Annotated in this window: 423 protein-coding genes, 5 tRNA genes and 20 pseudogenes (2 of these 448 only partly in view); 182 read left to right on the forward strand and 266 right to left on the reverse strand. The window is 70.6% G+C overall.

Annotated elements, in window-relative coordinates:
- On the reverse strand, positions 1-106 hold the 5' end (the start) of the coding sequence (locus OG272_RS14475; RefSeq protein ID WP_327729929.1) for a helix-turn-helix transcriptional regulator. The gene continues 1,157 nt to the left of window position 1, outside the view; only the first 106 of its 1,263 coding nucleotides appear in the window; the start codon lies at positions 104-106; its stop codon lies off the left edge, out of view.
- A 221-nt stretch (positions 107-327) separates the two neighbouring features.
- Between OG272_RS14475 and OG272_RS14480 the strand changes: the two genes are divergently transcribed.
- The 3 genes from OG272_RS14480 to OG272_RS14490 all read left to right on the forward strand — a co-directional run bounded on the left by OG272_RS14480 (position 328) and on the right by OG272_RS14490 (position 5,129).
- Complete coding sequence (locus tag OG272_RS14480) at positions 328-687, forward strand: ATP-binding protein (protein ID WP_405893544.1); 360 nt, start codon at positions 328-330, stop codon at positions 685-687.
- 641 nt (positions 688-1,328) lie between these two features.
- Entirely contained in the window at positions 1,329-3,881 is a 2,553-nt protein-coding gene (locus OG272_RS14485) for a M14 family zinc carboxypeptidase (protein ID WP_327729927.1), read from the forward strand.
- Positions 3,882-3,926: 45 nt separating this feature from the next.
- A complete protein-coding gene (locus OG272_RS14490) occupies positions 3,927-5,129 on the forward strand; it encodes a serine hydrolase domain-containing protein (protein WP_405893545.1) in 1,203 nt (400 codons plus the stop codon).
- 110 nt (positions 5,130-5,239) lie between these two features.
- Here OG272_RS14490 and OG272_RS14495 read toward each other — a convergent pair whose 3' ends face one another.
- Positions 5,240-6,262 carry an NADP-dependent oxidoreductase gene (locus OG272_RS14495; protein ID WP_405893546.1) on the reverse strand — a complete coding sequence of 341 codons (1,023 nt, stop codon included), beginning with the start codon at positions 6,260-6,262 and terminating at the stop codon, positions 5,240-5,242.
- A gap of 125 nt (positions 6,263-6,387) precedes the next feature.
- Between OG272_RS14495 and OG272_RS14500 the strand changes: the two genes are divergently transcribed.
- From OG272_RS14500 to OG272_RS14520, 5 genes are all read left to right on the forward strand, one after another.
- On the forward strand, positions 6,388-6,825 hold the full coding sequence (locus OG272_RS14500) for a MarR family transcriptional regulator (protein ID WP_326583098.1): 438 nt from the start codon (positions 6,388-6,390) through the stop codon (positions 6,823-6,825).
- A 147-nt stretch (positions 6,826-6,972) separates the two neighbouring features.
- Positions 6,973-7,377, forward strand: a complete 405-nt coding sequence (locus OG272_RS14505; RefSeq protein WP_326583097.1) for a DUF6153 family protein — start codon at positions 6,973-6,975, stop codon at positions 7,375-7,377.
- A gap of 92 nt (positions 7,378-7,469) precedes the next feature.
- A complete protein-coding gene (locus OG272_RS14510) occupies positions 7,470-8,117 on the forward strand; it encodes a DUF305 domain-containing protein (RefSeq protein ID WP_405893548.1) in 648 nt (215 codons plus the stop codon).
- A gap of 98 nt (positions 8,118-8,215) precedes the next feature.
- Positions 8,216-8,677: a GNAT family N-acetyltransferase gene (locus OG272_RS14515; RefSeq protein ID WP_326583095.1), complete on the forward strand. Its 462-nt coding sequence runs from the start codon at positions 8,216-8,218 to the stop codon at positions 8,675-8,677.
- A 61-nt stretch (positions 8,678-8,738) separates the two neighbouring features.
- On the forward strand, positions 8,739-9,611 hold the full coding sequence (locus tag OG272_RS14520; RefSeq protein ID WP_326583094.1) for an alpha/beta hydrolase: 873 nt from the start codon (positions 8,739-8,741) through the stop codon (positions 9,609-9,611).
- Between the two features lie 55 nt (positions 9,612-9,666).
- On the opposite strand, the gene yjfF is transcribed toward OG272_RS14520, so the two are convergent.
- From yjfF to OG272_RS14550, 6 genes are all read right to left on the reverse strand, one after another.
- Positions 9,667-10,707 carry a galactofuranose ABC transporter, permease protein YjfF gene (yjfF, locus tag OG272_RS14525; protein WP_327729922.1) on the reverse strand — a complete coding sequence of 347 codons (1,041 nt, stop codon included), beginning with the start codon at positions 10,705-10,707 and terminating at the stop codon, positions 9,667-9,669.
- Entirely contained in the window at positions 10,707-11,843 is a 1,137-nt protein-coding gene (locus OG272_RS14530; protein WP_326583092.1) for an ABC transporter permease, read from the reverse strand. Before OG272_RS14530 ends, yjfF begins: the two co-directional genes overlap by 1 nt.
- Positions 11,840-13,372 (reverse strand): sugar ABC transporter ATP-binding protein, encoded by a 1,533-nt coding sequence (locus OG272_RS14535; RefSeq protein ID WP_328222935.1) that lies wholly within the window; start codon positions 13,370-13,372, stop codon positions 11,840-11,842. The genes OG272_RS14530 and OG272_RS14535 overlap by 4 nt, the downstream gene beginning before the upstream one ends.
- A 247-nt stretch (positions 13,373-13,619) precedes the next feature.
- Positions 13,620-14,627, reverse strand: coding sequence for an ABC transporter substrate-binding protein (locus OG272_RS14540; RefSeq protein ID WP_326583090.1), 1,008 nt, complete (start codon positions 14,625-14,627; stop codon positions 13,620-13,622).
- A gap of 143 nt (positions 14,628-14,770) precedes the next feature.
- Positions 14,771-15,805 carry a LacI family DNA-binding transcriptional regulator gene (locus tag OG272_RS14545; protein WP_326583089.1) on the reverse strand — a complete coding sequence of 345 codons (1,035 nt, stop codon included), beginning with the start codon at positions 15,803-15,805 and terminating at the stop codon, positions 14,771-14,773.
- A gap of 407 nt (positions 15,806-16,212) precedes the next feature.
- Positions 16,213-16,821: a hypothetical protein gene (locus OG272_RS14550; RefSeq protein WP_328222936.1), complete on the reverse strand. Its 609-nt coding sequence runs from the start codon at positions 16,819-16,821 to the stop codon at positions 16,213-16,215.
- Positions 16,822-17,212: 391 nt separating this feature from the next.
- Here OG272_RS14550 and OG272_RS14555 point away from each other — a divergent pair, with 391 nt between their 5' ends.
- The 11 genes from OG272_RS14555 to OG272_RS14605 all read left to right on the forward strand — a co-directional run bounded on the left by OG272_RS14555 (position 17,213) and on the right by OG272_RS14605 (position 30,948).
- Positions 17,213-18,370, forward strand: coding sequence for a mandelate racemase/muconate lactonizing enzyme family protein (locus OG272_RS14555; protein ID WP_326583087.1), 1,158 nt, complete (start codon positions 17,213-17,215; stop codon positions 18,368-18,370).
- On the forward strand, positions 18,367-19,389 hold the full coding sequence (locus OG272_RS14560) for an alcohol dehydrogenase catalytic domain-containing protein (protein ID WP_327729918.1): 1,023 nt from the start codon (positions 18,367-18,369) through the stop codon (positions 19,387-19,389). The genes OG272_RS14555 and OG272_RS14560 overlap by 4 nt, the downstream gene beginning before the upstream one ends.
- Positions 19,390-19,512: 123 nt before the next feature.
- Positions 19,513-20,481 carry a hypothetical protein gene (locus OG272_RS14565; protein ID WP_327729917.1) on the forward strand — a complete coding sequence of 323 codons (969 nt, stop codon included), beginning with the start codon at positions 19,513-19,515 and terminating at the stop codon, positions 20,479-20,481.
- A 127-nt stretch (positions 20,482-20,608) separates the two neighbouring features.
- Positions 20,609-21,721, forward strand: coding sequence for a multiple monosaccharide ABC transporter substrate-binding protein (chvE, locus tag OG272_RS14570; RefSeq protein WP_405893554.1), 1,113 nt, complete (start codon positions 20,609-20,611; stop codon positions 21,719-21,721).
- 32 nt (positions 21,722-21,753) lie between these two features.
- Complete coding sequence (gene mmsA, locus OG272_RS14575; protein ID WP_326583083.1) at positions 21,754-23,304, forward strand: multiple monosaccharide ABC transporter ATP-binding protein; 1,551 nt, start codon at positions 21,754-21,756, stop codon at positions 23,302-23,304.
- Complete coding sequence (gene mmsB / locus OG272_RS14580; protein WP_326583082.1) at positions 23,301-24,545, forward strand: multiple monosaccharide ABC transporter permease; 1,245 nt, start codon at positions 23,301-23,303, stop codon at positions 24,543-24,545. Before mmsA ends, mmsB begins: the two co-directional genes overlap by 4 nt.
- Before the next feature lie 23 nt (positions 24,546-24,568).
- Complete coding sequence (locus OG272_RS14585) at positions 24,569-25,660, forward strand: aldose epimerase family protein (RefSeq protein WP_327729916.1); 1,092 nt, start codon at positions 24,569-24,571, stop codon at positions 25,658-25,660.
- 176 nt (positions 25,661-25,836) lie between these two features.
- Positions 25,837-27,486 carry a histidinol-phosphate transaminase gene (locus OG272_RS14590; RefSeq protein WP_326583080.1) on the forward strand — a complete coding sequence of 550 codons (1,650 nt, stop codon included), beginning with the start codon at positions 25,837-25,839 and terminating at the stop codon, positions 27,484-27,486.
- A 506-nt stretch (positions 27,487-27,992) separates the two neighbouring features.
- Positions 27,993-29,228, forward strand: a complete 1,236-nt coding sequence (locus OG272_RS14595; RefSeq protein ID WP_328508203.1) for an extracellular solute-binding protein — start codon at positions 27,993-27,995, stop codon at positions 29,226-29,228.
- A gap of 131 nt (positions 29,229-29,359) precedes the next feature.
- Complete coding sequence (locus OG272_RS14600; protein ID WP_405893558.1) at positions 29,360-30,172, forward strand: intradiol ring-cleavage dioxygenase; 813 nt, start codon at positions 29,360-29,362, stop codon at positions 30,170-30,172.
- 311 nt (positions 30,173-30,483) lie between these two features.
- Entirely contained in the window at positions 30,484-30,948 is a 465-nt protein-coding gene (locus OG272_RS14605; RefSeq protein ID WP_327729915.1) for an ATP-binding protein, read from the forward strand.
- Positions 30,949-31,019: 71 nt separating this feature from the next.
- On the opposite strand, the gene OG272_RS14610 is transcribed toward OG272_RS14605, so the two are convergent.
- The 7 genes from OG272_RS14610 to OG272_RS14640 form a co-directional block, all read right to left on the reverse strand.
- Complete coding sequence (locus OG272_RS14610) at positions 31,020-31,748, reverse strand: alpha/beta fold hydrolase (protein ID WP_326583077.1); 729 nt, start codon at positions 31,746-31,748, stop codon at positions 31,020-31,022.
- Between the two features lie 63 nt (positions 31,749-31,811).
- Positions 31,812-32,507, reverse strand: coding sequence for a maleylpyruvate isomerase family mycothiol-dependent enzyme (locus OG272_RS14615; protein ID WP_326583076.1), 696 nt, complete (start codon positions 32,505-32,507; stop codon positions 31,812-31,814).
- A complete protein-coding gene (locus OG272_RS14620) occupies positions 32,504-33,337 on the reverse strand; it encodes a fumarylacetoacetate hydrolase family protein (protein WP_405893561.1) in 834 nt (277 codons plus the stop codon). Before OG272_RS14620 ends, OG272_RS14615 begins: the two co-directional genes overlap by 4 nt.
- Positions 33,334-34,437 (reverse strand): cupin domain-containing protein, encoded by a 1,104-nt coding sequence (locus tag OG272_RS14625; RefSeq protein ID WP_328222938.1) that lies wholly within the window; start codon positions 34,435-34,437, stop codon positions 33,334-33,336. The genes OG272_RS14620 and OG272_RS14625 overlap by 4 nt, the downstream gene beginning before the upstream one ends.
- On the reverse strand, positions 34,427-36,100 hold the full coding sequence (locus tag OG272_RS14630) for a (2,3-dihydroxybenzoyl)adenylate synthase (RefSeq protein ID WP_405893563.1): 1,674 nt from the start codon (positions 36,098-36,100) through the stop codon (positions 34,427-34,429). Before OG272_RS14630 ends, OG272_RS14625 begins: the two co-directional genes overlap by 11 nt.
- An 11-nt stretch (positions 36,101-36,111) precedes the next feature.
- The gene (locus OG272_RS14635) at positions 36,112-38,154 is read right to left on the reverse strand and encodes an acetate--CoA ligase family protein (RefSeq protein ID WP_326583072.1); all 2,043 of its coding nucleotides are present in this window, start codon (positions 38,152-38,154) and stop codon (positions 36,112-36,114) included.
- A complete protein-coding gene (locus OG272_RS14640; protein ID WP_405893566.1) occupies positions 38,151-39,668 on the reverse strand; it encodes an FAD-dependent monooxygenase in 1,518 nt (505 codons plus the stop codon). Before OG272_RS14640 ends, OG272_RS14635 begins: the two co-directional genes overlap by 4 nt.
- Positions 39,669-39,851: 183 nt before the next feature.
- Between OG272_RS14640 and OG272_RS14645 the strand changes: the two genes are divergently transcribed.
- Positions 39,852-40,661 carry a PaaX family transcriptional regulator C-terminal domain-containing protein gene (locus OG272_RS14645; RefSeq protein WP_327729910.1) on the forward strand — a complete coding sequence of 270 codons (810 nt, stop codon included), beginning with the start codon at positions 39,852-39,854 and terminating at the stop codon, positions 40,659-40,661.
- 31 nt (positions 40,662-40,692) lie between these two features.
- On the opposite strand, the gene OG272_RS14650 is transcribed toward OG272_RS14645, so the two are convergent.
- Positions 40,693-41,475 (reverse strand): IclR family transcriptional regulator, encoded by a 783-nt coding sequence (locus OG272_RS14650; protein ID WP_326583069.1) that lies wholly within the window; start codon positions 41,473-41,475, stop codon positions 40,693-40,695.
- A 328-nt stretch (positions 41,476-41,803) separates the two neighbouring features.
- On the opposite strand from OG272_RS14650, the gene OG272_RS14655 reads away from it, so the two are divergent.
- From OG272_RS14655 to OG272_RS14675, 5 genes are read left to right on the forward strand one after another with little or no spacing between them, the layout of a single operon-like run.
- Complete coding sequence (locus OG272_RS14655; RefSeq protein ID WP_405893568.1) at positions 41,804-42,790, forward strand: amidohydrolase family protein; 987 nt, start codon at positions 41,804-41,806, stop codon at positions 42,788-42,790.
- The gene (locus OG272_RS14660; protein ID WP_327729908.1) at positions 42,783-44,372 is read left to right on the forward strand and encodes a bifunctional 3-(3-hydroxy-phenyl)propionate/3-hydroxycinnamic acid hydroxylase; all 1,590 of its coding nucleotides are present in this window, start codon (positions 42,783-42,785) and stop codon (positions 44,370-44,372) included. Before OG272_RS14655 ends, OG272_RS14660 begins: the two co-directional genes overlap by 8 nt.
- Positions 44,369-45,661 carry an MFS transporter gene (locus OG272_RS14665; protein ID WP_327729907.1) on the forward strand — a complete coding sequence of 431 codons (1,293 nt, stop codon included), beginning with the start codon at positions 44,369-44,371 and terminating at the stop codon, positions 45,659-45,661. The genes OG272_RS14660 and OG272_RS14665 overlap by 4 nt, the downstream gene beginning before the upstream one ends.
- Positions 45,658-46,770, forward strand: coding sequence for a maleylacetate reductase (locus OG272_RS14670; protein ID WP_405893570.1), 1,113 nt, complete (start codon positions 45,658-45,660; stop codon positions 46,768-46,770). Before OG272_RS14665 ends, OG272_RS14670 begins: the two co-directional genes overlap by 4 nt.
- Positions 46,770-47,630 carry a dioxygenase gene (locus tag OG272_RS14675; RefSeq protein ID WP_326583064.1) on the forward strand — a complete coding sequence of 287 codons (861 nt, stop codon included), beginning with the start codon at positions 46,770-46,772 and terminating at the stop codon, positions 47,628-47,630. Before OG272_RS14670 ends, OG272_RS14675 begins: the two co-directional genes overlap by 1 nt.
- A 439-nt stretch (positions 47,631-48,069) precedes the next feature.
- Here OG272_RS14675 and OG272_RS14680 read toward each other — a convergent pair whose 3' ends face one another.
- A complete protein-coding gene (locus tag OG272_RS14680; protein ID WP_327729905.1) occupies positions 48,070-48,522 on the reverse strand; it encodes a DUF5707 domain-containing protein in 453 nt (150 codons plus the stop codon).
- A 313-nt stretch (positions 48,523-48,835) separates the two neighbouring features.
- Here OG272_RS14680 and OG272_RS14685 point away from each other — a divergent pair, with 313 nt between their 5' ends.
- From OG272_RS14685 to OG272_RS14700, 4 genes and pseudogenes are all read left to right on the forward strand, one after another.
- Positions 48,836-51,232 (forward strand): histidine kinase, encoded by a 2,397-nt coding sequence (locus OG272_RS14685; protein WP_405893573.1) that lies wholly within the window; start codon positions 48,836-48,838, stop codon positions 51,230-51,232.
- The gene (locus OG272_RS14690; protein ID WP_319690030.1) at positions 51,229-51,909 is read left to right on the forward strand and encodes a response regulator transcription factor; all 681 of its coding nucleotides are present in this window, start codon (positions 51,229-51,231) and stop codon (positions 51,907-51,909) included. Before OG272_RS14685 ends, OG272_RS14690 begins: the two co-directional genes overlap by 4 nt.
- Positions 51,910-51,980: 71 nt before the next feature.
- Positions 51,981-52,319, forward strand: coding sequence for an SCO4225 family membrane protein (locus OG272_RS14695; protein WP_405893575.1), 339 nt, complete (start codon positions 51,981-51,983; stop codon positions 52,317-52,319).
- A gap of 39 nt (positions 52,320-52,358) precedes the next feature.
- Positions 52,359-52,547 (forward strand): annotated as a pseudogene (locus tag OG272_RS14700) (site-specific integrase); the annotation flags it as partial.
- Positions 52,548-52,625: 78 nt separating this feature from the next.
- Here OG272_RS14700 and OG272_RS14705 read toward each other — a convergent pair.
- Positions 52,626-52,991, reverse strand: coding sequence for a hypothetical protein (locus OG272_RS14705; protein WP_327729902.1), 366 nt, complete (start codon positions 52,989-52,991; stop codon positions 52,626-52,628).
- A 210-nt stretch (positions 52,992-53,201) separates the two neighbouring features.
- On the opposite strand from OG272_RS14705, the gene OG272_RS14710 reads away from it, so the two are divergent.
- Both OG272_RS14710 and OG272_RS14715 read left to right on the forward strand, forming a co-directional pair.
- Positions 53,202-53,804 carry a hypothetical protein gene (locus tag OG272_RS14710; protein ID WP_327729901.1) on the forward strand — a complete coding sequence of 201 codons (603 nt, stop codon included), beginning with the start codon at positions 53,202-53,204 and terminating at the stop codon, positions 53,802-53,804.
- A 181-nt stretch (positions 53,805-53,985) separates the two neighbouring features.
- Positions 53,986-54,861, forward strand: a complete 876-nt coding sequence (locus OG272_RS14715; RefSeq protein WP_326583057.1) for a nuclease — start codon at positions 53,986-53,988, stop codon at positions 54,859-54,861.
- A gap of 841 nt (positions 54,862-55,702) precedes the next feature.
- Here OG272_RS14715 and OG272_RS14720 read toward each other — a convergent pair.
- Positions 55,703-57,820, reverse strand: coding sequence for a tetratricopeptide repeat protein (locus OG272_RS14720; RefSeq protein WP_405893577.1), 2,118 nt, complete (start codon positions 57,818-57,820; stop codon positions 55,703-55,705).
- A gap of 529 nt (positions 57,821-58,349) precedes the next feature.
- Here OG272_RS14720 and OG272_RS14725 point away from each other — a divergent pair.
- Positions 58,350-58,541, forward strand: a complete 192-nt coding sequence (locus OG272_RS14725; protein WP_327729899.1) for a hypothetical protein — start codon at positions 58,350-58,352, stop codon at positions 58,539-58,541.
- 222 nt (positions 58,542-58,763) lie between these two features.
- Here OG272_RS14725 and OG272_RS14730 read toward each other — a convergent pair whose 3' ends face one another.
- From OG272_RS14730 to OG272_RS14740, 3 genes are all read right to left on the reverse strand, one after another.
- Positions 58,764-59,672 carry a sulfite exporter TauE/SafE family protein gene (locus OG272_RS14730; protein WP_326583054.1) on the reverse strand — a complete coding sequence of 303 codons (909 nt, stop codon included), beginning with the start codon at positions 59,670-59,672 and terminating at the stop codon, positions 58,764-58,766.
- A gap of 167 nt (positions 59,673-59,839) precedes the next feature.
- Positions 59,840-60,298 carry an Rrf2 family transcriptional regulator gene (locus OG272_RS14735; protein WP_326583053.1) on the reverse strand — a complete coding sequence of 153 codons (459 nt, stop codon included), beginning with the start codon at positions 60,296-60,298 and terminating at the stop codon, positions 59,840-59,842.
- A 160-nt stretch (positions 60,299-60,458) separates the two neighbouring features.
- On the reverse strand, positions 60,459-61,973 hold the full coding sequence (locus OG272_RS14740; RefSeq protein ID WP_405893578.1) for an alpha-N-arabinofuranosidase: 1,515 nt from the start codon (positions 61,971-61,973) through the stop codon (positions 60,459-60,461).
- A 262-nt stretch (positions 61,974-62,235) separates the two neighbouring features.
- Between OG272_RS14740 and OG272_RS14745 the strand changes: the two genes are divergently transcribed.
- Genes OG272_RS14745 through OG272_RS14760 form a run of 4 tightly spaced genes read left to right on the forward strand, consistent with a single transcriptional unit; the run spans position 62,236 to position 66,446 of the window.
- A complete protein-coding gene (locus OG272_RS14745; protein WP_326583051.1) occupies positions 62,236-62,853 on the forward strand; it encodes a transcriptional regulator in 618 nt (205 codons plus the stop codon).
- Positions 62,850-63,650, forward strand: coding sequence for a toxin-antitoxin system, toxin component (locus OG272_RS14750; protein WP_405893580.1), 801 nt, complete (start codon positions 62,850-62,852; stop codon positions 63,648-63,650). Before OG272_RS14745 ends, OG272_RS14750 begins: the two co-directional genes overlap by 4 nt.
- Complete coding sequence (locus tag OG272_RS14755; protein ID WP_328222948.1) at positions 63,647-64,996, forward strand: MAB_1171c family putative transporter; 1,350 nt, start codon at positions 63,647-63,649, stop codon at positions 64,994-64,996. The genes OG272_RS14750 and OG272_RS14755 overlap by 4 nt, the downstream gene beginning before the upstream one ends.
- Positions 64,989-66,446 carry an FAD-dependent monooxygenase gene (locus tag OG272_RS14760; protein ID WP_327729896.1) on the forward strand — a complete coding sequence of 486 codons (1,458 nt, stop codon included), beginning with the start codon at positions 64,989-64,991 and terminating at the stop codon, positions 66,444-66,446. The genes OG272_RS14755 and OG272_RS14760 overlap by 8 nt, the downstream gene beginning before the upstream one ends.
- 383 nt (positions 66,447-66,829) lie before the next feature.
- Here the strand turns inward: OG272_RS14760 and OG272_RS14765 are convergent, their stop codons facing one another.
- Complete coding sequence (locus OG272_RS14765; RefSeq protein ID WP_405893583.1) at positions 66,830-67,696, reverse strand: SMP-30/gluconolactonase/LRE family protein; 867 nt, start codon at positions 67,694-67,696, stop codon at positions 66,830-66,832.
- A complete protein-coding gene (locus tag OG272_RS14770) occupies positions 67,693-68,466 on the reverse strand; it encodes an IclR family transcriptional regulator (protein WP_326583046.1) in 774 nt (257 codons plus the stop codon). The genes OG272_RS14765 and OG272_RS14770 overlap by 4 nt, the downstream gene beginning before the upstream one ends.
- Positions 68,467-68,644: 178 nt before the next feature.
- Here OG272_RS14770 and OG272_RS14775 point away from each other — a divergent pair, with 178 nt between their 5' ends.
- Positions 68,645-69,304, forward strand: coding sequence for a hypothetical protein (locus OG272_RS14775; RefSeq protein WP_405893584.1), 660 nt, complete (start codon positions 68,645-68,647; stop codon positions 69,302-69,304).
- A 57-nt stretch (positions 69,305-69,361) separates the two neighbouring features.
- On the opposite strand, the gene OG272_RS14780 is transcribed toward OG272_RS14775, so the two are convergent.
- Both OG272_RS14780 and OG272_RS14785 read right to left on the reverse strand, forming a co-directional pair.
- Positions 69,362-70,603 (reverse strand): helix-turn-helix domain-containing protein, encoded by a 1,242-nt coding sequence (locus tag OG272_RS14780; protein ID WP_405893585.1) that lies wholly within the window; start codon positions 70,601-70,603, stop codon positions 69,362-69,364.
- 3 nt (positions 70,604-70,606) lie between these two features.
- Positions 70,607-70,759 carry a hypothetical protein gene (locus tag OG272_RS14785; RefSeq protein WP_326583043.1) on the reverse strand — a complete coding sequence of 51 codons (153 nt, stop codon included), beginning with the start codon at positions 70,757-70,759 and terminating at the stop codon, positions 70,607-70,609.
- A 372-nt stretch (positions 70,760-71,131) separates the two neighbouring features.
- On the opposite strand from OG272_RS14785, the gene OG272_RS14790 reads away from it, so the two are divergent.
- The 12 genes from OG272_RS14790 (at position 71,132) to OG272_RS14845 (ending at position 85,272) form a co-directional block, all read left to right on the forward strand.
- On the forward strand, positions 71,132-72,109 hold the full coding sequence (locus OG272_RS14790) for a DUF3068 domain-containing protein (RefSeq protein WP_326583042.1): 978 nt from the start codon (positions 71,132-71,134) through the stop codon (positions 72,107-72,109).
- Positions 72,110-72,369: 260 nt separating this feature from the next.
- Positions 72,370-73,521, forward strand: a complete 1,152-nt coding sequence (locus tag OG272_RS14795; RefSeq protein ID WP_326583041.1) for a glycosyltransferase family 4 protein — start codon at positions 72,370-72,372, stop codon at positions 73,519-73,521.
- Positions 73,522-73,643: 122 nt separating this feature from the next.
- The gene (locus tag OG272_RS14800; RefSeq protein ID WP_327729893.1) at positions 73,644-74,372 is read left to right on the forward strand and encodes a class I SAM-dependent methyltransferase; all 729 of its coding nucleotides are present in this window, start codon (positions 73,644-73,646) and stop codon (positions 74,370-74,372) included.
- The gene (locus OG272_RS14805; protein WP_405893588.1) at positions 74,369-78,835 is read left to right on the forward strand and encodes an alpha-(1->3)-arabinofuranosyltransferase family protein; all 4,467 of its coding nucleotides are present in this window, start codon (positions 74,369-74,371) and stop codon (positions 78,833-78,835) included. The genes OG272_RS14800 and OG272_RS14805 overlap by 4 nt, the downstream gene beginning before the upstream one ends.
- A complete protein-coding gene (locus tag OG272_RS14810) occupies positions 78,832-80,289 on the forward strand; it encodes a condensation protein (RefSeq protein WP_405893589.1) in 1,458 nt (485 codons plus the stop codon). Before OG272_RS14805 ends, OG272_RS14810 begins: the two co-directional genes overlap by 4 nt.
- Positions 80,289-81,059 (forward strand): class I SAM-dependent methyltransferase, encoded by a 771-nt coding sequence (locus tag OG272_RS14815; RefSeq protein WP_328222954.1) that lies wholly within the window; start codon positions 80,289-80,291, stop codon positions 81,057-81,059. The genes OG272_RS14810 and OG272_RS14815 overlap by 1 nt, the downstream gene beginning before the upstream one ends.
- A 15-nt stretch (positions 81,060-81,074) precedes the next feature.
- A complete protein-coding gene (locus tag OG272_RS14820) occupies positions 81,075-81,992 on the forward strand; it encodes a hypothetical protein (protein WP_326585845.1) in 918 nt (305 codons plus the stop codon).
- Positions 81,989-82,255 carry a Trm112 family protein gene (locus OG272_RS14825; protein WP_405893591.1) on the forward strand — a complete coding sequence of 89 codons (267 nt, stop codon included), beginning with the start codon at positions 81,989-81,991 and terminating at the stop codon, positions 82,253-82,255. The genes OG272_RS14820 and OG272_RS14825 overlap by 4 nt, the downstream gene beginning before the upstream one ends.
- Positions 82,252-83,091, forward strand: coding sequence for an FkbM family methyltransferase (locus OG272_RS14830; protein WP_327729888.1), 840 nt, complete (start codon positions 82,252-82,254; stop codon positions 83,089-83,091). Before OG272_RS14825 ends, OG272_RS14830 begins: the two co-directional genes overlap by 4 nt.
- Positions 83,051-83,659 (forward strand): hypothetical protein, encoded by a 609-nt coding sequence (locus OG272_RS14835; RefSeq protein WP_405893592.1) that lies wholly within the window; start codon positions 83,051-83,053, stop codon positions 83,657-83,659. The genes OG272_RS14830 and OG272_RS14835 overlap by 41 nt, the downstream gene beginning before the upstream one ends.
- Before the next feature lie 183 nt (positions 83,660-83,842).
- On the forward strand, positions 83,843-84,757 hold the full coding sequence (locus OG272_RS14840; RefSeq protein WP_327729887.1) for an MEDS domain-containing protein: 915 nt from the start codon (positions 83,843-83,845) through the stop codon (positions 84,755-84,757).
- Positions 84,754-85,272: an ATP-binding protein gene (locus OG272_RS14845; RefSeq protein WP_405893594.1), complete on the forward strand. Its 519-nt coding sequence runs from the start codon at positions 84,754-84,756 to the stop codon at positions 85,270-85,272. The genes OG272_RS14840 and OG272_RS14845 overlap by 4 nt, the downstream gene beginning before the upstream one ends.
- Here the strand turns inward: OG272_RS14845 and OG272_RS14850 are convergent.
- The 3 genes from OG272_RS14850 to OG272_RS14860 all read right to left on the reverse strand — a co-directional run bounded on the left by OG272_RS14850 (position 85,233) and on the right by OG272_RS14860 (position 89,691).
- Positions 85,233-87,725 (reverse strand): LuxR C-terminal-related transcriptional regulator, encoded by a 2,493-nt coding sequence (locus OG272_RS14850; RefSeq protein WP_405893595.1) that lies wholly within the window; start codon positions 87,723-87,725, stop codon positions 85,233-85,235. The two genes, OG272_RS14845 and OG272_RS14850, sit on opposite strands and share 40 nt — an antisense overlap.
- A gap of 118 nt (positions 87,726-87,843) precedes the next feature.
- Positions 87,844-88,731 (reverse strand): hypothetical protein, encoded by an 888-nt coding sequence (locus OG272_RS14855; protein ID WP_328222960.1) that lies wholly within the window; start codon positions 88,729-88,731, stop codon positions 87,844-87,846.
- 123 nt (positions 88,732-88,854) lie between these two features.
- Entirely contained in the window at positions 88,855-89,691 is an 837-nt protein-coding gene (locus OG272_RS14860; protein ID WP_328508202.1) for a DUF3152 domain-containing protein, read from the reverse strand.
- 375 nt (positions 89,692-90,066) lie between these two features.
- On the opposite strand from OG272_RS14860, the gene OG272_RS14865 reads away from it, so the two are divergent.
- Positions 90,067-91,146: a MerR family transcriptional regulator gene (locus OG272_RS14865; protein ID WP_405893596.1), complete on the forward strand. Its 1,080-nt coding sequence runs from the start codon at positions 90,067-90,069 to the stop codon at positions 91,144-91,146.
- Positions 91,147-91,252: 106 nt separating this feature from the next.
- Here OG272_RS14865 and OG272_RS14870 read toward each other — a convergent pair whose 3' ends face one another.
- Together OG272_RS14870 and OG272_RS14875 are read right to left on the reverse strand one after the other, a co-directional pair.
- The gene (locus tag OG272_RS14870) at positions 91,253-91,426 is read right to left on the reverse strand and encodes a hypothetical protein (RefSeq protein ID WP_405893598.1); all 174 of its coding nucleotides are present in this window, start codon (positions 91,424-91,426) and stop codon (positions 91,253-91,255) included.
- Between the two features lie 55 nt (positions 91,427-91,481).
- Positions 91,482-92,732, reverse strand: a complete 1,251-nt coding sequence (locus OG272_RS14875; RefSeq protein WP_405893600.1) for an RNA-guided endonuclease InsQ/TnpB family protein — start codon at positions 92,730-92,732, stop codon at positions 91,482-91,484.
- Between the two features lie 230 nt (positions 92,733-92,962).
- Here OG272_RS14875 and OG272_RS14880 point away from each other — a divergent pair, with 230 nt between their 5' ends.
- From OG272_RS14880 to OG272_RS14895, 4 genes are all read left to right on the forward strand, one after another.
- On the forward strand, positions 92,963-94,426 hold the full coding sequence (locus tag OG272_RS14880; protein ID WP_328507291.1) for an acyl-CoA synthetase: 1,464 nt from the start codon (positions 92,963-92,965) through the stop codon (positions 94,424-94,426).
- On the forward strand, positions 94,419-96,236 hold the full coding sequence (locus OG272_RS14885; protein ID WP_405893601.1) for a carboxyl transferase domain-containing protein: 1,818 nt from the start codon (positions 94,419-94,421) through the stop codon (positions 96,234-96,236). Before OG272_RS14880 ends, OG272_RS14885 begins: the two co-directional genes overlap by 8 nt.
- Positions 96,237-96,464: 228 nt before the next feature.
- Positions 96,465-97,547 (forward strand): rod shape-determining protein, encoded by a 1,083-nt coding sequence (locus OG272_RS14890; protein ID WP_326585842.1) that lies wholly within the window; start codon positions 96,465-96,467, stop codon positions 97,545-97,547.
- A gap of 564 nt (positions 97,548-98,111) precedes the next feature.
- Entirely contained in the window at positions 98,112-98,603 is a 492-nt protein-coding gene (locus OG272_RS14895; protein WP_326583026.1) for a hypothetical protein, read from the forward strand.
- Between the two features lie 69 nt (positions 98,604-98,672).
- Here OG272_RS14895 and OG272_RS14900 read toward each other — a convergent pair whose 3' ends face one another.
- Positions 98,673-99,584 carry a DUF4231 domain-containing protein gene (locus OG272_RS14900; protein ID WP_405893603.1) on the reverse strand — a complete coding sequence of 304 codons (912 nt, stop codon included), beginning with the start codon at positions 99,582-99,584 and terminating at the stop codon, positions 98,673-98,675.
- Positions 99,585-99,880: 296 nt separating this feature from the next.
- Here OG272_RS14900 and OG272_RS14905 point away from each other — a divergent pair, with 296 nt between their 5' ends.
- The 5 genes from OG272_RS14905 to fxsT all read left to right on the forward strand — a co-directional run bounded on the left by OG272_RS14905 (position 99,881) and on the right by fxsT (position 108,479).
- Positions 99,881-100,063 carry a hypothetical protein gene (locus OG272_RS14905; RefSeq protein ID WP_326583024.1) on the forward strand — a complete coding sequence of 61 codons (183 nt, stop codon included), beginning with the start codon at positions 99,881-99,883 and terminating at the stop codon, positions 100,061-100,063.
- A 96-nt stretch (positions 100,064-100,159) separates the two neighbouring features.
- Positions 100,160-102,316 carry a radical SAM/SPASM protein FxsBH, inactivated beta-hydroxylase extension form gene (fxsBH, locus tag OG272_RS14910; RefSeq protein WP_405893604.1) on the forward strand — a complete coding sequence of 719 codons (2,157 nt, stop codon included), beginning with the start codon at positions 100,160-100,162 and terminating at the stop codon, positions 102,314-102,316.
- A complete protein-coding gene (locus OG272_RS14915) occupies positions 102,309-103,100 on the forward strand; it encodes an AAC(3) family N-acetyltransferase (RefSeq protein WP_328222968.1) in 792 nt (263 codons plus the stop codon). The genes fxsBH and OG272_RS14915 overlap by 8 nt, the downstream gene beginning before the upstream one ends.
- A gap of 100 nt (positions 103,101-103,200) precedes the next feature.
- On the forward strand, positions 103,201-104,538 hold the full coding sequence (locus tag OG272_RS14920) for a TIR-like protein FxsC (RefSeq protein ID WP_326583021.1): 1,338 nt from the start codon (positions 103,201-103,203) through the stop codon (positions 104,536-104,538).
- A complete protein-coding gene (gene fxsT, locus OG272_RS14925; protein WP_405893605.1) occupies positions 104,535-108,479 on the forward strand; it encodes an FxSxx-COOH system tetratricopeptide repeat protein in 3,945 nt (1,314 codons plus the stop codon). The genes OG272_RS14920 and fxsT overlap by 4 nt, the downstream gene beginning before the upstream one ends.
- Before the next feature lie 83 nt (positions 108,480-108,562).
- Here the strand turns inward: fxsT and OG272_RS14930 are convergent, their stop codons facing one another.
- Positions 108,563-109,474 carry an alpha/beta fold hydrolase gene (locus OG272_RS14930; protein ID WP_326583019.1) on the reverse strand — a complete coding sequence of 304 codons (912 nt, stop codon included), beginning with the start codon at positions 109,472-109,474 and terminating at the stop codon, positions 108,563-108,565.
- Between the two features lie 333 nt (positions 109,475-109,807).
- Here OG272_RS14930 and kstD point away from each other — a divergent pair, with 333 nt between their 5' ends.
- A complete protein-coding gene (gene kstD / locus OG272_RS14935) occupies positions 109,808-111,607 on the forward strand; it encodes a 3-oxosteroid 1-dehydrogenase (protein WP_327729875.1) in 1,800 nt (599 codons plus the stop codon).
- Positions 111,608-111,619: 12 nt separating this feature from the next.
- Here the strand turns inward: kstD and OG272_RS14940 are convergent, their stop codons facing one another.
- Together OG272_RS14940 and OG272_RS14945 are read right to left on the reverse strand one after the other, a co-directional pair.
- On the reverse strand, positions 111,620-112,072 hold the full coding sequence (locus OG272_RS14940) for a GNAT family N-acetyltransferase (protein ID WP_328222971.1): 453 nt from the start codon (positions 112,070-112,072) through the stop codon (positions 111,620-111,622).
- Between the two features lie 43 nt (positions 112,073-112,115).
- On the reverse strand, positions 112,116-112,808 hold the full coding sequence (locus tag OG272_RS14945; protein ID WP_328222972.1) for a cyclase family protein: 693 nt from the start codon (positions 112,806-112,808) through the stop codon (positions 112,116-112,118).
- Between the two features lie 70 nt (positions 112,809-112,878).
- On the opposite strand from OG272_RS14945, the gene OG272_RS14950 reads away from it, so the two are divergent.
- The 5 genes and pseudogenes from OG272_RS14950 to OG272_RS14970 all read left to right on the forward strand — a co-directional run bounded on the left by OG272_RS14950 (position 112,879) and on the right by OG272_RS14970 (position 115,363).
- A complete protein-coding gene (locus OG272_RS14950; protein ID WP_326583015.1) occupies positions 112,879-113,802 on the forward strand; it encodes a LysR family transcriptional regulator in 924 nt (307 codons plus the stop codon).
- A gap of 36 nt (positions 113,803-113,838) precedes the next feature.
- A complete protein-coding gene (locus OG272_RS14955) occupies positions 113,839-114,159 on the forward strand; it encodes a matrixin family metalloprotease (RefSeq protein WP_328222973.1) in 321 nt (106 codons plus the stop codon).
- A 16-nt stretch (positions 114,160-114,175) separates the two neighbouring features.
- Positions 114,176-114,604 (forward strand): DUF6281 family protein, encoded by a 429-nt coding sequence (locus tag OG272_RS14960; RefSeq protein WP_328222975.1) that lies wholly within the window; start codon positions 114,176-114,178, stop codon positions 114,602-114,604.
- A gap of 55 nt (positions 114,605-114,659) precedes the next feature.
- A pseudogene (locus tag OG272_RS14965) lies at positions 114,660-115,163 on the forward strand (DUF5753 domain-containing protein); the annotation flags it as partial.
- Entirely contained in the window at positions 115,160-115,363 is a 204-nt protein-coding gene (locus tag OG272_RS14970) for a DUF397 domain-containing protein (protein ID WP_326583012.1), read from the forward strand. The pseudogene OG272_RS14965 and the gene OG272_RS14970, both read left to right, overlap by 4 nt.
- A 58-nt stretch (positions 115,364-115,421) precedes the next feature.
- On the opposite strand, the pseudogene OG272_RS14975 reads toward OG272_RS14970, so the two are convergent.
- Both OG272_RS14975 and OG272_RS14980 read right to left on the reverse strand, forming a co-directional pair.
- Positions 115,422-115,681, reverse strand: a pseudogene (locus OG272_RS14975) (FAD-dependent monooxygenase); the annotation flags it as partial.
- A gap of 109 nt (positions 115,682-115,790) precedes the next feature.
- Positions 115,791-117,416, reverse strand: coding sequence for an MFS transporter (locus OG272_RS14980; RefSeq protein ID WP_327729869.1), 1,626 nt, complete (start codon positions 117,414-117,416; stop codon positions 115,791-115,793).
- Between the two features lie 136 nt (positions 117,417-117,552).
- On the opposite strand from OG272_RS14980, the gene OG272_RS14985 reads away from it, so the two are divergent.
- A complete protein-coding gene (locus OG272_RS14985; protein ID WP_327729868.1) occupies positions 117,553-118,203 on the forward strand; it encodes a TetR/AcrR family transcriptional regulator in 651 nt (216 codons plus the stop codon).
- 218 nt (positions 118,204-118,421) lie between these two features.
- Here the strand turns inward: OG272_RS14985 and OG272_RS14990 are convergent, their stop codons facing one another.
- Positions 118,422-119,312, reverse strand: coding sequence for a LysR family transcriptional regulator (locus OG272_RS14990; RefSeq protein ID WP_326583009.1), 891 nt, complete (start codon positions 119,310-119,312; stop codon positions 118,422-118,424).
- Positions 119,313-119,461: 149 nt separating this feature from the next.
- On the opposite strand from OG272_RS14990, the gene OG272_RS14995 reads away from it, so the two are divergent.
- The 4 genes from OG272_RS14995 to OG272_RS15010 all read left to right on the forward strand — a co-directional run bounded on the left by OG272_RS14995 (position 119,462) and on the right by OG272_RS15010 (position 122,896).
- On the forward strand, positions 119,462-119,908 hold the full coding sequence (locus OG272_RS14995) for a nuclear transport factor 2 family protein (RefSeq protein ID WP_326583008.1): 447 nt from the start codon (positions 119,462-119,464) through the stop codon (positions 119,906-119,908).
- A gap of 135 nt (positions 119,909-120,043) precedes the next feature.
- Positions 120,044-121,240: an NAD(P)/FAD-dependent oxidoreductase gene (locus OG272_RS15000; protein ID WP_405893611.1), complete on the forward strand. Its 1,197-nt coding sequence runs from the start codon at positions 120,044-120,046 to the stop codon at positions 121,238-121,240.
- Between the two features lie 157 nt (positions 121,241-121,397).
- On the forward strand, positions 121,398-122,231 hold the full coding sequence (locus OG272_RS15005; protein ID WP_405893613.1) for an NAD(P)H-binding protein: 834 nt from the start codon (positions 121,398-121,400) through the stop codon (positions 122,229-122,231).
- On the forward strand, positions 122,228-122,896 hold the full coding sequence (locus OG272_RS15010; protein WP_327729865.1) for an NAD(P)H-binding protein: 669 nt from the start codon (positions 122,228-122,230) through the stop codon (positions 122,894-122,896). Before OG272_RS15005 ends, OG272_RS15010 begins: the two co-directional genes overlap by 4 nt.
- A gap of 433 nt (positions 122,897-123,329) precedes the next feature.
- Here the strand turns inward: OG272_RS15010 and OG272_RS15015 are convergent, their stop codons facing one another.
- Both OG272_RS15015 and OG272_RS15020 read right to left on the reverse strand, forming a co-directional pair.
- A complete protein-coding gene (locus OG272_RS15015) occupies positions 123,330-123,977 on the reverse strand; it encodes a TetR/AcrR family transcriptional regulator (protein WP_326583004.1) in 648 nt (215 codons plus the stop codon).
- 269 nt (positions 123,978-124,246) lie between these two features.
- The gene (locus OG272_RS15020) at positions 124,247-125,014 is read right to left on the reverse strand and encodes an SDR family oxidoreductase (RefSeq protein WP_327729864.1); all 768 of its coding nucleotides are present in this window, start codon (positions 125,012-125,014) and stop codon (positions 124,247-124,249) included.
- Between the two features lie 119 nt (positions 125,015-125,133).
- Here OG272_RS15020 and OG272_RS15025 point away from each other — a divergent pair, with 119 nt between their 5' ends.
- Together OG272_RS15025 and OG272_RS15030 are read left to right on the forward strand one after the other, a co-directional pair.
- The gene (locus tag OG272_RS15025) at positions 125,134-125,826 is read left to right on the forward strand and encodes a TetR/AcrR family transcriptional regulator C-terminal domain-containing protein (RefSeq protein ID WP_328222983.1); all 693 of its coding nucleotides are present in this window, start codon (positions 125,134-125,136) and stop codon (positions 125,824-125,826) included.
- A 218-nt stretch (positions 125,827-126,044) separates the two neighbouring features.
- Positions 126,045-127,106, forward strand: coding sequence for a LacI family DNA-binding transcriptional regulator (locus OG272_RS15030; RefSeq protein ID WP_326583002.1), 1,062 nt, complete (start codon positions 126,045-126,047; stop codon positions 127,104-127,106).
- Positions 127,107-127,193: 87 nt separating this feature from the next.
- Here the strand turns inward: OG272_RS15030 and OG272_RS15035 are convergent, their stop codons facing one another.
- Together OG272_RS15035 and OG272_RS15040 are read right to left on the reverse strand one after the other, a co-directional pair.
- On the reverse strand, positions 127,194-128,678 hold the full coding sequence (locus OG272_RS15035) for a ricin-type beta-trefoil lectin domain protein (RefSeq protein ID WP_405893616.1): 1,485 nt from the start codon (positions 128,676-128,678) through the stop codon (positions 127,194-127,196).
- Positions 128,679-129,173: 495 nt separating this feature from the next.
- Positions 129,174-129,338, reverse strand: a complete 165-nt coding sequence (locus OG272_RS15040) for a hypothetical protein (protein WP_327732398.1) — start codon at positions 129,336-129,338, stop codon at positions 129,174-129,176.
- Here OG272_RS15040 and OG272_RS15045 point away from each other — a divergent pair.
- Positions 129,307-129,540 (forward strand): annotated as a pseudogene (locus OG272_RS15045) (transposase); the annotation flags it as partial. The gene OG272_RS15040 and the pseudogene OG272_RS15045 sit on opposite strands and share 32 nt — an antisense overlap.
- On the opposite strand, the gene OG272_RS15050 reads toward OG272_RS15045, so the two are convergent.
- The 16 genes and pseudogenes from OG272_RS15050 to OG272_RS15125 form a co-directional block, all read right to left on the reverse strand.
- Positions 129,537-129,881 (reverse strand): DUF2750 domain-containing protein, encoded by a 345-nt coding sequence (locus OG272_RS15050; protein ID WP_327729861.1) that lies wholly within the window; start codon positions 129,879-129,881, stop codon positions 129,537-129,539. The pseudogene OG272_RS15045 and the gene OG272_RS15050 sit on opposite strands and share 4 nt — an antisense overlap.
- A gap of 45 nt (positions 129,882-129,926) precedes the next feature.
- A pseudogene (locus OG272_RS15055) lies at positions 129,927-130,406 on the reverse strand (zinc-binding dehydrogenase); the annotation flags it as partial.
- Positions 130,407-130,588: 182 nt separating this feature from the next.
- A complete protein-coding gene (locus OG272_RS15060; protein ID WP_327729860.1) occupies positions 130,589-130,759 on the reverse strand; it encodes a hypothetical protein in 171 nt (56 codons plus the stop codon).
- A 31-nt stretch (positions 130,760-130,790) separates the two neighbouring features.
- Positions 130,791-131,603 (reverse strand): hypothetical protein, encoded by an 813-nt coding sequence (locus tag OG272_RS15065; protein WP_327729859.1) that lies wholly within the window; start codon positions 131,601-131,603, stop codon positions 130,791-130,793.
- A 50-nt stretch (positions 131,604-131,653) separates the two neighbouring features.
- Entirely contained in the window at positions 131,654-132,301 is a 648-nt protein-coding gene (locus OG272_RS15070; protein WP_405893618.1) for a hypothetical protein, read from the reverse strand.
- Entirely contained in the window at positions 132,274-133,563 is a 1,290-nt protein-coding gene (locus tag OG272_RS15075) for an MlaD family protein (protein WP_327729858.1), read from the reverse strand. The genes OG272_RS15070 and OG272_RS15075 overlap by 28 nt, the downstream gene beginning before the upstream one ends.
- Positions 133,560-134,822, reverse strand: coding sequence for an MCE family protein (locus OG272_RS15080; RefSeq protein WP_327729857.1), 1,263 nt, complete (start codon positions 134,820-134,822; stop codon positions 133,560-133,562). Before OG272_RS15080 ends, OG272_RS15075 begins: the two co-directional genes overlap by 4 nt.
- Positions 134,823-134,902: 80 nt before the next feature.
- Entirely contained in the window at positions 134,903-136,036 is a 1,134-nt protein-coding gene (locus OG272_RS15085) for an MCE family protein (protein ID WP_405893619.1), read from the reverse strand.
- Positions 136,033-137,013 carry an MCE family protein gene (locus tag OG272_RS15090; protein WP_405896023.1) on the reverse strand — a complete coding sequence of 327 codons (981 nt, stop codon included), beginning with the start codon at positions 137,011-137,013 and terminating at the stop codon, positions 136,033-136,035. Before OG272_RS15090 ends, OG272_RS15085 begins: the two co-directional genes overlap by 4 nt.
- A gap of 263 nt (positions 137,014-137,276) precedes the next feature.
- A complete protein-coding gene (locus OG272_RS15095) occupies positions 137,277-138,314 on the reverse strand; it encodes an MCE family protein (protein ID WP_405893621.1) in 1,038 nt (345 codons plus the stop codon).
- Entirely contained in the window at positions 138,311-139,558 is a 1,248-nt protein-coding gene (locus OG272_RS15100; RefSeq protein ID WP_326582992.1) for an MCE family protein, read from the reverse strand. Before OG272_RS15100 ends, OG272_RS15095 begins: the two co-directional genes overlap by 4 nt.
- 5 nt (positions 139,559-139,563) lie before the next feature.
- A complete protein-coding gene (locus tag OG272_RS15105; protein ID WP_326582991.1) occupies positions 139,564-140,388 on the reverse strand; it encodes an ABC transporter permease in 825 nt (274 codons plus the stop codon).
- A gap of 11 nt (positions 140,389-140,399) precedes the next feature.
- A complete protein-coding gene (locus tag OG272_RS15110) occupies positions 140,400-141,170 on the reverse strand; it encodes an ABC transporter permease (protein WP_009313612.1) in 771 nt (256 codons plus the stop codon).
- A complete protein-coding gene (locus tag OG272_RS15115) occupies positions 141,167-142,111 on the reverse strand; it encodes an ABC transporter ATP-binding protein (protein ID WP_326582990.1) in 945 nt (314 codons plus the stop codon). The genes OG272_RS15110 and OG272_RS15115 overlap by 4 nt, the downstream gene beginning before the upstream one ends.
- A 179-nt stretch (positions 142,112-142,290) precedes the next feature.
- Positions 142,291-143,397: an RNA polymerase sigma factor gene (locus OG272_RS15120; RefSeq protein WP_405893622.1), complete on the reverse strand. Its 1,107-nt coding sequence runs from the start codon at positions 143,395-143,397 to the stop codon at positions 142,291-142,293.
- Between the two features lie 152 nt (positions 143,398-143,549).
- A complete protein-coding gene (locus tag OG272_RS15125) occupies positions 143,550-144,599 on the reverse strand; it encodes a lytic transglycosylase domain-containing protein (protein ID WP_327750251.1) in 1,050 nt (349 codons plus the stop codon).
- 564 nt (positions 144,600-145,163) lie between these two features.
- Between OG272_RS15125 and OG272_RS15130 the strand changes: the two genes are divergently transcribed.
- From OG272_RS15130 to OG272_RS15190, 13 genes and pseudogenes are all read left to right on the forward strand, one after another.
- Entirely contained in the window at positions 145,164-146,069 is a 906-nt protein-coding gene (locus OG272_RS15130) for an NADP-dependent oxidoreductase (protein WP_405893624.1), read from the forward strand.
- A gap of 77 nt (positions 146,070-146,146) precedes the next feature.
- Positions 146,147-147,208, forward strand: coding sequence for an alkene reductase (locus OG272_RS15135; protein ID WP_327729849.1), 1,062 nt, complete (start codon positions 146,147-146,149; stop codon positions 147,206-147,208).
- 8 nt (positions 147,209-147,216) lie between these two features.
- Complete coding sequence (locus OG272_RS15140; RefSeq protein WP_328222989.1) at positions 147,217-147,696, forward strand: MarR family winged helix-turn-helix transcriptional regulator; 480 nt, start codon at positions 147,217-147,219, stop codon at positions 147,694-147,696.
- A gap of 530 nt (positions 147,697-148,226) precedes the next feature.
- The gene (locus OG272_RS15145) at positions 148,227-149,135 is read left to right on the forward strand and encodes an SDR family oxidoreductase (protein ID WP_328222990.1); all 909 of its coding nucleotides are present in this window, start codon (positions 148,227-148,229) and stop codon (positions 149,133-149,135) included.
- Positions 149,136-149,306: 171 nt separating this feature from the next.
- A pseudogene (locus OG272_RS15150) lies at positions 149,307-149,785 on the forward strand (transposase family protein); the annotation flags it as partial.
- A gap of 160 nt (positions 149,786-149,945) precedes the next feature.
- A complete protein-coding gene (locus OG272_RS15155) occupies positions 149,946-150,704 on the forward strand; it encodes a phosphotransferase (protein WP_328224680.1) in 759 nt (252 codons plus the stop codon).
- A 67-nt stretch (positions 150,705-150,771) separates the two neighbouring features.
- Positions 150,772-150,931, forward strand: a pseudogene (locus OG272_RS15160) (IS5/IS1182 family transposase); the annotation flags it as partial.
- Between the two features lie 12 nt (positions 150,932-150,943).
- Entirely contained in the window at positions 150,944-152,038 is a 1,095-nt protein-coding gene (locus OG272_RS15165) for a hypothetical protein (protein WP_405896024.1), read from the forward strand.
- A 154-nt stretch (positions 152,039-152,192) separates the two neighbouring features.
- Complete coding sequence (locus tag OG272_RS15170) at positions 152,193-152,651, forward strand: hypothetical protein (protein ID WP_307164635.1); 459 nt, start codon at positions 152,193-152,195, stop codon at positions 152,649-152,651.
- 116 nt (positions 152,652-152,767) lie between these two features.
- Positions 152,768-153,088 (forward strand): hypothetical protein, encoded by a 321-nt coding sequence (locus tag OG272_RS15175; RefSeq protein WP_327729846.1) that lies wholly within the window; start codon positions 152,768-152,770, stop codon positions 153,086-153,088.
- 36 nt (positions 153,089-153,124) lie between these two features.
- Positions 153,125-155,827 carry an ATP-binding protein gene (locus OG272_RS15180; protein WP_405893626.1) on the forward strand — a complete coding sequence of 901 codons (2,703 nt, stop codon included), beginning with the start codon at positions 153,125-153,127 and terminating at the stop codon, positions 155,825-155,827.
- A complete protein-coding gene (locus OG272_RS15185; protein ID WP_326582982.1) occupies positions 155,824-156,426 on the forward strand; it encodes an RNase A-like domain-containing protein in 603 nt (200 codons plus the stop codon). The genes OG272_RS15180 and OG272_RS15185 overlap by 4 nt, the downstream gene beginning before the upstream one ends.
- Positions 156,423-157,064, forward strand: a complete 642-nt coding sequence (locus OG272_RS15190) for a hypothetical protein (RefSeq protein WP_326582981.1) — start codon at positions 156,423-156,425, stop codon at positions 157,062-157,064. Before OG272_RS15185 ends, OG272_RS15190 begins: the two co-directional genes overlap by 4 nt.
- A gap of 4 nt (positions 157,065-157,068) precedes the next feature.
- Here the strand turns inward: OG272_RS15190 and OG272_RS15195 are convergent.
- From OG272_RS15195 to OG272_RS15205, 3 genes and pseudogenes are all read right to left on the reverse strand, one after another.
- Positions 157,069-157,581 (reverse strand): annotated as a pseudogene (locus tag OG272_RS15195) (heparan-alpha-glucosaminide N-acetyltransferase domain-containing protein); the annotation flags it as partial.
- Between the two features lie 12 nt (positions 157,582-157,593).
- Positions 157,594-159,726, reverse strand: coding sequence for a zinc ribbon domain-containing protein (locus OG272_RS15200; protein ID WP_405893629.1), 2,133 nt, complete (start codon positions 159,724-159,726; stop codon positions 157,594-157,596).
- On the reverse strand, positions 159,719-160,444 hold the full coding sequence (locus tag OG272_RS15205; RefSeq protein ID WP_405893631.1) for an IS607 family transposase: 726 nt from the start codon (positions 160,442-160,444) through the stop codon (positions 159,719-159,721). The genes OG272_RS15200 and OG272_RS15205 overlap by 8 nt, the downstream gene beginning before the upstream one ends.
- Before the next feature lie 380 nt (positions 160,445-160,824).
- Here OG272_RS15205 and OG272_RS15210 point away from each other — a divergent pair, with 380 nt between their 5' ends.
- On the forward strand, positions 160,825-161,484 hold the full coding sequence (locus OG272_RS15210) for a response regulator transcription factor (protein WP_327732263.1): 660 nt from the start codon (positions 160,825-160,827) through the stop codon (positions 161,482-161,484).
- Positions 161,481-162,380, forward strand: a pseudogene (locus tag OG272_RS15215) (sensor histidine kinase); the annotation flags it as partial. The gene OG272_RS15210 and the pseudogene OG272_RS15215, both read left to right, overlap by 4 nt.
- Positions 162,381-162,418: 38 nt before the next feature.
- On the opposite strand, the gene OG272_RS15220 reads toward OG272_RS15215, so the two are convergent.
- Complete coding sequence (locus OG272_RS15220; RefSeq protein ID WP_327729841.1) at positions 162,419-163,291, reverse strand: helix-turn-helix transcriptional regulator; 873 nt, start codon at positions 163,289-163,291, stop codon at positions 162,419-162,421.
- 294 nt (positions 163,292-163,585) lie between these two features.
- On the opposite strand from OG272_RS15220, the gene OG272_RS15225 reads away from it, so the two are divergent.
- From OG272_RS15225 to OG272_RS15235, 3 genes are all read left to right on the forward strand, one after another.
- Positions 163,586-164,464, forward strand: a complete 879-nt coding sequence (locus OG272_RS15225) for a helix-turn-helix transcriptional regulator (RefSeq protein ID WP_327729840.1) — start codon at positions 163,586-163,588, stop codon at positions 164,462-164,464.
- 439 nt (positions 164,465-164,903) lie between these two features.
- Positions 164,904-165,743 (forward strand): SDR family NAD(P)-dependent oxidoreductase, encoded by an 840-nt coding sequence (locus tag OG272_RS15230; RefSeq protein ID WP_326582976.1) that lies wholly within the window; start codon positions 164,904-164,906, stop codon positions 165,741-165,743.
- A gap of 93 nt (positions 165,744-165,836) precedes the next feature.
- Positions 165,837-165,971: a hypothetical protein gene (locus OG272_RS15235; RefSeq protein ID WP_327729839.1), complete on the forward strand. Its 135-nt coding sequence runs from the start codon at positions 165,837-165,839 to the stop codon at positions 165,969-165,971.
- 563 nt (positions 165,972-166,534) lie between these two features.
- Here the strand turns inward: OG272_RS15235 and OG272_RS15240 are convergent.
- The 3 genes and pseudogenes from OG272_RS15240 to OG272_RS15250 form a co-directional block, all read right to left on the reverse strand.
- A pseudogene (locus OG272_RS15240) lies at positions 166,535-166,756 on the reverse strand (carboxymuconolactone decarboxylase family protein); the annotation flags it as partial.
- Positions 166,757-167,067: 311 nt separating this feature from the next.
- Positions 167,068-168,459, reverse strand: a complete 1,392-nt coding sequence (locus tag OG272_RS15245; RefSeq protein WP_327729838.1) for an amidohydrolase family protein — start codon at positions 168,457-168,459, stop codon at positions 167,068-167,070.
- A 234-nt stretch (positions 168,460-168,693) separates the two neighbouring features.
- Positions 168,694-169,449: an Atu4866 domain-containing protein gene (locus OG272_RS15250; RefSeq protein WP_326582975.1), complete on the reverse strand. Its 756-nt coding sequence runs from the start codon at positions 169,447-169,449 to the stop codon at positions 168,694-168,696.
- A gap of 349 nt (positions 169,450-169,798) precedes the next feature.
- On the opposite strand from OG272_RS15250, the pseudogene OG272_RS15255 reads away from it, so the two are divergent.
- Positions 169,799-170,077: pseudogene (locus OG272_RS15255) on the forward strand (Atu4866 domain-containing protein).
- A gap of 702 nt (positions 170,078-170,779) precedes the next feature.
- On the opposite strand, the gene OG272_RS15260 reads toward OG272_RS15255, so the two are convergent.
- From OG272_RS15260 to OG272_RS15270, 3 genes are all read right to left on the reverse strand, one after another.
- Entirely contained in the window at positions 170,780-171,118 is a 339-nt protein-coding gene (locus tag OG272_RS15260) for a helix-turn-helix domain-containing protein (RefSeq protein ID WP_328976279.1), read from the reverse strand.
- A complete protein-coding gene (locus OG272_RS15265; protein ID WP_405893633.1) occupies positions 171,115-171,438 on the reverse strand; it encodes a type II toxin-antitoxin system RelE/ParE family toxin in 324 nt (107 codons plus the stop codon). The genes OG272_RS15260 and OG272_RS15265 overlap by 4 nt, the downstream gene beginning before the upstream one ends.
- 114 nt (positions 171,439-171,552) lie before the next feature.
- On the reverse strand, positions 171,553-172,146 hold the full coding sequence (locus tag OG272_RS15270; RefSeq protein WP_326668688.1) for a TetR/AcrR family transcriptional regulator: 594 nt from the start codon (positions 172,144-172,146) through the stop codon (positions 171,553-171,555).
- Between the two features lie 128 nt (positions 172,147-172,274).
- On the opposite strand from OG272_RS15270, the gene OG272_RS15275 reads away from it, so the two are divergent.
- From OG272_RS15275 to OG272_RS15305, 7 genes and pseudogenes are all read left to right on the forward strand, one after another.
- The gene (locus OG272_RS15275; protein WP_327729835.1) at positions 172,275-173,039 is read left to right on the forward strand and encodes a 3-oxoacyl-ACP reductase family protein; all 765 of its coding nucleotides are present in this window, start codon (positions 172,275-172,277) and stop codon (positions 173,037-173,039) included.
- A 99-nt stretch (positions 173,040-173,138) separates the two neighbouring features.
- Positions 173,139-174,089 carry an alpha/beta hydrolase gene (locus OG272_RS15280; RefSeq protein WP_327314876.1) on the forward strand — a complete coding sequence of 317 codons (951 nt, stop codon included), beginning with the start codon at positions 173,139-173,141 and terminating at the stop codon, positions 174,087-174,089.
- A 44-nt stretch (positions 174,090-174,133) separates the two neighbouring features.
- Positions 174,134-174,553 (forward strand): ester cyclase, encoded by a 420-nt coding sequence (locus OG272_RS15285; protein ID WP_405893634.1) that lies wholly within the window; start codon positions 174,134-174,136, stop codon positions 174,551-174,553.
- A gap of 28 nt (positions 174,554-174,581) precedes the next feature.
- A pseudogene (locus OG272_RS15290) lies at positions 174,582-175,516 on the forward strand (hypothetical protein).
- 235 nt (positions 175,517-175,751) lie between these two features.
- Positions 175,752-176,132, forward strand: coding sequence for a hypothetical protein (locus OG272_RS15295; protein ID WP_405893636.1), 381 nt, complete (start codon positions 175,752-175,754; stop codon positions 176,130-176,132).
- Positions 176,129-176,344 carry a type II toxin-antitoxin system VapB family antitoxin gene (locus OG272_RS15300; RefSeq protein ID WP_020115394.1) on the forward strand — a complete coding sequence of 72 codons (216 nt, stop codon included), beginning with the start codon at positions 176,129-176,131 and terminating at the stop codon, positions 176,342-176,344. Before OG272_RS15295 ends, OG272_RS15300 begins: the two co-directional genes overlap by 4 nt.
- Entirely contained in the window at positions 176,341-176,754 is a 414-nt protein-coding gene (locus OG272_RS15305; RefSeq protein ID WP_327729832.1) for a PIN domain nuclease, read from the forward strand. Before OG272_RS15300 ends, OG272_RS15305 begins: the two co-directional genes overlap by 4 nt.
- Positions 176,755-177,411: 657 nt before the next feature.
- Here the strand turns inward: OG272_RS15305 and OG272_RS15310 are convergent.
- Positions 177,412-179,577: a PQQ-binding-like beta-propeller repeat protein gene (locus OG272_RS15310; protein WP_405893638.1), complete on the reverse strand. Its 2,166-nt coding sequence runs from the start codon at positions 179,575-179,577 to the stop codon at positions 177,412-177,414.
- A 447-nt stretch (positions 179,578-180,024) separates the two neighbouring features.
- Here OG272_RS15310 and OG272_RS15315 point away from each other — a divergent pair, with 447 nt between their 5' ends.
- Positions 180,025-180,327 carry a hypothetical protein gene (locus tag OG272_RS15315; protein WP_327729830.1) on the forward strand — a complete coding sequence of 101 codons (303 nt, stop codon included), beginning with the start codon at positions 180,025-180,027 and terminating at the stop codon, positions 180,325-180,327.
- Here OG272_RS15315 and OG272_RS15320 read toward each other — a convergent pair.
- The 7 genes from OG272_RS15320 to OG272_RS15350 all read right to left on the reverse strand — a co-directional run bounded on the left by OG272_RS15320 (position 180,278) and on the right by OG272_RS15350 (position 190,887).
- On the reverse strand, positions 180,278-183,004 hold the full coding sequence (locus OG272_RS15320) for a tetratricopeptide repeat protein (RefSeq protein WP_327729829.1): 2,727 nt from the start codon (positions 183,002-183,004) through the stop codon (positions 180,278-180,280). The genes OG272_RS15315 and OG272_RS15320 overlap by 50 nt on opposite strands.
- Before the next feature lie 384 nt (positions 183,005-183,388).
- The gene (locus OG272_RS15325) at positions 183,389-184,351 is read right to left on the reverse strand and encodes a hypothetical protein (RefSeq protein ID WP_327729828.1); all 963 of its coding nucleotides are present in this window, start codon (positions 184,349-184,351) and stop codon (positions 183,389-183,391) included.
- Positions 184,352-184,432: 81 nt separating this feature from the next.
- Complete coding sequence (locus tag OG272_RS15330; protein WP_327729827.1) at positions 184,433-185,884, reverse strand: amino acid permease; 1,452 nt, start codon at positions 185,882-185,884, stop codon at positions 184,433-184,435.
- A 286-nt stretch (positions 185,885-186,170) separates the two neighbouring features.
- A complete protein-coding gene (locus OG272_RS15335; protein WP_327729826.1) occupies positions 186,171-186,926 on the reverse strand; it encodes an ABC transporter ATP-binding protein in 756 nt (251 codons plus the stop codon).
- Position 186,927: 1 nt separating this feature from the next.
- Positions 186,928-188,760 (reverse strand): branched-chain amino acid ABC transporter ATP-binding protein/permease, encoded by a 1,833-nt coding sequence (locus OG272_RS15340; protein WP_327729825.1) that lies wholly within the window; start codon positions 188,758-188,760, stop codon positions 186,928-186,930.
- A gap of 5 nt (positions 188,761-188,765) precedes the next feature.
- On the reverse strand, positions 188,766-189,677 hold the full coding sequence (locus OG272_RS15345; RefSeq protein ID WP_327729824.1) for a branched-chain amino acid ABC transporter permease: 912 nt from the start codon (positions 189,675-189,677) through the stop codon (positions 188,766-188,768).
- Positions 189,678-189,699: 22 nt separating this feature from the next.
- Positions 189,700-190,887 (reverse strand): branched-chain amino acid ABC transporter substrate-binding protein, encoded by a 1,188-nt coding sequence (locus OG272_RS15350; protein WP_328222999.1) that lies wholly within the window; start codon positions 190,885-190,887, stop codon positions 189,700-189,702.
- Positions 190,888-191,763: 876 nt separating this feature from the next.
- Between OG272_RS15350 and gabT the strand changes: the two genes are divergently transcribed.
- The 5 genes from gabT to OG272_RS15375 all read left to right on the forward strand — a co-directional run bounded on the left by gabT (position 191,764) and on the right by OG272_RS15375 (position 197,541).
- Entirely contained in the window at positions 191,764-193,095 is a 1,332-nt protein-coding gene (gene gabT / locus OG272_RS15355) for a 4-aminobutyrate--2-oxoglutarate transaminase (RefSeq protein WP_327729822.1), read from the forward strand.
- Positions 193,096-193,705: 610 nt separating this feature from the next.
- On the forward strand, positions 193,706-194,257 hold the full coding sequence (locus tag OG272_RS15360; RefSeq protein ID WP_327729821.1) for a cupin domain-containing protein: 552 nt from the start codon (positions 193,706-193,708) through the stop codon (positions 194,255-194,257).
- Positions 194,258-194,282: 25 nt separating this feature from the next.
- Positions 194,283-194,570 carry a hypothetical protein gene (locus OG272_RS15365; protein WP_328223000.1) on the forward strand — a complete coding sequence of 96 codons (288 nt, stop codon included), beginning with the start codon at positions 194,283-194,285 and terminating at the stop codon, positions 194,568-194,570.
- Positions 194,571-195,259: 689 nt separating this feature from the next.
- Positions 195,260-195,994: an FCD domain-containing protein gene (locus OG272_RS15370; RefSeq protein WP_327729820.1), complete on the forward strand. Its 735-nt coding sequence runs from the start codon at positions 195,260-195,262 to the stop codon at positions 195,992-195,994.
- Positions 195,995-196,071: 77 nt separating this feature from the next.
- Positions 196,072-197,541, forward strand: coding sequence for an APC family permease (locus tag OG272_RS15375; protein WP_327729819.1), 1,470 nt, complete (start codon positions 196,072-196,074; stop codon positions 197,539-197,541).
- Between the two features lie 202 nt (positions 197,542-197,743).
- On the opposite strand, the gene OG272_RS15380 is transcribed toward OG272_RS15375, so the two are convergent.
- The 5 genes from OG272_RS15380 to OG272_RS15400 form a co-directional block, all read right to left on the reverse strand.
- Complete coding sequence (locus OG272_RS15380; RefSeq protein ID WP_327729818.1) at positions 197,744-198,151, reverse strand: PIN domain nuclease; 408 nt, start codon at positions 198,149-198,151, stop codon at positions 197,744-197,746.
- Positions 198,148-198,381 (reverse strand): type II toxin-antitoxin system VapB family antitoxin, encoded by a 234-nt coding sequence (locus OG272_RS15385; RefSeq protein ID WP_327729817.1) that lies wholly within the window; start codon positions 198,379-198,381, stop codon positions 198,148-198,150. Before OG272_RS15385 ends, OG272_RS15380 begins: the two co-directional genes overlap by 4 nt.
- Positions 198,382-199,409: 1,028 nt before the next feature.
- Positions 199,410-199,991: a hypothetical protein gene (locus tag OG272_RS15390; protein WP_327729816.1), complete on the reverse strand. Its 582-nt coding sequence runs from the start codon at positions 199,989-199,991 to the stop codon at positions 199,410-199,412.
- A 59-nt stretch (positions 199,992-200,050) separates the two neighbouring features.
- Positions 200,051-200,629: a hypothetical protein gene (locus OG272_RS15395; protein ID WP_327729815.1), complete on the reverse strand. Its 579-nt coding sequence runs from the start codon at positions 200,627-200,629 to the stop codon at positions 200,051-200,053.
- A gap of 209 nt (positions 200,630-200,838) precedes the next feature.
- Positions 200,839-201,273, reverse strand: a complete 435-nt coding sequence (locus tag OG272_RS15400) for a hypothetical protein (RefSeq protein ID WP_327729814.1) — start codon at positions 201,271-201,273, stop codon at positions 200,839-200,841.
- Positions 201,274-202,087: 814 nt separating this feature from the next.
- On the opposite strand from OG272_RS15400, the gene OG272_RS15405 reads away from it, so the two are divergent.
- Complete coding sequence (locus tag OG272_RS15405; protein WP_327729813.1) at positions 202,088-202,783, forward strand: tectonin domain-containing protein; 696 nt, start codon at positions 202,088-202,090, stop codon at positions 202,781-202,783.
- A gap of 266 nt (positions 202,784-203,049) precedes the next feature.
- Here OG272_RS15405 and OG272_RS15410 read toward each other — a convergent pair whose 3' ends face one another.
- From OG272_RS15410 to OG272_RS15420, 3 genes are all read right to left on the reverse strand, one after another.
- The gene (locus OG272_RS15410; RefSeq protein ID WP_328223001.1) at positions 203,050-204,402 is read right to left on the reverse strand and encodes a hypothetical protein; all 1,353 of its coding nucleotides are present in this window, start codon (positions 204,400-204,402) and stop codon (positions 203,050-203,052) included.
- A gap of 130 nt (positions 204,403-204,532) precedes the next feature.
- A complete protein-coding gene (locus OG272_RS15415; RefSeq protein ID WP_327729811.1) occupies positions 204,533-205,780 on the reverse strand; it encodes a HAMP domain-containing sensor histidine kinase in 1,248 nt (415 codons plus the stop codon).
- A complete protein-coding gene (locus OG272_RS15420) occupies positions 205,770-206,447 on the reverse strand; it encodes a response regulator transcription factor (protein ID WP_327729810.1) in 678 nt (225 codons plus the stop codon). The genes OG272_RS15415 and OG272_RS15420 overlap by 11 nt, the downstream gene beginning before the upstream one ends.
- A 54-nt stretch (positions 206,448-206,501) precedes the next feature.
- On the opposite strand from OG272_RS15420, the pseudogene OG272_RS15425 reads away from it, so the two are divergent.
- A pseudogene (locus tag OG272_RS15425) lies at positions 206,502-206,783 on the forward strand (transposase); the annotation flags it as partial.
- 747 nt (positions 206,784-207,530) lie between these two features.
- Here the strand turns inward: OG272_RS15425 and OG272_RS15430 are convergent.
- The 3 genes from OG272_RS15430 to OG272_RS15440 all read right to left on the reverse strand — a co-directional run bounded on the left by OG272_RS15430 (position 207,531) and on the right by OG272_RS15440 (position 212,340).
- Complete coding sequence (locus OG272_RS15430; RefSeq protein WP_405893641.1) at positions 207,531-209,066, reverse strand: DUF1254 domain-containing protein; 1,536 nt, start codon at positions 209,064-209,066, stop codon at positions 207,531-207,533.
- A 230-nt stretch (positions 209,067-209,296) separates the two neighbouring features.
- Entirely contained in the window at positions 209,297-210,952 is a 1,656-nt protein-coding gene (locus tag OG272_RS15435) for a SulP family inorganic anion transporter (RefSeq protein WP_405893642.1), read from the reverse strand.
- A gap of 29 nt (positions 210,953-210,981) precedes the next feature.
- Positions 210,982-212,340, reverse strand: a complete 1,359-nt coding sequence (locus OG272_RS15440; RefSeq protein WP_328223004.1) for a DUF1254 domain-containing protein — start codon at positions 212,338-212,340, stop codon at positions 210,982-210,984.
- Between the two features lie 704 nt (positions 212,341-213,044).
- Between OG272_RS15440 and OG272_RS15445 the strand changes: the two genes are divergently transcribed.
- Positions 213,045-214,577, forward strand: coding sequence for an MFS transporter (locus tag OG272_RS15445; protein ID WP_328223005.1), 1,533 nt, complete (start codon positions 213,045-213,047; stop codon positions 214,575-214,577).
- A 791-nt stretch (positions 214,578-215,368) separates the two neighbouring features.
- Positions 215,369-215,800 (forward strand): ester cyclase, encoded by a 432-nt coding sequence (locus OG272_RS15450; protein ID WP_405893643.1) that lies wholly within the window; start codon positions 215,369-215,371, stop codon positions 215,798-215,800.
- Positions 215,801-216,976: 1,176 nt separating this feature from the next.
- On the opposite strand, the gene OG272_RS15455 is transcribed toward OG272_RS15450, so the two are convergent.
- Positions 216,977-217,043: transfer RNA gene (locus tag OG272_RS15455), tRNA-Ile, on the reverse strand.
- A 204-nt stretch (positions 217,044-217,247) separates the two neighbouring features.
- Positions 217,248-218,894 (reverse strand): tyrosine recombinase XerC, encoded by a 1,647-nt coding sequence (gene xerC / locus OG272_RS15460; RefSeq protein WP_405893645.1) that lies wholly within the window; start codon positions 218,892-218,894, stop codon positions 217,248-217,250.
- A gap of 153 nt (positions 218,895-219,047) precedes the next feature.
- Here xerC and OG272_RS15465 point away from each other — a divergent pair, with 153 nt between their 5' ends.
- Positions 219,048-219,299, forward strand: a complete 252-nt coding sequence (locus tag OG272_RS15465) for a DNA-binding protein (RefSeq protein WP_405893647.1) — start codon at positions 219,048-219,050, stop codon at positions 219,297-219,299.
- 104 nt (positions 219,300-219,403) lie between these two features.
- On the opposite strand, the gene OG272_RS15470 is transcribed toward OG272_RS15465, so the two are convergent.
- From OG272_RS15470 to OG272_RS15495, 6 genes are all read right to left on the reverse strand, one after another.
- Positions 219,404-220,201 carry an aminoglycoside phosphotransferase gene (locus tag OG272_RS15470; protein WP_405896025.1) on the reverse strand — a complete coding sequence of 266 codons (798 nt, stop codon included), beginning with the start codon at positions 220,199-220,201 and terminating at the stop codon, positions 219,404-219,406.
- Between the two features lie 91 nt (positions 220,202-220,292).
- On the reverse strand, positions 220,293-220,502 hold the full coding sequence (locus OG272_RS15475; protein ID WP_405893649.1) for a hypothetical protein: 210 nt from the start codon (positions 220,500-220,502) through the stop codon (positions 220,293-220,295).
- A 2-nt stretch (positions 220,503-220,504) separates the two neighbouring features.
- Positions 220,505-221,614, reverse strand: a complete 1,110-nt coding sequence (locus tag OG272_RS15480) for a radical SAM protein (RefSeq protein WP_405893651.1) — start codon at positions 221,612-221,614, stop codon at positions 220,505-220,507.
- A complete protein-coding gene (locus tag OG272_RS15485; RefSeq protein WP_405893652.1) occupies positions 221,602-221,847 on the reverse strand; it encodes a hypothetical protein in 246 nt (81 codons plus the stop codon). The genes OG272_RS15480 and OG272_RS15485 overlap by 13 nt, the downstream gene beginning before the upstream one ends.
- Before the next feature lie 15 nt (positions 221,848-221,862).
- Positions 221,863-222,549, reverse strand: coding sequence for a hypothetical protein (locus tag OG272_RS15490; protein WP_405893654.1), 687 nt, complete (start codon positions 222,547-222,549; stop codon positions 221,863-221,865).
- A gap of 78 nt (positions 222,550-222,627) precedes the next feature.
- Positions 222,628-223,227 (reverse strand): hypothetical protein, encoded by a 600-nt coding sequence (locus OG272_RS15495; protein WP_405893655.1) that lies wholly within the window; start codon positions 223,225-223,227, stop codon positions 222,628-222,630.
- 300 nt (positions 223,228-223,527) lie between these two features.
- On the opposite strand from OG272_RS15495, the gene OG272_RS15500 reads away from it, so the two are divergent.
- From OG272_RS15500 to OG272_RS15520, 5 genes are all read left to right on the forward strand, one after another.
- Positions 223,528-224,823 (forward strand): XRE family transcriptional regulator, encoded by a 1,296-nt coding sequence (locus OG272_RS15500; RefSeq protein ID WP_405893657.1) that lies wholly within the window; start codon positions 223,528-223,530, stop codon positions 224,821-224,823.
- A complete protein-coding gene (locus OG272_RS15505) occupies positions 224,808-225,347 on the forward strand; it encodes a GNAT family N-acetyltransferase (protein ID WP_405893659.1) in 540 nt (179 codons plus the stop codon). Before OG272_RS15500 ends, OG272_RS15505 begins: the two co-directional genes overlap by 16 nt.
- 132 nt (positions 225,348-225,479) lie before the next feature.
- Complete coding sequence (locus OG272_RS15510; protein ID WP_405893661.1) at positions 225,480-225,947, forward strand: gamma-glutamylcyclotransferase family protein; 468 nt, start codon at positions 225,480-225,482, stop codon at positions 225,945-225,947.
- 603 nt (positions 225,948-226,550) lie between these two features.
- Positions 226,551-227,456, forward strand: a complete 906-nt coding sequence (locus OG272_RS15515; RefSeq protein ID WP_405893662.1) for a hypothetical protein — start codon at positions 226,551-226,553, stop codon at positions 227,454-227,456.
- 530 nt (positions 227,457-227,986) lie between these two features.
- Positions 227,987-228,160 carry a hypothetical protein gene (locus OG272_RS15520; protein ID WP_405893663.1) on the forward strand — a complete coding sequence of 58 codons (174 nt, stop codon included), beginning with the start codon at positions 227,987-227,989 and terminating at the stop codon, positions 228,158-228,160.
- A 79-nt stretch (positions 228,161-228,239) separates the two neighbouring features.
- On the opposite strand, the gene OG272_RS15525 is transcribed toward OG272_RS15520, so the two are convergent.
- The 39 genes from OG272_RS15525 to OG272_RS15715 all read right to left on the reverse strand — a co-directional run bounded on the left by OG272_RS15525 (position 228,240) and on the right by OG272_RS15715 (position 264,503).
- A complete protein-coding gene (locus tag OG272_RS15525; RefSeq protein WP_405893664.1) occupies positions 228,240-228,665 on the reverse strand; it encodes a hypothetical protein in 426 nt (141 codons plus the stop codon).
- Between the two features lie 70 nt (positions 228,666-228,735).
- Positions 228,736-229,116: a hypothetical protein gene (locus tag OG272_RS15530; RefSeq protein ID WP_405893665.1), complete on the reverse strand. Its 381-nt coding sequence runs from the start codon at positions 229,114-229,116 to the stop codon at positions 228,736-228,738.
- On the reverse strand, positions 229,113-229,340 hold the full coding sequence (locus tag OG272_RS15535; RefSeq protein ID WP_327346012.1) for a hypothetical protein: 228 nt from the start codon (positions 229,338-229,340) through the stop codon (positions 229,113-229,115). The genes OG272_RS15530 and OG272_RS15535 overlap by 4 nt, the downstream gene beginning before the upstream one ends.
- A 12-nt stretch (positions 229,341-229,352) precedes the next feature.
- Complete coding sequence (locus OG272_RS15540; RefSeq protein ID WP_405893668.1) at positions 229,353-230,165, reverse strand: peptidoglycan-binding protein; 813 nt, start codon at positions 230,163-230,165, stop codon at positions 229,353-229,355.
- Between the two features lie 82 nt (positions 230,166-230,247).
- Complete coding sequence (locus OG272_RS15545; RefSeq protein ID WP_405893670.1) at positions 230,248-230,781, reverse strand: hypothetical protein; 534 nt, start codon at positions 230,779-230,781, stop codon at positions 230,248-230,250.
- An 80-nt stretch (positions 230,782-230,861) separates the two neighbouring features.
- The gene (locus OG272_RS15550; protein ID WP_405893671.1) at positions 230,862-231,191 is read right to left on the reverse strand and encodes a hypothetical protein; all 330 of its coding nucleotides are present in this window, start codon (positions 231,189-231,191) and stop codon (positions 230,862-230,864) included.
- A gap of 8 nt (positions 231,192-231,199) precedes the next feature.
- Positions 231,200-232,006 carry a hypothetical protein gene (locus OG272_RS15555; protein WP_405893673.1) on the reverse strand — a complete coding sequence of 269 codons (807 nt, stop codon included), beginning with the start codon at positions 232,004-232,006 and terminating at the stop codon, positions 231,200-231,202.
- Positions 232,007-232,126: 120 nt separating this feature from the next.
- Positions 232,127-232,846 carry a hypothetical protein gene (locus tag OG272_RS15560; protein WP_405893674.1) on the reverse strand — a complete coding sequence of 240 codons (720 nt, stop codon included), beginning with the start codon at positions 232,844-232,846 and terminating at the stop codon, positions 232,127-232,129.
- 73 nt (positions 232,847-232,919) lie between these two features.
- The gene (locus tag OG272_RS15565; RefSeq protein WP_405893676.1) at positions 232,920-233,375 is read right to left on the reverse strand and encodes a hypothetical protein; all 456 of its coding nucleotides are present in this window, start codon (positions 233,373-233,375) and stop codon (positions 232,920-232,922) included.
- The gene (locus OG272_RS15570; protein WP_405893677.1) at positions 233,375-234,415 is read right to left on the reverse strand and encodes a hypothetical protein; all 1,041 of its coding nucleotides are present in this window, start codon (positions 234,413-234,415) and stop codon (positions 233,375-233,377) included. The genes OG272_RS15565 and OG272_RS15570 overlap by 1 nt, the downstream gene beginning before the upstream one ends.
- Before the next feature lies 1 nt (position 234,416).
- Positions 234,417-235,733, reverse strand: a complete 1,317-nt coding sequence (locus OG272_RS15575) for a hypothetical protein (RefSeq protein ID WP_405893679.1) — start codon at positions 235,731-235,733, stop codon at positions 234,417-234,419.
- A complete protein-coding gene (locus OG272_RS15580; RefSeq protein WP_405893680.1) occupies positions 235,733-238,984 on the reverse strand; it encodes a hypothetical protein in 3,252 nt (1,083 codons plus the stop codon). Before OG272_RS15580 ends, OG272_RS15575 begins: the two co-directional genes overlap by 1 nt.
- A gap of 87 nt (positions 238,985-239,071) precedes the next feature.
- Complete coding sequence (locus OG272_RS15585) at positions 239,072-239,287, reverse strand: hypothetical protein (RefSeq protein ID WP_405893681.1); 216 nt, start codon at positions 239,285-239,287, stop codon at positions 239,072-239,074.
- A 5-nt stretch (positions 239,288-239,292) separates the two neighbouring features.
- Complete coding sequence (locus tag OG272_RS15590) at positions 239,293-239,835, reverse strand: hypothetical protein (RefSeq protein ID WP_405893682.1); 543 nt, start codon at positions 239,833-239,835, stop codon at positions 239,293-239,295.
- Between the two features lie 665 nt (positions 239,836-240,500).
- Entirely contained in the window at positions 240,501-240,905 is a 405-nt protein-coding gene (locus OG272_RS15595) for a hypothetical protein (protein ID WP_405893683.1), read from the reverse strand.
- Positions 240,906-240,996: 91 nt separating this feature from the next.
- A complete protein-coding gene (locus OG272_RS15600; protein ID WP_405893685.1) occupies positions 240,997-241,374 on the reverse strand; it encodes a hypothetical protein in 378 nt (125 codons plus the stop codon).
- Entirely contained in the window at positions 241,371-241,964 is a 594-nt protein-coding gene (locus tag OG272_RS15605; protein WP_405893687.1) for a hypothetical protein, read from the reverse strand. Before OG272_RS15605 ends, OG272_RS15600 begins: the two co-directional genes overlap by 4 nt.
- Complete coding sequence (locus OG272_RS15610) at positions 241,955-242,755, reverse strand: hypothetical protein (protein ID WP_405893688.1); 801 nt, start codon at positions 242,753-242,755, stop codon at positions 241,955-241,957. The genes OG272_RS15605 and OG272_RS15610 overlap by 10 nt, the downstream gene beginning before the upstream one ends.
- Positions 242,755-243,468 carry a hypothetical protein gene (locus tag OG272_RS15615; protein ID WP_405893689.1) on the reverse strand — a complete coding sequence of 238 codons (714 nt, stop codon included), beginning with the start codon at positions 243,466-243,468 and terminating at the stop codon, positions 242,755-242,757. The genes OG272_RS15610 and OG272_RS15615 overlap by 1 nt, the downstream gene beginning before the upstream one ends.
- 9 nt (positions 243,469-243,477) lie before the next feature.
- Entirely contained in the window at positions 243,478-244,059 is a 582-nt protein-coding gene (locus tag OG272_RS15620; RefSeq protein WP_405893691.1) for a hypothetical protein, read from the reverse strand.
- Between the two features lie 200 nt (positions 244,060-244,259).
- Positions 244,260-244,565 (reverse strand): hypothetical protein, encoded by a 306-nt coding sequence (locus OG272_RS15625; RefSeq protein WP_405893693.1) that lies wholly within the window; start codon positions 244,563-244,565, stop codon positions 244,260-244,262.
- The gene (locus OG272_RS15630; RefSeq protein WP_405893694.1) at positions 244,562-246,607 is read right to left on the reverse strand and encodes a glycosyltransferase family 4 protein; all 2,046 of its coding nucleotides are present in this window, start codon (positions 246,605-246,607) and stop codon (positions 244,562-244,564) included. The genes OG272_RS15625 and OG272_RS15630 overlap by 4 nt, the downstream gene beginning before the upstream one ends.
- A 71-nt stretch (positions 246,608-246,678) precedes the next feature.
- Positions 246,679-246,975: a hypothetical protein gene (locus tag OG272_RS15635; protein ID WP_405893696.1), complete on the reverse strand. Its 297-nt coding sequence runs from the start codon at positions 246,973-246,975 to the stop codon at positions 246,679-246,681.
- 12 nt (positions 246,976-246,987) lie between these two features.
- A complete protein-coding gene (locus OG272_RS15640) occupies positions 246,988-247,689 on the reverse strand; it encodes a hypothetical protein (protein WP_405893698.1) in 702 nt (233 codons plus the stop codon).
- 50 nt (positions 247,690-247,739) lie between these two features.
- Positions 247,740-248,660: a hypothetical protein gene (locus OG272_RS15645; RefSeq protein WP_405893700.1), complete on the reverse strand. Its 921-nt coding sequence runs from the start codon at positions 248,658-248,660 to the stop codon at positions 247,740-247,742.
- Positions 248,661-248,744: 84 nt separating this feature from the next.
- Complete coding sequence (locus OG272_RS15650; protein ID WP_405893702.1) at positions 248,745-249,194, reverse strand: hypothetical protein; 450 nt, start codon at positions 249,192-249,194, stop codon at positions 248,745-248,747.
- Positions 249,195-249,280: 86 nt separating this feature from the next.
- Positions 249,281-249,931, reverse strand: a complete 651-nt coding sequence (locus tag OG272_RS15655; protein WP_405893703.1) for a hypothetical protein — start codon at positions 249,929-249,931, stop codon at positions 249,281-249,283.
- 42 nt (positions 249,932-249,973) lie between these two features.
- A complete protein-coding gene (locus tag OG272_RS15660) occupies positions 249,974-250,444 on the reverse strand; it encodes a hypothetical protein (protein ID WP_405893704.1) in 471 nt (156 codons plus the stop codon).
- A 20-nt stretch (positions 250,445-250,464) separates the two neighbouring features.
- Positions 250,465-251,016, reverse strand: coding sequence for a hypothetical protein (locus OG272_RS15665; RefSeq protein WP_405893705.1), 552 nt, complete (start codon positions 251,014-251,016; stop codon positions 250,465-250,467).
- Positions 251,013-254,657 (reverse strand): hypothetical protein, encoded by a 3,645-nt coding sequence (locus OG272_RS15670; RefSeq protein WP_405893706.1) that lies wholly within the window; start codon positions 254,655-254,657, stop codon positions 251,013-251,015. Before OG272_RS15670 ends, OG272_RS15665 begins: the two co-directional genes overlap by 4 nt.
- Before the next feature lie 3 nt (positions 254,658-254,660).
- Positions 254,661-255,209, reverse strand: coding sequence for a hypothetical protein (locus OG272_RS15675; RefSeq protein WP_405893707.1), 549 nt, complete (start codon positions 255,207-255,209; stop codon positions 254,661-254,663).
- Positions 255,210-255,217: 8 nt separating this feature from the next.
- On the reverse strand, positions 255,218-256,057 hold the full coding sequence (locus tag OG272_RS15680) for a cupin (protein WP_405893708.1): 840 nt from the start codon (positions 256,055-256,057) through the stop codon (positions 255,218-255,220).
- A gap of 77 nt (positions 256,058-256,134) precedes the next feature.
- Complete coding sequence (locus tag OG272_RS15685) at positions 256,135-257,778, reverse strand: major capsid protein (protein WP_405893709.1); 1,644 nt, start codon at positions 257,776-257,778, stop codon at positions 256,135-256,137.
- Between the two features lie 98 nt (positions 257,779-257,876).
- Positions 257,877-258,359 (reverse strand): helix-turn-helix domain-containing protein, encoded by a 483-nt coding sequence (locus tag OG272_RS15690; protein ID WP_405893711.1) that lies wholly within the window; start codon positions 258,357-258,359, stop codon positions 257,877-257,879.
- Positions 258,360-258,619: 260 nt separating this feature from the next.
- The gene (locus tag OG272_RS15695; RefSeq protein WP_405893713.1) at positions 258,620-258,820 is read right to left on the reverse strand and encodes a hypothetical protein; all 201 of its coding nucleotides are present in this window, start codon (positions 258,818-258,820) and stop codon (positions 258,620-258,622) included.
- A complete protein-coding gene (locus OG272_RS15700) occupies positions 258,820-262,242 on the reverse strand; it encodes a phage minor head protein (RefSeq protein ID WP_405893715.1) in 3,423 nt (1,140 codons plus the stop codon). The genes OG272_RS15695 and OG272_RS15700 overlap by 1 nt, the downstream gene beginning before the upstream one ends.
- A complete protein-coding gene (locus OG272_RS15705; protein WP_405893717.1) occupies positions 262,235-262,429 on the reverse strand; it encodes a hypothetical protein in 195 nt (64 codons plus the stop codon). The genes OG272_RS15700 and OG272_RS15705 overlap by 8 nt, the downstream gene beginning before the upstream one ends.
- Positions 262,426-264,165, reverse strand: coding sequence for a hypothetical protein (locus OG272_RS15710; RefSeq protein ID WP_405893718.1), 1,740 nt, complete (start codon positions 264,163-264,165; stop codon positions 262,426-262,428). The genes OG272_RS15705 and OG272_RS15710 overlap by 4 nt, the downstream gene beginning before the upstream one ends.
- A complete protein-coding gene (locus OG272_RS15715; protein ID WP_405893720.1) occupies positions 264,162-264,503 on the reverse strand; it encodes a DUF1360 domain-containing protein in 342 nt (113 codons plus the stop codon). Before OG272_RS15715 ends, OG272_RS15710 begins: the two co-directional genes overlap by 4 nt.
- Positions 264,504-264,805: 302 nt before the next feature.
- Here OG272_RS15715 and OG272_RS15720 point away from each other — a divergent pair, with 302 nt between their 5' ends.
- The 6 genes from OG272_RS15720 to OG272_RS15745 all read left to right on the forward strand — a co-directional run bounded on the left by OG272_RS15720 (position 264,806) and on the right by OG272_RS15745 (position 274,051).
- The gene (locus OG272_RS15720) at positions 264,806-266,203 is read left to right on the forward strand and encodes a PIN domain-containing protein (protein WP_405893721.1); all 1,398 of its coding nucleotides are present in this window, start codon (positions 264,806-264,808) and stop codon (positions 266,201-266,203) included.
- Positions 266,204-266,714: 511 nt separating this feature from the next.
- Positions 266,715-267,167: a hypothetical protein gene (locus OG272_RS15725; protein ID WP_405893723.1), complete on the forward strand. Its 453-nt coding sequence runs from the start codon at positions 266,715-266,717 to the stop codon at positions 267,165-267,167.
- 398 nt (positions 267,168-267,565) lie between these two features.
- Entirely contained in the window at positions 267,566-269,512 is a 1,947-nt protein-coding gene (locus OG272_RS15730; RefSeq protein WP_405893725.1) for an N-6 DNA methylase, read from the forward strand.
- Entirely contained in the window at positions 269,509-270,726 is a 1,218-nt protein-coding gene (locus OG272_RS15735; RefSeq protein WP_405893726.1) for a restriction endonuclease subunit S, read from the forward strand. Before OG272_RS15730 ends, OG272_RS15735 begins: the two co-directional genes overlap by 4 nt.
- Positions 270,723-273,836 (forward strand): type I restriction endonuclease subunit R, encoded by a 3,114-nt coding sequence (locus OG272_RS15740; protein WP_405893728.1) that lies wholly within the window; start codon positions 270,723-270,725, stop codon positions 273,834-273,836. Before OG272_RS15735 ends, OG272_RS15740 begins: the two co-directional genes overlap by 4 nt.
- Before the next feature lie 5 nt (positions 273,837-273,841).
- Positions 273,842-274,051 (forward strand): helix-turn-helix transcriptional regulator, encoded by a 210-nt coding sequence (locus tag OG272_RS15745; protein ID WP_405893729.1) that lies wholly within the window; start codon positions 273,842-273,844, stop codon positions 274,049-274,051.
- A 221-nt stretch (positions 274,052-274,272) separates the two neighbouring features.
- On the opposite strand, the pseudogene OG272_RS15750 reads toward OG272_RS15745, so the two are convergent.
- The 4 genes and pseudogenes from OG272_RS15750 to OG272_RS15765 form a co-directional block, all read right to left on the reverse strand.
- Positions 274,273-274,488: pseudogene (locus tag OG272_RS15750) on the reverse strand (GNAT family N-acetyltransferase); the annotation flags it as partial.
- Positions 274,489-274,828: 340 nt separating this feature from the next.
- Complete coding sequence (locus tag OG272_RS15755; RefSeq protein WP_405893730.1) at positions 274,829-275,602, reverse strand: hypothetical protein; 774 nt, start codon at positions 275,600-275,602, stop codon at positions 274,829-274,831.
- Entirely contained in the window at positions 275,602-279,492 is a 3,891-nt protein-coding gene (locus OG272_RS15760) for a hypothetical protein (RefSeq protein ID WP_405893731.1), read from the reverse strand. Before OG272_RS15760 ends, OG272_RS15755 begins: the two co-directional genes overlap by 1 nt.
- 225 nt (positions 279,493-279,717) lie before the next feature.
- Positions 279,718-279,900 (reverse strand): hypothetical protein, encoded by a 183-nt coding sequence (locus tag OG272_RS15765; RefSeq protein WP_405893732.1) that lies wholly within the window; start codon positions 279,898-279,900, stop codon positions 279,718-279,720.
- 459 nt (positions 279,901-280,359) lie between these two features.
- Here OG272_RS15765 and OG272_RS15770 point away from each other — a divergent pair, with 459 nt between their 5' ends.
- The 4 genes and pseudogenes from OG272_RS15770 to OG272_RS15785 form a co-directional block, all read left to right on the forward strand.
- Positions 280,360-280,872, forward strand: a complete 513-nt coding sequence (locus OG272_RS15770) for an NUDIX domain-containing protein (protein WP_405896026.1) — start codon at positions 280,360-280,362, stop codon at positions 280,870-280,872.
- Positions 280,873-281,643: 771 nt separating this feature from the next.
- Positions 281,644-285,261 carry a hypothetical protein gene (locus OG272_RS15775; protein WP_405893733.1) on the forward strand — a complete coding sequence of 1,206 codons (3,618 nt, stop codon included), beginning with the start codon at positions 281,644-281,646 and terminating at the stop codon, positions 285,259-285,261.
- A gap of 52 nt (positions 285,262-285,313) precedes the next feature.
- The gene (locus tag OG272_RS15780; protein ID WP_405896146.1) at positions 285,314-285,604 is read left to right on the forward strand and encodes a hypothetical protein; all 291 of its coding nucleotides are present in this window, start codon (positions 285,314-285,316) and stop codon (positions 285,602-285,604) included.
- Positions 285,605-285,642: 38 nt separating this feature from the next.
- A pseudogene (locus OG272_RS15785) lies at positions 285,643-285,812 on the forward strand (IS256 family transposase); the annotation flags it as partial.
- A gap of 632 nt (positions 285,813-286,444) precedes the next feature.
- Here OG272_RS15785 and OG272_RS15790 read toward each other — a convergent pair.
- The 40 genes from OG272_RS15790 to OG272_RS15985 form a co-directional block, all read right to left on the reverse strand.
- Entirely contained in the window at positions 286,445-286,663 is a 219-nt protein-coding gene (locus OG272_RS15790; RefSeq protein WP_405893734.1) for a hypothetical protein, read from the reverse strand.
- A gap of 68 nt (positions 286,664-286,731) precedes the next feature.
- On the reverse strand, positions 286,732-287,472 hold the full coding sequence (locus tag OG272_RS15795) for an HNH endonuclease family protein (RefSeq protein ID WP_405893735.1): 741 nt from the start codon (positions 287,470-287,472) through the stop codon (positions 286,732-286,734).
- A gap of 352 nt (positions 287,473-287,824) precedes the next feature.
- Positions 287,825-288,253, reverse strand: coding sequence for a hypothetical protein (locus tag OG272_RS15800; protein WP_405893736.1), 429 nt, complete (start codon positions 288,251-288,253; stop codon positions 287,825-287,827).
- A gap of 72 nt (positions 288,254-288,325) precedes the next feature.
- On the reverse strand, positions 288,326-288,898 hold the full coding sequence (locus tag OG272_RS15805; RefSeq protein ID WP_405893737.1) for a peptidase inhibitor family I36 protein: 573 nt from the start codon (positions 288,896-288,898) through the stop codon (positions 288,326-288,328).
- Positions 288,899-289,793: 895 nt separating this feature from the next.
- Positions 289,794-291,383 carry a hypothetical protein gene (locus OG272_RS15810; RefSeq protein WP_405893738.1) on the reverse strand — a complete coding sequence of 530 codons (1,590 nt, stop codon included), beginning with the start codon at positions 291,381-291,383 and terminating at the stop codon, positions 289,794-289,796.
- Positions 291,380-292,060, reverse strand: coding sequence for a hypothetical protein (locus OG272_RS15815; RefSeq protein ID WP_405893739.1), 681 nt, complete (start codon positions 292,058-292,060; stop codon positions 291,380-291,382). The genes OG272_RS15810 and OG272_RS15815 overlap by 4 nt, the downstream gene beginning before the upstream one ends.
- Before the next feature lie 77 nt (positions 292,061-292,137).
- Positions 292,138-293,010: a ParB N-terminal domain-containing protein gene (locus tag OG272_RS15820; protein WP_405893741.1), complete on the reverse strand. Its 873-nt coding sequence runs from the start codon at positions 293,008-293,010 to the stop codon at positions 292,138-292,140.
- Complete coding sequence (locus OG272_RS15825) at positions 292,977-294,431, reverse strand: hypothetical protein (protein WP_405893742.1); 1,455 nt, start codon at positions 294,429-294,431, stop codon at positions 292,977-292,979. Before OG272_RS15825 ends, OG272_RS15820 begins: the two co-directional genes overlap by 34 nt.
- Positions 294,432-294,563: 132 nt before the next feature.
- Positions 294,564-294,640, reverse strand: a tRNA-Arg gene (locus tag OG272_RS15830).
- 82 nt (positions 294,641-294,722) lie between these two features.
- On the reverse strand, positions 294,723-295,241 hold the full coding sequence (locus OG272_RS15835; RefSeq protein WP_405893743.1) for a hypothetical protein: 519 nt from the start codon (positions 295,239-295,241) through the stop codon (positions 294,723-294,725).
- A gap of 127 nt (positions 295,242-295,368) precedes the next feature.
- Positions 295,369-296,625 (reverse strand): ParB/RepB/Spo0J family partition protein, encoded by a 1,257-nt coding sequence (locus OG272_RS15840; RefSeq protein WP_405893744.1) that lies wholly within the window; start codon positions 296,623-296,625, stop codon positions 295,369-295,371.
- Between the two features lie 125 nt (positions 296,626-296,750).
- Positions 296,751-296,975 (reverse strand): hypothetical protein, encoded by a 225-nt coding sequence (locus OG272_RS15845; RefSeq protein ID WP_405893745.1) that lies wholly within the window; start codon positions 296,973-296,975, stop codon positions 296,751-296,753.
- A 51-nt stretch (positions 296,976-297,026) separates the two neighbouring features.
- Positions 297,027-297,341 carry a hypothetical protein gene (locus OG272_RS15850; RefSeq protein WP_405893746.1) on the reverse strand — a complete coding sequence of 105 codons (315 nt, stop codon included), beginning with the start codon at positions 297,339-297,341 and terminating at the stop codon, positions 297,027-297,029.
- A 111-nt stretch (positions 297,342-297,452) separates the two neighbouring features.
- Complete coding sequence (locus OG272_RS15855; protein WP_405893747.1) at positions 297,453-297,803, reverse strand: hypothetical protein; 351 nt, start codon at positions 297,801-297,803, stop codon at positions 297,453-297,455.
- A 97-nt stretch (positions 297,804-297,900) separates the two neighbouring features.
- Positions 297,901-298,629, reverse strand: coding sequence for a hypothetical protein (locus OG272_RS15860; RefSeq protein WP_405893748.1), 729 nt, complete (start codon positions 298,627-298,629; stop codon positions 297,901-297,903).
- Positions 298,630-298,711: 82 nt separating this feature from the next.
- Positions 298,712-299,329 (reverse strand): hypothetical protein, encoded by a 618-nt coding sequence (locus OG272_RS15865; RefSeq protein WP_405893749.1) that lies wholly within the window; start codon positions 299,327-299,329, stop codon positions 298,712-298,714.
- An 83-nt stretch (positions 299,330-299,412) separates the two neighbouring features.
- Positions 299,413-300,159, reverse strand: coding sequence for a magnesium chelatase domain-containing protein (locus tag OG272_RS15870; RefSeq protein ID WP_405893750.1), 747 nt, complete (start codon positions 300,157-300,159; stop codon positions 299,413-299,415).
- Positions 300,160-300,293: 134 nt separating this feature from the next.
- Positions 300,294-300,494, reverse strand: coding sequence for a hypothetical protein (locus tag OG272_RS15875; RefSeq protein ID WP_405893751.1), 201 nt, complete (start codon positions 300,492-300,494; stop codon positions 300,294-300,296).
- 112 nt (positions 300,495-300,606) lie between these two features.
- Positions 300,607-302,295: a DNA cytosine methyltransferase gene (locus tag OG272_RS15880; RefSeq protein ID WP_405893752.1), complete on the reverse strand. Its 1,689-nt coding sequence runs from the start codon at positions 302,293-302,295 to the stop codon at positions 300,607-300,609.
- Between the two features lie 115 nt (positions 302,296-302,410).
- Positions 302,411-302,878, reverse strand: a complete 468-nt coding sequence (locus OG272_RS15885; protein WP_405893753.1) for a hypothetical protein — start codon at positions 302,876-302,878, stop codon at positions 302,411-302,413.
- 42 nt (positions 302,879-302,920) lie between these two features.
- Positions 302,921-304,180 carry a hypothetical protein gene (locus OG272_RS15890; RefSeq protein ID WP_405893754.1) on the reverse strand — a complete coding sequence of 420 codons (1,260 nt, stop codon included), beginning with the start codon at positions 304,178-304,180 and terminating at the stop codon, positions 302,921-302,923.
- 70 nt (positions 304,181-304,250) lie between these two features.
- Positions 304,251-304,547 carry a hypothetical protein gene (locus OG272_RS15895; protein ID WP_405893755.1) on the reverse strand — a complete coding sequence of 99 codons (297 nt, stop codon included), beginning with the start codon at positions 304,545-304,547 and terminating at the stop codon, positions 304,251-304,253.
- Between the two features lie 114 nt (positions 304,548-304,661).
- Complete coding sequence (locus OG272_RS15900) at positions 304,662-305,516, reverse strand: class I SAM-dependent methyltransferase (RefSeq protein ID WP_405893757.1); 855 nt, start codon at positions 305,514-305,516, stop codon at positions 304,662-304,664.
- A gap of 53 nt (positions 305,517-305,569) precedes the next feature.
- A complete protein-coding gene (locus OG272_RS15905; protein ID WP_405893759.1) occupies positions 305,570-306,418 on the reverse strand; it encodes a hypothetical protein in 849 nt (282 codons plus the stop codon).
- A gap of 67 nt (positions 306,419-306,485) precedes the next feature.
- On the reverse strand, positions 306,486-307,343 hold the full coding sequence (locus OG272_RS15910) for a ParB/RepB/Spo0J family partition protein (protein ID WP_405893761.1): 858 nt from the start codon (positions 307,341-307,343) through the stop codon (positions 306,486-306,488).
- Between the two features lie 71 nt (positions 307,344-307,414).
- Positions 307,415-307,828 carry a hypothetical protein gene (locus OG272_RS15915; protein ID WP_405893763.1) on the reverse strand — a complete coding sequence of 138 codons (414 nt, stop codon included), beginning with the start codon at positions 307,826-307,828 and terminating at the stop codon, positions 307,415-307,417.
- A gap of 115 nt (positions 307,829-307,943) precedes the next feature.
- On the reverse strand, positions 307,944-308,969 hold the full coding sequence (locus tag OG272_RS15920; RefSeq protein ID WP_405893765.1) for a DUF3560 domain-containing protein: 1,026 nt from the start codon (positions 308,967-308,969) through the stop codon (positions 307,944-307,946).
- A 43-nt stretch (positions 308,970-309,012) separates the two neighbouring features.
- Positions 309,013-309,495: a hypothetical protein gene (locus tag OG272_RS15925; protein ID WP_405893767.1), complete on the reverse strand. Its 483-nt coding sequence runs from the start codon at positions 309,493-309,495 to the stop codon at positions 309,013-309,015.
- A 67-nt stretch (positions 309,496-309,562) separates the two neighbouring features.
- Positions 309,563-309,922: a hypothetical protein gene (locus OG272_RS15930; protein ID WP_405893768.1), complete on the reverse strand. Its 360-nt coding sequence runs from the start codon at positions 309,920-309,922 to the stop codon at positions 309,563-309,565.
- A gap of 116 nt (positions 309,923-310,038) precedes the next feature.
- Entirely contained in the window at positions 310,039-312,813 is a 2,775-nt protein-coding gene (locus OG272_RS15935; protein WP_405893770.1) for a DUF3560 domain-containing protein, read from the reverse strand.
- Positions 312,814-312,873: 60 nt separating this feature from the next.
- Complete coding sequence (locus tag OG272_RS15940) at positions 312,874-313,131, reverse strand: hypothetical protein (protein WP_405893771.1); 258 nt, start codon at positions 313,129-313,131, stop codon at positions 312,874-312,876.
- 112 nt (positions 313,132-313,243) lie between these two features.
- Positions 313,244-313,756 (reverse strand): hypothetical protein, encoded by a 513-nt coding sequence (locus OG272_RS15945; RefSeq protein ID WP_405893772.1) that lies wholly within the window; start codon positions 313,754-313,756, stop codon positions 313,244-313,246.
- 53 nt (positions 313,757-313,809) lie between these two features.
- The gene (locus OG272_RS15950) at positions 313,810-314,445 is read right to left on the reverse strand and encodes a hypothetical protein (RefSeq protein WP_405893773.1); all 636 of its coding nucleotides are present in this window, start codon (positions 314,443-314,445) and stop codon (positions 313,810-313,812) included.
- Between the two features lie 344 nt (positions 314,446-314,789).
- Positions 314,790-315,419, reverse strand: a complete 630-nt coding sequence (locus OG272_RS15955) for a hypothetical protein (RefSeq protein ID WP_405893774.1) — start codon at positions 315,417-315,419, stop codon at positions 314,790-314,792.
- Positions 315,420-315,535: 116 nt separating this feature from the next.
- A complete protein-coding gene (locus OG272_RS15960) occupies positions 315,536-315,796 on the reverse strand; it encodes a hypothetical protein (protein ID WP_405893775.1) in 261 nt (86 codons plus the stop codon).
- A 31-nt stretch (positions 315,797-315,827) separates the two neighbouring features.
- Positions 315,828-316,751: a hypothetical protein gene (locus OG272_RS15965; RefSeq protein ID WP_405893776.1), complete on the reverse strand. Its 924-nt coding sequence runs from the start codon at positions 316,749-316,751 to the stop codon at positions 315,828-315,830.
- Between the two features lie 35 nt (positions 316,752-316,786).
- Positions 316,787-317,275 carry a hypothetical protein gene (locus OG272_RS15970; protein WP_405893777.1) on the reverse strand — a complete coding sequence of 163 codons (489 nt, stop codon included), beginning with the start codon at positions 317,273-317,275 and terminating at the stop codon, positions 316,787-316,789.
- A 129-nt stretch (positions 317,276-317,404) separates the two neighbouring features.
- Positions 317,405-317,758, reverse strand: a complete 354-nt coding sequence (locus tag OG272_RS15975) for an SWIM zinc finger family protein (RefSeq protein ID WP_405893778.1) — start codon at positions 317,756-317,758, stop codon at positions 317,405-317,407.
- Between the two features lie 133 nt (positions 317,759-317,891).
- A complete protein-coding gene (locus OG272_RS15980; RefSeq protein ID WP_405893779.1) occupies positions 317,892-318,392 on the reverse strand; it encodes a hypothetical protein in 501 nt (166 codons plus the stop codon).
- 168 nt (positions 318,393-318,560) lie between these two features.
- Positions 318,561-318,782, reverse strand: a complete 222-nt coding sequence (locus tag OG272_RS15985; protein WP_405893781.1) for a hypothetical protein — start codon at positions 318,780-318,782, stop codon at positions 318,561-318,563.
- Positions 318,783-318,949: 167 nt separating this feature from the next.
- Here OG272_RS15985 and OG272_RS15990 point away from each other — a divergent pair, with 167 nt between their 5' ends.
- Entirely contained in the window at positions 318,950-319,561 is a 612-nt protein-coding gene (locus tag OG272_RS15990) for a hypothetical protein (RefSeq protein WP_405893783.1), read from the forward strand.
- 81 nt (positions 319,562-319,642) lie between these two features.
- Here OG272_RS15990 and OG272_RS15995 read toward each other — a convergent pair whose 3' ends face one another.
- The 8 genes from OG272_RS15995 to OG272_RS16030 form a co-directional block, all read right to left on the reverse strand.
- Positions 319,643-319,918 carry a hypothetical protein gene (locus tag OG272_RS15995; RefSeq protein WP_405893784.1) on the reverse strand — a complete coding sequence of 92 codons (276 nt, stop codon included), beginning with the start codon at positions 319,916-319,918 and terminating at the stop codon, positions 319,643-319,645.
- A gap of 83 nt (positions 319,919-320,001) precedes the next feature.
- Complete coding sequence (locus OG272_RS16000) at positions 320,002-321,252, reverse strand: hypothetical protein (RefSeq protein WP_405893785.1); 1,251 nt, start codon at positions 321,250-321,252, stop codon at positions 320,002-320,004.
- Entirely contained in the window at positions 321,249-321,662 is a 414-nt protein-coding gene (locus OG272_RS16005; RefSeq protein ID WP_405893786.1) for a hypothetical protein, read from the reverse strand. The genes OG272_RS16000 and OG272_RS16005 overlap by 4 nt, the downstream gene beginning before the upstream one ends.
- Before the next feature lie 21 nt (positions 321,663-321,683).
- On the reverse strand, positions 321,684-322,571 hold the full coding sequence (locus OG272_RS16010) for a hypothetical protein (protein ID WP_405893787.1): 888 nt from the start codon (positions 322,569-322,571) through the stop codon (positions 321,684-321,686).
- Positions 322,568-323,866, reverse strand: coding sequence for a hypothetical protein (locus OG272_RS16015; RefSeq protein ID WP_405893788.1), 1,299 nt, complete (start codon positions 323,864-323,866; stop codon positions 322,568-322,570). The genes OG272_RS16010 and OG272_RS16015 overlap by 4 nt, the downstream gene beginning before the upstream one ends.
- A 147-nt stretch (positions 323,867-324,013) precedes the next feature.
- Positions 324,014-324,190 carry a hypothetical protein gene (locus OG272_RS16020; protein ID WP_405893789.1) on the reverse strand — a complete coding sequence of 59 codons (177 nt, stop codon included), beginning with the start codon at positions 324,188-324,190 and terminating at the stop codon, positions 324,014-324,016.
- Positions 324,187-324,354 carry a hypothetical protein gene (locus OG272_RS16025; protein ID WP_405893790.1) on the reverse strand — a complete coding sequence of 56 codons (168 nt, stop codon included), beginning with the start codon at positions 324,352-324,354 and terminating at the stop codon, positions 324,187-324,189. The genes OG272_RS16020 and OG272_RS16025 overlap by 4 nt, the downstream gene beginning before the upstream one ends.
- On the reverse strand, positions 324,351-324,548 hold the full coding sequence (locus OG272_RS16030; RefSeq protein ID WP_405893791.1) for a hypothetical protein: 198 nt from the start codon (positions 324,546-324,548) through the stop codon (positions 324,351-324,353). The genes OG272_RS16025 and OG272_RS16030 overlap by 4 nt, the downstream gene beginning before the upstream one ends.
- Positions 324,549-324,735: 187 nt before the next feature.
- Here OG272_RS16030 and OG272_RS16035 point away from each other — a divergent pair, with 187 nt between their 5' ends.
- The 3 genes from OG272_RS16035 to OG272_RS16045 all read left to right on the forward strand — a co-directional run bounded on the left by OG272_RS16035 (position 324,736) and on the right by OG272_RS16045 (position 326,418).
- On the forward strand, positions 324,736-325,023 hold the full coding sequence (locus OG272_RS16035; RefSeq protein WP_405893792.1) for a hypothetical protein: 288 nt from the start codon (positions 324,736-324,738) through the stop codon (positions 325,021-325,023).
- A 326-nt stretch (positions 325,024-325,349) separates the two neighbouring features.
- Positions 325,350-325,811: a peptidoglycan-binding protein gene (locus tag OG272_RS16040; RefSeq protein WP_405893793.1), complete on the forward strand. Its 462-nt coding sequence runs from the start codon at positions 325,350-325,352 to the stop codon at positions 325,809-325,811.
- A 253-nt stretch (positions 325,812-326,064) separates the two neighbouring features.
- Positions 326,065-326,418: a DUF6233 domain-containing protein gene (locus tag OG272_RS16045; protein ID WP_405893795.1), complete on the forward strand. Its 354-nt coding sequence runs from the start codon at positions 326,065-326,067 to the stop codon at positions 326,416-326,418.
- A gap of 48 nt (positions 326,419-326,466) precedes the next feature.
- Here the strand turns inward: OG272_RS16045 and OG272_RS16050 are convergent, their stop codons facing one another.
- Entirely contained in the window at positions 326,467-326,643 is a 177-nt protein-coding gene (locus tag OG272_RS16050) for a hypothetical protein (protein WP_405893796.1), read from the reverse strand.
- A gap of 122 nt (positions 326,644-326,765) precedes the next feature.
- On the opposite strand from OG272_RS16050, the gene OG272_RS16055 reads away from it, so the two are divergent.
- Positions 326,766-326,978: a hypothetical protein gene (locus OG272_RS16055; RefSeq protein ID WP_405893798.1), complete on the forward strand. Its 213-nt coding sequence runs from the start codon at positions 326,766-326,768 to the stop codon at positions 326,976-326,978.
- A gap of 48 nt (positions 326,979-327,026) precedes the next feature.
- Here OG272_RS16055 and OG272_RS16060 read toward each other — a convergent pair whose 3' ends face one another.
- The 12 genes from OG272_RS16060 to OG272_RS16115 form a co-directional block, all read right to left on the reverse strand.
- On the reverse strand, positions 327,027-327,767 hold the full coding sequence (locus OG272_RS16060) for a hypothetical protein (protein ID WP_405893799.1): 741 nt from the start codon (positions 327,765-327,767) through the stop codon (positions 327,027-327,029).
- Positions 327,764-327,997: a hypothetical protein gene (locus tag OG272_RS16065; protein WP_405893800.1), complete on the reverse strand. Its 234-nt coding sequence runs from the start codon at positions 327,995-327,997 to the stop codon at positions 327,764-327,766. Before OG272_RS16065 ends, OG272_RS16060 begins: the two co-directional genes overlap by 4 nt.
- A 2-nt stretch (positions 327,998-327,999) precedes the next feature.
- Entirely contained in the window at positions 328,000-328,215 is a 216-nt protein-coding gene (locus OG272_RS16070) for a hypothetical protein (RefSeq protein WP_405893802.1), read from the reverse strand.
- Positions 328,216-328,266: 51 nt separating this feature from the next.
- Positions 328,267-328,467: a hypothetical protein gene (locus tag OG272_RS16075; RefSeq protein ID WP_405893804.1), complete on the reverse strand. Its 201-nt coding sequence runs from the start codon at positions 328,465-328,467 to the stop codon at positions 328,267-328,269.
- Complete coding sequence (locus OG272_RS16080) at positions 328,467-328,967, reverse strand: hypothetical protein (RefSeq protein ID WP_405893805.1); 501 nt, start codon at positions 328,965-328,967, stop codon at positions 328,467-328,469. Before OG272_RS16080 ends, OG272_RS16075 begins: the two co-directional genes overlap by 1 nt.
- Positions 328,967-329,293 (reverse strand): hypothetical protein, encoded by a 327-nt coding sequence (locus OG272_RS16085; protein ID WP_405893807.1) that lies wholly within the window; start codon positions 329,291-329,293, stop codon positions 328,967-328,969. Before OG272_RS16085 ends, OG272_RS16080 begins: the two co-directional genes overlap by 1 nt.
- Entirely contained in the window at positions 329,290-329,541 is a 252-nt protein-coding gene (locus tag OG272_RS16090; RefSeq protein ID WP_405893809.1) for a hypothetical protein, read from the reverse strand. Before OG272_RS16090 ends, OG272_RS16085 begins: the two co-directional genes overlap by 4 nt.
- Positions 329,538-329,756, reverse strand: coding sequence for a hypothetical protein (locus tag OG272_RS16095; RefSeq protein ID WP_405893811.1), 219 nt, complete (start codon positions 329,754-329,756; stop codon positions 329,538-329,540). The genes OG272_RS16090 and OG272_RS16095 overlap by 4 nt, the downstream gene beginning before the upstream one ends.
- Positions 329,757-329,949: 193 nt before the next feature.
- Positions 329,950-330,624, reverse strand: coding sequence for a hypothetical protein (locus OG272_RS16100; RefSeq protein ID WP_405893813.1), 675 nt, complete (start codon positions 330,622-330,624; stop codon positions 329,950-329,952).
- A 54-nt stretch (positions 330,625-330,678) separates the two neighbouring features.
- Entirely contained in the window at positions 330,679-331,353 is a 675-nt protein-coding gene (locus tag OG272_RS16105; RefSeq protein ID WP_405893815.1) for a hypothetical protein, read from the reverse strand.
- A gap of 97 nt (positions 331,354-331,450) precedes the next feature.
- Positions 331,451-332,500 (reverse strand): hypothetical protein, encoded by a 1,050-nt coding sequence (locus OG272_RS16110; protein WP_405893816.1) that lies wholly within the window; start codon positions 332,498-332,500, stop codon positions 331,451-331,453.
- A gap of 41 nt (positions 332,501-332,541) precedes the next feature.
- Positions 332,542-333,048 (reverse strand): GIY-YIG nuclease family protein, encoded by a 507-nt coding sequence (locus OG272_RS16115; RefSeq protein ID WP_405893818.1) that lies wholly within the window; start codon positions 333,046-333,048, stop codon positions 332,542-332,544.
- 109 nt (positions 333,049-333,157) lie between these two features.
- Here OG272_RS16115 and OG272_RS16120 point away from each other — a divergent pair, with 109 nt between their 5' ends.
- On the forward strand, positions 333,158-333,367 hold the full coding sequence (locus OG272_RS16120; protein WP_405893820.1) for a hypothetical protein: 210 nt from the start codon (positions 333,158-333,160) through the stop codon (positions 333,365-333,367).
- 8 nt (positions 333,368-333,375) lie between these two features.
- Here the strand turns inward: OG272_RS16120 and OG272_RS16125 are convergent, their stop codons facing one another.
- The 17 genes from OG272_RS16125 to OG272_RS16205 form a co-directional block, all read right to left on the reverse strand.
- A complete protein-coding gene (locus OG272_RS16125; RefSeq protein ID WP_405893822.1) occupies positions 333,376-333,600 on the reverse strand; it encodes a hypothetical protein in 225 nt (74 codons plus the stop codon).
- Entirely contained in the window at positions 333,597-333,950 is a 354-nt protein-coding gene (locus tag OG272_RS16130; RefSeq protein WP_405893824.1) for a helix-turn-helix domain-containing protein, read from the reverse strand. Before OG272_RS16130 ends, OG272_RS16125 begins: the two co-directional genes overlap by 4 nt.
- Positions 333,951-334,014: 64 nt before the next feature.
- Positions 334,015-334,164 carry a hypothetical protein gene (locus OG272_RS16135; RefSeq protein ID WP_405893825.1) on the reverse strand — a complete coding sequence of 50 codons (150 nt, stop codon included), beginning with the start codon at positions 334,162-334,164 and terminating at the stop codon, positions 334,015-334,017.
- Positions 334,161-334,379, reverse strand: a complete 219-nt coding sequence (locus OG272_RS16140; RefSeq protein ID WP_405893826.1) for a helix-turn-helix domain-containing protein — start codon at positions 334,377-334,379, stop codon at positions 334,161-334,163. The genes OG272_RS16135 and OG272_RS16140 overlap by 4 nt, the downstream gene beginning before the upstream one ends.
- Positions 334,376-334,621, reverse strand: coding sequence for a hypothetical protein (locus OG272_RS16145; RefSeq protein ID WP_405893828.1), 246 nt, complete (start codon positions 334,619-334,621; stop codon positions 334,376-334,378). Before OG272_RS16145 ends, OG272_RS16140 begins: the two co-directional genes overlap by 4 nt.
- Positions 334,581-334,940, reverse strand: a complete 360-nt coding sequence (locus OG272_RS16150; RefSeq protein ID WP_405893829.1) for a WhiB family transcriptional regulator — start codon at positions 334,938-334,940, stop codon at positions 334,581-334,583. Before OG272_RS16150 ends, OG272_RS16145 begins: the two co-directional genes overlap by 41 nt.
- Entirely contained in the window at positions 334,940-335,371 is a 432-nt protein-coding gene (locus tag OG272_RS16155; protein WP_405893830.1) for a hypothetical protein, read from the reverse strand. The genes OG272_RS16150 and OG272_RS16155 overlap by 1 nt, the downstream gene beginning before the upstream one ends.
- On the reverse strand, positions 335,371-335,583 hold the full coding sequence (locus OG272_RS16160; RefSeq protein ID WP_405893831.1) for a hypothetical protein: 213 nt from the start codon (positions 335,581-335,583) through the stop codon (positions 335,371-335,373). The genes OG272_RS16155 and OG272_RS16160 overlap by 1 nt, the downstream gene beginning before the upstream one ends.
- Complete coding sequence (locus OG272_RS16165) at positions 335,580-336,029, reverse strand: hypothetical protein (protein ID WP_405893833.1); 450 nt, start codon at positions 336,027-336,029, stop codon at positions 335,580-335,582. The genes OG272_RS16160 and OG272_RS16165 overlap by 4 nt, the downstream gene beginning before the upstream one ends.
- A complete protein-coding gene (locus OG272_RS16170) occupies positions 336,026-336,589 on the reverse strand; it encodes a RusA family crossover junction endodeoxyribonuclease (protein WP_405893834.1) in 564 nt (187 codons plus the stop codon). The genes OG272_RS16165 and OG272_RS16170 overlap by 4 nt, the downstream gene beginning before the upstream one ends.
- Positions 336,586-337,101, reverse strand: coding sequence for a hypothetical protein (locus OG272_RS16175; RefSeq protein ID WP_405893836.1), 516 nt, complete (start codon positions 337,099-337,101; stop codon positions 336,586-336,588). The genes OG272_RS16170 and OG272_RS16175 overlap by 4 nt, the downstream gene beginning before the upstream one ends.
- Complete coding sequence (locus tag OG272_RS16180) at positions 337,094-337,792, reverse strand: hypothetical protein (protein WP_405893838.1); 699 nt, start codon at positions 337,790-337,792, stop codon at positions 337,094-337,096. Before OG272_RS16180 ends, OG272_RS16175 begins: the two co-directional genes overlap by 8 nt.
- A 62-nt stretch (positions 337,793-337,854) precedes the next feature.
- A complete protein-coding gene (locus tag OG272_RS16185) occupies positions 337,855-338,586 on the reverse strand; it encodes an exonuclease domain-containing protein (protein ID WP_405893839.1) in 732 nt (243 codons plus the stop codon).
- Entirely contained in the window at positions 338,580-338,960 is a 381-nt protein-coding gene (locus OG272_RS16190) for a hypothetical protein (protein ID WP_405893841.1), read from the reverse strand. Before OG272_RS16190 ends, OG272_RS16185 begins: the two co-directional genes overlap by 7 nt.
- 239 nt (positions 338,961-339,199) lie before the next feature.
- Positions 339,200-340,189 carry a recombinase RecT gene (locus OG272_RS16195; protein WP_405893843.1) on the reverse strand — a complete coding sequence of 330 codons (990 nt, stop codon included), beginning with the start codon at positions 340,187-340,189 and terminating at the stop codon, positions 339,200-339,202.
- The gene (locus tag OG272_RS16200; RefSeq protein ID WP_405893845.1) at positions 340,186-341,466 is read right to left on the reverse strand and encodes a YqaJ viral recombinase family protein; all 1,281 of its coding nucleotides are present in this window, start codon (positions 341,464-341,466) and stop codon (positions 340,186-340,188) included. Before OG272_RS16200 ends, OG272_RS16195 begins: the two co-directional genes overlap by 4 nt.
- 100 nt (positions 341,467-341,566) lie before the next feature.
- Complete coding sequence (locus tag OG272_RS16205) at positions 341,567-341,860, reverse strand: multiprotein-bridging factor 1 family protein (protein ID WP_405893847.1); 294 nt, start codon at positions 341,858-341,860, stop codon at positions 341,567-341,569.
- 147 nt (positions 341,861-342,007) lie between these two features.
- Between OG272_RS16205 and OG272_RS16210 the strand changes: the two genes are divergently transcribed.
- Both OG272_RS16210 and OG272_RS16215 read left to right on the forward strand, forming a co-directional pair.
- Entirely contained in the window at positions 342,008-342,469 is a 462-nt protein-coding gene (locus OG272_RS16210; RefSeq protein ID WP_405893848.1) for a helix-turn-helix domain-containing protein, read from the forward strand.
- 104 nt (positions 342,470-342,573) lie between these two features.
- Positions 342,574-343,431, forward strand: coding sequence for a hypothetical protein (locus tag OG272_RS16215; protein WP_405893849.1), 858 nt, complete (start codon positions 342,574-342,576; stop codon positions 343,429-343,431).
- 279 nt (positions 343,432-343,710) lie between these two features.
- Here the strand turns inward: OG272_RS16215 and OG272_RS16220 are convergent.
- The 3 genes from OG272_RS16220 to OG272_RS16230 all read right to left on the reverse strand — a co-directional run bounded on the left by OG272_RS16220 (position 343,711) and on the right by OG272_RS16230 (position 344,115).
- Positions 343,711-343,787 (reverse strand) — tRNA-Ile (locus OG272_RS16220).
- A gap of 176 nt (positions 343,788-343,963) precedes the next feature.
- Positions 343,964-344,036, reverse strand: a tRNA-Asn gene (locus tag OG272_RS16225).
- Between the two features lie 6 nt (positions 344,037-344,042).
- Positions 344,043-344,115 (reverse strand) — tRNA-Asn (locus tag OG272_RS16230).
- A gap of 175 nt (positions 344,116-344,290) precedes the next feature.
- On the opposite strand from OG272_RS16230, the gene OG272_RS16235 reads away from it, so the two are divergent.
- From OG272_RS16235 to OG272_RS16250, 4 genes are all read left to right on the forward strand, one after another.
- Positions 344,291-344,596 (forward strand): YtxH domain-containing protein, encoded by a 306-nt coding sequence (locus OG272_RS16235; RefSeq protein ID WP_326582959.1) that lies wholly within the window; start codon positions 344,291-344,293, stop codon positions 344,594-344,596.
- 69 nt (positions 344,597-344,665) lie between these two features.
- The gene (locus OG272_RS16240) at positions 344,666-346,120 is read left to right on the forward strand and encodes an FGGY family carbohydrate kinase (protein WP_327729809.1); all 1,455 of its coding nucleotides are present in this window, start codon (positions 344,666-344,668) and stop codon (positions 346,118-346,120) included.
- A 216-nt stretch (positions 346,121-346,336) separates the two neighbouring features.
- Positions 346,337-348,070, forward strand: coding sequence for an ABC transporter ATP-binding protein (locus OG272_RS16245; protein ID WP_405893852.1), 1,734 nt, complete (start codon positions 346,337-346,339; stop codon positions 348,068-348,070).
- Positions 348,070-350,004: an ABC transporter ATP-binding protein gene (locus OG272_RS16250; protein WP_327729807.1), complete on the forward strand. Its 1,935-nt coding sequence runs from the start codon at positions 348,070-348,072 to the stop codon at positions 350,002-350,004. Before OG272_RS16245 ends, OG272_RS16250 begins: the two co-directional genes overlap by 1 nt.
- Before the next feature lie 215 nt (positions 350,005-350,219).
- Here OG272_RS16250 and OG272_RS16255 read toward each other — a convergent pair whose 3' ends face one another.
- From OG272_RS16255 to OG272_RS16275, 5 genes are all read right to left on the reverse strand, one after another.
- Complete coding sequence (locus OG272_RS16255) at positions 350,220-351,542, reverse strand: RNA polymerase sigma factor (protein ID WP_327729806.1); 1,323 nt, start codon at positions 351,540-351,542, stop codon at positions 350,220-350,222.
- 214 nt (positions 351,543-351,756) lie between these two features.
- Positions 351,757-353,658, reverse strand: coding sequence for a DNA primase (dnaG, locus tag OG272_RS16260; RefSeq protein WP_327729805.1), 1,902 nt, complete (start codon positions 353,656-353,658; stop codon positions 351,757-351,759).
- Between the two features lie 113 nt (positions 353,659-353,771).
- Positions 353,772-355,037 carry an FAD-dependent oxidoreductase gene (locus OG272_RS16265; protein WP_326582953.1) on the reverse strand — a complete coding sequence of 422 codons (1,266 nt, stop codon included), beginning with the start codon at positions 355,035-355,037 and terminating at the stop codon, positions 353,772-353,774.
- Positions 355,038-355,141: 104 nt separating this feature from the next.
- On the reverse strand, positions 355,142-356,431 hold the full coding sequence (locus tag OG272_RS16270) for a deoxyguanosinetriphosphate triphosphohydrolase (protein ID WP_326582952.1): 1,290 nt from the start codon (positions 356,429-356,431) through the stop codon (positions 355,142-355,144).
- A gap of 230 nt (positions 356,432-356,661) precedes the next feature.
- Positions 356,662-357,525 (reverse strand): sirohydrochlorin chelatase, encoded by an 864-nt coding sequence (locus OG272_RS16275; protein WP_327729804.1) that lies wholly within the window; start codon positions 357,523-357,525, stop codon positions 356,662-356,664.
- Positions 357,526-357,754: 229 nt separating this feature from the next.
- On the opposite strand from OG272_RS16275, the gene OG272_RS16280 reads away from it, so the two are divergent.
- The 3 genes from OG272_RS16280 (at position 357,755) to OG272_RS16290 (ending at position 363,615) form a co-directional block, all read left to right on the forward strand.
- Positions 357,755-358,468: a vancomycin high temperature exclusion protein gene (locus tag OG272_RS16280; protein ID WP_405893855.1), complete on the forward strand. Its 714-nt coding sequence runs from the start codon at positions 357,755-357,757 to the stop codon at positions 358,466-358,468.
- 280 nt (positions 358,469-358,748) lie between these two features.
- Positions 358,749-360,944 carry a molybdopterin oxidoreductase family protein gene (locus OG272_RS16285; protein WP_328223009.1) on the forward strand — a complete coding sequence of 732 codons (2,196 nt, stop codon included), beginning with the start codon at positions 358,749-358,751 and terminating at the stop codon, positions 360,942-360,944.
- Between the two features lie 334 nt (positions 360,945-361,278).
- Positions 361,279-363,615 carry a glycoside hydrolase family 36 protein gene (locus OG272_RS16290; protein ID WP_405893858.1) on the forward strand — a complete coding sequence of 779 codons (2,337 nt, stop codon included), beginning with the start codon at positions 361,279-361,281 and terminating at the stop codon, positions 363,613-363,615.
- Positions 363,616-363,665: 50 nt separating this feature from the next.
- On the opposite strand, the gene OG272_RS16295 is transcribed toward OG272_RS16290, so the two are convergent.
- Positions 363,666-364,082 (reverse strand): gamma-glutamylcyclotransferase family protein, encoded by a 417-nt coding sequence (locus OG272_RS16295; RefSeq protein WP_326582948.1) that lies wholly within the window; start codon positions 364,080-364,082, stop codon positions 363,666-363,668.
- 184 nt (positions 364,083-364,266) lie between these two features.
- Between OG272_RS16295 and OG272_RS16300 the strand changes: the two genes are divergently transcribed.
- Together OG272_RS16300 and OG272_RS16305 are read left to right on the forward strand one after the other, a co-directional pair.
- Entirely contained in the window at positions 364,267-365,913 is a 1,647-nt protein-coding gene (locus OG272_RS16300) for a M4 family metallopeptidase (protein ID WP_326582947.1), read from the forward strand.
- Positions 365,914-366,017: 104 nt separating this feature from the next.
- Positions 366,018-366,920: an aminoglycoside phosphotransferase family protein gene (locus tag OG272_RS16305; RefSeq protein ID WP_328223011.1), complete on the forward strand. Its 903-nt coding sequence runs from the start codon at positions 366,018-366,020 to the stop codon at positions 366,918-366,920.
- Here OG272_RS16305 and OG272_RS16310 read toward each other — a convergent pair.
- Genes OG272_RS16310 through OG272_RS16325 form a run of 4 tightly spaced genes read right to left on the reverse strand, consistent with a single transcriptional unit; the run spans position 366,845 to position 370,030 of the window.
- Positions 366,845-367,459 carry a hypothetical protein gene (locus OG272_RS16310; protein WP_328223012.1) on the reverse strand — a complete coding sequence of 205 codons (615 nt, stop codon included), beginning with the start codon at positions 367,457-367,459 and terminating at the stop codon, positions 366,845-366,847. The two genes, OG272_RS16305 and OG272_RS16310, sit on opposite strands and share 76 nt — an antisense overlap.
- A 17-nt stretch (positions 367,460-367,476) precedes the next feature.
- Positions 367,477-368,304: a TIGR03943 family putative permease subunit gene (locus OG272_RS16315; RefSeq protein ID WP_328223013.1), complete on the reverse strand. Its 828-nt coding sequence runs from the start codon at positions 368,302-368,304 to the stop codon at positions 367,477-367,479.
- Complete coding sequence (locus tag OG272_RS16320) at positions 368,301-369,566, reverse strand: permease (protein WP_405893860.1); 1,266 nt, start codon at positions 369,564-369,566, stop codon at positions 368,301-368,303. Before OG272_RS16320 ends, OG272_RS16315 begins: the two co-directional genes overlap by 4 nt.
- A 23-nt stretch (positions 369,567-369,589) precedes the next feature.
- Complete coding sequence (locus OG272_RS16325; RefSeq protein ID WP_405893862.1) at positions 369,590-370,030, reverse strand: SsgA family sporulation/cell division regulator; 441 nt, start codon at positions 370,028-370,030, stop codon at positions 369,590-369,592.
- Between the two features lie 365 nt (positions 370,031-370,395).
- Between OG272_RS16325 and OG272_RS16330 the strand changes: the two genes are divergently transcribed.
- From OG272_RS16330 to nirD, 6 genes are all read left to right on the forward strand, one after another.
- Complete coding sequence (locus OG272_RS16330) at positions 370,396-372,171, forward strand: sigma-70 family RNA polymerase sigma factor (protein ID WP_328223016.1); 1,776 nt, start codon at positions 370,396-370,398, stop codon at positions 372,169-372,171.
- A gap of 592 nt (positions 372,172-372,763) precedes the next feature.
- Entirely contained in the window at positions 372,764-373,294 is a 531-nt protein-coding gene (locus tag OG272_RS16335; protein ID WP_328223017.1) for a hypothetical protein, read from the forward strand.
- Between the two features lie 199 nt (positions 373,295-373,493).
- Positions 373,494-374,189: a class F sortase gene (locus OG272_RS16340; protein ID WP_328224682.1), complete on the forward strand. Its 696-nt coding sequence runs from the start codon at positions 373,494-373,496 to the stop codon at positions 374,187-374,189.
- 432 nt (positions 374,190-374,621) lie between these two features.
- Positions 374,622-375,839 (forward strand): FAD-dependent oxidoreductase, encoded by a 1,218-nt coding sequence (locus OG272_RS16345; protein WP_326582939.1) that lies wholly within the window; start codon positions 374,622-374,624, stop codon positions 375,837-375,839.
- Positions 375,840-378,443, forward strand: a complete 2,604-nt coding sequence (gene nirB / locus OG272_RS16350; protein WP_326582938.1) for a nitrite reductase large subunit NirB — start codon at positions 375,840-375,842, stop codon at positions 378,441-378,443.
- On the forward strand, positions 378,440-378,790 hold the full coding sequence (nirD, locus tag OG272_RS16355; RefSeq protein WP_326582937.1) for a nitrite reductase small subunit NirD: 351 nt from the start codon (positions 378,440-378,442) through the stop codon (positions 378,788-378,790). The genes nirB and nirD overlap by 4 nt, the downstream gene beginning before the upstream one ends.
- A gap of 157 nt (positions 378,791-378,947) precedes the next feature.
- Here the strand turns inward: nirD and OG272_RS16360 are convergent, their stop codons facing one another.
- The 3 genes from OG272_RS16360 to OG272_RS16370 all read right to left on the reverse strand — a co-directional run bounded on the left by OG272_RS16360 (position 378,948) and on the right by OG272_RS16370 (position 382,960).
- Positions 378,948-379,880 (reverse strand): oxidoreductase, encoded by a 933-nt coding sequence (locus OG272_RS16360; protein ID WP_327729793.1) that lies wholly within the window; start codon positions 379,878-379,880, stop codon positions 378,948-378,950.
- A gap of 309 nt (positions 379,881-380,189) precedes the next feature.
- Positions 380,190-382,298: a SulP family inorganic anion transporter gene (locus OG272_RS16365; protein WP_405893865.1), complete on the reverse strand. Its 2,109-nt coding sequence runs from the start codon at positions 382,296-382,298 to the stop codon at positions 380,190-380,192.
- Entirely contained in the window at positions 382,295-382,960 is a 666-nt protein-coding gene (locus tag OG272_RS16370; RefSeq protein WP_326582934.1) for a carbonic anhydrase, read from the reverse strand. Before OG272_RS16370 ends, OG272_RS16365 begins: the two co-directional genes overlap by 4 nt.
- A 273-nt stretch (positions 382,961-383,233) precedes the next feature.
- Here OG272_RS16370 and OG272_RS16375 point away from each other — a divergent pair.
- From OG272_RS16375 to OG272_RS16400, 6 genes and pseudogenes are all read left to right on the forward strand, one after another.
- Positions 383,234-383,506 (forward strand): annotated as a pseudogene (locus OG272_RS16375) (response regulator); the annotation flags it as partial.
- Positions 383,507-384,697: 1,191 nt separating this feature from the next.
- Positions 384,698-384,994: pseudogene (locus tag OG272_RS16380) on the forward strand (winged helix-turn-helix domain-containing protein); the annotation flags it as partial.
- A 140-nt stretch (positions 384,995-385,134) separates the two neighbouring features.
- Positions 385,135-386,781: a HAMP domain-containing sensor histidine kinase gene (locus OG272_RS16385; RefSeq protein ID WP_327729791.1), complete on the forward strand. Its 1,647-nt coding sequence runs from the start codon at positions 385,135-385,137 to the stop codon at positions 386,779-386,781.
- A 411-nt stretch (positions 386,782-387,192) separates the two neighbouring features.
- Positions 387,193-388,350 (forward strand): alkaline phosphatase PhoX, encoded by a 1,158-nt coding sequence (locus OG272_RS16390; protein ID WP_328223020.1) that lies wholly within the window; start codon positions 387,193-387,195, stop codon positions 388,348-388,350.
- Positions 388,351-388,571: 221 nt separating this feature from the next.
- A complete protein-coding gene (locus OG272_RS16395; protein WP_405893867.1) occupies positions 388,572-389,930 on the forward strand; it encodes a glycosyltransferase in 1,359 nt (452 codons plus the stop codon).
- Positions 389,931-390,075: 145 nt separating this feature from the next.
- Positions 390,076-391,605: a condensation domain-containing protein gene (locus tag OG272_RS16400; RefSeq protein ID WP_405893868.1), complete on the forward strand. Its 1,530-nt coding sequence runs from the start codon at positions 390,076-390,078 to the stop codon at positions 391,603-391,605.
- An 88-nt stretch (positions 391,606-391,693) separates the two neighbouring features.
- Here OG272_RS16400 and OG272_RS16405 read toward each other — a convergent pair whose 3' ends face one another.
- The 6 genes from OG272_RS16405 to OG272_RS16430 form a co-directional block, all read right to left on the reverse strand.
- Positions 391,694-392,047, reverse strand: a complete 354-nt coding sequence (locus OG272_RS16405) for a hypothetical protein (RefSeq protein WP_405893869.1) — start codon at positions 392,045-392,047, stop codon at positions 391,694-391,696.
- Positions 392,048-392,215: 168 nt separating this feature from the next.
- Complete coding sequence (locus OG272_RS16410) at positions 392,216-394,516, reverse strand: FtsX-like permease family protein (RefSeq protein ID WP_405893870.1); 2,301 nt, start codon at positions 394,514-394,516, stop codon at positions 392,216-392,218.
- Complete coding sequence (locus OG272_RS16415) at positions 394,513-395,199, reverse strand: ABC transporter ATP-binding protein (protein ID WP_405896027.1); 687 nt, start codon at positions 395,197-395,199, stop codon at positions 394,513-394,515. Before OG272_RS16415 ends, OG272_RS16410 begins: the two co-directional genes overlap by 4 nt.
- 64 nt (positions 395,200-395,263) lie before the next feature.
- Positions 395,264-395,683 (reverse strand): hypothetical protein, encoded by a 420-nt coding sequence (locus OG272_RS16420; protein WP_405893872.1) that lies wholly within the window; start codon positions 395,681-395,683, stop codon positions 395,264-395,266.
- A gap of 291 nt (positions 395,684-395,974) precedes the next feature.
- Positions 395,975-398,722, reverse strand: coding sequence for a pyruvate, phosphate dikinase (ppdK, locus tag OG272_RS16425; RefSeq protein WP_405893874.1), 2,748 nt, complete (start codon positions 398,720-398,722; stop codon positions 395,975-395,977).
- A gap of 406 nt (positions 398,723-399,128) precedes the next feature.
- Positions 399,129-400,328 (reverse strand): ROK family protein, encoded by a 1,200-nt coding sequence (locus OG272_RS16430; protein ID WP_326582926.1) that lies wholly within the window; start codon positions 400,326-400,328, stop codon positions 399,129-399,131.
- Between the two features lie 186 nt (positions 400,329-400,514).
- Between OG272_RS16430 and OG272_RS16435 the strand changes: the two genes are divergently transcribed.
- Both OG272_RS16435 and OG272_RS16440 read left to right on the forward strand, forming a co-directional pair.
- Positions 400,515-402,263, forward strand: coding sequence for an MGH1-like glycoside hydrolase domain-containing protein (locus OG272_RS16435; RefSeq protein WP_405893876.1), 1,749 nt, complete (start codon positions 400,515-400,517; stop codon positions 402,261-402,263).
- The gene (locus OG272_RS16440) at positions 402,260-404,200 is read left to right on the forward strand and encodes a glycogen debranching N-terminal domain-containing protein (RefSeq protein WP_326582924.1); all 1,941 of its coding nucleotides are present in this window, start codon (positions 402,260-402,262) and stop codon (positions 404,198-404,200) included. The genes OG272_RS16435 and OG272_RS16440 overlap by 4 nt, the downstream gene beginning before the upstream one ends.
- Before the next feature lie 121 nt (positions 404,201-404,321).
- Here the strand turns inward: OG272_RS16440 and OG272_RS16445 are convergent, their stop codons facing one another.
- Both OG272_RS16445 and dusB read right to left on the reverse strand, forming a co-directional pair.
- Complete coding sequence (locus OG272_RS16445; protein WP_328223024.1) at positions 404,322-405,506, reverse strand: polysaccharide pyruvyl transferase family protein; 1,185 nt, start codon at positions 405,504-405,506, stop codon at positions 404,322-404,324.
- A gap of 116 nt (positions 405,507-405,622) precedes the next feature.
- A complete protein-coding gene (dusB, locus tag OG272_RS16450) occupies positions 405,623-406,789 on the reverse strand; it encodes a tRNA dihydrouridine synthase DusB (RefSeq protein ID WP_327729782.1) in 1,167 nt (388 codons plus the stop codon).
- An 81-nt stretch (positions 406,790-406,870) separates the two neighbouring features.
- Here dusB and OG272_RS16455 point away from each other — a divergent pair, with 81 nt between their 5' ends.
- Positions 406,871-408,316 (forward strand): MFS transporter, encoded by a 1,446-nt coding sequence (locus OG272_RS16455; protein WP_405893879.1) that lies wholly within the window; start codon positions 406,871-406,873, stop codon positions 408,314-408,316.
- 43 nt (positions 408,317-408,359) lie between these two features.
- Here the strand turns inward: OG272_RS16455 and OG272_RS16460 are convergent, their stop codons facing one another.
- Positions 408,360-409,301 carry a helix-turn-helix domain-containing protein gene (locus tag OG272_RS16460; protein ID WP_327729780.1) on the reverse strand — a complete coding sequence of 314 codons (942 nt, stop codon included), beginning with the start codon at positions 409,299-409,301 and terminating at the stop codon, positions 408,360-408,362.
- Between the two features lie 101 nt (positions 409,302-409,402).
- On the opposite strand from OG272_RS16460, the gene OG272_RS16465 reads away from it, so the two are divergent.
- Together OG272_RS16465 and OG272_RS16470 are read left to right on the forward strand one after the other, a co-directional pair.
- The gene (locus OG272_RS16465; RefSeq protein WP_328507246.1) at positions 409,403-410,851 is read left to right on the forward strand and encodes an MFS transporter; all 1,449 of its coding nucleotides are present in this window, start codon (positions 409,403-409,405) and stop codon (positions 410,849-410,851) included.
- 112 nt (positions 410,852-410,963) lie between these two features.
- Positions 410,964-411,170, forward strand: a complete 207-nt coding sequence (locus OG272_RS16470) for a hypothetical protein (RefSeq protein WP_326582918.1) — start codon at positions 410,964-410,966, stop codon at positions 411,168-411,170.
- A gap of 173 nt (positions 411,171-411,343) precedes the next feature.
- On the opposite strand, the gene OG272_RS16475 is transcribed toward OG272_RS16470, so the two are convergent.
- Positions 411,344-411,748, reverse strand: a complete 405-nt coding sequence (locus OG272_RS16475) for an SRPBCC domain-containing protein (protein WP_326582917.1) — start codon at positions 411,746-411,748, stop codon at positions 411,344-411,346.
- 24 nt (positions 411,749-411,772) lie between these two features.
- Complete coding sequence (locus OG272_RS16480) at positions 411,773-412,399, reverse strand: ABATE domain-containing protein (protein WP_326582916.1); 627 nt, start codon at positions 412,397-412,399, stop codon at positions 411,773-411,775.
- 65 nt (positions 412,400-412,464) lie between these two features.
- On the opposite strand from OG272_RS16480, the gene OG272_RS16485 reads away from it, so the two are divergent.
- On the forward strand, positions 412,465-412,923 hold the full coding sequence (locus OG272_RS16485; protein ID WP_327729778.1) for a VOC family protein: 459 nt from the start codon (positions 412,465-412,467) through the stop codon (positions 412,921-412,923).
- A gap of 60 nt (positions 412,924-412,983) precedes the next feature.
- On the forward strand, positions 412,984-413,430 hold the full coding sequence (locus tag OG272_RS16490; RefSeq protein ID WP_326582914.1) for an SUKH-3 domain-containing protein: 447 nt from the start codon (positions 412,984-412,986) through the stop codon (positions 413,428-413,430).
- 212 nt (positions 413,431-413,642) lie between these two features.
- On the opposite strand, the gene OG272_RS16495 is transcribed toward OG272_RS16490, so the two are convergent.
- From OG272_RS16495 to OG272_RS16505, 3 genes are all read right to left on the reverse strand, one after another.
- A complete protein-coding gene (locus OG272_RS16495) occupies positions 413,643-414,230 on the reverse strand; it encodes a TetR family transcriptional regulator (protein WP_326582913.1) in 588 nt (195 codons plus the stop codon).
- A gap of 26 nt (positions 414,231-414,256) precedes the next feature.
- The gene (locus tag OG272_RS16500) at positions 414,257-415,285 is read right to left on the reverse strand and encodes an aldo/keto reductase (protein ID WP_327729777.1); all 1,029 of its coding nucleotides are present in this window, start codon (positions 415,283-415,285) and stop codon (positions 414,257-414,259) included.
- A gap of 188 nt (positions 415,286-415,473) precedes the next feature.
- Positions 415,474-416,424: a DUF4394 domain-containing protein gene (locus OG272_RS16505; protein WP_327729776.1), complete on the reverse strand. Its 951-nt coding sequence runs from the start codon at positions 416,422-416,424 to the stop codon at positions 415,474-415,476.
- 201 nt (positions 416,425-416,625) lie between these two features.
- Between OG272_RS16505 and OG272_RS16510 the strand changes: the two genes are divergently transcribed.
- Positions 416,626-417,741: an endonuclease/exonuclease/phosphatase family protein gene (locus tag OG272_RS16510; RefSeq protein WP_327729775.1), complete on the forward strand. Its 1,116-nt coding sequence runs from the start codon at positions 416,626-416,628 to the stop codon at positions 417,739-417,741.
- Positions 417,742-417,867: 126 nt separating this feature from the next.
- Here OG272_RS16510 and OG272_RS16515 read toward each other — a convergent pair whose 3' ends face one another.
- Positions 417,868-419,250 carry a glycine--tRNA ligase gene (locus tag OG272_RS16515; RefSeq protein ID WP_327729774.1) on the reverse strand — a complete coding sequence of 461 codons (1,383 nt, stop codon included), beginning with the start codon at positions 419,248-419,250 and terminating at the stop codon, positions 417,868-417,870.
- 205 nt (positions 419,251-419,455) lie between these two features.
- Here OG272_RS16515 and OG272_RS16520 point away from each other — a divergent pair, with 205 nt between their 5' ends.
- The 4 genes from OG272_RS16520 (at position 419,456) to OG272_RS16535 (ending at position 422,652) form a co-directional block, all read left to right on the forward strand.
- Positions 419,456-420,418 carry a metal ABC transporter substrate-binding protein gene (locus OG272_RS16520; RefSeq protein WP_327729773.1) on the forward strand — a complete coding sequence of 321 codons (963 nt, stop codon included), beginning with the start codon at positions 419,456-419,458 and terminating at the stop codon, positions 420,416-420,418.
- A gap of 19 nt (positions 420,419-420,437) precedes the next feature.
- Positions 420,438-421,205 (forward strand): metal ABC transporter ATP-binding protein, encoded by a 768-nt coding sequence (locus OG272_RS16525; protein WP_327729772.1) that lies wholly within the window; start codon positions 420,438-420,440, stop codon positions 421,203-421,205.
- Positions 421,206-421,218: 13 nt separating this feature from the next.
- A complete protein-coding gene (locus OG272_RS16530) occupies positions 421,219-422,163 on the forward strand; it encodes a metal ABC transporter permease (RefSeq protein ID WP_326582901.1) in 945 nt (314 codons plus the stop codon).
- 72 nt (positions 422,164-422,235) lie between these two features.
- Positions 422,236-422,652, forward strand: coding sequence for a transcriptional repressor (locus tag OG272_RS16535; protein ID WP_326582900.1), 417 nt, complete (start codon positions 422,236-422,238; stop codon positions 422,650-422,652).
- 70 nt (positions 422,653-422,722) lie between these two features.
- Here OG272_RS16535 and OG272_RS16540 read toward each other — a convergent pair whose 3' ends face one another.
- Genes OG272_RS16540 through OG272_RS16560 form a run of 5 tightly spaced genes read right to left on the reverse strand, consistent with a single transcriptional unit; the run spans position 422,723 to position 425,250 of the window.
- Complete coding sequence (locus OG272_RS16540; RefSeq protein WP_326582899.1) at positions 422,723-423,247, reverse strand: YcxB family protein; 525 nt, start codon at positions 423,245-423,247, stop codon at positions 422,723-422,725.
- Between the two features lie 3 nt (positions 423,248-423,250).
- Entirely contained in the window at positions 423,251-424,087 is an 837-nt protein-coding gene (locus tag OG272_RS16545) for an isoprenyl transferase (RefSeq protein ID WP_326582898.1), read from the reverse strand.
- A 25-nt stretch (positions 424,088-424,112) separates the two neighbouring features.
- Entirely contained in the window at positions 424,113-424,862 is a 750-nt protein-coding gene (gene recO, locus OG272_RS16550) for a DNA repair protein RecO (RefSeq protein ID WP_326582897.1), read from the reverse strand.
- Positions 424,859-424,990, reverse strand: a complete 132-nt coding sequence (locus tag OG272_RS16555) for a hypothetical protein (RefSeq protein WP_327732396.1) — start codon at positions 424,988-424,990, stop codon at positions 424,859-424,861. Before OG272_RS16555 ends, recO begins: the two co-directional genes overlap by 4 nt.
- A 29-nt stretch (positions 424,991-425,019) precedes the next feature.
- Complete coding sequence (locus OG272_RS16560) at positions 425,020-425,250, reverse strand: hypothetical protein (RefSeq protein WP_326582896.1); 231 nt, start codon at positions 425,248-425,250, stop codon at positions 425,020-425,022.
- A 611-nt stretch (positions 425,251-425,861) separates the two neighbouring features.
- Here OG272_RS16560 and OG272_RS16565 point away from each other — a divergent pair.
- Positions 425,862-428,981, forward strand: a complete 3,120-nt coding sequence (locus OG272_RS16565; protein ID WP_328223028.1) for a BTAD domain-containing putative transcriptional regulator — start codon at positions 425,862-425,864, stop codon at positions 428,979-428,981.
- A gap of 413 nt (positions 428,982-429,394) precedes the next feature.
- A complete protein-coding gene (locus OG272_RS16570; RefSeq protein WP_327729770.1) occupies positions 429,395-430,051 on the forward strand; it encodes a M15 family metallopeptidase in 657 nt (218 codons plus the stop codon).
- A 182-nt stretch (positions 430,052-430,233) separates the two neighbouring features.
- On the opposite strand, the gene OG272_RS16575 is transcribed toward OG272_RS16570, so the two are convergent.
- From OG272_RS16575 to OG272_RS16585, 3 genes are all read right to left on the reverse strand, one after another.
- The gene (locus OG272_RS16575; RefSeq protein WP_326582893.1) at positions 430,234-431,106 is read right to left on the reverse strand and encodes a hypothetical protein; all 873 of its coding nucleotides are present in this window, start codon (positions 431,104-431,106) and stop codon (positions 430,234-430,236) included.
- Positions 431,107-431,285: 179 nt separating this feature from the next.
- Positions 431,286-431,726 (reverse strand): protein phosphatase, encoded by a 441-nt coding sequence (locus OG272_RS16580; protein WP_327729769.1) that lies wholly within the window; start codon positions 431,724-431,726, stop codon positions 431,286-431,288.
- 3 nt (positions 431,727-431,729) lie between these two features.
- On the reverse strand, positions 431,730-432,470 hold the full coding sequence (locus OG272_RS16585; protein ID WP_326585832.1) for a FadR/GntR family transcriptional regulator: 741 nt from the start codon (positions 432,468-432,470) through the stop codon (positions 431,730-431,732).
- A 278-nt stretch (positions 432,471-432,748) separates the two neighbouring features.
- Between OG272_RS16585 and OG272_RS16590 the strand changes: the two genes are divergently transcribed.
- The 6 genes from OG272_RS16590 (at position 432,749) to OG272_RS16615 (ending at position 440,482) form a co-directional block, all read left to right on the forward strand.
- The gene (locus OG272_RS16590) at positions 432,749-434,377 is read left to right on the forward strand and encodes an ABC transporter substrate-binding protein (RefSeq protein ID WP_327729768.1); all 1,629 of its coding nucleotides are present in this window, start codon (positions 432,749-432,751) and stop codon (positions 434,375-434,377) included.
- A 1-nt stretch (position 434,378) separates the two neighbouring features.
- Complete coding sequence (locus OG272_RS16595) at positions 434,379-435,338, forward strand: ABC transporter permease (RefSeq protein WP_328223030.1); 960 nt, start codon at positions 434,379-434,381, stop codon at positions 435,336-435,338.
- 87 nt (positions 435,339-435,425) lie between these two features.
- A complete protein-coding gene (locus OG272_RS16600) occupies positions 435,426-437,465 on the forward strand; it encodes a dipeptide/oligopeptide/nickel ABC transporter permease/ATP-binding protein (protein ID WP_327729766.1) in 2,040 nt (679 codons plus the stop codon).
- Complete coding sequence (locus tag OG272_RS16605; RefSeq protein ID WP_327729765.1) at positions 437,462-438,499, forward strand: ABC transporter ATP-binding protein; 1,038 nt, start codon at positions 437,462-437,464, stop codon at positions 438,497-438,499. Before OG272_RS16600 ends, OG272_RS16605 begins: the two co-directional genes overlap by 4 nt.
- A 16-nt stretch (positions 438,500-438,515) precedes the next feature.
- A complete protein-coding gene (locus OG272_RS16610) occupies positions 438,516-439,451 on the forward strand; it encodes a dihydrodipicolinate synthase family protein (protein ID WP_328223033.1) in 936 nt (311 codons plus the stop codon).
- Between the two features lie 131 nt (positions 439,452-439,582).
- The gene (locus OG272_RS16615; protein ID WP_405893889.1) at positions 439,583-440,482 is read left to right on the forward strand and encodes an alpha/beta fold hydrolase; all 900 of its coding nucleotides are present in this window, start codon (positions 439,583-439,585) and stop codon (positions 440,480-440,482) included.
- A gap of 270 nt (positions 440,483-440,752) precedes the next feature.
- Here the strand turns inward: OG272_RS16615 and OG272_RS16620 are convergent.
- From OG272_RS16620 to leuA, 5 genes and pseudogenes are all read right to left on the reverse strand, one after another.
- Positions 440,753-440,836: pseudogene (locus tag OG272_RS16620) on the reverse strand (DNA-binding response regulator); the annotation flags it as partial.
- Positions 440,837-440,843: 7 nt separating this feature from the next.
- Positions 440,844-441,032 (reverse strand): annotated as a pseudogene (locus OG272_RS16625) (MMPL family transporter); the annotation flags it as partial.
- Positions 441,033-441,072: 40 nt separating this feature from the next.
- The gene (locus tag OG272_RS16630) at positions 441,073-442,446 is read right to left on the reverse strand and encodes a cytochrome P450 (RefSeq protein WP_405893891.1); all 1,374 of its coding nucleotides are present in this window, start codon (positions 442,444-442,446) and stop codon (positions 441,073-441,075) included.
- Positions 442,447-442,613: 167 nt separating this feature from the next.
- Positions 442,614-443,324: a TerB family tellurite resistance protein gene (locus tag OG272_RS16635; protein WP_327732259.1), complete on the reverse strand. Its 711-nt coding sequence runs from the start codon at positions 443,322-443,324 to the stop codon at positions 442,614-442,616.
- A 239-nt stretch (positions 443,325-443,563) separates the two neighbouring features.
- The gene (gene leuA / locus OG272_RS16640; protein ID WP_326582883.1) at positions 443,564-445,285 is read right to left on the reverse strand and encodes a 2-isopropylmalate synthase; all 1,722 of its coding nucleotides are present in this window, start codon (positions 445,283-445,285) and stop codon (positions 443,564-443,566) included.
- 407 nt (positions 445,286-445,692) lie between these two features.
- Between leuA and OG272_RS16645 the strand changes: the two genes are divergently transcribed.
- The 5 genes from OG272_RS16645 (at position 445,693) to OG272_RS16665 (ending at position 451,896) form a co-directional block, all read left to right on the forward strand.
- Positions 445,693-446,763, forward strand: a complete 1,071-nt coding sequence (locus OG272_RS16645; protein WP_326582882.1) for a M4 family metallopeptidase — start codon at positions 445,693-445,695, stop codon at positions 446,761-446,763.
- Between the two features lie 20 nt (positions 446,764-446,783).
- Positions 446,784-447,050, forward strand: coding sequence for a protealysin inhibitor emfourin (locus OG272_RS16650; protein WP_326582881.1), 267 nt, complete (start codon positions 446,784-446,786; stop codon positions 447,048-447,050).
- A gap of 88 nt (positions 447,051-447,138) precedes the next feature.
- Positions 447,139-448,473 carry a GH1 family beta-glucosidase gene (locus OG272_RS16655; protein ID WP_327729760.1) on the forward strand — a complete coding sequence of 445 codons (1,335 nt, stop codon included), beginning with the start codon at positions 447,139-447,141 and terminating at the stop codon, positions 448,471-448,473.
- 55 nt (positions 448,474-448,528) lie between these two features.
- Positions 448,529-449,761, forward strand: a complete 1,233-nt coding sequence (locus tag OG272_RS16660; protein WP_328223035.1) for an MFS transporter — start codon at positions 448,529-448,531, stop codon at positions 449,759-449,761.
- Between the two features lie 194 nt (positions 449,762-449,955).
- The gene (locus OG272_RS16665; protein ID WP_328223036.1) at positions 449,956-451,896 is read left to right on the forward strand and encodes a protein-arginine deiminase domain-containing protein; all 1,941 of its coding nucleotides are present in this window, start codon (positions 449,956-449,958) and stop codon (positions 451,894-451,896) included.
- 79 nt (positions 451,897-451,975) lie between these two features.
- Here OG272_RS16665 and OG272_RS16670 read toward each other — a convergent pair whose 3' ends face one another.
- Both OG272_RS16670 and era read right to left on the reverse strand, forming a co-directional pair.
- Positions 451,976-452,695 (reverse strand): VOC family protein, encoded by a 720-nt coding sequence (locus OG272_RS16670; RefSeq protein WP_327729757.1) that lies wholly within the window; start codon positions 452,693-452,695, stop codon positions 451,976-451,978.
- A gap of 76 nt (positions 452,696-452,771) precedes the next feature.
- Positions 452,772-453,734, reverse strand: coding sequence for a GTPase Era (gene era, locus OG272_RS16675; RefSeq protein WP_326582876.1), 963 nt, complete (start codon positions 453,732-453,734; stop codon positions 452,772-452,774).
- A gap of 52 nt (positions 453,735-453,786) precedes the next feature.
- Here era and OG272_RS16680 point away from each other — a divergent pair.
- Together OG272_RS16680 and OG272_RS16685 are read left to right on the forward strand one after the other, a co-directional pair.
- A pseudogene (locus OG272_RS16680) lies at positions 453,787-454,356 on the forward strand (ammonium transporter); the annotation flags it as partial.
- On the forward strand, positions 454,353-454,691 hold the full coding sequence (locus OG272_RS16685; protein WP_327729756.1) for a P-II family nitrogen regulator: 339 nt from the start codon (positions 454,353-454,355) through the stop codon (positions 454,689-454,691). The pseudogene OG272_RS16680 and the gene OG272_RS16685, both read left to right, overlap by 4 nt.
- 82 nt (positions 454,692-454,773) lie before the next feature.
- On the opposite strand, the gene OG272_RS16690 is transcribed toward OG272_RS16685, so the two are convergent.
- A complete protein-coding gene (locus OG272_RS16690; protein ID WP_326582873.1) occupies positions 454,774-455,250 on the reverse strand; it encodes a hypothetical protein in 477 nt (158 codons plus the stop codon).
- 426 nt (positions 455,251-455,676) lie between these two features.
- Between OG272_RS16690 and OG272_RS16695 the strand changes: the two genes are divergently transcribed.
- A complete protein-coding gene (locus OG272_RS16695) occupies positions 455,677-457,233 on the forward strand; it encodes an oxidoreductase (protein ID WP_327729755.1) in 1,557 nt (518 codons plus the stop codon).
- A 12-nt stretch (positions 457,234-457,245) separates the two neighbouring features.
- Here OG272_RS16695 and OG272_RS16700 read toward each other — a convergent pair whose 3' ends face one another.
- The 3 genes in view from OG272_RS16700 to OG272_RS16710 are tightly spaced (at most 49 nt apart) and all read right to left on the reverse strand, a layout consistent with a single transcriptional unit that may run on beyond the window.
- On the reverse strand, positions 457,246-457,599 hold the full coding sequence (locus OG272_RS16700; RefSeq protein ID WP_326582871.1) for a cytidine deaminase: 354 nt from the start codon (positions 457,597-457,599) through the stop codon (positions 457,246-457,248).
- Positions 457,600-457,648: 49 nt separating this feature from the next.
- Entirely contained in the window at positions 457,649-458,008 is a 360-nt protein-coding gene (locus OG272_RS16705) for an MmcQ/YjbR family DNA-binding protein (RefSeq protein ID WP_405893897.1), read from the reverse strand.
- A protein-coding gene (locus tag OG272_RS16710) for a hemolysin family protein (protein WP_405893899.1) crosses the window boundary here: on the reverse strand, positions 458,005-458,333 show its end. Its footprint extends 979 nt past the window's final position; the window shows 329 of its 1,308 coding nt (coding positions 980-1,308); its start codon lies off the right edge, out of view; the stop codon is at positions 458,005-458,007. Before OG272_RS16710 ends, OG272_RS16705 begins: the two co-directional genes overlap by 4 nt.

Here is a 458,333-nt window from a genome sequence, read left to right on the forward strand (position 1 = left end):
CCTCGTGCCCGGCGCAGATCAGCCGGGTGTTCACCGCTTCGGCCAACTCCACCTGGGTCAAGCCGCGCTCCTGCATCGCGCTGCTGAGGCTCTCGTTCCCCTCCACGTATCAACCGTAGATTGATCCCTCGTCAGTGAGGGTCTTGGCCCGGAAATTTCCGGTCGGACCGGTTACACACCAGGCCGATTTTTCCTGCCACGCGGGGGCCGGGGACCGTTCACTCAGGTAAGGCCACTCACCCCCGCACCCCTCCTGAGGTCCTGATGACTGTGACCGCAACGCCACGCCCCACAGGGCACCCCGGATATTCGCAGACGTTCGATCGCGTGCCGGAGAGTGCGGGTGCGGCGCGGAAACTGGTCCGCACGGCACTCGCGGCCTGGCACCAGGATCACCTGATCGATGACGCCCTGAACGTCATCACGGAGCTGGTCTCCAACGCCGTCGACCACGGCCGTCTCCCCTCGATCCGGATCCTCGTCACGCGCCCCTCCGACGGCTGGATCCGGCTCGGAGTCGTCGACCGTTCCCGCGTCATGCCGGAGCTGCGGACCGACTCCGACGGGGACCAGATCCGGGGCCGTGGCCTCCTCCTGGTCGACACCCTCTCGGACCGCTGGGGCACGGACCTCCGCCGCTGGGGCAAGACCGTCTGGGCCGAGCTGAAGACCGAGGTCGAGCAGTGAAGGACGGCAAGGCGTGGGTGGGCGACGAGGTCCACGACGAGGACGCGGGCCGGACGGGGATGCTCACGGACGTCTCCGGCGGCATCTACTTCGTGCGGCCTCTCACGGGCGGCGGTGCTGATTGGACGGCTCTTCGCGCACGGGGGTCAGTTCCCCTTCGTCAACTACTTCCCTTACTGGCTCCGGGCGGCCCGAAAACCCTCATGTAAGTGTGGTGCCCGAGGACAACCCGTCCGAGGGCAACCCGCCCGAGCACAACCGGACCAGGGACAGCCCCGCCCAGCGGCAGGCCCCCCGAAGTGGGAACTCGCCTTCACCGGCTCGGCGATGGCCGCCGAAGCCGCCGCCACCGCCGGTACGACCGTGTCGAGGACCGGGGCCAGGCCGGCGCCGAGGGCGCCGAGGGCAGTGCGATCGGGGACAGGGGCCCTGGGCCCTCCTCGCCTCGCCTCGTACCGGACCGGTACCGGTACCGGCCTCAGCATGCCGCCCCCGGCACCCCGCCACGTTCCGTGGGACGCGTCCGTGGCAGCAGTGCCCTCTTGTTGCCCAGGAGTCGAACAGGTAGACCACCTGTGGTTGACCGCCCGCGGTTGACACCCGCACCGGCACGTCCGAGGAACCCCACTCCAGGAGGTAGCGTGCGTCCGCCGAGACCCGGCCCGAGATCCACACTGTTCAGCGTCGCCGCCGTCACCGTCACCGCAGGGTCGCTCCTGATCGCCCCGCACCCCGCGGGCGCCGCCGACCCGAAGCCGCCGGTCCGGGAGGGCTCGGCCCTCCCCCGGGGCGCCGCCCAGGCCCCCGCGAGCGCGGCCCAGCGGGCCCTCACCGCACCGGTCGCCGACCTCGCCGACACGGCGGGTTCCGGGCGCGGTTATCCCCGCGAGCAGGTCCTCTCCCCCGACCCGGAGAACCCCGCCGACAAGTCCATCAAGCTCGGCCTCACCCCGTACCACGCCATCGCCCCGAAGCTGAACGCCCTCCAGAGGCTCGGCGACCGGGTGAGCGTGGAGGTCGCCGGGCGGTCGGCCGGCGGTCACCGGCTCTACCTCGTCACCGTGACCGCCCCGGAGACCGCACGCCAGGCCCGCGACCAGGCCCGTATGCGTGAACTCATCGAGGAATCACCGCAGTCGGCGGCCAAGGACCCGGCCGTCAAGAAGTCGTACAAAACGCCTGTCTTCTTCAACAACAACATCCACGGCAACGAGTGGGAGGGCACGGACGCGTCCCTGAAGCTCATCGAGCGGCTGGCGACGGCGAGCGACGGCAGGACCAGGGACCTCCTCGCCCACTCCCGGCTGTACTTCAACATCACCGCCAACCCGGACGGCCGGATCGCGGGCACCCGTACGAACGCGGGCGGCTTCGACATGAACCGGGACTTCGTCACCGCCTCGCAGCCCGAGGTGCGGGCGATACGACAGATCGAGATCGACAAGCAGCCGGCCGTCATGCTCGACCTGCACGGGTACGTCAACGGCACCCTCATCGAGCCGACCACTCCCCCGCACGGCGAGAACTACGAGTACGACCTCTTCCTCAAGAACACCTACGCCAACGCCCTCGGCATGGAGTCCGCCGTCAACGGCCTCGGCTACACACCCGAGAAGGACGGTGTCGACCCGGCCCAGATCCCGTTCCGCGACGCGGAGGAGGGCTGGGACGACTGGCCGCCGGTCTTCACCCCGCAGTACGCGGCCTTCCACGGCACGGTCGCCGCGCACACGGTGGAGATCCCGCTCCAGGTGAACAACGCGGCGTACGAGTCGCTGCCCGTCGACGAACTCCGCCGCCGGTCCGCCGTCAACGTGGACGTGGCGGGCGCGGCCCTGCGCGCGACCCTCGACTTCGTACGGGAGCACCGGACCTCCCTCATCGCCGACCAGATCGAGGTCTTCCGACGCGGCGCCACGGGCGCGGCCCAGGTCCCGGTCTCCGAGGAGACCGTCCCCGGGGTGCCCGGCATCGGTCCCGAGGACGTCTACACGACCGTGTTCCCGCGCGCCTACGTCATCCCGGCGGGCGGCGCCCAACGGTCCGCCACGGCCGCCGCGCGGCTCGTCGACCATCTGCTCGCCAACGACGTGCGCGTGACCCGCGCGACCCGCTCCTTCCGGCTCGGCGGGCGGTCGTACGCGAAGGGCTCGTACGTCGTCGACATGCGCCAGCCGAAGCGTGGACTGGCCAACGTGCTGCTCGCCGACGGGCGGGACATCAGCGACAAGGTCTCGGTGATGTACGACATCTCCGGCTGGAGCCTGGGGCGGTTGTGGGGCGCCACCGTGGAGGAGGCGAGGAGCGGGCGTCCGGCTTCCGTCCCCGCCCGCCCGGTGACCGCCGCCGGCCGCGTCGGGTACGTGGCCCCGCGCGGCGACCTGCGCCTCCGTCTCGACTCCCCGCAGGAGATCGCCGCCCTCAACTCCCTTCTCAGGGACGGAGTTTCGGTACGGCAGGCGGCCGACGGCAGTGTGCTCGTGCCGTCGTCGGCACGACGGAAGGCCGAGGCGCTCGCCCGGTCGTACGACGTGGTCTTCGACGCGACCAGGAGCGTCGGCGGGACGCCCCTCCACCGGGTGCGGGTCGCCGCCGCCGTCACGGCGGGTGAGCTGTTCGCGCTGCGCGAGATGAACTTCGACGTGGTGCCGGTGTCGACGGCGGTCCTCAACGCGGGCTTCGACTGGTCGGGGGCCGATGTGCTGTTCGTGTCGTCCGGGCTGTCGTACGGCGGTCTGAACACGTCCGCCCGTACGGCCCTCACCGGGTTCCTCTCCGGCCACGGTCTGGTCGGCCGGGGTGCGGCCGGCGCGGCGATCGCCTCGGCCACCGGGCAGCTGAAGGCGACGGCGGTGCAGGGCAACGGGGACGCCAACGGCGTGGTCCGCGTGGTGAATTCGGGCGGTGCGGTGACCGGCGGCGCGCCGGATCACAGCTTCGTCTACGCGCCCGTGTGGTTCACCGATCTCGGCGGCGACGTCACCGTCGAGCAGTCGTACGGCACCGGGAACCCGCTGGTCTCCGGGCACTGGCGACCGCTGGACGACGGCACCGGCGGCCCGGCAGCGGCGGCGGGCCAACCCTCCGTGGTCAGCGGTCCGAACGCGGTCCTCTTCGGCACGGAGCCCCTCTTCCGCGACCATCCGAAGGGGGAATTCCCGCAGGTGGGACGGGCGTTGCTGAGGGTGTCCTGACCCACCCGACCACCGAACACGGTCGATCGTCCAGACGGGAGTGCGATGACGCAGCAGACAGGGGAGGCCGCCGTCCACGGCACGGTCGCCGACGGCTTCGAGGCGGTGCGCGAGGAGTTCGCCGTGTTCGTGGCCGGTGAACGGGCGGACTACGAGGGGCAGTTGACCGCGTATGTGCACGGGCGGCGGGTGGTGGATCTGTGGGCGGTGCCGGCGGCGCGGACGCGGCCGGTGACGGCCACGGAGCCGAGGCCTGACGGGGACTCGCTGCACGGCGTGTTCTCCTCCACCAAGGGCGCCGCCCATCTCGTCGTCGCACTGCTCGTCCAGGACGGTGTCCTGGAGCTCGACCGTGAAGTGGCCCATTACTGGCCGGAGTTCGCGGCCGAGGGCAAGGGCGCGCTGACCCTGCGGGAGCTGCTCGCGCACCGGGCGGGGCTCGTCGGCACCGACGCCGGGTTCACGCTGGAGGAGCTGGCGGACGACCGCGTCATCGCCGAACGTCTCGCCGTCCAGCGGCCGTTCTGGCGTCCGGGCGCCGCCTTCGGCTACCACGCACTCGTCATCGGCGCGCTCACCGGAGAGGTCGTACGGCGGGTGACGGGCCGCACGCTCCAGGAGGTGTACGAGGAGCGGGTGCGCGCCCCGTACGGGCTCGACTTCTTCCTGGGGCTGCCGGCCGAGCTGGAGCCCCGCTTCCGGACCGTGCTGCCGATGACGCCCACGCCCGCGCAGCAGGCCGAGCTGGACGCCGTACCGCACGGCCCGCACACGCTGGCGTCGATCGCGTTCAACAACCAGGTGGCGGAGCCGGGCGAGCTGACGGACTTCCCCAACGCGCGCATCGTGCGCGCGAGCGGGCAGTCGTCGGCGGGCGGTGTCGCCTCGGCGCGCGGGCTCGCCGGAATGTACGCGGCGGCCATCAGCACGGTGGACGGCCGGCCGCCGCTGCTGAAGCCCGACACCATCGGCGAGATCGGCCAGATCCACTCCCTCGGCCACGATCTCGTGGCCCGCGCCCCCAGGGCGTTCGGCCTCGGCTTCCAGGCGACCGCCGAGAACCTGTACCCCTTCCTCGGCGCCGGCACCTTCGGCCACAGCGGCGCCGGCGGCTCCCAGGCCTTCGCCGACCCCCGCAGCGGCCTCGCCTACGGCTACACCCGCCGCCGCATGGCCTTCCCGGGCGGGGCGGCACCGGAGAACACCGGATTCGTCCAGGCCGTGCACACGGCGGCCCTGGCCGTCTGAGCGCCGCACACCTGCTCCCGTACACATGACGGAGTCCGCACCCCACGTCCAGGGGTGCGGACTCCGTCGTCTGCAACGAACGTACGCGGGTGTTCGTCACGGGGAGGGGGTCAGAGCTTGACGATCATCTTGCCGGTGTTGTCGCCGCGCAGGACGCCGAGGAAGGCCTCCAGGTTGTTCTCGATGCCCTCGACGACGGTCTCGCGGTACTTGAGGGCGCCCGAGGCGACCCAGGGGCCGACCTCCTGGACGAACTGGGGCTGGAAGTCGTAGTGGTCGCCGACGAGGACGCCCTCGACGCGGAGGCGGTTCTGCAGGATCTTGACCATGTTGCGCGGGCCCGGGGTCGGCTCGGTCGAGTTGTACTGGGAGATCATTCCGCAGATCACGGCCCGGCCGCGCAGGTTGAGCGCGCCGATCGCGGCCTCCAGGTGCTCGCCGCCGACGTTGTCGAAGTAGACGTCGATGCCGTCGGGGGCGGCGGCCTTGAGCTGCTCCCAGACGGGGCCGTTCTTGTAGTTGAAGGCGGCGTCGAAGCCGTACTCCTCGACGAGGAGCTTGACCTTGTCGTCGGAGCCGGCGGAGCCGATGACCCGGGAGGCACCCTTGAGCTTGGCGATCTGGCCGACCTGGCTGCCGACGGCACCGGCGGCGCCGGAGACGAAGACCGCGTCGCCCTCCTTGAAGGCGCCGACCCGCAGCAGGCCCGCGTAGGCCGTCAGACCCGTCATGCCGAGGACACCGAGGTAGGTGGAGAGCGGCGCGGCGTCCGGGTCGACCTTCACGGCCTGCTTGGCGTCGATCGTGGCGTACTCGCGCCAGCCGCCGAAGTGCAGCACGTGGTCGCCGACGGCGATGCCCTCGGCCGCCGAGGCGACGACCTCGCCCACGGCACCGCCCTGCATGACCTTGCCCAGCTCGAACGGGGCGACGTACGACTTCGCGTCGCTCATGCGGCCACGCATGTACGGGTCCACGGAGAGGTACGTGTTCCGTACGAGGACCTCACCCGCGCCGGGCTGCCGGATCTCCGCCTCGACCAGGGCGAAGTCCTCGTCCTTGGGCCAGCCCACGGGGCGGCTCAGCAGGTGCCATTCGCGGCTGGTGGCGGGGAGGGCGGGGGTGTCGGACATGGGGGTGGGCCTTCCTGCGGGTGCGTGGCGCATGCGGTGGGCATACCGTGCGGTTACTTCATTACCTGAAACAACCATGCGCTTGAATATTTCATGTTGTCAAGTAAAGAGGTAGCCTCGAACCCATGCCCACGCAGAAGACGACCCCCCGCATCGACCCGCTGACCATGGAGGTCGTCCAACTCATCGGCACGGTGGTGGCCCGCTACCACGAGGAGTACGAGGAAGCCGCCGCCGAGCACACGCTCACCGGCGCCCAGGCCCGCCTCCTGGGCCTCCTTTCCCTGGAACCGCTCCCCATGCGCCGCCTCGCCCAGAAACTCCGCTGCGAGCCGTCGAACGTGACGGGGATCGTGGACCGGCTGGAGGCACGGGGACTGGTCGAGCGCCTCCCCGACCCGAAGGACCGCCGCGTGAAGCTGGCGGCGGCCACGGCGGAGGGGCGCCGGGTGGCCGGCAGCCTGCGGGATTCCCTGGACTTCGCCCGGGAGCCGCTGGCGGCGCTGAGCACGGGTGAGCGGGAGTCGTTGCGGGATCTGCTGCGACGGATGCTGGAGGCGTAAGGCGGCTGCCCGGGCCTCGGGGTGGCCGTCGGTGCGGCCCTGGTGTGGGGCGAGGTGGCGTCCGGGCGGCGGCGGGATGCGGCGGGAACGCGGCGCCAACTCGACCTGTCGGCAGAGGAGTCGGGCGGGGCCCGTAGCATGAGGGCCATGACAGCCCGCGCACAGCGACACAGCGCGCCACCGCCCCTGGGGCGGTGGCGGGCGTTGCTCGTGCTCGGGCTGCTGGCCGGGCTGTTCGGGATGCACGCACTGGCTCCCGGCGGTGTCCACCACGAACACGCCGAGCCGCGGCACGGAATGGCGGCCGCGGTCGCGGTGGCGGTCGACGCCCACGACGGCTGCCCGGGCGGCTGCGGCACGGACCACGCCCAGCACGCCGATCCGACCTGCGCGTCGGGCGCGGTGAGCGGCGGGCCGACACTGCCCGGACTCGTGCCCGACCCGGTGCCCGCACCCGTATCCGCCGACGACGTGTGCGCGTACGTGCTCTCACCTCCGGACGGCGCACGCGCACCCCCGTCCCTGGCGGAACTCCAACTCCTGCGGATCTAGACACCGCCCCGCGCCGTGTCACCGGCTCGGCGACACGGCGCGCGTCGGCACGTCCGGATTCCGAATCCCTTTCGCACAGCAGGAGTTGCAGCATGCGCACCACCCGTACCCGTCCCCGTACCCGCACTCTGGCCCGCCGCGTCGCCGTGGTGGCCGCGTCGGCCACCGCCGCTCTCGTCCTCGCCGCCTGCGGAGGTGACGGCGGAGACAGCCACACCGCAGGCGGCCACGGCTCCGCTTCCTCGTCGCCCACGTCGGCCGGCGCGCACAACGCCCAGGACGTGTCCTTCGCGCAGGGCATGATCCCGCACCACCGGCAGGCCCTGGAGATGGCCGGGCTGGCCGCAGACCAGGCGTCCTCCGCCGAGGTCAAGGACCTCGCCGCACGCGTGGAGAAGGCACAGGACCCGGAGATCGAGACCATGACCGGCTGGCTGAAGGCCTGGGGCGAGGACGTGCCGAGCGGGACCGAGATGCCGGGCATGGATCACTCGGGCGGGGCCGGGATGCCCGGCATGATGGGCGGTAAGGACATGGCCGAGCTGGAGAAGGCGTCCGGCACCGCCTTCGACACCCTCTTCCTGACCATGATGGTCGAACACCACGAGGGCGCCGTGGAGATGGCCACGGCCGAGAAGAAGAAGGGTGCGTACGGGCCCGCCACGGCCATGGCCGACGACATCGTCACCGCGCAGACCGCCGAGATCGCCGAGATGAAGAAGCTCCTCGGCACAAGCTGACGGCACCCCGGTGGGGAGGGGCCCGATGACCCCAGGCCCCTCCCCCACCACCCTCGAACACGGGGTGCGGCCCGACCCGACCGGCTACCGTGTAATGCATGCCTACCCTGAATGACCCTTACGAGCTGAGCGTGGGCGTGCCCTCCGTCGAGGTCTTCCGCCGTCTGCGCACCGACGCCGGTCTGTCGGACAAGGATCCCGAAGCGGTCGCGCTCGCCCTGCCCCACACCTGGCACGGGGTGATACTGCGGCACGCGGGGCAGCCCGTCGGCATGGGGCGCGTCATCGGTGACGGCGGTACCGCGTTCCAGATCGTCGACATCTGCGTCCACCCCGCACACCAGGGCCGCGGCCTCGGCAGGCGCATCATGGCCGCGCTCACCGGGGAACTGGAGCGCCGGGCGCCCGCCACCGCCTACGTCTCCCTGATCGCGGACGGCCCCGCCCGCTTCCTCTACGAGAAGTTCGGCTTCGCCGACACCGCCGCGCACGGCTCGATCGGCATGTACCGCGTGATGGACGGGGGTTCCGGGCCCGGCGGGACACGGGCGGAGCCATAGGAGGGCGGGGCGGGGCGAATTGCGGTTGCCCTGCGGCGAGGGGGCTGTGAGGGTCGGCCGTATGGCCACCTTCCGCGCACCCGACCGCACTTCGCTCGCCTACCGCACGGCCGGCGACGGTCCGCCGCTCGTCTGCCTCCCCGGCGGGCCCATGCGCGCGTCCGCCTACCTCGGTGACCTCGGCGGGCTGGCCGCGCACCGGCGGCTGGTGATGCTGGATCTCCGGGGCACCGGGGAGTCGGCGGTCCCCGAGGACACCACCTCCTACCGCTGCGACCGGCTCGTCGGCGATGTGGAGGCGCTGCGCGAGCATCTCGGGGTGGAGCGCGTCGATCTGCTCGCGCACTGTGCCGGGGCGAACCTCGCGGCGGCATATGTACGGGCGTATCCCGAGCGGGTCGGGCGGCTCGCTCTCATCACGCCCAGTCCCCTGGGTGTGGGGATCGCGGTCGGCGGCGAGGACCGGCTCGCGGTCGCCCGGCTCCGCGAGGGTGAGCCGTGGTTCGGGGAGGCGTTCGCGGCGTTGGAGGAGGTCGTGGCGGGGCGGGGAGCGCAGCGGCACTGGGCGGCCGTCGCGCCGTTCCTGCACGGGCGCCTGGACGAGGCCGCCCGGGCCCTCGACGCCGCCGACGCCGAGCAGCGCAATCCCGAGGCCGCGCGCGTCTTCGGGAGTGAGGGGGCCTTCGACCCGGAGGGGACGCGGGCCGCGTACCGGCGGTTCGGGGCGCCGGTGCTCGTGCTCGCCGGGGAGGTCGATCTCAACTCGCCGCCCGGTGCGATGGGCGAGTACGCCGCGCTGTTCCCCGGGGGCGCCGAGTTCGTCGTACAGCCGGGAGCCGGGCATCATCCGTGGCTGGACGACGGCGATCGGTTCGTGGAGACCGTCGCGAAGTTCCTGGACCGGGAGAACCGGGCACCGGACCGGGAGAACTGAGCGAGGGGACGCTCACCCCGCAAGGGCGAGCGTCCCCTCCCGACCCGGGTCGCGCTCAGGTCTGTTTGCGTGCCGTCATCGCCCGCTGGATGAGGATGAACGCGCACAGCAGCACGCCTGTGGCGATCTTCGTCCACCAGGAGCTGAGGGTGCCCTCGAACTGGATGATGCTCTTGATGAGGCCCAGGACGAGGACACCGAACAGGGTGCCGAGGACGTAGCCGGAGCCGCCCGTGAGCAGCGTGCCGCCGATGACCACGGCGGCGATCGCGTCGAGTTCCATGCCGGTGGCGTGCAGGGGGTCACCGGACTGGATGTAGAGGGTGAAGAGCAGACCCGCCAGGGCCGAGCAGAAGCCGGACACCGTGTAGACGGCGATCTTGGTGCCGCCCTGCGGGAGGCCCATCAGCATCGCCGACTGCTCGTTGCCGCCGATGGCGTACACGCGGCGGCCGAAGCGGGTGTAGTGCAGGACGTAGAAGGCCACGGCCAGGACCACCAGGGCGACGATCGCGCCGATGGACAGGAAGCCGATCCCCAGCTGGGCCTGTGTCTGGGCCAAGCTGCTCACCGTCTCGTCGCCGATGGCGATGGACTCCTTGCTGATGACCAGGCACAGGCCCCGGAAGAGGAAGAGCCCGGCCAGGGTCACGATGAAGGGCTGGATCTCGAAGTTCTGGATCACATAGCCCATCAGGAAGCCGCCGAAGGCGCCCACGGCCAGGGCCATGGGGATCACCAGCAGGATCGGCAGGCCCTGGCGCTCCACCATCCAGGCCGTGAACATCGTCGTGAAGCCGATCACCGAGCCGACCGAGAGGTCGATGCCGCCGGAGAGGATCACGAAGGTCGCGCCCACGGCGGCCACCAGCAGATAGCCGTTGTCGATGAAGAGGTTGAGGAAGACCTGCGGCTCGTTGAAACCGTAGTTCTGGTAGCGGCCCAGGCCCGCGATGTACATCGCGAGGAAGAGCGCGGCGGTCACCAGGACGGGCAGCCGCCGGTCGGCGAGGAGCGCCGAGACCTTGGACGTGGTCGTGGACGTCGGTGCCGTACGGCTGTCCTGGGACGGCGGGGTCTTGGTGGTCGCGGTCATCACGACACCTCCATCTTCGGGGCCGCCTCGGCGGGCGTCGTGACGGTCTTCGCCGGGGCCGCGGGCGACGTACCGCCGCCGGTCGCGCCGGGCTTGGAACCGAACCGGGCGCCGAAGACCTTCGCGCGGAACTTCGGGGACTGGAGCAGGCAGACGACGATCACGACGGCCGCCTTGAAGACCAGGTTGGTCTGGGTGGGCACGCCGATCGTGTAGATCGTCGTCGTGAGGGTCTGGATGACCAGGGCACCGATCACCGTGCCGCCGATGGAGAACCGGCCGCCCAGCAGCGAGGTGCCGCCGATCACCACGGCGAGGATCGCGTCGAGTTCGATCCACAGGCCGGCGTTGTTGCCGTCGGCGGCCGAGGTGTTGGAGCTGATCATCAGGCCCGCGATGCCCGCGCACAGGGCGCAGAAGACGTAGACCATGATCTTGATACGGCGGGAGCGGATGCCGACCAGGCGGCTGGCCTCGGCGTTGCCGCCGACCGACTCGACGAGGAGGCCGAGGGCCGTCCTGCGGGTCAGCAGGACGGTGACCGCCACGACCACGGCCACCACGAAGATGGAGAACGGCAGCGTCAGCCAGTAGCCGCCGCCGATCAGCTTGTACGGCTCGCTGTTGATCGTGATGATCTGGCCGTCGGTGATCAGCTGGGCCACGCCTCGGCCCGCGACCATGATGATGAGGGTCGCGATGATGGGCTGGATGCCCATCCTGGCCACCAGGAAGCCGTTCCACAGACCGCAGACCACCGCCGCCACCAGGCCGATGCCCATGGCCAGGAACACCCCGGCCAGCGCGCTCTGGTCCGCCTGGTCGCTGATGTACGAGCAGGTCAGGGCGCCGGTGATGGCGACGACCGCGCCGACGGAGAGGTCGATGCCGCCGGTGGCGATGACCAGGGTCATGCCGACCGCCACCAGGATCAGGGGCGAACCGAAGAGCACGATCGAGACGAGGCTGCCGTAGAGGTGGCCGTCCGTCATCCTGATCGAGAAGAAGTCGGGGGTGAAGGGGACGTTGACGAGCAGCAGGGCTACCAGGACCGCGACGGGCCAGAACAGGTGGTGGTGCGTCAGCGCTCGCCAGCGGGACGTCGTGGCTGTCGTGGCCGCGGATGGGGTGGTCACTGGTGTTCTCCGCTCGCGATGGTCTCCAGGATCTTGCTGGTGGTGATCTCCGGCCCGTTGGTGAGCGTCGCCACCAGCTTGCGGTCGCGCAGCACGCCGATGGTGTGGCTGAGGCGGAGGACCTCCTCCAGCTCGGCCGCGATGTAGAGCACGGCCATGCCGTCCTCGGAGAGGGACACCACGAGCTTCTGGATCTCGGCCTTGGCGCCGACGTCGATGCCCCGGGTGGGCTCGTCGAGGATCAGCAGCTTCGGCTGGGTGATCAGCCAGCGGGCGAGCAGCACCTTCTGCTGGTTGCCGCCGCTGAGCTGGCCGACGCGGGCCTCGGGGTTGGCGGGCCGGATGTCGAGGGCCTTGATGTACTTGGCGACCAGTTCGTCGCGCTGGGCGGCCGGGATGGGCCGGGTCCAGCCGCGGGCCGCCTGGAGGGCCAGGATGATGTTCTCCCGGACCGTCAGATCGGGGACCAGGCCCTCGGCCTTGCGGTTCTCCGAGCAGAACGCGACCCCGGCGCCGATGGCGTCGTTCGGGGCGTTCATCGGGACCTGCTTGCCGCCCACGGTGACCTTGCCGCTGTCGGGCTGGTCGGCGCCGAAGAGCAGCCGGGCGAGTTCGGTGCGGCCCGAACCGAGCAGGCCGGCGAGGCCCACGACCTCGCCCTTCTTGATGTCCAGGTCGAAGGGGGCGATGCCGCCCGTGCGGCCGAGGCCGTCCGCGTGCAGCAGGGTCTCGCCGACGTCGGCGTGCAGCTGGTGCTCGTGGAGCTCCTCCAGCTGGTCCAGGTCCTTGCCGATCATCAGCTGGATCAGGCCGACCTGGTCGAGTTCGCTGACCATGTGCTCGCCGACGAGGGTGCCGTTGCGCAGGACGGTCATGCGGTCGCAGATCTCGTAGATCTGGTCGAGGAAGTGCGAGACGAAGAGGATCGCGACCCCCTCGTCCTTCAACCGCCGCATCAGCCGGAAGAGTTCGAGGACCTCGTCGCGGTCGAGGCTGGACGTCGGCTCGTCGAGGACGAGCACCTTGGTGCCGGCTCCGACCCCGTCGCCGGTGCCCACCGACCGTACGATCGCGACCAGTTGCTGCACGGCCAGCGGGTACGAGGACAGCGGTGCCGTCACGTCGATGTCGAGGCCGAGCCGGTCGACCAGCTCGGCGGCCTCCTTGCGCAGCCGCTTCCACTGGATGCGGCCGAAGCGGGTGGGTTCACGGCCGATGAAGATGTTCTCCGCCACCGACAGGTTGGGGCAGAGGTTGACCTCCTGGTAGACCGTGTTGACCCCGGCCTGCTGCGCCTGCAGCGGGCTGGCGAACCGCACGGGCTCTCCGTCGAGGGTGATCGTGCCGCCGTCCAGGGAGTAGACCCCGGTCAGCACCTTGATCAGGGTGGACTTGCCGGCGCCGTTCTCGCCCATCAGAGCGTGTATCTCGCCGGGGAAGAGCCGGAAGTCGACGCCCGACAGAGCCCGTACCCCCGGGAATTCTTTGACTATGCCCGTCATCTCCAGGACGGGCCGCGGCTCTGCCATAAGTCTCCTAGCGAGGGACCACCGGCTGTGTCCGGTGGGGGAATTCACTTGCCTGGGCTGTGTTACGTGCGTTCCGCCCCGAAAGGGGTCGGTTCGGGCTGGACCGCGACCTTCGGGTTGGAAGCCCCCACATGGGGCGGAGTCACGGCAGCGCTCCTCATGCGATCGAATCGCTGCAGACCCACAGGGGCCCGGCCGACCGAGGTCTCGGTCGGCCGGAGGCTCCCTGACCGGTGGGTGCGGTGGGTCAGTACTTGCGGGTGGGGAGGGCGTCCTTGGCCTGGTCCTGCATGAAGTCGCTCTCCTTGGTCTTGATCCAGCGATCGACCGTCTCGCCGTCCTTGACCTTCTGCACGACCTCCATCAGCTGGGGGCCGAGCAGCGGGTTGCACTCGACGATGGCGTTGATCTTGCCCTCGGACATCGCGATGAAGCCGTCCTTCACGCCGTCGACCGTGACGATCAGGATGTCCTTGCCGGGCTTCTTGCCGGCCGCCTCGATGGCCTGGATGGCACCGATGCCCATGTCGTCGTTGTGCGCGAACAGCACGTCGATGTCCGGGTTGGACTGCAGGAAGGCCGCCATGACCTGCTTGCCGCCGGCGCGGGTGAACTCACCGGTCTGGCTGACGACGATCTCCCAGTCGTCCTTGTGCTCGGCGTCCATGACCTCCTTGAAGCCCTTGGCGCGCTCGATCGCGGGGGCGGCACCGGTGGTGCCCTCCAGCTGGGCGATCTTCACCTTGCCCTTGTGGCCGGCCTTCTCCAGGACCTTCTCCAGGATCTTGGCGGCGCGGCGGCCCTCGTCCGTGAAGTCGGAGCCGACCAGGGTGACGAACAGGGACTCGTCGGAGGTCTCGACGGAGCGGTCGGTCAGGACGACCGGGATCTTCTTGGCCTTGGCCTCCTTCAGCACCGCGTCCCAGCCGGTGACGACCACCGGCGAGAAGGCGATGACGTCCACGCCCTGGGTGATGTAGTTGCGGATCGCGGAGATCTGGTTCTCCTGCTTCTGCTGGGCGTCGGAGAACTTGAGCTCGTAGCCCGCCTCCTTGGCCGCCGACTTCACCGAGTCGGTGTTGGCGCTGCGCCAGCCGCTCTCGGAGCCGACCTGGGAGAAGCCGAGGGTGATCTTCTTGCTGCCGCCGGAGCCGGAGGTACCGGTGGAGCTGTCGTCCTCCTTGGCGCAGGCCGTCAGACCGGCCGCGGCCGCCACGCCGACCGCCGTGGTGAGGAAGTTCCGTCTGCTGAGCATGTTCTTCTCCTTTGAAGAGCCGGTCCGAGGACGGACCGTTGGTACTCGTGGTGGACCGGCCGCACTGCGTCCAACCTGTCGATCATTGTTCGAAATGTCGGCCACACTGATGGATGGAAAGCGTTGGGTCGTTCGGTGCCGCGTCAGCCCGGTGGAGGCAGGTACGGGAAGGTGCTGGCGCGGACGACGAGTTGGGGTTCGATGGCGATCCGGGACAGCCCGGCAGGGGTCCGGCCCTCGATCAGGTCGAGCAGCAGGGCGATGCTCCGCTGGCCCACCGTGGAGAAGTCCTGCCGGACGGTGGTGAGAGGAGGCGCGAAGAACTCCGACTCCGGGATGTCGTCGAAGCCGACCACCGCGACGTCCTGGGGCGTGCGTACGCCCGCCTCCCGCAGCGCGCGCAACACCCCCAGCGCCATCTGGTCGTTGGCGACGAAGACGGCGGTGAGGCCCCGGCCCACCCAGCCGGCCAGTTCCTGGCCGGCCCGGTAGCCCGACAGCGGGCTCCAGTCCCCGTGCAGCGGCTGCGGCGGCTCGACGCCCGCCTCCTCGAGGGTGGCCCGCCAGCCGACGGTCCGGTCCGCCGCCTCCTGCCAGTCCTCGGGGCCGGCGAGGTGCCAGACCTTGCGGTGCCCCGCGGCGAGCAGATGACCGGTGGCCAGCCGCGCGCCCAGTTCCTGGTCCACGTTGACGCTGGGGATCTCCGAACCGGAGCCGGTACCCACGGCCACCACCGGGAAGGGGTGCCGGAGTTCGGCGAGGGCCGCGACCGCCGATCGCTGCGGGGCGAGGGCGATCACCCCCTCCACACCGCCGTCACTGAGGCGGTCGACGGCCTCGGAGAGCGTCTCCACGGTCAGTTCGCGCAGACTGACCGTCGAGACGAGGTACCCCTCGGCCCGTGCCGCCTCCTCCAGCGCGAACAGCGTGCTGGCCGGCCCGTAGAGCGTGGTGTTGGAGGCGACCACGCCCAGCGTCTGGGTGCGCCGGGTCACCAGGGCCCGTGCGGAGGAGTTGCGACGGTAGCCCATCTCCTCGATCGCGCGCTGCACCCGGGCCCTGGTCTCGACCCGCACGTTGGGGTGATCCCCCAGGACGCGGGAGACGGTCTGGTGGGAGACGCCGGCCTGGCGTGCCACGTCGGCCATGGTGGGCGGCCGGAGCTGCGAGTGGGGCACGGCCGCACCTCCTCGGTGGTCGACGGTGGACAGGTTCTGTGCTGCGGGTAAGTCCTGTGGTGGCGATGGTTCCCGTGCCGTGGACGGGCCCTGGACGGCGGGCGGATGGTTCCGCGCCGTCGGCTTCACGCCGGGATTCCGGAAAGCCCCAGGTCGGCCGCTGGTAAGGCGAGTTGGGGCGCTGCTTGCACGACGCTCGTACCTCCTCGGATGCCCTGCGGCGTCGACTGGTGAATGCGGAGGTCATTGTGAGCGCTAACAATTCATGGCGGTCAAGAGGGCTGCGTCAGGGAAGGCGTCACGGTTGAATAACGCGACCGTCGGCGCGACCCGGGGACGGTGGGCCCGGACACGGCGGAGCCCCCGGCCGGGGACCCCGGTCCGGGGGCTTTGACCTGCGGTTCTCGCTACGAGCACCACCACAGGAACTGCTTGCACGTCGCCGAGGGACTGGGCTCCGGAGTGGGATCGTCCTCGGTCGGTTCGGTGGTCGGGGGGTCGGTGTCCTCGGGGTCGGAGGTCGGGTCCTGCGCCGAAGGGGCCGGGCTCGCTGTCACGTTGGAGGCCGAGCGGTCCACGGGCTTGTCGTCGTCCTCGGTGCCCTTGTCGGCCTCGGACTTCTCGGACTCCGAGGCCGACGGGGACGCCGACTTGTCCGGGTTCTTCCCGTCCCGCTCGGCGTCGGCGGAGTCGTCCGAGCGCTCGCCGGCACCCTCGGCGTCGTCCGCCGAAGCCGTGGGGGACGCGTCGGAGGAATCGTCCACGGACGCCGTGCGCGGCTCCGACGGCGGTGCCTCCATGCCGAGTTCGGCGAGGCTCAGCCCGCCCGCGGCGAGCAGCAGACCGGCTCCGATCATCAGCAATCGCCGGCGGCGGCGACGGTGCGCCGCGGCCTTGCGGTCGCGCCGGCCGGCCCGCGCACCACGGCCGCGGCTCTGTGACCGGGACCGGGACCGGGCGCGGCGGGGGCCGCTCTCGGGGGTGTCGTCCTCGTACGCGTCGTCGCGTTCGTCCACGACCGTGTCGTCCGGGGCGGCCGACGCGTCCGGGTGGGTCCGGCAGTCTTCGGCCGACGCGCCGCACCCCGAGCAGGAGAGGGCGCCATTGAGGTGCCGTTGGCACGGGTGGCAGTAATCCATGACGCCGGAAGATTATGTTCCGTAGCGGTGACGTTCCCGGGTGGGCCCGTGAAAGTTGTGTAGGAACCTCATGGACCGGTACACCGGGCGGGGACGGTCCGGATCATTTGCCCGCCATCCCGGCCATCGGCCGCCATCGGCCGCCATCGACACGAAACAGTTGTGTGTTCGACCCATTGACACTCCGACCGAGTCGTCCTTACTGTCGCGACCAGCATTTCGAACGAGCGACGAAATTTCGAACAGACCACAGAGGACAGGGAGTACCGTGCGCATCACGGGAATCAGCACGCACGTGGTCGGGACGCCGTGGCGAAACCTGACCTACGTCCTGGTGCACACCGACGAGGGACTCACCGGCGTCGGCGAGACCCGCATGCTGGGCCACACCGACGCGCTGCTCGGCTATCTGCACGAGGCACAGACCAATCACATTCTCGGCTCCGACCCGTTCGCTGTCGAGGATCTGGTCAAGCGGATGAAGTACGGCGACTACGGGCGCGCCGGCGAGATCGTGATGTCCGGCATCGCCGTCATCGAGATGGCCTGCTGGGACATCAAGGGCAAGGCCCTCGGCGTGCCGGTCTGGCAGCTGCTCGGCGGCAAGGTCACCGACAAGGTCAAGGCGTACGCCAACGGCTGGTACACCACCGAGCGCACCCCCGAGGCGTACCACAAGGCGGCGCAGGGGGTCATGGAGCGCGGGTACAAGGCGCTCAAGATCGACCCCTTCGGGACCGGCCACTTCGAGCTGGACCACGAGCAGAGCATGTACGCGGTCTCCCTGATCGAGGCCGTGCGCGACGCCATCGGGCCGGACTCCGAGCTGATGCTGGAGATGCACGGCCGGTTCTCGCCCTCGACCGCCGTCCGTCTCGCCAAGGACCTGGCGCCCTTCAAGCCCGCGTGGCTGGAGGAGCCGTGCCCGCCGGAGAACCTGAAGGCGCTGGAGAAGGTCGCCGCCAAGGTGGACATCCCGGTCGCCACGGGTGAGCGGATCCACGACCGGATCGAGTTCCGGGAGCTGTTCGAGAGCCAGGCCGTGGACATCATCCAGCCCGACGTCGGCCACATCGGCGGCATCTGGGAGACCCGCAAGCTGGCCGCGACCGCCGAGACCCACTACACGCTGGTCGCGCCGCACAACGTGGGCGGGCCGGTCCTGACCGCGGCCTCCCTGCAGGTCGGCTTCACCTCCCCGAACTTCAAGATCCTGGAGCACTTCAACGACTTCGCGGACGCGGAGATCAAGAAGGTCGTCTCGGGGGCCCCGGAGGTCGTGGACGGCTACTTCCACCTCTCCGACAAGCCCGGCCTCGGTGTCGAGCTGGACGTGGACGCGGCGGCGGAGTTCCCGCAGCAGCAGGCCCGCTTCGACCTGTGGGCCGAGGGCTGGGAGCAGCGCAAGCCCAAGGGCAGCCAGTGACGGCCAGCCCCGACGCGGCCACCGCCGTCGTCATCGAGGCGCCGGGCGAGCACCGGCTCGTCCCGCACGAGCCCCGGCAGCCGGAGGCCGGCGAGGCCCTGGTCCGGGTGCACGCCTCGGGGATCTGCGGCAGCGACCGCGAGGTCTTCCAGGGCAACCGGCCGGAGGGGTACGTCCGTTACCCCCTCACACCGGGCCACGAGTGGTCCGGGACGGTGACGGCGGTGGGGGACGGGGTTCCTTCAAGCCTTGTAGGCCGCAAGGTCGTCGGCGAGGGCTTCCGGAACTGCCAGGTGTGCGACCGCTGCCACGCGGGCGAGACCACGCTGTGCTCCGCGGGGTACGAGGAGACCGGGTTCACCCAGCCCGGCGCGATGGCCACCACCCTCACCCTGCCCGCCCGTCTGCTGCACGTTCTGCCGGACGACGCGGATCTGACGGCGGCGGCGCTGCTGGAGCCGGCCGCGTGCATCGCGGCCGCCGCGCTCAAGGCGAACGCCGTCCCGGGCGAGCGGGTCGCCGTGGTGGGCACGGGGACGCTCGGCATGTTCGCCGTTCAGTTCCTGAAGGCGGGCTCGCCCGCCGAGCTGCTCGTCGTGGGCACCCGCTCGGACCGGGCGGAGCTGTCGAAGCGGTTCGGTGCCACGGACTTCCGGACCAAGGACCAGGAGCTGCCGGGCGACTTCGACGTCGTCATCGAGACCGCCGGGTCCGCGGACGCGGCGCGCACGGCCGCCGCCCTGCTGCGGCGCGGCGGGCGGCTGGTCCTGACGGGCATCCCGGCGCCGGGCGCGGACGGGCTCGACCCGACGGATCTCGTCGTACGGCAGCTGGAGGTGCACACCGTGTTCGGCGCGGCGCCGGACGCGTGGGCGCACACGGTGCGGGTCTTCGGAGCCGGGCTGCTGGACCCGCTGCCGCTCGTCACGCACGAGCTGCCGCTGGAGGAGTTTCCGCAGGCCATCGAGCTGGTGGGGTCAGGCGACCCGACGGTCGGAAAAGTCCTGCTGCGGCCATGACACACCCCTGAGCCGTACGCCGGTACGGGGTACCTGACGACTTCGTACCGGCGTACACCCAAGATCCTGTTGCACCCAGAGCCGCGAACCTCGTCCGAAATATCGAATGTGAAGGACCAGACAGTGACCGACACCACCGCTCCGGCCCCGCGCCGCCCCGGCGAGCAGGCGCTCACCGCGCTCGGCCTGGGCGCGCCCGCCCTCGACCCTTCCGACGCCTCCCCGCACTCCTTCCCCGGCGGCGGCAGCTGGCGCACCGAGGTGCCCTCCGTGGAGGGGCCCGAGGCGCTCGGCGTGGTCCTCAAGGAGGCCTCGCGGCTCGATGTGCCGATCCACCGGATCAGCCAGGGCAGTGGCGTGTGGATGCTCAGCGACGCCGAGATCACCGAGATGGTGGAGGCGACGGCCGAGCGCGACATCGAGCTCTGCCTGTTCACCGGCCCGCGCGGCACCTGGGACATCGGCGCCTCCGTCCGTACCGACTCCAAGGGCGCCGGCCTGCGGGCCCGCGGCCACGACGCGGTCGCCGGATGTGTCGAGGACGCCGTGCGCGCGACCGAGCTGGGTGTGAAGTGCCTGCTCGTCGCCGACGAGGGTGTGCTGTGGACGCTGCACCGGGCGCGGGTGGAGGGGATCATCCCGGCCGACACGACCTTCAAGGTGTCGGCGCTGATCGGGCCGGTCAACCCCACCGCGTACGCCGTGTACGAGAACCTCGGCGGCGACTCGATCAACGTGCCGAGCGACCTGACGCTCGACCACCTCACGGAGATCCGGCGGGTGTCCGCCGCCCCCATGGACATGTACATCGAGGCCCCCGACGACCTCGGCGGCTATGTGCGGATGTACGAGGTCGCCGAGCTGATCCGGCGTGGCGCGCCGATCTACCTGAAGTTCGGCCTGTCGAAGGCCCCCGGGATCTACCCCTACGGGCACCACATGCGGGACCTCACCCTGTCCACGGCCAAGGAACGCGTACGGCGCGGCCGGCTGGCCCTGGACCTCCTCGCGCGCCATGGAGCGGACGGCGACATGGCGCCGCTCGGCTCGCGGCTGCCGGGAGAACTGCGTCGATTCGGTACCCCTGCATAACGTTCCGGAAACCCCCTCTTCACAGAACCCGACGCAGTCGCACAGACTCCGACACAACTCTTCGCCCGACCGGGTCCCCGCCTGAGACCGACCGGGTCCCTGCCACAAGACATCAAGGAAGATGATCATGCGTACTCGCCGTGCCGCCCTCGCCTCCATAGCCACCGCCGCCTCCCTGGCCCTGACCCTCTCGGCCTGCGGTCAGAGCTCCGAGGGCGGCAGTGAGGAGAAGTCCTCGGGCGACACCAAGGGCGCCACCATCGGCATCGCGATGCCGACCAAGTCCTCCGAGCGCTGGATCTCCGACGGCAACAACGTCGTCAAGGACCTGGAGGCCAAGGGCTACAAGACCCAGCTCGTCTACGGCGAGGACAAGCCCGAGCAGCAGGTCTCGCAGATCGAGAACCTCATCGCCCAGGGCGTCAAGGCCCTGATCGTCGCCGCGATCGACAACAAGTCGCTCGACAACGTGCTGCAGCAGGCCAAGGACGCGAACATCCCGGTCATCTCCTACGACCGCCTGATCCTCAACAGCCCGAACGTCGACTACTACGCCTCCTTCGACAACAGCAAGGTCGGCGAGCTGCAGGCCAACTACATCGTCGAGAAGCTGGGCCTGACGGCGGGCAAGAAGGGCCCCTTCAACATCGAGCTGTTCGCCGGCTCCAACGACGACAACAACACCAAGTACTTCTTCAACGGCGCGATGAGCGTGCTCCAGCCGTACATCGACAAGAAGCAGCTCGTCGTCCAGTCCGGCCAGACCAAGATCACGCAGGTCACCACCCTGCGCTGGGACGGCGCCACCGCCCAGCGCCGCATGGACGACATCCTCACCAAGTCGTACAAGAGCGAGAAGGTCGACGCGGTCCTCTCCCCCTACGACGGCATCTCCATCGGCATCCTGTCGGCGCTGAAGTCGGACAGCTACGGCTCCAAGAGCAAGCCGCTGCCGGTCCTCACCGGCCAGGACGCCGAGCTGGCCTCGGTGAAGTCGATCATCGCGGGCGAGCAGACGCAGACGGTCTACAAGGACCTGCGTGAGCTGGCCAAGGTCGCCTCGAACATGGTCGACGCGGTCCTGAACGACAAGAAGGTCGAGACGAACGACACGAAGACCTACGACAACGGGTCCAAGGTCGTCCCGGCGTACCTCCTGGAGCCGGTGAGCGTCGACAAGACCAACTACTCGGAGATCCTGGTCGACGGCGGTTACTACACGGCGGACCAGCTCAAGTAAGCGTCGGATCTCAAGGATTGGAAGGCAAGACCATGGCGGGACCCGTCCTGGAAATGCGCTCGATCGTCAAGACCTTTCCCGGTGTGAAAGCGCTGTCGGACGTCACCCTGACCGTCCGCCAGGGCGAGGTCCATGCCATCTGCGGTGAGAACGGCGCCGGCAAGTCCACCTTGATGAAGGTGCTCTCCGGCGTCCATCCGCACGGCACCTACGAGGGCGACATCCTCTTCGAAGGTGAGCTCTGCTCCTTCAAGGACATACGGGCCAGCGAGCACCACGGCATCGTGATCATCCACCAGGAGCTGGCGCTGGTGCCGTACCTCTCCCTCGCGGAGAACATCTTCCTCGGCAACGAGCACGCCACCCGTGGGCTGATCAACTGGAACGAGACCCTGCGGCACGCCTCCGAGCTGCTGCGCCGGGTCGGTCTGAGCGATCACCCCGAGACCCGCGTCGCCGACATCGGCGTGGGCAAGCAGCAGCTCGTGGAGATCGCGAAGGCGCTGTCGAAGAAGGTGAAGCTGCTCATCCTGGATGAGCCGACCGCGGCCCTGAACGACGAGGACAGCGACAAACTCCTCGATCTCATCCTGGAGTTGAAGAAGCAGGGCATCACCTCGATCATCATCTCCCACAAGCTCAACGAGATCCGCAAGGTCGCGGACTCGGTGACGATCATCCGCGACGGGAAGTCCATCGAGACGCTCGACGTGAAGTCGGCGGAGACGACCGAGGACCGCATCATCTCCGGCATGGTCGGCCGCGACCTCGACCACCGCTTCCCCGAGCGCACCCCGCACGAGGCGGAGGTCGGTGTGCCCCCCGCCCTGGAGATCCGCAACTGGACCGTGCACCACCCGATCGACCAGCAGCGCAAGGTCGTCGACAACGTGTCGATCAACGTGCGGCGCGGGGAGATCGTCGGCATCGCGGGCCTGATGGGCGCCGGCCGCACCGAACTCGCGATGAGCGTCTTCGGGCGGTCGTACGGCCGGTACGCGGAGGGCACGGTCCTCAAGGACGGCACCGAGATCCGTACGAAGAGCGTCCCTGAGGCGGTCAAGCACGGGATCGCGTACGTCACCGAGGACCGCAAGCACTACGGCCTCAACCTCATCGACACGATCAACCGGAACATCTCGCTGAGCGCCCTGCAGAAGGTCTCCAAGCGCGGTGTGGTCGACGAGCACGCGGAGCGCCAGGTGGCCGAGCGCTACCGCAAGTCCATGAACATCAAGGCGCCGACCGTCTTCGAGCCGGTGGGCAAGCTGTCCGGCGGCAACCAGCAGAAGGTCGTCCTCAGCAAGTGGATCTTCGCGGGTCCCGATGTGCTGATCCTGGACGAGCCGACCCGCGGTATCGACGTCGGCGCCAAGTACGAGATCTACACGGTCATCGACAAGCTGGCCGCAGAGGGCAAGGCGGTCGTCTTCATCTCCTCCGAGCTGCCGGAACTGCTCGGGATGTGCGACCGCATCTACACGATGGCCGCAGGACGGCTGACAGGCGAGTTCCCGCGTGCCGAGGCCACGCAGGAGTCGCTGATGCGTCAGATGACGAAGGACAAAGAGGTAACCCGATGAGCACGGATGTGACCGCCAAGAGCCCGGCCCCCGCGCCGCCCGGCAAGAGCGGGAGCGCGGCGGGCGGAGGTCTCCTCCAACTGTTGCTGGACGGCATGCGCCGCAACATGCGGCAGTACGGCATGCTGATCGCGCTCGGCCTGATCGTGGCGTTCTTCGCCGTGTTGACCGACGGCGACCTGCTGCTGCCGCGCAACATCTCCAACCTGGTGCTGCAGAACAGCTACATCCTGATCCTCGCGATCGGCATGATGCTGGTCATCATCGCCGGCCACATCGATCTCTCGGTCGGCTCACTGACCGCGTTCGTCGGCGCCTTCGCGGCCGTACTGACCGTGCAGCACGACATCTCCTGGCCCGTCGCCGTGGTCCTCTGCCTGATGGTGGGCGCCCTGGCCGGCGCGATCCAGGGCTACTTCATCGCGTATCTCGGGATACCGTCGTTCATCGTCACCCTCTCCGGAATGCTGACCTTCCGCGGTGTCACGGAGATCCTGCTGCAGGGCCAGACCCTCGGCCCCTTCCCGACGGGCCTGCAGAAGATCGGCAACGGCTTCCTGCCGGAGACCGGGCCGGAGACGAACTACCACAACCTCACCCTGCTCCTCGGCCTCGTCCTGATCACCTTCGTGGTGCTCCAGGAGGTTCGGGACCGCAGGCGTCAGCGGGAGTTCTCGCTCGACGTGGCACCGATGAACATCTTCCTGCTCAAGCTCGTCGCCATCGTCTCCGCGCTGCTCGTCGTCACCATGCTGCTCGCCAGCTACAAGGGCGCGCCGATCATCCTGATCATCCTCGGTCTGCTGGTGGTCGGTTACGGCTACGTCATGCGCAACACGGTCTTCGGCCGCCACATCTACGCGATCGGCGGCAACCTCCCGGCGGCGAAGCTGTCCGGCGTCAAGGACAAGAAGGTCACCTTCTACGTCTTCCTGAACATGGGCGCCCTCGCGGCCCTGGCGGGTCTGGCGATCGCCGCCCGGCTCAACGCGGCCGGCCCGAAGGCGGGTCTCAACTACGAACTGGAGGCCATCGCCTCGGCGTTCATCGGCGGCGCGTCCATGAGCGGCGGTGTCGGCACCGTCCTCGGCGCGATCATCGGCGGTGTCGTCCTCGGTGTCCTCAACAATGGCATGAACCTCCTCAACGTCGGCTCCGACTGGCAGCAGGTCATCAAGGGCCTGGCCCTGCTGGCGGCCGTCGGGTTCGACGTGTGGAACAAGCGCAAGTCCGGTTCCTGATGCACCGGGAAGGGCCCCGCCGGATGGCGGGGCCCTTCCCCTTTTTGTGGGAGAAAGGCGGGACGTCACCCGTGAAGGAGCTCTTCGGCAAGCTCGCCGACGGCACCGAGATCCACCGCTGGTCGCTGGAGAACGGCGGCACCCGTCTGAAGGTCCTGTCGTACGGCGGGATCGTGCAGTCCCTCGAGACCCCGGACCGGGACGGCCGGTACGCCAACGTCTCCCTGGGCTTCGACACCGTCGAGGACTACGTCACCGGGTCCCCCTACTTCGGCGCGCTGATCGGCCGGTACGGCAACCGCATCGGGGCGGGCCGCTTCACCCTGGACGGCGAGACGTACGAACTCTCCGTCAACGACGGCGCGAACAGCCTGCACGGCGGGGCGGACGGCTTCGACAGGGCCGTGTGGGACGTCGAGCCGTTCACGGACGGCCCGGACGTGGGCCTGTACCTGAGCCGCACCAGCGCCGACGGCGAGATGGGCTACCCCGGCACACTCGCCGTGAAGGTCGCCTACACCCTCACCGAGCGGGGCGAGTGGCGGATCGACTACGAGGCGACCACCGACAGGGCGACCGTCGTCAACCTCACCAACCACGTCTACTGGAACCTCGCGGGCGAGGGCGGCGGCTCGGTCCACGAGCACCGGCTGACCCTCGCCGCCTCCCGGTTCACCCCCGTCGACGCGGGCCTGATCCCCACCGGTGAGCCGGCCGAGGTCGCGGGCACGCCCTTCGACTTCCGCCGGGCCAAGGCGATCGGCGCGGACATCCGCGAGAACGATCAACAGCTGCTGTACGCCAAGGGGTTCGACCACAACTGGGTGCTGGACAAGGGCGGTACGACGGAGCCCGAGTGGGCCGCCACGCTCACCGACCCGTCGTCCGGCCGCACGCTGAGGATCTCGACGACCGAGCCGGGGCTGCAGTTCTACTCCGGGAACTTCCTCGACGGCACGCTCGTGGGGTCCTCCGGGAAGATCTACCGGCAGGGGGACGCGCTGTGCCTGGAGACCCAGCACTTCCCGGACTCGCCGAACCAGCCGACGTACCCGTCGACGGTGCTGCGACCTGGCGAGACGTACCGCTCGGCGACGGTCCACGCGTTCGAGTGACGCTGGAGTGACATCGAGTCTTCACAGCTCACTCACAATTTCCCACCAAATACTCAGTGGTTGAACAGCGCCATCCCAGCCTCCGTATGTAAGGGCGGCCCGTGCTCCCCCGCACGGGCCGCCCTTAGTCGTCGGGCCCGGCCGTCCCCAGCGGGCCCGCCCCCTACGGAGGTTCCATGGCCGACAACGTGACCTCGTTGTTCCGCAGCACTGCGGCGCACAGCCCCTCGATGGCGGCGCTGACACGTGAGGGCGGCGAGGGTGCGGGTCCGGTGGACTTCTGTATCCCGTGCAACCCCTACTTCCCCACCCCCGCCATGTTCGACGACATGGCGGCCAGGCTGCGCGACATCATCACGTACTACCCGAGCGGCGCCGACACCATCACCGCGGAGCTGTGCAACCTGCTCCAACTGCCGCCGCAGTGCGTGGCGATGGGCAACGGCTCGACCGAACTCATCACCTGGCTCGACCACTTGATGGTCCGTGAGTCCCTCGCCGTGCCCGTCCCCACCTTCGGCCGCTGGACCGACCAGCCGATGGAGACCGGCAAGCGGGTCGACATGTACCCGCTCCAGGAGTCCAGCGGCTTCGCCCTGGACCTCGCGCAGTACGCCGAGTTCATCCGCGCCCGCGGCACCCGGGTCGCCGTCATCTGCAACCCGAACAACCCCGACGGCGGCTTCATCCACCGGCACGCGCTGGTGCAGTTCATGGACGCGATGGCCGACCTGGACCTGATCGTCATCGACGAGTCGTTCCTGGAGTTCGCCGACGCCGAGTCCGAGCCGAGCACGGTCCAGGACGCGGTGATGCGGCCCAACGTGGTCGTACTGCGCAGCCTCGGCAAGAACTTCGGCCTGCACGGCATCCGCTTCGGCTACCTGGTCGCCAACCCGGCGCTCGCGGGCAAGGTCCGCTCGATGCTGCCGAAGTGGAACCTCAACTCCTTCGCCGAGCACGTGGTCTTCATGCTGAAGAACCACGGCGCCGAGTACATGGAGAGCCTGCACCAGGTCCGCCGCGACCGGCTCGACATGGCCCGGCAGCTCTCCGCCCTCCCCGGGCTGACGGTCTACCCGTCGCAGGGGAACTTCCTCTTCGTGCGTCTGCCCGTGGGCGCCGAGGGCACCGTGGTCCGCGACCGGCTCCTCACCGAGCACCGGATCCTGGTCCGCGAGTGCGGCAACAAGGTCGGCTCGTCCAGTCGCTTCCTGCGACTCGTGGTCCGGCCCCAGGTCGACGTGCGTCGCCTGGTGTCAGGCCTGGAGTCGGTTCTCTACGGGTCCAGGAGGGGAGCCGCCGTACCCGAGCTGAGCACCGGGACCAGCTACAGCTCGGGTACGGCGGCCGTGGACCGGCTGATGAGCGAGACCAACGGCACCGGGATGCACAACCTCGCCGCGCAGGCCATGAGCATGCCGGCCCCGGCGCCCGCCTCCTCCATGCAGTTCGCGTCCCCCGCGCCGGCCCCCGTGCCCGCCGCCGCGTCCATGCAGTTCGCGCCCCCGGCCCCGGCGCCCGTGCCCGCCGCCGCGTCCATGCAGTTCGCGTCTCCGGCACCCGCTCCGGCCCCGATGCCGATGCCGGTCCCCGCACCGGCTCCGATGCCCGCCGCGCCGGCCCCCGCCATGCCGGCCCCCGGCCTCCAGCCCGTCGCCCAGACCGGCATGCCCGGTCTCGCGGCCGCCGCCCAGGGCCGTCGCACCATGGGCGCGGCCCAGGGCCTGACCGCCGCCCAGGTACGCGGCCGCACCCAGCCGGAGCCGCTGGAGGAGCCGCAGGGGTGGCCCGCGGCGGGGGCGGTGTACAACCAGGTGGGCTGAGCCCGGCCCCACCCCTGACCGACCGCATGAGGCGACGCCCCCAACAGGCCCCGCGAGGGCCGCTGTCGGGGGCGTCGCGCTACTCCCGCCTTGCCGCCGTACAGGGCGTCGTGGGCGGCCCGGCCGTGCGCGGCGGCCACGCGACGCCACGCGGCGGCGTGAACGACAGGGGCGCCGATTCCGTACTCCCTGTCGCCGGTGGGGCGTCTCGGGTCACTCCCGTCACCCCGTCGGAACCAAAACGCAACGCCCACGGCCCCGTACGCACCGGTGTGCGCCATACGATCAAGCCCATCGCATACCTGTGCGAGCGAGGCCCGTGCCCAGTACGGCGCTCCTCACGTACGCCGTACCGCCGTACCGCTGAGCTGCCGTACTGCCGCACGCATGCGTCTCAGGTTCGACTGGAAGCCGGAAGTGGGTGGACCGTGCGTCACAAGCCCCGGACGAGTCACAAGGTCCGGACGAGCGGCAAGGCCCGGACGAGCCGCAAGGCCCGGACGATCGTGGCGGCCACGGCCGCGCTGGGCCTCGCGGCCGGGCTGTCCGGCTGCGGCGGAGGCACGGACGCGGAGTCGGGAGGGGTCTCCCTGACGGTCGTCGCGACCAACTACGGCGACAGTGTCCACAAGAACTCCGAGGGCTACTGGGACCGGGTCACCCTGGCGTTCGGCGCCGAGCACCCGGGCATCGACGTGGACGTCGAGGTCTACGACCCGGACGAGGTCGACGAGAAGGTCGCCGAACTGGTCGAGCGGGGCGAGGCACCCGACATCGTCCAGACGGACAGCTACTCCGAGTACGCCGCGCAGGACCTCCTCTACAGCGCGGACGAAGTGCTGTCGGTCCCGGTCCAGGCCTCGTTCGTCCAGAGTCTCGCGAACGCCGGGGAGATGGACCGGGCGCAGTACGGCCTGCCGTTCACCGCGAGCACGCGGCTGCTCTACTACAACAAGGACCTGTTCGAGCGGGCCGGCCTGGAGCCGCCGAAGACCTGGGACGAACTCCTCGCCGACGCACGGGCGTTGAAGGCGCAGGGGGTGAAGTACCCGATCGCCGTGCCGCTCGGCCCGGAGGAGGCGGAGGCCGAGACGCTGATGTGGCTGCTGGCCGGCGACGGCGGCTACACCGACTCCACGAACAGATACGACATGGCCTCCCCCGCCAACGTGGCGACGCTGACCTGGCTGAAGGAGAAGCTGATCGGCGAGGGTCTCACCGGCCCGGTCGCACCCGGCGAGCTGAACCGGAGCGAAGCCGTCGACGCCTTCCTCACCGGTGACGCGGCCATGGTCAACGGCCCGCTGTCGCTGATCCGCCAGATCGAGGACTCCTCCGACTCCGTGCCCTACGGCACCGTGCCGCTGCCGAGCCGCGACGGCAAGGAGACACCTACGATGGGCACCGCGGACTGGGTCGTCGCCTTCAGGAACGACGAACACCGCACCGCCATCGGCCAGTTCCTCGACTTCCTCTACGCCGACAAGTACGTGACCGAGCAGGCCGCCCAGTACGAACTGCTCCCCGTCACCACGTCCGCCGCCGACGCGATGCGCGCCGACAAGGGCCACCGGTCCCTGTGGAAGGGCCTCGACACCCTCCAGAACCTCCGCCTGTACCCCGTCGCCGAGACCAACTGGTCCGAGGTGGCCGCCGCGATCCGCAAGCGGATCGGGAAGGCGGTGACTCCGGAGGGGAACCCGCAGGAGGTACTGGAGTCGATCGCGCGGGAGGCGAAATAGCCCCCAAGGGCGTCGCCGACCAGGTAATTCAACATTCCATCAACTCACCTGTCTCACAAGAGACTTGACGGTTGTTCACTTTGCCTAACTGACAGCTGACCGATAGTTTCCGTTTCTAGGGTGCCGTGTTCATGACAGACACTTCAGTGCCCTCAGAGGCAACAAAGGCAACCGCGGCGACAGAGGCGACTTCGATCGGGCGCCGCACCGTACTGATCGCCACCGGCGCCACGGCCGCCACCCTGGCCGTGGGCGCCGCCGCCACGTCTGAAGCCCCCACAGCCGCAACGGCCGACACGGGGAACACCGCTCCCGTGGCCGCCGCGGCCGTCTGCACCCTCACGAAGGAGATGACCGAAGGCCCCTACTACCTCGACGGACAACTCGTCCGCGCCGACATCCGCGAGGACAAGACCGGCTTCCCGCTCCAGCTCACCCTCACCGTCGTCGACGACGACACCTGCGTCCCGATCAGCAACGCCCTGGTCGAGATCTGGCACTGCGACGCGCTCGGCGAGTACTCCGGCTTCGTCGGCAACAACGGTCACGACGAGCCCGACAACGGCACGTTCCTGCGCGGCGCCGTACTGTCGAACTCCAGCGGCGTCGCGAAGATCACGACGGTCTACCCCGGCTGGTACCGGGGCCGGTGCATCCACATCCACCTCAAGGTGCACACGGACGTCACGCTCACCTCCGACGGCTCGTTCACGGGCGGCCAGGAACTCCACACCGGCCAGCTCTTCTTCGCCGAGACCATCACCACGCGCGTCGCGGCCCTCTCCCCGTACTCCGCCAACACGGTCCCCCGCACCACCCTCGCCCAGGACTCCATCTACGACGAGGGAGGCGCCGCCTCCGGCCTCCTCACCCTGACGGCGCTCGGCAGCTCGCCGTCGGCCGGGTACGCGGGGTCGCTGACGGTGGGGGTGGAGTCGAGCTGACGTAGTCGCCCCCGGGACACCGGCTCCCTCCCGGACCGTGCGGGAGGGGGTCGGTGCCGTGGTGCGCGGAAGGCGGCGAGCCTCTCCTCGTCCCACCGATCGGTGGACGCAAACCGATCAGCCGATGTCGGGCGAAAGCAATCGCGATCCGATCGAATTCATACGGTTCCGACCAGGCACGATGTCCTCTCGATCTCCTGGGTACTCATCCGGCGAGCACGGCTAGCGTGGGCAGGGTGCGGCAGTTCACCTTTGACGCCCAGCGCCCCGTGCCCGTATCCATCGACACCCATCGAGAGGAGGCGGCCGTGATGACGGGCGGGGAAACGGACGGCGGAGCCGGAACGATCGGCGGCGCGGGCGGCGAGGAACCCGGCCCCGCCCCCGAAACCCTCCTGCTGAAACGCCACTTCACGGGGGAGAACCTCCCTCAGGTACGCGCCCAGGTGGAGGACACGGCCGCAGCTGCGGGCCTCGGCGGGGTACGTCTCGGCGAGTTCACCCTCGCGGTCAGCGAGATCGCCGCCAACGCCGTCGAACACGCCGGCGGCCAAGGCCGCCTCGAACTCCGCCGCCTCCCCCACGAACTGGAGTGCCGCATCACCGACAACGGCCCCGGCTTCACCCCCACCATCCCCGAACTCCTCCCCGGCCTCACCGACAGCTGCCCCGGCCGCGGCCTCTGGCTCGCCCACCTGGTCACGGATCGCCTGACGGTCACGACGGACCTGACGGGGACGGGGGCCGAGGTGACGCTGGCTGTGTGGCTGGGGTGACCTGCGGGAGCCGCCCACTTGCGTTGAGCCATGCGGCCTTGTCGCGCTCGTCAGGCTCTGGGCTTCCACCGTTATGCCGCGCAGGCACGGACGAACGCGTCGGCCAGTTCTGCGGGGCGGGTGAAGAGGGCCTCGTGGCTGCCGGGGGTCTCGATCATCAGCGGGTTCTTCAGGCGCTGGGGGAAGCGCTCGGCCCAGTGCCACTCGCCGGGGAGGGAGAGGTCCTCCTCGGACAGGACGTACGCGGTCGGGATGTCCAGCGCGTAGAACGCGCTCGTGTCCGGCTTCTCCGTGAAAGTACCGAGCGGCTGTGGCACGAGAAGGGAGTGGACGATCCGCTGTGTCTCGTCGTCGGCGTCCTGCATGAACGCCTGCTGGAACACCTCGAACGGGAAGGTGACCGCGTTGTTGCCGGAAGCGGCCGCCACCGCGCGGAACATCTCGCCGTAGTGCGGCGGGCACGCGTCGATCAGCGACTCGCCGTCGTTCGGCACGAACGCGCTCCAGAAGACCAGCCGACGCAGCCGGGAGGCCAGCCGGGGCGCCGCGCCCACCAGCACGTAGCCGCCCCAGCTGTGACCGACCAGCGTGATGTCCGTCAGGCCGGCGCGTTCGACGTACTCCACGAGGCTGTTCACACAGTCGGTCAGGGTCACGTCGCGCGGGTCGTCGCCCTCGCCCAGTCCGGCCAGCGTGGGGGTGTGCACCTCGTGCCCGGCGGCACGCAGCTCGTTCGCGACGGGGCGCCAGGCCCATCCTCCGTGGCAGGCACCCGTCACCAGGACGAAGGTCTCGCTCATGCCGATCTCCTTTGATCGTTGACAATCACTGACAATCACTGAAAATCCCTGACCATCACTCGGTCACAGCCAGCGCGGGAGCTTCGGCAGCTCGCCGCGCAGTTCTTCGGTGCCGCCCCGGCCGGTGAGCCAGGCGGCGAGGGCGTGCGGCGGCCCGGTGACCGTGGGGCCGCTCGGGGAGGGCGTACCGAGTACGACGGTGCCGTGGCCGTCCGCCGTCAGCCCGGCCCCGCTCTCCGGCCCGACGCGGGCCGACATCCATCCGGCGACGTCCCGTACGAGGGCCCAGGCGAGGTCCGGCGGCAGCACGTCCATACCGACGCCCACCCGCAGGTCGACCAGGTGGATCCACACCTCGCGGGCCCGTAGCCACGGCACTTCGGACGCCGGGATCTCACGGCCCTGGGCGCTGGTGACCGTGGCCGACCAGGCGTCGTCCGTCAGCGCCTCGGCCGCCGCGGCGAACCGGGCGGCGGATTCCCGTACGTCCGCCCGCTGTTCGGCGAGCGGGCGTCCGGCGCCCGCGTCGATGTCCGTCGCGCGCTGGTCCGGTGAGGTGTACATCGGGGTCGGGGTGCCCGTCCGGGCCCAGGTCAGCAGGTTGACCAGGGCGTCGGCGTTGCGGGCGAGGTGGGTGAGGAGGTGGCCGCGGGTCCAGCCGGGCAGGGCGGACGGTTCGGTCACCGCGTCGGCGGGCAGCGCGTCGACGGCTTCCTGCAGTCGGCGCTGCCCGTCCGCGACCCAGTCCAGGACCTTCACTGCTTGTCCTCGACGATGGTGTTGACGCACTCCCCGACGCCCTCGATGACCGTCCGTACGACCTGCCCCGGCTTCAGGAACACCTTCGGGTCACGGGCCGCGCCGACCCCGCCCGGCGTACCGGTGAGAACGAGGTCTCCCGGCTCCAGCGTCGTGAACGTGCTGAGGTACGCGGCGATGTCCGCCGGGGTGAAGAGCAGGTCGGACGTACGCGAGCGCTGCATGACCTCGCCGTCCACGTCGAGGCGGATCTCCAGGTCGGCCGCGTCGTCGATCTCGTCGCCGGTCACCAGCCAGGGACCGGCCGGGGTGCTGGCCTCCCACGCCTTGCCCTGCAGCCACTGCGGGGTACGCCACTGCCAGTCCCGCATGGAGATGTCGTTGACGACGGTGTAGCCGGCGATCGCGGCCGCCGCCTCCTCCTTGCCGGCCCGGCGGCGCAGCCGGGAGCCGATGACGAAGCCGAGTTCGGCCTCCCAGTCCAGCTCTTCCGTCTCGCCGGGGTGGACGATGTCGTCGCGGGCCCCGAGCAGGACGTTGGCGAACTTGCCGAAGAGGGCGGGGTGCGACGGCATCTCGCGGCCCATCTCCGCGATGTGGGTGCGGTAGTTGTGACCCACGCAGAAGATCTTGGACGGGGTGGTGACGACCGGGGCGAGGTCGAGGGCGGCCACCTCGTGCGCCGGGCCGTCGGCGGCGGCAGCGGCCGTACGCCAGTCGGGGCGGCGCAGCAGGGCGGCGACGTCGGGGGCTCCGGTCTCCACGGCCCGGGCGCCGTCGAGACGGACGGCCGCCGTGCCGGCGGCGGTGCGGATGGTGGCGAGCTTCATGCGGACGTGCTCCCGGTCGTTTCGGTGCGGGCGAGGTTCAGCGCCTCGTAGAGGGGCGCGTCGTTGAAGGTGAACAGGTCGAGCCGCGTGTGCGCGGCGATGGTCAGGGCGCACCAGGAGGGGACGGCGATCAGGTCGCCCTCACTCACCTCGGTCACCCGGTCGTCGAGGGTGACGGTGCCGCTGCCGCGGAACACCTGCCAGACCGACGAGCCCACCGTGCGGCGGGTGGCGGTGACCGTGCGCGGGCGCAGGCGATGCATCTCCGTGCGCAGGCTGGCCAGGGCGTCGCGGCCGGTGGCGGGGTTGGTGAAGCGGATGCCGGCGTGACCGGGCTCGATGACGCCCGGGTGTCCTTCGTCCGCCAGCTCCAGCTGGGCGCTGAGGGCGTCGTCGGTGTCGGCCCAGCGGTAGGCCATCAGAGGTGAGTCGGGGCTGTCCGGCGCACCGATCGGGCGCAGGCCCGGGTGGCCCCACAGGCGTTCGTTGCGTGACCGGGTCGGGGTCGAGCGGTCCGACACGCCGTCCTCGCCGAACTCGAAGAACCCGGCGTCCAGGCGGTGCACGAGCGGGATGTCGAGGCCGTCCAGCCAGACCATCGGCGCGTCGCCGACGTGGTGGTGGCCGTGCCAGTGCATCGAGGGGGTGAGGAGCAGGTCGCCGGGGCGCATCTCGACGGCGTCGCCGTTGACGACCGTCCACACGCCCTCGCCCTCCAGGATGAACCGGAAGGCGCCCTGCGAGTGCCGGTGCGCGGGGGCGACCTCGCGCGGGCCGAGGTACTGAACCGCCGCCCACAGGTTGGGAGTCGCGTACGGCCGTCCGGGCAGGCCGGGGTTGGCGAGGGCGATGGCGCGGCGCTCACCGCCGCGTCCGACCGGCACCAGGTCTCCGGAGCGGCGGGCGAGCGGCAGCAGGGTGTCCCACTGCCAGACGTGCGGGACGGCTTCGGGCTGCGGGGTCATCGGCATGAGGTTGCCGATCTCGGTCCACAGCGGGATGAGTCCGGCCTCCGCGAAACCGTCGTACAGCTTGCGGAGTTCGGGGTCCGTCTCCTCCGGGGCTATGACGGGCGCCCTGCCGTCGGTGTCAGTGGTCATCGGGGGTTCCTTCGGCGTCGAGCCGGCGCGTGATGTCGGCGCGCAGCGCTTTCTTGTCGATCTTTCCGACCTTGGTGGCGGCGAGTTCGGGGACCGCCACCAGCCGGTCCGGGAACTTGAAGCGGGCGATGCCCGCGCCCTCCATGACGTGGTGGATGTCGTCGAGGGTCACCGTGTGGCCCGGTTCGGGTACGACGTAGAGGCAGACGCGCTCGCCGAGCCGGTCGTCGGGCATCGCCACGGCGGCGGCGCGGGCGACGCCGGGTGCCTGGTAGGCGAAGTTCTCGATCTCCTCCGCGGAGATGTTCTCCCCGCCCCGGATGATCATGTCCTTGTCGCGGCCCTCGACGACGAGGTTGCCGTCGGGCAGCAGTCGCACGATGTCGCCGGTGCGGTACCAGCCGTCCTCGGTGAAGCCGCGGGCGTTCTGCTCCTCGGCGCGGTAGTAGCCGCGCGGGGTGTACGGGCCGCGGGTGAGCAGCACGCCAGGGGCCCCGTCGGGGACCGGGTCGCCCACTTCGTCGACGACGAGGAGCTCGTCGTCCTCGCACATGGGGCGCCCCTGTGTCGTACAGATGACGTCTTCCGGGTCGTCCGGGCGCGTGTAGTTGAGCAGACCCTCGGCCATGCCGAACACCTGCTGGAGCGTGCAGCCGAGTTCGGGGCGCACCCGGCGGGCGACATGGTCGGCGAGCCGGGAGCCGCCGACCTGGAGGAGACGCAGCGAGCCCAGGTCGGTTCCGGGGTGTTCGCGGTGGTGGTCGAGCCAGCGCTGGGCGATGGCCGGGACCAGGGCCGAAGCGGTGACGCTCTCCCGCTCGATCAGCGGGAACGCCTTCTCCGGGTTGGGGGAACCGAGCACCACCCGGCCGCCGTTCAGCAGGACGCCCAGCAGGCCCGGGCAGGCGAGCGGGAAGTTGTGACCGAGGGGCAGCGCGGCGAAGTAGACCGTGTCAGCGCCGAATTCACAGACCTCGGCGCTGCGGCGGGCGTTGTAGACGTAGTCGTCGTGCGTGCGGGCGATGAGCTTGGGCAGCCCGGTGGTGCCGCCGGAGAGCAGGAACACGGCGATCGAGCGGCTGTCCGGCCGGTACGCGTCCACGGCTGCCCGGTCCTCAGGGGTGCCGGGCGCGGCGCACAACTCCCGCAGGTCCACGGCGTCGTCGCCGATCTTGTCGCCGAGTACGAGGACGTGCTGAAGGGTGGGAGAGGCGTCGGCGACCTCGAAGGCCATCGCCTGGTGGTCGTGGTCCTTGAGGAGGTCCGGCACCGCGATGGCCACGGCCTCGCTGTGCTCGACCAGGTGGCCGATCTCGTGTCTGCGGTGCCCGGGCAGCGCCATCACCGGGATGACGCCGAGGCGCAGACAGGCGTAGGTCAGGATCACGAACTCGGCGGTGTTGGGGAGTTGCACCACGAGCCGGTCGTCCGGGCGGAGCCCGAGCGCGGCCAGGCGCAGGGCCACGGCGTCCGCCCGCTCGGCGAAGTGACGGTACGTCAGCCTTCGGCCACCATCGACGAGCGCGACCGCGTCGGGGGTGGCGTCGGCGGCGGCGTGGAGCCGGTCGCCGAGGGCGTGACCTTCCCAGTACCCCTTCGCGGTGTAGCGCTCGGCGTATTCCGCGGGCCAGGGGACAGCACCGTTGCTGCTCGGCCTTGGCATGATCGTTCTCCTCAGGTGCGGTCGGCCGTGTGCACGATCACGGCGTCCAGGGCGATCAGCCCGTCGGCGGTGAGCCGCAGGGGGTTGATCTCGATCTCGGCGGTGTCCGGACTCGCGGCCAGGGCGGCGGCGAGCGCCGACACGACCCGCCCGAACTCGGCCCGGTCGAGCACCGGCCCGCCGCGCCAGCCGTCGAGCAGGGCGCGCGCGGCCAGGTCGTCGGGCATCCGGGCGGCCTCGGCCGCGGAGAGCGGGGCGAGCCGGATCGCGACGTCGGCGAGGGCCTCGGCGGCCGTGCCGCCCAGCCCGGCGAGGACGACCGGCCCGAACACGGGGTCCCGTCGTACGCCGAGCACGAGGTCGACGCCGGCCGGGGCCATCGCCTCGACCAGGTAGCGGTGGTCGGGGCCGATGGCGTCCACGGCCGCGTCGAGTTCGTCGGGGGTGCGGACGCCCAGGTGGACTCCGCCGGTCTCCGTCTTGTGGAGGATCGCGGCGTCGAGCACCTTGACCGCGACGGACCCGCCCAGCAGGCGCAGGGCGTCGTGGGCGTCGGCGCGGGTGTCGCAGGCGACGCGGTCGGGGGTGCGGATCCCGAGGGCGGCGAGGAACGTCTTGGCGGCGTCCTCGTCCAGCGGACCGGACGGCACGGCTGCGGTCGTCTCCCGCACGGGCGCGTCGGCGGGCACGGCCCGCTGCCGGGCATGCGTCACCAGTGCCCGTACGGCGTTGGCGGCCGACGCCGGTCCGGTCAGCGCCGGAATTCCCGCCTTGTGCAGCCTCGCCCGCTGCTCGGCGACGTCCTCGGGCAGGCCGCCGACGACGACCACGGCCGGGGACCGGGCGCCGAGGCCGGCGTCCTGCGCGGCCGAGGCGAGGTCGACGCTGTCGGGCTCGGTCAGGGCGTAGACGGCGAGCAGGTCCACCGCCGGATCGGCGGCCGTGGCGTCGAGGACCCGGGCGAAGGTCTCGGCGGGCCGGCCGGTGTCGACCGGGTTGCGCTGGTAGGTGAGCGGGGGCAGCAGCCCGGAGAGGGTCTGCTGTGTGTCGTCCGCCAGCTCCGGCATCCGGATGCCGTCGACGCCCGCCCGGTCCGCGAGCAGCAGTCCCGGTCCGGCCTGGGCGGTCACGATGGCGAGCCCCGGATCATCTAGCGGACGCACCTGGACGCGGGACAGCGCGGTGAGCGCGTCCACCATCTCGCGTTCGTCATCGACGACCACCGCCCCGGCCTGCCGCAGCGCGGCGCGTGTCGTGCGCCAGGAGGTGGCGAGCGCGCCGGTGTGCGACCGGGCGAAGTCACCGACGTCGCTGCGGCCGACGACCAGTGCCACGACCGGCTTGACGGCAGCGGCCCGGCGTACGGCCTCGACCAGCCGTGGCCCGTCCGGAACCGTCTCCAGGTGCAGGGCGACGGCTGTCGTACGGTCGTCCCCCGCGAGGTGGGCCAGGACGTCCGGGGCGGTGACGTCGAGGCCCGCCCCGATGCCGACGCCGAGGCTGATGCCGTTCCCGGCGGCGACCAGGTCGAAGGAGAGCGCGTGGTTGACGCCGCCGCTGGCCGCGACGACCGCGATGTCCCCGGCCGGGATCTGCCCGGCCGCGGGCACGAAGCTGGCCGTCAGGCCCAGGTGAGGGGCGAAGAAGCCGGAGGTGTTGGGGCCGAGCAGGCGGATCCCCGTCTCCTGGGCGATACGCCGCAGTGCCTGCGCGTACTGCTCGCCCTCCGGGCCCGCCTCGCCGAAACCGCCCGCGCAGACCAGCGCCGCACGGCAGCCCGCGGCTGCCGCCTCGGCCAGTGCCTGGGCGCAGCCGGCCGCGGGTACGCAGAGCACGGCCAGGTCCAGTCGTCCGCGGGTGTGCGTGACGGCTTCGGCGACCGAGGCGTACACGCCCTCGTCGGGTTCCGGACGGCGCGCGTTGACCAGGGCGCGGGCGCCGGGGAAGGTCGCCAGCGAGCGGGCCATGGCGGCGCCCAGCTTGCCGCTCTGCCGTGACGCGCCGATCACGACCACGCCCTCGGGCGCGAACATCGGCGTCAGGTCGGTGCTCATGCCTGCTCCCCCGCCACCAGGTCGGCGCGCCCGGACAGCAGCAGCGTCTCGGCGCGGTCGTCGTCCATCGCGTCCTCCACGATCAGTGCGGGCACGCCGTGCACGAGGCGGGCCTGTTCGGCGAGCAGTGACCGGGTGAACGGGTTTCCGCCCTGTACGGCGACCAGGTCCGGGGGCGTGTCACCACCGAGGGCGTCGGCCAACTCTTCGTAGATCTCCGGCAGTTGGTCCTCCCCCTCCGGTGCGGTGAGCCACAGGCACCCTTGGGTGCGCAGCGCCGCGAGCTCCTCGGAGGTCAGGCGCCGTCCGCCGAACTCCCGGAAGGGAGTGGCCAAGGGGTCGAGCCCGTCGTGCGCGGCCCGCCAGTCCCGTACGACCTGCTCGACGAACTCCGGGTCGCGGCGGGCGATCCGTTCCTTGCCGATGCTGCGGGAGATGAAGTGGAAGGCGAACCGCGTCGGTTCGAACGCGTCGTGGTAGCGCCCGAAGTGCTCCCACCACGACAGGCTCGGCCGGGCGGCGCCCTGGATCTTCGCCACCGCGGGCTGCCGCGCCGCCTCGTACGCCTCCAGGGCGCTCGCGAGGTCGTCGCGGTGGGCGAGGAGGCTGTCGGCGAGGGAGACGGCGTCCTCCATGGCCATCTTGGTGCCGGAGCCGACGGAGAAGTGCGCGGTGTGCGCGGCGTCGCCGAGCAGGACGACGTTGCCGCTGTGCCAGCGCCGGGTGCGCCGGGTGCGGAAGTTGCCCCAGCGGGAGTTGTTGACCAGCAGTTCGTGCCCGTCGATCTGCTCGGCGAAGAGCTTCTCCAGGTAGTGCTTGGTCTTCTCGTCGCTCGGGCCGGGCGGTTGCGCGGTGTCGAACTCGTCGAGCCCCGCCCGCCGCCAGGACTCCTCGTCGGTCTCGACGATGAAGGTGCTGACGCTGTCGCTGATCGGGTAACCGTGCACGGCGAAGGTGCCGTGCGGGCCGTGCTCGTGCACGAAGGTCAGGCCGTCGAAGAGGTAGTCCGTGCCGAACCAGATGAACTTGGCGGTGGCGACCTCCACCTCCGGCACGAGCACGTCGGCGAACCGGTCACGGAGCCGGGAGTTCGCGCCGTCGGCGGCCACGATCAGGTCGTAGTCGGCCAGTCGCGCGGGGTCCGCGGGAACCTCGTGGCTGAACCGGAGCTCGACGCCGACCTCCTCGGCCCGCCGGTGCAGCAGCTCCAGCAGGGCCTTGCGGGTGATGGCCGCCATGCCGTTGCCGCCGCACCGGATCCGCTGCCCCTTCAGCCGCACCTCGATGTCGTCCCAGTGCCGGCCGTGTTCCGCGAGCGCGGTGCGCAGCACGGGATCCGCCGCGTGGATGGCGGCCAGCGTGGCGTCCGAGAACACCACGCCGAAGCCGAAGGTGTCCTCCGGGCGGTTCCGCTCGAAGACCGTCACCTCGACCGACGGATCGGCCTGCTTGATGAGCGCCGCGAAGAACAGCCCACCGGGGCCTCCTCCCACACAAGCGATCCGAGTAACCATGGCTCCTGCCTCCACGTCGAGTACAGGCCCAGACTCAGGCCCGAACCCGTCCTGTGTCAACAGATCCACGGACGTCAATAATTTGTCGCACATCTGCGAGGCGGTTTCCCCCGTGAAAACAGGGGTTCCATCGGCTTCATCGCTCATCATCACGACGGCCGTCCGTGTGACATAGTCGGTTCCGTGAAGCCTCGATCGATCGTCTTCGACCTGTTCGGCGACTACGTCCGCTACCGCGGCGGCGCCGCCCGGCTGCGCACCCTCAGCACGCTGATGGGCTCCTTCGGCGTCGGCGAGAGCACCGTACGAGTGGTCCTCGCGCGCCTGCGCAAGGAGGGCTGGTTCGACGTCCGGCGCGAGGGCCGGGAGACCCTCTACGCGCTCAACAAGCGCAGCCTCCAGCTCCTCGACGAAGGCCGCTCACGCATCTTCGACCGGGCACCGTCCGACTGGGACCGCCACTGGTACATGGTCATCTACTCGGTCCCCGAGAGCGAGCGCGGCGTACGGGACCGCATCCGCAAGGAGCTGGCCTGGCTGGGCTTCGGCCCGCTGGCCCCGTCCACCTACGTCTCCCCCCACGACCGGCTCCAGCAGGTCCGGGAGAAGTTCGCGGACGAGCCGGCCATCCGCCTGGACACCCTGCGCTGCCAGTCCGGCGGACTGCCCGTCGACCGCGAGATGGCGGCGCGCGGCTGGGACCTCGCGGCCCTCAACGAGGACTACCGGGAGCTGCTGCGCACCTACCGCGGCCGTATGCCGTCGTACCGGTCCGGACACCTCGGTCCCGAGGAGGCGCTGGTCGAGCGCATGCGGCTGACCTACGACTACCGCAAGTTCCCCTTCCGCGATCCGGACCTGCCGACCGAGCTCCTGCCCGCGGGCTGGGTGGGCCACGAGGCGCACGAGATGTTCCTGGAGGCCCACGAGATCCTCGGCCCGTCGGCCGAGTCGCACTACGACGAGGTGACCGGCCGGCGCCCCGTCGAATAGGGCAGCCCCGTCGAGTAGGGCATGACGCGCCCTACGACAGGTACCCCAGCTCGTGCGACGCCGCGGCCACGGCGTCGTGCAGCTCGCGGGTCACCTCGGCGAGGTGGTCCGGGGTGCCGAGGCTCTCGGGCAGGACGACGGAGACGGCGAGCGGCAGCGGGTCGTTCGCCGCGAAGACGGGCGCGGCGACCGAGATGATGCCCGGGATCACACCGCTGTGCGTCACGACGTGCCCCTCTTCGCGGACCTGTGCGCGGGTGGCCGCGAGGCGCTCGCTCGTCCACTCCGCCTCCTTGCCGCGGAGTTCTCCGCCCAGCACCTCGTCGGTGAGGCTCTCGGGCAGGTGGGCCAGGAAGACCTGGCCCACGGACGACGTGAGCAGGGGAAGAGTGGCGCCGACGCGCACCGTCAGGGGCAGCGGGCGCGTTCCGTACGCCCAGCTCACCACGATCGGGCCGCGGTCCCCCCACACGGCGAGGTTCACGGAGTGGCCCGTGCGGTCGCGCAGCCGCATCGCGTGGCCGCCCGCCACCGCCACCTCGTTGGTGCGACGCAGCGACTCGGCGCCCATGCGGCGCATCGCGGCACCGAAGTCATAGAGACCCGAAGCGGGATCCTGCGAGGTCAGCCCTATGCGGCCGAGGCTGACGAGGTAGCGGTGCACCTTGCTGGGCTGCATGCCGCTCGCCTGCGCGATCGCCGACAGACTCAGCGCTCCGCCGCCGTTCTCCAGCGCCAGCAGGACCCGCATCGCCATCTCGACGGACTGGATGCCCTGCCGCTCCCCGTTCTCCCTGGGGTCGGTCTCGGTCACGACGCAGCTCTCTTCCCGCAGGTGAATGACGGTGCTCAGCCTATCGACGCGACGAGCGCCGACCTCCGCACACGAACAGATCTTACATTCACTATTGCGGAACGCATTACGTTCTGGTGAACTGCGGGAGCGGTGGCACTCATCTCCCCGACTGCCCCCGTCACATCGGCGGCCCGTTTCGCAGCCGCCCGGAGCCGCTCACCCTTCGGCGCACACACCCGCGCACCTCTCTCCCTCCGGCCACTCACACCGAGCCGGGCATCGCCGCACCCCCGCATGCGGGACATCGACTGCAAAAGCGCACGAACCCCCCGAGGAGAACTCCGCAATGAAGCTGATCGGCCTCGAAGAGCACTTCGTGACCCCGGACCTGGTGGGCCACGGCGCGTCGACCGCGTCCATCGCCCAGCCCGCCGCCTGGGCCGAAGCCTCCCGCCGCCTCCTCGACCTCACCGAGGAACGCCTCGACTCCATGGACGCGGCCGGCCTGGACATGCAGGTCCTGTCGCTCAACTCCCCCGGCCTCCAGGCGGAGAAGGACCCGGCCGCCGCCGTACGCCAGGCGACCACGGTCAACGACTTCCTCACCGGCGTCATCGCCGAGCACCCCGACCGTTTCTCCGGCTTCGCCGCGCTGCCGCTGCAGGACCCCGGGGCCGCGGCCGACGAGCTGGAGCGCGCGGTCACGCAGCTCGGCCTGCGCGGCGCCCTCGTCAACGCGCACACCCACGGCAGGTACCTGGACGACCCCGCCCTGCGCGTCGTCTGGGAGCGCGCCGAACACCTCGACGTACCGCTCTACCTGCACCCGGCCAACGGCGTCGACACCGCGCACGTGCTGTCCGGGCACCCCGAACTCGTCGGACCGATGTGGAGCTGGGGCGTCGACACCGCCACCCACGCCCTGCGCCTGATCTTCGGCGGCGTCTTCGACGACTTCCCGGGCGCCAAGCTGCTCCTCGGCCACATGGGAGAGGGGCTGCCGTACGTGATGTGGCGCATGGACTCCCGCTGGGAGTTCCACGCGCACCACGGCATCGAGCTCAAGCGGGGCCGTCCTTCGGAGTACATCCGGCACAACCTCTACCTCACGACCAGCGGCGTCTGCTCCCCCGCCCCGCTGCTCACCGCCCTGCTGTCGATGGGCGCCGACCACATCCTGTTCGGCACCGACTACCCCTTCGAGGACATCGGGACGGCCACGACGTTCCTGCGGGACGCCCCGATCAGCGACGCCGACCGGCTCAAGATCGGCCACCAGAACGCCGAGAAGCTGCTCGGCCTCGCCACCACACCCGCGTTCGCGGGTGTCTGAGCGGAAGGGCACGCACGTGTACGACGTCGCCGTCATCGGGTACGGGCCCGTGGGCATGGTCACCGCGGCGCTGCTCGGGCAGGCGGGCCACGACGTGGTCGTCCTGGAGCGCTACCCGACCCTCTACAACCTTCCGCGCGCCGCCATCTTCGACGACGAGACGATGCGGACCTTCGACCGCCTCGGTATCTCCGGCGATCTGCTGCCCACGCTGCACGTCCAACGGAACTACGAGTGGCGCAACGGCGCCGGCGAGCTGCTCATCGAGCACGACTTCGCCGCCGTCGGGAGCCAGGGCTGGGCGGAGTGGTACATGATGTACCAGCCCTACCTCGAGGACGCCCTGGACGGCCTGGTCCGCGGCCTCGGGAACGTCGAGATCCGGATGGACTCCCCGGTCACCGGCCTGCGGAGCAGGCGGCACGGCGTGGGCGTCCAGGGCGTGGACATCCAGGTCGCGGGAAGCGACACGGCGGTCTCGGCCCGGTACGTCGTGGCCTGCGACGGCGGCAACAGCTTCACCCGCGGATGGCTCGGCGTCGAGCAGGAGGACTACGGGTTCTCCGAGCCGTGGATGGTCTGCGACTTCCGTCTGACCGGTCCCTCGGACATTCCCAAGGCCCGTCAGGTGTGCGACCCGAAGCAGCCGATATCGATCATCTCGCTGGGCCCCCGGCACCACCGGTTCAGCTTCATGCTCGACTCGACGGACTCCTTCCCCGTCGAGCGGGAGCCCGACCGGGTGTGGGCCCGGGTCGCCGACTACGTCGACCGCTCGCGGGCCGACCTCGTCCGCGTCGCCACGTACACCTTCCGCTCGCTCGTCGCGGAGCGCTGGCGCGACGGCCGGATCCTGCTCGCCGGGGACGCGGCCCACCAGATGCCGCCCTTCCTCGGGCAGGGCATGTGCTCGGGCATCCGCGACGCCCAGAACCTCGCCTTCAAGCTCGACGCCGTACTGCGGGGCGCCGACGACGCGCTCCTCGACACGTACCAGAGCGAACGCGAGCCGCATGTGCGGGCCATCATCGCCCAGGGCATCGAGCTCGGCCGCGTCCAGACCATGCGCGACCCGGTGGCCGCCGCCGAACGCGACGCCCGCCTGATCGCCCAGCGCGAGGCCGACGGGCGCCCGGAGAAGATGCGCTTCCCCGGCCTCGGCCCAGGACTGCGCGACGCGTCCCCGCAGGCGGGGCACCTGATGCCGCACGGCCGGGTGGAATCGCACGGCACCGAGGGACTCTTCGACGAGGTCCTCGGCCGCGGCTTCGTCCTCCTCGTCGACGGCCGCGAGGGCGCCTCGCCCGACGCCTCGGCCATCGAGCCGGCCGCCGGGCTCGGCGTGGCCGTCCACCACCTCACCGACCGCCGCCTCACCACCGAGGGGATCACCGATGTCGGCGGCGTCTACGGACGCTGGTTCGACGAGACCGGCTCCGCCGCCGTTCTGTGGCGGCCCGACTTCTACATCCTCGGCACCGTGGACTCGCTGTCCGACGTCCCGGCGCTCCTGAACACACTTGCCACGGCAGTCCAGCCCGTACAGGCTCCTGCCATCGTCGGAGAAGGGATCCGGCCATGACCGCACCGTCCGTCATACGCCCCACCGTCCGCAGAGTGCCCGCGACCACGTTCATGCTGGTAGCGGCCTGGGTCGTCGCGTCACTGGAGGGTTACGACCTCGCCGTGTACGGCGTCACCGTGCCCGCGATCCTGGGCGACCCCTCGCTCGGCATCGACAAGGCCGAGGCCGGCACCATCGGCTCGCTCGTCGGCATCGGGATGCTGATCGGCGCGGCCCTCGCCGGGGCCCTCGTCCACCGCACCGGCCCGCGCCGGCTCCTGCTCGTCGGCACCACCGTCTTCTCGCTCGGCATGGCGGTCTGCACGTTCGCCGCCGGCGTCCCGTCCTTCGGGGCCGGGCGCCTGGTCGTCGGCCTCGGCCTCGGCGTCGTCCTGCCGACGATCAACGCATACGTCGCCGACCTCAGCGAACCGGGCCGCCGCAGCCGCAACGTCACCCTGATCATGAGTGGCTACGCGTTCGGCGCCCTGCTCTCCCCGCTGCTCGGCACCGCCCTGCTGCCCGACGTCTCGTACCGCTGGCTGTACGTGATCGGCGTGATCCCGGTGTTCCTGGCCATACCGCTGGTGCTCCGGCTCCCGGAGAGCCCGTTCCACCTCAGCCGTACGGGCCGGACGGCCGAGGCGAGGGTGGTGGAGGAGCGGCTCGGTCTCGCCCCGTCGGACGCCTCCCCGACGGCGGACCCCGGTCGCTGGCTCGGTATCGGCTCGCTGCTGACGGGCGGACTCGCGCTCTCGACCGTGCTGTTCTGGGCGATGTCCTTCTGCGGACTGCTTCTGGTCTTCGGCATCAGCACCTGGCTGCCCAGCATCATGCAGGCCGCGGGCTTCTCCCTCGGCTCGGCGCTGCTGCAGACGGCCGCCATGTGGCTGGGCGTCGGTGTCGGGGCCGTCGTCGGCGGCCGGGTCGCGGACGCGCTGGGCGCCAAGCGTGTGGTGGTCGTCGCGTTCCTGGTCGGCACGCTGAGCCTGGTCGCGATGAGCACCCGCCCGCCGACGCCGGTCATGTTCGTGCTCATGTTCATCAGCGGGTTCGGGTTCATCGGCTCGCAGATCCTCGGCAACGCGTTCATCGTGACGCGCTACCCGGACGCCCTGCGCGGCAACGGCCTCGCCTGGGCCCTGTCGATCGGCCGCTTCGGCGCGATCGCCGGCCCGACCCTGGGCGCGTTCGTCCTCAGCTCGGGCGCCGACGTCGAGTGGGCCTTCTACGCCTTCGCCGTACCGGCACTGATCGGGGCGTTCGCGGCGGGCGCGGTACCCCGGGTGCGAGCGGTCACGGCATGACGCGAGTCGCCTACGAGTCCTGGGGCCAGCGGGTCGTCTTCGGCTCGGGCACCGTACGGGAGGACGTGGCGGCCGAGGTCGCGGGACTCGGCGCGAGCCGGGTCCTGGTGATCGCGGCCGAGGGGGAACGCGCCCTGGCCGAGGACATCTGCAAGGACGTTCCCGTCGTGGCGACGTTCGGCGCCGTCAGACCGCACGTGCCGGCCGAGGTGGCGGGGGCCGTGCGGGCGGCAGCCCGTGAACACGCGGCCGACCTGCTGCTGAGCGTCGGCGGCGGCTCCACGACGGGCACCGCCAAGGCAGCCGCGCTCACCACCGGCCTGCCGATCCTCGCCGTCCCCACGACCTACGCCGGTTCCGAGGCAACCCCCGTCTGGGGCCTCACCGAGGACGGCCACAAGCGCACCGGCGTCGACCCGAAGGTGCTCCCCCGGATCGTCGTCTACGACGCGACGCTCATGCTGTCGCTGCCGACCCGCCTGTCAGTGACGTCGGGGCTCAACGCGCTCGCCCACTGCGTCGACGCGTGGTGGGCCCCCCGGCACAACCCGATCAGCTCCGCCCTGGCCGTCGAGGGCGTCCGCTCGCTGGCGTCCGCGCTGCCGCGCATCGTCGCCGACGGCCAGGACGTCGCGGCCCGCCGGGAGATCCTCTTCGGCACCTACCTCGGGGCGGTCGCCTTCGCGGGGGCCGGCTCCGGACTGCACCACAAGGTGTGCCACGTCCTCGGCGGCGCGTACGACCTCGACCACGCCGCCCTGCACTCGGTGGTCCTGCCGCACGTGGTCGGCCTCAACCTGGCCGCGGCACCCGAGGCGGCGCGGCACCTGGGAACGGCGCTCGACTCCCCCGCGGATCCCTTCGGCGCGCTGCTCGCTCTCTGCACGAGCCTCGAACCCCCCTGTTCGCTGGGCGAGTTGGGACTGCCCGAGGAGGAACTCGACCGGGCCTGCGACCTGGTCATGGCACAGGTACCGGACACCAACCCGCGGCGCGTGACCCGCGACGAGATGCGCGAGCTGCTGGCGCGCGCGTGCCGCGGGGACACCCCGGTGACGGTCCCGGCGAGGGTCCCTCTCACCGCCCTGCACACGGAAGAGCGACCCTGATGACCGAGACGACTGAACGGGAACTGACCGACAAGGTCGTCGCGAGCTTCGGCACCGCGAAGGACGAACGGTTCCGCGAGGTCATGCAGGCCCTCGTACGGCACGCCCACGCGTTCGTGCGCGAGACGCGGCTCACCGACGACGAATGGACCGCCGCGATCGAGTTCCTCACCGCGGCCGGTCACATCACGACCGACACCCGCCAGGAGTTCGTCCTCCTCTCGGACGTCCTCGGCATCTCCATGCTCACCGTCGCGGTGAACGAACCAGGCCTCGACGAGTCGACGGAGTCCACGGTCCTCGGCCCGTTCTTCGTCCAGGACTCGCCCGGGATCGAGCTCGGCGGGGACATCGCGGGCGGCGCGACCGGTGAGCCCACGTGGGTCGAGGGCCGGGTCACGGACACCGACGGCAACCCCGTCCCCGGCGCCCGCGTCGAGGTGTGGGAGGCCGACGACGACGGCATGTACGACGTCCAGTACGACGACGCGATCCTCGCGGGGCGCGCGCACCTGTTCACCGACGCCGAGGGCCGCTACCGGTTCTGGGGGCTCACCCCCACGCCGTACCCGATCCCGGACGACGGTCCCGTCGGCCGGCTCCTCGACCACGCCGGCCGCTCACCGATGCGCGCACCGCATCTGCACTTCATGGTGACGGCACCCGGCTTCCGGCGTCTCATCACGCACATCTTCGTGGCGGACGACCCCTGCCTGGACGCCGACTCCGTCTTCGGCGTGAAGGAGTCACTCATCCGTCCCTTCGACCGTCACGAGGCCGGTACACCGACGCCGGACAGCCGGGAGCCGGCGGGCCCGTGGACCTCGACGACCTTCGACATCGTCCTCAGGAAGGAGTGAAAGGAATGAAAGGAGTGAGCGGACAGGTGCGTTCGGGTACTTCGGGAGCGGGATCGTGCCCGCTGGGTCAGGTCCAGTCGAGGATCCGCCGCACTACGCCCGTGACTGCCCGTCTGGTCCACCCGAACAGCCCTGCCGCCACGGTCACATCGGCCCCCGCCACGGCCACGTCCGCCCGGGCCGACCCGGCGCGGCACCCGGGACAGGAACGGGGCCAACGGCGCTTTCGCACGCCGCACTTCTTGCATCTCGCCATGCCCGGACTCTCCTCGAAATTCGCTGTCTGATCAACCGTCAGCCAGGTGACTCGCGCGGGTGACCTGTGGCCATCGGTCCGGCCTCAGGATCGGCCTACAAGCAGGATCGGTCTGCCGGAAGCCGCGCTTCCGGCAGACCGCCCCACTGAACGACGGGGCGGCGCGCGCTTTCGACCGGCGTGTCAGCGTGTGAGGTCGAACGTGGCGGCGCGGGGCACGAACGTCGTGCCCCCGTCCTTGGCCGTCGCCAGTACCGAGACGTACCAGGTGCCCTTGGCCAGGTCGGCCGCCTCCTGCTTCGTGACCTTCAGCGTGTAGGTGCAGCGGGCGCTCTCGTCCGAGGTGCTCCGGCACTTGGCGCTCTCATCCGCCGAGCGAAGCTCCGCCGCGGTCGGGTCGAGCTTCGAACTCGCGGGCCAGGCAAGGACCTTGAGGCTCCGGATGCCCGAGTCGTCGCTCACGTCCACGGTGTAGGCGAACGAGCCCGCGCTGCCGTCGGACGGAGCCGTGTAGCGAGCCGAGCCGTGCTCCAGGGTCGGCTCCGTGGGGGCCGCGGCCAGGGCGAGGCCGCCGGCGGCCACTCCGCCGAGGGCGACGGCGCCGATGAGCGACGAGAAGAGAATGCGCTTGGACATGGGAGATCCCCCTGAATTCGTTGGAAAGTTGGGCCGGATACACGGAAGAGCGCGGAAGAGCGTGGAAGAACCGCTGGTGGAGCCGCTGGTGGAGCCGGTCTCGGAAGCGGTCGTAGAAACGGCCGTAGAAGCGGTGGCCGACCGCGTTCTCGATGTGATCGAGCCTAGGGCCGGGGGCATGGCGCCGTCCTCGCGCTGCAGGACGAGTGGCGCCTCGAACCACAGGTAGAGACTCTGCAACCCAGGTAAGAGGCCGGAATCCGCCTCCAGCCGGAGTCGGGCCGCTCACCTGCGGCCCTAGCCTTGATCCGCCATGAATCGAACCGACGACCGGCTGTTCCCGGTCCTGCTGATCTGCGCCCAGGCCGTGGTGTGGCCCGGGGCGCCGCTGGTACGCGGGGCCGTCCCGGCCCCCATGATGGCCTCCCTTCTCGTGGCGGCCCTGGTCGCCGGAGTGGTGACGGCCGCGCTCGCCCTGCGCCGTACCCGCCCGGTGGCCACCCTCGTCGTGGTCGCCGCCGCCTGCGCGCTGGGTGCCGGACCGCTGCCCGCCGGGGCGACGGCGGTGCTCGGGACCGCGGGTGTCGCGCTGGCTCTGTTCACCGTGGCGACCGAACACGACGCCTTCACCGCCGTGCTGTGCGTGGTGGCGCTTGCCGTCTGGCAGCTCCTGCAGGGCATCAGCCTGCACGGGCTCAGCGACCGCGACGGGCTCGACCTCGTCCTGACGGCTCTGCTGTACGCCGCTGCGTGCGGCGCCGGCCTGCTCGTACGGCAAACCCGTCGCGCACGGCGAGCGGCCGAACACCTGCTGAAGCGGGCCGAGTCCGAGCGCCACCGGCTCCCGGCGGTCGAACGGCGCCGTATGGAACGGGAGTTGCACGACGTCAGCGCCCACCATCTGACGGCCGTGGTGGTCACGGCGGGAGCGGCCCTCGGGTTGCGCGACCGGCGCCCCGAACTGGCCGAGGAAGCACTGGAGTTCGCGGTCGAGACCGGCCGCGAGGTCACCCGCGCGCTCGGCGCGGTACGAGCGCCGGCGCCCTCCCGCGGGGATGTGCCGGCACCGGAGGAACGGCTGCTGGACCTGGTCGCCGGGTTCCGGCGTCTGGACCAGCAGGTCGACTGCGAGATCGACCCCCTGCCGGACGGCGCCGTCGCGGAGGCGGCGTACGGCATCGTGCGCGAGGCGCTGACCAACGTCGCACGGTATGCCCCCGGCGCGCATACGAGGGTGCTGTGCCGGTACGGCGACACCCGCACCGACGTCGTGGTCACCAGCACGACCCCAACGGCCGGTGCGGTGGCGCACGGCGCGGGACTCGGCGGCGGCCGCGGGCAGGGCTTCCTGCGCTCCCGGGCACGGGAGGCGGGCGGCACGGTGCACAGCGGCCCGACGGCGGAGGGCGGTTGGGAGGTACGGGCGGTACTGCCGGGCCGGACGGCCACGACGGTGGAACCGCCCGCGCCGAGGACCTACCGCGTGGCGCAGGTGGTGGCGGCGGCGGGCCTGGTCCTGCAGCCGCTGTTGCCCGTGCTGGTCATCCGGGCCGAGGAGACGTCGAGCGCGACGGGGGTATCCGCGGGTGTCTTCTTCGCCCTGCTGGCGGCGGGCCAGGCGGTGGCCCTGCTGTGGCTGCGAAGGGCTCCGCGTACGGCGTACGGGATGCTGCTGGGGCTGGCGCTGTTGTGGCCGGTGGCGATGGCGGTGGGGAACTACAGCGGCCCGGTCCTCCTCCCGCCCGCGCTGAGCCTGTTGGCCACGTGCGCGGCCCTCGCGAGGGAACCGACCCGAACCGCAACGCCCCGCAGAGGGCGTGGAGTTGTATCGAAAGACGGCTCAGCCGCGACGGGGGCCCCGGATGAGCGGGGGAGCGACCAGCTCCCACCGGCCCTCGGCCACGTCGCGACCCTTCTCCTCACGGTGCTGGTGCACGCCGCGGCCGCCACCACCGCGGTTCTGGACCGAGGTACGGCCGCTCCCCTCTGGACGGTCATCGCGGGAACCACGGTCGGCGCGACCCTCACAGGCACCGCGGCTCACCTGGCCGGACGCCGCCGCACCCGGCGCCGACAAGCCGACCGCCGCGCCCACGACGAACGCCTCGCCGCCTGGACCGAGGAGGCCGTCCGCGACGCCTGGACCGAGCGCCGCCGCATCGCCTCCGGCCTCGAAACCACGGTATTGGCCCGCACCGCCGACATGGTCACCGAGGCGGAGGCAGGCCGACTCGACGCGACAGCGACCCGTGCCCGCGAGGCCCTGGCCGCGATGCGCACCCTGCTCGACACCGTCCGGGAGGGTGAGACAGGGGCCGAACTACGGCCGCAGCCCACCCTCCAGGCGCTCGACCTGCTCGCCCACCAACTCCGGGCCACCGGCCGGGACATCGAGATACGGCTGACCGACCGCGTACCGGAACGACTGCCCACCGCCGTCGACCTGGCCGCCTACCGCGCCGCCGAGACGGTGCTCGCGGCCGGCGGCGAGGAGCCTGCGATGCTCGAACTCGACGTGAACAACGATACGTTGACGCTCACGGCCACGGGGGTGCCCCGCGCCGCCGACTCCGCCGTACGGGAGCGGCTGACCACGCGGGTCGCGGCGCTCGGCGGCACGGTGACCACCGGCCCGCAGGGGACGGTCCGCCTCCGGCTGCCACTCGCCGTCGCGCAGGACACCCCGGACAGCGAGGAGAGAAACCGATGAGCCTCAACGTGCTGGTCGTCGACGACCAGGGCATCGTACGGGCGGGGTTCGCCGCCGTGATCGACGCCGAGGAGGACATGACGGTCGTCGGCGAGGCCGCCGACGGCGCCGCCGCGGTGCGGCTGGCCGAAGAGCTGGCTCCCGACGTCGTCGTCATGGACGTACGCATGCCCGAACTGGACGGCATCGCCGCCACCCGCATCATCACCGGACGGGAGAACGCGCCCCGCGTGCTCGTCCTGACCACCTTCGACCTCGACGCGTACGTCTTCGACGCGCTGCGCGCCGGCGCCTCGGGCTTCCTCCTCAAGGACGTACACCCCTCCCAACTACTGCAGGGCATCCGGGAGGTGGCGGCCGGCGAGAGCGTACTCGCCCCGTCCGCGACCCGCCGCCTCATCGGCCACTACGCGTCCGGACCCCCCGCCGCGGTCCCGGTCGGGAGCTCCCCCGAACTGGACAGCCTGACCGGCAGCCAGCGGGGCGTCCTCACGCTGGTCGCCGCCGGACTCACCAACACGGAGATCGCCGAGCAACTCGGCATCACCGTAGGCACCGTGAAGTCCCACGTGAACGCGCTGCTCCGCAAGCTCGGCCTGCGCGACCGCGTACAGGCGACGATCCTCGCGTACGACCTCGGCCTCGCCCGCCCGAACCCACCCGGCACCCACCTCTGACCACCGCGACCGACCCCCGCGACGCAACCGACGCAACCGACGCAACCGACGCAACCAAGGAGTCCCTCCCCATGACCGGTACAGAGACCGATACCGATACCGATACCGATACCGGCCGGTCCGTCCCCCGCCGACTGCGCGACCACGTCGGCGTCGTCGGCCTCGTGTACCTCGGCGTCTGTGCCGTCCTGCTCGTGTGGGCACTGGTGGTGACCATCGGCGACAGCACGGACGAGTCCATGGCAGGCGTCATCCCGCTCCTTGCCACCGCCCCCGCCAGCCTCGTGCTCCTCGTGTTGCCGGACAACATCGTCATGGCCATCATCGCCGTCGCTCTCGGGGCAGCGGTCAACGCCGCGATCATCGGCTGGTGCACCCGCGCACTGCGTCGCGGCGGCCGCCCGGACTAAGCGCGTGCAGGGCTCGTTCCCGGCCTGACGGCGGCGGAAGGGCACACGCTGTCCACACGCTCCGGGGCCACGCTCGAGGACACCATGGTCCGCGCCGGGCAGTCCTCGGAGAAGGCGGCGCTGATCTACCAGCACTCCGACGACGAGCGGCGAGAGGAGGTCGCCGCCGGGCTGGGCGCCCACGTACGGAAGGCGCGGGCCGCTGCAGGGAGAAAGAGCCCGACAGGCGTTCTGGCACGCATCTGGCACGCATCTGGCACGCGACGAGTGATCACAGCTGATGCCGAGCGGCTCCAGCGAGCGGCCTCACCACTCACGCCACCTGTCCGTGATCTGGTACCGGCCGAGTCCATGGCGGGCGGCCAGTGCGACGACGTCGACGCCGCGTTCGGTGAGCGACTGGTCGATGAAGTCGCACAGTTGCTCGCGCTCGTCGGTTTCGTAGGCGCTTTCGCCGTGCGCTTCGTTCACAGCGTTCAGGGCCAGGACGACGCGCTCCACGGCGCCGAAGATCTGCGCGTCGTCTGCCTCAGCCAGCCCGCGAAGCTCGTTCTCGAAGGTGTCGAGGACGGCATCGGTCGCCGTGAGCAGTTCTTCGGGGAACAGACCCGCCATGCAGGCGCACTCAGGATCCAGGGTGCCGTCGGCAAGCTCCTCGGCTTCCTCAGCCATGCCGTGGCGCCAATTCGTCGTAGGTCTCTCAGCCATGGAGCGGGACCGTACAGCGTCAGTCTGACAGTGGGAGCGGCTGACTGCCAGGACATGTGCGCGGGCGGGTCTCCCTTCAACGAGCGTGAACACTGCCGAATGGGACGGAAACCGAGACGGAGCCCCCGCAGAACTCGGGTGACGGATGGCTGCGGTCGGCGCTAGCGTGCGGCGGTGATCAGCAATGAGGGAGTACGCCTGGGTGCGGAGGCCGCACGTCGCCTGGCACAGACAGGCCTCTACGAGTTCGATCCGGGGCTGACGGACGCCGAGTTCACGCGCATCGAGTGCGAGTACGGCTTCGAGTTCGCGGACGACCACCGAGCATTCCTTGCGGCCGGGCTCCCGGTCAACGTCCCTCCCGAGGACGGGCAGACCTGGTCCAGGCCCTGGCCGGAGTGGCGCGGCGGCGATTTGGACAGCTTGCGTCGACAGCTCGACTGGCCGGTCGAGGGTGTTCTGCTCGACGTTGAGCACAACGGGTTCTGGTACGAGGGCTGGGGTGAGCGTCCAGCCGACGGGACGGCGGCACTGGCTACGGCGCGGCATCATCTGGCGGAGGCGCCGGTGCTGGTGCCCGTGTATGCCCACCGATACCTGCCTGCGGGCCGGGGAAGCTCCGGGCATCCGGTGCTCTCGATGTGGCAGACCGACATCATCTACTACGGCCTGGACCTGGCCGACTACATGTATCAGGAGTTCGACGAGGCGCGGGGCGAGGTCGACGAGGGTTGGAGCCCGCGAGCGACGGCCCTCTTCTGGCGGGACCTTCTCTAGCCCATCTCTAGCCCGGGCATGCGGCGGGCGCCCTCAGCTTGGGATGTTCAACGTCTCCCTTCGCAGACGTTGAACCGCCAACAGGACCCCCGGGCGCCGCGGACGCATAGTGAGGAGTGGCCGTGCGGCGTCCGTCCGCGCATTTCTGGCCGCTACCAGGCGTCCGTGAGGAGGCCCCCTCATGCCGTACACACGCATCCAAGGCGAATTCCGGATCGTGGGGACGAGCCCCGACGGGGACACGGTCCGGTTCTACCCGGACGACCCGGCGGTGTGGGACACGATCCCCGGCCCGGTTCCCATTCAGATCCGCGGCCCCGGCGGAGCCAATCTGCGTCTGGAGGGCATCGATGCCCTGGAGACGCACTTCGATCCCCCCTTCGTCGGCGGGGGCGTGCTGCACCAGCCCAAGGCGCAGGCCGAAGGGGCGGCCGCCGAACTGCTGCGCCTCCTCGGGTTCGACCCCGTACAGCGCACTCCGAGCGGGAAGGTCAAGGCCCCCACCAACCCCGCCGCCGTCCGCGGATACGTCCTGACCCGCGGCGGTGACCCGCTCGGCCGCTGCATCGCCTTCACCGGGCCCGGAGCAGGGCCCGACGCCGATGCCGACGGCAACGTCTTCTTCACGCCGGCCATGCTGCACGAGACCGTCAACCACAAGCTGCTCGCCAAGGGCTTCGTCTACCCGACCTTCTACCGGTCCCTCTTCCCCGACCTGCGCAACGACATGACCGCGACCGTGCACAAGGCCCAGGCCAACGGCGAGGGTCTGTGGCCGCTCGACAAGACTCAGAAGCCCACGGTAGTCGTGGGCCCTCCGGAGGTCAGCAAGGACGTCATCCTGCCCAAGTTCTACCGGCGGCTCGGCGAGTACGTGCTGCTGAACGACGGAGACCCCGGCCTCGGCGGTTTCGTGGAGTTCCTGCGTCGCAAGGCCGACACGTTCACCATCCTTTCCACCGGGCACACCAGCACCGGCCTCGACCTCATCATCGAGGTCAACGACAGCAAGGTCCGCTGGACCCACGACATCGAGGACATCGTCTTCGACGACTGAGCCCGCGGACCGAGTGAACCCGCAGACCGAGCGAGCGGGCTCGCCCGGTGCCCGCGCACCGGGCGAGCCCGTGCACCGGCGGGAAAAACATCCGGACCGTTCCGGCTGGAGATGGACAAGCGGCTCGCCTCGGCCTTCCGGTCACCGTCCCCAGCCCCCGGCGGCCCTCAGCCGAGTCGAGCGAAACGGCCGCACCAGCGGGGCCGGGATGACGACCGTGCCGAGGAGAGACCTCGCCGGTTACGGCGGGACCTGGTCAGTGTTTGTGGGGCTTGGATGGACCGCTCACGCTGATTACTTTGGTCCAGCGGTCCTGTTCGGCACAGCGGATACTGGCTGCGTTCTCATGCTTCACAGAAGGTGGCGGCTGCATCGTGCGGAGGAAGCTGCTCGCATCCGTCGGGAGATCCAGCAGGCACTGGATGATGCTCGCCGACGGCGTGAAGCCCCGCCCACCGAACCTCGCTTCGTATCGAGCCCTTACGCAGATCGAGTCAATGAGTTCGTGCAGTGGCAGACTCCCGACGGTAGACCTGGCCCCTACGCCCCCACAGCCCGTCCACGTCGGCCTACCTGCACCCGCTGTGGCACGCAGAAGTACGGGCACCCCGGAGTCGAAGTCTGCTTCTGGTGCGGAGCGTGACACAGCTGGCGCTACGGACCGCGAGCCTGCGACACCCGCTTTAGGAGTTCGATCCGAGCTTGCTCCCGCTTCTGCCACCGACTGGTGCGACGGCCAGGCAGAGACGCTGGTGTGCGCACCCGTCCGGCGTCGTTGGTGGCAACCATGGATGTCAGGAGCCTTCTGATCCGTTGCTCTACAGAGATCGGTCGGGGACGGTCATACCGGTTGCTCTGGAATGTCTGAGGGGAGTTGATGGTCGGGGGCGGCCGCTGGGGTTGTTGTATCTGGCTGCTGTACAACTGCCGCAGCTTTGCGGGCGCCAGCGAGGTTGTTGCGGCTGATCAAGGTGTCGGGGTGGCTGTTGCCCAGGATCTGCTCGCGCTGGGCGAGGGTGGTCTCAAACAGCGGGATGGCCCGCTCCAGGTCTCTCGCCGTCTGATAGGCGCCGGCGAGGTTGTTGCGGCTGGTCAGGGTCTTCGGGTGGGTGTCGCCCAGGACCTGCTCGTACTGGGCGAGGGTGGTCTCGTACAGCGGGATGGCCCGGCCCAGATCCCCTGCCGACTCGTAGGCGCCGGCGAGGTTGTTGCGGCTGGTCAGGGTGTCCGGGTGGGTGTCACCCAGGACCTGCTCGCACTGGGTGAGCGTGGTCCCGTACAGCGGGATGGCCCGCCCCAGATCCCCCGCCGACTCGTAGGCGCCGGCGAGGTTGTTGCGGCCTCTCAGGGTGTCCGGGTGGGTGTCACCCAGGACCTGCTCGCACTGGGCGAGGGTGGTCTCGTACAGCGGGATGGCCCGCCCCAGATCCCCCGCCGACTCGTAGGCGGAGGCGAGGTTGTTGCGGCCTCTCAGGGTGTGCGGATGGGTGTCGCCCAGGACCTGCTCGCACTGGGCGAGGGTGGTCTCAAACAGCGGGATGGCCCGCCCCAGACCTCCCGCCGCCCAGTAGGCGTAGGCGAGGTTGTTGCGGCTGGTCAGGGTGGCGGGGTGGGTGTCGCCCAGGACCTGCTCGCGCTGGGTGAGGGTGGTCTCGTACAGGGGGATGGCGCGTGCCAAGTTTCCGGCCGCCCGGTAGGCGGCGGCGAGGTTGTTGCGGCTGGTCAGGGTTCTGGGGTGGGTGTCGCCGAGGATCTGCTCGCGCTGGGTGAGGGTGGCTGTACGCAAGGCGATGGTGTGGGCGTCTCGTCCCTGCCGATACAGGTACCGCGCCGCCGTCTCGTACGTGTCAGCGGTCTGAATTGATGGCGGGCAGTGTGGCGGCGTTGTGGCGACGAGGGCCAACAGGTGCGGTAGGAGACGTTCCCATGGCGTGTCGTCGGTGTCCTGGTGGAGGAGGGCCTGCTGGGCCAGGTGCTCTGCTTCTTGTCGGCCTGGAGGGTAGGTGTCGGCCTCAGTGGTAGGGCTGCGTAGGACGGTTTGCACCAGGCGGTGGACGCTGACGCTCTGCCGGTCGGCGGAGAACGAGATCATGTTGTAGGCATGGAGTACGCCCAGCGCCTCGCGCAGATCGACCGGGTCAGGGGCCAGCGGGGTGAGGAGGTGGCGGGGGATGTCGTCCGGAGCCAGCCAGGCGAGCGTGTGCAGCACAGTGACGGCCAGTGGGTTTCGGGTGTGGATGGCGGTCAGGGTGTGCTGCCAGATGCGGGCGATCGTGCGTTGCGGGTCGATGCCTTCCGGGGCGGTGTCCAGGACACGGCCGAGCAGGGCGGGGTAGTCCCCCAGGCCGGTACCGGTCTCGTACAGGTAGGCGCCGGCTTGTTCCAACGCCAGGGGGAGGTAGCCGAGTTCGGCAGCGAGTTCCTGCGCCTGCCGGTGTTGTTGCGGTGTGGGGGTGTGCTGCCCGCCGAGGGCGAGGGTGCACAGGAGCTCGGCTGAGGTGTCGGCGTCGAGCAGGCCCAGGGGCATGGTGGGGGCGATGGTGTGCCAGCCGGTGCCTTTGCGACTGGTGGCCAGGTGGTGCCCGTCCGGGAGGGTGCCGAGGTAGTGGCGCAGGTCGGTGGGGCGTTCGACGTTGTCGAAGACGAGCAGCCAGCCGGGATGCCACTGCAGCCACAGGATCGCCCACGCCGCGCGTTCCGGCCCGCCTGCGGTGAGGGCCCATTGCGGACACAGCCGCATGGCCAGGCTCGCCAGGCCGGTGACGATCTGCTCGGTGGTCTCGGCGGTGATCCACCACACCAGGGTGTAGTCGCGGCGGTAGGTGTGGGCGTAGTGCAGAGCGAGAGTCGTCTTGCCGATCCCGCCCAGTCCGTGGATCGCCCGCGTCCGCGTCATCTGGGTGACGGCGGCTTCCCCCGCATCGGTCAGGAGCACGCGCAGTGTGGTGAGTTCGTGCATCCGGCCAACAAACACCCCCGACGCCGACCCTGGCAGGTTCCCGGCCCCTGGCGGTGCCTGCACCTCCTGGGCCCAGCGCACCGCTTCGGCCGGCAAGGTCACCACCTGGGCGCCGTCACCGGTGATGGCTACGCCAACATTGCCGGCCGCGGCAACGGATCGCGGCCCTGCGGCGTGTGCCGCTGCGGGTTCCTCGCTCACGGCTGCACCCTGGCGCTGTCCCCGGCGATGACGGTGCCGCTGGTCCTCCTGGCCACCGACTGCACACTCTCAGCACTCATCCGATCCCCCGACCCGTGCGGCTCCGTAAAGACCAGCGTAGAAACTCCGACCTCTCCCCGAGGCCCTAACGCCCGAACCACCCACAGCGGTTCGACGTCCCCAACACGCCACGAGCTTGGGAAGCTCGGGTCTTCTGACGGCTGTTGCTGCGCTGACCTGCGGCGGGGTGGTGTCGGGGCCCCAGCCGCACCGTGGCCACTCCCCGTCGTTCCCCGCAGGATCTGGCACGCGAAATGGCACGCCCCGTTTGGTCCCCGCTCGGGAGAACCTCAAGGCCATCGCCCCGTCCTGGTCGTCCCTCCTCGCCCTGCCCTCCAACCATCGCGGCCAGGACCTTTACGCCCGACTCGGCTACGAGTACGCGGGCCCGTACCGCAACACGCCCGACGGTCCCGAGTTCGACCTGCTGCTCTTGCGCGTCGGGACACAGCCCGGCTGATGGCTGTCAGCCACCGATGACGACGGCGGCGGTGCGTCCAGTGGTCTGTTGACATTCACCGCGCCGGGCAGCAGCGTCTCCGACGGTCGCAGGGCGACGATCATCGTGGGCGTGGAGAGCGTCTGGCGCCCCCGGGGCGGCACCTGGGCCCGGGGAGCGGAGACCGTGACGGATCCCCGGGCCCAGGGGACGGCAGCGGCGCTCCGAGTGATACGCCCGTGCCTACACCGTCACCGGCTGCCGCTCCTCGGCCGTCGGTTCCGCCGCCTTCTCCCGGAGGTGGGCGCGGATCGAGTACGTGAGGGCCGCCGCCCACAGGGCGTACACGGCGACGTACACCACGGTGCTCAGCGCACTCGACGCCGCGATCCAGTCGCTCTTCAGCAGGGTGCGGACGTTCGTCGCGATGATGACGCCGCCCACCGCCGAGCCCAGCACCCTCGGTGGGACCAGGCGGACCAGCCACGCGGCGATGGGCGCGGCCACCATCCCGCCCAGCAGGAACGCGGCCACCCAGGCCCAGTCGAGGCCCTGCGAGCCGAGGGAGTAGAGGAAGCCCAGGCTCGCGGAGACGGCGACGAGGAACTCGCTCGTGTCGATGGAGCCGATGACCTTGCGGGGTTCCATGCGGCCGCTGGCGAGGAGGGCAGGGGTGCCGACCGGGCCCCAGCCGCCCCCGCCGGTCGCGTCGAGGAAGCCGGCGACCAGGCCGAGCGGGGACAGGAACCGCTTCCGCAGGGGCCGGTCGAGGCGTTCCCTGGGCAGGCCGCGCAGGGTGAAGCGGGACAGGACGTAGAGGCCGAGACCGAGCAGGATCAGCGACATCACCGGCCCGGCGACCTCGGTGGAGAGGTGGGACAGGACGGTCGCGCCCAGGAACGCGCCGACCGCGCCCGGTACGCCGATCCTGGCGACGACCTTCCAGTCCACGTTCCCGAACCGCCAGTGCGAGGCGCCCGACATCAGGGTCGTGCCGATCTCGGCGAGGTGCACCGTGGCCGAGGCGGCGGCCGGGTTGGTGCCCATGGCGAGCAGCAGCGTCGTCGAGGTCACGCCGTAGGCCATGCCCAGGCTGCCGTCCACGAGCTGGGCACCCAGGCCCGCCAGCGCGAGCAGTACCAGCGTCCGCATCTCTTCCTTGTCCCGTCTTCCGCTTCCGTCGCAGGTCTTTCCTGTCTTTCCCACCGGTTAAGTAGGGATTGACCGTGGGGCAACACTACGAGAGCAAGCTGAGGACAGGCTTAGCGCGAGGTAACGATCCTGTGCAGCCGTCCGCCGGACAGAAGGGCCCTAGGGGTTCACGGGTTCTCCCAGGCCGTCGGCTCCGCCGCCAGGCCCTTCACCGGCTCGGGCAGGGTGCCGGCCGCGAGGTCGGCCACCGTGACGCCCTCCAGGATGCGGCGCACATTGGCCCGCAGCGCGATCCACAGCGGCAGCAGCGGCTCGGCGGACCCGGTGTAGGTCAGCCCGGTCGGCCGCTCCCCCCGTACCGACACGATGGGCCCGTCGACGGCTCGGATCACGTCGGCGACGGTGATGGCGGCGGGTTGGCGGGCCAGTTGGTACCCGCCGCTGCCACCCCGCCGGCTGGTGACCAGGCCGGCGCGCCTCAGGTCCCCGAGGATGCCCTCGAGGAACTTGTGCGGGATCTCCTGCACGGTTGCGATGGCTTCCGCCTTCACCGGCCCGCCGTCCTGCCGTACGGCGACTTCCAGTACCGCGCGTACGGCGTAATCCGCCCGTGCCGAGATCCTCATGGGCACATTGTCGACCACGCGGACGGGCGATGGCTCCGCGCCTCAGCCGACCCGCGCCCCTCGGGGGCGCGGGGAACCGCGCGAGCACCCACCGCCAACCCGCACCCGGCAGGCGCCAGACGCCAGACGCCAGACGCCAGACGCCAGACGATCCTGGCCCTCAGCCGAGCCGGATCACATTCCACGACAGCGGTTCGAGAACCACGCTCAGCACACCCTCCCGAAGCACGGCGCCCTCCCCCGCCCGCGGAGCGACCCGCTCGGGCTCCGCCAGCGTGTTCCGCGCGTCCGGGTCCGCGTCGGCCAGCACGCTGCGCTCGACGATCCGCGTCAACTCCAGCCCGTTCAGGGCGACTTCCAGCGGCAGCGCGTCCGTACGACCCCGGTTGACCGCGAACACGGTCACCGACCCGTCCTCGGCCCGCACCGCCGTCGCGTGCAGCAGATCCGCCTCGCCGTACTTCTTCGTCTCGTACGTCGGCGAGTCCACCCGTACGTCGAGCACCTCCCCGCGCCCGTACTTCGCGGCCTGGGCGAACGGGAAGAACGTCGTCTGCCGCCAGGCCGGACCGCCCGGCTCGGTCATGATCGGGGCGATGACGTTGACGAGCTGGGCGAGGCAGGCGACGGTGACGCGGTCGGCGTGCCGGAGCAGCGCGATGAGGAGGGAGCCGAAGACGACGGCGTCCATGACGCTGTAGTTGTCCTCCAGCAGGCGCGGGGCCTCCGCCCAGTCCCGCGCGCCGGAGTTCTCGATCGCGTGCCACTCCGAGATGTACCAGACGTTCCACTCGTCGAAGGAGAGGTTGATCTTCTTCTTGGACTTGAGCTTCGCGCCCACGTGGTCGGCGGTGGCGACCACGTTCTCGATGAAGGACTCCATGTCGACGGCGGAGGCCAGGAAGGAGTCGACGTCGCCGTCCTCGGGCTGGTAGTAGGCGTGCAGGGAGATGTAGTCGACCAGGTCGTACGTCTCCGCCAGGACCGTCGCCTCCCACTCGGCGAACGTCGGCATGGACTGACTGGAGGAGCCGCAGGCGACGAGTTCGACGCTCGGGTCGATCTGGCGCATCGCGCGGGCGGTCTCGGCGGCGATCCGGCCGTACTCCGTCGCCGTCTTGTGGCCGGTCTGCCAGGGGCCGTCCATCTCGTTGCCCAGACACCAGAGGTTGATGCCGAAGGGGTCCTTGTCGCCGTGGGCGGCACGGAGGTCGGAGAGGGCGGTGCCGGCGGGGTGGTTGGCGTACTCCTGGAGTTCGAGGGCCTCGGCGACTCCGCGTGTGCCGAGGTTGAGGGCCATCATCGGCTCGGCCTGGGGACCGATCTTCTTCAGGAAGGCGATGTACTCGGAGAGGCCGAAGCGGTTGGTCTCGGTGGAGCGCCAGGCGAGGTCGAGGCGGCGGGGGCGGTCCTCGGCGGGGCCGACGGAGTCCTCCCACTTGTAGCCGGAGACGAAGTTGCCGCCGGGATAGCGGATCGTGGTGACGCCCAACTCCCGTACCAGGTCCAGCACATCCGTGCGCAGGCCCGCGTCGTCGGCCGTGGGGTGGCCCGGCTCGTAGATCCCTGTGTAGACACAGCGGCCGAGGTGTTCGACGAAGGAGCCGAAGAGTCGTGGATTGACCTCGCCGACCTTGAAGGCGGGGTCGAGGGTGAAGCGGGCGGTGCGGGTCATCGAGGGCGGCCCCTTCGGTGTTCGATGTTCGGTGTTCGGTCGGCGTCACTATGTGGCGTTCGGGATGCGACGTTCGGTATTACGGATGTTGATCGTTGAGCCGAACGGGACGCTATGGTCGAAGTCAGGGCGAGTCAATGGGCGAGGCGGTCGAGGACCGGCGCCTGTCGCCCGTACCGAGGCGGGCAACCATCGTTCGTCAAAATTCAACGATCGTTGGATTCTCGTGGTGCCGACGATCCGTGGCACGTAGGGTCGGCCCGTGCCCGCCCTGCCCGACGGCCTTGCCGAGACACTGACCCGACTCGACGCCCGTATCGCCGGGACCGGCTCCGATCGGGGCCGTCTCCTCGACGTACGGGTACTGGCCGAACGCACCGCCCTCGGTGAGGACGAGGTACGGGCGCTGCTCGCCGGGAGCGAGCCGGCGGCCGGCCGGGTCGACGACCGGGTGCGCGGACGAGTGCGGGCGTTGCACGAGGCGTATGTCGCGCGGAGCGGGAAGCGGGCCGGTGAGGTCTGCAGAGAGGTCGCGGAGCGGCTCTCGATCAGTCCCGAGTGGGCCCGGCAGCTGCTGCTCGGCAAGAAGATGCCGAACGTGCCCGATCTGACCGAACTCGCGGAGTTCTTCGGGATCGAGGAGGGCGTCCGGTTCTTCACCGACCCGGCCGCGACCGTCCTGAACCGGGAACTGGGGCGCGTACTGGCGGGTCTTGAGGGTGACGCGGACGACGACGGGCCGCTGGTCGAGTTCGCCACCCGGCACGGGGTCGTCACGCTCGCGCTGCGCGGCCATCGGCTGACCCCCCGCAAGCAGGAGGCTCTCGCCGTCATGCTCGAAGGGCTGCTCGGCGTCGACGACGAGGAGGCCCGGCGATGAGCCGTCGCGAGGGCACGGGGGGCGGCCGGGCCGGGGGCGCTGCCCGGGTCATGGGGATCGCGGGGCTGCGCGCGGTGGTCGGCAGGGTGCGGGCCGCGCTGCTGCCGTCGCGGTCCGCCGCCGAGATGCGCAAGCTGACCGCCGGGCTGACCAAGGCGGTGCGGGGGAGGTTCGACGCGCCCGTCGACGTAAGGGAGTTGGGCGCGGCCCTGTGTGCGGAGATGAGTGCGCGGCGGGGCGGGCGGCCGGTGAAGCTGCGGTTCGAGCGGTTTCCCGACGGGATCGGGGTGACCGGGCTGTGGATGGAGTTCCCCGACTTCGATCTGGTGATCGTCGAGGAGCGGGCTGAAACCGTGCAGCAACTGGTCATCCTGGGGCATGAGTTGTGGCACATGCACGCCGGGCACTGTCATCGCCACCTGCCGGGGGCGGACGCCGCCGCCCTCGTGCTCTCCGGTGAGCCGGGTGGGTCGGGTGGGCCTGGCGGGCCGGGCCGGTCGGGGCAGGCGGGTCGGTCGGGGCAGGCGGGTCGGTCGGGCGAGTGCGGGTCCGCGCTGCCGCCGCTCTCCCCCGAGTTGTCGGCCGCGCTCGGGCAAGGGGGTACCCCCATAGCGGCGCGCAACGGCTCGCACGAGTCCGACGAGCAGGAGGCCGAGGACTTCGGCCACCGGCTCGCGACCGCCTTCCGTTCCTGGGTGGACACCGGGCAGGGCGGGCCGGCCGTTCCGGCTGATCCGGCCGACCCCGTGGGGCAGGCCATCCAAGCATCCCTGGGCTATCGCAGGCACCGGAGATGAGAGGGACGGCCGTGCCCGCGACGACGACCGGGGCCCTCGGCCCCGCCGACTTCTTCGGCGAGCTGTACATCTCGTTCTGGATCCCCACGGCCGTACTGACCGCCGCCCTGGTGATCAAGCTGCCCAGCATCGTGAAGCTGTGGCGGGACGCGCTGCTGCGGGCGGTCGGCGGGCTGCTGCTGCTCGCCGCTTGCGTCTTCGTGTTCGCGGTGCCGTCGGTCATCGCGTGGACCAACCGGGCCGTCGGCGCGCCGAACGTGGCCGCGCCCTGGGTGTACTCCCTCATCACCGCGTTCTGCGCGTGCTGTCTGCTGCTGATCATCGCCTGGCGCAACGGCCCCGCCGACCGCTCCCCGGCGACCCGCCGGCTCATGCGGTGGGTCGTCGCCGTGTACGCGGGGGTGATCGTCGTCCTGTGGGTGCTGTTCGCGCTGGCGGACGTCCCCCACGAGCGGCTGCGCGACCTGGACACGTACTACGCCACCACGCCCTTCATGCGCGAGGAGATCCTGCTCTATCTCGTCGCGCACACGGCGGCCTGCCTGATCACCTTCCGGCTGATACGGAACTGGGTCCGCGCGGACGGCCTCGACCTGTGGCTGCGCGGCGGTCTGAAGGCGCTGGGCCTGGGCTGCGCGCTCAACCTGGTGTTCGACGCCGCGAAGCTGACGGCGGTGGTCGCCCGCTGGACGGGGCACGACCTGGACTGGCTGAGCACCCATGTGGCGCCGCCGGTGGTCGCCCTGGCGGCCATCTTCATCGCGGTGGGCTTCATCCTGCCGCACGGCGGCCAGTACCTGCAGGACCGCTGGCGGGTGCGGACGAGCCACCGGCGACTGCGGCCCCTGTATCAGCTGACCCGGACCGTCGACGACTCCCGCATCCCCTTCACGCTGCGCGCCACCCCTGAGCTGCGCCTGACCCGCCGCGAGACGTTCATCCGGGACGCCCTGCTCCGGCTGACCCGCCACCTCGACGAGGATCTGCGGCGCCGCGCGTACGACGCCGCCCTGGACCTCGGGCACGAACCCGGCCGCGCGAAGGCACTCGCCGCCGCCGTGACGATCCAGGACGCGGTGGCCACGCGGAGGCGCTCGCCGGACAGCGGTCCGACGGCCACGCTCACGTCGGGCCCGCTCGTCTTCGGCCGTACGGCCTTCCCTGAGTTCACGGCCTTCCCCGAGTTCACGGTCTCCTCCGGTCCCGCCGACCTGCTCCAGGACATCGAGGCCGTGTCCCTGGTGCTTCGTGAGCCCGCCGAGATCGAGGCGGTACGCGCGCTCGCCGCCGCCTCCATGACATCCGCGACATCCTCGACAGAGAGCAGTGTGCCCGCGCATGAGTGAACGCCCCGCCGCCGTCGGCCGGTCCTCCAGACCGTCACGGACCGGACGGCCGGGCCCGGCCGCGCAGCCCGTCCGGTCCGCCGTCGTGCTCGGTGGTTCCCTCGCCGGCATGCTCGCGGCCCGGGCCCTGGCCGGGTTCGTGGACGAGGTCACGGTCGTCGAGCGGGACGCGCTGCCCGAGCGGCCCGGCCCGCGACGGGGTCTGCCGCAGGCGCGCCACGCCCACATGTTGTGGTCGGGCGGGGTCCAGGCGGTGGAGGAGCTGGTGCCGGGCACCACCGAGCGGCTGCTGGCGGCCGGGGCGCACCGGCAGGCGGTCACCACGGACATGGTGGTGCTGTCGCCGCAGGGGTGGTACCGGCGCTGGCCCGTGTCCCACCACAACCTGTTGGCCGGGCGGGATCTGCTGGACGCGACCGTGCGTACGGCGGTGCTGGCCGACGACCGGGTCGGGCTGCTGGAGCGCACCGAGGTGCTCGGGCTCGTCGGTACGGAGGCCGCCGTGACCGGGGTGCGGGTCCGCCACGACGACGGCACCGAGCGCACCCTCGACGCCGGTCTCGTCGTCGACGCCACCGGGCGTTCCTCCCGCGCGTCCCGTTGGCTCGCGGAGCTGGGGCTGCCCGAACCCGAGCGGCGGGAGATCGACTCCGGTCTCGCGTACGCCAGCCGGGTCTACCGTGCGCCCGAGGGGGCCCGGCGGGGTTTCCCGGTGGTCGCCGTGCAGGCCGACGCGCGGCAGCCGGGGCCCGGCCGGTCGGGCTTCCTCGTGCCCATAGAGGACGGGCGGTGGATCGTCATGCTGTCCGGGACGCGGGGCGGCGAGCCCTCTCCCGACAACGACGACTTCGCGCGGTTCGCCCGGGAGGAGCTACGGCATCCGATCATCGGTGAACTGATCGCCGGGGCCGAGCCGTTGGGTGATGTGGCGTTCACGCGGTCCACCGCGAACCGGCGTTGGTTCTACGAGCGGATGTCCCGCCGGCCGGAGAACTTCGCCGTCGTCGGGGACGCGCTCGCCGTGTACAACCCGGTCTACGGACACGGGATGGCGGTCGCCGCCCAGAGCGCGGTCGCCCTGCGGGAGGTGATCCGGCGTCAGGGATGGGGCACGGCCGGCCTGGCGCGGCGGATCCAGAAGGCGGTGGCCCGTCCGGTGGGGGTGGCATGGGACCTCGCCACGGGGCAGGACGTGTTCTACGAGGGGGCGACGGAGGGCGGGCCCACGCTGCGGGACCGGCTGGTCGCCGCGTACGTGGACCGGCTGCTGCTCACGGCCACCGGCAACGGTCGCATCGCCCGCCGCCTGACCGACGTGACCTCCCTGGAACGCGGTCCGGAGGCCCTCCTCACCCCGACCGTCCTCCTCGCGGCAGCCGCCGGCCCCCTGAAGCCGAGGCTGGAGGGGGCTCCGCTGACCGCGGAGGAGCGCGAGGCCGCCGGCCTCTGACCACCGCGCGCGGCCCTACGGGCGACCGAGGACGGACACGGCCCGTCGGACACCGCCGGACGACGCGGCCGTGACTACGCGCCGCCGCGGCGGAGACGGGGTGAGCGGCAGGGACGAGGTGGGCGACCGGCTCCTCGACCCCTCAGCGAGGACGACGTGAACGGGCGGCCCCCTGGAATCAGCCCGCGAACGGTGAGGGGAGCGGTCGGCTCATCGGGGGCCGCGGCAGCGACGGGATGAGCAGCGGACCCGGGGGCCCACCGCCGCAGCGGAGATGAGGGAGCGGGGCCCGGCCCGACACCGTCGCCGGGGAACCCGGGAGCGGGCAGCGTGGCCGTCCGTCGCCCGGGGCGGACGACCACGTGAGCGGGCGGGTCCCGGAATCAGCCCGCGAACGCCGGCTGGGCCAAGCCCTTCCCCGCGCCCGGTACCACCAGCAGGGAGCCCGACAAGGGGTGGGGGGTCTCCGTGCCCGTGCGGGCTGTCGTGATGTAGAGGTCGGTGAGGTCGGGGCCGCCGAAGGCGCAGGCGGTGGGGCGGGGGGTGGGGAGGGTGATGACGCGGTCGAGGGTGCCGGTCGGGGTGTAGCGGCGGACGGCGCTGCCTTCCCAGAGGGCGACCCAGACGCAGCCCTCGGCGTCGACGGTGAGGCCGTCGGGGAAGCCGTCGCCGTCCTCGATGGTCACGAAGGGGCGCCGGTCGACGGGCAGGCGGCCGCCCTCGGTGTCCGCGTGGTCGAAGACGTCGACCCGGCGGGTCGGGGAGTCGATGTAGTACATCAGCCGTCCGTCCGGGCTCCAGCCGGTGCCGTTGCTGACGGCGACGTCGTCGAGGACGGTCGCGGCGAGCCCGTCGGCGGTGAAGCGGGCCAGCGTGCCGCCGCCCGGGGCCTCGTCGTAGCGCATGGTGCCGGCGAAGAGGGAGCCGTCGGGGGCGACGGCGGCGTCGTTGGCGCGGCGGCCGGGGACCGGCTCGTGGTGCAGCCACCGGAAGGAGCCGTCGGGGTCGGTCAGGCCGACGCCGTCCCGGAGGTTCAGGACGAGCCCGCCGCCGGCGCGGGGCTTGACGGCACCGACGTGCTGCTCGGTGGTGAGGACCGTGCGGCGGCCGGAGGCCGGGTCGTAGGTGTGGACGCGGGAGCCGAGGATGTCGATCCAGATCAGCCGCTGGGCCTCGGCGTCCCAGGTGGGGCCCTCGCCGAGGGCCGCGTACTCCCGTACGGCGATCTCGTAACCCGTGTACGCGCTCATGCCACGCTCCGGTGGCCGAGGCGCTCGGACAGCTCCGCGGCACCCTTGACGGCGAGCTGCTCCAGCTCGATCCGGCGCTCGTCGCTCCAGCGGATCATGGGGACGGAGATGGAGAGCGCGGCGACGACCTTGCCGGTGCGGTCGCGGACCGGCGCGGCGACGCAGGAGACGTCCGGGTTGGATTCGCGGTTCTCCACGGCGAGACCCCGCTCACGGATCCGGGCCAGGGCCTCGCGCAGCGCGGCCGGGTCGGTGATGCTGTTGGGGGTCATGCCGACCAGGTCGGCGTCGTTCGGGATGCGGGCGGACAGCTCGACGTCGGGAAGGGAGGCGAGGAGCATCTTGCCGACGGAGGTGCAGTGCGCCGGGAGGCGGCGGCCCGCGGCGGAGACCATGCGCACGGCGTGGGTGGAGTCGACCTTGGCGATGTAGATGACGTCCGTGTACTCCAGGATCGCCACGTGCACCGTCTCGTCGCAGGTCTCGGCGACGGACCGGGCCACCTGCTGGCCCTCGGCGGCGAGGTCCAGCTGCTCGGCGTAGCGGCTGCCGAGCTGGTACGGGCGGACGCCGAGGCGGTAGCGCCCCGGCTGGCCCTGCACCTGGACGATGTATCCCCGGGCGGCGAGCGTGGTGACCAGCTCGTGGACGGTGGTGCGGGGCAACTGGAGTCGGCGCACGATGTCGGGGGCGGACAGCGTGCCGTCCCCGTCCAGGAAGAGCTCCAATATGTCGAGCGCCCGGGTCACGGCTGGTACTAGGCGTCCCACGGTCGTCCCCCTCCCTCTGTCGTCTGCGGCTGATGTTCGAAATTTCAACGGTCGATCGGCATGACGAACACAGGCTAGTCATAGTGCCCATGACCGGGCAATGGCCGGGGGCGCTCAGGGTTTCCTGTGACCGGGCGGCGGGCACTGCCCTTCCACGCGGCGAGGCGGGCGGAGGCTCATGGTGACAGAGGCGGGCAAAGCGGAGAGATTCGGGCTCGGGGGCCTGGTGGGCCTGGCGCTCGGGGCGGGCCTGGTCGGCGGGGCGTGGCTGGTCACGGGGGACGGCGAGAACCCGGCCTCCTCGCCGGCGGCGGGAGCGAAGGCCGTCCCGGGCGGGGGGCTCTCGGCACCGAAGACGCTCGGCGGGTTCGTCCGTCGGGACCAGGCCGTCCTGGATCTCGACAAGGGCGCGGCCGACCGGATGGCGGAGCGGTACCGCGCCTGGGACAGCAGGAGCGGGGAGCGGCTGACCCGGGCGTACGGGGGTGCGGCGGCCGTCGTCCAGACCTTCTCCGACTCCTCCCTGTGGTCCTCCTTCCAGCTGACGGCCGTACGCGGGTCCGCCCCGCGGCCGTATGTGCCGTACACGGATCCGGAGGTGCTGGGCCTGGAGAAGCCGACCAACGAGCTGGTCACCTTCGGGAAGGTGGACTGTGTCCTCCATCACCTGCCCACCGAGGCCGGCGACGAGCCGGAGTCCGACAGCGTGTCCACGGTGTCCTGCCAGCGCGGCGACGGGCGGCTGACCGTGCTGTTCCGCGAGGTCACGGGGGACCTCACCCACGAGCCGAGCCAGGTGGCCCGGCTGGTGGACGAGGCCTGGGCCGAGCTGGCCTAGGCCGGGCCCAGGCCCTGGCGGCCCTGATCCGCGAGCAGGGCCCTCCCCCCTCCCCTTTCAGCGTCTGCCGCGCGGGTCCCCCAGTTCGCCCCGCAGGCGTTGCGCCCTGAGCACCAGTTCCAGTTCGAAGCGGCGGTCGGGGTCGTCGATCTCGCCGCCCCAGAGTTCGCGGATCTGACGGAGGCGATAGCGGACGGTTTGCGGGTGCACACCCAGTCGGGTGGCGATCTCGGGGGCGCCGCCGCGGGTCTCCAGCCAGGCGAGGAGGGTCTCGGCGAGGCGGCGGCCGTGGGTGGGGCCGCAGTGGGCCAGGGGGGCGAGGCAGCGCAGGGCGAGGTCGTCGATCAGTTCCTCGGGCTGGAGGAGGACGAGGGCCTCGGTGTGCTCGGTGCAGTGCAGGACCTCGCCGTCGGGCAGCAGCCGGCGTTCCATCAGGCGTACGGCGGCCTCCGCCCAGCGCAGCGACTTCGCCGCGTCGGCCAGCGGCACCGGTGGGCCGATCGCGCCGGACCAGCCGGTCAGGGCGCGGTGGAGGAGTTCGGGGCGGCCGGCCGCGTCCGGTTCGGGGACGACCATGCGGGGCTGCTCGTACTCCATGTCGAGCAGGACGCCCTGGCCGACGGCGGGTGCCATGGCCTCGCGGGCGGGACGTAACAGCACACCGACCGCGACCTTCTCCGGGAGGCTCCAGCCGATCCGGGCCGCGCGTTCGGTGAGCGCGTCGGCCGGGTCGCCCCGGTGGTGCTCGGCGAGGAGGAGTTCCATGAGTCGGCGTTGCAGTCGCAGCCGTTCGCCCGCCTGCCGGGCCGCCGCCTCCGCGTAGCCGCGCACCGACTGGTCCACCAGGCCGTCCAGATACTCGTATCCGGCGTCGACGAGCTCGTACATCGCGGGCGGCGGGATCTCCACCCGCTGGCCGATCTCCGCGAAACGGCGCCAGGCGAGACGTACGCCGAGGCGGTAGATCGCCTGGAGCGAGTCGAGGCTGCGGCCGTGCAGACCCTCGCCCCGGCCGAACTCCTGGAAGACGCCCGGAGGTACGCGTGGTCGGCCCTCGGCGGTCTCCAGGTGCTGGACGAAGACCTCGATCGCGCGGCGGATGCCGATGAGGGCCATCGGCTCGCCGGAGTCGTCGAGGACGACGGGCAGATGCGGGTACTCGCGGCGGATCTCGCGCAGGATCTCCTCGGCGAGGGCGGGGGCCTCGGCCATGGCGATCGCGGCGAACTCACGCACCTGGAGGCGTGGCACGGCATGCCAGGCGGAGCGGACGGTGACGGTTCCCGGGCCTCCGGTCACCCCTCAGCGCTCCTGACCGGCGTTCTCGTACGTGATGAGCGGGGTGTTCGGCTGGTCCGGGGTCGCGTCGAGCAGCGCGACGATGCCGAGCGCGGCCCCCACGGCGAGGGCGGCGGCGGCCACCATGGTCAGCACGGCGGCGAGCAGTCTGGACATCGCAGGGTCAGCCTCTCGGTCGACAGGTCGTCCCCACCCAGGGCACCCCGCACCACAACACTCGGGCCCAGTGTCAGCAATGCATTGACACTGCGTCAAGACTCCGCCTACGGTTCCCGGCCCGAGGGGGTGCCGTCTGGGCCGGCGCGGCGTCGCGTCGCCTGGCACGCGTGCTCGCCGCGTTGCCGGAAGGCCCAAGTGGCTCCGCCACGAGGGCCTTCCGGCGCCTTGCGATCGCACGCACCAGACGCCGCTCCTTTTTCCGCGCCGGCCCAGACGGCACCCCCTCGTCACGCGCACATTCCCCCCTGGCGCCGCCTTTGCCGCGCGCCTACCCGAGTCGCACCTCCCAACGCCCCCTGGAGTGCCCGGATGCGCCGTACCGCCTCACCGTTCTCCCTGGTCCTGCTCGGTCTCGGGACCTTTCTGCTGGTTCTCGCGCCACTGCTGGCCTGGTACGTCGAGCCACGGGCCGCGGTGAATCCGATCGACATCGACACGACCGCCGTCTACACCGGCACGGGCAGCGTCTTCGACGTGGAGCAGGTCAAGACCGTGCCGGACCAGGAGATCACCGTGACCCAGCGGGTACGCGGCGATGTGGCCGAAAGTGAACGCAGCGGGGCCGCGGTGTGGGACGTGATCACCTCGGTCGACACCGAGAAGTCGCTGCCGGCGGCCGACCCGCACGACGCGCTGGACTTCTCCCCGCACCGCTGGGTCAGCGACCGGAAGACCAACCGGCCGGTGCACTGCTGCGACGAGAAGCCGTACATCGAGGGCGAGGCGTACCTGAAGTTCCCCTTCGACGTGCAGGAACGCTCCTACCGGTGGTGGGACAACACGCTCGGCGCGACGGTGACGCTCCACTACGAGGGCCGCAAGAAGATCCGGGGCTATGAGGGGCTGCGCTTCACGGCGAAGGTTCCGGCCACCAGGACCGGCACCCGGATGGTCCCCGGCGCCCTCGTCGACGAGCCGGACCGGCCGCAGGTGCTCGCCGAGGAGTGGTACGCCAACCACGGTCTCGAACTGGTCGTCGACCAGAGCACGGGACGCGTGCTCTACGCGCAGACCGGGCCCCGCCGGACCCTGCGGGCGCCCGGCGGCGACGAGGACGCGGCAGTGCTGCTCGACAGCCGGAAGCTCGCGTTCACCTCGGCGACGCAGAAGTTCGCGGTGGACCAGGCGGAGAAGGACAGCGGACTGCTGCGACTGGTGGGGCGGACGGTGCCGATCGGTACCGCCGTGCTCGGTTTCGTCCTCGCCGCGACGGGTGCCGTTTTGGTCGTGCGCGGCAGGCGGCGCCCCGATACGCCCGAGTCGTCCCAGGCCCCGATCACGATGTGACAGGGCGTCAGTTGAATAAACCCCGGAAATTGTCACGCCGGTGAGTAGCAGCTTCGAACCGCTGGGCGAAAACTGTCCACCCCACCTGAGCACAGCCCACCCACACCCCACCCACAAGCGACTCCCCCACATCCCCCAGCACCTCCGAGGAACGAGAGACCCGCACAACCCACCCGGACCCCCCTCCCACCGGAACATCCCCCACAGCGAACGTCCTTCTCCCCGCTGAGTTCCGCACCCCGAGACGAGTTGGAGCACCCATGCCCCAGCACGTGCCGTTCTCGCTGGTCGAGGTGTATCCGCGCCTGGACCAGCACCGGCCGGCAGGCCCCCCACAGCCGCGCCGGATCGTCTTTCTCGCCCGCCGTGATCTCGGCAATCCGGCGGCGGGGGGCTCCGAGCTCCTCGTCGACCGGCTCGCCGACGGACTGACCAAACTCGGCCACCAGGTCACCCTGCTGTGCGGGGGCCCGGCGGCCTACCGCGACTACCGGGTCGTGTCGGCCGGCGGCGACCTGAGCCACCATCTGCGCGCCAAGTCGGCCTTCGCCCGTCAGGTCGGCGACTGCGACCTCCTCGTCGAGGTCTGCAACGGCATGCCCTACCTCGCGCCGCTCTGGCATCACGGTCCGACGATGTGCCTGGTCAACCATGTGCACACGGATCTGTGGCAGCTGCGGTTCGGCGGCCCCCTGGCGCCGGCCGCGCGGCTCGGCCGAAGACTCGAACACTGGTCGCTGACGGCCGCGCAGCGCCGGAACCTGCTGGTCGCCGTGTCCTCGTCCACGGCCACCGCGCTCCGCTCGATCGGTGTCGAGCGGGAGCGGATACGGGTCGTGCACAACGGGGTCGAGGAGCCCGGGCCGCGCACCGAGCGGTCGCCCGAGCCGCTGTTCGTGGCCGTGGGCCGACTGGTCGAGTACAAGCGGATCGATCTGCTGCTGCGGCTGTGGGAGCGGGTTCGCCCGGTCACGGGCGGGCGGCTGGTGATCGTCGGTGACGGGCCCGAGCGGTCGCGGCTGGAAGCGATGGCCGGCCCCGGTGTGGAGTTCGCCGGGCATGTCTCCGAGCAGGAGAAGCACCGGCTGCTGTGTGCGGCCTGGCTGCTGCTTCATCCCTCCGCGGTGGAGGGGTGGGGGCTGGTCGTCACGGAGGCCGCCGTCCGGGAGACCCCGTCGGTCGCCTTCGATGTGCCCGGTCTGCGGGATTCCGTCGTGGACGGGGAGACCGGGGTGCTGGCTCGGGGGGAGTCCTCCTTCGCCGCGGCGTGGTGTGCGCTGGCGGTGTCGACCGATCGGCGGGTGCTGATGGGGAAGGCCGCGCGGGAGCGGGCCGCGCGGTATCGCTGGGAGCGGACGGTGCGGCAGTTTCGGGCGGTGGCTGCGGAGGCTGTGCGGGGTTGGACGCCTTGAGCGCCAAACGGGGTGCCTCGTCCGGCCGTTGGCGACTGCGGGATCGTGGTGGCTGGTCGCTCCCCCATCGCGGCGGAGCCGCTCATGTCACGGCCCCGCGCCCCTTGGGGGGACCGGCGGCCATGAAGGATCCCTCTTTTCGGCGGTCCCTCACCCTCTTCCGGGCCTTCATGCGGGAGCAGGACGATCCCGAGTACTGCTACGCGCTGCTGGCCCGCGATGCCGTCGATCAGGTCGAGGCGTACGGCGGCGGGCCCGTCGACGGGCTGACCGTCGTCGACGTCGGCGGCGGGAGCGGGTACTTCACCGAGGAGTTCCGGCGGCGGGGTGCGCAGGCGTATCTCTTCGAGCCGGATCTGCGGGAGTTGGGGGCGAAGCCGCCGGACGGGGCCGTCGTCGCCGACGGGTACCTCCTCCCCCTGGCCGACGGGGTCGCCGACGTCACCTTCACCTCCAACGTGTTGGAGCACGTCGCCGATCCGCCGACGTTCATCAGTGAGCTCGTACGGGTGACGCGGCCCGGCGGGCTGATCTATGTGTCGTTCACGAACTGGCTGTCCCCGTGGGGCGGGCACGAGTGGGCGCCCTGGCACTACCTGGGGGCGGAGCGGGCGCGGGCCCGCTATCGGCGCCGTACCGGGAAGGACGCCAAGCACACGCTCGGCGAGAACCTCTTCGCCGTGCACATCGGACGCACTCTGCGGCAGGTGCGCGGCCGGGACGACGTGACGGTCGTGTCGGCGCGCTCCCGCTACTGGCCGTTTCTCGCGGAGACCGTCGTGAAGGCGCCGGGGCTCCGTGAGTTCGCCACCTGGAACCTCCTCCTCATTCTCCGGCGGTGTCCACCATGACGAGCACGGTCCAGGCTCCACCTCCCGCGCCGGTACGGCCGGCGGGCACGACCGAGGGACCTCCCGAGGGCCCTCGGTCGCGGCGCTGGCTGCTGGGGTTCTGGGCCGTGGTGTTCGTTCTGCTGGTCGCCGCGCAACCGGGGCGGCAGACCTTCGACACCAAGCTCGGGGTCACCACCGATCCCTGGCAGTTCGTCTCCGATCTCGGTCAGCTGTGGCACGACCGGGGCGGGTTCGGCGGCATCCAGGACCAGTACGTCGGCTATCTGTGGCCGATGCTGCCGTACTACGGGCTGACCGATCTGGTCGGGCTGCCGGTGTGGCTCGCGGAGCGGCTGTGGCTGTCGCTGATCGTGTCGGTGGCCTTCTGGGGTGCGCTGCGACTGGCTGAGCGGTTGGGGGTCGGGAGCTCCGCGTCGCGGCTGTTGGCCGCCTCCGCCTATGCGTTGTGGCCCGTGTTCACCACCGTCGTCGGGTCGACCTCGGCCGCCGCGCTGCCGGGGGCCTTCCTGCCGTGGGTGCTGCTGCCGCTCACGAACGAGCGGTACAGCGCGCGGGTGGCGGCCCTGCGGTCGGCGCTCGTCATTCCGTTCATGGGCGGGGTCAACGCGGCCGCGACTCTGGCCTCGTTGCTGCCCGTCGGGCTGTATCTGCTCACCCGGACGCCGGGGCCCCGGCAGCGCCGGCTGATCGCCTGGTGGGTGCCCGGGGTGATCCTGGCGACCGCGTGGTGGGTGATCCCGCTGCTGCTGCTCGGCTTCCACGGGGAGAACTTCCTTCCCTACGTGGAGAGTTCGCAGACCACGACGGCCACGATGTCCGCCACCGAGGCACTGCGGGGCGCCGGGAACTGGGTGGCATATCTGAACTTCGGTGAGGCCTGGCTGCCGGCCGGCTGGTCCGTCGCCGCCTCCGTGCTCGTGATCCTGTCGTCGGCGTGTGCGGCGGGGCTGGGGCTGGCCGGGCTCGCGCGGCGGGACATGCCCGAGCGGCGGTGGCTGGTGCTGACCGTGCTGGTCGTCGCGCTGATCACGCTCGCCGGGTACGGCGGGGTGTTCGGGGCACCCTTCCACGGGGTGGTCCAGGACTGGCTGAACGGAGGGCTCGCGCCCTTCCGCAACATCTACAAGTTCCAGACCGGACTGGCTCTCGCGCTCGTCCTGGGGCTGGCGCATCTGGTGGGGGTGGCCGCGCAGGCGCACGGGGCCCGCCGGGTGCGGGGCCGGCGGTTCGCGCCGCTGATCGCCGCCGTGCTCGTCGTTCCCGGGCTGCTGTGGCCGTACCTCAACGGGTCGGTCCTGCAACCGGGTTCGTACCAGGAGCTGCCCAAGTACTGGCAGGCGACGGCGGACTGGCTGGAGAAGTACTCCCCCGATTCACGGGCACTGGTCGTGCCGGCCACCGCGCACGGCATCCACACCTGGGGCACCACCGTCGACCAGCCCCTCGACGTGCTCGCCGAGTCCCGCTGGGCGCAACGCGACTACGTGCCCTTCGGCACCGCCGGCAACCGGCGCGCGATGGACGCCGTCGAGCAGGCGCTGCTGACGGGCGGTCAGGTACCGGGGCTGTCGGACTACCTGAGCCGGGCCGGGCTGTACTACGTCGTCGTACGCAACGACCTGGACCCCGACCAGATCGGCTCGGTGCCGACGACGACCGTGAAGCGGACCCTGGAGCAGTCCGGGTACGAACGGGTGACGGGACTCGGGCCGGTGATGACCGGCGGGCGGATCGCCGAGGGCACCCCGCTCCAGGTCGAGGGGCTGTACGCGCGGCAGCGGGCGGTGGAGATCTACCGTCCGGCCGAGGACGTGCCGCGCCCCGGGCAGGCCGGGCTGAAGGCCATCGCGGACACGGCCGTCGTCTCCGGCGGTCCCGAGTCGCTGCTGCCGCTGGCCGCCGACCCGGAGCTGCGCGACCGTGCCACCGTGCTGACCGGCGACAACCACCCCGGCCTCGGCACCCCGGCCGTGCAGGTGGTCGGCGACGGGCTGCGCCGCGCGGACACCCGGTTCGGCCTGGTCAACGCCAACACGTCGTACACGTATACGGCGAACGAGCGGAACCCGAGCGGGAGCGTGCAGAACCCCGGTGAGCAGCCGAAGCAGATCCTGCCGGTGTCGGGCCTCGACCATCAGACGGTGGCCGAGCTGCGCGGCGCCACGTCGGTGACCGCGTCGACCAGCGGCAACTGGCTGTTCCATCTGCCGCAGTACGACCCGGTGAACGCCTTCGACGGCGACCGGGACACCGCCTGGGCGGAGGGCGCGGCCGGGTCGGCGGACGGGGAGTGGCTGCGGATCGACTTCGACGGCAGTCAGGACCTACCGGAGACGTTCGAGGTCACGCCGTTGCCGCAGGACGGGGTGCGGTCCGCGCCGACGCGGGTCAAGGTGGAGACCGAGCGCGGCTCACGCTCCACGAACCTGCAGGCCGACGGCTCCACCCAGACGGTCAACGCCCGTCCCGGTGAGACGAGTTGGCTGAAGATCACGATCCTCGACTCGGCGGAGCGGCACACCGGTCTGGTCGGCGCGGGCTTCTCCGAGATCGACATCCCCGGGGTCAAGGTCACCCGGATGCTGCGGCTGCCGACCGACGCGAAGGAGTCCGACGCCTCCGCCGAGGTGGTCTCGCTCCAGCGGGCCGCCGACCCGACCGGCCTCTCCCCCACGGGCACGGAACCCGGGCTGCACCGCACCTTCGCCACCACCACGGCGGGCACGTACGAGGTGAAGGCGACGGCCGTCCCCGTGCCGGGCGAGGAGCTGGACAGGCTGCTGTACGAGGTGGCTCCCGAGCAGCAGACCAGGATCACGGCGACCGCCGAATCCACGGCCTCCCTCGGGGCCGGGCTCTCGCCGCGCAACCTCACCGACGGCGACCTGACCACGGCGTGGATCGCGGGCGACGACCCGACGATCCATCTCAGCTGGAAGGACAGGTGGCCGGTCGGCTCGCTCGTCCTGGCCCCGGCGGGCGGCCTCTCGACCCGTCCGACGCAGGTCGAGATCAGCTCCCCGGACGGCGCGGTCATCGCCGGTGTCGACGAGAACGGCTGGGTCCGCTTCGACCCGATCAACACCGACCAGCTCGACGTCACCGTCACCGAGACGGCGCCCCTGACCGTGCACAACCCCGTCGCCGACGACGACCTGCAACTCCCGGTCGGCCTCACGGAGGCGTACATCCCGGCTCTCGACCAGTACCGCACCCCCCAGCCCGCCCCGACCCGGGACTTCGAGCTCCCGTGCGGCAAGGGCCCGGTGGTCGAGGTCGACGGGACGCTGTACGACACGAGCGCGCGGGGGACGGTACGGGACCTGGTGGAGCGCCGGTCGATCGATCTGACGCTCTGCCAGAACGACCGCTCCGACGCGAAGGTGGAGCTCGGCGCGGCCGACCGGCACACCGTCGAGTCCGACGACTCGGGCGCCCTGGCCGTCTCCACCGTCACCCTCACCCGGGGCCCGGTCGCCGAACCGGCCGCCACTGGACGGGACTTGGGCATACGGGACTGGCTCGGCGACCGACGCGCGGTCACCGTCGGCGACGGCGCGGCCTCCTACCTGACGACGTACGAGAACTACAACGACGGCTGGAAGGCCACCCTGAACGGCCGCGAGCTCACCCCCGTGCGGCTCGACGGCTGGCAGCAGGGCTGGCGCATCCCGGGCGGCGCGGGCGGCACGGTCAACCTGTCGTACGAACCGTCCGTCACGTACGAGGCCGGGCTGATCGGCGCCGGTGTGGGCCTCGTGGCCCTGATCGGGCTGGCTCTCCGGCGTCGCCAGGAGCCCAACCCCGACGAGCCGCAGCCCACCCCGCCGGGCCCCGGGCTCTGGCTCGGCACGGTCGCCCTCACCCTCGTGGGCGTGGTCATCGCCGGCTTCTTCGCCCTTCTCGTCCCGCTCCTGGCCCTCCTCGCCTGGAAACGGCACACCCTGCTGGTACCGATCGCCTTCCTCGCCCTGGCCGGCGCGGGCATCGCCGCCGCGTTCGGAGCGGGTGAGCCGGTGGCCGCGGACGAGGGCGCGTTCGGGCATGTGGCCCAACTCCTGGCGCTGATCGGTCTGTTCGCGGCGCTGGTGAGTGTGGGCGTGGACGCGCGGTCCACGCCCGGGCGGCCCGGCTCGACGCGGCGGTTCGAGGTGCCGCCGGGGGCGCAGGCGCCGACGGAGCCGCTGCCGCGGCGCAGGCGGACGGACAAGCCGCTGAACGGTGGGCCGGGCGGGTCAGGAGGGTCCGCAGGAGGTGGCGGGTCCGTGGCGAGTCCGACCATCTCGGCGCGCGGGCCGGGCTCCGCGCAGGGGGAACCGGACACCCCGACCCGGCGGATTCCGTTCACCAAGCCGAAGTTCAGGGCGACACCGCCGGAGGATGACGGCCGTCCGGGGAACGGCGGGACGGGAAACGGCGGCACGGGAAACGGCGGGACGGGTAAGGGGGACCCGGTATGACGGCGCTGGACCACCCCGCACGGGACGAGGCCGCCCACGGGCCCGTCCGCATCCCCTTCCCGGTGGTCGACGAGGTGTCCCGGCACTGCCTCCAGGAGGAGGAACCGGAGACCGTCCACATCGAGGTCCACCTCCCCGGCCGCCTCGACCCCGACCGCCTCCGCACCGCCTTCACCGCCGCCCTCCGCACCCACCCCCGCATCCTCATGCGGGAGGCGCCGGGGCGGTGGTACCGCCGCCGCTACGAGTGGGAGCTGACGGAGGAGCCCGAGGTCGAGGTGGTGGCCTTCCTGCCGGCGGGCCCGCACGCGCTGCGGGACGCGCGGACGAGGGCCCTGATGGAGGCCCCTCCGCTGACGCTGTCGCCACCGATCCGCCTGGAGGTGGTGGAGGGAGCGGGACCGGCGGTGGGAAGCGAGGCGTGCGACGACGTGGGCCATGCGGTCGGGCGCCCGGGGGCGAGGTCGACCGGGGAGATGCTCCGCGGCTCCGTGGTACGAGGTGCCTCCGCGCCCGAAGCTACGACGGCTGCCCCTCCCACCGGCACCGTCCTCTTCCTCACCATCAACCACACCGCCCTCGACGGCCCCGCCTGCCTCCGCATCCTGGCCACCGCGGCGCAGCTGTACGGCGGCGAGGACAACGCCCCCACGGCCCCACCCGTCCGCACCGCCCCCACCCCGGACGAACCGACACCACCCGAGACGGAACCCCCCTCCAACTGGGCCCGCCCCGCCCGAGTGGCCCCCGGCACCCCCGAGCCCTCCCCCGGCAACGGCCTGCTCGTCACCGACCTCCCCGTCCCCCGCCGCCCGAAGTCCGCGCCGTACACCGTGAACGACCAGCTCATGGTCGCCACGGCCCTGATGCTCGCCCACTGGAACCGGGAACACGGCGCCCACCCCCGCCCCCTCCGCATCACCATGCCCGTGGACGACCGTCCGAGGGACTCGGAGATGCCGATAGGCAACGGCACCCGCCTGGTCGAAGTCCCCTTCTCTCCGGCCGAGTTGAACCCGTCCCACACCCCCCTGCCCACCCTCCTCCACCGCACGGCGGACCGCACCCGCGCCCTGAAGTCCCTCCAGCGCCCCCAACTGGGCCACGGGGCATCCCTGTTGACGGCGCCGGTGGTCCCCGTCTCCTGGCGCGCGGCCCTCACCCGGGGCCTGCGCAGAGCCGCCGCCCCCTGGACCTCGACCACCCTGCTCAGCAACATCGGCCGCATCCCGTACGCGCTGGACTTCGGCGAGGGAGCCGGCCGCGCCCACGCCGTGTGGTTCTCGGCCCCCGCCCGTATGCCCCGCGGCCTCACCGTCACGACCGCTTCCACGGCGGGCCGCCTCCACCTGGCCCTGCGCTGGTCCCGTGCCCTGCTCGGCCACGGCGACGGCGCCCACCTCCGCGACCTCTTCGAGCACTATCTGCACGCGACGGAAGAGGACACCGAGTAATGCCACGAGCACTGCCGACCACCTCACCCGCCCCGTCCCCGGCCCAGGCTCCGCGCAGGGGACTTCGGGACTTCTACGAGGACCCGTCCGTCCCCGTCGCCTCCGGCACCCCCCGCAGCCTCGCCCAGGCCCGCATGCTGGCGGCCGCCCTGGGCCCGGCGGCCACCGGCGGCCCCCGCACCATCCTCGACATCGGCTGCGGCGACGGCACGGCGGCGGCCACCGCCGCCCCCCTCCTCGCCGGCCACCGCCTCATCGGCGTCGACTGGTCCCAGGACGCCCTCCGACGCGCCCGCACCCGCGTCCCGTACGCGATCCGCGGCGAACTGGCCGACGGCGGGCTGCCGTTCAGGTCGGAGTCGGCCGACGCCGTCCTGTTCAGCGAGGTCATCGAGCACCTGGTCGACCCGGACGCGGCTCTCGACGAGATCCGCCGCGTCCTGCGCCCCGGCGGTCATCTGATGCTGTCGACACCCAATCTCGCCGCCTGGTACAACCGCGCCCTGCTGCTCGCGGGCGTCCAGCCGGTGTTCTCGGAGGTGAGCCTGCGCGGCATCCACGGCCGCCCCGGGACGGAGGTCGTCGGCCATCTCCGGCTCTACACCGCCCGCGCGCTGCGGGAGTTCGTGGCCGCGTCCGGCTTCGAGGTCGTACGGCTGCGCGGGGCGCCCTTCCACGGCGTACCGCGCCCGCTGCGTCCGCTGGACCGGCTGGCCTGCGCGGCCCCGTCGGCCGCGTCGATCCTGCTGCTGCACGCACGGAGGACGTAGCCGATGTGGTGGGGAGTGGCCGCGGCCCTGTTGGCGAACGCGCTGTACAGCACCGGATTCGTCCTGGAGAAACGGGCCCTCACCGCGATGCCGCAGGTGACGGTCCGGGAGCCGGTGAAGCTGCTGCGGCAGGTCGTCGGCAGCCCGCTGTGGATCGCGGGATCGCTGTCGCTGGCCGCCGGGTTCGCCGCACAGCTGGCCGTGTACCGCACGCTGCCGATCGCCGCCGCCCAGGGCATCTTCGTCTCGGGACTGGTCCTGCTGGTCCTGCTCTCGGCCCGGCTGCTCGGCGAGGAGACCACGGGCCGGGAGCGGTACGCCCTCGGGGCCATCCTCGCCGCGCTGCTGATGGTGGTGCTGTCGCTGGACGAGGGCACCGACACGGTCAGCCGCGGGGCGCCGTACGCGCTGGTCCTGACGATCTGCCTGCCCGCGCTGGCGGCGGGGGTGGGGCTGTACCGGTCCGCCGAGCGGCGCGCCCGGCACCGGCACCGGCTGCCGACCACGGGCGTCGAGTACGGCGTGGCCGTGGGCCTGCTGTACGGCGTCAGCTCGCTCGCGATCAAGGGCGTGTCGAGCTATCTGACCACCGGCGGTCTCGGCGACGCGGTCGTCGGCCTGCTGCGCTCCCCGTACCCGTATCTCCTGCTCTTCACCGGCGCGTTCGGTCTGGTGATGTCACAGGCCGCGCTGCAGCGCTGCCGGGCCTCGCTGATCGTGCCGGTCTGTACGACGGTGACCTGTCTGTTCACGGCGGTGCTCGGCACGCTGTCGTTCGGCGAGTCGCTGCCCGACGATCCCCTGCGGCTGACGCTGCGCCTGTCGGGCACGGTGCTGGCGGTCGCCGTACTGCTGAGCATGCCCAAGCACGACAGTCCAGCGCCGCCCGCGCCCCAACCTGCCTCACCGGCCAAGGAGTTGACCCCTCCATGAACCCCGACGACCCGTTGCTCCAGATCCTGGCGTGCCCGCTGGACAAGGGGCCGCTGCACCTGGTGGTCCACGAGGAGGAACAGCGGCCCGACACGACCGCCGCCCCCGCCGCCCCGGCGTCGGAGTCGCTCTACAACCCCCGGCTGCACCGCCGTTACCCGATCGTCGACGGCATTCCGCAGCTGCTGCCGTCGTCGGGCGAGCAGGTGACGGAGGACGAACACGAGAGGCTTTCCGCACTCCTGAGGGGGATGGGTTCATGACCACGCTCGCCGCCCGGCTCGCGCCGCTCCTCCCGGACCGGCTGATCGCCGCGACCGCCCGGCTCGTCTACCCGCGCTTCGAACCGGAGCTCGCCCGGCTCGACGAGCTGTGCCCGCCGCAGTGCGGTACGGCGGTGGACGTCGGCGGCTGGTACGGCCCCTGGACGCGCCGGCTGGCGAGGCGGGCCGGGCGGGTGGTGACCGTCGAGCCGGTGCCCCGGCTGGCGCGGCTGCTCACCTCGGCGGCCCCCGCCAACGTCCGCGTCGTCCAGGCCGCCGCGTCGGACCACCCGGGCACGGCCCGCCTCTGGCTGCCGCCCGGCGACGACGGCGAACGGGGGGTGTCGTCCCTGGTCCGCCGGGACATCCACGCCCGCGCGCTCGACGTCCGCTGCGTCACCCTCGACGGCCTCGGCCTCACGGACGTCGGATTCGTCAAGATCGACGTCGACGGCAACGAACTGGCCGTCCTGCGCGGCGCGTCCGGCCTCCTCGTCCGCGACCGCCCGGCCCTCTTCGTCGAACTGGAGTCCCGTATCCAGCCGATCACCCCGGTCGTCGAGCTCCTCGCCGGCCTCGGCTACGCCGGCTGGGTCCTCCCCGCCGGTACCTGGCTCCCGCTCGACCCGGCCGCCCTGGAGGCCCACCAGGCGCGTACGGCGTACATGGCGTCCAAGGGGCTGCTCCGCCGCGTCCTGCCGTTCGCCGGGCCCCGGTACGTCAACTCGGTGCTGTTCCTGCCGGACGGGCGCCGCCCGGGTGGGCGAGCCCCCGCCTCCGGCGCCGTACGTCACGATGGACCCCATGTCCTCCGCGAAGCGCCCCGGTCCCGATAGGCCCTCCGGTCCGTTCACCCCGCTCGACTTCCAGCTCGTGCTGCTGCGCCGTATGGCCGACCACAACCCGGAGCTCGTCGAGGACGCCCGCCGTGAGCTGGGCGTCTCGATCGCTCAGATGCGCGAGGCGAACCGGCGGTGGCAGGCGATGGTGCGGTCGCCCCGGGGACGGGGGTCGGCGTCCCGGTACCGGTCGGTCCTGGGGGCGCCGGAATCGGTCACGGCGCGGAGGATCGGCGACCTGGACTGCGAGGCGTGGCTGTGGCCGGTCCCGTTGTGGGCCGACCTCCGGTTCGAGGTGCTGCTCGCGCCGAACGGGGCCGTGTGGAACGAGTGGCTCGTGCGGGCGCCGGGGGCCGCGGGTCCTGAGCCGCGCGCTCTCGAGGACCTGACGCCGTGGTCCTGCACGGTGGACGAGGTGGCGCGGGCCTTCGAACCGGCTCGGCCGCTGGAGGGGACGGCGCCCACGCGGTGGGGGCTGCGGTTCGTCGCGCCCGACGGGCAAGGGGTGCGGCGGGAGTGCGTCGCGGAGTTCACGTGGGGGCTGTTGCAGAGAGTCGCCCCTTAGCGCCCCGCGCCCCGGAGAACCACCTGGTCGTACCCCGTCAGGTCACGCACGCTTTCGATCAGCCTTTTCCTCCATCGCTCGCAAGAGCGGCTTAAGCGGAAGATTGGCGGTCATCCGGCCGTTGGGGGCGCCGCTGGGCCTACTGTCCGTGCAGAGTTTTGATCCTCACGGGAAGGCAGTCCCATGACGACCCAGCACCCCGCGGAGCGAGCCGTGCCGGTCGAGCGGCTGCGGCTGGGGGATCACGCGTGCATGGGGCCGGAGGGCGTGGAGGGGGAGTCGCCGTGGAAGGTGTTCACGGCGTTCACCCGGACGAGCCTGGCGCGCGGGGAGAAGGTCCTGCTGGTCATGGACCCGGACGACCTGAGCGACGACGAGGTGGTCGCGCTGCTGGACCGGGGCAGCGGACAGGTCGTGGCGGCGCGGGCCGACGGTCAGCTGTCGCTGAAGCGGAACACCGAGATCTACGTGCCCGACGGCCGCTTCCAGGAGCAGCGCACGATCGACACGTACGCCTCCGAGGTCGACCGCGCCCGTGACGAGGGCTGGGCGGGGCTGCGGGTCACCGCCGACATGAGCTGGGCTCCCCGCACGCACCTCGGCCACGACCGGCTGCTCGACTACGAGGCGTCCGTGGCACCGCTGTTCGCGGACCCCCTGTTCACCGCGATCTGCTGGTACGACCGCCGACGGTTCGACGACGACCTGACGGCCGCCGTCGGCAAGGTCCACCCGCTGCGGGTCATGGAACGTCTCGACTCCCTGGAGGCCACCGGGACCCCGGACGGCGGGCGGCTGGCCGGCACCGCCGAGCTGAGCACGCGGACCGAGTTCGTCGAGGCCCTGCGCGAGGCGCTGGAACACCGTGACGACTCCGGGCCCAGCCACTTCGTCCTCGACCTCCGTGACCTGTGCTTCATGGAGGCCCACTGCGCCTGGCAGCTGATCAGCCTCGCCGCGTCGCTCCCGGCCGGCAGCGAGGTCACCGTGCGCTGCGGCGAACTGCTGGGGCTGGTGCTGGGGCAGCTGGGCGCCGGCGAGGTGCCCCAGCTGGTGGTCAGCGTGGAGGGAGACGAGGACGGGGAGGACGCCGGGTGAGCGAGGGCCTGGTGCTGCGGATGGAGTTCGACGGGCCCGAACTCCCCCTGGTGCGCGCGCTGGTCGAGGAGGCCGCGCTGCGGGCCCGGCTCGCCACCGCCGTCAAACGCGACGTCGTCCAGGCCGCGTTGGAGATCTACACGAACGCCCTGCCCCGTGGGGATGGGTCGGGAGCCATCGAACTACGGCTGATGGAGGGCGAGTTGCGCTGCGAGGTGACGGCCGTCGGGCCGACTGCGGCGGGGCGGCCCACCTCCGCGGCCGGGTGGTCCGATCCCAGGGCGGGGTCGTCCGAACCCAGGGCGGGGTCGTCCGAACCCAGGGCGGGGTCGTCCGAGGGGCACGGGATACGTCTCGCCGAGTCGCTGATCGCCGGCCTCGGCACCCCCGGCCGGACCGGCGTCCACAGCGTCACCCGGGGCACCACGGTCACGCTGTCCGTCCCTCTGCCGGCCTCGGGGTGTCCGCCCCCCGGCTACAGCCCCGCCCGCGCGCTGAACCAGGCCGCCACCTGACTACGGTTGTGGAAGCCCAGCTTCACGAGGATGCGTTCGACATGGCCCTCGGCGGTGCGACGGGCGATGACGAGGTGGTCGGCGATCTGCTTGTTGGTGCGGCCCTGGGCGACGAGGGCCGCGACCTGGAGTTCACGCCGGGTGAGCGGGACCGGATCGGAGGCGGCAACGGGGGCGGGGGCGGGGTGCGCCGCCGGACTCGGCGCGCGGGCCGGGCTCCCGGCCGGGACGGAGCCTTCCTGTGTGCCGGAGGGGGGATTCCGGCGTACGGCGGGCGCCTCAGCGGTACGGGCACCGGAGGCCGAGCCGTCCCGTCGGCCCTCCGTCCTCGGCGTGGCACCCGAGCCCTCCCTCCGCCCGCCCGTACGCGCGCCGGAAGCCGAACCCTCCACCGGCTCGCCCAGGGCGTAGGCCACCGCCTGCTCCGGAGTCATCCGGCCGCCTCGGCGGTGAGCCAGGACGTAGGCGTGGTCGCCGAGGGCGCGGCGGGCGTGGTGTTCGGCGGCGCGGGGGCGGCCGGGCCGGAGGGCGTCCATGGGGTTGCCGCCGATGTCGTGCCAGATGCGGTCGACGGCGCCGCGCAGGACGCCGGCCCGCTCGGCGTCGGCCGCCAGGGCCTCGGCGGCGGCGAGCAGGTCGAGGGTGCGGGCGAGGCTCTGGTGCTGCCGCACGGTGTACGGCAGCCGCAGACAGGCGCGGGCGTGCTCGGCGGCACGGTCGTACTCCCCGGCCGACCAGTGCGCGAGGGCGAGGGTGCGCAGCGCCCAGGAGCGGGCCCACTGTTCGCCGTGGGCCTCGCAGAGCGCGACGGCCTCGGCGCACAGCGGGATCGCCTCCGCCGCGCGCCCCCGGCTGACGAGCGTGCAGGCGAGTTCGACGCGGGTGAGGACGACGAAGGCGGTGCAGGCCCGGGCCCGGCCGGAGCCGAGAGCGCCGGCCGGCACGGGCGGGGGCGCGGGCACCGGGAGCTCCTCGTCGGCGGCGGCAGCGGTCCGTGCCGGGTCGAGGCCGGCCAGGACGGCGGCGGAGCGGCTGTGGACCAGCGAGGTCAGGGCGCCCGCCCACATCGCGCGGGTCAGCGTCTCGTCCGGCCGGGCCCCGGCCCGCAGGGCGCCGTCCATCCAGTGCCGGCCCTCGCCCCAGATACCGCCCGCGACCCAGTGGAACCAGAGGCCGGCGGCGAGCCGCAGCCCGTGCTGGGCCTCGCCGGGGGTGGTGAGGCAGAAGTCCAGGGCGGCCCGGAAGTTGTCCTGGTCGATCCGCAGCCGTTCGGTGATCTCCGCCTGGTCGGGGCCGAACCAGGCCTGCTCGTACTCGGCGCCGAGCCGCGCGAAGTGGTCGCGGTGCCGCCGCCGGGTGTCGGTCGCCTCACCCAGGTCGTGCAGCTTCTCCAGCCCGTAGTCGCGCAGGGAGACCAGCAGCCGGTAGCGCACCTGGCCGGCGTGTTCCTCCCGGACGAGCACCGACTTGTCCACGAGCCCGGCGACGGCGTCCAGGACGGTGCACGGGTCGGCTTCTCCCTCGGCGCGGGCGGCTTCGGCGGCGCAGACCGCCTCGGCCGCGGCCAGGTCGAAGCCGCCGACGAAGACCGACAGCCAGGCCCACACCAACTGCTCCTGCGGGGTGCACAGTTCGTAGCTCCAGTCGACGGCGGAGCGCAGGGTGCGGTGGCGGGGGGCGGAGGTCGGGCTGCCGCAGGTGAGGAGCTGATAGCGGTCGTCGAGGCGTTCGACGAGCTGGTCCACACCGAGGGCGCGCACCCGGACCGCCGCCAGCTCGATGGCGAGCGGCAGTCCGTCGAGGCGGCGGCAGAGGCGGGCCACGGCCTGCTGGTTCGCCTCGCCGACGGTGAAGCCGGGGACCACGGCCGCCGCCCGGTCGGCGAACAGCCGCAGCGCGGGGAAGGACTCGACCGCCGACGGGGTCAGCTCCTCCGGCGCGGGCGCGGGCAGCGGCGGCACCTCGAAGAGCTGTTCCCCGGCCAGACCGAGCCGGTGCCTGCTGGTGGCGAGGATCCGTACGCCCTCGGTGGCCGCCAGTACGGTCCCGGCGAGGACGGCGCAACTACGCAGCAGATGCTCGCAGTTGTCGAGCACGATCAGTAAGCTCCGCTCGCGCAGGTGGTCGACGAGGATCTCCAGCGGGGGCCGTACGGTCTCGTTGCGCACGCCCAGCGCGTCGTTGACGGCGTGCGGGACGAACGCCTCGTCGCGCAGCGCGGCCAGCGGTACGAGCCACACGCCGTCCGGGAACGCCCGTGCGACCTGTCCCGCCACATGTCCGGCGAGCCGGGTCTTGCCCACCCCGCCGGGTCCCGTCAGCGTCAGCAGTCTGCCCGCCGACAACAACCGTCTGACATCGGCCGCCTCGTCCCGTCGCCCCACGAAGCTCGTCAGCTCCGCCGGGAAACCGGAAGTGCGCCGCGGCTCCGATCCGCCCACGATGCTGGTCACGCCCTCAGTTGTGGTTCCCGTACGCGCTGTTGTAACCGCGAAGGGTAGGCAGCGGGCACGGGCGGGACGCGCGCTTCGTGGATTTCCCGCCTCTTCGGGTGAGGGCGGCCTTGCGGAGTCAGCCGGTGGCCGCCGCCAGGACCGCCTCGACCACGCGGGGCAGCGAATCCGGGTGCAGCCACAGGAAGAGGTTGGGCTCGACGAGCTCCAGCTCCATCACGCACGGCCGCCCGTCCTCCCCGGTGACGAGGTCGACGCGCGCGTACAGCAGCTCGGGCCGCTCGGGTACGGCAGTCAACGCCCGCTCGGCGACGGCGAGTTCGGCCTCGGTCGGGGTCCAGGGCTCCAGGTCCGGGTGGGCGATCTTGTCGGCGTCGTACGCCGTGCCGGGCGCGAGCACCGCACCCTTGCGGCTGGCGTGCAGCAGGCGGCCGCCGAAGAACTGCAGGGCGCGCTCGCCGTCGGTGTCGATGCTCGTCACGAACGGCTGCACCATCGCGGTGAGCCCGTCGGCGTGCATCCGCTCGACGTGCCGTACGGCGGTCTCCCGCTGGTCGGGGGTGTACCGGGCGGCGAACCGGGCGCCCGCGCCGGAGGTGGGCTTCACGACGTACTCGTGCGCCTCGGGGAGCTTCACGGGGTCGCCCGGCGCGAGATAGGCCGTCGGGACCACGGGCACCCCGGCCCGGGCGAGATCCCCGATGTACCGCTTGTCGGTGTTCCAGCGCACGACCCCGGCCGGGTTGGCGAGCCGGGTGGCCTCGCCGACCTTCCGCGCCCAGGCCACGAACTCGGCCGCGCGCCAGCTGTAGTCCCAGGTGGAGCGGATGACGACGAGGTCGTAACCGGCCCAGTCGGCCGCCGGGTCGTCCCAGTGCACGGCCGCCGCGTCGGCCCCGGCCTCCCCCAGCGCCCGCACCAGCACCGGCAGATCCCGGTCGTGGTTCGTCCTGGGCCCGGGATCGTAGGTGGCGACGGCTATCCGGGGGGCGGCTGTGCGGGCCACGGAGGCTCCATTCTCGTACGTCTGCGGCGGCCCCCCGGGAGGTGCCCGGAGGGCCGGTCTCGGGCGCAGGCTAACAACCTCGGAGGCCGGGGGGAGAAGTGGGATTCCGCGGGGTGCTCCCGCTCACGGCACGGACGGTCCCGTGACGGGGCGGCCCTCGCTGTCGTACGGCCAGACGTTGGGGACACAGCCGTTCATGCCCTTGATCTGCTGCATCATCGCCGGGGCGGGCTCGCCCTCGCCGGGGCAGCCGACGTGGCCGTGGCCGAGGAAGTGGCCGACCTCGTGGTTGATGATCAGGGCGCGGTAGGCCTTGACGTCCTTGGCGTAGACGGGGGTGGCCTGTTCCCAGCGTTCGAGGTTGACCATGACGTTGTCGCCGACGTTGCAGTTGTACTCGCCGCCGGTGTTCAGCCCGCCCGCGCCGCAGATGTCGTCGACGGTGCCGGGGGTCGCGACCTTGACGACGAAGTCGGTGCGGCCGCCGGAGACCCGCTGGAAGGCCGAGTCGCCGTCCGCGGTCCAGCCGCGCGGGTCGGCGAGGATGCCCTCCACCTCCTCGGCGACGTCGGCGGTGGACAGTGACAGGCCCTTCTCGACGTCGACCCGATAGCGCAGGGGCGCGCCCTTGCCCACCTTGCCGCTGCCGCCGGAGGCCGTGGTGAACGTGCCCGGCCCGGTCCTGGGGATGGTGACCGGCGAACCGCTGGGGGACGACGACCCCGACTCACCCGGAGACGAACTGGGCGAGGAGGAGGGGCTACGGGAAGCACCGGTGCCGGCACCGGGACTCTGACCGGGGCTGGGGCTGGACGAACGCCGGGACCGCTCGGGCGAGGGCTCGGCGGACGCGCCGGACCCCGCCCCGCCGGCTAACTCCTCCGTGCCGCCGGTCGTCCAGCACACCGCCGCGAATCCGGCGACACCGAGGGCCGCGACGACCCCGAGCCCGCCCCACAGAGGCCCCTTCCCCCATCGTGCGGGGCCCTTCCTCCGCCGCCCTGACTTCTTGCCCGAGTTCTTGCCCGCGCTCTTGGCCGATCCCTGCGCTGCGGTGTGCGCCGAGCCGCTTCGACGGCGGCGGGTGCGCGTGCGGGTGCTGCTGGTGCGGGTGCGTGGAGGTGTTGCGTTGTGGGCGGTCATGTTCCTTCAGAGTGTGATCGGTATGTGATCGGATCTGGTCGAGTCGATCACGAAACGATAACGGGTGATCGGCATGGCTCCGCACCACCGCTTGACCTTCCCCTTCGGTGAAGCCCCAGCATCGATCGCGGAACGAGGAACGGCCAGGAACAGCCAGGAGCGGCCAGGACCGACGGGGAGTCAGGGAGAGCCATGAAGATGCTGACGATCGGGGCCTTCGCGAAGGCGTGCCGGCTGTCACCGAAGGCACTGCGGCTCTACGACGAGCTGGATCTGCTCCGGCCCGCCCGGGTCGACCCGGACACCGGATACCGCTACTACGCCGTCGAACAGCTGGAGCGGGCGCGGCTGGTGGCCTGGCTGCGCCGGCTCGGCATGCCGCTGGCCCGGATCCGTACGGTGTGCGCGCTGGAGCCGGGCCCGGCGGCCCGGGAGATCCGGGCCTACTGGGCCGGGGTCGAGGCCGAGACGGCCACCCGACGCGACCTGGCGGCCTTCCTCGTGGACCACCTCACCCACACATGCGAGGAGAACACAACGATGCTGGAACTCCGTTACGCCGCCCTCTCCGACACCGGCTTGGTCCGCGCCGCCAACCAGGACACCGCCTACGCCGGCACCCGCGTCCTCGCCGTCGCCGACGGCTTCGGCCCGGCCGGGGCCCCCGCGAGCACGGCCGCCGTGGAGGCACTGAAGACCCTGGACCGCGACACGCTCCCGGCGGGCAGCGTGCTGAACCTGCTGGAGGACGCCGTACGGGGCGCGACCGCCGCCGTACGGGACGTCGCGGGAACCGGGGAGGACGGCACGACCCTGACCGCGATGCTCTGGACCGGCTCCCAGCTCGCCCTCGTCCACATCGGCGACTCCCGCGCGTATCTGCTGCGCGGCGGCGAACTGTTCCGGATCACCCACGACCACACCGTCGTCCAGTCGATGATCGACGAGGGCCGCCTGACCCCCGAGGAGGCGACGACCCACCCCCAACCCGCCCTGCTTCTGCGGGCGTTGAGCAGCGACACGGCCATCTCCACCCCCGACCTGCGCCTGCACGACGCCCACCCCGGCGACCGCTACCTGCTCTGCTCCGACGGCCTCTCCTCGGTCGTCCCCGCCCCGGCCATCCAGCACACCCTGGCCTCGATCGCCGACCCCGAGTCGGCCGTACGCGCCCTCGTCACCGAGGCGAACGAGGCGGGCGGCCCGGACAACGTGAGCTGTGTGGTGGCGGACGTGGTGCGGAAGGAGGCGGCGGAGCACGGGGAGCGCTGAGCCCTGAGCCCTGAGATCCTGAAGGCCTGAGCCTCTGGGGGTTCCGACTCCTGCGGGCTGGACCGACCAGCACCGACAGCGGCCCCGCGGCCCTCTCTCGGCCCCTTCAGGAAGGCGGGTCCCCCAGGTCCCGGTTCAGCAGGCGGACCTTGGCGACCATGCGGACGTGGAGGCGCGTCGCGGTGGCCGCCTGCCGGGGCCGCTCGGGGGGATCGTGGTGGCGGTGGTACCCGCGGTGGTCTGGCTGGTGCTGGTGGTCGTACCGGGATTCGGTTGACATGCTCCTCGCCCTGAAGGGCGGGGATTCTGGCCTTCCTTGACTGGTTGCCGTGCCGCTACGCGGCACGGTTTCCGGTCGGGAATCCGTGGCTTCCTGTTTCTTCGCGCTGTGCCGGGACTAGTCCTGGTCTTACCGGCGCTCCGCAGGCCGATACCGCCAGTCCGGCGGCCGTCTTGATATTGATCGCGGCATTGATGTCCCGGTCATGGACCGTGCCGCAGGCGGCACACGTCCATTCCCGCACGTTCAGGGGTTTGGGCCCGTCCACGGTGCCGCAGGTGGAGCAGGTCTGAGAGGTCGGTGTGAACCGGCCGATCGTGACCAGGGTCCGGCCGTACCGTTGCGCCTTGTACTTCAGCCTGCCGATGAACGAGGACCATCCGGCGTCGTGGACGGACTTGGCCAGCCTGGTGCGGGCCAGTCCTTTCACCGACAGGTCCTCCACGGCGATCCCTTGGTTCTCGGAGATCAGCTTCGTGGAGAGCTGGTGGTGGAACTCACGGCGGGCGTCGGTGACCTCGGCATGTGCGCGGGCGACCTTGAGGCGGGCCTTGGCCCGGTTCTTCGATCCTTTCTGTTTGCGGGACAGCTCGCGTTGAGTCTTCTTCAGTTTCTTCTCCGCGCGCCGCAGAAAGCGCGGGGAGTCGATCTTCGTGCCGTCGGAGAGGACCGCGATGGGGGTCCCCCCGGACGGAGTCTGGGGGAGGGTCAGGCCGAGATCGATGCCGATGGTGCGGTCGGTTGCGGGCATCCGGGCTTGGTCGGCGGCGGGGTCGGTGTCGATGACGAAGGAGGCGAAATATCTGCCGGCCGCGTCCTTGATGACGGTGACGGAGGTGGGGGTGGTGGGCAGGGTGCGGGACCATGTCACCTTCACCGCGCCGATCTTCGGCAGGTTCAGACGGCCGCTGTCGGTGATCCTCCAGCGGGCGTTGGCGGTGAACCGGACCGACTGCCGGGCGTCCTTGCGGGACTTGAACCGGGGCGCGCCCAGTTTCGGTCCCTTCCGGGCGCCCTTGAGGGAGGTGAAGAAGTTGCGGTACGCGGCCTCGGCATCCCTCAGGGACTGCTGGAGGACGACGGCGGAGACCTCGCCCAGCCAGGACCGCTCCCCTGTCCGCTTCGCCTCGGTGATCAGCTTCCGGGACAGCTGACCGGCCGTCGGGAACGGCTGTCCAGCCTTACGGGCGTCCTCGCGGGCACGCACCGCGTCGTTGAACACGACGCGGGCGCACCCGAACGCCCTGGCCAGCGCGGTGCGCTGACCGGCATCCGGGTAGAGCCTGAAGGCGTACCGGAGCTGCATGGCGATCACACTAGGCATGTCGAACCCACGTCGTCACCGGGAACGTGTGAACGGTCCGTCACCGTCACGAGGCAGGGTCCGGCTCCGCCGGAACGACACCGCGACGCTCCGCGTCACGGCCACAGGATTCGCTGCACCTCTGGTCTGAAGGCCGGAGCACTGCGAATGATGTCCGGTAGCCCATGGTCAGCAGCGGTACATCGGACGGCGACAACCAAGGAGTACGACACGTGTCCCCTCTCTTCCCGGATCTCACCGGCGACGCCCAGGCCCCCGACCGGCCCGCCCTCCGGTTCGGCGACCGGTCCCTGACGTACGCGGAACTCACGGCCGTGACCGGCGCGCTGGCGGACCGCGTCAAGGGGGGCGGCCGGGTCGCCGTCTGGGCGACCCCCACGCTGGAGACCGCCGTCGCCGTGGTGGCGGCACTGCGGGCGGGCGTACCCGCCGTCCCCCTGAACCCGAAGTCCGGGGAGAAGGAACTCGGGCACATCCTCTCCGACAGTGCGCCGTCACTCGTGCTCGCCGCCCCCGACGATGAACTACCCGCTTCGGTGAGGGAGTTGGAGCGCGTCGATGTCGATGTGCACGACACCGGAAGCGGACCCGCCCCCGACGAGCGGAAGGCCGCCGAGGAGGACGCCGCCCTCGTCGTCTACACCTCCGGCACCACCGGCCCGCCCAAGGGCGCCGTCATCCCCCGCCGGGCCGTCGCGACCACCCTGGACGCGCTGGCCGACGCCTGGCAGTGGACCGCCGACGACGTACTGGTCCACGCCCTCCCCCTCTTCCACGTGCACGGCCTGATCCTGGGCATCCTCGGCCCACTGCGCCGCGGCGGCTCGGTCCGCCACCTCGGCAGGTTCGAGACGGCCGCGGTCGCCCGGGAGCTGTCGGCCGGCGCGACGATGCTGTTCGGCGTCCCGACGATGTACCACCGCCTCGCGGAGGCCCTGCCCACCGACCCGGACCTCGCGAAGGCACTCGGCCGGGCCCGCCTCCTCGTCTCCGGTTCGGCCGCGCTGCCGGTGCACGACCACGAACGGATCGCGGCGGCGACCGGCCGCCGGGTGATCGAGCGGTACGGCATGACGGAGACCCTCATGAACACCAGCGTCCGCGCCGACGGCGAACCGCGGGCCGGCACGGTCGGAGTCCCGCTGCCGGGGGTGGAGTTGAGGCTGGTCGAGGACGACGGCACCCCCCTCGCCGCGTACGACGGCGAGTCGGTCGGCGAGATCCAGGTACGCGGCCCGAACCTCTTCACCGAGTACCTCAACCGCCCCGACGCCACCGCCGCCGCGTTCACCCCCGACGGCTGGTTCCGCACCGGCGACATGGCTGTCCGCGACCCCGACGGCTATGTACGCATCGTCGGCCGCAAGGCCACCGACCTGATCAAGAGCGGCGGCTACAAGATCGGCGCGGGCGAGATCGAGAACGCGCTCCTGGAGCACCCGGGGGTACGGGAAGCGGCCGTCACCGGCGCACCGGACCCCGACCTCGGTGAACGCGTGGTCGCCTGGATCGTCCCGACGGACCCTCAGTCCCCGCCCCCGGCCTCGGAGTTGGCCACCCACGTCGCCACCCGTCTCTCCCCCCACAAACGCCCCCGCGCCGTCCACTACCTCTCCTCCCTCCCCCGCAACGACATGGGCAAGATCATGAAGCGAGCGCTGAAGACGGATGAGTGACCGGCGCCGCTCCGCCCGCGAGGCCATCGCCTTCCTGACGGACGACTTCACCGAACTCCCCACCCCCCACCGGGACTACGCTCCCGACGGCCCCCTCGCCTGGCACGGCTACGACACCTCCCGCGCCCGCGCCGCCGAGCGCACCGGGGAGGAGGAGTCGGTGGTGTGGGGCAGGGCGGTGATCCGCGACAGGACACCGAAGGAGACCGGGGCCGCCCCGACCGGCACGACGACAGGCGCCGCGACCGGCGCTGCGACCGACATCGACACGGCGGCCGGCACGACGACAGCGGGCACAGCGGTCGGCACCACGACAGCGGCCACGGGTGCCGGCACCACGACAGCGGGTACGGGTGCCGGCGCCACGACTGCGGCCACGGGTGCCGCCGCCACGACAGCGGCCACGGCAGCCGGGTCACCGCAGCACGGCGAGGCAGGCGCGAACGGCCCGGCGGACACACCGCCCGGGACCACCCCCGCCGGCACACCGGCCGTACTGGTCTCCTTCGAGTTCGGCTTCCTCGGCGGATCGCTCGGCGAACGCGCCGGCGACCGTCTGGAGGCGGCGTACACCTACGCCCGTGAGCACCGCCTGCCGGTCGTCTCCCTGATCGCGACCGGCGGCAGCCGGATGCAGGAGGGCATGCGCGCGCTCACCCAACTCCAGCGCGTGGCCCGCCAGTCGGCGCTGACGAGCGAGGCCGGGCTGCCCCAGATCGCGGTGCTCCGCGATCCCACGACAGGCGGCGGCTGGGCCGCCCTCGGCGCCGGCGCCGACATCATCCTCGCCCTCCCCGACGCCCAGGTCGGCTTCGCCGGCTCCCGGGTCCGCCCTCCGGACGCGGACCCGGCGGCGTACACGGCGGAGTCCCAGGTGGCGGCGGGCTCCGTGGACGCGGTGGTCCACCCGGACGACCTGCGCGACACCCTGGCCCTCTGGCTGGCCCTCCTGACCACCCCCTCCACGGCCCCCGCACCCCCGCCCCACGCCCTCCCACCTCACCTCGCCCCTGACGAGGGCCGCCGGCCCTCGAGGGGCGCGGGGCTGTACCCATCCGCGACTCCGCCGCGGGGCGCGACCAGCCACCACGCACCCTCAGCCGCCGACGAACCGCTCCCCCCACCCCCACCCCCTACGGCGCCCCTCCTCCCCACCACCGGCTGGGAAGCCGTACAACGCGCCCGCTCCCCCCAACGCCCCCGCGCCGAGGCCTACTTGGACGCCTACTTCAGCCGCCGAGCCCCCCTGCGAGGGGACCGCGTCGGCGGCACCGACCCCGGCGTGCTGTGCGGCTTCGGCGAACGCGAGGGCCGGACCATCGCCTACGCGGCCCAGTGCGGCACCCCCACCCGCCCGGCGGGCTACCGCACCGCCACCCGCCTGATCCGCCTCGCCGACCGCCTCGGCATCCCCGTACTGACCCTGATCGACACCCCCGGAGCCGCGAACGACGCCGAAGCGGAACGTCAGGGCGCGGGCCCCGCCATCGCCGCCCTCTTCACCACCGTCGCCACCGCCCTCACCCCCCTCACCACCCTCCTCATCGGCGAGGGCGGCTCCGGCGGAGCCCTGGCACTCGCCGCCCCCGACCACACCTGGGCCACGCCGGACAGCTACTTCTCGGTGATCGCCCCGGAGCCGGCCACCGCGATCCTCAAACGCCCTCAGGAGCAGACCCGGACGACGGCGGACGAACTCCGGCTACGACCACAGGATCTGGTGGAGCTGGGAGTCGTACGGGGGATCGTCGAACCCGCGACGACCCGCCCCGACAAGACGACACGCCCGGACGCACGCCCACCTGAGTGACGACCGTCCCGGCCCTCCCTACCTCCTCCCACCCGCTCCCACCTCGCCTTTCTCCCCCTCCCGCCCGACTTCCGCGCACCGGACCACCCGTCCGGCCGCACCCCCACCCGGCCCACCCCGACAGGCACCCCGCCCCCACCCCCCGCACGATGCAGAGGGAACCAGGGGACCGCCGAACAGCGGCGGTCCGTACGGTCCGTGCTCTCGGGAGGATCCGCAATGACCGCGATGACCGCCAGTCTGGAGCAGCTGCGCCGCTGCCACTTCGGCGTCGACCTCGGGGCCGCGCGGACCCGGGTGTTCGTGAAGGGCGCGGGCCTGGTGGTGGACCAGCCGAGCGTGGCCGCCGTCAACACCCGCACGGGCGCGCTGATCGCGGTCGGGGAGTTCGCGGAGCGGATGATGGGCCGTACGCCTGACTACATCCGGGTCGTGCGGCCCGTCTCCGGCGGCACCGTGGTCGACATCGAGATGGCCCAGCGCATGCTGCGCCAGCTGCTGGGCGACAAGGTCCGCCGCAACCTGCGCCGCAAGCCCGTCCTGCGCGCCGCCGCCTGCACCCCGCACGACGCGGACCCGCTCGCCCAGCGCGCCACGATCGAGACCCTGGTGGGCCTCGGCGCGCGCCGGGTGGAACTGGTCGACACCCTCATCGCGGCGGCGGTCGGCTGCGGTCTGCCCGTCGAGCAGCCCGAGGCCACCATGATCATGGTGTGCGGTGCGGGGGCCACCGAGCTCGCCGTCCTCTCCCTCGGCTCGGTCGTCAACGCCGTACGCATCCCCGTCGGCGGCGAGGCCATCGACCACGCGATCGTGCAGCACCTTCGCCTCCGCCACGAGCTGACGCTGCCCAGCCAGTCGGTACGACCGCTGCAGCTCGCCCTCTCCGGCAACGGCCTCACCCCGCACGGCCCGGCCTCCACCGAGATCCACGGCCTGGACGTGGCGACGGGGCTGGCCCGTTCGGTCCAGGTGGACACCGCGGCCGTACGCGACGCCATCCAGACCCCTCTCACCGCCGTGGTCGACGGCATCGGCAAGGTCCTGCGCGACTGCCCGCCCGACCTGGTGGCCGACCTCGCCGACCGCGGCATCATGATGGTCGGCGGCAGCGCCCTCCTCCCCGGCTTCGACCAGATGCTCCGTCACGCCACCGGCATGCCGGTCCACATCGCCGAACGCCCCGACGTCTGTGCCGCCCTCGGCGTCGGCGCCATGCTGGAGGGCCGCATCGAGCCCCTCACCCTGGACCGGGTCGGCGACCGGTCTCCCCAGCCGGGGGCCGTCGACGACACCGAACAAGCGGACTGACACGCCGGGGACCAGGGCCGGCGCCGACGGCAGGTTCACCCCGGCCCGGCACGGAGGACCGACCCGACGCCGACGGCCTCCCCCTGCCCGCCGCCTCGCGCTCGCCACCGCCTTCTCCTCGCCGCCTCGCCCTGTCCTCCGCCTTGCCCTCTCCTCCGCCTCGCCCTCGCCCCGGCCCCGCCCTCACTTCCGCCTCGCCCTCTCCTCCGCCCCGCCCTCACCCCGGCCCCGCCCTCACCTCCGCCCCGCCCTCTCCCCGGCCCCGCCCTCACCTCCGCCCCGCCCTCACCCCGGCCCCGCCCTCACCCCGGCCCCGCCCTCACCTCCGCCTCGCCCTCACCTCCGCTTCGCCCTCACCCACGCTTCGCCCTCACCCACGCCTCGCCCCTCGCCCGCCTCCCCCGGCCCGGAGCACGAGGGGGCGGCCGTCGACACGGCGCTCACCTGGCTGTCGCCTCTGTGAGCCCCCGATGCCTCACCGAACGCGCGTACGTGTCGTTTCCGTGCAGGTTCCTTGACGCTAGGGTGATTTGGATGACCGCGGCCGCGGAGGAGAGCGTGCGAATGGCAGGGCCCGTGACCCGGATCGGCATCACCGGACATCGACAGATCCCGGACGGAGCCCTGTCAGCCGTACGCTCGGGCGTCCGGGCGGAGCTACGGGGCATCGGTTCGGTCCGGGCCGTGAGCAGCCTGGCCGCCGGCGCCGACCAGCTGTTCGCCGAGATCGCCCTGGAGTACGGCATCGCGCTGACCGCCGTGATCCCCGGCATGGACTACGAGGCCCATCTCGGCGACGACCGCGTACGGGCGTCGTACCGTCGGCTCCTGAAGTGCTGCGCCGAGCGCGTGCAGTTGCCGCACGAGCGCACCCACGACGAGGCCTACTACGCGGCCGGCCGCTACATCGTCGACCATGTCGACCGCATGATCGCCGTCTGGGACGGCGCCCCCGCCCGCGGCCTCGGCGGCACCGGTGACATCGTGGACTACGCGCGCGGCACCGGTGTCCCGGTGACCGTGTTGTGGAGCCCGGGCGTCGTCCGCCCGCGCTGACGTTCCGCTCCCGCCACCCCGTCAGGAACCCTGTCAGGGGCCCTGTCGGGAGCCCTGTCAGGGGCCCTGTCAGGAGCCGAACCGCACCAGCCAGTCCGTGTGCTGCGGCGAGACCAGGCGCTCCGCCTCCGCGACCGCGTCCGCCCAGCCCTCCTCCGTGACCGTGGTGCTCATCGCCACCCGCAGGGTCTCCAGATCCTGTTCCACGAGCGAGTGCGCGTACGTGAGCGGGCGGTGCCGTCGGACCTCCTGCCAGGCCACCCCGGCCGCCGCCGCGGCGCTCAGCACGCCGGTCAGGTCCCAGCGCCCGATGACGCCCAACGCCCTGAGCACGGAGGCGATCAGGGCCAGCAGCGTGAGCACGGCCGTCATCCCGGACCAGCGCACGGAGGCCTGGTGCGCCTGTCCGGCCCGGTTGCCGTACCAGATCAGCTGTTCCACCACCCGGTCGCGCAGATAGATGTCGCGCCGGGCCGCGAACGGCTTGGCCCGGATCGCCCGCATCATCGGTGTGATCTGCCCGATCCCGTGTCCGGCCGTCCCCTCGCGCTGGTCCTCCCACCCCACTTTCCTCAGCTCGCTCAGACGTTCCTCGAGCCGGGTGGCGAACAGCGCCTCCGGATTGGCGGCCCGGGAGTGGAAGGGGCCTCCGTGCGCCATGTACTGCCAGGCGAGCGATTTGATCACCTCGGCCGCCGCCCGGTGGGCCTGCCAGTGCAGGCGGGAGCGGCGGCGGGACGCGTGGACACCGATCGCGATCGTCAGCACATAGAGCACGGCGGCGATCCAGGAGGGGACACGGCTGTTCACGCGCTCCGACATCGACGCGGTCGCGGTGGCGAGGAGCAGGACGACCAGCTGGGTGCGGACGACCCGGAAGGACTCCCCCTGATGGACCAGTGCCATGCGGTCATTCACCTGGAACAGCGGAGGCAGGTCGTCGTCATTCACCGTGGTGCTCGGGCCGGGCGTTGCGGCCATGAGGGACCTCGCACAGACATATGGAGTGAACGGCAGGTCATGCTCTCGTCAAAATTGGAATCGCACCAGGGCGCCTATCCGGGCACGAGGAACCCTTTACCGCCGAGGCGGACCCTCTTACCACCGACGCCAGGCACCCTTTACCCCAGGAGGCGTGCATGGTATGAGGCGTGCATGATAGAACCATCGGTTACGAAGTCGTCGTAACCTCAATGACCGGGCCCTAGTGCAGGATCTCGTCGGGCGGGGGCCGATGACAGAACGTTCTGGTCCCCCTTGAAGAAGACGAGAAAACTATGAACCCTACGGGCACGACGCCGATCCGCCGACAGGGCGCCACCCGCCCCGCCCCCACGCGGACGGCCACACTCGCGACGATCGACCCGCGTGCGCGCCGCGTCCAGCGGTCCACCGGTCGGGTGACCGACGGTCGCGAGGCGAGCCCCTCCGGTGCGGGCGAGTTCAACTCGTCCATCTAGGCACCGTCACCGAGACCCCAACCTCCTTGTTGATCAAGGAAGTTGGGGTCTCGTCGTGTCAGCGCGGGGTGGCGGGGGCGCGTACACTCCGGAAAAGTGACGGACTCTCACGGCCGGCCGGCGATCCACCAGCTGGTCCTCAAGGTGCACAGCCGCTGCGACCTGGCGTGCGACCACTGCTATGTGTACGAGCACGCGGACCAGAGCTGGCGTGCCCGGCCGGTCGTGATCTCGGAGGACACCCTCGGCCAGGTGGCTCGTCGGCTCGCCGAATACGCGGCGGACGGCGGGCTGGAATCCGTGACGGTCATTCTGCACGGCGGAGAACCCCTGCTCGCGGGCCCGGCCCGGCTGAGGAACATCTGCGCGGAACTCACCCGCGCACTGGCACCGGTCACCGTATTGGATCTCCGAATTCATACGAATGGGGTGCAGCTGAACAGGCGGCACCTGGAGGTGTTCCGGGAATTCGGCGTGAAGGTCGGAGTTTCCCTCGACGGGGACCGGGCCGCGAACGACCGTCATCGGCTGGACCGCCGGGGCCACAGCAGTTACGACCGGGTACTGAAGGCGATCGAACTGCTCCGTCTGCCGGAATACCGGCACCTCTATCAGGGCCTGCTGTGCACGGTGGACGTGGCCAACGACCCGGTCGCGGTGCACGACGCCCTGACGGCCCTGCGGCCGCCCCGCATCGACTACCTGCTGCCGCACTCGACCTGGGACAGCCCTCCGCCCGGCCATGGCCAGGGCACCGTCTACGCCGACTGGCTGCTCAGGGTCTTCGACCGCTGGGAGGAGCAGGGGCGCCCCATGCCGGTCAGGACCTTCGACTCGGTGCTCAGCACCCTGCGCGGCGGTCCCAGCCTCACCGAGGCCATGGGACTCGCGCCGAGCGACCTCGCGGTCGTCGAGACCGACGGTTCCTTCGAACAGGCCGACTCGCTCAAGACGGCGTACGACGGCGCCCCGGCCACCGGCTACGACGTCTTCCGGCACAGCTTCGAGGAGTTCGCGGGGCATCCCGGAGTGCGGGCCCGGCAGCTCGGCGTGGACGGTCTCAGCGACACCTGCCGCGGCTGCCCGGTCGTCGAGTCCTGCGGCGGCGGACTCTACGCCCACCGGTACAGCGACGAGCGCGGGTTCGACAACCCGTCGGTCTTCTGCGCCGACCTGCGATCCCTCGTCGAGGGCGTCGCCGAGCGGATCACCGAACGGGCACTCGTGCCGGCGGTCACCGGCACCGGCGAACTCCGCTCGGCACAACTGCACCTGAACCGGGCACTGCTCGCCGACACCAACGGCCGGCTCGCCGGGACCCCCGACTGGGACGCGGCCTGGCAGCTGTTCGTCCGCCTGGACTCCGACCCGACCGCCGGCGCGCACCTCGACTCCTTCCTCGCCCACCCCTATCTGCGACCCGCCCTGCTCGGCTCCCCGGACGACCCGGGCCACCTTCCCCGGCTCATGGCCGCCGCCACGGCCGCCGCGGTGCGGGCGGGCTCGACGGTGACCCTCGGCTGGCACCACCCGGACGGCGAGGTGCACCTCCCGAGCCTCGGGACCGTCCGGCTGCCGCGTCCCGGACGGGTCGAGTTCACCGTCACCGACGGCGACTTCCGGGTACGGGTGCCGGAGCACGCGGGCGAGGAACGGACCCCGCCGTGGCGGCCGTTGGAGACGCTGCGTCTCACCGAGGAGGCGTCCCTCCTCATCGACGACGCCGATCCGTACCGCGACCGCTACCCGTCGCCCGTGGCGGAGCCGCTGAGCCCGAGCGACCTGGCCCTCTTCGGCAAGCGGCTGCGCGCCGCGTACGGCCTGCTGGACGAGCGCGAACCCGGCTGGCGCGACGGCGTCAACGCGCTCCTCGCCACCACGATCACCCCGCTCGCCGCGGGCACCGGACTGCGGGTCTGCGCCGACGCGCCGGGGGCACTGGGCGTGGCCGTCGACTTCGAGCCCGAGGAGTTCGTCGGCGCACTGCCGTTGCTGGGGCGGCGGTCCAGACTCGCCGGCCTCCGGCAGATCGCGGATCTCACCGTGCCCGGCACGGGTGCCGGCCGACTGCTCGACGAGGCGAGCGAGTACCTGGGCAGAGCGACCGCGTCACCGGCCCGGTCCGCCGAGGATCTCCGGCGGGCCCGCCACGCCCTGGACCTGCTGGCCGCCCGCCCTCCCGGTGAACTCACCGAGAGCGGCGCCTACTTGGTGGAGGAGATGCACACGGAATGGAGGGCGCTCCATGGCTGACGCCACACGGTCGCAGGACCCGTTGAGCCGTTTCCGGGCCACGCTGGCCGAGTTGGGCGTCCGCCCGGGCGGGGTCCTGATGGCGCACGCCTCGCTGAGGGGCAGCGGCCTCTCCCCCACCGCCGTACGCGACGCCCTGCTCAGCGCCCTCGGGCCGGGCGGCACGCTCGTCGTGCCCGCCTTCACTCCGGAGAACTCCGACACCTCCCGCGAGTACGCCGACCGCACCGAGGGGATGGACGAGCCGCAGAAGGCCGGGTTCCGGGCGTCGATGCCGCCGTTCGATCCGGAGAGCACCCCCTGCCCGACGATGGGCGCGCTCGCCGAGTGCGTACGGACCACGCCGGGCGCCGTGCGCAGCGGTCATCCGCAGACCTCCTTCGCCGCGCTCGGACCCCGGGCGACCGAGCTGCTCGGCGACCACGACCCGCACTGCCACCTCGGCGAGCGTTCGCCGCTGTCCGAGCTCTACGAGGCCGACGCGGAGATCCTGCTGCTGCGCGTGGGGTTCGAGGTGTGCACGGCGTTCCATCTCGCCGAGTACCGGTTGTCCCCGCCGCCGCCGACCCGGACGTACCGCTGTGTGGTGCGGGACAGGGGCTGGATCGAGTACGAGGACGTCGATCTGTACGACGGGGACTTCGAGGAGATCGGTGAGCGGCTTCCGCGTGATCTTCGCACTGAGCGGGAAGTGGCAGGAAGGACCACCGTGCTCATCGGGATGCGTGACGCCGTGGACACCGCCCTGAAGCAGATGTCCGGATATCGCTGGGAAATGACGTGAAACAAGCCGCCGGGCACAGGTGGCGATCAGGCACATTGTTGGTTCGCCCGGATGGCGCCTTCGGCGGGGTCGGGGGGCATCTGCGGGCAGGGGGGCGCGCGTGGACATACCTGAACGGGGGAGGGCCGCGGACAACCGGCCTTATTTCTTTCTGAGTTACGCCCACACCCCGCCCTGGGGGCCGGGCGGCGGCGACCCGGACCACTGGGTGCACGTGCTCTTCAGGGACCTGTGCGACCACATCATGGCGCTCACCGACCTGCCCGCCGGCGCGGCCGCGGGGTTCATGGACCGGGAGATGCGCTCCGGGGACGGCTGGCCCGACAAGCTCAGCGAGAACCTCTCCCTGTGCCGGGTGTTCGTGCCGTTGTTCTCCCCGAGGTACTTCACCAGCGAGATGTGCGGCCGGGAGTGGTACGCGTTCAACGAGCGCATCGTGCAGGCCAAGACCGCCGGAGCCGGTGACGTCCCCGCCATCGTCCCGGCGCTGTGGACGCATGTCCCCTTCGACCAACTCCCCGATTCCGTACGGCACATCCACATCGAGCACTCGCCCTTCGGGGAGCGGTACCTGGCCCACGGGATCTACGGGCTGATCAAGCTCAAGCGGCTGAAGGACGAGTACGACGAGACCGTGCTCGCGCTCGCGCAGCGGATCGTCCGGGTCGCCCACGAGTCACCGCTGCCGTCCAGCCGCCCCCGCCCGTACGAGACGACGCCCAGCGCCTTCAAGCCGCGTGGTGAAGGCCCCCGCAGCATCCATCTGACCGTGGCCGCGCCCACCCGCGACACCGTCCCCGAGCACCGCGACACGCGCCCGTACGGGGAGGACGCGCGGGACTGGAACCCGTACCACGGCGAGTCGACCCGGCCGCTGCCAGCGCTGGCGGAGGAGCTGATCCGGTCGCTGGACTACCGGATCACCGTCTCCGACTTCGACGACGGACATGTGGTCCCCGATGTGCCGGCCCCCGGTGGGCCCGACGGGCACGGGGCCGTCGCGGCGGCCCAGCCCGGCCACCCGGCGATCCTGCTGGTCGACCGCTGGGCCGTCCACGACGAGGAACGGCGGAACCGGCTCCGGGAGTTCGATCACGCCGCCCACCCGTGGGTGAGCGCGATCGTGCCCTGGAACCGCGCCGACCTCCAGTGCCACGGTGAGGAGGGGCAGCGGCTCACGGCCGAACTGGAACGCGTCCTGCCGAACATCCTGGAGCACGGGCGCCGCACCGACTGCCGGGTGGCGGTCGCGGGTGTGCCCACGCTGAAGGCGTTCACCGATGTCCTGCCGTCCGTCGTGGCGCACGCCACCCGGCAGTTCCTCAGGAACGCCGCCGCGCATCCGCCCCCGGGCCCCCGAGGGCCCCGGCCCCGCCTGATGGGCCCTCATCACCCGCCGCCTTCCGACGCGGGTCCCGACCACGGAGGAGAAGCATGACTGCCCGGCAGGACGGACGGATCATCACCTTCTACTCGTACAAGGGCGGTACGGGGCGCACGATGGCCCTGGCCAACACGGCCTGGATCCTCGCCGCCAACGGCAAACGCGTGCTGACGGTGGACTGGGACCTGGAAGCCCCCGGGCTGGATCGTTTCTTCCGCCCGTTCCTGGACCCGAACGCGCTCGCCGCCACCACCGGGGTCATCGACATGATCACCGAGTACTGCTGGGCGGCGACGACCGGAGCACCACGCTCCGGACCCTGGCACCTGGAGTTCGCGCGGGTCGAACAGCACGCCGTCTCGCTCACCCCCGAACGGCACGGCTTCTCCTTCCCGGACGGCGGCTCGCTGGACTTCCTGTCCGCGGGCAAGCAGAACCGGGACTACTCCGCGACCGTGTCGTCGTTCGAGTGGGACAACTTCTACGAGCGGCTCGGCGGCGGCCTGTTCCTGGACGCGCTGCGGGACGACATGAAGGCGTCGTACGACTACGTGCTCATCGACAGCCGTACGGGGCTCTCGGACAACGCGGACATCTGCACGATCCACATGCCCGACATGCTCGTCGACTGCTTCACCCTCAGCGACCAGTCGCTGGACGGCGCCGCCGCCGTCGCCCGCAGTGTCGAGGACGGCTACCACAAGCGGCGCATCCGGGTGCTGCCGGTGCCCATGCGCATCGACGAGGGCGAGAAGGAGAAGGTCGACGCCGGACGGGCGCTGGCCAAGCTGAAGTTCGAGGGCCTGCCCAAGGGGCCCGGCGGCGAGCAGCTGGGCGCCGAGGAGCTGAACGGGTACTGGGGCCGGGTCGAGATCCCGTACCGGCCGTACTACGCGTACGAGGAGACCCTCGCGACCGTCGGTGACAAGAGCGGCATCGCGAACTCCCTGCTCTCCGCCTTCGAGCGCCTCACGGCGGTGGTCACGGACGGCGAGGTCACCGAGCTGCCGCCCATCCCCGAGCAGGTGCGGCTGCGCTGTGTGGAGGCCTTCACCCGGCGGCGGCCGCTGACCCGCGCGGTGGACGTCGTCGTGGTGTACGCGGCCGAGAACCGTATGTGGGCGGAGTGGGTGGAGGCGGTGCTCCGGCTCTCCGGCTGCGACGTCACCCTGCACGACGTGGCCGTCGGGGCGCCCGAGCGACCCGATCCGGCGACGCAGGTGATGGTCCTGATGTCGAACGCCTTCCAGAAGGCCCGCACCGCCGGGGAGGTCTGGCGCTCCCTCTCCGACGGCCTGCCGGACGTTCCGTACGCCGCGCCCATCATCCTGCGGGTCGACGAGCCCCGGCGCTCGGACGCCTACTTCGACGGCGAACCGGTCGACCTGCACCGGCTCGACGAGGCCGCGTGCGTCCGGGCTCTGCTGGGCGCGCTGTCGCTGCCGGAGCGGCCCGCGGAGAGCGGGACACCGGGCCCGCGTTTCCCGGGCAGCGTCCCCAACGTGTGGAACGCGCCCCAGCGCAACACCACCTTCACCGGCCGGGGGATCATCCTCGACCGGCTGCGCGAGCAGCTCCGCGGCGGTCTGTCCGTCGTGCTGCCGCAGCCCCAGGCACTGTTCGGGCTCGGCGGCGTCGGCAAGACGCATGTGGCCCTGGAGTACGTGCACCGCTTCATGGCCGACTACGACCTGGTGTGGTGGATCTCCGCCGAGGAGATCGACAACGTCGTCTCCTCCCTCGCCGAGCTCGGTTCCCGGATCGGCGCGCCCGGCCGTGACGACATGGCGCAGGCGAGTCAGGAAGCCGTGCAGATGCTGACGCGCGGAGTGCCGACGCGGCGCTGGATCCTCGTCTTCGACAACGCCGACGACCCCGCGGAACTGCTGCCCTACCTCCCCACCGGGGGCGGCGGCCACATCCTGGTCACCTCACGCAACCAGGCCTGGACACAGCAGGGTTCGGCGCTGCCCGTCGATGTGTTCCAGCGCCAGGAGAGCGTCGAGCACCTGTCCCGGCGGGCCCCGGGTCTGAGCGCGGAGGAGGCCGACCGGGTGGCGCTCGCGGTGGGCGACCTGCCCCTCGCGGTGGAGCAGGCGGGGGCCTGGCTCGCCGAGACGGCCGCCCCCATCGAGGAGTATCTGCGGCTGCTCGCGGAGCAGACCACCGCCGTGCTGGACCTCAACCAGCCCGCCGACTACCCGGAGACGGTGGCCGCGACCTGGAACGTCTCCATCTCCCGGCTGAAGGAGCGCTCGCCCGCGTCGGTACGGCTGCTGCAGCTGTGCGCGTTCATGGCTCCGGAGCCGATCTCCTCGTATCTGCTCTACAGCAAGGAGATGATCGACGAACTGCGCAAGGTGGACGGCACCCTGCAGGAGAGCCTGATGCTGGGCAGGGTCATCCGTGAGATCGCCCGGTTCGCCCTCGCCAAGGTCGACCAGGTCAGCAACAGCATCCAGATCCACCGGCTGGTCCAGGCCGTGATCCGCTCCCAGCTCACCGAGGAGGAACAGCGGACCGCCCGGCACGTCGTCCACACCGTCCTCGCGGGCGCGCGCCCCGACGGCGACGAACCCACCGACGACCCCGAGACCTGGCCGCGCTTCGAGGTCATCTGGCCCCATCTGCGCGCCGCCGACGTCCGCAACTGCGTCGAGGTCGAGCCCCGCAGGCTGCTCGTCGACCGGATCCGGTACCTGTGGAAGCGCGGCAACTTCCCCGAGGCCCAGCAGCGGGCCGAGGAGGTCCTGGCGCACTGGCGGACCTTCCTCGGCGAGGACGACGTGCAGTACCTGTACCTGCGCTGCCAGCTCGCCAACGTGCTGCGGTCCCAGGGGCGTTACGTGGAGGCCTCACGGCTGAACGAGGAGGTGCTGGAGCACCAGCGCCGCGTCCTCGGCGCCTCGCACCCGCACACCTACATCACGGTCTCGGGTCTCTCCAGCGACCTCGCCGCCCTCGGCGAGTACACCAGCGCGGTGGAGCTGGCCCGGGAGGCCCACGACGGCTTCAGCCAGATCTTCCACGAGTCGCACCCGCGCACGCTGAGCGCGGCGAACAACCTCGCGCTGACGCTTTGCATGGTGGGCCGCTACAGCGATGCCCGCGACCTCGACCAGGACACCTACGACCGGCGCAAGGAGGTTCTCGGCCCGAACCATCCCTACACCCTGGCCTCGGCCTCCCGTCTCGGCCGCGACCTGCGCGAGGTGGGCCGCTACAGCGAGTCGGTGGACCTCCTGGCCCAGGCCTACGAGGCCCACAAGCGCACCCTCACCAAGGATTTCCCGGGCACGCTGAGCTGCGCGAAGTCCCTCGCCGTGTCGTTGCGCAGGGCCGGCCTGTTCGAGGACGCCCATCGTCTGACGGTGGCGACCCAGGCCCAGTACCGGGCCCAGTACGACGCGCCCACCCCCGACTCGCTGGCCTGCGACCTGAACAGGGCGGCCGATCTGTACGCCGCCGACGAGCGGGAGAAGGCGCGGCAGGTCGCGCGGGCGGCCCTCGCCGAGTACATGAACGTGCCGGGCGAGCGGCATCCGTACACCCAGGCCGCGCTGAACAACCTGGGCATCTACCACTGGGCGTGCGGCGACGTCGGCGAGGCCGAGGCCGTGTTCCGGCGGGTCACCGAGCGCATGGCGGACGTCCTCGGCGACCAGCACCCGCACACGCTGTTCGCGCGCGCCAACCACGCGAACGTCCTCGCCGACCAGGGCCGGCCGGCGGAGGCCTGGGCGCTGGAGGAACCGGCGCGCGACGCGCTCCTGCACATCCTCGGACCGCAGCATCCGGAGGCGCTCGGAGTGGTCTCCAACTCGACGCTGACGCTGCGCGCGCTCGGCCGGACGCAGGAGGCGGAACGGCTCCGGCAGGACACCCTCGCCGAACTCCTGCGCCAGAGCAGGCAGATGGGTCCCGACAACGGGATCACGCAGCTGGTGTCCGGGGAGCGCCGGGTCTACCGGGATCTGGAGCCGCTGGCGGTGTGACCCGTACGCCGTAGCGCCCGGCGGTGTGCCCCGTACGCCGTGGCGGTCGACGGTGTGCCCCGTGCGCGTCGGCCCGACGAGCGTCAGACGGGCCGGGAGACCGACCTGGGCAGGTCGGTGAGGAGCCAGCTCAGGATGGCCGGCAGCGCGCGGAGCGCGGCGAAGTGGGCGGCGGTGGGCTCCAGGACGGCGGTCGCCCGGGGGATGCGCGCGGCGAGCCAGGAGGAGTGGGCGGCCGGGGAGAAGACGTCCTTCGCCCCGTGCCAGAACAGCACCGGCACCCGGATCTCACCCGGTTCGAACCCCCACGGGGCGGTGAGCGCCAGCGCGTCGTCGATCCAGCCGTAGGGCGAGGTCCGCAGCGCCTCGTGGTAGTTGCGCAGCAGCATCGAGCGGATGCCGTTGTCGGAGACGATGATCCGGTCGTCGTCGGTGAGCTCGCCGCGCAGTTCGTCCAGCAACCGTGCCGGGTCCGAGCGGATCGCGGCGGAGCGCGGAATCATCCCGGCCGCGAACCGCTGGGGATCGGTGAACGCGGTGCGGAACTCCCGGACGTTGGACGGCGCCATCCCCGCGAACCAGTCCAGGCCCGCCGCGTCGCGCGGCGCGAGCGTGACGAGCGCCGCCGCCCGCGTCACCCGGTGGGGCAGCCGCGCGGCACACGCCAGCGCGTGCGGGGCCCCGGCGGACCGTCCCACCACCGCGAAGCGGTCCAGTCCCAGCGCGTCGGCGACGTCGGTCACGTCGTCGACGACGTCCACGATCCGGCGCCCCGCGCGACGGTCCGACCCTCCGTACCCGGGGCGGTCGTAGCTGATGAGGCGCGCACCACGGTGATAGAGGTACATCGACCTCGGCCTGGGGCCCACCCTGCTGCCGGGCATCCCGTGCAGCAGGAAGACCGGCCGCCCCCGCGGATCCCCCGAGCACTCGACCCGTAACCACCGCCCGTCGGCCGTCCGGACATGGTCCAGCGCCCGCACGAGGTCCTGCACCGCGTTCCCCCTCCCTCGGTCCGTGGACCGGGATAACGCTGCCCGAACCCTTCCCGTGTGCACAGACGGCGAAACGAATACGCAGGTCAAGCGGTTCGGTGTGCGGTCCGGTCCAGCCCGGTCCGGTCAGCGTCGTCGGCTGCCGCCGCGACGTGCGCCCCCGTCGCGCGCACGGCTCGCGCCCCACCGGCACCAGGCCCGACGCGTGTCTTGACTTCACCATCCCTGGACGTCAGATTCGAGGCTCCGCACCACGTCCGGGGCGCAGGGGAATGCCGCTTCCCGGGGGAACAGCACGGCCACCCGTCCCTTCGCGAGGCTGGAGCGTCCTGCATGTCCAAGAGCGCGGATCCTGGGAGACGTACGGGGGCCGAGGCGGGCCCCAGCCGGCGGCGGGTGCTCGGTACGGCCGCGGGGGCGGGGGCCGCGGTCGCGGCGGGCGGGGTCGCGGGGAGTCCGGCCGCCGCCGCCGCACCGCCCCTCCTCGGCACCTACGACGTCGTCGTCATCGGCTCCGGCGCGGCCGGGATGACCGCCGCGCTCACGGCGGCGAAGCAGGGGCTGAGTTGTGTCGTCGTGGAGAAGGCGCCGACCTTCGGGGGGTCCGCGGCGCGGTCGGGGGCCGGGATCTGGCTGCCGAACAACAGTGTCATCAAGGCGGCCGGGGTGCCGGACACGCCGGCCAAGGCGGAGCGGTACCTCGCGGCCGTGGTCGGGGACGACGTGCCCGCCGACCGGCAGAAGGCGTTCCTCGACCACGGGCCGGCCATGCTGTCGTTCGTCATGGCCAACAGCCCGCTCAGGTTCCGGTGGATGGAGGGGTACAGCGACTACTACCCGGAGCTGCCGGGAGGCCTGCCGAACGGACGGTCCATCGAGCCGGACCAGTTCGACGGGAACCTGCTGGGCGACGAGCTGGCTCGGCTGAATCCCGCGTATCTGGCCGTACCGGCCGGGATGGTGGTCTTCAGCGCCGACTACAAGTGGCTCGCGCTGACCGCCGTGAGCGCGAAGGGGCTGGCCGTCGCCACGGAGTGCCTCGCCCGGGGTACGAAGGCCGCGCTGCTCGGGCAGAAGCCGCTCACCATGGGGCAGGCGCTGGCCGGCGGGCTGCGGGCCGGGCTGCTCGGTGCCGATGTGCCGGTGTGGCTCAACACCCCTTTGACGGACCTGTACGTGGAGAACGGGGCGGTGACGGGAGCGGTCGTCACCAGGAACGGCTCCCCCGGGCTCGTCCGCGCCCGCCGGGGCGTCGTCGTCGGCTCCGGCGGCTTCGAGCACAACGCGGCCATGCGGGCGCAGTACCAGGAGCAGCCCGTCGGGACACAGTGGACGGTGGGGGCGAAGGAGAACACCGGGGACGGGATACGCGCCGGTCAGCGGGTCGGCGCCGACCTCGCGCTGATGGACGACGCCTGGTGGGGGCCCGCGATCCCCACCCCCGGCCAGGCGTGGTTCTGTCTCGCCGAACGCACGCTGCCCGGTGGGCTGTTGGTCAACGGGGCCGGCGCGCGGTTCGTCAACGAGGCGGGGCCGTACAGCGATGTCGTCCACACGATGTACGAGCGGGACACCCCGTCCGCCCCGCACATCCCGGCCTGGCTGATCGTCGACCAGAACTACCGCAACCGGTACCTCTTCAAGGACATCGCGCCGACCTTCCCGTTCCCCGACGAGTGGTACGACGCCGGGGCCGTCCACAAGGCGTGGACGCTCGACGCGCTCGCCGGCGCCATCGGCGTCCCCGCCGCCGCCCTCCGCTCCACCGTCGACCGCTTCAACTCCCTTGCCAGGCAAGGGGACGACCCGGACTTCGGGCGCGGCGACAGCGCCTACGACCACTACTACACGGACCCGTCCGTGCTCCCCGACTCCTGCCTGGCGCCCCTGTGGCTGCCGCCCTACTACGCCCTGCGGATCGTCCCCGGCGACCTCGGCACCAAGGGCGGTCTCCTCACCGACGCCCGCGCCCGCGTCCTGCGCCCCGACGGCAGGGTGATCCCCGGCCTGTACGCGGCGGGCAACGCCAGCGCCGCCGTGATGGGCCGCAGTTACGCGGGGGCCGGCTCGACGATCGGACCGGCGATGACGTTCGGGTACGTGGCCGCGCTGGACATCGCCGGGAAGCTGTAGGTCGACCCGGGTTCAGCCCGGGTGCCGTAGGTCGATCCATGGGATCGTGTCGCCGTCCAGCAGGTAGCGCTCGGTCTCCACGAAACCGTGGTCGAGCGCGAACCGCAGGCCGGCCGCGTTCGATTCCAGTACGCAGGTCTCGATCACCCGGGCGCCCAGCTCCCGCGCCCGCCGCAACGCCCGCTCGTACAGCTGCTCGCCGAACCCCCGCCGCCGGTGTTCGGCGAGGACGCGGGCGATGACCGTGGCCGTGGCGGTGTCCCCCTCGGGCGGGCGGACCGTCGAATTGCCGACGAGGACGCCGTCGGCGTGGGCGAGTTCGAGGTGGTTGCGTACGGCGCGCTCGCGGACGTCGTCGAGGGAGAGGAGATGGGCCGGGATGATCGTGTTGTGGACGTACCGCCAGGCTTCGAGTTCCTCGTCCCCGGCGGTGCCGTCCACGCGCTTGATGTCGAGGTCCGTCACGGCGTCAGCGTAGACATCGCCCGTAGCTCGGCATCCTCCGGGCTCACCTCGTCGTCGAGTCGTCGTCGAGGAGGGCGTACGCCCGTACCGGGAACGTCCCCATGCCCTCGACGGCCGGCGGTGCGGCATGGAAGCGGAAGCCCTCCGGGGGCAGTTGCTCCAGGCCCCGCAGGTGTTCCACGACGGGGATGCCGGCGGCGAGCAGACCGGTGTGGGCGGGGCGGGTGCCGTCGTCGGTGTCGTCGATGTTCAGGGAGTCGATGCCGACGAGGACGGCGCCCTGCTCGACCAGCCGGGCGACGGCGCCGGCCGTGAGGTAGGGGTGGCCGTGGCCGTACGCGTCGGTGCCCCAGTGCCGGTCCCAGCCGGTGTGGATCAGCACCGCCCGGCCCGCAACGTCGTACGGCAGCAGCGCCTCCCGGTCCACGGCCCGGCGCCCGCCGGCGTCCTGGACGCGTACGACGACGCCGTCGAGGTCCGTGAACCTCTCGATCGGCAGCGCGGCGAGGTCGTGTCCGCCGCCGAAGCGGTGGAAGGGGCTGTCGAGGTAGGTGCCGGTGTTGGACACCATCGAGATACGGCCCATGGCGAACTCGGTGCCGGCCGCGTAGATCTCCCGTGAGGCCTCCCGGGTGAGGTGATCGCCGATCTCGGGCCCGGGGAGGCCGGGGTAGGTGATCATCCCGTGCCGGATGGGATGGCTGAGGTCGACGATCCGCCGCTGCTTGCTGCTCATGCCCCGATCCTCCCTGCAGTGCCACTTCATCACAAGCAAGATTTACTGAAGCGGCACTACAGTACGGCTTATGGAACTGGATCCCCGCCGACTGCGCGTCCTGCGTGCGGTGGCGTTGCGCGGTGGCGTGGTGGACGCCGCCAAGGTGCTGCATCTGACGCCGTCGGCCGTGTCGCAGCATCTGGCGCAGCTGGAGCGGGAGGTGGGTCAGCCGCTGGTGGACCGCTCACGGCGCCGGGCGGGCCTGACCCCGGCGGGGCGGCTGCTGGCGGCGCGGGCCGAGCGCATCGAGCACGAACTGGCGGAGGCCCGCCGTGAACTCGCCGAGCTGACCGGCCGTTCGACCGGGCCGGTGACGGTCGCCGCGTTCTCCTCGGCGGTGTGCCATCTGCTCGTCCCGGCCCTGAGCGCCCTCGCCCGCACCCACCCCGGGCTGGAGCCGAGGGTGGTGGAGGCGGAGGGCCCCGAGGCCCTGCGCGAGCTGCGGACCGGCGGCCTGGACCTGCTGGTCGTCGAGTACGACGGCGACGATCCCGATCCGGACGAGCAGTGGCGTGACCTGGCGTCCGCGCCGGTCGCCGACGACGCGTACCAGGTGATCACCCCCGCCGACTGGTCTCCCCCGCCCCGCTCGGTCAGGGACCTGGCCGACCGCCCCTGGGTCGCCGCCCCACCCGGCACGGCGTGCGGCCGCGCCCTGGCCCGGATCTCCGCCCAGTACGCCTTCACCCCGCACCGCGCCCATACCGCACTGGAGTTCCCCACCACGCTGGCCCTCGTCCGGGCGGGCCTCGGCGCGGCCGTGGTCCCCACCCTCGCTCTCACCGACGCCCCGCCCGAGACCGTGGCGCTCCCGACGGTCCCGGTCGCGGGCCACCGCCGGATCGCGGCGGTCTGGCCGGCCTCTCCATCCGGCCCGCAACCCCGGACATCAGCGCTGGTGGAGGCCCTCCAACAGGCCGCTGTGAGCCTGGGGTCGCCGCCCGCGCCATGAAGGGGCGCGGGGCTGCGGCAGGTGCGGCTCCGCCGCGTGGGTCGAACTGGCCTCCGGGGCCCGGACCACGCACAGGATGCGTGTCGCCGCCCCCGGGTCGAGTACGCCGGGGACCAGCTCGCCCGAGACCGTTCGGGGCGCGCGGCCGAACGGGCTCACACCCGCCCAGTCCACTGCTCGGACAAGTACGACCTCCGGGGCGTCGGCACCCACGAGGCCGGGCACGTCTTCGGCCTGGACCATGTCGAAGGCTCCGATCACAGCAACCTGACCATGTACCCGAAACTCGGTGAGTGCACGGAGAAGTGGCGCACGCTCGGCTACGGTGACGTGCGCGGCCTGCGCAGCCTCTACTGACATGAAAGGGGCACACATGACCACCGCGTCCCGTGCTCGCGGCCGGCGGGTGCCGCAGGGCATCCTCACAGCGTTGTTGCTCCTCTCGGTGTCGGCATGCTCCGCATCGAGCGACGACGGCGGCTCCGCCTCCTGCGCCGACGGTGTCCAGTTCCGTGGCGAGCTCTACACCCGGGTGTCCCACCAGGACTTCACTGTGGGCGACAAGGTCGAGGGCGTACAGGAGAACAGCTGTGACGACACCGGTGACGAGTCGTCGTCGGAGTCCACCGACGCGCAGTCGTTCACGGCGTTTCGCATCGGGGAACTCGATGCGGGGATGGCCATCGCGGTGAAGGACACTCCCGCCAACCCCGACCGCGAGGACGGGCTCCACCTGTATGTCCTGCAGCAGGACGGCGGTCACCCGAAGAAGGCGAAGGAGTTCCTCGACTCGGGGCGTTGAGCCGGGTTCTCGGACAACTGACGGGGAGGGGTACGAGCCCGGGGTACGCAGGCTCGCCCTCCTCGTCACGCCGGGGCTCTTGCAGTCCGAGGAGTATGCGCGCGCGGTGTTCACCATGTGGCGGCCGTTGCTGCCGGACGAGGTCATCGACGAGCGGGTGATGGCTCGCCTCGCCAGGCAAGAGATCTTCGCTCGGTCGCCGCAGCCCACCATCAGCTTCGTCATCGAAGAGTCAGTGCTTCGGAGGCCGCTCGGGGGTCGGGCGGTCATGCGGGGCCAGTTGGAGCACATCCTGCTCTACGGGCAACGCCGCAATGTCGAAATCCAGCTGATGCCAACCGAGTTGGAGGAGCACGCTGGACTTGAGGGTCCCTTCACCTTGATCGAGACGCGCGACGGGCGCAGGATCGCTTACGTGGAGGGATACAAGGACAGCCGTCTGCACACGGAGCGCAAGGCAGTCCGGGAGATCGAGGAGCAGTACGGCATCCTCAGGGCCCAAGCGCTCACCCCGCGCGCATCACTGACCTTCGTCGAGAAGTTGCTGGGAGAACAATGAACGCCGAGAAGTCCCCCGCCGCCGTGCCCGCGTCGGCCTGGTTCAAGAGCAGCTACAGCACGGGCTCGGGCGGCGAGTGCGTCGAGGTCGCCGTCTGCCCCCACACCGTCCGCGTGCGCGACTCCAAGGACATAGCCCGCCGTGGCCTCGCGGTCGACGCGGCGGCCTGGACCGCGTTCGTCGGCTTCGCCGTCCGGTAGGGCGTCGGGTCTGCCCCTGACGAGGTGTCAGGGGCAGACCTGTGTCCGGCAGGATCCTCCCCGCGCACAGCCCCTGCCCCACGAACGGCGGCGTGAGGTGGGCGGCGTCGCCGAGCAGGAAGACCCGGCCGCGGCGCCACCGGTCGGCGATCCGGGCCCGGAAGGTGTACGCCGACTGCCGTACGACCCGGAAGTCGCCGGAGGAGGAGTCTCGGGGATGTCCACCCAGGGCGCGACCAGCTCACGCAGCCGTTCGTGGTCGAGTTCCTCCCCGTCCCGCAGCCGGAACTCCCAGCGGTAGCGGTCCTCGCCGACCCGCCTGGCGATGCCCCTCGGGTGTCCCGGGCCCTCTTCCGATGCCCCGCCAGGGTCCCCCGGGCACCCCTCCCGGAGCGTTCCCGGCTCCTTCCCGGGCGCTGTCCGTGGCCTATCGCGCGGACTCGGCGTGCTCCTCCACACGCTCCGCGTCCGCCGCCTCGGCCTCCCGCCGGGCCCCCTTCGCGCCGACCGTCCGGCGCCCCGGCAGGACCGCGAGGACGATCATCGTTCCGGCGGCCATGATGATCCCGCCGATGAGGCTGGTCTGGGCGACGCCGTGGGCGAAGGCCTGGTGGACGGCGTCCACGACCGCCTGGGCCTGCTGGGGGCCGGCGGACGGATCCTGGGCGATGCGCTCGGCGACGGCCAGGCCACCGCCGACCGAGTCCTTGGCGGTCTCCATCGCCGCGGCCGGGAGCCGGTCGCCGGCCAGGTCGGTCAGCTCGTCCCGATAGGCCGTGCCCAGCAGCGAGCCCAGGACCGCGATACCCAGCGCACCGCCCAGCTCCAGCGCGGTGTCATTGGCGCCGCCGCCGACACCCAGCTCGGACTCGGGGAAGGAGTCCATGATCGTGTCGGTCGCCGGAGAGACGCTCAGCCCGATCGCGAAGCCCAGCATCATCATCGGCGCCAGGAAGTCGGCGTACGTCGAGCCCTTGTCGACCTGGGTGAGCAGGAACACGCCGGCCGTACCGATGACCATGCCGGTCACGACCATCGCCTTCACACCCAGCCTCGGGGTCAGCTTCCCGGTCACCACGGCACCGAGGAACACCGCACCGGCCAGCGGCAGCAGCCGTACACCCGTGTCCAGGGCGTCGTAGCCGAGGACGAACTGCAGGAACTGCGTCGAGTAGTAGATCGCGCCGAACGTGCCGAAGAAGAAGAACAGCACCGCGAGCATCGAGCCGCTGAAGGGCCGCAGCGCGAACTTGCGGACGTCCAGCATCGGGTGCGGATGACGCAGCTCCCAGGCGACGAAGGCGACCAGACCGACGCCGGCGACGACGGCCGCGGTGACGGGGCCGACGCCCCAGCCGAAGTGCGGGCCCTCGATGGCCGCGTACACCAGGGATCCGACGGAGACGATCGACAGCAGTCCGCCCACGTAGTCGATCCGGCCCATGCCCTCCGCCCTGGACGGCGGCACCAGGACGAGCGCGCCGACGACGGCGACGAGAGCGATGGGCACGTTGATCAGGAAGGTCGAGCCCCAGGCGTGGTCCTCCAGCAGCCAGCCGGCCACCAGCGGTCCGACGGCGATGGCCAGACCGGACGTGGCGGTCCAGGCGGTGATGGCCTTGACCCGCTCGCTCCGGGGGAAGGTCGCGACCAGCAGGGACAGCGTGGCCGGCATCACGACCGCGGCGCCGACACCCATGATCGCGCGGGCCGCGATGACCAGCGAGGTCTCGTCGACCAGGCTGCCCATCACCGAACCGCCCGCGAAGATCACCAGACCGGTGACCAGCGCGCCGCGCCGACTGTACTTGTCGCCGATCGAGCCCAGCACCAGCATCAGCGCGGCGTACGGGACGGTGTAGCCGTCGACGACCCACTGCAGATCGCTGCTGCTCAGACCCAGGTCGATGGTCATGTCGGGGGCGGCGACGATCAGTGAGGTGTTCGCCATCACCACGATCAGCAGGCTCAGGCACAGCACGAGCAGCGCCCACCAGCGCCGTATGTACGGCCCTGTCATCTTCTCCACGGGAGTGTTCGCGAGGAAGGGCATCGAAAGCTCCTAAAGGGGACGGGTGGGACGAGCGGCATCACTTAATTGCCCATCGACGTGCAGACTAGTTTGTTGCCCACTCGTGTGCAAATATCGCGGTGTCCCCTTTCCCTCGTCCGATCCCCGAGGTGCCGATGTGACCAGCCGGCCAGCACCGACGCCGTATCCGGCGCAGCGCCGTGACGCCCGCGCCACCCGCGCCCGGATCCTGGAGGCGGCCCGGCGGGAGCTGACCCGCGACCCCGACAGCCGCCTCGAGGACATAGCCGGAGCCGCGGGCGTGGCCCGGCGCACCGTCTACGTCCACTTCGCCCGCCGGGCCGCGCTCATCGACGGCCTGGCCGCCGAGGCCGCGCAGGCGATCCGGCTCGTGGTCACGGCCGCTCCCGCCGCGACGACCGACGCCGCGACCGACCTGGCACGGTTCGTCCTCACCGCGTGGCCGGTCGGCGACCGCTTCCGCACCCTCATCCGGCTGGCCCGCCAGGACCTCGACCCCGACCGCGTCGACGAACTGCTGGCCCCGGCCCGCGACCTGGTCACCGAGGTCCTCACCCACGGCCTGCGGCAGGGCGTCTTCCGGACCACGGTCCCGCCCGCCCCGCTCAGCCGGGCCATCGAGGCCCATCTGCTGGCCCTGCTCGACTGCGTCAACGGCGGCATCTGGTCCGACGACGGCACCGGCGCAGCCACCGCCGCCCTGATCGCCGCCGGAGTCGCCCCCGACACCGCCGCCGCGAAGGTCCACCGCCTGCGGGACACCGGGTCGCCCCCACAGCCCCTCTGAAATCCCGATTCCCCCTGGGACCACAGGAGTTCGCGGAGTTCCCGGCATGCCCGGCGGCGCACCCGAAGCCCGCGAAGCCCCCTGGAGGAGGACTCATGCACCCGTCCCGGCCCAACTGCTCACCCGACCAGCCGCCCGGAGCGGGGCCAGGCCGGCGCCGCCGACTCAGGTCGAACCGAGGGGCTTGCCCCACCCGACCAACCGCCCGTCATCCGCTGTCACAGGGAGATGGGACCGAAGTCGGCGGCGGTCTGGGCCAGCGCACGGAGCGTGGGGTCGTCGTCGGCGGATCGCCACGTGAGGGCCCAGTGCATGGTGGGAGCGTCGTGAACGGGGAGGAAGACGATGCCCGGGGGACTGTTGTAGCGGGCGGCGATCTCGCCCAGCGGGTGGACACACTGTCCGGAGGCGACCAGGGAGAGAATCTCGTGGAAGGTCCGCGCGGCGGGCCCGCGCGGGATACGGCGGCCGAGCGGCGTACGCATGGGGACCATGGCCGTGACCCAGTACTCGGGGGCGTCGGGGCCGAAGTCGACGACATGGTTGTCGCCGAGGTCCTCCAGTGACGCGGTGCCGCGCTCGGCCAGCGGATGGTCTGCCGCCACGGCGAGCACGCGGCCTCCGGTCAGCACGGTCGGGCCGACCGTGAGGTCCGGTTCGGCCACCGGAAGCCACAGCACGTGCGCGTCGTGCTCTCCTGCGCGCAGCGCGGTGAACGGGGCACTGCCGTTGATCTCGCCGAACTGGACATCGCTGCCGGGGTGGCGGGAGCGGAAGGCCTCGATGAGGGGGCGCAGTTCGTGGCCGGCGTGGCCGAACACACCCAGGCGCAGGGTCCGCCGCGTCCTGACGCCGGCCGCTTCGGCGCGGGCGAGCCCCTCCCGTAGGAGGTCGACGGCTTGCTGGAGGTCCTCGCGCAGACGCCGGCCGACCGGCGTCAGGACGACGCGTCGGCTGGTGCGGTCGAACAGGACGACGCCGAGGCGCCGTTCCTGCTTGGCGATGGCCTGACTGACGCGGGCCTGGGACACGTGAAGCCGCTCCGCGGTGCGGCCGAAGTGCAGCTCCTCGGCCAGGGTCAGGAAGATCTCGATGTCACGCAGCTCCATGCACAACCCCCGTCCATGCATAACCGCCACATTATGAATAGCCCAAGGAACCTTACATTGTTCCGCCTGCCCACCCCACCGATGCTGGATCCATCACCACCGGACAGGCGGCACCCGCCTGACGCACACATGGATGGGGAGGCGAACCGATGGGCGACATGCGGGCCATCGCCGATCGCGTCGAGATAGAGGCGCTGCGAGCCGAGCTCACGGACGCGGTGATGATGCGTGACTTCGACCGCGCCGTCTCGCTGTTCACACCCGAGGGCGTGATGCGCTGGCCGCACATCGACAAGGAGTTCGTCGGCCGCGAGGAGATCCGCGCGGGGATCGAGTGGGGCCAGTCGCTCTGGGAGTTCTTCGTGCAGAACGTCCACCCGGGCGTCATCCGGCTGGACGGCGACACCGCGGCCGGCCGGGCGTACATCCAGGAGTTCGGACGGATGCGCGACGGCGGCTCGCACCTGAACCACGCCTTGTACCACGAGCGTTACGAGCGCACCGCCGACGGCTGGAAGTTCAGCGAACGCGTCTACGAGGTCCGGTACCTGGACTCCACCCCGCTCCGCGGCTCGGCGCCGGAGCGCCTCGGCTGATCCGTCCCGCACGCCGTCACGGCGTGCCAGACCGACATCTTGATTGCCAGGTCGACATCTCGCGTGCCAACTCGACACCTTGCGCGCCAAGTCGACACCTTGCGTGCCAATTCCTGAAAGCGGAGGAGAGAAACCATGGCTGAGAACACCGAAGTCGTCGTGATCGGCGGCGGTTACGCCGGGGTCATGGCGGCCAACCGGCTGACGCAGCGCGACGACGTGACCGTGACGCTGATCAACTGCCGCCCGGACTTCGTCGAGCGGATCCGACTGCACCAGCTGGCGGGAGGGACGCACGAGGCCGTCAGCGACTACCGGAAGGTCCTGGGCGAGCGCGTCCGGCTGGTGGTCGACACCGTGACCCGGATCGACGCGACGGGGCGCGGGGTCGAGCTGGCGAGCGGCGACACGGTCGGCTACGACTACCTGATCTACGCGGTGGGCAGCGGCAGCGCCGACCCGGGCGTGCCCGGAGCCGCCGAGTTCGCCCACCCGATCGCCACGTTCGAGGAGGCGCGGCGGCTGCGGTCGGTCCTCGACGCCGCTCCCGCCACGGCCCCGGTGACGGTGGTCGGAGCCGGTCCGACCGGCATCGAGACCGCCGCCGAACTGGCGGAGGCGGGCCGCACCGTGACCCTGGTCTGCGGCGGGCCGCTCGGCCCCTACCTGCACCCGAAGGGTCGCCGCTCGGTCGCCGAGCGGCTGGTCGGCCTCGGTGTGACCGTGCTGCAGGGCCCCGGCACGAAGGTGACGGAGGTGACCGGCGACACCGTGCTGCTCGGCGACGGCCGTGAGCTGTCGAGCGAGGTCACCATCTGGACCGCAGGGTTCGGCGTGCCGGACCTGGCCGCCCGCAGCGGGTTCAGCACCGACACCCTGGGCCGCCTGCTCACCGACGAGACCCTGACGAGCATCGACGACGAGCGGATCGTCGCCGCCGGGGACTCGGCGGCACCGTCGGACATGCCCTTCCGGATGAGCTGCCAGGCCGCCGGCCCGCTGGGCGCACACGCCGCCGACACGGTGCTCAGCCGCATCGCGAGCAAGCGGCCCGCACCGATCGACCTGGGGTTCGCCGGCCAGTGCATCAGCCTGGGGCGCCGCGCGGGCATTTTCCAGTTCGCCCACAGGGACGACACCGCCAAGCGGCTCCACCTCGGCGGCCGAACAGGCGCGAAGGTGAAGGAACTCGTGTGCAGGCACACCATCAAGCAGCTGGTGAACGAGGCACGCAAGCCCGGCTCCCACACCTGGGCCAAGGGTGAGCAGGGCCGCCGACTGCTGCGGGCCCAGCGCCGCGAGACGGCGGCCACCGCCGAACAGTCCGCCTGAACCACGCACCGGCAGCCGCCGTGGGGCCGCATGCCGATGGTCCTGGCACACGGCTCGTCCGTGACGTCTGCCGGCGATACGAACCGCGATACGAACCGCGATCATCCACCGCGCAAGATCGGCCATCGATACACGTACACGCACTGGGGGTTCAGTCATGATCCTGATTACCGGAGCCACCGGCGTCGTCGGCCGGGAAGCCGTCCGCCTCCTGGTCGAGGGGGGAGCGGACGTCGCCGCTGTCACCCGCGACCCGCACGCCGAATTCCCCGCGGGAACACAGCTCGTCCACCCCGCGAAGGTTCCCGCCATCGACGGCGTGGACGCCATCCTGCTCAGCCCTCGTGCCGCCGGATCCGCCGCTGTCGACCTGTTGGCCCGCGCCCGCGAGACGGGCGCGGCACGGGTGGTCGTGCTGTCCTCCGTTACCGTGCGGTACCCGGCCGGGCACGCACGCTTCCGGCAGCACTTCCAGGCGGTCGAGGACGTCGCCAAGGGGAGCGGCCTGGACTGGACGATCCTGCGCTGCGCCGATTTCGCCGCCAACACCCTGGCGTGGGCCGGGCAGATCCAGGCGACCGGGGCCGTGCGGGGGGCCTATCCGCACGCGAGGACCTCGACCGTCGACGAGCGTGACATCGCCGCGGTGGCCGCCCTCGCCCTGACCCACCCGCGGCACCGCGGTCAGACGTACCTGCTCACCGGAGAGCAGTCGCTGAGCCAGCCGGAGAAGGTCGCCGCGCTCGGCGCGGCGCTCGACCGGACACTGTCGTTCGTCGAGGCCGCACCGGACGAGATCCGCCGCGGCATGCTCACCGCCGGCCTGCCCGACGAGGTACCCGACCGGCTGCTCGGCTCGCTGGCCGACTACGCCCGCGAAGCCGGGCCCACCTCCGACACCGTACGGCGGCTGCTGGGCCGTCCGGCACGCACGTACGCCACCTGGGCGCGAGACCACCGTGCCGCCTTCGCCGCGGGAGGACCCCGATGAAACTCACGATCGTGGCCGCCACCGGCGGCATCGGACGGCACCTGGTCGAGCAGGCGGTGGCCGGCGGGCATGACGTCACCGCCGTGGCCCGCCGCCCACGTGAGCTGCCGGACGGCGTCCGGACGGTGGCCGTCGACCTCACCCGACCCGACATGCGGACGCTCGCGGCGGCGGTACGCGGCGCCGACGCCGTACTGTCCGCGCTCGGCCCGCGAAACCCGCGCGCTGACGCGGGCATCACCTCGCGTGGCACCCGCGCGGTCGTCGCGGCGATGCATGCCGAGCACGTCCGGCGGATCGTCATCGTCAGCGCCGCACCCGTCGGACCGGTGCCGGTGCCCGGCCGGCCGGCACCGCCCAGGCACGATCCCGGCGACGGCTTCTTCATGCGCCACCTGGGCGTCCCGTTGACCCGGGCGATGTTCGGCCGGCACTACGCCGACCTCGCCGTGACCGAGCAGACCCTGCGCGACAGCGGACTGGAATGGACGGTGTCGCGCCCGCCCAAGCTCACCGACAAGCCCCTGACCGGCAGGTACCGGACCGCGTGGAACCGCAACATCCGGGGCGGGTTCTCCGTGTCACGCGCCGACGTCGCCCACCACATGCTCGCCATGGTGAACCGGCCGGACACCATCGAGCAGGTCGTCGGAATCGCGAACTGACACCTACCAGCCACGCGCACGATCCGGGCCGCGGGTGAGAAAGCGGGCGACGACCCGCGGCGGTGACCGACAAGGTCAAGAAGTCGCCTCAGCGGTCCCGCCCCCGGTGTCAGGGCCGTCAGCGCGGAGTCGGACGCGCAGGAGCAACGGGAGGCGACGAGGATCCGCCCCGGCAGTCGCCCCTTCCTGGGGCCTGTTGCCAGGGCCGGTTGCCGAAGCCTTTTGCCGACGCCGGTCGCCAGCGCCGGTCGCCAGCGCCGGTCGCCGGGGCCGGTCGCCGGGGCCGGTCGCCGGGGCCGGTTCCCGGAAGCGCTCGCCGGGCCGGTCGGCTGCTGGCCATGGCCCGACTCGGCGGCCGCGAACGCACCGTCGAACCGGCCGGCCGACGGGTCAGGACCGGCCGGCCGACGGGTCAGGACCGGTCGGCCGACGGTCAGGCGTCGTCGGCCGGGGCCGGGCGCATCGTCGACGCGACCTCCTCGACCACGGCGCTCGCCCGCTTCTCGGGCACACCGGCCGCGATGAGGGTGGCGGCGGCGACGCGGCGCCCGTCGTCCTCCAACGCGCCGGTGTTGACGGCCTCCAGGAGGGCGACGTGCATCGCCTCCAGCCCGGCGCTCTGTACGGCGGGCGGCAGATGGGAGTGGAAGACACCGTCCCGCTGCCCCCGCTCCAGGATGGTCGCGGCCGCCTCCCGGGCCGGCGCCAGTACCTCGGCGACGCGCTCGGAGCCGAGGTCCCGCCGGGCCAGTGCCAGGAGCATCCGGTAGCGGTCCCCCACGGGCCACATGGTGAACACGAACCGCGCCAGCGCCCGCTCGGCCGGCTCCGTCGGTTCCGGCCCGGCCTCCACCGTGCCGCGCAGCGTCTCGGCGGCCTCCTCGGCGAGGGCCTCCAGCAGCGCCGCCCGGCCCGGGAAGTGCCCGAAGAGGGTGCGCCGTACGACCCCGGCGGCCCGCGCCAGCTCCTCCAGCGTGATGTCGGGGTTCCGCCCCAGCTCCTCACGGGCCGTGGCCAGGATGCGCGCCCGGTTGGACCGCGAATTACGACGCAGCGGCTCGCGGGCCACGGGCTTGGTCACGGACAACCTCGGCGGATCAGTACGGAGACGGGGCGGCGAAGGAACGGCGACCCCATTTTGTCACGCCGGGCCGGACGTCGAGCGGGCGACGGAGAACGGCCCGGGAGCGCCTGGACCGCCGAAGCGCCCCGACCGTCCGGGCCACGCGGACACGGACCCCGGCCGACCGCACGCCCTCACCCCGCAGGCTCCTCGGTTCAGAGGGCCTGCGGTGCCCCCGAAGATTGATCGGAAGGACGGGCTTCCCGCGTCGTGTCGGACATGCCCGTTCAGCCGAGGAGGCTGCCGCCGGTGGCGTCGATGAACGCGCCGGTGATCCAGCGCGCTTCGCCGGTGGCGAGGAAGACGACCACGTCGGCGACCTCCTTCGGCTCACCGATGCGCTTGAAGGCCGAGATCCGGGACATCTGCTCCACGGCTTCGGGAATCCTGAAGAAGTCGCTCCCATTGTCCGTAACGCCGGGAGCCACCGTGTTGATGGTGATGCCCCGGGGGGCGAGGTGCCGCGCGAAGCCCCGGGAGAGCTGTTCCAGGGCGCCCTTGGTCATCGCGTAGAGGGTCTGCGAGGGGACAGCTGTCCGGGTCGTGCCGGAGGAGATGTTGATGACGCGCCCCCCGTCGGGAAGCAGCCCGAGAGCGCGCTGGGTGATGAAGACGGGGGCCTTGGCATTCACGGCGAACAGCTTGTCGAACTGCTCGGGGGTCATCTCCTCCGGGGCGACTCCGGCGGGCAGGGTCTCGCCGGCGTTGTTCACCAGGATGTCCAGGGTGGTGTTCCCGGTGTGCTCTGTCAGACCGGCCTCCAGCCCCTGGAACAACTGGTCGACATCGCCCGGTACACCGAGCTGCGCCCGGACCGTGAAGGCCCGGCCGCCGTCCTTCTCTATGAGCTCCACGGTTTCCCGAGCGGCCCGCTCGTTGTGCGCGTAGTGCACCGCGACCAGTGCTCCCTCACCGGCCAGGCCGATGGCGATGGCGCGGCCGATGCCTCGGCTGGAGCCAGTGACGAGAGCGGTCCTGCCGTTGAGCTTCCCCATGACGGTGTCCTTTCGGTTCCCTGCGCACGGGACGCCGTCGGCGAGCGACCGGGCGGCCTCACGGGCACAGCCAAGCGACTTGGACGGCGTCCAAGTAAGGAGGGAAGTATGCTTGTACGGTGTCCAAGACGTCAAACACGGCGCAGCCTCGCACCACCACCTCTCGCGCGCCTGTCGGCCTCACCGAAGAGCAGATCACCGCCGCCGCGATGGAGGTGCTGGAGAGCGAAGGTCTCGACAAGCTGTCCCTGCGGGCCGTCGCCGCCCGGCTCGGGGTACGGGTCAACGCGGTCGCCTGGCATCTCAAGGACAAGGCCGGCCTGCTCGGCGCCGTGGCCGACGCCGTGGTGGCCCGCTGCGTGCCCGCCCACCTGCCCCCGGATCCGGATGAACGGGTCCGCACACTGCTCGCGTCACTGCGCACGGAGCTGCTGTCCCACCGGGACGGCGCCCGCCTGGCCCGCGAGGGCGCCTCGCTGGCCCGGCCCCACCAGCGTGCGTTCGCCGAGGTGTTCAACGCCGCCCTGCACGCCACCGGCCGCAGCCCGAAGGAGGCGGCCTGGACGGCCTGGACCCTGATGTACTTCACCCTCGGCCTGGTCAAGGAGGAACAGACACCGCCGAGTCGCACCCTGGGCGCCGAAGTGGCGGAGGCTGATCCCGCGGCCTTTCCCTCCCTCGCGAAGACGATCGCGCATCTCACGCCGGACAGCTTCGACGACCGCTTCGCCTACGGCGTCGACCTGATCCTCAGAGGGCACTCCGCCATGCCGCCGGCTCCCCGACCGGCACCGGGGTCCGGACCGGAGTAAGCGGTACCGGCCGGTGCGGCCAAGGTCTCCGGTCGCCGGGCGGGGCGGCTTCAGGGGCGCGCGGATGTGGCAGGGCTCGCGTCGGCCGCCGCCGGACGCCGTGGGGCCGTGGGGCCGTGGGGCCGTGGGGACTCACTGCCGAGGTCTCGCCCCGCAGACTCCCGGGGAGTGGGCCTAGGCTGTTGGCAGGGCCCGAGAAACAGGGGAAGCAAGGGATCATGGCGATGGGGGACGAGCCCAAGTCCAGACGGCCCCGGCCGTCGATGGCGGATGTCGCCCGTCACGCCGGTGTCGCGCCGCAGACGGTTTCGCGCGTGTCCAACGGCCACACCAACGTCGACCCGGCGACCAGGCAGCGGGTCGTCGCGTCGATGCGGGCGCTGGGCTACCGGCCGAACGGAGCCGCACGCGCGCTCAAGAGCGGGCGGTTCAACACGATCGGCGTCATCACCTTCACGCTCAGGACGTTCGGAAACACGCGCACGCTCGACGCCATAGCCGAGGAAGCCGCACGCGCCAAGTACGCCGTCACCCTCATCCCCGTGCCGGACCCGACCATGGGCAAGGTTTTCGGTGCCTACGACCGACTCAGCGAGGCAGCCGTCGACGGAGTGATCCTCGTCTTCGAGGCGCATCTCCTGGACAACGCGGAGTTCAGCCTCCCACCAGGGGTTCCGATGGTGGTGGTCGACTCCGACACCGGCCCCGGTTACACGGTGGTGGACACCGATCAGGCACAGGGCGCACGTCAGGCGACGGAACACCTGCTGGAACTCGGCCACCAGCAGGTGTGGCACATCGCCGGCCCCCCGACCTCGTTCTCCGCGGCCCATCGGGTCGAGTCCTGGCAGCGCACCCTGCGGTGTGCCGGCATCGTCCCGCCCCCGGTGCTGTACGGCGACTGGACCACCCGATCGGGATATCAGCACGGGTTGACTCTGGGGCGAAGGCCGGAGGTCACGGCGATCTTCGCCGCGAACGACCATATGGCGCTCGGTGTCCTGCGTGCCCTGCACGAGCTCGGCCGCCGGATCCCCGACGACGTCAGCGTGGTGGGGTTCGACGACATGGAGGAGACCCATGCCTTCTGGCCACCGCTGACCACCGTGCGGCAGGACTTCGCCGCGGTCGGCCGGCTCAGTCTTCAGAAGCTGCTGAGCAAGATCGGCCGCACCGGTCCCGACACGGTCGACAAGACCTTGGTCCCGACCCGGCTGGTGGTCCGCGCGAGCACCGGAGCGCCGCCGCCCCCGCCGGAAGGCGAAGCGCGGCGGCGCTGACCCGTACGGGCCCGGCGAGTACGCTCGCCGGGCCCGTACGGTTCGGATCAGTGTCGGATCAGTGGTCGAGGGGACCAGGTGCCGGCATCAGCTTCTGGTCCACTGCTGGTTGCTGCTTCCGTTGCAGAACCAGACATCGACCGCCGTGCCGTTGCCGGTGCCTCCTCCGGCCGCGTCCAGGCAGAGCGCCGGGTTCGCGACGCTGGTCACCGTGAGGTCCGCGTTCACGTTCCACTGCTGTGCCGCCGCGCCGGTGCAGTCGTCGATGACCACGGGGTCTCCCGCCGTGGCTCCGGTGCCGCCCACCGTCATGCACTTGTTGCCGTAGACGGTGAGTTGTTTCTCCGCGTTCCAGTTCCAGGACTGGTTGCCGCCGTCGTTGCAGTCCCAGAGGTCGAGTTGGGTGCCGTTGGTCGTGCTGAAGCCGGGCACGTCGACGCAGCGGTCGGAGCCCACTCCGCGCAGGACCTCACCGGGAGGCGCGGGCGGCAGGTCGTTGACCGGCGGGGTCGTGCCGAAGCCGTAGCCCCAGCGCAGCTGCGCGACTCCGCTGGCGTTGTTGTCCACCAGGTTGCCCTCGGAGTCCAGCGACTCGATCGAGTAGGCGTCGCCGAACCTCAGGCCCGGCCAGTACACCAGTCCCATCCCCTTGCTGCGGGCGGTGTTGGTCACGGCCGCGAGATACGAGGTGTAGATGTTGCCGTTCCACGCGCCGTAGTTCAGTCCGGTGGTCATCGGGGAGCCGGCCTCGTCGATGATGGTCCGGCCGGCGTACGTGCCGATCCGGGCCTCGAGGTCGGCGACCCAGTCCGCCTGCTGGGTGTGGCTGGCCCAGAAGCCGTAGAAGTGCAGCGACAGCAGTGTTCCCCGCAGTTCGCGGGCCGCGCCGACACCGGTGACGTTGTCGTTGTAGCCGGTACCGCTGATCACGACACGGCCGCGCGGGACGTCCTTGTGCCGGGCCAGCCACCCACTGGTGACGGACACCCACTGGTCCAGGGTGTAGCCGTGCGGCTCGTTCATGGGCTCGAAGTAGACCCGTGGGTTGTGCTTGTACTCCCGCACCACGGTGTTCCACATCTTCTTCCAGGCGGCCGTGTCGTCGACCAGCCCGTCCTTGCTGGTGTTGGCCTCCCAGTAGCTGACGATGACCTTGTCGCCGTAGGCCGTGGCCGCGTCGATCGTCGCCCGGTACGACTTCCACCAGTTGGTGCCCACGGTTGCCGGGTTGATCGGCAGTCGCAGGGTGTTGGCGCCCAGGTTCTTCTTGAAGCCGCGCACCATGTGACTGGTGGTCCGGTACACGGTGCGGTAGTCGTCGGTCACCGACAGCCCGCTGGGCACCACGGCGTCACTGGCGTAGTTGTCGCGCGGGTCTGCCCAGTTCACCCCGCGGAAGTCACTGGTACCGCCCTTCGGCACAGACTTCACCGACGCGTACGAGGCGGCTGACGTCTCGGCGGCCGACTGGGCGAGGGCGGGGGCGGGGGCGGTCAGGAACATGAGTGTCGCGCCGAAGCCGGCCATGAGCACACTGGCCAGTCTTCTCGACCTCGTCGGGGTCTTGGTCATGTCGTCTCCAGTGACGGAAATCGCGGAGGGCGGAGTGAGGGTTCGTCACCTGAGCCGAGGCAGTGATGAACCAGGGTCCGGATACAGGCACTTGGACCCCTGTAAACCGGCCATGGTTACGTAACCATGGCTCGGACACTGGCACGACGCCCGCACCGGTGACAAGACCCGTGACGGTTCCGAAACGCGACGGACTTCTTCACCGGCCCCGGAGCGGTTCCTTGCCCGGTGGAGTCGAGGGCGGCCGTTCGGCAGGCCGTCGGCGGGGAGGGCGGGGACCTGCTTCGGGCTGCCGCCACCGGTCGGCGGCTTCCTCGGGCGGACCAGTCCCCTGCGCGGGTGGATGCCCGGCCGGCCGGCCGGCGCGGTGCTACGGCCGGCCAGAGGTCGGCGGAGGACACAGCGGCGGGGCCGGGACGGTCGTGCTGTCCCGGCCCCGCCTTGGTTCATCGCGCCGCGAGGGTGGGAGCGATGCTGGTTGTCACCTCGCTGCGGTCAGACGCCGATCGGGTTCCAGCCGTCGGTGCCGGCCAGGTACTTCTGGGCGGTGTATTCGGCCGCTTCGGCGGCGGTCAGCTGTGGTGACTCCGAGCCGGTGCCGGCTCCGGGGCCGAAGTTGCCGTACTCCCTGAAGGACCTCGGCGTGAAGCCGCTGATCACCCGCCGCGGCACCGAGCACGGCTCCGGCCTGGGCAAGCAACGCTGGGTTGTAGAGCGCGCGTTCGCCCACCTGCACTGGTTCCGCCGACTGCGGATCCGCTGGGAGATCCGCGACGACATCCACGAAGCCTTCCTCACCCTCGGATGCGCACTCATCTGCTGGCGGCGACTGCGCGCTCCGGTGACCGATGCCGTGGGCTAGTTAGCCGCTGCTAGCCGGTTAAGAACTTCCTCGGGGGTAAAGCTCCAACCGACCAGGCGCGGCCCGCTCCAGTTGATGCCGATCACGAGTCCATCCCGGGCGGCATCTGGCAGTAAGCGATCGCACCAGGTGTCCAAGGGCATGGACTCAACGCGGAGCCCACGCCCCCAGATCTTTGCTGCCCTCTGGGCACGGGGCGAGGTCGACCAGAAGGGAAGACTTCGCGTGCCGTCCGCGGAGAGGTGAGTCGGGCTTCCGTCATCATCCCGAACAAGCCAGACCACTCTGCTTTCGCGGACGTCTCGGAAGAATGCCGCCGCTTGCGAACCGCTCTGACTCATGGCCACCGAGCCTACCGTTCCCCAACAGCCATTTCGTTAGGAGTTCTAAGCGACCGTGAGCACGATCTTGCCCTGGATGTGCCCTCGGGCGGCGCGGGCGTGCGCGGCTCGGGCATCCGCGAGCGCAAACGTGCTGTCGATCGCGACGCGGACCGTGCCCGCGTCGAGCAGGCGCCCCAGTTCGGCAAGCTGCGTGCCGTTCGAGCGGACCTGGGCGCTGGAGACGGTGACGCCCAGCTTCGCGGTCTCTTCTTCGTCGAAGTCCCCGGGGAGCACGGGGAACTGGGAGCCGCCGGGCTTGAGCGTACCCAGGAAGCTCTTGCTGTCGGGGCCACCGACGGTGTCGAGAACGAGGTCGACGTCGTGCACGAGTTCCTCAGGGCGACTCTTGGTGTAGTCGATGAATTCGTCGGCGCCGAGCTCGCTCAGGAACGTTGCATGCGCGCCCTATGCCACCGCGATGACACGTGCGCGGAGGAACGCCGCCCCCGGGCCCGTAGCCAGAGGAACGCCGCCCGCGGGCCCGTAGCCGGAGTCGTCGCGCATGCGGACCAGCGAACTCGGCCACGCGACGCTCCGACGGGGGTGAGCCTCCGGCACGACCAGCCGGCCGACTCGGTCGGACGCGGATGGGCCAGTCGCTTCAGCGAGAGGGGCAGGCGAGGTCCGAAGACCCCGATGGTGCGCTCCTCTTCGGGGCCGGCGGTTCAGGACGACGCCGGAAGGGAGGAGAGCGTGCCGTCGGACTGGTGGAGGTGCTCGCACAGGACGGCACTGTCCGCTTCGAGTTCGGCGTTGCGCCGGCTGACGGCCCGGTCACGCTTCTCCGCCAACGGGGCAGGTCCACGCTGCTCATGGGTCCGACGCGGCTTGGTCATCGCAACACCCTCAGGGTCCGGCGCCTGCCTCCTAGAGCGCGTCCACGGCGCTCACCTTCCAGCCCTCGGAGGTGCGGGTGAGCGTCATCCGCACCCGGTTCAGATCCACGCGGGATCCCGTGACCTGGGTGCTCGTGGTGACCTGGTTGACGAACAGCAGGATGACGGCCTTGTCCGGTCCGGCCGACACGACGGACGCCGCAGGCCGGCCACCGTCTGCGGGTGCCGTCACCGTCGCCTTCACCACGCCGTGGTACTTCCTGGCGGTCGGTCCGACGACGGTCGTCGTGGTCCTGCGGTACTCGTCGCGAAAGGCGCCGGTCAGATGGGTGCGGGCCCGGGCGAAGTCCCGGTCGAGATGCCGGTAGTCGTACGACAGGACGACGGGCGCCGCCTTCCGCGCGGCCGCGAGCGCCTCTCCCCGCGCCTGTTCCGCGCGCCGCCCCTCCCGGTACTGCCACCCGAGCACGACGAGGGCGACCAGACCTCCCACGAGCACGACGCAGAGCGCCATGGTGAGCAGCCGTCGCCAGGGCCGTCGTACGGACGGGCTCTCCTTCGGCACGTCCTCGGACTCAGGCACATGGTCCGGCTCCGGTGCCGGCTCCGATGCCAGCGCTGGCTCCGGTGCCGGCTCCGATGCCGGCTCCGGCGGGTCGTCCCACCCGCCCGGAGCATCGATCACCACCGTGCGCCCGGAGTACCGCTCCTCGGCCCGTGGTGGCGCCTCGTTCGCGGGGTGTTCCACGCGCCGGGTGCGCTTGGCCGCCGCGCGGGCGGCCGCGGTCATGGTGCGGCGGGCGGGGGAGCCGGCGCCGCGGCCTCGCGAGGTCGTGTTCACCACGGTGTTTCTCCTCAACTCTGGTGCCTGCTGTTCGAACGGGAGGCCGGTCGTCAGCCAACGAACTCGACGTCGGAGGTCAGCCAGCGGCCGTCCTTGAGTACGAGGTCGAGTTGGAGCCGGTACGTGCGCGCCTCTCCGTCGGGCACGGCGGTGTTGGTCACCTTGCTGTCGGCGACGACCAGAACCCGGGCGGAGCGGGCGCCGGACCGCACGATGCCCGCTTCGAGGACCTGTCCCTCGGACACGGACTTGTTCTCGGCGACCAGTTCGGTCAACTGCTCGGTCTGCGCGGCGAACTGCTCCTTGAAGTCGCCGGTGGCGCTCTTGAGCACGTTCCCGCTGTCCCGGTCGTAGTGGCGGTAGTCGAGCGAGGTGAAGTTCAGCGCCGACTGCCGGGCCGCCGCCAGGACGTCCTGCCGCCGCTGCTCCGCCGCGCGCTGCCCCGACAGCCCGACGGCCAGCCAGACCGACAGCGCGGTCGTCAGGACGGTCGCGACGACGAGTCCGGCGGACAGCGCCCTACGGCGCCCCCGCGTCCCACTGCCGACGCTCATGCCATCGGTCTTCTCAGCGCCGACGTTCATGCCATCGGTCTTCTCAGCGCCGACGTTCATGCCATCGGTCTTCCCACCGCCGACGTTCATGCCATCGGTCTTCCCACCGCCGACGTTCATGCCATCGGTCCGACGAGTAGCCATTGCCACGACTCCTTTCCGAAGACGGTCTGTTCGCCGCCCGTCGAGCCGATCTCGACGGGTGTCCCGTCCGGACCGGTGGCCGTGCCGGTGTCCGGGTCGTACGGGGTGACGTACGGGGTGACGTACGCGGCCCGTTCGGCGCCGTACGGCTCCGCCGGCGCGCCGGGGGCGTTCTGCGCGCCGCGCACCGAGGTGTCGCTGCCGCGCGGCGCCGTGCAGCGCGCGTCGGTGTTCGCCGGGCGCGTGCTGGTGTCGGCGGGGTCGCGCCGCCGTGTCCCGCCGTACCCCTGGGTGCACGGCGGCGGGTCGTCGGCGCCCAGGACGAGGCCGAAGTGGGTGGTGCCGTCGCCCGGGACGACCGTGTAGCTGCCGGCGACGACGAGCGGGAAGGTGACCAGGGCCTGTTCGACTCCGGGCAGCCGCGCCACGGTGACCTGGCCGCCGCTGACGAGGTTGGCCAGCAGGACCGGCAGATGCGGCTCGGTGGACTTCAGCAGGGAGTTGACCTCCTGCGCGGCGGGCGCCGCGTTACCGATCAACCGGCGCAGGTCCCCGTCGCTCGACTTCAACTCCGCGGTGAGTGCCGCCAGATCGCGGGAGAACGACTTGATGGCCGAACCCTGGTCGGACTGTGTCTTGAGTACCGTCCTCGAGTCCTCGATCAGCGAGATCGTCTCCGGAAGCGTGTCGGACGCCGCCTCGACGAGTTCGTTGCCCGAGTCCACCAGCCGGCTCAGTCGTGGCCCGGTGCCGGAGAATGCCTTGCCCAACTCGTCGACGGTGGTCCGCAGATCGTCCTTGCCGACCGAGTTGACCAGCCGGTCGAGGCTGACGACGAGGTCGGTGGTGGGCAGCGGCACCCGGGTGCGCTCGCGCGGTATCGGGCTGCCGTCGAGCAGGTACGGGCCGCCGGTCCGCCGCGGCTGCAGATCGACGTACTGCTCGCCCACCGCCGAACGGTTGGCCACCACCGCCAGGGTGTCGGCCGGAATACGGGGTGCGCCATCCTCGATCTCCAGGGCCACCGACACCCCTGAGCCGGACAGCCGCAGCTCGCCCACCCGGCCCACCGGCACCCCTCGGTAGGTGACCTCGGCCCCCGAGAAGATGCCCCCGGACGCCGCGAAGTCGGCCCGCACGGTGTAGCCGCGGTCGAGGACGTCGTCCACCAGGCCCGTGTACTCGGCGCCGACGTACGACACCCCGACGGCGGTGAGGGCGACGAAGGCGAGCAGCTGGGCCTTGACCGTACGGGTGATCACGGCTGTATTCCCTTCAGCATGAGCTCGGCGAGCGCGAGGTCGATCCCCGCCGGGAGGCGGCCGGAGTCCCCGCGGGGGCCGTAGCCCGCGGTGCACACCGGCGGGCACAGCAGGTCGTCGCCGTCCGTGGGCGCCGAGGGCTCGACCGGAACCTCCGGGGCCTTGGGCAGCGCGGTCGGCGTCGGGACACCGGGCACGTCCGGGAGATCCGGGAGGTCCGGGAGGTCCGGGGTGTCGGGGCCGTCGTCCCCCTCATCGGAGCCGCCGGGCTCACCGGGCTTGTCCGTGACGTTGCCGTAGAGGCCCGCCAGGTCGAGGTCGGCGGTGACCGCGAGGTTGACGTAGTCGCCCTCGACGGCGTCGACCACGTTGCGCGGGAACGGATAAGTGGTCAGCAGTTCGAGGGAGTTGGGCAGGTCGTCGCCCGCCTTGTTGAGCTGCCGCAGAATCGGTTTCAACTGCTTGAGGTTGGCGACGGTGTCGTCCCGCGAGGCGTTCACGACCCGCGTGCCGGTCTTGCTCAGCTTCGACAGGGCGGTGAGCATCCGCGTCAGGTCGCGGCGCTGGTCGGCGAGGACCTTCAGCGCGGGCGGCAGCGTGTCGACGGCCTCGGCGATCGTCTTCTTCTCCTTCTTCAGCCGCTTGGCCAGCCGGTCGATGCCCTTGAGGGCGCGGACGATGTCGGCGCGCTGCCCGTCGAGGCCGCCGAGGAACGTGTCGAGTTCCGTGAGCAGGGACCTGACCCGGTTCTCACGGCCTTCCAGGGCCTTGTTGAGCTCCACGGTGATCGTCTTGAGCTGGGCGACGCCGCCTCCGTTGAGGAGCGCGGACAGGGCGGACAGCACCTCCTCGATCTCCGGGTTGCGGCCGCTGCGGGACAGCGGGACGCGGTCGCCGTCGCGGAGCCGTCCGACGGGCGCGGTGCCGACCGGCGCGGACAGCGCCACGTACTTCTCGCCGAGCATGCTGGTCTGGCGGAGATCGGCGACCGCGTTGGCGGGCAGCTTCACCGAGTCGGCGACGCGCAGTCGCACCCGGGCGTGCCAGCCGACCAGTTCCACCTTCTCGACCGCGCCCACGGTGACGCCGTCGACCTTGACCGCCGACTGCGGCACCAGGTCCAGTACGTCCCTGAACTCGACCGTGACGTGGTAGGCGCGGCCGTCCGCCGCCGCTCCTCCGGGGAGCTGGATGTCGTACCAGCCGTTGAACCCGCAGCCCGACAGCAGCAGCGAGCCGGCGGCCGTCCACGCGACCATCCGTCCCCTGCGCGGCACGCTCGCGTCTCGCCTCGTAGGCGGGCTCATGCGTCGGCTCATGCTCGGGCTCACGCGTCGGCTCATGCTCGGGCCTCCAGGATTCCGCCGAGCGTGCGGTCGACCGTGCCCGTCGTGGCGGGGGCCGTCGGTACCTCGGGCAGGGAGTCGAAGAGCTTCTCCAGCTCCGCGCAGTCGGGGTTCTTGCCGCCCTCGTCCCCGGTCGTCTTCAGAAGGGAGCACAGGAGGGACGCCGGGTCCTGCGGCTCCTCGGGGTTGTTGCGGGTGTCGAGCGTGCCGGCGGAGGCGTTGTAGGCGTTCTGCAGGTTCGACAGACCCGCGGGGGCGACCTCCAACAGCTCCTCCAACGCGGCGCGTTGGGTGACCAGGACCTTGGTGACCTTGCTGAGGCCCCGCACGTTCGAGGTCAGCGACTTCTTGTTCTTCTTCACGAACTCCGACACGTCGCCGAGTGCCGCACCCAGGTGCTCCAGCGCCGCCGCGAGGTCCTTGCGCTCTCCGGCGAGCTGCTCCGCCACTGTGGCGAGGCTGCCGTTGAACGACCGCACGCTCTCGTCGTCGGCCGCCAGCGCGGCCGTGAACACCTGGAGATTCTGTACGGTGCCGAACAGGTCACCCCGCCCGTCGGACAGGGTGGTGACGGCCTGCGAGAGGTCCTCGACGGTCTGGTTGAGGTTCTCGCCCTGGCCTTCGAGGTTGTCCGCGCTCACGCCCAGCAGCCGCGACAGCGAGCCGTCCTTGTTCGCGCCCTTCGGGCCAAGCGCCTCGGACGTGGTGTGCAGGCTGTCGAAGATCCGGTCCAGCTCGACGGGGACGGCCGTGCGCGACTCGGGAATGACGTCGCCGTCCCGCAGCACCGGGCCCCTGCGGTACACCGGCAGCAGCTGCACGTAACGGTCGCTGACCACCGAGGAGTTGATGATGGCGGCCTGCGCGTCCGCGGGCAGCCTGCGGCCCTCCTCGTACTCCAGCTCGACGCGCACCCGGCCGCCCTCCGGCGTGATCCGCTTGACCTCGCCGATGCGGACGCCGAGGACGCGGACGTCCGAGCCGGGGTAGATACCGACGGTGCGCGGGAAGTACGCCGTGACCCGGACGGCCTGGGGGCGCGGCCACAGGACGACGGCGAGCGCGGCGAGGACCGCGAGCGCGATGAGCAGTACCAGGGTGCGCGGGACGGGCGAGCGCCTGGTCATCGTGAGCCTCCCGTACGTGGCACCACCGGGGCGGCGACCAGGTTCTGGACGTAGGAGTCGAACCACTGGCCGTTGCCGAGGGTGTTGGTGAAGACCCGGACATAGGGCGCGAGCAGCTTGACGCTGCGGTCCAGGCTCGCCTGGTTGCGTTCGAGCATCCTGACGAAGGTGTTGAGGTTCTTGAGCGCGGGCCCGATCTCCTCCCGGTTGTCCTCGACCAGGCCGGAGAGCTCGATGCCCAGCAGGGCGGAGTTCTTGAGCAGTTTGTGGATCGCGGCGCGCCGCTTGCTGATCTCCTTGAACAGCTTGTCGCCGTCCTTCACCAGCGCGGAGAAGTCTTTCGAGTGCTCGGCCAGCACCTCGGTGACCCCGTTCGCGTGGTCGAGGAGCCCGCGCAGCGCCTTGTCGCGCGAGGCCACCGTCCGGGAGATCCGTGACAGTCCCTTGATGGAGGCCCGGACCTCCGCGGGCGAGTCCTGGAAGGTGGTGGAGATCGTGTCCAGCGCCTTCGCGAGCTGCTCCGTGTCGACCTCCTCCGTCGTGGTCGTCAGGTCGCTGAACGCCTGCACGACGTCGTACGCGGACACCGTCCGCCGCAGCGGGATCTCGCTGCCCGGCTCCAGTCGGCCCGGTCCCTTCGGGTGCAGCGCCAGGTACTTCGCGCCGAGGATCGTCTTGACCCGGATGGAGGCTCCGGTGTCGGGGCCGAAGCCGGGGTCGTCCTTGACCTTGAAGGTCACCTTGACGTGGTCGCCGTCGAGATCGACGTCCTCGACCTTGCCGACCTTGACCCCGGCGATCCGCACCTCGTCGCCCGGCTTGAGGCCGCCCGCCTCCGAGAAGGCGGCGCTGTACGTCTCGCCACCGCCGATCACCGGCAGGCTGTCGGCGTTGAACGCGGCCACGGCCAGCAGCGCGAGGGTGGTGAGCCCGACCGCGCCGACGACCACGGGGTTGCGGTCCCGGAACGGCTTCAGCCGCGGGCCGCCCGCCTTCCGGGGCAGTCTCAGCCTCGGCAGCCTCGGTGGCAGGACGCGCACCTTCATCAGGGGCTCGGGGCGTCGCTTCCCGCGCGGCAGGAGCCGCGGCTTCGGCAGTCCGAGCAGCCGCGACAGGCCGAGCAGCCGCTTCGGCAGGCCGAGCGGCTTCGACAGCCCGGGCAGCCTCGGTGGCAGGACGCGCACCTTCATCAGGGGCTCGGGGCGGTGGCGCCGCGTCCTGCGCGCCGCGATGCGGATCCTCATGCGCCGCACCTCGCCCGCGCCACGTGGAACTCGGGGGTGAGCACCTGCTCCGTCTTCGGCAGCACGATCCGGCCGTCGAAGTCGCAGAGGTAGAAGTTGAACCACGAGCCGTAGGACGCCGTCCCCGTCAGCTCGGTGAGCTTGTTCGGCAGCCGCTTCAGCACGCCCTCCACGGTCTTCTCGTTCCTGTTCAGCGTTCCGGTGAGCTCGCCCAGCTCGGCGATGTCGTCCGTCAGCGGCGGGCGGGCGTCGTGCAGGAGCCCCGACGTGGCCTCCGTGAGGTCGCCGATGCTCACCACGGACTTCCCGATGGGCTTGCGGTCGGTGGACAGTCCGGAGATCACCCGCCGCAGTTGCTTCAGCAGTCCGGAGAAACGGCCACCGCGCTCGTCGAGCGTCTTCAGTACGGAGTTGAGATTGTCGATCACGGATCCGATCAGCTCGTCGCGGTCGGCGAGCGTCGTGGTGAGCGACGCCGTGTGCGCGAGGAGGCTGTTCACCGTGCCGCCCTCGCCCTGCAGGGTTTTGATGATCTCGGTGGCGAGCTGGTTGACGTCGTTCGGGCTGAGCGCGGCGAACAGCGGCTTGAAGCCGTTCAGCAGCGCGTTGAGGTCCAGCGCGGGCTGGGTCCTGGACAGCGGGATGGTGCCGCCGGGCCGCAGCCGGGTGCTGTCGCCGGCGCCCTCGGTGAGCGCGATGTACCGCTGCCCGACCAGGTTCCGGTAGCGGACGACCGCGCCGGTACTGGTGAGCAGTGGACGGTCCGCGGTGACCGTGAAGGTGACCTCGGCCAGCGTCCGGTCCTTGATCCGGATGCCCTCGACCTCGCCGACCCGCACCCCGGCCACGCGGATGTCGTCGCCCTCCTCCAGGCCGGTCACATCGCTGAACACCGCCCGGTACGTGTCCTTCGGCGCGAAGGAGATGTTGACGATGGTGGCGGCGAGCAGGGCCGTCGCCAGGATCGTGACCAGTGCGAAGAGGCCGAACTTCACCAGCGGGGCGGCGGCTTGACGGGCTCCTGTGCTCCTCATGCGACGCTCACCGCCGTTCCCCGGGCCAGCGGGCCGAACAGCAGGGTCGCGACGGGCGGCACCTCGTCCGCCGGTACGCCCATGGCGGGGGCCACGAGCGAGCCCACGGCCCGCTGCTCGGCCTCGGTGGCGGACACGTCGACACCTGAGGGCAGGGCGCCGCCCGAACCACCGGGCGACGTACCGTCGTTGAGCTCCGTGTGGGGTGCGGGCACCTGTGGACGGGGCAGACCCCGGCAGTTCGGCCCGGACCGCTCGGCGTAACGCGGCTCCTCGCCGGGCTCGTACGCGGCCTGCGGGCGTACGACTTCGAGGGTGATCCGCATCCGGCCGCCCCGGAACGCCTCCTGGGACGCCTTCTCCTGACGGACCAGGCCTTCGAGGAGGCAGGGGTACTCGGGTGAGTAGCGGGCGAACAGCTCCAGGGTGGGCCGGGAGACCCGGCCCAGGGTGATCAGCCGGTCGCCGTTCGCGTCGAAGAAGTCCTCACCGGTGCCCGCGACGGTCGCCGTGGTGCGGAGCGCGGCGGCCAGCCGGTCCTTCTTCTCGACGATCGTGCGGCTGGTGGTGACCGTGTTCCGCAGGATCCGCATCAGGTCGGGCGCCGCGTCCCCGTACACCTCGGTGACATCGGCGAAGCGCGAGATGTCCTCCTTGAGGGACGGCAGATGCGGGTTGAGGCGGCGCAGATAGCTTTCGACGCGGGTGAGGTTGTCGCCGATCCGGTCGCCGCGGCCCTCCAGCGCGGTGGCGAACGCCGAGAGCGTGGCGTTCAGTTCGGCCGGCTCGACCGTGCGCAGCAGCGGCAGCAGGTCGTTCAGCAACCGCTGCAGTTCCATGCCCGCCTTCGTACGGTCCTGGGTGATGACGTCCCCTGCGCGGATGGGCCGGGCCGAGGAACCGCGCGGTGCCACGAGATCGACGTACTTCTCGCCGAACAGCGTCTTGGGCAGCAGCCGGGCGTGCACGTCCGACGGGATGGACGTGACGTACTCCGGCTTGAGCGCGATGTCGAGGGTCGCCTTCTCGCCGTCCGCGCGCACCGAGCGCACCTCGCCGACCAGCAGCCCGCGCAGCTTGACGTCGGCGCGCGGATCCAGCTGGTTGCCGAGGCTGCCGGCCTCCAGCGTGATGCGCACCACCGAGGTGAACGCCTGCTGGTAGACGGCCACGGCGAGCGACAGCAACAGCGCGAGCACGGCCACGAAGGCGATGCCGTACAACCGAAGTCTCAGTACTCTCATCGACCTCACCCCGCGATCCGTACGGTCGTGTTGGCGCCCCAGATCGCGAGGCTCAGAAAGAAGTCCAGGACGTTGATGGCGACGATCGACGTCCGCACCGCACGGCCCACGGCGACGCCGACCCCGGCGGGTCCGCCGCTCGCGTAGTAGCCGTAGTAGCAGTGCACCAGGATGATCAGTACGGCGAAGACGATCACCTTGCCGAAGGACCACAGCACGTCGACGGGCGGCAGGTACTGGTGGAAGTAGTGGTCGTACGTGCCGGTCGACTGCCCGTAGTAGACGGTGGTGATGGTGCGGGCGGCGAGGTAGGAGGACAGCAGGCCGATCACGTACAGCGGGATCACGGCGACGAAACCGGCGACCATCCTGGTGGTCACCAGGAACGGCAGCGAGGGCACGCCCATCACCTCAAGGGCGTCGGTCTCCTCACTGATCCGCATCGCTCCGAGCTGTGCGGTGAAGCCGGCGCCGACCGTGGCGGACAGGGCGAGCCCGGCCACCAGCGGGGCGATCTCCCGGGTGTTGAAGTACGCCGACAGGAAGGCCACGAAGTTGGAGGTGCCGAGCTGGTTGAGGGCCGCGTAGCCCTGGAGGCCCACCTCGGTGCCGGTGAAGAACGACAGGAAGGCGATGACGCCGACGGTGCCGCCGACGACGGCCAGCGCCCCGCGCCCGAAGCTCACCTCGGCGAGCAGCCGCACGATCTCCTTCTTGTAGCGGCGCAGGGTGCGGCCCGTCCACGCGAGCGAGCGGCCGTAGAAGGAGAGTTGGACGCCCAGCTCCTCCAGCGAGCGGAGCGGGCGGTCGAGGAGTCGTAGAGGTCGCATCGTCGGTTCCCTCAGCCCCTCTGCGGGACGACTTGGAAGTACACCGCGGTCATCACGAAGTTCGTCACGAACAGCAACATGAAGGTGATCACCACGGACTGGTTGACCGCGTCGCCGACGCCCTTGGGGCCGCCCTTCGCGGTGAGCCCCTTGTACGAGGCGACGATCCCGGCGATCGCCCCGAACACCAGCGCCTTCACCTCTGCCGCCCACAGGTCGGAGAGCTGGGCGAGGGTGGTGAAGGACGCCAGATACGCGCCGGGCGTGCCGTTCTGGAGGATCACGTTGAAGAAGTAGCCGCCGGCCACGCCCACGACCGACACCAGGCCGTTGAGCAGCACGGCCACCACCATGGAGGCCAGGACGCGGGGTACGACCAGCCGGTGGATCGGGTCGATGCCGAGTACCTGCATGGCGTCGATCTCGTCCCGGATCTTGCGCGCCCCGAGGTCCGCGCAGATCGCCGTGCCGCCCGCGCCCGCGATCAGCAGCGCGGTGACGATCGGCGAGGCCTCCCGCAGGACGGCGAGGACGGAGGCGGCACCCGCGAAGGACTGGGCGCCGAGCTGCCGGGTCAGGCTGCCTATCTGGAGGGCGATGACGGCCCCGAAGGGGATCGACACCAGGGCCGTCGGCAGGATCGTGACGCTCGCGACGAACCACGCCTGCTGGATGAACTCCCGCGCTTGGAAAGGCCGTCGGGGGATGGTCCGCACGACGTCCAGCGCCATCGCGAACAGGTTGCCCGAGTGCCGCAGCGCTCCGGTCGGCGACAGGCTCATGCTCCGGCCACCTCCTTCCGGTGCGATGCGGCCTCCCGCTGCGCGATGGCCTCCCAGCGGGGCGGCCTGGTGATGCCCGGACCCGGCAGCAGGCGGGGAGGCAGCTCCTGACTGCCGGGCGTCGTGGTGGGCTCGCCGTCGCCGAGCTGGGCCAGCTCCTGCTCGACCTGGGCGGCGTCCTTCTCCTCCGCCATGCCGATCGGCCCCTGCATCCGGCCGTTGAGGAACTGCCGTACGACGGGCTCGTCGCTGGACAGCAGCTTCTCGCGAGGGCCGAACATCACCAGCTCACGCCGGAACAGCAGTCCGATGTTGTCCGGCACCTGGCGGGCCGAGGCGATGTCGTGCGTGACGATCAGGAAGGTGGCGTCGATCTGCGCGTTGAGGTCGACGATCAGCTGGTTGAGGTAGGCGACGCGTACGGGGTCGAGGCCCGAGTCGGGCTCGTCGAAGAGGATGATCTCGGGGTCCAGCACCAGGGCCCGTGCCAGCCCGGCCCGTTTGCGCATACCGCCGGAGATCTCGCCGGGCAGCTTCTCCTCGGCGCCGATCAGCCCGACCATGTCCATCTTCTCCAGCACGATGCGCCGGATCTGGCTCTCCGACTTCCGGGTGTGCTCGCGCAGCGGGAAGGCGATGTTGTCGTACAGGTTCATCGAGCCGAACAGCGCGCCGTCCTGGAACAGCACCCCGAAGAGCTTCCGCACCTCGTACAGCTCGTGCTCACGGAGCTTGGTGATGTCCCGCCCGGCGACCTTGACCGAGCCGCGTTCCGGCTTCAGCAGCCCGACGAGCGTCTTGAGGAACACCGACTTGCCCGTGCCCGAGGGGCCGAGCATGACCGATACCTCCCCGGCGGGCAGCGTCAGCGAGACGTCCTGCCAGATGACCTGGTGGCCGAAGGACTTGGTCAGCCCTTCCACACAGATCTCGACACCCATCCGGTCCACCCTTCAGCCGTGGAGCAGCTCCGACATCTGCTCTACGGGGAGGGGCGGGGCGTCCGTCGCGACGAGGCCGATTTTTTTCGGACGGGTTTACGGACGGGCTCGCGGACGGTGTGCGGACGGGCGGCCCGACGGCCGGCCATGCGGCCTTATCGGCCGCCGGACCTGCGTGTCTACGGAAGCACGGTCGCGGTGGAGGGGGAAGCGGAGGAGGAAGCGGACGGTACGACGACGGAGGTGTCCGGAACCGACGACAACGGCGACACCGGCGACACCGAGGCAACGGCGGACTCGGCCGGCACACCGGGGGCATCCGGCACCCCGGGGATATGAAGTATGTCCGGGGTGTCCGGGGTGTCCGGGGTGTCCGGCAGCTCCGGCACGCTCGGAACCCCGGGGACGCCGGGAACGCCGGGCGCCGGCAGCAGCGGAAGCGGGGAGACCGAGACCTCCGGCAAGGGCGGCACGGACAGCGGCAGCATCGATCCGTCGTCGGACGCGGATCCCGCCGGACCGTCACCGGGAGCCCTCGACGCGGGCGACTCCTCGCGCGGCTCCGGCGCGCGCACCGGGCCACCCCCGTCGGTCGTGAGCGACTCCGAGGGCCCGGACACGGAGGGCCGCGGAGCCGCACCGCCTCCTCCCCCGCCCCCGTCGAGTGCGTACGGCAACACGAACCCCGCCACCGCCAGGGTCGCCGCCGTCGAGGCGACGGCCACGGCCTGTACCCTCCCGCCTCCCCGCGGCCGTCCGCGCCCGAGCAGGAACAGCACCACGCCGAGCGTCCCGGCCAGCGAGGCGCGCAGCGTCCGCCGGGCCCGGGCGAGCAGCGACTCGACGGTCCGGTAGCTCAGCCCCATCTCCGTGGCGACCTGGCCGACGTCCAGGTCCTCGGACTTGAGCCGCAGCGCCTCCGCCTGGCGGGCGGGCAGCTCCCCGCTGCGCACGGCCAGCCACTTCGCCTCGGCACGGTCGCACACCGCCTCCTCGACGGGCACCGGGCCCGGGGCGATCAGCGTGGGACTGGTGCGCACCTCGGCCTCACGGTTGACCTGCCGGTACCGGTCGACGCACAGCCGCATGGTCACGGTCGTCAGCCAGGCGCCGAGGCGCTCGTCGTCGAGGTCCGGGCGCTCGGCGGCGCGCAGCATCGCCTCGTGCACGGCGTCCTCGGCGTCCTCCGGGCTCATCGACCTGCGCCGGGCCACCTTGAGCAACTGCTCGCGGTGGCTCCACATGCGCTGCCAACGGTTGTGGTCCGCCTCTGTCCCAGCAGCCATGGCCGCCTCTGTCTCAGCAGGCATGTCCGTCGCCATGAGGGCCCCTTCGCGCTCACTCCGCCGTCTCGTGCCGTCCGGCGGGGGGCGACATTACCGCCCGGTATCCGTGGTTGTGGAGGGGGGCGGGCGCATCGTGTCCTCACTGTTGCTGGTCAGCGGGCCGGTACCGCGGGTGACCGGGGGACCGTGCCGGGCAGCACGTCGTCGCCGGGCAGCTCCACGCCCGGATCGGGTACGGGGACGGCCGGCTCCTCCTCCCCTCCGGCCGCCGGACGGGACGGGGCGGGAGAAGGGGAGGGCGAGGCGGGCGCCGTGGACGGCGCGGGGGACGGGCGCGCGCTCGGGTGCTCGGACGGCCTCGGCGAGGGTTTACGCGTGCTGCTCGCCCGTGGCGTCTCGGGGCGCGCGGCCGTCCCGGCGTCGCTCCGGTCCGGCACCACCCGATGCCCTGTCAGGAAGTACGCGTACCAGGCCCTGACCGTGCGCAGATAGGCCGACGAGTGGTTGTAACCGAGGACGGCCCGATCCAGGTCGGCGGGGTCGGAGAGGTCCCTCCCGCCCGCGCACAGATAGCGCCCGGCGGCGAGCGCCGCGTCGAAGACGTTGTTCGGATCGGCCCGTCCGTCGCCGTTGCCGTCCTTGCCCCAGCGGGTCCAGGTCGACGGGATGAACTGCATCGGGCCGACCGCCCGGTCGTACGCCGTGTCCCCGTCGTACCGGCCGCCGTCGGTGTCCCGGATGACCGCGAAGGCGCCGCCGTTCAGCCGGGGGCCGAGGATCGGTGTCACGGTCGTGCCGTCCGAGGTCACCCGGCCGCCGCGCGCATGACCCGACTCCACCTGGCCGATGGCGGCCAGCAACTGCCACTCCAGCCGGCATCCCGGTGCGGTGCCCGCGAGCTCCGACTCGGCGCGCCGGTACGCGGCGAACACGGTCGCGGGCAGTGCGCCGCCGGCCGGCCCCGCGGCGGTGTCCTCGTCGGACTTCCCGGCCCGCAGTGGCGGAAGCCGGGTGCGGTACGGGTCGTCGCCGGACACACTCGGCCCGTGCTCGGCGCGCGCCGCGTTCCGCACCGGCTCCGCGGCCTGCGCCGAGGGCCCCGGCGCCTGGGAGGCGGTCAGCGCGGCCATCGCCGCCGCGATCGCCGTGTATCTGGTCCCTCTGAATGCCCCTCTCGCCGTACCGACCGTCCTGAACAACATGCGCACCGCCACCTCGCGGCCCCTCCCTGTACGGATTCCGTCCTCTGCTCTACGCGGACGGTCGGTGCGTCCGTCGCCGGAGGAGGAGCACGCAGGGGAACAGTGTCGGCCGTCTCCCCGTAGTTCCGGCCGGCCTCGGCAGCAACTCCGTGGCCCCTCACGGGCAGCGGATTCAGTCCGCTGGGCCAAAGCCCAGCCCCTGATGAGACGTTTCCGCAGGTCAGCAGCCCAGCACACCTTCGGTGCGCGCCGGGCGGGGCTCGCAGATCAGCATGGCACCGAGGGGTATCCACGGGCCCAGAGCACGACCTGGGGCTCGACGACGAAGGAGGAGAGGGAAGCAAGTCGGAGGCCACCCAGGCGGCCGACCGCGAGCCGACCCGGGCCCTGAACCAGAAAAGAGCCGCGCACCGCCAGGGTCTCGCCGCCTCGAGGAGACCGACGCGCCCGCGCCCGATCTCGCACAGCCCGAGCGACAGCAAATACTTGGCCAGCCACATGTTTGCTGTTACGTTGGTTATGTGTCCAGCCACCTAAATGGGTGGTGGCGCGAGAGGAGTCGTCGTGAAAGCCATCCTGTTCGACCGTTTCGGAGGCACGGAAGTGCTGCGCGAGGCGGACATCGAGGTCCCACTGCCCGGCCCCGGGCAGGTCCGCGTCCGTGTCAAGGCGGCCGGGCTGAACGCGCTGGACGGCAAGATCCGCTCCGGGGCTCTGGAGGCCGTGTTCCCCACGCCGCTCCCCTCCGTCCCCGGTCACGAGCTCGCCGGCGTGGTGGACGCCCTGGGTGAGGGCGTGCAGGACGTGCAGGTGGGCGATGAGGTACTGGGCTGGTCGGACACCGGCGCGTACGCCGAGTACGCGCTGGCCACCACCGTGGCTCCCAAGCCCACCGACCTCGACTGGCAGCACGCGGTCGCGCTGCCGGTGGCGGGCGAGACGGCCGAGCGGGTCCTGAACCTGCTGGGCGTCGCCGCCGGGGAGACCATACTGATGCACGGCGCGGCCGGAGCGGTCGGAACCCTGGCGGTCCAGCTCGCCACGGCCCGCGGAGCGCGGGTCATCGGCACCGCCGGCCCCGCCAACCAGGAATACCTCGCCTCGCTCGGCGCCACCGCGACCGTGTACGGCGAGGGCCTGGTCGAGCGGGTCCGGGCGCTCGCCCCCGACGGCGTGGACGCGGTGTTCGACCTGGCCGGGAAGGGAGCCCTCGAGGACTCCATCACCCTGCGGGGCGGCACCGAGCGCATCGTCACCATCGCCGACTTCCGCGCGCATCAGCTCGGCATCACCTTCGCCAGCGGTGGCCAGGAACGCTCGGCCGCCCGCCTGGCCGCCCTGGCCCAGGACGCCGCGACCGGCAAGGTCGTCACCACCGTCACCGCCTACCCGCTCGCCCAGGCCGCCACGGCCCAGCAGGTCAGCGACGCCGGGCATGTCCGGGGCAAGCTCGTCCTCACCGTCGACTGAGCACGCCCGCCCCTACTTCCGCCACGCCCCCGCTCTCCCGATCACCACCTGTTCATCACCGCACCGAAGGACCCTTCATGCTGAACGCCCTGTGGACACCGACCACCGTCGGTGGCATCTCCCTCCCGCACCGCCTGGTCATGGCCCCGATGACCCGTGACCGCTCCACACCTGAAGGCGTACCGACCGAGCTGAACGCCGAGTACTACGCCCAGCGGGCCTCGCACGCGCTCATCATCACCGAGGGAACCCAGCCCTCCACGGACGGCCAGGGCTACCTCCTCACCCCCGGCATCCACAATGACGAGCAGATCGCCGGGTGGCGCAAGGTCACCGACGCCGTGCACGCGGCCGACGGCCGGATCGTCATCCAGCTGATGCACACCGGACGTATCGCCCACCCCGACAACACCCCGCACGGCCGTCAGCCGGTCGCCCCTTCGGCGATCCGGCCGCAGGGCGCGATGTTCACCATGTCCGGGCCCCAGGAGATGCCGGCACCCCGTGCTCTGTCGACGCAGGAGGTCGCGGCGACCGTCGACGACTTCCGCCGCGCCGCGGCGGCCGCCGTCGCGGCAGGCGCCGACGGCGTGGAGATCCACGGCGCCAACGGCTACCTGGTGCACCAGTTCCTGTCCGACAACACCAACCAGCGCACCGACCGCTACGGCGGTTCCCTCGACAACCGCATCCGCTTCGCCGTCGAGGTCGCCGCTGCCGTGGCCGACGAGATCGGCGCCGACCGCACCGGCCTGCGCATCTCCCCCGGCAACCCCTTCAACGACATCGCCGAGTCCGACACCGCCGAGCTGTATCCGGCGCTCCTGCGCGCCCTGAGCCCGCTCGGCCTCGCCTACCTCCACGTGATGCACGCGGGCGACGAGGAGCTGCTGGGCACCCTGCGCGCGCTGTGGCCGACCACGCTGATCCTCAACCGGGCCGGCACCGACCTGCCCACCCGCGCCAAGGACGTCGACAACGGCACGGCCGACCTCGTCTCCGTCGGCGCCCTCGCGCTCGCCAACCCGGACCTCGTCGAGCGGCTACGCTCTGACGCGCCGCTGAACACCCCCGACCCGGCGACCTTCTACGGCGGCGGAGTGGCCGGCTACACCGACTACCCCACCCACACCGTCTGAGGAACCGCATGCCCGCCTCCACCCACCGCACCCCCTCCACGGCCGGCGAGGGGCCGATGAGCTACGCGATCTTCCAGCTCGCCCGTGCTCACCGCGCCCGCGCCGCCGTCATGCTCCGCGGGATGGACCTGCACCCCGGACAGGAACTGCTGCTCATGCAACTCCTCGACCGGGACGGCCAGACCCAGTCCGAGCTGCTCGAAAGCGTCGGCCTGGACCACTCCACCGTCTCCAAGTCCCTGCGCCGCATGCAGGACGCCGGTCTGCTCGTGCGCGAGCCGGCCGCACACGACCGGCGTGTCATGGTCGTCCACCTCACCGACAAGGGCCGGGCGTTGCGCGAGCCCCTGGCGGCCATGTGGCGGGCCCTGGAAAGGACCTCCGCGCTGAACCTGTCGGCGCAGCAGGCGGAGTCCTTCGTCCGTATCGCCTACGCCATCACCGACGCGATCAACAGCGGTGACGTCGCGGCGGAAGAGTCCGAGTAGCTCCCCTGGGCCCGCACCCCGGTTCCGGCCTGGAGTGCGCATCGTTTCCGGCCTTCCCGCGAAGGGGACAGTGCCGCAGCGCACTCGGCCCCCGAAGGCCCGTGCTGGACGGAGCCAGGCTCCCCGGCTGTCCGAAGAAGGCCCGGCGAGCCTAGTCGGCGGATGTGACGGAACCCGCCCGTTCACCCCGGTACGTCGGGGAGAACCGGGGTGAACGGGGCCTCAGGGTGAGGGGCGAGCGCGAGCTGCCCCGGTGGAGGCAGGACGGAACTCACTCGGGGCAGGGCGACACCAGGCGAGCCCTTCCCGTCGCCGGCCGGCCCGCATGAAGGATGGCCGCGTCACCCGCGTCCGGGTCACCTTCGACCCCCGCAACCTCCCGCAGGCCGGCGGTGGCGCGCGCCGTGGATCCGCCCATCACAGGCCAGCCCCTGAGCACAACCGGGCCCACGGCGCCCACCTCCCGCGACCACCACGGCCCCGCCCACCCCATTCCCCACACCACTGACCTGATGGAAAGTGAGACCCCCATGACCACCACCCTCCCCGTCCTCGTCGTCGGCGCGACCGGCTCCCTCGGCGGCAAGGTCGTCGACGAACTGCTCAAGCGCGGTAAGAACATCCGCGCCCTGGTCCGGCCGACCACCGACGCGAGCAGGCTCGAAAGCCTGGGTGTCGAGATCGCCCGCGGCGACATGCTCGACCTCGACTCGCTCGTCGCCGCCATGAACGGAGCCGATGCCGTCATCACCACCGCTGCCGGCTACACCCGCGGCGGCAAGAACGCGCACGACATCGACACCGTCGGCAACGCCAACCTCGCCGAGGCAGCCCACCGCGCCGGCGTCCGGCGGTTCGTCCTGACCAGCATCCTCACCAGCGACCGGACGCCCCAAGTCCCGCACTTCTGGCACAAGAAGATCGCCGAGGACAGGCTCGAACAACTCGGCGTCCCGTTCGTCGCACTGCGCCCGGGGGCATTCCTCGACCAGATCGCGACCATGGCGGGCAACCCGATCGACAAGGGCCGCCTGATATGGATCGGCAAGACCACCGCCCCGCTGACCTTCGTCCACACCTCCGATCTCGCGGCGTACCTGGCGGTCGCCGTCGACGCCGAGGCAGACAACGGTGAGCGCATCGACATCGGCTGGGACCGACCGGTCAGCATGCGCGAGATGGCCGACCTGATGGGCCACCAGGCCGGAAAGAAGATCAAGGTGTGGACCGTCCCCTCCGTCGTAGCCCGCGCCGCAGGCGCCGTCGCCGGCCGCTTCATGCCTCTGGTCAAGGACATGGCCGCGATGTTCAGCTGGTTCGACAGCGGCCGCTACGTCGCCGACCCCCGCCGCCAGGAGCAGCTGTTCGGCCCCGCCCCCACCGCCGAGGACGCCCTCGGCCGGTACACGGACGAACTGCGCACGGCGCAGCACCGGTGACCGGCCCGCATGCCGGTCCGGCCGCCCGGACGGCCAACCGATGAGGGGGAGGAACCGCTCTGACAGATCGCCGTACGTTCCTACCGCACCCGGAACCCATCGGGGCCGTTTCCTCGACCCTCGCCATCGCCGGGACACTTCCTCAGCAGCGACGGGCTCTCCACGGCGCAGATGCGGGTGACCATGCTCGTCGTCACCCGTGAGGGCGACGAGCGCTGCAAGCTGCGTCCGCCTCAGCGTGCGACGGCGGCACTGGTGTACCTGGGCGAGCACACCACCCTGGCGAAGATCGCCAACGGGTTCGGGATCAGCGAGTCCACCGCCGACGCCTTCACCAGTCCGGTCATCGACCTGCTCGCCGACGGTGCGCCGGGTCTGCTGAAGGTCCTGCGCGAGAGCGAAGCGGACTTCGTCCTGCAGGACAGCGCCCCGCCGGGTGCGACCGGGTCGGCGAGGGACGGGCGGACCATTCCGGCAAGCACCGCCGACACGGCGTGAACGTGCAGGTGGTCACCGATCCGGGTGGCCGGCTGCTGTGGCTCTCACCCGCGTTGCCGGGCCTCACTCATGACCTGACCGCTGCCCGCACCCACCGGATCATCCGCATCCGTGAGCGCCAAGGCGTCCCGATCTTGGCCTACCTCGCCCACTACTGAGGTTCGAGGCGTGATGTCGTCGGCAGGAAAGGGCCTGTGAACTGGGGCCATTCCCCTCACCGAGCGACACCAGGTGGTGATCAACAATAATGGGGTGAAACATGGTGGGCTGATCGAACATGCTGGCTCGGTGCAGCACAATGAAGAACAGCCGTTGTCCGGTGGGAACGTCAGTGCTGGCGTGGTCCGCGTCGGAGACACCGTTCGCCGCCCGACCGGACCGTGGACTCCCGCAGTGCACGCCTTGCTGACCCACCTGTATGAGGTGGGGTTCCGGGCGGCGCCTCGCCCACTGGGCATCGACGACCAGGGCCGTGAAGTCCTGACCTTCGTGCACGGCCATGTGGTCTGGCCCGATCGGTTTTCTCTGCTCGAGTCCGCTGGGAAACTGGCCGGGGTGGCAGGGCTGATCCGGGACTTCCACGATGCCGTGCAGGGCTTCACACCACCGGCTGACGCGCACTGGCAGGTGTTGATCCCCGCCGAGGGCAGCGACATCATCGCCCATCACGATCTGGCTCCGTGGAACCTCGTGGTCGCAGGCGAGGCCCAGTGGGCCTTCATCGACTGGGACACCGCTGGCCCCGGTTCCCGCCTGTGGGACGTCGCGTATGCCATGCACGGATTCATTCCGCTGTCTGCTCATCCGGACTGGCAACGCCCCGACGCCGCAGACCGGCTGCGCGTCTTCGCCGACGCCTACGGCCTCGATGAAGACGAACGCCGTCGGCTGGTCCCTCTACTCGGGCGCCGAACGCGTTCCATGCACGACTTCCTGCGCGAGCAAGCCGCCCGGGGTGTCCAGCCCTGGGCAACCCTGTGGACCGAAGGCCACGGCGACGCCTGGCGAAGCGATGCCGAATACATCGAGCAGCGCGAAGACCAGTGGATGCACGCCCTGCTCGGCGATTGATCTCGTCTCCGACCTCCGGCCATGACTGATGATCTTTCGCTGGTGTCACTGGGGCGACAGGGCATAGCTCACCCTCACCGAGAAGAGCGTCAGCCGGGCACTGTCCGCGCACGGGCACCGGTCGAACGCGGCGTCGCACGCCTGAAGTCCTGGCGCATCTTCCGCAGGTCCCGGCGCAGTCCAACCGCATGACGTCAATGGCCAAAGCCGTCCTCCCCCTGGAGCAGCACGGGACGCCAATGCGACTACGCCGAAGCCCTGCCCCGAAAACGGCCCGGAATCTTGATCAGAATTCAGCGGTACAGCCACTTTCGGTCACTCAACTGCACTTTTTTCGGCCGGATTTGGCGATCTTTCCCCTGTGGTTCAATGAACGTGCCGTGATTCGATTTACCGCGCGTGGAGCAGCGTTGACCAAGGAAAAGACCTTCGAGGCCACTTCGGTGCTGCTCACTGAACTGCTGGCCACCCAGCCGCGGTACCGGAGCCGGTGGCGCGCCCGTGTCCGGCGGGACCGCTCGGGCGGCGGGGTGAGCAACGCCGCCGTAGCTCACGTTCTGGCCGAACACCTGTGGGAATCTGGCGAGTTCCCCGAATCCCAGCGGACCCTCGCCCGCATCCTGAAGGACCGCGTCCGCCGCGCGCTCGACGGCACGTCGATCACGTCGGAGACACTGACCTGGCTCATCGACGCCTTTCACATGGACGAGCGCGACGCCGAATGCCTGTGGGCTACACACGCAAGCGATTCCGGTAACCGTTCCGACGGAATCTCCGACGCGATCCAGGAACCCCGGGAGATGTTCAGACGCCAATGGCATCGCACGGTGACGGTATTCGAACGCTATTTCCTGGACCATGAAGGACAGTTGACCGAACGCCGCACAAAGCATGTGATCATGGCTCTTGAGGATGGTGTGGACAGCTATTTGTTCAACCACGAATCCTCCGTGGAGACCGTCGAGGTGCTGCACGGCGGAACCCTCGGACAGGAACATCATTACGACGGCCTGGTGTCCCACGAGATCGTGTTCCCGCAGCCACTCAAACAGGGTCAGCGCATCTCGTTCGAGTACCGGTCCGCCTACCGTCCCGCTCCGCATCCCCCGCAGGAGGTACGGCGCCCCGCACGCGGCCGGATCGAGAACTTCGACATCGCGGTGCACTTCGAGCCGCGACGGCTGCCCAGACGGCTCTGGTGGGCGACCTGGTCGGACCACCACCTCGGCGATCCCGTGCAGTTGGAGCCGGCCCAGGTGTGCGACATGGGCAGAGCGCACCGCTATGTGTCCTTCGTGGAACGGTCGGTGGTCGGCTTCCGCTGGAACTGGTGAGCACAAGGCCGGACTTGGCTCCGGACTTGAACGCCCGGCCTGGGCAGCGGACTTGGACGCCCTGTGCGCCGTAAGGGCACTCCGTGCGCCATAAGTGCGCCATGCGGCGTGTTCACTCCCCCTGTCAGTCAATCGGACGATCTCGGGGGACACCGTGGGAATCCTCAACCAGTTCGACGTCATCGACTCCTTCAACCAGCTGATCCCCGGCGCGGCCGGGCACTCCGACAGCTACCTGCGCGAGGTCGCCAAGGCGACCCAGGACCAGGGCCTGCCCGTCGAGATGAACCTGGAGAACAACTCCGACGGCCTGTTCGCCGCGATGCGTGGGCAGGGCGCCCGCAGGTTCCTCGTCGTCCAGCCGTTGGACCGCAAGGCCCGCGGCCTGCGGATGATGCACTACGGCTTCCCGGTCGGCACCAACCTCACCGCCGGCTGGCTCCTCACCGGAACCACCGGCAACCTCAAGCTCTTCGACTACCTCGACCTCACCGCGGTCATCGAGTCCGTCCACGGACTCGCCGTAGCCCCCGCGCTCTACAGCGTCGCGGACAGCACCGGCTTCGCCCGCGAGGAGATCCGCAAGTACCAGAGCGGATTCTTCGGCGTCTGAGCCTCGCCGCCCCACCATCCGGGACCCGGCAGTCCGAGCCGCCGCCGCGTCCGTCCGCGCCGCGCCGCTCCACCGTCCGGGTCCCTGACTATCCGAGCCGTCACGGAAGGACAGCCATGGGCTGGGTCATCTTCATCCTCTACTTCGCGGGCATCATCGGCACCACCCGCTACGCGATGCGTCTCTTCAACCTGCACTGGGCCGACATCAACGGATCCGGTCTGAACGGCATCGGCGCCCGCTTCAAGACCATGGTGCCGGGCACCTTCTGGCCCATCGGCCTGCCGATCCTTCTGCTCGTAGCACAGCAGCGGCAGGAACACCGCCAGGCCGCCCGCGAGGGCGTGGCCGATCTCATGAGAGGCGGCGACACCCCGCGGAACGCCCCCGCGCCGCAGCCCGAGCACCGCACCCGCAACCCGTTCGACGACATCTGAGCCGCCGAGGCCCGCACTCTCCCAGGAGGTGACCACGTGCAGTGGCCCCCGGACGTCCGCCATGACACGGCCGTGATCTGGGCCGACACCGACTTCTTCGCCAGGCCGGTCTGCTGGGCCACTGCGGCGGCCCGGATCGTCTCGGGCCCCCGCGCGCCCGAGACGGCCGGTCCCGCAGAGAGCGGCGCGGCGATGCGCGCCGTGTCCACCCGAATCGTGCAGGCCCTGCGGGGCTGGGCGAACCGCGCCGCCCTGGAGGTCCGCTACACCGCGCCCGCCGCCGCCCGCCCCCAGGGAATCGACTGCCACCTCATCGCCCGCGCCGAGGGCAGCACGCCGTTCGACGCCGACGTGTCCGCCCAGCAGCTGCTGGGCGCGGCGGCGCGGCTGCTGCCCCCGGGGTTCGTTGTGGAACCGGCCGACCCGGCGGACCTCGTCGTCCCCACGGGCGCGGAGACCTGTGCCGAGGTCCGCCGGCACGAGGAGGTCGTCGCTCCCGCCCTGGCCGACTACTCCGCCGCCGAGTACTACTACGTGCCCGGGCGGCTGCACGGCGACGGCTCCGCCTGGGACCCGTTCCTTCGTGCCCTGCTGCACACCCCGTCCCCCGTCCTGGTGAGCCTGGTGTTCCTGCCGACCGCGCTGACTCCCCTGGAGAGCGACGCCTACGGTCACCTCTGCTCCGGCCTGGAGTACGAGGCCGCCACCCGGACCGTGCAGGACTACCTCGGGCCGGTGGAACTGCCGCCCGACGACAACGCCCGCCGCGCCCTTGAGGCCTGGCGCCGCTTCGGTGACAACTCGGCCAAGGTCCTCTCGCGGGCCACGGTCGTCGGCGACCGGGTGACCACCGAAACGGTCGCCGCCACGCTCGCGGCCGCCGTCGGATCGTCGTACGAGGTGGCTGAACGCGGGATGACCGGCGGCGTGAGCATCGTCCGGCCCGGCGACGGTGCGGAACTCCGGCTGGCCGCCCAGTGCCTGGCAGGCGGATCGATCGCGCCCTGGGGCGGCCACCCGGTCTGGCAGCTGCCCCGGGCGCCCGAGTCCATACGCCGAGTGCCCTATTTGTTCGGGCCCGAGGAGGCCGCCTCGATGCTCGTCCTCCCGGTGCCCGGTCCCGACGGCTGCCCCGGTCTGGAGGCGTCGTCGCCCGCGCTGGACCAGGTCGCCCCGGCGCCCGCGGCCGATCCGGGCAGGCCCGTGCTCGCCCTGGGCAACCGGATCAGCGGCGGCCCCGAGGCCCCCCTCCACCTCCCGCTCGACGACCTGGTCAGCCACGGCCTGATCGTCGGCGCACCCAACACCGGCAAGTCGACCACCTTGCAGAGCCTTCTCGTCCAGCTGTGGCGGGACCACCAGGTGCCCTGGCTGGTCGTCGAACCCGTCAAGACGGAGCACCGCGGCATGCTCGCGGTGCCCGGCATGGAGGCGCTGCGCATCCACACGCTCGGCGACTCCGAGCGCGCGCCCTGGCGGTTCAACCCGCTCCAGCCGCCCCCGGGCACCACCGTCCACGCGCACATCTCGTCGCTGATGGCCGTCTTCCGCGCCGTGGTGCCCGACATGGACAGCGCACTGCCGCTGATTCTCGAACAGGCCCTGGAGGAGACCTACGTCCGGGCCGGCTGGGACGGCGGGCGCACCCTGCCCGGCCCCGTCCCGACCCTGCGCGCGCTGCTTCCCGTCCTCGACACGCTCCAGGAGGACAGCGCCTACCGCGGTCAGGCCCTCAACGTCTTCCCGGCCCTCGCCACCCGCGTCCGGGCCCTGCTCGGCGGCGAGCACGGCTACATGTTCGACACCGTGGAGCAGACCGACTGGGCCGGACTCCTCGACCGGCCCGCCGTGCTGGAACTGGCCTCCATGGCCGACCCCGCCGCGATCGACATGACGCTCGGCTTCCTGATCTCCCAGCTGTCCGCCTTCGCCCGGCTGCGCGGCAGCCAGAACCGCCGGCTGCGCCACATCATCGTGTTGGAGGAGGCCCACCGTGTCTTCGGCCGTCCGACCGTCGGCCCCGACCGCAGGTCGGCGCAGGCGGTGTCCGCTCTCGCCAACGCCCTCGCCGAGCTCAGCTCCTTCGGACAGGGCTTCGTCCTCGTCGACCAGGTGCCGGAGCGCCTGGACGAGGCCGCCACCGCCCTCACCGGTGTCAAGATCATGCACGCGCTGCGCAGCGCGCAGAGCCGCCAGGCCATGCTCGACGACATGGGCGCCGGCCCCCGCTCCGCGCAGACCGCGGCCACCCTCCGGCGTGGCCAGGCCCTCGTCACCACACCCCGCACCTCCGACCCCCTGCTGGCCGGGATCCGGCCCGACCCGGCGGTGGACACCGCGCGCGTCGTCGACGACAACGCCGTCGTACGGCACATGGCGGTGCCGACCCGCGCCCTGGCCCGGCTGCTGCCGTACGAGCTGTGCTCCCGCGACATCTGCCGGGACGGCTGCGCACCGCGGCGCAGGGAACGCGGGCGGGCCCTCGCCTTCGCCCGGCGCCGGGAGGAACGCGCCGAGGCACACCGGGCGCCGCACGGCGAGGAGCGCCGTATCCCGGCCCTTGGCGACCTCGCCCAGTCCATGGCCCGCGCGTGCGCCGGCCACGCGGCCGACACGTACTGCGCGCTGGTCCACGTGGACCTCGACAGGCCGCTCCCGGGCCTGACTTCTCAGGGCCGGCAGTCCGATCTGACGGCGGTCGTACGCAAACAGGCGGCACGGACGAAAGGCGCACTGTGATCCTCCACGACACACCCGAGGACGAGCGGGACCACCAGGAGATGCTGCGCCGGACCCTCGACGACCACCAGGACCTGCACCCCGACCACCACCGGGAACGGGGACGGGTCGCCGACTTCCAGGACCGGGACGCGGAGTACCGCGAACTGTCCGACCGGTTGCCGCCCTCCGGCGTCGACGTGCTGAGCGACCTGTACCGCGAGGAACTGCGCGACGTCGGGCACGCGATCGACAAGCACGTGGGGTGCTCCCTCGACGAACTGCGCGAGTTCGATTCGTACGACTCGGAGGCGGGCGCGTCCTCCTTCGACACCCCCGGGCAGGCAGCCGACGCCGTCAACGACACCCTGTACGACTCGGCCGGCGACATGGTCGCCTGGGTGGTCGGCGACGACCCGCGCCCCTTCGTCTGCGACGCCGACCTGGGCAGGACGACCGGCCGCTGGGCCCGCAGCCGCGACCACACGGACGGCACCGCCGTGACCGGCGTCCGCGTGGTGCTGGCCAGGGACGCCGACGATCCGCGCGGGTTCGTGTTCCGCACGGCGTTCCCGATCCCGGCGGACCACGTACGAGGCGCGGGGCGGCGACGGCCATGAAGGACATACGGCAGCAGGTCACCGTCGGGATCGTCTGCCTGGTGTGGCTCGCCCTCGCCCTGCTCACCGGCGAGGCGCTGTCCCCGACGCCGCTGCGGCTCTTCTCGGCGGCTGGGACCACGGTGGCCATCGCGGCCCTGGCGTACGAGAGGTCTCTGTGGCAGTGGAAGCTCGTACGCCGGTTCACCGGGAGCCCGCTCCTGCACGGCACGTGGCGGGGCGAGGTGATCACCTCCGTCGTCTGTGAGGACGGCACTCCGGTGCCCCCGATCCCCGCCGTCCTGCACGTGGTGCAGAGCGCATCACGCGTCAGCGTGTCCCTCTTCACCGCGGACTCGGTGTCCACCTCCACCCATGCCTCGCTGCTGCGCGGGGACGACGGACGATGGTGCCTGCGTTGGCAGTTCATCAACCAGCCCCGGCCCGCAGCTCGTCAGCGCAGCCAGCGGCACCGCGGGGTGGCGGAGCTGTGGATCGGCGGCGTGCCCGGCGAAGGCCTGCGCGGCGAATACTTCACCGACCGGCGGACGTACGGCGAACTGAACCTCGTGGAGTGGAGCCCCCGACGCTACGGCAGCGCGTCGACGGCCCTCGTGGCAACGGACTTCGCCCCCGCTGCACCGTACGCGGCGAACTGACCACACGCCCGCCGACCACCGGCTTGAGCACGTACAGCAACTGGGGGCCCACAAGGGCCCGGCCCGCGGCGATCATCGCCGGCGGCTCGGCACCCAGCCGGTGCAGCGGCGGCACGAGCAGGAAGAACAGTCCGTAGAAGGCGAGGATCGGCACGACCGGGGTGCCGGTCATGGTCAGGGCGGTGCCGAGGGCCATCAGTGTCACGGCCCGGATGACGACCTTGGCGACGGCCTGGCGGCCGGCCAGGCCGGTCTTCGGTGTGCGGCGCCCGGTGATGAGGGCGACCGCGAAGCCGGCCAGGACGGCGAACAGCGCGGAGGAGCGGCCTTGGGCCAGCTCCATCAGGAAGCCGATGGCACCGTCCTGGCTCGGGGCGGGGCCCACATGGACCGCGTACATACCGAAGACGGCCAGGCCGCGGGCCAGGTCCACCCCGATCAGTCGGCCCACGCCGGGCGCGCCGGTCGTGGGCTCACCGCGCTCGCGTTCAGGGGACGGTGCGTCGGCCGGGAGCAGCGGGGAGCGTCTCTAGAACTCTGTGTGTGCCTGTGGTTTCCAGGCTTTTCGGGCGCGGCGTGGCCGTGTGCGGTTGCCGTCCGGTGGTCCGAACCTCGGGGTGAGGGGGTGGACTTCGGTGGCGTGCAGGTGGTGGAAGCCGGTCCGCTGGGCGGCGCGGGTGCGTCGTCGACAGGTTCTGCGTGAGAGCCGCACCCGGCCGGATCGAGGAAGGTCTTCCTCGGTTCGGTGGGGTGCGGGTACTCCATGACCTGGCACCGGCCCGGGTGTGGCGGCTGGTGTCGTGGTGTCATGCCCCGCCGGACGCTGGACTGCCCCCGGGGTGGGGGTGGTGGCGGGGACCGTACGCACATCGGGCGTACGGCGGGAAGTCGTGTGGGCGGGGCCGGGGCCTGTGGCAGCGTGGCGAGGGCTCGGCCTGGCAGGGGTGGGGCGTCCCTTGCCCGGGGTGGTTTTCGGCCCGCGGGGGCGGGGCGGGGCCGTTTGCGCGTGGCGCTGTCGGCGCAGGCGGCGGGTGGTCTTCTTCGGACGCCGGACCATGGTCACGGTGCCCTCGATGGTGGTGCGGATGGTCCGGGTGCCTGTGGTGCGGTCGGTGGTGGTGTGGGTTTGGGCGAGCAGGCCGCGGGAGACGATGCGTCGGGCGGCGGCGTGGTCGCGGTCCATGGACAGCCCGCACCCGGTGCAGTGCGCCCACTTCCAGCCCCGCTCACCGAGTCGGTCGGGGGCCGGGTGGTGGGTGAGTGTGGTCAGGCAGCCGGGGCAGAGTTTGGACGTGCCCCGGGCGGGAACGGTGACCACCGCGATCCCGGCCTTCGCGCCCAGGTGCCGGATCGCCTCGGCGACAGCGCCGCGGACCTGCCCGGACAGGCGGGCGTTGCCCTTGCGGTGGCCGCGGGCTTCCAGGGTGGCGAGATCCTCCAGGTAGATGACGCTCGCGCCGAGCGCGGCGGCCTGGTCGACGGCCCAGCGGGCCGCCGCCCGGGCCAGCGCGGCGTTCAGCTGCCGGATCCGGGCACACACCCGGACATGTTCCGCCTGAAGTGCCCGGGCCCGCTCCAGGTGTCCGCCCCAGGCCAGGTGCGGGGAGCCGAGCCCGTCGGCCAGCGCCCGGTAGTGGTCGCGCTTGGCCGCGAGACGCTCGCGCACACCGCGCAGCCGGTGCAGAGCGGTGCTGATCACCGTGGCGTCAAAGACCAGGGGACGGCCGTCGGTGACGACCCGGGAGGTCTGCCCTTTCCCGGCCAGGCGGCCGAGTGTGCCGGTGAGGAGGGTGTTGACACCCCAGTCGAAACCGACCGCCCCCCGATGCCCGGTCGGCTTGGTGGCCGGGGTGGGCCGTGAGTGCGGCAGGTCGACGGCGATCCTCCCGGCCGGGGTGGGGCGCAGGGTCGGGGTGTGCAGCACCGCATCAGGCGCGACGGTACCTGGCAGCCGGATGTCGAGCATGTGCCAGGCCCAGTCACGCCCCGTGGCGGGGGCGGCCCGCAGGGGGAGTTTGACCCGCAGCCGGGCGGTGGCCGCATCCACCCGGGTCAGGGTGACCTGCTGGCGGTCCATCGCGGCCAGGAGTACCTGGCCGGCCACCTGTGGCGGGCCCTCCAGGGCGCACAGCCCGGCGGGCAGCTGCCCGTGCTCGGCCACGTGGGCGCGGATCTGGCGGGTGCGGTTGCGGATTTCGGCACCCGTCACCCCGGCGGGCAGTACCGCCCTCAGGGCCGTCCACTCCGCCACGGTGCGCCGCCGGGGATCGGCGGGCCAGGCGGCCAGGACGGCGGCCACGATGCTGCGCCGGTGCAGGGCCAGACGCAGGGTGCGCGCGGCGTACTCCTGAGCGCCCCGCCGCACCCGGTCCGGGACATACACCCCCGCCGGGAGCACAACATCCTGCGGCCAGTTCAAGCGACGCAGCGCCATCCAGCCCTTGGACGGCAACGCCTGACCCTGCCCGTCCACCCCCGCAGCCAGCACGTCAAAGGAATCCTCGTCCCACCGCGCGGCCACCAGAGCACCCGTCAGCTCCCGGCTCAACTCGGCCAGAAAACCCACCCGTTCCAGCAGCACCCGCTGCCCGACCCGCTCACCCGTGGCCTCCAGCACCCCCGAGAAGGCGGTACATGTCGCCGTCGCCATCAACCTAGCCACGCACCTCACCCGCAACACCGGCTCCCGCTCCCGCTCCCGCTCCCGCTCCGGCTCCCGCTCCGGCTCCGGCTCCGGCTCCCGCTCCGGCTCCGGCTCCGGCTCCGAGGACAGGCTGCTTCATGCGGCGCCCGGCTTCGTCCAGAAGCCGTCGACGCGCCTCACGCGAGCGCATCCCGTACATGCGGCCGGCGAAGGTGGCCACCAGCGACATGAAATCGTCCAGCAGTTCCTCCATCCCCCCGGCCGCTCCCTTGGAATGCAACACCTCGACCGTAACGCGGTGATGAGCCAGAACCTGGATCAACCAGCCCGCACCGAACCGGGCCAACCGGTCCCCGTGCGTGACCCGCACATGGGTGAACTCCCCCTTCGCGGCCCGTTTCACCAGCCGGTCAAGCCCCGGCCGTGACTCCCGCAGCCCCGAAGCACGGTCTTTGAAGACCGCGACCACCACCCCCGAAGCGGTTGCCCGCAGTTCGGCCTCCTGCGCGGCCAGCGAAGACCCCTGCCCGCTGCTGCCCGAAACCCGCACATACAGAGCCTCACGCCGCCCGGCCGTATCCGGGCAGCCGGTCAGAGCGTCCAACGCCTCACTGGAGAAGCGCCGTTCACGCCCCACCCACACCACCGCAACCCTGCCCTCGTTGGCCCATAGCCGCAGCGTGCCCGGATGCACACCCACCCGCCGCGCAGCCACCGCCAACCGAAGAAGTTCCATGCCGAGGAACCTACGGCCCCACACACACCCACCACCCCAAACCGGCACGACATCACACCATCGCTGGAAGCAGGGGGGAATCACCCACAGATCCATACACGCTCTGCTATGCAGCATCCACAAGGATCCCTAAGCAAAAACCCCGACAGTTGAAGACCCTGGGTGCTGTGTCATGCCGCTCAGGCTGGAGGCCGGGCCGATCATGGAGTATCCGGCAGAAGGCTGCGGTGTCCCTGCCGACTGGAGGGTGATACCCCGCCGGGTGGCCGGAGCTGCCGCTCGTCGGGCCGCAGGGGCTCTGTGTGGCCTTAGGGTCGAGGCGGCTGTGGGTGGTTGGACGGCATGGATGAAGGCGGGGCGGAGCGCGCGTGATCCGGGTAGTGGTGGTGGACGACGAGGCACTGGTCCGCTCGGGCTTCGAACTCATCGTGGGCGCGTCCGAGGACATCGAGGTCGTCGCGACCGCGAGCGGGGGCCTCGCGGTGGAGACCGTCCGCCGGGAGCGGCCCGACGTGGTGCTGCTGGACATCCGGATGCCGGACGTCGACGGGCTCACCGTGCTGCGCGAGCTGCGGACGATGCCGGACGCCCCGGTGGTGGCGATGCTGACCACGTTCGATGCCGACGAGTACATCCTGACCGCGCTGCACTCCGGCGCGGCCGGTTTCCTCCTCAAGGACACCGAGCCGGAGCAGCTCGCGCACCTGGTGCGCACCCTCGCCGCGGGCGGCGTCGTGCTGTCCCCCAAGGCGTCGCGGACGCTGCTGCACAGCCACCCGGGCACCCGGACGGCCGTCGACGAGGCGGCGACCCGCGTCCGGCTGCTCACCGCGCGAGAGCGTGACGCCCTCGTCCTGGTGGCCGAGGGCCTGTCGAACGCCGACGTCGGGGCGCGCATCCACCTGGGCGCCGGCACGGTCAAGGACCACGTCAGCGCGCTCCTCACCAAGCTGCGGGTGACCAGCCGGGTGCAGGCCGCGTTGCTGGCGCAGCGGGCCGGGCTGCTCGACGAGCGCCCGCCGCCCGAGGCCGGACGATGAATCGCGCACGCGTCCAGTGGCAGCGTGTACCTGCGCCGGTCGTCGACATCGCCCTGGTGGCGGTGGCGGCCGTGGACGTATGGCTGATGTGGGACGCCACGTGTCCCGGCGTCGTACTGGCCATGCTCGGCTGTGCCGCGTTGGCCTTCCGGCGCGGGTTCCCGCTCGGCGTCTTCCTGCTCACCCTGCCTCTCGCGATGATGCAGGATGTCGCCGTCGATGTGCTCGTGGCGCTGTTCACTCTGGCCGAACGCTCCCGCAACCGCCTTCTCCTCGCGGGGTGCGTCGCCCTGTCCGCCATCGCGAGCAGCACTCCGTGGCCCCTGGCCTAGGCCGACCGGACCATGACACTGGTCTTCTTCGTGTACGGCCTGGCGACTGCCGCGGCCCCGGTCCTCTTCGGCCAGCTTCTCCAGGCGCAACGGGACTTGGCACGGCGGCTGGTCGAGATCGAGGAGGCCAGGGAGCACGAGCGGGCCCTGCACGCGCAGGCCGTGCTCGCCCGTGAACGCGCCCAGCTGGCCCGCGAGATGCACGACGTGGTCTCCCACCAGGTCAGCCTGATCGCCGTACGGGCCGGGGCGTTGCAGGTCGCCGCCAAGGACGCGGACGCCAAGGAGGCCGCCCGCACGATCCGTTCGCTGAGCGTCACCACGCTCGACGAACTGCGCACCATGGTCACGCTGCTGCGCGCCTCCGGCGGCCAGGCCACCGAGCTGACTCCTCAGCCCACCCTGGTCGACCTGCACAGACTCGTGGAGTCGAGCGGCACCCACGCACAGCTGAAGGGTGAACTCCCGCCCACCGTGGGCACACCGACCCAACGGGCCCTCTATCGCACGGTCCAGGAGGCGCTGACCAACGTCCGCAAGCACGCCCCCGGCGCCACGGCCAGACAGGCGGTAAGCGGCTGTCGTACGGCTCCCGTTCGCGGCTACTGGTCCTTGGCCGCGAGGTCGGCCGCGGGCACGGCCACCTGGGCCTGCTTCGGCTCGGCGGCCATGGCCCTCAGCGTCTCGAAGGCGGCTGCCGTCGGGCCGGCCGGTTCGGCCTGATAGACCACGAGCTGCTGATGCGGGGCCCCGTTGACCGTGAAGGCCGCGAACTTGATGTGCAGGTCTCCGACCTCGGGGTGCTTGAGGTGCTTGCCTTCCTGGGACTTGCTCTTGACCTCGTGCATCTTCCAGATTCCGGCGAATTCCTCGCTCTGCGCGGACAGTTCCGCCACGGCGTCGGCGATGCGGGCCGATTCCGGATCATGGCCGTACGCGGCCCTGAGTTCGGCGACACAGGAGTGCGCGGCTCGCTCCCATTCCTGGTAGAACTCGCGCCCTGCCGGGTCGACGAACACCATGCGGGCGAGGTTGTCGAACTGGTCGAACCCGCTGTGGAGGGCCGTGGCAAGGGAGTTGGCCGCCATGATGTCGAGGGCCGGGCCGACGACGAAGGCCGGAGTGTGCTCCCATCCGTTCATCAGCTCCAACAACTGTTGGCTGATGTCCGCCCGGCCCCAGTCGCGCGGGCGCTGCGAGGCGGTGAGGCAGAGGCGGTTGAGATGGTCGGCGGCTTCCGCATCGAGTTTCAGTGCTTGGGCCACGGCTTCGAGAACCTGCGGGGAGGGGCTGTTCTCGCGTCCCTGCTCCAGCCTGATGTAGTAGTCGGAGCTGACTCCGGCGAGCATCGCGACTTCTTCTCTGCGCAGTCCCGGTACCCGGCGTCGCCCGTATTCGGGCAGACCGACGTCCTGTGGCTTGAGGGCTTCGCGTCGGGCTCTGAGGAAATCACCCAAAGGTGTCCCATTGCTCATGCGGCAAGACTAGATGATTTCCAGCCGACGGGACCTGCCGGTCACCGCACTACGACACTAGGCTGCGGATCTTGAACGCGTAGTACCTTCATGACCTGATGGGCAGGATTTTCCCCGCCTCGCGTGGTTTTTGCGGAGGCGCCGGGCTGTCGGGAGGCTTTTCGCCGTCCGTCTCATCCGTCCGCCACATCCGTCCGCCACATCCGTGCGCCACCCGTGGGCGCACGATCCTGGGTGTAACGCACCCACCATCGGCGGACCATTTACAGGCGTTTTCCGCCTAGCCTCGGGAGCATGGACAACGTCACGCGCTCCGACTCGGTTGAAGGGCTGGGTCAGTTCCTCCGTGCCCGCCGGGGACGCCTCAGCCCCGCGGACGCGGGACTGCCCAGCGCCGGTCGCCGAAGGGTGCCCGGTTTGCGGCGGGACGAGGTCGCGGCGCTGACGGGTGTCAGCCTGAGCTACTACAGCAGGCTTGAGCAGGGCCGTGAACTCAGCCCCTCGATCCGGGTGTTGGACGCCATGGCCCGCGTGCTGCGCCTCGGGGAGGAGGACACGCGGGAACTCTTCCGGCTGGCCCAGCCGGCAGCTCGCCGCCGCACGAAGTCCCCCGCCAGGGTGGAGCGTGTCCGGCCGCATCTGCGGCAACTGATCGAGAGCTGGACCAGGACGCCGGCGTTCATCATCGGCCACGCCCAGGACCTGCTGGCCACCAACGCACTGACCGACGCTCTCTACCGTGACTTCGCGCAGCACGACAACGTGCTGCGCATGCTCTTCCTGGACCCCGCGGCGAAAACCTTCTACAGGAACGCCGAGCGGGCCAGGCATCGCGCGGTCTCCGACCTTCAGCAGACCGCCGCGAACACCCCCGAGGACGCCCGCATCCTGGAGCTCGTCGGCGAACTGTCGGTGCGCAGCGGCGAGTTCCGCTCCCTGTGGGCGCGTGAGTACACCCGGGTCCCGCCCTACGAGGTCAAGCAGATGTACCACTCCGTCGTGGGAGACCTGGAGCTGCGGCACGAGGCCCTCACCATCCGCAGCGCCCCGGGACAGCAACTCGTCATCCTGCAGGCGGAGCCGGGCTCCCCCTCCGCGGACGGTCTGGCCCTGCTGGGCTCCCTCAGCGCACCTGATGTGCCCCGTCAGCAGAATCCCGCGGACGGCGCCTGAGCCAGGAGAGCCAACCCGGGCCGCTACCGCGCATTCCTCTCGGCAGCGCCCGGAATTCGGCCGAACAGGTCACCGCATTCGCCTCGCCGGATATCGGCGGACCGAGAATCAGCTATCGCGCGTTTTCGCGGCCTCGACCCCCGGCCGACCTCGACTCCGGGATCCCCAGCCCGCCGCGTGCGCCGCGGCGGACTCCGGCCATGGCGCCAGGGGTGTGCGGTTGGCCGCCGTACGGCCCGCGTCCTGGTGCGTCTGCCGGCCTCGGCCCACCGGAGCTCACCGCTCATCGTGCGGTACTTCGCCGGACGTACGTCTCGTCTTCCTGGGTGTAGGACTCCCAGGAAAATCGCAGCCTTCATAGCGCCGTAGCCGACGGGCAGACTCGAATTCGTCAACAGGAAATCCCCCACAAAGGGAAACGACGAAAGAGGTTTTTCCCATGGCTACGTGGTTTGTCACCGGTGCTTCCCGCGGAATCGGTGCTGAAATCGCCCGCGCCGCCCTGGCAGGCGGTAACAATGTCGTGGTCGCCGTACGGAATCCGGAGCGGGTGCCGGCCGATCTGAAGAACTCCGACCGGGTCTTCGCGGTCGCCCTGGACGTCACCGACAACGACAGCATCCCGCGGGCGGTCGAGGCCGCCGTGGAGCGGTTCGGCGGCATCGACGTCCTGGTCAACAACGCCGGCCGCGGCCTGCTCGGCGCACTGGAGGAGATCACGGACGCGGAGGCCCGGTCGCTGTTCGACCTCAACGTCTTCGGCCTGATCAATGTCACCCGCGCCGTGCTGCCCGTCATGCGCAGGCAGGGCTCGGGCAAGCTCGTGCACATCGGTTCCCGCTCGGGCTTCGAGGGCGAGCCGGGTGTCAGCCTGTACTGCGCGTCGAAGTTCGCCGTCGCCGGCATCAGCGAGGCGCTCTCCGCCGAGATGGCCCCGTTCGGCATCCAGTCGACGGTCGTCGAACCGGGCGTCTTCCGCACCGACTTCCTCGACGCCAGCTCCCTCTCGGTGGCCGCGAACCGCATCACCGACTACGACGACACCCCCGCGCACGTGACGCTGGACTGGATCGACAAGGCCAACCACGCGCAGCTCGGCGACCCCGTCAAGGGCGCCGCCCTAATCGTCGAGGTCGCCTCCGCCGAGAAGCTGCCCACTCACCTCTACCTCGGGCGCGACACCCTGGAGCGGCTCGACGTCAAGTACCAGCAGGTGCGGGACGACCTCGCCCCGTGGCGGGAGAAGTCCGCCGCCACCGCGCACGACGACGCCGCCTGACGCACGGCAGGGCGCCATCGCACTCGGGCGCCCGCAGCCCATCAACAGCCCGGCCTTCCCGACCACGTCACCGACCCCGACGCCTCCCAGCTGATGGCCGGCCTCATCCACGACATCGACTGTCTGCAGTCCGCCGACATCGCCGAAACCGTTGCCTTCATGGCCGCTGTCCCGCGCCACGTCAACCTCACCGAGATCACCATCATGCCGACCGCCCAGGCCATCTGAAGTCCGTCCCGTCATGGCGGGGGAGGAACAGCCGAACGCTGTTCCTCCCCCGCCATGACGCGTCGGCGGACGCGGTTGCCGGGACTCCTCTGAGGCTCAGCAGTCCGGCAGAGGTGGTGCCGCCTTGAGGAAGTCTCCAGTCGAGAACGGGAACGTTGTGGGCCTCGCCGGAGGGTCGGTTCCGTCTGGGCGACGGGACACCACTCACCGCCCCCCGGAGACGGGCCGGAGCCGGGAACGTTGCTCGGGTCTCGTCATCGGTCTGGTCCGAGTAGACGGTGACACGACGGAACCGAGGGTCTGCCCGTGGGCCGTGGGGGGGTACCCCTTCGACGACCTTGACGCGGGCACCGAGCAGGGCCTCGGCCGACGCCACGGCCAGCCATGTGGCCGGTCGTACGCAGGTCTGTGGGAGTGTCCCGTCTCCGCTTGACGTACCCGAAGCACCACGGCGACTCCGGCAGGGCACGCACCATGAACACGACGGCGCCGCCTTGCTGAGGGCCGGTGGTACGGCGTCCCCTGCTGAGGACGCCGGTCCAGGACCGCTGAGGGAGCCTCCCTTACTGACCGAGGTCGCCGGGCAGCAGACCTCGCTCCGTGAAGACCTTCTTGGCGACGAAGGTGGCGTTGAGTGCCTTGGGCATACCGCAGTAGACGGCGGAGTGCAGCAGCGCCTCGACGATCTCATCGGGCGTCAGGCCGACGTCGAGGGCTGCGTCGATGTGGACGTCGAGCTGCGGCTCGCAGCCGCCCGGGGCGGTCAGCATGCCCAGGGCGGTCAGCAGGGCGATGGTCGGGGCGGCGGGCGCCCAGGAGGGCGGCTGGTCCGGGGTGCTGGGCGCGGCTGTCGTGTGCCGGAGGGAAGTGGTGGGAGTGAGGTGGGACATGGGAGCTCCGGAAGAGGCGGCCGGTCGCCGCCCCACGTGTCCGCGCCGCACGACCGGCCGATGGCACTGGCCGGATGCGGTGGGTGGGTGCCCCCGGCCGCAGGAGGAGAAGCGGCCGGGGGCGATGGAGGGGACTGCCCAGGCGGTGGGGGTGCCCAGGCGGTGGGGGTGCCCAGGCGGCCGGGTTGATCAGGCGGCTGAGGCGCTCAGACAGCCGGGGTGTTCAGCACGTACTCGCGTGAGGTACGCACCTCGCCGCGCAGGGCGGCCAGGTCGACGTCGAGGACGTGTCCGTCCCACTTTCGGGGCTCGCCGTTGATGAGGACGGCGCTGATGTTGCGGGCGTCGGAGCCCAGCACGATCGTGCCGATGGGGTCGTTGAGCGGCATGTTGTTGAGGTCCTCGGCCTGGATGACCAGCAGGTCGGCCTTCTTGCCCGGCGTGAGTGAGCCGGTGACGCCGGCCAGACCGTTGGTACGGGCACCCTGGAGGGTGGCGAAGTCGAGGACGTCGTGGGTGGTGATGCGGGAGGGTTGCTGGTCGGTGCCGTGGACGGCGTTGACCGCGCGCATCCGCTGGATGGCGTGCAGCGCCCGCATCTGCGTGAACATGTCGCTGGCCAGGGCGACTTCGACGTCGATGCTCAGTCCGGGGCGGATACCGACGGAGAGCGCCTCGTCGACGGCGGGGATCGCGGTCTCCAGGCCGATCTGCGCGTCGGACGTGGGGGCGAGGGCCACGGTGGTGCCGGTCTCCCCCATCGCCTTCCACGCCTCGGAGGTCAGCCCGGTGGAATGGATGAGGGTGACGTCGGGACTGAGAATGCCGTCCTTGGCCCAGCGCAGGACCGCCTCGGAGGAGGAGGTACCGAAGACGGCGTCCACGCTCACCCCGATGCCCAACTCTTCCGCAACGCGGGCGAGTTCGGGGCCGTAGGCGAGGGCCGGTCCGGCGATCTCGTCGGTGGCCAGGGTGGCCAGGCGCAGGGTGAGCAACTGGTCGTCGCTGCTGAAGTACCGGCCCTTGATGCGGGCCAGGTCGCCCGGCCACTGCCGGTCCCACTCGCCGAAGTGCGGGCCCATGGAGGCGTGCACGCCGCGGATGCCGGTGTCGACGAGGGCCTGGACTGCGGCGTCGGAGTGCTCGGGGGTGCGGGAGTTGTGGGAGAAGTCGAGCATGGTCGTGATGCCGCTGTCGATCGCGGTCAGGGCGGCCAGCCGGGTGCCGATGTACATGTCCTCGGGCCGGTAGACCGTGGCGTAGCCGGCCAGGGTGGTCATGACGTAGCCGCCGAGGTCATCGACGTCCGGCATGATCCGGCGCAACTGGGCCTCCCAGGCGTGCCGGTGGGTGTCGACGAAGCCGGGGGTGAGGATCGTGCCGGTGGCGTCGACGACCACGGCATCTGCCGCGTCGAGGTCGCGGCCGACGGCGGTGATCGTGTCGCCCTCGACGAGGAGGTCGCCACCGTCGATGACACCGAGGTCGGGGTCCATGGTGACGACGGTCGCGCCGGTGAACAGGACGCGCCGCCGGTCGGCGGGCCGACGCCGGAGCTCTTCGAGGACGGCGACGCTGGTGGTGTCGTTGACGTTCATGAGAGGTCTTCTTTCCGTATGGAGGTGAGGGCCGGGAGGACGGGGCCATGCGCCGGAGACGGCCGGCAGGGTGGGCCGTACGCCGGAGAGGGCTGGGAGGGTGGTCGCCGGGGGCCGGGCTGCTCGGACACCAGCCCTTGGCCGCGCCCGCGGCGGCAGCCAGGCCGCGGTTTCCCCAGGTGTCGCGCACGCGCACCCAGGATCGGGAACCGTGAGTGCGCTGACCGGGGAAGGTCAGCCGAGCTTCATGACGTAGCCCGCGTGGTGCAGTTCGTCGCCCTGGAACTCCCCGTAGGCCCAGAAGCCGAGGTCGTCCAGGTAGTCGATGCGGTCGCCGTCGATCCAGTAGCGGCCCTGGTAGGCGTGCGGGCGTCCGCCCCGGGTCTCGTCGTAGCGGCCGTCGGGGGTGAGCTCCTGGTGCAGGAAGTCGTGTCCGTCGATCCAGACGCCGACGCGCGGGCTGCCGGTCAGGTCCTCAGCGGCCGGGATGCCCGCCTCGGGGGCGGTGGCCCGGCCGGGGACGTCGGCGCCGGACCACAGGACCGGCCGGCCGGCCGCGACGAGTGCGCGCACCTGCTCCGGTCGGGTCATGAGGGTGGCCACGGCGCTCGGCACGTCGGCGGCGAGTTCGTCGGGCACCACCAGGAAGTCGGGGGTGTTGCCCGGGGTCAGCGTCGCGACGTACTCCGAGCGGTGGCCACGCCCGCCGGCCAGCGCCACGGTGTCCACGACGGCGGGGGCGACGGTCGAGCCGGTGCAGTCGACGACGATGGCGTTGTCGTCCCCCGCCGCGGTGATGATGCCGGGGCCGACCCCCACGACCAGGGAACCGACGAAGAGGAGGTCGGCGCCGGTCATGGTCCCGATCAGCGGGTCCATCGTCAGGATGCGGGCGTTGGTGAACAGGACGGGACGCCCCTCGTCGTTCGAGAGGATCTCGTCGAGGACCTCGGGGTTCCAGCGCACGGTGCCGGTGTCGGTGATGCTCATTGCGTGCTCCTCGGTGGAGTCGCCTCGTCGGTGTGCCCGCTGCGCGAAATGAGTGCCGGTGCAGGTCCGAGGCGAGTGGTCGGCAGCTACGGCGGCTGCCTGACCACCAGGTTCGTCGCGCGGCGGATTCGGAACCAGGCCGCCGTTATCCCAGGTGTCCGGCACCCACGATCCGTCCCGGCGCCTACGACCGCGGAGGCCATGGGGAAGGCCCAGGACGGCACGCTTCGCTGCCGCACGGCATGAAGAGACCCGTCGCTCGCGAAGCTGGGTGCGCGGCACCCAGGAAGCCCTCACCTGGGGAGACGGCGGCCTGGTTGCCACCGGTCGTCGGGGCGATCGTAGAGCCATGACCAGCAACGACACGCCCCGCGACCCGCACCCGTACGTCGGGATGTGGGTCACCGCCGACGGACACATCCGTCAGGAACTGCTGCCCGACGGCCGCTACGACGAAGCCCGCGGCAGCCGCCAGAGCGCCTACACCGGCAGCTACACCGTCACGGGCAACCACATCGACTAGGTCGACGACACCGGCTTCACCGCCACCGGCGACATCCGCGACGGCGTTCTCTTCCACGAGCACCTGGTGCTTTACCGCAAGGGCGACGAGCACACCCGGCAGTGAGCCTGACCATGGCCGAGGTCCACCTGCCGGTGACCGCCTCCGCCCGGACGGAGCGTCCCCTTCCGTTTCCCCGCGTCCTGCCAGCCTCCCGAATTAGGCTTCCCAGCCACTCACAGAGGCCACCTGCGGCGACTTCCCCGGCCGCGAGCCGAGACGTCTGTGCAGGTCAGAGCAGTTCGGACGCTCTTTGGCGGCAACACTGTCGAACCCGCGAGCAGCGGATTCGGTTCCGTTCAGGCGAAGTTGACGCTCCGCCAGCCAAAAGGAACGTTTCCGCAGGTCAGAGACCTGCGGAAGTGGGGCGGGTGGGACTCGAACCCACGGCCGACGGATTATGAGTCCCTTGGGGATCTTGGCGGCCCTTGCCGATCATTGCCGATTCACGCCGTTCTTGCAGGTCAGACGTGCTGATCAGGGTCAGCCCTGTGCGGTGCTTGTCGATCTGCTCCTGTCCTTGTGGCCCCTCAATGGCCCCTGGGGGCCGATGAGGTGGACGCTTACCACAGCGGCAGCCGCGTCCGCCCTGTTCAGCCGAGGGACTGGAACCCTTCGCGCAGCGGAGTCCCTTACCGACGCGATGATGCTCCATCCCAGGCCACCGGGGTGGAGCATCATCCCTGACGTCACGAGGCGATCCCGCCCACCGGACTGTGCCTCGACCTGGGTAGCGGCGCGTCGATCGGGTCAGCCGCGTCGATCGGGTCAGCCGAGTACGTAGCTCTCATCACCGAAGTCAGCGACGATCTTCAGCTTGCCGCCGAGCGCCTTGACGTACGCGGCGAGGGTGTCGACCTCACTGCGCTCCAGTTGCCCCTTCTCGATGCGCGAGACGCGGGCCTGGGTGACACCCATGGCTTCGGCAACCTGGACCTGCGTAGTGTGCTGCCGCTTCCGCAACTCGGCGAGGCGGTGCACACGGGAGGCCAGGACCATCGCCTGCGCCCCCTTCTGGATCTGGTCCTTTTCGGCATCGGTGAAGGCGAAGCCGTCGGCCAGGTCTCCCCAGGAGACGGCCTGCGGGTCCTTGAGGTGATCAGTCATCGTGCCCCGTCCTCTCCATCGATTCGCTTCAGATGCTCCGCGTATGCCTGCTCCGCCTGTGGTACTGCGACGCGATACCAGCCGGACCAGTCGCCCGCCTTGTCGCCGCCGACCAGGATCACGGCCTGGCGGTCCGGGTCGAACACGAACAGCAACCGCACTTCCGTGACCCCTGCCGAGCCGGGGCGGAGCTCCTTGAGGTTCGACAGCACAGATCCCTTGATCGTGTCCACCAGACGCCGACCCAGCGCGGGACCTTCCTCCGACGAGATGATGCCCCACCCCTTGGCCCAGGGTGGAGCATCATCCCCTGACGTCAAAAGACGATTTTGTCCACCGGGCTGTGCATGAACCTGGGTCGCAGCGCGTCAATCGGATCAGCCGAGGACGCAGGCCTCATCGCCGGACTCAGCAACGATCTTCAACTTGCCGAATCACGAGCTCGGCCACGTACTGAGGGCTTGGTCGGCGACGCGGTGCATGTCTTCTCGGCTGGCGCCGCCGGCGGCCTGCACGGCGAGGCCCTGCCCGACGGTGTGCACATAGCGGGCGAGGGTTTCCGGGTCGGCGGTGGGGGGCAAGTCGCCCTCGGCCTGGGCTTTTTCGAAACGTGCCCGTAGGGCCCCTACTCCGGCCTCGCGGCGTTCGGCCAGGTCGCGGCGGACCGGTTCGCTTTCCGGGCCGGCTGCCAGCGCGGACTGCACCAGCAGGCAGCCGCGCGGGCAGCCGGGCGCGGTGTGGGCCTCCACGCCTCCGTGCAGCATCGCCTCGGCCACCTGCCGGGCGGTGGGCAGCTCAAGAGCCGGGGCCACAAAGGCTCCCGGGCCCTGCACATAGCGGTCGACGGCCTTGCGGAACAGCTCCTCCTTGTTGCCGAAGGCGGCGTAGATGCTGCGCCGGTTGATCCCCATGGCCTCGGTCAGCGCAGCGAGCGAGGCACCTTCGTAACCCTCGGCCCAGAACACCCGCATCGCCACCTCCAGCGCCTCGTCGGTGTCGAAGGACCGGGGCCGTCCCGTGCTGGGCATCGAAGCCTCCTTGAGAAAAGTTCGCCGCCACGGAAGGACTCCGTGGTTGCTCAGGTTAGTGTCATCATGGATATAGTAACCGAGCGGTTCGGTTCGTAAGTGAAGTGCTGAAGAAATCGGAGACCCCTATGGGCACCCAGCTCGCCCCCGGCACCACCCGGTCCGGCGTACGGCCTCTCGACGGCAAGACCGCCCTGGTCACGGGCGGGTCCCGGGGCATCGGTGCCGGGATCGTGCACCGTCTGACCGCCGACGGCGCCCAGGTCGCCTTCACCTACTCCAGCGCCAAGGACCAGGCCGACGCCGTGGCCGAGGCGACGGGCGCCCTGGCCGTGCAGGCGGACAACGCGGACCACGAAGCCGTCCGGGCCGCGGTCAGCCGGACCACGGAGCATTTCGGCGGACTGGACATCCTCGTCAACAACGCCGGCGTCTTCCACGGCGCGCCGATCGAGGACTTCCCACTGGAGGAGTTCGACCGGCTGATCGCCGTCAACGTCCGGGGCGTGTTCAGCGCCGTGCAGGCCGCCGCTCCCCACCTCGGCCAGGGCGGTCGCATCATCACCATCGGCAGCGTCATCGTCGACCGCGTCCCCTTCCCCGGCGCAACCGTCTACGCCCTGACCAAGGCCGCCGTCGCCGGTCTCACCCGCGGCCTGGCCCGCGAACTCGGTCCGCACGGCATCACCGTCAACAACGTGCAGCCCGGCCCCACTGCTACGGACATGACCCCTGACTCCGGCCCGTACGCGGAATCCCTGAAGCAGCTCATGCCGCTCGATCACTTCGCCGAGCCCGCCGACATCGCCAGCGCCGTCGCCTATCTCGCCGGCCCCGAAGCCCACTTCATCACCGGCACCAGCTGGAACGTCGACGGCGGCATCGCCGTCTGACCGCCCACCCCGGGCGGCCGCAAGCAGGCGCGGTCCACCGGCCTCCAGCCGCACCGTCGTGCAAGACAACACCCCCGTCACAAAGGACGTACCACGACCATGAACGCTTCCACCACAGCCCCCACGACCGCCCCAGCCGTCGAGTCGGAGGAGCCGCTCAGCCCCGGCTACGACGCGGCGACCAAGGACGACGCCGAGTTCAACAAGCACTTCCGGCACGGCTTCACCACCATCGACGACGTACAGATGCACTACGTCATCGGCGGCGACGGCCCGCAGGTCATGGTGCTGCTGCACGGCTGGCCGCAGAGCTGGTACGAGTACCGCCAGATCATGCCCTCGCTGCTGCCCGGCCGCACCGTCATCGCCATCGACCTGCCCGGCATGGGCGACTCCACCGGAAACCCGCCCTCCAGGACCAAGGCGGTCCTGGCCACGTACATCCACAAGCTCCTCAACCACCTCGGCCACCGCGAGAACGTACAGGTCGTCGCCCACGACTTCGGCGTCAGCGTCGCCTACCCGCTGGCCGCCCAGTACCGCGAGCAGGTGGCCGGGCTGTTCCTCATGGACTACGGCCTGGTCGGCAAGAACCTGAAGTTCGCCACCATCGAGTCGATGTTCTGGCACTTCTCCTTCAACAAGCAGAACCCGCTCGCGGAGGAACTGGTCACCGGCCGGGTCGAAACCTTCCTCACCCACTTCTTCCAGGGGATGAAGACCGCCGGCGAGAACGTATCCGACGACGAACTGGCCGAGTTCGTCCGGCTGTTCTCCCGCCCCCAGGTCCTGCACGCCGGCTTCGAGCTCTACCGGACCGAGACCCAGGACGAGGCCGACAACGCCAAATTCCAGGAGACCCCGCTGACCATCCCGGTCCGCATGATCACCCAGGCCGGCCTCGCCGACATGGTCCTGCCACCCCTCCAGGACGCCGCCCCCCACGCCACCTCCGCCGACGTCCCCGGCGCCGGACACTTCCTCCTCCACGAAGCACCCGACCGCGTCCTGGCCGAGATCAACGCCTTCTACCCCCACCCCACAGCCTGACCGACTTCGAAAGCCGGCACACCGAGGTGAGAGGAAAACCCCTGATGAACAGCCAACGCACTTCCGCCCGCGATGTCCCTACCCGCGTATTCGCCGCCTTCGACGCGGGCGATATCGATGCGCTGGACACCCTGGTCTCGCCCGATCTCGTCGACCACAACCTGCCTCCAGGGGCTCCCTCGGCGATCGAGGGGATGAAGGGGATGGTCGCTGCCATGCGCGACGGGTTCACCAACCCTCACCACGAAATCGTCTACCAGGCCGAAACAGACGACGGCTGGGTCGTCTCCCAGTGGGTGATCACAGCGACCCACACCGGCCCTTGGTTCGGACTGCCCGCGACAGGCCGTGACGTGACCTGCTCCGGCATCGATCTCGCGCGGGTGGTCGACGGTCGGATCGTCGAGATCCGGCACGTCGAGGAGCTGCTGCAACTGCAGATGCAGATGCAGCTCACCGACTGAGGCAGCAGCAAAGACGCACCAGCGCGGCGTGAGCCGACCAGACGCGGACCTGCACCGGCGTACCGCCGAGACCGCCTGGCGCAAGTGCGGCGACCATGCCCGCACCACCCAGACCGGCTGCGCCCTCGCCCTCCGGTTCGACATCGTGCCCACCGCCGAGCGGGCCGCGGTGGGCGAGGCCCTCGCCGCGCTGGTACGCGCCCGCGACGGACGCATCGCCACCGGGTTCCTGGGCACCCCGTTCGTGCTGCCCGTCCTCACCGGCACCGGCCACACGGACGAGGCGTACCGACTCCTGCTCACCCGGAATGCCCGGGCCGGCTCTACCAGGTCGTCCGCGGTGCCACCACCATGTGGGAGCGGTGGGACGCCATGCAGCCCGACGGCACCATCGACGTCGAGAACGCGGGCACGATGCTGTCGTTCCACCACTACGCCTACGGCGCCGTCGCCGCCTGGCTCTACCAGCCCCGGAGACACCGTCGGCCTGGACACCGCTGCGCCGTCCCGGCCCCTGTACGGCCCTTGGGTCCTGGCATCGGCCCCAAGAGCAGTCGCCCTGACCGCGAGCGACACCCTCGATCTACTCAGTCGCAGGTCAGATGGGTTGGAGCTCCCCCGAACACCGCCGGACACCAAACTCACGAGCAGCGGATTCGGTTCCGTTCAGGCGAAGTTGACGCTCCGCCAGCCAAAGAAGAACGTTTCCGCAGGTCAGAGACCTGCGGAAGTGGGGCGGGTGGGACTCGAACCCACGGCCGACGGATTATGAGTCCTTTGAGGATCTTGGCGACCCTTGTCGATCATTGCTCATCTTGGCCGTTTTCCCAGCTCAGAAGGGATTTGGCGCCTCAGTCCTTTTCGGCCCTTGTCAGTCTTTTCCGATCCTTGTGTCCAACCTGCGTCCAGAACGCGTCCCGGATGGACGCGCTCACCCGGTTTCACGGACCTCTCCCCAGCTGAGGAGAGGGTCTCGAAAGCATGCGCAGCGGATTCCCTTTCCAACGCGCGGAGACTCTCCCCCGGATGCTGAGGCAGAGCCTCTATGGCAGTGGTCACAGGTCAAACGTCTACGCGCGGCCTGGCCGAGTTCCAGTGCGGCCAACCGCGTGGCTGGGGCGGTCGATTCGGGGAGCGGGGCAGCACGGCGACCAGGCCCGCCGCAAAAACGACAGCGGGGCACCAGAGGCTGAAGCCTGTGCCGTACGCGACCTGCAGATCGGCGGACGACACCGCGAGCAAGGCGGCGAGCCGGATCCACGACACTGATCCGGGGCCCCTGAAGGCACACGTCCAGGAGTACGTCATGCCGGACAACAAGTTCCTCACCCTGGTCTCCGGCACCGCCGTCGACATCCGGATCACCATGCTGAAAGTGACGACCTCCCGCCTCACCTGGGAGTTCGAACGCCGAAAGGAGCCCACCGGGAAGTACCTGGCGCACACCCCTCTCCCGACGCGCTCGCTGCAGGTCCACAGATCTGAGAAACGGACCACCCAGGGGTGCGCGAGCCCATCAATATACAATCGATCATGTATATTGATATACGCCGCAGTGTGCATGAGGAGGCCATCTTGAGCCGCACCGTGATCGACCTCGACGACGAGGCACTGGAAGAAGCCGCCAAGGAACTCGGCACCACCACCAAGCGCGACACCATCAACACCGCCCTGCGCGAGGTCACCGCCCGCTACCGGCGCCTGCGCGCGCTCGAAGACGCCCGGCAACTGGTGACCGACGGAGCCCTGGACATCGACATTCTCCTGGACAAGAACCAGTACCGGCCGTGACCGTCGCCGACTACCTCATCGACACCTCCGCCCTCGCCCGCGTCCTGCTCCGCCAGACCACAACTGAGTGGGACGACAGGATCGGCGCCGGCCTCGTCGCGATCTGCGACATCACGGAACTCGAGGTCCTCTACTCCGCCCGCTCAGCCGCGGACCGCGCGCGACTGAAAGCCGCACTCGACGCCCACTACGCGTGGTGCCCCATGCCTGACGGCATCTACCGCCGCTCCCGCATCGTCCAGGAACAACTGACCACCAAAGGGGAACACCGCAGTGCGGGCCCCGTCGATCTCCTGGTGGCCGCCGCCGCGGAAGAAGCAGGCCTCACCCTGCTCCACTTCGACCGCGACTTCGAAACCATTGCTCGCACGACGGGGCAGCCGGTCCGCATGATCGACCTCAGGCAGTAGAGTCCGCGCGGTCGCACGGAGGGACGTCAGGCCTCTCGCCGACCGCCCACCCAAGGCGGTATCGCGGCGATGCCCCACTGCCGGACGGCCTCGTTCCGCACCCTCGCGCCCGCCCGCGGACTGAGTCGCCTCGCCGACGCCCAGTCCGGGGCACGGCACGCGCGGGTGAACTGCCGTACCCACCCGCCGACCCCGGCAAAGCGGCGCACCCGAAGATCGCCGGACAGCAGGAGCAAGAAACCCCAGGTCCGCGGCCCGACCTTCACCGGCCGGTCCGCTCACCCACCGAACACCGAAAAGAGCAAAAGCCCCAGGTCACGGCGAGTGAGTCCTGGCTCTCACAGAGCCGCCTCCGGGATTCGAACCCGAGACCTAAGCATGACGAGGGCACGAGGGATCACGCCGCCTCGTGACGACTGATGCTGCGGGATGCCGTTGTGCCTGATCGGACCACCTGCGCCGTGCAGGGCGCCAGTACCTCGTGCCGCACCGTCCAAAGGCGTCCGGCCACCCCTTGGCCACCCCGGGCCACCTACGCTGCACCTCAACGCCTACGCACAGCAGTTGTCGGACTTCCACAGGTCACTCACGCGAGGTCCCGCACACGCAGACGCCGGTCGACGATGCCGTCGCGCGTCGGCCACACGGTCCCGGCCCCTACAGCGTCACCGCATACAAGACGCCGGCGGCGCCACCAGTTACGTACACCATCCCGTCGGCCACTGCAGGGTCCTTGTACAAGGATTTGGCGGTGTGGAAGCTCCACCGCTTCTCGCCGCTCGCGGCGTCCACCGCGTACAGGTTGCCGTCCTCGCTGCCGACGAACACCACACCGCCCGCCACGGCCGGCGACGAGGCCACGGCGCCGCCCGTGCGGAACTTCCACCGCTGCTCGCCGGAGGCAGCGTCCACCGCATAGAGGTTGCGGTCCCAGCCGCCGACATACACCACCCCGTCGACCACGGCCGGCGACGAGGACACAAAGTGCTGGGTGGGGAACTTCCACCGCCGTTCGCCGGTCGCGGCATCCACCGCGTACAGGTTGCCGTCCTGGCTCCCGACGAACACCACACCGCCCGCCACGGCCGGCGACGAGAGCACGGCGCCGCCCGTGCGGAACTTCCACCGCTGCTCGCCGGAGGCGGCGTCCACCGCGTACAGGTTGCCGTCGTCGCTGCCGGCGAACACCACACCGTCCGCCACGGCCGCCGACGAGTCCACGACGTTGCCCGTGCGGAACTTCCACCGCCGTTCGCCGGTCGCGGCGTCCACCGCGTACAGGCTTTTGTCGACGCTGCCGATATACACCACACCGCCCGCCACGGCCGGCGACGAGAGCACGGTGCCGCCCGTGGGAAACGTCCACCGCCGCACGCCGGTCGCGGCGTCCACCGCGTACAGGTTGCCGTCGTCGCTGCCGGCGAACACCACACGGCCCGCCACGGCCGGTGGCGAGCCCACTCTTTCGTTGGTGCGGAACTTCCACCGCTGCTCGCCGGTCGTGGCGTCCAGCGCGTACAGGTTGTGGTCGTTGCTGCCGACGTACACCACGCCGCCCGCCACCGCCGGCGCCGAGGACACGGAGCCCCCGGCGCGGAACAGCCACCGCTGCTCGCCGGGGGCGGCGGAACCGCTGCCGCGGATCTTCCAGCCGACGAAGCCGAGTCCTGCCGCGGTGGCGCCGCCAAGGCCGAGCAGGGTCCGTCTGCGGGTGATACCGGCCAGGCGTGCCCCAGCGTTCGCGGGCGGCCAGGACGGGAGCCGCGCCGCGGTCGGCGGGAGGTCGACGTCGCGCTGTTCCCCCGACCGGGCCGGTGCCGGGCGCTCCGGCGGGGCGGCACCGGGTTGCGCCGGCACCGGCGCTGTGGGCGAAGGCTCGGACGTCTCGGGCGATACGGGTGGCGGAGCCGGGGGCGGCGGCGCGGCGGCGGTGCGCGAGTGCAGTGTCGTGGCGACCGGCTCGGGGAGCCAGCCGGGCTCGGTGGCTGTCCGGGTGACCGCCGGCCGGCCGCCGGAGGTGTCGGCCAACCGGTGCAGCAGCGTGGTCACCGTGGGCCTCTGTCCGGGCTCCTTGGCCAGGCAGCGGCCCACCAGGGTCCGCAGGCCCGGCGGGAGTCGGTGCAGGTCGGGTTCCTCGTACACGACGCGGAAACTGAGGGCGTGCCCCGAGCCGGTCCCGAACGGCCCGGCCCCGGTCGCGGTGAAGGCCAGTACCGCGCCCAGGGAGAAGACGTCGCTCGCCGGTCCGACCGGCTTGCCGGTCAGCTGCTCGGGGGACATGAACCCCGGCGTGCCCACGACCGTGCCGGTGCGGGTGAGCGCGCTGGCCTCGCCCGCCACCGAGATCCCGAAATCGATGACTCGCGGTCCGTCCGCGGCGAGCAGGATGTTCGACGGTTTGAGGTCCCGGTGGACCACGTCGGCCGCGTGGATGGCCTCCAGGGCCTCGGCCAGCCCCGCCCCGAGGGCGAACACCGCCGCCTGCGGCCACGGTCCGTGCGCTGCCACGGCATCACCCAGCGGGACCCCCGGCACGTACACCGTCGCCAGCCATGCCGGTGATCCGTCCGGATCGGCGTCGACCACACCCGCGGTGAACGCCCCGTTCACCCGGCGGGCGGCGGCCACCTCCCGGGCGAACCGGCGCCGGAAGCCACCGTCCTCGGCCAGCTCCGGGCGTACGACCTTCACCGCCACGAACCGTCCGCCGGGCGAGCGCCCCAGGTACACCCGGCCCATCCCACCCGCGCCCAGCCGGGCCACGATCCGGTACCGCCCCACCTGCTCCGGATCCCCTGCCTCCAGTGCCTCGAACGGTTCCACCCGACAACCCCCTGCCACGTCCCCACGCCCCAACGGCCTCACGGGCTGCCGCTGTCGAGATCGCACATCATCCCCGATGTCCCTGACTCCGCACTACCGTTCGCCTGTCCAGCCCCTGTTGACTTGTCCACCGGCGGGACGATCACCAGGAGGGCCGTAGCCCACATGCACAACTGGCTCTCGCCGTATGACCTGGCACAGCCGACGGCCCGCCCGAACCTGCCCGCACCCAGCTTTCGGCAACACGCTTCAGCAGCCAGGCGCCGGCCGGGGGCACCCGGTCCTCCCGCACCGGGCCGGAGCGGGGGCCGCGATCCCGCTCCTGGCCTGGTCCGATGTAGGTGCCGGCGGGTTCGGCGAGGGACAGCGAACGGGCCCCGGCTCTAGGTTCGGCAGCCTCAAGGCACAGCAGCGGCAACATGCCGACCGCCGCCATCAGGAGGCATCATGCGCAGGACCATGTCCATAGTGGGCGTACTCATGATCGTGGTGGGCGTGGCGTTCGCCGTGCTGAGCCTGCTGACGTATGTGAACAAGGACGAGCGGCGGCTGGCCGAGCACTACCTCTATGACCTCCAGCTCTCGCCCGAGAGCGAGGCGCGGGCGAGGGAGCGCCTTCGGAGCGTCGAGGACCGCGAGCGTCTCAACATCACGGTGGCGATCGTCGGCACAGTCGCGGCCGTGGCGGGGGGCGCGATGGTCAGGACTGTCCGTCGGCGGCAGCCCACGGCGCCTTCTCCGTCGCGTTGAGGTCCTGCGAGACCGCGGCGGTTCGTTCCCGCAACCACCGCGTCAGCAGTTGGCCGGCCTCCCGGGTACGCGGATGGTTGGCGCCCTGGACCCGGATCATGTCGGCCAGCAGGGTGGTGAGCCGCTCCGCGGCGGTGGCGTGGTCACCGCGGCGGTGCAGGAGTTCGGCCTGCTGCTGCCGGGTCCGCAGGGTGCGCGGGTGGTCGGCGCCGAGGACCCGTTCCAAGGTCCGCCGGAGCCGCTCCAGGCGGCCCAGCGCGGCGGTGGTGTCTCCGGCGACGCCCTGCCAGAAGGCCAGGTTGACCTGGTAGGTCAGGGTGGTGGGGTGCTCGGCGCCCAGCGCGAGTTCGGCGTCGTCGGCCGCTGTGACGAACTGCTCGATCGCCAGATCGAGGTCGCCGGCCATTCCGTGCCAGTAGGCGAGGTTGTGCCGGGCGACGAGCGTCTCTGGGCGCAGCCGGCCGACGACGGAGGCCAAGCCGTCCACCGCCTGCTGATAGGTGGTCACAGCCAGCCGCACGTCACCCGTCTCCCCGATCCACCGGCTGAGGTCGGTGAGAACCTTCAACGTCGCCGGATGCCGGGGCCCGAGGTTCCGCTCCAGTTCCCGGGCGATCGAGGCGTACCCGTCGCGCGCGCCGCGGGCATCCCCGGAGAGTCCGCGGCACAGCGCGACGTATTCGTCGGCGGCGGTCACCAGCGGGTCACCGGCGCCGAGCGTCGCCCGCGCCTCAGCGGCCAGGGTGACGAAGTCGGCCAGCGCGGCGTCGATGAGGCCCGACTCCATCCGGAAGCGCGCCTCGTGCAGCCGGATGGACAGCGTGTCCGGGTCCGCGCAGCCGAGGCTGTCCTCCGCCTCGCGCCTGATCTCCGCCAGCGACCGCACGGCCTCCGTGGTGTCCCCGAGATCGCCCCCGGCCTGGGCCGCCTGCGAACGCAGCGTCAGAATGTCCCGGTGGCCATCACCCAGCCGCCACCGCGCCTGGTCGGCCAGGCCCTGGGCCATGTCCCGGGCCGCGGCAGGACGGCCCAGAGCGGTCAGATGCGGCCCGAACCGGCGGAGCAGGGGATGCAGGCCACCGCCGTGCCAGAGGTGACCCCCGGCATTCGCCAGCAGCACCTCGGCGCTGCGGTAAAGGGCGGTCTCCATCCCCGGTTCGCAGTCCGGCGCGGACCACACCTCCTCCAGCGCGTCGGCCGCGGCCGTGGCGAGCCGTTCACGGCGGTCGGCCGGTACACCGTCGCGGATCGCGCGCTGGACGAGGGCATGCACCTCGACGACCGCCGAGCCGGTAGGCCCATGGTGGGTGACCAGACTCAACCGGTGCAATGCCCGCAACGCCAGCAGGGCGCCCCGTTGCGGGACGGGGTCGCCGCCGAGCCAGGCGCGCCCCGCCGGACCGAGCAGTACCGCTTCGGGAATGCCGTCGGGCGCGAACATCGAGATCAGTTCGAGCATGGCACGGGCGGTCCCGGGTGGTGCCAGCGACTCCGCCCGCCCGAGGGCTAGTTGCAGGGTGCTCGTCACCGTGCCGCCGTGCTCGTCCGCGGGGGAGGAGGACGGGAGCAGACCGGCGACGCTCTCCCGCCGGTCTGCCAGAAGGCTCAAGTACGCGGGCAGGTTCATGCCGGTGTCGATGAGGAAGGCGGCCGCCTGGGAAAGGGCGAGTGGAAAATGGCCGAGGGCTGCCGCAAGGGTCGCCAGATCCTCGCGCCGGTGCGCCGGGGGCCCGTGGTGCCCGGCGGCCGGGCCCAGGTCGAGCAGCAGCCGGTCGGCCAGGTAAGCGATGGCCTCGTCGGCGGTGAACACGCCGACGGCAATCACCCGGACCCCCGGGCGCAGCAGCGTGGCGTCCCGCCGACGGGTGGTCAGGACGGTCCGGCCTGCGTCACCGGCCGGCCAGAGCCCGGCCACTTCGCCAGGGTCGTCGATGTCATCGAGGACCACGAGCCAGGAAGTGGCGGTTGATCTCAGCCAGGCCAGGAACAGGTCGGCCTGGGTCTCGTCGTCCCCGCCAGGGTCGGTGCCGGGCGCGGGGACTTCCCCCGCGATGCGCGCCCCGGACAGCGCCCGCCATGCGCGGGCGTAACTGCCCAGAACCGAGAGGCGGTCGCCCGCGGGCACCCAGAGCAGGACCTCGGCCCGCTGCTTGGCGCGGTGGAACGCCGCCGAGGCCAGCTGAGACTTGCCGACGCCGCCCGCGCCCGTGAGCAAGATCTGCCGGACGGATGCGTCTCGCATGCCCGCGTCGATGCTCTCGGCCAACCCGTCACGTCGCCGCAGTGCGGCGGCATCACTCGGCGGACGGCCGATCACGATCTGCGGCTGCGGCTGCCGGCCAGGGTCGGGGTCGGGGCTGCTCCGGTAATCCCGCGCGGCACGCCACAGCCGCTGCCAGTGCGCCACCGTGGGCTGATCGGCGGACGCGCCTCCAGCCGCCCTCTCGACGGCCTGTACCAACGCCATGACGGCTTCGAACCTGCGCGGTACCGACTGACCGCTGGCCCATTCGCCGAGCCTGCGGGCGTTGACGGCGACCCGGCGCCCTGACGGCAGCTCCACCGCGCTGGCCCGCCGGGCCAGGGTCTCGTCCGACACGTCTGGCAGCCGCCGACGCAGCCGGGTCAGCGCCGCCGCAAACCTGGCTCTGGGATCACCGGCTTCACGATCGTCCACCCGTGCCTCCCCCACCCGCCACGCTGGTCACCCGAGTCTATGCGACGGCACCGCCCCGGTCCGGCCTGCAAACGGGGACCGGTTCGCCGCCACAGCAGCCTCAGTTGACCTGCTCGGACACCCCCCCCCGCCGACTGCCTGGGACGTACTGTCCAGGACGGTCACCGGCGCCGCACGGCCCCTACTGTGGACCCGCTGCTGTGGGGCGTTGGAGCCGGGTACTGAGAAGAAGGGGCCTCCCCTTGGCCGTTGAACGCGCACATCCCGAAATGATCCGTGATGACGGACGGCCCATCAGTTGAACAGTTGACTTCGCTTTCACGCGCAACAGCCTCCGGCCCGTTGTGAGTGACAAAGGTAGGCTTGGTAGCCGCGCGGTCATCGTCAGCTGGTCGCGGGCCGGGTGCGTGAGATCGCGCCGTGCCAGTACGAAAAGCGTTCCAGCGGGTCTCCCTCCGCGTTCCATGGCCAAGGCGTCGCCATGCCTGCCGTGGCGCGCAGCACGACAACGGCCTCGTCCATAAGGGCGGCTTTGACCAACGCGTAGGCCAGCACGTTGAGATCCGCCAGTGCCGCCGCGTGGCCGAGGAATCCAGGGAGCGGCCAGTCACGCGCCGCTCGGCTCAGTGCCGCGGACGCATCAGGTCGTCTCCAGTAGTCCCGGGCGTTCAGCGCCGCCATGCCGCCGGCGGCAACGGCGCGTTGGTAGGCGTGGACGAACGCGGTGACTTCCAAACCGACCGTGGGAGCCCTGGCCGGCATCACGGAACGGATGCCGTCGAGGAGGTCCAGTACCTGCCCGGTGGAACCGCACTCGTCCGGTGACAGATAGCCCAAGGCCTGAAGATGCGCCTCCCGATTCCACGGATCGCGGGCCTTGATCTCCCGCCAGACCGGCCCCACCTCGCCGTAAGGTTCCTGCTCACATCTCATCGCGGCCAGGAGTACGGTCCAGGGGGTGGGGTCGGCAGGTATCAGCTCGGCCGCGCGCAAGCAGGCCTCCCGGACGCTGCTCAGGTCCACGTGCGTTCCCTGTGCCCGCGCGTGCGTCACCTCCGACCAGGCGTGCAGCAGGAGTGCTCCCGGGTCCTGCGGGGCCTGACGCAGCCAGATCTGTGGCAGTGCCCGCCCGGCTGCCTCGGCGAGCACTTGGAGGCGGTGCGCCTTACGGTCCCAGTCCTGCCCTGCGTCCTGGATCACCTTCTCCATCAGTGCGATGACCGTGGTATCGAGTTCGCCGCGGGCCCAGCTGATGTCAAGGCGCCGCCGGACCCGGCCGAGGACCACGTCGTCGAGTTCGGGGGCCAGGCGAGGAGAGTTGCCTTTGCGTCGTCTGAAGGCGGACATGCCATCACTTTCTTCCTGTGGTGGGCCCCGCATACCGACGCCGCAGCATCCGGTGCTCCACTGAACGCAAGCCGACGGCATCTACCAGCGGTTGACGACTTCGTCGTCGGCGTTTCGGCCGATACCGCTCCGCACCAGTGAGACCGCCACGACCAGCACGGCAACCAGCACCGACAGCAGCACCTGGATCCGTCCACCGCCCTCACTGTCGTCGGTGAGCATGTAGCCGAGCACGAACGTGATGACCGTGATGGTCGCCCACGTCAGGTACGGGAAGAGCCACATCCGGACCAGGAGTCCCTCCGGGTTTTCGCGGAGGATGATTCTCCGCATCCTCAGTTGCGAGAAGCAGATGACCAGCCACACGAAGAGCGCGATCGCGCCCGAGGAGTTCAGCAGGAACTGGAAGACCGTGTCCGGCCACAGGTAGTTGAAGGCGACGGCGACGAACCCGAAGGCGACGGAGGCCAGGATCGCGGCCCGCGGGACACCCCGCATGGTCGTGCGCGCGAAGGCCCTGGGCGCGTCGCCGCGCTGGCCGAGCGAGAACGCCATCCGGGAGGCGGTGTAGAGACCGGAGTTGAGACAGGAAAGGACAGCGGTGAGCACGACGGCGTTCATGACCTGGCTGGCGTGCGGGATGCCGATCGCGTCCAGGGCCGCGACGTACGAGCCCCTTTCCGTAATCGCCGGATCATTCCACGGCAACAGACAGACCACGACGAGGATCGAGCCCAGGTAGAAGAAGCCGACCCGCCGGATCACGCTGCTGATGGCCCTGGTGACCGCACGCTGCGGGTTCTCGGACTCACCGGCGGCGAGGGTGACGATCTCGCTGCCCATGAACGAGAAGACCACCAACAGCATGCCGGAGAGGATCGCGTCAGCGCCGTGTGGCAGAAAGCCGCCGTGCGCGGTGAGGTTGGCGAAGCCGTCCCCCGGGTTGTCCGAGCCGGGCAGTACACCGAAGACCGCCAGCCCGCCGATGACGACGAAACCCGCTATGGCGACGACCTTGATGCCCGCGAACCAGAACTCGAATTCGCCGAAGGAGCCGACCGATGCCAGGTTCGTGGCCGTGAGAACGACCATCACGACAAGTGCCCAGGCCCACTGCGGGAGGGCCGGTATCCATCCTTCGAGGATGACGGCACCCGCGGTCGCCTCGACAGCGAGCACCACGACCCAGAAGAACCAGTACAGCCAGCCGATCGAGAACCCGGCCCAGCGGCCGAGCGCCCGGTCGGCGTAGGCGGAGAAGGAACCGGACGTGGGGTTGGCCACGGACATCTCGCCGAGCATCCGCATCACGCAGACGACCAACGCACCGACCAAGGCGTACGACAGCAGAATGCCGGGTCCGGCCTTGGCGATGCCCGAGGCAGAGCCCACGAAGAGGCCGGCACCGATGATCCCGCCAATGGCGATCATGGACAGATGGCGGTTCTTGAGTCCGGCCTGCAGACCGTCCGAGCGATGAGTCTGCTCGCGGGTGCCGGGCGACAGGGCTCTCTTGCCGTGCGTCGTACTCATGAACATCCTTGGCTAAAGGGGTAGTTCGAAGATCCAGGGGGTTTCGTTCGTCCCACCTGGAACTTGGGGACAGGGCGATGGGCAGGATGCGGCTGTGCGTGTGCGTGTGCGCTTTGAGGATCGGACTGGCGGTTCCCGGACGCGCTACCGCAGGTCAGGGGTGGGCGCACACCTGCATGGTCTTGTCGAGGCGGGCGAGCTGCGGTTTCCGCAGTGCCAGTAGCGCCTGTAGCCGGCCTGGTATGAGAGGCGCCGGGAACCCCGTCGGGGTTCCCGGCGCTGTTGGTCAGGCGCTGTCGCCGACCGCGTCCTGCGGCGGGACTTCCGCGGAGCCGCCGAGGTAGGCGGCCTTCACCCGCGGATCGGCGGCCAGTTCCGCGGCCGGACCCTCCAGTGCGACCCGGCCGGTCTCCAGCACGTAGGCCCGGTCGGCGAGCCGTAGCGCCTGGCGGGCGTTCTGCTCGACGAGGAGGACCGCGGTGCCCTGGTCCCGGATCTGCCGCACGATCTTGAAGATGTTGCGGGTGAACAGCGGGGACAGGCCCAGCGAGGGTTCGTCCAGGGCGAGGAACCGCGGTGCGTTCATCAACGCCCTGCCGATGGCGAGCATCTGCTGCTCGCCGCCGGACAGTGTGCCCGCGAGCTGGTCGCGCCGCTCGGCGAGGCGCGGGAACAGCTCGTACACCTGCTGTCGTCGCTGAGTCAGCGCCGCGGTGTCCTTGCGGGACAGGTAGCCGCCCATCGTCAGGTTCGTGTCGACTTCGAGCGCGGCGAACACCCGGCGTCCTTCCGGCACATGGCCGAAGCCCATGCCCACGACGTCATGTGCCGGTGTACGGGTGATGTCCTGGCCGTCGAGCAGGACCTTGCCCGACTTCGCCCGGTGCAGCCCGGTGAGGGTGCGCAGCAGCGTGGTCTTGCCGGCGCCGTTCGCGCCGAGGATCGCCACGATCTCTCCCGGCTCCACCCGAAGGGAGACTCCGGACAGAGCGTCGATCGCGCCGTAGGAGGCATCCAGGTCCGTGACTTCGAGCAATGCCATCTCAGTGGCCCTTCGCGAGAGTCGGGGCGGTGGACTCGTCGGGGTCGATGCCGACGCCCTCGGCGTCACCATCGTCGTCCTCGTCCACCCCGAGGTAGGCCTCGATCACCCGGGGGTCCTGCTGCACCTCGGCCGGCAGTCCCTCGGTGAGCCGCGTACCGGTCTCGATGACGAGCACCCGTTCGCACAGTCCCATGACGAAGGCCATGTCGTGTTCGATGAGAACGACCGTGACGCCCCGGTCCCGGATACGGGCGACGAGCTCCATGAGGTCGGTCTTCTCGCTGGGGTTCATCCCAGCGGCGGGCTCGTCCAGGAGCAGCACCAGTGGATTGCTCGCCAGTGCGCGGGCGATGTCGAGGCGGCGCTGATCACCGTACGACAGCTCGCGCGCGAGCCGCTCGGCCTTGTCGGACAGGCCCACGAACTCCAGCCAGTACCGGGCCTCCCGACCGGCGCGCTGTTCCTCCTCACGCTGGGCGGGCAGCCGCAGCAGTGAGGTCAGTACGCCGCTCTTCAGCCGCGAGGTCATGCCGACGAGAACGTTCTCGACCACGCTCATGTCGCCGAAGAGCCGCGCACCCTGGAAGGTGCGGGCCATGCCCCGCTGTACGACCTCGTGGGGACGACGCCCGACCAGCGACTCACCGCCCAGGAGGACCTCCCCGGAGGTCGGCTCCACCACGCCCGTCACACAGTTGAACACGGTGGTCTTGCCCGCGCCGTTGGGTCCGATGACGCCGAGGACCTGGCCGCGTCCGACGGTGAAGGCCACGCCGTCGAGCGCCAGCAGCCCGCCGAACCGCATGGTCAGGCCGCGTACTTCGAGCAGGGGCTCCCCGGGGGCCACGGCGGTCTGCGGCAGCGGCGGTTCCTGCGCGGAGTCGGCGAGCCGCGCCCCGCGCCGGGTACGCGCGGGCCACAGACCCAGCGGCCGTACGAACATCAGGACGATGAGGAGCACGGCGAACAGGAAGATCCGCCACTCGTCACCGATGCCCCGCAGCACTTCCGGCATGCCCTGGACGACGAGCGCGCCCAGGAACACCCCGACCAGGCTGCCGCGTCCGCCGATGAGGACCACCAGCAGGATCAGCACGGAGGTGAGGAAGGTGAAGCTGGTCGGGTTGACGATGCCGATGTACGTGGCGAAGAAGGCCCCCGCCAGGCCGGCGATCACGCCGCCGACGACGTAGGCGAGCGCCTTGACCCGGATGGAGGGAACACCCACCGCCTCGGCGACCTTCTCGTCCTCACGGACGCTCTCCCAGGCCCGGCCGATCTTCGAACGGGTGAGGCTCGTGACACCCAGACCCACGACGACGGCGATCGCCAGCACGAGGTAGTACATGCTGCCCGTGTCGTCGAAGGAGTAGCCGAAGAGCACCGGGCGGAAGGGGATGATGACGCCCTCCGGCCCGCCCGTGAACTCCAGGTTCTGGGCGGTGACCCGGACGATCTCGCCGAAACCGAGAGTGACGACCGCCAGGTAGTCGCTGCGCAGCCGCAGCGTCGGGTAGCCGATGATGAAGCCGCCCATGGCGGCGACCAGCATCGCTATCGGCAGCGTGAGCCACCAGTTGACGTCGTAGTTGCCGACCAGGATGGCCGTGGTGTAGCCGCCGATGGCGAAGAACGCCGAGTAGCCGAGGTCGAGCAGGCCCGCGTAGCCGACCACGACGTTGATGCCGAAGCCGAGGACGACGTACAGCAGTACCTTGACGCCGACGTCGGTCCAGTAGTCACCCGCGAGGTTGGGGAAGGCGAGGAGGATCACGGCGAACACGGCCAGGGAGGGCAGCTTGAACCGTGGTGAGTCCAGAAGTCCACGCATCGTGGTCACACCCTTTCTGCCACGCGCTCGCCGAGCAGACCGCTCGGTCGCACGACGAGTACGGCGATGAGCGTGCCGAAGACGACCACGTCGGTCCACCGCCCGGACACATAGCCGGTGGCGTAGGACTCCAGCAGCCCGATGATGACGCCGCCCACCATGGCTCCGGGGATGTTGCCGATGCCGCCGATGACGGCGGCGGTGAAGGCGCGCAGGCCGAGCAGGAAGCCCATCAGGAAGTTGACCTGCGGGTAGTACAGGGCGTACATGGTGCCCGCCGTGCCGGCGAGCCCGGCGCCGATGAGGAACGTCAGCAGGATGGTGCGCTCGACGTTGATGCCCATCAGCCGTGCGGCGTCCTGGTCCATCGCCAGGGTGCGCATGGTGGTGCCGGTGACGGTGCGCTGCACGAAGAAGAACAGCGCGGCCATCAACACCACGCTGACGCCGAAGATGCCCACCTGCGCGTAGGTCAGCCGGACGCCGTCGGTCAGCTGGATCGCGTTCTCGGCGGAGAGGAAGCCGATGTGCGGGACGCTCTTGAAGCCGGTGCCCTGCGACAACGCGGTGCCGTACTCGACGGCGAGCGACAGTCCGAGGGCGGAGACCAGCAGCGACAGTTGCGGGGCCTTGAGCAGGGGCAGGTAGACGATACGGGCGGAAGCCACACCGAGTGCGCCGGTGACCGCCGTGGCCGCGACGAGCGCGACCACGACGAGGACACCGGCAGGCATGCCGCCGTCCGCAAGCAGGCTGAGCACTCCCAGTGCGAGGAAGCCGCCCACCATGAAGAAGTCGCCGTGGGCGAAGTTGATGAGCCGGATGATCCCGTACACCATCGTGTAGCCCAACGCGACCAGCGCGTAGAACGCCCCGACCGTCAGGCCGTTGAGCGTGTACTGGAGGAATTCGTTCATGTCGGTCTGTGCGCCGGCCCGGTCAGCCCGCGTCGACCCAGGCGCCCGAGGCGTCGAGGGTCTTTCCGGGGACGAACTTGGAGTCCTTCACGACGGCGGTCACATAGACCGCGTTCTTCCGGTCGCCGTTCGGCTCGAAGTTGATCGTGCCGGTGATGCCCTCGTAGTCCTTGGTGGCGTGCAGCGCGTCGGTGATCTTCTGCGAGTCGGCGGACTTCGCGCGCCCGATGGCGTCGGCGATCACCTTGATCGCGTCGTACTCGTAGGGCGCGAACGGCCCCGCGTCGGCGTTGTACTCCTTCTTGTACGCGGTGACGAACCCGGCGGCCGAGCTGATGAAGGAGGGGAGCGGGGCGGTGGTGGTGGCGAAGCCCTCGGAGGCCGAGCCGGCGGTCTTGATGACGGTCGCGTCCTGGGTCGCGTCGCCGCCGATGATCGGGACCTTGATGCCCAGCTCGCGTGCCTGCTTGAGCAGCAGGCCGGCATCGGCGAAGTAGCCGGTGAAGTAGATCGCCTGGGGATCGGTGCTCTTCACCTTGGTCAGGAAGGAGGTGAAGTCCTTGGCGCCGGGGGTGATGGCGTCGAAGAACACGTCCTTGCCGCCGAGCTTTCCGAGGCTGCTCCTGGCCGCCTCGGCGAGACCCTTCGCGTAGGCCGTGTTGTCGTGGATGATCGCGACGTTCTCCGCCTTGAGGGACTCCACCAGGTACTTCGCGGCGAACTCGCCCTGCTTGTCGTCACGGCCGATGGTGCGGAAGACGTGCTTGAGGCCGCGGTCAGTGATCTGCACGTTCGTCTGCGCGTCGGCGATGAACGGGACGTTGCGTCTGTCGGTGATCACGGTCTCGGCGATGGCGGCGCCCGAACAGTAGCCGCCCGCCACGGCCACCACGTTCTGCGACATCAGCTTCTGCATCGCGGCGGTGCCGGTCTGCGCGTCGCAGGCGTCGTCGACGACCACGAGCTCGACCTTCCGGCCGCCGAGCAGGCCGCCGTCCTTGTTGATCTCCTTGGCCGCGAGCTTGGCGGCGTTCACGATGTCCGTGCCCGCGGAGGCGGAGTCGCCGGACAGCGGCGCGACCACACCTATCTTGATCGCGCCGGTCCCGCTGTCGCCGCCTGCCGCACTGTTGCCACCACAGGCGGAGACCAACGCGACACTGGTCAGAGCGACGCCGGCGCCGAGAAATCTGTACCGGTTGTATATCACTGAAACTCCTGCTGGTTTGTGCGCGAGCCAATACCTATGGGTTGCGCGAAGGGCCGGATTCGGGGACACGAACCGTGGAAAAATTTCTAGATCTTTTGAACTGTTCCGCTTTTCGGAACCGCGACGACGTCGGCCGCTTGCAGAGTTCTCCACGCGACCGATTCCAGGGGGCCATCGGGCAGCCACATTTCAACAGATTTGTTTCCGTTGTGTGTCTTTTTCGATGAGCGGGTCGAGTGTTATGAGTCCGACACATTGGTGTTATCGCAGGTCAGGCACGGGTGCGCGCCTGCGTGACCTTGATGGAGGCAGGCGGGCTACGGATTCCGTGCCGGTTGTGATTCTTCGAGATCACCTGGGTCCAAGCCGGATTGCGGAGTCTCCCGGATGTCTCATGGGCAGCAACGCTAGAGACGAGCTTCGGAATTCGTACATGCTCCACCACGTACGACAACCATCCACCGATTGTCCGAAGTGGAGCTTGCGAACCGGGCGGAGTTCGTGCTTGGCGGAAGAGGCGGTCGCTGGGAAATGGCTGAGGTCTGTCAACTGTCAGGAAACCCAGGGCGGTTGGGGTTGTGACGTGTTGTGGAGAGTCGCTGTCGAAGGCGTTCGGCGCGGTGTTCCAGCGACCGGTCCAGCGAGCTTGGGGGCCCTGCCCCCGGATCTTGGACACCCGAGAGACTTTCCAGGCCTGGTCAAAGCCCCTCGCCCGTTGCCCTCGTACCCGCACGCGCCAGCACTCAAGGGAACCGTCCGCCGCGTCGAAGACGATGTCGCCACCGCGCCGTATCGGAGTGCGCGGGCCCATCGGAACTCCGCCTAATCTGCGGGAAATCCACGGAGAACACCGCACCGAGAAGGAGTACGCCCGTCATGAGCGAACTTGCCCAGGAGCGCCGACTCGTCACGTCCATTCCCGGCCCGAAGTCGCAGCAGCTGCTGGCCCGCAAGTCGGCGGCGGTCGCTAACGGCGTCGGCGTGACCCTGCCGGTGTTCGTCACGCGCGCCGGTGGCGGCGTGCTGGAGGACGTGGACGGCAACTCTCTGATCGACTTCGGGTCCGGCATCGCCACGACCTCGGTCGGCAACAGCGCGGCGGCGGTAGTGCGCCGCGCGTCCGCGCAACTGGCGGACTTCACCCACACCTGTTTCACGGTGACGCCGTACGAGGAGTACGTGGAGGTCGCCGAGGCCCTGGCCGAGCTGACCCCGGGTGACCACGCCAAGAAGTCGGCGCTGTTCAACTCCGGCGCCGAGGCGGTCGAGAACGCGGTGAAGATCGCCCGCGCGTACACCAAGCGGCAGGCGGTCGTCGTCTTCGACCACGGCTTCCACGGCCGTACGAATCTGACGATGGCGCTCACCGCCAAGAAGGTGCCGTACAAGGAGGGCTTCGGACCCTTCGCGCCGGAGGTCTACCGGGTCCCGCTGGCTTACCCCTACCGCTGGCTGACCGGCCCCGAGAACTGCGCGGAGGAGGCCGCGGCGCAGGCGATCGACCAGATCAGCAAGCAGGTCGGCGCGCACAATGTCGCGGCGATCGTGATCGAGCCGATCCAGGGCGAGGGCGGCTTCATCGAGCCGGCTAGGGGCTTCCTGCCGAAAATCGCGCAGTTCGCGAAGGAGAACGGCATCGTCTTCGTCGCGGACGAGATCCAGACCGGCTTCTGCCGCACGGGGCAGTGGTTCGCGTGCGAGGACGAGGACATCGTCCCGGACCTGATCACGATGGCCAAGGGCATCGCGGGCGGTCTGCCGCTCGGCGCCGTCACCGGCCGCGCCGAGATCATGGACGCCGCGCACGCGGGCGGCCTGGGCGGCACGTACGGCGGAAACCCGGTGACGTGCGCGGGTGCGCTCGGTACGTTCGAGACCATGAAGGAGCTGGACCTGCCTGCCAAGGCGCGGTGGATCGGCGAGATCATGCTGGGCCGGCTGCGCGCGATCCAGGAGAAGTACGAGATCGTCGGCGACGTCCGCGGCCGGGGCGCGATGATCGCCATCGAGCTGGTCGAGCCCGGCACCAAGCACCCCAACGCAGCCGCCACCGGTGCGCTGGCCAAGGCCTGCCACGCCGAGGGCCTGGTGGTCCTCACCGCCGGCGCGTACGGCAATGTGCTGCGCTTCCTGCCGCCACTGGTGATCGGCGAGGATCTGCTCAACGAGGGCCTCGACATCATCGAGGAAGCCTTCTCGCGACTGTGACCGGGAAGGTGATTCCAGGCCGGTCCAGCCCGTTCGGCCGTGTCGTGCGTCAGGGCGCGGATGGCTTGGGGGACCAGCAGATGACCCCGGACCTCCTGCTCGACGCCGCCGGGTGAGCGGGAGCGCAAGGGCTTCGGTCGGGCCGAGGTGGTGCAGGTCGTACTCAGTCACCCGCACCGTCTCGGGACGGGTGCGTTTGTGGTGGTCCTTGGCTCCGGCGATGTCCGACAGATGCGAACTATCGGGCAATTCATGGAATATGGAGGTTGTACGGGTGAAAGCAAGGTCAACTGTTCAGATTGATACGGATCGAGTCGTTGTCACGGAGTGGTGCTTCGCCCCGGGTGCCGAAACGGGCCATCACGTGCATGTACACGACTACGTGGTGGTTCCCTTGGTCACTGGCACGGTGCGTGTGGAGGATCCAGCGGGGGAACGCGATGTAGAGATGCACGCAGGCGTTTCCTACGCGCGGTCTGCCGGTGTCGCGCACAACCTCGTCAACGTGAACGGGTACGAATTCCGCTTTGTCGAAGTTGAGCTCAGGTAGAAGTGCGCCACACCAGGCCACGTAGGACGGATTCCGCCCCCGATCCCCAGGACGATTCCCATGACCTCACAACCCTCGTTGCCGACCCCGCCCGTCTCCGCCGCGACGGAGGACTGCGCCCGTGACGGCTTCCACCCAGACCTGGCCGACGGTCCGAGCGGCCCGCTGCCCGAGGCACGCAAGCGGGTGCACCACGTCCGCGCCGACGACCTGGACGGCGGCACGGCGCAAACCGGCGGCATGCGTCGCTTCGCCGCAATCAGTGGTGCCCGGGTCGGCTCGGAGCGGATGTGGATGGGGCAGACCACGGTTGCGCCCGCGACCGCCTCGGCCGACCACCACCACGGCGACTCCGAAACCGCCATCTACATCGTCAGCGGACACCCCGAGTTCGTCTTCCTCGCCGACCCCGCCGAATACGGAGCGGCGCCCGAGGAGGTGCGGTTGCGCACCGGGCCGGGCGACTACGTCTTCGTCCCGCCCTTCGTGCCGCACCGCGAGGAGAACCCCGACCCGTACGACGAGGCCGTCGTCGTGATCGCCCGCAGCACGCAGGAGGCCGTGGTCATCAACTTGCCGAGCCTCTATGTGCTCCGGTCCGGGCAGGGGTAGCGCCCCGTCCACCCGCGAGCAGGCAGTGGTCGACGCGGGCAGCAGCGGCCGCACCGCGCCGTCGCCGGTGCTGACGGCCGCCTGCACCCTGCGGCAGGCCGCGAGCACCATCAGCCTCGACATCGGCCGCGACACCACCGCCGACGAACTCGACCGCATCGCACGCGCCCTCGGGACCGCGGTGCACCGGCCGATCCGCGCCCCTTGGACCGAGGCCGTCCTCCTCCTGACCGCGCTCCTCCTCGCCACCGCCGCCGCGAAACCCGCACCAGACGTAGTTGAGCGACAGGGCAAACGCATCGGAGCTGCATAGTAAGGGCGACGGCCGCGTGCCAGGGCACAGCCAGCGAACAGGCACTGCCCGGCCGGAGGCGCAACGGCCCGGTGATCAAGTCCGCGCCCGCCCCGTGCGGGTAGCTGTCGGCCGAACTTGGCCAGCTTCTGCGGAGGCGCCCGCTCTGGTGGACAGCGGCCAGGCGGTCGACCCACTCCGGGGCGGTGGCGAACCCGACGCGCGGTGTCCGGCCCGGCAGGCCCGCACTGCGAGCCCAATGGCCAGGTGGGTCTTCCCGGTGCCCGGCGTCGGCAAGACCCACATCGCCCAGGACCTCGGCCACCTCGCCGTCCGCCAGGGTGCCCACGTCCGCTTCGCCAAGACCAGCCGCATCCTCGCCGACGGACCGAGTGACCGCTCGCGGCCGTTTCCTCTTGGGGCAGTTCCTGGCTCCCACCGGCCATCACCACGACCCGCATTCCCGCGTGCCGCTGACCCAGACGACCACGGCATCGAACGCGCCGGCCTACGTCCGCCAGCTGGAGCGGCAGACCCGTCGACAACACTGTCCTCGTTACCACCGGCCTCAGCGCGGCCTCAACTCATGGCACCACCGCAGCACGGCCCAACAGAGCCGAGCGCGAGCTCGCCCTCGGCGCCGGCCCGGCGCACCGCACGACGGCCGTCGTGGGCCCCGACCGCGATCAGCGGGCCGTTAGGGTGGCGTCGTGGCGAATGCAGCGGGCAAGTTCGGGCCTTACAACCAGCCAGGCCCGGCCCGGACGACGTCGGTCACCGGTGTGGGACACGCCCGCGCCCTGCCCGGCGGGGGTCAGAGCGGATCCGATCTCGTCCGGTCACGGATCGCACTGCGGGTACGCCTGCGATCCGTGCAGCCTGGAGACCGGCTGCCGGACGCCGGGGTCCTCGCCGAGGAGCTGGGAATCGGCGAGATCACCGTGCGCCGCGCGCTGGAGGGCATGTGTCAGGACGGCCTGCTCGACCGCCGGCGCGGACGGGCGGGCGGAACCTTCGTCGCGCAGGACTGGGACACCGTCGTAGCCCTGACCCACGACCCCGAGGAGGCGGCTTCGCTGGATGCCTTCCAGCTCCTGCTCGAATGCGGCCTCGTGGCGCACAGTTCGGGAGAGGTCCCGGCCGAACGGCTGGACGGGCTTCGGGCGCTGGTCGAGGAGATGGAACAGACAGACGACCCGGCACGCCTGGCCGAGCTGGAGACCCGATTCCATCTGGACCTCGCGGTGGCGCTCGGCGGCGCCGGAATCCGCGAGTTCGCCGCCGATCTGCTCGGCCGGCTGTGCCTGCTGCTGCCCGCACCGGAACCCGCGGTCGTACGGGCGCAGAACCGCTGCCACACCGAACTGCTCACCGAACTCGGGCGGGGTGCGACCGATCCGGCCGTGCAGGCGGTGAAGGCACACCACCGTTCCCGGCACAGCTGACGCCCGGTCCGTGCCGGCCCGGCCGTCGAGAACCCGCGCATCCATCACGCCGCCACACCGCACGAGGAGTTGCCGCCATGCCCAACCCCGGAGCCGGCCCGCTGTCCCCGCCGGGCCCCGTCGGCGGCGCGCCGCAGCGACTGCGCGGCGGCGTCCTCGGCATGGCGGACATCGCCGCCGCCACGATGGCCAACGTCGGCCCAGCCATGAGTTTCTTCTTCGGTTTCGCCTTCCTGGCCACCACCGCGGGCGTGGCGTCACCGCTGACCATCCTTGCCGCCGGCATCGCGGTGGCGCTCCTCGGCAACACGCTGGCGGAGTTCTCCCGCGCGCACCCCTCGGCGGGCAGCTTCATCACCTTCGTCGGCAAGACCTTCGGGCCGGTCAGCGCGGTGACCACGGCGCTGCTGGCGGCGCTGGGCTACATCATCGCGATGGCCGGCGTCATCTCGATCTCCGGCGGGTTCGTGCAGATCACCCTGCACCACTACACCGGCGTGGACCTGCCGTGGATCATCTGGACTCTGCTGCTCACCGGGCTGGCCGTGGCGCTGATGCTGCGCGGGGTGGTGGTCTCCACCAAGTGGGCCGGCTACTTCTTCGGCGCGGAGATGCTGGTGCTGGTCGTGGTCTCGGTCGCCGCGCTGGTGGAACACCGCGGCGAGCTGTGCTTCGACCCGTTCCTGCCCAGCCACATCAACGACGGCTTCAAGGGGCTGGCGACCGGCTTCCCACTGGCGGTGTACCTGTTCATCGGCTGGGAGAACTCGGCGGCCCTCGCCGAGGAGACGGAGAATCCTCGGCACAACGTCGGCCGCGCGGTGTTCTCCTCCGTCGCGATCATGACGGTGAGTTACATCCTCTTCGCCTACGCCACGGTGACCGGCTTCGGCTACGACGTGACCAGACTCGGCGCCTCCCGGATCCCGTTCATCGAGGTGGCCCACCACACCCTCGGCGTGCTGGCGTTCCTCGCCTACCTCGGCGGACTGACCTCGACCCTCGGTGTGCTGATCGCCGGCATCAACTCCCAGGCCCGCCTGGTGTTCAACGCCGGACGTGAGGGGCTGCTCCCCTCCTTCTTCGGCTATGTGCACCCCATCCGTCGCACACCGAACAAGGCGATCATCACCTTCACCGCCATCGCCCTGCTGATCATCGGCGGCTGGGCCCTGGGCCACCTGCTGGGGTCCGCCGGCGGCTCGATGAACCCGGTGGTCTTCTTCACCGAGTCCTCGACCCTCGGCGCCATCCTGATCCTGCTGGTCTACCTCGCGTCCAACATCGCCCTGCCGCTGTACTACCGCAGGTACCGGCCGCAGGAGTTCCGGGTGGTCCGGCACCTGGTACTGCCCGCGCTCGGCACGGTGGCCATCCTGGTCCCGCTTTACTACCTCGCCAAGCCAGGCCAGCCCGCGCCTTACAACTGGTTCCCCTACGTAGCGGTCGCCGCCCTGCTCGCCGCCGTCGGCTACGCGGCCCTCCTGGTCCGACGCGACCCGACCTTGGCCGAACGCGTCGGCTCCATCGTGGCCGACGCGGACTGAGCCCTCGCGACCGGCAAGAGCGCAGACTCGACGAGGACGGACTGATCGGCGCGGCAGCCCTGCTGCTTCTCTGGTCGCGCGGCTGGGTGGAGCCAGTCGTGGCACCACCAGAGCCCCGGCACATCATCGCCCAATGGGACAGTGACCTGAGTTCGATCAACGACAGGCCAACAGGCCGACAACGTGGGCCGGCCCCAGGAGATCAGGCTCGTACGTCTCGCTGCTGAACTTCCTTGAGCACTCCGGCCACCGTCGCGAAGTCGTTGTCGACGTGGAGGACGGTGTGCCCGTGGTGGACCGCGGTCGCACACACCAGCAGGTCGATCGCTCCTGCCGCACGGTGCTGGCCCCGCTGGGTCAGTTTGTACTGGGCGGTGTCGACCCAACGCCAGGCATTCTTCGGAACCGGAGAGAGCAGGCAGAGTGCGTCCAGCTCCTCTGCAAGCTCATCCCGGTGGGACGGACTCGTTGCCGAGTAGAGAAATTCGGCCCGTGTCGGCTCGCAGAAGTGGAACACCCCAGCGGCGATGTGCCCCTCCCAGGGCGACAATGCCCCAGGGGTGCGGAACAGATGCCACAGGGCGGAGGTGTCGAGCAGGTACGTGATCACTCGAAGGCCTCGCGTCGGGCACGCTTGCCCGCGTCATGCGCCGCCGCGGCCTGCTCGAACTCGCCACGCGCACCGCGCGCGGCCAGCTTCTCGGCAGCCTCGAGCCGCTTGATCCGGGCCACGTAGTCCCGCAGAGCCGCGTTGACCGTCTCCTTCTTCGTCGTGGCGCCCATCAGCCGCATGGCCTCGGCGAGTGCCTCGTCATCGAGATCAATCTGCGTGACGGACATCGAGCACCTCCAACATCCAGAATGTATGTCATCAAGGTACATCGCCAACATTGGAGCGCGCCACTGGCGCAGAGATTTGGGCGCGACGGAACCCGTCGTTTCTGTTAGGAGTTCGCAGGGCGTGCCTCTGCGCCGACTCCGCCGCCTGCCCGGTATTCGAGGCCGTGGCGCGGCTGGCGCCCCGTGCCCCCGCAGGCGGCGAATGGGAAATCGACGGCCCCAGGATCCCGCCGTGCGGGCACGGCAGCGCCGTCTTGGTCCCTGTCCGGTCCCTCGACCTTCGTTCCGAGCTCAAGTGCCGCCGCCACGGAAGCCGGTGACAACCTTGACCGCCCACTCCGCCGCAGGTCAAAGAGGCCGGAATCCTTCCGAGCGGAACGGCATGCGCGCGGTTCCAACAACACGCGCAGCGGATTTTCTCCGCTGAGCCGAAGTTGACGCTCCGACACCTCACGAGGAACGTTTCCGCAGGTCAGAGACCTGCGGAAGTGGGGCGGGTGGGACTCGAACCCACGGCCGACGGATTATGAGTCCTTTGGGGATCTTGGCGGTCCTTGTCGATCAGTGCCGATTCAAGGCGTTTTTGCAGGTCAGACGTGTGCACCTATGTCGGCCTTGAACGGTCCTTGTCGGTTGGTTCCTGTCCTTGCGGTCCCTCCGTGGTCCCTACCGCTCCTTGAAGGCCTGCCCGATAGGGAACCCCGGACGTCTCTCCAGCTCAGCCGACACGGTCGAACCTTGGCGCAGCGGATTCCCCTTCCAGCGCCCAGTGCGGCGCGCCGGACGACGAAGGGGCTCGGGCGGGCTCGGGGCCGGGCGGACGCCGCCTGGCCCCGTACCTCCACCGGGCTGCTACACGGCGAGCCAGACCGCCTGGTCCGGTGCCAGCAGGCGACTTCGACCGGGCCGGGTGGCAGCGCCTCGCTGTCGGCATGAGGCCCGGACGCCTGGTCCGGGCCTCATGCCGGCGATCGGTTCAGGCCCCATGTGCCTCATTCGCGGGGGTTGAGGCCATCGCCCGCTGGGGGTTACGCCTGTGCCCTGGTCAGACGCCAGAAGCCGCAGTTGCCATTCGACCGGTCCCAGTAGGCGCTGGTGCACACGTCGATCAAGGCTTCGGTCGGCATGGGCCCGCCTCCGTTGGTCTCCAGGAAGCCGCCGACGTCGTAGAGACTCCACAGCAGCACGATGTCGTTTTCCCGCACGGCCCGGTCCAGGGGGTTGGAGGTCTTGGCCAGGATCCGCCAGCTTGCGGTTCCCGCGCCCACCCGGTCGTTGCTGCTGTTGGTGGAGACGTCGTAGATCGCTGCCTGGGTCTGGGCGGCCGCAGCGCCGCCGCTGACGTCCAGGTAACTACCGGCGCCGAAGAGGTTGCGCAGGTGGATGGTGTCCCCGCTCAGGACCGCATCGCCGGGCTGCTTCCCGGACACGGAACTGATCTGCCACGTGCCGGAGCCGGCACTGCGGTTGCTCGTCGCGGCCGTTGCCACCTGGTACACGGAAGTGGGGCCCGCGCTGCTGCCCGTGTTGGCGTCGAGATACCCGCCCTGCCAGTTGTCGTAGCCGTTCTGGATGTGGACCTTGTCGCCGTACCGGAGCTCGCCTGCCATGAACTGTCCCCTCGATCGTGATGGTCCCTCCTGCTGGGGAGAGGGAGTGTGCAAGCGGGCTACGCCTTGTGGATCTTCCAGTCGGCGACGTCGCCACCGCGGTTGAAGTAGGCGTTGGTGCAGACGTCGAGCTTGCCGCCCTGCTTGGCTCCCGCGGCGTTCTGGTTGGTCTCCAGGAAGCCGCCGTTGTCGTCGTAGGTGTTCCACAGATGGACCACGTCCCCCACCCGGACGTTCTGGTCGAAAGGCGTGGAGGTCTGCGCGAAGATCCGCCAGCGGCCGCTGCCAGGGGTGCGGTCCTTGGACTGCGCCGTGGCCACGGCGTACTTGCCGCCGCCGCCCTTCTGCGCGGTGCTGGCGTGGTCAGCGGTGTCGAGATAGCCGCCGTCGCCGGCGTAGAGGTTGCGCAGGTGGACCAGGTCCCCGCTCAGGACAGACTGGCCTACTGCCTTGCCCGAGGCGGAGACGATCTCCCATGTGCCGGTGCCGGTGCCGCGGGTGGGCGAGTCGGCGGTGGCGACGTAGTGCTTCAGACCTGCTGAGGTGTGGTGGTTGAGGGTGTCGAGGTAGCCGCCCTGCCGGCCGTTGTACCCGTTCTGCAAGTGGATCTGATCGCCGTACTTGAGCTCGTTCGCCATCTGGGATTCCCCTTGTTCGCCGACGTCTGTCTCGGACCCGGACGGTCCTTGCAAGAAGCCTCAGCGGCCTGCTGCGGCACGCGGCCCCTGCTTTCCGTCCAGGCCGGGAGGTCGAGATCCCGCGCCGAAGCTCGATGACGAGCACCATCCCCCGACCCCCCTCCGTATTCCTGCCGCCCTGTCCGGCTTGGCCGCCCGAAAGGCGTGGCCTAGAACCCGGGGCTCACCCAGTGCGCCATGACTCCCGTACGTCCGTCGCCGTTGCTGATGACGGAGACGGGGTTCGTCCCGATGCGGTAGGCGTGGAGCGTGATGACGTCGTTGACGTCGAACTTCTCCAGGATCGTCTGCCCGGCGGTGGTCTGCATGATCGTGTGCCCACCGGTGATTGCTTCGGTGCCGGGGATGAGCTGGCCGTTCTTGAACAGTGCAGTGCGGACGAGTTCACTCGCCGCTGCGGTCCCGCCGGTGTACGAGCGGGCGTGGTAGGAGATCTCCCACACCCCGGGGTGGGGGATCTTGAGTTCCGGGACCTCGGAGATCCGCTTATCGACGCGGTCGCCGTCAGTGAGTTTGTTCTCGAAGTCGACCGGGCTGGTCTGGAGCCACGTCGAGCCCTGCCGGTAATTCGCTGGAGTCGTCATGCCATTCAATTCCTTTGCCGCGCCGGGATACACACTGAGTGGGCCGGGTGTTCTTGACGCCGGCACCGGCCCTATGAGAGCGGCGGCACACTCGGTGGCGGTAGGCGGCCCAGGGTCCTGTAGGCCAATTCGGCCTTACGGGTTTATCCGACCATTCGGTCCTTCGGCCAAGGGGTCTCCCCCACGCAGAAACCCTTCTCCATACAGACGTTCACCACATCATGGCGCTCCACAACGGCCGGAATACGGCCCTGCTGCCGCCTTTCCCGTCACCCGCAGGGGTGAACGACGCCGCGCCCGTACTGACGCCAGCCCTGCCGTCAGAGGCGAGGCCTGGTGGCCCTTTCCTCAGCTCATACGTGCCGCGAGCTGGGCAACCGCGGCGCACGGCTGCGGTTTCCTCGTCTCCTTTGGGGCCCCGACCGATACCGCTCGGCAAGTACGAAGCCGGCGCGGGATATCAGCCCGCGCAGTCAGGCAGAAGCCGAACCTGTCTCTACTGCCAGCTCACCAGGTGAAGGCCACGCCGGTCGGAGCTCCCATCACTGTCATGGCACCGAAGGCAGCAGGTAATCCCTCCCTCCGGTCGGTCATGGGTGTCAACCAAGTGACCGGCTGCTTCTCTTGTGGGTTACCGATTTTCCGGCCTTGATTAACTCGCGCGAGCGTGCATGGGCCCCTGCGCCATGGCATAGGAGAGCCGCAAACATCAATTTCAAGATGATTTTCTTGGCTTATCACTCTGGGTGCCTGTTTTGGTGTTCTCGTTGCGGACCAAGTACCCGAGCACAACGTCGAACTGAAAGGCACGTGCATGGCTGATTGGAAGAAGATCTCCGGTGGGCTCTCGACGATCTCCGTCGGATCCAGGACGCACGTATGGGGGGTGAACAGCAGCGGTCAGATCTACCGGTACACCGGCCATGACGCGAACCCGTGGGTCGGTATCCCCGGCAGCGCGGTCGACATCGGCGTCGCCGCCGACGGCACGGTGTGGCACGTCAACTCCGCAGGTGGCATCTATCGCTACACCGGCGACCAGGGTTCCGTGAACTGGGTCAACGTCTCGGGTGGCCTGACCCGAATCTCGGTCGGGTCCAGGACCAACGTCTGGGGCGTGAACGGCTCCAACCAGATCTACCGGTACACCGGCCACGACGCGAACCCGTGGGTCGGTATCCCCGGCAGCGCGGTCGACATCGGCGTCGCCGCCGACGGCACCGTGTACCGCGTCGACTCCACGGGCGCCATCTTCCGCTACACCGGGGACCAGGGCTCTACCGACTGGGTCAACGTCTCAGGTGGCCTGACCCGGATCTCGGCCGGGTCCAGGACCAACGTCTGGGGCGTGAACGGCTCCAACCAGATCTACCGGTACACCGGCCACGACGCGAACCCGTGGGTCGGTATCCCCGGCAGCGCGGTCGACATCGGAGCGGCCGCCGACGGCACCGTGTACTGCGTCGACTCCGCGGGCGCGATCTACCGCTACACCGGCGACCAGCCCTGACGCCATCCGTCACACAGCACGACGGGGGCTCTGGCCATTATGGCCGAGCCCCTTTCGTCCTCCTGCCACTCGACCGCGCGGCCTGCGGCACCGCCTCATGGACCACGCTCTCCACGGCCTCCTCACCGGCCTCGCCACGACGGCCGTACTGCTGCTACGTCGCTTCAACCAGGGCGTCGGCCACCTATCTGGCGCGTCGGCGCCTGCCGAGGCGTGACGTTCAGCATCACCGGTATCCGACCTCGTGCACACTCTCCTGCAAGCAGCTACAAACCCTTCAACCCCGCAATACCCTCGGCGAGTTCGGGCGCGAGGCGCTGCGCCTGAGCTGTGTCCTTGCCATCGGCCGCCGCGCGGAGCTTCCGCAGGTCCGCGTCCACGGACACCGCGTCAGGGGCCTCGTGCCGCACCCGCTCCCACACGAGCTCCAGGCCCGTGACGTCGCCCGCCACGGCGCCCTCGTTCCCAGCCTTCGCGTCGATCGTCAACTGGCGGGTCCAGAGGGCGAGTCGGTCCCGGTCGACCGTCGCCACGGGCTCGTAGCGAAGCCGCAGGTCCGTCACGTTCTGTGCGGTCCGCAGGGCGGGACCCACCGCCTGCGCACCGTCCTCGGCCTTCTCCAGGGCGACCAGGTCACGCTCCACCTGCCTCTCCAGCAGGCCCGGTACGGCGTCGGAGGCACGGTACGCGTCCCAGGCGGCGCGGACCTCGCGGACGGTGGTGGCCCCGGGCGACTCGTGGGCGGCAACGGCCGCACGGTCCAGGGCGGTCAGTCGGGCCGGCAGCGGGCCGCGCTTCGCGTCGGTGGGCACCGCGAGCGACACCGCCTCCAAGTCGGCGCCCTTCGTACCGGTCGAGAACTCCCCGTACCCCGGCGCGAACACCTTCTCCTCGGTCGAGCCGTCCATGTGCAGCTCGCGGACGGTCATCGCGCCTTTGATCTTGCCGTACGGTCCGTCGACCGTGTGGTCCACGGCCTGGACGGTGACCTCCTCGAAGACGATCTCCGGAAGGTTTTCGGGGCGGTAGACGTCACCCTTCTCCGGGTCCGCCGGCATGATCATCGCGGCCGGTGCGTTGTCGCGGCCCGCCTGCCAGGTGCCCTCGGTGTCGGCGACGACTCCGTTGTCGTAGTTGAAGACGTCCTCGCCGAGATACCAGACGGAACCGTCGTCGGCCTGTGCGTACCAGTCGAGGGCGACCTCGTGGATCCGGCCGTCGGAGAAGGCGGCGTACTGGCTGATGCGGACCTCGACCGGCTTGCCGTCCACCTCGATGGTCTTCGTGCCGGGCAGTAGGCTGACCTCGGTACGGAAGGGTTTGCCGTCCACCTGTCCGCCCATGATGGTCTGCGTGACCTCGCTGGAGGGGTGGAGCGGGTTGGTGATCCGGGTCGGGTGGGTGAAGCGCGGCTCGGTGAGGTCGACCCGGTCCTTCGCGGGCGCCGTGGACAGGCAGGAGGAGCCGGTCCTGCCCGTGTTCGCGTCGAGGACGTGAACGCAGGCGCTCGGCTCGGTCTGGCCGGCCGTCCCGCCCCCGTCCGCGGAACACGCGCCGGCCAGCAGCGCGGCGGCGGTCACGGAGGCTCCGGTCAGCAGGATTCGGCGGTGGGTGTTCATGGTGCTCTCCTTTGGGCGTGTGGCCTGCCCCGAGGGTCCCGCGCCCCCACTGAACGGACGCTGAACACGCCTGAACGCACTGTCAGCGATCGCACTGTCAGCGATCCAGGGTGGGGGCAGCCCCGCGCCCCTACGGGACGCTGACCAATGTCACCGTGAACCTCGCCCCGCCCAGCACCGGCGCCGTGTCCACCGCCACTGTTCCCCCGTGCGCGGCCACCAGCTCCGCCACGATCGCCAGGCCCAGCCCCGCTCCACCCTCTCCCCTGGCGCGGGCCTCGTCCAGGCGTACGAAACGTTCGAAGATCCGCCCGCGCTCCCCCTCCGGCACCCCGGGCCCGTCGTCGTCCACGTCCAGGCGTACGGCTCCGCCGACGGTTCCGAGTGCCAGGGCGACCCGGGAGCGGGCGTGGCGGGCCGCGTTCTCGCCGAGGTTGCGCACCACTCGGCGCAGCGCGTCCGCGTCGCCCAGGACCCGCCCCGCCGACACCCCGCCGCTGTCGACACGCAGCCGACCACCTCGCTGCCGCAACCGCCGGGCCTCCTCGAAGACCAGGTCGTCGAGGTCGACGGGGCGCCGCCGCGGCCGGATCGCGTTCTCGTCGGCGTGGGCGAGCAGCAGCAGGTCGTCCACGAGGCGCTGCATGCGTACGGCCTCGTCGAGCACCGTCCCGGCCAACGTCCCCGCGTCCGCGCGCCCCGGATGGGCGAGGGCCACCTCGGCGTGCTGCCGGACCGTGGCGACGGGCGAGCGCAGTTCGTGGGAGGCGTCCGAGACGAAGCGCCGCTGCGCCGCCTCGGCGCGTGCGACCCGCCTCAGCGTCCGCCCCACGGCCATCCAGGTCGCGGAGGCCGCCAGGACCAGCAGCGCCGGCAGGCCGACGAGCAGCATCCGCGTGACCGTCGACGTGGCCTCGGCGACCCCGGCGGGCGTACGGCCGTCCAGGACGGTCAGCCGCCGCTCGCCGTCCCGCGCCCCGACCGCCACCACCAGGAACGGGTCCTCGTCGAGCGGGGTGTCGACCTCGGTGCTGCCGCCGGGCCGCAGCCGGGCCAGCGCCGGCAGTCCCTCGACGTTCGGGCTCGCCGCGACGACGGTCCCCTCCGCGTCGACGACCTGCAGGAACTCCTCGTCCGGGTCGGCAACGCGCACTGCAGGCACCCCCCGGCCCGCCTCGATCACCCGAGCCACTTCCCGGGCACGGGACCGCGCGGCATCCCGTACGTCGTTGCTCAGCTCGGCCCGCAGCCCCAGCACCAGTGCGGCACCCCCGGCAACCAGTGCCAGGGCGACGGCCAGTACGGCTATGAGGGTGGTCCGCACCCGAACGGCCCGCAACCGCGCCCCGCCCCCACGGCCGGCCCGCTCACCCGTCATCCGGCACCAGCCGATAACCGTGCCCCCGCAGCGTCCGCAGCGACTCCCGCCCGAAGGGGCGGTCGACCTTGTTGCGCAGCCGCCGCACGTACACCTCGACGATGTTCGGATCGCCCTCGAAGTCGCCGCCCCACACGTGGTCGAGGATCGTCCGCTTGGTCACGGCCTCGCCCGCCCGCCGCATCAAGAACTCCAGTACGGCCAGCTCCCGTGCGGTGACCTCGACTTGGCGCTCGGCTCGGGTGACCGTGCGCGCGGCCGGGTCCAGGCGCAGGTCGCCCACCGCAAGCACGGCGGGCCGCTGGCGCGTCTCGCGCCGCAGCAGCACCCGCAGCCGGGCGAGCAGCACCGCGTACGACACAGGCTTGGTGAGGTAGTCGTCGGCGCCGGTGTCGAGGCCCTCGATCTCGTCCCACTCGCCCTCCTTGGCGGTGAGCATGAGGATCGGCGTCCAGTCACCCTCACCGCGCAGCGCCCGGCAGACCCGGTAGCCGTTGAGGCGCGGCAGCATGATGTCGAGGACGATCGCGTCGTACGCGTTCTCACGCGCCATCCACAGCCCGTCGACCCCGTCGAGCGCGACGTCCACGGCGAAGCCTTCGGCCTCCAGCCCGTCCCTGAGCCCGGCCGCGAACCGCTCCTCGTCCTCGACGACCAGCACCCGCATGCGGCTCACCCTACGTGAGCACCCGGCGGTGACAAGCCGAAGAGGTCGCGCGGGGAGCGGCTTAACAAAGAGATCCGCCGACGCAGGGACGTGGCCGGAATCTGCCCCGACCGCACCGCCCTGATCCGCCTCGTCCGCGCGGTGCTGGCCGAGCAGAACGACGAGTGGACCGAGGCCCAGAGCTACATGGGCACCGAACTCCTCGCCAACAAGGACCTTCTCCACTCCGGTCGACCGTCTGCAGTCACTACGCGCTGTGTGACCCGACACAGGGCCGTTTTCTGTTCGGGCCGTTTCCGGACAGGCCAGCATGCTCGCCGACGCCACGATCACTGAGCGGCAGAGGCGACCACCATCCTCCGGCGCATCGAACCCTCAATACCGGGATCCCCGATCCGCCACAACATCAGCACCACCCGCCGCCCCACCACTGGCAGCGCCAAGACGAACCAGCACCCGCTACACCCGGTGCGCGCGGTACCCGCCCGGACGCACTGCAGACGACGGCCCACAGCCAGCGAATGAGAAGTGGCCCGGCCTGGATCCCACACAAGCGACATCGCGCCGCCGTCTTGGTCCCTGTCTGGTCCCTGGACCTTGACTTCGAGCCCCGGGCCAGCAGCCCCAGAGGCCGACAACAAGCTTGATTACCTGTTCCGCCGCAGGTCAGAGGCGTGAAGGAACGTCCGAAAAGCACGGGACCCACGACATTCCAAACTCGCGAGCAGCGGATTCAGTCCGTTCAGGCAAAGTTGACGCTCCGCCAGCCAAAGAAGAGCGTTTTCGCAGGTCAGAGACCTTCGGAAGTGGGGCGGGTGGGACTCGAACCCACGGCCGACGGATTATGAGTCCTTTGGGGATCTTGGCGGCCCTTGCCGATCAGTGTCGATTAAAGGCGTTCTTGCAGGTGAGGCGTGTGCACCTGTGTCGGCCTTGGGCAGTCCTTGTCGGTTGGTTCCTGTCCTTGCGGTCCCTCCGTGGTCCCTGCCGCCCTCCTGAGAGACCTGCCCGATACGGAATCCGCAGCCGGGGGCCAGAACCGAGACTTTCAGCAGCCTTCAGGGCCATGTGGCCTGCCTTCCGTCAACCGACGCGGTTGATCGGCGGGCAGTGCCACCGCGCGTCGACGACCTCGGGGCGCGGGAGGTACATGCGCAGCGCGACGTACCAGATGCCCTGCTGCGGCGTCGGCAGCCAGTTGGACTCCCGCTCGGACCCCGGTGAGTCCGGCTGCAGGTAGAGATGCAAGCCCCCGTCATCGTCCCTGATGAGCCCCCGGGTGCGGTCTCCGATGGAGTACCTGTTGATCGGATTCGGGATCAGGTTCCGGTCCTCGTCGTAGGCGGTCAGCGACCAGAACGCGTCGACCGGAGGCAACATCCCCGCCTCGTAGTGCAACTCGTAGCGGCCGGTGCCCAGCGTCTCACCGGCGCCGTCGGTGAAGGCCGCCATATAGACCGCTTCCTCGGGATCGTTGATGGCGATCCCCACCAGGGACTGCTCCGCGGCCCGCCTGAGGAAGTCGTCCCCGAAGTGCCCGATCTGCGGGGGAGGGTACCGCCAGCCGTTGATCAGCTCGCCCCACTGCCCGCTGAGTATCTGCTGTTCGAGCATGGGCACGGCGGTGGCGGCGGCCCGGATCAGACCCTCCTTGACCGGCTCCGGTTGTGCCTCGACATCCAGCCCCGGGCCGATGCCGATCTCCGCGAACTGCCGGAGCAGGACATCGTGGTGCTTCGGCAGAGGGTTCTCGGCCAGCGCCGCGTTGAGCGTCTTCCACGGCCCGAGCGGATCCTTGGCGGGGTCGACCGGTACCGGTACGTCGCGGCGTTCCGGGAGCGTGGCGCCCTCCTGACCGAACAGGTGAAGCGGCGTCAACCGGTACTGCTGCTGCAGCGCGTGGACGGCCGGGAGGTCGTCCACGCCCTCAACGAGGGTCCGTCCGACCACCAGGACCCACGGGGTGGGGGCGGTCGCCGTGCGGCGCACGCCCTCCGGGAGGTCCCCGCTCCAGCCCGGGCCGATGAGGGCGAAGTCACCGGCCTCCGATCCGGTCGCCCGCATGCCCACGTAGTCGTAGTTGTCGGAGGTGAAGGCGACCAGTTCGAAGGTGAAGTAGCGGTCGCCCATGTCCGGGTGCGAGAGGACGAGGGGCTCCTCGCGCAGGTCCACCCATGCCCAGGAGTACAGCGTGTCGTTGTTGGGGGACACGCCCTCCCGATCCGAGGCGTCCCAGACCCTGGTCGCATGCCAGAAGTGGTTGACGGCGGCGTAGGGCGTCGTTTCCGTCTCGGGCTTCTGGGTCACCCAACGGTGGCGGAGCTCGGCGTTGTACATGTAGGGGAAGCCGTAGATGAAGGCCTGCTCTCCCAGCGTGTACGCGTACTCGCGGCGCCAGTCGTCCACCCGGCCGGTCAGCGTCGGCTTCACCGATCGCCATGCCACGGGCAGTGCCCGCGTCACCTTCCTGGCGCGGCCGATGGTGTCCCTCGGGTGACGTACGGCCGCCGCAGTGGCCTTTCCGGTGGAGGCCGCCGCCTGGCCGATGCCGGCTGCCGCCGCGGCAAGATCGTGGCGCAGACGTTGCCTGGAATAGTTGCTGTCGGCTGAGGATGCCATCACCGCGTTCCTCTCCTGAGACTGACCAGCACAGCCTGCAGCCACCACGCGAACTCAGCACACGAACTGGGGAAACCGGCGACCGTCGGCGACGTATCCCGGCTCCTCCCGGTGCGCCACGCGGCGGCGTCTGCGCCATGCTTGGTGGGGTTACCGGGCCGGGTGCTCCAACACGCACCTGCTCTTCGAGTACATCAGCGCGTCCCTACCCCGGCAACCTGGCTCGCAGGTCACGACGGTCCCCATCCGTCATTCAGCGCGTTCACGGCGTCGGTCACCGTTGTGTGGAGGCGATCCGGGCTGAGGGTCGCGTGCAGGGGGCGCCGGGACAGCGAGCGCGTGGGGCCGGCCCGGACCCGAGCCACATGAAGCTCGACTCCCTGATGGTCGAGGTCCGCGGCGAGGTCCGCCAGGGTGTCCAGGACGGGCAGGCCGAGCCGGTAGCTCGCCGTCAGGTCCACCACTACGGCACGGGGCGGGCGGTCGGATGCCGCTACCAGCTCCTTCACGGCCGTGCGGACGCGATTGACGTTGCCGAAGAAGAGCGCCCCGTCCGGCCGGGCCACGAGGATTCCCGGTGCGGCCACGGCTCGTGGGTGCTCCTGCAGGTCGCCCCACACGGCCGTGCCGGGCAGCAGCCCCAGGGCCGCCACACGCGGGGTGCTGGAATAGGCGATGAACAGCAGCAGCGACATCAATACCGCGAGCAGCAGCCCGGGCAGCAGATCGAAGACCAGAACACCGATCAGGGCGGTCAGAGCGATCCAGAGGCTGGGCCGGTCGTGCGTGGCGTAGCGGCGCATTTCCCCGACACGCAGGAAGCCCTTCACGGCCACGATCACGATCGCCCCGAGCACCGCCTCGGGCAGTGGGGTGAACAACGAGGTCAGGAAGGCCCCGGTGAACAGCACCAGCACTGCCGCGACCAGGGAGACCATCGGGCTGCGGCCGCCCGCGCCCTCGGCGGCGGCGCTGCGCGACGCGCTGCCGGAGACCACGAAGCCGCGGAAGAAGCCCACCGCGAGGTTGACCGCGCCCACCGCGACCATCTCACGGTCGGCCTTCACCTCGTCGCCGTGGAGGCGGGCGAAGCGGCCGGCGATGCTGTAGGACTCGGCGAAGACGACCAGCGCCACCCCGAGGGAACCGCCGACGAGCTCGGCCCAGTCGGCGGACGTGATATCGGGCAGGTGAGGGACCGGCACGGCCGCCGGGATCCTACCCACCGTCTCCACGCCGTGGGCGTGCAGGTTGAAGGCCTGGGAGAAGATCAGGCCGGCGGCCAGCACGATCAGCGAGGCCGGCAGCCGCGGCAGGAGGCGCTCCAGCAGCAGCAGCGAGGCCACCGCGGCCACGCCGACGGTGATCGTGGTCCACGACCAGTCGCCCGCCTGGCTCACCAGCTTCGCCAGGCGTTGGAAGAAGTCCCCCTCCCCGCTGGAGACACCGAGGATCTTCCCCGTCTGCCGCACCATGATCGTCAACGCCATGCCGAAGAGGAAGCCGACCAGGGCGGGCTCCGCCAGAAAGTTGGTCAGGAACCCCAGCCGGGCCGCTCCGGCTGCCACCAGCACCGCGCCCACGATCACCGCCAGCGCCGCTGACAACCCGACGATGGCGCCCGGGTCACTGCTGACGCCCTTGACGGTGGACGCCGACAGCACGGCCGCGGCCGACGTCGCCCCCACGATCAGAAAGCGCGAACCCCCCAGCAACGCGTAGCCCGCGAGAGCGATCGGAGCAGCGTAGAACGCGTTCTGCGGAGGGACTCCGGCGATCTCCGCATACGCCACCGACTCCGGCACGATCAACGCCCACACCGTCAGGCCGGCGAGTAGGTCACCGCGCAGCAACTCCCGCCGGTAGCCGCGTACCCAGTCGGCCACCGGCAAGGCGGAGAAGCGGCGTCGGCCGGTCAGCCGACGCGGCGGACCGGCGGGCACTGCCAGCGCGCGTCGATGACTTCGGGGCGTGGGAGGTACATGCGCAGCGCGACGAACCAGATGCCCTCTTGCGGTGTGGGCAACCAGTTGTTCTCCCGGTCGGAGCCCGGTGAGTCGGGCTGCAGATGGAGGGTCAGGCTGCCGTCCGGCTCGGTGACCAGTCCGCGGGTGCGGTCTCCGATGGAGTAGCGGTCGATCGGGCTGGCGATCAGGTTCCTGGTCTCGTCATAGGCGGTCAGGGACCAGAAAGCGTCGACGGGGGGCAGCGACCCAGCCCCGAAGCGGATCTCATAACGGCCCGTCGACAGTTTCTCGCCCTCCGCGTCGTCGAAGGCGACGAGGTACACCGTCTCCTCGAGATCGTTCGCGGCGACACCGAACAGGGCCTGCTCCGCGGCCCGCTTGACGAAGTCGTCGCCGAAATGACCCATCTCCGGCGGCGGGTAACGCCAGCCGTTGATCAGTTTGGCCCAGTCTCCGCTGAGCAGTTGCTCCTGCAGCATGGGCAGGCCGGCAGCGGCGGCGGCGATCAGTCCCTGCTGGACGGATTCGGGCTGCTCCTGCACATCGAGGCCGGCGCCCACGCCGATCTCCGCGAACTGCCTGAGCAGGATCTCATGGCGCTCCGGAGGAGGGTTCTCGGCCAGCATCGCGTTCAGCGTCTTCCACGGCGCGAGCGGATCCTGCTCCTGATCGACGGGCTCCAGCACGTCACGGCGCTCCGGCACGACGACGCCCTGCTTTCCGAACAGGTGGAGCGGCGTCAGCCGGTACCGGTCCTGCAGCGCGTGCACAGCGGGCAGATCGTGCTCACCGTCGACCAAAGTGCGGCCGAGCACCAGGATCCACGGGCTGGGGGCGGTCGCCGTACGACGCACTCCCGCAGGGAGTTCTCCTTCCCATCCCGGACCCACGAGGGCGAAGTCGCCGGCGTGCGGCCCCGTGGCACGCCGACCGACGTAGGCGTAGTTGTCCGAGGTGATCCCGACGAGTTCGAAGGTGAAGTAGCGGTCGCCCATCTCCGGGTGCGAGAGGATGACGGGCTCCGTGCTCAGGTCGACCCAGGCGCACGAGTAGAGGGTGTCGTTGTTGGGCGCCAGACCTTCCCGGTCGGAGGCGTCGAAGAGCGTCCGGGCATGCCAGAAGTGGCCGACGGCGGAGTGCATCCTCATCTTCGGGTCGGCCGGCTCGGTCACCCACCCGTGGCGCAGCTCGGCATTGTAGATGTAGGGGAAGCCGTAGACGAAGGCCTGCTCCCCCAGTGTGTAGGCGTATTCGCGACGCCAGTCGCCGACCGCTTGCGGCGCGGGGCTCGAACCTGCGGAAGCCATCACCGCGCTCCTCTCTGTGACTCAGTCTGTGACTCAGTCTGTGACTCAGCGGCACGCGATACGGCCGCCCTCGGGGCCGGGCCGACGAGGCACCTCTGGCTCTCCGTGGGAGACGGCCACTCTCACCCGCCGTACCGCATCGGATACGAAGCAGGACGATTCATGCGAGTTGGGCCTACTTCGAGTAGATCACCGCAGCCACAGCCCGGCAACAGCACGTGATTGCGGCCGGATCTGTCCGGCAGCCTCGCGGACGTCGGGGTCGGCGTCGGCGGACCGGGCAGCGCGAGCAGGGTCTTGCGGGTGATCCGGGCCTCCTCGACCCCCCGGTCGAACTCCTCGAGCTGCGCCGTCAGTTCCGGATTGCTCCCCTGTTCGCTTCGGCCTGCGCGGCGATCTCACTCGCCCACTCCTCCAGGTGCGCCGGCACCGCGCCCAGGATCAGCTCGCCGCCGCTCGTGCGCCGCGTCGGGCGGGAGTGGCGGTGGCGGTCAGCGCCCTGGCCGTCCGGTCGCTCATGGCCCGGTACACCCTCGAGTCCTCCGAAGCGGGCCGGCGCTCCTGGTCACGTACGACTGACCCTCCTGGTCCGAACAGGTGTCGAGCCGCGTGCGCAGGCCCGGGGAGGACGGGCTGGAAGCGGTGGCCCGGTTACGGTCGGTCGGTGAGCGGTCGGCGCCGACCGACGTACGGGAGGAACTGCTGTGCCGACTGCGGAGCCCCGGTCCATTGTCGCGATCCTCCCGATCATCTCGGGACTCTCCCTCGCTTTCACGATCACGGCCATCGACCCGCTGGTCCTCAGCCTGAACATGCCGCAGGTCAGCCGGGCGCTCCACGTGCCGCCCGACGTCATCGGATTCCTGGGAGGCGCTGCGACGCTGGTCATGGCCGCCGCCGTGCTCGCCGTGGGCAGTCTCGGGGACACCTTCGGCCTCAAGCGGCTGCTGACGCTGGGGCTGGTCGGCGACATCATCGTCAACCTGCTCTCCGCGATCTCCCCCGGCTACACGTTCCTACTGGTGACGCGCCTCCTCGACGGCCTGGCGCTGGCCGCGATCCTGGGCGTGTCGATGGCCCTGCTCAAGGTGTCGGTGCCGGCGGAGAGACGGCCGGCTGCCATCGGCATCTTCATGGCCATCGACATGGTGCTGTGCGGGGTGACCCCCGCGATCGGGGGCTGGGTGGTGGAGGCCGTCGGCTGGCGTTGGCTGTTCCTTCTCGCCCCGCTGCTGTCGCTGATCGCGCTCGGGCTGACGGCCCGTTACGTCACCGAGCCCCCCGTCCAGAAGCGCCGCGGAGTCGACGTCGTCGGCGTCAGCCTGGTCGGCGTCGCGCTGCTGGCCCTCGTGCACGGCGTCGCCGAAGCGGAGAACGGGATCTCCCAGCTCCAGGCCTGGCTGCCGCTGGTGATCAGTGCGGTCGCCGGCGTGCTGTTCGTGCTCCGTGAACGCCGGACACCGGAACCGGTCCTGGACCTGTCGCTGTTCCGCAGCGGTCCGTTCGCCGTGGCCGCGCTGGCCAGCCTGACGCTCAACTTCCTCGTCGCGGGGTTCAGTTTCGCCCTCGGGCAGTTCGGCAGCGTGATCCTCTCACTGTCCCCGCGCACGATCGGCCTGCTGTTCCTGCCCGGCACACTGGCGATCGCAGTCGCCGTCATCCTCGCCGGGCGCCTGATCGGGAAGTACACCCCCCGGCCGGTCCTCATCACCGGCCTGCTGGTGATGACCGCGGGCGGGCTGCTGATGGCGGCCACCGCTACGCCCACGATGGCGCTGTGGATCGTCGTACTGGCCACCTGGCTCACCAACCTCGGCTCGCTGGTGACCTCCTCCGCGGTGGCCGAGACCATCCTTTCGCACGCCCCGCCCGGAAAGTCCGGCGCCGTGGCCTCCGTCCAGCCGGCATTCGGAATGACGGGCTACGCGCTCGGCCCCGCCGTCTACCTCCTGCTGCTCAACCTCTTCTTCCAGCGGCAGTGGCTCAACGACGCCGACGCGCGCGGTGTGTCGGTGGCCGAGGCCGAACAGGCCGTGGACGCGACGCGAAGCGCGATGGCGCACAGTCCGGGCACCGCCGGATACGACCCGAGCCTGCTCCGGCAGTCCGGACTGGATCTCGGGCTGGACTTCACCAACGGCCTGCGGCTCACCATGCTGGTCGTGAGCCTCCTGCCACTCGCCCTGGCTGTAGCGGCGTACCTGCTCATGCCCCGCCGGACTCGGACCGCGCAGTAGGAGGCGTCCGGTCACCAGGCGTCAGGGCATCAGGCCGTCAGGCCGTCAGACCGTCAGACCGTCAGACCGTCAGACCGTCAGACCGTCAGGCCGTCAGACCGTCAGGCAGGGCATGTGGGAGCGAGCCGAGCTAACGGCGCGCGGTCCACTTCTGCTCGGCGCCACACACGTCCACGTGGGACCCGTCTGCGGCGGGCGCTGCGTCCGCATAAGTGTCATGTGGCTCCCGGCGATCCGGCCGCGGACGGGAACGGACCACGAGGTGCTCCCACCGCTGATACTCAAGACCGAGGCCAACCCCAAGGGCCTGCCCGTCGAGGACTTCGACGCGATCCGCGCCGGCGTCGCCGCCGACCGGTCGCAGTTCTACCACGGGAGCCCTGGACTGCATCGAGGCCTTCGCCGCGACGCACTTCGCCGAGAACCTGAAGATCGACATCCCGGTGCTGGTGGCGCACGGAGACGACGACCGGATCGTCCCCATCGTGGCCGCCGACCACGAGTCGATCAAGTCCCACCCAACGGCACTCTCAAGGCCCACGCCAGTGCCCCGCACGATCTGATCGGGGCTGACAGCCCCGGCAGGAGCGGCCTGTGTGCGCGTAGATGTCGCAATCCGCACCGAGCCAGAAGGCCCCAGGCCCTCACCCATTTCAAGATCAGTCAGCCGTGAGCCCTGTCACCGTCCGCAACCTCCCCTGACATAACAGCCAGCCGTCCCACAGCGAATGCACGGTCGGACGCGGCAAGTCAGCATGGAAAGAAAGAGACGTTCCCGAGTGGAGGTTCCCATGACTGACAACGAAACTTTTGTCCGCGATCTCTTCCGGGCGTGGAACGACCGGGATTACGACTCCATCGCCGGGTCCGTCGCTCCGGACTGCACCCTCATCGAGGAGGGCAGCGGAAGGACGCTGCAGGGTCCGGAGGGCTTCACCCAGCTCGCGAAGGCCATGTTCGACGCGATGCCCGACGGTAAGTTCACCCTCGACCACCTCACGTCGCAGGGGGACACGGTGGTCGTCGAGTACACGGGCAGCGGGACGCAGACCGGGGACCTGGTCCTGCACGCGGGCACTGTGCCCGCCACGGGGCGTCACGTCACGGTGCACGCGTGCGACGTCTACGAAGTCAAGGACAACAAGATCAAGGAAGGCCGCGCCTATCTGGACACCGGCGCCATCATGAGCCAGCTGGGTCTGACCGAGCAGCTGCAGGGCTGACCGGAAGAAGCCCCACCGAGGGTCCACGACCGGGGCGACGGGGGCTTCGGCCCGCCGTGGCCACCGCCGCCTAACCGCAGTCGCCGGTCCGCCTCACTGCCCGTACCGGGACCCGTGTGCCGGATCTCCGCGCGGGACGTGGCCAGCCGGAGTTCCCAGGGCACCCGGTTCGGCCTCGGACTTCTCGGGGCGCGGCTCGCACACGGCGTCGGCCTGGACGTCGCCGGGACAGAGCCGCCCGCACTCGACGTACTCCTGCGAAGTGGCGGCCCGCGGTCTTGCGCGGGGACCGCCCGGCGAACTGGTCAGCCTTGCGCTGCACACGCTGCTCGACGCACGCCCGGCACGGCTCGCTGGGTGTCGACCATGAACCCGTCTTCGCAGGACGGGACCGGGTAGCACGGAGTGGGGGCGATCTCAGGTCCAGGATGGTGCCGATCGGTGAACGCGCCCCCCCGCCATACAGCTCGGGCTCGAAGCCGTACGCCGTCCGTCGGCGGGCGAGCCGGTCGACGAGCCGGTCGACGGTGCTGGAGTCGAGGGCGGCAGGACCGCCGGACGGTTCCGCTTCGGGATGTGTCCGTACGGCCGCAGCGAGAGCAGGACCGGCGGGACACAGCTTCGACGGGCGCGGACGGCGGCGGCCGGCTCTGGGGTCAGCTTTCGGCCCCACCCCGCTGGGTGGGAACGCCTGTGCTGCGGAGCGGCTGAACAAGGAGATCCGCCGCCGCACCGACGTGGTCAGGATCTTCCACCCCCGCGCCCCCTGATCCGCTTGGTCGGCGCGGTCCTGGCGGATCAGAACGTATCTGCGCCGCCTCCGGTGCATGCCCAGTACTCGACCAGCCGTGCCACGGGTGGCAGCCCCATGCCCGCGCAGCAGGCGAAAGAGAAAACGATCAGCGCCAGGGCCCCGCCAGCGCGGGCACGTCGGCGCCGCCTTGGTCCCTGTCTGGTTCCTGAACCTTCGTTCCGAGCTGGAAAGCAGCCGCCCCGGAAGCCGGTGACAACCTTGACCGCCCACTCCGCCGCAGGTCAGATGGGGTCGGAACCTTCCGAGCGGCGCGACGTGCGCGCGGTTCCAACGACGCGCGCAGCGGATTCTTTCCGTTGAGGCGGAGTTGACGCTCCAACACCTCACGAGGAACGTTTCCGCAGGTCATACGACGTTAAAGGTGGGGCGGGTGGGACTCGAACCCACGGCCGACGGATTATGAGTCCGCTGCCAGGCCATCGCGCCACCTGCCGGATAATGCCGCTCCGTGTCGGCCAGTGCCGAACTGTGCAGGTCACAAGCCTATCCGGCACACCACCGCCGACGCGCAACTGTCGGGTACTTCCGCGTACTTCCGGGCCCTTCCGGGACGTTCGGGCGAGCACGGGGCGAGCAGAGAGGCCCCGCCACCTGCAACGATGACGAGACCTGGGAACGCGCTCGCCCGGAACTCTACTCACTCCCCTCGCTCTCGTCGTCGGCCTGGTCGTCTTCCTCGGCCGGCTCCTCCGTCTCGGGCGGAACGGCTTCAGGGGACCGGCGAGCACGGGGCACCAGGCCCGCCGCCTTCTCAGCGATGTCCCGGTCGACGTCCTCCAGCAGCTCGGTGTACGTGTCGCCCGTGAGCTGGATCGTGGAGTGCCGCAGCACCTTCTTCACCGCGAAGATGTCACCCCCGCCCGCATGCGTGAGCGTCGCCGCCAGGTGCCGGAGATCCCGAAGGTTGACCGGCGGCAGCCCCGCCCGCTTGTAGATCCGCCGGAACTCGTCAGACACCTTTTCCGGGTGGAGCCATGTCCCGTCGGGCTCGGTCCACACCTTGCCCGTGTCCACCCAGTCGGCGACGTCCTTACCCTTCGCGCGCTCCTGCGCGGCGTGCCGATTCCACGCGTCCCGCTCGGCGAGCTGAAGCGCGCGCCGCTCGCGCAGCACGCCGATGTTGAGGGAGTCGAGGCCGATCGTCGACGTCGACTCCTCCGTCTTCAAGTCGTCCTCGAAGACCTCCCAATTGTCGACGACGAGCGCTCGCGACGGGGTGATCAGGCCGGCGTCCAGGTCGATGTTCGTCCACTCGATCCCGACGCCCTCGCCACGGCGCAGGCCACGGAAGGCGATCAGGTGGAAGAACGAGTACAGGCGCGAACTCTCCGCCTCGTCGAGGAACACACCGAGTTGCTGCGGCGTCCACACCATGACGAGAGACGGCTTCTCACCCGTGCGCTCCCAGTGCGCGACGTTCGGCAGCGTCCACAGCTTGGCCTTCGGTCTCTTGCCCGACTCCAGCTCCACCCACTCAGCCGGGTTGAAGGTGATGAGCTGCTTCCTGATCGCCGCATTCAGCGCGGCCCGTAACGTCGCCCGGATCCGCTGCTTCGTCGCCGGACCCGTGATGAGCCCGTACGGCGGCATCGCGGCCAGCTTCTCGCGCTCGGCCGCCAGCAGTGCGGAGACTTCCGGGGAGGGCCGGCCGCCCTTGGTACCCGGACGCCACTTGCACCGCGCCTCCTGCTCCTTCCTCGCGGCGTTCTGGGCCCTGATGACCTCGTTACGGTCGTCGATCGCGTCGAAGAACGCCTGCACGTGGCCGATGTTCAGGCGGTCGAGCCGGTAGTGCCCAAGGCCCGGCTTCAGGTGGACGCGGATGTGGGAGACGTAGCCGCTCGTCGTCCGCCGCTTCGTCTTCTTCGCTGCGGCCCACGAGTCGAGCCAGTCCCCGATCGTCGTGTCGCTGTCGAGGACGACGCCGCCGATCAGGCGCCGCTTCACCTCAGTCGCGTCGGGGATGTCCGCGCGCTCGCTCATCACCTTGGCGAGGAGGTCACCGATCTGCGCGGCGTAGTGCTCGTCGTCGTCGATCAGGTCGAGGATGGCACGGACCTTGTCGAGGTCCTTCTGTGCGTCCTTGGCCAGGGCGTAGCCGGTCCGCCGGAACGGCCTCCGGTTGCCCTGTGAGTCGGCGGGGATCTCCTGGCGGACCTGGAAGGTCCCGTGGTTGCGCTTCGGGAGCTGCGGGCAGTCGTTACCGAGCCTCTTGTTCTCCGGGCCGCCACGGCACTCGCAGCGCTTCGATATGCCGCCAGCGCGCCGCGCTCCGGCCATGCCAACCTCCGAGGATCACCGCGCACTACGCGCGTACTTGTGCGTACCAGTGGTGTCAGCAACGTACGCCACGTGTTGTTTCGTATCAACCCATGCCGTACTGTGCGCAGTAGTGCGCAGTAACGTTTCAATGCTGAACGGGAGTGCCCGGACATGACTCATCAGGCGAGCGCCGAGAACCAGGAGCTCACCGTCGGCGACCTGCTCAACCTGCCGCCGACGACCGACGTCGAAACGGCCGGGAAGGCATTCGGGATGGGCCGCACGAAGGCATACGAGCTGGTGCGGGCCGGGAAGTTCCCGTGCAAGGTCATCCCGGCGGGACGCACCTACCGAGTCGTGACCGCTGACCTCCTCCGCATCCTCGGCATCAAAGAGAACGCCGAGCACGCCCCGGCGGCCTGACCGTCGCCCCTGTAGACCACTCCCCCACAGCGGGCCCAGCCTCCCACTCCCCCTCCGGAGGCCGGGCCCGCTGCCATGCGCAGGGGCCTCCGGCGGCGCAGCCGTCAGGCGGAGTGCAGAAACGCCGCCAGCGCCGCAGCGTGAGCCGCCATCCCCCGCTTCCAGGCTGTTGCGTCCGCGTCCGCGATCTCCCGCCACAGGGCACTGTTCGCCGTACTGAAGGCGGCTTTCGCCGCCGTGTCAGCGCCATGCCATGAGGGAAAGGTCCGCGCGAACGCGTCGGCCTCGTCCACGGTGTGCCCGGCGTCCATGAGGCGGAGGATCAGGACGGCGGGGTCGATCCAGGCAGCGCCGCGCGTCGGCCATGCCCAGTCGATGATGTGGGCCCGCTCCTTGATGAGGACGTTGTCCGGGGCGAAGTCGGTGTGCAGTAGGGAGTTCCCCGCGAAGAGGCCGACGGTCCCGGGAGGGGCGTATGAGGCCCATCGCTGTTCGGCGACCTTTATGACGATGTCGGCCGGGGCCGTGACCGCCTGGAGGTCGGTGAGCGCGGTGGCGACGAGGGGGAGGTCAGGGGAGCCGGGTGCGTAGACGGCGTGCCGCCCGGTGATGATCTCGTACCCGAGGAGGTCCCAGCCGGCGGTTTCCAGGTGCCAGTACAGGCGGGGACAGTCCTGGGGAAGGTGGGGGTTGATCCCGGCCTCACGCTGCTGTGCCGGGGCCTGCGGGTGATCGGCGGGGATGCCCTTGACGAAGACAGGGCCGCTGTCGGTGTCGAGGAGGGCGGCGATGCCGGAGTTCATCCCGCCGCCCGCGGTGCGCGCGGCCTGGACGGGCCCCGTCTTGTCGGCGATGGCCTGGCGGGCCTCGGCGGGAAGCTCGTGGAAGTGCTGGCGGAGCATGGACACGGTGGCGCGGTTCCTCGGGGCTCGGGAAAGGGGGGCTGCCCCGGCCAGCCTACGACCGGGGCAGCCACTTAGGCGGGGACTCCGCCTAGTAGGGGTTGTCGTCGCTCGCGGAGCAGTTGCACATCGTCGCCTCGGACTCCTTGTCCAGGTCGCCGATGATCTGGAACTCCTCGTCGCCGATCGGCTCGACGTTGACGGGGAGCGGCAGGGTGGCGACGGTGGCCTCGGACGGGGGCCGTCCGATGGTGATCAGCACCGGCTCGGGCCTCGTCGCGGTCGCGTCGGGTGGGGCCATGGCTACTTCCCTCCGTGTTGGCAGTACAGGGACCTATCGGCCTTCGCGTCCTGGTAGAGCTTGGCCAGCGGCCGACATGTCCAGCAGGAGCCGGACAGCTGGCAGCCGGAGCATCCACCGGTGCGAAGTTGCAGGGACTCGGCGATCCCGCCGAGTCGGGGCAGGGCCTCGATGCCCTCGGTCATCAGCCGTACGTGCGGGTCACGGGCGACCTTGCAGATCGAGGCGATGCCGTGCGGGTTGACGTGGAAGAACGTGTGACCGGCGTTGCAGCCCTGGAAGGGGCGGCGGGTGCGGAGGTAGTCCTCGGACTGGGAGGCGAGCGGGTTCGCGGCGCCGTTGATCGTCGGGGACAGGTTCGTATAGACCTGGTGCGGAAAGCCGTACCGGTCAGCGAGCGCCCGCATCGCGTCGACCTCATGCGCGTTGCGGTCGGAGACCACGACGTTCAGCTTCACCGGCAGGCCCGCCTCACGAGCGGCGGCCAGACCGCGGGTGAACCTGCCGAAGCTGCCCCGGTTCCGGGTCACCATCTCGTATGTTTCCTCGCTCGCGCCGTACACGCTCAGGGTCAGCCGGTACGGGCGATAGCGGGTGAACAGGTCGAGGACCGGCTCCTTGTGGAGCTGTGAGCCGTTGCTGGAGACGTGGACCATCATGCCGAGCTGGTTGGCGTACTCGTACGCGGCCGGGAACTGGCGGTCGACCAAGGCCTCTCCACCGGTGATCTGGAGCCACAGCACGCCGGCGTCACGGAGCAGTTCCAGTAGACGCCGCTTGCCGTCCCAGGGCAGCCCCTCGAACTTCTTCTCGCCGAGGTAGCAGAACTCACAGTCGTAGTCGCAGCCGAGGTTGATCTCCCACGAGGCACGCCCGAAGCCGTACGGCGTGGGCTCGCGGACCAGGAGCGCACCGCGCAGTTCAGTGTCCGGGACCTCCATCTGCCAGGCCTGCGAGGCCGCTTGACGTAGCCAAGGCGGGGCCGTGTTGTCCTCGGCGACGACTGTGCGCAGCTCCCGGTACCGGACTTCTGGGATGCGGATGCCGGCGGAATCGCCGGGCCTGAGGATCAGGAACTTCCCTAAGAAGGGACTAGCGATCAGGCGGTGCACGGTTCCTCCACTTCGTGGGCGGGTGTGCGGTGGCTGGGCTTGGTCAAGCGGTGATCGGGCTGTCGAGCCAGGAAGTACGCAAGGGCCTGCGTCTTGATGCGGTTCAGACAGGGCTCGCACGTGAACACCGGGGCGTGTTGCCCGTCCCACTGCAACGGCCCGAGCCAGATCACGAGCACGTCGATGCTCTGGCACCCGAGCCAGCAGTCGCCGGTGACCCAATGCCGCTCCATGGGGCGCCCCCTTCCCTACGCGACGGAGTCCGTACGGACGGGGCAGGTTTGTACGGCGGTCCCGGCGATCAGCTCGTCGAGGTCGACCACCGTGCAGTTGGTGAGGGTGGCGGCCAGCTGTGCGCCGACCGTCCACTTCCTGCGCCAGTCGTCGGTGAACACGACCTTCTTCTCGGCCAGCACCGGAAAGGGGCCGCTGCTGCGCCGATAGACCTCGCCGTACACGCCATCGATGGCGACCTGGCGAGCCCGGACAGCGACGACCTTGCCCCGCAGGTGCGGACACAGGCGCGCGGCCAACGGCGCGCACCAGAGGCACAGCGGGGGATGCGTCGTCACCTCGCGCTCGGGCCATCCCTCCACGCCCCGGTAGTCCTCCAGCAAGAACAGTCGGCCCTCCTCGTTCTCGTCCGAAGGGCCGCCGCACACCTGACACAGGAGCTTCCGCATCGCGCGCTTCTGCCGGGGCGCGTGCACCACTTCGAACTCCGCCTTTCCGTCTCCCCGACGCAGCGCCCACCGCTGCCACAGCACCCCCGACTCGTCGCGACCCTGGGCGTGTCCGTTGGCGCCGAGCGCGTCTTCGAAGGCGATGCCGTCGGTGGCGGTGATGACGGCTGGTCGCGGCAGGTGCTCGTTACTCCATGCGGCGATGTAGGGGACGGGCAGTCCCTTGTAGGTGAAGGGCAGGGGTCGGGACATATCTCTCTCGCGGTGAGGGGACGGACTTGGGTGGCGCCGACCGTGCGCTTCGGGGGAGCACGCTCGGTGGGCGCCGGTCTATGTGGTGCTCGGCGCGGTTATCGGCGGCGGGCTGGTCAACGGCCCGCCGGGGGCGCCATTCTGTTTCGCTGCCTCCGCCACGCGCTCGCGCAGAACCTGCTCCAGGCGCTGCGGGTCGGCGTGCCGGCCGGTGTCGTGCGGGAGCGTCAGCCAGTACAGGCCGGGCGGTGCGAGCCGGTCCAGACGCGGCACGCCCACGTGGTGGATGTACGGCCGGGTACCACCCAGGCATTCCACGCCTGCCGCGAGGGGGCGGGGCCATCGCTGGTCGGTGCCCGGCGGTACGAGGAAGTACAGGAACGGCCGGTACGGGTCGCAGAAGACCGAGCCGGACAGCTCCAGTTCGGCCAGTAGGCGGCGCAGGGTGTCCGGGTCGGTGTCGCGCCCGAGGTCCGGGGCGAGGACCGCGTGCGGCACGCGGACGGCGTCCCACGCGATGCCGGCGGTCAGCAGGGCCACGCCCTGGTCCGTCCACTCAGCGACGGCCGCCTGCCGGGATCTGGCAGCCTGGTACATCCACGCCTCCATCGCCGCCGTGCTGCGGCGGTCTTCCCCGCGCAGCGCCACCGGGGACAGCGGGGTCCCGGCGGGGGTCACCGCGCAGCCTCCGGTGTCGGACGCAGCCCGTTCGCAACAGCCGTGGCGGAATCGGGAGCGAGCAGGGCGGCGGTTCTCTCCTGCGGCATACCTGCTTGGGTCATCGTGGGCCTCTTCGTCGTCTCGGTGCCCGCTGGTCCCCATGTGCAGGTGGGGAGTTGAGCGGGGCCGTACACAACAGCTAACCCATCGTCACCATGCTTCGGGTATGACGAAGTTGGCCGGGCTACTCGCGCCGCGACTGACGAATTGACTCGTCCTTTACCCTCCGGGGCGGCCCGAACCTTCTACCGTGAAGCCATGGCGGAGACCCGAAACGAACCCTTAGCCGCCTGGCTCAAAGCACGCGAGATGTCCGTCGCAAAGCTGACCGACGCCGTCAATGACGCCATTCTCAAGATCACCGGTAAGCCCGGCGTCACGTCGGAACGAACCGTGTGGCGGTGGCTGTCCGGCGAGAACCAATGGCCGCAGGCACTCCAGCGCACCGCGCTGGAGATCGTCACCGGTCTCACCACCACGGACTTAGGGTTCGTGCCTCGGGGGAAAGACACGACCGTCTCACCGCCCCCAGCAGCACAACCGGAGGACCCTTCAGTGCACCGCCGCCGTTTCGTCGGGGCGGCCACCGGCACCGCCGCCGCCGCCATACCCCTCGTCAGTGCAGGCTCCCGCCCGTCCCGTGTCGGCACCTCCGACGTGATCCGGCTTCGTGACAGCGTCGAGAACCTCGTCGAGCTGGACGCGGTACGCGGCGGACACACCGCCCTCGAACGGGCTGCCCTCGCGGGCGCCTCCGAAGCCCTCGGCCTCCAGAAGCAATCCACCACGCAGCGCGTCCGCCAACGCCTGTTCGCCGTCGCCTCTGACTTCACCGCAACCGCTGCGTGGTCCATGATCGACGCCGGGCTGCTCGACAACGCCGGCCGACACCTCGACCGCGCGCTCACCCTCGCTGGCATGGCCCAGGACGCCGACATGACCATGCAGGTGTGGAACCTGCGGGCCATGCTCGCCCGGCAGCGCGGGGAGTACGCCGAAGCGGTCGCCGCCGCCCAAGCCGCGCGGGCGACGACGGTCGTCCGCCGCAGCCCCATGCACGCCTCCCTCGCCCACGCCCGGACCGCTATCGGTCTGGCTCATGCCAAGGAGCACCGGGCGGCCCTGCGCTCCCTCGGCCGCGCCGAGGACGCCATGGCCAAGGCTGACTTGTCGGCCCCGCTGCCCACCTGGATGTCCTTCTACGGGCCTGCTGAGCTGCATTCGATCACCGCCATCGTGCGGAACGTCGTCGGGCATCCGGCCGAAGCCGAGGCGGCCTCCCACCGCGCCCTCTCCGCCCTGCCCGCGACGTACCGCCGCAACCGCGCGAACGCCACAATCCACCTCGCCCTGGCCCAGCTCCATCAAGGCGATGTCGAGCAGGCAGTCACCACCGGTGGTGAGGTGTTCGAGATCATGGCGGGCGCCCCGATCCCAGGCCGGATGCGTCAGGCCCTCGGGGACTTCCAGCGCGACCTGATCACCCTGGCCCCCTCCGCGCACTTCGCGCACGAGTGGATCGACCGCTACCGGACCGAATGGAGCACCCCGTGACCACGGCAACCGTCGAACTCCGCCACTACGGGCACGACGACCTACCGCATATCCGGCAGACCCTGCTCGATGTGCACGCGGACGCGTACGCGGACGAGATGGAAGACGAGTTCAACCAGCGGTTCCCCTGGTTCGTCGACCACTGGGGCGGACACCCCGGCTTCGCGTGCGTCGTCGGCTACGACGACGGCGAACCGGTCGGCTTCGCCTACGGCGCCCCGGCCACCCCCGGCAGGGAGTGGTGGCGCGAGCACCTGGCCACGGCGCCGGCGGACGACTCGACGTTCTCCGTGTCCGAGCTGATGGTGCGCCCGAAGTGGCGCAAGACCGGCACTGCCGAGCAGCTGCACACGGCCCTCCTGGAAAGCCGACCGGAGGCCCTGGCCGTCCTCCTCGTCGACCCCGACCACCCCAAGGTGCAAGCCCTCTACGAGACGTGGCGCTACCGGAAGATCGGCAACCGCCAGCCCTTCCCAGACTCCCCGAACTTCGCCGTCATGCTCCGCGAACTCCGCTTTGCCTGATCCCCCGACATCACCATGACGGCCCGCCTCTCAACGGGGCGGGCCGACGCGAGAGGGCGGGAAGGGCCCTCCCGGTCTCGTCGTTAGCTCAAACTGCCCTCTGACGGATTCCTCGCCGATAGGGTCCCTGGCATGTCCCTGGTCCAGCCTTCGAGCCGTCGAGACGGCTTTCCTGATGCCCCTGACGTGCTCTTCGTCTACGGCACGCTCCAGTTCGATGCCGTCCTCAAAGGCTTGTTGGGACGGGTACCGGCCAGTACCCCCACCTCAGCGCCGGAGTGGCGCGCTGCCGCGCTCGAAGGCCGGGTCTATCCCGGTCTCGTTGCCGCGCCCGGCGCCACGGCGGCCGGTCTGTTGCTCACCGACCTGACCAACCAGGAATGGAGGTTGCTCGACGCATTCGAGGACGACCAGTACGACCTGCGGGAGGTCTCGCTCACGACCGGCAAGCGTGGGTTGGCCTACATCTGGCCCGACGTGGAGGTCCGGCCCGAGAACTGGGATTCAGCCGAATTCAAGGAGCTGCATCTTCCGGCGTACGCCGCGCGGTGCGCCCGGATCGGCCCGAGGTTGGCCGCAGGCGAGGCTAAGGGCGAGTAGGCCAGCGTCAGGCAGTGGAGGCCTTCTGCCTCACGCCCGCCCCCCCACTTCGCCGACGCGTCCGCGAAGCAGTAAGAGCACAGCGGGTTCTCTGGGGTTGGCGCTGTGGCGCGAGCTCGTTGGGTGGCCGTTCGTGCAGATCGGCGTGGGGATAGCTCACCGTACCGGTTGCAACAGGTGTGGCGGGATCGCTGAATCGAGGGATGCATGTTTCTCGGGAACGGTTCTCGTTCGAGAGCTGGCGCCTGGCGGAGAGACGGGGTGCCAGCTCTCGGCGAGGATCTTGGTGCGGTCCGGCGTGCCGGTCGCCGCTCGATGCCGCTCATCGGGTCGCGTCGATCCAGCCCTGGCACTGTCGGCGATCGCCCTTGCGCGCTATGGACATTCGCGACGAATGACTCGCTCATCCCGATCGCAACGTAGGGGCGACTGATCCCGTCTATCAACGTTGATGCAGCAGGCTGGTTGGCGGGGGATCATCGGTCTACCGAAGTTCGAAGGTAGAGACCGTGAGCCACAGGGGCGAGGATGAGCAGCTTTCCACAACAGGGGCAGCCACCGGCGCGGCGTAGAGGTAGTCGGCCGGACCTTGAGTTCCGGCCCGTGCGCAACGGGATGGACTACCTCCTCAGCGCAGTACAGCACCTGACGGAAGGGCAGCAGCCGCCCGCCGATCGGGACCTGAAGTACGCGGTCCTGCACTTGCACGCTGCGACCGAGGTGCTGCTCAAAGCGCGCCTCGTTCGTGACCACTGGAGCCTTGTCATCACTGACCTGCGCAAAATGACCGAGGCGAAGTTCCATGCGGGTGACTTCAGCAGCGTGACCGTGGAAGCAGCCATGGACCGACTTCGTGACATCGTTGGGCTCGACATCGGCCAGGCAAACCGCACGGCCATCAAAGATCTGACCGGGACGCGAAACGCGTTGACACACTATGGGCACACGGCGCCAGCCTACGCAGTCGAGACCCAGATCACGCGGGTGCTCGGCTTCCTCCTCGACTTCATCCCGGCGCACCTCTACGACCCGCGGTCCACCAGCCAGTTCGGAACCGAGTACCTCACCACTATGGGAGCAATCCGGGAAAGGTTGGGGCGCATCGACTCGTTGGTCAAGGATCGGATGGGTGACGTTCGGGCCGCACTCAAGGGCATGGAGAGGAACACCGTTCTATGCCCGCACTGTCGGCAGTATGCCGTTGCTATCCCGCCAGAAGACCAGAACGTAGGTGAGTGGGGTCTTGCCCCTGAGATCGAGCTGCACTGTCGATTCTGCACTGCGCGGTGGCCAGCAGCGGAACTGGCAGATTTGTACCTGCGCGAGCACGAGCTCGTCGGATACCTGACTCAGTGCCCGTGTAGCGACTCGCAGACCTCGTTGTTCCACACCAACACGGTGATACTGGGTGCCTCGACCCTCGCAGAGCCGGAAGCCTCCATGAGTATCTGCTTCCGATGCGGAGCCAGGGCGTACGTCTCCCTACCGACTGGCCCGTGCAGTTTGTAGGCCTGGAGCCCAGCTGCCCGATACCGGCGTGTCGTCCAGACCTATCCGCGAGCATCCAGGACCACGATCGTGGCCTCGTCCCAGCAGGTGCCACAAGGGTTCCCGTCCGAGCCGCAGATATCGCCGTCTACGACCTCGGGCACCACCGGCGGGTGACCAAGACCGCCGCCAAGAAGACGGCTTCGCGCAAGCCGAGGCGCAGTCCCTGAGCCGCTGCTCTCAGGGGCGGGTGTCGACGTAGCGCACCGCAGCGCCCCGCTTCGCCTGCACTGGCTCCAGGCACCACTGGCAAAGCGGGCATCCACCACGGCCGTACCGCAGGGTCTTCCGGTGGCACACCGCGCAGGGGCCGACCTGGTCACCACTGGACGTCAGCGCCGACGGGTCCGGCTCGGCGATCGGGGGCGCGGGCGTGGCCATCAAGGGTGTCCTGTTCCTCCTGGGCGACGGGCGGCAGTGTCGCACTCGAACGCAGAATAGAACACGGCTACCGGGGCCCTGGTGTCAGTGCCTCGCCGTACCGTGGACCTATGCCCCACTCCCTCCGGCCTCACGGCCAGGTGACCCCTGCCCTCGACCAGGTCAACGACCGCATCCGCCGCCTCATGGACGAGCCCGCCGGGGAGGAGCGCTCTGCGTCGTACGCCGAGCTGCTCGTCGAGTGGGCGGAGGTCTCGCGCGACGACGTCGTGCAGGCCGCATAGACGAGGGCGCCCCGCCCGGTTTCCAGGCCGGTCGGGGCGTCGGGTGTCCGAGCAGCAGCAAGCTAGGGACTCCGTCACCCTACGAACCGGGTCTGACATCGCCCGGCTCCAGACCTGGGTGGGCGGTCCCGTAGTGCTCGGTGATCGCGTCCTCAACACGCTGCCGCAGCGCCTCCGAACGCTCCTGAGCCTGCCGACTGACCGCCTCGCTCACGTCCTCCGAGGTGAGGCCCGCGGGGAGGCGGAGCGGCCCGGGAAGCTCCCGGCCCGGATTCTCCTCATGCCACCAGCCGCACCCGAGCGGGCAGTTCCAGCGCACAGCGCCGGCGTCCGGGTGCCGGGGCCCGTACGGGAACTGTGGGGGCGGGAACAGAGACAGCGCAGGCTGTGGGGGCGGCGGTGCCGTGGCGGCCTTCCACCACTGGCGGACCAACTCCTCCCGAGCCTCCCTCGGCATAGCCGCGAGCGCGGCCTCAACGTCCTCCATCGGGTCTGCCGTCGTCATGCGGGCCAGCATCGCAGGCACGCCAGACAGAGCAGAACGCCCCGGTCGGGAGCGGTGGGCGGGCGTTCGATCAGGGGGACGCGGGGGTCGCGCCCGGCGGGGCGGTCGGCTCCTCCTCGTCCGGCAGGAGCTGCGCGAGCCGGGCATTCGCCAGGTCGACGGCGTCCCGCAGGCTCTCACCGCTGTTCGGATACAGCTCGTGCTCGACACGGGCGAGGCGTTCCTCAATCCCGCTCACGCGCTCCATCACCCCAGCCCGGCCCGGCACACCCGGGCGCTCCACCTCGCCGGCCCAGTCGTCCATGAACTCCTCGACGCGACGGCCGAGGCGGAGGGTCGCGCGGACGCCCCGCCAGACGATGGCGCCGAGCCCGGCGAGGATCGTGACCGCCCCACCCCACACGAGGACCATGTCCAGGGCGGAGACGCCGGTGGTCCCTCCGATGTTCACCCGTCTCTCCCCGCGTCATCCGTGCGCAGCCACGCCGGGAGGAGGGCCTGAACCTGCGGGAGCGCCATGACCCGCGCGAACCCGCCGGCGATCCCCAAGGCCGCGGCGACCCACGGCCACGACTGCGGGATGTCGGCCACGCCTACGATCGCCGGGAGGGCGACGGCCAGGGCGAGAGCCGTCTGCAACACGGTGCGCAGCGCGCGCCTGTTCTCGGTACTCATGAGACTCCCCTCTCAGACGTTCGGGACCTGGAGCGTGTCCCACGTGGTCCGGCCCGGCGGCCACTTCGCGGCCGTGCCGCTGAACCCACACTTCCGCTGCCACGCCTCGTAGGAGTCGACGTCGGCCTGGCCAAGCTCCGGACCGGGGCCGACCTTGTACTGGCCGCACCCCTCCTCGACGAGCCGCTTCCCCATCGCGGTGAAGATCGGCGACTTCTTACCGAGCGCCGGCCGTGACCCGTTCAGGAAGAACGACGCTCCGGGGTACGGCTCGTGCGTCGGCACGCTCGGCTTGCCGCCGCCAGCGCGGGCGACGATTCCCGGGAACACGATCTTCCGGAACTGCGTCACCCGTGCGTCTCCCGGGCACGAGTGCCCGCTCGGGTTCCACTGCGAGAACATCCGGTGATACCCGAACCCCGGGTCATCCCAGGTACGGCACAGGCGGAGCGGGACCGGGTGCTCCTGGTGAACCCAGACGCCGAGCCGGATGAGCATCTCGACCTGCGCATCCGTCCACGGATCGCTGGCCTTACGGTTCGACGCCGACTCCAGCGATATGGCCCCGGTGCCATCCGCCCGCCGGTTCGCGGCAGCGGTGGCATCAGCTCGCGTCTGCGTGCCGATGAACTGGCCGAGGCTCCCGTCATACCCGAGGCCGAAATGACTCTCAAGGTTCGTGCTGTCGCGCCAGTACTCGTACGTCCTCTTGGGCGTCCACGGGGCGGCGATGCTGTGCGCGATGAACTGCGTCGGCCTGATGGCGGGCTGGCCGTCGCTTTCCGGCTGGAGCTCAAACTTCGTTGCGAACGGGCACCAGGACATGGTCAGACCCCCTGCGTGGTGAGAAGTGGGCGGAGGCCTGCTGCGCAGCTGGCGGCCGACTCGCGAAGACGTGGGATGGGCATTACGCGGCCTCGTAGATGGCGAGCTTGAACTCCGCGAGCGTCAGGTTCAGAGAACCGGCGGATGCGTTGTGGGTGACGCGCAACGCGAGCGGAGTCAACGGGTCGACGTAGATGCCGTGACTCTTGGTGAAGAACTGGCCGCCCGGACTCGGGGCGCGATGGTCCGTCGCTGTGGTGTCGTTGGGGGTCGGGGAGCCGAGACTGAGCGGGTCACGCACGTACTGGTCGCGCAGCTCCGTGTACCCCCCGCTCGCGGCCGTGGGGGCCTCCCACTGGATCAGCGCGTACAGGTGGCCCCACCCCGCCCGCGACGGCCAGATCAGGCCCGAGCGCGGATCGTTGTCCCAGTCTGTGACCACGTACCCGTCAGGCTGGACAGCCTGGTGCATCTGGAACCGGTCGGAGGGCTCCTCCGCCCCGAACGGAAATCGGACGATCGTATAGGTGGTGCCCGGCACGATGGGCTGGTTGATGTCCCGCTTGAGGGAACACACCTCCACCCCTGGCGGGGTCGTGGTGACGCTGGTTGGCACGGGGATCAACTCCGGTACGGAGGAGTCTCGCCCGGCCCAAAACCAGCGGCTATCGCACGGAGTCTAACTCTCCGTACACGTCAGCCCTCGGACGCGGGTTCGAGCGGCGCGTAGCCGGACAGCCGGCTCGCGGTCGCTGCGGGAACACCGGCGGCGATGAGCGCCTCGTAGTCGCCCCGCGTGCGGGCCAAGTCCTCCGCCTCAAGCTGGGCGATGTGCTCGGCGTGCTCCGCCTCGAGTTCGGCCAGCCGCCCGCGGTAACGCTCCTCGGGCACGATGCGGCCCGGCCGCGACAGCCGCGGCGGCTCCTCGCCGGTGGTCTCGATGAGGCCGGTCGTGTCGTCCTCGTAGATGACGAAGTGCGTGCTGAGGGGAACGGCGTGCGCGAGGTCTTCGAACGGGGTCGGCATGACGCTCCTTAGAGGCTGATGAGGATGGCGCGCAGGAACACTTGGATCCGGTCGTACGTGGCGCCGCCGCTGCCACGGGACAGGTTGATCGGCAGGTTGACCGTGGTCGACGCGCCCGGCGCGAGCGACGCCGAGAAGCGGTACAGCTTCGTCGTCTGCGTATGGACGTTCGTCATGGCCGAGGAGCCCGTGTTCCGCGTGTAGTACATGTCGTCGCCGTCGTGGCCGTAGCCGGCTCCGGCACCGGCGGGCAGGTCGAAGTCGACGTCGACCTCCCGCTCCACCAGGACGACGGCCGAGCGGCAGAGGTCCGGGTTGGTGATGTCCAGGGAGAACGTGTCGACGACCGTGTCCGCCGACGGCACGGTGAGGTCGGCGTACTGCCGAGACTCGCTGATCTGGAAGTAGTTCACCTGCCCGCGAGGCTCACCGCGCAGCACGCCGTCGGTGCCGCAGACGATGACGCCGCCGGAGGTCTCCGGGTCGCACCCGTACGGCCAGGTCCCCGTAGCCACGGTGAGCGGGGCGCCGCCGGAACCGTCGCCGGTGAGGCCGCATCCGGCGGTCACCGTCGCCGCGCCGGTCGGCACGAACAGCCCGCCGTCGGGCCCGATGGCGAGGTTGTTCCCGGCCTGCCCGGACAGGTCCGCGGTGATGACGCCGGTCGCCTGGTCGTAGTCGATGCCGTCCCCGGCCGAGATGCACGGCCGGACGTCGTCGCACTCCACCAGCGCACTGACGACGTAGGGGTTCGCGGTACTGCCGGAACCGTCGATGGTGACGTTGTCACCGGCAACGACCGAGCAGTTGCACACTCCGCCGCCACATCCGCATCGAGCCAAGATGCCCACACCCCTCGGGGTTGCTTCTCGGCCCGGCCCACAACCAGCAGCGCACCAGCGAGTCTATCGACGGCCGTACGAGCGCCCCGGGCGTCAGCCGTGGAGTTCGACGATCACGATGCCTACGCCGCCTTCCATGCCGACCTCTGAGCCGCCGTACGACAGGCCGCCTCCAGCACCGCCGCCGTACCCGCGCGGCGCGGTCCCCGGGCCTTCCGAGGCTCGCGCGAACCCCCCGTGCCCGAGGTGTGATGAACCCCCCGCGCCGCTCATGCCGTTCGTGCCGTTCAGCCGGATCGCGCCGCCCCCGGCGCCGCCGCCCATCGACCAGTCACCCGTGCCGGCGAACGGGCCCGGCACACCCGACGACACATCGGGCGTCGTGGCGGACGTTTGTGCCGCGCCGCCGCCGTCCCCGCCGGGGGCGGTGACGAACCCGCCGAACGACGAGGTGCCGCCTGCCCCACCGGCCTGGTTCGTCGTCCCGGCGGCCCCGGCCGCCCCGACCACGATCGTCTCCACCGCGCCGAGGCCGGATGCCGCAACGAGTGCCTCGGAGTAGCCGCCGCCCGCTCCCCCCGGCCGGACAATGCACTCGTTCGTGCTCGCGTTCGCGCCGGCCGACCCACCTCCGCCGCCCTGGACCTGGACCTTCACCCGCGCCAACCACGGGTAATCGGCCTTCTCGAACTGGAACGTCCCCGGCTCCTTGAAGGTGAGGATCCGGCGCAAGCCCATGGTCCCCGGCTTGAGACAGAGTTCGCCGTCGTCGTTGACGGTGAAGTACGTATCGCATACACAAACTGCGGCCACTCGACACCCCGGTACGGAGAGAGATCGGCGGCCCGGCCCACAACCAGCGGCACCCCAGCAGGTTAGCCGCGCGTCAGGAAACGGCGGTCGCCGTCAGGTGCACGAACAGGCCGGGCCCGGCGGGGTCGGTGACGCCGTGTCCGCGCTTCGGCCGGGTGCGCCACACCCGTACGACCGCGCACGTCTCCGTGACTTCCTCCAGGGCCACGGTCACCGTGCGGTCGCCGCCGGGCTCCGGGTCCACGGGCAGCGCCGTAAGGACGGGCGGCAGCGCGTACGGGGCCGGGAACATCCAGCGGGCGCGGCCGTCGTCGCCGGTCGTGACGATGGCGGCCGTCGTGGACCGGCCGGGCGGTCCCTCCGGTCCTCGCTCCCCCGGCGACCCCGCCTCACCCGCAGGCGGATCCCCCGCCGGGGCGCGGCGCCCAGTGCTCCTGGTCGTCGTCCTCGTGCGCCGGTCGAGGTCCCGCAGCATGCCCCCGAGGGGGTTGCCGGGCATCCGCCGCATCGCTCCGCCACGCATCGCCATCAGCCGGCCTCCGCCCCGGTCGCCGCCACCTGGACCTGCACGCTCTCCGAGCCGGGCGTGGACTCCGTTCCGCCGTCCTCGTGCACCTTCACGCCGGTGATCTTCAGCCGCTGCGTGATGGTCCGGCACGTCGTCGCGCTCGTGATGTCCAGACACCAGCCGGGCACGAGCTTGGGCACGTCGACCGCCGCGTCTGGGCTCAGCGTGACCTGCTGGGTGTCGATGAACACCGGCACCGGCAGGCTCGACCGCAGCTTCGAGCGGGCGGCTGCCGTCGCCGACGCGTCATCAGGGATAGACGTCTGCTCCAGGTAGCGTTCCAACAGCCCGTAGTAGGCGTCCGATCCGCCGGACATGCCGAGCACGTCGCCGTCATCGTCCCCGGCGACAACCCACCGCGTGGCGAGCGATGTCCCGTCCTCGGCGACGACCAGGCCGTCAGGCATGTCCGCGTCCGTGAGGCGGCCGACGACAGCGGTGTGCGTCTCCGGCAAGAGCAGGATCGTCGAGCCGACCGCCGTGTAGTCGAGGCCGGTCTCCGCGAGGTCCCGCAGGTGATCGCCAGTCTGCCCCACGTCCTTGATGTACCGGCGGGCGCCGCGCACCTTCGCGGCGGCGATCACCTGCACCGTGTGCCCGGGGTCGTCGGGGGCGAACCCGTCCTCGATCAGCCACTGCCCGATGGTCGTGAGGTCGGAGTCGCCGAACGTGATCGAGTTGTGCGGGACCCGCCGGTCGAGCCACGCCAGGATGTCACCGGCCCAGATCTCCACCTTCCCCAACGACCACTCCACCTGGAGGATCGGGCCCTCCCACACGAACTCGCCGTCGCGGTAGATTACGAGCTTGTGCCGCCACGAGCGGACACGCCCCAGCCGTTCGCAGCAGTTCCCGTCAGGGTTGATGACGACACGGGCCGCCGAAGTGTCGTCGAGGAGCCGGTTCCACTCCACCTCGGTCAGCACGTCGACGCCGGACACCGTCCCGCCGGCCCGGTCGATGATGACCGCCTGATGGGTGCCGCACCCTGCGACCGCCATGTCAGTACCCCCGCCCGGACACAGACACGGTGACCACAGCATCCGAGGAGGGCGGGTTGGCGACGTCCGACTCGATGCACACGCAGTACGAGGCGCACGTGAACGCCGTGAACACCGGCGGTGCCCCCTCGCGGCCGTACACGTCCGCCGAGGACTCGCACACCCCGCCGCACTCGACCAGCGCCCGGCCGGTCTGCCCGTCCAGCGTCAGCGCGCCCCCGGCGGGCACGTACTTGATGACGTACACGCTGTGCGGGGCGCAGCGGGACCGGCCGGCGATCTCCTCGCAAGTCAGGGCGGCGTCGCCGGGCTGCCGCTCGTAGAACGAGATCGTCAGGTTCCGCAGGTCGCTGCTCCCCGCCCGCACGGTGATCATCGGCACGTCGACGGACCAGCCGGGCCGGTCACTGAGGTCCATCTCGTAGCAGTCGCGTTCGACGGCGAGCGGGACGCAGAAGCAGGTGTCCGGCGCCGTGGGCACGGGCGGCGACGGCGGCAGACACGCCGGATCGGAGCATGAGGCGGTGGGGTCCGGGCACGCGGCGAGACGGCATCCTCCTTCACAGCCCGGCTCGCTGGAGCCGTGGAGGCACCAGGTGATGCACTCGGTGCCGTCGTCCACGGGCGGGGCGACCTCCATGACCGGGATCGGGTCGGTCCACAGCCACGGCGTGCCCGCGGTGAGAACGAACTCCACGGTGACGATGTCCGCGCCGACGCTGCATTCACCGGCCGTGCAGCCGTCACCGTGTCGGGCGGTCACCGTCGGCCCGGACACGAGCGCCACGCGGCGGATGCTGCGCCGGTGCCGGGCGTTGAACGTCTCCACGTCCATGTCCTCGCCGGGACAGCAGTTGTAGAGCGTGAGACAGTCCCCGTCGCACTGGCCGCTCGTGCACCCCTCAAGAACCTCGCCCAGCCAGTGAAGGCCGTAGTCGACCGCGCAGCACGTCGCGCCGAGGAGAAGCCCGGTCACGGTGATCGTGCGCGGCATGACCCGGGCCGGGCCGATCGAGCCGCCGCCGGTGACCGCGTTCGTCACCGCCCTGCGTACGGGCCGTTCGTCCAGGCCCTCCACGGACAGCACCATCAGCCCGGCGAAGTCCTCGGATTCCGGCACGTCGGGGTCGTACCAGGGCGCGCCGTCCTCCTCCGGGGTCGAGTACGGCAGATCCCCGACGAGTTCGGCGTCGAACGTCGGGCACGAGCAGCCGCTGGCCGACGTCAGCGGCGACCCGACCGAGGTCAGATACGTCTCCAGCCGAGCATGGTTGGCGACCTCAACCCCGCCCAGGGCGAGGTACCAGTCAAGCGCCATCAGATCAGTCCCCCTGCGAGCGCGAGCCGGTTCGCCACACGGTGCGCCGTCATCTGCCCATCGCCGACCTCGTTGATCGTGAAGTTGTTGTTGATCACGGCCCCGCCCCCGGCGGACCCGCTGGCCTTGCCTCCACCGCCGCCGCCGAGCAGCTCCAGCAGGCCGGACTCCTCGGCGAGCTGCCGGGCACGCTGGGGCTTGGTCAACGGAATGATCACCTCGGGCCCGGCCTCGCCGACGAGGCCGACGACCGGCGACGTCACGATCCCGCCGTCCGCGAACGGCAGCACGCTGCGCACCGAACTGGGCAGCCCGGACTTGATCTTCGAGACGATCCGCGAGCCGATGTCGCCGAGGCTGCCGACGATCCGGCCCGGCAGCGTCGAGAAGAGACTGACGATGCCGGAGATCAGGCTCGACACGGCGCTGCTCGCCGAGCCGGCCGCGCTCCGGAAGACGCCGGCGATCCGCGAGCCGACAGAGGAGAGCGCCGAACCGATCCGGCCCGGCAGCGCCGAGAAGAACGACACGACCGAGGAGCCGAGCGCGCGGGCCGCGCCGAGCGCGCTCGTGCCCGCCGACCGGAACAGGGCCGCGACACGGCCTGGCAGCGCGGACAGCGCCGCCCCGATACGGCCCGGCAGTGCGGAGAAGAACGCCACGGCCGTGGAGATGAACGACGAGATCGCCGAGACGGTCGACGTGAACGCAGACCGGAACGCCCCCGCGATCGAGGACCCGAGCGAGGCGAGCGCCGTCCCGATCCGGCCCGGCAGCTCGGTGAAGGTGAAGATGATCGCGGCGAGCGCTGTGAGCAGCACGATCCCGAGCGCCGCCATGGCGTTGACGAAGAAGTCGATCAGCAGGCCGGGTAGCGCCGCGAGCCCCGTCATGATCATGCCGGGCAGCGAGGTGAAGAAGGTGACGACGGCCTGGAAGCCGGTCGTGATCCACGTCGTGACGGTCGTGACCAGGCCCGTGAAGAACGTGGAGATCGTCGTGCCGAGCGTCGTCAGCGCGGTGACGATCAGGGTCGGCAGATTCATCACGAACGCGACCGCGCCCGTCAGGGCGGAGACCAGTCCGGTGATGACGCCGACGACGGCCTGAATGACCGGGATGACGAGGTTGATCTGTACCCACGCCCCGAACGCCGCGGCGACCTGCAACACCGGTCCGAGGAGTTGCAGCATCTGCACGACGAGCGGGGCGAGCCCTGCGACGAGCTGAACGACCGACGGGACCAGCGGCAGGAGCGCCTGGAGGATCGCGTCGAACGCCGCAACCATCTGCGGCAGGATCGGAAGGAGCGCGTCCGCGAGTGCCTGGTAGACCGGGACGAGCGCGGTCGCCACCTGGACGAGGGTGTCGGCCAGCGTCGACAGGACCGGGGCCAGCCGCTGGAAAAGCTGGGCGATGGCCTGCCCGACTCCGGCCGCGAGCGGCTGCATCGCCGTGGCCAGCGTCGTGAACGCCGTCGCGATCTGCGGCAGGACCGGCATGAGCGCGCCGACCAGGGCCTGAATGATCGGCGCGAACAGCGTCGCGAGGTTCTCAAGAACCGGCGCGAGCATCTGCGCGACGGCCGCCACCAGCTGACCGACCAGCGGCAGGAGCGGGGCCAGCGCGGAGATGACGGACCCGATGGAGGATCCGAGCGGCCCGAGGGCGGGACCGATGGCGGCGAAGGCCTCCGCGAGCGCGGTCGCGACCTCTTGAAGGCTCGGTGCGATCGCCGCCAGGGCGGGGCCGAGGGAGTTGATCAGCCCGGTGAGGGCGGGCCCGAGCGCGGCGAAGACGGGCGCCAGGGCTGGCGCGATGGCGCCGACCTGCGTGACGAGCGCGGAGAGGATCGGCCCGAGCTGCGCGGCGACGGTCGCCAGCGTCGAGAAGATGTTCCCGACCGCAGTCTGGCCGGTGGCCGAGTTGACGAACTCGGCGAACGCGCCCGTGACGCGCTGGAGGTTCGCCAGGAACCCCGACCCCGAGGCGCCCGCCGCCTCGAAAACGCCGGACAGGATCGAGCCGACGTTGCCGAGGACGCCGCCGAGCTGCCCGAGCGTGGTGACGGCCTGGTCCACCCACCGGACGGCGTCGCCTCCGCGCGCAGCCTCCTGGAGGAACGTCCCGAACCGTGCAGCTGCACCCGAGATGGCGCCACCGAGGCGCGCCCCGAAGGCCTCGCTGACCGCGCCGCCGATCTCAAGGAAGCCCTTGACGACCTCCCCGACCTGCGTGCCGAGTCCGGCGAGAACGGACGACGTGCCAGCGAAGACGCTGTTGATCGCCGCGATGGAGCGCTGCGCCTGGATCGCCTCCAGGGCGTTGCCGGCGATGACGCCCCACTGCGAGGCAATGGACGTCAGCCCGCGGTTGAGCGGCCCGCTCAGCGCCGCAGCAACCTGGGTGATCTCCCCCTCGAAGACCCGGAAGAACGAGTCCTGGACGGCGTTCCGCAGCTCCTCGAACGCGGGCTTGAGCGCCCGCACCTCCCGGGCTGCCGCCTGCGCCGCCGGGGAGAGGTTCTCCAGGCTCTTGGTGAACTCCGCGCCACTGCCGGTCAGCGCAGCCTCGAAGGCGTCCGAGACACCCATCAGGGCAAGGCGGAGCCCGCCCAACGCGGCCTGATAGCCGAGGACTACGGCCGGGAAAGCGGCGATGAGCCCGGCCGCCGGGGCGAGCGCCGCCGTCAGCGCTACGACGCCTTGCGCCGCGCCCGCCGCGGCGATGCCGATCGCACCGATCCGCAGAAGACCGGTCAGCGCCGAACCGACCCGGCCCGCGATGCCCGACAGCCCGGACAAGGCCCGGGCGAACCGGTCGCTGTCGACGTCGGCGTTGACGCGAACAGTGACGTCCGGCGCGTTGTGCGCCCGGATCCGCGCGTCGAAACCGTCGAGGTCCGGGACGACCCGGATCGCGACCTCTTCCCCGGCGAGCAGCGCGCGGAGCCGCTCGACGAACCCCGTCAGGTCAGGGGCGACAGGGATGTTGATGGACTCCAGCGAGCGGAGCCCGGCGAGGAACCGTGCGTCGAACCGGCGAAGGTCCGGCTCGACGCGGACCGTGACAGCGGCAGCGTCAAGGCCCCTCTGGATGTTGCGGCGTATCTGGGCGCCGATGCCGCGCGTCGCGCGGTCGAGGGCCCGCTGAATCCGGATGCCGACGTCGCGGGCATCAGCGACCGCATCCGCCTCGTCCAGGACGATGGTGATGCGAGCGGACCCGTAGTCCTCGTCCTCGCCGGCCACGGGGCAACCTCACGAAGTGCGTGATGTTGCCCGGCCCAAAACCAGCGGCGATGCGGCCCACCCGCAAGGCGGGCCGACGTGTTCAGACTAGCCGGACCGGCCTCGCGTGAGCTTGGCGTCCTGCGCCGCCATCTGCGCCGCGAGGCTCTGCGCCTGCGCCCGGTTCATGCTCACGCCGGGGATCGGCCTGCGCCTCCCCCGCGCCTGGCCCTTCGGCGGGGCGTACAGCTTGGCCCTGTTCCGGGCCCGCTCCCCGTCGTCCTCCGCCGTGGAGTCGATGGCGGCCTCGGCCGCGCTGAGCATCCGGCTCAGCGTCCACTGCCTCGGGTCGATCCCCTGGAGCGCGAGGTGCCCGTCCCAGGAATCCCACGAGGCGGCGATGGAGGTACAGAGCCGTTCGACGACGTAGGAGGGCGGCCTCCTCCATAGATCTCGGCGACCCACTCCAGAAGCTCCATCAGGACGCGGGTCGGCAGCTGCATCGACTCGTCCTTGATGGAGACGGTGCCGGTGAGGCCGGCGGCGTGCGCCTCTGCCTCGTCCCCGCTGGTGAAGACGACCGGCTTCTTCCCTCGCTGCTGCACGACGTAGCGGAAGAACCGCTCTCGGGTCTCCTGTGTCATCAGCTTGCCGAGGAACGACCGGAGTTCGGTGACGATGCCCTTGAGCCTGCTGGCGTCGATCTGCGAGAGGTCGCCGGAGCCCGCCCCGAGCTCCCGCTGCTGCTCGATGAGCGCCGCGTATCCGTCGAGGAACTCGTCGCCCATGACCTCGGGGACGAACTTCAGCTCGACGTCGCCGACCTCGGCAACGTGCGGTTCGGTGTTCAGCGTGAATTGCTTGCGTGCCACGGGTGTGCCCTTGTCTCCCGCGCGATCGCCCGGCCCAGAACCAGCGGCGTACCGGGGGAGGATAGAGCACTCACACCGCAGCGATGCGGTTCTGACCATTAGTCCTCATGTGACGAGGACTCCTCATCACCCTCGCCCCGCCCGCCTCGCTGGCGTCCTCTGCCAACGAAGCGTGTGCTTCGCCCTTCGCCCTCGCGCGTGGAGGACTCATCGTCTTCCACCCTGCCGCCCCGCGGGTGCCTGCGAACGATTCCATAGGATCGCTCGTCCGCTGCTCTAGCGGCGCGTTCCCTCCCAGTGGCCCCTCTGCCCACTGCTTTGATCTCTCTGACGGTAGGTAGACCCGATTCTTCAGTTGACGTATCGAGTACATCCATAACGAATCGATTTCCATCAAGCAGGAATTCTACCTGTGCTGTAACCGGGCTTTCGCTCTCCTCAGCCCTCTCAAACAAGGACAGGAGACGATCCTCTGCGGAGATGAAATCTTCGTTCTCGTTTTCGGGATCAGTTTCCGATGGCCCAGCTTCGGATAGTTCAACTTCAGGCAATTCAGTTGAAGTCCGACTCTCCTTCTGACCCTCCCGGTATCCCATAAAGATCACCAGGCCAAACAGGACCACGCCGATAGCGATAAGAGCGAACATGACTGAGATGAACACAGGTCACCTGCCTGTGGCGAGCCATACGGAATATGAGCCGTACGCCATGAGGCAGAGGACAAGCAGCACAGTCCCCACCACATACTCTGCGGGAGGCGTGCTGTCTGCATACTTGGCCAGGCGTACGCTGTAGCCGAGACAAATAACGGCCCAGAAAACGCTTAGCATGAGGGCCATTTTCCGGGTACCGGGCCGCTTCACATCATCGCTGGCCACCAGGTCCGTGACGCCGCCAATCATGACCACGATGCCCGCAAGGAGAAATTCTACGCCACCGAAAACCTGTTCCGCCGACTTGTTCCCCTCGCCTGTTATGAGGGGCCAACACACAGCGATGAGGGAAAATGCCACGACGCCGACAGTGAAGAGGGCCACCCTCAACCCTTCGGGCTTTTCCAGGAAATTCATGGCTGCCCTCGATCCCACGGAAGCAGGCTCCCAAGCCACCGTATGTGAGGTTCGACTTGGACGCATCCGCACCAGGTTCGGTGAGCCCTTTCTAGCGGCCCAACCGCAGCGCCCCAGCGAGGAAGTTGTTGGGCCGGGTGCCAGGATGCCGTACGACGGACGCAAACACGGTCTGCCCGCCGACGTCGAAGCGGAGCGCCTTCGCGCGGCGGGGGCGGATGATGTGTGGGCGGGTTCCGTCGAGGACGTACCGCACGGCGGGGTGGTCGCACACGATGACGCCCTGGAGGCCGCTCGGCCCGCTCTCGACCTTCCAGCTGATGTAGCGGCCCATGCTGCCGGGCGCCTCGCGCTCGGCGATGTTCGCGACGCGCTCCGTACGTTCGCGGAGCTTCCGCTCGACCCGGCCGCCACGGATGCGGAGCAGTCGGCTGAGACGCCCCTGCTCGATCCGCACCTCAACGCTCATGACACCCCCTCGTCCGGGCAGCGGCACCCTGGCAGGGCCACGATGACACGCTGCTCCAGGCCGACGCACCCGCCTTCTGGCCCGATGGTCCGCTGCGCGCCGATGACGAACTTCCGGCCGCGCCTGCCCCCGCCCGTCTGCGGGAGGCAGCACAGCAGCGCGTTGTAGACCGTCACTTCGTCGATGTGCAGGATGCGGGAGGCTTGGGACAGTTCCTCGCACGAGGGAGGACAGCCGTCGTCGCTCACCGTCGGGGCGCAGCGCAGGAACGTGATGACCAGCTCCACGGCGGTGACCGGCGGCGGGGTGCAGCCGCGCGCCCCCTGAACGGTCTGATCCTGTGCGGGAAAGCTGGTCTGGCTCGACGGGTAGATACGGGCCACGTTCACGGTGAGCTGCCCGCCCGTCCCCTCGCTGGGACCGCACGGGTCGTCGCAGGAGTCCCACGCCGCCGTGCCGGGCACCACGCAGCCCCGGCACGGGCAGCCAGGCTGTCCCTCGACGGCTTCGGCGGTCGCGTCCAGGGCGGCGCACACGCAGCCGAGGACAGCCTCCGCCAGGTCGTGAACAGCGAGTGCGGTCAGGGCCATGTCGTCACCCGCGGTCGCTTGAAGTCGGGGCTGTAGACCCGGCTCGGGCTGGTCATCTGGTACGGGTTCACCGCAGCAAGCCACAGGTCCACGACCGGCAGACCGGTGCGGCCCTGGCTGAAGAGGACCGTCGGGTCGGTCATCTCCAGCTCCACACCCTGCCGCGTGACGCGGGACAGATTCCTGTTGGCCTTGCAGCCGCAGGAGCCCGGATTGCAGCCCTTGAGGAGGTGGCACGTCAGCTCGGAGACGGCCGCGATCGCCGCGTCATCGAGCGGGAGACCCCACCGGTAGGTGACGGTGAACGTGCCCGGCGCGCCGGAGGGTTCGGCCATGTCCTGGCAGGTCGGCCAGCAGCCACCGCTGACGCGCACGAGCTGGCCAGCCGCATCGACCCGGTACGCCTCGGGGACCAGGACCTCGCCGTCGACGTCAACCTCCACCACGTCGTAGACCGGGCCCGGGAGGTAGACCTCGCACAGCTCCCCGCACGAGCAGTCGCTCTTGCAGCCGCACGTCGACGCGTTGCGCCAGATGCCGTCAACGCCGATGTACGGAATCCACGGCCCGGTGCCCACACCGGCCTGGAACGACACCGGCGCGGAGTCCAGGCAGGACCGGCGGCACGGCCGTACGGTCACCGGGCACGGTCCCAACCGGCGCCCGGACAGCGCCCACAGAATCTGTGAGGAGACCCGCGTCCACCGCTCGACGTCTGCCGGGTCGTAGTCGTCGACGACACAGCACGGCTCGAACGGCCACGGGTCGCACGGACCCACCTGGAGCGGCATCAGCGCCTCGCCAGGGTCTCGTACGGCGACGCCTCGGGGAACGCGCGGCGCACGTACCGGCCGACGTGCCCGTTGGTGAAGGAGTCCGGCATCGTCGATACGAACGGGAGCCCCTCGTAGCCGCGCGGCGCACGGTGCAGCACCTTCACGTCCCGCATCTGCGTTCCGCCGATCCCGGCGAGGACCCCGTACGCGGTCCGCTTGTGCAGGACGTCGAGATGACGGCCGGCGTCCAGCGCGTGGAGCATGCCCGCCTTCTCCACCGGCAGCGGGACGTGCAGCTCGTAGGAGAGCGGGTTGTCGTGGCCGAGGCCCACCAGGAGGTCACGCGTCTCCCGCAGGCCCCGCATGTACTTCCCGTTGCCGCGCGTCGCGTAGTACGCCTCGACGTCCCGCACGGGCCCGCGGTGGAACACGGGGAACGGCCCTATCTGGGGGCGCATGACGAAGAAGTCGTCATTGCAGTACAGGAACGTGTCGGACACGTCGGGGTGTTCGCACACGGCCCTCATGGCGGCCGTCGTGTTCTTGTACTTGGTGCTGGTCTGCTGGGTGCGGAGGTGCCGCACGTTGACCGCCCAGGGCGGCCGGTAGCCGACGATCCACACCCGCCGGTGCGGCAGGTGCGCCGCCCACGACCGCAGCGCATATCTGAGCTGCTGGTTGGCGGCGCCCTCCCGCACCGGCACGACGATGTCAGGCAACTCGATCATCGCCGGCGCCTACGAGGCCGACGCGTCGCACAGGACCGGCGCGTACTCGCACGTCGGCTCCGGCGGGGCGACCGTGGTGACGAACGTCCGGCGGTGACAGGTCGAACCGAGCGGCGTCAGCATCGGGCCCCCGGTGCCTGCCGCGTCGATCGGCATGACGTCGTACGGGCCGGAGCCCCAGCCCCCGCCGGCTCGGGTCGCGCCGGTGAGGGTGAGGGACGCGGCCTCGCTGCCGACCTCCAGGTCACCGAGCATCCCGTTGGTGACCCACGGCATCAGGAAGTAGATCCAGGCGCCATCGCCCGAGCCGTCGGCCTCGCACACGTCGTCGCCGAGGACTTCCGCCCACAGCTCGATCGCGAAGCCGCTGTTGCACTGGATCGAGCAGTCGTCGTAGCCGATCGGCTGCCCGTCGAACCCGTAGACGACGGGGTTGCCGGTCGTGATCTCGATCAGTTCCGGCGAGACGGAGAAGAAGTTGAGTTCGAGGTCATAGCCCTTGAAACTGGGGCAACCCCTCTTAAACCCACAGATCTTGCCGTTCGCGGCCTTGTACTCGACGTCTTCGCCGTCGTCGACGTTCGCATTCATGCCCAACGTGGCAAAGCAATCGAAAACGAACGCGTTGTCGTCACCGCAGATGGGACGACCACAGCCGTCCACCCTCGTGACTCGGATGACGTCCGCATTCGCAATGAGGGGGCAGGACACTCGGGCCTCCAACACATGCGTTGGTCGGCCCGGCCCAAAACCAGCGGCAACGCCCCGAGTCTAGCCGCGCAGCCCCTCAGTCACACGGCTGTGGCCGTCGCGTGCACGGTCGCCCCGGGCGCTGCTCCACCGGCCGCGAGGACACCGATACCGAGCAGGGTCACGCTCGTGGACTGGAGGACGCTCACCGTCGTCGCCGCCGCGGTGTTTGCCACGACGCGGGCCGAACGGAACCCGGCCCCGGCCTGCACGGCCAGGCCCACAACTGGCGGCGCGGTGAACGCCCCGGCGGGCCAGTTGAAGACGACGGTCCCCGTGCCGTCCGTGGTGGCCGTCGCGCGCTCCTGGCGGGGCGACACGGGCCGGTAGCTGCCGCTGACGCTCATCGGGCACCTCTCGTGGTTTCGGCAAGCTCGTGGATCGAGTTGACCCACAGCTTCATCTCTGCGGACGTCTGGTCGGCGAGGAACGCGCTACGGGCGCGCGCCCTCGCGGAGGCCTCGGCGCGGCGGTCGCCGTCCTGGTACAGGCCCTTGATGGCCTTCGCCCAGGCACGGACGTCGGCCCGGTCGATGAAAGTCCCGGCGTCGCCGAGGGCCTCCTGCAGACCGGTGGTGGGGTGGGCGATGACGGGGATACCGGAGGCCAGAGCCTCCACGGCCGCCATGCCGTACGACTCGTACACGCTGGGCACCATCAGGACCCGGGTCTTCGCCCACACGTCGCCCCGCATGTCGGAGGTCTGGCGGATGACCGTCATGTTCCGCCTCACCGGGCGGGTGACCTGCGGGCCGTGCGCGCCCATCACACCGAGGAACGGCAGGGCCGGGAGCACGGCCGCAGCTCCGCGCCACGTCGCAACTCCCTTGTGCCGGCTGAGGTTCACGAGCGTGACGTGCGTGCCCTCCCGCGGGGCCCTGTGCTCCTCGGGGATCACCGGCGGGTGCACGACGAGCGACCGGATGCGGTCGGCCTCCACATACCGGGACGCCAGCGAGGCCCGGACCCACTCGGTGTTGTAGACGCACAGGTCCGGGCCGAACGCGTAGGCCCTGGCCGGGAGGTCGAAGTCGTTGTGGAACAGCAGCACCGACCGTGACCCGGTCTCCTTGGACAGGGCGATGGCACGCTCGGCGAAGTCGTGATGCGTGATCACGGCCTTCGGCCGCACGTGCCGGATCAGCGCCTCGGCGGCGCCCGGCTCCATCGACCGGTACGTGACGCCGTCCTCGCGCCAGGACGAGGGGGCTTCGGGCATGGCGGAGCACACCACGACGACGTTCAGGCCCTCCTCCGCGAGGGCCGCCATCATCGTGTGGAGCATCGTCTCCGAGCCCGCCCGCCGGTACGGAACCCCGAAGTGCACCCACGCCACGACGTCCGCCGACCCCAGCCGCAGGGTGCCCGTGGGGCGGGCGGGAACGCGGGCGCCGGCCGACCGGTGCAGTACCGCGCGGCGGCATGCGGCGTCGAACTGGCGGAGGTTGCCCTCGTAGTCCAAGCCCTCGGCGTGCACCCGGGCCCGGGTGGAGGCGGCGGCGTAGACGTCCGGATCGGAAAGCCGCCGGATCTCCCGGGCCCACGCGTCGGTGTCCCCCCTCGGTATGTACGTTGCCGCGTCGCCGAGCGCTTCCCGTATGCCGGGGAGCGGGGCCGCGAGCACCGGTATCCCGGAGAGCATCGCCTCCACCCCGGCCCGGCCGTAGGACTCCAGCTCCGACGGCATGAGCAGGATGCGGGTCCGCGCATAGACGTCGCGCGGATCGGCCCTCTCGGCCACCTGGACGTTCTGCGGCAGCGGGCCCGGCTCCTTGCCGGGAGTCGCAACCATCAGGAACCGGGTCTCGGGCAGCTGCTCGGCGATCCCGGCCAGGACGTCCGCGCCCTTGGCGGCCGTGGAGCCGTTGAGGGTGACCATGCCGCCGGGCGCCGTGCGGTAGCGCCTCGGGTCGATCGGCGGCGGCAGGACGAGGGACGGGCCCCGGTAGTCGGGATAGTGGTCCCGGCACGCCTGCGACGGGAACCAGGCAAGGTCAGGGCGCCCGAGGTCCCGCTGCGGGGGCATCCCGTGCACCATCAGCAGGTGCGCGATGCCCGACAGCTGCCGGATGATCTGCGCGGCCCGCCGGTCCCGGTAGTGGGAGATGACCAGCTGCGGCCTCGACTTCTGCACCGCGTACCGCCAGTTCGCCAGCGGCCACACCTTCACGACGTCCTCGGTACGGGCCCGCTCCGGCTCCCGGCTCGTCGTGACGACCTGCACCGCGTGCCCGGCCGCGACGAGCCCACGAACGTACTCGCGGGTCGTGACGAGGGCTCCTGTCGGCTCCGGCTGCCGGTAGGTCGGCAGGACTACCAGGATGCGCAGGGCACGCCCGCCCAGCTTCCTCGCCCGGCCTGTCCGGCCCTGGCCAACGGCAGGGGTCACCGTGGTCTCCGTTCTGATGGTGCGACGTGCTCTGTTCCTCATGCAGCCCCGCAGGCCGGCGGGGGCGGCTCCTAGCGGTCGCCTGTTCTCGGGTCCCGCTCATAGCCGGACAGGTCCCGGGCGACGGGCTCCGGGAGCCCTACCTGAATCAGGGCGTTATAGGCGTCCTGATGGCGCGCGGCGTCGGCCTGCCGGAGTTCATCGGCGTACGCGGTGACGCTCGCCTCGGCGTCCGCGATGGCGGCCTGGCCCTCCGCCGTGCTGAGTTCCTGGCCGCCCTCCGGGGTTCCGGCGCTGCCGGGGTCGGTCTCCGTGATCTCCATGACGCTGCCGGAGACCGTACGGACGTAGCGGGTGGTGTCTGGCACGAGGGTCCCTCCTCAGAGCACGAAGATCATGACGCGGATGAAGCTCTGGATTCGGTTGTACGTCGCTCCGCCGGCGCCCCAGCCCATGCCGAGGTCGACGGTGAACGTGATGCTCCCGCCGGGCGGGATGACCCTGTTGCCGGTGACCTTCGTGGTCTGGGTGTGCACGTCGAAGACGGTCGCGTTGCCGGTGTTCTGGGTGCGGTACATCTCGTCCTGGGCCACGAAGTACCCGGCCCGGCCACCGGGCGGGAGGACGAAATCGACGTCCCACTCCTGCTCGATGAGCACACGGGCCTCCCGGCACGGGTCCGGGTTCGTGATCGTGAGACTCCTGGTCGTCACCGTCGTGCCGTCGCCGTCCATCGTGGTCGGCACGAGCGGGTTCGCCGGGAACACCTCGTTCACGGAGGACTGCACGTAGTCGTAGACCGGGCGCGGCTCGGAGCGCAGCACACCGTCTGAGTCGCAGTACACACCCCCGGCCTGCGCGTCCAGGTCACACGGGTACGGCCAGGCGCCGACAGCCACCACGAGAGGGCTCGCGTCCGTGCCGCTACCGGTGAGCCCGCAGCCAGTCACGGGCGGCGTCGCACTGACCGTGTACGGGGAGGTCGTAGAGCCGTTGCCGTCCACGGTGACGCCCCCACCGGCCACGACGGTGCAGGTGCACCGCCGACTGTTGCCGCAGCAGTTACTCACGGCGTCCTCCATCTCATTTCTCGTCCGTCCCTCGCGCCGGGGCCGGCCATCATTTGGCCGGGTCAGTCGCCGTCCGTGTGCAGGGTCTCCGTCCAGTTCACGATGAAGTCCGAGCCGGCAGCGGCCCCGGTGAAGAGGAGCGAGCCGTCGAGCTGGGCGTGACTGTCGTTGGCGACACCCCAGGTGAGGACAGTCCCCGTCGGGACGTTGGTGTCGTCTTCCCACCCTGTGGGCGTCGGGTTCAGCCCGGCCGCCCGCACGCGTACGGGGCCGGTGATCACCCGCAGCGTCACCGTCTGTACGTTGAACAGCTCGTCGAAGTCCGGGGAGGACACTGCCCCGGTGTAGCGCTTGATACGGGGGCGGAGACGCTCTGTGGGCACGCGCTGAGCTCCCGGCACGATGTCCGCCGTGCACGTGACGAGCTGGTCCATCGGCGGGGCCGGGACGACGGCGCCGGACGCGTCGGTCCACCGCTCGCCGACCGAGCCGTCGCACTGAACCTCAACGATCCGCCGGTAGTACTGATCCGGGACCGTGACCGTGGTCGGGTCGAACGTCAGCGTGTCGCCGGTATCCACGTTGGTGGCGGTCAGGCGCCCGTACTGCGTGCCGGTCGGCGGCAGCGCCCGGCTTCGCACGTGGTAGGCGCACGTCTCCGACTGCGCCACCCGCCAGTTCCCGGCGAACGGGTCCCACGTGTTCAGCGTGGTGGCGAAGTCGTCGAGGAAGGGGATGGCGCAGGCGTCCCAGCCGTCGACGGTGGGCTCGGGCAGCACGTTGCGGCCGTTGATGAGCCAGGACGTGACCCGCACGTTCGGCTGGGCACAGATCCCGGCCGCCGTTCCGTTGATCTGGGAGACGCCACAGGGGGTGTCCCCGCTGTTGTCGTACGACACATACCGGTAGCCGGGGACCTTGAAGCATTCGATCGCGATGTCTGAGGGGCAGTCGACGGTGACCGCGCCCGCGGTTCCGCTCATTGAGGGGTGCTCCGTCTCGTCGTGGGTTCCGGCGCGCTCGCCTGGCTGCCGGGCGGGCGGTGGCTCATGTATGGGTGCCGGTCATCAGTTGCTGATCTTCTTGAATCGGAAGTTCGTGGCGGAGACGACCTCACCCGTGGTGGTGCCGCTGTCGACGTGCTTGAGGCCCTCGACTCGGATCGTTGTCGGGCCGGCCACCTGGTAGAGCGCCGACGCCGAGGCGTTGCCGTGGAGGGTGTGGGTGACGCCGACGGCGGGCGTCGCGGCGAAGAGGACGAGGGTCCGCGTGGTGAGCGGCACCACGGCGCCCGCGGTGACGTTGAACAGCCGGGCCTGGACGATTGCGTTGGAGACGCTGCCCTGCATGATCACGCCGCCCTGCACGTCGGCGTCCAGCTCGTAGACGCCGGCCTCCGGCAGCGTGAGCGTCGCGGGCACCGGGACCCACGTGTCGTAGGGGGAGCCTCCCAGGCCCACCACGCCGGACGTCTGCCCGGTGACCGGCTTGGGGCGGAGCTGACCGGACGTGCTCATGAGGTTCTCCAATCTCGTACGGGGGTCTGTGGCATCAGGAGTCCGCCAGGCGCCCGCTACCGGGCGCCTGGCGGACTGCCGTACGGCTACGGCTGCGCGGTCCAGAGAACCTGCCACGTCGCGGCGGCCGGATCGCCGTCGATGGTGATCGTTCCGGCGAGGGCAGAGTCCACCGTGTCCCCGTCGACGCCCCACGTGATGGAGGCGCCGGCCGGGACGGTGAGGGTGCCGTCAGCGGTCGTCACAGTGACGGTGCCGCTGTAGACGAGCAGGGTCACGGACTGCGTGCCCGCGTTGGCCGCGAGGTCCCAATCGGTGTTCTGCGTGCCGTGCGGGGTCACGGTCTTCTGCGGGGCGGTCACGGGGCACTGGCCGACGGTGCCGGCCGGGGTGTAGGCCGTCGTGCCGTCCAGGGCGGTGTCCGTGACGGTGACCGTGCCGTCCTCGGCGATGGCGAGGCGGCGCAGGAAGGGGGTGGAGGTGCCGTCGGCGGCGACGTCGCACAGCTCCAGCACCTCGTAATCGGTGACCTCGGCCGGGCACACGCCGACGGTGCCGGTCGGGGTGTAGGGCGTGGTGCCGTCGAGGGCGGTGTCGAGGACGGTCGAGATGCCGGTGCCGTCGACCGACACGCGGCGCAGGAATGGGGTGCTCGTGCCGTCGGCGGCGACGTCACAGAGGAGTTCGAACTCCCGATCCGGTGCGCTCGTCGAGATGGATCCACCGGTACCTGACATTGGGTTCTCCTAAGGATGGTTGGAACGGGGGCGGGCTGAGGGTCAGGCGACGCGCTCGTATCGGAGCGTGGTGCGGCCGGACACCGTGTCGCTTCCGATACCGGCCTGGATCGAGGCGCCTTGCAGGTTGATGCGAGACGCCTCAAGGCGGATGGATCGAGGTCCCGGCACGCTGTACTCGATCAGGACGGACGCCGCAGCGTTCCCGCCGAGGCTCGCGACGTCCGCCTGCGTCAGCCAGTACTGCTGGACGATGCACTCGCTGTCGGGGACGACAGCCCCGGCAGTGATGTCCCACAGCCGGGCTTGCAGCCAGACGTTGAAGTTGTTTCCGCTGGCTTGGAGGTTGCCGCGCACGGTGGTGTCGAGCTGGTAAGTCCCGGCACTCGGCAAGGTGAGCTGCAACCCGGTGTCGACCCACGCGCCGGATGCGGTGGGTTGCAGGTTCACGGACTGGGGAAGGACCGCGTAGCCGTGCTCGATAAGGCGGAGTGACGCGCTGGTTCCGGGCATGCTGGCGTGTCTCCTGGCGGTTAGGGGCGTTCGGTCCAGGACACGGCGACCACGTCCCCCGCGTTGGTGGTGACGGACAGCGGCCCGGCGAGCTCGTCGGAGCCGGCCGCGACGTCGGGCAGCGCCGACCAGGTCACGGACTCCCCGGCGAACATCGGGGAGACGCCGGAGGCGGTTGTCACCGTGGGGCCCGTCGCACCGGCGGCGATGACGGTCACGGTGACCGACTCGACCGTCCCGGCCGCCGTGGCGAACACGTCGAACGTGCCGGCCGTGTTGAGGACCTGGCGGTGGGTGCTGGCCGTCTGCGCGGTGACCGGCGGCGTGGTCGAGTCACCCGAGCAGACGCCGACGGTGCCCGTGGGCGTGTAGGCCGTGGCCCCGTCCAGCGCGAGGCTCGCCGTGCCGGACAGGCTGCCGTCCTGCGCGTGGGTGAAACGGCGCAGGAAGGGGGTCGAGGTGCCGTCCGCAGCGACATCGCACAGCAGGACGTACTCGACGTCGAAGATCGGGTCGATGGGGGTCCCGGGACCGCCGTTGCCGGTCAGGATCGGTCCGCAGCATCCGCTCATAGCGTGACTCCCGTCGTGAAAGTGATCGTGGTGATGCCGGTGCTCGCGGTGATGGTGAGCGGGCCGGTCAGACTCGCGTCCTCGTCCTTGTCGATCGCCCACGTCACGGACTCGCCCTGGAAAAGGGTTGAGGTGCCGTCCGCTGTGGTGATCTGGCCGGTGCCGGTGTGGGCGGTCGCGGTCACCGACCGGAGCGTCGGATGCGCGGAGGCATCCCACGTCCCACCGGTAACGAGCTGCACCCGGTGGGCCTGGACTCCCGTCGCGGGCTCCGCGCCGATATCGCCGGCGCCACAGTCGACCGGAGCAACCGGCGTGTACGGGGCGGCGAGGTCCGCCGTGTACGTGCCGAGGCTGGTGAGCGCGCCGTTGCAGTCGACGGCCAGCAGCTCGACATAGTCGACGTCGCCGACGCCGTCCCCGTCGGTGTCATCGCAGCGGCAGGCCTCGATGACGTTCTGCGCCAGGCACGGCTCCTCTGGGGAGCCTTGGCCGCCGGTCGCCTCGCACTGGCCCGGCTCGCCGGTGACGAAGTATGGCTGCCCGTCAAGGGTGGTGTCCGTGACCGTGGTGACTTCGCCGGTCTCGCAGTCCGTGACGACGTTGCGGAGGAACTGCGTCGCGCAACCGGTCTGGTCGTAGACCACCGTGGCGGCGAACTGGGACAGCTGCCATGAGGTGCGGCGCACCCCGGGGCAGATGCCGCCGCTGTCGTCGTAGGCGTCGAATGCCAGCGCGACGGCGATGTTCCCGGCGGCGAGGTCGACGGCCGGCACGTCGGCCTCAACCGTGAGCGTCCCGCTCCATCCTGCGGGGGTGTTCCTCGGGGCGAGGTCGAGGGCTATCCGGTCCGCTTCGCTGGTGCCGTTGTAGAGGCCGATGAACCCGGTGCTGGCACACCCGTCGTCCGGGCCGAGCTGGGCGGCGTCGACCTGCACCGACACGTGGGCGGTGCCGGCGTCGCAGACGGGGCGCGGCGCCTGGATGATCGCCGCGGCGGTGCGCACGGTGCCGGTCGTCCCGGGCTGCGGTCCGGCAGCGTCCGGGAGGGTGAGCGTGCCGCCGTCCCACAGCGTTTGCGCTCCGGTCGTGGCCACGCCCGTGGGGTACGGGTAGTACGACGCGGGCGCGGTGTCCGTGACGGTGGGGGCCGGTGTCCCATCGGTCGGCAGGTCACACAGGAGGAGAGTGCTGGTGTTGCGGCAAGGCTCCTCCGGGCAGCACTGCCCGCCGCCGGCGGCGGTGCACTGGCCGACTTCTCCGGTGACCGTGTACGGCTGCCCGTCGAGGGTGGTGTCCGTGACCGCAACGACCTCACCGGTGGCGCAGTCGGTGATGACGTTGCGGAGGAACTGCGTCTCACAGCCGGTGATGCCGTAGGCGTAGGAGGCGGTGAACTGGTCGGCAGTCCACGCGGTGCCGGTGTTGCCGCCGGTGCTGTCGAAGGTCTCCAGGTCGAGGACGGTGACGAGCTGCCCGGCGGCCAGAAGGTCGGCGGGCACGGTCGCGGTCACGGTCAAGGTCTGGGAGGCGCTGACCGGGGTGGCGGTGAGCATCGGGGACAGCGCCAGACGCGCTCCGGTGTCGGCGCGGTGCAGCCGTAGCGACCCGTTGTAGTTCGGCGCCCCGGGGCGCGGACCGTTGTTCGTGACGCGCACGGAGATGGTGACGGTCACCGTGCCGTCGTCGCAGGAGGGCCGGGGCACCTGCAAGGTGGCCGCTACGCCACGCAGCACCTGGAAGCCGTTGGGGTCGCACGTACCTGCGGCCGTGGTGTCCTGCGGAAATATCCGGCTGCCGCCGTCCCACAGCGCTTGGCCGCCACCGGCCAGCGGGCTGACGCACCGCACGGGGTCGGCGTCCCACGGGTACGGGACCGCGCTCGTGTCGGCGGCCGTCGGCGCGCCCTCAATGCCGTCGGTGGGCAGGTCGCACACCAGGAGTGTGGAGGTGTTGCGGCACGGCTCTGCGCACACTCCGACCGTCCCGGCGGGCGTGTACGGCTGCCCGTCAAGGGTGTAGTCGGTGTGCCCGGTGATCTGCCCGTTCTCGTCGCGCCGGTAGTCCCGGACGAACTCGGTGACGGTGCCGTCGGCGGCGATGTCGCAGAGGACTGTGAGGTCGAGGTCGGGCTGTTCGGTCCCGGTCGGGCAGTGGCGCAGCTCCCCTTGCAGCGTGTAGGTGGTGCCGGTGGCGGGGTCGACGAGGCGCACCGAGGCGAGGGAGCCGTCCGCGTTGTACTCGTACTCGACGAGGACCAGGCCGAGCACTTCGTCCGTGGCGGGGTCGACGTCGCAGAGGATGCCGGCGAGTTCGAACGCGCGGGAGTCCCCGCACGCCATGGCCCCGGCCGGAGGCGCACCCGTCGAGAACGTGCCGGTGGTGAGGTTGATCCAGCCGTCCTGTGTGACGAGGCCCGTGCAGTCGCGGGTGATGACCACGGCGATCGGCGTGCCGTCGGCGAGGCACAGGCCGACGGTGGCCGTCGGTGTCGTCGGCTCCTCGCACGGGCTGCCGTCACCCGCGCAGGCTCCGACGGTGCCCACCACTGTGTGCGGGGTGAGGCCGTCCAGCGCCAGGTCTTCCACGATGTGCTGCCCGGCACCGATGGTGATCCGGCGCAGGAACATGCCCGTGTCGTCGCACAGCTGGTACGTCGCGGTCTCGACGCACCCGTACTCGCAGTCGACCGGGGAGACGGGCGTGTAGGGCTCGGACGGGTCGCCCTGGTAGGTGAGGACGAGTTCGGTGGTGCCGTCCATACGGACGCACCACAGCTCGTTGTACGTGACGTCGGCGGCCCCGTCGCCGTCGGTGTCGTCGCACCGCTGCACACAGACCGTGTCGACGCACGTGGTGTCGCATGGGCCTGTGTCGGCCGGGGGCGTGCCGGGCGTGTAGGCGCCGGTGGTGAGGTCGACCCAGCCGTCCTGCGTGACGATGCCCGTGCAGTCGCGGGTGATGATGACCGCGATCGGTGTGCCGTCGGCGAGGCACAGGCCGACGGTGGCCGTCGGCGTGGTCGGCTCCTCGCACGGGCTGCCGTCACCCGCGCAGGCCCCAACGGTCCCGGAGACGGTGTGCGGGGTGAGGCCGTCCAGTGCCAGATCCTCGACGATGTGCTGCCCTGCGCCGATGGTGATGCGGCGCAGGAACGTCCCGGTGTCGTCGCACAGCATGTACGTCTGCGTCTCGACACAGCCGTACTCGCAGTCGACGGGCGAGACGGGCGTGTAGGGCTGCGACGGGTCGCCCTCGTAGGTGAGGACGAGTTCCGTCGTGCCGTCGAGGCGGACGCACCACAGCTCGTTGTACGTGGCGTTGGCGGCGCCGTCGCCGTCGGTGTCGTCGCAGCGCTGCACACAGATCGTGTCGACACAGCCGGTGTCGCACGGGCCGGCGTCGGCCGGTGCCGGGCCGGGGGTGAACGTGCCGGTCGCCGGGTCGATCCACCCGACAACTTCCGGGTCCTGCGCTGTCTCGCCGCACTCGACGCAGCCGGACCGTACGACGAGGAGGACCGTCGTCCCGTCGGCTCGGCACAGGGCGGTGGACGCGATCGACGGGGCGCAGCACGTCGTGACCTCAACCGGGGTCCCGGTGCCGCTGTCGGGCGCACACGGGATGGGCTCGACCGGCATGGCTCATGCCTCCGGGTGTACGTGGCGGCGGTGGGTGTCCCGGCCTCGCTGCGTGGTGAACGTGCGCGGGCACGAGGCGCAGGCGTACGGCGGCCCTACTTCGGGGCTTGAGTCACTTCGGCCCCTGGTCTCCTCGTTGGCGGCAGCGAGTTCCACAGCCACTACGGCGGCCGTCATCGCGGCCTCAACGGCTGCCGGGCTGGTGGCGGCCAACTGCCGCTCCGGTTTCGGCAGAGGGACAGCGTCAGGCCCGTACCCGGAGTCCGGCAGCGGCGGCAGCGGCTCGCCGGGCGTCTCGTGGACGAGGGCGGTCAGCCCTTCGGGGGTTGCGACGCCGAGGAGTTCAGCGGGCTCGCCGGGCTCGTCCTCGACGGGGACGTACTGGCGGCCGTCGACCAGGGCGCCGAGGAGCAGCGGCTCGGGCATGTGCGTGAACAGGTACGCCGGTACCGCGAAGTCGCTCGGGGAGACGGTGCGGACCTTCGGGGTCTGGGCGACCGCCCACCGGGCGAAGTCGACGCGGAGTGCGGCCGTCGGCTGGACGCGGATCATGTCGCTCCTCATGGGCACACGTCGACTTGGATCGCGCACACGGTGCAGGTCGTGCCGACGACGTAGGTCCGCTCGACGAGGACCCGGCGGTCGTTGGTGCGGATGTTCACGGAGGCGGAGCGGTCCGGGATCGTCTCGGCGGGGCCGCGGCGGATGACGAGCGGGCCGGTGATGTAGAGCCACGCCGTACCGGGCTCGGCGGGGATGTTGCCGGGGCCGGTGTTCATGGCGCTGTATCCGGCGCCGATGATCACGCAGTTCCCGGCGAGGGTGCGCAGCGTGCCGGTTGCCGGGTTCTCGTGGACGAGGTTGCAGCAGCCGAGGAGAGCGGCGGCGCCGGCGGGGACGTGGAGGGTGCCGACGCCGCCGTACGACTCGGCCAAGCACCCTTCGAGCGCGGCGACGCCCTGGGCGACGCTGACGGGCCCGGCGTCGGGGGTGAGGTCGATGGTGTCCATGGCGAGCTTGTCGCGCCAGAACGCCGCTTCGAGGGCTTGCTGTTCGCCGAGGGCGAGGGTCGCCTCGGCGTGCTCTCGCGCTTCCTCGTACGACCAGCCGAGGGCGGAGCACTCCGCGCCGGCGTAGACCGTGATCGGGGCCGCGTGCTCGGTCTCAGGCCTACAGAACTCCTTCTGTGCGGGCGCGCCCGGTGACTCGTCACCCGGCGACTCGTCGTTGCACGGGTCGGGCCAGTCGCGTACGGGGCAGCAGCCGAGAGCGAGCCATTCCACGCCCATGAGTTCGTGGACGTCGCCGACGTCACGGACGTCGGCGCAGCCGCCGAGGATGCCGTGCGGCAGGGGCGTGCCGGGGATCGCCTCGACGGCTTTCAGCATCCCTGTGGCCAACGGTCCACCTCCTTGGGGTGATTGAGGGTGTGGCGGGCCCGTGGTCCGTCACGGGCCCGCCACGTTCGGGGGTGGGGTCAGCTGCTGGTTCCGGCGGCGCAGACCATTTCGAGCTGGGCGCCGGTCGCGCCGTCCGGGCAGACGGGGACGGTGACGACTCGGGTGTCCACCGACCGGTCGACCAAAGCGACACATTCCTCCGCAAAGAGGGCGGTGTAGTCGTTGGTCTTGAACTTGGTCGAGTCGTGGATGACGCCGAGGTTGACCTCTTCGCCGCGACCGATCTGGAGCGAACCGGACGGGTAGATCAGGAACTTGATCTCCCCGGGCCAGGCAGTGGCCGGGTTCGCCCCGCCGATGTCGTCGGGCACGGCCGGGTTGAGGCCACGGGCGAACTGGACTCGGACACCGAGCGTGTCGAACACGTCCTGGATGCATCGCGGGTCCAGGTTGCAGATGTCGACGCCGTTGCGGCGGGCGAGGTCCGTGAGGAACAGCTGACGGGACCAGTACGGGAAGACCACTTCGAGGGCCGTGGTCTCACACAGGCTGTGCCGCTCGATCATGTCGGCGGCCTGGAGCGCGACGCCCTCATATACGGCGGACAGTGCGCCGAAGGTCGGGGCGAGGTTGACCGCTGTCGCCAGGCTCAGGGCCTGCTGGAACAGCACCTGCTTGATGCGGATCTCGTGCGCCACCATGCTGTTGCGCAGGTACCAGCTGACCAGCTCCGGGAAGTGGCGCTGTGTCAGGATGCCCGCCTCAAGGCAGACACCGACCGCGTCACAGCGGACTTCCGTCGGGTCCGGGCAGGGGATCTTGAAGCACGGCTTTTCCGCGCCGGATATGTCGTCCGCCTCGGTGTGCACCCAGGTCAGTGCGCCGACGTCCAGCGAGGGTGTCTTGTAGTAGCGCAGACCGCCACGGGCGAGCTGGATCTCCGGCGCGTCCCACAGCATGTCGGGGCATGCCACGTCAGTCAGCGCGTAGATCGTCTCCGACGGCGCACACCAGCCGCCCGACGCCACCAGCTCGCCTTTCGGCAGACGCCGCTGGTTCGCCGCCGTGATCGCCACGGTGGTGCCCTCCGGCGCCGACGACGAGTCGGTGACGATGAGCTCCTGCGGCCACGGGTGCCGGTAGGAGATGACCTGGCCGACGCCGCCGCCCGCAGTTTTGAGGGCGTTCGCACGGCTGATGATGCCCGCGGTGATGTGATCGAACGACAGCTCCTGTCCCGGGGTGTAGCCGGGGACGTCCACGGCCGCTGTGATGGACGTGGTCGGCGCCGGCGGCTCCGGCAGGACGCGGGGCTGACGGCTGCGGACGTGGGCCAGGTTGAGCGGCGGGCGCACCGACAGCGAAGTGGCCTGAGTGGCGGCGAGGGCGGGCTCCAGCTCGACGACCGGGGCCGGGGCGGCGGCAGCGGCCGTCTCCTCCGGCGCCTCGACCACCGGCTCGGCAGAGGGGTCCTCTCCGCGAATCGTGGCTGCGAGGCTCTCGATCTCGGCGGCGGCCTGCTCGGCGGCCTGGACGCGGGCGCCCTGCTCGGTACGGATGTCCTCGACCGCAGTGGCCAGGGCCCGCATACGGACGAGGGAGGTCTCGTCGACGCTGTCCTGACCGGACAGAGCGGCGAACGAGTTACGGGCACCAGCGAGAGCTTCGGCGAGCTGCTCGTCGTCGAGCGCGGTGACGTCCGCGGGGATCTCGAAGTCCATGGGTGGGGTCTCCAGAGAGCGATCTTGGAGAGCCCGGCCCAAAACCAGCGGCGCTGACGCCCAGCATAGCCAGGCGACAGCGCCAGAACCGCAGGCAGTTATGCCGGGTCAGGGGGCAGCCACGCCCAAATCTTCCGCGAATTGATCTGGTAGACAGTCGACTGACTCACCCCGAAGCGCTCACCGATGGCCTTGTACGACACTCGTTCGGCGAGGAGCCGCCGGATCTCCTGCACCTGCTCGGCCTTGAGCTTGCTGTTTCCGTCGCGCTCCCCTCGGGTGCTGCGCCCGGCCTCGACCATGTCGCGGATGTTCTGAGCGTTGTCGCCGAGATAGAGGTGACGGACGTTGATGCATCCCTCCTTGCCGCGGTGGCAGGTGTGCAAGATGTGCGCCTCGCCAGGGTCACCGTTGGCGAGGATCCAGACGGCGCGTGAGGAGAGCATCAACGTCCCGTCGAGTACCGCGACCGGCCGGTGACTGCCACTCGTCGTGAGGATGATGCACTCCTCGGCGGTTGCTGCGGCGGCGCTGCGCAGCTCGGCGAGGAGAACGCCCTTCCCGCGCTTGAGGGTGACCATCGGGTCACCATGGCGCTGAATACGCGTGTAGTGCTTCTTGCACCACTCGCGCCGGTAGAGGGGCCCGCATGGGCCGTCCGTCTCTGCGAGCGCACACGTAAGGTTGCTCAATGTCGACTCCTATCAGTCGGCCATCCCCCGGACGGTTGCCGCCGTCGCGGGGGTGCTTCTTGACCTCATTCTATCGAGTTTCCGCAGGTCAGAGCACACGCAGCCGCCCGCCAGACAGGGCGGGCGGGCGGCTGATGTCAAGCGGTCGCCTACCCGGTTGGGGCGGCGTTCGGGTCGGGCTGGCGGTGCACGATGTCGCCGGTCTTCTTGCTGCGGACGACGCTGCCCGGGTACCGGCCGGCGACCGTTTTGGCGGTGGGCTGCGACCCGGACGTGAAGACGGTCTTGCCTTCGCCGCCCTTGGTGACGACTTCGAACTGTTCGCGCTTGGACTGGCAGGCGCAGGCCATTACGCGTCTCCCCTCGTGATCGTGCCGCTCATGGCGGCGGTTGCTGGCTGTGCCGGGGCGAGGATGGCCGCAGCCATCTCCTCGACTTCGGCACGGACTTGCGCGGCGCGTTCGCTCTCGCGGCGCTGGAGTGCGGCGGTCAGGCCGTCGAGGAACCCGGGGTCGGCGAGGACTGCCGCGAGGGTTTCCTCCAAGCCGGCGGGGGCGGGCAGGCCTGGGGGCTGCTCGGGCAATGCGAGCGGGGCAGCTGCCGTGGCCGTGAGCGCGCCTTCCACGACGTCCGGCTCCTGGGCGGTGTCGCGGAGGTCGGCGACAGCTGCGGCCGACGCGGCGAGGGCCAGGTTGGAGCGCTCGGCGACAGCGGTCGCCAGGAGCGGCGACGAGTGCCCCGGTACGGGGACGGAGAGGACGGCGCGGAGCTGCCACTTCCGGGCGGGGCCCTGCTTCATGTGGTAGCTGGGCTGGCACGCCTGGAACACGTGGCGGTCCCACTCCGACAGCCAGGGTGCGGCAGCGCCGGAGAACCACAGGCCGCGCTCGTTCAGCCCGCAGGTGATCACACCGGCGACGGTGCGGGTGTCGTCGAACTGGCAGGCCGCCGACTCGCATTCGGCACCGTCCCTGTGGTGCGGCACGTTCATCGTGAAGGCGCCGACCTTGACGGTCGTGCCGTCGTCGAGGGCGAAGCGGGCCCGCAGGAAGTGGCTCATGTCGATCTCGCCGAGCGACTCGATCGTCAGGTTCTTGCCGGGGTAGCCCGCGTGGGGTTCGCCGGCCCGGGCCACCCACCCGTAGATCCGGCCGTCCGCGTAGTGCACGCCGCCTGACCCGGGCGGGAGTTCCTCGGGGGTGGGCTCGCGGAACCATGCGGCGGGCATGGGGTCGGCGTCACGCATCGCCGTCCACGCCGACGCCTCCAGCTCGCCCAGCTCGGTTGGGACGTCGGCGGCCGTCGCGGTCTCGGGGATGGTGGACGGGCCAACATACAGGCCGGGGGCGAGCCGTACGAGACGGCCGGCCTTCGCCGCGCGGGTGAGGTGGCCGCGCGCGGATTCCATCCTGATGCCGACAGCATTGGAGACCTCGCGGGCACCGACGGGGATCGGGGAGGCGCACACGTAGGTGACGACCCGGTGGTGATCCTCGCCCGGACCGGCGGCGGCCGACATCGCGGCGTCGGCGGTGGCCACCGCCGCGGCGGTCTCCTCCGGCTCCGGCAGCGGGTCGAGGACGATGCGCGCCTGGTCGTACGCGGGCATGGACACGAGGGTGGCTCCCCGTACCCGCCCTTTGGTGATACGGATGAGGAAGTCACCGGCGCTCTCGCTGTGGAGGACGACGCCCGTGTCCGGGTCGTCGGAGTCCCCCGCGGCGGCGGTGAGGATCCCGGACGCGCCGAAGGCCTGCCGTACGGCGTCAGCGGACACGGTGCCGTCGGCGGCGGTGATGACCTGCGCGTACTGCTGGTTCCGGGTGAGCGTCGTACCGGATGCCGTCCACTCCCACACCTTGTGGGCATGGAGCATCCATCCGCCGTCGTCGAGGCGCAGCACGCTCATGGCCGGTATGGAGGCGGCGAGGACGAGGAACCCGTCCTCGTCCTCGGTCAGGGTCTTGTCGACGAACTCGACGTCCACGGAGTCCAGGTCGACGGACACGCCGAGGGGTGCGCTCTGGTCCAGGAGCAGGCAGGCGTCCTGTCCGGCCCGCTGGGACAGGTAGAGCACTCCGGTGCCGGGGATGCGGTCCCCTTCGCGGCCGAGGGATTCGATCGCTCCGGCGAGTTCGGCGCCCTCGTGCCCCATCAGCATCTCGTCGGCGTACTGGAGCGGCCAGGGGCCCGCACCGTCCCAGTACAGGGCGCCTGGGCGGAAGATCCTGCCGTCGCCGGTCTCGGTGTTCTCGAACGCGAGGGCCGCGCCGTCGGGCGTGGACCAGGCACGGGTGGGTGGCGCGGCCGGGGGCTGTGCGGCCGTGACCGCCGTAGCGGTCTCCTCCATGGGCTCCTCCTCGGGGCCGAGCGGGATGTCCGTGTGATCGCCCGCGAATGCCACGCGGATGCGGTCGAACGTGATGGGGCCGAGACGCTCCTCCAGCTGCGGGAGGAACGCCGGGTCGTCGCTGTAGGCGGCGCAGACGTGCGGCACCCAAGGCGAGTGCTGGACGGGGATCTCCGGCCGCTCGTGGGTGTCTTCCAGCGCCATGGCGGCCGTGCCCTGGACGTCGACCAGCGTCGGGGCGTCCGCAGGGCTGTCCCGGTCGTCGCCGACAGCCCACACCCACGAGGGCTTGTCGGAGTCGGGGTTCCAGTGGTTCGCGCCGAACGCGCGGCCGGTGACCGGGACGGGAAGCTGGGAGGCGGCGAGAGCACGGAGGTTGCCGATCAGCTCGTTGCGCTGGTCCTCGGTCCACACGGTGCCGTCGTCGCCGAGGAAGAACAGCGTCAGGTGCAGTTCGTCGGCGTCCTCGCCGCCATCGAGGGCGAGATACGCGGCGTCTCCCTCGGTGGGGATGAGCGCGATCATCGCACCGCCCAGGTGACTGCCGTCGGCTGCGGCCGTCATGGGCGCCGGGGTGGATTCCACATCGGTCTCCTGCAATTCGAAGACTCGACCCCGTGCTGATGCTTGGGAATCGAAGGCGGTGGAGCTGAGTTCGGGGTGGACTGCCAGGACACAACGGCAGTTCACGACCTGGCCGGCGGGCGCCGTCGGGTCGTGGGGGGCGCTCATCTCGTGCCCGCCGACGGTGAACGGCTCATCAATGAGGCGGAGCTGCCCGTTGGCGTCCGCGTGGTCCTCACGTACGCGGGCATCACGTCGGGTCACCCACTGCTTCACGACGGGCTTGTCCGGCCCTGTGACGGCCTGCGCCGCTCCGAGGGTGGCCGTGTTCCAGGCCCGCCCCGCTTCGGTACGGGCGATGCGCTCCTCGCGCATGTCGCCGAGCTGGGCGCCTTCCCGGGCGAACGCTTCACGGAGCCGTGCACGCAGTTGCTCCATGTCCTCGCCCGCGTCGACGCCGGCCGCCAGCTCGCGGCGAGCGGTCTCGGCGAGTCGGTCGCCTACGGCGCGCAGCAGGTGCTCGGTGACGTCGACGTACCCGCTCATGGCCGGGGGCAGTTCACGCCCGTCGTCGTACCGGCCCGGAAGGTCGTCCCAGCCGTCGGGGAGTTCCAGGTCCACGCTGTCGGCGGTGTGCTGGGCGGCCTGCTCCGAGACGCGGAGGAGACGCCGGACAATGCGCGGCATCCGGTCGCTGAACATGCGGGCGATGCGGGCGACGGAGAACCGTGCGGCGACGATCTCCGTGGCGTCCTGGAGGTGGCCGGCGAACTCGTCCGCCACCTCCTCCAGCACTTCACTGACGGTCTGGGCTACGAACTCCTCGGCGTCTTCGAGGAGCTGCTCAAGCTCATCCACGAGCGGCCTCCTGCGGCTGGTCGGTGGGGTCGTCGCATATCTCGCACCAGGCCCAGGTGCCGACCGTGGTCACCCCGCAGGGGGTGAGGAGCAGCAGGTCCACGGTGAGGCGCGTGTACGCCTTGCAGACGTGGCACCAGTCCTCGCGTACGGCCGTGGGGGCGACGGTGGTTCGCAGCATGGTCATGCCGCCAGCCGGAGGCAGGTGGTGACGACGCCGGGTACGACGTCGTAGGAGTGCTCGATACCGGCGGCGATGAGTTCCCGCGCGTAGGAGTCGAGGGACGCGGCCAGGCATGCGGCGTCGATGCCGTACCGGGTGGCGATCTCGGGGACGCGCTCCCATGCCCCGTCAAGGAGGGCGAACTGTTCGACCTGTCCCGGCTCGACCTTGAGGGCGGTGTGCAGGGCCGCCGACTGGATCTCCCGCGCCCGAGCGCGTTCGGAGCGCGGGCATACGGGGGTCCGCTTCAGCTTCTCGCCAGCTGCGGACAGTGCGGCCCAGATCAGGCCGTCCGCTGCGGCCAGGAGCCCGTCACTGGCACGCTGCGCCGAGGCGGGGAGGGTCGAGGGTTCGTCGGCGGTCTCATCGACCGGCAGATCCACGGTGGTCGGCGTCACGTCCTGCTCCTGCTCCTGGTCCTGACTGTCGGTGGTGGTCTTGCGGGCCGCTTTCTCCTCGGCCGTGGGCGCGTCGGACTCCTCGAACCCGGTCTCCCTGCGGAGGGCGGCGTCGGAGATGACGCCCCGGTCGTACGCCTGCAACGCGGTCTCCGACCGGTTCGTACGGACCCGCAGGGGGGCGGTGTCGTACCAGACGAGCCACCTGTGCCAGTCGTCGACGCCCTCGGCTTCGAGGAGGGGGCGCAGCCACTGCTGGGTCAGGGCGTAGGAGACCGTGGCGAGCTTGGGCTCGACGCCGATACGGATCGCCTCTGAGGTGAGCATCCAGGCGCCCCAGTGGTTCGTGTCGCCCATGCCCAACAGCAGCTCTGCCGGGATCTCCAGGCCCGTCGCGAACCGTTTGATGGCCTCCTCGCGGAGCTTCAACGCCAACTCGTCGAACGTGGACTCGAACTTGAGGAGCTTGAAGTCCGCGATCGTCTCGGCGGGGACTTCGAGGACGATCGGGACCGTCGCGGCGGCGCTCTCGGGGTCGCGGATGGCGGTCTCGGCGACCGTCATGAGGATCTCGATCAGGTCGTCCTCGGCGCCGCCCTGCGTGGACGTGGTCGGGAACCTGGTGCCCTTGGGGACGAGGAGGATGCCCCGGCCGGTGAGCCGGGACCGCGCTATCGCCTTCACGGCCGCGTTGAGGAGGAGGAGTTCTTCCAGCAGGTCGAGGCTGGAGCGGACCGGAGAGTCGGCCTCGATGGCCCGCTCGGGGTCCGGCTCCCACACGCGGATTGCTACGGGCCCGTCCGGGTCGAGGTTTTCGCGGTCGCCGGCGGCTATCTCGGTGTCCTCGCCGTCGATCTCGGCGGTGAGCTTCCCGGGCTGAGGGCGTACCTCGCGGGTGGACAGCACACGCCAGTCGTGGCCGTCTTCCGGGGAGTCGGGGCTGAGGACTTCGCTGTTGGGGCGGACGACGATCCAGCCCTCGCCGGGGACGGTCAGGTGGCGGCCGAACGCGCCGAGGAGCTTGGCCTGTCCGTCGGGGCCTCCGGCTATCTGGTTGACGATCTCGGATGCGCGGTGGTTGTTGGGGGCGGGCTCGATCGTGCCGTCGTCTGCGCGTCGGCCGGCGTACAGGGTCGCCCCGGCCATGGCGTTGCCGATGTACGTGGCGGCGAACCTGACTTCGGGGACCAGGTGGTACAGCTCCCACGCGCGGGACTGCCACGACTGGTTTACGGAGCCTTTCGTGCGGACCTTGCGGTTGATGTACCGGGAGGCCGCGGCGGTGAGGTCGCTTCGCGTCACGGGGCGACCCGGCCGAGTGTGTCGTCGACCCGGTTGAGGAACACGGCGGCGCCGGCGACGGCGAACCATTCGATGCCGTGGACGAGGAGCGGCGCCTCATGCCATTGGCCGGTGGCGAGGAGCCAGGTTGCGAGGAGCGCGCCGGACAGCCACCAGCCCATGCAGTAGACGCAGGAGATGAGGGCGATCACGAAGGTGCGCGGCTTGGACTCGGGGAGCCGCTCGTGCCAGGCGAACACCTTGTCACGGGCCGGGTCGAGGATCGTGTCGTGCACGGCGAGCTGGGTCGCGCGGTACCCGGCAGCGGCGAGGAGGGCGAGCTCCGGAATGCTGATCATGTCCGCCCCTTGCAGAAGATCTTGCAGTTGCGAGCGGTCACTATAAGCCGATTCCGGAAATTCTTCGGCGATTCTGATCTTCAGCCGGACGATTTAAATCAACCGCGAAATTTGGCGGGCGATGCGCTGCCCCGCGCGGGGCGTCGGCGGTCATGCCGATGCAGCGTCCGGACGGTGTGGGAGCGCGCGCCCTACGGCCGTCGGCCCTCCGCCCGGCTGTGATCCGAATTCCCTGTCGGGCGCCGTGACTTCCTGAAACCCTTGGGCCGTACTCACCTCTTAGGGAGACGGAGCCGCCCGCCTTGATCATCCTGGACTCGAACATCCTGCGGAGCTTCAAGCTCGACAGCGTCAGCTCGGACCTTCTGAAGACGATCCGTACCGCTGGCGTCGAATCCGGCGGCGTGCCGTGGGTCGTGCTGGAGGAGTTGGCGTCACACCGGGCAGTGCCGTACCGAGAGAAGTACGAGGCAGCCTCAGAGGCCCTGGCGAGCTTCAGGAAGGCCACGCCGTGGCAGGTCGCCACGCTGCTTCCCCCGCTGGACCTGGAGCGCTTCCAGCAGCACTGGCGGGATCAGTACCGGGAGATCGCCGACGAGATCCCGACGAGTGAGGCAGCGCTACGTGAGGCGACGTGGCGGGAGTCGAACATCCTCCCGCCCTGCAAGGCCATCGTCGTCAACGAGCGCGGCGAAAAGGTGAAGACGGGCGGCCGGGACGCCGCGATCTGGCTCACGGCAGTCGAGTACGCGTGGGAACACCCCGACGAGACGGTCTACTTCGTCAGCAAGAACACGAAAGACTTCGGGGACGGCACCGCGTACCCGCCTCTTATGGCCAAAGATTTGGAGAACCTCGGCGACCGGTTCGTACACCTCACCTCCCTCGGCGAGGTACTCCAGCGGGTCACGGAGTCAGCTGAGGTCGACGACGAGGAAGTACGCGCCATCCTCTCCGATGCGGAGAGCCTCAAGGCGATCAGTGCCGACGCGGCTCATTTGATGGTCGTAACGACGGAAAAGATCTGGCTGAGTGAGGGCCCCAGGTTCGAGGCGGCCATGGCGTTCCTCGCCGAGGACCTCGGGAGCGGCGAGTTCGAAACCGTCACCACCGAGCCGGTGCAGATCCTGGGTTGGACCGAGCCCCCAACCGTCGTGCTCCACAGCATGGGTGAACTGAGCGCCCACCGCATCGCAGACCACGTCTGGTGTGCCGCGACGGTGCGATGGATCCTCAGCGGCCCCGCCATCCTGGCCAACACGCATCGAGTGGAGGTCGTCGGGTGCGCGTGGGAGACGCGTATCCTCGCAAGTACTACGAACCCGAACTCCGAGATCACGATCCTGCGCAGCCAGTCCCCGCGCGCGCTGAGCACACCGGAGTTCGTCGCGTTCGCCCCTTCCGCCAGTGCGCTGGCAGAACGACGAGAGCACGCTCGGACGAAGCCTGCCCTTAGAAAGCTCTCAGCTCAGATCGAGAGGACTGGCCGGGCTCTCACCCGGCTGGAGCGAACTCTCATGGTCCGAAACGACAACCCATGGGTCGCAGTATCGCGGGCAGATGATGACCATGCTCTCGCCCACTGGATGGCAAGGGACGCCAGCCCATGGCTCGTAGCGCGTCAGGAAGGCGATCTCAACCCTTGGCTCGACCCGGAGGCGAACGACGACCACGGGCATTCAGTTCGCCGAACCACGTGAGGACACAGAGGACAGCCTTCAGTTCGCCAAACCGAAGGAAGACGACGAGGAGTAGCGGACCGCCCCGGCGGGCTGCCACGTCGGCGGGCGTTGCGGCCACTTCCCGATCCTGCGCCCGTACGCCGACGCCGCCCCCTCCCGCCGGCCCCCTGCGCCCGAACTGGCCCGGCAGGCGTCTCGGCCGGGTCAGCGCCCCGCCGTTGGACCCACATACCGGACGGTGACGCGAGTCACAACGGCTGCACGCTGTGGCGGCATACACGCCCCTCGGCCACAGCGATCACCGGTGTCGGATCAGCCGCAACGACCGAACCGGAGGCCGCCAATGTCTGTGCTGCGCCAGCTCACCACCTGCTCCGAGCCCGCTACCCGAGTGGTGGAGGGGCGGAGCCGGCCAAGGGCCCGGCCCCTGCTGCCGTATCGAGTGGAGATGTGCGCCCGGCATCGGTGGATCGCGGACGGGTGGCCGGGGACGCCGAGCACCCAGGCCCCGGACGGGCGGTGCGGCACGGTGCTGGACTACCGGGACTTGACCGCTGTGGTGCAGCACCACCTCGACCACTGGATCAGCCCCCTGACCGGCTTGTGGCCACCGGCCGGCGACGTCGCCGCCGCACTGCGCGCCGCCCACGGAAGCCTGTCGGGCTACCTCGCGAGCCAGAAGCCGCACCGGCCGGAGCACATCACCTACGCGGAGGCCGCGGCACTCGACCACGCGGCACGCCTGGCAGAGGTGCTCGCCGCCAACCGCATGGATTTCGAGTGGGGTCGAATCCTTGATCGAGGGTGCTCGTTCATGTCGGACGGTGCTGTCCTCGCAGATCAGCGCCGTCCGACATGCCGCTTGGTCCTGCGCGTGACGGCTGGTGGCCGATCATCCGCTCACGCATTCCTCCGTGTGGCCAGCAAGTCTTCCGTCGCTTACCGCCGACATTGCTGGACCAGCCCCCCGCGGAGCTACTGAACGCCTTGAACGCACGAGCTCTTCGTCCCGAATGACGAACGGGGGTGCTTGACCTGCGATAATTGCAACCTCGCAGGTCAGGGCATCGGGCTGAGCTGGTCTCGCAGGGCCACTTTTCCATGATCGTCTCCCGGCCGGGTTTCGCCTACGCTGCAGAGGGAGAGGGGAGAGGCTCGGCTCTGAGCGCCTCGGCTCGAGCACGTGCACTCGGCGCCCGCCTGACACTCCCCCTGTGCCTGGATCGGGCGGCTTCGGGGCGGGGTGTCGGGCCTCGCGGAACGCATCGCCGACGTGGTCCGATCGCCTCGAGCGCGAGCCGCAATGTCACGTTCCTGATGCAGGGATCGATGTAAAGTCTTTGATACAGAGCAGTACTGGGACGATGGGGACGAGCACGCATGGCCGAGTCGGCAGAGGCATCCAGGAAGACGACGGCGCGGATCGTCTGGGACACCGCGGACAAGTACCTGCGCAACATCGTCGACGAGGAGGACTACGGCGACTACATCCTGCCGTTTACGGTGCTCCGGCGTCTGGAGTGCATGCTCGCTGGCACCAAGGACAAGGTGATCAAGTACGTCGATGCGTTCGGCGGGATGCCTCAGCACCTGATCGACATCGCGGTCAAGGACCGATTCGGGCTTGGCTTTTACAACGTCTCGCCGCTCGACCTCGCCACGATCGCGTCGGTTGACGACAACGTGGACAAGTCCCTCAAGAGCTACATCGACGGGTTCTCGAACAACATCGCCGACATCTGGGTCTCGTTCGACTTCAACCGGCGCGCGAAGGTACTCGCCGACGCCAATCGGCTCCACGCCGTCGTCAAGCACTTCTCCACGCTCGACCTAAGCCCGAGCAGCCTGAGCAACACAGGCATGGGCGACGTCTTCGAGGACGTCATGTACCGCGCCTTCAACAAGAAGGGCAAGGCCGCCGGTAACTTCTACACTCCGCGAGACGCCATCAAGCTGATGGTGGACATCCTGATCGCGAACGACGACGACACTCTCGCGGGAGAGGGCACGGCGCGTTCGATCTACGACCCGACGGCCGGCTCCGGTGGCATGCTGCTCATCGCCCAGGAAGCGCTCCGGCGCATGAACGAAACGATCGACGTCACGCTTTACGGCCAGGAGCTCATGCCCTCCGCGTTCGCTCTCGGCAAGGCGGACCTGCTCATCCAGGGCGGCCGCCCGGACGCGATCAAGCAGGGCAACACCCTTGTCGAGGACCTCTACGAGGGGCAAACCTTCGACTACGTGCTCTCGAATCCTCCGTTCGGCATCGACTGGGAGGTCGAGGAGAAGGCCGTGCGTGGCCAGGCGAAGACGCCCGGCTCCCGCTTCAGCCATGGCCTCCCCAGCATCAGCGACGGGCAGATGCTGTTTCTGGCGCACTGCGCGTCGAAGCTCAGCCCGGCCAGCAAGAACGGCCAGGGCGGACGCGCCGCGGTCGTCTCCAACGCGGCCCCACTCTTCAACGGCGACAAGGGGCCGACGGCGATCCGTGAGTGGCTCCTCGACGAGGACCTCATTGACGCCATCATCGCCCTACCGCCCAGCATGTTCTACGGGACCGGCATCCCGACCTATGTCTGGATCCTCGACACGAACAAGGACCCGGAGCGCAAGGGCAAGATCCAACTGATCGATGGATCGGGCCAATCGGCTCTGCTGCGCAGGCCCATGGGCGAGAAGCGCCGGGAGATGCGTGCCGCAGACCGGGACCCGGTGCTTGAGGCGTACAAGGCTTTCGACCACGCAGATCCTGAGATCTCCCGTGTGATGACTCCGGACGATTTCAAGTTCCGGGACGTTCCCGTCTACAAGCAGGTGCGTCTGGCTGCCCGTTTCAGCGGAGAGGCGGTCGAGGCGCTGCGTGAACGGAAGGACTTCACGGACGAGCACGCCGCCGTGCTCGAATCGCTCGACGGCACGAGCTGGAACGATCTGCCCAAGGCCTTCCCGCAGGCTGCGAAGGCAGCTGGGCTGAAGGCTCCGCTCGGCCTAGTGGACGCCGTGATGAAGGCGATGGCCGTGCCGGACGACTCAGCGCAGCCAGCTGTCGACCGGAAAGGCAACGCGGTCACCTCGAGCGGATGGAAGATCACCGAGCGCGTGCCACTCAGCGAGGACCTGACAGAGCACATGGAGCGAGAGGTCGTCAAGTTCTCTCCTGACGCCCAGTGGGACGAGAGCAAGGCGAAGTACGGCAACGAGATCCCGATTACGAGGATCTTTTACACGCCGCGGGCACCGAAACCGCTCGACGTGATCGACTCCGAGGTGCAGCGCCTCATGGGCGAACTTGCTGACATGTTCAAGCTGGTGAGCGACCAGTGACCGATCAAGCGGTCCACGAGTCGCTGCTTGAGAGCTCCGCCTTCGTCATGGCTCCGGTCGGATCCATCGTCGTAGAGCGGAACGAGAAGGTCGGTGAGACGGAGTTCTCCCCGCTGTCGGTCGGGAAGCGGGGTGTGACGCCCCAGCTCGCTGGCGTCGCCAAGTCGCAGACCGAAGGCGATCGGAAGCTAGTACGCACCGGAGACCTGGTCATCAACTCGCGATCCGACCGGCGCGGGGCTTCTGGGCTGGCCCACCAGGACGGGAGCGTCTCTGTCGTTTACTCCGTCATGACGCCGAGGCCGGAGCTCCTGGTTCCGGAGTACGGCCATCATCTGTTCCGCAGCATCGCGTTCCAGGACGAGTTCTTTCGTTGGGGCACGGGCATCGTTGACGACCTGTGGTCCACCAACTTCACTCGGATGTCACGCATTCGCGTCCCCTTGCCGCCGTTGGAAGTCCAGCGCGAGCTCGCGGCCCGGCTCGACGAGGCCGATGACATGATCGCGAAGCTCGATGAGCTGACCGACGCACTGCGTGCACGGGCAATTGACACGGCTGCGCTGTTTGGTCTCTCCGAGGAGGACTCGCGCCGAGGCGAAGATGCGCAGTCTCCGCTGTCCGGGACACCTGAGCACTGGGACCGCACGAAGTTCGGCTACGACTTCACCGAGAGCACCGAGCGGAACGGCGAGAACCCGCCAGGCCCCCTTCTCTCGATCTCCGAGTACCGGGGAGTCGAGCTGAATACGCGGACGGATGGTCAGCAGGCGTCCCTGGACGTGGCGAAGTACCGGGTAGTGAGGCCAAACCAGCTCGCCGCCAACATGATGTGGCTGAATCACGGCGGGCTCGGCGTTTCGTCGCTCACTGGTTACATCAGCCCTGACTACAAGGCGTTCTGGATCTCGCCGCGATTCCATCCGCGCTACGTGCACCACCTTCTCCGCAGCCCCCGATATGTCGACTACTTCGGAGCCATCGGCACAGGAGTCCGCCCCAACGCCCAGCGAGTCACGAAGACCGCACTCGACATGATGCCCCTGCCGCTGCCTCCCATGGACGAGCAGCAACGCATCGCGGACCATCTCGACGAGGTGACGGGTCGCATTGACGGCATGCTGTCGAAGATCGCCAGCCTTCGAGACCTCCTCGTGGAGCGGTCTTCCGCGTTCCTACTCGACGTCGTCACCGGACGGAAGGAAGTCGCGTGAGCCACGCGCAGCTGATGGAGCGCGAGTTCGAGGAGAACCTCTGCGCCGAGCTGGCCGAGCGCGGCTGGCTGTACGAGGACGATGGGAGGCCGACGGGTTGGGACGTCGGCCTCGCGATCGCGCCGGCCGACGTGCTCCATTGGCTGAGCACCCAGTACCCGGACGAGTACGAGAAGGCCGTCCCCGGCGACCTGGTCGATGGGCAGAGGGCCGACGCTGAGCGGAAGCTCCTCGAGCACATCACCAAGGAGCTCGCCAAGGCCACAAGGACGGACCCAACAACCGGGCACCCGGTCGGCGGCCTACTCGGCGTGCTGCGCAAGGGGTTCTCCTACGCCCAGATCGGCCGCCCCGCGGCGAAGTTCGGCCCGATGATGGCTTTCCCCCCGGCGAACCCGAACCTGACCGAGGTCGTAGAGGCGGCCGAGTCGGTCCGACTGCGAGTTCTGCGCCAGGTGCGCTTCGACACGAAGACCAACGAGAGCATCGACGTCGTGCTCCTCGCCAACGGCCTGCCGGTCGTCACCCTGGAGCTCAAGACCGACAACACGCAGACCGTTAACCACGCGATCCGCCAGTACAAGGAGGACCGCAAGCCGGGGAGGAGCCGCCCGCTGCTCGCGCCCGGGCGCGCCCTCGTCCACTTCGCGGTCTCCAACGACCTCGTCTACATGACGACCAAGCTCCAGGGCGGGGACACCGTCTTCCTGCCCTTCAACCAGGGCAACGACGGCCACGCGGGCAACCCGCCGTCGGGCACCGGCTCGTCGTCGAACTACCTGTGGCGCGAGATCCTCTCGCGCGCGACCTTCATGCGGGTCCTCAAGGACTTCGCGCTCTTCGAGCCCGGCAAGTCCGGCAAGAAGGACGAGGGCCGCCTCGTCTTCCCCCGTTTCCACCAGCTGCGCGCCGTCGAGCGCGTCGTCGCCGACATCGAGGCGAACGGGACCGGCAAGCGCTACCTGATCTGGCACTCGGCTGGCTCGGGCAAGACCAAGACGATCGCCTGGCTCAGCCACCGCCTGATCCGCCACATGAGCGCCGACTCGAAGTCAACGTTTGACTCGGTCATCGTCGTCACCGACCGCATGGTCCTCGACGAGAACATCCGTGACGGCATGAACCTGGTGCAGTCGAGCAAGGGGCTCGTCGTCGCCGTCGGCGAGAAGTCCGGCGCCAAGTCGCCGCAGTTGAAGAAGGCGCTACTCGAGGGCGACCACATCATCACCTGCACTCTGCAGACGTTCCCCGAGGTCATGAAGCTCATCGAGGACACCCAGGAGCTGCGCGGCCGGCGCTGGGCCGTGGTCGCGGACGAGGCGCACTCCTCGCAATCGGGCTCCGCCTCGCGCCAGCTCAAGGAGCTGCTCGCCGACATCGAGCTGGATGTAGAGGAGGACGACATCGGCGCTGACGACCTCCTCATGGCCAAGGACTCGGCCATCGCCGCGTCGAGCAACATCACCTTTATCGCCCTGACCGCGACCCCGAAGGCGAAGACGCTGCGCCTGTTCGGCACCCAGCGCGAGGACCGCTGGGAGGCCTTCGACACGTACACGATGGCCCAGGCGATCGAGGAGGGCTTCATCCTCGACGTGCTGACGAACTACTCGACCTACGACATGTTCCTCCGCGTGAAGAGCACGCTCGAGGGGGAGGAGTCCGAGGGCGAGATCCAGGTCAACACCGGCGAGGCGGTCTCGAGTATCGTCCGCTACGCGAGGCTTCATCCGACCGCGATCGCACAGAAGGTGCGGGTCGTTGTCGAACACTTCCAGCGCAACGTCAGCCACATGCTCGGCGGCCAGGCGCGCGCCATGGTCGTGACGAGCTCGCGCATGGAGGCGCTGAGCTGGTCGCGCAAGATGGACGCGTACATCGCCGAAAAGGGCTACGAGCTGCACACACTGGCCGCGTTCTCGGGGTCGCTCACCGACGAGGACGGAGAGAGTGTCACCGAGGTGTCGGTGAACGGCGTGAGCGACGTCGGCAGGGCGTTCCGCGAGGAGGGCGTCTACCGCGTCCTCATCGTCGCGAACAAGTTCCAGACTGGCTTCGACGAGCCGCGCCTCATGGCGATGTACGTCGACAAGAAGCTCTCCGGCGTCGCCACCGTGCAGACCCTCTCCCGGCTAAACCGGATCTATCCAGGCAAGACTGCGCCGATGGTCGTCGACTTCCGCAACACCCCGGCGAGTGTCCAGAAGGACTTCAAGCTCTATTACTCCGACGCGCACGTCGACGGCGACGTCGATCCCAATGCGCTGATCACGGTGGGAGAGCGGCTCGACACGGCCGGACTTTACACGCACGAAGAGATGGACGCCGTCGCCGATGCCTTCCTCGAGGACGCTGGCGGCGAGGCGATCGCCAAGGCCCTGTCTCCGATTAAGAACCGGTGGAGCGGCCAGCGGCGTCAGGCTGTGCTCTCGAAGGACAAGGCGCAGAAGGAGTTCCTGGAGTCTTTCCGGGCCGATGTACTCGGGTACCGCAACGCCTGGCAGTTCCTCAGCCAGATCGTCGACTACCAGGACCCTGAGCTGCACCGTCGCGCGATCCTGACGACGCTACTCGCCCGCAACCTCCACACCGACGGTAGCGACTACGACGACAGCTTCCTCGAGGGCGTGCAGCTCTCCGGCGTCAAGCTCGTGCCCTCCGCCATTAACGAGGACCACTCGCTGAGCGAGGGGAGCGGCGAGGGCGTCAAGCTCCCGATCTTCGACGGCGAGCACACGGGCAGCGCCGCGCCGAAGCGCGGTCCGCTCGACGAGGCCATAGACAAGGTCAACGAAATGTTCAAGGCCAAGGGCGTCGATGTCAGCCCCGAGAGTGTCTCCGGGTTCATCACGACCTTCTGGGGCTTCCTCGACGCGAACGAGGAGGCGGTGGCGATGGCGAAGAACAACACCGTTGCCCAGCTCAAGGCGTCCGAGGGCTTCAGTGGTGCCGTCGGGCTCGCGGTCCTGAAGACGGTGAACGAGTCGAAAGAGATCCAGTCGTACATGACCGATCCGGCGTTCATCGGGCAGATCGCCGACATCGCGGCGGACGCCCTCCACGCCGAGCACAGCTCCGACCCGGACGCGGGCTCCGAGGCCGAGGGGTAAGGCGCATGGAGGAGGAGTCCGAGGCGAGCCTCGGTGACGTCATCCGCGAGGTCCGCAAGAAGCAGGGGTGGTCGCAGGGGGAGCTCGGCGAGAAGTCAGGGGTATCGCGCCCGACCATCGCACGCATCGAGGCGAACAATGACGTCACGACCGCGACCATCGCCAAGGTCGCTCGTGCCCTCGGCCTGAGGCTCGAGCTGAAGGACGACGACTGATCATGCGGGCCGACGCGAGCACGTAAAGCCGCCGGGGCTCACGACCGTGCCGGGGCGAGCGAACCTGTCTGCGCCGCCGTCATGCGCACCAGACCCGCTCGGTCGCCCCGCCTCTGTGCCCAACGTGTCCAACAAGGCCTCACCAGACGCGCTCCGAGACTGGGCCCCGACGGTTTATGTCTGCGCTGCCTGCCTCTTGGGTTAGCGGGTATCGCGGATCATCACGGTGAGGCCGATGACGGCTGGCTTTTTCCGATGTCCTCGTATCCCCACGACGTGTAGAGGGCGTGGACCTTTCCGTCGCCGGCGGCCGGGTTGGCCATGAGGGTGACGTACGGCTCCTCGCGTGTGGCGAGGAGGGCATCGTGGATACGGCGGGCGGTGCCCGTCTTCCGCCAGGCCGGCCGGACGCCGATCTCCTTCAGGGCCACCGAGGGCATCGCCCCGTGAAGTGCCCGGCCTGGCCAGTGGAGTGACAGCGGGGCCTTGGCTGTACCGCAGCAACTGCGCGGCCCGGGCCACCTGCTGGTAGTGCGGGAGTACGCCAACAGGCGACCGGCGTCGGTGCGTCAGGTTTGAGGCAGAGCTCAGTCCTCGTCCTGGTATTCGTTCTTGGTGGCATCCGCGTCCGCTACGGGCGCTCTTGTCTGCCTTGTTCTTCGGCCGAAAGTCCAGCGTCGACTTCCATTCCAGCCAGTCCAGCTTGTCCGCTGCGCTCGCCGCGCGGATCGCCTTCACCAACTCCAGGTAGTGCGAGGCACGACCTGCACAGAAGCATCAGCACGAAGACGCCGGAACCACTGTGGCGGAACCTTGGCCGTCGTCGTCTGGGACGGGCCGGGTGAAGTGGTAGCACTGGTTGACTGCTGCCTGCGAGCTTGAGACGAGGACGGATACGGTCATCGTGTCCCCCTCACGCACCACGTTCTTGACGTGGAAGGAACGCCGTCCGGTGGGGTCGAGGGCATCCTGTATCCCGGCGCGCGTCAAGTCCTCGGCGTGCATGCTCGTGATGCGCGTCAGCGCCAGACGGACCCGGTTGCCGATCTGGGTGCTGGGACGGCATACATCGTCGTCCCGCTCGGAAACCCTCGACGTCCACGCCTGGCCGGGGCGGTGGGTGTAGGTGAAGACGAAACACCGGGTCACCTTGACGGGCCCGCCTCCGGGGAGCATGACTTCTTCGTCGTACTGTGCGGATCTCGCGGCCGTGGCGGTGAACTCGCGGCGGGACGTGTCGTAGGTGATCACCGGGGCTTCGGAGTGCTGCCAGATCACGCCGGCGAGTGCGTCGGCATCGGTGGTGCCGCTTGTGTCGAGTGCGCGGGCCGTGTCGTCCGCCGTGGCACGGGCCTGCTTCCGGATCAGTGCGAATGCCTTGTCATTGCGCTCACTGTTGACGTTCCCGTCATGCCAGTGCCGATACCACAACCAGGAGACGACGATGCCGAGAACGACGGACAAGGTGATCAGGATGGTCAGGCAGCCGGTGGTCACGAGGCGGTTCGCCCGCCTCGTGACCACCGTACCGCCGGTTGTGTCAGGTCCCACTAGCTGCCTTTGTATCCGATATCGGCCAGTGCCTGATCCATGACCCGGGCGTAGCCCGTGGTGCCGGCGTTCTTCGGGTGGAACGACTCGAGGCTGGCACAGACGTTCTCCCCGGGCCAGGGCAGACAGGGGGCCTGGTTGGCCGGGTCCCCGTCGTGGAAGTCGCCATCGCCGTTCGGGCCGGCGACGACGCGGTTGATCCACTCGTCGCCGTCACAGATTCCGTGTCCCCGGAAGGCAGGTATCGGATCGGCGAAAGCCACCTTGGTTCCGGCCGTCTTCAGCTCCGCCACCTTGGCCTTCTGCTTGTCTCGGACGTAGTCGGCCAGCTGGTTCAGGGCGTCGAAGTCGGCTGTCACGCATTGCTCGTCACTGACCAGGCGAGGGTAGCCCATGAGGACGATCTGGGCGTTCGGCGCGGCATCCGCGATGTCATCGATCAGGCCCCCGGTGGCCGCGACCGCCTGGTCGACCTTGCCCGTGTAGTCGGCCGGGTCGCACACCCCGACGATGTAGCAGTTCGTTACGGCGTTGGTGAAGTTGTCATCGTCGTTGCCGCTGATGGTCAGCATGACCAGGGTGGTGTCCGGGCTGAGGACACCGGAGTCGATCTGGCTCTTCTCGCGGTAGTTGCCGATCTTTCCCCATGGAGTGGGGTTTCCTGTGGTCAGCTGCCAGGTGTGCGCGCCGGAACAACTGACGTCCAGGAAGTCGACGGTGCCGCTCCTGTTGTCCGAGAGTTCGCCGAGGCTGGTGCTCTGACCGGGCAACAGAACCTTGCGCGGCCAGGAATTTTTGCTGCGTCGGCATGCGTTCCAGCTGCTCTTCCCGTGGTCCCTGTCAGACTCGGGTGAATAGGCTCCGGCGCCCTCACCGGAGGTGTAGGAGTCGCCCATGGCGACGACCATGTGCTTCGGCTTGCCCGACAGCGGCTGGAAGGCGACAGCGTCCCAGGCGACGTCCTCGTCCGCGGTGCCGTCGTCGGTGGTGTTCGTCAGCTCCACCCGCGGGGTGCCGGTGAAGCGGTAGACGCCGAGTTCGACCCAGGTGTTCTTACTGAAGTGGGTGTTGACGTAGCGGTGGCGGTCACCGCCCGCGACACCCTTGATCACATAGTGGGCCTGCTGGGTGTGCGCCCCGGTGTCCGGCATGTGAGCGAAGACGCGGGCCCATTCGACGTTGCGGTCGAGGGTCCAGGTGCCGTCGATGGTCATCCGGGCGCCGGCGCCGCCGAGATGAGCGGTGTCGCGGGTGTGCGTGTACCAGAAGTGGCCGCCGTGTCCACCGCCGATCTGGTGCAGGTCTCCCTTGGCCTCGAACGGGCCCAGGCCCGGTCCGGTCGCCGCCGGGTTGGGGTGGAAGGTGAACTGGAAGTTGCCGGCGTCGGTGCCGGACGATCCGCAGTCACTGTAGGTGTCCATGTTGTCGGGGACGGACTCCACGATCAGTGCCCCTGCGGGGGCGGCGCCGCACTCTGGTGTGCCGTACTTCAGCCGATGGCCGCGGCCCGGTTCCTCGCGCAGCGTGGCGTACTTGATGCTTTCGTGGCCGCAGTCGGCGTCGCAGTGCTCTTTCCACGTCACGTTCGAGCCGCGCCACCAGTACCGCTTGTAGCAGTCTTCGTCGGGGCAGTCCGGCGGGTTCGCGGAATCGCAGCTGTTGGTCGCATTGCAGAACGCGTCCAACGGAGGCTTCACCAGGGCGCGCTGCGCCGGGTTGATCCACCATGCGGGCCGGAACCCCACAGATGAGAAACCTGACTCGCCGGGCCAGTCCTGCCGTCCGTCGGAGCCGTAGGAGTAGCCGGTGTCCATGGACCAGGCGGACCAGCCCATCACCTTCTCCTGGTACGGCCAGTTCTGAGGCCTCGCGGCATGCCGCGGATCGGTCATGAACGGATCCCTCGAGGGCGGGTAGACCGGGTTCGCGGGGTTGTTGTACCAACCAAGGCCCCACGGCTTGCCGTCACCCTTGTTCTCATTGAAGCCGAGATTGTAGTTCCACAGCGCAGCGAACCAGTTCTCAGGCTTCGACGGATCGTCGTTGTTGACGGTGATGGTCTGGCCCTCGGTGTGCACCTGGTTCCACTTGTCCGCAAGGATGTACATCGACGCGGCGATGTTGACCGCGTAGTCCAGGGCCACGGCCTTCTGCTTCGCCGGGGGCAGGGACGTCTCGTCGGGCTTCTCAAGGCCGGCGAGGCGCATTCCGTCGGTGACCTGGCCTACGCCGTAGCCGCAGTCCGACAGGTGCCACTTGATCGCCCAGTACTCCTCGGACGTCTCCCCCTTGTGCCCGTAGAACCCGGCGATCGCCGCCTGCGGGTTGCCCATCTGGCCGGGGACGGCGCCGCCTTCGGCCTGCCACAGGTTCGACTCCTGCGCGAGCACACCCAGCAGCACCTGGGCAGGGATGCGCCCGCCGCCCTTCAGCGTGGGGGCCGGGAAGAGCCCCTGCGGGTCGACGGTTCCCAGCCCTGAGCGCCAGCCGCCCTGCTTGATCCACTTGGAGCGCAGCTCGCCGCGGATCGCCATGTTGACGGCCCACTCGACCTGGTTCGGAGTCGGCTGCAGCGCCAGCGCCTTGACGTCGTTGCGGGGGATGGAACACCAGCGATCGGTGTCCACCGGGTTGTGGGACAGTTCGCCGTCCGCCGGTGCCCGTCCGTTCTTCCCGGGCACCCTCTCGGCCCCGCCTGCTGCACGCAGGGCGGGTGAGGAGGAACCCTTCCCTTTACCGCTGGTTGTGTCGGTGACCGCCTGGGTGATCTTCTCGCCGGTGGCAGTCGCGACACTGGTGATGGTCAGTGGGGCAGCACTGTCCCTCGTGGGGTCCTCGGTGGTGCGCGCCCGGGGTGAGGGTTCTGCCTTGGTGAAGCCCTTCCCCGCGTTGCCGATCTGTTCCAGGCCCGCACGTACGCCGGGCATGAGCACGGGATCGACGGCCAGTCGGCCGTGGCTGGACACATCCGTGTCCGCCGGAACATCCAGACGGGTCACTCCAGTACCCGCAAGGTTCGCGTGTGTGGTGTCCCCGGTGAGAAATGCCTGGCCCTCAGTGCCCTGTTTGAGGGCCAGGTCTCCGAGTTTCCCGGACGCAAGCAGCGACGGCGTGCCCCCGCGCTTCCATAGCTTGGCGTGTGCCGTGTTGCCACTACGGTCGAGGAACGCGACCCCCTTACTGGTGGGGCGGATGTCGAACGGCACACCGTTCGCGGCAGCCAGCCTCTGGAGCTTGCTGTTCGTCGGGTCGACGTGCACCAGGTGACGGCCGTGTGCGGCAACGAGACCGTCCTCCGTCGGGACGGCCGAGGTCACCTGACCAGTGACAGAGGTATCGGTGGTCGTCTTGCCGCTGGTATCGACGGTGACGAGCCGGGTCTTGCTGTCACGGAACGCAGTGAACGCGGCCGTGCGAGTTTCGGGGTTGCACGAAGGGTCGAAGTAGGCCAGCGAGCCGGTGAAGGGCAGTTTCGTCACCCGGCCGGACTTCAGGTCGACGACTGCGGTGAACGCCCCACCCTGCATCAGGTCTGGCTTGTTCGTGAACGTACGCGGCGCATACACGACCGCAGCGTGATCACGGTCCATGACGCAGGAGTTACCGATCCACGAGTCCGCCGGCATGCCGGGCTCGGCAAGCGTGGCAACGGTCCGCCACTGGTAGGCGTCCTTGCTGTCCGACACGAGGACCTTGAATCCGCCACTGTCTGCCGCTGTGGTCACGGCCCGGTCCATCGAGGTGTCCCAGCTCTTCCCGAGCTTCTTGCCGGGGTTCGGCACACGCGTCGGCGGATCAAACGACGGACTGCCGGACGGCTTCGGTAAAGGATTCGAGCCGGGAGGGCTGGAATCGGCTAAAGCCGGCGCCACGTGTATGAGCCCGGTCAAGACCGCGGTGGCCGCAAGGCCAGCGATCCCAGTACGAGCCGATCTGTGAACTCTCAACTGCTACTCCAACAGTGCGTTATCAGGGCATGAGGATGAACCGACGCGGCCTCTACGGAGGCTAGGAAACGCGACGGTCTAGAACAGTGATGACGTGCCATCGGCGAGGACTGCCCGCGTGTCCCCCGTCTGGAGGCCTCCCCTGACGGTGGTGCGGTTCTTCTTGCCCTAGTAGGTGGCGATCACGGGCCTGACCTCGACGAGCTGCTGTTGCAGCTGGGCTTTCTTGGCCGGCGTGGTGAGTCCGACCTCAGGTGGTGCGGAGGGCTCCGGTACTGCGGTTGCGGTGGTTGCGCACGCCGCCAAGGCGCAGCTGGCGGCGGCCGGGACGGCGGCGCGTGCACGGTGCATTCTGTTCTCCTGTGATGGGGGTTGCGCCAGTGACTCACAGGGATCCCACAACAAGCTCCGGGGTACGGGGGTGGCCGTGATCGAGTGTGTCGAATTCTCGATCACAATCGTCCTGATGTTCGACCTTGCATGGTCCCTTTCATCGGTGTACGGCGCTGTGCCGCGAAGGGCTCCCTATGGAGTCTGTCCGGACTCGTCGACGGTGCCGCTGCCGATAAGGACCACGGAGTGACGACGGTGCCGGCCTTCCCCCACGCGTTGTCCTCCACGAGGACCGTGCACTCACCCAGGAGTCGGGCCGTGCTCTTGTCGAAAATCCACTCAGTTGAGCCTGAGCGCGATAGGTGTCGTATTCGCACGACAACTGTCGTAATCCGCGTCCGGCCTCCTGGTGCAGGTTCTCCTGGGTCGGCCTCCACGGGGCTCCGAGAAGCGGCGTTGTCAGTGGGCTCTGCCAGGGTGTGCGGCGTGGACGAACTGGTGGAGCGTGTCGACGATCAAGATCGTGTGCTGGGGGTGGTGGTCAGCCGCCGGCAGGCCATCCGGGAGGGTTGGCTGCACCGGGTCGCCGTGACGGTGTGTCGTGATGAGTGTGGGCGGATCCTCGTTCACCGGCGGTCGGAGCAGCTGTCGCGCTTCCCCGGGCTGTACGAGGTCGTGGTCGGTGGCGCCGTGGATGTCGGTGAGTCCTATGAACAGGCCGCCGCGCGGGAGCTGGCCGAAGAGCTGGGCATTCGTGTGCTGCCGCGCTTGCTGTTCACGTTCATCAACCGCAGCGGTTTGAGCCCTCACTGGCTCAGCGTGCACGAAGCCGTGGTGCCGGACACCGTGGCCGCCGATCCCGATGAGGTCGCCTGGCATGGCTGGCTGACCGAGCCGGAGCTGCGGTCGGCCCTGCTGGAGTGGCGCTTCACCCCCGACAGCCACGAAGCCTTCAGCCGGTATCTCGCGTTCCGGACGACGCAGTCCTGACCTTGCCCGCCTCGCGGGCTGGGACGCCTGCTTGCGGCCAACTTGCCTGCAAAAGCACGGAACACGTCAACAACGATGCGAATTCGGCGACAAATATCATGCTCAGTGCTTCGAGAATGGCCTGGTCGGGGGTGGGAGGTTAACGACAACTATCATGCTCGGGCTCATCAGTGCGTTCGCCATTGTGTCTTCAGGCCATGGCGGCCCCGTGCCGGCCTGCCGCGTCCACGGTGTCGGAGATGACGTCGACTCTGGGGATGAGAGCAGAGACCCGGTAGAGAGCCACAGGGGTCTCAGAGGCCGCTATGACCTCGGTCTGCCCACACCGGACCAACGGGGTGTCCCTTCTGGGAGGACACCCCGTTGGGGTTTGCGTCACTTCAAGGGCCTGGCGATGCGCCGTGCATGAGTTTGTCAGGGGATGAGGTGACTGATCAGCCAGGTAGCGATCGCGCTGACCACACCGGTCACGGCGCCGCGCAAAGCCGCCGCAGTCAGTCGGAGTCGTTCAGCCCGGGTGAGTCGGTGAGCGGGCCTGCGGTGCATCAGAACCTCCCTGGGAGTGGACGGACTCGGAGTTCCGGCCGGTTCGAGCCCAGGGTGGGACGTGGGCAGTGATCAACTCCGTGTTGCGATGAGAAGCTCGAACGGGGGAAGTATCCCGGCACGTCGACCTCGGCAGCAGGAGAAGGGTCAGCGATGAGTAGCGACAAGAGGGGAAGTACGCGACGGCCTCGGACCATTGAGAGACCCCGCGTTCGCCCGGGGCCGTTGGCCGATCTCAAAGCGTTGGTGTACCAGTTGTACTTGGAGGCCGGGACCCCTTCGCTGGACGAAATCGCCATGCGGGTCGCCGAGGACGACGCTTTGGTCGGGTCCCCCTTGCGGGACACGATCGGCCGGATCATCCGGGATACTGATGTGCCGCCCTCGCAGGCCGATGTGGTCGCCGTGGTTACCGTGCTGGCTCGGTTGGCTCGGTGGGATGCTCATGCTGCTGTCGTCCGGGCGCGGGATCTATGGGTCACAGCCCGGCTGGAGGCACCGATGGGGGTGCCCCTGGCCGACGCCCGCGATCCGTTCGCCCTGGAAGTTCACCGGTCGATCACCTTGAGCGGACAGGGTGGGTTACCGGAGCTGCCGCCGTATGTGTCGCGTGCCCACGACGAACGGTTGGCCGCGATCGTCGATCGCGCGCTCGGTGGGGCTAGTGCGATGGCGACGCTCGTGGCCGGATCGTCGGCGGGTAAGACGCGCGCGTGCTGGGAGGCGCTGGAGCCGCTGCGTTCCGCGGGCGGATGGCGGTTGTGGCACCCGTACAACCCGACTCGGGTCGAAGCTGCGCTGCAGGGACTGGACCGGGTGGGACCGTACACCGTGGTGTGGCTCAATGAAGCTCAGGAGTACCTGCACCCAGGAGGCGACGGCGGCGAGCGGGTCGCGGCCAAACTGCGCGCCCTGCTCGCAGACACGGATCGGGCGCCGGTGCTGGTGTTGGGCACCCTGTGGCCCGAACACCACTCCACTCTCACCAGGTCTTCCCAGGTACGGCAGGTGCTGGAAGGCACGGCGATCGAGGTGTCCGAGACATTCACCGACGTCGACCTGGCCGCTGTCCGGCGGGCTGCCCGGAACGATCCACGGCTGGCGTGGGCCTTCGGGCACGCAGATGACGGGCAGATCACCCAGTGCCTCGCGGGCGGACCGGAACTGCTGGAACGGCTTCACACCGCGCCGCCCTGCCCGAAGGCGCTCATGCTGGCTGCCATCGACGCCCGCCGAATGGGCCACCGCAATGCGCTTCCCCTGTCATTGCTCGAGCAGGCCGCTGAGGCGTACCTCACCGACACCCAATGGGAGACACTCGGCGGGGACTGGCTGGAACAGGCCCTGGCTCATACCTCCCGGTTGTGCAAGGGAGCCGCAGGACCCCTCACCCGGCTTCGTGTCAGCGGGAGACCCGGACGCGATCGGAAAGCGGCTCCCGCGAACGAGGGCCAACCGGTGTACCGGCTGGCCGACTACCTCGACCAGCATGGCCGTACCCATCACACCGACCGCATTCCTCCCGTCGGCTTCTGGGTGGCGCTCGCCGCGCACGCACATCCCGACGACATGTCCGACCTAGCCGACGCGGCGTGGGCCCGCGGGCTCTACCGCGATGCCGTACAGCTTCACAAAAACGCCACAGTCCATGGCGATCCCCGGTCGGCCCGTCTCCTGGTCCGTCGCCTGTGGGCCGTGCATCCCACAGACCTCCGCCCCGGGGCGTGGGTCGCTGAACACGTCACTCTCGACAATCAGCAAGACGTCGAGGACCTGCTGCGGCAGTTGCACGAGGCAGGCGCCGCCAATCACGTCGCCGTCCTGGCTGAACGTGTCAGCACACACATGCCTGTCGGTGATCCACGCCAGGTGGCGAAGCTGCTGCGGACTCTGCGCAAGGTCGGAGCGGCCGATGGGGTCACAGTCCTGGCCGAACGCGCTGCGACACGCGTCAGCGTCGATGGTGCCCTCTGGGTGGCGGATCTACTCAAGGAACTACACGAAGCGGGAGCAGCCGACTTCGTCGCCGCTCTGGCCGAGCGCGCCGCCAGAGATTCCACGCTCCGCCATCCCTCAGCGGTGGCCGACCTCCTGGGCGCGCTCCACAGCGTTGGCGCAGGCGACCAGGCCGCCCGGTTGCTCGCCCGCGACCCCGCCACACACACCACGCTCACTGATGGGGACGGCGTGTTCAAGTTACTCAGGGTGCTGCACCAGTTCGAAGCTGTAGACCAGGTCGCTACCTTGGCCGAACGTGTCACCATCGTCGAGCCCTCCGAGACGCGATGGGAGCTGTGGCAGCTGCAGAAACTCGGCTTCGTCTGCCCGCCTCTGGTCGAGCACCTCGTCATCAACGAGCCGCTCCTAGTGCGATGGGCACTGGCGGAGCTGCGGGAACTCGGGGCGGCCGACCAAATCGCCGCGCTGCTCGCCCGCGACCCCGCCACACACACCAGACTCGACATGCCGAACAGTGTCTGGTTCCTACTGGAGGAGCTGAGTGACGTCGGTGCCACTGACCAGGTCGCCACCCTCGCCGGTCGCATCGCCGCGGACATGCCACTCGACGATCCAGACGCCGTGGGCTTCATGCTGAGGCAATTGGACAACCTCGGGGCCGGCGCCCAGGTCGAACCTCTCTCCGCGCGCATCGCCACAGACATCTCCCTCGACAAGCCATTCCCGCTGGCGGAAATACTGGAAACGCTGCGCAATCTCGGCGCCACCGACCAGGTTGCCGTGCTGCTCGACCGCGACCCCGCCGCCCACGTACCACTCGGCGATCCCATTGCGATAGCGCGCATGCTAGAAACGCTGCATAACCTCGGCGCCACCGACCAGGTTGCCGTGCTGCTCGACCGCGACCCCGCCGCCCACGTACCACTCGGCGATCCCATTGCGATAGCGCGCATGCTAGAAACGCTGCATAACCTCGGCGCCACCGACCAGGTTGCCGTGCTGCTCGACCGCGACCCCGCCGCCCACGTACCACTCGGCCAACCAGCCGCGGTCGCCGTCCTGCTCCGTGCATTGCGCGCTGCCGGAGCCACCGAACAAGTCACGACGCTGGCCCAACGCGCCGCCGCTGACACCACCCATGCCAGGGACGACGAGCTGGTGAGGCTTCTGGAGACGCTTCTCGAGGTCGGAACCCCCGAACAAACAGCCACGCTGATCGAAGGCGTGGCCGAACGAACCCTGTTCAGCGACCACTCCGAGGTGGGTCCGCTACTGCGGGGGATGCCCAAAGCTGACGTGGCCGAGCAAGTCGCCTTCTTGCTCGCCCCCCGGATCGACGACGAGTACCTTGCGTACTTGGAGCCGTCCGGCACCGCAAGGCTACTGGCTACCCTGCTCAAGCTCGGTGCTGCAGACCAGATCGTCGCACTCGCCGCACGCGCCGCCACGACAGCCGATTCTCCGCAAGCTGCGGAACTGGCGGAACTGACGGCGCTGCAACGGGTCGGGACCGAGGACCAAGTCGCTGCGCTGCTAGCGACCAACCCCGCCGCACGCGTGCCTCTCGACCGCCCGTCCGCGGTGGCCGAATCCCTGCGCACGTTACTCAAGGCGGGTGCCGAGGAGCAGGTTGCCGTGCTGCTCGCTCGCGATCCTGCCACCCGCACCGCGTTGAACACCGAGTGGTGGGGGGCGAAGAGCCTGCTTCGGGTCTTGCGGGAGATAGGGGCCACCGACCAAGTGACGGTGCTGCTTCGCCGCCTGCCCGCCGCAGGCAGGTTCGACATGCTCGCCGACTTGAGCGGCCAGAGAGTGCGGTTCCGCTTCGGGAGGGAGCCCGACGGCCGGGCTGCGGCACCGTGGGCCTGGGAGGATCTGGACTGACAACAGTCGTCGGCAGGCGGTGCAGTGGTCCCCGGCATCCGCCTGGGGTGTCATGGGACCGTCTACGCCGTCACCAGCCTCACCCGAGCAGGCCACACCGGCCCAGCTCGCCCGACTCGTCCGTGACCACTGGACGATCGAGGCCCTGCACTACGTCCGCGACACCACCTTCGCCGAAGACGCCTCCCAGCTGCGAACCGGCAACGCACCCCGCGCGATGGCCACCTGGCGCAACCTCGCCATCGGAGCCCTCCGCACGGCCGGAGTGAAGAACATCGCGGCCGGCCTCCGCCGCAACGCCCGCAACCCTCACCGACCCCTCTCACTCCTCGGCCTCGGATGACCACGAACCGGACGTCATGCGACTACGCCGAAGCCCTGGCCCGCGGGCACTTCTCCAACGAAGCCGCCGCTTTGAAGTGCATCTACATGGCGCTGATGAGCCTGGACCCGACCGGCAAGGGCCGCAAGCGGTGGACCATGCGCTGGAAGGCGCCCCTGAATGCCTTCCAGATCGCTTCGAAGGCCGCCTCACCCCGAGCAACAACTGACCTTCAACAACCAAGATCAGTCGTCAAAATGACACACACGACACCAGCAAGGTCCCCACCCATACCCACACCAACGACCAAACTGGCCAGCAGTCACGACAAGCACCGTTGCAGTACTACGGCACCGAACCACGCGACAGCTAACGAGAGTTGGCGATCTACTACCGGGGCGCCTTCGCCCCCGGCGATACTGAGCGCGGTCGACTGAAAGGGGAAGGCCTTGTGGTGACAGGCCTGCGCCGTGCCGCCGGCTTCCGCGAGGCCATCGTGTCGCCCGGGTACAAGAACTCAACCCCGGTCAGCCGCCGTTGGTACCGGTCCGCAGGGCCGGCGGCCGCAAACGGGTCGTGTCCCGCGTCGTGGTGTAGGGGATCAAGCGCTACGGGTTCCGGTACGAGGCCCCTGACGATCTCCGCAGAGGCGGCCGTCCACGAGGCGCACTGCTGAGGCGAGTTGAACACGCGGTCCGACCGAGCCACCGTCCCCGACCTGCGGATTCCGGCGCCTTGATCGGCTACACCACCCGGCGGGACGCCATCCGCAATCGTGTTGTCGACCTGAAGCCGAACTTTCGGGCCGCGCTCCTCGCCCTGACCGGGGACATCGTCCGTCGTGCTCGGGCAGGGCGGTATTCAGCCTGCTGCCTGGGCTCCGCCGCCTGCCCGGATGCGCTCAAGGATTTCGTGGTGGAGGGCGGTGAGTCCTGGGGGCGGTAGGGGGGCGGGGCTGCCGGTGAGGTGGTACCACTCCTCGGCGCCGGTGTACTGGACGGTGATGACGGCGCGGCCGTCGGATTGGAGGGTGGTGGCGACGGTGAGGTCGCCGGTGACGATGCCGACATCGTCGGTCATGGCTCCGCCCGGGCCAGCCATCACTGTGTCTACCAGCCGCTCCGGTTCGTCCGGCGCTGAGGGCGTGTTCATAGGGTGCAGGTGTCCAGCATCTTGGTGAGCATGGCTTTCTCGTCCTGGGTGATGGTCAGTTTGTAGGCGGCTTTGACGGTGGTCCAGGAGCGGCCGTAGGTGCACCAGTAGGACTGGTTCGGTGGCTGCCACTGGTCCGGTCCTTGGTCGCCCTTCGAGCGGTTCGTGGCGGCGGATACAGCCAGCAGCTGCGGATGAGTGAGGTCGTTGGCGAAGGCTTCGCGCTCGGCCTGTGTCCAGGTGCCGGCGCCAGAACGCCAGGCGTTGGCCAGAGGCACAGTGTGGTCGATGTCGAGGTCGGCAGCGACGGTGAAGGTCTTGTTCTCGTAGACGCTCACCCACTTCCCGGACACGGCCCGGCACTCGTCATCGCGCTGCACATCGGAGCCGTCGCGCTGAAGAACCATTTCGCGGGTGTCACAGTTGTCGCCCTGGGAGGACCAGTGAGCGAACTTCGCGCGGCTGTAGCCCGCCATCGACCCCTGAGTCGCCACTTTCAGACCATCCAGCGCGGTGCGGGCCTCTTCGGCGCTTGGCAGCCCCGGAAGCTTCGACGCTGCCTCTTCCTGCCCACCTTCTGCTCCTGCAGCGCTGCCTTCACTGGGAGCGGTGACGCCTGCGGGGGTGACGCCGCTGGCGGCGGGGGTCGGCTCGGTCACCGTTGAACACCCTGTCAGCGTGACGGCCAGGACGGTCACTGCCAGCCCCCATGTCCGTTGCCGCTGCTCATGGTTCACGTTCCGCACTCTGGCCTCTTCCGGCTCGACAATCGGACCTGGCACACGCTATCTGCCCAGGGCGTGTAGGCGGCCATGTTCACGCCACATACGTTGATGGACGAGCAGGTGATGGCGTACCCGATCCGGGCATCGGGTGCAGCAGAGCGCCCAGAGTCGGAGGGGGCTGCCGCCTATCGCGCTAACACCCGTTATGCCGGCCCCTGTGGCGGACGGAACCTCTGTCCGGGCCGAGCTTCGAAGCGGCCGGATTTCGTATGTGCGCTGTCGGTCTCTGGCTTGCACGCCGTGGCTGGATCACCGTTGGTTGGCGAATCCCTGAACTGCGCGGTCCCTGCACGCGATGCCGAGCTCACGCACCTGCGTTGCCGGTAAGGACGTTGCCGAAGCCGTCGTAAACGCTGACGCGGCTTTGCTGCGGTTCTATGTAGGCGGTGAACGTCTTCACGATGGTCTCTGCCGTGGACATGGGGTCCTTGACCGGATTCGGGCCGCCGATGAGGTCGGTGGAGATGAAGACTGTTCCGGATTTACCGTCCCAGTCACCGATGATCCCCTGGACTCGTGCGACCGCCTTCTGCTGACTCCCGTTACCGTGCTTGTCCACCCACGACCGAAACTCCCGCGCCTGCTCGGAGGACTTGGCCCGATCAGTGTCCTGGGGGAGCTTCGTGGCCACGCCGCTGGGACCGGGCCCAACGGAGTCGTCCTGAAGACTGCATCCGGTGAGCAGCGCGGCCGTAGCCGCGATGCCCAGCAGCGGGGTGATCACTGCGCGCATGGTCTCTCCAGCGTGGGGGGCGAGAGGAGCCCTTCCGGTGCCGAAGCCCGGAAGGGCGCAGGACTCAGTGTGTCAGAACCGGATGGCGTCGGCCTTGTCGTTCCAATTGCCGCTGACGGGGTAGTCGTAGCTGCTGAAGCGGGGCCAGATGGTGTAGCCGGAGGCGAGGATCAGTTTGGGGTCGGGCAGATTATTCCGGATGTCGTACAGGGTGACACCGCGCTGGGAGCGCATGACGGCCGCGCTGGACGCCTTGTCCCGGAAGGAGGGCGAGTATATGTCGAGGTGGCGGGTCTTGGAGGTGGCGTAGTGGGGCCACTGCAGGCGGCGCCCCTTGTAGTTGGCGTCCTGCCACAGGCAGACCCACCCGCTGCGGCAGTCGTCATAGGCGAGCACGGAGGCGCTGCCCATGGCCTGTCTCGCCTGCCCGGTGAGGGCAGCAGCGGCTCCCTGTCGGGCCTCCTTGGTGGGGGCGGCGCTGGCCAGACGACTGTTGGCCTCGGTGTCGTCGTCGAAGCACTCCATGGTGCCGTCCTCGTCGACCTCGGCGCAGATCTGGGCACCTTCCCAGTCGCCGGCCGGATCGATCTTCTCGCCGTTGTAGTACATGTCTATCTCGAGATTGGGGTCGGCCGCGGCGTGCATCTCGGCCTCCTCCTCAGGGGTGAGGAGGCCAGTGATCGCCCCAGGTGTCTCTTCGGTGTCTGCCGCAATGGCGGGTGCTGTGGTGGCCGCGAGTGCGAGGGCAACGGCAACAGCGAGATGGCGAATGCGCACGTGTGGTCTCCCTTGGAAGTAGTCGGTTTCTAGGCAGCGTGGAGCTGGCCGGACAGGAAGGAGAAGGGTGTTTGCCTGACCGCTCTCAGTCGGCGGTAGCGGGCGACAGGACAGTCGATGCTGCGGTACTGAGCGAACGCCGACAGATCAGCGGATCTCAATACATCGGGTGGGAAGCACGATCACCCTCGCCGGAGCCGGATTTCGCACACCGTGCTGTCCGGAAGGAAACCCTGCGCAGGCACCTGCCTGCAGGCAGAGCTGTTCGGCAGCCGTGCAGTGTTCCCCCAAAACACGATCCCCCCAAAATTGAGCGCCGAGCGTGACACGGCCTGCTGTCCGCGAGCTCTATGCGTGTAGCGAGCAAGGACGTTCTGCCGCGCAACTCGGGTCACTGTAGTTGCAGCCGCTACGGGTCAGGCATCCCTGAAAATGCGCCTGGCCGGATGGGGCGCCGCACGCCGCGGTCAAGCGGAATCTGCACTCCACACATCACAGTAAGCGCTTGCGGCCTTGTGCCGGGAAAGCGGAGGGAGCAATGCCCGTGGCAGGTGTTGATCAGGTTGACCGAATCCAGTCGGCAGACGGATCTTGACTGAAAAAAGTGCAACTGCCGTCGAATAGAGATCAGTTACAGTGACCGCTGCCGTATGACAGACGGTGTACACGCCCCGAAGGGCAAGCATCGGCAGCCGCACGGAGCTGAGCCAGCCCCGATCAACTACAGACGTGCCCACCTTAGTTAGCTTCAGACTGGCCACCACTACTTGCCGATCCGCCGCCCGTACGCCGACGCCAGCCCTCCCCCCGGCCCACTGCGCCCGAACTGGCCGGGCTGCGGGGATGTCGGCAGCGGGGCGTGAACGATGGCCCCCTGGTTGACCTCCGGAATCAGGCCGTACACCAGGACACAGGACGCGTCGATGCGGCCGGGGCTGTCCGAGTCGGTCGGCATCCACGTCGCCCACTCGTTCTCCAGGTCGGTCATCATGCCGCGCAGCCGGACCCGGTCCTCAACCATCTGCTGAGCGACCGGCTCCGCCCTGAGCAGCTTGCCTTGCTTGGCGTGGACGGCGTCGATCATCGGCATCAGCTTGCCCTTGGGGATGCGGCCCTCGTCCTGCAACGCCTTCCACGCCGTACCGATGGCGAGGGTGCACATGTCCCGCCCGAAGTTCCACTCCACGTAGATGACCGCGGCGTTCGTCTCGTGCGCCAGCATGCAGGCCCGCCTCGACCACTCCGCCGACGACATGGCCGCCGACTGGTCATGCGTGATCCATACCCGGCTGTCGGCGCCGAGGAAGCCGCCGATGATGCCCGCGGTGTCACGCCCGCCACCGGACGGGTCGATCGACACGGCGATCCTCTGCGGCTCCACCACAGTGATCCCGTCGCGGATGGCGCGCAGCAGGTCCCGTGACACGAGGGCGCCCTCAGCGGGCTGCGGGTCGCCCTGGGCGATGGCGTGCCAGTCCCGGACGCTCGACGTCTTCTTGACGTCCGCCCACCACGCCCGCAGCGCCCGCCGGTTCCTCGTCGGGATCTTCGGATGCGGCAGCGGGTCACCGGGCTCCCGGCCGAGGGGGTCGGGCCCGAACTTGGGGTCGGCGACTGCGGGCAGGTGGACGACCTTCCACCGGCCTCCGTCCTCCAGGCGCCCGTCCTCCTCCAGCCGGCGGCCCGCGAAATCATCCGGATGCCACCTGGTCTGAATTGCGACCACCGCGTTGCGGTCCGGCTGCAACCGCTTCAGCGCGGCCGACGACCACCAGTCATGGACCCGCTCGCGCATCTTCGCCGACTCGGCTTCCTGCCGGTCCTTGTGCGGGTCGTCGACCACCAGGAGGTTCACGGAGAAACCGGTGAGGCCCGCTCCGAGGCTGACGGAGCGGACGCCGCCGCCCCGTGTCGTGTCGTAGTCCTGCGCGGCCTCCGACCCCGCCAGCAGGGACAGGTCGAACTCGCCGCCGTACTCACCGATGTACTTCCGGATCGCCTTACCCCGCCGGAGCGCCAGGTCGTCTGAGTAGGAGGTGACCGCGACACGGTCCTCGGGGTGCACGCACAGCCACCAGAACGGGAACCACTCGCCGACAGTCGTCGACTTGCCGACCTGCGCCGGGGTGATGACCAACAGCCGGTCGTACTCGCCGGCCTCCAGACCCACGAGGGCCTCGCCGATAACACGCAGGTGCGGGCGCATCCGGTACGTCTGGTCGAGGCCGCGCGCGAGCGTCACCGGGTCACGCAACAGATCCTTCGCTGCCGCCCGCTTCGCGGCCTGGAGCTGCCGGAACACCGCCGCGTCGTCAAGGTGGTCCAGCTCGCTGACGGCGGACTGCCTGCTCACCCCTCGCCGCTGTCCTCGTCCACGGCCGGGACAGGCGTCTCCCCCTCGTCCTCGCCCTCGTCGTCCTCGTCGGCGGGAAGCGGTATGTACGCCTCGTCATCGTCGTCGCCGTCGAGTGCCTTCACGCGCCGGCTGACCGATGCCGCGAGTTCGGCGAGCCGTACGCGCCGCTGCTCCGGGGGCATCTGCTGGAACTCTGCGACCTGGACCGTGAGCGGATCCCCGCCGGGGCCGGTGACCGCGATCGTCTCCGTCGGATCGCCGAACAGGTTCCGGCGCAGCTTCATCGTGGTCTCAACGAACCGGCTGAACTCGGTGATGGACATCTCGGCGGCCTGCTGCTGCACGTACGGCAAGGCCTGGCCGACCATGCCGGTCATGATGCGGAGGATCTTCGCGTCGTCGCGGGCGGCCTTCCTGCGCTCCTCCTCCATCTCCGCCGTGTACTGGCGCTGCTGGTGCGCGTCCCAGGCGGCTGCCCTGTCCTGCCACCGGTACTGGGCGGCGAGGGCTCGTACATGGCTGTACGAAAGTGCAAGGGCGTCTGATGCTTTTGCAAGGGTGCGGGTGAGCCCCAGGTCACGGAACACGAGGAAGCGGGCGTGGCGTCGCGGGGTTTCGCCGGGCTGGCGTTCCCACTGGTCGAGCGTGGGGTCGAGGGTGATGCGTTCGCTCATGCTGGTCACGGTTCCTGGGGGTGAGGGGGCTCGTGGGGGGCTTGTGTGCCCCTCCACGAGCCGGGTGTGGCGTGCCGCTAGTTGGCGGCTGGGTCGTCCTGCTTGGCGGCTTCCTCGGCGGCCTGGTCGACTTCGCGGCGGGCGATGTCGATGAGGAGGGCGATCATCGTGGTGAAGTTGCGGACTTCCTTGCAGCGGCCGAAGGCGTATACGGCGCTGGCGAACTCCTCGAACTGTTCGACGGAGGCGACGCCGACGAGGTCTGTGCCGTTGGCGATGGCGGTGATGGCGTCCTTGAAGTCCTCCATCTGGTGTGGGAGGAACATGAGGGTGACCGAGCGCCAGTCGAATTCGCCGTGTGGGATGGCGAGCTTGGTGTCGTCGGGTTCGACGGTGGGGAGCTGGGACTCGTCGAGGCCGGTGGCGATCAGGTCGTCCACGTTGTCGATCATGGAGACGAGGGTGGCGAGGACGTCTTTGTCGGGGTTGCCGTGCAGTTCGTTGTGGGCGATCTGTTTGGCGATGACCTCGGAGCGGCGCATCGTGCGGGTGTCGACGATGACGGGGATGCGGGGCAGGCCGGCGGAGCGTGCGGCGCGGGAGCGGTGGTGTCCGGAGATAACCTCGACGGGGCCCTTGCCTCCGGGCTGGTGGCAGTAGGGCAGGGATTCGAGGGCGCCGCGTTTGCGGATGTTGCCGGTGAGCCGCTCGAAGTGGCGGGGCTGCATCACCTGGGCGTTGATGTCCTGCTCGCGGAGTGTGGTGACCTCGACCCACTTGATGTAGAGGTCTTCGCCGATCTGCATCGTGTCCTGCGGCGGGTGTTCCGTCGACCATGTCGCCCCGGCGCCGACCGGTGTGGGGGTGGGGTCGCTCGCGGGTTCGGGGGCCGGGACCGCGTCGGGGGCCGGTGTGGTCACTTCTTCGCCTTGCTGCGGCTTGCCCGCCATGCCTGCTCCTTGGTCACGAAGGTGGTGAGGGTGTCGGTGATGCTGTCGGTCGACCAGGGCGAGCTGTACGAGAGCTTGTAGCCGTCGGGGTGCTTGGCCCGGCTGTCGAGGGTCATGAGGCCGCGCAGGCCTTTGGCCTCGGGGTGCCGTGTGTACTCGACGGTCACCAGGCCGTTCGATGCGGCGAGGATGATCTCCGAGGCGCCGGTGAACACGAGCTTCGCGGTGTCGCGGCGGATGGCCAGCATGGTGGCGAGCCGGGTCAGGCGTAGCTGGTGGTGGGGGGCGCCGAACGCGAACCGCATCAGGAGATGGCTCGTGTACTTCGTGGCGCCGGGGTACGGGCGGGTCATCGTCTCCGCGCCGTAGCCGATGACGCCGGCGGCCTGGCCGTCGACGGCGACGAGGAGGTTGTACGAGCCGGGCGCGGCGGCCAGGCGGTGCATCCACAGGTCGCGGTAGTAGTCGCACTCGCCGCCCTTGACCGGGATCAGCTCGATGCGGCTCTGGGCGGTCACCTGGTGGTCCGGGGAGATGATCGGGAGGGAGGTGGGGCTGTAGGACCGGGACATGCCCAGGGCGACCTTGGGGCCTCCCGTGAGCTTGAAGATCTCCTCGGGCCGGTTGCTGATGACGTACGCGCGGGCGGTGTCGCCGAGCGGGTGCGCGAACACCGGGGTGGGGTGAGCCGCGATGCCCGTGCGCTCCTCTTGCAGGAACATCAGGAGCGCCGCCTTGCCCTCCATGTGGTCGGCGAGCCGCTGCATGTCGACGTCGGGGTCGAACACCGAGTACGGGGGCTCGGCCCATTCGACGCGCCCGCCGGTGTCGAAGAACTTCTCGAAGCCGGCCTTGTACGTGGGCGGCGCGGCGATGATGATCGCGTGCGGGTCGTCCTCGGCCTCCGCGATGTGGTCCCACATGCACTTCGGGGTGAAGGAGACGCCGCGCAGCCGCTCGGCGATGCTGGTGAGGGAGTCGACCAGGAGCCGTTTGTGGGCGTCCTCCCGCTCGACCATGTCGGTGACGAGGTTGGTCCAGTAGTCGACCTCGGGCTTGGCCTGCATGCGGGCGAGCCAGTGGACGTAGAGGAGGTGCGCGGCCTGCTCGACGAGCGGGCGGTCGGGCAGCTCGACGGGTTCGCCGTCCAGGGTCATGCCGAGGCTGGCGAGGTCGCCTCCTGACACGGCGGTGCCGACAATGCCGGTGTACAGGGTGACGTCGGACGTCTCCATGGCCGCCGGGGGGATGCCCGCGTTGGCGGCGACGAGGGCCGCGGCGAACGAGCCGACGCCGACCTCGACGTACCGCGTGTACGTGTCGCGCGGCAGCTTGTTGAACACCTGCCGGTAGAAGGCTCGGTCTGGGGCTGAGGAGTTGCCGGCGAACAGTACGCCGGGCTGGGCGAATCCAGCGGGCATCGCGATCCCAGGGGGGAGGTTCATGGATCGCTCGGCCCACAACCAGCAGCGTTGGCCGCAAAGGGTAGCCGCTGGGTGATCACCGCGGCGTGCGACGGCCCCGCTCGGTCAGACCGAGCGGGGCCGGTGAAGTGGACCGCGAGGGAGGACTCGAACCTCCAACCTCCGCCTTCGAGAGACGGTGCTCCATCCAATCGAGCTGCTCGCGGTTGTGCTGTCGCCGCCCGAAGGGTAACAGCCGGGGGTGACAGCGGGCCGGGGAGCGTACGGCTCCCCGGCCTGGTGGGGCGGCTAGAACAGGGTCTCGGGTGCCGGTGGCTTGGGCTTGCGGGGCTGGCTGGGTGCCGTCCCGGCCGGGGGCTCCAGCTCTGGGACCTCCCAGCCGTAGCGCTCCTCGAACCATTCGGCCGCCCACCGCCGGTGGCAGGCCTCGCCCAGCTCCGCGACCTTCTCGAAGCACAGCAGGGCGGCCGGGGTCCCGGGGTACTTCCGGGCCAGCTCCTGGAGCCCGGCGAGGATCTCGTGCTCGTACAGGCGGAGCCGCTCGCGGTACACCCGCCGTTCCAGCGGGATGTCGTTCACGCCGGCGAGCGGGCCTTTCATCAGCTCGTACGGGGCGAGGAAGTTGAGGCTGACGTAGCTGTGGCGGAAGAACCGCGGCCGGCCGACGGTGATCCCGACGGGCAGGTAGCCGCTCTCGGAGCGCCAGTTCTGGTAGCGGGTGGTGGCCAGCTCCATCGGCTGGGCGACGGTGATCCGTTCGACGGGCTGTTCTGGGCTGTCGAGGTCGAGCTTTCGGACGTCGAGCACTCGTCTTCTCCTTGTGTGGGTGGTGGGACTCTCTCATCGTTGACCAAACCAGCGGGTTTACCCTCCCTGTCCTGGCTGGTTTGGCTCAGGGGCCCCGGCGTGCGCGGGGCCCCTGTCGCCGCCTGGGTCAGGCGCCGCTGGTGTCGGTGGTGGGGATGGCCTCGGCGTCCGGGGCGATCCGGAGGGCGCCCGCGCGGACGGTGGCCGCTGTGGCGGCCTTGGCCAGGTTCTGGGACGCCTTCGTGGCCACCTGCCGCAGGTGGTCGATGCGCATCCGGTTGCCGGGGATGCCGCCGTGGGCGCCGGCGAGGAGGAGCGCCAGCTCGTCGGGGTCCATGCTGGCGATCTCCTGGAGGATCTCGCCGGCGGCGCCGAGCTTGCCGATCTTGCCGACGAGCCGGTTGCGGTCGGAGATGATGCGCTCGCGCCGGTCGACGTCGGCCTCGTCCAGCTCGGGGAACATACTCTCGTCGCCCATGCCGGGCTGGGGCGCGTCCTCGGCGAGGACGAACATGACGCTCTGGCTGGCCGCTTCCTGCTCCTCGGTGCGCACTCGCTGGCAGAACTGCTCGGCCTCTCGCGGGCTGTTGAACTGGCCCCTCGTCCAGCGGGCGATGAACGCGTTCTGGTTGGCCGGGCTGATCTGCGCCGCGTACCAGGCCAGGCCGACGGGCAAGTGGCCCTTGAGGAGTGCTTCCTGCACGGCGGGCACGAGCTTGAGGAGCTGGAGGCGGCAGTCCACGTAGTTCCAGCTCTTGCCGACCCGCTTGGCGACGTCCAGCGGGGCGAGGCCGAAGTTGATCAGCTTCTGGAATGCCTTCGCCTCTTCGAGCGGGGTCATGTCGGCCCGGCCGAGGTTCTCGGCCACCGACCGGGAGAAGGTCTCCAGCGTCTCGGCGCCGCCTTCCAGGCCGTGGACGACCATCGCGTGCATCTCAGCCAGCTCCGCCAGCTGGGCCGCCCGCCACCGGCGCTCACCGCTGATGATCGTGTACCGCCGGGTGGTGGCCACGTAGCGGACGGTGATGGCCTGCTGCTGGCCGATCTCCCCCATGCTGTCGGCCAACTCCTGGAGCTTCTCGGGGTCGAAGATCTCGCGCGGCTGGTTCGGGTCGCGGTCGATGCGGTCGGTAGGAATCGTCTTGAGCGCGGTCTTGAGTTCGGCCCTGGCCTCCTCGGCCTTGTCGGCGGCCACTTCCCGCCGCTTGCTGACCTTGGTGGGCTCGACCACCTTCTTGACGGGCGCCTTGCGGGCGGCCGTCATCGTCGCCGGCGCCGCCTTCTCGGCCGGGGTCTTCGCGGTGGCCTTCTTGGCGGCCTTGGCGGTGGTGGCGGTCATGGCGTCCTCCAGGGGGTTGGTGGGTGGTTGATCTGCATTCATCATTGCACAAATGATCTTGGACTAACCTCTTACCCAAGATGATTTGGTCAAGATCGTGGAAGGGAACCGCAGGCAGGGCCTCGCCGGGGGCCCGCGCCCCGGTCTGGGCGCGGGCGACGGAGCGCCCGTCAGCGGGTGGCGCCCTCGATCACCGCGACCCCCGTGCGGGGCAGTCGGTCGGGACGCCCGACGATGCGCCAGGGGTAGAAGTCGGGGTGACCGTTGGCCTCGTCCGCGCGGGGGGCGTACTCGACGGCCTCGCCCGCGAAGTCGGTGCGGGGTCCGGCCTCCAGGCGCTTCCCCGCCTGGAGGGCGGCCAGCAGCTCGGTCCTGCTGAGGAAGTCGCGCATCATTGTCAGTTCTCCGATCGATGGATGGCGGTTGATTGATCTGCATTCATGAGGTCAGCGCCGGATGACAACGACCGGGTCACCGTCGGCCAGGCGTCGGCCGTCGCGCAGGGGGACCGCCCCCGCTCCGGTGTTCTCGGCGCGGACGCCGGTGGCCCACAGGAGGGGCCGGCGGGCGGCGTCCGACCGGTCGGGGGCGCCCTCGCCGAACCGGACCGCGGTCTCGACCGTGACCCCCGGGCGGTAGTGGCCCCGGATCGAGTCGCCCTCGCGGATGTCGCTGGCGGGGATGGTGATGATGGCGGCCATGGTGCCCTCCGGGGTGGTGGGGTGGTTGGTTGATCTACATTCATCATTGCGCAAATCCACACGGATAACCTTCCTATCCGGACCGATTTGGTCAAGGAATTATCAAGGAATCCGCAGGTCAGGGCCTTGCCGGGGGCCCGCGCCCCGGCCGGGGCGCGGGCAGTGGGGGTGTCAGATGAAGCGGGCCAGCTCGCGGGCCCCACGGGTGATGATGTTGTCGCCGCCGTGGCGGATCAGGTCGCGGGTGGCCTTGCGCAGCTCGCGGCGGGCCTGCTCACGGTCCTCGATCGACTGCCGGCCCAGCTTCTCGCCGGTCGCAATCAGGGCCTCGCGGTCGAGCTTGCCGCCGCTGACCGCCCGCCGGATCTCGATCGCCCAGCGGGTCTGACCGCTGGCGAGCAGCGCCCCCATCAGGCCGAGCGCGTCGTCCGCGTCGCCCGCGCCTGCGATCAGCTCGATTTCCTCGGTGAGGGCCCTGATGTCCATCGTGCGCCCCCTGGTGGGTGGGTGGTTGATCTGCATTCATCCTTTCGCAAATCCAGGCGGATAACCCCCCTATCCGGGTTGATTTGGTCAAGGAATCGGCAAGAAAACCGCAGGTCAGAGGGCGTTCAGCGGTTCAGGCCTGAACGCTGAACAGCGACTCCTGGACGACCTCCTCGGCCGCCGCCGCTCCGGCCTGCTGCTCTCGGTGCGCCAGGTGCTCGGCGATCGTCCAGTCCACCCACTTCCATTCGGCCAGGAGCGGGCGGCGTCCCCAGCCAGGTTCGCGGAGCGTCGTCAGACCGGCCGCGCGGGCCGCCTGGCGGGCCACGGAGCCGTCGAGGATCAGGAGGTCGGCCCGCACGTCGTGCACGGTGCCGTCGATGTGCAGCCACAGCTCGCACTTCGGGGCGCCGAGGCGGGTCACCATGGCGAGAAGGTGGATGTCTCCCCAGCCGGGGTGCAGTCCACCCGGGCTCACCCAGACCCACGTTCCGGGTTGCACGTCCCCGGGCCCGGCCGGGGTGTGCTCGTAGGGCGGCTCTTGCCGACGGCGCCGGCGGGGCTTGGGCGGGTAGAAGTGGCTCGGCGGGTAGTGCACGGGGCGGGCCGCACTCAGCTCGGCGGCCTCGGCCCTGATGACGTCGGCTGCGGTGTAGCAGCTGGGGCCCACGTGCCAGTTCCGGGGGCCGCGCTTCTCCCACCAGCTGGCCGACCCGCAGACGCAGCGGCCTTCCCGGAGGTGCTCCCCCGCGGTCTCGCACGGCCAGGCCGTGGCGCAGGCCCGGCAGGTGGCCTGTCCGGTGCCCACGCCGAGGGGAAGGTGCGCGTCGGGGAGGCGGGTGATGGGCGGCTGCCAGTCCATCGGGCTGTCCTGTCTGGTGGGGTGGTGGAGGATGGGGGCGGGCCGGGGAGCGTTGCCTGCTCCCCGGCCCGCCGCTGCGCGGTCAGCTCTGGGCCGTCTGCGGCTCGCCGGCCGTCTCGGGTACGGCCAGGACGTGAACGGCGGACCGGGGGCTCGCCGCGCGGGGGCCGGAGCACAGGTACTCGCCCCACTCGTCGTTCACGCGCTTGCCGGTCCCGTCCCAGATGAGCAGCCGCTCGCACTGGGCGCAGTTCCCGGCGTCCTCCCCCGGTGTCCCCTGCGGCCGTTCGGGGGCGGCCTGCGCGGTGTCCGTCTCCGCGTCCGTGTCGGGGTCGGCGGGCAGCTCGGCGCGGTAGGTGTCGGGCTTGTCCGGGACCTGCTTCCAGTCGGCCGCGAGGAGCGGGGCGCTATTGCTGGTGAAGGTGCGGATGTCGAGGAGCGTGTCCCGGACATCTGCGCGGGTTCGGTCGCTCAGCTTGCCGCGCGTGGTCTCGTCGTTGAAGCGCCAGATCGTTTCCTCGCCGTCGTGCACCGCGACCATGACGCTGGCCGTGACACTGATGGCGGTGGCGGTGGGCAACTCTTCGCGGATCGCATGGGCGATGAGGAGCAGGCCGCGGTCGATGACCTCGCGCCGCTTCCTGGCGGCGTCCCGGTAAGCGTCCTCGAAGTATTCGGTCCAGAAGGCCTTGCTGGGCATGTGGGGTGGTTCCTTCCGCTGTCGGGGTGGGTGTGGTCTGGCGGGCCGGGGGCGTTGCCTGCCCCCGGCCCTGGGTGCGGTGGCTACGAGTTCGCCCGGTCGAAGCTCTGGAGGGCGACAACGGCCTGGCCCAAGTTCTCGACGCCGTAGATGCCGATGCCGGCGACGTCGATGGCGCTCAGGTCGTCGTCCGCGATGAACGCGGTCGTGCAGCCGTTGGCGATGGCGGAGCGGACGGCTTCATTGACGTCGGCCACGGGCCGAACTCGGCCGTCGAGGCCGAGTTCGCCGATGAACGCGACGTTGGCCATGGCGTTGGGGCCGTAGTGTCCGGCCGCGCCGAGGATTGCGGAGGCGAGGGCGAGGTCATGCGTGCTGCCCAGGGGGCGGCCGGTGACGGTCTCGACGGCGACCGTGACGCGGCCGGTGGGCCAGTCGTAGCCGCCGTTGACGATGGCCGCGCGAATGCGGTCCATGGTCTCCCGCTCGTAGCTGACGCCGCCGATGGTGAACCAGTTGGGGCCGGGGCCGACCGTCGCGTGGATCACGGCGGCGGACTCGCCGGAGGCGCGCACCTTGGCCCGGCCCTGGCTCGTGGTGTTGGCCTCGGCGGGCCAGGCGACTCCGAGGCCGCGCTGGTCGGCGTCGACGACGAGGCCAGTGCGGTACAGAGCGTCGCCCACCACGTAGTTCGGGGTGGTGACGTCGTCGAGGACGTCACCGGGCTGTGCGGTGAGGACTGCGTACTTCAGGTTGAACAGGTTGCCGTCCTCGGTGAGGACGCCGTCGCTGATGACTCCGGTCCGGGTGGGGCGGGCGATGCTGGCCATACCGATCTCCTTCTTGGGGTGGTGGGGGCGGCCCGGGGCCGACCGTGGCGGCTCCGGGGCGGGCGGCGCGCACCGGGCCCGTGGGCCCGTCGCGCCGTCCGCTCCGGGGGCGGCCGGCTGGCCGCCCGGCCTGGTCAGAGCCCGAACTCGCAGTACTCGCAGAACGTCGTGCGGACCTCGCCCGCGTTGTTGATGAGCGCCGTCAGCTCCGACTCGCAGTCCTCGCAGGTGCCGAGGTCCGTCGCCGGGAGCGGGGTCGTCATCCGGCCCGCGGGGGGCAGGGTGGGCGCCGGGGTGGTGACCGGGCGGACGCTGTTGCTGAGGTAGATCGCCATCGTGTGCTCCCTGGGTTGGTGTGGTGTGTTACTTCAATCATTGACCAAAACATCTCGGATTACCCTCCCTATCCAAGGTTATTTGGTCAAAGAATCGTCAGGAAGCCGCAGTTCAGGCGGTCAGGGCGTACCGGCTGACCTCCTCGCCGGTGATGCACTCGGCGAGCAGGCACATCAGGACTTCGGCCGCCGGGGGCGTGACCGCATTGCCGTACTGGCGGACCCTGTCCCGCTTCGTGCCCAGCACCTTGTAGGTGTCGGCGAACGCCATCGCGCGGCCGATCTCGTGGGGCTGCAACATCCTGAACAGGACGTCATTGATGTCGAACTCGCCGGTGAGCAGCGCGTACCGGTCGCGGGTGGTGAGGGCACCGACGGGGTCGATGACGGGGCGTGCGGTGCCGTTGCCGTAGTAGGGGAGCAGGAGCGATTCCTGCTCGTACGCGGCCGGGACGGCGGCCAGGCCGTGATGGTTGCCGGAGGCGCAGACGGTGGCGAGCGGGTCGCCGATCGGGCGGGCGTCACTGCCGCCGCCCCGGATCTCGGTAATGAACGGCAGGTAGGCCAATCCGGCCTCGGCCCTGGTGGTCTGGGTGTTCATGACGTCCCAGATCGGGCGGGCGTTCTTGCCGTCGCGGCCGTCGCACGGGACGAGGAGGGGCGGGACCGCGATGCCGTCCGATTCGCGGGTGGTGCGGGTCGGCATCGGGTCGAAGAGGCTTGCGGCCGAGTCTCGCCAGGTGCCGCCGGTGGGCACCAGGAGCGGGCGGACGTACTTCTCAAAGCCCTTCTCGATGCGGCGCATCGTCTTGTCCGCGAGCGGGTTCTTGCGGTCGCCGATCCGCTGGCCCTTGACGGCCCAGTCGATGGCCGCCGCAGCCGGGAGGACTTCGGGCTCGACGATCTGGTGGCCGCACTTGGTGTTCGGGCATCGGTAGTCGTACTGGCTCTTGTACCGGCCCATGTCGACGCCGGGCCGCCGGAACACCTGGTCGGCTTGGATCCACTCGGCGCAGCCGGTGCAGAAGGCCTTGGGGGCGAGCCACTTCGTGAAGTTCGGGGTGCGGCCGAGGCTCTTGTGCCAGTACACGAAGTACAGGCGGTCGCGGCTCTGCGGGGCGCGGTGTACCGAGCGCGGGTCGGCGTGCATGGAGTTCAGCGCGACCAGCTTGGTGCGGTAGCCCATCTTGTGGAACTCGCCGACCCAGTCGTCCCACTCCGACCAGGCCCGGACGTCGGTGACGTTTTCGACCACGCCGGCCTTGACGAGCCTGCCGCGCTCGATGACGCCCCGCAGATACAGCGGGACTTCTTCCATCAGCGCCCGACTGGCTTCCTCCTCCGCCGTGGGGCCGTCGCCCTCGGCGGGGTCCTCGTCCTCACCGCCGAACTTCTCCTCCTCCATCTCGGCGTACAGGTCGAGGAGGTCACCCTGCACGGCCTTGGCGAACGACCGCTTCTTGCCCTGGGCGATGCTCCACTTGGTGCACTCCGGCGAGGACCAGTGGATGTCTGCGACCGGCCAGGCCCAGACCGGGGCCTTGCGGATGTCGCCCATGTAGTGCGCGACGTCGGGGAAGTTCTCGCGGTGCGAGTCGAGGGCCTGCTTCCAGTGGTTGGCGGCCCTGGTGACCTTGACGTTGGGAACGGCGTCCGTGCCCTGAGTGGACCCGCCGGCCCCACAGAACCAGTCCATGACCGTCAGCTCGGTGCCGTCGTGCTTGTACGCCTTGATCTGGCGAGGGGACGGCATGGCCGGGCTGGAGGCCCAGGCGGTGGTGGTGGAGGAGAGGAAGGGCATCGGTCGTTCCGTTCTGTGTGGGTGGTGGATACGTCCTCATTCTTTGGTTAAATCCGCCGGGATATCCTCGTTATCCCGGCGGATTTGGTCAAAGAATCGTCAGGAAAGCCGCAGGTCAGGCCGCGTGGCGGTGTCCGGGCTCGAAGGGGATCATCGGCATCAGGTCGTCCGAGATCGCGTACCAGCACCAGCCATGGCCGCCGACCGCGTACCGGCCGGACACAGACGGCTGGAGGACCTCGACCGCCTGCTCGTGACGGTCACCGCCGAGGTACATCCAGCAGACGACCGTGACGACCGCGTGGGCCGTGCGCTCGACCGCGCCGTCACGCATGCGCTCGACCGTGCCGTCAAGCACGTGGACCGTGTCGATCGAGCCGTGCCCGTACCGGGCGGCGTCGGCCTGGGTGTCGGTCGCGATCCGGCGCACGGTGTCGAGGTCGAACCAGGGCCGCACGCATCCGTCGCGCTGGTCGGCGGGGTTCACCAGGGCCGGGTAGTGGTCGCGCTCGTTCGCGCACACCATCACCTCGACCATCGGCTCGGGTGCTGGGGACGGGCCGGGAGGGGTCTGGTTCGTCATGTGACGTCCTTGTCTCGTGTGGGTGGGGGTCGGGGGGGCGGGCTAGGAAGGGAACGTGAGCCGGTAGACGTGGGCGGAGCACTCGTCCGGGACGTGCTCCCATCCGGCTGCGGCCGGGCCGATGGCGGTGATCTCGTCGAGGGCCTGTCGCAGGGCCTCGTCCGCCGCGCCGAGCGTCTCGGTGTCGTACACGCCGTCGTCGGCCGAGTCGATTTCGGTGTCCCCGGCGTATACCGAGATGACGTGTGGGCAGCCCTCGTGGATGTCGATCAGGGCGGAGGTCGCTTCGGGGGCCAGGGTGCGCAGGATGCGGCCGACCTTCCATGTGGCGGCTTCCAGTGGCGTCGAGGGCTGGCCGTCGCGGGTGAGGCCGCACGGGCACTCGGTCTCGTGCCAGTCCTCATACGAGCCGCAGAGGCAGGACCAGGTAGCGAAGTGCCAGGTCCATTCCCAGCCGCCGATGCCGTACAGGCCCTCCGCGTTGGGCTGGATAACCTGGGCGGCCTCCTCGCCCTCCTCGTTGTGGTCCATGTACATCCAGCGGATGTGGAGGACGACCGCCCGCGGTTCGCCTTCGCCGCCGGGCTCGATGGCCTTCGGCGTCGGGCCGATGACCAGCTCGCTGCTGACGGCCGCCTCAAGCCCTTCGTCGAGCTGGTTCCAGCGGATGCGTACGACGACCGCTTGCGGCTCGTGTTCGCTGTCGGTGCCGCCGTCGATGACGTGGACGCTGTCGGCGCTGTCGGCGCGGCCGTCGATGACGTGGATGGTGTCGGTGCAGTCGAAGCCGTACTCGTCGGCTATCTCCTGGGTTCGGGTGGCCAGCTCGCGGGAGGTGTCGAGGGTGAAGTACGGGCTCAGCCAGCCGTTCCAGCGGTTCGTGGGGTCAACCCGACAGTCGTACGGTCCAAGGGTGTCGTCGATGCAGATGCGCGTCTCGATGCTGTGGAGCCGGTGGGCCACCCGAAGGATCTCGGCCGGCTCGCGGCGGCCTTCCCACCGGCCGTCCTCGTCCTCGAATTCGGCGGCCAGCGTCTCGCAGAGCTGCTCGTACAGGGCCTTGCGGTGGGCGCGGGTGCCGTCGGTGCGGCTGGCCCGCCATGCGCCCTCCCAGGCGTGCCGGTCGAAGTCGGCCGTGGGCGGCAGGCCGGCGGCCACCTGGAGGAGGACCCTGCGGTCGAGGAGTGCGCGCCCCTCGGCGTAGATGCCGAACTCTTTGACGCGGGCCTGGAGGATCTGGGCCACGGTGGAGACCGCGGCGGCCAGTTCGGTCCTGGGGATGGCTGGGGTCGTGCTGGTCATGACGGGTTGCCTCCGGGCAAGTGGGTGGTGGGCGCCCCGCCCGGCGGGCGGGGCGCGGAGGGTGGTGGGGTCAGGCCGTAAAGGCCGCGAGCCACTCGCTCGTGCGGGCCGAGAGCCGCTTGGCGCCCGCGTTGGCCATGAGGGCGTCGATCTCGCGGGTGGTCTCGGTGAAGCGCTCGGGGGTGAAGTGCTCGCCCATGTGGAGGGCCAGGACGAAGTCCCAGGCCTTGCGGGCCGCGGCCCTCATGGCGTCGCGCTCGGGGCCGCGGGCCATCCATTCGGAGCGGTGGCCGGCGACGTCGGCGTAGCCGTCGATGAGGGCCGCGGTGGTGATGGCGTTGGTGGTGGTGGCGTTGGTGGTGGCCATGTCGGGCTCCTTGGGGTTGGTGGGTGGTTACACATTCATCCTTGGTGAAATGCGGCCGGATTACCCTCCTTATGCAGGCTGATTTGGTCAAGAGATCGACAAGGAAACCGCAGGTCAGGCCGTGGCGAACAGGTCGAGCTGGAGCGGCTGGCGCTGGTGCCATCCGTGGGTGGGGAGGGAGCCGTCAGGGTCGGCGTCCAGGCGGAGGAGGACGGTGCGGATGCTCGTGCCGGACGGCGTGAAAGCGTCGGCGGGCAGCGGGATCAGCTCCCCTTCGGCCAGGGCAATCAGCTCGCGGAACTCGCAGGTGGCGCGGTCACTGTGCCAGGTGACGTACTCGGGCAGGATCGCCACGAGGGTGCCGCCGTCGCGGAGGAAGCCGAGGGCGTGCATGACGTGCCCGATGGCGTTGTTGAACGGCGGGTTCATCACGACCCGGTCGTACGGCTCGTCGATGGCGAGCGGGTCGAGGTCGAGGAAGTCGCCGTGGATGACGCGGCGGGCAGCGCCCAGCTCGCGGAGGGCGTGGACGCGGCGGGCGTCGATCTCGACGCAGTCCACGATGCCCATCTCCTCGGCGGCCCGCTTGACGATCGAGCCGACGCCGGCGGACGGCTCCAGGACGGTGTGGCCGACCCGGATCGAGGCGTGTTCCAGCATGTCGTAGACGACGGCGGGCGGGGTCGGGTACCAGCCCTGTTCGAACTTCGAGGGCCACTCACCGGCCGCGAGGCAGGCCCGCATGAACTCGGCCACCGGGAAGGGGAAGGTGTGGGCCCGGACCGCCTTGCGGCCGTCCCACCGGCCGCCGATGTCCTTGAGGATCACGTTGAGCCGCTTGTACAGGGCGTCGTCGAGCTGGAAGGGGATCTGTACGCGGTCGCCGCTGATGACGGTGCGGGGGTCGGTGAGGACGGCGTGGATGTCGCCGGGGATCTGCATGAGCTGCTCCTTCGTGCGTGCGGGCATGGCTGGGGGCGCCCCGTCCGCCGGGCGGGCGGGGCGCTGTGGGTGGGGGTGGGTCAGGCGTCGAGGTCGAGAGCGGCGGCCCGGACGAGGTCGATGCCCCAGGCCGGCCGCCGGTCACGGTCGGGCAGCTCGGTGCACAGGGGCTCCCAGACGTGCCGGTTGTCGTCGTTCAGGTGGACGGTCCACTCGCTCATGCCGTGGATGCCGTTTCCGGCTTCGCTCGCGCCGACGGCCTCGGTGAAGGTGCGCTCATCACCCGCGGCCGTCCAGTACCGGCCGGTGGGGAACAGCGACCCGTCCTCGCCCTCGACGAGTTCGGCGCGCACCGCGTCGAAGGGGGCGGCGGCTTCGTGGCCGGTCAGGATGTCGCGGACCGCCGCGGCGGTCACGATCGCCATGACGCGGCCGAGCCGCTCGTTCGCCTGCCGTGCCGCCTCCAGCGCCTCGGTGGCCGCCGTGCCGAGCACGCGGGCGTCGGGGAGCTGGTAGGCCGGGCGCGTGGGGGCCTGGCCGGTCAATGCCGAGGCGGGCGCGGTCAGGCAGTCGGCGATGAACGCGGCGCACTCAGCCGTCTCGGTCGCCGCGTCGGCCTTGCTGGTGCCGCTGAACAGGGCGTGGTCGGTGGTGCCGTCGTTGTAGTGCACGCGCCAGGTGCCAGCCCAGTGCTCCATGAGCGCGTCCACGAATACCCAGTCTTCGCGTGCCTCGTAGACGTAGGCGACCAGGCGGGGCGTACCCACGCCCGGGAAGGTGTCGCCCTCCATGTTCACGAGCAGCCAGGAGTTACCGGCGTCGTTGTCGGTGTGGACTGTGACGCCCCGCTCGGTCAGGGCGAGGGTCATCCGCTGGCGGGCGGTCAGGGGTTGGGCGGCCTCGTGTGCCGTGATGGGCTGGTCGGTCATGGGGTGCCTTTCTGGGGTGGAGGGGTCCGGCCCGGCGGGCGCCGGGCCGGGAAGCCGGTGGGGCCGGTCAGTAGAGGTGGCCGACGTGGCCCGCGAGGGAGCGGGCGATGACGTCGATGCCGTCCCCGGCGCTGACCGGGAGGGTGAGGCCCTCGTTCAGCTGGTCGTTGTTCAGGCGGTATTCGCCGGCCGCGCCGATGGTGAGGGTGAACGGGGTGCCGTCCCAGGCCCGCAGCTGGGCGGTGGTGTCGTCCGGGCCGGGCTCGGCGCCCCACAGGTCGCCGATGTGTTCGAGCGCGGCCTGGGCGATGTCGTACGCCGAGAAGGCGGCCAGGGCTCGGGCGGCGGCTTCGGCGGTGCGGGCGTTGGTGAACTCGCCGCCGGTCCAGCGGTGGAGGAACGGCGTTTGCAGGCCGGCGGGCAGGCGGGAGATGTGCCAGGCGAGACCGATGGGGAGCCGGTTCTCGCCGAGGGCGGCCTGGCCGTCGGGGCAGAGGTCGAGGAGTTCCATGCGCGAGCGGACGTAGGCGGGGAGCTTGCCTGTCCTGGCGGCGATCCCGTGGGTGCTGTACCGCTTGCTGAGCCGGTGGAAGAGGACGGCTTCCTCCAGCGGGGTGATGCCGGGCTGGCCGATGCGCTCGGCGACCGCGTCGATCAGGTTCTTCATGGCGTCGTCCTGGGTGTCGTTCAGGACGAGGGCCTCGACGGTGATGCGGGCGTGGCGCTGGGCGGTGCGGATGGCGTCCTCGCCGAGGACGAGGACGTAGCCGTGGGGGCTGGGCACGTAGCGGACGACGGGCCGCTGGTGGAGGTTGGTCACGGCGTCGGCGAGGACGTCGGGGTCGAGGATGTCGAGGTGTTCGCGGATCGGGGCCGTGTACCGGCGGATGCTGTCGATGGGGATCGTGCGGACGATGGCGGGCATGGGGTGCCTCCTTGCGGGCATGGGTGGGGGCGCCCCGCCCGGTCAGGCGGGGCGCCGTGGGTGGGGGTGGGTCAGGTGGTGGCCGCGCCCCGGGTGGCGCTGCTCTCGTCCCTGATGAGGGCGCAGGCGTAGCGCTCGGCGTGGCCGGCGCTGGAGAAGCCGCCGGTCCGCCAGCGGCTGATCATGAGCTGCTGGTTCTCGGGGCTGAGGCAGCCGATGTAGTAGCCGAGGTCGACGGGCAGGACGCGCCGGTCGGCCAGGCCCTGGCCCTCGGGGATGAGGGCGAGGAGGCCGAGGCGGTGGCACACGGCCTCGGGGCCCTCGCCGAACATTTCGCCGATCTCCAGCTCCGAGTAGCCGCCGTCGACCAGGAGCTGAAAGAGCTTGGCCTGCGCGAGGGGGGTGGAGTGGGGTGCGGCGGCCTCGTCGGCGATGGCCTGGGCGAGGTGGCGGGCGAGCCATTTGGCGGTGGTGATGGCGGGCATTCGGGCCTCCGTGGTGGGTGGTGAAGTGGTGACACATTCATCCTTGCCCAAGCGCCTTTTGATTACCTTCCCTAACCAAGCTGATTTGGTCAATGAATCGGCAAGAAAGCCCAGGTCAGAGCCCCTCCGGCTGCTCGGCGAGCTTGGCGTCCATCTCGTCGCCGCTCATCCGGCCGGTGACCTTGTCGTAGGGCAGGGTGCTCGTGCGCGTACCGAGCTGGTTGGCGCGGTTGTAGACCCGGGCCCGGTGGTCCACCGACCTCGGGACGCTCAGCGTCTTCGCGTTCACCCGCAGGACCAGGTACCAGCGCTCTCCGGTGCGCAGGTAGTCGCCGGGGGTGAAGTCGGCCGGGCCCCAGATCTTGACGCCCTCGGCCTCGACGGCCTTGATGTGGGCCTCCCACTCGCGGATCTGCTCGCACAGGTCGAGGTGGTCGGCGTCGAGCCGGGCGAGGTCGTCGACGAGCGCCTCGGGGTCGATCAGGTGTCCCGCCTCGGCGCTGCTCTCGGCGGCCCGGACGGTCGCTTCCATCTGCCGCTCGATGTTCCGCCGGTCGGCGTTCAGCCGCTCCAGCCGGCGCAGGGTGGTGCCGGGGCCCTTCCGTCCCTCCTCGTAGTACGCCGCGGCGTCGGCCCGACTCCGGCAGCGGTCCGCGTCCCGCTGCTCCTCGGCGGCCTGGCCGCAGAGGCGGCGGGCGCGCCGGAGGTCGTTCATGTGCTTCCCGGCCGAATAGTGGTCGGTCTTCACCGGCTCGCCCTGGTAGCTCGCCGCGATCCGCAGGCCCTCCGCCCACTTGGCATCCGAGGACTCCTGCAGACGGTCGGCCTTCGTGTCCAGCCGTTCGGCGCGCTCCCCCGCCCGCACGTAGCGCTCCTGCTCGGCGGCCTGGAAGGAGCGCCGTACGGTCTCGTCGATGTCGAGGGTGACCGTGTGCCCCTCGGTCTCCAGAGAGGCCTTGGCGCCTCGGATTCTGCGCTGATCGGAGGCCCTGTCCCGCGAGCCCCGCAGGTAGATGAATCCGACGGTGCGGGCGTAGCGGAAGCCGAACGGGTTCAGCAATTCCAGAATGCCGTCATCGGGCTCGGAGCCGTGAACGAGCGTGCCTTCCGCTCGGGTGTGCTTGATCGTGATGTCGGCCATGCCGGGGTTCCTCCTGGTGGTGTGTGGTCAGCGGGTGTCACTGTCAGGCGGTGAAACTCTTCTCGTAGCCGTCGAGGTCGGCCACGCAGTCCCCGCGGTCGCCCCGGCAGACGGGCACGCCGCAGCAGTAGGTGTCTCCCCTGGGGAGTAGCTGGTCGGGACGGGTCCTGTGCGAGCCGCAGTAGGCGCAGTGGGCGCGGCTTGGCCCGGGGCAGCCGGTGACGGGGTCCGGGGTGGCGGTCTGCTGGTCGACCTGGGCGCGGGCCTCGTTGCGGGCGTCGGCCCAGGCCCGCATGAGGTCGGCTCCGACGGCGCCGGCAGCCTCGCCCGGGGTCTTGCCGCCGTCGAGCCCGGCGAGGAAACCGGCGGCGATCATGGTGGTGGCGCTGTCCCGGGTGAACGTCTCGACCAGGCTGTCCGGGCTCAGGTGCGGGAACGACTCGTGGAGGGAGAGGGCGGCGAAGGCGGCGATCTTGCCGACGGCCTCGCCGAGGTCGTCCGCGGTGATGGCGGTCTGGGCGGTCATGGGGTGCCTTTCTGGGGTGGAGGGGCCCGGCCCGGCGGTCGCCGGGCCGGGGAGGAGCCGGCCGGGTTTAGAACGCGAAGGCTTCGGTGTCGGAGAGGAAGGCCCGGTAGCCCGCGTATTCGAGGCGCTGGGCCTCGTTCGTGAGGGCGCATGAGCTGGAGCTAGGGCCGCTGTGGAGGACCCGGCTGGTGAGGCGCTTGCGGAGCCGGGTGAACACCTCGGCCTCGCTCTCGTCTCCGGCCTCTTCCATGAGCATCCGGTAGGGGAGGGCGGTCGCTGCGGCCTCCATGACCCTGCGGATGGCGCTCGGGTCGATGCCCTGGGTCATGTCGGCCATGGCCTCGGCGAGGGCGGTGCGGGCGGCGTGCTCGCGGTTGATCGCGTTCGAGGCCAGCGTGGTGAGGACCTTGATGGTGTTGGCGTCCATGTCTGCTCCCTGGGGGTTGTTGTGGTGGTTGGTGACACATTCATCATTGGTTAAATGCGACGGGATTACCCTCCCTATCCAAGTCAATTTGGTCAAAGAATCGTAAAGAGGTCTGGCTAGTTGCCTGCCGTCGCCAGGCCGAAGAGGTCCAGCTGCTCGGGCGTCTCCTCGTCGGCCGCCATCGGAGGCAGCTCCTCCACCGGCTTCTGCCTGAGCTTCGGCAGCTCCGGCTTCGGCTGCGGGTTCTCCACGTCCGCCCGCAGTTCGGCCACCACGTCCGAGTCGAGGTGGTGTTCGGCGATCTCCTCCTCGGTCGGCACCCAGCCGGCGAGCCGCCGCTGGAGCCGGAAGCGGATCCCGTGGACCTTCGCCCAGGCTTCCCAGAGCCGGTCTTCGCGGTCCTCCCAGGCCGCCAGCCGCCCGGACGCCTCCCAGAACGCCGCGCTGGCCGCCTTCCGCTTCGCCTCGTCCTCCCTGGCCTGCTCGGCGAGCCTGCGGGCCTGGTCACCGTGGAGGAGGGGGCGCAGCCGCCCGCACTCCTGCTGCCGGTCCATCTCCACCGGCCTGGGCAGCCACCGCTTCCAGACGGTCACGGCCCGGCGGCCGTCGGCGGTGACCCGGATGGGCCGCCGCTCGAACTCGTCGGGCTCACCGACGACGAGGAACCCGGCCTTCACGAGTGGGTGGAGGCGGTGTTCGGCGACGATGCGGCTAGCGGCGCCGGGGAGGTCCTGTCGGCGGAGCGTGCCGTCAAGGAACCGGTAGAGCCAGCCTGCGGCGGCGGCGATGGCGAGGTCTGCCTGACCGGCCGACCAGCCGAGCGCGGCGGCCTGCTGGCGCTGGAGGCGCCGTTCCTTCGGGTCCTCGGCGGGCGGGGCGGGCTCGTCGACGGGGGCCTCGTCGGCCGCCGGGGGCTCCTCGACTGGCGCCTCTTCGACGGGCGCCGGGGGTTCCTCGGCCGGGGGCGGAGGCGCCGGCTGCTCGTCGACCGGCGGGGCCGCGTCCTCCAGCTGCTCGGGCGCGGCCTCCTGGACGTCGCCGCCGTTCGTGTCCGGGGCGGGCTCGATGGCGTGGACGATGCCTCGGGCCGGGGAGCCGCTCCACCTGTCTCCCCGGTAGGTGTAGCCGCGCTCGGCCAGAAGCCGGGTGACAGCGGCCAGCAGGGACCGCGTCCACACCGACTCGGTGAACTTCTCGCCGTCCGGCGCGGTGATCGTCTCCGGCTTGTGGAGCTTGTGCGGCTGGCCCTTGCCGTCGAGCCAGGTCAGCGTTGCTTCGGTGGCATCCCACCGGCATTCGACCTTCACGCGCTTGGGGATCTTCGGGTCGCTGCGCTTCTTCGGCTTCGGCTTCGCGGCCTGGGCCGCGCGGACCGCGCTCGCCGGCTGCGCCTCGGAGGCCTCCCGCGCGGACTTCGTGCCGGGTACCTTCCCGTCGGCCAGGAAGGCCCGCATCGCCTCGTCCGGACAGCGGGCCTCCACCTTCGTGTAGTCCATGCCGAACGTGTGGACCGATCCGGCATGCCTGGCGTCCTCCAGCGTCATCACCCGCTTGGGCATCAGCCGCAAGTTCCAGGCGATGGACAGCGTCTTGGGGTTGACCCGGTGCACCTGGTACCAGGAGCGGCTGTACATCGCGAAGTCGCCGGGCGCGAAGTCGTCGGCCTCCCACAGCTTCACACCGTCCGCCTTGGCCTGCTCGACGACCCTCTCCCAGCCGGCGATCTCCTCGTTCAGGTCCTCAATGCGGCGCTCGTACTGGCCCGGGTCGTAGCCCCGCTCGGTCGCCTGGTCGCGGTAGCGCTCCTGCTGCCGCAGCTCCGCGCCGAGCTTCTCCAGCCGCCGCCGGGTGCGGTTGGGGTCGTAGCGGCGCTCCTCGTACTTCTCGGCGGCCTCCGCGCGGTGGCCCCAGTGCGTGGCCTTCTTCTCCTCCTCGATCGACTTCCGCATGTTGGTGTCGCTGCGTGCGAGAGCGCGGCGGTGGCCGCGCTCGCTGTAGTGGCCGCGAAGGACCGGCTGGCCGGGCTCGATGCCGTCGAGCGCGCTCAGGGCCGCCTTGTGCCGGGCGTCGGAGTTGCGGGCGGCCCGGTCGGCGCGGTCGCCGAACCGCTCGGCGCGGCCCTCGGCCCGCTCCAGCCGCTCGGCCTCCGCCTCCTCGAAGCTGCGCCGCTGGCTCTCGTCAATGTCGACGGTCACCTCCCACCCAGCCTCGCGCAGGGCCGCTGTCGCGCAGTCGATGCGCCACCGCTGGGCCTCGTTGTCGCGCGAGCGCGGGATGCCGAGCATGCCGAGCGACCGAAAGGACCGGAAGTTGAACGGCCGGACGAGCTCGTATGCACCGTCGCCCTTGGTGGAGCCGTCGAGGAGCGTGCCCTCCGCCCGCGTGTGAGTGATCGTGATGTAGCCCTTCGGCGTCGGCTTCTCGGCCGGGGGCTCGTCGGCCGGGGGCTGCTCGCCCTCGTCCGGCTGCGCCGCGTCCTCGAGGAACTCCGTGCCGGCGGTCGCCTGCTCAGGCTCAGGCTCGGGGGTGGGCTCAGGCTCAGGCTCCGGGGTGGGCTGGGGCTGGGACTGAGTGGGCGGCTCCTCGCGGACCCGCTCGCGGATCCCGTTGCTGATCGTGCAGTGCGGGCGGCCCTTGTCGCTGTAGCGGACGTTCACGGTGAAGGTCCAGCCGCCGTCTTCGGCTGTCCAGCGCTCGATGTCGTCGGCGTGGGCCGCGACCATCTCGTCCGCGTGCTTGGTGAGGGTCAGGACGCGGGTGGCGACGCGCTCGCCGTTGCGGTACTCGCCTTCCACGCGGAAGTCGCTGCCCTTGCCTTGGGTGAGGCCGAGGCGGCGCAGGACGCGGGCGATGGCGATGCTGGGGGTTGCGGCGGTCTTGGTGACGGCCATGGTTTCCTCCTTCGGGGATGCGGGCGGCCCGGCCCCCGTGGTGGGGGCCGGGCCGGGTGGTCAGTGGACGCGGGTGGCGGCCATCGCGGCTTCGACGATGGGGAAGGACTGGGCCCAGGTGGCGGTGGCGTCCACGTATTCGCTGCCGCCGAATCCCTCGCGGCCGACGATGCTGGCCTTACCGCTGCCCTTGGGGAGCCGCACGAAGTAGGTGTAGCCGTCGTGGTTGACCTGGGTGGTGAGGCCGAGGTTCGTGGACGTCCAGTAGGTGTTGGTGGCTGCCGCCGCGAAGATGGCGTTGGTGGTGGTGGCGTCCATGTCGGGCTCCCTGGGGTTGGTGGTTGGTGACACATTCATCATTGACTAAATGAACCTGGATAACCTCTATATCCAAAGTGATTTGGTCAAGGAATCGGCAAGTATTCCCAGGTCAGCGGCCGTCGAGGGTGGACAGCTGGCGGACCAGGCACCAGCCGTCGAACCGGTGGCCCGCCACGGCCCGCTCGTATGCCGTGCGCTGGTCCTGCCGGATCTCGCCGTTGTCATCGACGCACGTGGCGATCTCGGCGTCGAACTGTTCCAGCAGTTCGGTGGCCTGATCCGCGAGGTCGTCGAGGTCGCGCTGCCGCTGGTGCTCGGGGCGCAGGTCGTTCCAGTGGATCCCGCGCTCGCCGTCCGGCAGGCCCTCGTGCGACTCGTCGGCGAGCACCATGCAGTCGGGCGTCTCCTCGGCCACGATGTGCCAGGCGAGGGCCAGCGCCCAGGCCTTCTCGGTGGAGCAGGCGGTGACGACGTACCGGGTGGGGCGGCCGGTGCTGTACCGGCCGGGGTCGGCGACGGTGACGGTGAACGGCCGCTCCCTCTGGCTGTAATCGGCGGGCAGGTTGCCGTAGAGGGGCTCGCCGCCGTAGCGCTCGGGGGTCTGGATGTCGTTCGTCTCCATGGTGGTGGTTCTCCTTCTGCGTGTGCGGTGGCGGGATGGGGCGGGGTTGAAGGTCAGTTGGCGCGGTCCGCGAGGTGCGCCCGGAGGGCCTCGCCGGCTGCTCGTACGCGCTCGGCCGTCCAGCCGGAGCCGGTCAGCGTCAGCCGGGCCATCTGGCACCGGGTGTCTTCCGTGGCGGTGACCTGCACGGTCATGGGCCGCACCTCGACGCCGAAGCGGATGCGGCCGGTGGGCTGCGGCGTCATCTCCGGTACCTGCATCCAGCGGACCGGTACGCGCTCCTCATTGGCGCCCTCGGGCCCGGGGCAGGCGTGGGAGATCGCGTTCAGTAGTTCGGTGTCGTGCGTGCACTCCCCCGCGCAGTGCAGGGATGCGACCCGGCAGCGGGCCACCCGGAACGCGTGCCGGGCGAAGGAGGGCCGGGCGCGGGTGGTGATCACGCAGCCCAGGGCGGGGACGCGTGTCGTGCGCTCCAGCCAGAAGCCTTCGCCGTGCTCGTCCGCGTACATGCGGCCGATGTCCCAGCCCTGCACTCGGGCCGCTTGGTCCCAGGTCCACGGCTGCCGGTCGCCGTAGTTGCGGTCGTCGGGGCCGGTGGTGACCCACAGCCTGTAGCCGTCGGGGCCGCCGAACAGTGCGTCCGTCGCGAAGACTGGCTCGACACGGACGAGGACCCGCGGGGCGTTCACTGGGACGACGGTGCACTGTCCGTACAACGCCTCTCGCACCGGACAGCCGTCGCACTGTCCGCGCCGGATGCACGGGCCGAACCCGCCCCAGCGGGCCCGGCGCGTGTCCTGGGATTCCAGCAGCGCGCCCCAGCGCCGGGGGCGCAGGGCGCACTGGGCGAGAAATCCGCCATGATGGGCGTTGAGGCTCAGCCGGTTCCACCCTTTGCCGTCGGGTCCTGCGGCTGGGGCTTCGGGCGCTTGGAGGTGGAGGGGCATGTCCCCTGCCTTTCTGTGGGGTCGGGCGTCCGGGCGGTGGCCGCCGAGCTGGGCGGATGCCGCCCGGACGCTGTTGGGGCGGTGAGTCAGGAGAAGTTGGTCTGGTCGGCGTGCTCGCCGCCGCGCTTCCAGATGAGCGCCCGGACGTGGGACGCGGGGACCTCGTAGAACAGGCGGCCCGCGAGCGGCTCGCCATCCATGCGGGTCAGCCGGAGCTCGCGCTCCTCCAGCTCCCAGGCGTCGCCGCGGGGGGCCTCGATCGTCTCGGGCAGGTAGACGTTCACGTAGCCGTCGCCGGCGGTGGCCTCGATGGCGATGATCTGGTCGTCGGCCAGGCGGATGCGGAGCATGGGGCGGCGGCCGGTGCCGGTGCCGTCGGCCACGGCCTGGTCGAAGCGGTTGAGGGTGGGGTCGCTCTGGTCGGCGTGCTCGCCTCCGTGCTTCTCAATGAGCTTGCGGACGTCGACCACCGGGATCTCGTAGAAGTGGCGGCCGTCGACCGGGTCGTCTCCGGCGGTCAGCCACGCCTCCCAGTTGTCTTCCAGCTCCCAGGCGTCGCCGGCGGGGGTGGCGATCTCGTTGGGCAGGTAGACGTCGACCTCGCTCGCGCCGGGGGCGGCCTTGATGCTGATGACCTGGCCATCGGCGAGGCGGAGGTTGTAGTGGACGTCGTTGGTGCCGTCGGTGAGGAAGCCGTCGAAGTGGGTGGCGGTCATGGCTGCTACTCCGTTCTTGGTGGGTGGTGGTGACATCTTCATTCATTCACCTAGCCGGTCTGGATAATCTCGATATCCAGACCGATTTGGTCAAAGAATCGGCAAGTTATCGCAGGTCAGGAGCCGTCCGGCTCCTCCGGAGCCTGGATGGTGAGGCCCTGCCGTCCGAACAGCGCCCGCAGCTGGTCGTCGTCGTCCACGCTCATCCGGGCCACGACCAGGTCCGTCACGTCGCGGTGCTCGGCACAGGCGGCCAGCCCGTACCCGCTCGTGGCGCTGATGATGAATGCGGCGTGGGCCTGCCCGCCTCCGAGGAGGTGAGCCACGCAGGACATCTCGAAGAAGCTGGGCACTTCGCGCTGGGATGTGTCGGCCATGACGGCGGTCCTTTCGCTGGAGTGGAGGGGGTCAGGTGCGGGGGTGGCGGTCGGCGTTGGCGGTGAGCCAGGACGCCAGGGACATGGCGGCCTGGGCGCACTCGGCGGACAGGTCGAGTCCGGCCGGGCAGACGAACAGCTCGTCGACGTATTCGCCGGTGCCGTCGTACAGGTGGGCCGACCACGGCTCGTCATGCTCGCCGGCGGGCCGGTCGGCGTGCTCGCCGGAGGAGATGAGCACCCTCGGGCCGGTGTGGGCCTCACCCTCGTCGGCGCTGCGGTCGACGGCCACCAGGACGCAGGAGACGCCGCGGTCCTCGTGAAGGAAGGCCGGGATGCCGAACTCGGCGAGCGCCACCACCAGCTTGCCGCCCTCGTGCGACCGAGCACGGGCGGCGGCCTTCTCGGCGTAGCGCTGCTGGGCGAGCAGGTGGAACGGCGTCTTGCCCCGGTTGCACGGCCGGTCGTTGTCGGCGGCGACCACGGCCGCCAGACGCTCGTGCTTGTAGTGCACGGCCGTCAGGACGGTCAGGGCCCAGGTCACGGTCTCGTCGGCGGCGGCGTCGAGCTGGCCGCTGTGGATGACGGTGTTGCGGCGCTTCTGGAGTTCGAAGTCGTCGCGGGCGAGCTTCTCGCTCACCGCGCCCAGCGGCTTCATGTCGCCGACCGGGCCGAGGGCGGGCGCCACGGCGTAGTCGATGCCGACCGGGGAGAGGTGGAAGTCGTGGGCCTCCATCAGGTCACGGGCCTCCTGCAGAACGTCGAGCGTCTCAGCGGGCAGTCGGCGGCCGTCCTGGATCGGATAGGTCGGCGCGGTGAGGGCCGCGAAGCGGAGGCTGGCGGCCAGGCGTCCGATGTGCCAGGGGTCGGGGTGGTGGGCGCGGTCCTCGACGATTCCGGCGAGGAGGGTCAGGCGTCGGGCGACGTCCTCGGTGGGGGTGGCGGTGGTGGCCATGGATGCTCCTTCGGGTCGTGTACGGGCGAGGGGGGTCAGATCCAGCGCCGGAAGGCGTGCTGTCGGCGGCCGAGGTAGGGCACGGCCGCGTCGGGGTGGCTGCTCCGCAGGTGTGCGGCGGCGGCGTCTCGGGCGCCGTCGCGGGTGGTGGACCGGCCGGTGGTCGGGCAGTCGTAGTTGAAGCCGGTCTCACCGGGGGCGGCGGTGACGTGGACCTCGCAGCGCCAGAGCCAGCCGCGTCCGTAGCGGGCTCCGGTGACGGGCGCCCAGCTGACGAGGGCGACCGGTGCGGGGGCGCCTTCGGCGTGCAGCAGGCTGTCGGTGCGGGCGCCGAAGTGGCGGTCCGGGTGCAGGACGGTCGGCGGGATGTCCCACCAGGTGAGCGTCAGGTCCGGCCGGTAACCGGCCGGGAGCGGCTCGTCGTCGGGTACGAACTCGGTCGCGTCGGGCAGGGCCGGCCAGGTGGGCGCGACCAGGTGGAGGTGATGGAGTAGGTCCATGCCGGGGGCGGTGGTGGTGTTCATGTCGGTCCTTCCTGGGTCATTCGGCGACGTCGCAGCCGCAGAGGGTGCGGAAGCCGTCGTCGTCGATCTCGATCTGGTCGCCGCAGTCGGGGCAGCGGGTGGTGCGGGTGGGCATTCGGGGTGCTCCTTTCAGCTGGCCAGCGCCATCACGTGGGCGGCGATGCGGTGTTTGCAGTCGTATTTGGCGCGTAGGCCGGCCGGGCAGGTGCAGGCGGCCATGGCCGTGCGGTAGGCGGTGGAGCCGTCGGAGCTGACGGCCAGGAAGACGGTGTTCTTGCTGCTCTTGCGGAGCGGGATCAGCCCGCCCTGCTCCAGCAGCTCGACCGCCTTCTCGACGAGGTGCGCCTTGTAGCGGTGGGCGATCTCGGGGGCGTGTCCGGCCTTGCGGACCTTGCGCCTGCACTTCGGGCCGAGGCCGTCTGGCGAGTAGTTGCGGAGCAGCCGACGGCATTTCGTGCACCGTGTTTCCGGCTTGGCGTCCATGGCTGCTCCTTGGTGGTGGTGGGTTGTCGTGCATTCATCATTGATTGAATACATCTGGATTACATTCGTAATCCAAGTTGATTTGGTCTACAATTAGTCAAGGAAACGCCCTCGATGGGGCCTCCACCCCAGGTCAGGGGCGGGGCGCCGGGCGCGTGCAGTTGCCGTGACGCTCGCAGTTGCACTTGCCGCAGCCCACGCACATCTGGCCGGCTTCCAGGCCGCAGGCCGCGCAGCCACCCTCGCTCTCCAACTCGGCGTCATCCAGCGCTTCGGCCAGGCCGAGCAAGGCCCCCTTGCGGAAGCGGCGGCGGGGCCTGCATGCGCCGTCGCAGCGCACGGGCCCGCCGAGGATCGCGCTGTCCTCGTTGTCGTGGCCGCCCTCGCACTCGTACATGTCGGGGTCCGCGTCCTCGACCTTGACGGTGATCTCGTGGACGTCGAGCAGGCCGACGCCCTCGATGTCGCAGCGAGAGCGGAGGTCGCCGACCGCGGCGATCATCGCGCTGTCGTCGGTGACGGGCTTGCCCTGCGCGCGGGCGACTCCCCAGACGATGTTCCGCAGCTCGCCGGGGCCGTTGGCGATGTAGGTGCGGTCCTCGATGGCGGGGTGCTTGATGGTGACCCGATACATGGCGGTGTTCCCTCCGTGGGGTGCGGGTGGTGTCCCGCACTCATTCCTGCCCGTGCAGATTTGGATTATCCACGTTATCCAAATTGATTTGGTCGAATGCCGCTCAAGGAAGCCGGTCTCAGCGGACGCCGCACCCCCGGCAGGGGCGGGGCCCGCACAGCCCGGCGGTCAGTCCAGCCAGAACGGGAGCGCGCCCGCCCGCGAGCGGTCGGCCGGCTTGGCCGAGGGGATCCCCAGGTCACAGGACTCGCAGAAGACGACCGCGCTGTCCTCGACGAGGCACACGAGGCCGAGCCCGCAGTCGTCGCATGTGCCGAGTTCGGGCACCCGCGGCAGCGCCTCGCCGATCGGGGCCGTCAGGGCGGGGGCTGTGATTGTGGGGATACTCACCGGATCTCCTCGGGCTGTTGTGGTGGTTTGTGCTACCTCATTCTTTCCCTTGGCGCACCTTTGTCCAACCTCGCTTGGTCAGAGAAAGTGCAGCTCAGGCCATGTTTTGCCAAGCTGTTGGACTATCAGACGGGTTTATCCCGGCACCCTTGTGCCAGACTTCACGCATGGCTACAACCGACAGCGCTCCGCCGAGCCGCTACCAGCCCAGCGACCAGCTTCGGGAACGTCTCGCCGCCTGGCAGAAGGCCCTCGACGAGACGGAGCCGGCCGCGCGCGAGGACCTGGATGCGGGTATCGCGCGGGAGCTGACGGAGAACCGGCAGCTGAACCTGCCGACGATCGCCGAGCATCTGCCGTGGACGGCGGAGATGATCCGCCTACGCATGGCCGGCCGGGGCGTCCCGCCGCGCGAGCGGCACCGCAAGAGCGAGGGCGACCCGCTCGTCTACACACCCAGCGAGCGGCTGCGGAATCTCCTCGCCGCCTGGCACCAGGCCGTCGACGGCGAGAAGAAGGCCCGCGAGGCGCTGGAGGCCTGCATCGCGGACGAGCTGACTACTCACGTTGACCTGACGAATGCGGAGATGGCCGAGCACCTCCCATGGAGCCAGGAGCAGGTGCGGATCATCGCCCGCGCCTACGAAGTGCCGCGCCGCCGGAAGCGAGGGCCGGACCACAGGCTGATCATGGACAAGGGGAAGCCGAAGTCGGTCCTCGTGCCTTACGACTGGTACGTGCAACAGCCGGGGGCCGACCCGCGCATCGTCAAGGGATAGCCGCCAGGACGAGAAGGCAACGTGCGGAAGCCCCCGCCGGTCGAGAGCCGGCGGGGGCTTCCGTGCGTGTGGCGGCGGGGGTCAGCCGAAGCGGACGATGCCGCCGACGAGGAGGATCAGGGCGACGACGACGGTTGCGATCTTCTGCTCGCGCGGCAGGTCGGCGAACCGCATACCCGCGGGTTCGAGGACCTGCTCCCCGTCGGGGATGTGGCCGCCGTGGAAGTCGTCGCGGTGCTGCTGACGCGCGGCGCTCAGCTCTGCTTTCGTCACGACGTCGGGGGACGTCGTGCGGCACTGAGCGCACCGGTACGCGTACATGTCGGACCCCCTCGTGAGCGTGTCGTTACCGCTCATGATGCTCGACGCTCCGCTCCGCCGGTCCATGGTTGCCCTCTTTCACTATTCGATCGCCGTGTTCGAATGCCTTTGCTCGCCGGTCAGTTGGGGCCGTCGAGCCTCTCGATGCGGGAGGCGTGTGGGCCGGCGGCGGGGTCGGCAACGCTCCGGAACCCGCGCGCGGCCTCCTCCTCCGTCCACCCCTCGGGGGCCCGCTTGCGCCCCTTCCGGTGCTGCTCTCCGCTCCCCTCTCCGCGAGCGGAGAGAAGCGGAGAATCATCGGCCTGACCTGCGTTTCTCTCCGTGGAGAGCGAATCGGAGAGCGGTCCTGCGCCGTTCTCGGGGGAGGGCAGCGGCGGCAGCTGGTCGCGGTGGATTCCGGCCCGCCCGGGGACCCCCCTGGAGCGGAACGTGCGGGAGGGGTCCCAGTCGGCCCCGACGAGCACCTGCCTCAGCTCCTGATTGGTGGCGTTCTGTAGGCCGGGGAGACGCTCCCGCATGGCAGGCCGGAGGGCCTGGAGGTGGACCCCGTTGTCGTCGCCGATCAGCTCCCGAATGAGGGCCGTGAGCGGAGGTTCGACGGGGCCCTCGGCGGGCGTCTGGTCGACGTCCTCGGCGGGAGTGCCCGCGGGGACCGGCGCGGGGTCCTTCGTCGGCTCGACCTGGCCCTTCTTCTTCCCGTCCTCCTTCGCGGCCTTCTCCTCGCCCTTCTTCGCCGCCTTCCGCTGCCCGCCTGTGGCTTTCTTGACCAGGGCGTCGAAGGCGCCCCGGGCGGCGAAGAGTGCGGCCAGGCACCACGTCCAGACAGCGGCGAACGGGGCCTCGACGGGGTGCAGGCCGATGGTCCGGGCGAGGACGTACAGGAGTAGCGCCACTCCCCCGAACCGCGCGAGCACGGAGCCGCCTTTGCCGTACGTGCCGGTCATCCAGCCGATGAGCAGGCCGAGCAGGATGCGGCTCCCGGCGAGGAGCAGTCGGCCGATGTGCGCCAGCTCTGCGAGCGCGCGGCGGCCGAGCCGGGCGGTCGGCCGTCGGCTCGCCCTGGCGCCACGGCGGGCGAGGTCGAGGACGGCCTTCGGGTCGGCGTACGGGCGGAGGTTGGGGATCACGATGGAGGGGAGCCGCTCGGGCTCCTCCTCCCCCGGCTCAGGCTCAGGCTCCTCCCCCGGCTCAGGCTCAGGCTCAGGCAGGGCGAGCCCGGGCTCAGGCTCACGTTCGTGCTGAGGCTCAGGCTCACGCGGGTCGGGCTCACTCGGGGCCGGAACCGTGGTGAGCTGAGCCTCATCGGCGTCGGGCTCGTGAGCTGTGAGCCGCTCGTCGGGGCCCGGCGCCTGGCCGGTGGCGGCGGTCATGACGCGAGGTTCATCGCGATCTCGTGTATCCGCTCGGCGACGATCCCGTACCCGGCCCCGGCGCCCGACGCGACGTAGAAGAACACGATCGAGGTCATAGCGACCTGCCTGCGGCTCATCTTCATCCACAGCAGGAAAGCGATCAGGGTGAGCGCGATAGCGGGCATGGAGTAGCCGGGGAAGGCGGCGCCCCACATCCCGATGCCGTCGTTGACCAGGTCGGAGATGAACGAGAACGGCGGCCCGGCAGCTTTGAAGGCCGCGCCGGCGATCAGGCTCAGCAGGACGATCCAGCCCCAGTTGAGCGGCTTGAGCTTGCCGCCCTCGTTGTCCTTCGTCCCGAACCACAGGATGACGCTCAGAATGCCGGCGAGGCCGACGGGGCCGAGCGTTCCGATGAAGCTGTTCACGGGAGGTCCTGTCCGTTCTGCTCAGTGCGGTATGGGGTTGCCGTGGAGGAGGGCGCCGATCACGACCGACGTCGTCAGGCCGCGCGTGGCCCAGGCGACGAGCAGCCACCAGTTGCGGGTCGCGCGGTCGAGGGACAGGACGAGGATGGCGCCGACGGCCCAGAAGTACGCGTCGGGGTTGTCGCGCAGTGCGAACGGCGACTCGGCGACGCTGCGTGTTACGTCGTGGGCGAACTGTGGGATGCCGAACACGAAGCCGGTCGCGAGGCCGCTCGCGTGGGAGATGAGCCACTTGGCCTCGGGCGAGGCCTCGCGCGCGACCTGGACCAGCGATTTCCGTTCCTTGGCCGTGTCCATCGTGGACGGGAACGCGGGCGTGGCGAACGGCGGCCGTGCGGAGCCCCCGCCGGACGGGCGCCACCGCCGGACGGACCGCTTCGCGGGCCCCTCCCCCGCGTCCTGCTCGTCGTCCACAGGGTCCTCTCCGTCGTCTTCGCGCTGGTCGTCGGGGGCGTCGGCGTGGTCACGCTTGACGACCTGGGGCCGCGGGCGGCCGGTGGGCTGCTCGTCGTCCTGGTCGTCGTCGGCCGCCTCCAGCTCATCGGGCTTCTCCCCCGGCTCGTCGTGCTCGCCCTCGTCGTCGCTGGGCGCCACCACTGCGGGCTGACCGTCGGTCGACAGCTCGGGCTTACGGTCGTCCCACCAGTGCGGCAGGCGGGACGTGCCCGCCCCTCGGGGGGCGGGCACGGGCGCCGTGACGGTCGGCGCGTAGTCGGGCTTGGGCGGGACAACGACGGGTGCGGGCGGCTGCTCGGCGTCGTCGGCGTACCCGGCGGGCCGGACGCCGAAGCGGCGCAGCGTCTCCCGGACCGCGCTCTCGTCCTCGTCGGGGACGGCGGGCTGGCTCATGCGTAGAAACCCGTCCCTTCTCCGTTCAGCCGGCGTGCCTCGGTGAGCCGCAGCCCTGCGGTTTTCTCGTCGACGCCGAGCAGGGGCGCCGCCGTCGCGGGAGTGAGCCTGTCGCCGGCCTTGAGCCGCTCGGCGAGCGTCACGACCCGGCGAGCCTGAGTCATGCGCCGTTGAGCGGTGGCCGGGCTCACGCCGAGGAGTTCCGTGGCCCTCTTCTTCGCGATGCCCTCGCCGCTCAGCAGCCGGGCCGCGAGCTGGATGATCTGCTCCTGCTCGCTACCAGCCACCGGCTCGGGCTCGGGCTCGGGCTCGGGCTCGGGCTCGGGCTGAGCCTGGCTCGCGCCTGGTTCGCCGGTCTGCTTCTCGGCGGCGACCGGAGCCGGCTCCTTCGTCAGCGGCGGGATCACCGTCGCGTCGGGCTGCGGCTCGGGCTCACGCTGGTGCTCGGGCTCGGGCTCGGGCTCGGGCGGCCATCCCTCGATTTCGGTCCCGAGCGGCACCCACTGCTGGCGCGCGTGGTTGAGCGCGTACCGCTGTCTGGGCTCAGGCTCGAACTCCTCGGGCTCAAGCCACTCAGGCTCAGGCTCAGCGGGCTCAGGCTCGGGATCAGGCTCAGGTGCGGGCTCAGGTGCGGGCAGGGCAAGGAGCATCGAGCCGCCGGTGAGCATGTCGTCGAGCGCGAGGTCCGCGCCCTGGGTGAGCCGCACGCGCTGCACGCCGATCAGCTCGGCGCCCAGCTCGGCGTCACCCTCTCCCGCACGGCGCAGGAGCCACCACGCGACGAGCGCCGACCGCTTCTTGACGCGGTCCTTCGGGTGCCGCTCAGCGCGCGCACGGTGGTAGGCGATCCGCCGCATGATCCGCGCGTTGCGGCGCTGCGCCTCGATGTCGATCTTCGTCCGGAAGACGAAGATCCGCCGGGCGACCAGCCCGAGACCCTCGGCCGAGGCGCACATGGCCATGGGCGTGATCCCGTACACGACCTGTTCTGTGAGGCTGTCGGCGACGACGACGCAGGTCAGCGCCGCAGCGACCGGTGCCCCCCATAGCCCCGCGCGCACGGGCCACGGCGCGGCCTGCCCGAGCATGGTCAGTAGCACCATGACCAAGGCGAGGACGAGCGTCACACCCTCACCGGCCGCGACGACGCCGAGTGCGGTCGCCGCCCGGCCGAACTCGGCCGTGATGTTCGTGTACGTGCCCCAGGCGCCGAGCCCGCCAGCACCGACCATCGGCACCGTCGCGGCGATCAGCACGGCGCGCTGCCCGCTGGTGAGCTCGCCGTTCTCGGTCATGGTTCTGCCCTTCGCGTGTGATCTGGATGTTCAGCAGGAAGGCCGGACCCTGCGAGTAAGGAGGGGGCGCAGGGGCCGGCCGGTCTATGGGGGGGAAGGACCGGGCCCCGGTCGGGGGCGAGGTCGGGGCCAAGTCCGGTCGGATGGCTACACGTCGCCGCGAAGCACGCGGTCGCGGTGCTTCTTACGACGGGCCGCGCTCGCGGCGGCCTCCTTCGCGTTCTGCTTCCGCTGCTTCTCCAGGTCCCGCGTCGACGGAACGGACGGCTGGCGCGTCGGCTGGCTGCTGCCGAAAACGACGCGTCCAATGTCACGCCAGCTCATGAGTCCGTCCCCGGGGAGGTGGCCGACTTGGCCCACATCTCGCGGCGGAGGGCGTCCGCGCGGTCCATGCCCGCACGGGCCAGCTGGCCGGTGACGTAGTCCGCCGCCGCCTGGCGGTGGAGCTCCGCGACGCTGTCGGCCTGGTCCTGCGGCTGGCCGGTCACTGCGCGCCGCCCGCTTCCAGCGCCTCGGCGCAGTGCTCCCTCGCGGTCCGAACCCCGGCCTCCGCCCGCGAGTGGTCACGCGCCGGGGCGGCATCCGCGTAGGCCGCCCGGGCCTCGGCGTGGAGCGCGGCGACCCGCTCCTTCTGCGTCAGTTCCTTTCCGGACGCGGGAGACGCGCCGATACTCTGTGCCATGTCGTACCTCCTGGTAGCTCAGGTGGGCGACCGGCCCCGGACGGGCCTCTCACAACTCCGTCCGGGGCCGCTCTATGTGGACACGACAGGGGCGCTGCCCTGCCTTGTGTAGGGACACTACACGCGTGTAGCTTCCCTACACAAGACGGCATGGGTCATCCGCCTCCCGAACCCCGGAGGGACGGACATGGGCGACGAGGCGGAGGAGGTACAGCGCGTGCTCGACGCAGTCACCGCGTTCGCGACCAATAAGGAGCCGCCCGCCGAGCGGGCGAGGAAACTCGCGAAGCTGCGGGAAGCGGTGGCGCTGGAGATCCGTCGCGAACTACAGCGCGCGGTGCGCGAGATGAGCGAGAGCGACATGAGCTATCGGGCGATCGGAGACGAGCTGGGGATCAGCTTCGGCCGCGTCCGGCAGATCCTCGCCGAGGACCTCAGCGAACCGCCGGAGGGGCGCGACGAGTCGGAGACATGATCGGAGTCGCCGACTGACGCGGAAGGGCAGTCGCGGCAGCGGGTACCGGAACCGCTGGCCGCACCCCCGTGTCAAGGCGCCCATCCCACTGGGGGCCGTCTGCTTCTGGTGCCGCCAGTCGACGGCGGGCGGCCCGGTCACTCCGAGTCAGCGTGACGCGCTCAGCGACAGCTGGCCACGTGGGGGCTTGACGAGACAGAGAGCCGGGCAGGAAGGGGTCCGCCCGCCACCCTGAAACGTTATAGGTACCGCACGTCGCGAAGTCGCCTGAGACTGTCCAAGCACGCCCTCTTTAGTGCGTGCACACCTCGTCTGTAAAGACCTGAGTGTTTCTGCATCTCACCGGCACCAGTGGGGGAAAACTCATGCGGTTTGGAATGAAGCTCGGAGTGGTACTGGGCGCAGGCATGCTGTGCCTGTCAGGCCTGGCGGCAACTTCGGCAACGGCAGCCGAACTCGGCGCTCAGGCATACGCATGCAACGTCACGGATACCGGCTCGGCACCGGGTGACAAGTACTACGCCGGGTACTACAGCGGCAACACCGTTCAGCCCTCGTCCTCGTCGGTTTCGGCCGCAGGCAAGGAGGCCCAGTGCCTGCTCAAGTACAAGGGATACGACCCTGGGACCGTCGACGGCATCTTCGGGAGCAACTCGAAGGCAGCCGCAAAGAGGTTCCAGACCCGCGTCAACGAACTCTGCGGTAGTGGGACCCTGGCCGTCGACGGCCTGATCGGATCCAAGACCTGGCCGCACCTGCGCGACGTGTATCTCTGCTGGAAAGGGTGACACTTCTTCGCAGCGGCCCGCCTTCTTGCGTGAGGAGGGAGCCGCCCGCTGCTTTTCCGACTCCGACTCGGACTCCGCCTGCGGAAGGGGATGCCGCGCCTGCTTCGTGAACTGGGTGGCCAACTATCTCTGAGAGAGATGGCCACCCACAGTCGAGCGCCGGCCACTCATCAGCGGACTTCTCAGCGTCTTTGGCCATCTCTCGCTGGAGGTCACAGTCAGGCTGGCGCGAGATCAGCCTAGACTCGAACACGTGAGCGACACCCCGTCCCGTCTGGAGCTGCTGTACTTCGCGCGCCGCGTCGTCGTGCAGCAGGTTGAGGCGAGCCTCGCTCAGCTCAACCGGTGGATCGCCATCGAGGAGGAGCGGGAGGCTGCGCGGCAAAGGGCTGCGGAACGGCGTCCGAAGCCGCCGGAGTGGCTGATACAGCGGGGCATCGGGGCCGGGAGTCCGCCTGTGCAGGTCCACAGGGGTGGGTGCGACATGGCGCAGGGCGTCCGGGTCAAGGAGATCACCGAGGACCAGGCGCGGCGGGCGCTGTACGAGCACGTCGAGGCCTGCTCCTTCTGCAACCCGGACACCGCGCTCCGGGTGATCCCGGAGTAGACCACCGGGCGAGTCTCCCCACGCCGTTCATTGATCATTTATCGGCGGTCAGGTGGTCCGGGAGTCGTCCATCCGCTCGCCCTCCGCCTGGGACGGCTCGGTCCTGGGGACGTCCGGGTGCTGCTCCACGGCCGCGCGCTCGGCCGGTTCGTCGCGCTCGCCCTCGGCCTGTGAGGGTGTGTGCGAGTACAGCCAGCGGTCGTATTCCGAGGCTCCGGTCTTCATTGCGGGCCTCCCTTGGTCGCTCACTCCCATGCTCCTCCCGGGCCCGCCGCAGGGCCAGAGCGGCGAGCACCGGACCACCCGACGGGGATGCGTGTTCGGGCGGTCCGGATGATCCTGGGGGCGTGTCCGGACAGCTGCCCGTGGTTGTGCATCCGCCGTCGCCGAGCGGCGGACGTCGGGTGACCGTGGATGCCGAGATCCTGGGTCTCGCGCACAGCTTCCGCGACGTGGAGGAGTTTCTGAGGCGGGCGGGCCTTGAGGACGTCGACGCGTCGACGTCGGCGTTGATCGAGTGGCGGGGCGGTGGCCCCGGCGTGTGGGCGCCCCAGGAGTGACGGAGCCGCCCGCCAGATGTCCCCGCGGCGGGCGGCTCGTGCCGGCGTTCAGCCCTCGCGTCGGGCTGTGTTGCCGGTTTCTCGGTTGATGATCTCGAAGGCCTCCGCGAACGCGCCGAGGGCCTGGTCCCGGGGCACTCGGGCGGTGTAGACGATTCGGACGCCGTCAGGCCCGCCGTCCCCGCGTAGTCGGCCGGTGGAGATGACTCGGACGCCGTTTCCTTCCTCGTCGTCGGCTGGTGGAGACGTCAGCGGTGTCTGGGGGTCGGTCGCTTCGGTCGCTGCCGGGACGATGACGCCTTCGCGGAGGCCTCGGCACATAGGCGGTTCGCCGGGCAGCAGCTGGCGCGGTGTGTGGCATTCGGGGCAGCGCGGCCGGGCGCGCTGACAGCTCCGGCCCGCGGCCGGTGAGTGCTTCCAGCCGAAGCCTTCGGCGTGGCTTACCCATTCGACGGGGGTGCCGCAGATGCACATCACGGCTTCGACGTGCCGTTGCTCGGCGAACGGGGGCGAGTCTGCGGTGGGCCCGGCGAGGGCGGCTGTGAGGGTTGCCTCGGCTCGCCGGTAGCCGTCGGCGTCGAGCGTTGGCTGGAAGCTCCAGGGCTCGCCGTCCGGGCTGGGCTGGAGCTTCCAGCCGTTGACTTCGCCCTGGTCGTCGGCGCAGAAGGCGAGCGTGAGCCCGCGAGGGTGCAGCGTGGTCCGGTTGAACAGCCACAACAGGCCGGCGTCGCCGAGCGCGGCGAGCGGCCGGTATCCGTCGGCGTTCGGGGCGGTGGGTTGGGTGGTCATCGGTGTCCCTTCGGTTCGGGGCCGTACGGGCTGGCCCAGGCCGGCCGGTCGGGGCGGCGAAGAACGGGGCGGGCCTGTTCAGCGAGGCGGACGAGGTGGCGGGCTGCTTCACCGATGCGGCGGGCGAGAGCGGTGAGCTGCTCGCGGATGCGGGCCCACCATTCGGCGACGCGTGCGAGCGTCTGGCGGATGGCATGGGCCTGTTCGGGGGTGACGAGGTTGAGGCGCATGGTCAGCCGTTCTGCTCGTCGTCGGAGGAGGGCAGGACGAAGTCGTGCCAGTTCACTCCGATCAGCTCGTCGGGCAGGGCCTGGCCGACGGCGGCCGTGACGGCGGCGCCGACGGTGGAGGCTGGCCGGTCGGAGGCGAAGGTGAGCGTGACGTTGATCCGGCGGTCGGTCTGGACGGTGCTGGAGTGGTGGCGGGCAACGGCGTCGGTGGCGGTCATCTGGTTCTCCACGGGTGCGGCCCGGCCGCCATCGGAGCGGCCGGGTCAGGGCTATTCGGGGTCGACGGTGTACCGCTGGGTCTCGGTCGAGTACGTGAAGTTGAGGCGGGTGGGCCAGTCCGTCTCGGCGGCGTTGGCGCGCTGGAGGAAGGGCGAGCCGCAACAGCCGCAGCCGTCAATGCGGAGGCCGTGCTTCGCGGTGAGCGCGGCAAGGTCATCGAGGAACGTGGGCAGGCTGTCGGGCCCGGACATCACAGGTCCCCGTACGACACGAGGAACCAGCGCGGGTCTTCCTGGATGGGAACGATGTCGAGGGCCTCGACCGCGACGATGAGCCGGCTGTCCCAGTCCTCGGTGCTCGGGCGGTCGAGGAGGTCTTGCGGGTCGATGTAGTCGACGTGCCCCCGGTGGACGGTGGTGACGTGAGCGGCGAGCGCGAACATCGGCGAGGTGTGGGAGCAGTACGACTCGACCTTGACGCCGACGCTCTGCTCGGCCGCCCTGCGCCGGTCGTAGTAGCCGGTTTCTCGGGCGTCGGGCGTCCACTCCTCGGTGAACCCGGCGACGGCCGCGCGCAGTCGGTCTTGGGCCGCGGTGGCGAAGTCCACGCTGTCGTCGCCGTCTTCGTCCTCGTCGTCGTACCAGTCGAGCGAGGGCAGTTCGCCGTACTGGCCGAGGCTGCGGAGCTTCCACTCGTCAGGGCCGCCGAGGTCGTAGCCGTAGACCAGGACTGCGTTGCTCGATCGTCCCATCAGATGTCTCCGTTCGCGTGGTGGCCGCGTCGGTGGGCGGCCCACTGGGGGTCGTAGGTCGGGGCGGGTGCTGGGCGGCGGTCCGGGTGGCGCCGCCAGGCGCGGCGGATGGCCGCTGTTCGCCAGGGGTGCAGGGTCCACAGGGCTGCGGCGGCGAGGAGGACGATCGGCGCGGCGATCCAGAAGCGGGCTGACCGCCGGGGCCGGTAGGAGAACTGCCAGTCGGCCCAGATGACGAGGCAGTGGACCGGGCGGCCCCGGCCGGTGGCGTAGCCGCCGATCCACATGCAGGCCAGGGCGATGGCGAGCAGCTGCGTGTCGCTCACCGGGTGATCTCGATTCCGTGGGGTGGGGCCCCGTCGGTGAGCTGCTGGTGGAGCTGACGGAGGCGAGCCAGGGCCGCGGCCTGGTCGCCGCGCTCGTTGAGGGCGCGGCGGGCGGCGGCGGGGAGCGCGTCCCAGCACGAGGGGCAGAGGTACTGGCCGGGGCGGCGCCGGTTGGGACATGCCGGACAGGCCGGTGAGGACGCCGGGCGGCGGACCCGGGCACGGGTTGAGGGTGCGACGGCGGTCAACTGTCGGCCCTCGCTGCGGTCGTGCGTGCGGGCTCGCTGTCGTCCAGGAGCGCCAGCGCGTGGAGGAGGAGGGCGCGGCACAGCGCACGCTCACGCGGGTCGTCGAGGGCGTCGAGGTCGACGAGCTGGATGCGGTGCGTCGCGTCGGGCCCGGTCTCGGCCGTGGACACGTAGGCGAGGGTGGGGCCGGGCGGGAAGGTGGCGGGGCCGATCATCGGTTCCTCCGAGGGCGGGCGGGTCGTTCGGGGTGGCGGCGCCATATGCGGGCGGCGTCGTTCCAGGTGCGGATGCGGCACCAGGTGGGGCCCGGTGCGTACTGGAACGCGAAGGCTTCAAGGGATCGCCATGTGCGGGCGTGGCGCCGCCGCTTCCAGCGGCGGCGGACACGCATCGGGATCAGGCGCACGATCAGCGGTCGTCGCTGTGCACGGCTCGCGACTGGCGGCAGTACTTGCAGTTGGGGAGCCGCCGCTTCGCGTCGCTCACGCCCTGGTACTCCTTCTCGAAGCCGGGGCAGGCGCTCAAGGCCTTGTCGGGCCAGTGCGGTTCACGGTCGACGAGCGGCTCCAGGTGCTCGCCGCAGTCGGCGCACCTGCGGGACTTCACCCACCTCTGCCGGGCGTTGCGGTACTCGCTGGTGACCTCCCACGAGGCGTGTGCGCACTCGGGGCCGTCGTCGACAGCGGCGAGGGCCTGGCGCTGCCCGTCCGGGCACATCTCCGGGAGCCGCATGTCGGGGCGGCAGTCCGCGCAGCCCTCGATGTGCGTCTGCGCGGCTTCGACGGCGGCCATGGCGGATTCCAGGAGCGACTTCCGGCGGCGGACCGGCGGCGGCTCGTCGCCGCGTATCCAGGCGACCAGCCCCTCGGCGTACGCGTGGTGCGCGGCCGTGGCCTGCTCGGCGAGCTGGCCGGCGTGCTCGCGGAGTTCGACGAGGTTCGGGGCGTACTGGATCAGCGCCTCGTACACCGGGTCGGGCATGATCGCCGCCAGCTGGGCCGCGGTGCGTTTCGTGCGACCCGGGCCCGGGTCGAGGCACAGGCACAGGAAGCCACGGAGTTCGTCCTCGGTCTTGTACGGCATCGCGTTCTCCTTCGGGGTGTCCGCCCACGGGCCGGGGCGGTGCGTGGTGGGCGGTTACGGGACCTGGGCGGGGGTCTCGTCGCTGGCCTGTTTGCCGGTCAGGCTGCGGACGAAGGCGGCGGCGTCGCCCCACTCGGCGGCGGCCGTGACCTCCATCGGGGACCAGGCGACCTTGCGGCGGCGGGCGCCCTCCTGGACGAGCTGGTCGGCGACGTCGCCGTGCACGGCCTCGAGTCGGGCCTCCGCGTCGGCGATCCGTGTGCGGAGCCTGCCGTTCATCTCGCGCAGCTTCCCGGCCTCCCTGCGGGCGTCGTCCCAGCCCTTCGCGGACACCTCGGCGGCGGCGTTGGCGATCTGGGCGAGCCCGTAGAGCCGGTCGTTCTGCCGCTCCAGGTGGAAGATCAGCCCCTCGCGCTCGTGGGGCAGCCTCCGTTTGGCGCGGCGCTTCGCGGACGACAGGGCGAGCCGGAGGCGCTTCAACTCGGCGGCCTGGTCCCCGGCTTGCCCGGATGCGACCAGGCACGCGGCGACGATGAGCGCGGCGGATGTGTCGGCGGGGAAGTCGACGACGGCCCCGCCCCGTTCGGTCAGGCTGGAGTCGCCGGCCGGGCTGGTCACGCCCCAGACGGCTTCGCCGTGGCGGAGCAGGCCGAGCGGGTTCTCCTCGTCGCCGGACCATCCGGCTTCTTCGAGCGCTTCGACGATTGCTAGGCGCGGGTTCCACGTCACCGTGGGCTCTCCTTCGGGTTCTCCGGCCCTCTGGCCGGGTGTCTGGGGGGTCGGCCACCGGGGTGGCCGTGGCGGGGTCTTGCGGCTGGTCAGGCGCTCACCGGGCGGCCAGGCGGGCGGCCTCCTCGCGCTCTGCGGTTCGGCATTCCGGGCAGCGGGCGGCGGAGCCCCGGTCGCGGAACTCCCGGCCGCACCCACACAGCCGGAGTGGTGCGAACGGGTCGGGCAGTTGGGGCAGTTGGGGCTCGGGGGCCGCAGCGGCTGCGGGTTCCGGCTCGGTGGGAACGACGGCCATCAGCGGCGCCTGAACGGGCCCTCGACGGTCCGCGTTCGGCCTCTTGCGGGTGGTCGGCTTCTCGCGGTGGGCCGAGCACCGGGTGGCGCCGGGACGGACCAGCGGGTGCCCGCACTGCTCGCACCGGCCGAACGGCTGGTCGTCCTGGTCCTGGTTCGGGGATTGATCGTTCTGCGCCGACGAGCCCCCAACCACCGGAGGTTGAGTAACTACATCAGCCCCGTCGTGGGAAACCCCATGGGAACTACCTGGGTTGTTCGGGCCACTGCGGCCCGAACCGGTCGGTCCACTGTGGCCCGAACCCATACGTGCCTCTGTGGCACGAACCGATTCCTCGTCGGCGGCCCCAAGTTCATGCCTCTGTGGCCCGAACTGGTTCGTGCCTTTGCGGCCCGAACTTCCAGCTTCGGAGTTCGTGCCACCGTGGCCCGAACTTCCCTCCGGCTCCTCATCCTGGGCACGTCGGCGCGCGGTGGCCTTCAGATAGTCCTCAGCAGCCTTCCAGTCCGGCCACAGAACCTCGCCGGGGATGGCGTACCGCGTGGCCTTTCCGCGACGCCGCTCACCGTCGACCAGCACCACGCCCGCACGTATGCCCGCGTCCAGGTATCGGCGCGCGTCGTGCTCGCGGCATCCGGCGGCCTTGGCCAGGTCCTGAATCCTGATCGGCTTGCCGTCCTTGAAGCGAAGCTCACCGGACGCGGCAGCCATGGCTCGCAGGGCGTACAGCATGGTCAGGAAGCCGCCCTTGAGGCCACGGGGCATCTGCCGCGTCCACTTCCAGGCGAGCGCATTGCCGAACGAATTCGGCACGCCGCCTTCCTTGCGGCTGTCCTGCTCGTCAACGCTCACGGGGTCTCTCTTGATCGTGCCGGGTGTGTGGGCGGCTACGGCTACGCCTGGGCCTCGTCGACGAAGACCGGCCCCGGTGGGGGTGTCGGCTGGAACAATTCCGGCGCGGCCAACAGGCGCGCGAGGTCGCGAACAAGTTCCGTAGGCGCGGCCCGGTGAAGCTCGGCCGCGATCGCCTGAGCGCCGTCCTCGAACTTGATGACCGCCTGCTTACGTGGCCTGAGCCCCTGCCGGTTGAAGGCGGGGCTCTCTGCCTGGATCGCCGCCGTCTCAGCCTTCGTGGCCTCCCGATAGGTCGGATAGACCGAGATGCTGATGAACTCGACGAGCGGCCACCACGCGGCCGTTCGGCGGTGGTCGACCAGGCGCAGGGCAGAGCCTGACGAGACCCCGAAGTACACGGGCCGCTGATCAGCCGCGTAGAAGCGGTAGACGTACGGACCGATGGCCCAGTGACTGCTCATCTCCTCCGTTGTCAGCAGGTCCGCCACAGGGGCGTCACGGTCAAGCCGCCTGGTCGGGAAGTGCTTCGGCTCAGTCGCGTCCACAGGTGCCTCTCTTGGGTGCAGGTTTGGGATGTCTTGATCCTCCTGGATTCTTTAAAGATTGGCAACTCTGGCCAATTTTGAAAACATGGCAGTGGCTTACACTTTGACCATGACCACGAAGACGCCGGAAATGCAGCCCGACGGGGTGCAGGAGCTGCCTCTGACCCACGCACGGGCCCAGCTGTCGCAGCTCATCGAGGACGCGCGGGAGCGGGACACCATCACGGCCCTGACCGAGCGCGGACGCCGACGTATCTGCCTCGTCACGCCGGAGTTCGTGGAGCGTGCACGCCAACTCATGGCCGAGCACGGCGAATGAGGACGACATCACAGGTCACCCCGCAGCCACGACAGAAGGTCTTCGTCTGAGCCGTGGGTGAACGCCTGGTCGAAGTCGACGAACCCGCCGCGTTCCTCGGCCGCCGTCGCCGACCCGTGGCAGTGGCCGCACAAGTTCCGTACGAGCCCGTCCCGCACCGACTTGTGCGGGAACAGGTGCCGACGGGTGCGGCACAGCTGACACTCTCCGAGTGGCGGAGGCGCGGCCGTCACGCGGCGGCCTTCCGGGGCTGGCCGGCGTGGTCGCGGAGCTGGACGTCCGCCTCGACGAGGAGAGCGTGTATGTACCGGTAGGAGTAGCCAGTGCGCGCCCGGATCCCGCGGATGCTCAGGCCGCCCCGGTACAGGCGCGCGAAGTCGTCGGCGAGGTCGTTCGTCTCCGCGCGCCGGGTGTTCTCGCGGAACGTGACCCCGGCCTCGATCAGGAGCGTTCGCACGCAGGTGTACGAGCGGCCGGTTCGGGCCTGGATGGCTCGGATGCTGTCGCCGTCGCAGTCGTCGTAGAAGGCGGCGAATTCGGCGGCGAGTGAGGCGCGTTCCTCGCCTTGGGGCAGGCTGCGCACGGATCAGGGGCCTTTCGGAGAGCCGGGCCGGGGCCGCCCGCGCGGACGGCCCCGGCCGGGGTGTTCAGGGGTGGGTGTGCAGGGCCCAGACGAGGACCGTGACGAGGAGGGCAACGACCCACCACCACTGGCACAGGACGGGGATGGTGACGGCCAGTGCGCCGGCGACGGTGCCGTAGGCGAGGCCGAGCATGAAGTGCCGGAAAGAGATCAACGGGCTTCCTTGACTTTGGTGCGCGGAAGTCGGCCGCCGCGTGCCCGGAGCGGGGTCTTCGCTTCGAGCAGGAGGTTGCGGACGGTGCCGTACGGCAGGCCGGAGCGGGCGGCGAGACTGCGGATCGTCGAGCCCCGGCGGTACTTCTTGGAGAGGTCGCGGGCCTTCGCTTTCCGCTCCTCGCCCATCAGCCGGGGCCTGTGCTGGTTGGTCACGACGCTGCGTTCCTCTCGTTCTCGTACGACTCGCTGGCCTCCTCGATCTGCCGGGCTATCGCCTCCTCCGCGCACGTCTTGTGCGCCGGCTTGCGCTGGGAGTCGAGGAGGTTCGTCGGCCTCTGGCAGTACCGGCACGGCCGCGCCAGGTCGGACCAGTGCGCGTTGTCCCTCCAGTCGAGGAGGCCGCCCGGCGGAAGCTCAGGCCGCTTCGGCCGGCTCCGCCGTCGCCTTGGCGGCATCGGCGTCCTCCTCTTGAGAGCGGGCCGCCTTCCGCCGAGTCCGCCGCTGGCTGGAGCGCCGAATGCTCTGGCGTTCGTCCTCGTCCAAGCCGCCCCACACCCCGAACTTCTCGGGCCGGTCGAGCGCATACCGAAGGCACTGCTCGCGCACGGGGCAACGTCGGCAGTACGCCTTGGCCTGCTCCCTGACGAACGGTGCTTCGAGGCCGTGCTCCTTCGGGAAGAAGTCCAAAGGGTCGGCTTCGAGACAGGCGGCTTGCCTGCTCCAGTGCACCGGCCGGGCGATGCTGTCGGGTGCGTAGCGGCTTGGACGGGGCATCAGCTACTGACCTCCTCGGCGCTCTCGAAGAGGCACGCCCGTGGTGCGTCCACGGGCGGGGGCGGGTAGGTCACGGCGGTGAAGGCGATCGTGTCCGCGTCGCCTTTCTCAGGCGTCCCGCTCTCCGAATCCGGGACCGTGACCGTGACTGTGTCCGGGACCGCGATCGTGTCCGGGACCACGAACGTGTCCGGGATCGTGTCCGGGACCCGAGCCGCGTCCGGCGCGGTGACCGGCCCGGCGTCCACTGACCGCGACCGCCGGGATGGCAGCACCTGACGGCGCGGGCGGGGGCGGCGCCGGCGTCCGGTCGGCCGCAGCGCCCAGTAACAGCCGCCCACGCCCAAGGGGAGCGCGAGCGGCCCCCACAACCAGAACGCCGAGAGGACGTCGTCGACGAGCATGCCGACCCAGAGCAGGAAGGCGCCCATCACTCGGTCTCCTCGCGCCACCGAGTGACAGTCCTGTCCGCCACCCCGAGAGCGGCACCGACGCTCTCCGCACTGCCCGAGTAGTGCCGGGCCGCGTACCGCTTCCAGTCCTCTTCCAGCTCGGTGTGCGGCAGTGTCCCTTTCAGGACGCGCTCCACGGCCACCAGGTCGACGCCACGGTCCGACGTCGCGTACGGCATCGGATGCATCACGAGCCCCCCTCGCGACACCGGCGCTCCTCACGCAACACACGGTCTTCGAGGTGCTCGCCAGCGACGCAGAACTCACGCACGCAGCTGGGCGCGTGGGTGATGTTGCCCTGCGGCTCCCGCCCGTGGCGGATACGGAACACCGCCCGGTACGCCGTCTCGGCACGGCCACGCCACGACAACATCGGCGTGCCCCGCGGGTACGTCTGGCCGGTCCACTCGGCGTGACCGTCCTCGACAGGCTTCACCCGCCGGGAAACCGCCTCCTCCCACGACGCTTCGACCGCGCGCCGACCACGCTGGAACGTCTCCAGGCCCTTGCGCTGCCGCACCTCGTCGACGCGCCCCCAGGGCACGCCCAGCCGTTTGGCCACGGACAGGTTCGACACGTCGGCGGAGGCGAGCTGACGCGCTATCTCCACGTCCGTGACCTCGGTGCTCGTCGTCACCGGTCCACCTCCTTGCCGAGGAACCAGACACGGATGACGCAGCCGGGCGTATCGAGGACGTCGGGCAAGAGGCCGTGATCGGTCGAGTACCACTTGCCGAACGGGCGCCGGAACTCGACGACTTGAGCGTCATCCCTGTAGATCTGGGCCGTGGTCAGCGCGTCCTTCGTCGCCCGGACGATCTTGTCCAGGTCCGGCTTCACGTCCGGCCGGGGCGGGGCCGACGGCAGCACCCGGTCGGCGTTCCGGCCGCTCCCGTAGTGCGACTTGGGGCGGGTGAACGTGAACGTCATCGACAGCGCCACCGGACCCACCAGCGGGCGCCAGCCGCGCACCTTGCTGCGGGCCTCGATCGCCCGCCAGGCCACGGAGTCCCGCCACGGCTTCACCTTCGCCGAGGACTCGATCATCCGGCCCCCGCCGACATGGTTCTTGCTGCCCTGCGGGCCCGGCACCCCGCGCGCGGTGATCGTGAGCAGCGCGGGCGCCTCCGGGGCGGCCCCCGCCGCAGGTTCGGCGGCGGGGGCGGCAACTTCTTCGAACTGCGTCAGGTCGGTCACTGCCCGCCTTCCTTCTCCCAGAGGCCGGCGACGTGCCGCAGCACGCTCGCCGCTTCCTGCTTGCTGAGGCCCTTGGAGGCCGCCTCGATCGCGACGCCGCCGTCGGTCGGGCCGGGCCGGACGATGACGAACGCGAGTGCGTCGCGGCCGTCGATGAACGTCAGTGCCGCTGTCTCCGCGTCCGCCTCAGCCGGTGCGACGCCGTCCGTCCGCTCCCAGGGAAGCGGCGGGCACAGGCCCAGGCCGGGCCACTCCAGCCGCTCGGCGGACGTGTCCGTGTTGCCGGGCGGGTTGTCGAGGTCCAGGTCCGCGAAGAACCGCAGTCCGGCCAGATCGGCGGAGGCCTTGCCGGAGACCTCGACGAACGGGGCCGCTCCGGTGAGGAACGCGCGACGCGGCGACCAGGCGGTGACCCTGACCCAGACGTGCGCGGTGTCGGTGTCGCAGCAGTCCATCTGTGCGCCGTCCGCGACGGCGATCACCGTGACAACGGTCCGCAGGGGCTTACTCACTGTCGGCCCCTCCGTCCATCCAGCCCTCGGGCAGCGGCGGCGCCAGCTGCATGCGGGTCAGCACGAGGTCGTCGGGGTCGGTGACATAGCAGTTCGCACGCGCTTCGAGGAAACGGTTCGGCAGTTCCTCGGGCGTGAGGCCGGTCGCGGTGGTGAGCTGGTCGAGCAGCACCGTGACGGGCGCCTCGATGTTCCAGCCGACCACGACGACGCGCGCCGTGCGCGTCGTGAGGTCAACGGCCTCGATCTCGACGGGCGTCGCGAACCGGCGCTCGATCCGGGCCGTGACGTACCGGCGGCCGGCGTCGGTGATCTGCCACGCGGGATCGGCGCCGGTGACGTAACCGCGCGAGCGCAGCGTCCGCAGGAAACCGCCCGGATCGGTGAACGACTCGCACGCCGTCAGCGCCCGGAGGATCTCCTCAGCCTCTTCCGGCATCGGATGCTCCGTCGCGTGCTTCGTGATGCGGATCATCTCCGCACGCCACGCGTGGGTGCCGCGCGTGGTCGGCGCCGAGCACGGGCACCCGGCGACCGAGACGGTCATCTCGGGCGGAGTGTGCGCCATGCACTCGCCGACGTTGATCCGGCCGCGCTCGCACAGCTTGGCCGTGCAGCACCGGCAGCCGGGGCACGGCTCCTGAGCGGCACGCAACTGCTCGGGGGCGGTGGGGTCGAGGGTCTGCGTCATCTCGTCCGTCCTGGGCTTGTGTGACCGCACTGGAAGCACCGCCGCGAGCGCCGGCTGGCCGGTCACTGCTCGGCCGCCTGCAGCGGGGCGGGGAGGAGGGGCCAGCCGAGCCGCATCTCACGCGCGAGGGCTTCTTTGCCGGGCGTCGTCGCGAAGTGCTCGCGCAGGTCTTCTTGCTGGGCCAGCGCCCACTGCGCCTGTTGGGCGTGCAGCTCGCGGGGCGTCCGCCGCGCCAGCCACTTGTGCCGGTTCGCGATCTTCCAGGCCACGGCGCACGCGGCCTTCGCGTCCTGGTCCGGGCTGTGCGCGCCGTTGAGGTCGACGACGTAATGACGGCACAGGTCTTCGAGCGTCCGCCCACCGCGCCGGAAGCGGTCGACCCGCTTGTCCAGGACCCGCGGGTCGATGACGAACGGCTCGGCACGCTCGTCCAGCGGCGCGAGCCCGAACCTGCGGGCCTCACGGTCGAGGACCGTGAGGTCGTAGGGCGCGTTCATGATGACCAGCGGCCAACCGCTCTCGGCGCCCTCGGCGAGCGCCGTGAGGATCTTCTCGACGACTTCCGCCGCCGGGCGGCCCGCAAAGCGGGCCGCCGCGGTGGTCCATCCGTGGATGGCCGTCGCCTCGGGAGGTATCTCCTCCCCGTCGACGTCCGACACCCACGTCCGGGGCTCGGTGTCCCGGCCGCCGCCGTAGCGGACTACAGCGGCGGCGACGATGCGGGCCGTCTCCGGATCAGTGCCAGTACTTTCAAGATCGAAGCCAAGTAGAGGGAGCCGGTGCCAGGTCAACATGAAGCCTTCCTCTTCTGTCGTGAGGTTTTCGCCCACTCGCGTTCGCAGGCCCGGCAGTGGCGAGCGCCGTTCGTCGCGCTCCGCGTGTTGGCGGGCGTGTACTCGTGACCGTTGCCGCAGTGCGTGCGCTTCTTCTGCGGTCGCCGGTTGGAGCGCTGCACAGCGCGCGTGACCCACCGGCAGTTGCCCGGCTCGTAGTCGCCGTCGTTGTCGATTCGGTCGATCTCAAGCCCGGGAGGACGCTCGCCCATGTCAGCGAGAAAGTTCCGGAAGTCCCTCCAGCGCTCGCAAACCTTGATGCCACGTCCGCCGTAGTCGGCCCACCGGCGATGCGTCGGGTTGGTGCAGCGGTTGTTCATGTCGCCCCACGTCATGTAGGTCGACGATGCCTTCGCGGCAGGCGCGTGCCCGTGCTTCGTACTGCGCGCGACGGTCAACTCAGTCCGAAGGCAGCCGCAGGACTGCGTACGGCCCCACTCCGTGTAGACGATCGAGTGCGGTTTCCCGCAGTCGCAGACGCACTGAACGCGCTTCTCCCCAGGCTTGCGCTCCTGGGTGGCGACCAGACGGCCGGAGCGCGACCCGGCCGGGATCGTGACAGGACGTCCCACCGCTACCGCCTCTTTCCGTCGCGGTTGCGGTTGCGGCGCCGAGGCTGGGCCCGGCCACGGCCAGCACTCGCCTTGCGCGGCAGGGTCCGCGTCGTGGTGATGTCCTGCGACGACTCGGCCGCCGCCGCTGCCCGCCGCGCCTCGGCCTCCAGCGCGACCGTCTCGGGATCGATCGCCGCGAGAATCTGCGGGCGGCCGTCCTCGGCCGCTTGCTCGACGGCGACCAGGGCGCGCAGCTCGGCCGACGTCGGCACGAGCTTGGCCAGGCGCCGGATAGCCGTCTTGATCCACATGTCGTCGAAGCGCAGGTGCCAGAACGAGTTCTTCGCACCGGTCTGCTCAGCCCGCTGGTAGGCGCGGCTGTACTCGTCGCGGGTCTCCTCGGCCTGCTCGCGTGTGACGATCGCGACCGCCGAGCGGCGGCCGCCGTCGAGCCAGGCGAAGGCGTACGCGAACAGCGGCCGACCGCGCTCGGCCTCCGGAGCGAGGATCTTCGGCTTGTGCACGAAGTCGAGCGGGGCGGGGGCAGTGGGCTCGAAGTCCCACTCGTCGCCCTCGTAGACCAGACCGGTCACTACCGACTTCACCAGGCCCGACCGGTACATCAGGTCGACGTAACCCCGGTAGGTCGGAATGAAGACCGCGGTACGGTCCTCGGCCGTGATGACGGCCTGCTGACCGTCCGGCAGCAGCCCGAACCGGGCGCACGTGATGACGCTCTGCAGGATGCTCGCCGGCGTGCACCGGCCGATCAGGTTCGGCAGCGCGGCGCGCACCACGGCGAGGTAACCGCGCGGGTCGATGTGCTTGGGGAGCGCGGCCTCGACGTCGCTGCCGTAGCGGCCGAGCCACTCGGCGAAGGATGCCGCCGCCTTCTCGTCGTGACCGGCGGGCGTCTCCTCGACGTCGTCCGCCTGGTCGTGCTGCTCGATGCCGCCCCCGGAAGCCTTCGCACGGGCCGCGCGCAGACGGGACTTGAGATCGGTGGTCATCGGCTGGCCTTCTTCGTCGCCGTCTTCGGGATGCGGAGCTGGCGGGCACGGCACAGGCGGTACTCCTCGGGGGCCTCGGCCTTGAGCCGGTCCATGTCGAGGGCGTCGACCTTGTGCGTGAACTTCGCAGCCAGAACGGGGAAGTCCGCGTGGAACTTCTTCGGCGAGAACGTCGAGTTCTGCTTGTTCGTCCAGGCCGGCTTGCCTCCCGCCCGCACGATCTCGGCGTCACCAGCCAGCAGGCGCATCTCGTTCTGGACCTTGCGGAGTTGCTCCTTGGCCACGTCGACCCGATCGGCCATGCGCGCTTCCTTCTCCAGGAGCGCCCTGGCCTTGTCGGCGGGGACGTTGGTGACCTTCTCGGGCTGGACCTCCCACAGACGCGCCAGCAGGCTCGTCGTGGCCTCCAGGCCGTCAGCGGGGGGCGGGAAGCCCTCGACGACGTGCCGCTGAAACCACTGCTCGCAGTGGTCCACGATCTCGTCGATGATCTCCTCGTCGCGCTCGACGCGGTACCACTTCAGCTTGTTCCCGCCGACCAGCGCGGCGACGTAGCCGTGGTCCCAGCCGCCGACCGCGAGGTACCAGTGGAGTTGGAGAAGAGGCCCGTCCGGGACGCCGTCCTCCCAGTCCTCGGCCTGGTATTCGCTGCGGTTCTTGAGTTCCAGCGGGGCAACGATGTTGCCCTCGGCGTCGAGGACGTAGCGGTCGACGTTCGCCCGCATCCAGGGCCGCGCGATGTTCTGGATCATCCCGGCGGGCATACGGGTTTTGAGACCGCTTCGCTTCGTGAACATGCGGGCCACGAACGACTCGATCTCACGGCCGATCTCGGCGGGCTCCGTCTCTCGGAACGTCGGCCGGCCGTGCTTCTCCTCGAAGACGTGCCGGGGGCTGGACCACTTCCCGGCCAGGCCGAAGAGGGCGGCGACGTCGGAGCCGCCGATGCCCTCGCGGCGGGCGGCCTCCCACCTTTTGCGGGACGCCCGGCGGCCGAGGAGCAGCGTCGCCTGCGGGGCTTCCTGGATGGGAGCCGGCTTGGCGGCCCGGGTCGTCTTACGCCGCGTACGGGTGGCGGATCCCGGCTTGGCGGCCGGGGTCGTCTTGCGCCGCGTACGGGGGGCGGGCGTGGCCAGCCGCACGAGTTCGGCCGGGATCTCACGCGAGTCGACCGCGCGGGCCTCGGACTCCAGCAGACGGGCCGTCGGGGCGCCGTACGCGAGGTCGGATGCCGTGACGGCGGCGGGGGTCCGGGGTTGGGTAGCCTGTTGGGACAACGTTCCATCTCTCTTCGTGGATCGTTCGGGGGAGTTCGAGGCCGCCGAGCTGTGCTGAGCTCGGCGGCCTCGTCGCGTCATGAGGCGCGACGTGTGGGCGTCAAGACGCCTGCTTTTCCATGGCCTTGGGCGGCTCGTCGTCGAGCCGCGTCACGCCGCTCGCCGGTTGCAGGTCCGCGGCGGCGCACTTGAGGACTGCGGCCATCGCGCGGAGCTTCTCGGGGGTCGCGTTGCGGCGGCCCGCCTCGATGTCACACATCAGCTGGATGCTGAATCCGGCCTGCCCAGCCAGGGCTGCCTGTGTCAGCCCGGCGTTCTCCCGCGCACGCGTCACCGCCTCTGGCGAGTGATGGAAAGGGGCGCCCTTGCGGCGCCGCATTCGGCGTTTGATCATGTGCGCACTGTATGCGTAGTGCGGCGTAGTAGCAACACTGCGCGCGCAGTGCGCAGATTCGAGCGTACTTATGCGCAGTATGCGCTTTTTCGGACACGTTGCGCACGCGTGTGGCGTAGTAGCGCGTAGTTGTGCGAACCTGCCCCCATGGACGCGCAGAAGCCAGCACCGCCCCCAGAGGCCGTGCTCATCAGAGATGCCCTCAAAGAGCTACGGATGTCCGGCCGCGAGGCGGCCCGGAGATCCGGCGTCAGCGATTCGCGCTGGCGGCAGATCATCCACGGCTACCAGACCGTCAGCGGCAACCACGTGCCAGTGGTCGCACCGGCCGAGACCGTCGCCCGCATGGCCCAGGCCACCCAGGTAACCGCCGACGAACTCCGCAAGGCCGGCCGCGCCGACGCCGCCGACGAGCTGGACCGGCTCTCCGCGCCGCCGCCCTCAGAAAGGGCTTCCAATCCGTACGCCGACGATCAGCACATCAACGCGATCGCCGCGCTCCTCGCCACTCTTCCGCCGGAGGCCCAGGACGAGGTACTACGCAGAGTCAACCGCCCAGGTCTGACGCGTGAACAGGAAGGCCCCGGCGAGCGCCGACGAGCCGGTTGATCTGTGGTCACTTTGCGGTTAGGCACTTGCACGTTCCGCTACGAAAGGGGTTTCATCAGGGCGAAGCCACGGGCATATTCATGCCTGCAACTAGGGGGAACCGTATGACCCTTGTCGTTCTGTCAGGTCTTTCAGCTCTGCTCGGGGCTTCGATCCTTGCGATCGCTCTGCTCACCTACTGGCTGAGGAAGACCCGAGCCGACATCAACCGACTCCACGCCGAACTGACCGCGACGAAGATCGCCGCACTGAAAACGCTGCCGGTAGCCCCCTCCCCTAGGGAGGATCCAGAGCCCGTACGGCGCAAACGGCACCTCGCGCTCTACATAGGCGGGGCGGTGGCCGCCTTCTTCGCAAGCGTCGGCGACCGCCTCCGCAGTCTCGTGCGCGGGCGACGGGCCGCCGTCGTCGTCGCCGCGACGTCCGTCCTCGTCGCGGGCAGCACTGCGGCTTACTACGCCAGCACCGACCAGGCAACCCCACGGCCACTCGCCGAGCCTGGCACATCGTTGACGTTCCCCGGCAGTAGCGGCAGTGGCACCCAGTACCCAGAGTCGGGCGCACCAGGCGGGCACGACTCGGACGCCACGAACGGCACATCGGCCACAAAGAATGACAGCGACCCCTCCGGCACCCACCTCATGCTTCCCCGCCCGGTCGGCGTCACCGGAGACGGCCACCAGGGCGGCAGCGGACACGGCGGTCAGGTCGACAGCGGAAGCGGCAGACAGGACCGCCCTGGGACCCCGGGCGAACCGTCCACGCCGACGCCCACACCTCCGGGCGAGGCGAAGCCGCCGACGCCGACGCCACGGCCGACTCCGCCTCCGGCGCCCTCGACGCCGCCCGCGCCCAGCGAGCCGCCGCACACCACGCCGCCCCCCAGTGACGACAGAGACCTCTGCGTCCTCCCCGGCGTGATCGACCTCTGCGTCGGCTCAGTGATAGGCGTGGGCCCCTGAATGCGGGGCTCCTGACGGCCTGACGCAGAAACGGTTTTTTCGGAGCGACCCAACAGGCCATACACGAGGGGGTTCCAGGCATGCGCAGCCGGGGGCCCTCTCATGTTCTGCGCCCGCCGGGCCCTGCCCGAGCTGGGCGGATCGACCGTCGGCGTGGCGGGTTTTCACTTCGGGCGAGCATTGGGCGAGCGAGCGATCTTGAGGGACGCAAGAAGGCCCCCGCAGAAGCGAGGGCCTTGACGTATCCGCTGGTCACTGGGCATCTGCCCGCGTAGTACGTGGTGGGGCGGGTGGGACTCGAACCCACGGCCGACGGATTATGAGTCCGCTGCTCTAACCGGCTGAGCTACCGCCCCGTACGGCGTGTCGCGTACATGTGTGCGCGCCGTCTGCCGCAGCATAGCCGCTCATACGATCTCCTGCTTCGGATGGTCGGCCTTCGCATGCGCTTCTTGACCTTGAGGACTTCGGCGCGGCACACGCGGTTCCCCCGGACATGAAAAAGGACCCCGTCGGGGTCCTTCCTCTGTTGCTCTCCCGACTGGACTCGAACCAGTAACCTGCCGGTTAACAGCCGGCTGCTCTGCCAATTGAGCTACGGAAGATCGAAGCTCCCCCGACTGGACTCGAACCAGTAACCTGCCGGTTAACAGCCGGCTGCTCTGCCAATTGAGCTACGGAGGATTGCCTCGTTGCATCGAACGTACCTCCCTGGGTATTCGCCAGGGGGCGTGCGCTCGCTGCGACACATACATTAGCGCAAGCAGGGGGGTGCTCCGCCAATCGGTATCCCCCGCGCCCGTCGCCCGCGCAGGGCAACGCAAGGGACCGACGCAGACGTAAGGGAAGGGTGGCCGCCATGCGCTATCGGCTCACGTTCTTTGCCGGACTGGCCCTGGGCTACGTGCTCGGCACGAAGGCCGGACGCGAACGCTACGAGCAGTTGAAGAAGTCCGCGCGACAGGTCGCGCAGAACCCCGCCGTGCGCAACACCGCCGAGTCGGCCGCGCAGCAGGGGCGTGTCTACGCGGGCAAGGCGTACCACGTGGTCAGCGAGAAGGTCGGGGACCGTGTGCCCGACCTGGTCGCCGAGCGGGTCCGCTCGCTGCGCGCCCGCAACGCGAACGGCTCCGCCGGAGACGACTGGGGTACCAGCAATACATAGGGACCACATCGAGTCGACCCGACCGACGCCCGGCGCCCCCACCCCTTCCCGTGCGGCAGAATTTCTGCCATGGGGATAGTCGCCGGGCTGGACAGTTCGCCCGATTTTACGCGCATTGTCGTCTGTGACTCGGACACAGGGGCCGTGCTCAGGCAGGGGTATGCCCCGCACCCGCTGGAGTCGGCGGAGGGCGGGGGCCGCCCGTCGGACGTCGATCCGCAGGCGTGGCTGCTGTCCCTGGGCGAGGCGGCCACGGGCGGGCTGCTGGAGGGCGTGCAGGCCATCGGGGTGTCGTCCCAGCAGAACGGGCTGATCGCGCTGGACGCACAGGGCAACACCGTGCGCCCGGCGATGGTCGGCGGCGACAAGCGGACCCAGGTCGCGGCCGCGGACCTCGTCGACGCGCTCGGGGGGCGCGGCGCGTGGGCGGAGGCCGTGGGCTGCGTGCCGGGGGCCGCGCAGCCGGTGACCAAGCTGCGCTGGATGAGCCGTACGGAACCGGATGCCGCGATGCGGACGGCCGTACTGCTCCAGGCGCACGACTGGCTGGTGTGGCAGTTGCTGGGGCGGCCGGTCAGAAGGACCACGGACCGGGGCGGGGCGTCCGGGACCGGATACTGGAACGCGGCGACCGGGCAGTACCGCACGGATCTCGTCGAGATGGCCCTCGGGCATCAGGTCATGCTCCCCGAGGTGCTCGGCCCCTCGGACGCCGCCGGTACGACGCCGGAGGGGCTCCTCATCTCCGCCGGCACCGGTGAGACCATGGCCGCCGCCTTCGGGCTCGGCATCGGGCTCGGTGACGCGGTGGTGTCGCTGGGGGCCTCCGGGTCCGTCATGGCCGTCCACACCACGGCGCTCGTCGACTCCTCCGGGATGATCACCTCGCTGGCCGATGCCACGGGGATGCATCTGCCGGTCGTCACCACGCTCAACGCTGTACGGACGTTGCGCGGGGCGGCCGAGATGCTGGGCGTGGCCGATCTGGAGGGGCTGTCCGACCTGGCGATGAAGTCGACGCCGGGGTCGCACGGGCTGGTGATGCTGCCGTATCTGGAGGGCGAGCGGACGCCGAATCTGCCGCACACGGCGGGGACGCTGGCCGGACTGCGGCGGGAGTCGATGAAGCCGGAGCACTTCGCGCGGGCCGCGTTCGAGGGCATGCTGTGCGGGCTCGCGGACGCGCTGGACGTGTTGCGCGGCCGGGGCGTGGACGTGCGGCGGATCTTCCTGCTGGGTGCGGCGGCGGAGCTGCCGGCGGTGCAGGCGGCGGCGCCGGCGTTGTTCGGGGCGCAGGTGGTGGTGCCGCAGCCGGCGGACTACGCGGCGGTGGGCGCCGCGCGGCAGGCGGCGTGGGCGCTCGGGGTCTCGCAGGGGGCGCTCGATCCGCGTACGCCGCCGATGTGGCCTGGGGCGGCGGCGCAGGTGCTGGATCCCGGGGACGAGTTGGCCGTCGGGCAGGCGGTTCGGCAGCAGTACGTCGCGGTGCGCGAGCAGACGCATCCCGGGGCGTTTCGGGCGTAAGCCGCCTGGCGGGGGGCCGGGGCAGGTGGTCCGGCGGCTGCGGGTTCGTTGTGGCCGGTCGCGCGGTTCCCCGTGCCCTTGAGGCGGCCCCAGCTGCAAAGTTCCGGCATCGAAGCTTCACCGTCGGGTTAATTCGGTTGAGGTAACGCGGGTGGAGTGTCCGACGATGGGGGGTGGTGCGTCCCGAACCCCGTCTTCGACCCCGAGAGATCTCGCGTGCTCATACGATTGCTGAGAAGTCATCTTCGTCCCTACCGGACACCGATCACCCTGTTGGTGCTGCTGCAGTTCGTGCAGACGTGCGCCACGCTCTACCTGCCCACGCTGAACGCGGACATCATCGACGAGGGCGTGGTGGAGGGGGACACGGGTTACATCCTGTCCTTCGGCGCGCTGATGATCGGTATCTCGTTGGTGCAGGTCGTCTGCAACATCGGGGCCGTGTACTACGGCGCCCGCACCGCCGCGGCGGTCGGCCGGGACATCCGGGCCGCCGTCTTCGACCGGGTGCAGTCGTTCTCGGCGCGTGAGGTCGGTCACTTCGGTGCACCGTCGCTGATCACGCGGACGACGAACGATGTGCAGCAGGTGCAGATGCTGGTGCTCATGACGTTCACGCTGGTGGTGTCGGCGCCGATCATGTGCGTCGGCGGCATCGTGCTGGCGCTGGGGCTGGACGTGCCGTTGTCGGGGGTGCTCCTCGCCGTCGTCCCGGTGCTCGGTGTTTCCGTCAGCCTGATCGTGCGCCGGCTGCGCCCCCTGTTCCGCACGATGCAGGAGCGGCTGGACACCGTGAACCGGGTGCTGCGGGAGCAGATCACCGGCAACCGGGTCATCCGGGCCTTCGTGCGGGACGACTACGAGAAGGATCGGTTCCGGAAGGCGAACGTCGAGCTGACGGACGTATCCCTGGGAACCGGGCGGATACTCGCGCTGATGTTCCCGATCGTGATGACGGTCATCAACCTCTCGTCGATCGTGGTGGTGTGGTTCGGTGCCCATCGGATCGACAGCGGCGGGATGCAGATCGGCGCGCTCACCGCTTTCCTCGCCTATCTGATGCAGATCGTCATGGCTGTGATGATGGCCACGTTCATGTTCATGATGATGCCGCGCGCGGAGGTGTGCGCCGAGCGCATCCAGGAGGTGCTGGACACCGGGACGAGTGTGGTGCCGCCGGCCGAGCCCGTACGGGAGCTGCGGCGGCACGGGTTCCTCGAGGTACGGGGTGCGGGCTTCCGCTATCCGGGTGCCGAGGAGCCGGTGCTCCGGTCGATCGAGGTGGCGGCGCGGCCCGGTGAGACGACCGCCGTCATCGGGTCCACGGGCAGCGGCAAGTCGACGCTCCTCGGGCTGGTCCCCCGGCTGTTCGACGTCACCGAGGGCGAGGTGCTGGTGGACGGCGTCGACGTACGGACGCTCGATCCGAAGCTGCTGGCCAGGACGGTGAGCCTGGTGCCGCAGAAGCCGTACCTCTTCTCGGGGACCGTGGCGACGAACCTGCGGTACGGCAATCCGGACGCCACCGACGAGGAGTTGTGGCACGCGTTGGAGGTGGCGCAGGCCAAGGAGTTCGTCGAGCGGCTGGAGAGCGGGCTGGACTCGCCCATCGCGCAGGGCGGGACGAACGTGTCCGGCGGGCAGCGGCAGCGGCTCGCGATCGCGCGGACGCTGGTGCAGCGCCCGGAGATCTATCTGTTCGACGACTCGTTCTCCGCGCTCGACTACGCGACCGACGCCGCCCTGCGCGCGGCGCTGGCGCGGGAGACCGCCGACGCGACCGTCGTGATCGTGGCCCAGCGGGTGGCGACCATCCGGGACGCCGACCGGATCGTCGTCCTCGACGAGGGCCGGGTCGTCGGCACCGGACGCCACCACGAGCTGATGGCCGACAACGAGACCTACCGGGAGATCGTCCTCTCCCAGCTCACGGAAGCGGAGGCAGCCTGATGGCCGGGCCGTTGGCACGGATGGCAGGGGCCGGAGCCCCCGATCAGCGCTCCATGGACTTCAAGGGGTCCGGGAAACGGCTGCTCGCCCAGTTCAGGCCCGAGCGGTTCACGATGTACGCGATGATCGTGTGCGCCGTGCTCAGCGTCGGTCTCTCGGTGCTCGGGCCGTGGATCCTCGGCAGGGCGACCGACCTCGTCTTCGCCGGTGTCGTCGGGCGGGAGATGCCGGCGGGGCAGACCAAGGCCGAGGTGCTGGAAGGGCTGCGGCAGCGCGGCGACGGCGGGGTCGCCGACATGCTGCAGGGCACGGACTTCACGCCGGGCGAGGGCATCGATTTCGACGCCGTCGGCGGCGTGCTGCTGGTTGCCCTCGGCATCTTCCTGGTCGCCGGGCTGCTGATGGCGGCCGCCACGCGGCTCTCCAACCGGGCCATCAACCGGACCGTCTACCACATGCGCGAGGATCTCCAGGCGAAGCTGTCGCGGCTGCCGCTGTCGTACTTCGACCGGCGGCAGCGCGGTGAGGTGCTGAGCCGGGCGACCAACGACATCGACAACATCGGCCAGACGCTCCAGCAGTCGATGGGCCAGCTCGTCAACTCGCTCCTCACCATCATCGGTGTGCTGGTGATGATGTTCTGGGTGTCGCCGCTGCTGGCGCTGGTCGCGCTGGTGACCGTACCGGTGTCGTTCGTGGTCGCCACGCGCGTCGGCAAGCGGTCGCAGCCGCACTTCGTGGCGCAGTGGCGGGTCACCGGGAAGCTCAACGCGCACATCGAGGAGATGTACACCGGGCACACGCTCGTGAAGGTGTTCGGGCGGCAGGAGGAGTCGGCGCAGCAGTTCGCCGAGGAGAACGAACGGCTGTACGAGGCCGGGTTCAAGGCCCAGTTCAACAGCGGGATCATGCAGCCGCTGATGTTCTTCGTGTCGAACATCAACTATGTGCTGGTCGCGGTGGTGGGCGGACTGCGGGTCGCGTCCGGCACGCTGTCCATCGGTGATGTGCAGGCCTTCATCCAGTACTCGCGGCAGTTCTCGATGCCGCTGACGCAGGTGGCGTCCATGGCGAACCTCGTGCAGTCGGGGGTCGCCTCCGCCGAGCGGATCTTCGAACTGCTCGACGCGGAGGAGCAGGAGGCCGACGCCGTGCCCGGGGTGCGGCCGGAGGAGCTGCGGGGGCGGGTGGCGCTGGAGGGGGTGTCCTTCCGGTACGACGCCGACAAGCCGCTGATCGAGGATCTGTCGCTGATGGTGGAGCCGGGGCACACGGTGGCGATCGTGGGGCCGACGGGGGCCGGGAAGACGACCCTGGTGAACCTGTTGATGCGGTTCTACGAGGTCACGGGTGGGCGCATCACCCTCGACGGGGTCGATGTCGCGTCCATGTCCCGGGACGAACTCCGGGACGGGATAGGGATGGTGCTTCAGGACACCTGGCTGTTCGGGGGGAGCATCGCGGAGAACATCGCGTACGGGGCGTCCGCCGCGCGGAAGGTCACGCGGGGGGAGATCGAGGAGGCGGCGCGGGCCGCCCATGCGGACCGGTTCATCCGGACGCTGCCGGACGGGTACGACACCGTGATCGACGACGAGGGGACCGGGGTGAGCGCGGGTGAGAAGCAGCTCATCACTATCGCTCGGGCGTTCCTGTCGGATCCGGTGATCCTGGTGCTGGACGAGGCGACGAGTTCGGTCGACACGCGCACCGAGGTGTTGATCCAGAAGGCCATGGCGAAGTTGGCGCATGGGCGTACGTCGTTCGTGATCGCGCATCGGTTGTCGACGATTCGGGATGCGGACACGATTCTGGTGATGGAGAACGGGGCGATCGTGGAGCAGGGGACGCACGCGGAGTTGTTGGCCGCGGACGGGGCGTACGCGCGGCTGTACAAGGCGCAGTTCGCGGAGGCGGTTGCGGAGGTGGACTGAGGGGGGGTGGGTGTGCGGGGGTGTTTTCGCCCCCGCCGCCCCTACCCGTCCCATCCAGCAGGGGCTGCGCCCCTACGACCCCCAGACGTCCGTCCGGTGGGGGCTGGTCGCGCAGTTCCCCGCGCCCCTGGAAAAGCAGGGGCTGCGCCCCGTGCTCTTCCAGGCCCGCCACAGGCCCGACGCACCCGCACCCGCACCCGACAACCAAAACCCCCTCAGTCCAGGTAGCCCCTCAGTTGGTCCGCGAAGGCGTGGTCCCTGAGTTTGTTGAGCGTCTTGGACTCGATCTGCCGTATGCGTTCGCGGGTCACGCCGAAGATGCGGCCTATCTCCTCCAGCGTGCGGGGGCGGCCGTCGGCCAGGCCGTAGCGCAGTTGGACCACCTTGCGTTCGCGTTCGCCGAGGGTGGAGAGGACCGCTTCCAGGTGTTCGCGCAGGAGCAGGAACGCGGCCGATTCCACGGGGCTCGCGGCGTCGCCGTCCTCGATGAGGTCGCCGAGGGCCACGTCGTCCTCCTCGCCGACCGGGGCGTGGAGCGAGACCGGTTCCTGGGCGAGGCGGAGGACCTCGCTGACGCGTTCGGGGGCGAGGTCGAGGTGGGCTGCCACTTCCTCCGGGGTGGGCTCGTAGCCCCGCTCCTGGAGCATGCGGCGCTGGACGCGGACGACCCGGTTGATCAGCTCGACCACGTGGACGGGGACGCGGATCGTGCGGGCCTGGTCGGCGAGGGCGCGGGACATGGCCTGGCGGATCCACCAGGTCGCGTAGGTCGAGAACTTGTAGCCGCGGGCGTAGTCGAACTTCTCGACGGCCCGGATGAGGCCCAGATTCCCTTCCTGGACCAGGTCCAGCATGGTCAGGCCGCGGCCGACGTAACGCTTCGCCACGGAGACGACGAGCCGTAGGTTCGCCTCGATGAGGCGGCGCTTGGCCATGCGGCCCATGACGACCAGCTTGTCGAGGTCGAGGGCGAGCCGGGTGTCGAGGTCGCAGGCGCTGCCGAGCTTCTCCTCGGCGAAGAGACCGGCCTCGACGCGGCGGGCCAGGTCCACTTCCTCCACGGCCGTGAGCAGCGGGATGCGGCCGATCTCGCGCAGGTACTGGCGGAACAGGTCGGACGAGGGGCCGCCGGTGTCCGCGCGGCTGCGCGGCGGCTCCACGGGCTCCGGGGGCTCGGCCGTCTCTATGGCCTCCACCACCACGGCGGTCGGTGGTTCGTCGAGCTCGGGCGGGCCGTCCGGCGCCGCCTCGGGGTGGTGCGCGGCGCGGCTCTGGGCGGGCACCGCGGTGATGACGTCGGTCTCCGCGTCCGGCTCCGCGCCGTCGGTACCGATGGCCGTACTGGTGTCGTTCTGTACGAGGGTCTGGGTCTGCACGGGGGCGACCTCCAGGAATGTCGCTGCCAGGGCGTACGGCAGCGGTACGTCTGGGATGGCGCGGGCGGCCTCTCCGCCGTCCATCCCGTACTCATCGAGCGGAACCGCGGGGATCTCGGACCCGTGGGGGACGGGTCGGCCGCGCTCCGAGGACTCAGGCACCGGAACCCAGTGTGGAGTACGACACACAGCCGCCACGAGGGGCGTGCGGTGACTTTTTGCGTCCGGCCGGTGACCTCACGGTTACTGTGCCGTACGAGTGCGCCGCTGAGCGGCCCTGAAACAGCTTGAAGGCCGTACGGAACGGGGTGGCTCCGGCGCGGGATTGGCATGTGCGCCGGGGACGTTCAGGCCCGGGGCGCCGACGGGCGGGGCGTCAGAGCGCCTCCGCGCCCCTCTCCCGCAGCGCCTGGTCGTACTGCTGGAGCACCCACAACTCGTTCTGTACGGCGGCCAGCTGGGCCGGGTCGCCCTGGGCGGTCGCCCTCGCCAGGCTGCCCTGGACGTCGCGCACGCGGCGTTCGACGGCCCGGCGGCGCACGGTGACCAACTGCGCGCCCGCGTACACCTCGTCGACCGTCTTGCGCATGATCGCCTCGACGGCCAGCTCGGTCACCATGGCCCGCACCGTGTCGTCCGGTGCCGCCTCGCGGACCCGGACCAGATACTCCTGGGGGTCCTCGGCCCCGAACTCGACGCCGCCCGCCTCGATGATCGCCTCGCGGACGGCGGCGTACTGGTCGGCGGTGAACTCGTCGACGCCGTACGCGTCGAAGGCGGGGGCGACCAACTCCGGCCGCTGGAGGGCGAGTTTGAGGAGTTCGCGCTCGGTGGCGAACACCGGGTTGCGCAGGGTGAGGGCCGGGCCGGAGGGGGGCCGGCCGTTGGACTCGTAGGACTGTGCCTGGCGCTGTGCGGCCGGGGCGGGGCCCTGGCCGCCCCGGTCGCGGGCCCAGCGGGCCAGCTGGGCGACGCGCTTGACGACGAACTGGGTGTCGAGGATGCCGAGCATGCCGGCGAGCTGCACGGCCACCTCGTGCTGGGCGCCGCTGTTCTTGATGCGGGCCACGACGGGTGCCGCCTCGTCGAGGGCGGCGGCCCGGCCGGCGGGCGTCTCCAGGTCGTAGCGGGCGACGATCTGGCGGAGGGCGAACTCGAAGAGCGGGGTGCGGGGTTCGGTCAGCTCGGCCACCGCCTCGTCCCCCTTCGCCAGGCGCAGCTCGCACGGGTCCATGCCGTCCGGGGCGATCGCGATGTACGTCTCGGCGGCGAACTTCTGGTCGTCCTCGAAGGCGCGCAGGGCCGCCTTCTGGCCGGCCGCGTCGCCGTCGAAGGTGAAGATCACGCGGGCCGAGCCGTTGTCCATCAGCAGGCGGCGGAGGATCTTGATGTGGTCGCCGCCGAAGGCCGTGCCGCAGGTCGCGATGGCCGTGGTGACCCCGGCGAGGTGGCAGGCCATGACGTCCGTGTAGCCCTCGACCACGACGGCCCGGCTGGCCTTGGCGATGTCCTTCTTGGCGAGGTCGATGCCGTACAGGACCTGGGACTTGCGGTAGATCGCCGTGTCGGGGGTGTTGAGGTACTTGGGCCCGTTGTCCGCCTCGTAGAGCTTGCGGGCGCCGAAGCCGACCACGTCCCCGCCGATGTCGCGGATGGGCCACATCAGGCGGCCCCGGAAGCGGTCGATGGGGCCGCGGCGGCCCTCCTGGGACAGCCCGGACAGGAGCAGTTCCTTGTCGGCGAAGCCCTTGCCGCGCAGGAAGCGGGTGAGGTGGTCCCAGCCCTGGGGGCTGTAGCCGACGCCGAAGTGGACGGCGGCGGCCTGGTCGAAGCCGCGTTCGGCGAGGAAGATCCGGCCGGTGTCGGCCTCGGGGCTGGTGGCGAGCTGTTCCGCGTACCACTCGGCGGCGATCTTGTGCGCCTCGACCAGGCGGATCCGCTCACCGCGCTGGTGGGAGGGGTTGTACCCGCCCTCCTCGTAGCGCAGGGTGATACCGGCCTGGCCGGCCAGCCGCTCGACCGCCTCCGAGAAGGACAGGTGGTCGACCTTCATCACGAACGTGATGGTGTCGCCGCCCTCCTGGCAGCCGAAGCAGTGGAAGAGTCCCTTGCTCGGGCTGACCTGGAACGACGGCGACTTCTCGTCGTGGAACGGGCAGAGTCCCTTGAGGTTCCCACCGCCCGCGTTGCGCAGCTGGAGGTACTCGGACACCACGGCGTCGATCGGGACCGCGTCCCGTACCGCCTTCACGTCCTCGTCATTGATCCGTCCTGCCACGCGTGAATTCTACGGTGGCGTTCTGACATCCCTGTGCCCCGAAGGGCCACGGGGAACTGCGCGACCAGCCACATACGGCCCGCAGTCGCCCGCGACCCCACCCCGGCAACCCCTTAGGCGATCAAGCTCTCCAAAGGCACCTGAGGATTCGAGAGCGCGTCCACATCGACCCGCGCCCGGGACCGGATCAGCTTCTGGATCGGCTCAGTGACATCCCACACGTTCACGTTCATCCCGGCCAGCACCCGCCCCTCCTTCACCCAGAACGCGATGAACTCCCGCTTCCCGGCGTCCCCCCGGATCAGCACCTGGTCGTACGACCCGGGCGGCGCCCATCCCGAGTACTCCATCCCCAGGTCGTACTGGTCGGAGAAGAAGTAGGGCACCCGGTCGTAGGTGACGTCCTTGCCGAGCATCGCCCGCGCGGCCGTCGGCCCGCCGTTGAGGGCGTTGGCCCAGTGCTCGACCCGCAGCCGGGTGTCGAAGAGGGCGTGCGGGAAGGACACGACGTCGCCGGCGGCGTAGATGGAGGGGTCGGACGTACGGAGCCGGGCGTTCACCATGATGCCGCCGCCCTGTGACCGGTCGGCCAGCTCCAGCCCGGCGGCTTCGGCGAGGCCGACCCGCGGCGCCGCTCCGATGGCCGCGAGGACGTCGTGCGCCGGGTGCTCCTCCCCCGTGTCCGTGCGGGCCGCGAGGACCATCCCGTCCTGGCCGACGATCTCGGTGAGCCTCGCGCCGAAGTGGAAGCGGACGCCGTGCTCACGGTGCACCTCGGCGAAGAGGTTGCCCAGTTCGGGGCCGAGCACGCCGTGCAGCGGCGTCGGCTCGGGCTCGACGACGGTCACCTCCGCGCCGTACTCGCGGGCCGCGGCCGCCACCTCCAGACCGATCCAGCCGGCGCCCGCGATGACGAGGTGGCCGTTGTCGCGGCCGAGCGCGGCCAGGACGCCCTTGAGGCGCTCGGCGTGGGCGAGGCGGCGCAGATGGTGGACGCCCGCGAGGTCGGTGCCCGGGATGTCCAGGCGGCGGGGCTCGGCGCCGGTCGCGATCAGCAGGGTGTCGTAGTGGACCAGGGTGCCGTCGTCGCCGAAGCGGACGGTCTTGGCCGTACGGTCGATCGCGTCGACGGTCTGGCCGAGGTGCAGCTCGATGTCGTTGCGCGCGTACCAGGACGGCTCGTGGACGAAGACGCTGTCGCGCTCCTCCTTGCCGAGCAGATAGCCCTTGGACAGCGGCGGACGCTCGTAGGGGTGGTCCCGTTCGTCGCAGATCAGTATCACGCGGCCGGTGAAGCCCTCCGCTCGGAGCGTCTCGGCCGCCTTCGCGCCGGCGAGACCGCCTCCGACGATGACGAATGTCTGATCCGCGTCGACCACTTGATGCCTCCTCTTAAGGGTGCGTCCACATGCGAGCGTCCCGCACACAGCGTGATGCGGGAAGAGGTAGTGACCCGATCAGGCCACGGAGGGTCACGTCTCTGTCACGTCCGCCCCGTCAGTCTCGCGTGCAACGAGCGGGCGGAGGGGTCGGTGAGGGAGGCGATCTGGTCGACGATCACCCGCTTGCGGGCACGGTCGTCCGGAGCCGTGTCGAACAGCGTGCGGAACTGGGGTTCGAGTCCCTCCGGCGCGCGGGCGGTGAGCGCCTCGGCCAGTTCGGCGACGACGATCCGCTGGTCGGCGCGGAGCCGCTCCTGCTCGGCCCGCTGCATCACATACCGGTCGGCGACGGCCTTGAGGACCGCGCACTCCAGACGCGCCCCGCGCGGGACGACCAGTTCGGCGGCGTACCGGGTGAGGGGGCCGGTGCCGTACGCCTGCCGGGTGGCGGCCTCGGCGGCGAGGCAGAAGCGGCCGATGAGCTGGCTGGTGGCGTCCTTCAACCGGGCCTGGGCGACGGCCGTTCCGTCGTACCCGTGGGGCCACCACTCCTGGTCGAGGAGGCGGTCGAGGGCCTCGGCGAGTTCGGCCGGGTCGGTGTCGGCGGGGACGTACCGGCCGCGGGCCACCTCGAACACCGCCTGCCGTTCGGGCTCGGCGTGCAGGCAGTTGGGGTCGATGTGGCCGGCGTGCAGGCCGTCCTCGACGTCGTGCACGGAGTACGCCACGTCGTCGGACCAGTCCATGACCTGGGCCTCGAAGGTCGTGCTGGTGCCGGGGGCGTCCTTGCGGACCCAGTCGAACACCGGGCGGTCGTCGTCGTAGACGCCGAACTTGGAGGACGTCGGGTCGGTGGGGTGGCCGCCGCGCGGCCAGGGGTACTTGGTGGCGGCGTCCAGGGCGGCGCGGGTGAGGTTGAGGCCGACGCTCACGAGGTCGCCGGTGGTGTCCGACCGTACGAAGCGTTTGGGCTCGATCCTCGTCAGGAGGCGCAGGGACTGCGCGTTGCCCTCGAAGCCGCCGCAGTCCTCGGCGAATGCGTTGAGTGCCTGTTCGCCGTTGTGGCCGAACGGGGGATGGCCGAGGTCGTGGGAGAGGCAGGCGGCCTCCACGAGGTCGGGATCGCAGCCGAGGGCCGCGCCCAGTTCGCGGCCGACCTGGGCGCACTCCAGGGAGTGGGTCAGGCGGGTACGGGGGCTGGCGTCCCAGGCCTGGGTGCGGGTGCCGGGCGTGACCACTTGGGTCTTTCCGGCGAGTCTGCGCAGGGCCGAGGAGTGGAGCACGCGGGCGCGGTCGCGTTGGAAGGCTGTGCGACCCGGGCGTTTGTCGGGCTCGGGGGCCCAGCGTTCGGTGGAGAGGGGGTCGTAGCTGGGGGGTGCGGTGCCTTCCATGACTCGACAGTAAGGGGAGGCGGTGACAAATGGGTGCGCCTGATCGTCCGCCGGGTACGGATGGACTCCGGGTACGGATGGACGCCGGGTGCGGGTTGTTCGTGGCTGGTCGCTCCCCCGCTCTCGACTTCGTTCGAGCGGGAGGGACTCCCATCGCGGCGGAGCCGCATGTCAAGTACAGCCCCGCGCCCCCGACCGGGCGCTGACGCCGGCCGGGAACCGCATGGCCCCTATGCCGACGCCAGCGCTCGCTCCACCGTCGTCCCGGGCGTCGCCGACGCCTGGTCGTAGCGGTGCAGGATCAGTTTCGCCATGGCCGGGTGGGCGCCCAGGGGGGTCGCGGCGATCCAGGGGGCCGCCTCCGCGCACTCCCTGGCGAAGCGGCCGGGGGCGGTGAAGTAGGAGGCCACGGCGATGCGGGTACGGCCTCGGGCGGTGAGGGCGCGGACGGCTTCGCCGACGGTGGGGGCGGCGGCGGAGGCGTAGGCGGGGACGACCGGGACGCCCAGGCGGTCGGCGAGGAGCCGGGCCGTGCGGCCGGTGTCCTCGGCGGCCTCGGGGTCGCGGGAGCCCGCGGCGGCCAGGACGACGGCGCTCGTGCGGCGGTGTGCCTCGCTCGTCCTCGTGCGCCAGCCGGCCTCGACGAGGCGGGTGTGCAGGGCCTCCACGAGGAGGGGGTGCGGGCCGAGGGGGGCGGCGAGGCGGGTGCGGGCCTCGGCGGCCTCGGCCATCTCGGGGATGTCGTGCTTGACGTGGTAGCCGCGGCTGAGGAGGAGGGGGACGAGGACCGCCTCCCGGTCGCCGAGGGCGGCGAGGGTGTCGGGGAGGAGGGGCTCGTTCAGCTCGATGTGGCCGAGTTGCACGGAGAGGCCGGGGCGCTGCTCACGGACACGCTCCATGAGGGTGCGCACGGTCGCCAGGGCGCGCGGGTCGCGGCTGCCGTGTGCCACGAGGACCAGCGCGGGCGGGGCCGGGCGCCGGGTCCCGTCGCGGGAGACGAGGCTGAGCTGGGAGGCCAGCTGGTCACTGATCAGGTTCATGATGTGCGCCGTACTGTCGAGGTCCGCGTTCGACTTGCTCGTCGTCGCCGTCATGCACCGATGGTGCCGGGAGGAGGTTGCCTCCCCGTTGCACGGTGGTGACGGGTGTTTTCCGGCGGTTCACCGTGCGCCGTGCGGGTGTGTGAACCTCCATGACCTGGTGTTTCGACTCGTCCGAGTGAAGCTTGTCACGCTGGGCGGTGAACCGGATCGATGCGGATGACGTCTTCGTTGGTCGGAAAGGCGGGCGCTGTCGGGCCCGTCGGAAACAACCAGGACACATATGGGGTCCGGCGAACGGGGGTGGGCGGCCGTGAGGCGTCTCGGGCGGGTGATGCGGCTGCCGCGTACGCGGACGGGGCGGCGGCGGGCCGTGCAGGCGGTGATGCTGCTGTGCGCGCTGGCGCTGTTGCCGGCCACATGGATGTTCACCGCGGCCGACGACCGGCTGCGGACCACGGCCGACGTACCGCGTACGGAGGTCGCGATGGTCTTCGGCGCGGGGCTGTGGCAGGGCGAGCCGTCCCCGTACCTCGCGCGCCGGCTGGACGCGGCGGCCGAGCTGTACCGGTCGGGCCGGATCAAGGTGGTGCTGGTCACCGGGGACAACAGCCGCGAGGAGTACGACGAACCGGACGCGATGCGCGCCTATCTCACCGAGCACGGCGTGCCCGACGGCCGCATCGTCAGTGACTACGCCGGGTTCGACACCTGGGACTCCTGCGTCCGCGCCAGGAAGATCTTCGGCGTCGACCGGGCGGTGCTCATCAGCCAGGGCTTCCACATACGCCGGGCGGTCGCGCTCTGCCAGGAGGCGGGCGTCGAGTCGTACGGCGTCGGGGTGCGGGACCGCCACGACGGGACCTGGTACTACGGCGCCACCCGGGAACTGTTCGCGGCGGGCAAGGCTTCCCTGGACGCCCTGTTCGAGCCGGACCCCCACTTCCTCGGGCCGGAGGAGACGGGGGTCGCGAAGGCGCTGGCGTCGGCGGGTTAGTACTTGACGCGGGCCTGACGGGCGCAGGCCGGGCGGCCGTCGCCGTGCGGGCCCGGCCCCTCCCGTTGACGGTGCCCCAGGTGCCCCGGTCGATGGCGCAGCCCGCCTACGGCGACGGAATCGGGGCATCGGCACTCCCGTTCGCCATGGCTCAGGAGCCCCGCGCCCCGGTCCGGAACCGGCTCCTCACGCCGGGCCCGGGCGCGCCGGGAGGTCCCCGTGCCGGTCGCGTAACGGAGAGCGTCCCGGCACGTAACACGCCCGACGCACGCTGGGCGGTATGCCGAACTCCGCGACGCCCACCCACTGCCCGTACTGCGCCCTGCAGTGCGGAATGAACCTGACGCCCGGTGCGGACGGGACCGAAGGGGTCGTAGTGGTCACGGAGCGCGCGGACTTCCCGGTGAACCGGGGAGCGCTGTGCGGCAAGGGCCGTACGGCGCCGGCGGTGCTCTCGTCCCGGGTCAGGCTGACCAGTCCCTTGGTCAGAAGGGCGGGCGTCCTGGAACCTGCCTCCTGGGACGAGGCACTCGACCGGATCGCCGAGGGGCTCACCCGCACGCGTACGGAACATGGCCCGGACGCGTGCGGCGTGTTCGGCGGCGGCGGGCTGACGAACGAGAAGGCCTACGCCCTCGGCAAGTTCGCGCGCGTGGTGCTCGGCACCTCGCAGATCGACTACAACGGCCGTTTCTGCATGTCCTCGGCGGCGGCCGCCGGGATCAAGGCGTTCGGGCTGGACCGGGGGCTGCCGTTCCCGCTGGAGGACATCCCGAAGACCGGGTGTGTCGTCCTCGTCGGGTCCAACCTCGCGGAGACCATGCCGCCGGCTCTGCGCTATTTCACCGAGCTGAAGGACAACGGCGGCAAGCTGATCGTCATCGATCCGCGCCGCACCCGTACGGCCGAACAGGCCGACCTGCATCTGTCGCCGCGTCCCGGCACCGATCTCGCCCTGGCCCTCGGACTGTTGCACCTGATCGTGGCCGAGGGGCGGACGGACGAGGAGTACATCCGCGAGCGCACCAGCGGATGGGAGGAGGCCCGGGCGGCGGCCATGGCGCACTGGCCGGAGTACGTGGAGCGGATCACGGGGGTGTCCGTTCCCGAACTCCGCGAGGCGGTACGGCTGTTCTGCGAGCCGGAGCACGCGATGGTGCTCACCGCGCGCGGGCCCGAGCAGCAGTCCAAGGGCACGGACACGGTCGGCGCGTGGATCAACCTCACGCTGGCGACGGGCCGTGCCGGACGGCCGCTGTCCGGATACGGCTGCCTCACCGGGCAGGGCAACGGGCAGGGCGGTCGCGAACACGGCCAGAAGGCCGACCAGCTGCCCGGCTACCGCAAGCTGGTCGACCCCGAGGCCCGCCGGCACGTCGCCGAGGTCTGGGGCGTGGACCCGGACAGCCTGCCCGGACCGGGCCGCAGCGCGTACGAACTGCTCGACGCGCTCGGCGGCGACATCAAGTCCCTGCTGCTGATGGCCTCCAACCCGGTGGTGTCGGCGCCGCGCGCCGCGCACATCGAGGAGCGGATCAAGTCGCTGGACTTCCTCGCGGTGTGCGACGTCGTGCTGTCGGAGACGGCGGCGCTCGCGGACGTCGTCCTGCCGGTGACGCAGTGGGCGGAGGAGACCGGCACCATGACCAATCTGGAGGGCCGGGTGCTGCTGCGGCGGCGGGCGATCACCCCGCCCGACGGCGTCCGCAGCGACCTGGAGATCATGCACGAGCTCGCCGACCGGCTGGGCGTCGAGAAGGGCTTCGCGACCGACCCCGAGGAGGTCTTCGAGGAGCTGCGCCGGGCGAGCGCGGGCGGGCCCGCCGACTACTCGGGGATCACCTACCGGCGGCTGGCGGAGGAGAACGGGGTGTTCTGGCCCTGCCCGACACCGGCCGCCCCGGCCACCGACGCGCGCCCTGTCCCGGCCGCCGACGCGCACCCCGCCCCGGCCGCCGACGCCCGCCCCGTCCCGGCCGCCGAGGCGCGCCCCGTCCCGCCGACCGAGGTGCACCCCGGCACCCCGCGCCTCTTCCTCGACCGGTTCGCCACGGAGGACGGCCGCGCCCGGTTCGTGCCCGTCTCGCACAGGGCGGCGGCCGAGGAACCGGACGCCGAGTACCCGGTGCTGCTCACCACCGGGCGGGTGGTCGCCCAGTACCAGTCGGGCGCCCAGACCCGGCGGGTCGACGAGCTGAACGCCGCCGCGCCCGGTCCGTTCGTGGAACTGCACCCCCGGCTGGCCGAGCGGCTCGGCGCGGCGGAGGGCGACCCGCTGGCCGTGGTCTCCCGCCGGGGCCGGGCCGTGGCCCCGGCCCGCATCACGACCAACATCCGCCCCGACACGGTCTTCATGCCGTTCCACTGGCCGGGCGAGGGCCGCGCCAACACCCTGACCAACCCCGCGCTCGACCCCACCTCCCGCATGCCGGAGTTCAAGACGTGCGCGGTGCGGGTGGAGGCGGTGGGCAAGTAAGGGCCCAGGTGTCGTGCGTCGGGGCGAGGACGGGCTCCCGGCGCCGCGCGGCTGCACCAGCCATATCCGTTGATATCAGTCGATGTCCGTCCTGAGCCGAATGAGCCGCCGTCGCGTTCCGCGAACTCGGCGAGGCACCGGTCGACTTCGGCGCGGGCGGTCCTCAGGACGGTCTCGTTCAGGGCGACGGCGTCGATACCCTTCCTGCTTGAACATTCATGCTTTCCGGTATGTAGATCCCGTGTGGTTATCCCGACGCATCACCGAGGATGGGGACAGCGGACGCACAGCTCGCCGTGAACACTTGGGAGCACAGCAGACCCGGGGGGATCGCATGCCGCAGCACGACCGTCACCAGTGGACCGACTCGTTCCCGTGGAGCCTCGCGTACCGCTGGGGCCACTCCGCGCTGACCGCCGACTTCGACCTGAGCGGCGACTCGCCCAGGCTGCTGCGCGTCCGTCACCCCGGTGAGCCCGAACCCGGCCCGGAGGAGACCAAGACCGACCCTTCGCTGCCCCTGGTCGACCTGGTCCTGCTCGGCGACGGCACCGGCTGGGCGCGCCCCCGCTTCACCGGCACGGCGATCGGCGGCCGCCTGAGATACCGGGCACACCACTCCACGTACGGCGCCACGCTCGGGTCCCTCTCCGGGTCCGGCTCCGGGTCCGGGTCCGGCTCCGGGTCCGGGTCCGGGTCCCTCTCCGGGTCCGGGTCCGCCGACGGCGAGGGCTGGCACCGGCTCACCTTCGAACTCCACGACCCGGCGAGCGGGTTGACCGCCTTCGTCGAGTACGCCTCACCGGACGGCATCCCCGTCCTGCGCTCCCGGGTCCGGCTGCGCAACGACGGCACCGAGACCGTCACCGTGCGCTCCGTCGGCAGTCTGCTCCTCGGCGGACTCCCCTCCCCCGACGACCTGTCCGTCTTCCGGGCACGCAACGACTGGCTCGCGGAGTGCCGTTGGTACGCCGAGCCGCTGCGGGACTCCGTGCCCGACATCAACCACGAGGTGCACGGCGGTACCGGCCACGCGGCCGCACGCCTGGCCGGACGCGGCAGTTGGCCCACCGACGGGCACCTCGCGATGGGCGCCCTCCAGCACCGTACGGACGGGCGCAGCTGGCTGTGGCAGATCGAGTCGGCGTCCAGCTGGGTCTGGGAGGCCGGCGCGTCCGCGGGCCGGACCTACCTCGCGCTCGGCGGCCCGACCCACGACGAGCACCAGTGGCGCGAAGTCCTGGAGCCCGGGGCCGAGTTCACGACCGAGTGGGCCGCCCTCGCCCTCGGCACCTGCTTCGACGGCGCCCTGGCGGCCCTGACCTCCTACCGCCGGGTCGTACGCCGTCCACACCCGGACCACACCCGGCTCCCGGTGATCTTCAACGACTACATGAACACCCTGATGGGCGACCCGACCACCGAGAAGCTGCTGCCGCTGATCGACGCGGCGGCGGAGGTGGGCGCGGAGTACTTCTGCGTCGACGCGGGGTGGTACGACGACGAGGAGAGCGGCGCAGGCGGCGCGAACGGCGACGCGGAGAACGGGGACGCGGAGAACGGCATCGTGGAGAACGCCGATTCGCCCGGCGGCTGGTGGGACAGTGTCGGCGCCTGGCTGCCGTCGGCGCGGCGGTTCCCCGGCGGTGGTCCCGGTGGGGGCGTCGAGGGCATCCGGGTCGTGCTCGACCGGATCCGGGAGCGCGGGATGGTGCCGGGGCTGTGGCTGGAGCCGGAGGTCATCGGGGTCCGCAGTCCCCTCGCCGACACGCTGCCCGCCGAGGCCTTCCTCCGCCACGAGGACGGCACCCGGGTGACCGAACAGGGCCGCCACCAGCTGGACCTGACCCACCCGGCGGCCCGCGCCCACCTCGACGAGACGGTCGACCGCATCGTCGGCGAGTGGGGCGTCGGCTACCTGAAACTCGACTACAACATCACCACCTCGGCACCGGCCCATCTCGCCCACTCCCGGGCCTGGCTGTCCTGGCTGTCCTCGGTCCTGGACCGCCACCCCGGCCTCGTCGTCGAGAACTGCGCCTCCGGCGGCATGCGCATGGACGGCGCCTCCCTCGCCGTGGCCCAGCTCCAGTCAACCTCCGACCAGCAGGACCCCCTGCGCTACCCGCCCATCGCCGCCTCCGCCCCCACCGCGGTCCCCCCGGAACAGGGCGCCGTGTGGGCCTATCCCCAACCGTCCTGCACGGACGCGGAGATCGCCTTCACGCTCGGTTCCGCGCTCCTCGGCCGCATCCATCTGTCCGGCCATCTGGATCGCATGACGGATCATCAACGCGGATTGGTACGCGATGCGTTGACGGTCTACAAGTCCGTCCGGGCCGACCTGCGCACCGCCCTCCCCTGCTGGCCGCTCGGCCTCCCGGGCTGGACCGACGACTGGATCGCGCTGGGGCTGAGACCGCCGGTCACGGGCACGGCCCCGATGTACGTGACGCTCTGGCGCCGGGGCGGCGACACCGAACGGTCCTTCGCGCTAACGCACTTGGCGGACCAGGGCGGCGAGGGCGGGGGCGGCGGCGACGTACGCGTGGAGGTTCTGCACCCGGGCGCGACGACAGGCAGAGCCGAGTGGAACGGTTCGGAGCTCCGGGTGAGTCTGCCCGAAGCCCCGTCGGTCCTGCTGCTGAGGCTGACACCGGCCGCGCCCTGAAGGGGCGCGGGGCGGTCGCCCACGCGGCCGACGTACGCACCACGGACGACTCAGCCGCGCGTGCGCCAGTCCCCGCCCTCGATCAGCTTCCCCCTGGCCCGCAGCCCGGCGGCGACGGCCGGGGCGGCGACGTACACCCAGGCCCGTACGGCCGTGCCGTCGTCGAGGATGGCCGCACGCTCCACCCGCTCGTAGAGGTTCGCGGGGTCGCCCGGCGCGTACTCCTCCAACGCGTCGAGGGTGCACAGGAGTTCGTCGTAGGACTCGGGTCGCGCGGTGACGAGTTCGCCGCTCACGTCGCCCCCTCCCCCGCCGATCTCCTCCACCGCGTAGGGGTACCCGGGGCCGTCGTACAGGGTCATACCGCGCATCCGGGCCGGCTCCTCGGCGCGGGTGCGGCCGCGCAGGAAGAGGTCGTGGTTGGGCTCGCCGGGGCGGAGGGTGCCGTAGACGAAGAAAGGGAGCACCGTTCTCCTCTCCAACTCTCCAACCGTGTCGGACGCGGCTGAGTATGGCGTGCGCGGGCCTTTGCAGAAACGATTCTCACCCCTCACACATCCCACCTCCGACGCTCTGGACGGCGCCTGTCATGCCCACTTAAATCTGACGACATCCGTGGTCAGTCCAACGGCCACCGTCCCTGGGAGACAGATGAGCCGAATACGGCACCTCCGACGCCCGCGCCTCGTCACCACCGGCACCGCCGTCGCGGCCGCCGCGCTGCTGGCCGCGACGCTCACCCCCACCGCGGGGGCCGCCGACAGACCGACCCGCGACACGGCGATCGCCAACGCCGCCGACGTCCTGCGGGACCGCGCGACGAGCCTGGGGCTCGGCTCCGCCCAGGACACCACCGTACGAGACGTGATCGTGGACGCGGACGGCGCGCAGCACGTCCGCTACGACCGCACGTACCACCGGCTCCCGGTGCTGGGCGGCGACTTCGTCGTCCACCTCACTCCCGGCGGCGAGTACCGGAGCGCGAGCCGGGCGACGAACCGCGAGATCAGCGTCCCCACCGTCACCCCCGCCGTCAAGGCGCCCAGGGCCGCCGACATCGCCGCCGCCGCGCTGCGCGCCGCGAACGTCGGCGAGACGCTCCGCAAGCTGACGTCCAAGCCCCGGCTGGTCGTCGACGCCCTGCACGGCGCCCCGAAACTGGCCTGGCAGACGGATGTGCTGGCCCAGGACGAGGCCGGCAACCCCGTCGCCCGTACGGTCGTCACCGACGCCACGACGGGGAAGCAGCTCAGTGCCTGGGACGCGCTGGAGAGCGCGACGGGCGACGGCCGGTCGCTCTACGGTGGCACGGTTCCGTTGGAGACGACCCTCTCCGGGTCGGCGTACCAGCTCAAGGACCCCACGCGCGGCAACACCTACACCGGTGACGCCGCGAACCAGACCGACCTCTGCTTCCTCGGCATCTGCGTCCGGCGCGCCCCCGCGACCCTCTTCACGGACGCCGACAACCACTGGGGGACGGGCACGACCACGGACCGCGCCACGGCGGCCGTCGACGCGCAGTACGGCACCGACACCACCTGGGACTACTACAAGGACGTCCACGGCCGGAACGGCATCGCGGGCGACGGCCGGGGCTCGTACAACCGCGTCCACTACGGCAACGGCTACAACAACGCCTTCTGGGACGACAGTTGCTTCTGCATGACGTACGGCGACGGTGACGGGAACCTGCTCGGCCCGCTCGTCTCGCTGGACGTGGCCGGCCACGAGATGAGCCACGGGGTCACCTCCGCGACGGCCGACCTGACGTACTCGGGCGAGCCGGGCGGCCTCAACGAGGCCACGTCGGACATCTTCGGCACGCTGGTCGAGTTCTACGCGGACAACGCCTCCGACCCCGGCGACTGGCTCGTCGGCGAGAAGATCGTCCGCTCCGGCTTCGGCGAACCGGCGCTCAGGTTCATGGACCGGCCGAGCAGGGACGGCTCCTCGGCGGACTGCTGGAGTTCGTCGGTGGGGAACCTGGACGTCCACTACTCCTCGGGCGTCGCCAACCACTTCGCGTACCTCCTCGCCGAGGGCAGCGGCACCCGGACCATCGGCGGCGTCGAACACTCCAGCACCACCTGCGACGGCTCGACGGTGACCGGCATCGGCAAGGAGAAGCTGGGCGCGATCTGGTACCGGGCGCTGACCGTCTACATGACCTCGTCCACGAACTACGCGGGGGCGCGCACCGCGACCCTGAACGCCGCGCGGGACCTGTACGGGTCGGGGAGCGCGGAGTACGACGCGGTGGCGGCGGCGTGGAGCGCGGTCGCGGTAGTGGGCTGATGGACCGTCATATAGGCCTGCTCCGACCCTAATTCCGTGGCCGGGGGACGCGGTCGTGGCTACGCTCCACGGCTGACCCCCGGCCACGGACATTACGGAGATCCATGTCGTCGTCCCAAGGGAAGCTGCACGCCGACGAGTTCGACATCGACGAGGCGCTCGTCCGACGGCTGATCGCGGCGCAGTTCCCCGCATGGGCGGCGCTGCCGCTCGCCCCCGCTCCCGCCGCCGGGACGGACAACGTCATGTACCGCCTGGGGGACGACATGGTCGTACGGCTCCCCCGGAAGCCCGACGGTGCCCACCAGGCCGCCAAGGAGCACCGCTGGCTTCCGCTGCTGGCACCGCGTCTCCCGCTCGCCGTACCCGAGCCGCTCGGCAAGGGGCGGCCCGGGGAGGGGTACGGGCTGCCGTGGTCGGTGCTGCGCTGGCTGCAGGGCGAGAACGCGTACGACGCGCCGGTCGCCGATCTCGGGTGCGCCGCCGAGGAGTTGGGCCGATTCGTGGCGGCGCTGCGGAAGGTGGACGCGACGGGTGGGCCGGTCTCCTTCCGGGGTGGCCCGGTGAGGGAGAACGACGACGAGGTCCGGGACGCGATCCGTGGACTGGGTGCGAAGGGCACGGTGGACGCGGCGCTCGCCACCGCCGTCTGGGAGGAGACCCTCCGCCTCCCCCAGTGGACCGGAGCCCCCGTCTGGGTCCACGCCGACCTCCTGCCCGGCAACCTCCTCACCACCGCCGGACGCCTCACCGCCGTCATCGACTTCGGCGGGCTGGGCGTCGGCGACCCCGCCTGCGACCTGCTGCCGGCCTGGACCCTGTTCACCGGCGACTCCCGCACCGCGTTCCGCGAGACCGTCGACGTCGACGACGCGACCTGGGCGCGTGGGCGGGGCTGGGCCCTGTGCTTCGGGACCGTCGCCGAGCACTACTACCGCGACAAGGGGCACGTGCTGGCCGAGGTGGGGCGGCGGGCTGTCGAAGAGGTGTTGGCGGAGTATGCGTGAGGGGTGGGCGTGACGGGTGGGCGCGAGACGGGTGCGCTGAGGGGTGCGCGTGACGGGTGCGCGCTTCGGCGCCGCGCCTGCCACCACTGTGTGAGGATCTCGACCTTCAGGTCGAACCCCTCGTCGACGAAGGACGTCGGGGTGTGCAGCGTGACGCGACGGCCGTCCGTGGTGTGGACGGTGATCCGGCGTACGCCGAGGATGCGCCGGACCTCCAGGCGCCGGATGCCGGGCCAGGGGATCCGCCGACGCCGGGTGCCGCGCACCACGAGGGCGTCCTCGGTCAGGGTCACGTCGTCGCCACGGCGCAGGACCGCGACGACCACGGTCGCCGTGAACGCCCCCGAGAGGCACTGCCGCAGCGTGTCGCGTCCCATCGGGTCGGCGGTCAGGGCGAGGCCCGCGCACAGAAGCGCCGTGCCGCCCAGGAACCCCAGCAGGACGGGCAGGACGGGCAGGACGGCCTGGAGCATCCCTGACCTGTACGTGATCGTCTCGTTCTCGCCGCGGCCGGTGGGAGCGGGTCCGGAAGGCATCATGTCGGCGTTCCCATGGGTCAGGACGCGGGGAGCGGGAGGGCGTCCGTGTAGCCGTTGGACGGGCGGCTGGTCTTCTTGACGGTGCGGGCGTCGATGGCCGCCTCGGCGGAACTGGTGCCGAGGGTGCCGCTGGGGTGCCAGGTGCCGGTGAGCGTGACCCAGGTGTCGGCGGGCGGGGGCGGGGTGCCGTGGACGCGTACCTTCACGAACTGGGCGTCGGCGGCACAGCAGCTGAACATGACGCGGGTCAGGTACCAGCCGGCGCTTCCGTCACCGTCCCCCTCATCGCCCTCCTTGCCGGAGGTCTCCTTGCCGGAGGCCTCCGCGTCGGGGGTGACGAAGCCGGTCATCCGGACGGTGCGGCCGTCGATGGCCCGGTCGCGGTCCTGCTGCACCCGGCGGGTGAAGTCGGTGAGGGTGATGGGGAGGGGGGAGGTCGTCGGGAGGGGGTCGAAGTCGTCCTGCTCCGTGATCGTCACCTCCTTGGGGGCCTCGCGGGAGGCGGTGTACGCGCCGATGGCGGGCGGGGCATAGAAGAGCAGGCTCAGGGCGGGGAGGAGCAGGAGCCAGGCGACTCGGGGTGGGGTGGAGTGGTCGTGGCCGTGGGCGTGGCCGTCATCCTGCCCCTGACCGTGGTCGTGGCTCTCCTGCTCGCCGGTACCGCGCGGTCTCCACAGTGACCACGCCTCCGCCGCGCCCAGCACCAGCAGCAGCACGCCGGAGGCGATGAGGAGGGGGCGCATGCCCTCCTTGACGTATCTGAGGTAGTGGTCGGTGAGGAGGGTGGCGTGGAGGAGGCCGAGGCCGCTGAGGAGGAGAAGGAGCGCCTGCAGGGGTCTTTTCACAGCAGTACGGCTCCGATCAGGACGCTGCACAGGATCGCGACGACGACCGTCGCGGCGGAGAAGCGGACCGCGAAGGCCCGCCCGAAAGTGCCCGTCTGCAGGGCGATCAGCTTCAGGTCGACCATGGGTCCGACCACCATGAACGTCAACCGCGCGGTGGGTGAGAAGCCGGTGAGGGACGCGGCGACGAAGGCGTCGGCCTCGGAGCACACCGAGAGAAGGACGGCGAGCGCGGCGAGGAACAGCACCGACAGCCAGGGCGAGTCGGCGAAGGTGTCGAGGACGGTGCGTGGGACGAGCACGTTGAAGGTGGCCGCGGCCATCGCACCGACGACGAGGAAGCCGCCCGCGTGCAGGAAGTCGTGCTGGAAACCGGTCCGGAACTCGTTCCAGCGGCTCTGCCCGGGCCGGTGTCCCGTGTGCCGCGCGACCGGCTTGAGCCACTCCGCGCGTCCCAGCCAGAGCCACAGCCAGCCCATCGCGGCGGCCGTGACGAGGGAGGCGAGCAGCCGGGCCAGCACCATGGCGGGGCTGCCGGGGAAGGCGATGGCCGTGGCGGTCAGGACGATCGGGTTGATGGCGGGCGCCGACAGCAGGAACGCGAAGGCGGCGGCCGGGTCGACCCCCCGGCGGATCAGGCTGTGCGCGACAGGCACCGACGCGCACTCGCAGCCGGGCAGGATCACCCCGGCGGCACCGGCGACCGGCACCGCGAGCGACGGCCTGCGGGGCAGCACCCGGGTGAACACCCGCGCCGGTACGAACGCGCTGATGGCACCCGACAGGGCCGTACCGAGCAGCAGGAACGGCAGCGCCTGCACGGTGATGGAGAGACAGACGGTCCGCCACGCCTGCACCGCCGGCTCCTCCATCCACCGCCCCACGGCGAACAGCACGACGCCGGGGACGACGGCCGCTCCGAGGAGCAGCAGGGGCCAGTGACGGGGCCAGTGGTGGCCGTGGTCGTGGGCGTGGGCGTCGTCGGCTGTCTCCGGCTCCGCCGCACCTTCCGGCTCGGTCGTCGTCCCCTCCGGCCCGGCCGCAGCCCCTTCCGGCTCGGTCGTCGTCCCCTCCGGCCCGGCCGTCGTCCGTTCCGGCTCGGCCGTCGTCCGTTCCGGCTGGGCTGTCGTCCGTTCCGGCTGGGCTGTCGTCCGTTCCGGCTGGGCTGTCGTCCGTTTCGGCTCGGCCGTCGTCGCCCCTTCGGCCGGTTCATCTGTCTTCTGCATGCCAACTCCGAACATCCGGATGATCGGGTCGAACATAGCGGGCGCTCCGGGCGGGCGCGTCAGACCCCGCCCAGCAGGGACGCCAGTTCGTCGTCGAGCGCCGGCTCCAGGGTCTCGCCGCCGAGCGCGACGACGGCGTACGAGCGGTGCAGGAAGCGGCGGAGGGTGGCCGCGTCGAAGCGGATCATGGCCATGCCGTGCGGCGAGCGGAGTTCCACGACGGTGTGGGCCGGGCCGCAGGGCCACAGGTGCACGTCCCCGATCCCGGCCGGGGTGACCAGCCCCTCCGCCAGCAGCGTGCGGGCGAACGTCCATGTGACGTTCGCGTCGTCGTCGGAGGAGCCGGGCGGGAAGTCGATGTGCACGGCGAAGGGGTCCTCGGTGGTGTAACGCAGGGTGGTGCGGACCGCGATCTCCTCGTAGTCGGGTGTGATCACGAGGGCGCGGGCGGGCTGTTCGAGACCGGGAGGCGTGGGCCGGGCGGGCTGCGCGGGATGCATGAGCGATCTCCAGTTCGGACGCTTCAGGTACTTCGCATACTTCGCACACTTCGCGCACTTCGGACACCTCGGGCGCTTCGAGGGCTTCAGCTGCTTCGGGCGCTTCGACTTCTTCATGTGGTTCAGGCTCTTCGGATGCTCGGATGCCGGGGGTTCATGTGTTCGCGGGTTCGCGGGTTCCTGTGCTCGTCAGGGTCCCTTCGGACGACACACCCCTCGACCACGCCAAGGCCCCCTGTATTACGCCGCTTTCACAGTTACCCGCTGTGATGCATGTCACTTTGCGTAATTACTTGAGTTTTTTGTCATCGCCACATACAAAATCAACTCGTCCCATCAGCAGGCGACTGGAGAGCGTTCCCGCCATGACCGACGGCTCATCCGCGTCCGCGACCTCCGCGTACACCCGGATCTACGAGGAACAGCACCCGCGCCTCGTCGCCTATGCGCGTTCCCTCACCAGGAACTCCTGGACCGCCGAGGATCTCGTCGCCGAGGCGCACTTCCGTGTGTGGCGGCGGCTCTCCGGAGGGCACGAGATCGACAACGTGCCCGCGTACCTGATGACGACGGTGCGGCATCTCGCGGCGGCGGTGGGCACCGCCACGCGTGAGACGCCGCTGGATCCGACGGCCCCCGAGCGGGTCGAGGCCGACGTCCGGTTGGCCGATACGGCCGACCCGGCCGAACAGGTGTCCGCCGTCGATCTGCTGGTGCGGGTGCTGGGCCAGCTGCCCGATCGGTGGGTTCAGGCGCTGTGGCTGGCCGAGGCGGAGGGCCAGCCACTGGAGACGGTCGGGCAGCGCATCGGCGCCAAGCAGGGCGCGACGGCGGTGCTCCTGCACCGGGCGCGCGAGGGGATGCGCCAGGCCTTCCTGCGCGAGCAGCCCGGGGCGCCGATCGATCCGGCGTGCCAGGTGCGCTGGGGGCGCATGCCGGCGTACGTACGAGGTACGGCGACCTCGCGACAGTCGGAGCAACTGCTCAGCCATGTGGACGCCTGCGACGACTGCCGGGCACGGCTCTCGGTCCTGATGCGCACCAACGACCGGCTTCCCGCGCTCGTCGGTCCGGCACTGCTGGTGTTCGTCGTGGGCGGTGGCGCCGGCAAGTTGCTGCTCTCCCTCACGGCGGGCTCCGCCGGTACGGCCGCCGCGCTGGGCGGGGCGGGCGGGGTGGGTGGACACGGTGGTGGCCAACTGCTGCACGCGGTACGGCAGGCGGCGGGCGGGGTGAGCGGGGCCAAGATCCCCACGGTCGCCGCCGTCGGTGCGGCCGCCGCGGCCGCCGCCGTCGTGGCCGGCGTCGTCCTCGGCCCTCTCGACTCGGGGGCGGTTCCGCCCCAGCGGGTGCCGCTCGCCCAGGCCCCGGCGCCCCATCGGCCCGAGGTCCCCTCCCCCGCCGTCGCCGAGCGCCGGAACGCGGTCACGGACGCCGTGGTCTCGCCCGGGGAGAGGGCTTCCGGTACCGGCGGCACGGATGCGTCCTCGACGGGCTTCGGTGACCGCGACACCGGTGTGGTTCGGGCGGGGGATGGCGGCGGAGCCGTGACGGAGCCGACGGTTCGGGTTCCGGCGGACGACGACGTGCCGCCGGGGGGCGGGACCGCGCCGGATACGGATACGGATGCGGATGCGCCCACGGGTGGCGGGGATGAGGGCGGTACCGGGCGCGAGGTGGGGGATGGGGACGGCAGCACCGGCGAGGAGGGGAACGAGCCGGGGGCGACCGCGCCGGAACCGCCGGATGCCGGGGGGCCGGAGGGGCCGGCGGGGCCGGGGGCGGAGACACCGGCTGGTGAAGAGCCGGGTGTTGAAGCGCCGGTTGGTGAAGAGCCGGGTGTTGAACAGCCCGGTGCGGAAGAGCCCGGCAACGGTTATCCGGAGGTCGATGAGCCGGGGGTTGAGACACCGGGGGCCGACGAGCCGCACGCCGAGGAACCGGCGCCTGAGGTTCCCGCGGCCGACGAGCCCACCCCTGTGGAGGAGACGCCTGCCGAGGAGGTGCCGCCGGTGGAGGAGATACCCGTAGAGCCGGCGCCCGTTCCGCCGGAGGTTGTCGAGCCGGCGCCGGAGGTGCCTGTTCCTGTGGAGCCGGCGCCGGAGGTGCCTGGGCCTGGAGGGCCTGGGAGCGGTTGCTGACGTCCAGATCGCGGTGGTGGCGGCAGCGTTTTCTCGCCCCCGCCGCCCCTACCCGTCCCATCCCCAGGGGCGGTGCCCCTTCGACCCCCCTGTTCGCGTAGTCGCGGGAGAGCTCGGGTGGGCGGGGTTCGCGGGTGGGCGGGGCTCGCGCATGGGCCGGGCTCGCGCATGGGCCGGGCTCGCGCATGGGCCGGGCTCGCGCATGGGCCGGGCTCGCCAGCGGGTGCGGGTGCGGGTGCGTCGTGGCTGGTCGCGCCGTTCCCCGCGCCCCTGAAAAGCAGAGCAGGGGCTGCGCCCCGCTCTGCCTTTCGGCCTGCCACGCCGGTCATGCCGGCCACCGCACCGCCCAAGCCCCACCACGCCACCCCCGGGCGGTCACCCGTTCACACCCCCGCCGTCCCCCCATCGCGTTCTCTTCTCCTCCACCCCCACCCCCACCCCGATGACCTGCCCAAACACTCCCCGTTCCGCCTTCCTCCTCCGCCTCCCTGACACCCATTCACATCATTTCTGACGCCCCATCAGGAAGCGCTCGGGCCGCTGTGCCACTTACCTCGGAAGGGAACGGAGGACTCTCGGAGGAGCTAGCACGATGCGACGAACCGCCCGGCCGCTGACCGCAACCGCGCTCGCCGTCGCCTTCGCGGCCCTGGCCACCACACCCGCGTACGGCGGTGAGGGCACCGGGCGACTCGAACTGTCCCCCACCGGGGTCGTCCCCGGCGACGAGGTCACCGTCGGTACGGCGGCCTGCGGCGCGGACGGTACGGCGGCGGGGGACGCCAGCGCGGTCGGCGCCGGCGCCTTCTCGCTCGCGCCCGACGCCGGACGGCAGGGACTCGGCGGGCGGTTCGAGGTGCCGCCGAGCGCACAGCCTGGGACGTACGAGATCGTCGCGACCTGCGCGAGCAGTGGCCGTCGGGTCACCGGTGACCTGGTGGTCTCGCTCACCGGCACGCGGACCGCGCAGCCGACGTATCCGAGGGGAAGTGTGAAGACGGGGGTCGGTGGCGCACTCGGTCCCGACCCCGTGCAGACCGCGGCGGGCGTGGCGGCTCTGGCCGTCGCCGCCGCGGGCGGTACCTGGCTCCTGCATCGCCGGGCGAGAGGCGACGGGATCTGACGGGCACCCTCCGCCGTCCGTCCGCCGGTACCGCCGTCCCCCCTCCCCTCCGGGCCCAACGCCCCTCGGCCCGGAGGGGAGGGACAAGGGGAGGAACAAGGGCAGAGATCAGAGAGGAGAAGAGGGGGAGGGAGAGGGAAAGGGGGAGGGGTGAACGATGCGTGGGGGGACGTCCCGTACGGTCCGAGAGGTGGTTTCTGTGCGTCGGCTCGCCAACTCCGTCATAGCCGGGATCACCGCGGTCGCCCTCTGTTCCGGCGCGTGGTTGCTGCGCAGCGGCACCGCGTCACACGCGCCGCCGCAGCCGTCGGCCGCGCAGGCCCACCTCAGCGGCACGTCCGGTACGTCCGGCACCTCCGGAACGTCGAGCGCGTCGAGCCCCTCCGGGTCGTCGAGCGCGTCGGGGAGGGACGAGCCGACGGCCGTCGCGCTGCCGCCGTCCCCGCCCGACCGCATCCGCATCCCCTCCCTCCGCGTGGACGCGCCGCTCATGGGGCTCGGCCTCACGCCCACCGGCAGCCTCGACGTCCCGCCGGCCGAGAAGGCGAATCTCGCGGGCTGGTACGAGGCCGGCACCACCCCGGGTGAGCGGGGCACCACGATCGTCGCCGGGCACGTGGACAACGCCGACGGTCCCGCCGTCTTCTTCCGCCTCGGCGCGCTGAAGCGGGGCGCCATCATCGAGATGGACCGGCGGGACGGCGGGATCGCGGTGTTCACGGTGGACGCGGTGGAGGTGTACGCCGCGCGGGACTTCCCCGACGAGAAGGTGTACGGGGCGGCGCCGGGACCGGAGTTGCGGGTCATCACCTGCGGCGGCGGGTACTCGAAGGCGACCGGCTATCAGGGGAACGTGGTCGTCTTCGCCCACCTCACGGGCAGCCGCGTCGGCTGATCACCTGATCACCGACAGCCCAGCAGCCCGACAGCCGCCGGCAGGACGGTCCGGACGAACCCGCCGCCCTTCCTGAGGACGGCCCGGGTGCCGACGATGCCCGCTCTCGAGTGACGGTCCGCCGGCCGTCATGTTTCGTCGCCACCCCGGCCCTGGCGCGCCCCGCGACGCGATCGGCGGCCCCGCGACGTGACCTACGGCACCACCCCCCGGCGCGCCCTCCCCGCCCCGCGCCCTGCCCCCACCCTCCCGTATACGCCCGTATGACCGCCGTATCGCCAGGTCAGCGCGGGGATTCCGGCTGTCCTCACACCCCACCCCGGATTCCCGGAAACCCCTCACACTCCGCTCGGGGCCGCAGGGAGGGCAGCGTTCCTCGTGGGAAACAGACGCGATGCGGTCGGGTAACACCGGCACCGCACGCTCAAGGACATGACCTCGAATGAGCGTGTGGTGGTGATCGGCTCCGGCCTAGCGGGTGTACGTCTCGCCCGGCGGCTCGGAGAGCTCGGCATGCCCGCCACCCTGGTGGGCGAGGAGGAGCACACACCGTACAACCGGGTGCTGCTCGCCGAAGTCCTGGCCGGGCGATACGCCCCCGAGGTCATCGCGTTGCCCGCCCCCGCCGAGCTGACACGCGGCCGGGTGGTCCGTATCGACCGCGAGATGCGAGCCGTACATCTCGCGGACGGTGCGGAGATCGCGTACGACAAGCTGGTCCTGGCGACCGGCTCGAACCCGGTGCTGCCGCCGCTGCGCGGCCTCTGGGACCCGGAGCGGCACGAGTTCCCCGACGGGGTGCACGCCTTCCGGACCATGGACGACTGCATGGGCCTGTCCAAGGCCGTACGGCCGGGCGCGCGGGCCGTCGTCATCGGCGGCGGGCTCCTCGGGGTCTCCGCCGCCCGGGCACTCGCCCTGCGCGGTGCCCAAGTGGTCCTCGCCCAGCAGGGCGAGCGGCTGATGGAGCGTCAGCTCGACCCGTCCGCCTCGAAGTTGGTCCGCAGGCACCTCACCGACCTCGGCGTCGAGGTGCACACCGAGACGCGCGTACGTGCCGTGCGCAGCATCGGCGGGACCGTGCGGTCGGTGTCGATGGCCGACGGATACGCGCTCGACGCCGACCTGGTCGTCATCGCCTGCGGGGTCCACCCCCGGGTGGGTCTCGCCCAGGAGGCGGGGCTCGCGGTGCACAAGGGCGTCATCGTCGACGAGGAACTGCGCAGCTCCGACCCGCACATCCACGCGATCGGCGACTGCGCCCAGTTCGACGGCACGGTGTACGGACTCGCCACCCCGGCGCTCGAACAGGCCGATGTGCTCGCCGAGTTGCTGGCGGGGAACGCCGAATCCCGTTACACCGGGACCCGCGCCCTGACCCGCCTGACGCTCGCCGGAGCGGACTTCCTCGACCTCGCCGCGTTCGGCGAGCCCGAGCCCCTGCCCGGAGACGACGTCATCCAGCTCGCCGACGCCACCCGCGGCACCTACCGCAAGGTCGTCGTCCGCGACGACCGCCTGGTCGGCGGGGTGCTCGTCGGCGAACTCGGCACCGTGGGCGCGCTCGCCCGCGCCTGGGAGGGAGCAGAGCCGCTCCCCGCGAACGGCGCTCCTCTGCTCCACCTGCTCACCAACGATGGAGGCTCCTGAATGTCCGCCACCCTGGGGGCCACCCCCACGATCGTGCTCGTCGGCCACGGCATGGTCGGCCAGCGCTTCCTCGAGGCGCTCGCCGAGCGCGGCCTGACCGCCACGCACCGCGTGGTCGTGCTGTGCGAGGAGCCGCGCCCGGCGTACGACCGAGTGGCGCTCACCTCGTACTTCGCGGGCAAGACGCCCGAGGACCTGTCGATGACCGACATGGAGTTCATCGAGACGCACGGCATCGAGCTGTTCGTCGGTGACCCGGCGGAGACCGTCGACCGCGAGGCCAAGAAGGTCACCGCGCGCTCCGGCCAGGTCTTCGAGTACGACATCCTCGTCCTCGCCACCGGCTCGTTCCCCTTCGTGCCGCCGGTCCCGAACAAGGACGCCACGGGCTGTTTCGTCTACCGCACGATCGAGGACCTGCTCGCGATCGAGGAGTACGCGAAGACGGCCGAGGTCGGTGCCGTGGTCGGCGGCGGTCTGCTCGGTCTTGAGGCGGCCGGTGCGCTGAAGGGTCTCGGACTCACCTCGCACATCGTGGAGTTCGCGCCCCGGCTGATGCCGGTGCAGGTGGACGACGGCGGTGGCGCCGCGCTCCTGCGCACGATCCAGGACATGGGCCTGTCGGTCCACACCGGTGTGGGCACGCAGGAGATCGTCGTCGGCGAGGACGGCGCGGTCACCGGCATGAAGCTCTCCGACGGCTCCGAACTCTCCACCGACCTGGTGGTGTTCTCCGCCGGCGTCCGCCCCCGCGACCAGCTCGCCCGCGACTGCGGTCTGACGGTCGGCGAGCGCGGCGGCATCAGCGTCGACGAGCAGTGCCGGACCGTCAACGACCCGCACGTGTTCGCGATCGGTGAGTGCGCGCTGGCCTCCGACGGCCGGGTGTACGGCCTGGTGGCCCCCGGTTACGAGCAGGCCGAGACGGCCGCCGCGACGATCGCGGCGGACGAGGCGTCCTTCACCGGCGCCGACCTGTCCACCAAGCTCAAGCTCCTCGGCGTCGACGTCGCCTCCTTCGGTGACGCGCACGGCGCGACCGCCGACTGCCTCGACGTCGTGTACTCCGACTCCCGCTCGGGCATCTACAAGAAGCTGGTCATCGGCCGCGACGGCGAGCTGCTCGGCGGCATCCTGGTCGGCGACGCCGAGGCGTACGGCACGCTGAAGGCGTTCACCGGCTCCGTCCCGCCGGTCTCGCCGGAGTCGCTGGTGCTGCCCGCCGGCGCCGGGGAGGCCGTCCAGCTCGGCCCGACCTCGCTGCCCGACGACGCGATCATCTGCTCCTGCAACAACGTCCGCAAGGGCACGATCCGCGGCGCGGTCACCGAGCACAACTGCACCACCGTGCCCGAGGTGAAGAAGTGCACCAAGGCCGGTACGACGTGCGGCAGTTGCGTCAAGGTCCTCGGCCAGCTGGTCACCGCCGAGCTCGAAGCCGGCGGCGTGGTCGTCGACAAGGGCCTGTGCGGCTGCTTCTCGCAGACCCGCGAGGAGCTGTACGAGATCGTCCTCGCCCTGCGGATCAACACCTACCAGCAGCTGCTGGACCGGTACGGCCGCGACGAGGCCAAGGGCGGCGACGGCTGCGAGATCTGCAAGCCGACGGTCGGCTCGATCATCGCCTCCCTCGCCCCGACGATCGGCGCGAGCGGCTACGTCCTGGAGGGCGAGCAGGCGGCCCTGCAGGACAGCAACGACCACTTCCTGGCCAACCTCCAGAAGAACGGCTCGTACTCGGTCGTCCCGCGTATCCCCGGCGGTGAGATCACCCCCGAGGGCCTGATCGTGATCGGCGAGATCGCCCGCGACTTCGGTCTCTACACGAAGATCACGGGTGGCCAGCGGATCGACATGTTCGGTGCGCGGGTCGAGCAACTCCCCATCATCTGGGCCCGCTTGGTGGACGCCGGCTTCGAGTCCGGCCACGCCTACGGCAAGTCGCTGCGCACCGTGAAGTCCTGCGTCGGCCAGACCTGGTGCCGCTACGGCGTCCAGGACTCGGTCCGCATGGCGATCGACCTGGAGCTGCGCTACCGGGGCCTGCGCTCGCCCCACAAGCTCAAGTCGGCGGTCTCCGGCTGCGCTCGCGAGTGCGCCGAGGCCCAGTCGAAGGACTTCGGCATCATCGCCACCGCCAACGGCTGGAACCTCTACGTCGGCGGAAACGGCGGCGCCACCCCGCGTCACGCCGACCTCCTGGCCCAGGACCTGTCCGACACCGAACTGATCAAGCTGATCGACCGGTTCCTGATGTTCTACATCCGCACCGCGGACCGCCTGGAGCGCACCTCGACGTGGCTGGAGCGGATCCCCGGCGGCCTGGAGCACGTCCGGGACGTGGTCGTGGAGGACTCCCTCGGCATCTGCGAGGAGCTGGAGTCCCTGATGACGGCGCACGTCTCGAACTACGCCGACGAGTGGGCCTCGACGATCAACGACCCCGAGAAGCTCGCCCGGTTCGTGTCCTTCGTCAACGCCCCGGACACCCCGGACCCGGTCGTCGGCTTCGTCCCCGAGCGCGACCAGATCAAGCCCGACCTGCCGCTGCTGTCCATCGGTCTGCGGCCCGCCGATGTCCTGGAAGGAAGCGCCCAGCGATGACCCTCGCTCCCGAGAAAACCGATGTGAAGGTCCAGCTGCGGCTGGCGGACGGCTGGTTCACGGTCTGCGACCTGACCCTGCTGATCCCGGGCCGCGGCGTGGCCGCCCTGCTCCCCGACGGCAACCAGGCCGCGCTCTTCCTCGACCGCGCGGGCAAGCTGTACGCCATCGACAACCGCGACCCCTTCGGCGGCGCCGCCGTCCTCTCGCGCGGCCTCACCGGCAGCCACCAGGGCCGTCCCTTCGTCGCCTCTCCCCTCCTGAAGCAGCGCTTCGACCTGGAGAGCGGGCAGTGCCTGGACGACGAGACGGTACGCATCACGACGTACGAGGTGCGGGCCGCGTAGCCCGGGCCCGGCCTGTCACTCGCGCGTGGGGCGCGAACCGTACGACGCTACGGTTCGCGCCCCACGCGCGTGCTGGTGTGTGGCCTGCTGGCGTGTGGCCTGCTGGCGTGTGGCCTGCTGGTGTGTGGCCTGCTGGCGTGTGGCGTGCTGGTGTGTGTCAGGCCTTCAGCTCGTCGTACGTGACCCCGGTGAGCTCCTCCGAGGCCGCCCATAGGCGTTCGCCCGCCCGGTCGTCGAGGGTCCAGGGCGCTCGTTTCGACGGTCCCGGTGTGCCGCGCCACATGGCGAAGGACGGGCCGGTGAAGGAGTCGGGGCGTACGTCGGGCGCCGTCGCGGCGTACAGCGTGGGCAGGGCGCCGGCCTCGGCGGACTGGGCGAAGAAGCGGTTGCCGATGCGCATGAAGCGCTCGACGCCCTTGCGGCCCTCGGCGGTGGGACCGGCCGTCTGGAGGTTGGTCGCCGCGTAGCCGGGGTGCGCGGCCGCCGCGACGACCTCCGAGCCGTGGGCGGCCAGGCGCCGGGCCAGCTCGTGGGTGAAGAGCAGGTTGGCGGTCTTGGAGCGGCCGTAGGCGAGCCAACGCCCGTACTTGCGCTCGCTGTTGAGGTCGTCGATGTCGATGTTCGCCCGCATGTGCATCCCGCTGGAGACGGTCACGACGCGCGCGCCGGGGGTGGCGAGGAGCGTCGGCAGCAGCAGGCCGGTGAGGGCGAAGTGGCCGAGGTGGTTGGTCCCGAACTGTGTCTCGAAGCCGTCGGCGGTGCGACCCTGCGCCACGGCCATCACACCCGCGTTGTTGACGAGCAGATCCAGCCGGTCGCTCGCGCGCGCGTACGCCTTGGCGAAGTCCCGTACGGAGCCCAGGTCCCCGAGGTCGAGCCGTATCAACTCAACGCTCCCGTCCGGGACTTCGGAACTCATCCGCTCCAGTGCGGCGGCGCCCCGCTCCGGGCTGCGACAGGCGAGGACGACGTGGGCGCCGCGGCGGGCCAGTTCCCGGGCGGCGGCGTATCCGATACCGCTGTTGGCACCGGTCACGACAGCGGCGCGGCCTCGTTGATCGGGGATGTCGCCCGCGTTCCAGCCTGCCATGAGCGCCGCCTTCCCGAAGCGTTCCTCAGCCGTTCTCAGCGTAGACCCGCCGGGGGTGCCGCGGGAGGCGTGACGGCCGCGGAGGTGTGACGGCCGCGGGAGGTGTGACGGCCGCGGGCCCGGTGGGGGCTGGTCGCGCAGTTCCCCGCGCCCCTGAAAGCAGGGGCTACGCCCCGTGCGTTTCGGCCGCCTTCCAGGGCCGCGGGGCCGTGGTCTTTTCAGGCCCGCAGGGGCCTGGTCTTTCTGGGGGCGCGGGGAACTGCGCGACCAGCCCCCACCGGACCCGCACCCGACAACGCACCCACCCGGCTACTCCGCCCAGTCGCGCCCCCGGCGCAACAACGGCGGCGGAGACTCCGGGGCACCCGGCATAGGACGCGTGTCGAGGTAGAACCACTCCGCCGTGGGCCCGGGCCCACTCCCGGAAGGCATCTGGCCCATACCCCCCACCGCCGCCGAACCGACCGTCGCGTAGTCCCACACCTCCGTCGAATCCCGCTCCACATTGGACCGACCAAGCGCCACATCCAGCTCCACGTCCGGTGCCACGTCCCGCACCGGCTCAGCCGCCGCAGGCACCGTCGTGCCCGTGTCCGTCAGGTCCGGCATCAGCAGCTCCACCCGCAGCCCGGCCCCCCGCTGCTGCGCCACGAACTCCTCGACCTGGCTGCGGCAGGCATGGTCGAGGTGGGTCACCCCGAGCAGATCGAGCCGGATGCGCGGCTTGCCGGAGGCGGCCGCGCTCTCCAGCGCGTCGATCAGCTTCGGCAGCCGCAGGAACGTCGCGTTGCCCGCCATCACGACCTTCGCCGTGTCGTCCTCGATGTGCTGCCGGACGACGGTCTGCGACATACGCAGCGCGGCCAGCACCACACCCGCGGCGAGCCCGAACAGCACTCCTTCGAGCAGCGCGGTCGCCGTGATGACCAGCGTCGTCAGCGTCATGACCGCGAACTCGCCCCGGTCCTGCCGCCACATCTTGGGGAACTCGTCCGGCGCGAACAGCTTCCATCCACTGTGCACGAGGACACCCGCGAGCACCGAGATCGGGATCAGCGCCAGCACCTGCGGCAGCAGCAGCGCGAAGGCGAGCAGCCAGAGGCCGTGCAGCGTACGGGAGAGGCGGGTCTTGGCGCCGGCCTGGACGTTCGCCGAGCTGCGCGCCACGACCGCCGTGATGGGCAGCGCGCCGAGGACGCCGGCGATCGTGTTGCCCGCGCCCTGGGCGATGAGCTCGGTGTTGTAGCGGGTGCGCGGGCCGTTGTGCATCCGGTCCACGGCGGCGGCGGTGAACAGGCTCTCCGCCGAGGCGATCACGGTGAACGTGAGGATCGCCGTGATGATCCCGGCGTCGGCCAGCCCGGACAGCTGTTCCGCCCCGGGCACGTCCACGGACGCCAGCAGATTGCCGACCTGGAGCGTATTCACCTCGACGCCCGGTAGCGAGGCGACCGCGATCCCGATCCCGACGGCCACGAGCGCGGCCGGGACCTTCCTGACCGGCCCCGGCACCTTCTTCCACATGAAGCTGAGCGCGATCGTGACGATCCCGAGCCCGGCCGCGATCAGCGCCTGGGGGTTCGTCACGGTGTCGGCGATCAGTCCGGGGACGCCCGCCATGTTCTCCAGGGGGGTGCCCGGCGCCTTGGAGTCGGACATCGGGTACAGCTGGCTGAACATCAGTGGCAGGCCGATGCCCGCGAGCATGCCCTGGACGACGGCGAGGGAGATCGCCTGGAACATCCGGCCCAGTTTCACCAGGCCCAGCACGATCTGGAGGATGCCGGAGAAGAGGACGATCGCACCGAGCATCGCGACGCCGAACTCCATGACCGTCTCCGCGACGAGCGCCGCGAGACCGGCCGCCGGGCCACTGACCTGGAGGGTGCTGCCGCGCACCGCGCCGACCACCAGGCCGCCGATCACCCCGGAGATGATGCCCAGCTCGGCCGGCACACCGGAGGCCACGGCCACGCCGATACAGAGGGGCAGCGCGACCAGGAACACGACAAGGGACGCCGTGATCTCGGTACCGAAGTCGATACGACCGCGGGGGGCTCCGCCACGGGGGCCCTTGGAACCGGGAGCGGCGTGACCCGTACCTGGCCCCGGCCCCGGCCCTGTGCCCGGCCCTGTGCCCGGCCCTGCGCCTGGCCCATCGGTCGCGTTCAGGTCCGGCCAATCGCCGCCGAAATCGGGCGGGTTGGGGGCGTAGAGGGGTGCGTCGGGGGCGAACTCGGCTGTGCCGGGGGCGTATCCAGGTGCGCTGGGGACGTAGCCGGGCTCGTCGGGGACGTAACCAGGTGCGCCGGGAACGTATCCGGGTGCGTCAGGGACGCCCCCGGGCATCCCCGTCCGACCGTTCCCGGCGGCCCTGCGGGCGCCCGCCGCATGCCGTCGTCCGTGTGCGCCGCTCATGAGTCGTGCACCTGGAAGGCGCCGTCCGCGTCCAGTTCGTGGACCTGACCGGTGTCGATCTCGTAGTACCAGCCGTGCAACCGGAGCCGTCCGGCATCGAGTTGCTGCCGGGCCACGGGGTAGCCGCGCAGGACGGCGAGCTGGTTGCGGATGTTGAGCTGGACGACCTCGCGCAGGGCCGGATCCTCGGACGACGCGCTGTCCCTACCGGCGCCGTCGTCGCCGGTGTCGCGCTCACGGGCGGCGCCGGTGTCGCCCAGGACCGGTTCGAGCGCGGGCCGGGCGTGGTCGAGCCAGGCGTCCACCCTGGGCAGGCCGGACAGGTCGACGCCGTACTTCAGCGCCCCCATCGCGCCGCAGTGGGAATGACCACACACCACGATGTCCTGAACGCCGAGCACCTCCAGCGCGTACTCGATGGTGGCGGCCTCCCCGGAGGCGGCCCCGTACGCGTCGTGCGGCGGCACGATGTTGCCCGCATTTCGCAGCTCGAATATCTCTCCGGGCCGTGCCCCGGTGATCAGGGCGGGAATCACCCGCGAGTCCGAGCAGGTAATGAACAGCGCCTCGGGAAATTGCCCGACGGCGAGTTTCCGGTATTCATCGCTCTCGAAGTCCACCCGCCGCTTGAACGATCGGGCGCGATCCAGCAACGCCTTCATCCTGCCTCCCTGCACTGGTTCCGACCTGCTCTTACGACCGTAGGGGGGCGATGGCCAGAGGAAGGTTAAGCGAACACTAAAGCGGCGCCAGGTTTTCCTCAGATTTCGGCCAGATACCCCTTCGCCGCAGGTCGGGAGACCGAATACAAGCGGTTTCTGAGGGTCATTTCACAATGCTCCGGATTCCCTGCACGCTACGTTCGTTCTCTTGTAGCGTGTCGCCCTACAGCACGGGTCCCGTGTTGTCCCGACTTTCTGGAGAGACAGGCGGCCATGGGCGTACGAGTGCTGCTCATCGAGGACGACGAGACGATCGCCGAACCGCTCGCCGACGGGCTGCGGCACTTCGGCCTGACGGTCCACCACGTGGCCACCGGCGCGGACGGGTTGAGAGGTCCGCACGGCGATGTCGTCCTGCTGGATCTCGGCCTGCCCGACATGGACGGCATCGACGTCTGCCGCGGGATCCGTCGGACCTCCGACGTCCCCATCATCATCCTCAGCGCGCGCGGCGAGGAGGCCGACCGCGTGCTGGGCCTGGAGCTCGGCGCCGACGACTACCTGGCGAAACCATTCAGCATCCGAGAGCTGGTCGCCCGGATACGGGCCGTGTCACGACGCCATCAGCGACCGGGCGGCGGGGTGGTGGCCGGGGTCGTGGTGGCCGAGGCGGGGGTGGGGAGAGGGGCCGGGGCCGACACCGAGGCGAGGGTCGGAACCGGGGCCGGGGCCGGGGCCGGGGCTGCGGCTGGTCTCGAGGCTGGAGTCGGGTCCGGGTCCGGGGCCGGGAGTGAGGCGTACGCCCGACGAGTGCCCTCCGCCCAGGAGTTCGCCGCCCAGCGGGGCTCGGCCGCGAGGGGCGGCGCCGGTGTCGGAGGCCTGGCCGGGGGGCGCTTCGGGGCTGGCAGCGACTTCATGGCCGGGAACGACTTCGGGACCGGGAGCGAGTTCGGGACCGGGAGCGAGTTCGGGGCCAGGAGCGACTTCGACGGCGAGGGTTCGGGACGCTTCGGGGACGAGGGCGTGGGTCGGGCGGGCGACGTCGGGCACGCGAGCCTTGGGTCCGGGCTCGGTGCCGGTGCCGGTGCCGGTCCTGGTGCCGGTGATTCTGGCCGTCGGACCGGTGTCGACGCCGGGGCCGGCGGGGCCGAATACGACTGGTCGGCCGCGTACGAGACGCCTGCTCAGGGGACCCCGGCGCAAGGGACTCAGGCGCAGGGGACTCAGGCGCAGGGGACTCAGACACAGGGGGCTCCGGCGCGCGCGGCATCCGCCGACGAAGCATCTCCCCATGGCGCATCTCCCCATGACGCATCGCCCCATGACGCATCGCCCCATGGCGCATCGCCGCTGGGAACGCCCGCGCGCGGAATCCCCATGCGGGGAACGCCGTTCGAGGGCACCCCCGCGCACGGCACCCCGGCCGTCCAGGGCGACCCGGCCTTCGAGGACCCGATGTTCGGCGGCACCGCCGCGCAGGGCACTCCCCCGCACGGCTCCCCTTCGTACGGAACCCCGGCACACGGCGTACCCACGTACGGAACCCCGGCGCACGGCACCGCCGCCTTCGGCAGCCCGGCGTACGGCGCTTCCACCTTCGGGAGCCCGGCGTACGGCACTCCGGCGCACGGCAGCCCGGTCTACGAACCCCCCGTCTACGAGCCGCCCATGTACGAGCAGGCCCCGCCGGGACCGCGGGACTCCTCCGGCCCGGCGGCGGCCGACGACGGTTCGGCTCCCCCGCCGCCCGGCCCTCTGGTGGTGGACCGGCGGACCCGGCAGGTGTGGGTGGGCGAGGTGCCGGTCGCGCTGACGCCGAAGGAGTTCGAACTGCTGGCGCTGCTCACCGAGGACCCCGGCGCGGTCTACTCCCGGCAGCAGATCCTCAACCGCGTCTGGGACGACCACTACCAGGGCCCGACCAAGACGCTGGACGTCCATGTCGCCACCCTGCGGCGCAAGTTGGGCGACCCGGCGTGGATCCAGACCCTGCGTGGCGTCGGCTTCCGGCTCGCCGTACGCAGCCCTGGGCCGGCGCAGGGAGCGGGCCGGAGTCTGCCCCGGACTCCCGGGCAGGATCCGGCGCAAGGGCAAGGGCAAGGGCAAGGACAGGGGCATGGCCGTGGGCGTGGGCCGGGAGGCGGGAGGCATCGCACGCCCGAGGCCAGGGCGTCATGACCCGGCGCCTGCTGCTGAGTTACCTCAGCCTCGCCGCCCTGGTCCTGCTCGGCCTGGAGATCCCGCTGGGCTTCGTCTACTCGCGGGCCGAACGCGAGCGGATCGTCAACTCGGCCAACGACGAAGCCGAGTCGGTGGCCGCGTACGCCGCGTTGTCCCTCGCCGCCCGCCGCCCGGACGAACTCGTCGAACGGGCCGAGCACTGCGCCGAGCGCATCGGCGGAAAGGTCGTCATCGTCGACGCGGACGGGAAGCTGCTGGCCTCCTCGCACTCCCTGTCCGACGACGAGGAACAGGCCCTCTCGTCCCAACCCGAGATCTCCGCCGCACTCCGGGGCCGCGCGACCACGGACGTACGTACGACGACGACCGGCGGCGTGCACTACCTGTCCGTGGCGGCTCCGGTCGGCCACGCGACGGCGGGCACCGGGTCGGAACCGGGCAAGGGCACGAGCACCGGCTCGATCTCGATCTCGACCACGACCACGGGCACAGGCACAGGCACAGGCATCGCCACGGTCGTGGGGAGAGCCGGCGCGGAGTCGGAGTCGGACTCGGACTCGGACTCGGGCGTGTCGGCGCAAGGTGCCGTACGCGTCACGCTCCCCACGACCATGGTGCACGCCCGGGTGTTCGCGGTCTGGCTGCTGCTGGCGCTGGTCGGGCTCACGGTGCTCACCGGGGTGGCCGCGGTGGCGTTCGCGTTCGCGCGCTGGACGGGGCGGCCCATCCGGCAGTTGGAGGAGGCCACGCACCGGCTGGCCGAGGGCGGCGCGGCCACCAGCGTGGTGGTCACCTCCGGGCCGCCGGAGGTACGGAGTCTCGCGGCGGCCTTCAACACGACCGCCGCCCGCCTCGAACATCTGCTGGCCTCCCAGCGGGCCTTCGCCGGAGAGGCCTCGCATCAGCTGAAGACCCCGTTGGCGGCGCTGCGGCTCCGGCTGGAGAACCTGGAGCCGGACATCGCCCGGCGAGCCAGGCCGACCCTCGACGCGGCCGTCACCGAGACGGACCGGCTGGCCCGGATGGTCGAGGGCCTGTTGGCGATGGCCCGCCTGGAGGAGGCCGCTGCCATCCCGGCCCAGGTCGACCTGGGCGCGATCTGCGCGGAACGGCACCGTACGTGGGGGCCGTTGTTCGAACGCGAGGGGGTCTCGCTGGTTCTCTTCGCCGGTGTGGTCGGCCCGGTGGTGGCCGTCCCCGGAGCCGTGGAGCAGATCCTGGACAACCTCCTCTCCAACGCCCTGCGCGCCTCTCCCACCCGCAGCACGGTCACCATGGAGCTACGGCTACTCGTCCCCGCCCGCCGGGCGCTGCGCGACTCCCGGCCCAGCTGGGTCGACCTCCACGTCACCGACGAGGGCCCCGGCATGACGCCCGAACAGCGCGCCCGCGCGTTCGACCGGTTCTGGCGCGCCCCCGGCGCACCCAAGGGCGGCACCGGTCTCGGCCTCTCCCTCGTCCAACGCCTCGCCCACGCCAGCGGTGGCGAGGTGGCGCTCCGCGAGGCGGCCACGGGCGGGTTGGACGCCGTCGTCCGCCTTCCGTCGGCGGAGCCGCCGGGCCATCCGCACGGACAGGGTCACGGGTTCGGGGGACGGCCGGGACAACGCCGCCGCGAGGCTCCACCACTGCCAGCTTGAGCGGAGGACCGTACAACAGCCCGGAGGACCGTCCGAAGGCCCGGAGGACCGTCCGAAGGCTCGGGGGCTGCGCCGTTCGGCGACTACGGGGGGGTACGTGGCCGATCACGCATTCCCCGCGCCCCTGTCGGGCTTTCAGGCCTTCGGGCTTCGGGCCTCCGGGCCCCCCGGGCCCCCCGGGCCCCCGGGCCTTCAGGCCTTCAGGCCTCCGGGCCTCCGGGCCTCCGGGCCTCCGGGCCTTCAGGCCTTCAGGCCGCCAATCCTGTGCGCCACCCATGTGTCATCCGTGAACGCCGCCGTAGAGTCACGGATTGTCCATGCTCTGTCAATCACGCTCCCCTAAGTTCCATCAGCGCGCGACCCCGCCGCCGACCGGCAGGCGGGCCGGTCAAGGCATCCCTTGGAGCGACAGTGGAACGTCGTACTCTCCTGCGCGCGGCCGTACTCGGCGGCACATCGACCGTTTTCGGCGGAACCCTGTGGCGCGGCGCCGCGTACGCCGCGCCCGCCCAGCCCGGCACCGGACCGTACGGGGCGCTCGGCTCGCCGGACGCCAACGGCATCCGGCTCCCGAGCGGCTTCACGAGCCGGGTGATCGCCCGCTCCGGTCAGACGGTCCCCGGTACGGCGTACACCTGGCACAACGCTCCTGACGGCGGCGCCTGTTACGCGGACGGCACCGGCTGGATCTATGTCTCCAACTCGGAGATCAATCCGTCCGGGGGCGCGAGCGCGGTGCGGTTCTCGTCGACGGGCGCGGTCACGTCGGCGTACCGCGTCCTGTCCGGCACCCGCCAGAACTGCGCCGGCGGCAGGACGCCGTGGAACACCTGGCTGTCCTGCGAGGAGGTGGACCGGGGCTACGTCTACGAGACCGATCCGTGGGGCGCGAAGGCGGCGGTACGCCGGGACGCGATGGGCCGCTTCAAGCACGAGGCGGCGGCCGCCGATCCCACGCGGGGCGTCGTCTACCTGACGGAGGACGTCACCGACGGCTGTTTCTACCGCTTCCGGCCGACGACCTGGGGCGATCTGTCGTCGGGCACGCTGGAGGTCCTGGTGGCCGGCACCGCCACCAGCGGCCCGGTGACCTGGTCCCGGGTCCCGGACCCCACCGGCGCCACCGCCACCCGCAACCAGGTCTCCGGCGCCAAACGCTTCAACGGCGGCGAGGGCTGCTACTACGCCGACGGCACCTGCTGGTTCACGACGAAGGGCGACAACCGCGTCTGGCAGTACGACGCCGCCGCCCAGACCATCGAACTCGCCTACGACGACTCCCTGGTGACCGGCGGCACGGCCCCCCTCACCGGTGTCGACAACGTCACGGGCACCTCCTCCGGCGACCTCTTCGTGGCGGAGGACGGCGGCACCATGGAGATCTGCCTCATCACCCCGAACGACACCATCGCCCCCTTCCTCCGCGTCGACGGCCAGTCCGCCTCCGAGATCACCGGCCCCGCCTTCTCCCCCGACGGCCGCCGCCTCTACTTCTCCAGCCAGCGTGGCACCAGCGGCAGTTCATCGGGCGGCATCACCTACGAGGTGACGGGCCCGTTCCGCACCTGACGACCGCGGATCCGGCCGGGGCGCCCTCCCTCGCGTGAGCGCCCCGGCCGAGCCCCCTCGCCATCGGCACCGCGGGCTTCCCTCTCACGCTCCCTCACGCGCCCCCACAGAAATGATGAGCACACCAGATACCGGCCCTTAAAAGAAACCGCAGAACCCTTCGAACTCATTACCATCCCAGACTTGTTCGAATTCCCTTCTGCTAGGTTCAGCGCGTGGTCATGCCCAATGAATTGGGGCCGGAGAGCCTCGGAGTCGGCGCTCGTTCGCGCAAGGTTCTCCTGGCGGCATGCGGCACTCGCGGGGATGTACAACCCTTTCTCGCATTGGCCGTGGCGCTGCGTCGGCACGGCCATCAGCCGTTATTGGCCGCCCCTTCCTCCTATGCGTCCGACGCGACCGCGTACGGTGTCGATTTCGCCGCGATCGACGACGGCCCGACCCGGATCCTCGCCGAGACGGCGACGCGCAGGATCATCGACAAAGGCCTCATGGGAGTGCAGGGGAAGATCGCTGCCGCGCGGACCGTCGCCCGCCTCAAACACCTGATGATCGCCCCGTTGCGCGATGTGGCGGCCATCGCCCACGACCACGCCGACCTGGCGGCGGTGGTGCATTCGGCGGCGTTCCCCGCGCAGCATGTGGCCGACATGCTGGACGTACCCGCCGTCGTCGTGGCGCTGCAACCCGGCTGGATCGCCACCGACGCGTTCCCCTGCCAGTTGATGCCGCTGCCCCCGGTGCCGCGCCTCCTCAACCGGAGCACCTACGCCCTGGTGACGGCGGCCCAGCGGTCCCGCGAGGTGGAGCGCTGGCGGACGACCGAACTGGGTCTGGCGCCCCGCCGGTACGGCGCACGGCGATGGCTACGGGACCCCGAGGGCAGGCGGCGCCCGGTCCTGCAGTCGTTCAGCCGGCACGTCACCCAGATCGACCCGGCGTGGGGCGACGCCGTACGCACCACGGGTTTCTGGTACCTGCCCGCCCGCCCCGACTGGACGCCGCCCAGGGAGCTGACCCGGTTCCTGGACGAGGGGCCACCCCCCGTCTACATCGGCTTCGGCAGCATGACCGGCACCCGGGCCCGCCGGAACCACGCCCTGGTCACCGAGGCGATCCGCCTCACCGGCGTACGGGCGGTGGTCGCGACCGGCTGGGGCGGCATCGGCGCGGCGACGCGTGACTCCGCCCCCCGGTCGCCGAACATCCTGACGATCGAACAGGTCCCGCACGACTGGCTCTTCCCCCGTACGGCCGCGGTCGTCCACCACGGCGGCCCCGGCACCGTCGGCGCCGCCCTCGCCGCGGGCCGCCCTCAGGTCCTCTGCCCCCACATGGGCGACCAGACCCACTGGGCCGCCCGTATGCGAGACCTGGGCGTGGCCCCCGCTCCCCTCACCGCCCGCACCCTCACCGCACACGACCTCGCGGAAGCGATCAGCACAACGGTGACGGACCGGCACCTGAAACACCGGGCACACGACATCGCCCGCCTCGTCCGCGCCGAGGACGGCGTCAACCAGGCGGTGAATTCCCTACTGACGCACATCCCCCCTCACTCTCCCCTCACTCCCCTCTGACTTTCCCCGCCGCTCTCCCTCCCCCAGCTTCCCCCAACTTCCCCCTGACTTCCCCCTCTTCCCTTTAACCTCCCCCTGACTTCCCCCTCTTCCCTTTAACCTCCCCCTGACTTCCCCCCACAAGTCACGAACAGAAAGCCCCCGAGTGCTGCAAATCCCCTTCTCCGACGCCACCATCGCACCCGGGACCGTGATCTCCTGGTCCTTGCGCACGAAGCATTCCCCCCACGACGAGCGGAATTCCACGGTCGCATCCGCCTCGTTCAATCAGGACAAGCACCACTCGTCCTCCGAAGCGACCCGCAGTACGAGCGACGGAATCGCCAGCTCGATCACGGTCACCTTCGACATCGCGGGCCCGCTGGACACCGCGGCCCTCGAATCGGCGCTCCTTCTCCTCGTACGGCGCCACGAGGTGCTCCGCAGTGAGTTCCAGCGCCTGGCCGGCGACCTGAACTGCACGGCACTGGCACCCGAATCCATCGCCCTGGAGACGGAAGAGGTCGGTCACTTCCACACCGGGGACGACCTGCACACCCACCTCGACAAGACCTTCAAGAGCATCGACACCCTCTCCTGGCCGCTGTTCCTCATGGGCGCGGTGGTCCGGGAGACGAACGCGACGCTCTACCTCTGCTTCGACCACATCGTCTGCGACGGCCTGTCCATGCCCGTCGTCGTGGACGAAATCCAGACCGCGTACGCCGCTCTCACCGCCGACCGCGCCCCGCAACTCCCCTCCGCGGGCAGCTACTTGACCTTCGGCGACGACCAACGCCGCCGCTACGCCTCCCTGCGCCCCGACGACGACCGCCTGGCGTACTGGAAGGACTTCATCCGCGGCAACGGCGGCTTCTTCCCCAGGTTCCCCTTCGACCTGGGCGTACCGGACGACCACCTGTATCCCCTGGTGAACAGGGCTTTCCCCCTCCTGGACGCCCACCGGACCGACGCCCTCGCGGCAGGCGCGCGCGCATCGGGAGGCAGCGTCTTCACGGCCGTGCTGGCGGCCGCCGCGACGGCCCAGCACCGCTTCGGGGGCCCGGGGGTCTACCGGAGCCTGCTCCCCATCAGCGAGCGGACCGACGAGGGCGCGGGGGCGGAGGGCTCCGGAGGCGGCCGAGCGGCCGGCGAAGCCGGTGGAGCCGACGGAGCCGACGGAGCCCCGAACCCGTGGCAGCACTCCATCGGCTGGTTCGTGAACACGATGCCGATCGAGTTCCAGGTGGGTGAGGGCGGCTCGGACCACGCCACCACCATCGCGCGGGCCCGCGCGGCGTACGGCGAGTTGCAGCGGCACACCGACATCCCCTTCGTACGGGCGTGGGAGTTGCTCGACCCGGAGAGCTTCGCCCTGCACCACTGGCCGTTCCCGGTGAACTTCTTCTCCTACATCGACTTCCGACGGACCCCCGGCGGCCTCCGACACCCGCTCTGGAACCCGACGTTGCACGTCTGGGCCGCCCGCGGCAACGGCATCAGCCACTGGTTCCACCGCACCGCCACCGGCCTGCACGTCAACATGCTGCACGTCGACACCCCCCAAGCACATGAGATCAGCGACGCCCTCCACGACGACGTCGTACGAGTCCTCCTGGAGATCGCGGGCCACCGCAGCGCGGGGCCGGTGTCCATCCCGCGGCCGTCCCGGGGAACGACGACCGTGAGAACCTGACCTGCGACCTGGGGCGGCGGCCGGTTACCCCGACCACCGCCCCTCAGCTCCCGGGCCCCGGCTTCGGCCACCGGCCACCGGTCACCGGTCACCGGAACTCGTGCACGACCGCGATCTCCCCCACGATGTGCGCGTTGAACTCCTCGAGCTCCTCAGCCGGCACCCACAGTTCGAGAATCGTCTCCCCGCCGGCCTGCCGCACCGGATACCGCCGCAGGAACTCCGCGTCGACCTCGAACCTCGTGACGTACCCCGCCCCGTCGTGCTTCACATTCCAGTCCCGGGCGATCTTCACCGCGTACGCCTCACTGAGCACCGGATAGAAGATCGGCTGCTCAGGAAGCCGAGGAGGCCAGGCCCGCCACCCCGACTCCCGCACCAGCTCCAACTCCACGGGCCCGGTGGGCCGCCACAGTGTCGTCGTCTCTCGCCGCCTGCTCACGGAATCGGTTCGCTCTCTGGACGCACGGCGACCGCGGGTTCGGCCGGCCGGGGGGAACGACGGTATCCAGGGACCGGCTCACGGGCCACAGAGTTTGTGGCCGATGCGCGAAAGGGGCGGCACTCCCGCACGAGCGCCGCCCCTTTCGCGCATCACCACCACCGACCCTCAGTCCCGCCGGATCAGCTCCGGATCGATCCGGCGCCCGACGAGGGGCAGCGCACCGACGGCGGCCACGGCCACCGCACCCAGCGCGCAGACCAGCAACAGCGGAATCCCGGCACCGTCCCAGTAGATGGCACCACCTCCGGTCACGAGGTAGCTGGACTCGGCCAGCTTGCCCAGCACCACGGCCAGGGCGAGGCCGAGAGCCAGGGGCAGTACGACCTGGGCGACCTGGACGGTGCGCAAGGTACGAGGGCGAGCGCCGAGAAGGGACAGGGCCGTTACTTGAGGCTTTCGCTCTACGGCGCGGTCGGTGGCGGCGACGAGGTAGGCGGCTACGCCGATGATCAAGCCGAGGATCATGCCCACCGCTAGGAGGCTCTTGACGACGGTGATCTGTTGGAGGGAGGTGACGACGACGCCGGGTGTCTCGACCTCTGTGGTGGGGTCTACGCCGCTGATGCCGTCGAGGACTCTCCGGACGGTCTCGGGGTCCGAGCCACTGAGGAGGGTGAGCGTGGCTTGGTCGGGGCGCAGTTCGGCGGGGACCGCCGAGGGCGGCAACAGCACGTCGCCGGTGCTGAAGGCCGGGAGTCCGACGTGGTCGCTGTACTGCAGCACTTCTCGCGGCATCTCCACGTGCATGACACGACGATGCCCGTCATGCCAGAGGTCGAAGGGGAAGCGTGTCCCTGCCTTGTGCTTCTCCCCGGGGGTCTGGTCCGGATCCCACAGCCGCATCGGGCGGCCGTCCACACATCGGCCGACCGTCGGCACCATGTCGCGCAGTTGGGCGCAGGTGGCAACCACCGCGTTGAGGGTCGGCGTCCATTCGTCGAAGTTCGAACTCGACCGGGACTCCATGACCATCGCATGCCCGCGGATGCCCGGCAGCTTCTCCCATGCTCTTTGCTTCTCGGCGGTGGTACCGGAGAGGGAAATTCTGTACGTCTGGACAGGGGACGTGTTCTTGGACACCTGGTCCAACTCAATGAGCACGCCCTGGACCAGCGATGCCGCGAAGACGAGGAGCACCAGCCCGGTCGCCACCCGTAGCGCGCCTCCCGGTTCGACCTCGTTGCGCCGCATGGCGAGGCCCAAGGAGACCGATCGGGTGGAGTGAGCCACCTTCTGGGCGAGGGTCCGCGAACAGACCGGCAGCAGTGTCACCAACCCGACACCGACCAGGATCACGGCCAGCGGCATCAGAACCGACGAAAGGCCAGTCTCCCTGGGCGGATGGCCTGTAGCACCTGCCACGCAGTACCCGGCCACGATGCCCAACCCGGGGACGAGCGGCAGCAGGCCCCACTTCCCCGGCGGCTTCTCCACGGCGCTGCGCCGCACAGCCAGCGGATTCGCCGCCGCCTTCCCGGCACTGGCCCGGCCCACGAACCAAGCGAGCGCGGGACAGCCCACAGCGCAGATCAGAACAGAGGACAGGGACAACGCCCCGTCGGCGGGGTACCACTTGAAGCCCGGCATCCCGATCCGCGAGACGAGCTGGTTGGCGACCCAGTAGACGCCCAGTCCGAGCACCGCACCGAGCAGCGCCGCAGCGACTGTCTCGGCGGCGTTGACCCGCTGAGTGCCCTTCTTGCTCAGGCCCAGCAACCGCAGAGCGGCCAGTCGGCGAGTGCGAGCGGCGGCCGAGAGCCGGGCGCACACGGAGAGGAACACAGCAAGGGGCAGCAGGACGACGCCAATGAGGGTGAAGCGCACGATGTCGAGCGTCGAAGGGTCCACGGTGGGGTGAACCGCATACGGCATACCGAAGGCCGTCAAGCGATTCCCGCCCCCTTCCAACTCAGCCTGCTCGACGCCCACGTACGCGTACAACTCGTCGGGATGAGCCAGCCCCTGGGCAGTGATGATCCCGTTGTCCCGCCCCGGGAGCAGTTGGGCCAGGGCAGGTTCCCGCTGGAGTGCCTCGCGCAATCGGGGAGACAGGAACAGCTCACCGGGGGCGGGGAGTTCGCGTAACCCAGGTGGTGGGTCGAAGCGCCGGCTTCCCCGGGCCACAAAGACTCGGGTGAGGGGCTCCGAACCGTAGGCGACCGTTCTGGTCAGTTCGAAGGAGTCGCCCTTGGAGACGAGGCAGGCGATCCGGCGCGGGTCCTCGACACAGTCCGGCTCACGTGCCGCCTTGCGCCCGTCCTGCGCGGCCAGAATCCCGGGAATCGCGAGAACGGCGGCCAGACAGCACACACCGATCGCACTGCCCGAGACCATGAGAAGGAACCGGACGCGGCTTCCGCGTCCGGCGCCCGTCAACAGCCGCAACCCCAGGAGGAGTTCCTTCACGACACCTCCCGCACCGAGGCCGAAAGGACGCCGTCACACATCGTGTAGCGGCTGTCCGCTCGGGCCGCCACCTGGGAGTCGTGCGTCACCATCACCACGGCCGTCCCCTGGGATCGGGCGATGGCCAGAAACTCGTCGAGTACAGCCGTGGCGTTGGAGCTGTCGAGCGACCCGGTCGGCTCGTCGGCGAACACGACAGCGGGTCGGTGCACCAACGCACGTGCCACAGCCACACGTTGACTCTGCCCCCCGGACACCTGCGAGGGCCGCCGCTGACGCAGATCCCCCAGACCCAGCCGCCCCAGCACCTCCCCGGCGGCGGCGAGCGCCTGCTTCTTCCGTTGCCCGGCAAGCCGCAACGGCAGCGCGGTGTTCTCCTCCACGGTCAACTCCGGCAGGAGTTCCCCGTACTGGAAGACGAACCCGAACCGTTCCCGACGCAGCTCACTGAGTTCCTCATCGTCGAGTTCCGCGAGCGGCCGCCCCTCGAAGCAGACTTCACCGCGCGCCACCGGCAACACCCCGGCCAGGCAGTACAGCAGTGACGACTTGCCCGAACCGCTCTGGCCGGTGACGGCTACGACCTCCCCCCGGCCCAAGGAGATCTCCGCGCCTCTGACCGCGGGAGTCTCACCGTAGAGAAGATCTACTCCTTTGGCGGCAAGGACTTCTGATGTATTGATCTCGTTCCCCTAAGAAGAGCACGAACCCAGGCGGGACCGCCTGGGCCGTGGATGCGGCCAGGGTTCAGTCGCGTGGGTACGAGAAGCTCTGCGTCGGCGAGCAATTGTCCGGACGCAGAGAACCTCGGTCACGGCATGCGCGGATCTCGGCGTCGTCCGTGTAACGCTGAGAACCGCTCCAGTCGGCGTGCTGCATCCGAACCGTGCTCCGCTGCTTCCCGTAGTAGCGCGCCCAGCCGTGTCCCTCGACCCTGACCTGCACATACACGTTGTGGCCGTCTTCGGGAAGGGAGTCCTTCAGCAATCCGGTCCACTCGAACGACCCGTGATTGCTGCCAGGGGGATTGAACTTGTAGGTCCCCTCGAGGAATTTGACGCCCCTCGATTCGAGGGAAGGGATCTTCCCCTGCTGCGCCGCAAGTGCGGCCCCCGCTCCCGTCAGCACCAACCCGGCCGCCACCATCCCGACCAACGCCTTCTTCATACGCCCCTCCGTAACCACCGGCGGCCCCAACGACCACCACCCATTACGGAATGTAACGCCATGGATGCACAGAGAAACGATCAGTCCACCCCATCACCACCGAAACAGGTGATCTTGGAGCACAGGAAGCACGAACCACCCAAACCGAAAGGGCGGCACCCCCCGCACGGGATGCCGCCCTCTCTTCGTGATCCGGAACCGCCGCCCATCGGTGAGGGTCGGTCGGGGACAAGCGGCGGTTCCGGGGTTCGGGGTCGCGACGTCAGGGACGCGCGAGGGCCCGCTGTGGCGCTAGCGGTGGTCGCTGCCCGCCGACTGCGACGCCGCGCGGCCCGCTTCCAGTCGGGCGACCGGGATGCGGAACGGGGAGCAGGAGACGTAGTCGAGGCCGACCTCGTGGAAGAAGTGGACGGACTCCGGGTCGCCGCCGTGCTCGCCGCAGACGCCGAGCTTGAGGTCGGGGCGGGTGGCGCGGCCGGCCTCCGCGGCCAGCTTGACCAGGGAACCCACGCCGTCCTTGTCGATCGTCTCGAAGGGGGAGACTCCGAAGATGCCCTTCTCCAGGTAGGCCGTGAAGAAGGACGCCTCGACGTCGTCGCGGCTGAAGCCCCACACCGTCTGCGTCAGGTCGTTCGTGCCGAAGCTGAAGAACTCCGCCGCCTCCGCGATCTGGCCGGCCGTGAGGGCGGCCCGCGGCAGTTCGATCATCGTGCCGATCGACAGCTTCAGCGCCACCCCCGACGCCGCCTCGACCTCCGCGATCACCGCGTCCGCCTCCTCGCGGACGATCTCCAGTTCCTGGACCGTGCCGACGAGCGGGATCATGATCTCGGCGCGCGGGTCGCCCTTGGCGTTCTTGCGTTCGGCCGCCGCCTCCGCGATGGCACGGACCTGCATCGTGAACAGGCCGGGGATGACCAGCCCCAGCCGCACGCCCCGCAGACCCAGCATCGGGTTCTGCTCGTGCAGGCGGTGGACGGCCTGGAGCAGGCGCAGTTCGTTCTCGTGGGGCTCCTGGCGGGACTCCGCCAGGGCCACGCGGACGGAGAGTTCCGTGATGTCCGGGAGGAACTCGTGCAGCGGCGGGTCGAGGAGACGGACCGTCACCGGGAGGCCGTCCATCGCCGAGAAGAGTTCGATGAAGTCCTGCTTCTGGAGCGGGAGCAGCGCCTTCAGGGACTCCTCGCGCACGGTCTCCGTGTCGGCCAGGATCAGGCGCTCGACCAGTTCACGGCGGTCGCCGAGGAACATGTGCTCCGTACGGCACAGGCCGATGCCCTGGGCGCCGAAGCGGCGGGCGCGCAGCGCGTCCTCGGCGTTGTCGGCGTTGGCGCGGACACGGAGACGGCGCTTGCGGTCCGCGAAGGCCATGATGCGGTGGACCGCCTCGACCAGTTCGTCGGCGTCGTTGGCGCCCGCGTGCATCCGGCCCTCGAAGTACTCGACGACCGGGGAGGGGACGACCGGGACCTCGCCCAGGTAGACCTTGCCCGACGAACCGTCGATGGAGATGAGGTCGCCCTCCTCCACCACATGGCCACCCGGCACCGTCATACGGCGGCGCTTGGTGTCGACTTCCAGCTCCTCCGCGCCGCACACGCACGTCTTGCCCATGCCGCGCGCGACCACGGCCGCGTGGGACGTCTTGCCGCCGCGTGAGGTCAGGATGCCCTCGGCCGCGATCATGCCGTCGAGGTCGTCGGGGTTCGTCTCGCGGCGGACCAGGATGACCTTCTCGCCCGAACGCGACCACTTCACGGCCGTGTACGAGTCGAAGACCGCCTTGCCGACCGCCGCGCCCGGGGAGGCGGCGATGCCGCGGCCGACCTGCGCGACCTTCGCGTCCTCGTCGAAGCGGGGGAACATGAGCTGCGCGAGCTGGGCGCCCGTCACCCGCTGGAGGGCTTCCGCCTCGTCGATCAGGCCCTGGTCCACCAGCTGCGTGGCGATACGGAAGGCCGCGCCCGCCGTGCGCTTGCCGACGCGGGTCTGGAGCATCCACAGCTGGCCGCGCTCGATGGTGAACTCGATGTCGCAGAGATCCTTGTAGTGGTTCTCCAGGGTCTCCATGATCTGCATCAGCTGGTCGTACGACTTCTTGTCGATCGACTCCAGTTCGGCCAGGGGGACGGTGTTGCGGATGCCCGCCACCACGTCCTCGCCCTGGGCGTTCTGGAGGTAGTCGCCGTACACGCCCTGGTGGCCGGAGGCGGGGTCGCGGGTGAAGGCAACGCCGGTGCCGGAGTCGGGGCCCAGGTTGCCGAAGACCATCGAACAGACGTTGACCGCGGTGCCGAGGTCGCCGGGGATGCGCTCCTGGCGGCGGTAGAGCTTCGCGCGGTCGGTGTTCCAGGAGTCGAAGACCGCGTGGATGGCGAGGTCCATCTGCTCGCGCGGGTCCTGCGGGAAGTCCCGGCCGGCCTCGGTCTTGACGATCTTCTTGAACTTGGTGACGAGCTTCTTGAGGTCGGCGGCCTCCAGCTCGGTGTCGACGACGACCTTCTTGGCCGTCTTCGCCGCCTCCAGCGCCTCTTCGAAGAGGTCGCCGTCGACGCCGAGGACGGTCTTGCCGAACATCTGGATGAGCCGGCGGTAGGAGTCCCAGGCGAAGCGGTCGTCGCCGGCCTGCTTGGCCAGGCCCTGCACCGACTTGTCGGAGAGGCCGATGTTGAGGACCGTGTCCATCATTCCGGGCATCGAGAACTTCGCGCCGGAGCGGACCGAGACGAGGAGCGGGTCGTCGGCCTGGCCGAGCTTCTTGCCCATCTTCTCCTCGAGGGCCGCGAGGTGGGCGGTGACCTCGTCACGGAGTGCCGCGGGCTCGTCGCCGCTGTCGAGGTAGACCTTGCAGGCCTCGGTGGTGATGGTGAAGCCGGGAGGCACGGGAAGACCGAGGTTGGTCATCTCGGCGAGGTTCGCGCCCTTGCCGCCGAGGAGGTCCTTGAGGTCCTTGTTGCCTTCGGTGAAGTCATAAACAAACTTCACGCCCTCAACGCTCTGAGCTACGTGGCCTACGTGGGGATCTTTGTTTTCCGACACAGGTCCCAACTCCTTGAGGACGCGGTGGCTGCCCTGACGGCGAGGAACATACCCAGATCGAAGGCTCCTGGGTACGTCCACTTGCGCGTCATGCGCCTGTAACCACCCGTCCGCCAGTAGATCGAAAGTCAAGGCTTGGCAAGGAACCGCGCCGGAATGCGTTCACCTCTTGAACGCATTCCCCTTCACCCACTCACCATAGCGCTCACCTGAGCGGCAATCGGCACGCCTGAGTTCGCTCGATGAACGATCAAAGGGTGGCACCGAGTGCCACCCTTTGAAGTCGCGGAACCGCCCATGATTCGCTCATCTGAGCGCAACCCCTATCAGGGGTGGCGAGAATCACGCCGATGAGGGGAGCCGGATTTCACCATGCGGACCGGGGTTCGGGACAGAAACACGCCCGTCACACCCCCAGCGCCACCAACCGCTGCTCGGCGCGCTCCGGCGCGTACAGGTGCTCGACGACCAGCGCACCCGCCCCGACCAGGCCGGCCCGCTCCCCCAGCCGGGAGGTCACCACGTCCAGATGGGCCGTGGAGCGGGGCAGGGCGCGCTGGTAGAGCAGTTCGCGTACGCCCGTGAGGAAGGGGGTTCCGGCCAAATCGCCGGCGATCATCAGTACCCCGGGGTTCAGCAGGGTCACGACCGTCGCCAGCACGTCCCCGACCGCCCGGCCCGCCTCCCGCGCGAGCGCCATCGCCCCGGGGTGCCCGGCGGTCAGCAGGTCCCGCACATCCGATCCGGAGGCCGCCGGAATCCCCGCCTCCGCCAGCCGTCGCGCCACGGCGCCGCCGCTGGCGATCGCCGCCAGACAGCCGTACGAACCGCACTTGCACAACGCCTCCGCGCCCTGGGGGACCCGGATGTGGCCGATGTCGCCGGCGCCGCCGTCCACGCCCCGGAATATCGACCCCCCGACCACCACACCCGCACCGATACCCGTGGACACCTTGACCAGCGCGAACGCCGAGCAGCCGGCGTATCCGGTGCGCTGTTCGCCGTACGCCATGAGGTTGGCGTCGTTGTCGACGAGGACCGGGATCCCGGCGGGGCCGGCCGCGTGTTCGGTGAAGGCGCGGGCCAGGCGGCTTCTTATGTCGTAGCCGTCCCAGCCGGGCATGATCGGCGGCTGGACGACGCGGCCGGTGTCGGTGTCCACCGGGCCGGGGACCGCGAGGCCGATACCGCAGACCGCGCCGGCCGGGCGGCCCGCCTTCTCCAGGAGTTCGGCGAACCAGCGCCCGAGTTCGTCCAGTACGGCGTCGGGGCCCTCCTCGATGACCAGGGTGCCGGTGTGTTCGGCCTGGATCTCGCCGGTGAGGGAGAGGACGGCGGCGCGGGCGTGGCGGGTGTCGAGGTCGGCGGCGAGGACGATCGCGTGCTCGTCGTCGAACTCCAGGGTGATGGAGGGGCGGCCGCCGAGCGGGGAGTCGACGGGGCCGCCGGCGCCCTCGCGGAGCCAGCCCGCGCGGAAGAGGCGGTCCAGCCGCTGGCCGACCGTCGCCCGGGACAGGCCCGTGGCCTGCTGGAGCGCGCCACGGGTGGTGGCCCGGCCGCTGCGGACCAGCTCCAGCAGATCTCCGGCACCGGCATGACTGCCCACCTTCAGGCCCTTCCGCTCGTGTCGTCCTCGATGCCGCCATTGTCGCGGCCCCTCAGGAATTCGTTCCCGCGCACCCTCTTGCGTTCACCAACTCTGCATTACATATTGAGTTTTGCGTGTTAAGTAGACGTAACCCTACGGTAGCTACTGCCGAACCGGTCGGCCCTTGTCCTCAGGGAGCCCTGCGTGGACCGCACAACCCAGCTCACCGCCCGTCGACCAGGCGCGGGCGCGCGCGCCGGAGCCGATGTATACGATCCGGCCGTGCCGTCCGGTCCGCTGCACCGCGCGGCGGCCGACGTGCTGGCCGCCAACTGGACGGGCCGGTCCACGGTGCCGTCGCGCAAGCTGTATCCGCACCAGTGGTCGTGGGACTCGGCGTTCATCGCGATCGGGCTGCGCCACCTGTCGCCGCTGCGGGCGCAGACCGAGTTGGAGACGCTGCTCGCCGCGCGGTGGGGCGACGGACGGGTCCCGCACATCGTCTTCAACCCCTCGGTGCCGCTCGACGCGTACTTCCCGAGCCCCGACTTCTGGCGCTCCTCGACCGCGGGGCGCGCCGCGGGTGCTCCGCGCACCCCGCAGACCTCGGGCATCGTGCAGCCGCCGGTGCACGCGCTGGCCGCGTGGCTGGTGCACCGGGCGGACCCCGGGCTGTCCCGGGCGCGCGGTTTCCTGTCCCGGGTCTATCCGGGGCTGGCCGCCTGGCACCGCTATCTGCTGGGCCGCCGGGACCTGGGCGGGGGCGGGCTGGCGTCCGTCGTCCACCCCTGGGAGCAGGGCATGGACAACAGCCCCACCTGGGACGCGCCCCTCGCCCGGATCACCCCGGCCCCGGCCCGCTCCTTCCGCCGCGCCGACCTCGACCACGGCGCGGCCGGGGACCGGCCGACGGATCTGGACTACGGGCGGTACGTGCGGCTGGCGACGGACTACCGGGACGCCGGATACAGGGATGGGGTGGGCGGGAGAAGCGGGGATGGGGCGGGCGGGAGAAGCGGGGATGGGGCGGGTGGCAGGAACGGGGGCGGAGCGGGTGGCAGGAACGGGGGCGGAGCGGGCGGGTTCGCCGTGGAGGACCCGGCGTTCAACGCCCTCCTCATCGCCTCCGAGCACGCGCTGGCACGCATCGCGGAGGAGTTGGGCGCACCGGGAGCCGCCCGGCACGCGCGCGCCGAGCGCCTGACGGCGGCGCTGGTGGAGCGGCTGTGGGACCCGGCGGAGGAGATGTTCTTCTGCCGGGACGTCACCACCGACGCCCTCATCCCCGAGCGCGGTGTCTCCGGCCTGATCCCCCTGCTGCTCCCCGGTCTCCCCCGCGACATCGTCGCCGCCCTCGTCCGTACGATCCACGGCCCGCGCTTCGGGCTCGGCGACGCCACCCGGCTCGTGCCGTCGTACGACCTGACCGGGGAGGCCTTCGATCCGCACCGGTACTGGCGTGGGCCGGCGTGGTTCAACACGAACTGGATGCTGGAGCGGGGGCTCAGGCTGCACGGGGAGTCGGGGCGGGCCGACGCGCTGCGGGCGGCGCTGCTGGAGACCGCGGGGGCGTCCGGGTTCGCCGAGTACGTGGACCCGTACACGGGCGAGGCCTGTGGAGCGCTCGGCTTCGGCTGGACGGCCGCGCTCACCCTCGACCTGCTGCACCAGGACGACCAGGGCCACGATCAGGATCAAGGCCAGGGTCACGGCCAGGGTCACGGCCAGGATCAAGGCCAGGGTCACGGCCAGGGTCACGGCCAGGGTCAGGGTCAGGGTCACGGCCAGGGTCAGGGTCACGGCCAGGGTCACGGTCAGGGCCTGGGTCTGGGTCACGGCCATGGGCAGCACCACGGACGGCACAACGGACGGCACGACGGACAGCACGACGGACAGCACCACGACAACGGGGTCGTGTTCGGCATGGGTGACAAGGGAGGGGACCGGGGATGACGGACCGGCATCACCTGCTCGTGCGCGGCGGGACGTTCGCCGCCGTGGGCGACGGCGGCGACATCAGCGGGGTGCGGGGCGGCAGTTCCCCGGACGGGCTCTTCGTACGGGACGCCCGGCATCTGAGCCGGTGGCAGCTGACCGTCGACGGCGCGGTTCCCGAGCCGCTCACGCCGGTCGCGGACGGCGACACCGCGCGCTGTGTGCTCGTGCCCCGGGGCGGCCGCCGGGAGCCGCCCGCGTACACGCTCTTCCGTGAACAGGCCGTCTCCGACAGCGCGTTCGTGGAGACGTTGCGTGTCACGAGCAACCGCCCGGAGGCGACGACGGTCCGGATCGCGATCACCGCGGACGCCGACTTCACCGACCAGTTCGAGCTGCGCTCCGACTTCCGTACGTACGCCAAGAGCGGTGTCGTCCGGAAGCGCGAAGTCCTCGACGACGGCGTGGAGTTCAGCTACCGGCGCGGCGAGTGGCGGTCCTGTACGACGGTGACGGCCGAGCCCGTGCCGGACAGCGTGGAGGAGACCGGGACGGGGGCGCGGCGGCTCGTCTGGGCGCTCGATCTCGCACCGCACGACTCCGTGGAGCTGACCTGCCGGGTGATGGCGCGGACGCACGGTGACCGGCGGGCCCTGCGGGTGCCGCGCTCACCGGCCGCCGTGAACGAGCAACTCCTCGCGATGGAGGGGGAGTTCATGGAGGGGGTGGCCTTCCCCACCGGCTGGCCGGAGCTGGCCGCGGCCTGTGCGCGGGGGCTCGCCGATCTCGCGGCGCTCCAGGTCCCGGCGACCGGCCCGGACGGCGAGACGCTGCGGGTGCCCGCCGCCGGGGCGCCCTGGTTCCTCACCCTCCTCGGCCGGGACGCCCTGGTGACCTCCCTCTTCACGCTCCCCTACCGGCCGGAGCCGGCCGCCGCCACGCTGCTCGCGCTCGCCGCGGCCCAGGCGACCGAGGTCGGCGTCGAGTCGGTGGCCCAACCCGGCAAGATCGTGCACGAGGTGCGGCACGGCGAGCTGGCGCACTTCGGGCAGGTGCCGTACGGGCGTTACTACGGCTCGGTGGACGCGACCCCGCTCTTCCTCGTCCTGCTCGGCGCGTATGTGGAGCAGACCGGGGACGTCACCCTGGCCCGCCGCCTCGAACCCCACGCACGGGCCGCGATCGGCTGGATGCTCGACCACGGCGGGCTCACCTCGCGCGGCTATCTCGTGTACCGCGCCGACCAGGGCGGTCTCGCCAACCAGAACTGGAAGGACTCCCCCGACTCGATCTGCTCCGCCGACGGCAGCCGGCCCGCCGCCGGGCCGGTGATGGCGGCGGGTGCGCAGGGCTACGCGTACGACGCGCTGCGCCGCACCGCCGTGCTGGCCCGCACGGTCTGGGAGGACGAGGTGTACGCGGCACTCCTGGAACAGGCCGCCGGTGACCTCCGTGACCGTTTCCAGCGGGACTTCTGGATGCCCGGACACGGCTTCCCCGCGCTGGCGCTGGACAGTGAGGGCAGGCAGGTCGACGCGCTCGCCTCGGACGCGGGGCATCTGCTGTGGTCGGGGCTGCTGGACAAGGAGTACGGGAAGACGGTGGGCCGGCGGCTTCTGGAGCCCGACTTCTTCTCCGGGTGGGGTGTGCGGACGCTGGCGTCCGGGCAGCCCGCGTATCACCCGCTGTCGTATCACCGGGGGTCGGTCTGGCCACACGACAACGCGCTGATCACGCTGGGGCTGGCGCGGTACGGGCTGCACGACGAGGCCCGGGCGGTCGCCTCCGGCATGGTCGACGCGGCGACCGCGGCGGGGCATCGGCTGCCGGAGGTTCTCGCCGGGTACGGGCGGGACACGCATCCGGAGCCGGTGCCGTATCCGCATGCGTGTGTGCGGGAGTCGCGGTCGGCGGCGGCTCCCTTGGCGTTGTTGACCGCTGTGGGCGGAGCGTAGTCGCTCCGCTGGGTTGAGCCGCTGGGCGCCGTGGGGGCGTGGGTGGTCTGCGGGCCGCGGGTTCGTCGTGGTTGCTCGCGCCCACGCGGCAAAGCCGCACATCGATACAGGCCCGCGCCCCTTACGGGGCGCTCAGCCCCGCCAGCAACCTCCTCGCCGTCTGCCTCGCCTCCGCCTCCGTCCAGGCCCACTCCGTGGTCGGGGGCCGGTGGGCCGTCCAGGTGTCCCAGTAGCTGCGGGCCTTGCCGTAGCGGTCGGCGACCAGGACGTGGGGGAGGCCCAGGAGGAGGGCGAGGACGTGGCCGTGGAGGCGGTCGGTGACGGCCACCCGGCCCGCGGTCAACAGGCGGCAGCCGCGCGCCAGTTGGAGGCGGGCGAGGCCGTCGTAGGCGGCGAGGAGGGCGGGGACGGCGCCCGGCGGGTCGCCGGAGCCGGCGCGGCACAGGGCGCGGGCCCGGCCGCGCCAGAGCGCTTCCTTGGCCCGCCGCCAGTCGGTGTCGGTGCCCTCCCGGGTCCAGTCGAAGACGTACGGGCCGCCGCGCTCCCGCCGTGACGCGCCCCGCCCGGCCGGTGGGCCCTTCGCCGACTCCTTGTCCTCCCGGGCCAGCCAGACGACGTCATGGGCGACCGTGCCGCCGGCGAGCGCGTCCGGCGGTACGGCGAAGGCCAGGTCGGGGGCGAGCAGGGCGGGGGCCTCGAAGACCGTGCGGCAGCGGTGCAGGCTGTGCCGGTCGCGCAGCAGCAGGGTGAGATCGGGGTGGGCGTCGAAGACGCGGCGGGCGCGGGTGAGGTTGGCGTGGTCCGTGAAGTGCACGGACTGGGGCAGCTGGACGATCCGGCGGTCCGGGAAGTCGCGCAGCACCTGTTCGCGAAGGAGCTGGCTGTCCTCCCAGAGGTCACCGAGGTTGCCGCCGCCCGTCAGCATGATCGGGCCGTCCGGGAGACAGGCCGCCAGCTGCCCGGCGTCGTACGACATCAGGTCGCAGGCGTAGCGCACCTCGGCCCCGAGCGCGCCGAGCAGTGCGCGCTGGCCGAGCCAGATCGCGCTGTCGCCGACGTTGGAGGTCAGCGGGGCGCCGATGACCGCGCACCGGGTGCCGGCCGGGACCAGCCGGTCCAGGACGGTGAGGACGTACGAGACGTGGTGCGCGCAGTGGGGGACGTAGGAGGGGGGCCGTGTGTACGGGGCGGGGGGCCGGGACGGTTCGCTCTGCCGTGTCGGCGACTTCCGGTTCCGGGAGGGCCTTGTGGAGGGCTTCGACGGTGTCCCCGTCGGCTTCTTCGGTGTCCCGCTCGCTCCGCACACCAAAACGCGCTACCCGGACATTTCCCCACTCACTCCGAGATGACGGAAACCGGCCGCACAACGACCGGAACGCCGACAGGGCCGACAGGGCCGACAGGGCCGACAGAACGGGGCAACTACCCCCCGGACGTGTCCAGTTCGGCTTCCTCGCCCACGCCCGCGCAGTCGTACGGGTCCTTGAGCCAACCGTCGGGCAGGACGACGCGGTTGTTGCCGGAGGTGCGGCCGCGCGGGCCGTCGGCACCGGTCGGCCAGGGCTGGTCGAGCTCCAACTCGTCCAGCCCGGTGCGGAGTTCAGCGAGGGAGGAAGTGATGGCGAGCCGCTTGCGCATCTCGGAGCCGACCGCGAAGCCCTTGAGGTACCAGGCCACGTGCTTGCGGAAGTCGACGACACCCTTGGACTCGTCGCCGATCCACTCGCCGAGCAGGGTGGCGTGCCGGACCATGATGTCGGCGACCTCGCGGAGCGAAGGCTGCGCACTGCATCCATCAGCGCCTCCGGCACGGGCTCCCGTCCGGCCCTCGAACGCCGCGACCAGGTCCGCGAACAGCCACGGCCGCCCCAGGCAGCCACGCCCCACGACCACCCCGTCGCAGCCCGTCTCGCGGACCATCCGCAGCGCGTCCTGCGCGGACCAGATGTCGCCGTTGCCGAGGACCGGGATCTCGGGGACGTGCTCCTTGAGGCGGGCGATGGCGTCCCAGTCGGCCGTGCCGCCGTAGTGCTGGGCGGCGGTGCGGCCGTGCAGGGCGATCGCCGTGACGCCCTCCTCGACGGCGATGCGGCCGGCGTCGAGGTAGGTGATGTGGTCGTCGTCGATGCCCTTGCGCATCTTCATCGTGACCGGGAGGTCGCCCGCGCCGCTCACGGCCTCGCGGAGGATCGCGCGCAGCAGGTGCCGCTTGTAGGGGAGGGCGGATCCGCCGCCCTTGCGGGTCACCTTCGGGACCGGGCAGCCGAAGTTGAGGTCGATGTGGTCGGCGAGGCCCTCCTCCGCGATCATGCGGACGGCCTTGCCGACGGTCGCCGGGTCCACGCCGTACAGCTGGATCGAGCGCGGCTTCTCGGTCGCGTCGAAGTGGATCAGCTGCATGGTCTTCTCGTTGCGCTCGACCAGCGCCCGCGTGGTGATCATCTCGCTGACGAACAGGCCCTTGCCGCCGCTGAACTCACGGCACAGGGTGCGGAAGGGCGCGTTCGTGATGCCGGCCATGGGGGCCAGGACGACGGGCGGGGTGACGGTGTGCGGACCGATCCGGAGCGGCGAGGCGGGCGTGGACATTCCCCCATTGTCACGCACACGGACCCATGCTCGCCATTCATTAGTTAGGCGCACTATCGAGTTGGGCGTACGATGGTGCGCATGCCCGAGCTCAGCCGCCGCCACCGTCTGCTCGTGCTCGCGATCTGCTGCACCAGCCTCCTGATCGTGAGCCTGGACAACACCGTCCTGAACGTCGCCCTGCCCTCGATGCAGCGCGACCTGAACGCGAGCCTGGCGGGTCTGCAATGGACCATCGACGCCTACACCCTGGTCCTGGCGGCCCTGCTGATGCTGGCCGGCTCCACCGCGGACCGGATCGGCCGCAGGCGGGTCTTCATGGCCGGCCTGGTCGTGTTCACGGTCGGCTCGGTGCTGTGCTCCCTCGCCCCGAACCTCGAATCGCTGGTCGCCTTCCGCATGGTGCAGGCGGTCGGCGGCTCGATGCTCAACCCGGTCGCCATGTCGATCATCACCAACACGTTCACGGACCCGCGCGAGCGGGCCCGGGCGATCGGCGTCTGGGGCGCGGTCGTGGGCATCTCGATGGCCGCGGGGCCGATCATCGGCGGGGTCCTCGTGGACTCCGTCGGCTGGCGGTCGATCTTCTGGATCAACCTGCCGGTCGGCCTGGCCGCACTGCTGCTGACCTGGCGGTACGTCCCCGAGTCCCGCGCCCCGAAGGCCCGCCGCCCCGACCCCGTCGGACAGCTCCTGGTCATCGCGCTGCTCGGCTCCCTCACGAACGCCATCATCGAGGCGCCGACCGCGCCGGTCGCCGAGACCCTCGCCCTCGGCGGTGTCTCCCTCGCCGCCCTCCTCGGCCTCCTGCGGTACGAGCCCCGCCGCGACGAACCCCTCATCGACCTGCGCTTCTTCCGCTCGGCACCGTTCAGCGGGGCGACGGTGATCGCGGTCAGCGCGTTCGCCGCGCTCGGCGGTTTCCTGTTCCTGTCGACCCTGTACCTGCAGAACGTGCGTGGCCTCGACGCCCTGCACGCCGGTCTGTGGATGCTCCCGATGGCCCTCCTGTGCTTCGTCTGCGCGCCGGTCGCCGGACGGCTGGTCGGCAGCCGGGGGCCCCGGCTGCCGCTGCTGGTCGCCGGGGTGGCGATGACCGCGAGCGGGGTGCTCTTCGCCGCGTTCGAGGCCGAGACCGGGAACGTCACCCTCGTCATCGGCTACGTCCTCTTCGGCCTCGGCTTCGGCTTCGTCAACGCGCCCATCACCAACACGGCCGTGTCCGGGATGCCGCGCGCCCAGGCCGGTGTCGCCGCCGCGGTCGCCTCCACCAGCCGCCAGATCGGCCAGACGCTGGGCGTCGCGGTGATCGGGGCGGTGCTGGCGGCGGGCATCGGCTCGTCCTCGTACGCGGACTCGTTCGTGTCGGCGGCCCGGCCCGCCTGGTGGATCGTCGCGGCGTGCGGCTTCGCCGTCCTCGTCCTGGGGGCGCTGACCACGGGCGCGTGGGCCCGGGAGACCGCCGACCGCACGGCGAAGCGCCTGGATACGGCCGAGGTACGGGACGCGGCGAGGGTCGGCTCCTAGTAGAAGGTCAATGAAGATCTTGGTGGGGCCGGCCGGCCGGCGCTCACCCGGCGTCCCGCTCCAACGCCATCGCGTGCAGCTTCTCCATCCTCCTCCTGCTCTCCTCGTCGACCGGCACGTACGTCACCATGCGGGGCCCGTGGCGGGGGCCGAGCCAGAGGTCGGTGTGGTCGACGTCGAGGAGGCCGACGTGGGCGTTGCGGTACTGCTTGCGCTTGTTGAAGGTCTCGACGACCTCGTGCCGCTCCCAGGCCGCGCGGAACTCGGCAGACTCGGTACGCAGCCGCTTGAGCAGCGTCTTCCAGGCCGGGTCGGCCAGATGGTCGGCCATCGCGGCGCGCAGCTTGGCCGCGAGGAAGCGGGTGGTCTCCTCCAACTGGACCATGGAGGCGCGCCATTGGGTGTTGGTGTAGGCGAGGATCATGCAGTTCATGTCCTCGGGCGGCACCTCGGAGAGGTCGCAGAAGAGCAGTCCGAAGGTACGGTTGTGGGCCAGGATGTCGTACCGGCTGTTCTGGATGGAGGCCGGGATCGGCTCCAACTGCTCCAGCAGCGCGTACTGGGCGTCGCTGATCGCGTGGCACCGCGACCCCGGCGCCGGGTCGGCGGTCCCGGCCAGGTTGAAGAGATGGGCGCGTTCGCTGGGGTCGAGGAGCAGGGCGCGGGCCAGCGCGTCGAGGACCTGTCCGGAGACGTGGATGTCGCGGGCCTGCTCCAGCCACGTGTACCAGGTGACGCCGACCGCGGAGAGCTGCGCGACCTCCTCACGGCGCAGTCCCGGCGTACGCCGGCGGCGTCCCCGGTCCAGGCCGACCTGCTCGGGGGCGATGTGCTCACGCCGGTGACGCAGGAAGGCGGCGAGCTCGTTGCGCCGGATCACCGACTCGGGGGCGGTGGGCGCCCGTTCACCCGTTCCGTCCCCGCCGCCGCGGGGGTGGCGCGGCGGTGTCCCTGTCCCGGTCTCCGGTGTGGCCGTGGTCGTCATGCCTCCAGGGTGCCGCCCCACGAAGCCTGTTGCCAGGTACCGCCAGTACCAGGATGAAGAGACTCTGGTACCAGTGTGAGCGGCGCGCGAGCCTGGCTCGTGTGACCGAAAGCCTCACCACACCGACCCAGTCCCCGCCCCCGTCCCCTGTCCGCTCCTCCACCTCCCCGTCCGCCCTGGGCGATCTCGGGCTCTTCACGGTCCTGCTCGGCGCGGCGCTCCCCCTCATCGACTTCTTCATCGTCAACGTCGCCCTGCCGACGATCGGCCGCGACCTCGCCGCGGGCGAGGCCGTGCTGGAGCTGGTCGTCGCCGGGTACGGCGTCTCGTACGCCGTACTCCTGGTGCTCGGCGGCCGGCTGGGCGATCTGTTCGGCCGGCGGCGGCTGTTCCTGTGGGGCATGGCCGCCTTCGGGGTGACCTCGCTGGCGTGCGGACTCGCGCCGGACGCCTGGACGCTCGTGGCGGCACGGGTCGCGCAGGGCGCCGCGTCCGCCGCGATGCTCCCGCAGGTGCTCGCCACCATCCAGTCGTCGACGGCCGGCGCCCGCCGGGCCCGTGCGATGAGTCTGTACGGCGCCACGGCCGGACTGTCCATGGTGGCCGGTCAGATCCTGGGCGGCGTCCTGGTCTCCGCCGACCTCCTGGGCACCGGCTGGCGTTCCGTCTTCCTGGTCAACGTCCCCGTGGTCGTCCTCGGACTCGTCCTCACCGCCCGCTCCGTGCCCGAGACCCGCTCGGCCCGCCCCGAACCGGTGGACGGTCCCGGCACGGTCCTGCTGGCGGTGTCCCTCCTGACGCTCCTGGTCCCGCTCACCGAGGGCCGGGCGGCGGGCTGGCCCCTGTGGACCTGGCTGGCGCTGGCCGTGTTCCCGCTCGCCGCGACCGCCTTCTACCGCGTCGAGCGACGCGCCGACCGTCTCGGCCGTACGCCGCTGGTGCCGCCGAGCCTGTTCCGGCTGACCTCGCTGCGGCGCGGGCTGGTGATGATCCTGCCGTTCTCGATCGGGTTCAGCGGGTTCATGTTCGTCGTCGCGGTGGCGCTGCAGGAGGGCGCGCGGCTCGGGCCGACGGCGGCGGGGCTCGCCCTCTCCCCCATGGCGGTCGTGTTCTTCGCCGTGTCGCTGGCCGGGCCGCGCCTGGTCACGCGGTACGGGACCCGTGTGGTGACGGCCGGCGGTCTGGTCCAGGGCGTGGGCGTCGCCCTCATCGCACTCGCCGTGTGGCGGGCCTGGCCCGAGCCGGACTGGCCGCTGCTGCTCACGGGGGTGGCGGTCGCGGGCGGGGGCCAGGCCCTCCAACTCCCCATCGTCTTCAGGATCATCCTCTCCGAGGTGCCGCCCGCGCGGGCCGGCGTCGGCAGCGGCGTGATGATCACCACCCAGCAGTCGGCGCTGGCGCTGGGCGTGGCGACGCTCGGCTCGCTGTTCCTGGGGCTGGTACCGGGGATGGGGATGCGGGACGCGCTCGTGACGACCCTGCTGGTTCAACTGGCCGGGGTGGTACTGACGGTGGGGCTGAGTCTGCGGTTGCCACGCGTCGTGGGATGACCGGTGGCGTAACCGATGGGATAACTCATCGTTCGATCTCCCCCGTTGATGTTGGTCTTGCCGCACACTCCTCACGGACGCGGAACCGTGAGGGTGTCGGGCTGGAGAGGTCATGCAGCAGATCAACACGAGCAGAGTGAGCCGCTGGGACCAGCACGGGCGGGAGCACACCGTGCGGGTCCAGCGCTCGGGAGTACAGCGCACGATCAGATGCGAGACCTGCGGCTGGCGCAAGGGCGCGCAGTTCCTGCCGTGGCTGAAGGCCGAGGAACACCTCGCCGAGGCCCACCAGGCGACGGTGGACCCGACGGCCTCGTGACGGCCCGGACTCAGGACGGTCCGGACTCAGGACGGTCCGGACTCAGGACGGTCCGGACTCAGGACGGTCCGGACTCAGGACGGTCCGGACTCATGACCGCGCGGGCTCATGACCGCCCGGACTCACGACCGCGCGGGGCCGTAACCGTCCCGGCCGGTAACCGCCTTCAGCCGTCAGGCCAGTTGGTCGAGCGCCTCGACGACCTGGTCCATCACCCCTCGCCAGTGCGCCCGTTGACGCTCACGTTCCTCCGGGCCCGCCATGCGTTCCTGGTGGAAGACGAGCACGGACCGGCCGCCGCCGGCCGCCGAGACGGCGACCTGGACGGTCGTGTCGCCGTAGGTGACGCGGATGCGGTCACCGGGACGGTAGCCACGCACCTCGCCGGTGACGCCCGCGTCGGTCTCGTACGGGGCGCCGGGCTCGGGAGAGAGCCGCGCCCCGGCCCCGAGCCACAGCTCCAGCCCGCGCGGCCCGCTGATGAACTCCCATACGGCGGCGGGTGACTGGGCCAGGGTGCGGGAGACACCGACCTGCCATCCGGCGTCCTTGGTGAGTCCGGTGGATCGAGTGGACATGAGGATCACCCTTCTCGTGGACTTCTACTCGACCGGGTCGACCCCGGAGCGGCGCACGCGGTGGGCGCGGACCTTGTGGCGGTTGCCGCAGTGCTCCATCGAGCACCAGCGGCGGCGGCCGGGCCGGGAGGTGTCGACGTAGAGGAGGTAGCAGCGGTCGCCGGCGCACATGCGGATCCGTTGCGCGTACGGCCCGGTGAGGAGCTCGACGGCGTCGCGGGCGACGGTGGAGAGGAGCTGCGCGCCGGTCGCCGGCCCGGCGGCCCAGCCCCGGGTGCCGTCCGCGCCGATGGCGGGGGCGAGCGGCGGGTGGGCGGCGGCTTCGTTCAGGAGGTCGACGTCGGCGGTGTCCGCCGGGGCTATGCCCAGCTCGGGGAGCCCGCCGCCGCAGACACGGGAGACGACCGTACGGGCCAGCGCGTCGCGCAGCCGGCGGGCGTACGCCACGTCGTCGTCGGTGAAGTGGAGGGCGGGGGGTGTGGGGGTGAGCCGGGACTGATCGGCCCATCGGACCAGGTCATCGGGGGTGTGCAGCACCTCGTGGCGGGTCAGGGCGCCGGGGCCGCCGGTGACGAGGAACTCCAGGCAGAGGGCGCCCGGATCGAACCGGTAGACGTTCCCGGAGTAGGACCGCAGGCGGATGCCCGACACTCCCGACACCTCCTTCGAGGTCGATGCCCTGGACGGCGAACCATGTAACCAATATAACCGGTTACATGACTGCCGCACTGAACTGGAAACTGGTCATCGACACGCGGGACGCCCAGCCCCTGGCCGACTTCTGGGCCGCGGCGCTCGGCTACGTGGTGGAGGACCCGAGCACCCTGATCAGCCACCTCCTCTCCACGGGCGACCTCCCCCAGGCCGCCGTCACCGAGCACCACGGCCACCACGTCTTCCGCGGCTACGCCGCCGTCCGCCACCCCGACGACCCGTACGACCCCTTCACCGGCATCGGCAAGGGCCGCCGCCTCCTCTTCCAGGACGTCCCCGAACCCAAGACGGCCAAGAACCGCCTCCACATCGACATCCACTCCGGCCCCGACGGCCTGGAGGCTCTCACGGCCCGCCTGGAGACCCTGGGCGCCACCCGCGTCGAGGAGTTCGACAGGGGCCCGGCGGGGCATTGGTGGGTGATGCGGGACCCGGAGGGCAACGAGTTCTGCGCGGCGTAGGCGTGGGCGTCGACCGGGCGGCGGTGACATGATCGCCTCTCGACCAGGGGGAGGTTCGCGGTGGGGAGTCGGAGTTGGACGCCGAAGGTGCGCGAGGCGCTGACGGCTGCCGGCTGGGCACCGGGCAGGAAGGTCGACACCGGGGCCTGGCGGACGCTGTTCGCGGAAGCGGGGCTGGTCATGCACGAGGCCGCCGAGAGTTTCCTCGCGGAGTTCGGCGGGCTGTACGTGAGCGTGCACGGCCCCGGGATCAGTGTCGCCCGGACTCCCTTCGAGTTCGATCCCGAGCTGCTGGTCGGTGAGGAGGGCCGGTTCGAGGAGTGGGGCGAGGAGATCGGGCGTCACCTCTTTCCCCTGGGCGAGCTGGACGAGGGGCGGCACTTCCTCGGCATCGACGAGTTCGGCGAGATCTATCTCGTCGAGATGTGGGTGGGCAGTTTCGGCCGGATGCCGGAGGCCATGGAGAACCTGGTCCTCGGGGTCAAGCCGCGCCGCCTCACCGGCTGAGTCAGGCTGACCCGTGCGGGAGCGCCATGCGTCCCGGAGGCCGCGACGGAGTCGGCCACCGCCACGGCGACCGGCTCCCGCCAGGAGGCCCTCACCCGCTGGACCGCCCTCACCGACGCCACGGTCACCCCGCTCGGGACTGCGGCGCACCACTCCCCCCACCGAACGCGCACGCCCCACCTCACCGGAGCCTCCCCTGCCGTGCGCCCGGTTCAGGCCCGCAGCCCCCGCATCACCAACTCCACGACCGCCTCGAACTGGGCCTCGATGTCCGGCTGTCGCCAGACGGGGGCGTAGGAGGGGTCGTGGAAGCGGGCGGTGGCGTGGAAGACGGCTCGGGCAGCCGGGGCCGGGGCGGTGGAGGTGAAGGTGCGGGCGTCGACGCCGGACTGGACGATCCGGGCCAACTGGCCGGTCAGGTCGGCGATGTGGGCGCCCACGGCCTCGCCGTTCTCCTCCGCCAGGACCTGGTACGTGGCGAACAGCTCGGGGTCGTCGCCGGCCTTGCGGCGCTTGGCCTCGAAGAGGGCGGCGAGCCAGGCGCGCAGCCGTGCCTCCGGGTCGCGGTCCTCGGCGGCGATGGCGGTCAGGGTCGCCGTCGTACGGTCCAGCCAGCGCTTGGTCACCGCCTCCCGCAGCACCGCCTTCGTGCGGAAGTGCCGGTAGACGCTCCCATGGCTGACACCGAGCGCGCGGGCCACGTCGACCACGGTGGCCTTGGCGGGCCCGTGGCGGCGCAGGACGTCCTCGGTCGCTTCGAGGATGCGCTCGGCGGTCAGGGGCTCGGAGGTCGGTGACATGGAGGGAACCGTACCCGGCGGACGGATCAGCGCTCGCTGTCGAGGTGTGCCATCTGGGCCGCGGGGTACCGGTCGCCCGCCGCCGCGTCGGCCGGTACGGCGTCCTCGATCGCCGCGAGGTCGGCCACGTCCAGGGTCACCTCCAGCGCGCCCAGCGCCTCGGCCAACCGGTCCCGGCGACGGGCCCCGACGAGCGGGACGACGGTCGTGTCGTGGCGCGGCCCCTGCGACAGCACCCAGGCGATCGCGATCTGCGCGACCGACACCCCCTTCTGCTCGGCGACCTTCCGCAGCGCCTCCACCAGGTCCAGGTTCCGCTGGAGGTTGTCCCCCTGGAAGCGGGGCGAGAACGCCCGGAAGTCGTTGGCCGCCAGCCGGCGGTCACGGGCGAAGTGCCCGGAGATCAGGCCTCGCGAGAGAACCCCGTACGCCGTGACCGCGATGCCCAGCTCGCGCGTCGTCGGCAGGATCTCCTCCTCGATGCCGCGTGAGATCAGCGAGTACTCGATCTGGAGGTCCGCGATCGGGGCCGTGGCGGCCGCGCGACGGATCGTCTCCGCGCCCACCTCGCTCAGGCCGATGTGGCGGACATAGCCCTTCTCCACCAGTTCCGCGATCGCGCCGACCGTCTCCTCGATCGGCACGTCGGGGTCGACCCGCGCGATCCGGTACACGTCGATGTGGTCCGTGCCCAGGCGCTGGAGGGAGTACGCGGCGAAGTTCCGCACCGCCGCCGGGCGGCCGTCGTACCCGGACCAGCCTCCGTCCGGGTCACGCAGCGCCCCGAACTTGACGCTGGTCAGCGCCTGCTCCCGGCGGGCGGCGGGCGCGGCGCGCAGGGCCTCGCCGATCAGCAGTTCGTTGTGGCCCATCGCGTAGAAGTCGCCGGTGTCGAGCAGGGTCACGCCGGCTTCGAGGGCCGCGTGGATCGTCGCGATGGACTCGGCCCGGTCGGCGTCGCCGTACAGCGCGGACATGCCCATGCAGCCGAGGCCGAGGGCGGAGACCTGGGGGCCGGTGGATCCGAGGGTGCGGGTCTGCATCGTGGTCGTCATGCCACCACGATGACATGACAGCTGACAGATTTCAATATCTGTCAGCTGTCATGTGTCAGAAGTCGGGCGTCGAGTGTTGGGCGTCGAGTGTCGGGCGCCATCCGTCAGACGCCTCCTCACTCGTCACTCGTCACTCGTCACCCGTCACCCGTCACCCGTCACCCGCCGACCCTCAGCCCTGTCGACCCTCAGCCCTGTCGCAGCGGTATCGCCAGGTCCACCACCTGCCGCCCCTTCCCGAAGCTCCCCGTCGAACTCGCCTTTCCTGTCAGCAGGTTGATGCTGAACACTCGCGTCCCCGTCACCGCGTACCCGGCGTTCACCCCGCTCCTCGCCGAGCTGTAGATGTCGAACCCGGAGCGCGGCGGCGCGTCGACGCCGAGCTTTCCCGTGGGGGCGAGGTTGCCCGCGTTGGCCGGGGACTGGACGGAGACCTGGTCCTGCGTGGTGTCGAGGTCGAAGAGGGTGGTCGCGGTGGTGGCGTCGAGGTCGTTGTTCGTGTACGCCGCCCCGGTCACCCCCTGAGCCGTGGCCCCGGCCGTGGCGGGCGGGACCGGCGGGTTGGTGAGGGTGCCGTCGACGGCCGTGGTGCCGGCGGCCGGGGCGCCCTGGGGGTCGTCGAGGTTGTGGCGGAGGTTCTGGCCGGTGTCGCTGATCACGCGGAGGCGGTTGGCGGCGGGGTTGAAGTCGACGCCGTACGCCTCGCCCTGGAGGGCGACCGTGAGCTGGGAGACCTTGGTGGCCTTGGCGCCCACCTCGCGGAGGGTGTAGATGCCGCCCTTGTCGCCGACGCCGTACAGCTTGTTGTTCTGGACGCGGTAGTCGATGCCGACGAGCCTGGTGTCGCCCTTGAGGCCGCCGACCTTGCCCAGCGGGACGGCCGCGCCCGGCCTGTCGACGCGGAAGACGACGAGCCGCCGGTCCGCGGTGAGGCCGATGGCCTTCAGCCCGCCGGGCACCCGCGCCCCGCCGCCGAGGCCGCCCCCCTTGGACTCGACGCCGGTTCCGATACCGGCGGCGTCGCCCTCCGAGGCCCCGGCCGACGCCGGGGATCCACCCAGGGCCCCGGAGCCGACCGCGCCGACCGTCCCGATCGCCACCGCCATCGTGAGTACACCGATGATCGCTTGCTTGCGCATGTAAGCCCCCGTGAGACGCGCGGCCCGCCCCCTGCGGGCCGCATGCCTCTCCTTCGGAACCGGGGCAGGTCCGGATTGGTGGGTCGTACGAGGAATTTCCGGGTACTACCGACGTTTCCGTGTCGTTCTGTTGGATACCGTTCATCCGCTCTCGGAGAATTCGAGGTGCCTGTCACCGGCCCCGCGGCCCCAGGAGGGCGTATGACCATCCGCATCGCCACCTTCAACGCCGAGAACCTCTTCCGCCGGCCCCTGGTGTTCGGCCTCGACGACGAGGAGCGCCGCAAGGAGATCCTGGACGACTTCAACGAACTGGTCGGTCTCCTCGACAAGGAGATCTACCAGGACGCGGACAAGGAGCGGATCGCCGAGCTGATCGTGAAGCACGACGCGCACGACTCGGAGCCCGGCAGCGAACGGCCGTTCTTCGTCAACCAGCCCCGAGGCGGCGCCAAGCTCTACACGGTCTCCCCGACGGGCAGTCCCGTCATCAAGATCGTCGCCAAGGGGCGCCCGAAGTGGTCCGGTTGGGCCGACCTGGTGCGGGGCGACCTCAGCTGGGACGCGGTGGAGAACACCGCCCGGGTGATAGCGGAGGTGGACGCGGACATCCTGCTCACGGTCGAGGTGGAGGACCGCCTCACCCTGGACCGTTTCAACACCCAGGTGCTGGGCGGCGCGGTGGGCCACGACCCGTACCCGTTCAACCTGCTCGTCGACGGCAACGACAGTCGGGGCATCGACGTCGGCATCCTCAGCCGGTTCCCGATCACGTCCGTGCGGTCGCACATCTTCGATCCCGGCGCCGACGGCAACCCGGTCTTCAGCCGGGACTGCCCCGAGTTCGAGGTGGAGGTCGGCGGAGAGCCCCTGTGGATCCTCGGCAACCACTTCAAGAGCAAGGGCTTCGGCCGCGCCTCCGAGAACGACAAACGCCGCAAGGCCCAGGCCAAGAGGGTCGGGGAGATCTACGAGGCCGCCCTCGAACGCTCCTCGCGGGTCGTGGTGGCCGGCGACCTCAACGACTTCCTCGCCAGTCCCCCCGTCAAGCTGCTCCTCGACGCCGGCCTGCGCGAGGCCATGACCCACGAGAGCTACGGCACCCAGCCTCCGGGCACCCACGGCACCGGCAAGCGGGACGAGCAGAAGCTCGACTACCTCATGTTCAGCCCGGAGTTGTGGGACCGGGTGACGAACGTGGGCGTGGAGCGCCGGGGCATCTGGGCCCCGAGAACCTTCCCGTCCTTCGCCACGGTCACGTCCAAGGCGAACCAGGCCTCCGACCACGCGGCCCTGTTCGCGGACCTGCGCATCTGAACCAGGCCCTGTGAACGCCGAGTTCCCCGCACCCCGAAGGGGCGCGGGGAACTGCGCGACCAGCCACGGACAACCAGCGGCCGGCCCATCACCCGAGCCGGGCAGACGCGAACCCGGCGACCGGCATCACGCGCCGATGAGGCGAGCCGCGAGGTAACCCTCGATCTGGTCCAACGAGACCCGCTCCTGCTTCATCGAGTCCCGCTCACGCACCGTCACCGCGTTGTCGTCGAGCGTGTCGAAGTCGACGGTCACGCAGTACGGCGTACCGATCTCGTCCTGGCGACGGTAACGGCGCCCGATCGCACCCGCGTCGTCGAAGTCGATGTTCCAGTTCTGCCGCAGCGCCGCCGCGAGCCCCTTCGCCTTGGGGGACAGCTCGGGGTTGCGGGACAGCGGAAGGACCGCCACCTTCACCGGGGCGAGGCGGTGGTCGAGGCGCAGCACCGTCCGCTTCTCCAGCTTGCCCTTGGCGTTCGGCGCCTCGTCCTCGGTGTACGCGTCGAGGAGGAAGGCCAGCATGGTGCGGCCGACACCGGCGGCGGGCTCGATGACGTACGGCACGTACCGCTCGCTCGCCTCCTGGTCGTAGAACGACAGGTCCTGGCCGGAGGCCTTGGAGTGGGCGGAGAGGTCGTAGTCGGTGCGGTTGGCGACGCCCTCCAGCTCACCCCACTCGTTGCCGCCGAACTGGAAGCGGTACTCGATGTCGGCGGTGCGCTTGGAGTAGTGGGAGAGCTTCTCCTGCGGGTGGTCGTACCAGCGCATGTTCTCCTCGCGCAGACCCAGGCCGGTGTACCAGTTCCACCGCTCCTGCATCCAGTACTCCTGCCACTTCTCGTCCTCGCCCGGCTTGACGAAGAACTCCATCTCCATCTGCTCGAACTCGCGGGTGCGGAAGATGAAGTTGCCGGGCGTGATCTCGTTGCGGAAGGACTTGCCCATCTGGGCGATGCCGAACGGGGGCTTGCGGCGCGAGGTGGTCTGCACCTGGGCGAAGTTGGTGAAGATGCCCTGGGCGGTCTCGGGGCGCAGGTAGGCGATGGAGCCGGTGTCCTGCGTGGGGCCGAGGTGGGTGGAGAGCAGACCCGAGAACTGCTTGGGCTCGGTGAACTGGCCCTTGGTGCCGCAGTTGGGGCAGTTGACGTCCGCGAGGCCGTTCTCCGGCAGGCGGCCCTTCTTCGCCTCGTACGCCTCTTCCAGGTGGTCCGCGCGGAACCGCTTGTGGCAGGAGGTGCACTCGGTGAGCGGGTCGGAGAAGGTGGCGACGTGACCGGAGGCGACCCAGACCTCGGAGGCCAGGATGACGGACGAGTCGATACCGACCACGTCCTCGCGCGACGTCACCATGTAGCGCCACCACTGACGCTTGATGTTCTCCTTGAGCTCGACACCCAGCGGTCCGTAGTCCCAGGCGGCACGCTGGCCGCCGTAGATCTCGCTGCACGGGAATACGAAGCCACGGCGCTTGCTCAGGCTGACGATGGTGTCGATCTTGTCGGCGGCCACGGTGCTCTCTTCATTACGACGACGGGCGACGAAGCGATGCGCTCCTGCGGGGCAGCGGATGCGCTTCAGAGCGAATGCTTCAGATTACCGGCGGAGGCTGCCCTGCAATCAAATCGGTTCGGGTCCAGACCGGACATAGGCCTTACCAAGGGCTTACCACCAGGCTTGTTGACAATCGTTTCCAGACAAGATGAAAATGACTGTCATGAACGTAGTACGACGACGAGTCCTGATACCCGCGGCCGCGATCGCGGCCGCCGCCCTGAGCCTCACCACTCTCTCGGCCTGCTCCACCGACAGTGCCGCCGCAGGCAACACGGACAAGTTCGACGTCGTCGCGTCGTTCTACCCGATGGCCTTCCTCGCCGAGCAGATCGGCGGGACACACGTGAACGTCACCAGTCTGACCGAACCCGGCCAGGAACCGCACGACCTGGAGATCAGCGCCCAGCAGACGGCCGCGCTCCAGGAGTCGGACGCCGTGCTCTACCTCAAGGGCCTGCAGCCCTCCGTCGACGACGCGGTCTCGCAGTCCGAGCTCAAGACGAAGATCGACGCCGGCACGCTGACCGCCATGGAGCACCACGGCAACGAGGTCGGCGGCCACGCGGACGAGCACGACGAGCACGAGAACGAGGAACTGGCCGGCAAGGACCCCCACGTCTGGCTCGACCCCGTGAAGTACGCCGAGATCGCCAAGGGCGTCGGCGCCGCCTTCGAGAAGGCCGACCCGGACCACGCCTCGACGTACAAGACCAACACCGAGGCCCTGGTCGAGAAGCTGGGCGCGCTGAACGACCAGTTCGAGAACGGTCTGAAGAACACCGACACCAAGGTCTTCATCACGACCCACGCAGCCTTCGGTTACCTCGCCGAGCGTTACGGCCTCACCGAGGAGGCCATCTCCGGCCTCGACCCCGAGTCCGAGCCGAGTGCCGCCCGGGTCAAGGCACTTGAGAAGATGGCGAAGGCCGACGGCGTGACCACCGTGTTCTACGAGACACTGGTCAGCGACAAGACCGCGAAGACCATCGCCGCCGACTCGAACCTCAAGACGGACGTCCTCGACCCGATCGAGGGCATCACCGAGAAGTCGCGCGGCAAGGACTACTTCTCGGTCCAGGAAGCCAACCTCACGGCGCTCCGGAGCGCTCTGGGAGCCAAGTGATCACTCGGAGGCAGCAGGCATGAGCGAGCCCGTCATCGCGTTGCGCGGTGTCCGCGCCGAACTGGGCTCGCGCACGGTCCTGCGCGGCATCGACCTCACCGTGCACCGCGGTGAGGTCGTCGCGCTGCTCGGCGCGAACGGCTCCGGCAAGTCCACCGCCGTACGCACGGTGATCGGACAGGTACCGGCCAGTCACGGCGAGATCGAGCTGTTCGGCACCCCGCGGCGCCGCTTCCGCGACTGGCGGCGCCTCGGGTACGTGCCGCAGCGCACCACGGCGGCGGGCGGTGTCCCGGCGACGGTGACGGAGATCGTGGCCTCGGGCCGCCTCTCCCGCACCCGCCTCGGCATCCTCCGCAGGTCCGACCACGAGGCGATCCGCCGGGCCCTGGACATGGTCGGCATGGCGGACCGCGCCAAGGACTCGGTGAACGCCCTCTCCGGCGGCCAGCACCAGCGCGTCCTCATCGCCCGTGCCCTCGCCTCCGAACCCGAGCTGCTGATCATGGACGAGCCGATGGCGGGCGTCGACCTGGCCAGCCAGGAGGTGCTGGCCGCGACCCTGCGCGAGCAGGTCGCCAAGGGCACGACGGTGCTGCTGGTCCTCCACGAACTGGGCCCGCTGGAGCCGCTGATCGACCGCGCGGTGGTGCTGCGCGACGGCTGCGTCGCCCACGACGGCCCGCCCCCGAAGGCGGTCGGCCAGCACGCGCTGCCCGGCCACGACCACGTACACCCGCACGCGGCGCCGGGCACCGAGCCCGTCCGTACGGGCCTGCTGAGCTGAGAAGGCGATCGCGATGGACATCCTCAACTACGCCTTCATGCAGCGGGCCCTGCTCGCCGCCGTCCTCGTCGGCATCACCGCCCCCGCGATCGGCATCTACCTCGTCCAGCGCCGCCAGGCCCTCATGGGCGACGGCATCGGCCACGTCGCGATGACCGGCGTGGGCCTCGGTTTCATGCTCTCGTGGTCCCCGGTGTGGATGGCGACGCTGGTGGCCGTGCTGGGTTCGGTCCTGATGGAGCTGATCCGCTGGTACGGCAGGACACGCGGCGACATCGCCCTCGCCATGCTCTTCTACGGCGGCATGGCGGGCGGTGTGATGCTCATCAACCTCGCGCCCGGCGGCACCAACGCCAACCTGATGTCGTTCCTCTTCGGCTCGCTCTCGACCGTGTCCCAGCAGGACATCACCGCGATCTGCGTCCTGGCCGCGTTCGTGATCGTGATGACGCTGGCCCTGCGGCGGCAGCTCTTCGCGGTCAGCCAGGACGAGGAGTTCGCCCGGGTCACCGGCCTGCCGGTGCGCGCGCTGAACCTGCTGACGGCGGTCACGGCGGCGGTGACCGTGACCGTCGCCATGCGCGTCGTCGGGCTGCTGCTGGTGTCCGCGCTGATGGTCGTCCCCGTCGCCGCCGCGCAGCAGCTCACCCGCAGTTTCGCGGCCACCTTCGCGGTCGCCGTCGCCCTCGGGGTCTCCGTGACCATCGGCGGCACGGTCACCTCGTACTACCAGGACGTGCCGCCCGGCGCGACGATCGTGCTGCTCGCCATCGCCGCCTTCATGGTGCTCACGGCGCTGGCGACACCGCTGGCCAGGCGGCGGGCCAAGGCCCTGGAAGCAGCCGCCGGCGACCCGGCGGAGTGTGTGATCCCGGGGGCCCGTGAGGCCGCCGGGGCGGGGGGCGCCAGGGACACGGTTCCGGCCGGCAGGGGCTCCTCCGAGGCGTCCACGGGCTGACCGGCGTCCGACCGGGGGCGCTCCGGGCTGGCACAATGGCCCGGCAAGACCCCGCTACGTGAGGAGGCAACGGTGACGACCGCTGGACCTGTACGAGGTCGTTCCACCCGGCAGCGGACGGCCGTGGCCGCGGCACTGGACGAGGTCGACGAGTTCCGCAGCGCGCAGGAACTCCACGACATGCTCAAGCACAAGGGCGACTCGGTCGGGCTCACCACCGTGTACCGCACGCTGCAGTCCCTCGCCGACGCGGGCGAGGTCGACGTCCTGCGCACCTCCGACGGCGAGGCCGTGTACCGCCGCTGCTCGACCGGCGAGCACCACCACCACCTCGTCTGCCGGGTCTGCGGCAAGGCCGAGGAGGTGGAGGGACCGGCGGTCGAGAAGTGGGCCGACGCGATCGCCGCGGAACACGGCTTCGTGAACGTCGCCCACACGGTGGAGATCTTCGGCACCTGCGCGGAGTGCGCGGCGAAGCCGTCCGCTTAGGGCGTCGCGGCCGAGGCGGTGCTCCGGCTCGTTCCGATGGAGGCCCCGCGACCTGGTCGGGGTCGTCGCCCTACAGCCGGGTCAGGCCTTCGCGGTCGAGGACGGCGCGGAGCCGGTCGGCGTCGGCGGGGTCCATGAGGCCCCGCTTCGGCAGCACGGTGAGGCGGGGCGCGTGGGCGCCGGTGAGGAGAACGAAGGTGCGCGGGGTCTCCGCGTACCGGGACACCTGTGACCAGCGGGCCGGACGGTCGATGCCGTGGTCGTGCCGGACGGTCACGCCCCACAGGTCCAGCACGGTGCGGTGCAGTCCTCGGGCCGCCGCCCGCCGGTGCAGCAGGCGGGCCTGGAGCCGGGGCGGCAGGACGAGTCCGACGACCGCCGCCACCGGCATCACGAGGACCTGGGCGTCAGGCGTACGGCCCGACGCCAGCGCCACGATCGTCACGAGCGCGCCCGCCCCGGCGGAGAACAGCAGCAGCCCCTGCCCCCACCGGCCGACGGCCGAGGCGCGCGTGGACGCGCGGACCGCCTCACGGAAGTCCCCGACCGCCGCCCGGTACACCAGCTCGACGTTCTCCCCACCGGCCTCGGCCAACGGTCAGTCCTCCGTCCGGCCCTCCATCGCGAGGAGTTCCTCGTTCGGGATGGCGCCGCCGAAGCGGCGGTCGCGGGAGGCGAACTCCAGGCAGGCGCGCCACAGGTCACGGCGGTCGAAGTCGGGCCACAGCACGTCCTGGAAGACCATCTCGGCGTAGGCGCTCTGCCAGAGCAGGTAGTTGGAGGTGCGCTGCTCGCCGCTGGGGCGCAGGAAGAGGTCGACGTCCGGCATGTCCGGGTAGTACAGGTACTTCGCGAAGGTCTTCTCATTGACCTTGGAGGGGTCGAGCCGGCCCGCGCGGATGTCCTCGGCGAGGGCCTGGGCCGCGTCGGCGATCTCGGCGCGGCCGCCGTAGTTCATGCAGAAGTACAGGGTGAGCAGGTTGTTGTCCTTGGTCTGCTCCTGGGCGACCTGGAGTTCCTTGGCGACCGACTTCCACAGCTTCGGCATGCGGCCCACCCAGCGGACCCGGATGCCGAGTTCGTCGAGCTGGTCGCGGGTCTTGCGGATGAAGTCGCGGTTGAAGTTCATGAGGAAGCGGACCTCGTCGGGCGAGCGCTTCCAGTTCTCGGTGGAGAAGGCGTAGAGGGAGATGTTGCGGACGCCGATCTCGATCGAGCCCTGGAGGACGTCCAGCACCCGCTCGGCGCCGACCTTGTGCCCCTCGGTGCGCGGCAGCCCGCGCTCCTTGGCCCAGCGGCCGTTGCCGTCCATGACGATCGCCACGTGCTCCGGGACCAGCTCGCCGGGGAGCTTGGGCGCGCGGGCGCCGGACGGGTGCGGCGTCGGCGTCTTGTACTCGCGGCGCTGACGCCCGAGGAACCCGCGTACCACCATGTGCTTCTCGTCTCCTCTGTGGTGCTTACGACTTTTCCACGTACCGAAGGGAGCGCAGGCCGCGCTCCAGATGCCAGTGCAGATAGGCGGACACCAGCCCGCTGCCCTCCCGCACGTGCCGCGGCTCGCTCGCGTCCGCGGTCTCCCAGTCTCCCGTAAGAAGCGCGGCGAGCAGTTCCAGCGTCTGCGGCGAGGGTACGACGCTGCCGGGCACCCGGCAGTCCACGCAGACGGACCCTCCGGCGGCGACGGAGAAGAACCGGTTCGGTCCGGGCATGCCGCACTTGGCGCAGTCGCTGAAGCTGGGGGCGTAGCCGTTGACGGCGAGCGAGCGCAGCAGGAAGGCGTCGAGGACGAGGTGCGGCGCGTGCTCGCCGCGGGCGAGGGTGCGCAGCCCGCCGACGAGCAGCAGATACTGCTGCACGGCGGGCTCGCCCTCGTGGTCGGTGAACCGCTCGGCGGTCTCCAGCATGGCCGTCCCGGCGGTGTAGCGGGCGTAGTCGCTGACGATGCCGCCGCCGTACGGAGCGATGGTCTCGCTCTGGGTGCACAGGGGCAGTCCGCGTCCGATCAGCTCGCTGCCCCGCGCGAAGAACTGCACGTCCACATGGGAGAAGGGTTCGAGTCGCGCCCCGAACTTCGACTTCGTCCGCCGCACCCCCCGGGCCACGGCCCGCACCCGCCCGTGACCACGAGTGAGCAACGTGATGATGCGATCCGCTTCACCGAGCTTCTGGGTGCGCAGGACGACGCCGTCGTCGCGGAACAGACTCACCGCACACCCCCGGGAGTCTCCTGCTGGGGGTACGGGGGTCGTCCCCCGGGGGACTGCAGCATGATGCGATCCGCTTCACCCGGCTGCTGGGTGCGCAGGACGACGCCGTCGTCGCGGAACAGGCTCATGCCGCCCATTCTCGCCCACGGTCACCCCTTCAAGGGACCTCGCCTCTGCTGCGGGCGTTCTCGTACGCGGTCGCCGCGCGCAGCCGTTCTATGGTCGTGGCGGCCCGTACGGCGTCGGGGGCGCAGTCCCACTCCCTTCCTCCGCCGACCGGCCGCAGCTGTACGTACGGCCCCTCGTGGCCCATGACCCGGCCGACTCTCCCGGTGCGGGTGTCGACCGCGTAGGTACCGATCGCCGGCTTCTTCCCGTTACCGCTCACCGCAGGGCCGCCGCCGAAATGCCCGGTGAGGGGAGAACAATTCCCGCCCTACCGGCCGTCCGCCGCAATTCCTCCACCGATTCCTCCGCCTCTTCGACGCGTCCGCCGAGTGTCGTCCCCCGAGCCCTTCTCCTCCTGCCTTCGCAGTGCTCCCCCGCACCATCGAATTTCACTCTTCGCGTCTCGTCGGTGACGTGCCGTGTCTAAACTCGGCAGGAGTCTGTCCTGTACAACTTCCGGTCGGCACAAAAACGTTGGACCTTGACCGAAAGACCCGGACCTGCGCACAAATGCCGCGTATGTGAACGGTCGGGCCCGGGTTCCGCGCACGAGGATGCCGGGCGCCGACGCGGACCGGCGGTCGGCCTTCCAGGCGGCCCGTCCCGCGCACCTGTGGACCCCACGGCTCTCGCACCGCATCGTCACAGGTGGTCCTCACTCAGGTGGGGAATCTCCGCGTTGTCCACCTAAGATTCCCTTTGGTTCCCCCGTTTTCCGACAAGTCGCGGGCGCATCACGCGTCATGGGAAACCACTCGGCGTAGATGAGCGTCGAACGTTGCGTGAGCAACCGCTGTCCCGGCGGTCCGACAGCACGGAAGATGGGGACCCGTGGAGCTGGAATTCCGACTGCTCGGCCCGGTCGAGGCCTGGCACGGTGACAGACCCCTGCGGCTGGGCGGCCCGAAACCGCGGGCGCTGCTGGCCGTCCTGCTGCTGCGGGCCGGCCAGGTGGTGCCCGCGGACGCGCTGGTGGACGTGATCTGGGGGGACGAGCCCCCGGACACCGCGCGGGCGCTGGTGCAGACGTATGTGTCGGCGCTGCGCAGGGCGCTGCCCGCCGAGGCGGCGGAGGCGATCGAGACCCGGCCGCCGGGCTATGTGATGCGGCCCGGGGTCGGACGGGTCGATCTGGCGGAGTTCGAGGCGCGCACCACCGACGGGCGGCGGGCCTCGGCCGACGGCGACCACGCCCGGGCCGCCCGGCTGCTGCGGGAGGCGCTGGAGCTGTGGCGCGGGCCCGCGCTCGGCGGGGTCGGGGAGGCGCTGCGGGGTGAGGCCGGTCGGCTGGAGGAGGCCCGGCAGGCGGCCCTGGAGGAGCGGATCGCCGCCGAGCTGGAGGTCGGCGGGCACGAGGCGGAGCTGGTCACCGAGCTGACCTCGCTGGTCGGCGCGCGTCCGACCCGGGAGCGGCCGCGCGGACAGCTGATGCTGGGCCTGTACCGACTCGGGCGGCAGGCCGACGCGCTGGCCGTCTACGCGCAGGGGCGGACCGCGCTCGCCGAGGAACTGGGCCTCGACCCGGGCCCGGAGCTGAACCGGCTGTACGAGGCCATCCTGCGGGCCGACCCGGCCCTGCTCGCCTCCACCACCGCCGTCGCTCCGCAGCCCGCCGCCGTACCCCGGCCCGTGTCCCTCCTGCCGCCCGCCATCGGGGACTTCACCGGCCGGGAGGAGGAACTGGCGCGGGTGGTCCAGGGGCTGACCGGCGAGCGGGAGGCGATGCCCGTCGTCGTGGTCTCGGGGGCCGCCGGGGTGGGCAAGTCCGCGCTCGCCGTCCAGGCCGCGCACCGGGTGGCCGGCGCGTACCCCGACGGACAGCTCTACGCCGAACTGCACGGCTTCAGCGAGCCCGTACCGCCCGCCGAGGTCCTGGGCCGGCTGCTGCGGGCGCTCGGCGCGGACCCGCCGGAGGACACGGCCGAGCGCGGCGACCTGTTCCGCAGCCTCGTCGCCGGGCGGCGGATCCTGCTGGTCCTGGACGACGCGAACGGTGAGGCCCAGGTGCGGCCGCTGCTGCCGGGCAGTGCCACCTGCGGGGTCCTGGTGACCTCACGGGCCCGGCTCGGCGGGCTCGTCGGGGCCCGGCGCACCGACCTGGACGTCCTGGACGACGAACGCGGCCTCGAACTGCTGACCAGGGTCACCGGGCCGGAACGCACCCCGGACGACCCGCGCGAGCAGGCCGCGGCACGGCGGATCGTGGAGCTGTGCGGTGGTCTGCCGCTGGCCCTGCGGATCGCCGGCGCCCGCCTGGCGACCCGGCGGCACTGGACGCCCAGCGTGCTCGCCGAGCGCCTCGCCGACGAACACCGCCGCCTCGACGAGCTGTCCGTGGGCGACCTGGAGGTGCGGGCCGGTCTCGGCCTCAGCTACCGGGCGCTCGACGAGTGCGCCCGCCGCGTACTGCGCCGGATCGCCACGCTGGGCTCGGCGGACGTCGCCGTGTGGACGGTGGCCGCGCTCTCCGGCACGCCGGAGGACGAGGCCGAGGAGATCCTGGAACGCCTGCTGGACGCCCAGCTGATCGCCTGCCCCGGCACCGACCAGGTCGGCCAGCCCCGCTACCGCCTGCACGACCTCGTCCGCGTCTACGCCGCCGAGCGCGCGGAGACCGAGGACCCCGTCGACGACCGCACGGCGGCGGTGGGCCGGGCGTTGACCGCCGGTCTGTGGCTGATGGACCGGGTGACGGAGGCGGCGCCCTCGGGTGCTGTGATCCTGAGGCAGGGTTTCAGACGAGCGCCCCTGAAGGGGCGCGGGGCCGTGACACATGCGGCTCCGCCGCGCGGGCGCGAGCAACCACGGACAACCGGCGGCCGCGAAGCAACCGAGCACACCGCCCCGGTAGGCGGACAGACCGCCCGCCGAGCCCTGGAAGACCCCTTCGCCTGGTTCGACGCGGAGGCCGACGCCCTCACCACCGCGGTCGAGCGCGCGGCGGCGATGGGCCTCCACACCCTCGCCTGTGAAGCCGCCGCCGCGCTCTGCTCCTCCTCGTTCGCCATCAAGAACCGCTTCGACGCCTGGTGGCGCAGCCACGATGCCGCCCTGGCGGCGGCCCGCCGCGCCGAGGACCGCTCGGGCGAGGCCCTGCTGATCATCGGTCTCGGCCAGCTGCGCTACGAACAGGACCGCATCGCCGAGTCCCAGGAGTACTTCCGCACCGCCGAACGCATCTGCACCGAACTCGGCGACGTACGCGGCCGTTCCGCCGCCCTCGCCGGCCTCGGCAGCGCCTGCCGCGAGGTGGGCGAACTACGGGACGCGGAACGGGCCCTGACCGACGCGGCCGACGGCTTCCGGCGGATCGGCGACGACACCGGCGTCGGGGTCGCCTGCCGGTACGGCGGTTCCGTACGCCTCGAACTCGGCGACCAGAAAGGCGCGTTCCCGCTGCTCGACGAGTCGCTGCGGGCCTACCGGCGGCTCGGCAGCAGGCGCGGCGAGGCCCTGGCGCTGCGCACGCTCAGCCTGGTGCACCGCTCCCTCGGCGCGTACGAGGAGGCCGCGCGCGTGGCCGAGCAGGCACTGGAGATCCTGCGCGCCCTCGGCGACCCGCACATGGCGGCGTACGCCCTACGGGCCCGGGCCAAGGCCCGGCTGCGGCTGGGGCACGTCCGGGAGACGGAGACGGAACTGCACGAGATCCTGGAGGTCTGCCGGGTCCACGAGGACCGCTTCGGCGAGGCCCTGACGCTGCGCACCCTCGGCGAGTGCGCGCTGGCCGACGGCCGGCTGACGGACGCGGAGGGGCTGCTGACCGCCTCCGCCGCCCTCTGGGGCGTCCTCGCCCTGCCCCTGCCCCGGGCCCGCGCCCTGCGCAACCTGTCCGTCGTACGGGCCGCGCTCGGCGATCAGGCCGGTGCCGACGCGCTGCGGGCCGAGGCCATGGCGGTGTTCGACGCCTGCGAGGCCCGCGAACGGCACGAGCCCTGGCCCTGGGTGTGACCCGCGAGCGCCGCGACCGGAGGGCCGGGGCCGCGCCGGGTCGCACACCGACCGGCCGGTAGGCCGGAGAAGGTGCCCAAGTCGGCCAGGCCGAAACCCGCTTGCGGCGGACTTGCAGAGAACTTCCAGCGGAGTGCGCCATTCTCGGTGTTCTCGGGGGAACAACGGATCGGCCGGGCGACCACCGCCCGGCCGGTCGGCCCACCGGAGCGCACAGGGGACGGACCGGTGGGAACGTGACAACAGTGGGTTCGGAACAGCAGGACGGGCTGGGGGAACGCCCGGCGCCAGGCCGCAGACCACCACTCAAGGGGGGAAGCCCCCGGGGAGGGACATCAGGGGATCAAGTCCCTCCCCGGGGTGCTGCCACGCACCCCGCCGCATCACACCTCCCGCCCGGTGGAAGACGACCCATGCCTTCGATCATCCTCATGAGCGACCCCGAGGTCGCCGGCGTTCCGGTCCAGGACTGCGGTGAACCCCTGGTCGACCTGAGGGAACTGCCGTTCGTGGTGGTCGACTCCCGCCAGGCCGACCCCGAGGGGTCGTACGCGCACCTGCGCGAGGGCGTCGCCTGGCGTCTCGCGCGCGCCGCCCGGCTGCTGCCCGACGGGCTGCGGCTGCTGGTCACCGAGGGGTACCGGCCGCTCGCGCTGCAGATCGAGTACTTCGAGAGGTACGCCGCCGAACTGCGCCAGGCCAACCCGGACTGGTCGGAGGAGTACCTCCGCGTCCAGGCCAGCCGTTCCCTCTCCCCGCCGGAGATCGGGCCGCATGTCGCCGGCGCCGCGGTCGACCTCACCCTGTGCACCGCCGCCGGGGAGGAACTCGACATGGGCACGCGTCTCGACGCGAGCCCCGAGGAGAGCGACGACGCCTGCTACACCGACGCGCCGAACATCTCCGACACCGCCCGCCGCAACCGCCGCGTCCTGAGCGCGGCCCTCACCACGGCCGGGCTGGTCAACTACCCCACCGAGTGGTGGCACTGGTCGTACGGGGACAGGTACTGGGCGCTGATGACGGGCGCGCCGAACGCGCTGTACGGACCCGCGCGGACCGGTCCCTAGCCCGCGGCACGCCGGGCGTCCGTGGCTTCGCGCGCCCGCCGTCCCTACCCGTCCCATCCCCGAGGGCTGCACCCCGTCTCCCGTTGTCGCCTCGGCGGCAAACCCCGTAGCGGGGGTCAGGGGCAGCACCCTGCGGATGGGGCGGGCAGGGGTGGCGGGGGTGGCGTCGTCCGCGGGGCGGGTCAGGCGGGTGGTGCCGCGAAGACGTTCAGGAGGGTGTCGACACGCAGCCGCAGATCGGCGGAGTCGGCGCCGGTGACGACGGCGGACACCGCGTCGGCGCGTGCCGAACGCGCCAGACGGACCCGGACGGTGCCGAGGAAGCCGTCGAAGGCGTGCGTGGCCCAGGCGGCCGGGTCCCGGTCGTTCGTGTCGTCCGTCGTCGCGAGGGCCGCGGTGAGCGCGTCCCAGTCGATGTCCTCGACGGCGTAGGGGTCGCGGGTGACGTAGTGGGAGAGCTGTTCCAGGAGCGGGCGCACGCTGTCGGCGCGGACCCGGCCGCCGAGGTCGTCGGGGCCGTGAGGGCTCGGGCAGGTGTCCTCGTCGTCCGCCGGGACGTACCCGGGCAGGCCTCCGCTCACCGCCCTCCGGTCCCCTCTGACGACGTACAGGTACGCCCAGAGGTCCAGTTGACGGACCGCGTACGCGGGGTCGTAGGCCGCCGTGGGGAGTTGGGGGACGCGTTTGCGGCCGGTCGCGTCGAGGCGGTACGGCACGTCGAACGCCTCCCGCCAGCGGGCGAGTGCGGGCTCGTAGCGGGCCTCGGCCTCCGCCGGCTCGATCTCCAGGTAGTGCGCGATCTGCTCCCAGGTCGCGCCGCGCTCGCGTTCGTAGACCACCGCCCGGCTCAGGACCCCTCGCGCGGCCTCCACCAGGCCGGCCGCCTGGCCGGCCCGGCCGCCGAGCCCGGTGTCCACGTCGTTGCGGGTGGCCACCAGGCCCATCGCGCCGCCCGCGGTGCCCCTCGCCGAGGAGGAGAGGGCCAGTCGGGCGAGGGCCTCACGGGAGAAGGCCGCGCGGTCGGCGTCGTACGGGGTGGGATCCGGGAGCGTCACGGCGGTCAGGGTGGCACGGGCGATGGGGGCGGGTCGCCTGATTTTCCAGTTGATCTACCGGTTGCGCGGACTGATCCGGTTGCTCCACCTGCACCGCCTGCGCACCGCCTGCACCTCCTGCACCTCCTGCGCGCCACCCGCTCCGGTGGTCACGGTCGCTCAGTGGTGCACGGGGATGGTCAGGCCCCGAACCGTCGTACGTACCGCCGCTGCCAAGGGGTCTCCACCGCGTGCCGGTCGTAGTGCCGGCGTACGTACGCCACGGCTTCCTCCGGCGGTACGCCGTCCAGCACCGCCAGACAGGCCAGCGCGGTGCCGGTACGGCCCCGGCCGCCACCGCACGCGAGCTCGACCCGGTCGTCGGCCGCCCGCTCCCACGCGTCCCGCAGCACCCGGGCCGCCTCCGCCCGGTGACCGGGCAGCCGGAAGTCGGGCCAGCGCAACCAGCGGGACTCCCAGGGGACTTCGGGCGGCTCCTTGCCGAGGAGGTACACGGCGTACGTGGGAACTGGTCCGTCGGGGAGCGGCCGGCGCAGCCCCCGGCCGCGCACCAGCCGGCCGGAGGGCAGCCGCAGTACACCGGCGTCGGCCGGGTCCCAGGGTCCGGGCACCGCTCCCATGGGCTACCCCACCCCCCGCGAGGCCTGCGCCGCCCTCGTCTCGATGCCCCTGAAGTGGTCGGACATCGCCTGTCGCGCGCCCTCGACGTCCCGGGCGCGGAGGGCGGCCACGATGTCGCGGTGGCGGCGGACGGTCAGCTCGGGGGTGGGGTCGTCGGTCCAGCCGCGGGCGCCGGCGACACGCAGGAAGACGGTCCAGAAGGCGCCGAGGAGCTGGGGGATGAGCGCGTTGCCGAGGGAGGCGTAGAGGAGTTCGTGGAAGTCGCGGTCGAGTTCGGCGACGGGTTCGCCCGCCCTCCCGGCCGCCTCCATCCGGTCGACGACGGCCGCGAGAGCGTCCAGTTCGTCCTCCGTGAGGGTGCCCGCGACCCGTCGTACGAGGCCGTCCTCCAGGACCTCGCGGACCTGGAGGATCTCGGCGAGCGCGGCGGTGTCGCCGTCGGGCCGGGCGAGGGTGCGGAAGGTGAGCCCGTCGACGAGGGGGGTGAGGGAGGCCTCGCCGACGTAGGTGCCGTAGCCGTGCCGGATGTCGACTATGTCGAGGGCCTGCAGGGCTTTGAGGGCCTCGCGGACGGAGTTGCGGCTGACGCCGAGGTCCTCCATCAGCTCCGTCTCGGTGGGCAGGGGCGCGCCCGCCTGGAGCTTGCGGTCGAGGATGAGCTGCGTGACCTCGCGCTGGATCTGGCTGCTCACCCGACGCTCGGGCCGGCGCCGGCTCCCGCTCTCCTGAGACATGCGCCGCATCGTACGCTCGCCGGACATCCGACGTCCCACCTCCGGACGGAAACCACGTGGACTGACCAGGGGAACGCCAGGTTAACGCCCCGTGTCACCCCCGGGAAATCTTCTCCTAACGGCCCCTCAACCGTCCTTATTTCATACCGGTGTTGATCCGCCATTGGTCGCACCTTTGGCACGTACGCCATTCGTGTGCGATCACTTGACCGCCCTCACCGGTGCTTTTAGGGTCACGCTGCTCCCTACAGGACGTAGGACGTCGTATCTCCCTCCCTGGAGGAACCGTGCGCGACGTGATCCGTGACGCCCCGGCGCCGACCCGCCGGTCGCTCCTCAAATACTCCGGCGCGCTGGGCGCGGCCGCCGCCGTCTCCTCGTCGCTGGCCGCCTGTTCGGCCGGGCCGGAGTCCACCAACGACACCGGCTCGGGCGGCGGGAAGAACGGCACCCTGACCGCCGTCATCGGCTACGGCAACGACGGCAGCTGGGACCCGACCCAGACCGCGTCGGCCTTCTGCATGGCCGCGAACAACCACGTCTACGAAGGCCTCCTCGACACCGACCCCCTCTCGCGCGAGCCGTACGCGGCGCTCGCGACGGCCGTGCCGAGCGACCTCGACGGCACGTCGTGGACGTTCGAGCTGCGGCCCGGCGCCACCTTCCACGACGGCGAACCGGTGACCGCCGACGACGTGGTCTTCGTGTACGAGCGCATCCTCGACCCCGACACCCAGACCCTCGCCAAGGGCTTCTTCGCGAGCTGGCTGAAGGAGGTCAGGAAGATCGACGCGCGGAATGTCGAGCTGGTGCTCAAGTTCCCCTTCCCGGACGGCCTTTCCCGGCTGACGCTGGCGAAGATCATGCCGAAGCACGTCTTCTCCCGGCCGGGTGCCTGGGAGGAGGCCATCAAGGGCAGGGCGATCGGTTCGGGGCCGTATCGGCAGACCGCGCACCATCCGAAGTCCAACACCACGTTCGAGGCGTACGCCGACTACAACGGCCCCCGCCCGGCGGCCTTCGCGAAGATGAACTGGCTGACCATCGTGGACGCGGCCCCGCGCGTCGCGAAGATCTCCGGCGCGAGCGCCGGCGCGCAGATCGCCGACAACATCCCGTACGCCAATATCGGGCAGCTGGAGAAGGGCGGCATGTCCGTCCAGGGCGGCTCCGGGATGAACAACCTCTTCCTCATGTTCAACACCCGGCGCACACCCTTCGACGACGTACGGGTGCGGCAGGCGCTGCATTACGCGATCGACCGGGACAAGATGATCGAGGTGGCGCTGAAGGGGCACGGAAAGCCGGCGAGTTCCTTTCTCAACGAGGGGAATCCGAGTTACCGGCCGGCGAAGAACGTGTACGCGTACGACCCCGACAAGGCGAAGGCGTTGCTGGCGGAGGCCGGGGTGAAGGGCCTGAGGATCGAGATCCTCGCGGTGAACGTCAGCTGGATCGTCGACTGTCTGCCGACCGTCAAGGCGTCCTGGGACGCGATCGGCGTCGAGACGACGCTCTCGCCGCAGGAGACCACCGCGGTGTTCACGAAGATGGACCAGAAGCAGGACTACCAGGTGGTCGCCGCCGCCTCGAATCCCAATCAGTTCGGACTCGACGCGGATCTGATCATGCACTACAACTACGGGCCGCAGAACCTGTGGATGCAGTACGCGCGGTGGGCCGACAACGCGGTGGCCAAGGGGCTCTTCCGGGACATGGACCGGGCGACGCGGGAAGCGGACGCCGACCGCAAGAAGACGATGGTCCAGGACTACATCGACGTCGTCGCCGAGCAGGCCGTGCTGTATCCGGTGGTGCACAACGAGTTGATGACCGCCTGGAATCCGAAGCGGCTCAGCGGGATAAGGGCGCAGCCGTACCCCGGTATCAACCTGCTTCAGGCCAAGTGGGTTTAGCGTGGTCGCTGTCCTGCGCATTCTGATCCGGCGGATCGCTCTGCTCGTTCCGCTGATGCTCGGGATCATCCTGTTCGTGTTCGTCGTCATGCGGTTCTCGGATGTCGATCCGGCGTCCGCGTTCTTCCAGGGGGCCAATCCGACACCGGAGCAGTTGCACGATTTCCGGGAGGAGAACGGGCTTCTGGACCCCCTGCCGGTCCGTTACGCCGGGTTCGTCGGGGAACTGCTGCACGGGGACATGGGGATCAGCGCGCTCACCCGGGCCCCCGTCGTCGACCAGGTCATGACCGCGCTGCCGCTCACCCTCCAGCTGACCTTCCTGGGGCTGGGCATCGCGGTCGTGCTGTCGCTGCTCGGCGGGGTCACCGCGGCGATCCACCGGGACCGGCCGGCGGACCAGGTCATCCGGGTGGTGTCGCTGACCGGGGTCGCGGCGCCCGGGTTCTGGCTGGCGCTGCTGATGATCCAGTACCTGGCGGTGGACCTGGGCTGGTTCCCGACGGGCGGGTACGTGAATCCGGCGGACTCCTTCACCGGGTGGCTGAGGACGATGACGCTGCCGGCGTTCGCGCTGTCGCTGCCGGTGGCGGCACAGCTCACCCGGATCGTACGGACGGCCGTGGTGGAGGAGCTGGACAGGGACTACGTACGGACGGCGATCGGGAGCGGGCTGCCGCCACGGGTCGTGGTGGGCCGGAACGTGCTGCGGAACGCGCTGATCAATCCGCTGACCGTGCTGGGGCTGCGCGTCGGCTATCTGCTCGGCGGCGCGGTCGTCATCGAGACGATCTTCTCGCTGCCGGGGATGGGCAAGTTGATGATCGACGCCGTGAAGAACGGCGATCCGGCGGTCGTCCAGGGTGTCGTCCTGACCACGGCCGCGGGCTTCGTGGTCGTGAACCTGGTCATCGACGTCCTCTACCTCCTGGTGAACCCGCGCCTCAGGGAAGCAAGTTGACCCGGGGACGCACTGTGACGACGACCGAGGGATGCGAGCTGATGCCCTGATGCTCGGACGGGAGCCGATGCCCTGATGTTCGGCCTGATGGTGACCACGCGCAAACGCCTGACGGAGGCGCTGTCCCGGCCCGGCGTCCGGCCGCGCTCCTGGCGCGGGCTGCCTCCGCTCTCCCGGATCGCGGTCTGCTTCCTGGCGGTCGTGGCCCTCACGGCACTCCTCGCCCCCTGGCTCGCCCCGCACGACCCGCTCGACCAGCAGACCCTGGCCGGCGGCACCGGCGCGCCCTCCGCCGACCACTGGATGGGCCAGGACAGCCTCGGCCGGGACATCCTGAGCCGGCTGATGTACGGGGCCCGCTGGTCGCTGGCGATCGGGCTCGGCGCCACCGCGCTCGCCCTGGTCGTGGGCGCGGTCGTCGGGGCCGTGGCCGCGACCTCGCGCAAGGCGGTCGACGAGACGCTGATGCGCTGCCTGGACGTCGTCATGGCCTTCCCCGGCATCGCGCTGGCCGCCGTCCTCGTCGCCGTCTTCGGCGGCGGGATCACCGTCCTGATCTGCGCGATCGCGTTCCTGTTCACCCCGCCCGTCGCCCGGGTCGTCCGGGCCAACGTCCTCGACCAGTACGGCGAGGACTATGTCACCGCCGAGCGGGTGATAGGGGCCCGCACCCCGCACATCGTGATCCGGCACGTGGCGATCAACTGCGCCGCCCCGGTGCTCGTGTTCTGCACGGTCCAGGTCGCCGAGGCCATCGTCTTCGAGGCGTCGCTGTCCTTCATCGGCGCGGGCGTACGGCCGCCGGACCCGTCCTGGGGCAGTGTCATCGCGGACGGCAAGAACATGGTGCTGACCGGCGGCTGGTGGGCGACCGTGTTCCCCGGTCTGCTGATGCTGGTCACGGTCCTGTCCCTGAACATCCTCTCCGAGGGCGTCTCCGACGCGTGGGCCGCGCCGGTCGCGCGGGAGGCGGAGCCCGGGGAGGCGGAGCCCCAGGAGGTGGAGCCCGGGGAGGTCGAGCCCCTGGAGGAAGCGGACCGGTCGGAGGCGCCCGAGCCGGGCGGCGGTTCCGGCGAGGTCCCCGAGCTGCCGGGACTGACGGAGGCGGCCGTGCGGCTGCGCTCCCGGGCCCGCCCCCTCCCCGAAGGGCGACCGGTCCTGTCCGTCGAGAACCTGGCGATCGGCTTCGACCGACGCCACCGGGGCGTGGACATCGTCGACGGCATCAGCTTCGAGGTCCGCCCCGGTGAAGTCCTGGGCCTGGTCGGCGAGTCGGGCTGCGGCAAGTCGCTGACCGCGCTGACGGTGATGGGCCTGGAACCGAAGGGCGCCCGGGTGCGCGGCCGGGTCCGGTTCGACCAGCGGCAGTTGGTGGGCGAGCCGATGCGCGTACGGCGGCGGCTGCTCGGCCACGAGATGGCGATGGTCTACCAGGACGCCCTGTCCTCCCTGAACCCGGCGATGACGATCCGCGCCCAGCTGAAGCAGGTCGTACGCCGGGGCGGCACACGCTCCGCGCCCGAACTGCTGCGCCTGGTCGGCCTCGACCCCGACCGCACCCTCCGCAGCTACCCGCACGAACTCTCCGGCGGCCAGCGCCAACGCGTGCTCATCGCGATGGCCCTGTCCCGCGACCCCCGGCTGATCGTGGCCGACGAGCCGACGACCGCACTCGACGTGACCGTCCAGGCGCAGATCATCGAACTGCTGCTGCGGCTGCGCGAGGAACTGGGCTTCGCACTGGTCCTCGTCTCCCACGACCTGGCCCTGATCGCGGACGTGACCGACCGGGTGGTGGTGATGTACGGCGGGCAGATCGTCGAGACGGGCGTGACGGCGGACCTGGTGGAGCGGCCCGCGCACCCCTACACGCGCGGGCTGCTGGGCAGCGTCCTGTCCCTGGAGTCGGCGGCCGAGCGGATGACCCAGATCAAGGGCGTCGTCCCCTCCCCCGCCGACTTCCCGGCGGGCTGCCGCTTCACCGACCGCTGCCCCCGGGCGGGCGACCTCTGCCGTACGACGGCCCCCGCCCTGCGGGGCACCCGTACGCACACGGCGGCCTGCCACCACCCGGCGGTGGACCTGACGGGACGTTCCGAGGACTCGGGAAGCGAGGTGGCGCGGTGAGCGCGCTCGTGGAGGTCTCGGGCGCCCATGTCGTGTACCGGGCGCGCAGCGGCGGGGTGTTCACCCGGGACCGGGTGTACGCGCTGACCGGCGCCGACCTGGTGATCGCGCCCGGTGAGACGGTGGGCGTGGTGGGCGAGTCGGGGTGCGGCAAGTCGACGCTGGCGAAGGTGCTGGTGGGGGTGGACCGGCCGACGGCCGGCACGGTCTCGTTCCGCGGGCGGGACCTGTGGTCCATGTCGCCGGCCGAGCGCCGGGTGGCCGTCGGCAGCGGCACGGGCATGATCTTCCAGGACCCGTCGACGGCCCTGAACCGCCGCCTGACCGTCCGCCAGATCCTGCGCGACCCGCTCGACGTGCACCGGCGCGGCACCCCGGCCGAACGAGAGGACCGGGTAAGGGAGTTGATGTCACTGGTCGGCCTGCCCCCGGCGCTCGCGGACGGTCTGCCCGGCCGGCTCTCCGGCGGCCAGCGCCAACGGGTGGCGATCGCACGGGCGTTGGCGCTCGAACCCGAACTGGTGGTGGCGGACGAACCGACGAGCGCGCTGGACGTCTCGGTCCGCGCCCAGATCCTCAACCTCCTCCTGGACCTCAGGGAACGCCTCGGCCTGGCCCTGGTCTTCGTCTCGCACGACATCCAGACGGTACGGCGGATGAGCGACCGGGTGATCACCATGTATCTGGGCCGGATCGTGGAGGAGACCCCGGCGGCCCTGGTCGGCGACCGTGCCCGGCACCCGTACACCCGCGCGCTGTTCTCGGCGACGCCCGGCCTGCTGGACCCGATCGACCCGATCCCGCTGGTGGGCCCCGTCCCGTCGGCCACCCGGCCGCCGAGCGGCTGCCCGTTCCGTACGCGCTGCTGGAAGGCGGACGACGTCTGCGCGGAGATCATGCCGGACTTCGCGGCCGCGTCGGCCCCCGGACACCGCTTCCGCTGCCACCATCCTGTGCAGGAGACGGAGTCGACGCGTGACCTGGTCGCCCAGGCGGTGGCCGCGCCCGCGTCGGATTCCGTACGCGATACCTAGCACCAAGGGAGCAACGATGACCGTCCCCGCCCCGCTGACCGGTGTCATCCCGCCCGTCTGCACGCCCCTGACACCGGACCGCGAGGTGGACGTCCCCTCGCTCGTCCGACTGGTCGACCATCTCGTGGCGGGCGGTGTGGACGCGCTGTTCGTACTCGGTTCGTCGTCGGAGGCGGCGTACCTGACGGACGCGCAGCGGCGGCGGGTCGTGGAGACGGTCGTCGGTCACGTCGGCGGCCAACTCCCCGTCCTCGCCGGGGCGATCGACATGACCACCCCCCGCGTACTGGACCACGTCCGCGCCGTGACCGCCGCCGGAGCCGAGGCCGTCGTGGCGACCGCCCCCTTCTACACCCGCACCCACCCGGCGGAGATGTCCCGCCACTACCGGCTGCTCGCCGCCGGCTCGCCCGTCCCGGTCTTCGCCTACGACATCCCCGTCGCCGTCCACACCAAGCTGCCCGCCGACGTGGTCCTGGAGCTGGCGCGGGACGGGGTCATCGCCGGCCTGAAGGACTCCAGCGGCGACCTGGCCGGCTTCCGCACGGTCGTCGTGGGCGCCCGTACCGACTCCGCCCTCACCGGCTTCAGCGCCCTCACCGGCTCCGAACTGATCACCGACTCCGCCCTCGCCCTGGGCGCCGACGGCGCTGTCCCGGGGCTGGCGAACGTCGACCCCGCCGGGTACGTCCGCCTCGACCGCCTCTTCCGCGCCGGCGACCGGGACCGGGCCCGCGCCGAACAGGAGCGCCTGTGCGCCCTCTTCGGCATGACCGGCGTCGGCGGCACCACCCGCATGGGCGGCAGCTCCTCCGCCCTCGGCGCCTTCAAGGCGGCCCTCCACCTGCGCGGAGTCATCGACTGCGCGGCCACGGCGGAGCCACAGGTCCCGCTGTCGGAGGCCGAGGTCGAGCAGGTCGGGAAGTACCTGGCGGCGGCGGGCCTGCTGTAGACGGACTCCCCCGCCGCAGACGGACTCCGCGCACACGGCCTCGGGGCGCGTCGCGCACCCTGAGCGCGTGCGCGAAATGCGATACGATACGTCTCGTCTCATCACATCCCGGCAGACGAGGAGCCGACAGCATGGAACGCTTCGTGGACGCGACGCCCGGCATACGCCTGTGGGTGGAGGACCGCGGCGCCCCCGCCACGCCCCCACTGCTGCTGATCATGGGCGCGCAGGCCTCGGGCCTGGGATGGCCGGACGCGTTCGTGGACAGGCTCGCCACCCGCCACCACGTCATCCGCTACGACCACCGGGACACCGGCCGCTCGACCTGGTCGTTCGACGCGGACCCGTACCCCGTCACCGAACTGGCGGCGGACGCCGTGCGGGTGCTGGACGGCCTCGGGGTCGAGCGCGCCCACATCGTCGGCATGTCCCTGGGCGGCATGCTCGCCCAGCTCCTCGTCGCCGACCGTCCCGACCGGCTGCTCAGCGCCACCCTGATCGGCACGAGCGCCCTCAGCACCACCCCGTACGTCCACCCGGACGGGACCCGGACCCCGCCCGAGGAGCTTCCCGGGATCGCCTCCGAGCTGCTGGAGATGTGGGCCCGCCCCGTGGAGGACCGGGGGCCGGAGGCCGAGTTGGAGCGGAGGGTCGAGCACTGGCGGGTCCTGGGCGGCGACCGGATCCCCTTCGACGCCGACTACGCCCGCGCCCTCGAACGGAACATCATCGAGCACACCGGCCACCACACCGCCGGCACCGCCCACGCCCGGGCCGATCCCTCCGGCATGGACCGCACGGACCGGCTCGCCCGCACCGCCGTACCCACTCTGGTCATCTCCGCGCCGGCCGAACCCGTCGCCCCGCCCCCGCACCCCCACCACCTCGCCCAGGCGATCCGCAGCGCCCACGTCGTGGAGATCCCGGACATGGGCCACGCCCTCCCGCCCCAGGTCCAGGGCCCCCTGGCCGACGCGATCCTGAACCACACGGCAGGAGCCCTGAAGACAGCCCCTCGCCCGGCCGGCTAGCCGAGCAGGCCCGACAGCGGCAGGCGGCAGGCGGCAGGCAGCAGGCAGCAGGCAGCAGGCAGCAGGCGGCAGGCGGCAGGCGGCGGAACTCGATCGTCTCGTACGGGCCCGTCTCGTAGAGGACGCCCACGTGGGTGCGGCCCAGGGGGACGAGGTCGGAGTAGGCGGCGGGGCGCTGCGAGAACGTCGTGGACTTCGTGAAGGCGGCGCCCGCGTTGTCGCCGCGCCAGACGGACATCGACTGGCGCATGGTGGGGACGGAGGGGCCGGAGACTCGTACGCCACGATCACCAGCTGGGCGCGGTCCCGGGCACCCAGCCTGCCCAGGATGCGGCTGACGTGGGTCTTCAGGACGGCCCGCGAGCGGTCCCATGCCCCGGCCGCTGTCCAGGTCGGCGGCCGGCGGGCACAGCAGCCCGGCGGCGACCGTCCCGGAGGAGGCGAGCACGGCGGGTCCGCAGCCGCGCAGGGCGACCCTCATGGCCTCGTACGGCCGCTCGGTCCGCCGTAGTTCCTCGCGGTAGCGGGAGACGAGCAGCAGCGCGTAGTCGTTGAGCGGTACTGCCGGGGACGGTACACGGCGGACCGTACTACTCCCCGGGGAGTACGGCCGCCCCGTCGGCGGGGGCCCGGTCCGCCCGGCGGTCGAGGACCAGCCGCGCCCCCTGGGGCCGCATGGTCATCCGCAGCAGCGGTTCGGGCCCGCCGCCCGGGTGCGGCCGTATCCGCCAGTCGCGGAGGATCACCGCGAGGGCCGTCTGCGCCTCGGCGAGCCCGAACGTGTCGCCGATGCATCTGCGGGTGCCGGCGCCGAACGGGATGAACGCCTCCCGGTGGCGGCGTTCGACGCGGTCCTCGCTCCAGCGGTCGGGGTCGAACCGCCCGGGCTCGGCGAAGACGTCCGGGTCCCGGTGGAGGGCGTAGGGGCTGAAGAGCAGGCCCGCGCCGGCGGGGAGGGGGTGGCCGCCCAGTTCGGTGTCGACGAGGGCGACGCGGCTGAGCAGCCACACGGGCGGGTGCAGACGCAGCGACTCGTTGATCACGCGCCTCATGTACGTCAGCCGGGAGAGGTCCTGGTGGGTGAGGGGGCGGTCGCCGAGCACCCGGTCCAGCTCGGCCTCCAGCCGCTCGTACTCCCGGGTGTGGCGGCCGAGCAGGTGCAGGGTCCACGACAGCAGTGACGACATGGTCTCGGTGCCGCTGATGAAGAACGTGATGACCTGGTCGAAGACCTCCTGCTCGGTGTGGACGTCCGGGCGGTCGGGAGGCACCAGGGCGGACACGAGGTCGTGGTGGTCGGTGGGGTCGCTCATCCGGCGCCGGACCATCGCGGCGACCGCCGCGCGCGTCTCGCGGGTCGCCCGCGCGTTCCGCAGGTTCTCGGGGGTCGGCAGACGGTTGCTGCCGGGCACCATCATGTGGGTGGCCAGGGCGGAGAGCATCACCGGCACATTGCGCTGGACCGTCTCGACGGCCCGCCGGTCCTCGGGGGCGAGGAAGAGGGTCCGGGCCAGGACGGCGACCGCGAAGCGCTGCATCTCCGTGTACGGCTCGACGGCCCGCCCGGTCTGCCACGTCGAGGTCACTTCGCGCGCGCAGTCGCGGAACCGCTCGGTGTGGTGGGGCAGTCGGTGGCGGGCGAACACGGGCCGCAGTTCGGCCCGCATCGGCCGGTGGGGTCCGGCCAGGCAGGTGGAGAGGCCGTCCCCGACGAGCTGGGTCGCCTGGTCGAAGAAGGGGCCGCCCTTGTCGAACTCCACCCCGTTGCCCTTGACCAGCATCCGCTGGACGAGCTCGGGGGCGTTGACCACGTGGACCGGGCTGCGCCCCAGCCGGATCCGTACGACCGGCCCGAGGGCGCGCAGCTCTTCGAGGAAGCCCAGCCGGTCGCGGGCCAGCCGGCCCGCGTGGCCGATCAGCGGGAGCGCTCCCGGAGCGGAGGGAGTCGTGTCGGTCGTCGTCACGAAGGACCTCGCAGTGTCGTGGGGGGTGTCTCTGGCGACGATCCCCAGAACTGCGTGGCCCATACAAGCGCACAGGGCGGCGCTCGAAGCACAGCGGGTGCCATGCAGGGCGCACGTACGAAAACAGTACGTATGTGTGCACAGCTGTGGGCACAGCGGCGGTCTGACTACGACGGCGTCCGCGCCGCCGCCAGCAGCCGGGTCACGTCGTCCGAGCAGATCGTCAGCGCCGCCCCGACCGTGGCCAGCGCGTCCCGCTCCGCCGGGGTGTACGGGCCGTCCGCCAGGGCGATCCGCGCGCCCTGGAGCAGGATCGCCTCACGGCCGGCCGGGGCGAGGTGCGGCGCCAGCGGGTCCAGGGCCTCGTGGAGCTCTATGGCGAGGCCGGGGCCGCAGGGTTCACCGAAGACGCGGCCCGTGTCGGCGGCCAGGGCCTCCACCAGGGCGCCGAGCTGGTCCACGGTGCAGTCGTCGAACCCGGCGGAGCGGACGGCGGTGGCGGCGACGGTCAGCGAGGTCCGGGAGCAGGTGCCACTCGCCGCGAGGACGGCCAGGGCCACCGTGTGGACGGCGTCGCGGAGCATCCCGGAGAAGCGGGTGGTGGTGGGGTGGTCGAGGACGTCGAGGGCGTAGTGGTGGCGGCAGGCCGCGCATTCCACCACGGGACCCGTCTCGCCGCGGGGCAGGACGGGGACACCGAGGAAGGTGAAGCGGCGCCGGCCGGTGAGGCGCTGGTAGTTGCGGTCGCCTCCGCAGCCCGGACAGAAGAACTCGCCGTCACCGACGTCCGTCCACGCGATCCGGGTGCCCATCACACGCGAGAAGCCGGTGGCACGGCTGTTCTGCCCGACGCGGGCGAGCGCGGTGGCACGGCCCATCGGGTCCCGTCCTGGCAGCACGTCGCACCTCCGTAACTCCCCCACACACGGCCCCTTGGGCGCGGGAGGTGCCCCTCGGCATCATCGCCGCGCTTGCGTGATGTTAGCCACATCCGCGAGGCTCAGTCAGTACTCCGGACGAGGCCTACCCGCGAACTGCACAGGGTTTGGCCGGTAAACGACGGGCCCCGCACGCCGGAATTCGGCGAACGGGGCTTTCAAACCGCCGGTCAGGCTGGTCAGCGCGCCGCGCGGTTGACGGCGGAGACGACCGCCTTCAGTGACGCACGCGTCGTGTTCGCGTCGATACCGATGCCCCACAGGACCTTGTCCTCGATGGCGACCTCGATGTACGAGGCGGCCTGCGAGGAGGCGCCCTCGCTCATCGTGTGCTCCTGGTAGTCCAGCAGCCGCGCGTCGATGCCGATGCCCTGCAGTGCGTGGAAGAACGACGAGATCGGGCCGTTGCCGGTGCCGACCAGGGTCGTCTCCTCGCCGTCGACCTCCGCCTCCACGGTCAGCGTGTCCACGCCGTCCTTGTCGGTGGTCGACTGGTTGTTGCGGACCTGGACACGGCCCCACGGGTTCTCGGGGTTCGGCAGGTACTCGTCCTGGAAGACCGCCCAGATGTCGGAGCCGGTGACCTCGCCGCCCTCGGCGTCCGTCTTCGCCTGGATGAGCTTCGAGAACTCGATCTGCATCCGGCGCGGCAGGTCCAGCTTGTGGTCGTTCTTCAGGACGTACGCGATACCGCCCTTGCCGGACTGCGAGTTGACCCGGATGACCGCCTCGTAGGAGCGGCCGACGTCCTTGGGGTCGATCGGCAGGTACGGCACGGCCCACTCGATGTCGTCGACGGTGACGCCCTTCGCGGCCGCGTCGGCCTCCATGGCGTCGAAGCCCTTCTTGATGGCGTCCTGGTGGGAGCCGGAGAAGGACGTGTAGACCAGGTCGCCCACGTACGGGTGGCGCGGGTGGACCTCCATCTGGTTGCAGTACTCCCACGTACGACGGATCTCGTCGATGTCGGAGAAGTCGATCTGCGGGTCGACGCCCTGGGAGAACAGGTTCATGCCCAGGGTGACCAGGTCGACGTTGCCGGTGCGCTCGCCCTGCCCGAACAGACAGCCCTCGACGCGGTCGGCGCCGGCCATCAGCGCCAGCTCGGCGGCGGCGACGGCGGTTCCGCGGTCGTTGTGCGGGTGGACGGAGATGCAGACGTGCTCGCGGCGGGAGATGTTGCGGCTCATCCACTCGAACCGGTCCGCGTGCGTGGACGGCGTCGAACGCTCCACGGTGGCGGGCAGGTTGAGGATGATCTCGCGGCCCGGACCGGGCTGGTAGACGTCCATCACCGCCTCGCAGACCTCCAGGGCGAAGTCCAGCTCGGTGTCGGTGAAGATCTCCGGGCTGTACTGGTACCCGAACTCGGTCTCCGGACCCAGCAGCTTCTCCGCGTACTCCATCACCAGGCGCGTACCGTCCACGGCGATCTGCTTGATGTCGTCCTTGGAGCCGCGGAAGACCACGCGGCGGAAGACGGGAGCGGTGGCGTTGTAAAGGTGGACGGTCGCCCGCCTGGCGCCCTTCAGCGACTCCACGGTCCGCTCGATCAGGTCCTCACGGGCCTGGGTCAGTACGGAGATGGTGACGTCGTCGGGGATGACCCCCGGCTCCTCGATGATCGACCGTACGAAGTCGAAGTCCGTCTGTCCCGACGCGGGGAAGCCGACCTCGATCTCCTTGTAGCCCATCTTGACCAGCTGGTCGAACATCCGGCGCTTGCGCTCGGGCGACATCGGGTCGATCAGGGACTGGTTGCCGTCGCGCAGGTCGGTGGAGAGCCAGCGGGGGGCGACGGTGATCCGGTTGTCCGGCCACGTGCGGTCGGGGATGTCGACCTGCTCGTACTGTCCGTACTTGTGGATCGGCATGGACGTGGGCTGCTGGCGGTTCGCCATGATGCGTGGGCTCCTCGATGGTCCGGAAAGGACGGCCGACGCAACACCAAAGCACCGCGGGGAGGGGGTCGGCCTCGACTACAGGCCCTCGCCGCGGCAGCTAAGGAGAAGCAGCCCGAAACGCATGATGCTGAGCAGCGTAGCCGAGTCCTGGTCGGCGCGGGGAGGCCGTATCAGTATGCGGGACCGGGGCGGAATAAGGGACAAAAGGTGCGCAAGACCACACGGGGTGCACGGGAAGCACCCCTTCGGGGGCGCGGGGAACCGCGCGAGAAGCCACGCGAACGGAAAGCCCGCCGCCAACCCTCAGTAACACGGCGACGACGAAACGCAACCCATACGGCGACATTTCACCAATCATGGTTGCCCCTAGTGACACGCTTCTAACGGAGTGCAATCGTGCGGCCATGACGACCAACGGGGGCCACGAGCCCGTCTTCTGCACCGTCGTACCACCGCACGTCCTCGACAAGCTCTCCCAGGCCGAGGACCCGGTGCTCGCGGGCGCCGCGCGCAAAACCCTGGAGCGCGACGCCTTCGAGCGCACCCACCGCCGTCTGACCACGGTCGTCGGCGCCCCGACCGTCACCGCACCCGTCGGCGCCGAGACGGGCAAACCGCACCGCACGATCCACGACGCCCGCCACGGCACGGACCTGCCCGGCAGGAAGGTGCGCGGCGAGGGCGACGAACCCGGCAAGGACGCCACGGTCAACCGCGCGTACGCGGGCCTGGGTGCCACGTTCGAGCTGTTCCTCCAGGCGTACGAGCGCGACTCGATCGACGGCGCCGGGCTGCCGCTGGACGCGACCGTGCACTACGAGCGCGACTACAACAACGCCTTCTGGAACGGCGAACAGATGGTGTTCGGCGACGGCGACGGCGAGATCTTCCTCGACTTCACCATCCCGATCGACGTCATCGGCCACGAGCTGAGCCACGGCGTCACCCAGTACACGGCGAACCTGACGTACTTCGGCCAGCCGGGCGCGCTCAACGAGTCCATGTCGGACGTGTTCGGCGCCCTCATCAAGCAGTACACGCTCGGCCAGACCGCCGCCGAGGCCGACTGGCTGATCGGCGCGGGCCTGCTCGCCCCACGCGTCACGGGCACCGCCCTGCGCTCGATGAAGGCCCCGGGCACGGCGTACGACGACGACGTCCTCGGCAAGGACCCGCAGCCGGCGACCATGGACGACTACGTCCGCACCGGCCGCGACAACGGCGGCGTCCACATCAACTCCGGCATCCCCAACCACGCGTTCTACCTCGTGGCCACCGCCCTCGGCGGCCATGCCTGGGAGCGGGCCGGACAGATCTGGTACGACGTCCTCACCGGCGGCGAACTGAGCAAGCAGGCCCTCTTCGTCGACTTCGCCACGCTCACGGTGAAGGCCACGAAGGACCGGTTCGGCCAGGGCGACGAGCTGACGGCGGTGCTGAAGGCCTGGGAGCAGGTGGGTGTGCGGACGCTGTAGTTCCGTACTAGACAGGACCCATGCGTATTCAAGTGCGGCGCACGGGCGGTTTCGCGGGCATCGAGCGGCACGCGGTGGTGGACACCGCCGGGCGGCCCGATGCCCAGGACTGGCGCACCCTGGCCGAGCGGGCGCTCGCCGCCGGCCGGGGCTCTCCGCCGCTCGGGGTGCCGGACGGCTTCGCGTACGAGATCACGGTGGACGGGAGGACCGTGCACTGCGCGGACCCCCGGCTGTCCGAGGCGCAGCGGGAGCTGATCAGAAGGGTGCTCAAGGAGGGGGCGTGAGCAGCCCCGCAGGGGCGCTGGGGGCGCGTAACGGGCACTTCACCCTCGGGCGTTGACTTCCGTTACCCGTGGTACGGATGATCCGCCCATGGCGACAAACGCGACCAACCCGATACCCCAGTTCCCGGCAGGCTTCCTGTGGGGCGTCTCGACCTCCGCGCATCAGATCGAGGGGGCCGCGGGCGAGCGCGAGCAGTCCGTGTGGGACGCCTTCTCGGCCGAGACGGGCCGCATCAAGGACGGCTCGACGGCGGCGGTGGCCTGCGACCACTTCCACCGCTACCCCGAGGACGTGGCCCTGCTGCGCGACCTGGGCGTGGGCGCGTACCGCTTCTCGATCTCCTGGCCCCGGGTGAACGCCCCCGGCGGGCTCGACTTCTACGACCGCCTGGTGGACGAGCTGACCGGGGCGGGCATACGGCCGGTGCCGACTCTCTTCCACTGGGATCTGCCGTCGTCGCTGGAGGAGGCGGGGGGCTGGCTGAACCGGGACACCGCCGAGCGATTCGCCGAGTACGCCGCCGTCGTCGCCGCCCGGCTCGGTGACCGCGTCACCAAGTGGATCACCATCAACGAGCCCGCCGAGCACACCCTGTTGGGCCACGCCCTCGGCACCCACGCCCCCGGCAAGCAGCTCATGTTCGACGCGCTCCCGGCCGCCCACCACCAGCTGTTGGGCCACGGCCTGGCCGTACGGGCCCTGCGCGCGGCCGGAGTCACGGACGTCGGCATCGCCAACTCGCACGGGCCGACCTGGGCCGCGTCTCAGGAGCAGGCGGACGTGGAGGCGGCCGGTTTCTACGACCTGCTGCTGAACCGTCTGTTCGCGGAGCCGGTCCTTCTGGGCGAATACCCGGAGGGGATCGGCGAGTTGATGCCGGGCACCGACATCGGGTCCGACCTGAAGGTCATCTCCGAGCCCATCGACTGGTACGGCGTCAACTACTACGCCCCGACCCGCGTGGGCGCCCCCGAGGGCGCGGACATCGAGTTCGGCGGCATCACCATCCCCGCCGAACTCCCCTTCACCGTCAAGGAGATCGAGGGCGTCCCCACGACCGACTTCGGCTGGCCGGTCGTCCCCGAGGGCCTGACCGAGCTCCTCACCGACTTCCACGAGCGCTACGGCGACCGCCTGCCGCCCGTCGTCATCACGGAGAACGGCTGCTCCTACGAGGGCGTCGACGACCAGCGGCGCATCGCCTACCTGGACGGCCACGTCCGGGCCCTCCACAAGGCCGCCGAGGCGGGCGTCGACGTACGCGGCTACTTCGTGTGGTCGCTGCTGGACAACTTCGAGTGGGCGGAGGGGTACGCACGCCGCTTCGGGCTCGTTCACGTGGACTACGAGACGCTTGAGCGGACGCCGAAGGCGTCGTACGGCTGGTACCAGGAGCTGCTTCGGGCGCAGAGCCGGGGATGACGGCGATACAGCCGACCGGCGCTCTCGCGGAGCCCGTCATGGGGGTCCCCCCGGTTTGAGCGAAGTCGAAAACTGGGGGAGGGTCGGCGGGGGCTGGACCTCCGCCCTCGCGCTGGCCAACGGGGCGATCTGGGTGGGCTGGTACGGCCCGCTGCAGATCCTGCTGGCCTCGCAGGCGGTGGACTTCGCGCCCGGTGCCGGGATGTCGAAGGAGACGATGCTGGCGTGGGTGACCGGCGCCGGGGCGGTCGTCTCCCTGTTCGCCACGCCGCTGTTCGGCGCGCTGTCGGACCGTACGACATCCCGGTGGGGCCGTCGCACGCCGTGGATCGTGGCGGGGTCGGCGGGCGGGGCGGTGTCGTTGCTGCTGCTCGCGGGCGCGAACGGGCTGTGGACCACGGTGGCGGGCTGGTGTCTGGTGCAGCTGACCCTGAACGCGTCCTGGGCGGCTGTCACCGCGGCCGTGCCGGACCAGGTGCCACGGCTCCAACGAGGCTCCGTGGGAGGCTGGTTGGGCGCGGCGCAGATCCTGGGTGTGGTCGGCGGCACGGGGCTGGCGACGCTGGCCGGAGGTGTCGGCGCGGGGTACGCGGCGTGCGCGGTGTTCACGCTGGTGGGCGTGTTGCCGTACGTGCTGGGGCACCGGGATCCGCGGTTGCCGGCGGCGGCCCGCCCGGCCTGGTCCTGGCGGGGGTTCCTGGGAGGCTTCTGGCTGAGCCCGCGGCGGTACCCGGACTTCGCGTGGGCGTGGCTGACGCGTTTCCTGATCAATCTGAGCAACAGCATCGGCCTTCTCTACCTGCTGTTCTACCTGCGGGACCGCGTCGGGTATCCCGACCCGGAAGAGGGCGTGCTGATCCTCACGGTGGTGAACGCGCTGACGCTGCTGGCGACGGTGGTGGTCTCCGGGGTGTGGTCGGACCGGGTGGGGCGGCGCAAGCCGTTCGTGTACTGGTCGGGGATGGTGATGGCGGTCGCGGCCGGCACGATCGCCCTCTGGCCGACCTGGCCCGGCACGATCGTCGCCTCGGCTCTTCTCGGCCTCGGCTTCGGTGTGTTCACCTCGGTCGACTTCGCCCTCATGACCGATGTCCTGCCGAAGGCCCTCGACCGGGGCAAGGACCTGGGCGTCATCAACGTGGCCAACTCCCTTCCCCAGGTGGCCGCCCCGGTGGTGGCCGCGCCGATCGTGGCCCATCTGGGCGGCTACCGGGCGCTGTACCTGGTGGCGGCGGTGATCGGACTGGCGGGGGCGGTGTTCGTGGGGCGGATACGCGCGGTGGAGTAGAGCGCGCGGGCCGAGTGCCGCGGATCACGCGGGCGGAGTGCGGGAGATCACGCGTTTCACAGCCGGTGCACAGACAACGGATCCACCCTTTCACCCGTCTTCAGTGCTGACCACGCTCGCCCCCGAAGGGACGCACTGTGCCTACGCGTTCAACCAGACCATCCCGAACCCGCCCCGCACGACAGGCGATAGCCGTGCTGGCCGTGTCCGGCACGCTGCTCGCGACGCCCTCGCTGGCGGCGCCCTCGGCGTTCGCGGCCGGGGCGCCCCCGACCGACCTGCGCGTGGACACGAACCGGGACGGGAAGGTCGACGTCGTCGGCACCACCGACACATCCGGTGAGAACGGCTGGACCGTCGCCCGGGGCGCGCTGATGCTGCCCAACATCGACGACGACACCAAGCGTTGCCCGGCCACCGGCCCGAAGGGCAAGCCCCTCTCGGACGCCAAGCTGGCCGCCTGCAACGACGCCTCCGACACGAAGGTGAACGGCACCGCCGACGCCGCCGACCTGGCCCGCGTGCGGTCCGTACCGATGGCGACTGTCCCGGCGGGGGCGCAGGGCAGTGTGAAGGTCACGGCGGGCGCCGCACAGACCCGTGTCTTCGTCAAGCGGGGCAAGAAGTGGGAGCCGGTCACCGCCAAGACCCGCCTGACCCGGGCCGAGCTGAAGGCCGGCGTCGAGTTCGGCGTCGAGGCCCGGGACGTGATCCGGGACACCGCGAAGTGGGACGGGACGGCCCGGGTCCGGCTGACCGTGAAGTCCTCCAAGGGGACCACCGCCGACTCGGTCACCCTGCGCGTCGCACCGCTCCTGACCCACCACCACCTGCAGAACGCCCAGCAGCTGCTGGTCACCAAGGTCTCCGGTGGCAACTACGGAAAGCTCAACCGCGCCTTCCGCGAGGGCCTGGACAAGGCGGCCAAGAGCGCCGGCATCACGCAGCCGACGGTGAACTTCACCAAGTACGGCGACATCTGGGCGCAGGACTTCGTCGAGCCCGCGTACGTCAGCATGACCGGCGCGGACGGCCGTCGGCAGGTCATGCGGGTGATGCTCCGCTCCGCCCAGCTGGACCGGGAGGCGGGCCGGGAGCTGTTCGAGAAGATGCGCGGCCCGAACACCGGTGCCGTGCAGGTGACGGGCGCCCGGGAGTCGGAGGAGTGGACGCTCAACTCCATGGGCAACCTGGAGACGATTCCGCCGTACGCGCAGGGGAACCGTTCCTTCCCGGCAGGCCGGATCATCATGGGCCAGCGCCCGGACACCGGCTCCAAGCCGGCGAAGGTGATGCGGACGTTCCTGAAGTCGCAGGGCCTGCAGGACCCGCTGTTCCTCGACACGTCCTGGCTGCACGTCGGCCACGTCGACGAGTTCGTGCAGTTCCTGCCCGCCGACACCCCGCGCGGCTGGAAGATCGCGATCGCCGACCCCGAGGCGGGGCTCAAGCTCCTGCGTGACGCGAAGGCCGCCGGCCACGGTTCGACGAAGATGTTCTCCCTGAAGCTCGGCCCCACGGAGACCATCACCAAGGCCCTCGCCTCCAAGACCCTGGTCTCCGACAACAACCTCGCCACGCGCCGGATCGAGGCCAACCTCGCGGTGCTCAAGCGCGAGACGGGCGTGACGGACGCCGAGGTCGTCCGCGTTCCCGCCCTCTACACCCAGGGCACGGAGATGGTGGGCGAGACGCAGTCGGGCGGCGACGGCACGACCCGCCTCCCCCGTCTGACCCGCCTCGGCGCCGGCTCCGAACTCCCGGACGTGGCACGGGACTACGGCCAGCAGCGCCGGCTCGACGAGACGACCGCGGACAACGGCTCGAAGACGAGGGAGGGCCTCGGGGCAGCCTCCCCCGCGGCGCCCGCGCCGCCGGTGATGACCAGCGCGTACGTTCCCGGCGCGGTCAACGGCATCGTCCTCAGCCGCACGCACTACCTCGCGCCGCGCCAGTGGGGTCCCGTCATCGGCGGCAAGGACATCTTCACCGAGGCCGTCACGGCCGCGTACACCGGCGCCGGCATGCAGGTGTCGTACCTCGACGACTGGGAGACGTACCACCTCGGCATGGGGGAGATCCACTGCGGCACGAACACGCTGAGGGACACGTCGGCGGCCTGGTGGACGCGCTGACGCCCGCCACCGCCTGACCGGACCTGATCGTCGCCGCCGCCCCGGAGAACCGAACCGGGGCGGCGGCGCTGTCTTCCTCTCACGCCGAACCCGGGCTCCGCAGATCCTCCAGCCGTACGAGGCTGTCCCGGACCTGCTCCCGCTCCTCGTCGGTGAGCGGCACCGCCCTGGCCCGCCCGATCGCGTCCGCCGCCGCCTGCTCGTCCCCGAGCCGCACCGCGACATCGGCGCGCAGCACGAGCAGCCGCACCAGTTGGGGAGCCGTGGGGGTCTCCCCCCGCTCCCCCCGCTCCAGTGCCCGGTCGATGACCTTCGCCGCGGCCGCCGGATCCTCCTTCGAGTCCGCCAGCAGGGACGCGTGGTGGAGGGCCCGCGCGAAGGTCTCCTTCGGGGCGGGCCGGTGGTGCTGGTCCTCGCTCGTGGGCTGCCCCACACGGATGCAGTTGCCGCCCGGATCGGTCATCAGGAACTGCCGCATGCCGTACGACATGTCCTTCAGCGGCCCGATACGCGGCAGCCCCCGCGTCGGTATCCGCCCGTACGCGCCCTTGAGGCCGGCCCGGAACGCCGCGTACAGCCCGTCCACGTCGTCCGTGACCACGTAACACGTACCGAGCGATTCCGCCGGCTCGTACCGCTTCGTCGCGAAGAACTGCAACTCGATCCCGCCCCGCGTCACCGCGGCGTACGGATTGGGGCTGCGCTGCTGGAAGGTGACCTCGAATCCGAGGGCCACATAGAAGTCGAGGAGTGGCTGGAGGCTCTGACACGGAAGGATCACGATCGTCTTCTCGCCCATCCCCTGACTCTAGTCAAATTTGACCAGTTGGGGCGACCCTTTTGGAGGGCCGGCCGGGTTCGGCTGGGTCGGGCGGTCAGAACCCCAGCTTGCGCAGCTGACGGGGATCGCGCTGCCAGTCCTTCGCGACCTTCACATGGAGGTCCAGGAAGACCGGCGTGCCGAGCAGCGCCTCGATCTGCTTGCGGGACTTGATGCCGACCTCCTTCAGGCGCTTGCCCTTGGGGCCGATGATGATGCCCTTCTGGCTGGGGCGCTCGATGTAGACGAAGGCGTGGATGTCGAGGAGGGGTCTGTCGGCGGGGCGGTCCTCACGGGGGAGCATCTCCTCGACGACGACGGCGATGGAGTGCGGGAGCTCGTCGCGGACGCCCTCCAGGGCCGCCTCGCGGATCAGCTCGGCGATCATGACCTGCTCGGGCTCGTCGGTGAGGTCGCCCTCGGGGTAGAGGGCCGGGCCCTCGGGGAGGAGGGGGACGAGCAGGTCGGCCAGCAGGTCCACCTGCTTGTCGGCGACCGCCGAGACGGGCACGATCTCGGCCCACTCGAATCCCAGTTCCCTGCCGAGCTGGTCGATGGCGATCAGCTGCTCGGCGAGACGCTTGCTGTCCACGAGGTCGGTCTTCGTGACGATCGCGATCTTCGGCGTCTTCTTGATGGACGCCAGTTCCTTCGCGATGAAGCGGTCACCGGGGCCGAGCTTCTCGTTCGCGGGCAGACAGAAGCCGATCACGTCGACCTCGGCCCACGTCGCGCGGACGACGTCGTTGAGCCGCTCGCCCAGCAGGGTGCGCGGCTTGTGGAGACCGGGGGTGTCGACCAGGATCAGCTGGGCGTCCGGCCGGTGCACGATGCCCCGCACCGTGTGCCGCGTGGTCTGCGGCTGGTCCGCCGTGATCGCCACCTTCTGGCCGACCAGAGCGTTCGTGAGGGTGGACTTGCCCGCGTTGGGGCGGCCCACGAAGCAGGCGAAGCCGGCGCGGTGGGCGGCCTCGGCCGGCTTCTCGGATGACTGGGTACGGACGCTCATGGCGCCCATTGTCCCTGATCGCCAGAGCCGCGCCGCACCCAGCACGGACCGTGAGCTTTCCGAGCAGAAGCGCGACGGCCACCCGACGACGCTGGGCGCGGCCTCCGGCGCGGTCGCCGGTCTGGTCGCCATCACCCCGTCCTGCGGCTCGGTCTCGCTGCTCGGCGCGCTGGTCATCGGCCTCGCCGCCGGTGTCGTCTGCTCCTACGCCGTGGGCTGGAAGTTCAGGCTGAACTACGACGACTCGCTCGACGTCGTCGGCGTCCACCTCGTCGGCGGCGTCATCGGTACGGTCCTGATCGGCGTCTTCGTCGTCGAGTCGATGACCGGCGGGGCCGAGGGCCTCCTCCACGGCGGCGGATTCGCCCAGCTCGGCAAGCAGTTGGTGGCCGTGGTCGCCGTCGGGGCGTACGCCTTCCTCGTCACGTACGGCATCGGGAAGCTGATCGACAAGGTGCTGGGCTTCCGCGCGGACGAGGAGCACGAGCACACCGGTCTCGACCTTACGGTGCACGCCGAGACGGCATACGATCACGGCGTCCTGGGGCACGGCGCCCCGGTCACCTCGTCCGCATCGTCCACGTCCTCCACGTCCTCCACCTCCACGCAGAAGGCCAAGGCCCAGGCATGAAGCTCATCACCGCGATCGTCAAGCCGTACCGCCTCGACGCGATCAAGACCGCCCTGCAGGAGATGGGTGTCCACGGTCTGACCGTCAGCGAGGCCAGCGGCTACGGCCGGCAGCGTGGCCACACCGAGGTGTACCGGGGCGCCGAGTACCAGGTCGATCTCGTCCCCAAGGTCCGGATCGAGGTCGTCGTCGGGGACGCCGACTCGGACGCCGTGATCGAGACGATCGTGAAGGCCGCCCAGACCGGGAAGATCGGCGACGGCAAGGTGTGGGCGCTGCCGGTGGAGACGGTCGTACGGGTGCGGACGGGCGAGCGGGGTCCCGACGCGCTGTGAGACCCGGAGTCGGGTGAGGGGTGGTACCGCCGGGTGCGGTACCACCCCTCACCCGTTCACTCAGGCGCGGCGGGACGACGGATCAGTCGAACACGAACGGTCCCGGCGACTGCGGTTCGCTCGCCGTGCAGCTCACGGTGATGCCGAAGACCACCATCTGCAGGGAGCCGCCGTACGCCTCCAGGCTGTCGCCGGAGGCGACGGTGCCGGTGAGCGGGCCGACGACCATGCCGTCACCGGCGGCCAGGGCCGGGTTCTCGGTGCCGGTGAAGGACGTCGTGCCGCCGCTCGCCTTGACGAAGGTGAGCGTGGACTGGATGGAGTCCTCGGCGAGGGCGATCGGGGCGGTGATCTCCTCGGAGGAGAGGGTGACCGTGGCGGTCGTACCGTCCTGCGTGGCCGTGAGCGTGGCCGTGCCGGCGCCGCCGATCGTGCAGCTGGCGTTGATGGTCGCGGTCTGAGGAGTGACCGCGAGGGCCGTCGGGGCGAACGCGAGGCCGGTGACGGCCAGCGTCCCTGCCGCGAGCGCCGAGCCGACTCCGAGTCGTATGCGTCTCATCGAGCGAATTCCCTTCCCTGGTACGGGAGGTGCACGGGGTCTGGGGGAGCCCCGTACGTCCCGGTACGGGCGTGCCATGTGGGGGCGATGCAATGCGCGGCCGCGCGGCGGAATATGACGGTCCGCCAGGAGAACGGCTCCATTGAGACGCGACCGGCCCGAGATTGCAAGAGATGTTCTGCGGGTCGCGGCAAGGGCCGGCGAAAGTGGCCGAAGGCGATCGTCCGGTGCGGCTGCCGACTCCTGAACGGGGCCTGCGGGGTGAGGTGTTCTGTCCCGTGCCGCGCCGGTTGTCGGCAGCCGGGTCCGGGGTGTCCACTCTTCCGCGTATGGTTTTCGCCCAGCTCGACGGGCTGTTACCGGCCGTAACACTAGGGTGCGAGCGATCTCCGAGGCGCCTCGGCCGAAGATCACTACCCTGTACGGGTGCTCACTTACGACGAGTTGACGGGGCCGGAGCGGGAACTGTGGGACGCGTTTCCGGAGGGGCGGCGGGTGGATCTGCGGACGGGGGTCGCGGAGGAGGACCGGATCGCCGGGGGTGGGGACTGGGGGCCGGAGCGCACGGTTCGGGCGTCGGTGGTCGCGGCGCTGCTGCTCGGCGCCAACTCCACTCAACAGGCCGGCGCGGTCGGCTCGTTGGCCCTCGCCGGTGCGCGGATCGCCGACCGCCTCGATCTGGCCGGAGCACGGATCGACCACCCCGTCCGGCTGGAGGAGTGCTGGTTCGAGGAGAGCGTGAACCTCTTCGGGGCGGAGACCCGGACGATCGCGATCACACGAAGCCGGGCGCCTGGCCTCGAAGCGGGGTCGATCCGTGTCGAGGGGCGCCTCGACCTGAACCGCTCGACCGTGGAGGCGGATTCCGTCTCGCCCTTCCATCCCAGGATCACCGCCCTGTCCCTCATGCACGCCCGGGTGAGCGGCGGCATCATTCTCAACAGGGCCCGGCTGAGCGCACCCGGCGGGTGGGCGTTGTCAGGCGGTGGACTGGTCGCCGAGGGAGCCGTCCAATGCCGGAACGGCTTCGTCTCGCACGGTGAAGTACGGCTTCCGGGAGCGCAGTTGACCGGCGGCCTCTTCCTGCAGGGCGCCCGGCTGGAACGTCCCGGCCCCCATGGAGTCGCCCTCGCCCTGGACAACGCCGTGGTCCAGACACTCAACTGCTCCGGCGGATTCACCGCGAACGGCACCGTGCGCCTGCGCGGCACCCAGGTCACGGACAACGTGAGCTTCGAGGGAGCGGTCCTGAACGGGACCCCCGACAGCCCGGCCCTGATCGCCATGCACACGCAGGCCGTCGACCTGGACCTCACCCTCGCCCGGCCGCCGTCCGGCACGGTCGATCTGCGGGGCGCGCAGGTGTCGTATCTCCACGAGAACGAGCACAGCTGGCCGGAGACGGTGGAGCTGGACGGTTTCGTCTACGGCTCCATCAAGACGGCGGAGGCGGACGGCGAGCGCCGGGAGGCGGTGGGAGACCGGGCGTCCGTGGCCCGCCGCATGGAGTGGCTGGAGCGCAGCCCCGGCTACGGCCCGCAGCCGTACGAGCAGTTGGCGAGCTGGTACCGCAAGGCCGGCCACGACGACGACGCCCGCCGCGTCCTCCTCGCCAAGCAACGCCACCGCCGCCGGGGCCTGTCCCCGGCAACCCGTCTCTGGGGCCACCTGCTCGACGTCACCGTCGGCTACGGCTACCGCCCCTGGCTGGCCGGTGTCTGGCTCCTGGCACTGACCCTGCTGGGCACGCTCGTCTTCCACGCGCACTCCCCCGCACCGGCGAAACCGGGCGAGGGCGCTCCCTTCCAGCCCCTCGTCTACACCCTCGACCTGCTGATCCCCATCGGCGGCCTGGGCCAGCGCACGGCCTGGTACTGGACGGACGACGCCCCCCAGGGGCTGGCCTACGCCCTGATCGCCATCGGCTGGATCCTGACGACGGCCGTCATCGCGGGGGTGACCCGCACGCTGCAGAAGAACTGACCGTGCGGAGGTTCAGCCCGCCGTCACCGTCACCCGTACCGCTCCGTCCGGCCCCGCCACCAGCACCGGGGTCTCCGGTCCGCCGAGGTCCCGTACGGCGGCCCGGTCCTCGTCGGAGACGGTCGCGGAGTCGGTCACCACGGCCGCCGCCTCCAGGGACTTCGCGCCGGAGGCCACCGCCATCGCGACGGCCGTGCGGAGCGCGCTCAGCCGCAGGGAGTCGAGGGCCACGGTCCCGGCGACATACGTACGGCCCGTCTCGTCCCGTACGGCCGCCCCCTCGGGCACGCCGTTGCGGGCCCGCGCGGAACGGGCCAGGGTGACGATCTTGCGGTCCTCGGGGTCGAGCGCGCTGCTGTCGGTCATGAGCCGAGCATACGGAGAGCGGGGCGTCCCCTCATGCCACGGGGTGCGTTCACGCCCGGTCGAGACGGAGCCGCTGCGCGCGCGGCAGGCCGGCCACCACCAGGTCGTACGAGTCCTCGATCAGCTCCTCGGCCAGGCGGTCCGCCAGGCCGCCGTCGAGGGTCACCGTGTTCCAGTGGCGCTTGTTCATGTGGTAGCCGGGGATGATCAGGCCCGGGTGCTCGGTGCGGAGCCGGACCGCGTCCTCCGGGTCGCACTTGAGGTTGACCTTCAGCGGGCGCTCGTCCGTCCAGCTCAGGGCGAACATCTTGCCGAGGACCTTGAAGACGGAGATCTCGGGGCGGAAGGGGAAGTCCTCGACGGCCTCGTTGAAGGACAGGCAGAAGATACGCAGCTCCTGTGGGGTCACTCCGGCTTCGTCCCCTCCTCCGACGGCTCGGCGGGCCCGATCGGCTCCACCAGCACCGTGACGATCTTGTTCCGGCGGCCGGCCGCGGCCTCCGCCGTGAGGCGCAGTGCGCGCTCGTCCGGCAGCGGGACGACCGAGGAGGCGCCGGCGATCGGGACGCGGCCCAGGGCCTTGGCGAGCAGGCCGCCCACGGTCTCCACGTCCTCGTCGTCGTAGGCGTCCAGGCCGTACAGCTCGCCGAGGTCGGTGATGTCGAGGCGGGCGGTGACGCGGTAGCGGTCCTCGCCGAGGTCCTCGACGGGCGGGAGTTCGCGGTCGTACTCGT

This window comes from Streptomyces sp. NBC_00104, from assembly GCF_045160825.1.
Taxonomy (GTDB): domain Bacteria; phylum Actinomycetota; class Actinomycetes; order Streptomycetales; family Streptomycetaceae; genus Streptomyces.

Coding starts and splice junctions, on each gene's coding strand:
- OG272_RS14490 (WP_405893545.1), top strand. CDS start 3,927: ATGACGCAGCAGACAGGGGAGGCCGCCGTCCACGGCACGGTCGCCGAC.
- OG272_RS14495 (WP_405893546.1), bottom strand. CDS start 6,262: ATGTCCGACACCCCCGCCCTCCCCGCCACCAGCCGCGAATGGCACCTG.
- OG272_RS14500 (WP_326583098.1), top strand. CDS start 6,388: ATGCCCACGCAGAAGACGACCCCCCGCATCGACCCGCTGACCATGGAG.
- OG272_RS14505 (WP_326583097.1), top strand. CDS start 6,973: ATGACAGCCCGCGCACAGCGACACAGCGCGCCACCGCCCCTGGGGCGG.
- OG272_RS14510 (WP_405893548.1), top strand. CDS start 7,470: ATGCGCACCACCCGTACCCGTCCCCGTACCCGCACTCTGGCCCGCCGC.
- OG272_RS14515 (WP_326583095.1), top strand. CDS start 8,216: ATGCCTACCCTGAATGACCCTTACGAGCTGAGCGTGGGCGTGCCCTCC.
- OG272_RS14520 (WP_326583094.1), top strand. CDS start 8,739: ATGGCCACCTTCCGCGCACCCGACCGCACTTCGCTCGCCTACCGCACG.
- yjfF (WP_327729922.1), bottom strand. CDS start 10,707: ATGACCGCGACCACCAAGACCCCGCCGTCCCAGGACAGCCGTACGGCA.
- OG272_RS14535 (WP_328222935.1), bottom strand. CDS start 13,372: ATGGCAGAGCCGCGGCCCGTCCTGGAGATGACGGGCATAGTCAAAGAA.
- OG272_RS14540 (WP_326583090.1), bottom strand. CDS start 14,627: ATGCTCAGCAGACGGAACTTCCTCACCACGGCGGTCGGCGTGGCGGCC.
- chvE (WP_405893554.1), top strand. CDS start 20,609: ATGCGTACTCGCCGTGCCGCCCTCGCCTCCATAGCCACCGCCGCCTCC.
- mmsA (WP_326583083.1), top strand. CDS start 21,754: ATGGCGGGACCCGTCCTGGAAATGCGCTCGATCGTCAAGACCTTTCCC.
- mmsB (WP_326583082.1), top strand. CDS start 23,301: ATGAGCACGGATGTGACCGCCAAGAGCCCGGCCCCCGCGCCGCCCGGC.
- OG272_RS14585 (WP_327729916.1), top strand. CDS start 24,569: ATGGCGGGGCCCTTCCCCTTTTTGTGGGAGAAAGGCGGGACGTCACCC.
- OG272_RS14590 (WP_326583080.1), top strand. CDS start 25,837: ATGGCCGACAACGTGACCTCGTTGTTCCGCAGCACTGCGGCGCACAGC.
- OG272_RS14600 (WP_405893558.1), top strand. CDS start 29,360: ATGACAGACACTTCAGTGCCCTCAGAGGCAACAAAGGCAACCGCGGCG.
- OG272_RS14605 (WP_327729915.1), top strand. CDS start 30,484: ATGACGGGCGGGGAAACGGACGGCGGAGCCGGAACGATCGGCGGCGCG.
- OG272_RS14610 (WP_326583077.1), bottom strand. CDS start 31,748: ATGAGCGAGACCTTCGTCCTGGTGACGGGTGCCTGCCACGGAGGATGG.
- OG272_RS14620 (WP_405893561.1), bottom strand. CDS start 33,337: ATGAAGCTCGCCACCATCCGCACCGCCGCCGGCACGGCGGCCGTCCGT.
- OG272_RS14625 (WP_328222938.1), bottom strand. CDS start 34,437: ATGACCACTGACACCGACGGCAGGGCGCCCGTCATAGCCCCGGAGGAG.
- OG272_RS14630 (WP_405893563.1), bottom strand. CDS start 36,100: ATGCCAAGGCCGAGCAGCAACGGTGCTGTCCCCTGGCCCGCGGAATAC.
- OG272_RS14635 (WP_326583072.1), bottom strand. CDS start 38,154: ATGAGCACCGACCTGACGCCGATGTTCGCGCCCGAGGGCGTGGTCGTG.
- OG272_RS14640 (WP_405893566.1), bottom strand. CDS start 39,668: ATGGTTACTCGGATCGCTTGTGTGGGAGGAGGCCCCGGTGGGCTGTTC.
- OG272_RS14655 (WP_405893568.1), top strand. CDS start 41,804: ATGAAGCTGATCGGCCTCGAAGAGCACTTCGTGACCCCGGACCTGGTG.
- OG272_RS14665 (WP_327729907.1), top strand. CDS start 44,369: ATGACCGCACCGTCCGTCATACGCCCCACCGTCCGCAGAGTGCCCGCG.
- OG272_RS14670 (WP_405893570.1), top strand. CDS start 45,658: ATGACGCGAGTCGCCTACGAGTCCTGGGGCCAGCGGGTCGTCTTCGGC.
- OG272_RS14675 (WP_326583064.1), top strand. CDS start 46,770: ATGACCGAGACGACTGAACGGGAACTGACCGACAAGGTCGTCGCGAGC.
- OG272_RS14680 (WP_327729905.1), bottom strand. CDS start 48,522: ATGTCCAAGCGCATTCTCTTCTCGTCGCTCATCGGCGCCGTCGCCCTC.
- OG272_RS14685 (WP_405893573.1), top strand. CDS start 48,836: ATGAATCGAACCGACGACCGGCTGTTCCCGGTCCTGCTGATCTGCGCC.
- OG272_RS14690 (WP_319690030.1), top strand. CDS start 51,229: ATGAGCCTCAACGTGCTGGTCGTCGACGACCAGGGCATCGTACGGGCG.
- OG272_RS14695 (WP_405893575.1), top strand. CDS start 51,981: ATGACCGGTACAGAGACCGATACCGATACCGATACCGATACCGGCCGG.
- OG272_RS14705 (WP_327729902.1), bottom strand. CDS start 52,991: ATGGCTGAGGAAGCCGAGGAGCTTGCCGACGGCACCCTGGATCCTGAG.
- OG272_RS14715 (WP_326583057.1), top strand. CDS start 53,986: ATGCCGTACACACGCATCCAAGGCGAATTCCGGATCGTGGGGACGAGC.
- OG272_RS14720 (WP_405893577.1), bottom strand. CDS start 57,820: ATGCACGAACTCACCACACTGCGCGTGCTCCTGACCGATGCGGGGGAA.
- OG272_RS14730 (WP_326583054.1), bottom strand. CDS start 59,672: ATGCGGACGCTGGTACTGCTCGCGCTGGCGGGCCTGGGTGCCCAGCTC.
- OG272_RS14735 (WP_326583053.1), bottom strand. CDS start 60,298: ATGAGGATCTCGGCACGGGCGGATTACGCCGTACGCGCGGTACTGGAA.
- OG272_RS14740 (WP_405893578.1), bottom strand. CDS start 61,973: ATGACCCGCACCGCCCGCTTCACCCTCGACCCCGCCTTCAAGGTCGGC.
- OG272_RS14750 (WP_405893580.1), top strand. CDS start 62,850: ATGAGCCGTCGCGAGGGCACGGGGGGCGGCCGGGCCGGGGGCGCTGCC.
- OG272_RS14755 (WP_328222948.1), top strand. CDS start 63,647: ATGAGAGGGACGGCCGTGCCCGCGACGACGACCGGGGCCCTCGGCCCC.
- OG272_RS14760 (WP_327729896.1), top strand. CDS start 64,989: ATGAGTGAACGCCCCGCCGCCGTCGGCCGGTCCTCCAGACCGTCACGG.
- OG272_RS14765 (WP_405893583.1), bottom strand. CDS start 67,696: ATGAGCGCGTACACGGGTTACGAGATCGCCGTACGGGAGTACGCGGCC.
- OG272_RS14775 (WP_405893584.1), top strand. CDS start 68,645: ATGGTGACAGAGGCGGGCAAAGCGGAGAGATTCGGGCTCGGGGGCCTG.
- OG272_RS14785 (WP_326583043.1), bottom strand. CDS start 70,759: ATGTCCAGACTGCTCGCCGCCGTGCTGACCATGGTGGCCGCCGCCGCC.
- OG272_RS14790 (WP_326583042.1), top strand. CDS start 71,132: ATGCGCCGTACCGCCTCACCGTTCTCCCTGGTCCTGCTCGGTCTCGGG.
- OG272_RS14795 (WP_326583041.1), top strand. CDS start 72,370: ATGCCCCAGCACGTGCCGTTCTCGCTGGTCGAGGTGTATCCGCGCCTG.
- OG272_RS14800 (WP_327729893.1), top strand. CDS start 73,644: ATGAAGGATCCCTCTTTTCGGCGGTCCCTCACCCTCTTCCGGGCCTTC.
- OG272_RS14805 (WP_405893588.1), top strand. CDS start 74,369: ATGACGAGCACGGTCCAGGCTCCACCTCCCGCGCCGGTACGGCCGGCG.
- OG272_RS14810 (WP_405893589.1), top strand. CDS start 78,832: ATGACGGCGCTGGACCACCCCGCACGGGACGAGGCCGCCCACGGGCCC.
- OG272_RS14815 (WP_328222954.1), top strand. CDS start 80,289: ATGCCACGAGCACTGCCGACCACCTCACCCGCCCCGTCCCCGGCCCAG.
- OG272_RS14825 (WP_405893591.1), top strand. CDS start 81,989: ATGAACCCCGACGACCCGTTGCTCCAGATCCTGGCGTGCCCGCTGGAC.
- OG272_RS14830 (WP_327729888.1), top strand. CDS start 82,252: ATGACCACGCTCGCCGCCCGGCTCGCGCCGCTCCTCCCGGACCGGCTG.
- OG272_RS14835 (WP_405893592.1), top strand. CDS start 83,051: ATGGACCCCATGTCCTCCGCGAAGCGCCCCGGTCCCGATAGGCCCTCC.
- OG272_RS14840 (WP_327729887.1), top strand. CDS start 83,843: ATGACGACCCAGCACCCCGCGGAGCGAGCCGTGCCGGTCGAGCGGCTG.
- OG272_RS14865 (WP_405893596.1), top strand. CDS start 90,067: ATGAAGATGCTGACGATCGGGGCCTTCGCGAAGGCGTGCCGGCTGTCA.
- OG272_RS14870 (WP_405893598.1), bottom strand. CDS start 91,426: ATGTCAACCGAATCCCGGTACGACCACCAGCACCAGCCAGACCACCGC.
- OG272_RS14875 (WP_405893600.1), bottom strand. CDS start 92,732: ATGCAGCTCCGGTACGCCTTCAGGCTCTACCCGGATGCCGGTCAGCGC.
- OG272_RS14885 (WP_405893601.1), top strand. CDS start 94,419: ATGAGTGACCGGCGCCGCTCCGCCCGCGAGGCCATCGCCTTCCTGACG.
- OG272_RS14890 (WP_326585842.1), top strand. CDS start 96,465: ATGACCGCCAGTCTGGAGCAGCTGCGCCGCTGCCACTTCGGCGTCGAC.
- OG272_RS14895 (WP_326583026.1), top strand. CDS start 98,112: ATGGCAGGGCCCGTGACCCGGATCGGCATCACCGGACATCGACAGATC.
- OG272_RS14900 (WP_405893603.1), bottom strand. CDS start 99,584: ATGGCCGCAACGCCCGGCCCGAGCACCACGGTGAATGACGACGACCTG.
- OG272_RS14905 (WP_326583024.1), top strand. CDS start 99,881: ATGAACCCTACGGGCACGACGCCGATCCGCCGACAGGGCGCCACCCGC.
- OG272_RS14915 (WP_328222968.1), top strand. CDS start 102,309: ATGGCTGACGCCACACGGTCGCAGGACCCGTTGAGCCGTTTCCGGGCC.
- fxsT (WP_405893605.1), top strand. CDS start 104,535: ATGACTGCCCGGCAGGACGGACGGATCATCACCTTCTACTCGTACAAG.
- kstD (WP_327729875.1), top strand. CDS start 109,808: ATGTCCAAGAGCGCGGATCCTGGGAGACGTACGGGGGCCGAGGCGGGC.
- OG272_RS14945 (WP_328222972.1), bottom strand. CDS start 112,808: ATGAGCAGCAAGCAGCGGCGGATCGTCGACCTCAGCCATCCCATCCGG.
- OG272_RS14950 (WP_326583015.1), top strand. CDS start 112,879: ATGGAACTGGATCCCCGCCGACTGCGCGTCCTGCGTGCGGTGGCGTTG.
- OG272_RS14960 (WP_328222975.1), top strand. CDS start 114,176: ATGACCACCGCGTCCCGTGCTCGCGGCCGGCGGGTGCCGCAGGGCATC.
- OG272_RS14970 (WP_326583012.1), top strand. CDS start 115,160: ATGAACGCCGAGAAGTCCCCCGCCGCCGTGCCCGCGTCGGCCTGGTTC.
- OG272_RS14980 (WP_327729869.1), bottom strand. CDS start 117,416: ATGCCCTTCCTCGCGAACACTCCCGTGGAGAAGATGACAGGGCCGTAC.
- OG272_RS14990 (WP_326583009.1), bottom strand. CDS start 119,312: ATGGAGCTGCGTGACATCGAGATCTTCCTGACCCTGGCCGAGGAGCTG.
- OG272_RS14995 (WP_326583008.1), top strand. CDS start 119,462: ATGGGCGACATGCGGGCCATCGCCGATCGCGTCGAGATAGAGGCGCTG.
- OG272_RS15000 (WP_405893611.1), top strand. CDS start 120,044: ATGGCTGAGAACACCGAAGTCGTCGTGATCGGCGGCGGTTACGCCGGG.
- OG272_RS15005 (WP_405893613.1), top strand. CDS start 121,398: ATGATCCTGATTACCGGAGCCACCGGCGTCGTCGGCCGGGAAGCCGTC.
- OG272_RS15010 (WP_327729865.1), top strand. CDS start 122,228: ATGAAACTCACGATCGTGGCCGCCACCGGCGGCATCGGACGGCACCTG.
- OG272_RS15020 (WP_327729864.1), bottom strand. CDS start 125,014: ATGGGGAAGCTCAACGGCAGGACCGCTCTCGTCACTGGCTCCAGCCGA.
- OG272_RS15030 (WP_326583002.1), top strand. CDS start 126,045: ATGGCGATGGGGGACGAGCCCAAGTCCAGACGGCCCCGGCCGTCGATG.
- OG272_RS15035 (WP_405893616.1), bottom strand. CDS start 128,678: ATGACCAAGACCCCGACGAGGTCGAGAAGACTGGCCAGTGTGCTCATG.
- OG272_RS15050 (WP_327729861.1), bottom strand. CDS start 129,881: ATGAGTCAGAGCGGTTCGCAAGCGGCGGCATTCTTCCGAGACGTCCGC.
- OG272_RS15060 (WP_327729860.1), bottom strand. CDS start 130,759: ATGACCAAGCCGCGTCGGACCCATGAGCAGCGTGGACCTGCCCCGTTG.
- OG272_RS15070 (WP_405893618.1), bottom strand. CDS start 132,301: ATGGCTACTCGTCGGACCGATGGCATGAACGTCGGCGGTGGGAAGACC.
- OG272_RS15080 (WP_327729857.1), bottom strand. CDS start 134,822: ATGGTCGCGTGGACGGCCGCCGGCTCGCTGCTGCTGTCGGGCTGCGGG.
- OG272_RS15085 (WP_405893619.1), bottom strand. CDS start 136,036: ATGACCAGGCGCTCGCCCGTCCCGCGCACCCTGGTACTGCTCATCGCG.
- OG272_RS15095 (WP_405893621.1), bottom strand. CDS start 138,314: ATGAGGAGCACAGGAGCCCGTCAAGCCGCCGCCCCGCTGGTGAAGTTC.
- OG272_RS15100 (WP_326582992.1), bottom strand. CDS start 139,558: ATGAGAGTACTGAGACTTCGGTTGTACGGCATCGCCTTCGTGGCCGTG.
- OG272_RS15105 (WP_326582991.1), bottom strand. CDS start 140,388: ATGCGACCTCTACGACTCCTCGACCGCCCGCTCCGCTCGCTGGAGGAG.
- OG272_RS15110 (WP_009313612.1), bottom strand. CDS start 141,170: ATGAGCCTGTCGCCGACCGGAGCGCTGCGGCACTCGGGCAACCTGTTC.
- OG272_RS15115 (WP_326582990.1), bottom strand. CDS start 142,111: ATGGGTGTCGAGATCTGTGTGGAAGGGCTGACCAAGTCCTTCGGCCAC.
- OG272_RS15120 (WP_405893622.1), bottom strand. CDS start 143,397: ATGGCTGCTGGGACAGAGGCGGACCACAACCGTTGGCAGCGCATGTGG.
- OG272_RS15125 (WP_327750251.1), bottom strand. CDS start 144,599: ATGTTGTTCAGGACGGTCGGTACGGCGAGAGGGGCATTCAGAGGGACC.
- OG272_RS15135 (WP_327729849.1), top strand. CDS start 146,147: ATGCTGAACGCCCTGTGGACACCGACCACCGTCGGTGGCATCTCCCTC.
- OG272_RS15140 (WP_328222989.1), top strand. CDS start 147,217: ATGCCCGCCTCCACCCACCGCACCCCCTCCACGGCCGGCGAGGGGCCG.
- OG272_RS15145 (WP_328222990.1), top strand. CDS start 148,227: ATGACCACCACCCTCCCCGTCCTCGTCGTCGGCGCGACCGGCTCCCTC.
- OG272_RS15165 (WP_405896024.1), top strand. CDS start 150,944: ATGCGACTACGCCGAAGCCCTGCCCCGAAAACGGCCCGGAATCTTGAT.
- OG272_RS15175 (WP_327729846.1), top strand. CDS start 152,768: ATGGGCTGGGTCATCTTCATCCTCTACTTCGCGGGCATCATCGGCACC.
- OG272_RS15190 (WP_326582981.1), top strand. CDS start 156,423: ATGAAGGACATACGGCAGCAGGTCACCGTCGGGATCGTCTGCCTGGTG.
- OG272_RS15205 (WP_405893631.1), bottom strand. CDS start 160,444: ATGGAACTTCTTCGGTTGGCGGTGGCTGCGCGGCGGGTGGGTGTGCAT.
- OG272_RS15220 (WP_327729841.1), bottom strand. CDS start 163,291: ATGAGCAATGGGACACCTTTGGGTGATTTCCTCAGAGCCCGACGCGAA.
- OG272_RS15225 (WP_327729840.1), top strand. CDS start 163,586: ATGGACAACGTCACGCGCTCCGACTCGGTTGAAGGGCTGGGTCAGTTC.
- OG272_RS15230 (WP_326582976.1), top strand. CDS start 164,904: ATGGCTACGTGGTTTGTCACCGGTGCTTCCCGCGGAATCGGTGCTGAA.
- OG272_RS15235 (WP_327729839.1), top strand. CDS start 165,837: ATGGCCGGCCTCATCCACGACATCGACTGTCTGCAGTCCGCCGACATC.
- OG272_RS15245 (WP_327729838.1), bottom strand. CDS start 168,459: ATGAACGTCAACGACACCACCAGCGTCGCCGTCCTCGAAGAGCTCCGG.
- OG272_RS15250 (WP_326582975.1), bottom strand. CDS start 169,449: ATGAGCATCACCGACACCGGCACCGTGCGCTGGAACCCCGAGGTCCTC.
- OG272_RS15260 (WP_328976279.1), bottom strand. CDS start 171,118: ATGACTGATCACCTCAAGGACCCGCAGGCCGTCTCCTGGGGAGACCTG.
- OG272_RS15270 (WP_326668688.1), bottom strand. CDS start 172,146: ATGCCCAGCACGGGACGGCCCCGGTCCTTCGACACCGACGAGGCGCTG.
- OG272_RS15275 (WP_327729835.1), top strand. CDS start 172,275: ATGGGCACCCAGCTCGCCCCCGGCACCACCCGGTCCGGCGTACGGCCT.
- OG272_RS15280 (WP_327314876.1), top strand. CDS start 173,139: ATGAACGCTTCCACCACAGCCCCCACGACCGCCCCAGCCGTCGAGTCG.
- OG272_RS15285 (WP_405893634.1), top strand. CDS start 174,134: ATGAACAGCCAACGCACTTCCGCCCGCGATGTCCCTACCCGCGTATTC.
- OG272_RS15315 (WP_327729830.1), top strand. CDS start 180,025: ATGCGCAGGACCATGTCCATAGTGGGCGTACTCATGATCGTGGTGGGC.
- OG272_RS15325 (WP_327729828.1), bottom strand. CDS start 184,351: ATGTCCGCCTTCAGACGACGCAAAGGCAACTCTCCTCGCCTGGCCCCC.
- OG272_RS15330 (WP_327729827.1), bottom strand. CDS start 185,884: ATGAGTACGACGCACGGCAAGAGAGCCCTGTCGCCCGGCACCCGCGAG.
- OG272_RS15335 (WP_327729826.1), bottom strand. CDS start 186,926: ATGGCATTGCTCGAAGTCACGGACCTGGATGCCTCCTACGGCGCGATC.
- OG272_RS15340 (WP_327729825.1), bottom strand. CDS start 188,760: ATGCGTGGACTTCTGGACTCACCACGGTTCAAGCTGCCCTCCCTGGCC.
- OG272_RS15345 (WP_327729824.1), bottom strand. CDS start 189,677: ATGAACGAATTCCTCCAGTACACGCTCAACGGCCTGACGGTCGGGGCG.
- gabT (WP_327729822.1), top strand. CDS start 191,764: ATGAGCGAACTTGCCCAGGAGCGCCGACTCGTCACGTCCATTCCCGGC.
- OG272_RS15360 (WP_327729821.1), top strand. CDS start 193,706: ATGACCTCACAACCCTCGTTGCCGACCCCGCCCGTCTCCGCCGCGACG.
- OG272_RS15375 (WP_327729819.1), top strand. CDS start 196,072: ATGCCCAACCCCGGAGCCGGCCCGCTGTCCCCGCCGGGCCCCGTCGGC.
- OG272_RS15385 (WP_327729817.1), bottom strand. CDS start 198,381: ATGTCCGTCACGCAGATTGATCTCGATGACGAGGCACTCGCCGAGGCC.
- OG272_RS15390 (WP_327729816.1), bottom strand. CDS start 199,991: ATGGCAGGCGAGCTCCGGTACGGCGACAAGGTCCACATCCAGAACGGC.
- OG272_RS15395 (WP_327729815.1), bottom strand. CDS start 200,629: ATGGCGAACGAGCTCAAGTACGGCGATCAGATCCACTTGCAGAACGGG.
- OG272_RS15400 (WP_327729814.1), bottom strand. CDS start 201,273: ATGACGACTCCAGCGAATTACCGGCAGGGCTCGACGTGGCTCCAGACC.
- OG272_RS15405 (WP_327729813.1), top strand. CDS start 202,088: ATGGCTGATTGGAAGAAGATCTCCGGTGGGCTCTCGACGATCTCCGTC.
- OG272_RS15410 (WP_328223001.1), bottom strand. CDS start 204,402: ATGAACACCCACCGCCGAATCCTGCTGACCGGAGCCTCCGTGACCGCC.
- OG272_RS15415 (WP_327729811.1), bottom strand. CDS start 205,780: ATGACGGGTGAGCGGGCCGGCCGTGGGGGCGGGGCGCGGTTGCGGGCC.
- OG272_RS15420 (WP_327729810.1), bottom strand. CDS start 206,447: ATGCGGGTGCTGGTCGTCGAGGACGAGGAGCGGTTCGCGGCCGGGCTC.
- OG272_RS15430 (WP_405893641.1), bottom strand. CDS start 209,066: ATGGCATCCTCAGCCGACAGCAACTATTCCAGGCAACGTCTGCGCCAC.
- OG272_RS15440 (WP_328223004.1), bottom strand. CDS start 212,340: ATGGCTTCCGCAGGTTCGAGCCCCGCGCCGCAAGCGGTCGGCGACTGG.
- OG272_RS15450 (WP_405893643.1), top strand. CDS start 215,369: ATGACTGACAACGAAACTTTTGTCCGCGATCTCTTCCGGGCGTGGAAC.
- xerC (WP_405893645.1), bottom strand. CDS start 218,894: ATGGCCGGAGCGCGGCGCGCTGGCGGCATATCGAAGCGCTGCGAGTGC.
- OG272_RS15465 (WP_405893647.1), top strand. CDS start 219,048: ATGACTCATCAGGCGAGCGCCGAGAACCAGGAGCTCACCGTCGGCGAC.
- OG272_RS15470 (WP_405896025.1), bottom strand. CDS start 220,201: ATGCTCCGCCAGCACTTCCACGAGCTTCCCGCCGAGGCCCGCCAGGCC.
- OG272_RS15475 (WP_405893649.1), bottom strand. CDS start 220,502: ATGGCCCCACCCGACGCGACCGCGACGAGGCCCGAGCCGGTGCTGATC.
- OG272_RS15485 (WP_405893652.1), bottom strand. CDS start 221,847: ATGGAGCGGCATTGGGTCACCGGCGACTGCTGGCTCGGGTGCCAGAGC.
- OG272_RS15490 (WP_405893654.1), bottom strand. CDS start 222,549: ATGTCCCGACCCCTGCCCTTCACCTACAAGGGACTGCCCGTCCCCTAC.
- OG272_RS15500 (WP_405893657.1), top strand. CDS start 223,528: ATGGCGGAGACCCGAAACGAACCCTTAGCCGCCTGGCTCAAAGCACGC.
- OG272_RS15505 (WP_405893659.1), top strand. CDS start 224,808: ATGGAGCACCCCGTGACCACGGCAACCGTCGAACTCCGCCACTACGGG.
- OG272_RS15510 (WP_405893661.1), top strand. CDS start 225,480: ATGTCCCTGGTCCAGCCTTCGAGCCGTCGAGACGGCTTTCCTGATGCC.
- OG272_RS15520 (WP_405893663.1), top strand. CDS start 227,987: ATGCCCCACTCCCTCCGGCCTCACGGCCAGGTGACCCCTGCCCTCGAC.
- OG272_RS15525 (WP_405893664.1), bottom strand. CDS start 228,665: ATGACGACGGCAGACCCGATGGAGGACGTTGAGGCCGCGCTCGCGGCT.
- OG272_RS15535 (WP_327346012.1), bottom strand. CDS start 229,340: ATGAGTACCGAGAACAGGCGCGCGCTGCGCACCGTGTTGCAGACGGCT.
- OG272_RS15540 (WP_405893668.1), bottom strand. CDS start 230,165: ATGTCCTGGTGCCCGTTCGCAACGAAGTTTGAGCTCCAGCCGGAAAGC.
- OG272_RS15550 (WP_405893671.1), bottom strand. CDS start 231,191: ATGCCGACCCCGTTCGAAGACCTCGCGCACGCCGTTCCCCTCAGCACG.
- OG272_RS15565 (WP_405893676.1), bottom strand. CDS start 233,375: ATGGCGATGCGTGGCGGAGCGATGCGGCGGATGCCCGGCAACCCCCTC.
- OG272_RS15570 (WP_405893677.1), bottom strand. CDS start 234,415: ATGGCGGTCGCAGGGTGCGGCACCCATCAGGCGGTCATCATCGACCGG.
- OG272_RS15575 (WP_405893679.1), bottom strand. CDS start 235,733: ATGGCGCTTGACTGGTACCTCGCCCTGGGCGGGGTTGAGGTCGCCAAC.
- OG272_RS15585 (WP_405893681.1), bottom strand. CDS start 239,287: ATGCTCAGCGCGGCCGAGGCCGCCATCGACTCCACGGCGGAGGACGAC.
- OG272_RS15595 (WP_405893683.1), bottom strand. CDS start 240,905: ATGAATTTCCTGGAAAAGCCCGAAGGGTTGAGGGTGGCCCTCTTCACT.
- OG272_RS15600 (WP_405893685.1), bottom strand. CDS start 241,374: ATGAGCGTTGAGGTGCGGATCGAGCAGGGGCGTCTCAGCCGACTGCTC.
- OG272_RS15605 (WP_405893687.1), bottom strand. CDS start 241,964: ATGGCCCTGACCGCACTCGCTGTTCACGACCTGGCGGAGGCTGTCCTC.
- OG272_RS15610 (WP_405893688.1), bottom strand. CDS start 242,755: ATGCCGCTCCAGGTGGGTCCGTGCGACCCGTGGCCGTTCGAGCCGTGC.
- OG272_RS15615 (WP_405893689.1), bottom strand. CDS start 243,468: ATGATCGAGTTGCCTGACATCGTCGTGCCGGTGCGGGAGGGCGCCGCC.
- OG272_RS15620 (WP_405893691.1), bottom strand. CDS start 244,059: ATGAATGCGAACGTCGACGACGGCGAAGACGTCGAGTACAAGGCCGCG.
- OG272_RS15625 (WP_405893693.1), bottom strand. CDS start 244,565: ATGAGCGTCAGCGGCAGCTACCGGCCCGTGTCGCCCCGCCAGGAGCGC.
- OG272_RS15640 (WP_405893698.1), bottom strand. CDS start 247,689: ATGGAGGACGCCGTGAGTAACTGCTGCGGCAACAGTCGGCGGTGCACC.
- OG272_RS15645 (WP_405893700.1), bottom strand. CDS start 248,660: ATGAGCGGAACCGCGGGCGCGGTCACCGTCGACTGCCCCTCAGACATC.
- OG272_RS15650 (WP_405893702.1), bottom strand. CDS start 249,194: ATGAGCACGTCCGGTCAGCTCCGCCCCAAGCCGGTCACCGGGCAGACG.
- OG272_RS15655 (WP_405893703.1), bottom strand. CDS start 249,931: ATGTCAGGTACCGGTGGATCCATCTCGACGAGCGCACCGGATCGGGAG.
- OG272_RS15660 (WP_405893704.1), bottom strand. CDS start 250,444: ATGCCCGGAACCAGCGCGTCACTCCGCCTTATCGAGCACGGCTACGCG.
- OG272_RS15665 (WP_405893705.1), bottom strand. CDS start 251,016: ATGAGCGGATGCTGCGGACCGATCCTGACCGGCAACGGCGGTCCCGGG.
- OG272_RS15670 (WP_405893706.1), bottom strand. CDS start 254,657: ATGCCGGTCGAGCCCATCCCGTGTGCGCCCGACAGCGGCACCGGGACC.
- OG272_RS15675 (WP_405893707.1), bottom strand. CDS start 255,209: ATGATCCGCGTCCAGCCGACGGCCGCACTCCGCGTCGACTTCGCCCGG.
- OG272_RS15685 (WP_405893709.1), bottom strand. CDS start 257,778: ATGGACTTCGAGATCCCCGCGGACGTCACCGCGCTCGACGACGAGCAG.
- OG272_RS15690 (WP_405893711.1), bottom strand. CDS start 258,359: ATGGTCACCCTCAAGCGCGGGAAGGGCGTTCTCCTCGCCGAGCTGCGC.
- OG272_RS15695 (WP_405893713.1), bottom strand. CDS start 258,820: ATGGCCTGCGCCTGCCAGTCCAAGCGCGAACAGTTCGAAGTCGTCACC.
- OG272_RS15705 (WP_405893717.1), bottom strand. CDS start 262,429: ATGACCATGCTGCGAACCACCGTCGCCCCCACGGCCGTACGCGAGGAC.
- OG272_RS15715 (WP_405893720.1), bottom strand. CDS start 264,503: ATGATCAGCATTCCGGAGCTCGCCCTCCTCGCCGCTGCCGGGTACCGC.
- OG272_RS15730 (WP_405893725.1), top strand. CDS start 267,566: ATGGCCGAGTCGGCAGAGGCATCCAGGAAGACGACGGCGCGGATCGTC.
- OG272_RS15745 (WP_405893729.1), top strand. CDS start 273,842: ATGGAGGAGGAGTCCGAGGCGAGCCTCGGTGACGTCATCCGCGAGGTC.
- OG272_RS15765 (WP_405893732.1), bottom strand. CDS start 279,900: ATGCACCGTGCACGCGCCGCCGTCCCGGCCGCCGCCAGCTGCGCCTTG.
- OG272_RS15780 (WP_405896146.1), top strand. CDS start 285,314: ATGGGACCGTCTACGCCGTCACCAGCCTCACCCGAGCAGGCCACACCG.
- OG272_RS15790 (WP_405893734.1), bottom strand. CDS start 286,663: ATGACCGACGATGTCGGCATCGTCACCGGCGACCTCACCGTCGCCACC.
- OG272_RS15800 (WP_405893736.1), bottom strand. CDS start 288,253: ATGCGCGCAGTGATCACCCCGCTGCTGGGCATCGCGGCTACGGCCGCG.
- OG272_RS15805 (WP_405893737.1), bottom strand. CDS start 288,898: ATGCACGCCGCGGCCGACCCCAATCTCGAGATAGACATGTACTACAAC.
- OG272_RS15815 (WP_405893739.1), bottom strand. CDS start 292,060: ATGAGCGAACGCATCACCCTCGACCCCACGCTCGACCAGTGGGAACGC.
- OG272_RS15820 (WP_405893741.1), bottom strand. CDS start 293,010: ATGGCGGGCAAGCCGCAGCAAGGCGAAGAAGTGACCACACCGGCCCCC.
- OG272_RS15825 (WP_405893742.1), bottom strand. CDS start 294,431: ATGCCCGCTGGATTCGCCCAGCCCGGCGTACTGTTCGCCGGCAACTCC.
- OG272_RS15840 (WP_405893744.1), bottom strand. CDS start 296,625: ATGATGAATGCAGATCAACCACCCACCAACCCCCTGGAGGACGCCATG.
- OG272_RS15845 (WP_405893745.1), bottom strand. CDS start 296,975: ATGATGCGCGACTTCCTCAGCAGGACCGAGCTGCTGGCCGCCCTCCAG.
- OG272_RS15855 (WP_405893747.1), bottom strand. CDS start 297,803: ATGCAGATCAACCACCCACCCACCAGGGGGCGCACGATGGACATCAGG.
- OG272_RS15860 (WP_405893748.1), bottom strand. CDS start 298,629: ATGGACTGGCAGCCGCCCATCACCCGCCTCCCCGACGCGCACCTTCCC.
- OG272_RS15865 (WP_405893749.1), bottom strand. CDS start 299,329: ATGCCCAGCAAGGCCTTCTGGACCGAATACTTCGAGGACGCTTACCGG.
- OG272_RS15870 (WP_405893750.1), bottom strand. CDS start 300,159: ATGGCCAGCATCGCCCGCCCCACCCGGACCGGAGTCATCAGCGACGGC.
- OG272_RS15875 (WP_405893751.1), bottom strand. CDS start 300,494: ATGGCGATCTACCTCAGCAACAGCGTCCGCCCGGTCACCACCCCGGCG.
- OG272_RS15880 (WP_405893752.1), bottom strand. CDS start 302,295: ATGCCCTTCCTCTCCTCCACCACCACCGCCTGGGCCTCCAGCCCGGCC.
- OG272_RS15885 (WP_405893753.1), bottom strand. CDS start 302,878: ATGACGAACCAGACCCCTCCCGGCCCGTCCCCAGCACCCGAGCCGATG.
- OG272_RS15890 (WP_405893754.1), bottom strand. CDS start 304,180: ATGACCAGCACGACCCCAGCCATCCCCAGGACCGAACTGGCCGCCGCG.
- OG272_RS15895 (WP_405893755.1), bottom strand. CDS start 304,547: ATGGCCACCACCAACGCCACCACCACCAACGCCATCACCACCGCGGCC.
- OG272_RS15900 (WP_405893757.1), bottom strand. CDS start 305,516: ATGCCCGCACGCACGAAGGAGCAGCTCATGCAGATCCCCGGCGACATC.
- OG272_RS15905 (WP_405893759.1), bottom strand. CDS start 306,418: ATGACCGACCAGCCCATCACGGCACACGAGGCCGCCCAACCCCTGACC.
- OG272_RS15910 (WP_405893761.1), bottom strand. CDS start 307,343: ATGCCCGCCATCGTCCGCACGATCCCCATCGACAGCATCCGCCGGTAC.
- OG272_RS15915 (WP_405893763.1), bottom strand. CDS start 307,828: ATGCCCGCCATCACCACCGCCAAATGGCTCGCCCGCCACCTCGCCCAG.
- OG272_RS15920 (WP_405893765.1), bottom strand. CDS start 308,969: ATGGCCGACATCACGATCAAGCACACCCGAGCGGAAGGCACGCTCGTT.
- OG272_RS15925 (WP_405893767.1), bottom strand. CDS start 309,495: ATGACCGCCCAGACCGCCATCACCGCGGACGACCTCGGCGAGGCCGTC.
- OG272_RS15930 (WP_405893768.1), bottom strand. CDS start 309,922: ATGGACGCCAACACCATCAAGGTCCTCACCACGCTGGCCTCGAACGCG.
- OG272_RS15935 (WP_405893770.1), bottom strand. CDS start 312,813: ATGGCCGTCACCAAGACCGCCGCAACCCCCAGCATCGCCATCGCCCGC.
- OG272_RS15940 (WP_405893771.1), bottom strand. CDS start 313,131: ATGGACGCCACCACCACCAACGCCATCTTCGCGGCGGCAGCCACCAAC.
- OG272_RS15945 (WP_405893772.1), bottom strand. CDS start 313,756: ATGGAGACGAACGACATCCAGACCCCCGAGCGCTACGGCGGCGAGCCC.
- OG272_RS15955 (WP_405893774.1), bottom strand. CDS start 315,419: ATGACCGCCACCCACTTCGACGGCTTCCTCACCGACGGCACCAACGAC.
- OG272_RS15960 (WP_405893775.1), bottom strand. CDS start 315,796: ATGGCCGACACATCCCAGCGCGAAGTGCCCAGCTTCTTCGAGATGTCC.
- OG272_RS15965 (WP_405893776.1), bottom strand. CDS start 316,751: ATGGCCACCACCGCCACCCCCACCGAGGACGTCGCCCGACGCCTGACC.
- OG272_RS15970 (WP_405893777.1), bottom strand. CDS start 317,275: ATGAACACCACCACCGCCCCCGGCATGGACCTACTCCATCACCTCCAC.
- OG272_RS15975 (WP_405893778.1), bottom strand. CDS start 317,758: ATGGACGCCAAGCCGGAAACACGGTGCACGAAATGCCGTCGGCTGCTC.
- OG272_RS15980 (WP_405893779.1), bottom strand. CDS start 318,392: ATGTATCGGGTCACCATCAAGCACCCCGCCATCGAGGACCGCACCTAC.
- OG272_RS15990 (WP_405893783.1), top strand. CDS start 318,950: ATGGCTACAACCGACAGCGCTCCGCCGAGCCGCTACCAGCCCAGCGAC.
- OG272_RS15995 (WP_405893784.1), bottom strand. CDS start 319,918: ATGAGCGGTAACGACACGCTCACGAGGGGGTCCGACATGTACGCGTAC.
- OG272_RS16000 (WP_405893785.1), bottom strand. CDS start 321,252: ATGACCGCCGCCACCGGCCAGGCGCCGGGCCCCGACGAGCGGCTCACA.
- OG272_RS16010 (WP_405893787.1), bottom strand. CDS start 322,571: ATGAGCCAGCCCGCCGTCCCCGACGAGGACGAGAGCGCGGTCCGGGAG.
- OG272_RS16015 (WP_405893788.1), bottom strand. CDS start 323,866: ATGACCGAGAACGGCGAGCTCACCAGCGGGCAGCGCGCCGTGCTGATC.
- OG272_RS16020 (WP_405893789.1), bottom strand. CDS start 324,190: ATGAGCTGGCGTGACATTGGACGCGTCGTTTTCGGCAGCAGCCAGCCG.
- OG272_RS16030 (WP_405893791.1), bottom strand. CDS start 324,548: ATGGCACAGAGTATCGGCGCGTCTCCCGCGTCCGGAAAGGAACTGACG.
- OG272_RS16035 (WP_405893792.1), top strand. CDS start 324,736: ATGGGCGACGAGGCGGAGGAGGTACAGCGCGTGCTCGACGCAGTCACC.
- OG272_RS16050 (WP_405893796.1), bottom strand. CDS start 326,643: ATGAAGACCGGAGCCTCGGAATACGACCGCTGGCTGTACTCGCACACA.
- OG272_RS16060 (WP_405893799.1), bottom strand. CDS start 327,767: ATGACCACCCAACCCACCGCCCCGAACGCCGACGGATACCGGCCGCTC.
- OG272_RS16065 (WP_405893800.1), bottom strand. CDS start 327,997: ATGCGCCTCAACCTCGTCACCCCCGAACAGGCCCATGCCATCCGCCAG.
- OG272_RS16070 (WP_405893802.1), bottom strand. CDS start 328,215: ATGACCGCCACCGACGCCGTTGCCCGCCACCACTCCAGCACCGTCCAG.
- OG272_RS16075 (WP_405893804.1), bottom strand. CDS start 328,467: ATGTCCGGGCCCGACAGCCTGCCCACGTTCCTCGATGACCTTGCCGCG.
- OG272_RS16080 (WP_405893805.1), bottom strand. CDS start 328,967: ATGGGACGATCGAGCAACGCAGTCCTGGTCTACGGCTACGACCTCGGC.
- OG272_RS16095 (WP_405893811.1), bottom strand. CDS start 329,756: ATGATCGGCCCCGCCACCTTCCCGCCCGGCCCCACCCTCGCCTACGTG.
- OG272_RS16100 (WP_405893813.1), bottom strand. CDS start 330,624: ATGCCGTACAAGACCGAGGACGAACTCCGTGGCTTCCTGTGCCTGTGC.
- OG272_RS16120 (WP_405893820.1), top strand. CDS start 333,158: ATGACCACGAAGACGCCGGAAATGCAGCCCGACGGGGTGCAGGAGCTG.
- OG272_RS16145 (WP_405893828.1), bottom strand. CDS start 334,621: ATGCCGCCAAGGCGACGGCGGAGCCGGCCGAAGCGGCCTGAGCTTCCG.
- OG272_RS16150 (WP_405893829.1), bottom strand. CDS start 334,940: ATGCCCCGTCCAAGCCGCTACGCACCCGACAGCATCGCCCGGCCGGTG.
- OG272_RS16155 (WP_405893830.1), bottom strand. CDS start 335,371: ATGGGCGCCTTCCTGCTCTGGGTCGGCATGCTCGTCGACGACGTCCTC.
- OG272_RS16180 (WP_405893838.1), bottom strand. CDS start 337,792: ATGACGCAGACCCTCGACCCCACCGCCCCCGAGCAGTTGCGTGCCGCT.
- OG272_RS16185 (WP_405893839.1), bottom strand. CDS start 338,586: ATGTTGACCTGGCACCGGCTCCCTCTACTTGGCTTCGATCTTGAAAGT.
- OG272_RS16190 (WP_405893841.1), bottom strand. CDS start 338,960: ATGACGTGGGGCGACATGAACAACCGCTGCACCAACCCGACGCATCGC.
- OG272_RS16195 (WP_405893843.1), bottom strand. CDS start 340,189: ATGACCACCGATCTCAAGTCCCGTCTGCGCGCGGCCCGTGCGAAGGCT.
- OG272_RS16205 (WP_405893847.1), bottom strand. CDS start 341,860: ATGATCAAACGCCGAATGCGGCGCCGCAAGGGCGCCCCTTTCCATCAC.
- OG272_RS16210 (WP_405893848.1), top strand. CDS start 342,008: ATGGACGCGCAGAAGCCAGCACCGCCCCCAGAGGCCGTGCTCATCAGA.
- OG272_RS16215 (WP_405893849.1), top strand. CDS start 342,574: ATGACCCTTGTCGTTCTGTCAGGTCTTTCAGCTCTGCTCGGGGCTTCG.
- OG272_RS16235 (WP_326582959.1), top strand. CDS start 344,291: ATGCGCTATCGGCTCACGTTCTTTGCCGGACTGGCCCTGGGCTACGTG.
- OG272_RS16240 (WP_327729809.1), top strand. CDS start 344,666: ATGGGGATAGTCGCCGGGCTGGACAGTTCGCCCGATTTTACGCGCATT.
- OG272_RS16250 (WP_327729807.1), top strand. CDS start 348,070: ATGGCCGGGCCGTTGGCACGGATGGCAGGGGCCGGAGCCCCCGATCAG.
- OG272_RS16270 (WP_326582952.1), bottom strand. CDS start 356,431: ATGGAAGGCACCGCACCCCCCAGCTACGACCCCCTCTCCACCGAACGC.
- OG272_RS16275 (WP_327729804.1), bottom strand. CDS start 357,525: ATGACGGCGACGACGAGCAAGTCGAACGCGGACCTCGACAGTACGGCG.
- OG272_RS16280 (WP_405893855.1), top strand. CDS start 357,755: ATGGGGTCCGGCGAACGGGGGTGGGCGGCCGTGAGGCGTCTCGGGCGG.
- OG272_RS16285 (WP_328223009.1), top strand. CDS start 358,749: ATGCCGAACTCCGCGACGCCCACCCACTGCCCGTACTGCGCCCTGCAG.
- OG272_RS16290 (WP_405893858.1), top strand. CDS start 361,279: ATGCCGCAGCACGACCGTCACCAGTGGACCGACTCGTTCCCGTGGAGC.
- OG272_RS16300 (WP_326582947.1), top strand. CDS start 364,267: ATGAGCCGAATACGGCACCTCCGACGCCCGCGCCTCGTCACCACCGGC.
- OG272_RS16305 (WP_328223011.1), top strand. CDS start 366,018: ATGTCGTCGTCCCAAGGGAAGCTGCACGCCGACGAGTTCGACATCGAC.
- OG272_RS16310 (WP_328223012.1), bottom strand. CDS start 367,459: ATGATGCCTTCCGGACCCGCTCCCACCGGCCGCGGCGAGAACGAGACG.
- OG272_RS16320 (WP_405893860.1), bottom strand. CDS start 369,566: ATGTTCGACCCGATCATCCGGATGTTCGGAGTTGGCATGCAGAAGACA.
- OG272_RS16325 (WP_405893862.1), bottom strand. CDS start 370,030: ATGCATCCCGCGCAGCCCGCCCGGCCCACGCCTCCCGGTCTCGAACAG.
- OG272_RS16330 (WP_328223016.1), top strand. CDS start 370,396: ATGACCGACGGCTCATCCGCGTCCGCGACCTCCGCGTACACCCGGATC.
- OG272_RS16335 (WP_328223017.1), top strand. CDS start 372,764: ATGCGACGAACCGCCCGGCCGCTGACCGCAACCGCGCTCGCCGTCGCC.
- OG272_RS16345 (WP_326582939.1), top strand. CDS start 374,622: ATGACCTCGAATGAGCGTGTGGTGGTGATCGGCTCCGGCCTAGCGGGT.
- nirB (WP_326582938.1), top strand. CDS start 375,840: ATGTCCGCCACCCTGGGGGCCACCCCCACGATCGTGCTCGTCGGCCAC.
- nirD (WP_326582937.1), top strand. CDS start 378,440: ATGACCCTCGCTCCCGAGAAAACCGATGTGAAGGTCCAGCTGCGGCTG.
- OG272_RS16360 (WP_327729793.1), bottom strand. CDS start 379,880: ATGGCAGGCTGGAACGCGGGCGACATCCCCGATCAACGAGGCCGCGCC.
- OG272_RS16365 (WP_405893865.1), bottom strand. CDS start 382,298: ATGAGCGGCGCACACGGACGACGGCATGCGGCGGGCGCCCGCAGGGCC.
- OG272_RS16370 (WP_326582934.1), bottom strand. CDS start 382,960: ATGAAGGCGTTGCTGGATCGCGCCCGATCGTTCAAGCGGCGGGTGGAC.
- OG272_RS16385 (WP_327729791.1), top strand. CDS start 385,135: ATGACCCGGCGCCTGCTGCTGAGTTACCTCAGCCTCGCCGCCCTGGTC.
- OG272_RS16395 (WP_405893867.1), top strand. CDS start 388,572: ATGCCCAATGAATTGGGGCCGGAGAGCCTCGGAGTCGGCGCTCGTTCG.
- OG272_RS16420 (WP_405893872.1), bottom strand. CDS start 395,683: ATGAAGAAGGCGTTGGTCGGGATGGTGGCGGCCGGGTTGGTGCTGACG.
- OG272_RS16440 (WP_326582924.1), top strand. CDS start 402,260: ATGACGGACCGGCATCACCTGCTCGTGCGCGGCGGGACGTTCGCCGCC.
- dusB (WP_327729782.1), bottom strand. CDS start 406,789: ATGTCCACGCCCGCCTCGCCGCTCCGGATCGGTCCGCACACCGTCACC.
- OG272_RS16455 (WP_405893879.1), top strand. CDS start 406,871: ATGCCCGAGCTCAGCCGCCGCCACCGTCTGCTCGTGCTCGCGATCTGC.
- OG272_RS16460 (WP_327729780.1), bottom strand. CDS start 409,301: ATGACGACCACGGCCACACCGGAGACCGGGACAGGGACACCGCCGCGC.
- OG272_RS16470 (WP_326582918.1), top strand. CDS start 410,964: ATGCAGCAGATCAACACGAGCAGAGTGAGCCGCTGGGACCAGCACGGG.
- OG272_RS16475 (WP_326582917.1), bottom strand. CDS start 411,748: ATGTCCACTCGATCCACCGGACTCACCAAGGACGCCGGATGGCAGGTC.
- OG272_RS16485 (WP_327729778.1), top strand. CDS start 412,465: ATGACTGCCGCACTGAACTGGAAACTGGTCATCGACACGCGGGACGCC.
- OG272_RS16495 (WP_326582913.1), bottom strand. CDS start 414,230: ATGTCACCGACCTCCGAGCCCCTGACCGCCGAGCGCATCCTCGAAGCG.
- OG272_RS16500 (WP_327729777.1), bottom strand. CDS start 415,285: ATGACGACCACGATGCAGACCCGCACCCTCGGATCCACCGGCCCCCAG.
- OG272_RS16505 (WP_327729776.1), bottom strand. CDS start 416,424: ATGCGCAAGCAAGCGATCATCGGTGTACTCACGATGGCGGTGGCGATC.
- OG272_RS16510 (WP_327729775.1), top strand. CDS start 416,626: ATGACCATCCGCATCGCCACCTTCAACGCCGAGAACCTCTTCCGCCGG.
- OG272_RS16520 (WP_327729773.1), top strand. CDS start 419,456: ATGAACGTAGTACGACGACGAGTCCTGATACCCGCGGCCGCGATCGCG.
- OG272_RS16525 (WP_327729772.1), top strand. CDS start 420,438: ATGAGCGAGCCCGTCATCGCGTTGCGCGGTGTCCGCGCCGAACTGGGC.
- OG272_RS16530 (WP_326582901.1), top strand. CDS start 421,219: ATGGACATCCTCAACTACGCCTTCATGCAGCGGGCCCTGCTCGCCGCC.
- OG272_RS16545 (WP_326582898.1), bottom strand. CDS start 424,087: ATGGTGGTACGCGGGTTCCTCGGGCGTCAGCGCCGCGAGTACAAGACG.
- OG272_RS16555 (WP_327732396.1), bottom strand. CDS start 424,990: ATGAGCCTGTTCCGCGACGACGGCGTCGTCCTGCGCACCCAGCAGCCG.
- OG272_RS16570 (WP_327729770.1), top strand. CDS start 429,395: ATGCCTTCGATCATCCTCATGAGCGACCCCGAGGTCGCCGGCGTTCCG.
- OG272_RS16580 (WP_327729769.1), bottom strand. CDS start 431,726: ATGGGAGCGGTGCCCGGACCCTGGGACCCGGCCGACGCCGGTGTACTG.
- OG272_RS16585 (WP_326585832.1), bottom strand. CDS start 432,470: ATGCGGCGCATGTCTCAGGAGAGCGGGAGCCGGCGCCGGCCCGAGCGT.
- OG272_RS16600 (WP_327729766.1), top strand. CDS start 435,426: ATGGTGACCACGCGCAAACGCCTGACGGAGGCGCTGTCCCGGCCCGGC.
- OG272_RS16610 (WP_328223033.1), top strand. CDS start 438,516: ATGACCGTCCCCGCCCCGCTGACCGGTGTCATCCCGCCCGTCTGCACG.
- OG272_RS16615 (WP_405893889.1), top strand. CDS start 439,583: ATGGAACGCTTCGTGGACGCGACGCCCGGCATACGCCTGTGGGTGGAG.
- OG272_RS16635 (WP_327732259.1), bottom strand. CDS start 443,324: ATGGGCCGTGCCACCGCGCTCGCCCGCGTCGGGCAGAACAGCCGTGCC.
- leuA (WP_326582883.1), bottom strand. CDS start 445,285: ATGGCGAACCGCCAGCAGCCCACGTCCATGCCGATCCACAAGTACGGA.
- OG272_RS16645 (WP_326582882.1), top strand. CDS start 445,693: ATGACGACCAACGGGGGCCACGAGCCCGTCTTCTGCACCGTCGTACCA.
- OG272_RS16650 (WP_326582881.1), top strand. CDS start 446,784: ATGCGTATTCAAGTGCGGCGCACGGGCGGTTTCGCGGGCATCGAGCGG.
- OG272_RS16655 (WP_327729760.1), top strand. CDS start 447,139: ATGGCGACAAACGCGACCAACCCGATACCCCAGTTCCCGGCAGGCTTC.
- OG272_RS16670 (WP_327729757.1), bottom strand. CDS start 452,695: ATGGGCGAGAAGACGATCGTGATCCTTCCGTGTCAGAGCCTCCAGCCA.
- era (WP_326582876.1), bottom strand. CDS start 453,734: ATGGGCGCCATGAGCGTCCGTACCCAGTCATCCGAGAAGCCGGCCGAG.
- OG272_RS16685 (WP_327729756.1), top strand. CDS start 454,353: ATGAAGCTCATCACCGCGATCGTCAAGCCGTACCGCCTCGACGCGATC.
- OG272_RS16690 (WP_326582873.1), bottom strand. CDS start 455,250: ATGAGACGCATACGACTCGGAGTCGGCTCGGCGCTCGCGGCAGGGACG.
- OG272_RS16700 (WP_326582871.1), bottom strand. CDS start 457,599: ATGACCGACAGCAGCGCGCTCGACCCCGAGGACCGCAAGATCGTCACC.